Origin of the sequence: Paraburkholderia diazotrophica (assembly GCF_038900755.1) — a bacterium.
Classification (GTDB): domain Bacteria; phylum Pseudomonadota; class Gammaproteobacteria; order Burkholderiales; family Burkholderiaceae; genus Paraburkholderia; species Paraburkholderia diazotrophica_A.
On the sequence record NZ_JBBPEN010000002.1, the window covers coordinates 342922 to 795016 of the forward strand.

Annotated in this window: 407 protein-coding genes, 13 tRNA genes, 1 other RNA gene, 3 pseudogenes and 1 riboswitch (2 of these 425 running past the window's edge); of the genes and pseudogenes, 229 read left to right on the plus strand and 195 right to left on the minus strand. The window is 64.0% G+C overall.

Translation table 11 applies throughout. From position 1 onward, the window contains the following. The 3 genes from AABE10_RS06835 to dalD form a co-directional block, all read right to left on the minus strand. A protein-coding gene (locus AABE10_RS06835; RefSeq protein WP_342932532.1) for a sugar-binding transcriptional regulator crosses the window boundary here: on the minus strand, positions 1-554 show its 5' portion. The gene continues 424 nt to the left of window position 1, outside the view; the window shows 554 of its 978 coding nt (coding positions 1-554); it begins with the start codon at positions 552-554; the stop codon falls past the left edge of the window. A gap of 113 nt (positions 555-667) precedes the next feature. Next, complete coding sequence (gene xylB, locus AABE10_RS06840) at positions 668-2152, minus strand: xylulokinase (protein ID WP_342932533.1); 1485 nt, start codon at positions 2150-2152, stop codon at positions 668-670. A 215-nt stretch (positions 2153-2367) separates the two neighbouring features. Then, positions 2368-3789 (minus strand): D-arabinitol 4-dehydrogenase, encoded by a 1422-nt coding sequence (gene dalD, locus AABE10_RS06845; RefSeq protein WP_342932534.1) that lies wholly within the window; start codon positions 3787-3789, stop codon positions 2368-2370. Between the two features lie 205 nt (positions 3790-3994). Here dalD and AABE10_RS06850 point away from each other — a divergent pair, with 205 nt between their 5' ends. The 8 genes from AABE10_RS06850 (at position 3995) to AABE10_RS06885 (ending at position 12491) form a co-directional block, all read left to right on the plus strand. Further along, a complete protein-coding gene (locus AABE10_RS06850) occupies positions 3995-4168 on the plus strand; it encodes a hypothetical protein (RefSeq protein WP_342932535.1) in 174 nt (57 codons plus the stop codon). Between the two features lie 176 nt (positions 4169-4344). Next, complete coding sequence (locus AABE10_RS06855) at positions 4345-5367, plus strand: AraC family transcriptional regulator (protein WP_342932536.1); 1023 nt, start codon at positions 4345-4347, stop codon at positions 5365-5367. 88 nt (positions 5368-5455) lie between these two features. After that, positions 5456-6415: an ABC transporter substrate-binding protein gene (locus AABE10_RS06860; protein ID WP_342932537.1), complete on the plus strand. Its 960-nt coding sequence runs from the start codon at positions 5456-5458 to the stop codon at positions 6413-6415. 69 nt (positions 6416-6484) lie between these two features. Beyond that, on the plus strand, positions 6485-8020 hold the full coding sequence (locus AABE10_RS06865; RefSeq protein ID WP_342932538.1) for a sugar ABC transporter ATP-binding protein: 1536 nt from the start codon (positions 6485-6487) through the stop codon (positions 8018-8020). After that, on the plus strand, positions 8007-9008 hold the full coding sequence (locus AABE10_RS06870; protein ID WP_342932539.1) for an ABC transporter permease: 1002 nt from the start codon (positions 8007-8009) through the stop codon (positions 9006-9008). The genes AABE10_RS06865 and AABE10_RS06870 overlap by 14 nt, the downstream gene beginning before the upstream one ends. A gap of 43 nt (positions 9009-9051) precedes the next feature. Continuing rightward, positions 9052-10140: an alcohol dehydrogenase catalytic domain-containing protein gene (locus AABE10_RS06875; RefSeq protein WP_342932540.1), complete on the plus strand. Its 1089-nt coding sequence runs from the start codon at positions 9052-9054 to the stop codon at positions 10138-10140. A 72-nt stretch (positions 10141-10212) separates the two neighbouring features. Next, a complete protein-coding gene (locus AABE10_RS06880) occupies positions 10213-11757 on the plus strand; it encodes an FGGY-family carbohydrate kinase (protein WP_342932541.1) in 1545 nt (514 codons plus the stop codon). Continuing rightward, on the plus strand, positions 11754-12491 hold the full coding sequence (locus tag AABE10_RS06885) for an SDR family oxidoreductase (RefSeq protein ID WP_342932542.1): 738 nt from the start codon (positions 11754-11756) through the stop codon (positions 12489-12491). The genes AABE10_RS06880 and AABE10_RS06885 overlap by 4 nt, the downstream gene beginning before the upstream one ends. A gap of 686 nt (positions 12492-13177) precedes the next feature. On the opposite strand, the gene AABE10_RS06890 is transcribed toward AABE10_RS06885, so the two are convergent. Genes AABE10_RS06890 through kynB form a run of 4 tightly spaced genes read right to left on the minus strand, consistent with a single transcriptional unit; the run spans position 13178 to position 16344 of the window. Then, on the minus strand, positions 13178-13456 hold the full coding sequence (locus AABE10_RS06890) for a hypothetical protein (RefSeq protein WP_342932543.1): 279 nt from the start codon (positions 13454-13456) through the stop codon (positions 13178-13180). Further along, complete coding sequence (kynA, locus tag AABE10_RS06895; RefSeq protein ID WP_342932544.1) at positions 13453-14397, minus strand: tryptophan 2,3-dioxygenase; 945 nt, start codon at positions 14395-14397, stop codon at positions 13453-13455. Before kynA ends, AABE10_RS06890 begins: the two co-directional genes overlap by 4 nt. A gap of 9 nt (positions 14398-14406) precedes the next feature. Continuing rightward, the gene (kynU, locus tag AABE10_RS06900) at positions 14407-15657 is read right to left on the minus strand and encodes a kynureninase (protein ID WP_342932545.1); all 1251 of its coding nucleotides are present in this window, start codon (positions 15655-15657) and stop codon (positions 14407-14409) included. A gap of 51 nt (positions 15658-15708) precedes the next feature. After that, positions 15709-16344: an arylformamidase gene (gene kynB, locus AABE10_RS06905; RefSeq protein WP_342932546.1), complete on the minus strand. Its 636-nt coding sequence runs from the start codon at positions 16342-16344 to the stop codon at positions 15709-15711. Positions 16345-16476: 132 nt separating this feature from the next. On the opposite strand from kynB, the gene AABE10_RS06910 reads away from it, so the two are divergent. Further along, positions 16477-16980, plus strand: a complete 504-nt coding sequence (locus AABE10_RS06910) for an Lrp/AsnC family transcriptional regulator (RefSeq protein ID WP_152755553.1) — start codon at positions 16477-16479, stop codon at positions 16978-16980. Positions 16981-17071: 91 nt separating this feature from the next. Here the strand turns inward: AABE10_RS06910 and AABE10_RS06915 are convergent, their stop codons facing one another. Continuing rightward, complete coding sequence (locus AABE10_RS06915; RefSeq protein WP_342932547.1) at positions 17072-17584, minus strand: flavin reductase family protein; 513 nt, start codon at positions 17582-17584, stop codon at positions 17072-17074. Between the two features lie 382 nt (positions 17585-17966). Here AABE10_RS06915 and msrA point away from each other — a divergent pair, with 382 nt between their 5' ends. After that, a complete protein-coding gene (msrA, locus tag AABE10_RS06920) occupies positions 17967-18518 on the plus strand; it encodes a peptide-methionine (S)-S-oxide reductase MsrA (RefSeq protein WP_342932548.1) in 552 nt (183 codons plus the stop codon). Positions 18519-18602: 84 nt separating this feature from the next. On the opposite strand, the gene AABE10_RS06925 is transcribed toward msrA, so the two are convergent. The 3 genes from AABE10_RS06925 to pdxH form a co-directional block, all read right to left on the minus strand. Continuing rightward, positions 18603-19757: a DUF72 domain-containing protein gene (locus AABE10_RS06925; protein ID WP_342932549.1), complete on the minus strand. Its 1155-nt coding sequence runs from the start codon at positions 19755-19757 to the stop codon at positions 18603-18605. Between the two features lie 111 nt (positions 19758-19868). Continuing rightward, positions 19869-21083 carry a cyclopropane-fatty-acyl-phospholipid synthase family protein gene (locus AABE10_RS06930; RefSeq protein WP_342932550.1) on the minus strand — a complete coding sequence of 405 codons (1215 nt, stop codon included), beginning with the start codon at positions 21081-21083 and terminating at the stop codon, positions 19869-19871. 183 nt (positions 21084-21266) lie between these two features. Further along, positions 21267-21908 carry a pyridoxamine 5'-phosphate oxidase gene (gene pdxH / locus AABE10_RS06935; RefSeq protein WP_342932551.1) on the minus strand — a complete coding sequence of 214 codons (642 nt, stop codon included), beginning with the start codon at positions 21906-21908 and terminating at the stop codon, positions 21267-21269. A 209-nt stretch (positions 21909-22117) separates the two neighbouring features. Here pdxH and tcdA point away from each other — a divergent pair, with 209 nt between their 5' ends. After that, positions 22118-22978, plus strand: coding sequence for a tRNA cyclic N6-threonylcarbamoyladenosine(37) synthase TcdA (gene tcdA, locus AABE10_RS06940; protein ID WP_342932552.1), 861 nt, complete (start codon positions 22118-22120; stop codon positions 22976-22978). Between the two features lie 82 nt (positions 22979-23060). On the opposite strand, the gene trxA is transcribed toward tcdA, so the two are convergent. Then, entirely contained in the window at positions 23061-23909 is an 849-nt protein-coding gene (trxA, locus tag AABE10_RS06945; protein WP_342932553.1) for a thioredoxin, read from the minus strand. A 124-nt stretch (positions 23910-24033) separates the two neighbouring features. Further along, a complete protein-coding gene (locus AABE10_RS06950; RefSeq protein WP_342932554.1) occupies positions 24034-24915 on the minus strand; it encodes a pirin family protein in 882 nt (293 codons plus the stop codon). Between the two features lie 167 nt (positions 24916-25082). Between AABE10_RS06950 and AABE10_RS06955 the strand changes: the two genes are divergently transcribed. Then, positions 25083-25964 (plus strand): EamA family transporter, encoded by an 882-nt coding sequence (locus tag AABE10_RS06955; RefSeq protein WP_342932555.1) that lies wholly within the window; start codon positions 25083-25085, stop codon positions 25962-25964. Between the two features lie 107 nt (positions 25965-26071). Here AABE10_RS06955 and AABE10_RS06960 read toward each other — a convergent pair whose 3' ends face one another. Beyond that, positions 26072-27616 carry an N-acetylmuramoyl-L-alanine amidase gene (locus tag AABE10_RS06960; protein ID WP_342932556.1) on the minus strand — a complete coding sequence of 515 codons (1545 nt, stop codon included), beginning with the start codon at positions 27614-27616 and terminating at the stop codon, positions 26072-26074. Beyond that, on the minus strand, positions 27598-28152 hold the full coding sequence (tsaE, locus tag AABE10_RS06965) for a tRNA (adenosine(37)-N6)-threonylcarbamoyltransferase complex ATPase subunit type 1 TsaE (RefSeq protein ID WP_342932557.1): 555 nt from the start codon (positions 28150-28152) through the stop codon (positions 27598-27600). Before tsaE ends, AABE10_RS06960 begins: the two co-directional genes overlap by 19 nt. 17 nt (positions 28153-28169) lie before the next feature. Between tsaE and queG the strand changes: the two genes are divergently transcribed. From queG to xerD, 3 genes are read left to right on the plus strand one after another with little or no spacing between them, the layout of a single operon-like run. Further along, on the plus strand, positions 28170-29465 hold the full coding sequence (gene queG / locus AABE10_RS06970) for a tRNA epoxyqueuosine(34) reductase QueG (protein WP_342932558.1): 1296 nt from the start codon (positions 28170-28172) through the stop codon (positions 29463-29465). 36 nt (positions 29466-29501) lie between these two features. Next, positions 29502-29984: a methylated-DNA--[protein]-cysteine S-methyltransferase gene (locus AABE10_RS06975; protein ID WP_342932559.1), complete on the plus strand. Its 483-nt coding sequence runs from the start codon at positions 29502-29504 to the stop codon at positions 29982-29984. Continuing rightward, positions 29981-30916, plus strand: coding sequence for a site-specific tyrosine recombinase XerD (gene xerD, locus AABE10_RS06980; protein ID WP_342932560.1), 936 nt, complete (start codon positions 29981-29983; stop codon positions 30914-30916). The genes AABE10_RS06975 and xerD overlap by 4 nt, the downstream gene beginning before the upstream one ends. 77 nt (positions 30917-30993) lie before the next feature. Here the strand turns inward: xerD and AABE10_RS06985 are convergent, their stop codons facing one another. Continuing rightward, a complete protein-coding gene (locus AABE10_RS06985; protein ID WP_428983270.1) occupies positions 30994-32577 on the minus strand; it encodes a class I adenylate-forming enzyme family protein in 1584 nt (527 codons plus the stop codon). A 152-nt stretch (positions 32578-32729) separates the two neighbouring features. On the opposite strand from AABE10_RS06985, the gene ybaK reads away from it, so the two are divergent. Together ybaK and plsY are read left to right on the plus strand one after the other, a co-directional pair. Beyond that, positions 32730-33221: a Cys-tRNA(Pro) deacylase gene (gene ybaK / locus AABE10_RS06990; protein ID WP_342932561.1), complete on the plus strand. Its 492-nt coding sequence runs from the start codon at positions 32730-32732 to the stop codon at positions 33219-33221. A gap of 121 nt (positions 33222-33342) precedes the next feature. Beyond that, positions 33343-33984, plus strand: a complete 642-nt coding sequence (gene plsY, locus AABE10_RS06995; protein WP_342932562.1) for a glycerol-3-phosphate 1-O-acyltransferase PlsY — start codon at positions 33343-33345, stop codon at positions 33982-33984. A gap of 115 nt (positions 33985-34099) precedes the next feature. On the opposite strand, the gene AABE10_RS07000 is transcribed toward plsY, so the two are convergent. Further along, entirely contained in the window at positions 34100-34585 is a 486-nt protein-coding gene (locus AABE10_RS07000) for a YajQ family cyclic di-GMP-binding protein (RefSeq protein WP_087739445.1), read from the minus strand. A gap of 181 nt (positions 34586-34766) precedes the next feature. On the opposite strand from AABE10_RS07000, the gene murB reads away from it, so the two are divergent. Further along, complete coding sequence (gene murB, locus AABE10_RS07005; RefSeq protein WP_342932563.1) at positions 34767-35807, plus strand: UDP-N-acetylmuramate dehydrogenase; 1041 nt, start codon at positions 34767-34769, stop codon at positions 35805-35807. A gap of 101 nt (positions 35808-35908) precedes the next feature. Here murB and AABE10_RS07010 read toward each other — a convergent pair whose 3' ends face one another. Together AABE10_RS07010 and argF are read right to left on the minus strand one after the other, a co-directional pair. Further along, positions 35909-37135 (minus strand): argininosuccinate synthase, encoded by a 1227-nt coding sequence (locus AABE10_RS07010; protein WP_342932564.1) that lies wholly within the window; start codon positions 37133-37135, stop codon positions 35909-35911. A 318-nt stretch (positions 37136-37453) separates the two neighbouring features. Next, positions 37454-38383: an ornithine carbamoyltransferase gene (gene argF, locus AABE10_RS07015; protein ID WP_342932565.1), complete on the minus strand. Its 930-nt coding sequence runs from the start codon at positions 38381-38383 to the stop codon at positions 37454-37456. 464 nt (positions 38384-38847) lie between these two features. Here argF and AABE10_RS07020 point away from each other — a divergent pair, with 464 nt between their 5' ends. Then, positions 38848-39183, plus strand: a complete 336-nt coding sequence (locus AABE10_RS07020; protein WP_342932566.1) for a DUF3579 domain-containing protein — start codon at positions 38848-38850, stop codon at positions 39181-39183. A gap of 232 nt (positions 39184-39415) precedes the next feature. Here AABE10_RS07020 and rpsT read toward each other — a convergent pair whose 3' ends face one another. Next, complete coding sequence (gene rpsT, locus AABE10_RS07025) at positions 39416-39694, minus strand: 30S ribosomal protein S20 (protein ID WP_090865643.1); 279 nt, start codon at positions 39692-39694, stop codon at positions 39416-39418. A gap of 470 nt (positions 39695-40164) precedes the next feature. Here rpsT and murJ point away from each other — a divergent pair, with 470 nt between their 5' ends. Together murJ and AABE10_RS07035 are read left to right on the plus strand one after the other, a co-directional pair. Continuing rightward, complete coding sequence (gene murJ, locus AABE10_RS07030; RefSeq protein ID WP_342932567.1) at positions 40165-41715, plus strand: murein biosynthesis integral membrane protein MurJ; 1551 nt, start codon at positions 40165-40167, stop codon at positions 41713-41715. A gap of 5 nt (positions 41716-41720) precedes the next feature. Further along, positions 41721-42563 carry a SirB1 family protein gene (locus AABE10_RS07035; protein WP_342933083.1) on the plus strand — a complete coding sequence of 281 codons (843 nt, stop codon included), beginning with the start codon at positions 41721-41723 and terminating at the stop codon, positions 42561-42563. Between the two features lie 101 nt (positions 42564-42664). Here AABE10_RS07035 and AABE10_RS07040 read toward each other — a convergent pair whose 3' ends face one another. The 5 genes from AABE10_RS07040 to lpxK all read right to left on the minus strand — a co-directional run bounded on the left by AABE10_RS07040 (position 42665) and on the right by lpxK (position 46874). Next, positions 42665-43423: a 3-hydroxyacyl-CoA dehydrogenase gene (locus AABE10_RS07040; RefSeq protein WP_342932568.1), complete on the minus strand. Its 759-nt coding sequence runs from the start codon at positions 43421-43423 to the stop codon at positions 42665-42667. Between the two features lie 255 nt (positions 43424-43678). Continuing rightward, a complete protein-coding gene (adk, locus tag AABE10_RS07045; RefSeq protein WP_342932569.1) occupies positions 43679-44344 on the minus strand; it encodes an adenylate kinase in 666 nt (221 codons plus the stop codon). A 255-nt stretch (positions 44345-44599) separates the two neighbouring features. Next, a complete protein-coding gene (gene kdsB, locus AABE10_RS07050; protein WP_342932570.1) occupies positions 44600-45421 on the minus strand; it encodes a 3-deoxy-manno-octulosonate cytidylyltransferase in 822 nt (273 codons plus the stop codon). 252 nt (positions 45422-45673) lie between these two features. Beyond that, positions 45674-45877, minus strand: coding sequence for a Trm112 family protein (locus AABE10_RS07055; protein WP_007180583.1), 204 nt, complete (start codon positions 45875-45877; stop codon positions 45674-45676). Further along, on the minus strand, positions 45858-46874 hold the full coding sequence (gene lpxK, locus AABE10_RS07060; protein WP_342932571.1) for a tetraacyldisaccharide 4'-kinase: 1017 nt from the start codon (positions 46872-46874) through the stop codon (positions 45858-45860). Before lpxK ends, AABE10_RS07055 begins: the two co-directional genes overlap by 20 nt. 633 nt (positions 46875-47507) lie before the next feature. Here lpxK and xseA point away from each other — a divergent pair. Together xseA and AABE10_RS07070 are read left to right on the plus strand one after the other, a co-directional pair. Beyond that, positions 47508-48887, plus strand: coding sequence for an exodeoxyribonuclease VII large subunit (gene xseA / locus AABE10_RS07065; protein WP_342932572.1), 1380 nt, complete (start codon positions 47508-47510; stop codon positions 48885-48887). 206 nt (positions 48888-49093) lie between these two features. Continuing rightward, on the plus strand, positions 49094-49672 hold the full coding sequence (locus AABE10_RS07070) for a superoxide dismutase (RefSeq protein ID WP_090865657.1): 579 nt from the start codon (positions 49094-49096) through the stop codon (positions 49670-49672). A gap of 146 nt (positions 49673-49818) precedes the next feature. Here AABE10_RS07070 and AABE10_RS07075 read toward each other — a convergent pair whose 3' ends face one another. Both AABE10_RS07075 and AABE10_RS07080 read right to left on the minus strand, forming a co-directional pair. Further along, positions 49819-51144, minus strand: a complete 1326-nt coding sequence (locus AABE10_RS07075) for an NYN domain-containing protein (RefSeq protein ID WP_342932573.1) — start codon at positions 51142-51144, stop codon at positions 49819-49821. 91 nt (positions 51145-51235) lie between these two features. Beyond that, positions 51236-51835, minus strand: coding sequence for an isochorismatase family protein (locus tag AABE10_RS07080; protein WP_342932574.1), 600 nt, complete (start codon positions 51833-51835; stop codon positions 51236-51238). Positions 51836-51883: 48 nt separating this feature from the next. Between AABE10_RS07080 and AABE10_RS07085 the strand changes: the two genes are divergently transcribed. Continuing rightward, on the plus strand, positions 51884-52495 hold the full coding sequence (locus AABE10_RS07085) for a TetR/AcrR family transcriptional regulator (RefSeq protein ID WP_342932575.1): 612 nt from the start codon (positions 51884-51886) through the stop codon (positions 52493-52495). Positions 52496-52514: 19 nt separating this feature from the next. On the opposite strand, the gene clpP is transcribed toward AABE10_RS07085, so the two are convergent. Continuing rightward, entirely contained in the window at positions 52515-53168 is a 654-nt protein-coding gene (gene clpP, locus AABE10_RS07090; RefSeq protein WP_342932576.1) for an ATP-dependent Clp endopeptidase proteolytic subunit ClpP, read from the minus strand. 180 nt (positions 53169-53348) lie between these two features. On the opposite strand from clpP, the gene AABE10_RS07095 reads away from it, so the two are divergent. After that, positions 53349-54308 (plus strand): sigma-70 family RNA polymerase sigma factor, encoded by a 960-nt coding sequence (locus AABE10_RS07095; RefSeq protein ID WP_342932577.1) that lies wholly within the window; start codon positions 53349-53351, stop codon positions 54306-54308. On the opposite strand, the gene AABE10_RS07100 is transcribed toward AABE10_RS07095, so the two are convergent. From AABE10_RS07100 to AABE10_RS07110, 3 genes are all read right to left on the minus strand, one after another. After that, positions 54264-55535, minus strand: a complete 1272-nt coding sequence (locus AABE10_RS07100; RefSeq protein ID WP_342932578.1) for an EAL domain-containing protein — start codon at positions 55533-55535, stop codon at positions 54264-54266. The two genes, AABE10_RS07095 and AABE10_RS07100, sit on opposite strands and share 45 nt — an antisense overlap. Positions 55536-55897: 362 nt before the next feature. Then, entirely contained in the window at positions 55898-57364 is a 1467-nt protein-coding gene (mdtD, locus tag AABE10_RS07105) for a multidrug transporter subunit MdtD (protein ID WP_342932579.1), read from the minus strand. Between the two features lie 151 nt (positions 57365-57515). Next, entirely contained in the window at positions 57516-58928 is a 1413-nt protein-coding gene (locus AABE10_RS07110; RefSeq protein ID WP_342932580.1) for a PLP-dependent aminotransferase family protein, read from the minus strand. Positions 58929-59125: 197 nt separating this feature from the next. Here AABE10_RS07110 and AABE10_RS07115 point away from each other — a divergent pair, with 197 nt between their 5' ends. Further along, positions 59126-59443: a DUF2917 domain-containing protein gene (locus AABE10_RS07115; protein WP_342932581.1), complete on the plus strand. Its 318-nt coding sequence runs from the start codon at positions 59126-59128 to the stop codon at positions 59441-59443. 40 nt (positions 59444-59483) lie between these two features. Here the strand turns inward: AABE10_RS07115 and AABE10_RS07120 are convergent, their stop codons facing one another. Beyond that, positions 59484-60674, minus strand: coding sequence for a citrate/2-methylcitrate synthase (locus tag AABE10_RS07120; RefSeq protein WP_342933084.1), 1191 nt, complete (start codon positions 60672-60674; stop codon positions 59484-59486). 181 nt (positions 60675-60855) lie between these two features. On the opposite strand from AABE10_RS07120, the gene AABE10_RS07125 reads away from it, so the two are divergent. Continuing rightward, positions 60856-62250, plus strand: coding sequence for a CoA transferase (locus AABE10_RS07125; RefSeq protein ID WP_342932582.1), 1395 nt, complete (start codon positions 60856-60858; stop codon positions 62248-62250). 32 nt (positions 62251-62282) lie between these two features. Here AABE10_RS07125 and AABE10_RS07130 read toward each other — a convergent pair whose 3' ends face one another. Continuing rightward, on the minus strand, positions 62283-63029 hold the full coding sequence (locus AABE10_RS07130; RefSeq protein ID WP_342932583.1) for a GntR family transcriptional regulator: 747 nt from the start codon (positions 63027-63029) through the stop codon (positions 62283-62285). Between the two features lie 177 nt (positions 63030-63206). Between AABE10_RS07130 and AABE10_RS07135 the strand changes: the two genes are divergently transcribed. Beyond that, positions 63207-64052, plus strand: coding sequence for an aldo/keto reductase (locus AABE10_RS07135; protein WP_342932584.1), 846 nt, complete (start codon positions 63207-63209; stop codon positions 64050-64052). Between the two features lie 228 nt (positions 64053-64280). Here AABE10_RS07135 and AABE10_RS07140 read toward each other — a convergent pair whose 3' ends face one another. The 11 genes from AABE10_RS07140 to AABE10_RS07190 all read right to left on the minus strand — a co-directional run bounded on the left by AABE10_RS07140 (position 64281) and on the right by AABE10_RS07190 (position 77803). Beyond that, positions 64281-65192 carry a hypothetical protein gene (locus AABE10_RS07140; protein WP_342932585.1) on the minus strand — a complete coding sequence of 304 codons (912 nt, stop codon included), beginning with the start codon at positions 65190-65192 and terminating at the stop codon, positions 64281-64283. A 449-nt stretch (positions 65193-65641) separates the two neighbouring features. Further along, complete coding sequence (locus AABE10_RS07145; protein ID WP_342932586.1) at positions 65642-67783, minus strand: ABC transporter ATP-binding protein; 2142 nt, start codon at positions 67781-67783, stop codon at positions 65642-65644. Then, positions 67780-68691, minus strand: coding sequence for an ABC transporter permease (locus AABE10_RS07150; protein ID WP_342932587.1), 912 nt, complete (start codon positions 68689-68691; stop codon positions 67780-67782). The genes AABE10_RS07145 and AABE10_RS07150 overlap by 4 nt, the downstream gene beginning before the upstream one ends. Beyond that, a complete protein-coding gene (locus AABE10_RS07155; RefSeq protein ID WP_342932588.1) occupies positions 68688-69698 on the minus strand; it encodes an ABC transporter permease in 1011 nt (336 codons plus the stop codon). The genes AABE10_RS07150 and AABE10_RS07155 overlap by 4 nt, the downstream gene beginning before the upstream one ends. Before the next feature lie 31 nt (positions 69699-69729). Then, the gene (locus tag AABE10_RS07160) at positions 69730-71415 is read right to left on the minus strand and encodes an ABC transporter substrate-binding protein (RefSeq protein ID WP_342932589.1); all 1686 of its coding nucleotides are present in this window, start codon (positions 71413-71415) and stop codon (positions 69730-69732) included. 376 nt (positions 71416-71791) lie between these two features. Continuing rightward, positions 71792-72811, minus strand: a complete 1020-nt coding sequence (locus tag AABE10_RS07165; protein ID WP_342932590.1) for a HoxN/HupN/NixA family nickel/cobalt transporter — start codon at positions 72809-72811, stop codon at positions 71792-71794. Positions 72812-72878: 67 nt separating this feature from the next. Continuing rightward, positions 72879-73376: a cupin domain-containing protein gene (locus AABE10_RS07170; RefSeq protein ID WP_342932591.1), complete on the minus strand. Its 498-nt coding sequence runs from the start codon at positions 73374-73376 to the stop codon at positions 72879-72881. 188 nt (positions 73377-73564) lie between these two features. Continuing rightward, on the minus strand, positions 73565-75670 hold the full coding sequence (gene fusA / locus AABE10_RS07175) for an elongation factor G (RefSeq protein WP_342932592.1): 2106 nt from the start codon (positions 75668-75670) through the stop codon (positions 73565-73567). Between the two features lie 301 nt (positions 75671-75971). Next, positions 75972-76487 carry a DUF192 domain-containing protein gene (locus AABE10_RS07180; RefSeq protein WP_342932593.1) on the minus strand — a complete coding sequence of 172 codons (516 nt, stop codon included), beginning with the start codon at positions 76485-76487 and terminating at the stop codon, positions 75972-75974. A 144-nt stretch (positions 76488-76631) separates the two neighbouring features. Further along, a complete protein-coding gene (locus tag AABE10_RS07185) occupies positions 76632-76829 on the minus strand; it encodes a hypothetical protein (RefSeq protein WP_342932594.1) in 198 nt (65 codons plus the stop codon). A 404-nt stretch (positions 76830-77233) separates the two neighbouring features. Beyond that, positions 77234-77803 (minus strand): pseudouridine synthase, encoded by a 570-nt coding sequence (locus AABE10_RS07190; RefSeq protein WP_342932595.1) that lies wholly within the window; start codon positions 77801-77803, stop codon positions 77234-77236. Positions 77804-78209: 406 nt separating this feature from the next. Here AABE10_RS07190 and icd point away from each other — a divergent pair, with 406 nt between their 5' ends. The 3 genes from icd to AABE10_RS07205 all read left to right on the plus strand — a co-directional run bounded on the left by icd (position 78210) and on the right by AABE10_RS07205 (position 81741). Further along, entirely contained in the window at positions 78210-79466 is a 1257-nt protein-coding gene (gene icd / locus AABE10_RS07195) for an NADP-dependent isocitrate dehydrogenase (protein ID WP_342932596.1), read from the plus strand. A 147-nt stretch (positions 79467-79613) separates the two neighbouring features. Further along, positions 79614-79979 carry a hypothetical protein gene (locus AABE10_RS07200; RefSeq protein ID WP_342932597.1) on the plus strand — a complete coding sequence of 122 codons (366 nt, stop codon included), beginning with the start codon at positions 79614-79616 and terminating at the stop codon, positions 79977-79979. 142 nt (positions 79980-80121) lie between these two features. Continuing rightward, a complete protein-coding gene (locus AABE10_RS07205; RefSeq protein ID WP_342932598.1) occupies positions 80122-81741 on the plus strand; it encodes a multicopper oxidase family protein in 1620 nt (539 codons plus the stop codon). A 93-nt stretch (positions 81742-81834) separates the two neighbouring features. On the opposite strand, the gene cspD is transcribed toward AABE10_RS07205, so the two are convergent. Then, entirely contained in the window at positions 81835-82041 is a 207-nt protein-coding gene (gene cspD, locus AABE10_RS07210; RefSeq protein ID WP_017776809.1) for a cold shock domain-containing protein CspD, read from the minus strand. Positions 82042-82591: 550 nt separating this feature from the next. On the opposite strand from cspD, the gene clpS reads away from it, so the two are divergent. After that, positions 82592-82906 (plus strand): ATP-dependent Clp protease adapter ClpS, encoded by a 315-nt coding sequence (clpS, locus tag AABE10_RS07215; RefSeq protein ID WP_012399982.1) that lies wholly within the window; start codon positions 82592-82594, stop codon positions 82904-82906. After that, entirely contained in the window at positions 82903-85203 is a 2301-nt protein-coding gene (gene clpA, locus AABE10_RS07220; RefSeq protein ID WP_090865711.1) for an ATP-dependent Clp protease ATP-binding subunit ClpA, read from the plus strand. Before clpS ends, clpA begins: the two co-directional genes overlap by 4 nt. Before the next feature lie 139 nt (positions 85204-85342). Here clpA and dut read toward each other — a convergent pair whose 3' ends face one another. From dut to AABE10_RS07250, 6 genes are all read right to left on the minus strand, one after another. Next, positions 85343-85789, minus strand: a complete 447-nt coding sequence (gene dut / locus AABE10_RS07225; protein WP_342932599.1) for a dUTP diphosphatase — start codon at positions 85787-85789, stop codon at positions 85343-85345. Between the two features lie 51 nt (positions 85790-85840). Next, entirely contained in the window at positions 85841-86845 is a 1005-nt protein-coding gene (locus AABE10_RS07230) for an LLM class flavin-dependent oxidoreductase (protein WP_342932600.1), read from the minus strand. Between the two features lie 76 nt (positions 86846-86921). Further along, the gene (coaBC, locus tag AABE10_RS07235; RefSeq protein ID WP_342932601.1) at positions 86922-88133 is read right to left on the minus strand and encodes a bifunctional phosphopantothenoylcysteine decarboxylase/phosphopantothenate--cysteine ligase CoaBC; all 1212 of its coding nucleotides are present in this window, start codon (positions 88131-88133) and stop codon (positions 86922-86924) included. Positions 88134-88310: 177 nt separating this feature from the next. Further along, a complete protein-coding gene (lspA, locus tag AABE10_RS07240; RefSeq protein ID WP_342932602.1) occupies positions 88311-88811 on the minus strand; it encodes a signal peptidase II in 501 nt (166 codons plus the stop codon). Further along, positions 88811-91648, minus strand: a complete 2838-nt coding sequence (gene ileS, locus AABE10_RS07245) for an isoleucine--tRNA ligase (protein ID WP_342932603.1) — start codon at positions 91646-91648, stop codon at positions 88811-88813. Before ileS ends, lspA begins: the two co-directional genes overlap by 1 nt. A gap of 216 nt (positions 91649-91864) precedes the next feature. Next, the gene (locus AABE10_RS07250; RefSeq protein WP_342932604.1) at positions 91865-92857 is read right to left on the minus strand and encodes a bifunctional riboflavin kinase/FAD synthetase; all 993 of its coding nucleotides are present in this window, start codon (positions 92855-92857) and stop codon (positions 91865-91867) included. A 118-nt stretch (positions 92858-92975) separates the two neighbouring features. On the opposite strand from AABE10_RS07250, the gene purN reads away from it, so the two are divergent. The 6 genes from purN to nadC all read left to right on the plus strand — a co-directional run bounded on the left by purN (position 92976) and on the right by nadC (position 99901). Continuing rightward, on the plus strand, positions 92976-93641 hold the full coding sequence (gene purN / locus AABE10_RS07255) for a phosphoribosylglycinamide formyltransferase (RefSeq protein WP_342932605.1): 666 nt from the start codon (positions 92976-92978) through the stop codon (positions 93639-93641). Beyond that, a complete protein-coding gene (locus tag AABE10_RS07260; RefSeq protein ID WP_342932606.1) occupies positions 93638-94897 on the plus strand; it encodes an RsmB/NOP family class I SAM-dependent RNA methyltransferase in 1260 nt (419 codons plus the stop codon). The genes purN and AABE10_RS07260 overlap by 4 nt, the downstream gene beginning before the upstream one ends. 79 nt (positions 94898-94976) lie before the next feature. After that, positions 94977-96335 carry a mechanosensitive ion channel family protein gene (locus AABE10_RS07265; RefSeq protein ID WP_342932607.1) on the plus strand — a complete coding sequence of 453 codons (1359 nt, stop codon included), beginning with the start codon at positions 94977-94979 and terminating at the stop codon, positions 96333-96335. Positions 96336-96542: 207 nt separating this feature from the next. Continuing rightward, entirely contained in the window at positions 96543-97739 is a 1197-nt protein-coding gene (locus tag AABE10_RS07270) for a DesA family fatty acid desaturase (protein ID WP_342932608.1), read from the plus strand. A 129-nt stretch (positions 97740-97868) separates the two neighbouring features. Further along, positions 97869-98999: a quinolinate synthase NadA gene (gene nadA / locus AABE10_RS07275; protein ID WP_342932609.1), complete on the plus strand. Its 1131-nt coding sequence runs from the start codon at positions 97869-97871 to the stop codon at positions 98997-98999. Further along, positions 98999-99901, plus strand: a complete 903-nt coding sequence (gene nadC, locus AABE10_RS07280; RefSeq protein ID WP_342932610.1) for a carboxylating nicotinate-nucleotide diphosphorylase — start codon at positions 98999-99001, stop codon at positions 99899-99901. The genes nadA and nadC overlap by 1 nt, the downstream gene beginning before the upstream one ends. A gap of 107 nt (positions 99902-100008) precedes the next feature. On the opposite strand, the gene nadB is transcribed toward nadC, so the two are convergent. From nadB to radC, 4 genes are all read right to left on the minus strand, one after another. Next, complete coding sequence (gene nadB, locus AABE10_RS07285) at positions 100009-101607, minus strand: L-aspartate oxidase (RefSeq protein ID WP_342932611.1); 1599 nt, start codon at positions 101605-101607, stop codon at positions 100009-100011. Between the two features lie 269 nt (positions 101608-101876). Beyond that, positions 101877-102044 (minus strand): 50S ribosomal protein L33, encoded by a 168-nt coding sequence (gene rpmG / locus AABE10_RS07290; RefSeq protein WP_087733803.1) that lies wholly within the window; start codon positions 102042-102044, stop codon positions 101877-101879. Positions 102045-102054: 10 nt separating this feature from the next. After that, positions 102055-102288: a 50S ribosomal protein L28 gene (rpmB, locus tag AABE10_RS07295; RefSeq protein WP_004186391.1), complete on the minus strand. Its 234-nt coding sequence runs from the start codon at positions 102286-102288 to the stop codon at positions 102055-102057. A 245-nt stretch (positions 102289-102533) separates the two neighbouring features. Next, the gene (gene radC, locus AABE10_RS07300; RefSeq protein ID WP_342932612.1) at positions 102534-103310 is read right to left on the minus strand and encodes a RadC family protein; all 777 of its coding nucleotides are present in this window, start codon (positions 103308-103310) and stop codon (positions 102534-102536) included. A gap of 177 nt (positions 103311-103487) precedes the next feature. Here radC and AABE10_RS07305 point away from each other — a divergent pair, with 177 nt between their 5' ends. The 7 genes from AABE10_RS07305 to AABE10_RS07335 all read left to right on the plus strand — a co-directional run bounded on the left by AABE10_RS07305 (position 103488) and on the right by AABE10_RS07335 (position 110526). Continuing rightward, on the plus strand, positions 103488-103943 hold the full coding sequence (locus AABE10_RS07305; protein WP_342932613.1) for a peptidylprolyl isomerase: 456 nt from the start codon (positions 103488-103490) through the stop codon (positions 103941-103943). Positions 103944-103945: 2 nt separating this feature from the next. Next, positions 103946-104905, plus strand: a complete 960-nt coding sequence (gene ispH / locus AABE10_RS07310) for a 4-hydroxy-3-methylbut-2-enyl diphosphate reductase (RefSeq protein WP_342932614.1) — start codon at positions 103946-103948, stop codon at positions 104903-104905. A 539-nt stretch (positions 104906-105444) separates the two neighbouring features. Then, complete coding sequence (locus AABE10_RS07315) at positions 105445-106644, plus strand: branched-chain amino acid ABC transporter substrate-binding protein (RefSeq protein ID WP_342932615.1); 1200 nt, start codon at positions 105445-105447, stop codon at positions 106642-106644. Positions 106645-106871: 227 nt separating this feature from the next. Continuing rightward, positions 106872-107822, plus strand: a complete 951-nt coding sequence (locus tag AABE10_RS07320; protein WP_087733808.1) for a branched-chain amino acid ABC transporter permease — start codon at positions 106872-106874, stop codon at positions 107820-107822. An 18-nt stretch (positions 107823-107840) separates the two neighbouring features. Next, complete coding sequence (locus AABE10_RS07325; protein WP_342932616.1) at positions 107841-109010, plus strand: ABC transporter permease subunit; 1170 nt, start codon at positions 107841-107843, stop codon at positions 109008-109010. A gap of 23 nt (positions 109011-109033) precedes the next feature. Further along, positions 109034-109810, plus strand: a complete 777-nt coding sequence (locus AABE10_RS07330; protein ID WP_342932617.1) for an ABC transporter ATP-binding protein — start codon at positions 109034-109036, stop codon at positions 109808-109810. After that, positions 109810-110526: an ABC transporter ATP-binding protein gene (locus tag AABE10_RS07335; RefSeq protein WP_152755622.1), complete on the plus strand. Its 717-nt coding sequence runs from the start codon at positions 109810-109812 to the stop codon at positions 110524-110526. The genes AABE10_RS07330 and AABE10_RS07335 overlap by 1 nt, the downstream gene beginning before the upstream one ends. A 120-nt stretch (positions 110527-110646) precedes the next feature. On the opposite strand, the gene AABE10_RS07340 is transcribed toward AABE10_RS07335, so the two are convergent. The 3 genes from AABE10_RS07340 to AABE10_RS07350 all read right to left on the minus strand — a co-directional run bounded on the left by AABE10_RS07340 (position 110647) and on the right by AABE10_RS07350 (position 113736). After that, the gene (locus tag AABE10_RS07340) at positions 110647-111114 is read right to left on the minus strand and encodes a GNAT family acetyltransferase (RefSeq protein WP_342932618.1); all 468 of its coding nucleotides are present in this window, start codon (positions 111112-111114) and stop codon (positions 110647-110649) included. Then, positions 111111-112295 (minus strand): acetylornithine transaminase, encoded by a 1185-nt coding sequence (locus AABE10_RS07345; protein WP_342932619.1) that lies wholly within the window; start codon positions 112293-112295, stop codon positions 111111-111113. Before AABE10_RS07345 ends, AABE10_RS07340 begins: the two co-directional genes overlap by 4 nt. A gap of 409 nt (positions 112296-112704) precedes the next feature. Beyond that, positions 112705-113736, minus strand: a complete 1032-nt coding sequence (locus tag AABE10_RS07350; protein WP_342932620.1) for a CDP-6-deoxy-delta-3,4-glucoseen reductase — start codon at positions 113734-113736, stop codon at positions 112705-112707. 71 nt (positions 113737-113807) lie between these two features. On the opposite strand from AABE10_RS07350, the gene AABE10_RS07355 reads away from it, so the two are divergent. Then, positions 113808-114842, plus strand: coding sequence for an NAD-binding protein (locus AABE10_RS07355; RefSeq protein ID WP_342932621.1), 1035 nt, complete (start codon positions 113808-113810; stop codon positions 114840-114842). Positions 114843-114914: 72 nt separating this feature from the next. Here the strand turns inward: AABE10_RS07355 and AABE10_RS07360 are convergent, their stop codons facing one another. The 6 genes from AABE10_RS07360 to AABE10_RS07385 all read right to left on the minus strand — a co-directional run bounded on the left by AABE10_RS07360 (position 114915) and on the right by AABE10_RS07385 (position 120289). After that, complete coding sequence (locus AABE10_RS07360; protein ID WP_342932622.1) at positions 114915-115103, minus strand: hypothetical protein; 189 nt, start codon at positions 115101-115103, stop codon at positions 114915-114917. A 165-nt stretch (positions 115104-115268) separates the two neighbouring features. Continuing rightward, positions 115269-115973: a 16S rRNA pseudouridine(516) synthase gene (locus tag AABE10_RS07365; protein ID WP_342932623.1), complete on the minus strand. Its 705-nt coding sequence runs from the start codon at positions 115971-115973 to the stop codon at positions 115269-115271. Between the two features lie 158 nt (positions 115974-116131). Next, positions 116132-116953 carry a betaine/proline/choline family ABC transporter ATP-binding protein gene (locus AABE10_RS07370; protein ID WP_342932624.1) on the minus strand — a complete coding sequence of 274 codons (822 nt, stop codon included), beginning with the start codon at positions 116951-116953 and terminating at the stop codon, positions 116132-116134. Between the two features lie 14 nt (positions 116954-116967). Next, on the minus strand, positions 116968-117957 hold the full coding sequence (locus tag AABE10_RS07375) for a proline/glycine betaine ABC transporter permease (protein ID WP_342932625.1): 990 nt from the start codon (positions 117955-117957) through the stop codon (positions 116968-116970). A 41-nt stretch (positions 117958-117998) separates the two neighbouring features. After that, positions 117999-119039 (minus strand): ABC transporter substrate-binding protein, encoded by a 1041-nt coding sequence (locus AABE10_RS07380; protein ID WP_342932626.1) that lies wholly within the window; start codon positions 119037-119039, stop codon positions 117999-118001. An 86-nt stretch (positions 119040-119125) separates the two neighbouring features. After that, positions 119126-120289, minus strand: coding sequence for a mandelate racemase/muconate lactonizing enzyme family protein (locus tag AABE10_RS07385; protein WP_342932627.1), 1164 nt, complete (start codon positions 120287-120289; stop codon positions 119126-119128). Between the two features lie 250 nt (positions 120290-120539). On the opposite strand from AABE10_RS07385, the gene AABE10_RS07390 reads away from it, so the two are divergent. Together AABE10_RS07390 and AABE10_RS07395 are read left to right on the plus strand one after the other, a co-directional pair. After that, positions 120540-121970 carry a PLP-dependent aminotransferase family protein gene (locus AABE10_RS07390; RefSeq protein WP_342932628.1) on the plus strand — a complete coding sequence of 477 codons (1431 nt, stop codon included), beginning with the start codon at positions 120540-120542 and terminating at the stop codon, positions 121968-121970. A gap of 132 nt (positions 121971-122102) precedes the next feature. Next, positions 122103-123371 carry an MFS transporter gene (locus AABE10_RS07395; RefSeq protein ID WP_342932629.1) on the plus strand — a complete coding sequence of 423 codons (1269 nt, stop codon included), beginning with the start codon at positions 122103-122105 and terminating at the stop codon, positions 123369-123371. Positions 123372-123403: 32 nt separating this feature from the next. Here AABE10_RS07395 and AABE10_RS07400 read toward each other — a convergent pair whose 3' ends face one another. Next, positions 123404-124372 carry an alpha/beta hydrolase gene (locus tag AABE10_RS07400; RefSeq protein WP_342932630.1) on the minus strand — a complete coding sequence of 323 codons (969 nt, stop codon included), beginning with the start codon at positions 124370-124372 and terminating at the stop codon, positions 123404-123406. Positions 124373-124649: 277 nt separating this feature from the next. Here AABE10_RS07400 and AABE10_RS07405 point away from each other — a divergent pair, with 277 nt between their 5' ends. After that, entirely contained in the window at positions 124650-126038 is a 1389-nt protein-coding gene (locus AABE10_RS07405) for an amino acid permease (RefSeq protein WP_342932631.1), read from the plus strand. Between the two features lie 246 nt (positions 126039-126284). On the opposite strand, the gene AABE10_RS07410 is transcribed toward AABE10_RS07405, so the two are convergent. Both AABE10_RS07410 and hemN read right to left on the minus strand, forming a co-directional pair. After that, positions 126285-126369: transfer RNA gene (locus AABE10_RS07410), tRNA-Leu, on the minus strand. 115 nt (positions 126370-126484) lie between these two features. Then, the gene (gene hemN, locus AABE10_RS07415; RefSeq protein WP_428983273.1) at positions 126485-127888 is read right to left on the minus strand and encodes an oxygen-independent coproporphyrinogen III oxidase; all 1404 of its coding nucleotides are present in this window, start codon (positions 127886-127888) and stop codon (positions 126485-126487) included. A gap of 263 nt (positions 127889-128151) precedes the next feature. On the opposite strand from hemN, the gene AABE10_RS07420 reads away from it, so the two are divergent. The 3 genes from AABE10_RS07420 (at position 128152) to AABE10_RS07430 (ending at position 130095) form a co-directional block, all read left to right on the plus strand. Then, complete coding sequence (locus AABE10_RS07420) at positions 128152-128448, plus strand: YkgJ family cysteine cluster protein (protein ID WP_342932632.1); 297 nt, start codon at positions 128152-128154, stop codon at positions 128446-128448. 136 nt (positions 128449-128584) lie between these two features. Next, positions 128585-129178 carry a DUF1439 domain-containing protein gene (locus AABE10_RS07425; protein ID WP_342932633.1) on the plus strand — a complete coding sequence of 198 codons (594 nt, stop codon included), beginning with the start codon at positions 128585-128587 and terminating at the stop codon, positions 129176-129178. Positions 129179-129258: 80 nt separating this feature from the next. Continuing rightward, the gene (locus tag AABE10_RS07430) at positions 129259-130095 is read left to right on the plus strand and encodes an undecaprenyl-diphosphate phosphatase (protein ID WP_342932634.1); all 837 of its coding nucleotides are present in this window, start codon (positions 129259-129261) and stop codon (positions 130093-130095) included. Positions 130096-130190: 95 nt separating this feature from the next. On the opposite strand, the gene trmB is transcribed toward AABE10_RS07430, so the two are convergent. The 5 genes and pseudogenes from trmB to AABE10_RS07455 all read right to left on the minus strand — a co-directional run bounded on the left by trmB (position 130191) and on the right by AABE10_RS07455 (position 133537). Beyond that, entirely contained in the window at positions 130191-131000 is an 810-nt protein-coding gene (gene trmB / locus AABE10_RS07435; RefSeq protein ID WP_342932635.1) for a tRNA (guanosine(46)-N7)-methyltransferase TrmB, read from the minus strand. 174 nt (positions 131001-131174) lie between these two features. Beyond that, positions 131175-131249, minus strand: a tRNA-Gly gene (locus tag AABE10_RS07440). Positions 131250-131331: 82 nt separating this feature from the next. Next, entirely contained in the window at positions 131332-131895 is a 564-nt protein-coding gene (locus tag AABE10_RS07445) for a YggT family protein (protein WP_342932636.1), read from the minus strand. Between the two features lie 159 nt (positions 131896-132054). Next, positions 132055-132375, minus strand: coding sequence for an EthD family reductase (locus AABE10_RS07450; protein WP_342932637.1), 321 nt, complete (start codon positions 132373-132375; stop codon positions 132055-132057). 181 nt (positions 132376-132556) lie between these two features. After that, positions 132557-133537 (minus strand): annotated as a pseudogene (locus AABE10_RS07455) (Rossmann-like and DUF2520 domain-containing protein). Positions 133538-134314: 777 nt separating this feature from the next. Between AABE10_RS07455 and AABE10_RS07460 the strand changes: the two are divergent. Beyond that, positions 134315-134596: a hypothetical protein gene (locus tag AABE10_RS07460; RefSeq protein ID WP_090867988.1), complete on the plus strand. Its 282-nt coding sequence runs from the start codon at positions 134315-134317 to the stop codon at positions 134594-134596. A gap of 251 nt (positions 134597-134847) precedes the next feature. Continuing rightward, positions 134848-135813 carry a threo-3-hydroxy-L-aspartate ammonia-lyase gene (locus AABE10_RS07465; protein WP_342932638.1) on the plus strand — a complete coding sequence of 322 codons (966 nt, stop codon included), beginning with the start codon at positions 134848-134850 and terminating at the stop codon, positions 135811-135813. 91 nt (positions 135814-135904) lie between these two features. On the opposite strand, the gene AABE10_RS07470 is transcribed toward AABE10_RS07465, so the two are convergent. Both AABE10_RS07470 and AABE10_RS07475 read right to left on the minus strand, forming a co-directional pair. Further along, complete coding sequence (locus tag AABE10_RS07470) at positions 135905-136582, minus strand: LysE family translocator (RefSeq protein ID WP_342932639.1); 678 nt, start codon at positions 136580-136582, stop codon at positions 135905-135907. Between the two features lie 137 nt (positions 136583-136719). After that, entirely contained in the window at positions 136720-138297 is a 1578-nt protein-coding gene (locus AABE10_RS07475) for a UbiD family decarboxylase (protein WP_342932640.1), read from the minus strand. A gap of 603 nt (positions 138298-138900) precedes the next feature. On the opposite strand from AABE10_RS07475, the gene AABE10_RS07480 reads away from it, so the two are divergent. Then, positions 138901-140100, plus strand: coding sequence for a transglycosylase SLT domain-containing protein (locus tag AABE10_RS07480; protein ID WP_342932641.1), 1200 nt, complete (start codon positions 138901-138903; stop codon positions 140098-140100). 179 nt (positions 140101-140279) lie between these two features. On the opposite strand, the gene AABE10_RS07485 is transcribed toward AABE10_RS07480, so the two are convergent. From AABE10_RS07485 to AABE10_RS07520, 8 genes are all read right to left on the minus strand, one after another. After that, complete coding sequence (locus AABE10_RS07485) at positions 140280-141473, minus strand: pyridoxal phosphate-dependent aminotransferase (protein WP_342932642.1); 1194 nt, start codon at positions 141471-141473, stop codon at positions 140280-140282. A gap of 109 nt (positions 141474-141582) precedes the next feature. Next, the gene (gene nusB, locus AABE10_RS07490) at positions 141583-142020 is read right to left on the minus strand and encodes a transcription antitermination factor NusB (protein ID WP_087733836.1); all 438 of its coding nucleotides are present in this window, start codon (positions 142018-142020) and stop codon (positions 141583-141585) included. Continuing rightward, a complete protein-coding gene (gene ribH, locus AABE10_RS07495; RefSeq protein WP_087733837.1) occupies positions 142017-142535 on the minus strand; it encodes a 6,7-dimethyl-8-ribityllumazine synthase in 519 nt (172 codons plus the stop codon). Before ribH ends, nusB begins: the two co-directional genes overlap by 4 nt. A gap of 78 nt (positions 142536-142613) precedes the next feature. Beyond that, positions 142614-143750 (minus strand): bifunctional 3,4-dihydroxy-2-butanone-4-phosphate synthase/GTP cyclohydrolase II, encoded by a 1137-nt coding sequence (ribBA, locus tag AABE10_RS07500; RefSeq protein WP_342932643.1) that lies wholly within the window; start codon positions 143748-143750, stop codon positions 142614-142616. 127 nt (positions 143751-143877) lie between these two features. Continuing rightward, on the minus strand, positions 143878-144492 hold the full coding sequence (locus tag AABE10_RS07505) for a riboflavin synthase (protein WP_342932644.1): 615 nt from the start codon (positions 144490-144492) through the stop codon (positions 143878-143880). A 24-nt stretch (positions 144493-144516) separates the two neighbouring features. After that, entirely contained in the window at positions 144517-145638 is a 1122-nt protein-coding gene (gene ribD, locus AABE10_RS07510) for a bifunctional diaminohydroxyphosphoribosylaminopyrimidine deaminase/5-amino-6-(5-phosphoribosylamino)uracil reductase RibD (protein WP_342932645.1), read from the minus strand. 39 nt (positions 145639-145677) lie between these two features. Continuing rightward, a complete protein-coding gene (gene hemL / locus AABE10_RS07515; RefSeq protein WP_342932646.1) occupies positions 145678-146958 on the minus strand; it encodes a glutamate-1-semialdehyde 2,1-aminomutase in 1281 nt (426 codons plus the stop codon). A 209-nt stretch (positions 146959-147167) separates the two neighbouring features. Further along, positions 147168-147848 (minus strand): hypothetical protein, encoded by a 681-nt coding sequence (locus AABE10_RS07520; protein WP_342932647.1) that lies wholly within the window; start codon positions 147846-147848, stop codon positions 147168-147170. Between the two features lie 204 nt (positions 147849-148052). Here AABE10_RS07520 and AABE10_RS07525 point away from each other — a divergent pair, with 204 nt between their 5' ends. Further along, positions 148053-149276 (plus strand): Bcr/CflA family multidrug efflux MFS transporter, encoded by a 1224-nt coding sequence (locus AABE10_RS07525; RefSeq protein WP_342932648.1) that lies wholly within the window; start codon positions 148053-148055, stop codon positions 149274-149276. 134 nt (positions 149277-149410) lie between these two features. On the opposite strand, the gene AABE10_RS07530 is transcribed toward AABE10_RS07525, so the two are convergent. The 3 genes from AABE10_RS07530 to zwf form a co-directional block, all read right to left on the minus strand. Continuing rightward, a complete protein-coding gene (locus AABE10_RS07530) occupies positions 149411-151327 on the minus strand; it encodes a bifunctional transcriptional regulator/glucokinase (protein WP_342932649.1) in 1917 nt (638 codons plus the stop codon). Continuing rightward, a complete protein-coding gene (gene pgl, locus AABE10_RS07535; RefSeq protein ID WP_342932650.1) occupies positions 151305-152012 on the minus strand; it encodes a 6-phosphogluconolactonase in 708 nt (235 codons plus the stop codon). The genes AABE10_RS07530 and pgl overlap by 23 nt, the downstream gene beginning before the upstream one ends. A 231-nt stretch (positions 152013-152243) precedes the next feature. Beyond that, positions 152244-153701, minus strand: coding sequence for a glucose-6-phosphate dehydrogenase (gene zwf / locus AABE10_RS07540; protein WP_342932651.1), 1458 nt, complete (start codon positions 153699-153701; stop codon positions 152244-152246). 529 nt (positions 153702-154230) lie between these two features. On the opposite strand from zwf, the gene AABE10_RS07545 reads away from it, so the two are divergent. The 4 genes from AABE10_RS07545 to AABE10_RS07560 all read left to right on the plus strand — a co-directional run bounded on the left by AABE10_RS07545 (position 154231) and on the right by AABE10_RS07560 (position 158668). After that, positions 154231-155478 (plus strand): ABC transporter substrate-binding protein, encoded by a 1248-nt coding sequence (locus tag AABE10_RS07545; protein WP_342932652.1) that lies wholly within the window; start codon positions 154231-154233, stop codon positions 155476-155478. 172 nt (positions 155479-155650) lie between these two features. After that, positions 155651-156592, plus strand: a complete 942-nt coding sequence (locus tag AABE10_RS07550) for a carbohydrate ABC transporter permease (protein WP_428983274.1) — start codon at positions 155651-155653, stop codon at positions 156590-156592. Then, positions 156582-157439, plus strand: coding sequence for a carbohydrate ABC transporter permease (locus AABE10_RS07555; protein ID WP_342932653.1), 858 nt, complete (start codon positions 156582-156584; stop codon positions 157437-157439). Before AABE10_RS07550 ends, AABE10_RS07555 begins: the two co-directional genes overlap by 11 nt. Positions 157440-157552: 113 nt before the next feature. Further along, positions 157553-158668 (plus strand): sn-glycerol-3-phosphate ABC transporter ATP-binding protein UgpC, encoded by a 1116-nt coding sequence (locus AABE10_RS07560; protein ID WP_342932654.1) that lies wholly within the window; start codon positions 157553-157555, stop codon positions 158666-158668. A gap of 88 nt (positions 158669-158756) precedes the next feature. Here the strand turns inward: AABE10_RS07560 and AABE10_RS07565 are convergent, their stop codons facing one another. The 3 genes from AABE10_RS07565 to trxB all read right to left on the minus strand — a co-directional run bounded on the left by AABE10_RS07565 (position 158757) and on the right by trxB (position 161404). Next, positions 158757-159377 (minus strand): trimeric intracellular cation channel family protein, encoded by a 621-nt coding sequence (locus AABE10_RS07565; RefSeq protein ID WP_342932655.1) that lies wholly within the window; start codon positions 159375-159377, stop codon positions 158757-158759. A 15-nt stretch (positions 159378-159392) separates the two neighbouring features. After that, positions 159393-160229 (minus strand): Smr/MutS family protein, encoded by an 837-nt coding sequence (locus AABE10_RS07570; RefSeq protein ID WP_342932656.1) that lies wholly within the window; start codon positions 160227-160229, stop codon positions 159393-159395. Between the two features lie 167 nt (positions 160230-160396). Further along, positions 160397-161404 (minus strand): thioredoxin-disulfide reductase, encoded by a 1008-nt coding sequence (trxB, locus tag AABE10_RS07575; protein WP_342932657.1) that lies wholly within the window; start codon positions 161402-161404, stop codon positions 160397-160399. Between the two features lie 450 nt (positions 161405-161854). Here trxB and AABE10_RS07580 point away from each other — a divergent pair, with 450 nt between their 5' ends. After that, positions 161855-164170: a DNA translocase FtsK gene (locus tag AABE10_RS07580; RefSeq protein WP_342932658.1), complete on the plus strand. Its 2316-nt coding sequence runs from the start codon at positions 161855-161857 to the stop codon at positions 164168-164170. 137 nt (positions 164171-164307) lie between these two features. Continuing rightward, positions 164308-165003 (plus strand): outer membrane lipoprotein chaperone LolA, encoded by a 696-nt coding sequence (gene lolA / locus AABE10_RS07585; protein WP_342932659.1) that lies wholly within the window; start codon positions 164308-164310, stop codon positions 165001-165003. A gap of 19 nt (positions 165004-165022) precedes the next feature. On the opposite strand, the gene AABE10_RS07590 is transcribed toward lolA, so the two are convergent. After that, complete coding sequence (locus AABE10_RS07590) at positions 165023-165937, minus strand: LysR family transcriptional regulator (RefSeq protein ID WP_342932660.1); 915 nt, start codon at positions 165935-165937, stop codon at positions 165023-165025. A gap of 162 nt (positions 165938-166099) precedes the next feature. On the opposite strand from AABE10_RS07590, the gene speB reads away from it, so the two are divergent. Next, positions 166100-167092 (plus strand): agmatinase, encoded by a 993-nt coding sequence (speB, locus tag AABE10_RS07595; protein WP_342932661.1) that lies wholly within the window; start codon positions 166100-166102, stop codon positions 167090-167092. Positions 167093-167198: 106 nt separating this feature from the next. Here the strand turns inward: speB and cytX are convergent, their stop codons facing one another. After that, complete coding sequence (gene cytX / locus AABE10_RS07600; RefSeq protein WP_342932662.1) at positions 167199-168515, minus strand: putative hydroxymethylpyrimidine transporter CytX; 1317 nt, start codon at positions 168513-168515, stop codon at positions 167199-167201. Positions 168516-168822: 307 nt separating this feature from the next. Between cytX and AABE10_RS07605 the strand changes: the two genes are divergently transcribed. The 4 genes from AABE10_RS07605 (at position 168823) to AABE10_RS07620 (ending at position 172350) form a co-directional block, all read left to right on the plus strand. Further along, complete coding sequence (locus AABE10_RS07605; RefSeq protein WP_342932663.1) at positions 168823-170133, plus strand: replication-associated recombination protein A; 1311 nt, start codon at positions 168823-168825, stop codon at positions 170131-170133. Between the two features lie 95 nt (positions 170134-170228). After that, positions 170229-171527 (plus strand): serine--tRNA ligase, encoded by a 1299-nt coding sequence (gene serS, locus AABE10_RS07610; RefSeq protein WP_342932664.1) that lies wholly within the window; start codon positions 170229-170231, stop codon positions 171525-171527. 167 nt (positions 171528-171694) lie between these two features. Then, positions 171695-171785: transfer RNA gene (locus AABE10_RS07615), tRNA-Ser, on the plus strand. A 319-nt stretch (positions 171786-172104) separates the two neighbouring features. Further along, complete coding sequence (locus AABE10_RS07620) at positions 172105-172350, plus strand: hypothetical protein (protein WP_342932665.1); 246 nt, start codon at positions 172105-172107, stop codon at positions 172348-172350. Between the two features lie 26 nt (positions 172351-172376). Here the strand turns inward: AABE10_RS07620 and AABE10_RS07625 are convergent, their stop codons facing one another. Then, the gene (locus AABE10_RS07625) at positions 172377-172733 is read right to left on the minus strand and encodes a hypothetical protein (RefSeq protein WP_342932666.1); all 357 of its coding nucleotides are present in this window, start codon (positions 172731-172733) and stop codon (positions 172377-172379) included. Between the two features lie 185 nt (positions 172734-172918). Between AABE10_RS07625 and AABE10_RS07630 the strand changes: the two genes are divergently transcribed. The 16 genes and pseudogenes from AABE10_RS07630 (at position 172919) to AABE10_RS07705 (ending at position 190698) form a co-directional block, all read left to right on the plus strand. After that, positions 172919-174259: a PAS domain-containing sensor histidine kinase gene (locus AABE10_RS07630; RefSeq protein WP_342932667.1), complete on the plus strand. Its 1341-nt coding sequence runs from the start codon at positions 172919-172921 to the stop codon at positions 174257-174259. 35 nt (positions 174260-174294) lie between these two features. Then, positions 174295-175038 carry a response regulator transcription factor gene (locus AABE10_RS07635; protein WP_428983288.1) on the plus strand — a complete coding sequence of 248 codons (744 nt, stop codon included), beginning with the start codon at positions 174295-174297 and terminating at the stop codon, positions 175036-175038. 61 nt (positions 175039-175099) lie between these two features. Continuing rightward, complete coding sequence (locus AABE10_RS07640; protein WP_342932669.1) at positions 175100-175486, plus strand: response regulator transcription factor; 387 nt, start codon at positions 175100-175102, stop codon at positions 175484-175486. A 361-nt stretch (positions 175487-175847) separates the two neighbouring features. Further along, positions 175848-176063, plus strand: a pseudogene (locus tag AABE10_RS07645) (glycine zipper family protein); the annotation flags it as partial. After that, positions 175997-177571, plus strand: a pseudogene (locus AABE10_RS07650) (efflux RND transporter periplasmic adaptor subunit); the annotation flags it as partial. The pseudogenes AABE10_RS07645 and AABE10_RS07650, both read left to right, overlap by 67 nt. A 39-nt stretch (positions 177572-177610) precedes the next feature. Continuing rightward, positions 177611-180862: a multidrug efflux RND transporter permease subunit gene (locus tag AABE10_RS07655; protein ID WP_342932670.1), complete on the plus strand. Its 3252-nt coding sequence runs from the start codon at positions 177611-177613 to the stop codon at positions 180860-180862. Between the two features lies 1 nt (position 180863). Further along, positions 180864-182546, plus strand: coding sequence for an efflux transporter outer membrane subunit (locus tag AABE10_RS07660; RefSeq protein WP_342932671.1), 1683 nt, complete (start codon positions 180864-180866; stop codon positions 182544-182546). Beyond that, the gene (locus AABE10_RS07665) at positions 182543-183895 is read left to right on the plus strand and encodes a paraquat-inducible protein A (protein ID WP_342932672.1); all 1353 of its coding nucleotides are present in this window, start codon (positions 182543-182545) and stop codon (positions 183893-183895) included. The genes AABE10_RS07660 and AABE10_RS07665 overlap by 4 nt, the downstream gene beginning before the upstream one ends. Continuing rightward, complete coding sequence (locus tag AABE10_RS07670; protein ID WP_342932673.1) at positions 183892-185490, plus strand: intermembrane transport protein PqiB; 1599 nt, start codon at positions 183892-183894, stop codon at positions 185488-185490. Before AABE10_RS07665 ends, AABE10_RS07670 begins: the two co-directional genes overlap by 4 nt. Further along, complete coding sequence (locus AABE10_RS07675) at positions 185487-186086, plus strand: PqiC family protein (RefSeq protein WP_342932674.1); 600 nt, start codon at positions 185487-185489, stop codon at positions 186084-186086. The genes AABE10_RS07670 and AABE10_RS07675 overlap by 4 nt, the downstream gene beginning before the upstream one ends. A gap of 229 nt (positions 186087-186315) precedes the next feature. Beyond that, complete coding sequence (gene map, locus AABE10_RS07680; RefSeq protein ID WP_342932675.1) at positions 186316-187101, plus strand: type I methionyl aminopeptidase; 786 nt, start codon at positions 186316-186318, stop codon at positions 187099-187101. A gap of 280 nt (positions 187102-187381) precedes the next feature. Beyond that, positions 187382-187930, plus strand: coding sequence for a GNAT family N-acetyltransferase (locus AABE10_RS07685; RefSeq protein ID WP_342932676.1), 549 nt, complete (start codon positions 187382-187384; stop codon positions 187928-187930). 219 nt (positions 187931-188149) lie between these two features. Then, entirely contained in the window at positions 188150-188947 is a 798-nt protein-coding gene (gene minC / locus AABE10_RS07690; protein ID WP_342932677.1) for a septum site-determining protein MinC, read from the plus strand. Positions 188948-189036: 89 nt separating this feature from the next. Next, a complete protein-coding gene (gene minD / locus AABE10_RS07695) occupies positions 189037-189852 on the plus strand; it encodes a septum site-determining protein MinD (protein WP_342932678.1) in 816 nt (271 codons plus the stop codon). Positions 189853-189867: 15 nt separating this feature from the next. Then, positions 189868-190122: a cell division topological specificity factor MinE gene (gene minE, locus AABE10_RS07700; protein WP_342932679.1), complete on the plus strand. Its 255-nt coding sequence runs from the start codon at positions 189868-189870 to the stop codon at positions 190120-190122. A gap of 273 nt (positions 190123-190395) precedes the next feature. After that, positions 190396-190698: a YXWGXW repeat-containing protein gene (locus AABE10_RS07705; protein ID WP_342932680.1), complete on the plus strand. Its 303-nt coding sequence runs from the start codon at positions 190396-190398 to the stop codon at positions 190696-190698. Between the two features lie 321 nt (positions 190699-191019). Here the strand turns inward: AABE10_RS07705 and AABE10_RS07710 are convergent, their stop codons facing one another. After that, complete coding sequence (locus tag AABE10_RS07710) at positions 191020-192387, minus strand: chloride channel protein (RefSeq protein ID WP_342932681.1); 1368 nt, start codon at positions 192385-192387, stop codon at positions 191020-191022. Between the two features lie 346 nt (positions 192388-192733). On the opposite strand from AABE10_RS07710, the gene waaC reads away from it, so the two are divergent. Then, the gene (gene waaC / locus AABE10_RS07715; protein ID WP_342932682.1) at positions 192734-193741 is read left to right on the plus strand and encodes a lipopolysaccharide heptosyltransferase I; all 1008 of its coding nucleotides are present in this window, start codon (positions 192734-192736) and stop codon (positions 193739-193741) included. A gap of 789 nt (positions 193742-194530) precedes the next feature. Here waaC and AABE10_RS07720 read toward each other — a convergent pair. The 7 genes from AABE10_RS07720 to rph all read right to left on the minus strand — a co-directional run bounded on the left by AABE10_RS07720 (position 194531) and on the right by rph (position 200278). Next, on the minus strand, positions 194531-194710 hold the full coding sequence (locus AABE10_RS07720; RefSeq protein WP_342932683.1) for a hypothetical protein: 180 nt from the start codon (positions 194708-194710) through the stop codon (positions 194531-194533). A gap of 242 nt (positions 194711-194952) precedes the next feature. Continuing rightward, the gene (locus tag AABE10_RS07725) at positions 194953-196260 is read right to left on the minus strand and encodes an MFS transporter (RefSeq protein WP_342932684.1); all 1308 of its coding nucleotides are present in this window, start codon (positions 196258-196260) and stop codon (positions 194953-194955) included. Between the two features lie 497 nt (positions 196261-196757). Continuing rightward, a complete protein-coding gene (locus AABE10_RS07730) occupies positions 196758-197264 on the minus strand; it encodes a TonB family protein (protein WP_342932685.1) in 507 nt (168 codons plus the stop codon). A 278-nt stretch (positions 197265-197542) separates the two neighbouring features. Further along, positions 197543-197632: transfer RNA gene (locus tag AABE10_RS07735), tRNA-Ser, on the minus strand. Between the two features lie 57 nt (positions 197633-197689). Next, entirely contained in the window at positions 197690-198904 is a 1215-nt protein-coding gene (gene hemW, locus AABE10_RS07740; protein WP_342932686.1) for a radical SAM family heme chaperone HemW, read from the minus strand. Continuing rightward, on the minus strand, positions 198901-199545 hold the full coding sequence (rdgB, locus tag AABE10_RS07745) for an RdgB/HAM1 family non-canonical purine NTP pyrophosphatase (protein ID WP_342932687.1): 645 nt from the start codon (positions 199543-199545) through the stop codon (positions 198901-198903). Before rdgB ends, hemW begins: the two co-directional genes overlap by 4 nt. Beyond that, the gene (gene rph / locus AABE10_RS07750; protein ID WP_342932688.1) at positions 199538-200278 is read right to left on the minus strand and encodes a ribonuclease PH; all 741 of its coding nucleotides are present in this window, start codon (positions 200276-200278) and stop codon (positions 199538-199540) included. The genes rdgB and rph overlap by 8 nt, the downstream gene beginning before the upstream one ends. A gap of 399 nt (positions 200279-200677) precedes the next feature. Between rph and AABE10_RS07755 the strand changes: the two genes are divergently transcribed. The 5 genes from AABE10_RS07755 to AABE10_RS07775 all read left to right on the plus strand — a co-directional run bounded on the left by AABE10_RS07755 (position 200678) and on the right by AABE10_RS07775 (position 205582). Beyond that, positions 200678-201601: a YicC/YloC family endoribonuclease gene (locus tag AABE10_RS07755; RefSeq protein ID WP_342932689.1), complete on the plus strand. Its 924-nt coding sequence runs from the start codon at positions 200678-200680 to the stop codon at positions 201599-201601. Between the two features lie 18 nt (positions 201602-201619). Continuing rightward, positions 201620-202282 carry a guanylate kinase gene (gene gmk, locus AABE10_RS07760; protein ID WP_342932690.1) on the plus strand — a complete coding sequence of 221 codons (663 nt, stop codon included), beginning with the start codon at positions 201620-201622 and terminating at the stop codon, positions 202280-202282. 62 nt (positions 202283-202344) lie between these two features. Next, on the plus strand, positions 202345-202548 hold the full coding sequence (gene rpoZ, locus AABE10_RS07765; RefSeq protein ID WP_087737994.1) for a DNA-directed RNA polymerase subunit omega: 204 nt from the start codon (positions 202345-202347) through the stop codon (positions 202546-202548). A gap of 78 nt (positions 202549-202626) precedes the next feature. Continuing rightward, positions 202627-205014: a bifunctional (p)ppGpp synthetase/guanosine-3',5'-bis(diphosphate) 3'-pyrophosphohydrolase gene (locus AABE10_RS07770; protein ID WP_342932691.1), complete on the plus strand. Its 2388-nt coding sequence runs from the start codon at positions 202627-202629 to the stop codon at positions 205012-205014. Between the two features lie 76 nt (positions 205015-205090). Further along, positions 205091-205582 carry a phage protein NinX family protein gene (locus AABE10_RS07775; protein WP_342932692.1) on the plus strand — a complete coding sequence of 164 codons (492 nt, stop codon included), beginning with the start codon at positions 205091-205093 and terminating at the stop codon, positions 205580-205582. A 118-nt stretch (positions 205583-205700) separates the two neighbouring features. Here the strand turns inward: AABE10_RS07775 and AABE10_RS07780 are convergent. Together AABE10_RS07780 and AABE10_RS07785 are read right to left on the minus strand one after the other, a co-directional pair. Then, a tRNA-Arg gene (locus AABE10_RS07780) sits at positions 205701-205777 on the minus strand. Positions 205778-205870: 93 nt separating this feature from the next. Further along, positions 205871-205947 (minus strand) — tRNA-Arg (locus AABE10_RS07785). Positions 205948-206067: 120 nt separating this feature from the next. On the opposite strand from AABE10_RS07785, the gene greB reads away from it, so the two are divergent. Further along, a complete protein-coding gene (gene greB / locus AABE10_RS07790; RefSeq protein ID WP_342932693.1) occupies positions 206068-206643 on the plus strand; it encodes a transcription elongation factor GreB in 576 nt (191 codons plus the stop codon). Between the two features lie 126 nt (positions 206644-206769). Here greB and AABE10_RS07795 read toward each other — a convergent pair whose 3' ends face one another. Together AABE10_RS07795 and AABE10_RS07800 are read right to left on the minus strand one after the other, a co-directional pair. Continuing rightward, a complete protein-coding gene (locus AABE10_RS07795) occupies positions 206770-207918 on the minus strand; it encodes a porin (protein ID WP_342932694.1) in 1149 nt (382 codons plus the stop codon). A 523-nt stretch (positions 207919-208441) separates the two neighbouring features. Next, entirely contained in the window at positions 208442-208684 is a 243-nt protein-coding gene (locus tag AABE10_RS07800) for a hypothetical protein (RefSeq protein ID WP_342932695.1), read from the minus strand. 411 nt (positions 208685-209095) lie between these two features. Between AABE10_RS07800 and AABE10_RS07805 the strand changes: the two genes are divergently transcribed. Further along, on the plus strand, positions 209096-209299 hold the full coding sequence (locus AABE10_RS07805; RefSeq protein WP_342932696.1) for a cold-shock protein: 204 nt from the start codon (positions 209096-209098) through the stop codon (positions 209297-209299). Between the two features lie 337 nt (positions 209300-209636). After that, positions 209637-210815, plus strand: coding sequence for an exonuclease domain-containing protein (locus AABE10_RS07810; RefSeq protein WP_342932697.1), 1179 nt, complete (start codon positions 209637-209639; stop codon positions 210813-210815). Here the strand turns inward: AABE10_RS07810 and AABE10_RS07815 are convergent. Both AABE10_RS07815 and AABE10_RS07820 read right to left on the minus strand, forming a co-directional pair. Next, positions 210812-211408 carry a chorismate mutase gene (locus AABE10_RS07815; RefSeq protein WP_342932698.1) on the minus strand — a complete coding sequence of 199 codons (597 nt, stop codon included), beginning with the start codon at positions 211406-211408 and terminating at the stop codon, positions 210812-210814. The genes AABE10_RS07810 and AABE10_RS07815 overlap by 4 nt on opposite strands. A 338-nt stretch (positions 211409-211746) precedes the next feature. Beyond that, on the minus strand, positions 211747-211896 hold the full coding sequence (locus AABE10_RS07820) for a hypothetical protein (protein ID WP_342932699.1): 150 nt from the start codon (positions 211894-211896) through the stop codon (positions 211747-211749). Positions 211897-212119: 223 nt separating this feature from the next. Here AABE10_RS07820 and AABE10_RS07825 point away from each other — a divergent pair, with 223 nt between their 5' ends. After that, entirely contained in the window at positions 212120-212500 is a 381-nt protein-coding gene (locus AABE10_RS07825) for a DUF2946 domain-containing protein (protein ID WP_342932700.1), read from the plus strand. Between the two features lie 108 nt (positions 212501-212608). Here AABE10_RS07825 and AABE10_RS07830 read toward each other — a convergent pair whose 3' ends face one another. Beyond that, positions 212609-212749, minus strand: a complete 141-nt coding sequence (locus AABE10_RS07830; RefSeq protein ID WP_342932701.1) for a hypothetical protein — start codon at positions 212747-212749, stop codon at positions 212609-212611. On the opposite strand from AABE10_RS07830, the gene AABE10_RS07835 reads away from it, so the two are divergent. The 3 genes from AABE10_RS07835 to AABE10_RS07845 are packed head-to-tail and all read left to right on the plus strand — an operon-like array spanning position 212739 to position 216828. Further along, positions 212739-215045: a TonB-dependent receptor gene (locus AABE10_RS07835; RefSeq protein WP_428983289.1), complete on the plus strand. Its 2307-nt coding sequence runs from the start codon at positions 212739-212741 to the stop codon at positions 215043-215045. The genes AABE10_RS07830 and AABE10_RS07835 overlap by 11 nt on opposite strands. Further along, complete coding sequence (locus AABE10_RS07840) at positions 215033-216364, plus strand: sialidase family protein (RefSeq protein ID WP_342932703.1); 1332 nt, start codon at positions 215033-215035, stop codon at positions 216362-216364. Before AABE10_RS07835 ends, AABE10_RS07840 begins: the two co-directional genes overlap by 13 nt. Beyond that, a complete protein-coding gene (locus tag AABE10_RS07845; RefSeq protein WP_342932704.1) occupies positions 216361-216828 on the plus strand; it encodes a TlpA family protein disulfide reductase in 468 nt (155 codons plus the stop codon). Before AABE10_RS07840 ends, AABE10_RS07845 begins: the two co-directional genes overlap by 4 nt. Before the next feature lie 33 nt (positions 216829-216861). Here AABE10_RS07845 and AABE10_RS07850 read toward each other — a convergent pair whose 3' ends face one another. Next, on the minus strand, positions 216862-217794 hold the full coding sequence (locus AABE10_RS07850) for a LysR family transcriptional regulator (protein ID WP_342932705.1): 933 nt from the start codon (positions 217792-217794) through the stop codon (positions 216862-216864). A gap of 99 nt (positions 217795-217893) precedes the next feature. Here AABE10_RS07850 and AABE10_RS07855 point away from each other — a divergent pair, with 99 nt between their 5' ends. The 3 genes from AABE10_RS07855 (at position 217894) to AABE10_RS07865 (ending at position 223537) form a co-directional block, all read left to right on the plus strand. Further along, positions 217894-219144 (plus strand): CoA transferase, encoded by a 1251-nt coding sequence (locus tag AABE10_RS07855; protein WP_342932706.1) that lies wholly within the window; start codon positions 217894-217896, stop codon positions 219142-219144. Further along, entirely contained in the window at positions 219137-220276 is a 1140-nt protein-coding gene (locus AABE10_RS07860; protein WP_342932707.1) for an acyl-CoA dehydrogenase family protein, read from the plus strand. Before AABE10_RS07855 ends, AABE10_RS07860 begins: the two co-directional genes overlap by 8 nt. A gap of 354 nt (positions 220277-220630) precedes the next feature. Next, positions 220631-223537 (plus strand): autotransporter domain-containing protein, encoded by a 2907-nt coding sequence (locus tag AABE10_RS07865; protein ID WP_342932708.1) that lies wholly within the window; start codon positions 220631-220633, stop codon positions 223535-223537. Between the two features lie 75 nt (positions 223538-223612). Here the strand turns inward: AABE10_RS07865 and AABE10_RS07870 are convergent. The 3 genes from AABE10_RS07870 to pepN all read right to left on the minus strand — a co-directional run bounded on the left by AABE10_RS07870 (position 223613) and on the right by pepN (position 227881). Further along, positions 223613-223688, minus strand: a tRNA-Thr gene (locus AABE10_RS07870). 82 nt (positions 223689-223770) lie between these two features. Next, positions 223771-224787, minus strand: a complete 1017-nt coding sequence (locus tag AABE10_RS07875; protein ID WP_342932709.1) for a class 1 fructose-bisphosphatase — start codon at positions 224785-224787, stop codon at positions 223771-223773. Positions 224788-225178: 391 nt separating this feature from the next. Continuing rightward, the gene (gene pepN, locus AABE10_RS07880) at positions 225179-227881 is read right to left on the minus strand and encodes an aminopeptidase N (protein WP_342932710.1); all 2703 of its coding nucleotides are present in this window, start codon (positions 227879-227881) and stop codon (positions 225179-225181) included. Positions 227882-228061: 180 nt separating this feature from the next. On the opposite strand from pepN, the gene AABE10_RS07885 reads away from it, so the two are divergent. Then, positions 228062-228757, plus strand: coding sequence for a DUF4136 domain-containing protein (locus AABE10_RS07885; protein ID WP_342932711.1), 696 nt, complete (start codon positions 228062-228064; stop codon positions 228755-228757). Positions 228758-228869: 112 nt separating this feature from the next. Here AABE10_RS07885 and AABE10_RS07890 read toward each other — a convergent pair whose 3' ends face one another. Further along, the gene (locus AABE10_RS07890; protein ID WP_342932712.1) at positions 228870-229442 is read right to left on the minus strand and encodes a TMEM165/GDT1 family protein; all 573 of its coding nucleotides are present in this window, start codon (positions 229440-229442) and stop codon (positions 228870-228872) included. A 55-nt stretch (positions 229443-229497) separates the two neighbouring features. Continuing rightward, positions 229498-229681: riboswitch (yybP-ykoY riboswitch) on the minus strand. Between the two features lie 531 nt (positions 229682-230212). Here AABE10_RS07890 and AABE10_RS07895 point away from each other — a divergent pair. The 17 genes from AABE10_RS07895 (at position 230213) to AABE10_RS07975 (ending at position 246900) form a co-directional block, all read left to right on the plus strand. Beyond that, entirely contained in the window at positions 230213-230980 is a 768-nt protein-coding gene (locus AABE10_RS07895; RefSeq protein ID WP_342932713.1) for a beta-ketoacyl synthase chain length factor, read from the plus strand. Beyond that, positions 230964-231758, plus strand: coding sequence for a lysophospholipid acyltransferase family protein (locus AABE10_RS07900; RefSeq protein ID WP_342932714.1), 795 nt, complete (start codon positions 230964-230966; stop codon positions 231756-231758). Before AABE10_RS07895 ends, AABE10_RS07900 begins: the two co-directional genes overlap by 17 nt. Then, positions 231739-232038 (plus strand): phosphopantetheine-binding protein, encoded by a 300-nt coding sequence (locus AABE10_RS07905; RefSeq protein WP_090868006.1) that lies wholly within the window; start codon positions 231739-231741, stop codon positions 232036-232038. Before AABE10_RS07900 ends, AABE10_RS07905 begins: the two co-directional genes overlap by 20 nt. After that, positions 232035-232292 (plus strand): acyl carrier protein, encoded by a 258-nt coding sequence (locus AABE10_RS07910; RefSeq protein ID WP_087738017.1) that lies wholly within the window; start codon positions 232035-232037, stop codon positions 232290-232292. The genes AABE10_RS07905 and AABE10_RS07910 overlap by 4 nt, the downstream gene beginning before the upstream one ends. Next, positions 232292-232951: a hypothetical protein gene (locus AABE10_RS07915; protein ID WP_428983275.1), complete on the plus strand. Its 660-nt coding sequence runs from the start codon at positions 232292-232294 to the stop codon at positions 232949-232951. The genes AABE10_RS07910 and AABE10_RS07915 overlap by 1 nt, the downstream gene beginning before the upstream one ends. Next, positions 232948-234651 (plus strand): AMP-binding protein, encoded by a 1704-nt coding sequence (locus tag AABE10_RS07920; RefSeq protein WP_342932716.1) that lies wholly within the window; start codon positions 232948-232950, stop codon positions 234649-234651. Before AABE10_RS07915 ends, AABE10_RS07920 begins: the two co-directional genes overlap by 4 nt. Then, the gene (locus AABE10_RS07925) at positions 234648-236414 is read left to right on the plus strand and encodes a glycosyltransferase family 2 protein (RefSeq protein WP_342932717.1); all 1767 of its coding nucleotides are present in this window, start codon (positions 234648-234650) and stop codon (positions 236412-236414) included. Before AABE10_RS07920 ends, AABE10_RS07925 begins: the two co-directional genes overlap by 4 nt. Next, positions 236401-237999 (plus strand): aromatic amino acid ammonia-lyase, encoded by a 1599-nt coding sequence (locus AABE10_RS07930; RefSeq protein WP_342932718.1) that lies wholly within the window; start codon positions 236401-236403, stop codon positions 237997-237999. The genes AABE10_RS07925 and AABE10_RS07930 overlap by 14 nt, the downstream gene beginning before the upstream one ends. After that, the gene (locus tag AABE10_RS07935) at positions 237999-238436 is read left to right on the plus strand and encodes a thioesterase family protein (RefSeq protein WP_342932719.1); all 438 of its coding nucleotides are present in this window, start codon (positions 237999-238001) and stop codon (positions 238434-238436) included. Before AABE10_RS07930 ends, AABE10_RS07935 begins: the two co-directional genes overlap by 1 nt. Beyond that, a complete protein-coding gene (locus tag AABE10_RS07940) occupies positions 238424-239095 on the plus strand; it encodes an outer membrane lipoprotein carrier protein LolA (protein ID WP_342932720.1) in 672 nt (223 codons plus the stop codon). The genes AABE10_RS07935 and AABE10_RS07940 overlap by 13 nt, the downstream gene beginning before the upstream one ends. Then, a complete protein-coding gene (locus tag AABE10_RS07945) occupies positions 239095-241521 on the plus strand; it encodes an MMPL family transporter (RefSeq protein WP_342932721.1) in 2427 nt (808 codons plus the stop codon). Before AABE10_RS07940 ends, AABE10_RS07945 begins: the two co-directional genes overlap by 1 nt. Next, positions 241518-242702 (plus strand): beta-ketoacyl-[acyl-carrier-protein] synthase family protein, encoded by a 1185-nt coding sequence (locus tag AABE10_RS07950; protein WP_342932722.1) that lies wholly within the window; start codon positions 241518-241520, stop codon positions 242700-242702. The genes AABE10_RS07945 and AABE10_RS07950 overlap by 4 nt, the downstream gene beginning before the upstream one ends. 36 nt (positions 242703-242738) lie before the next feature. Then, entirely contained in the window at positions 242739-243221 is a 483-nt protein-coding gene (locus AABE10_RS07955) for a beta-hydroxyacyl-ACP dehydratase (protein WP_342932723.1), read from the plus strand. Then, positions 243218-243943, plus strand: coding sequence for a 3-ketoacyl-ACP reductase FabG2 (locus tag AABE10_RS07960; RefSeq protein WP_342932724.1), 726 nt, complete (start codon positions 243218-243220; stop codon positions 243941-243943). The genes AABE10_RS07955 and AABE10_RS07960 overlap by 4 nt, the downstream gene beginning before the upstream one ends. Further along, a complete protein-coding gene (locus AABE10_RS07965; RefSeq protein ID WP_342932725.1) occupies positions 243943-245169 on the plus strand; it encodes a beta-ketoacyl-ACP synthase in 1227 nt (408 codons plus the stop codon). The genes AABE10_RS07960 and AABE10_RS07965 overlap by 1 nt, the downstream gene beginning before the upstream one ends. Further along, positions 245166-246392: a beta-ketoacyl-[acyl-carrier-protein] synthase family protein gene (locus tag AABE10_RS07970; protein ID WP_342932726.1), complete on the plus strand. Its 1227-nt coding sequence runs from the start codon at positions 245166-245168 to the stop codon at positions 246390-246392. The genes AABE10_RS07965 and AABE10_RS07970 overlap by 4 nt, the downstream gene beginning before the upstream one ends. A 79-nt stretch (positions 246393-246471) precedes the next feature. Further along, the gene (locus AABE10_RS07975) at positions 246472-246900 is read left to right on the plus strand and encodes a hypothetical protein (protein WP_342932727.1); all 429 of its coding nucleotides are present in this window, start codon (positions 246472-246474) and stop codon (positions 246898-246900) included. Between the two features lie 120 nt (positions 246901-247020). On the opposite strand, the gene AABE10_RS07980 is transcribed toward AABE10_RS07975, so the two are convergent. Continuing rightward, positions 247021-247761 carry a class I SAM-dependent methyltransferase gene (locus AABE10_RS07980; protein ID WP_342932728.1) on the minus strand — a complete coding sequence of 247 codons (741 nt, stop codon included), beginning with the start codon at positions 247759-247761 and terminating at the stop codon, positions 247021-247023. A gap of 126 nt (positions 247762-247887) precedes the next feature. Here AABE10_RS07980 and AABE10_RS07985 point away from each other — a divergent pair, with 126 nt between their 5' ends. Beyond that, positions 247888-249132, plus strand: coding sequence for an NAD(P)/FAD-dependent oxidoreductase (locus tag AABE10_RS07985; protein ID WP_342932729.1), 1245 nt, complete (start codon positions 247888-247890; stop codon positions 249130-249132). 78 nt (positions 249133-249210) lie between these two features. Here the strand turns inward: AABE10_RS07985 and guaD are convergent, their stop codons facing one another. From guaD to AABE10_RS08020, 7 genes are all read right to left on the minus strand, one after another. Then, a complete protein-coding gene (gene guaD, locus AABE10_RS07990; protein WP_342932730.1) occupies positions 249211-250548 on the minus strand; it encodes a guanine deaminase in 1338 nt (445 codons plus the stop codon). A gap of 28 nt (positions 250549-250576) precedes the next feature. After that, positions 250577-251617: an adenosine deaminase gene (locus tag AABE10_RS07995; RefSeq protein WP_342932731.1), complete on the minus strand. Its 1041-nt coding sequence runs from the start codon at positions 251615-251617 to the stop codon at positions 250577-250579. 122 nt (positions 251618-251739) lie between these two features. Then, positions 251740-252750 (minus strand): xanthine dehydrogenase accessory protein XdhC, encoded by a 1011-nt coding sequence (xdhC, locus tag AABE10_RS08000; protein ID WP_342932732.1) that lies wholly within the window; start codon positions 252748-252750, stop codon positions 251740-251742. A 101-nt stretch (positions 252751-252851) separates the two neighbouring features. Then, entirely contained in the window at positions 252852-255290 is a 2439-nt protein-coding gene (gene xdhB / locus AABE10_RS08005) for a xanthine dehydrogenase molybdopterin binding subunit (protein ID WP_342932733.1), read from the minus strand. Continuing rightward, complete coding sequence (xdhA, locus tag AABE10_RS08010) at positions 255287-256837, minus strand: xanthine dehydrogenase small subunit (RefSeq protein WP_342932734.1); 1551 nt, start codon at positions 256835-256837, stop codon at positions 255287-255289. Before xdhA ends, xdhB begins: the two co-directional genes overlap by 4 nt. Positions 256838-257264: 427 nt before the next feature. Further along, positions 257265-257771, minus strand: coding sequence for a disulfide bond formation protein B (locus AABE10_RS08015; protein WP_342932735.1), 507 nt, complete (start codon positions 257769-257771; stop codon positions 257265-257267). Between the two features lie 109 nt (positions 257772-257880). Further along, positions 257881-259269: an amidase gene (locus tag AABE10_RS08020; protein ID WP_342932736.1), complete on the minus strand. Its 1389-nt coding sequence runs from the start codon at positions 259267-259269 to the stop codon at positions 257881-257883. Between the two features lie 180 nt (positions 259270-259449). Between AABE10_RS08020 and AABE10_RS08025 the strand changes: the two genes are divergently transcribed. The 3 genes from AABE10_RS08025 (at position 259450) to AABE10_RS08035 (ending at position 263770) form a co-directional block, all read left to right on the plus strand. Then, positions 259450-261207, plus strand: coding sequence for a cation:proton antiporter (locus AABE10_RS08025; RefSeq protein WP_342932737.1), 1758 nt, complete (start codon positions 259450-259452; stop codon positions 261205-261207). A gap of 193 nt (positions 261208-261400) precedes the next feature. Beyond that, positions 261401-262756, plus strand: coding sequence for a gamma-glutamyl-gamma-aminobutyrate hydrolase family protein (locus AABE10_RS08030; protein WP_342932738.1), 1356 nt, complete (start codon positions 261401-261403; stop codon positions 262754-262756). Between the two features lie 267 nt (positions 262757-263023). Continuing rightward, positions 263024-263770 (plus strand): DUF2968 domain-containing protein, encoded by a 747-nt coding sequence (locus AABE10_RS08035; protein ID WP_342932739.1) that lies wholly within the window; start codon positions 263024-263026, stop codon positions 263768-263770. 146 nt (positions 263771-263916) lie between these two features. On the opposite strand, the gene AABE10_RS08040 is transcribed toward AABE10_RS08035, so the two are convergent. Next, a complete protein-coding gene (locus AABE10_RS08040; RefSeq protein WP_342932740.1) occupies positions 263917-264936 on the minus strand; it encodes a hypothetical protein in 1020 nt (339 codons plus the stop codon). 173 nt (positions 264937-265109) lie between these two features. Then, the gene (locus AABE10_RS08045; RefSeq protein WP_342932741.1) at positions 265110-265667 is read right to left on the minus strand and encodes a GNAT family N-acetyltransferase; all 558 of its coding nucleotides are present in this window, start codon (positions 265665-265667) and stop codon (positions 265110-265112) included. Between the two features lie 461 nt (positions 265668-266128). On the opposite strand from AABE10_RS08045, the gene AABE10_RS08050 reads away from it, so the two are divergent. Further along, positions 266129-267430 (plus strand): MFS transporter, encoded by a 1302-nt coding sequence (locus AABE10_RS08050; protein ID WP_342932742.1) that lies wholly within the window; start codon positions 266129-266131, stop codon positions 267428-267430. Positions 267431-267527: 97 nt separating this feature from the next. On the opposite strand, the gene AABE10_RS08055 is transcribed toward AABE10_RS08050, so the two are convergent. Further along, positions 267528-269375, minus strand: coding sequence for a tetratricopeptide repeat protein (locus AABE10_RS08055; RefSeq protein WP_342932743.1), 1848 nt, complete (start codon positions 269373-269375; stop codon positions 267528-267530). 126 nt (positions 269376-269501) lie between these two features. Between AABE10_RS08055 and AABE10_RS08060 the strand changes: the two genes are divergently transcribed. The 3 genes from AABE10_RS08060 (at position 269502) to AABE10_RS08070 (ending at position 272786) form a co-directional block, all read left to right on the plus strand. Then, positions 269502-269858 (plus strand): ArsR/SmtB family transcription factor, encoded by a 357-nt coding sequence (locus AABE10_RS08060; protein WP_152760774.1) that lies wholly within the window; start codon positions 269502-269504, stop codon positions 269856-269858. Beyond that, the gene (locus tag AABE10_RS08065) at positions 269855-270958 is read left to right on the plus strand and encodes a cation diffusion facilitator family transporter (RefSeq protein WP_342932744.1); all 1104 of its coding nucleotides are present in this window, start codon (positions 269855-269857) and stop codon (positions 270956-270958) included. The genes AABE10_RS08060 and AABE10_RS08065 overlap by 4 nt, the downstream gene beginning before the upstream one ends. Before the next feature lie 106 nt (positions 270959-271064). Beyond that, a complete protein-coding gene (locus AABE10_RS08070; protein WP_342932745.1) occupies positions 271065-272786 on the plus strand; it encodes an FAD-dependent monooxygenase in 1722 nt (573 codons plus the stop codon). A gap of 78 nt (positions 272787-272864) precedes the next feature. Here the strand turns inward: AABE10_RS08070 and AABE10_RS08075 are convergent, their stop codons facing one another. From AABE10_RS08075 to AABE10_RS08090, 4 genes are read right to left on the minus strand one after another with little or no spacing between them, the layout of a single operon-like run. Further along, positions 272865-273119 carry a formate dehydrogenase subunit delta gene (locus AABE10_RS08075; protein WP_342932746.1) on the minus strand — a complete coding sequence of 85 codons (255 nt, stop codon included), beginning with the start codon at positions 273117-273119 and terminating at the stop codon, positions 272865-272867. Between the two features lie 9 nt (positions 273120-273128). Further along, positions 273129-276071 carry a formate dehydrogenase subunit alpha gene (fdhF, locus tag AABE10_RS08080; protein ID WP_342932747.1) on the minus strand — a complete coding sequence of 981 codons (2943 nt, stop codon included), beginning with the start codon at positions 276069-276071 and terminating at the stop codon, positions 273129-273131. A gap of 13 nt (positions 276072-276084) precedes the next feature. Next, positions 276085-277641: a formate dehydrogenase beta subunit gene (locus AABE10_RS08085; protein WP_342932748.1), complete on the minus strand. Its 1557-nt coding sequence runs from the start codon at positions 277639-277641 to the stop codon at positions 276085-276087. Beyond that, the gene (locus AABE10_RS08090; protein WP_428983290.1) at positions 277638-278183 is read right to left on the minus strand and encodes an NAD(P)H-dependent oxidoreductase subunit E; all 546 of its coding nucleotides are present in this window, start codon (positions 278181-278183) and stop codon (positions 277638-277640) included. Before AABE10_RS08090 ends, AABE10_RS08085 begins: the two co-directional genes overlap by 4 nt. A 92-nt stretch (positions 278184-278275) precedes the next feature. On the opposite strand from AABE10_RS08090, the gene AABE10_RS08095 reads away from it, so the two are divergent. After that, on the plus strand, positions 278276-279346 hold the full coding sequence (locus tag AABE10_RS08095; RefSeq protein ID WP_342932750.1) for a substrate-binding domain-containing protein: 1071 nt from the start codon (positions 278276-278278) through the stop codon (positions 279344-279346). Between the two features lie 156 nt (positions 279347-279502). Next, positions 279503-279769, plus strand: a complete 267-nt coding sequence (locus AABE10_RS08100; protein ID WP_342932751.1) for a hypothetical protein — start codon at positions 279503-279505, stop codon at positions 279767-279769. 63 nt (positions 279770-279832) lie between these two features. Here the strand turns inward: AABE10_RS08100 and AABE10_RS08105 are convergent, their stop codons facing one another. Together AABE10_RS08105 and AABE10_RS08110 are read right to left on the minus strand one after the other, a co-directional pair. Next, positions 279833-280192, minus strand: a complete 360-nt coding sequence (locus AABE10_RS08105) for a hypothetical protein (protein WP_342932752.1) — start codon at positions 280190-280192, stop codon at positions 279833-279835. A gap of 199 nt (positions 280193-280391) precedes the next feature. Next, positions 280392-280619 (minus strand): PAAR domain-containing protein, encoded by a 228-nt coding sequence (locus tag AABE10_RS08110; protein WP_321574485.1) that lies wholly within the window; start codon positions 280617-280619, stop codon positions 280392-280394. Positions 280620-281171: 552 nt separating this feature from the next. On the opposite strand from AABE10_RS08110, the gene AABE10_RS08115 reads away from it, so the two are divergent. From AABE10_RS08115 to AABE10_RS08140, 6 genes are all read left to right on the plus strand, one after another. After that, positions 281172-281843 (plus strand): hypothetical protein, encoded by a 672-nt coding sequence (locus tag AABE10_RS08115; RefSeq protein WP_342932754.1) that lies wholly within the window; start codon positions 281172-281174, stop codon positions 281841-281843. A 2-nt stretch (positions 281844-281845) separates the two neighbouring features. After that, positions 281846-282547 carry a hypothetical protein gene (locus tag AABE10_RS08120; RefSeq protein ID WP_342932755.1) on the plus strand — a complete coding sequence of 234 codons (702 nt, stop codon included), beginning with the start codon at positions 281846-281848 and terminating at the stop codon, positions 282545-282547. Next, positions 282531-283355 carry a hypothetical protein gene (locus AABE10_RS08125; RefSeq protein ID WP_342932756.1) on the plus strand — a complete coding sequence of 275 codons (825 nt, stop codon included), beginning with the start codon at positions 282531-282533 and terminating at the stop codon, positions 283353-283355. The genes AABE10_RS08120 and AABE10_RS08125 overlap by 17 nt, the downstream gene beginning before the upstream one ends. 124 nt (positions 283356-283479) lie before the next feature. Next, positions 283480-284469, plus strand: coding sequence for a hypothetical protein (locus AABE10_RS08130; protein ID WP_342932757.1), 990 nt, complete (start codon positions 283480-283482; stop codon positions 284467-284469). Positions 284470-284607: 138 nt separating this feature from the next. Beyond that, positions 284608-285210 carry a recombinase family protein gene (locus AABE10_RS08135; protein WP_342932758.1) on the plus strand — a complete coding sequence of 201 codons (603 nt, stop codon included), beginning with the start codon at positions 284608-284610 and terminating at the stop codon, positions 285208-285210. Between the two features lie 22 nt (positions 285211-285232). Next, positions 285233-285505, plus strand: a complete 273-nt coding sequence (locus AABE10_RS08140) for a hypothetical protein (protein ID WP_342932759.1) — start codon at positions 285233-285235, stop codon at positions 285503-285505. A 55-nt stretch (positions 285506-285560) separates the two neighbouring features. On the opposite strand, the gene AABE10_RS08145 is transcribed toward AABE10_RS08140, so the two are convergent. The 13 genes from AABE10_RS08145 to ompA form a co-directional block, all read right to left on the minus strand. After that, positions 285561-286052 (minus strand): DUF2280 domain-containing protein, encoded by a 492-nt coding sequence (locus AABE10_RS08145; RefSeq protein ID WP_342932760.1) that lies wholly within the window; start codon positions 286050-286052, stop codon positions 285561-285563. Positions 286053-286816: 764 nt separating this feature from the next. After that, positions 286817-287329 carry a hypothetical protein gene (locus AABE10_RS08150; protein ID WP_342932761.1) on the minus strand — a complete coding sequence of 171 codons (513 nt, stop codon included), beginning with the start codon at positions 287327-287329 and terminating at the stop codon, positions 286817-286819. Then, on the minus strand, positions 287329-288906 hold the full coding sequence (locus AABE10_RS08155) for a hypothetical protein (protein WP_342932762.1): 1578 nt from the start codon (positions 288904-288906) through the stop codon (positions 287329-287331). Before AABE10_RS08155 ends, AABE10_RS08150 begins: the two co-directional genes overlap by 1 nt. Before the next feature lie 281 nt (positions 288907-289187). Continuing rightward, entirely contained in the window at positions 289188-289547 is a 360-nt protein-coding gene (locus tag AABE10_RS36385; protein WP_428983276.1) for a helix-turn-helix domain-containing protein, read from the minus strand. Positions 289548-289949: 402 nt separating this feature from the next. Beyond that, positions 289950-290156: a helix-turn-helix transcriptional regulator gene (locus tag AABE10_RS36390; RefSeq protein WP_428983277.1), complete on the minus strand. Its 207-nt coding sequence runs from the start codon at positions 290154-290156 to the stop codon at positions 289950-289952. A gap of 154 nt (positions 290157-290310) precedes the next feature. Beyond that, the gene (locus tag AABE10_RS08160) at positions 290311-290847 is read right to left on the minus strand and encodes a hypothetical protein (RefSeq protein ID WP_342932763.1); all 537 of its coding nucleotides are present in this window, start codon (positions 290845-290847) and stop codon (positions 290311-290313) included. A 201-nt stretch (positions 290848-291048) separates the two neighbouring features. Then, positions 291049-291351 carry a hypothetical protein gene (locus tag AABE10_RS08165; protein ID WP_342932764.1) on the minus strand — a complete coding sequence of 101 codons (303 nt, stop codon included), beginning with the start codon at positions 291349-291351 and terminating at the stop codon, positions 291049-291051. Between the two features lie 273 nt (positions 291352-291624). Next, on the minus strand, positions 291625-291969 hold the full coding sequence (locus AABE10_RS08170; RefSeq protein ID WP_428983278.1) for a helix-turn-helix transcriptional regulator: 345 nt from the start codon (positions 291967-291969) through the stop codon (positions 291625-291627). Between the two features lie 1154 nt (positions 291970-293123). Then, entirely contained in the window at positions 293124-294383 is a 1260-nt protein-coding gene (locus AABE10_RS08175) for a tyrosine-type recombinase/integrase (protein ID WP_342932765.1), read from the minus strand. Between the two features lie 191 nt (positions 294384-294574). Further along, positions 294575-294944, minus strand: a transfer-messenger RNA (tmRNA) gene (gene ssrA, locus AABE10_RS08180). 113 nt (positions 294945-295057) lie between these two features. Further along, positions 295058-295771, minus strand: coding sequence for an HAD-IA family hydrolase (locus AABE10_RS08185; protein ID WP_342932766.1), 714 nt, complete (start codon positions 295769-295771; stop codon positions 295058-295060). Positions 295772-295805: 34 nt separating this feature from the next. Beyond that, positions 295806-296504, minus strand: a complete 699-nt coding sequence (gene ubiG, locus AABE10_RS08190; RefSeq protein ID WP_342932767.1) for a bifunctional 2-polyprenyl-6-hydroxyphenol methylase/3-demethylubiquinol 3-O-methyltransferase UbiG — start codon at positions 296502-296504, stop codon at positions 295806-295808. 224 nt (positions 296505-296728) lie between these two features. Then, positions 296729-297376, minus strand: coding sequence for an outer membrane protein OmpA (gene ompA / locus AABE10_RS08195; protein WP_342932768.1), 648 nt, complete (start codon positions 297374-297376; stop codon positions 296729-296731). A gap of 502 nt (positions 297377-297878) precedes the next feature. On the opposite strand from ompA, the gene gyrA reads away from it, so the two are divergent. From gyrA to cysM, 17 genes are all read left to right on the plus strand, one after another. Then, positions 297879-300506 (plus strand): DNA gyrase subunit A, encoded by a 2628-nt coding sequence (gene gyrA, locus AABE10_RS08200; RefSeq protein WP_342932769.1) that lies wholly within the window; start codon positions 297879-297881, stop codon positions 300504-300506. A gap of 116 nt (positions 300507-300622) precedes the next feature. Beyond that, a complete protein-coding gene (locus AABE10_RS08205) occupies positions 300623-301228 on the plus strand; it encodes a DUF2059 domain-containing protein (RefSeq protein ID WP_342932770.1) in 606 nt (201 codons plus the stop codon). Between the two features lie 213 nt (positions 301229-301441). Beyond that, on the plus strand, positions 301442-302524 hold the full coding sequence (serC, locus tag AABE10_RS08210) for a 3-phosphoserine/phosphohydroxythreonine transaminase (protein WP_342932771.1): 1083 nt from the start codon (positions 301442-301444) through the stop codon (positions 302522-302524). An 83-nt stretch (positions 302525-302607) separates the two neighbouring features. Then, positions 302608-303690 (plus strand): prephenate dehydratase, encoded by a 1083-nt coding sequence (gene pheA / locus AABE10_RS08215; RefSeq protein WP_342932772.1) that lies wholly within the window; start codon positions 302608-302610, stop codon positions 303688-303690. Between the two features lie 61 nt (positions 303691-303751). Beyond that, on the plus strand, positions 303752-304864 hold the full coding sequence (gene hisC, locus AABE10_RS08220; protein WP_342932773.1) for a histidinol-phosphate transaminase: 1113 nt from the start codon (positions 303752-303754) through the stop codon (positions 304862-304864). A gap of 50 nt (positions 304865-304914) precedes the next feature. Continuing rightward, positions 304915-305886 carry a prephenate dehydrogenase gene (locus AABE10_RS08225; protein ID WP_342932774.1) on the plus strand — a complete coding sequence of 324 codons (972 nt, stop codon included), beginning with the start codon at positions 304915-304917 and terminating at the stop codon, positions 305884-305886. An 18-nt stretch (positions 305887-305904) separates the two neighbouring features. Further along, positions 305905-307209, plus strand: a complete 1305-nt coding sequence (gene aroA, locus AABE10_RS08230) for a 3-phosphoshikimate 1-carboxyvinyltransferase (protein WP_342932775.1) — start codon at positions 305905-305907, stop codon at positions 307207-307209. A gap of 49 nt (positions 307210-307258) precedes the next feature. After that, positions 307259-307945 carry a (d)CMP kinase gene (cmk, locus tag AABE10_RS08235; RefSeq protein WP_342932776.1) on the plus strand — a complete coding sequence of 229 codons (687 nt, stop codon included), beginning with the start codon at positions 307259-307261 and terminating at the stop codon, positions 307943-307945. Positions 307946-308106: 161 nt separating this feature from the next. Then, positions 308107-309837 (plus strand): 30S ribosomal protein S1, encoded by a 1731-nt coding sequence (rpsA, locus tag AABE10_RS08240; RefSeq protein ID WP_342932777.1) that lies wholly within the window; start codon positions 308107-308109, stop codon positions 309835-309837. Between the two features lie 22 nt (positions 309838-309859). Further along, on the plus strand, positions 309860-310183 hold the full coding sequence (locus tag AABE10_RS08245; protein ID WP_087738063.1) for an integration host factor subunit beta: 324 nt from the start codon (positions 309860-309862) through the stop codon (positions 310181-310183). 302 nt (positions 310184-310485) lie between these two features. Then, complete coding sequence (locus AABE10_RS08250) at positions 310486-310779, plus strand: LapA family protein (RefSeq protein ID WP_087738089.1); 294 nt, start codon at positions 310486-310488, stop codon at positions 310777-310779. Positions 310780-310832: 53 nt separating this feature from the next. After that, complete coding sequence (gene lapB / locus AABE10_RS08255; RefSeq protein ID WP_342932778.1) at positions 310833-312008, plus strand: lipopolysaccharide assembly protein LapB; 1176 nt, start codon at positions 310833-310835, stop codon at positions 312006-312008. A gap of 92 nt (positions 312009-312100) precedes the next feature. Continuing rightward, positions 312101-313513, plus strand: a complete 1413-nt coding sequence (locus AABE10_RS08260) for a UDP-glucose/GDP-mannose dehydrogenase family protein (protein ID WP_342932779.1) — start codon at positions 312101-312103, stop codon at positions 313511-313513. Beyond that, complete coding sequence (gene rfaE1, locus AABE10_RS08265) at positions 313470-314468, plus strand: D-glycero-beta-D-manno-heptose-7-phosphate kinase (protein WP_090867960.1); 999 nt, start codon at positions 313470-313472, stop codon at positions 314466-314468. Before AABE10_RS08260 ends, rfaE1 begins: the two co-directional genes overlap by 44 nt. A 79-nt stretch (positions 314469-314547) precedes the next feature. Further along, positions 314548-315540, plus strand: a complete 993-nt coding sequence (gene rfaD, locus AABE10_RS08270; RefSeq protein WP_342932780.1) for an ADP-glyceromanno-heptose 6-epimerase — start codon at positions 314548-314550, stop codon at positions 315538-315540. A 76-nt stretch (positions 315541-315616) separates the two neighbouring features. Further along, positions 315617-315985 (plus strand): ComEA family DNA-binding protein, encoded by a 369-nt coding sequence (locus AABE10_RS08275; protein ID WP_342932781.1) that lies wholly within the window; start codon positions 315617-315619, stop codon positions 315983-315985. Between the two features lie 411 nt (positions 315986-316396). Beyond that, positions 316397-317299 (plus strand): cysteine synthase CysM, encoded by a 903-nt coding sequence (cysM, locus tag AABE10_RS08280; RefSeq protein WP_342932782.1) that lies wholly within the window; start codon positions 316397-316399, stop codon positions 317297-317299. Positions 317300-317386: 87 nt separating this feature from the next. Here the strand turns inward: cysM and mltB are convergent, their stop codons facing one another. Continuing rightward, positions 317387-318598 carry a lytic murein transglycosylase B gene (gene mltB / locus AABE10_RS08285; protein WP_342932783.1) on the minus strand — a complete coding sequence of 404 codons (1212 nt, stop codon included), beginning with the start codon at positions 318596-318598 and terminating at the stop codon, positions 317387-317389. Between the two features lie 204 nt (positions 318599-318802). On the opposite strand from mltB, the gene AABE10_RS08290 reads away from it, so the two are divergent. Then, complete coding sequence (locus AABE10_RS08290) at positions 318803-319726, plus strand: histone deacetylase family protein (RefSeq protein ID WP_342932784.1); 924 nt, start codon at positions 318803-318805, stop codon at positions 319724-319726. A gap of 33 nt (positions 319727-319759) precedes the next feature. Then, entirely contained in the window at positions 319760-320569 is an 810-nt protein-coding gene (locus AABE10_RS08295; protein WP_342932785.1) for an enoyl-CoA hydratase, read from the plus strand. Positions 320570-320591: 22 nt separating this feature from the next. Here the strand turns inward: AABE10_RS08295 and AABE10_RS08300 are convergent, their stop codons facing one another. Beyond that, the gene (locus AABE10_RS08300) at positions 320592-321470 is read right to left on the minus strand and encodes a lysophospholipase (RefSeq protein WP_342932786.1); all 879 of its coding nucleotides are present in this window, start codon (positions 321468-321470) and stop codon (positions 320592-320594) included. Between the two features lie 239 nt (positions 321471-321709). Here AABE10_RS08300 and AABE10_RS08305 point away from each other — a divergent pair, with 239 nt between their 5' ends. The 6 genes from AABE10_RS08305 to AABE10_RS08330 all read left to right on the plus strand — a co-directional run bounded on the left by AABE10_RS08305 (position 321710) and on the right by AABE10_RS08330 (position 328154). Beyond that, positions 321710-322744, plus strand: coding sequence for a methionine ABC transporter ATP-binding protein (locus tag AABE10_RS08305; protein ID WP_342933088.1), 1035 nt, complete (start codon positions 321710-321712; stop codon positions 322742-322744). Then, positions 322734-323387, plus strand: coding sequence for a methionine ABC transporter permease (locus tag AABE10_RS08310; RefSeq protein ID WP_342932787.1), 654 nt, complete (start codon positions 322734-322736; stop codon positions 323385-323387). The genes AABE10_RS08305 and AABE10_RS08310 overlap by 11 nt, the downstream gene beginning before the upstream one ends. A 26-nt stretch (positions 323388-323413) precedes the next feature. Then, positions 323414-324214, plus strand: a complete 801-nt coding sequence (locus AABE10_RS08315) for a MetQ/NlpA family ABC transporter substrate-binding protein (RefSeq protein WP_342932788.1) — start codon at positions 323414-323416, stop codon at positions 324212-324214. Positions 324215-324542: 328 nt separating this feature from the next. Next, on the plus strand, positions 324543-325292 hold the full coding sequence (locus AABE10_RS08320; RefSeq protein WP_342932789.1) for an electron transfer flavoprotein subunit beta/FixA family protein: 750 nt from the start codon (positions 324543-324545) through the stop codon (positions 325290-325292). A 26-nt stretch (positions 325293-325318) separates the two neighbouring features. After that, positions 325319-326254, plus strand: coding sequence for an electron transfer flavoprotein subunit alpha/FixB family protein (locus AABE10_RS08325; protein WP_342932790.1), 936 nt, complete (start codon positions 325319-325321; stop codon positions 326252-326254). A gap of 109 nt (positions 326255-326363) precedes the next feature. Further along, positions 326364-328154 carry an acyl-CoA dehydrogenase gene (locus tag AABE10_RS08330; RefSeq protein WP_342932791.1) on the plus strand — a complete coding sequence of 597 codons (1791 nt, stop codon included), beginning with the start codon at positions 326364-326366 and terminating at the stop codon, positions 328152-328154. A gap of 85 nt (positions 328155-328239) precedes the next feature. On the opposite strand, the gene AABE10_RS08335 is transcribed toward AABE10_RS08330, so the two are convergent. Next, complete coding sequence (locus AABE10_RS08335; protein WP_342932792.1) at positions 328240-329526, minus strand: D-amino acid dehydrogenase; 1287 nt, start codon at positions 329524-329526, stop codon at positions 328240-328242. A 168-nt stretch (positions 329527-329694) separates the two neighbouring features. Here AABE10_RS08335 and AABE10_RS08340 point away from each other — a divergent pair, with 168 nt between their 5' ends. Together AABE10_RS08340 and AABE10_RS08345 are read left to right on the plus strand one after the other, a co-directional pair. Beyond that, positions 329695-330183 (plus strand): Lrp/AsnC ligand binding domain-containing protein, encoded by a 489-nt coding sequence (locus AABE10_RS08340; RefSeq protein ID WP_090866957.1) that lies wholly within the window; start codon positions 329695-329697, stop codon positions 330181-330183. 109 nt (positions 330184-330292) lie between these two features. Then, a complete protein-coding gene (locus AABE10_RS08345; RefSeq protein ID WP_342932793.1) occupies positions 330293-331429 on the plus strand; it encodes a PA0069 family radical SAM protein in 1137 nt (378 codons plus the stop codon). Between the two features lie 8 nt (positions 331430-331437). Here AABE10_RS08345 and AABE10_RS08350 read toward each other — a convergent pair whose 3' ends face one another. Further along, positions 331438-331905, minus strand: a complete 468-nt coding sequence (locus AABE10_RS08350; RefSeq protein ID WP_342932794.1) for an NINE protein — start codon at positions 331903-331905, stop codon at positions 331438-331440. Between the two features lie 442 nt (positions 331906-332347). Between AABE10_RS08350 and rpsP the strand changes: the two genes are divergently transcribed. The 6 genes from rpsP to AABE10_RS08380 all read left to right on the plus strand — a co-directional run bounded on the left by rpsP (position 332348) and on the right by AABE10_RS08380 (position 336610). Then, positions 332348-332602: a 30S ribosomal protein S16 gene (gene rpsP, locus AABE10_RS08355; RefSeq protein WP_006476550.1), complete on the plus strand. Its 255-nt coding sequence runs from the start codon at positions 332348-332350 to the stop codon at positions 332600-332602. A 94-nt stretch (positions 332603-332696) separates the two neighbouring features. Then, complete coding sequence (gene rimM, locus AABE10_RS08360) at positions 332697-333389, plus strand: ribosome maturation factor RimM (protein WP_342932795.1); 693 nt, start codon at positions 332697-332699, stop codon at positions 333387-333389. A gap of 24 nt (positions 333390-333413) precedes the next feature. After that, positions 333414-334181, plus strand: coding sequence for a tRNA (guanosine(37)-N1)-methyltransferase TrmD (gene trmD, locus AABE10_RS08365; RefSeq protein ID WP_342932796.1), 768 nt, complete (start codon positions 333414-333416; stop codon positions 334179-334181). A 147-nt stretch (positions 334182-334328) separates the two neighbouring features. Further along, entirely contained in the window at positions 334329-334718 is a 390-nt protein-coding gene (gene rplS / locus AABE10_RS08370; RefSeq protein WP_087738977.1) for a 50S ribosomal protein L19, read from the plus strand. Between the two features lie 91 nt (positions 334719-334809). Continuing rightward, a complete protein-coding gene (locus AABE10_RS08375) occupies positions 334810-335517 on the plus strand; it encodes a CoA pyrophosphatase (protein ID WP_342932797.1) in 708 nt (235 codons plus the stop codon). A gap of 154 nt (positions 335518-335671) precedes the next feature. Further along, positions 335672-336610: a CobD/CbiB family protein gene (locus AABE10_RS08380; RefSeq protein WP_342932798.1), complete on the plus strand. Its 939-nt coding sequence runs from the start codon at positions 335672-335674 to the stop codon at positions 336608-336610. Between the two features lie 80 nt (positions 336611-336690). Here the strand turns inward: AABE10_RS08380 and AABE10_RS08385 are convergent, their stop codons facing one another. From AABE10_RS08385 to AABE10_RS08395, 3 genes are read right to left on the minus strand one after another with little or no spacing between them, the layout of a single operon-like run. Then, positions 336691-337011, minus strand: a complete 321-nt coding sequence (locus tag AABE10_RS08385; RefSeq protein ID WP_342933089.1) for a putative signal transducing protein — start codon at positions 337009-337011, stop codon at positions 336691-336693. A gap of 10 nt (positions 337012-337021) precedes the next feature. Next, positions 337022-337975, minus strand: coding sequence for a ribosome small subunit-dependent GTPase A (gene rsgA / locus AABE10_RS08390; protein ID WP_342932799.1), 954 nt, complete (start codon positions 337973-337975; stop codon positions 337022-337024). Continuing rightward, a complete protein-coding gene (locus AABE10_RS08395; protein ID WP_342932800.1) occupies positions 337972-339231 on the minus strand; it encodes a M48 family metallopeptidase in 1260 nt (419 codons plus the stop codon). Before AABE10_RS08395 ends, rsgA begins: the two co-directional genes overlap by 4 nt. A gap of 129 nt (positions 339232-339360) precedes the next feature. Here AABE10_RS08395 and orn point away from each other — a divergent pair, with 129 nt between their 5' ends. After that, positions 339361-339975 (plus strand): oligoribonuclease, encoded by a 615-nt coding sequence (gene orn, locus AABE10_RS08400; protein ID WP_342932801.1) that lies wholly within the window; start codon positions 339361-339363, stop codon positions 339973-339975. A gap of 2 nt (positions 339976-339977) precedes the next feature. On the opposite strand, the gene mog is transcribed toward orn, so the two are convergent. Then, the gene (gene mog, locus AABE10_RS08405; protein WP_342932802.1) at positions 339978-340604 is read right to left on the minus strand and encodes a molybdopterin adenylyltransferase; all 627 of its coding nucleotides are present in this window, start codon (positions 340602-340604) and stop codon (positions 339978-339980) included. Further along, entirely contained in the window at positions 340585-341193 is a 609-nt protein-coding gene (yjgA, locus tag AABE10_RS08410; RefSeq protein WP_342932803.1) for a ribosome biogenesis factor YjgA, read from the minus strand. Before yjgA ends, mog begins: the two co-directional genes overlap by 20 nt. Before the next feature lie 241 nt (positions 341194-341434). Between yjgA and pmbA the strand changes: the two genes are divergently transcribed. After that, positions 341435-342805 (plus strand): metalloprotease PmbA, encoded by a 1371-nt coding sequence (pmbA, locus tag AABE10_RS08415; RefSeq protein WP_342932804.1) that lies wholly within the window; start codon positions 341435-341437, stop codon positions 342803-342805. A 95-nt stretch (positions 342806-342900) separates the two neighbouring features. Here the strand turns inward: pmbA and AABE10_RS08420 are convergent, their stop codons facing one another. The 9 genes from AABE10_RS08420 to AABE10_RS08460 all read right to left on the minus strand — a co-directional run bounded on the left by AABE10_RS08420 (position 342901) and on the right by AABE10_RS08460 (position 351771). Beyond that, complete coding sequence (locus AABE10_RS08420; RefSeq protein WP_342932805.1) at positions 342901-343401, minus strand: dihydrofolate reductase; 501 nt, start codon at positions 343399-343401, stop codon at positions 342901-342903. Between the two features lie 219 nt (positions 343402-343620). After that, positions 343621-345159 carry a sigma-54 dependent transcriptional regulator gene (locus AABE10_RS08425; protein ID WP_342932806.1) on the minus strand — a complete coding sequence of 513 codons (1539 nt, stop codon included), beginning with the start codon at positions 345157-345159 and terminating at the stop codon, positions 343621-343623. Positions 345160-345183: 24 nt separating this feature from the next. Further along, a complete protein-coding gene (locus tag AABE10_RS08430) occupies positions 345184-346650 on the minus strand; it encodes a hypothetical protein (protein ID WP_342932807.1) in 1467 nt (488 codons plus the stop codon). A 115-nt stretch (positions 346651-346765) separates the two neighbouring features. Beyond that, complete coding sequence (locus AABE10_RS08435; RefSeq protein WP_342932808.1) at positions 346766-347572, minus strand: peptidase C39; 807 nt, start codon at positions 347570-347572, stop codon at positions 346766-346768. Positions 347573-347578: 6 nt separating this feature from the next. Continuing rightward, entirely contained in the window at positions 347579-348298 is a 720-nt protein-coding gene (locus AABE10_RS08440; protein WP_342932809.1) for a C39 family peptidase, read from the minus strand. A gap of 300 nt (positions 348299-348598) precedes the next feature. After that, on the minus strand, positions 348599-349990 hold the full coding sequence (locus AABE10_RS08445) for a hypothetical protein (protein WP_342932810.1): 1392 nt from the start codon (positions 349988-349990) through the stop codon (positions 348599-348601). A 28-nt stretch (positions 349991-350018) separates the two neighbouring features. Further along, positions 350019-350609, minus strand: a complete 591-nt coding sequence (locus tag AABE10_RS08450; RefSeq protein WP_428983291.1) for a hypothetical protein — start codon at positions 350607-350609, stop codon at positions 350019-350021. An 86-nt stretch (positions 350610-350695) separates the two neighbouring features. Next, the gene (locus tag AABE10_RS08455; RefSeq protein ID WP_342932812.1) at positions 350696-351211 is read right to left on the minus strand and encodes a hypothetical protein; all 516 of its coding nucleotides are present in this window, start codon (positions 351209-351211) and stop codon (positions 350696-350698) included. 77 nt (positions 351212-351288) lie between these two features. Then, the gene (locus AABE10_RS08460; RefSeq protein WP_342932813.1) at positions 351289-351771 is read right to left on the minus strand and encodes a hypothetical protein; all 483 of its coding nucleotides are present in this window, start codon (positions 351769-351771) and stop codon (positions 351289-351291) included. Between the two features lie 549 nt (positions 351772-352320). Here AABE10_RS08460 and AABE10_RS08465 point away from each other — a divergent pair. Then, entirely contained in the window at positions 352321-353718 is a 1398-nt protein-coding gene (locus tag AABE10_RS08465; RefSeq protein ID WP_152757228.1) for a sigma-54 dependent transcriptional regulator, read from the plus strand. A gap of 247 nt (positions 353719-353965) precedes the next feature. Next, a complete protein-coding gene (locus AABE10_RS08470; RefSeq protein ID WP_342932814.1) occupies positions 353966-354937 on the plus strand; it encodes a thymidylate synthase in 972 nt (323 codons plus the stop codon). 118 nt (positions 354938-355055) lie between these two features. On the opposite strand, the gene AABE10_RS08475 is transcribed toward AABE10_RS08470, so the two are convergent. Together AABE10_RS08475 and AABE10_RS08480 are read right to left on the minus strand one after the other, a co-directional pair. Further along, complete coding sequence (locus tag AABE10_RS08475; protein WP_342932815.1) at positions 355056-357767, minus strand: DUF6600 domain-containing protein; 2712 nt, start codon at positions 357765-357767, stop codon at positions 355056-355058. A 152-nt stretch (positions 357768-357919) separates the two neighbouring features. After that, the gene (locus AABE10_RS08480; RefSeq protein ID WP_342932816.1) at positions 357920-358633 is read right to left on the minus strand and encodes a helix-turn-helix transcriptional regulator; all 714 of its coding nucleotides are present in this window, start codon (positions 358631-358633) and stop codon (positions 357920-357922) included. Between the two features lie 278 nt (positions 358634-358911). Here AABE10_RS08480 and AABE10_RS08485 point away from each other — a divergent pair, with 278 nt between their 5' ends. The 4 genes from AABE10_RS08485 to AABE10_RS08500 all read left to right on the plus strand — a co-directional run bounded on the left by AABE10_RS08485 (position 358912) and on the right by AABE10_RS08500 (position 362246). Further along, the gene (locus AABE10_RS08485) at positions 358912-359052 is read left to right on the plus strand and encodes a hypothetical protein (protein WP_342932817.1); all 141 of its coding nucleotides are present in this window, start codon (positions 358912-358914) and stop codon (positions 359050-359052) included. Positions 359053-359189: 137 nt separating this feature from the next. Continuing rightward, complete coding sequence (locus tag AABE10_RS08490; RefSeq protein ID WP_342932818.1) at positions 359190-360443, plus strand: MFS transporter; 1254 nt, start codon at positions 359190-359192, stop codon at positions 360441-360443. A gap of 35 nt (positions 360444-360478) precedes the next feature. Beyond that, a complete protein-coding gene (locus tag AABE10_RS08495) occupies positions 360479-361591 on the plus strand; it encodes a GlxA family transcriptional regulator (RefSeq protein WP_342932819.1) in 1113 nt (370 codons plus the stop codon). Positions 361592-361739: 148 nt separating this feature from the next. Then, a complete protein-coding gene (locus tag AABE10_RS08500; RefSeq protein ID WP_342932820.1) occupies positions 361740-362246 on the plus strand; it encodes an acyl-CoA thioesterase in 507 nt (168 codons plus the stop codon). 81 nt (positions 362247-362327) lie between these two features. Here AABE10_RS08500 and fumC read toward each other — a convergent pair whose 3' ends face one another. From fumC to AABE10_RS08525, 5 genes are all read right to left on the minus strand, one after another. After that, positions 362328-363728 (minus strand): class II fumarate hydratase, encoded by a 1401-nt coding sequence (fumC, locus tag AABE10_RS08505; RefSeq protein ID WP_342932821.1) that lies wholly within the window; start codon positions 363726-363728, stop codon positions 362328-362330. 30 nt (positions 363729-363758) lie between these two features. Beyond that, the gene (locus AABE10_RS08510) at positions 363759-365447 is read right to left on the minus strand and encodes a phospholipase D family protein (RefSeq protein WP_342932822.1); all 1689 of its coding nucleotides are present in this window, start codon (positions 365445-365447) and stop codon (positions 363759-363761) included. 244 nt (positions 365448-365691) lie between these two features. Then, on the minus strand, positions 365692-366651 hold the full coding sequence (panS, locus tag AABE10_RS08515) for a ketopantoate/pantoate/pantothenate transporter PanS (RefSeq protein ID WP_342932823.1): 960 nt from the start codon (positions 366649-366651) through the stop codon (positions 365692-365694). A gap of 529 nt (positions 366652-367180) precedes the next feature. Further along, complete coding sequence (locus AABE10_RS08520; RefSeq protein ID WP_342932824.1) at positions 367181-368584, minus strand: MATE family efflux transporter; 1404 nt, start codon at positions 368582-368584, stop codon at positions 367181-367183. Between the two features lie 229 nt (positions 368585-368813). Next, a complete protein-coding gene (locus tag AABE10_RS08525) occupies positions 368814-369032 on the minus strand; it encodes an RNA-binding S4 domain-containing protein (protein WP_342932825.1) in 219 nt (72 codons plus the stop codon). Positions 369033-369376: 344 nt separating this feature from the next. On the opposite strand from AABE10_RS08525, the gene AABE10_RS08530 reads away from it, so the two are divergent. From AABE10_RS08530 to AABE10_RS08540, 3 genes are all read left to right on the plus strand, one after another. Continuing rightward, positions 369377-369826, plus strand: a complete 450-nt coding sequence (locus tag AABE10_RS08530; protein ID WP_342932826.1) for a hypothetical protein — start codon at positions 369377-369379, stop codon at positions 369824-369826. Between the two features lie 85 nt (positions 369827-369911). Continuing rightward, positions 369912-370175, plus strand: a complete 264-nt coding sequence (locus AABE10_RS08535) for a hypothetical protein (RefSeq protein WP_342932827.1) — start codon at positions 369912-369914, stop codon at positions 370173-370175. Positions 370176-370396: 221 nt separating this feature from the next. Then, positions 370397-372646, plus strand: a complete 2250-nt coding sequence (locus AABE10_RS08540) for an ATP-dependent helicase (RefSeq protein ID WP_342932828.1) — start codon at positions 370397-370399, stop codon at positions 372644-372646. A gap of 63 nt (positions 372647-372709) precedes the next feature. On the opposite strand, the gene AABE10_RS08545 is transcribed toward AABE10_RS08540, so the two are convergent. The 8 genes from AABE10_RS08545 to fdxA form a co-directional block, all read right to left on the minus strand. After that, complete coding sequence (locus AABE10_RS08545) at positions 372710-373474, minus strand: DUF4088 family protein (RefSeq protein WP_342932829.1); 765 nt, start codon at positions 373472-373474, stop codon at positions 372710-372712. 224 nt (positions 373475-373698) lie between these two features. Further along, positions 373699-374022 (minus strand): AzlD domain-containing protein, encoded by a 324-nt coding sequence (locus AABE10_RS08550; RefSeq protein ID WP_342932830.1) that lies wholly within the window; start codon positions 374020-374022, stop codon positions 373699-373701. Then, positions 374019-374786, minus strand: coding sequence for an AzlC family ABC transporter permease (locus AABE10_RS08555; RefSeq protein ID WP_342932831.1), 768 nt, complete (start codon positions 374784-374786; stop codon positions 374019-374021). Before AABE10_RS08555 ends, AABE10_RS08550 begins: the two co-directional genes overlap by 4 nt. Positions 374787-374964: 178 nt before the next feature. After that, positions 374965-375792, minus strand: coding sequence for an AraC family transcriptional regulator (locus tag AABE10_RS08560; protein ID WP_342932832.1), 828 nt, complete (start codon positions 375790-375792; stop codon positions 374965-374967). A gap of 59 nt (positions 375793-375851) precedes the next feature. Then, positions 375852-376358 (minus strand): CreA family protein, encoded by a 507-nt coding sequence (locus AABE10_RS08565; RefSeq protein WP_342932833.1) that lies wholly within the window; start codon positions 376356-376358, stop codon positions 375852-375854. A gap of 219 nt (positions 376359-376577) precedes the next feature. After that, positions 376578-376653 (minus strand) — tRNA-Asn (locus AABE10_RS08570). 63 nt (positions 376654-376716) lie between these two features. Beyond that, positions 376717-376792: transfer RNA gene (locus AABE10_RS08575), tRNA-Asn, on the minus strand. 116 nt (positions 376793-376908) lie between these two features. Further along, positions 376909-377232 carry a ferredoxin FdxA gene (gene fdxA / locus AABE10_RS08580; protein ID WP_342932834.1) on the minus strand — a complete coding sequence of 108 codons (324 nt, stop codon included), beginning with the start codon at positions 377230-377232 and terminating at the stop codon, positions 376909-376911. A 360-nt stretch (positions 377233-377592) separates the two neighbouring features. On the opposite strand from fdxA, the gene pncB reads away from it, so the two are divergent. The 5 genes from pncB to AABE10_RS08605 all read left to right on the plus strand — a co-directional run bounded on the left by pncB (position 377593) and on the right by AABE10_RS08605 (position 383655). Next, entirely contained in the window at positions 377593-378792 is a 1200-nt protein-coding gene (pncB, locus tag AABE10_RS08585) for a nicotinate phosphoribosyltransferase (protein WP_342932835.1), read from the plus strand. 213 nt (positions 378793-379005) lie between these two features. After that, the gene (locus AABE10_RS08590; protein ID WP_342932836.1) at positions 379006-379668 is read left to right on the plus strand and encodes a lactate utilization protein C; all 663 of its coding nucleotides are present in this window, start codon (positions 379006-379008) and stop codon (positions 379666-379668) included. Then, on the plus strand, positions 379643-381130 hold the full coding sequence (locus AABE10_RS08595) for a sodium:proton antiporter (RefSeq protein WP_342932837.1): 1488 nt from the start codon (positions 379643-379645) through the stop codon (positions 381128-381130). Before AABE10_RS08590 ends, AABE10_RS08595 begins: the two co-directional genes overlap by 26 nt. 54 nt (positions 381131-381184) lie before the next feature. Beyond that, positions 381185-382174 carry a D-glycerate dehydrogenase gene (locus tag AABE10_RS08600; RefSeq protein ID WP_342932838.1) on the plus strand — a complete coding sequence of 330 codons (990 nt, stop codon included), beginning with the start codon at positions 381185-381187 and terminating at the stop codon, positions 382172-382174. Further along, positions 382171-383655 (plus strand): DNA recombination protein RmuC, encoded by a 1485-nt coding sequence (locus AABE10_RS08605; RefSeq protein WP_342932839.1) that lies wholly within the window; start codon positions 382171-382173, stop codon positions 383653-383655. Before AABE10_RS08600 ends, AABE10_RS08605 begins: the two co-directional genes overlap by 4 nt. Positions 383656-383763: 108 nt before the next feature. On the opposite strand, the gene AABE10_RS08610 is transcribed toward AABE10_RS08605, so the two are convergent. From AABE10_RS08610 to AABE10_RS08635, 6 genes are all read right to left on the minus strand, one after another. Further along, entirely contained in the window at positions 383764-384249 is a 486-nt protein-coding gene (locus AABE10_RS08610) for a GNAT family N-acetyltransferase (RefSeq protein ID WP_342932840.1), read from the minus strand. After that, on the minus strand, positions 384249-384524 hold the full coding sequence (locus AABE10_RS08615) for a hypothetical protein (protein ID WP_017774653.1): 276 nt from the start codon (positions 384522-384524) through the stop codon (positions 384249-384251). The genes AABE10_RS08610 and AABE10_RS08615 overlap by 1 nt, the downstream gene beginning before the upstream one ends. Positions 384525-384581: 57 nt before the next feature. Continuing rightward, positions 384582-385877 carry a molybdopterin molybdotransferase MoeA gene (gene moeA, locus AABE10_RS08620; protein ID WP_342932841.1) on the minus strand — a complete coding sequence of 432 codons (1296 nt, stop codon included), beginning with the start codon at positions 385875-385877 and terminating at the stop codon, positions 384582-384584. A gap of 69 nt (positions 385878-385946) precedes the next feature. Next, the gene (mobA, locus tag AABE10_RS08625) at positions 385947-386561 is read right to left on the minus strand and encodes a molybdenum cofactor guanylyltransferase MobA (RefSeq protein ID WP_342932842.1); all 615 of its coding nucleotides are present in this window, start codon (positions 386559-386561) and stop codon (positions 385947-385949) included. Positions 386562-386575: 14 nt separating this feature from the next. Next, positions 386576-387688 carry a GTP 3',8-cyclase MoaA gene (gene moaA, locus AABE10_RS08630; protein WP_342932843.1) on the minus strand — a complete coding sequence of 371 codons (1113 nt, stop codon included), beginning with the start codon at positions 387686-387688 and terminating at the stop codon, positions 386576-386578. Positions 387689-387849: 161 nt separating this feature from the next. Then, positions 387850-391110, minus strand: coding sequence for an Rne/Rng family ribonuclease (locus AABE10_RS08635; RefSeq protein ID WP_342932844.1), 3261 nt, complete (start codon positions 391108-391110; stop codon positions 387850-387852). 763 nt (positions 391111-391873) lie between these two features. Between AABE10_RS08635 and AABE10_RS08640 the strand changes: the two genes are divergently transcribed. Genes AABE10_RS08640 through AABE10_RS08655 form a run of 4 tightly spaced genes read left to right on the plus strand, consistent with a single transcriptional unit; the run spans position 391874 to position 395043 of the window. Further along, positions 391874-392959 (plus strand): RluA family pseudouridine synthase, encoded by a 1086-nt coding sequence (locus AABE10_RS08640; RefSeq protein ID WP_342932845.1) that lies wholly within the window; start codon positions 391874-391876, stop codon positions 392957-392959. Next, complete coding sequence (locus tag AABE10_RS08645) at positions 392940-393599, plus strand: HAD-IA family hydrolase (RefSeq protein WP_342932846.1); 660 nt, start codon at positions 392940-392942, stop codon at positions 393597-393599. The genes AABE10_RS08640 and AABE10_RS08645 overlap by 20 nt, the downstream gene beginning before the upstream one ends. Further along, positions 393596-393985 (plus strand): Rieske (2Fe-2S) protein, encoded by a 390-nt coding sequence (locus AABE10_RS08650; RefSeq protein ID WP_342932847.1) that lies wholly within the window; start codon positions 393596-393598, stop codon positions 393983-393985. Before AABE10_RS08645 ends, AABE10_RS08650 begins: the two co-directional genes overlap by 4 nt. Before the next feature lie 44 nt (positions 393986-394029). Then, on the plus strand, positions 394030-395043 hold the full coding sequence (locus AABE10_RS08655) for a S49 family peptidase (protein WP_342932848.1): 1014 nt from the start codon (positions 394030-394032) through the stop codon (positions 395041-395043). 47 nt (positions 395044-395090) lie between these two features. On the opposite strand, the gene AABE10_RS08660 is transcribed toward AABE10_RS08655, so the two are convergent. Together AABE10_RS08660 and AABE10_RS08665 are read right to left on the minus strand one after the other, a co-directional pair. After that, on the minus strand, positions 395091-395810 hold the full coding sequence (locus tag AABE10_RS08660; protein WP_342932849.1) for an SAM-dependent methyltransferase: 720 nt from the start codon (positions 395808-395810) through the stop codon (positions 395091-395093). Further along, entirely contained in the window at positions 395807-396424 is a 618-nt protein-coding gene (locus tag AABE10_RS08665; RefSeq protein WP_342932850.1) for a Maf-like protein, read from the minus strand. The genes AABE10_RS08660 and AABE10_RS08665 overlap by 4 nt, the downstream gene beginning before the upstream one ends. A gap of 237 nt (positions 396425-396661) precedes the next feature. Here AABE10_RS08665 and AABE10_RS08670 point away from each other — a divergent pair, with 237 nt between their 5' ends. From AABE10_RS08670 to nagZ, 22 genes are all read left to right on the plus strand, one after another. Further along, positions 396662-397324, plus strand: coding sequence for a DUF177 domain-containing protein (locus tag AABE10_RS08670; protein WP_342933090.1), 663 nt, complete (start codon positions 396662-396664; stop codon positions 397322-397324). Positions 397325-397438: 114 nt separating this feature from the next. Continuing rightward, complete coding sequence (gene rpmF / locus AABE10_RS08675; RefSeq protein WP_007741736.1) at positions 397439-397618, plus strand: 50S ribosomal protein L32; 180 nt, start codon at positions 397439-397441, stop codon at positions 397616-397618. Positions 397619-397779: 161 nt separating this feature from the next. Then, complete coding sequence (plsX, locus tag AABE10_RS08680; protein ID WP_342932851.1) at positions 397780-398910, plus strand: phosphate acyltransferase PlsX; 1131 nt, start codon at positions 397780-397782, stop codon at positions 398908-398910. Next, positions 398910-399899, plus strand: coding sequence for a beta-ketoacyl-ACP synthase III (locus AABE10_RS08685; RefSeq protein ID WP_342932852.1), 990 nt, complete (start codon positions 398910-398912; stop codon positions 399897-399899). Before plsX ends, AABE10_RS08685 begins: the two co-directional genes overlap by 1 nt. Positions 399900-399993: 94 nt before the next feature. Next, complete coding sequence (gene fabD, locus AABE10_RS08690) at positions 399994-400926, plus strand: ACP S-malonyltransferase (RefSeq protein ID WP_342932853.1); 933 nt, start codon at positions 399994-399996, stop codon at positions 400924-400926. 67 nt (positions 400927-400993) lie between these two features. Then, complete coding sequence (gene fabG, locus AABE10_RS08695) at positions 400994-401743, plus strand: 3-oxoacyl-ACP reductase FabG (RefSeq protein ID WP_342932854.1); 750 nt, start codon at positions 400994-400996, stop codon at positions 401741-401743. 148 nt (positions 401744-401891) lie between these two features. Beyond that, entirely contained in the window at positions 401892-402131 is a 240-nt protein-coding gene (gene acpP / locus AABE10_RS08700) for an acyl carrier protein (RefSeq protein WP_004197638.1), read from the plus strand. Positions 402132-402482: 351 nt separating this feature from the next. Next, on the plus strand, positions 402483-403721 hold the full coding sequence (fabF, locus tag AABE10_RS08705) for a beta-ketoacyl-ACP synthase II (RefSeq protein WP_342932855.1): 1239 nt from the start codon (positions 402483-402485) through the stop codon (positions 403719-403721). 73 nt (positions 403722-403794) lie between these two features. Then, positions 403795-404226, plus strand: coding sequence for a protein YgfX (locus tag AABE10_RS08710; protein WP_342932856.1), 432 nt, complete (start codon positions 403795-403797; stop codon positions 404224-404226). A 132-nt stretch (positions 404227-404358) separates the two neighbouring features. Continuing rightward, positions 404359-404958 carry an RNA polymerase sigma factor RpoE gene (gene rpoE, locus AABE10_RS08715; protein WP_012400242.1) on the plus strand — a complete coding sequence of 200 codons (600 nt, stop codon included), beginning with the start codon at positions 404359-404361 and terminating at the stop codon, positions 404956-404958. 99 nt (positions 404959-405057) lie between these two features. Beyond that, positions 405058-405702 (plus strand): sigma-E factor negative regulatory protein, encoded by a 645-nt coding sequence (locus tag AABE10_RS08720; protein ID WP_342932857.1) that lies wholly within the window; start codon positions 405058-405060, stop codon positions 405700-405702. A gap of 4 nt (positions 405703-405706) precedes the next feature. Further along, positions 405707-406747, plus strand: coding sequence for a MucB/RseB C-terminal domain-containing protein (locus AABE10_RS08725; protein ID WP_342932858.1), 1041 nt, complete (start codon positions 405707-405709; stop codon positions 406745-406747). 19 nt (positions 406748-406766) lie between these two features. Continuing rightward, entirely contained in the window at positions 406767-408275 is a 1509-nt protein-coding gene (locus AABE10_RS08730) for a DegQ family serine endoprotease (protein WP_342932859.1), read from the plus strand. Positions 408276-408280: 5 nt separating this feature from the next. After that, positions 408281-408538 (plus strand): glutaredoxin family protein, encoded by a 258-nt coding sequence (locus AABE10_RS08735; RefSeq protein WP_342932860.1) that lies wholly within the window; start codon positions 408281-408283, stop codon positions 408536-408538. A gap of 187 nt (positions 408539-408725) precedes the next feature. Beyond that, entirely contained in the window at positions 408726-410519 is a 1794-nt protein-coding gene (gene lepA, locus AABE10_RS08740) for a translation elongation factor 4 (protein WP_342932861.1), read from the plus strand. Positions 410520-410538: 19 nt separating this feature from the next. Further along, positions 410539-411432: a signal peptidase I gene (lepB, locus tag AABE10_RS08745; RefSeq protein WP_342932862.1), complete on the plus strand. Its 894-nt coding sequence runs from the start codon at positions 410539-410541 to the stop codon at positions 411430-411432. Between the two features lie 175 nt (positions 411433-411607). Next, positions 411608-412954 carry a ribonuclease III gene (gene rnc / locus AABE10_RS08750; RefSeq protein ID WP_342932863.1) on the plus strand — a complete coding sequence of 449 codons (1347 nt, stop codon included), beginning with the start codon at positions 411608-411610 and terminating at the stop codon, positions 412952-412954. Between the two features lie 59 nt (positions 412955-413013). Then, complete coding sequence (gene era / locus AABE10_RS08755) at positions 413014-413913, plus strand: GTPase Era (protein WP_090867085.1); 900 nt, start codon at positions 413014-413016, stop codon at positions 413911-413913. Beyond that, positions 413900-414952, plus strand: a complete 1053-nt coding sequence (gene recO, locus AABE10_RS08760; RefSeq protein ID WP_342932864.1) for a DNA repair protein RecO — start codon at positions 413900-413902, stop codon at positions 414950-414952. Before era ends, recO begins: the two co-directional genes overlap by 14 nt. Next, positions 414949-415713 (plus strand): pyridoxine 5'-phosphate synthase, encoded by a 765-nt coding sequence (pdxJ, locus tag AABE10_RS08765; protein WP_342932865.1) that lies wholly within the window; start codon positions 414949-414951, stop codon positions 415711-415713. The genes recO and pdxJ overlap by 4 nt, the downstream gene beginning before the upstream one ends. Positions 415714-415747: 34 nt before the next feature. Continuing rightward, the gene (gene acpS, locus AABE10_RS08770; RefSeq protein WP_342932866.1) at positions 415748-416155 is read left to right on the plus strand and encodes a holo-ACP synthase; all 408 of its coding nucleotides are present in this window, start codon (positions 415748-415750) and stop codon (positions 416153-416155) included. Between the two features lie 65 nt (positions 416156-416220). Continuing rightward, a complete protein-coding gene (nagZ, locus tag AABE10_RS08775; RefSeq protein ID WP_342932867.1) occupies positions 416221-417252 on the plus strand; it encodes a beta-N-acetylhexosaminidase in 1032 nt (343 codons plus the stop codon). A gap of 82 nt (positions 417253-417334) precedes the next feature. On the opposite strand, the gene AABE10_RS08780 is transcribed toward nagZ, so the two are convergent. The 4 genes from AABE10_RS08780 to earP all read right to left on the minus strand — a co-directional run bounded on the left by AABE10_RS08780 (position 417335) and on the right by earP (position 421498). Next, positions 417335-418717 carry a sigma-54 dependent transcriptional regulator gene (locus AABE10_RS08780; RefSeq protein ID WP_342932868.1) on the minus strand — a complete coding sequence of 461 codons (1383 nt, stop codon included), beginning with the start codon at positions 418715-418717 and terminating at the stop codon, positions 417335-417337. 166 nt (positions 418718-418883) lie between these two features. After that, entirely contained in the window at positions 418884-419090 is a 207-nt protein-coding gene (locus AABE10_RS08785; protein ID WP_342932869.1) for a CsbD family protein, read from the minus strand. Between the two features lie 288 nt (positions 419091-419378). Continuing rightward, positions 419379-419936, minus strand: coding sequence for an elongation factor P (efp, locus tag AABE10_RS08790; protein WP_012400257.1), 558 nt, complete (start codon positions 419934-419936; stop codon positions 419379-419381). 371 nt (positions 419937-420307) lie between these two features. Beyond that, positions 420308-421498 carry an elongation factor P maturation arginine rhamnosyltransferase EarP gene (gene earP / locus AABE10_RS08795; RefSeq protein ID WP_342932870.1) on the minus strand — a complete coding sequence of 397 codons (1191 nt, stop codon included), beginning with the start codon at positions 421496-421498 and terminating at the stop codon, positions 420308-420310. A 119-nt stretch (positions 421499-421617) separates the two neighbouring features. On the opposite strand from earP, the gene uvrC reads away from it, so the two are divergent. From uvrC to AABE10_RS08825, 6 genes are all read left to right on the plus strand, one after another. Further along, complete coding sequence (gene uvrC / locus AABE10_RS08800; RefSeq protein WP_342932871.1) at positions 421618-423801, plus strand: excinuclease ABC subunit UvrC; 2184 nt, start codon at positions 421618-421620, stop codon at positions 423799-423801. 157 nt (positions 423802-423958) lie between these two features. After that, a complete protein-coding gene (gene pgsA / locus AABE10_RS08805; protein ID WP_342932872.1) occupies positions 423959-424549 on the plus strand; it encodes a CDP-diacylglycerol--glycerol-3-phosphate 3-phosphatidyltransferase in 591 nt (196 codons plus the stop codon). Positions 424550-424685: 136 nt separating this feature from the next. Then, positions 424686-424761: transfer RNA gene (locus tag AABE10_RS08810), tRNA-Gly, on the plus strand. A 65-nt stretch (positions 424762-424826) separates the two neighbouring features. Next, a tRNA-Gly gene (locus AABE10_RS08815) sits at positions 424827-424902 on the plus strand. Between the two features lie 136 nt (positions 424903-425038). After that, a tRNA-Cys gene (locus AABE10_RS08820) sits at positions 425039-425112 on the plus strand. Positions 425113-425293: 181 nt separating this feature from the next. Beyond that, entirely contained in the window at positions 425294-425806 is a 513-nt protein-coding gene (locus AABE10_RS08825; RefSeq protein ID WP_342932873.1) for a GNAT family N-acetyltransferase, read from the plus strand. Positions 425807-425819: 13 nt separating this feature from the next. On the opposite strand, the gene AABE10_RS08830 is transcribed toward AABE10_RS08825, so the two are convergent. From AABE10_RS08830 to AABE10_RS08840, 3 genes are read right to left on the minus strand one after another with little or no spacing between them, the layout of a single operon-like run. After that, positions 425820-426710, minus strand: a complete 891-nt coding sequence (locus AABE10_RS08830; protein ID WP_342932874.1) for a cytochrome c oxidase assembly protein — start codon at positions 426708-426710, stop codon at positions 425820-425822. Between the two features lie 9 nt (positions 426711-426719). Next, on the minus strand, positions 426720-427199 hold the full coding sequence (locus AABE10_RS08835) for a copper chaperone PCu(A)C (protein ID WP_342932875.1): 480 nt from the start codon (positions 427197-427199) through the stop codon (positions 426720-426722). Between the two features lie 17 nt (positions 427200-427216). Next, positions 427217-427801, minus strand: coding sequence for an SCO family protein (locus AABE10_RS08840; RefSeq protein WP_342933091.1), 585 nt, complete (start codon positions 427799-427801; stop codon positions 427217-427219). Positions 427802-428275: 474 nt separating this feature from the next. On the opposite strand from AABE10_RS08840, the gene otsB reads away from it, so the two are divergent. Together otsB and otsA are read left to right on the plus strand one after the other, a co-directional pair. Then, on the plus strand, positions 428276-429025 hold the full coding sequence (otsB, locus tag AABE10_RS08845) for a trehalose-phosphatase (RefSeq protein WP_342932876.1): 750 nt from the start codon (positions 428276-428278) through the stop codon (positions 429023-429025). Positions 429026-429089: 64 nt separating this feature from the next. Next, positions 429090-430514, plus strand: coding sequence for an alpha,alpha-trehalose-phosphate synthase (UDP-forming) (otsA, locus tag AABE10_RS08850; protein WP_342932877.1), 1425 nt, complete (start codon positions 429090-429092; stop codon positions 430512-430514). A 123-nt stretch (positions 430515-430637) separates the two neighbouring features. On the opposite strand, the gene AABE10_RS08855 is transcribed toward otsA, so the two are convergent. Beyond that, positions 430638-432473: an ABC transporter ATP-binding protein gene (locus AABE10_RS08855; protein ID WP_342932878.1), complete on the minus strand. Its 1836-nt coding sequence runs from the start codon at positions 432471-432473 to the stop codon at positions 430638-430640. Positions 432474-433192: 719 nt separating this feature from the next. Between AABE10_RS08855 and AABE10_RS08860 the strand changes: the two genes are divergently transcribed. From AABE10_RS08860 to AABE10_RS08870, 3 genes are all read left to right on the plus strand, one after another. After that, positions 433193-434257 carry a glycosyltransferase family 4 protein gene (locus AABE10_RS08860; RefSeq protein WP_342932879.1) on the plus strand — a complete coding sequence of 355 codons (1065 nt, stop codon included), beginning with the start codon at positions 433193-433195 and terminating at the stop codon, positions 434255-434257. A 250-nt stretch (positions 434258-434507) separates the two neighbouring features. After that, positions 434508-435374, plus strand: a complete 867-nt coding sequence (locus AABE10_RS08865; RefSeq protein WP_342932880.1) for a hypothetical protein — start codon at positions 434508-434510, stop codon at positions 435372-435374. Positions 435375-435462: 88 nt separating this feature from the next. Beyond that, positions 435463-435918: a DUF2214 family protein gene (locus AABE10_RS08870; RefSeq protein WP_342932881.1), complete on the plus strand. Its 456-nt coding sequence runs from the start codon at positions 435463-435465 to the stop codon at positions 435916-435918. A gap of 111 nt (positions 435919-436029) precedes the next feature. Here AABE10_RS08870 and AABE10_RS08875 read toward each other — a convergent pair. From AABE10_RS08875 to AABE10_RS08890, 4 genes are all read right to left on the minus strand, one after another. After that, positions 436030-436104: transfer RNA gene (locus AABE10_RS08875), tRNA-Val, on the minus strand. A 48-nt stretch (positions 436105-436152) separates the two neighbouring features. Continuing rightward, the gene (dnaQ, locus tag AABE10_RS08880; protein ID WP_342932882.1) at positions 436153-436902 is read right to left on the minus strand and encodes a DNA polymerase III subunit epsilon; all 750 of its coding nucleotides are present in this window, start codon (positions 436900-436902) and stop codon (positions 436153-436155) included. A gap of 62 nt (positions 436903-436964) precedes the next feature. Then, complete coding sequence (gene rnhA / locus AABE10_RS08885; RefSeq protein ID WP_342932883.1) at positions 436965-437411, minus strand: ribonuclease HI; 447 nt, start codon at positions 437409-437411, stop codon at positions 436965-436967. After that, a complete protein-coding gene (locus AABE10_RS08890) occupies positions 437408-438223 on the minus strand; it encodes a class I SAM-dependent methyltransferase (protein ID WP_342932884.1) in 816 nt (271 codons plus the stop codon). The genes rnhA and AABE10_RS08890 overlap by 4 nt, the downstream gene beginning before the upstream one ends. A 19-nt stretch (positions 438224-438242) precedes the next feature. On the opposite strand from AABE10_RS08890, the gene gloB reads away from it, so the two are divergent. From gloB to AABE10_RS08925, 7 genes are all read left to right on the plus strand, one after another. After that, positions 438243-439034, plus strand: a complete 792-nt coding sequence (gene gloB / locus AABE10_RS08895; RefSeq protein ID WP_342932885.1) for a hydroxyacylglutathione hydrolase — start codon at positions 438243-438245, stop codon at positions 439032-439034. 154 nt (positions 439035-439188) lie between these two features. Further along, entirely contained in the window at positions 439189-440874 is a 1686-nt protein-coding gene (locus AABE10_RS08900) for a transglycosylase SLT domain-containing protein (protein ID WP_342932886.1), read from the plus strand. A 260-nt stretch (positions 440875-441134) separates the two neighbouring features. Beyond that, the gene (locus AABE10_RS08905; RefSeq protein WP_342932887.1) at positions 441135-442409 is read left to right on the plus strand and encodes an MFS transporter; all 1275 of its coding nucleotides are present in this window, start codon (positions 441135-441137) and stop codon (positions 442407-442409) included. 436 nt (positions 442410-442845) lie between these two features. Then, positions 442846-444000 (plus strand): glutamine-hydrolyzing carbamoyl-phosphate synthase small subunit, encoded by a 1155-nt coding sequence (gene carA / locus AABE10_RS08910; RefSeq protein ID WP_342932888.1) that lies wholly within the window; start codon positions 442846-442848, stop codon positions 443998-444000. Positions 444001-444156: 156 nt separating this feature from the next. After that, the gene (carB, locus tag AABE10_RS08915) at positions 444157-447411 is read left to right on the plus strand and encodes a carbamoyl-phosphate synthase large subunit (protein WP_342932889.1); all 3255 of its coding nucleotides are present in this window, start codon (positions 444157-444159) and stop codon (positions 447409-447411) included. 153 nt (positions 447412-447564) lie between these two features. Beyond that, entirely contained in the window at positions 447565-448041 is a 477-nt protein-coding gene (greA, locus tag AABE10_RS08920; protein WP_342932890.1) for a transcription elongation factor GreA, read from the plus strand. Positions 448042-448060: 19 nt separating this feature from the next. Further along, positions 448061-448567, plus strand: coding sequence for a DUF4149 domain-containing protein (locus AABE10_RS08925; RefSeq protein WP_342933092.1), 507 nt, complete (start codon positions 448061-448063; stop codon positions 448565-448567). 162 nt (positions 448568-448729) lie between these two features. On the opposite strand, the gene AABE10_RS08930 is transcribed toward AABE10_RS08925, so the two are convergent. Continuing rightward, positions 448730-449266 carry a YhbY family RNA-binding protein gene (locus AABE10_RS08930; protein ID WP_342932891.1) on the minus strand — a complete coding sequence of 179 codons (537 nt, stop codon included), beginning with the start codon at positions 449264-449266 and terminating at the stop codon, positions 448730-448732. Between the two features lie 261 nt (positions 449267-449527). On the opposite strand from AABE10_RS08930, the gene AABE10_RS08935 reads away from it, so the two are divergent. Further along, positions 449528-450190, plus strand: a complete 663-nt coding sequence (locus tag AABE10_RS08935) for an RlmE family RNA methyltransferase (protein WP_342932892.1) — start codon at positions 449528-449530, stop codon at positions 450188-450190. Between the two features lie 186 nt (positions 450191-450376). Further along, positions 450377-452095 carry the 5' portion of an ATP-dependent zinc metalloprotease FtsH gene (ftsH, locus tag AABE10_RS08940; protein WP_090867143.1) on the plus strand. The gene runs 171 nt beyond the window's last position, so only the first 1719 of its 1890 coding nucleotides appear in the window; it begins with the start codon at positions 450377-450379; its stop codon lies beyond the right edge, outside the window.

Below are 452095 nucleotides of genomic sequence, written 5' to 3' on the forward strand. Positions count from 1 at the left end.
TCCGCTTCGCTGTCGGCGATCAGCGGCGCGGGCAGCAGGAAGTGCTTGCCGCCCGTCTTTTCGGAGATGTGCAGCGCGACGTCGTAGCGGTTCGACGAACCGTCTTGCGCGATCGCGCCGACCATCGACACGAGCCGATGCTGCGGCCGCTCCAGTTGCGCGACCTGATCGACGACTGCCTTCAACGTGCGCCCGCTGCTCACGGCGACGACCATCGGCCGTTCCTCGCCGAGATAGCGCTCCATGACCTGCGCGCCCGCGACGGCGAGCTTGCGGTCGATCTCTTCGGGATTGTCGTTGTCGACGGGCACGACTTCGCACATCGACAGCCCGTAGCGCTTCGACAACTGCGCGGCGAGCGACAGGCAGTCCGCAAGCTGATGATCGACGCGCACGCGGATCAGGTTCTTCTCGACGGCGAACGCGACCAGCCGCTGCGCGACGGGCCGCGACACCTGCAGTTTTTCGGCGATCTCGTTCTGCGTATTGCCGGCGACGTAGTAGAGCCAGGCGGCGCGCGTCGCGAGATCGAGCTTTTCGGTGGACTTGGGCACGATGGGTTCGCTCAGGATTGCGCCGAAGCGCGTAACACCAGGCAGCCCGCATCGGACGTTCTGGCGTGCTGCATACCGTGCGCATTCGTCGTAGTGCGCATCACGGCCTCACATTACGCGGCGTTTGCATCGCGCGCGGGCACGAACATCGGCTTCACGTGCCGATACAGCGCGCGATAGCTGGCGAGCCGCTCGCGCAGCACGGCATGACGCCGCGTGTTCGGCGTGAATTCGATTTCGACGGGCGGCTTGGTGAGCACCGTCGACGGATCGCCGCCCGCCGCGAGCCAGCCCAGACGCGCCGCGCCGAGCGCCGCGCCCGTTTCGCCGCCGCCGTGCTTGCGCGTCGCCGTGTTCAGCGAATCGGCGAGCAGTTGCGCCCAGTAGTTGCTGCGCGCGCCACCGCCGAGCAGCGACAGCGCGCTTACTTCGGTGCCCGCCGCGCGCAACGCGTCGAGGCCATCCGTCAGCGCAAGCGTCACGCCTTCGAGCACCGCATAGCCGAGCAGCGCGCGATCGGTCGCGTGCGTCATGCCGAAGAACACGCCTTGCGAATACGGATCGTTGTGCGGCGTGCGCTCGCCGGACAGATACGGCAGGAAGAGCGGCGCAGTCGCGAGCGCGTCGTCGGGCAGCTTTTCGACTTCCGCGAGCAGCGTCGGTTCGTCGGTGGACGTCAGCTTGCAAACCCAGCGCAAGCAGCTCGCCGCCGACAGCACCACGCTCATCTGATGCCAGCGGTCGGGAATCGCATGGCAGAACGCGTGCACGGCCGACTCCGGATTCGGCCGGAAACTGTTGCCGATCACGCACAACACACCTGACGTGCCGAGCGACACGAAACCGTCGCCTGGCTGCGTCGCGCCGATGCCGATTGCGCTCGTCGCGTTGTCGCCGCCGCCCGCCGCGACCACGACGGGTTCGCGCAAACCCAGCTCGCGCGCGAGTTCGGGAAGCAGCATGCCCGACGGCGCGCTGCCTTCCGCGAGACGCGGCATATGCGAGCGGTTCAGGTCGCAGGCGGCGAGCAAGGTATCGGACCAGTCTCGCTGCGCGACGTCGAGCCACAGCGTGCCCGCTGCGTCGGATGGATCGGAGACCTTGTCGCCCGTCAGTTGAAGGCGCAGATAGTCTTTTGGCAGCAGCACGCAGGCCGTCTGCCGGAAGATCTCCGGCTCATGGCGCGCGACCCACAGCAGCTTGGGCGCGGTGAAGCCGGGCATCGCCAGATTGCCGGCGATGCGATGCAGGTCCGGCGCGCGCCGGTAAAGCTCATCGCACTCCTCGACGGCGCGCATGTCGTTCCATAGAATCGCGGGACGCAGCACGCGGTCTTCGTTGTCGAGCAGCACCGCGCCGTGCATCTGCCCCGACAGCCCGATGCCGCGAATCTGCGCGAACTGCTCCGGGTAACGGTCGCGCAACGCGAAGAGCGCGGCGCGCGTGCCTTGCCACCAGTCGGACGGATTCTGCTCCGACCAGCGCTGATGCGGACGCGAAACGGTGAACGGAGAACCCGCCGTGCCGATCACGCGTCCGTCGGACGCGAGCAGCAGGACTTTCACTTCGGACGTGCCGAGGTCGATGCCGAGATACATGGGCGCGAAACCTTCGTCGGTAGGAGATGCGCTACTTTAGCCGCATGCCGCTGGCGATGCCATGCGCAATAGACCTGACGCACGGCAGGCTTCGAACGCGGCGATCAATGGGAACGGCCGCGCGTGGATGCAGTGTGGATGCATTTACACGCGCGGCCATGCTGTCATCAGTCGAGCAAAGTGATGTCGACGGTTTTAGCCGGGTTTGGTCATCTTCACGCGCCGCGCTTCGCGAGCCACGCATCGACGCGTTCGAGCGCCGCGCGCACCACTTTCTCGAGCGAAGCCGTGCCCGCCATGCTGCCCCAGAGCAGACGGTCCGCGCAGTAGGCCTGCACCGGATCGGATGCCTTGAAGAAGCCGCGCGCAACGCTCTCGTCCATCACGCCGTCCTGGTACGTGTACGGCAACTGGCCGCGCTGCCATCTGTCGAGAAAGCGGAAGAAGAGCGCGGGCAGCATCGCCGTCGCGTTCGGTTCGACCTTGCGCTCGAAGCACTCGGCAAGCGTCGGCGCGATGAAGCCGGGGATCTTCGAGAAGCCATCGGCGGCGACGCGCTGATTCGTGTCCTGGATATAAGGATTGCCGAAGCGTTCGAGCACGACGTCGCGGTACTTCGCGAGATCGAGCGGACTCGGCGCGAGGCAGGGGATCACGTCCTGTGTCACATAGTCGTGCGCGAACTGGCGGATTTCCAGATCGTGCGTGCCTTCGTGGATATACGAGAGGCCCACCAGCGTGCCCGCCCACGCGATGCAGCTGTGTGTCGCGTTGAGAATGCGGATCTTCGCCTCTTCATACGGCAGCACCGATTCGACCATCTCCGCGCCGACCTGCTCCCACGCCGGCCGCCCAGCAATGAAGTGATCCTCGATCACCCACTGGATGAACGATTCGCCCATCACGGGGCATGCATCGTCGACGCCCGTCGCCGCCTTCACGCGCTCGCGCACATCGGGTGTCGGGCGCGGCGTGATCCGGTCGACCATCGAGTTCGGACATGCTGTGTTCGCATCGAACCATTGACGCAGCGCGCTCGCGCCGCGCCGCTCCAGAAACTCGGTCATGCCCGCGCGGAAGCGCTCGCCGTTGCTGCGCAGGTTGTCGCAGGTTTGCAGCGTGACGGGGCCGGCGTTGCGCTGCATCCGCGCTTCGAGGATCGCGGCGAGCGCGCCGTAGATCGTGGTGCGCGCGCCGTTCAGATCGGCGGACAGATCGGGATTCGCCGTGTCGAGCTTGTGGTGCTCGTCGAGGTAGTAGCCGCCTTCCGTCACGGTGAACGCGATGATCTTGCACGCGGGATCGGCGCCCGCTTCGACGAGCCCATCGAGATTCGCCGACCACGGCACCACGCGCCTGATCGAGCGGATCGTCTCGTAGTCGCGCTTGCCTTGTGGCGTGACGGTTTCGAGCGTGTAGACGCCGTTCTGCGCGGCCAACGCATCGGCGACGGCATTCATGTCGCTGCGGATATTGCCGACGGTGAGCGACCAGTGCGTATCGCCAGGCTGACTCGCTTCGTTGAGCCGGTGCAGATACCACGCCTGATGCGCGCGATGAAACGATCCCGCGCCGATGTGCAGGATCACCTGCGTGCTAGCGCCGTTGTTTGCGCCGCTGCTTTGGCCGCTGTTCATGTGCGTCTCCTGTGTCGACCCGGGGCGGCATGTCGACGAGAGGCGCTTTCGCGCTGACTCCCGCTCCATGCGTTGCCGGGTCCGATGCTAATGAAGTCTTATGCGCACGGTCTTTCGCGTGCGTTACTTGGGATAAGTCTAGAAGCTGTCTCGGCGACATGAGCCGACGATTCGAATCAAGAGCATTTGCTCTCAACGTGAACTAATGATCGTATTCGGCCGATCGAAAGTCAAGGCGAAGGACGGTGCTTTTTCACGGCGGATCGTTGCGCGGCGCGGCGGGACGGGCTTTTCAACGGCTGATGCTTTGGCCGCGAAACGTTGGCAGAAACGTTGGCGGGCGGCCGGTGGGCTGGCTGTTGCGTTGCATCAAATTTGACAGCCAGGAGGCCAGGACTAACCCGAATGCAAAAAAGTATCAGTCGACGGTCTCATTTCTAGTGGCCGCGATTGCCCTCGGGGTCTAACTTTCGCTACACAAGAGCAATGAAGCCGATGGTGCCCGCGAGACGCGAAACGCAAGGCGCCGGACGAAGGAACAGGAGGAGGACCGACGTGCAACCCGATCTGGAACTGGTCAGCGTGCGACGCGACGAGTCGTTCAAGGTGTGGTATCACGGCTTTCCGTACCGCACCGTGCGCTGGCATTTTCATCCGGAATTCGAAATCCATCTGATCGTCGCGACGACGGGCAAGATGTTCGTCGGCGATTACATCGGCAGTTTCGCGCCGGGCAATCTCGTGCTGATGGGTCCGAACCTGCCGCACAACTGGGTCAGCGAAGTGCCCGAAGGCGTGACGATCGCGCAGCGCAATCTCGTCGTGCAGTTCGGCCAGGACTTCGTCGCGCATTGCACGGAGAGCTTCCCCGAATGGCGCACGCTCGAAGCGCTGCTCGCCGATTCGCGGCGCGGCGTGTCGTTCGGCGCGCAGACGAGCGCCGCGATCCAGCCGCTCTTCATGGAACTGCTCGAGGCGCGCGGCCTGCGCCGCATCGTGCTGTTCCTGTCGATGATGGAAATCCTGTTGAACGCAAGCGACCGCGAACTGCTCGCGAGCCCCGCGTATCAAAGCGACCCGACCAGCTATGCATCGACGCGCATCAACCATGTGCTGTCATATATCGGCAAGAACCTCGCGTCGGAGTTGCGCGAATCCGATCTCGCGCAGCTCGCGGGGCAGAGCGTGAGCGCCTTCTCGCGATACTTCCGACGCCATACGGGCCTGCCGTTCGTGCAGTACGTGAACCGCATGCGCATCAATCTCGCATGTCAGCTGCTGATGGATGACGAGCTGAGCGTCACCGACATCTGCTACAAGGTCGGCTTCAACAATCTGTCGAACTTCAACCGGCAGTTCCTCACGGCGAAGGGCATGGCCCCATCGAAGTTCCGCCGCTTCCAGCAACTGAACGACGCGAGCCGCGATGCTTCCGAAGCGGCAGCCGCGCTCGGCAAGGGCATCGCGAACGCGCCCTCGATCGTGCCCGCCGTGCAGGCGCGAAACCATGCGCACGCTCAGCCGCGCGCCGCACCTGCGGCGTATCCGCCTCTGGGCTCGCCAGTCGCCACGACATAGAGCACTCCGGCATCAACGACGTTTCACCCACTCATCGCGCGCCCGAATCGCGCGAGGGACGCACTCATCCTCATAAATGGAGACAACCATGACGCACACCGCTTCGCACCCTACGCACCCTACGCGCACATTGCGCCTGCGCGCCGCGCTGACCTTCGCCGCCGTGATGCTCGGCGCGCCGCTTCTTGCGCCGGCGACTGCCAACGCCGCGCCGCTGAAAATCGGCATGACGTTCCAGGAACTGAACAACCCGTATTTCGTGACGATGCAAAAGGCGCTGAACGACGCCGCCGCATCGATCGGCGCGACGGTCGTCGTCACCGATGCGCATCACGACGTGAGCAAGCAGGTGAGCGACGTCGAAGACATGCTCCAGAAGAAGATCGACATCCTGCTCGTGAACCCGACCGACTCGACGGGCATCCAGTCGGCCGTGACGTCGGCGAAGAAAGCGGGCGCCGTGGTCGTCGCCGTCGATGCGAACGCGAACGGTCCCGTCGATTCGTTCGTCGGCTCGAAGAATTTCGACGCGGGGCAGATGTCGTGCGAGTACCTTGCGAAAGCAATCGGCGGCAGCGGCGAAGTGGCGATTCTCGACGGCATTCCCGTCGTGCCGATTCTCGAACGCGTGCGCGGGTGCAAGGCGGCGCTCGCGAAGTTCCCGAACGTGAAGCTCGTCGATACGCAGAACGGCAAGCAGGAGCGCGCGACGGCGCTGTCCGTCACCGAGAACATGATTCAGGCGCATCCGAACCTGAAGGGCATCTTCAGCGTGAACGACGGCGGCTCGATGGGCGCGTTGTCCGCGATCGAATCATCGGGCAAGGACATCAAGCTGACGAGCGTCGACGGCGCGCCTGAAGCGATCACCGCGATCCAGAAGCCGAACTCGAAGTTCATCGAAACGTCCGCGCAATTCCCGCGCGACCAGATCCGTCTCGCGATCGGCGTGGCGCTCGCGAAGAAGTGGGGCGCCAATGTGCCGAAGGCGATTCCCGTCGACGTGAAGCTCGTCGACAAGGACAACGCGAAGGGCTTCAGCTGGTAAGCGATGTGTTGCCTTGCAGTGACGCTTGTTTTTTTCAGGCAAGCGTCACTGCATGAACAAGGAAACGCGATGGACACGGTCCTCAAACTCGACAACATCACGAAGAGCTTTCCCGGCGTGAAGGCGTTGCAGCGCATTCATCTCGAGATCGCGCGCGGCGAGATTCACGCGCTGCTCGGCGAGAACGGCGCGGGCAAGTCGACGTTGATGAAAATCCTGTGCGGCATCTATCAACCCGACGACGGCACGATCGTGATCGACGGCGAAGCGCGGCACTTCGCGAACTATCACGATGCCGTCGCGGCGGGCGTCGGCATCGTGTTTCAGGAGTTCAGCCTGATTCCGTACTTGAACGCCGTCGAGAACATGTTCCTCGGACGCGAGTTGCGCAATCGCTTCGGGATGCTCGATCGCACGCAGATGCGGCGCGCGGCGGCCGAGATTTTCGCGCGGCTCGGCGTCGCGATCGATCTGTCCGTGCCGATTCGCGAACTGTCGGTCGCGCAGCAGCAGTTCGTCGAAATCGGCAAGGCGTTGTCGCTGAACGCGCGCATCCTGATTCTCGACGAACCGACGGCGACGCTCACGCCCGCCGAAGCCGAGCACCTCTTCACGATCATGCGCGACCTGAAGCGGCACGGCGTCGCGATGATTTTCATCTCGCACCACCTCGAAGAAATTTTCGAAGTGTGCGACCGCATCACCGTATTGCGCGACGGCCAGTATGTCGGCATGACGGATGTGGCAAAGACGGACGTCGGCCGGCTCGTCGAGATGATGGTCGGACGCAAGATCGAAAGCAGCTTTCCGCCGAAGCCCGCGCTGCCCGTCGATGCAAAGGTCGTGCTCGAAGTGAACGCATTGCAGTTGCACAAGGACGGCCCCGTGAATCGCTTCACGCTGCGCGAAGGGGAAATACTCGGCTTTGCGGGACTCGTCGGCTCGGGGCGCACGGAGACGGCGCTCGCCGTCATCGGCGCGGATGCGGCGCACGTGAAGGACGTTCGCATCAACGGCGCGCCGGCCAATCTGTCCGATCCCGCCGACGCATTGAAGTCCGGCATCGGCATACTGCCCGAAAGCCGCAAGACGGAAGGGCTGATCACGTCGTTCTCGATCAAGCAGAACATCTCGATCAACAACCTCGGCAAGTACCGCGCCGCGCGCTTCTTCATCGATCATGGCAACGAAGCGCGCGCAACGGCCGACATCATGAAGCGCGTCGGCGTGAAGGCACCGACGATGAACACGGAAGTCGCGACGCTGTCGGGCGGCAATCAGCAGAAAGTGGTGATCGCGCGCTGGCTCAATCACCACACGAACATCCTGATCTTCGACGAGCCGACGCGCGGCATCGACGTCGGCGCGAAAGCGGAAATCTATCTGCTGATGCGCGAGCTCACTGCGCGCGGCTACTCGATCATCATGATCTCGTCGGAACTGCCGGAGATTGTCGGCATGTGCGATCGCGTCGCCGTGTTCCGGCAGGGCCGCATCGAAGCGATGCTCGAAGGCGACCAGATCGAATCGAACGCCGTGATGACTTACGCAACCGCTGGTGCGACAGCCGGCACTCGTGGAGCAACACAGCATGAACACGCCTGATACTTCCTCCAAGACATCGACCGTCGCGTCCGATACGCCAGGCGCGCCGTTGCGCCTCAACTGGGCGAGCATCAAACGCTCAACGCTGTTCTATCCGTTCATCGGCTTGCTCGTGGTGTGCATCGTGATGGTGTTCGCGAGCGACAGCTTTCTGTCGGCGGCGAATCTCGAGAACGTGCTGCGCCAGGTGTCGATCAACGCGATCATCGCCGTCGGCATGACGGCCGTGATCTTGACGGGCGGCATCGATCTGTCCGTCGGTTCCGTGATGGCGCTCTCGGGCACGCTAGCCGCGGGCCTGATGGTGGCGGGGCTCAACGGCGTCGCCGCGATCGCGATCGGCATTGCTGTCGGCCTCGGCTTCGGTTTCGGCAACGGCTTCTTCGTTGCGTTCGCGGGCATGCCGCCCATCATCGTCACGCTCGCGACGATGGGCATCGCGCGCGGCCTCGCGCTGATCTACACGGGCGGCTATCCGATCGACGGCCTGCCCGACTGGGTGAGTTTCTTCGGCAGCGGCAAGGTGTTCGGCATTCAGGCGCCTGTGCTCATCATGCTCGTCGTCTATGCGATCGCGTGGCTGCTGCTCGAACGCATGCCGTTCGGCCGCTACGTGTATGCGATCGGCGGCAATGAGCAGGCGACGCGTCTTTCCGGCGTGCGCGTCGCGCGCGTGAAGCTGATCGTCTACACGCTTGCGGGTTTGACGTCGTCGTTCGCGGCCATCGTACTCACGTCGCGCTTGATGAGCGGCCAGCCGAATGCGGGCGTCGGCTTCGAGCTCGATGCGATTGCAGCTGTGGTGATGGGCGGTACGTCGATATCGGGTGGACGCGGCTCGATCATCGGCACGCTGATCGGCGCGCTGCTGCTCGGCGTGCTGAACAATGGCCTCAACATGGTCGGCGTGAATCCATACGTGCAGAACGTGATCAAGGGCGGAATCATTCTGCTCGCGATCTACATCAGCCGCGACCGCAAGAAGTGAATTTCCCTTTCCTTTGTTCTCCCCTTAAAAGCAGGGCAATGCAATGACCACTCAGGACACCACCAAAAGCATGACGGCGATCGTGTGCCACGCGCCGAAGGACTATCGCGTCGAACGCGTGACGAAACCGCAGGCGCGCGCGCACGAACTCGTGATCCGCATCGCCGCGTGCGGCATCTGCGCGAGCGACTGCAAATGCCATTCGGGCGCGAAGATGTTCTGGGGCGGCCCGAGCCCATGGGTCAAGGCGCCCGTGATTCCCGGCCACGAGTTCTTCGGCTACGTGGAAGAACTCGGCGAAGGCGCCGCGGAACACTTCGGCGTGAAGAAGGGCGATCGCGTGATTGCCGAGCAGATCGTGCCGTGCGGCAAGTGCCGCTACTGCAAGTCCGGCCAATACTGGATGTGCGAAGTGCACAACATCTTCGGCTTTCAGCGCGAAGTCGCGGACGGCGGCATGGCCGAATACATGCGCATTCCGCCGACGGCAATCGTCCACAAGATTCCCGACGGCATCTCGCTCGAAGATGCCGCGATCATCGAGCCGCTCGCGTGCGCGATTCACACCGTCAACCGCGGCGACATTCAACTGGACGATGTGGTCGTGATCGCGGGCGCGGGTCCGCTCGGTCTGATGATGACGCAAGTCGCGCATCTGAAAACGCCGAAGAAGCTCGTCGTGATCGATCTGGTCGACGAGCGTCTCGAACTCGCGCGCGAATACGGCGCGGACGTGACGATCAATCCGAAGAACGACGATGCGCTCGCCATCATCCGGTCGTTGACGGACAACTATGGCTGCGACGTCTACATCGAAACGACGGGCGTGCCTGCCGGCGTGAATCAGGGCATGGACCTCATTCGCAAGCTCGGGCGTTTTGTCGAGTTTTCCGTGTTCGGCGCCGAGACTACAATGGACTGGTCGATCATCGGCGACCGCAAGGAACTCGATGTACGCGGCGCGCATCTCGGGCCTTACTGCTATCCGGTTGCGATCGACCTGCTGGCGCGTGGGCTCGTCACATCGAAAGGCATCGTCACACATGGCTTCTCTCTCGAAGAGTGGGACGAAGCGATCAAGGTCGCGAACTCGCTCGATTCGATCAAGGTGCTGATGAAGCCGGCCCGATAGTCCCGTGCCTGATCCGTCATTCCGAAGGAAAACAGACAGTGCGCGTCGCAAAGGCGCGCACACGGAGACACTATGAATTACGTCATCGGCGTCGATATCGGCACGCAGAGCACGAAGGCGGTGCTCGTCGACGAGAACGGCGCAATCGTCGCGCAGCATTCGAGCGGCTATCACCCGGATACGCCGAAGCCGTTGTGGGCCGAGCAGTGGCCGACGGTGTGGATGAAGGCCGTCGTCGAATGCATTGCGCGCTGTGTCGCGAAAGCGCGCGAGGCGGGCGTCGCATCGAACGCGATCAAGGCCGTGTGCGTGAGCAGCCTGTATGGCGGCTCCGGTATTCCCGTCGATAGCGAAATGAAGCCGCTGTATCCGTGTCTGATCTGGATGGACCGGCGCGCGACGGCTCAGGTCGAGTGGGTGCGCAACAACGTCGATGTCGACCGGCTCCATGCGATCACGGGCAATGGCGTCGACAGCTACTACGGCTACACGAAGATGCTGTGGCTGCGCGAGAACGAGCCGAACGTATGGGCCAATACGCGCTTCTTCCTGCCGCCGAATGCCTATGTGATCTATCTGCTGACGGGTGAAGTGGCCGTCGATCACAGTTCGGCGGGCAACATCGGCGGCGTGTATGACATCGCGAAACGCGACTGGTCCGATGAAGCGCTCGACATGCTCGGCATTCCCGCGACGATGATGCCCGAGCATCTCGTCGAATCGTCGGACGTGGTGGGCGGCCTGCTGTCGCAATGGACAGAACAATTCGGACTCGAAGCGGGCACCGCGATCGTCGCGGGCGGCGTCGATGCGGCAATGGCCACTTACGCGGCGGGCGTGACGCGCGCGGGCCAGCATGTCGCGATGATCGGCACGAGCATGTGCTGGGGCTACATCAACCAGAGCGTCGATGCGCGGCACGGTCTCGTCAGCATGCCGCATGTGTTCAACGGCCAGCACGACATCTACGTGTTCGGCGGCGCGATTACGGCGGGTGCATCGGTGACGTGGTATCGCGAGCAGTTCTGTCAGGCGGAGATCGAAGCGGCGCGAGCGATACCGGACGGCGACCCGCATCAATTGCTCGAAGAAGACGCCGCGCACATACCGGCGGGCTCGGATGGCGTGATGTTCTTGCCGTATCTGATGGGCGAGCGTAGTCCCGTGTGGGACGCGAAGGCGAGCGGCGCGTTCGTCGGCCTGAGTCTTTATCACACGCGCGCGCATCTGTATCGCGCGGTGCTCGAAGGCGTCGCGTTCGCGTTGCAACACAATATCGTCGCGGGGCGCAAGGGCGCGAAGTCGCTCGACGACAAGCTGATCGTCGTCGGCGGCGCGGCGCATTCGGACCTGTGGATGTCGATCATCGCGGACGTCACCGGCTTTCCCGTTCATACGATCGAGCAGGAGGTGGAAGCGGCGATGGGCGCGGCGCTGCTGGCCGCGTACGGTGTGAAGCTGATTTCGCAAGAGACGGCGCGCGGCGGCTGGGTGAGGCTCGTCGAGCGCGTGAAGCCCGATCCTGCGCGCCAGGCATTGTACGCAGAGCGCTTTTCCATCTACACGGATCTGTATCCGGCACTGAAGCCTGTCATGCATCGGCTGCAAGCGAAATGAACGCGACCTTCGATTTTTCCGGACGCTCGATCCTCGTGACGGGCGCATCGAGCGGCATCGGCCGCGTGACCGTCGAGCTACTGTGCGCGAGCGGCGCACAAGTCGTCGCGGCGGCGCGCAACGTCAGCGAGCTTGCGCGGCTCGCTGAGGAGACGGGCTGCGAGCCGCTGGTTTTGGATGTCGGCGATGAAGGGGCCATTGATGACGCGTTAGGATCGCTCGATGTCCTTGATGGACTCGTGAATTGTGCCGGCACGACGGTGCTCGAACGCGCGATCGATACGACGGCGGCGAGCTTCGACAGCGTGATGAACGTGAACGCGCGTGGCGCGGCGCTCGTCGCGCGACATGTGGCGCGCGCGATGATCGATGCGAAGCGCGCGGGCAGCATCGTCAACGTGTCGAGCCAGGCGGCCCTTGTGGGGCTCGACGATCATCTGAGCTATTGCGCGTCGAAGGCGGCGATGGATGCGATCACGCGTGTGCTGTGCGTCGAGCTTGGACCGCATGGCATACGCGTGAACAGCGTGAATCCGACGGTGACGTTGACGCCGATGGCCGTGAAGGCGTGGAGCGAGCCGGCGAAACGCGATCCCGCGTTGCAGGCGATTCCTTTGAAGCGGTTCGCTGAACCGCGTGAAGTGGCCGAGCCGATTTTGTTTTTGCTGAGCGACGCGGCTTCGATGATCAGTGGTGTGACGCTGCCGGTTGATGGTGGGTATACCGCGAGGTGATGCCCTTATGGTCTTTTGCCTTTATCGCTGGCATCCGCGATGCGCCTCGCGGCGCAGGCGTTGCCCCTGTGCGGGGCGGCACTTGCTTTTGTTTGCAACAGCTTTTGTTTTGGTGTTTTTGCCTTTGCGCTGGCATCCGCATATGCGCCTCGCGGCGCAGGCGTTGCCCCTGTGCGGGGCGGCACCTACTCTTCTTTGCCGCGGCAAAGAAGAGTAGGCAGAAGAAAGCCGCTCACACCGCTAGTGCTTGACCTTTACCCACGGGCTCTCAACGTTCCCGTTCTTCACACGGCAATCTGCTGGCCCATGCACGTTGCCAGCGCATTTATCGGATGCCTCACCTGCTTCATGCACCCGCGTTGCGGCTCGCGACATCGAAGTCTTGCGCGCTTCTTTGCGGCAAACTGTGTGTAGGCATTCGCACCGCACAGGACACCGTCGCTACGCGATGCGGCTCAAGCGAGGGCGTCGTCCCGCACGACACGGCAATCCTCATTCACTACCGACATGCGGCGCTGAACCGTTCCATGCCCTTAGCCGTGCCATACGTGCGCGAAGCGGGTGAGGCATTTAGCGAGAACGTTGGCAGCGAACACAAGTGAGCACGCCGCCGCGCGAGCGATGGGGACGTTGAGAGCCCGTGGGCAGTGGTCAAGGGCTGGCGGTGTTAGCCCGCTTTCTTTTGCCTACTTTTCTTTGCGGCGGCAAAGAAAAGTAGGTGCCGCCCCGCACAGGGGCAACGCCTGCGCCGCGAGGCGCATATGCGGATGCCAGCGCAAAGGCAAAAACATAAAAACAAAAGCTGTTGCAAACAAAAGCAAGTGCCGCCCCGCACAGGGCCAACGCCCGCGCCATGAGGCGCTAAACGCGGATGCCGGCGGCAAGCCATAAAAGCAGAACAACGCATCGCGAATGCCGGCTGCAAGCCATAAAAACAGCAAAGCCGTCGCAGACCAAAAAATCACAAAACAGTCCTTACGTGCCACAACTCAGGAAACAGCACCACGTCCAGCATTTTCCGCAGATAGGGCGCTCCGCTCGTCCCGCCCGTCCCCTGCTTGAACCCGATGATCCGCTCGACGGTCGTCACATGCCTGAAGCGCCACTGACGAAACGCGTCTTCGAGATCGACGAGTTCTTCGGCCATCTCGTACAGCTCCCAATGCTGCGACGGATTGCGATACACCTCGAGCCAGGCCGCTTCGACTGACGGATCGTGCTGCGTCGGTTGTGTCCAGTCGCGTTCGAGCCGCGATGGATCGATCGCGAAGCCGCGCCGCGCCAGCAGACGGATCACTTCGTCGTAGAACGATGGCGCTTCGAGTGCCGCCTTCACTTCGGCATGAATATCCGGGTGATGCGCATGAGGCTTCAGCATCTGCTCGTTCTTGTTGCCGAGCATGAACTCCAGCTCGCGATACTGATACGACTGAAACCCCGACGAGCTTCCAAGGAACGGCCGCATCGACGTGTATTCCGATGGCGTCATCGTCGACAGTACGTTCCACGCTTGCACGAGCTGCTCGAGAATCCGCGACACGCGCGCAAGCATCTTGAACGCAGGCGGCAATTCATCGCGATGCACGCACGCGAGCGCCGCGCGCAGTTCGTACAGCGCGAGCTTCATCCACAGTTCGCTCGTCTGATGCTGGATGATGAACAGCATCTCGTTGTGATCGGGCGAAAGCGGATGCTGCGCGTGCAGAATCGAGCCGAGCGACAGATAGTCGCCATAGCTCATCGACTTCGAGAAATCGAGCTGCGCGTCGTGCCAGCCTTTGTCTTCGTCGGCGGCCATGTGCGACGCGTGCCCAGTGTGATCGGGGTGCGCCGTCTGCGTGCCGCCGTGCCCGAACGGACAGCCTTGCGCGGGCTTCTCTTCCATCATCTTCATGTGATCGGTCATCGTCGTTCCTCAGGTCACGGCGCCGCGCGCGGCGAATTCGGGGGCGCGCCATGTTTCGCGCTCGAGCACGTCGCGCAGATGCTCGACGGCATCCCATACATCGACATAGCGCGTGTACAGCGGCGTAAAGCCGAAACGCAGCACATGCGGCTCGCGGTAATCGCCGATCACGCCCCGCGCGATCAACGCCTGCATCACTTCATAGCCATGCGGATGCTCGAAGCTCGCATGCGAGCCGCGCTGCGAATGCGCGCGCGGTGTCACGAGCTTGAGCGGAAACGCGTTGCAGCGCTTTTCGACCAGCTCGATGAAGAGATCGGTCAGCGCGAGCGACTTCTTGCGGATCGCCTGCATGTCGGTTTGCAGGAACACGTCGAGCCCGCATTCGACAAGCGCCATCGACACCATCGGCTGCGTGCCGCACAGGAAGCGGCCGATGCCGTCGTCGGCGGCGTACGTCGGGTCCATCGCGAACGGCGCGCGATGACCCCACCAGCCCGACAGCGGCTGCTCGAAGTCGTTCTGATGGCGATGCGGCACCCACGCGAACGCGGGCGAGCCAGGACCGCCGTTCAGGTACTTGTACGTGCAACCGACCGCGCAATCCGCGCCGACGCCATTCAGATCGACGGGCACGGCGCCCGCCGAATGCGCGAGATCCCATAGCGCGAGCGCGCCTTGCCGATGGATCAGTTGCGTGAGCGCGGCCATGTCGTGCATGTAGCCCGTGCGGTAGTTGACGTGCGTGATCATCGCGACGGCGACATCGTCGGCGATCGCGGCGGGCAGCTCGGATGGATCGTCGACGAGGCGCAGTTCATAGCCGCGGTCCAGCTGCTTGATCAGCCCTTGCGCGATGTACAGATCGGTCGGGAAATTCGAGCGCTCCGACACGATCACGCGGCGCTTCCGGTCGCGCCTGTCCTGCATGCGCAGCGCCGCCGACAGCACCTTGAACAGATTGATCGAAATCGTATCGGTGACGACGACTTCGTTGTGCGCTGCGCCGATCAGCGGCGCGAGCTTGTTGCCCAGACGCCGCGGCAGCGAGAACCAGCCGGCCGTGTTCCAGCTGCGGATGAGGCCTTGCGTCCATTCGGCGCCGATCACCGTCTGCGCGCGCTGCGCAGCTGCGGCGGGCGGCACGCCGAGCGAATTGCCGTCCAGATAGATGACGCCCGGCGCCAGCGCGAACTGGTCGCGCAAGGGCGCGAGCGGATCGGCTGCGTCGAGCGCGAGTGCTTCGTCACGTTGATTCATGATGGTTCGTTCGGTCCAGAAAGTCTTCAGGCGGAAAGTTGCGGAAAGTCGTCATGCAGGCAGTGCTCGAAGCACGGCCCGTACCGGGCTCGCGTCGAGTGTCGTCAGCTTGAGCGGCAGCGCGATCAATTCGTAGTCGCCCGGCTCGACGGCGTCGAGCACGATGCCTTCAAGAATCGCCATTTGATGCGCGCGTATGCGGCGATGCGCGTCCATCGTCTTCGACTCCTGCGGATCGAGCGACGGCGTGTCGATGCCGATCAGCTTTACGCCGTGCGCGGCGAGCAGATCGATCGTGTCGGGCGCAACGGCGCAGAAGTCGCTGTCCCAGGCTGTCGTCGGCGCCGCGCGATAGGTGCGCAGCAGCACGCGCGGCGGCACGCCGACGACGAGCGATGCCGCGACGTGCTCAGGCGTCACCAGCGGCTTCGCGCCGATGCAATGAATCACGCGGCAGCGGCCCAGATACGCATCGAGCGGCACCGCGCCGATCGCTGCGCCCTGGGCATCGTAGTGAAGCGGCGCGTCGGTGTGCGCGCCCGTGTGCGGCGAGATCGTCAGCCGCGCGACATTGACGGGCGAACCCGCCTCCATCCGCCACACGCGCTCGATGCCGACGGGTGTGTCGCCCGGCCAGACGGGCGTCGCCGTATCGACGGCGGGCGTGATATCCCAAAGTGTCTCCATGCGTCTGTCATATCGTTGTACGTCGATCTTTGGATGATAGGCGGCATGAAGCGAAATGTGCTTGCTAAAAAAACTGTTTATTTCGACCCCTTTGGAACATAATTTGAGACAAACGGGAAAGGGAGACCGAAAATGAACGCGATCTCACTCGACGCCACCGATTGCCGTATCTTGACGGTGTTGCAGCACGAAGGACGAATCAGCAATCTCGATCTGGCGGAGCGGATTTCGCTTTCGCCGTCGGCGTGTCTGCGCCGTTTGCGCCTGCTGGAAGAGCAGGGCGTGATCGAGCGCTATCGGGCGTGCCTGAACCGCGAAGTGCTCGGCTTCGAACTGGAAGCGTTCGTGCAGGTTTCGATGCGCAACGACCAGGAAAACTGGCACGAGCGCTTCGCCGAAGCGCTGCGCGACTGGCCGGAAGTGGTCGGCGCGTTCGTCGTGACGGGGGAGACGCACTATCTGCTGCGGGTGCTCGCCCATAATCTCAAGCACTATTCGGATTTCGTGCTCGGCCGGCTCTACAAGGCGCCGGGCGTGATGGACATCCGCTCGAACATCGTGCTGCAGACGCTCAAGGAGGATTCGGGCGTCCCCGTGTCGCTGGTGACGGGCGCGAAGGTGCAGCCGCACGGATAGCGGCGCGGGTCGGCGCGGGTTGGCGTGAGCGCGTTGCGCGGAAAACCTGCGAAATCCTTCTTTCTCGCCGCCGCTGAAATGACGCGAGCCGTCAGCCCAGCGGCTTCAACCCATGGAAATCGCCGTTCTGAAACACGAGCGGTTGGACCTGGCCGGCGCTGTCGAGGACGCCGCAGCGCTCCACTTCGCCGACGAAAATGACGTGATCGCCTTCCTGGTAGCGGCTGCGGTTATGGCATTCGAACCAGGCGAGCGCGCCGTCGAGCACGGGCATGCCCGTGTCGCCCGCCGCATGCGAGACGCCTTCGAAACGGTCGCCCTTGACGGTCGCGAAGCGCTTGCACAGCTCGAGTTGCGACGCGGCCAGCACATTGACGACATAATGACTGTTCGCCTGGAACACGGACATCGACGCCGAGCGCGTCGCGAGGCTCCACAGTACGAGCGGCGGCGTCAGCGAGACAGAATTGAACGAACTGGCCGTAATGCCGATCAGTGCGCCGGATGGCGCGCGCGTCGTGATGACGGTGACGCCCGTCGCGAACTGGCCGAGCGCGCGGCGAAACGCTGCATCGTCGAAATTGGGCGGGGCGGCGCGCTTCATTGCGTGAGGCATTCCGGCGAACGGACCGCTTGATGAAGCGACCAAATGGAAAAAATCGGTTTGAAGGTCATGTAGAAATTCGGCGAATTGTCCCAATTTTAACTGCAATCGCGGAGGGCCTGGCGCGGCAGGCAGTCGGTGTGGCGGCGCAGCCCGCCGTCGCGAGCTGCGAGGCTTGCGCCTCGCGTGACGAATCGCGCGCGAATCGCACATGGTACGGATGGTGCGTGCGTCACGTGTTGAACAGAAGGACGGTGCCGCGCGAACGTCCCGCCGGCCGGATGCGATCAAGCATCGGGTTTCAAGGTGACTGTGGCGAGTCAGTCCGTTCCGCGCGTCGAAGCGCGGCGGCGAGGCGGGCGAGCCAATCCAAGGAGCGAACATGAGTCAGTCGGTCGAGACCGCCACGCTGGGCGGCGGATGTTTCTGGTGTCTTGAAGCGGTGTATCTGGGCGTCGATGGCGTGACGTCCGTGGAGTCCGGCTACGCAGGCGGGCAGGTCGACAACCCGTCGTACGAGCAGGTGTGCGACGGCGACACGGGGCACGCGGAAGTCGTCAACGTCGAATTCGATCCGGCCCGCATCAGCTATCGCGAAGTTCTGGATATTTTCTTTGCGATCCACGATCCGACGCAGCTCAACCGCCAGGGCAACGATGTCGGCACGCAGTACCGGTCGGTGATCTTCACGCACTCGGACGCGCAGCGCGAGACGGCGTTGCAGGCGATCCGCGAGATCGGCGCGGAAGGCATCTACGACGGCCAGATCGTCACGCAGGTGCTGCCGCTCGACGGCAACTACTGGCCCGCCGAGGCGTATCACCAGAACTACTTCGCGCAGCATCCGGATCAGGGCTATTGCGCGTTCGTCGTCGCGCCGAAGGTAGCGAAGTTCCGCCAGAAGTTCGCCCATCGGATCAAGGCCGGCGCCTGATCCTTAAGCGTCACGGCGCGCTTTTCACATCGCACGCGCAGCGCAGGCCCCGCGCGGCTTGCGCTGCTTTTCAGTTCGGCTTAGCTAGGCGGCCTGCGCCGCGTTTTGCAGTGGCGCATTGCGAAGCCGCTCGCAGGCAGCGGCGATTTCCGCTGCGAGCTTCACGCAGCTCAGCGGCGCCGAGCCTTCCGCCTTGTTGTTCGCGGCAATCAGCACCGGCTGGCCCGCGATCGCGTAGCGTGCGGCGAGTTCGGCGAGCGCTGTGCGCGTTTGCGGATCTTCGTCGACGAGCTTGTCGAACGGCTCATACTTCGCCTTCGCCTGTTCGTACTTGAAGCCGCCATGCAGATTCCAGCGCACGATGAGCGGGCCCAACGGCGCTTCGTCGAGCAGTGCGAGAGCTGCCGCCTGGCGCGAAGGATCGGGCATCCGCGCATGAATGCCGACGCAGTACCGCACGCCCGTCGCCTTTAGCGCGCGGATCAGGCGCGGCGTCAAGAGGCATGCGTCGCGGATTTCGACGGCATAGCAGGTATCGCCTGGAAGCGGCGGCAACGCCGACAGGAACGCCGTCAACCGTTCGACGAAGAGCGCGGGCTGCGAGAGCAGTTCATTCGGCAGCGGCGAGAACTGGAACACGAGCGCGCCCGCCTTCCCGCCGAGACCATCGATGCATGGCCGCACGAATTCGTCGATGGCCAGTTGCGCGTTCAGAAAGCAGGGGTTCTCCGACACCGGCTCGCCACGCTCGGCGCGCACGGTTGCATCGGTGACGAGCGCGGGCGCCTTCACGATGAAGCGGAAGTTATCCGGCACCTGCCGCGCGTAGCGCAGATAGTCGGTGAGCGTGAGCGGCGCATAGAACGAGCGGTCGATGCTCACCGTGCGCAGCAGCGGATGTGCGCCGTATGCCGCGAGTCCATCGCGCGACAGCTTGCTGTTGCTGTAATCGTCTCCGTAGACGATGCCTTTCCAGCCAGGAAACGACCATGTCGACGTGCCGAGATGCACGTGCTGGGGCAACTGGCTTGCGAGTTCGACGATATCGGCGGACGGCTGCGCGGCCAGCACGTCACGCGCACGGCGCTTTTTCGACGGCGTGCCGGTCTGCGCTGAAGAGGTATCGGATGTCGCGCCGGATGCCGCCGTGGGCGGCGAAGCATCGGCGGTGGGCGTCTCGCCGACGGGGTTGCCGAACATGTCGAGTTGCGCGGAGTGCTCCGGCGTTTCTTCTTTCATCGATGCGTTGCGAGAGAGAGTGCGCTGACGTGAAACGCGCGTGCTTCGGGCGGCCCCGGCCATACACGCGTGCCGCGCCAGCCCGCCCGAAGCCGTATGCTGCGCGCGATTCTACAGCGCCTTCTCGTACATATAGCGGCGCGACCACGGTAGCGTCTTCGCGCTGCGTCCCGCCCTGCGGCATACGACCTGAAAGATCGATACGTCGTCGTTCTCGAACGCATACGCACAGCCCGCGAGGTACACGCGCCAGATGCGGAATTTCTCGTCGTCGACGAGCTTTTTCGCTTCTTCCGCTTTCGCCTCGAAGTTTTCCGTCCAGATGTCGAGCGTGTGCGCATAGTGACGGCGCAGGCTTTCCACGTCGATGGCTTCGAGCCCGCCGCGCTGCATCGATTCGAGCGCGAGGCTGATATGCGGCAGCTCGCCGTCGGGGAACACATACCGGTCGATGAATTCGCCGCCGCCGAGCGCCGTTTCGCCGCTATCGTAATCGGTCGACGTGATGCCGTGATTCATCGCGATGCCGTCGTCCGTGAGCAGATCGTGAATCTTCTGGAAGTACGTCGGCAGATTCTTGCGGCCCACGTGCTCGAACATGCCGACGCTCGTCACGCGGTCGAACTGGCCTTCGATGTCGCGATAGTCCTGCAGACGGATTTCGATCTGGCCTTCGAGGCCGGCCGCTTTCACGCGCTGCGTCGCGAGATCGAACTGGTTCTGCGACAGCGTCACGCCCACGCACTTCGCGCCGAACTTCTGCGCCGCACGCAGCACGAGCGCGCCCCAGCCGCAACCGATGTCGAGCAGACGCTGGCCTGGTTGCACCCGGATCTTCGTGAGGATGTGATCGATCTTCTTGATCTGCGCGGTGGCGAGGTCTTCGTCGCCGTTCTCGAAGTACGCGCACGAGTACACCATGTTCTCGTCGAGCCACAGCTTGTAGAACTCGTTCGAGACGTCGTAGTGATACTGGATCGCTTTCTTGTCCGACGTTTTCGTGTGATTGAAATAGCGCCGCACGCGGGCGAGCTTGCTGGCGTTCGTCACCGTGCTGCGCGCGAGCGAGTAGCCGATGTTGATGATGTCCGACAGCTTGCCTTCGATGTCGATCTTGCCCTTCACGTAGGCCTCGCCGAGATTGTCGAGGCTCGGTTCGAGCAGGAGGGGCAGCGCCGAAGCGCTATTCACTTTCAGCGTGACCTGCGGCGCCGCGAACGTGCCGAAGTCGTGTTGCTGGCCATCCCACAGCACGAGGCGCGCCGGAATATTGGCCTTCGTTTTTACTTCTTCTACCCACTGCGCCAGCTTCTTCTCCCAGAACATGTGATTTCTCCGTGTCCAATGAATCAAAGCAAAGCCTGTCGGATCGCGGTGCGCTGCGCGTGCCGGGCACGCGTCGGCTGCGCGCATTCGAACGTAGGGCAGCGCGCGATCCAGCCGTCCGCGCATTGCGCCGCCGTCGCGCTTGGGGGCGCGATGCGGCGCGCGGGCCGGCCTATCGATGACTCAGGGCGACAGACGGTCGATCGTCCAGTCGGCGCCGCCGCTGCTGCGCGTGTAGAGCAGCCGGTCGTGCAGACGTGATGGCCGTCCTTGCCAGAATTCGATCGCATCGGGAATCAACCGGTATCCGCCCCAGTGCGGCGGACGCGGCGGATTCTCTCCGTATTGTGCGCTGAATTCACGTTCGCGCGCTTCCAGAAGCGCACGGCTTTCAATCACCTTGCTCTGTTCCGATGCCCATGCGCCGATGCGCGAGCCGAGCGGCCGCGACACGTAGTACGCGTCGCTTTCCGCGTCGCTCGTCTTGACGACGGTGCCTTCGATGCGCACCTGGCGTTCGAGTTCGATCCAGTAGAAGAGGAGGCTCGCGTGCGGGTTGTCCGCGAGTTCGCGGCCCTTGCGGCTTTCGTAGTTCGTGAAGAAGACGAAGCCGCGCTCATCGACACCCTTGATCAGCACGATGCGTGCCGAAGGTCGGCCGCGCGCGTCGACGGTCGCAAGCGTCATCGTGTTCGGCTCGGGCAGTTGCGCATCGACTGCCTGCTTGAACCACTTGTCGAACTGACGGAACGGATTGGGATCGACATCGGCGATGTCGAGAGAACCGAGCGAATAGTTTTTGCGGAGGTCGGCAAGAGTGCTCATATTTTTATGCAAGCGCTACAGTGGGGCCAGTATAGCGAAGGTCGCAAACTTCTGTATTGAGTCTTGTTGTATCGACGGCGCGAGTGCGGGGAGGCGGCGGCGCACGTCGGGCGCTTGCGGGCGCGATCAGGCAAAATACGGGCTTGGATGCGTGCGGATATCCGCAAGATAGCTGCACGCTCACGCCTGAATTCGCCAAGCCATGCATCATGTCCACGCCTCTCGTCACCGAGCAATCCGATCTTACTACCGACGCAACGAACGATGCGGCCGACCGCGCGCGCCGCTTCGGTGGCGTCGCACGCCTGTACGGCGCGGATGCGCTGGCGGCGTTCGAACGCGCGCACGTCGCCGTGATCGGCATTGGCGGTGTCGGTTCGTGGGCGGCCGAAGCGCTTGCGCGCACGGCGATCGGCAGGATCACGCTGATCGATCTCGACAACGTGGCCGAGAGCAACACGAACCGGCAAATTCACGCGCTCGACGGCAACTACGGCAAGCCGAAGGTCGACGCGATGGCCGAGCGCATCCGGTTGATCGATCCGCAGTGCGATGTGCGCCTGATCGAAGATTTCATCGAGCCGGATAACTTCGACGCGGTGCTGGGCGGCGGGGGCTTCGACTATGTGATCGACGCGATCGACAGCGTGCGCACGAAGACGGCGCTGATCGCATGGTGCGTCGAGCACAGGCAGCGGTTGATCACTGTCGGCGGCGCAGGCGGGCAGCTCGACCCGACGCGCATTCGCATCGACGATCTCGCGCTCACGATTCAGGACCCGCTGCTGTCGAAAGTGCGCGGCCAGTTGCGCAAGCAGCACGGCTTTCCGCGCGGGCCGAAAGCGAAGTTCAAGGTGAGCGCCGTGTATTCGGACGAGCCGCTGATCTATCCGGAAGCAGCCGTCTGCGATATCGACGAAGAGGCGGAGCACGTCACGACGTCGCCTGGCCATCATGGGCCCGTGGGCCTGAATTGCGCTGGCTTCGGATCGAGCGTGTGCGTGACGGCGAGCTTCGGGTTTGCCGCCGCGTCGCATGTGTTGCGAGCGCTCGCGAAGCAGGCGGCTTGAAGCGCAGCTCTTGTATCAACGAAAAACGCGGCCACGTGGCCGCGTTTTTTCATCTGCATCGGGATAAACCGGCAGCGAACGGTCAGTTCAGCGACGCGCTCAGCCTGCGCCGCCACTTCGACACCAGCTCCGGCTGATGCGCGGCAAGGTCGAACACCGACAGCATCGTCTTGCGGCCGATGTCCTCGCGGAACGTGCGGTCGCGCTGCACGATAGCGAGCAGATGCTCGAGCGCCGGATCGTACTTGCGCCGCGCGATGAGCGCGCTCGCGAGATCGAAACGCGCTTCGAGGTCGTCCGGATGGTCGGCGACGCGGGCTTCGAGCGCATCCGTGGGCGGTAGATCGGCGGCGGCGTCGACGGCATCGAGCCGCGTCTTGATCGCGTTGTAGCGCGCGTCGATGCCCTGCGTCGTTTTCGGCGACAGCAGATCGTTTTCGTTCTGCGCTTCGTCGACGCGATGGTCTTCAAGTAGCAGTTCCATCAGATCGAGCCGTGCTTCGTCGTAGCCCGGATCGAATGCGAGCGCGGCTTTCAGCGCGTCATACGCGTCTTCGCGGCGGCCTTCGGAGATGGCCACGGCCGCTTCGGCGCGCGCCGCTTCCGCGCTGTCCGGCACGAGACGGTCGAGAAACTGGCGCAACTGGCCTTCCGGCAGCACGCCGATGAACTGATCGACGGGCCGTCCGTCCGCGAAGGCGACGACGTGCGGAATGCTGCGCACCTGGAAGTGCGCGGCCAGTTCCTGGTTCTCGTCGACGTTCACCTTCACGAGGCGCCATTTGCCTTCGTACTCGGCTTCGAGCTTTGCGAGCATCGGGCCGAGCGTCTTGCACGGTCCGCACCACGGCGCCCAGAAGTCGACCAGTACGGGCGTGTGCATCGATGCGCCGATGACGTCCTTTTCGAAGGTGGCGAGAGTGGTGTCCATTGCAATCTCTTCCTTGAATCTGTACCTGGAGTAAATAGGGGCGGCCGGCGCGGTTTCAACACGCGTCTTCGATTCGTCTGGTTTCATTACGCTTTCGGCGTTGCCCCTGCCGATGCTTGCGAGTCTAGCGCGGCTTGCGCTCCGGCAGCGGGATCCATTCCGTTTCGCCCGGCACCTTGCCCATTTCCTGATTCGTCCAGGCGGCCTTGGCGCGCTCGATCTTCTCGCGCGAGCTCGCAACGAAATTCCATTCGATGAAGCGTTCGCCGTCGAGTTTCTCGCCGCCGAGCAGCATCACCGTCGCGCCTTTCGCGCTCGCGAGCGTGACGGTTTCGGCGGGCGCGAGCACGGCCATCTGCTCGGCTTCGAGCGGCTGGCCATCGAGCGACAGATCGCCGTCGACGAGATACACGCCGCGCTCATCGTGCTCCGGTTCGAGCGCGAGCGCGCTGCCGGGCGAAAAGTGCGCGGCAGCATACAGCGTGCCCGAGAACGTGCGCGTGGGCGCCGTCTGGCCGAACGACGTGCCCGCAATGATGCGCAAGATGACGCCGTTTCGCTCGATCTCGGGCAGTGTGGAGCCGGGATGATGTTCGAACGAGGGCTCGGCGTCCTCGTCGGCGAGCGGCAGCGCGACCCAGGTCTGGATGCCATGCACCGTCGAGCCGTTCGCGCGTTCCGGTTCGGGCGTGCGCTCCGAATGCACGATGCCGCGGCCGGCCGTCATCCAGTTGACGTCGCCGGGGACGATTCTCTGCTCCGAACCAATGCTGTCGCGATGCATGATCGCGCCTTCGAACAGATACGTGACGGTCGCAAGGCCGATATGCGGATGCGGACGCACGTCGAGTCCTGTTCCTGCCGGCAGCGTCGCGGGGCCCATGTGGTCGAAGAAAATGAACGGGCCAATGAGACGCGCGGCCATCGCGGGCAGCACGCGCCGCACGGCCAGGTTGCCGATGTCGCGGACGTGAGGCTTGAGAACCGCTTTGATCGATGAGGACATGACGGGCTCGATGGGTGGGGACAGGGCAGGTCATTCTACTGCCCATGCCGGCAGGCTGCGCGCGAGGCATGACGCGACGCGGCGCGCGCGTTTCGCAAAGCGGAAGATGCGTTGGCCGCCGCTCCGCTAAACTCGTTTCTTTGAGAACAAGTAGAAGAGGAGTCCAGATGTCGCCGAAAGATCTGCTGCTGGCGCTGGTCGTCGTTCTTGCGTGGGGCGTGAACTTTGTGGTGATCAAGGTCGGCCTGCATGGCGTGCCGCCGATGCTGCTCGGCGGGCTGCGCTTCACGCTCGCCGCGATTCCCGCTGTGTTCTTCATCAGGCGGCCGAAGATGCCCTGGCGTTGGCTCATCGCGTATGGCGCGACGATCTCGCTCGGCCAGTTCGCGTTCCTGTTTTCGGCGATGTATGTCGGCATGCCGGCCGGTCTCGCGTCGCTCGTGTTGCAGGCGCAGGCGTTTTTCACGCTCGGTTTTGCCGCGCTGTTCCTGCACGAGCGCTTTCGCGCGCAGAACGTGCTCGGTCTCGTGATCGCGGCGATCGGGCTCGCGGTGATCGGCATGCAGGGCGGCCACGCGATGACGCTGACCGGCTTCATCCTCACGCTGTGCGCCGCCGTGATGTGGGCGCTCGGCAATATCGTCACCAAGAAGGTCGGCAAGGTCGATCTGGTCGGCCTCGTCGTGTGGGGCAGTCTCGTTCCGCCCGTGCCGTTCTTCGTGCTGTCGTATCTGCTCGAAGGGCCGCAGCGCATCGAGGCGGCGTTGACGGGCATCGGCATGTCGTCGGTGCTCGCGATCGTCTATCTCGCGTTCGTCGCGACACTGCTCGGCTATGTGCTGTGGAGCCGTCTGCTGTCGCGCTACCCGGCGGGACAGGTCGCGCCGTTCTCGCTGCTCGTGCCGATTATCGGGCTTGCGTCGGCATCGGTGCTGCTCGGCGAGTCGCTGACGGTTGCGCAGATCGGCGGCGCGGCGCTCGTGATGGCGGGTCTTGCCGTCAACGTGTTCGGCGGCTGGGTCGTGCAAAGGCTTGCGCCCGCGCGTTGAACCGTATTTATCCGGGTTGCTCTTTGACGACTCGTAAAACGGCAACGGCCGCACTTCGCAGTGCGGCCGTTTTGTTTGCGGCGTGGGCTTCGCGGAAAGCCTCGTACTCAGGTCATCCGGCTCTTCGCGAGCGGCGGGTTCGCTGCAAAGTAGCGCTTGATGCCGCTCAGGATCGCGTTCGCCATCTTCTCGCGATACGCGTCGTCGTTCAGGCGGCGCTCCTCGTCCGGGTTGCTGATGAACGCGGTCTCGACGAGGATCGACGGAATGTCGGGCGCTTTCAGCACGGCGAAGCCCGCCTGTTCGACGCTGCCTTTATGCAGCTTGTTGATCCCGCCGATTTCCTTCAGCACGAACGTGCCGTAGCGCATCGAGTCGCGGATCTGCGCCGTCGTCGACATGTCGAACAGCGCGCGGTTCACGCTCGCGTCGGCGGACTTGATGTTGATGCCGCCGATCTGATCCGACGAGTTTTCCTTGTTCGCCATCCAGCGCGCGGCCGCGCTCGACGCGCCATGCTCCGACAGCGCGAACACCGACGAGCCGCTTGCTTCGGGCGTCGTGAACGCATCGGCGTGAATCGACACGAACAGGTCCGCACCGACGCGCCGCGCCTTTTGCACGCGCACGTTGAGCGGCACGAAGAAGTCGGCGTCGCGCGTCATCATCGCCCGCATGTTCGGCTGCGCGTCGATCTTCGCGCGCAGCTTCTTCGCGATGTCGAGCGCGACGTGCTTCTCGTACGTGCCGCTGCCGCCGATCGCGCCGGGGTCTTCGCCGCCGTGGCCCGGATCGATCGCGACCGTCAGCAGGCGCACCGTCGTGCTGCCCTTTTTCGGCGTGGTGAACTTGTAGGCGTCGTCGCCGTTGTCGGCTTCGTTATCCGTATCGTTGTCGTTGTTGCGCGCGATGACGGGCGGCGCGGGCGTCGGCTTCTGCGACGTATGAGGCGCCGGCGCCGCATGCGCGGGCGGACGGGGCGCGGGCACGGAAGGCGAAGGCGCGTTGTTCTGCGCGTACTTTTCGAAGAAGGCGTCGCTGTTGTCGGCGGGCGGCGTGGTCGGGCCGCTCAGCGTCGCGGCGGGCGGCGACGATTCTTCGTTGAGCTTGTCGAGCTGTTGCTGCTTGCGCTCCGTCTGCGCGAGCAGGTCCATCAACGGATCGGGCGCGACGGCGGGATACAGGTCGAACACGAGACGGTACTTGTACGTGCCGACGGGCGGCAGCGTGAACACCTGGGGCTTCACCGAGCCCTTCAGGTCGAACACCATCCGCACCACATGCGGCTGATACTGCCCGACGCGCACCGATTGAATCTGCGGATCGTTCGGCGCGATCTTCGAGACGAGATCCTTCAGCGCCTGATCGAGGTCGAGACCGTTCAGATCGACCACCAGCCGGTCGGGGCCTTGCAGCATCTGCTGCGTGTTCTGCAGCGGCTGATCGGACTCGATGGTCACGCGCGTGTAGTCGCGCGCGGGCCACACGCGCACGCCGAGCACCGACGACGCCCACGCGAAGCGCGGTACGGCAAGCCCGAGGACGAGGGTGGATGCGCCCGCGCGGAGAATCTGCCGGCGACGCCAGTTATGCGTCGCGGTGGCCGCCGATTCGATCGAGCGGAACGGTTTGATCAACATCTTTCGAGACATGCCTTTCCTGATTCGCTATACGCCCGTGCGACGAGCCTGCGGCCATCGCCGTCGACGTCGAGCGAGAACACGAGATCCGGCACGCCTAACAGACTGCCCGCGCGTTGCGGCCATTCGACGAGGCAGATAGCGCCGCTGTCGAAATACTCGCGAAAGCCTGCATCGGCCCATTCGGCCGGATCGTTGAAACGGTAAAGATCGAAGTGATACAGCTCGAGTTCCCCATCCGGCCTTTCGACCGCATAAGGCTCGACGAGCGTATAGGTGGGGCTGCGCACGCGGCCCGTGTGTCCGAGGGCGCGCAACGTGGCGCGCACGAGTGTCGTCTTGCCGGCGCCCAGGTCGCCGAAGAGCTGCACCTGAAGGCCGTTGAAGGCAAGCTCGCCCGTCCCGCTGCTTGCGTTGCGCACGCTGTCGATCGCATGCGCGAAGCGTTCGCCGAATGCCATCGTGGCGGCTTCGTCCGCGAGCGCAAAATGGCGCTCCAGCAGGACGGCAGCAGACGGTTGATTCGCGAGACCGGATTGATCGGGCATTCTCGTAAAATGGCGTTATGAACCAAAGCCAGCAGCACCCCGACGACTTGTCGGAGCAACATCGGGAGCGACGTCCCGACGCGCATTCGCCACCCCGTGCGGCGAACGACGAAGCACCTGCCACGCGTCATTACGATGAAGCGCAACTGGCGGCGCTTGCTTCGCGTATCCGGAGCTGGGCACGCGAACTGGGTTTCGGCGCGGTCGGCATCAGCGATATCGACCTGTCGAACGCCGAAGCGGGCCTTGCTGCATGGCTCGACGCGGGTTGCCACGGCGAGATGGATTATATGGCCAAACATGGGATGAAACGTGCGCGGCCAGCCGAGCTTGTGGCCGGAACGCGACGCGTGATCTCCGTGCGCATGGCCTATTTGCCCGCGCATTTGCCTCGTTCTTCGGATGTGCGAAAGGATGATGAAAGTGCGGACGCGGACACGCAAAGCGTTCAGCACGACTGGCGACTGGAAGAGCGCGCGCGTCTGAACGATCCGTCGGCGGCTGTCGTATCGATCTATGCGCGCGGCCGCGACTATCACAAGGTGATGCGCAACCGTCTGCAGCAACTGGCCGGGCGGATCGAGGCGGAAGTCGGCCCGTATGGCCATCGCGTGTTCACCGATTCGGCGCCCGTGCTCGAAGTCGAGCTTGCGCAGAAGGCGGGCACGGGCTGGCGCGGCAAGCATACGTTGCTGCTGCAACGCGATGCGGGGTCGCTCTTTTTCCTCGGCGAGATTTTCGTCGACCTTCCTTTGCCGACAGATGCCGCGACGGCGCCCGAGCGCGCGCCCGAAACGCCGGGCGCGCATTGCGGCAGTTGTACGCGCTGCATCGGCGCATGTCCGACGGGCGCGATTGTCGCGCCGTATCAGGTCGATGCGCGGCGTTGCATTTCGTATCTGACGATCGAACTGAAGGGCAGTATTCCCCAGGACTTGCGGCCGCTGATCGGCAATCGTGTGTATGGCTGCGACGATTGCCAGCTCGTATGTCCGTGGAACAAGTTCGCGCAGGCCGCGCCCGTCGACGATTTCGACGTGCGTCACGGACTCGATCGCGCGTCGCTCGTCGAGCTGTTCGGCTGGAGCGCCGAGGACTTCGACACGCGCATGCAGGGCAGCGCGATCCGCCGCATCGGCTACGAGTGCTGGCTGCGCAATCTCGCCGTCGGCATGGGCAATGCGCTGCGGGCCGCGCCGCAGAGCCTTTCCGCCGACGCTCGCGCCGCCATCGTCGACGCGCTGCGCAAGCGCGCCGACGATCCGTCGCCGCTCGTGCGCGAGCATGTCGAATGGGCGCTGGAAGCGGCTTAGCAATCCATTGGACCTTCAGAAAGAGGTGAGCACATCATGTTCGATGCAGTGATCGATGCGCCGTTTGGCAAGATCGGCTTGCGCGTGCAGGACGGTCCGAACGGCGAAACCGTGCGCGAAATCGTCTATCTGCCCGATTCGGTCGCGAACGTCGAGCCGCAGTCGCCGCTCGCGAAGCAGGCCGTCGAGCAGATCGAGCAATACCTGGAGCGCGCGTCCGCGACCTTCGACCTGCCGCTCGCCAATGTCGGCACGCCGTTCCAGCGGCGCGTCTGGCAAGCGATCTGCGAGATTCCGCCGGGCGTCGTGTGGACCTATGGGCAGCTTGCGAAGAGCATCGGCAGCGTGCCGCGCGCGGTCGGCCAGGCGTGCGGATCGAACTTCTTTCCAATCGTGATTCCGTGTCACCGCGAGGTGGCGTCGGGCGGCATCGGCGGCTTTGCGCATACGGGCGGCGACGGCTACTATCGCAACGTCAAACGGTGGCTGCTGAAACACGAGGGCGTACCCTACGCATGACTGATGTGCTGACCGAAGACGCGCGGCCCGCGTCGCCTTTGCTGCTGACGAGCGGCGCGTCGATCGACGCGTTCTGCGACGCGCTGTGGCTCGAACACGGCCTCGCACGCAATACGCTCGACGCGTACCGGCGCGACTTGCGGCTCTTCTCCGAATGGCTCGCCGATACGCGCGATGCGTCGCTGGATACGGCGACGGAAGCCGATCTGACGGCTTATAGCGCAGCGCGCGCGAAGGACAAGTCGACGTCGGCGAACCGGCGTCTTTCTGTGTTTCGCCGCTACTACGCGTGGGCCGTGCGCGAGCATCGCGCGTCGGCCGACCCGACGTTGCGCATCCGCTCGGCGAAGCAGCCGCCGCGCTTTCCGTCGACGCTGACGGAAGCGCAGGTCGAAGCGCTGCTGGGCGCGCCGGATGTGACGACGCCGCTGGGCCTGCGCGATCGCACGATGCTCGAGCTGATGTACGCAAGCGGCTTGCGTGTCAGCGAACTCGTGACGCTGAAGACGGTGGAAGTCGGCCTGAACGAAGGCGTCGTGCGCGTGATGGGCAAGGGCTCGAAGGAGCGGCTGATTCCGTTCGGCGAGGAGGCGCATGCGTGGATCGAGCGCTATCTGCGCGAGTCGCGGCCCGCGCTGCTCGGCCAGCGTTCCGCCGATGCGCTGTTCGTCACCGCGCGCGCCGAAGGCATGACGCGCCAGCAGTTCTGGAACATCATCAAGCGCCACGCAATGACCGCGCATATTCACGCGCCACTGTCGCCGCACACGCTGCGTCACGCGTTCGCGACGCATTTGCTGAATCACGGCGCGGACCTGCGCGTCGTGCAATTGCTGCTCGGTCACACCGATATCTCGACGACGCAAATCTACACGCACGTTGCGCGCGAGCGCCTGAAGACGCTGCACGCGGCGCATCATCCGCGCGGGTGATCGCTTTTGCGACTGGCCCTTCTTGCTGCTGACTTTCCTCGGCCGACTCTTCGCGCGATTGACCTTTCTCGCGCGGCTCACGCCAGATCGCGTAGCCGGTGCTTGAGGATCTTGCCCGTCGACGCGGCGGGCAGCGCGGCCAGTACCTTGATTTCGGCGGGACGCTTGTACGGCGCGAGCCGCGTTTCACACCACGCGGCGAGGTCGGCGGGCGTCGTGGTCGCGCCGCCGGTCAGCTCGACGAACGCCACCACTTCTTCGTTGCCTTGCACCGCGCGCCCGATCACGGCGGACTGCACGACATCGGGATGCGCATTCAACGCCTGTTCGACTTCGACTGGATAGACGTTGAAGCCCGAGCGGATGATCAGCTCCTTCGTGCGCCCGGCGATATGCAACGCGCCGTCCGTCTCCTGGCGCGCGAGATCGCCTGTCTTGAGCCAGCCGTCTTCGGTGACGGCGGCTTGCGTCTGCTGAGGGTTACGGTAGTAGCCGAGCATTACGTTCGGTCCGCGCACCCATAGTTCGCCGACTTCGCCTTGCGCGACATCCGCGCCATTCACGCCGACGAAGCGCACCTCGATGCCCGGGATCGGCTGGCCGACGGAGCAATCGGCGCGCGGCGCGTCGATCATCGTTTGAGAGACGGTCGGACTGCTCTCGGTCATCCCGTAGCCGTTGTGAAGCTTGACGCCGTACACGGATTCGACGCGCGCCTTCAACGCGGCATCGAGCGGTGAGCCGCCCGAGTACGCAAAACGCAGTTGCGGCGCGGACCACGGCAGCCCGTTTGCCTGCAAATATTCGAGCAGCTTCGCGTGCATCGCGGGCACGCCCTGGAAGATCGACACGCGTTCTTCGGCAAGCGCGCGGCGCACGGCTTCGGGCGAGAAGCGCGGCGCGAGCCTCAGCGTCGCGCCCGCATACAGGCTGCCGAGACACACCGACGCAAGCCCGTACACATGCGAGATCGGCAGCACGGCATAGACGACGTCATCCGCGTCGACGCGTCTCAGCGTGCTCGACATCGCCGCGATGAACAGCAGGTTGCGATGCGACAGCATCACCCCCTTCGGCGCGCCCGTCGTGCCCGTGGTGTAGATCAGCGCGGCGCATTGACGGTCGGAGGCGGCTTCGACGGGTTCGGCTTGCGCTTCGCCATCGAACGCGTAGCACCACGCGCCGATGTCGATATCGATGCCGGGCGCGGGCATCGCGCCGTGGCGTTCTGCGTGCTGCCGCGCATCGGCCGATGCATTGACGGCATACGCGACGACGCGCGGCTTCGCGTGCTCGCGGATCGCATCGAGCTCGGCCATCGACAGTCGCGCGTTCGACACCAGCGCCCATGCATCGAGCTTCGCGGCCGCGAACAGCAGCACGATCTGCACGATGCTGTTTTCCGCGACGATCATTATGCGATCGCCGGCGCGCACGCCTTGTTTGCCGAGCAGCGCGGCGACGCGATTGACGGCCTCGGCGAGTTGTGCGCGCGTGAGACGCCGTTCGTCTTCGATCAGCGCGACACACTGCGGATCACGCGCGGCAATCAGCGCGGGAATATCGGCGATGCGCGCGGGGAGCGAGGCGAGCAGGGCAGCGGCATCGATGCGCTGAGGCGCGTCTTCCGCGATATCAGGAGGCTGCGAGGCTGGATTCAACGATGTCTCCTTCATGGACGATCCGCGCGCCTGGATCGGCTGCATGCCGTTGCGCCGGAAGGTTCTCGAACGAGCGTGCCATAATCCGCGAGCGCGCACAATTGGCCGTCTGGCAAATGGTCGTTGCGTCGCGCGGACATTACAATGCGCCGATGAGTAAATCCAGACACGTTTCCGAAACCCCTGCCACGCAGTTCTTGCGCCGTCACAAGGTCGAGTTCGGCGAGCATCCGTACGACTACGTCGACCATGGCGGCACGGGTGAATCGTCGCGACAGCTTGGCGTCGATGAACATCATGTCGTCAAGACGCTCGTGATGGAAGACGAGCAGGCCAAGCCGCTGATCGTGCTGATGCATGGCGACCGCACTGTGTCGACGAAGAATCTCGCGCGGCAGATCGGCGCGAAACGTGTCGAGCCATGCAAGCCGGAAGTGGCGAGCCGGCACTCGGGTTATCTGATCGGCGGCACGTCGCCGTTCGGCACGAAGAAAGCGATGCCCGTGTATGTGGAATCGACCATACTCGAACTGGACAGAATATTGATCAACGGCGGGCGGCGCGGCTTTCTCGTCAGCATCGTGCCGGGCGTGCTGACGTCGCTGCTGTCCGCGAAGCCGGTGCAGTGCGCAAGCGTCGATTGATGTGCGGGTCTGTATCTGCAAAACGGCGTGAACGCGGCGGTAGAATGTGCGCCGTTGCGCGAGCGTCGTTCGGAGATACGCGCCGCTTGCTGCGCTTTCCAATACTGATAAGAGTTTCAACATGGAAAACCTGATTGTCGCCATCGTGGCTTATCTGATCGGCTCGGTGTCGTTTGCCGTGATCGTCAGCGCTGCGATGGGACTCGCCGATCCACGCTCATACGGCTCGAAGAACCCCGGCGCCACGAATGTGCTGCGTAGCGGCAACAAGAAGGCCGCGATTATCACGCTGATCGGCGATGCGTTCAAAGGCTGGATCGCCGTGTGGCTCACGGGGCATTTCTCGGCGCGTTTCGGACTCGACGATACGTCCGTCGCCATTGCCGCCATCGCCGTTTTTCTCGGCCACCTGTATCCCGTCTACTTTCGCTTCAAGGGCGGCAAGGGTGTCGCGACGGCGGCGGGCGTGCTGCTCGCGATCAATCCCGTGCTTGGCATCGCGACGTTGCTGACCTGGCTGATCGTCGCGTTCTTCACGCGCTACTCGTCGCTTGCTGCGCTGTGCGCCGCCATTTTTGCGCCGCTGTTCGACGGCTTTCTATTCGGCGCGAACGTGATTGCGCTGGCGATCGTCGCGATGAGCGCGCTTCTGATCTGGCGCCACCGTGCAAACATCGCGAAGCTGGTGGCAGGGCAGGAAAGCCGCATCGGTGACAAGAAGAAAGCGGAAGCGGCCACGCGACCGGCGTCGCACAAGCATTGAATTGGCAAAAGCGGCGACTCCGTATCGCCGCTTCTTGCTCGAGCCGTATATCGAGCGATCGAGCGATTAAATGGTTGGCACGCGCCGTCCGGCGGACGGCACATGCCGGCACATATCAGTCGCGGAAGTTGTTGAAGTCGAGCGGCGTATCGGTCACGTCCTTGCGCAGCAGCGCGATCACGCTTTGCAGATCGTCGCGCTTCGTGCCCGACACGCGCACGGCGTCGCCCTGAATGCTCGCCTGAACCTTGATCTTGCTGTCCTTCACGAGCTTGACGATTTTCTTCGCGAGATCGCCGGACACGCCCTTCTTCACGGTGACGACCTGTTTGACCTTGTCGCCGCCGATCTTCTCGATCTTGCCGTAGTCGAGGAAGCGCACGTCCACGCTGCGCTTCGCCATTTTCGACACGAGCACGTCCTTCACCTGGCCGAGCTTGAACTCGTCGTCGGCATACGCGGTGAGCTCGCGCTCCTTCTGCTCGACGCGGGCGTCCGAGCCCTTGAAGTCGAAGCGCGTCGAGATTTCCTTGTTGGACTGCTCGACGGCGTTCTTCACTTCGATCATGTTGGCTTCGCAGACGACGTCAAACGATGGCATTGCATTCTCCCATTTGTATCGAGCGGCGGCGGCCCGCCTGACGCCAGGCGGCTGCGCGCGACGCACTCGCTATAATCACGAACCGGTGTCATTTTACCGACCCCTTTCCCTTTTGCCCAAGGCTCGCGAACCGATTGCGCCGTACCGTTCGCGCTTCGCTGGGCGCTTGCCAGAACATCCGATGTCCGAGTCCGATCTGCTTCCGTTCACCGCTGGTTTTGCGCTGAAGTCGCGCAACACGTTTGGCTTCGACGTGCGCGCGCGTCTCGCGTGCCATGTCGAAAGCGAGGCGCAACTGCTTGCGGCCGTGCGCGATCCGCGTGCGGCGGGCTTGCGGCGCCTCGTGCTGGGCGGCGGCAGCAACGTCGTGTTGACGGGCGATTTCGACGGCCTCGTGCTGCTGATCGGGCTGCGCGGCCGCAAGCTGGTCCGCGAGGACGCCGATGCGTGGTACGTCGAAGCCGCCGCGGGCGAGAACTGGCACGACTTCGTTTCGTGGTCGGTCGCAGAGGGCATGCCAGGCCTCGAAAATCTCGCGCTGATTCCGGGCACGGTCGGCGCGGCGCCGATCCAGAATATCGGCGCGTACGGGCTGGAGATGTGCGAGCGCTTTGCGTCGCTGCGCGCAATCGAGCTTGCGACGGGCGAGCCGGTCGAATTCAATGCCGACGATTGCCGCTTCGGCTATCGCGACAGCTTTTTCAAGCAGGAAGGGCGCGACCGTTTCGTGATCACGGCGGTGACGTTCAGATTGCCGAAAGCGTGGACGCCGCGCGCCGGTTACGCGGACATCGCGCGCGAGCTTGCCGCCGTTGGCATCGGCGATGCGACGCCCACGCCGCTGGCGATCTTCGATGCCGTCGTCGCGGTGCGCCGCGCAAAGCTGCCCGATCCGCTCGCGCTCGGCAACGCGGGGAGCTTCTTCAAGAATCCCGTCGTCGACGCCGCGCAGTTCGACGCATTGCTCGCGAAGGAGCCGGGGCTCGTTTCATATCGACAGGCGGATGGACGCGTGAAGCTCGCGGCGGGCTGGCTGATCGACCGCTGCGGCTGGAAGGGGCGTGCGATGGGGGCGGCGGGCGTGCATGAGCGTCAGGCGCTCGTGCTGGTGAATCGCGGCGGCGCGAGCGGGGCGGAAGTGCTGGCTCTCGCGAAAGCGATCCAGCAAGACGTTGCGCAGCGATTCGGCGTCGAGCTTGAGGCCGAGCCGGTTTGTCTCTGAGTTTGAACGGCTTCGCCCGAACGCGAACTCGAGCGAAACAGAAATGAAAAAGCGCCGGGCGTGATCCCGGCGCTTCCTTTTTTGCAGCAGCGTTTTATCGCTTAGCCACGCTTGCGGCGCGCGTTTTCAGCGATACGCATGCGCAGCGCGTTCAGCTTGATGAAGCCGCCGGCGTCGGCCTGGTTGTAGGCGCCGCCATCGTCGTCGAACGTTGCGATGGTCTTGTCGAACAGCGTCTCCTTCGAGTCCCGCGCGACCACCGACACGCTGCCCTTGTAGAGCTTCACGCGCACCCAGCCGCTGACCTTTTCTTGCGTGTGGTCGATCAGAACCTGAATCGCGCGGCGTTCCGGGCTCCACCAGTAGCCGTTGTAGATCAGCGACGCGTAGCGGGCCATCAGGTCGTCCTTCAGGTGCGCGACTTCGCGGTCCAGCGTGATCGATTCGATGCCGCGGTGCGCCTTCAGCAGGATCGTGCCGCCCGGCGTTTCATAGCAGCCGCGCGACTTCATGCCGACGTAGCGGTTCTCGACGAGATCCAGACGGCCGATGCCGTGCTTGCCGCCGAGGCGGTTCAGCTCGGTCAGCACTTCGGCGGGCGACATGCGCTTGCCGTTCAGCGCGACGGGATCGCCGTGCTCGTACTCGATGTCGAGGTATTCCGGCTGATCCGGCGCTTCTTCCGGCGACACCGTCCAGCGCCACATTTCCGGCTCGGCTTCCGCGTTCGGGTCCTCGAGGTGACGGCCTTCGAAGGAGATGTGCAGCAGGTTCGCGTCCATCGAGTACGGCGCGCCGCCTTGCTTGTGTTTCATTTCGATGGGAATGCCCGCTTTTTCCGCGTATGCGAGCAGCTTTTCGCGCGACAGCAGATCCCATTCGCGCCACGGGGCGATCACCTTGATGCCCGGCTCGAGCGCGTAGTAGCCCAGTTCGAAGCGCACCTGGTCGTTGCCCTTGCCCGTCGCACCGTGCGACACGGCCTGCGCGCCGCTTGCGCGCGCGATTTCGATCTGACGCTTCGCGATCAGCGGACGCGCGATCGACGTGCCCAGCAGATACTCGCCTTCGTAGATCGTGTTCGCGCGGAACATCGGGAACACGAAATCGCGCACGAACTCTTCGCGCAGGTCTTCGATATAGACGTTTTCCGGCTTGATGCCGAGTTGCAGCGCTTTCTTGCGAGCCGGTTCCAGTTCTTCGCCCTGGCCGATATCGGCCGTGAACGTGACGACTTCGGCGTCGTAGTTGTCCTGCAACCACTTCAGGATGACGGAGGTGTCGAGACCGCCCGAATAGGCGAGCACGACTTTGTTGATATCGCTCATGGTGAACTCGTAGCTGGGAGAACTGAGCGCGTCGGCCGGTCCGGCGCGCGGAAAAACCATATTTTGACACTAAACCGCCACATGTCCCGCGATTTCGGGCGCGGCGGCGAGTGAGTCAACGCGTTGTTGCGGGACTGTGCGCCCCGCTCGAGAGTCGGCGCGGGGACACGGTCGATGCCCCGTTCTGCTTGCCGACTGCCTGTTGCCGGGGTTTACTGCACGGCGTTTTATCTGCGTCTTGCTTTTGAACTGCGTGTCGTCTTGAACTGCTTGCCGCCAGATCGATCCGGCGGCTCTTTGCTGCGTTTGGCCGGATGCCTAATGATTCAGCTTGCCGAGCAGCAGGAATTCCATCAGCGCTTTCTGCACGTGCAGACGGTTTTCCGCTTCGTCCCACACGACGCTCTGCGGCCCATCGATCACTTCCGCGCTCACTTCCTCGCCGCGGTGCGCGGGCAGGCAGTGCATGAAGAGGGCGTCCTTGGCCGCGCGCGACATCATGTCGGCATCGACGCACCAGTCGGCGAAAGCCTTCTTGCGCGCTTCGTTTTCGGCTTCGAAGCCCATGCTGGTCCACACGTCCGTCGTGACGAGGTCGGCGCCCTTGCACGCTTCGTTCGGATCGTCGAATTCTTCGTAGAACGGCGCGCTTTCCGGCGAGACCAGCCCACGGTCGAGCTTGTAGCCCGGCGGCGTGGACAGGCGCAGCTTGAAACCGAGGATCTGCGCCGCTTCGATCCACGTATAGAGCATGTTGTTCGCGTCGCCGACCCAGGCGACCGTCTTGCCGCGAATCGGGCCGCGATGCTCGTAGTACGTGAAGATGTCGGCGAGCACCTGACACGGGTGATATTCGTTCGTCAGCCCGTTGATGACGGGCACGCGCGAATTTTCCGCGAAGCGCTGGATGATGTCCTGGCCAAACGTGCGGATCATGATGATATCGACCATCCGCGAGATGACCTGCGCTGCGTCTTCGATCGGCTCGCCGCGGCCAAGCTGCGTGTCGCGCGTGCTCATGAAGACGGCGTGACCGCCCAGCTGGAAGATGCCCGCTTCGAACGACAGGCGCGTGCGCGTCGAGTTCTTCTCGAAGATCATCGCGAGCGTGCGGTCGTGCAGAGGATGATACGTCTCGTAGTTCTTGAACTTGCGCTTCAGGATGCGGGCGCGTTCGAGCACGTACTCGTAGTCTTCCAGCGAGAAATCGTTGAACTGCAGGTAGTGGCGGATTGTCTTGGAGGTCATGAAACAAATACGGCGGATTCACCCGGGCGAAATTGCCGGACTGGGCCGCCGTTGTTTGTGGTAACTCAATGCAGCATAAAGGATTTTGAATGTTTTGACGAGTCGGCCAAAAGGCATCGGCGGTATGCCGGAACGTGCAAAGGACTGTTCCAAAGGGCTTGTGTGCAGTGCGGAAAAACCCTGGCTGCGCTATAATCTCGCAGTTTTCTCAAAGCCCGGCAGGCAGGCTTCACGCTTGCAGGACACGGCTTTCGCACATCCGGTATGCGCCGTATCGTGCGCCATCTGATCGCTGCCCGAAGCGCCCTCGCTGGTTCGCTGCGGCGGCCGGACTCCAAGGCTTGATGCAGGATTCACTGTGGGTTCGGGTGGTCGCGAGACGTGTTCGAACAGCGTTTTCAGGCAGTCATCTTTCGCCGGCTCGTCACTGGCAGTTCGCCGGGCAGTCACACAGGGTTTCGTACATGGCCGATACACCCCCAACCGAGTATTTCATTCAAGGCATCACGTCGTCTGGGCGCAAGTTTCGTCCGAGCGACTGGTCGGAGCGGCTGGCAGGCGTGATGTCGTGTTTCGGTCCGGGCGCGAAAGGGCCGAATGCCCGGCTCCAGTATTCCCATTACGTGCGCCCGACGATGATCGGCGACCTGAAGTGCGTGATTCTCGATTCGCGGCTGCGGGACATCGAACCGATGGCTTTCGACTTCGTGATGAATTTCGCCAAGGACAACGATCTGCTCGTCACCGAGGCATGCGAGCTTCCGCCGGAGCACGAAGCGCAAAAAGCATCGTCGCGTTGAGTCGAACGCCGCGTCCGCGCGGCGTCGGCACCAGGTGGATGAACAATGGAACCCGCATCAGCGGGTTTTTTTGTGTCCGCGATCGGATCGGATTCGCGCGATCATCGATCGAAGCAGATATGCGGCGCGATGCGCAGCCGCGCGAAAAACAAAAAAGCCCGCGATGGCGGGCTTTGATGACGCAGCGGAAACAGGAAGCAGCTCGCGCGAGCGAGCTGCCGGATTCGACAATTTACTGCGCTGCGGGCGCTTGCAGGCCCTTGATGGCTGCAGCGAGGCGGCTCTTATGGCGAGCTGCCTTGTTCTTGTGAACGATTTTCTTGTCGGCAATGATGTCCAGCGTCTTTGCCGATGCCTTGAAGATTTCAGCGGCTTGTGCTGCGTCGCCGGCGTCGATGGCCTTGCGGACAGCCTTGATTGCCGTGCGGTACTTCGAGCGCAGCGCCGAGTTGTGCGAGTTTGCCTTGGCGGCTTGACGGGCGCGCTTGCGTGCTTGTGCGGAGTTAGCCATGACGGTTCCTTATCCTGTTCCTGTTTCCAGTGCCTGCCTTTGACGGCGGCAGACGCTGCTTTTAGATCGAACCCCTGAGAGCGATTGCCCAAGGGCGCAAATAGACAAACAACTGATAACTACATGAAATCCCGCTCGTTCCGACTCCGATGGAGTAGGGCAGTAAGGTGAGCGAGCTTCGAAACGGGCGATTATAGCAACAAAATCAGACACGTGGCAATCGCGTGCGCTCTTGGCTTTGCTGACTCACGGGTGAGGGCCGGCGGCAGGTGTGCTGTCGAAGGCTGTCCGGTGTCCCGAGCGGACGGCCCGATGTGCCCGCACAACCACTCGAAAGACGCCAACCTCCCCACAAATTCGCGGTCGCACCGAACGTATTTCGCGCAAAACGGTCCGATTCGGTCCCGATTACCTGGAATCTTGCCCTGACATGCTGACCGCCCTGGACGCACCCGTATAATAAGCGCCCCATGAATCTATTCCGAGCCCTGCTGACGGTCAGCGGCTTCACGCTGCTTTCGCGCGTGACCGGACTGGCCCGCGAGACCCTGATCGCCCGCGCATTCGGCGCGAGCCAGTACACCGACGCGTTCTACGTCGCTTTCCGAATCCCGAATCTGCTGCGCCGGATTTCCGCCGAGGGTGCGTTCTCGCAAGCCTTCGTGCCGATCCTCGCCGAGTTCAAAAACCAGAAGGGCCACGACGCGACGAAGGCGCTCGTCGATGCGACCTCGACGGTGCTCGCATGGGCGCTGGCGATTCTCTCCCTGCTGGGCGTGGCGGGCGCGACGTGGGTCGTGTTCGTGGTGGCATCCGGCCTGCGCAGCGACGGCCAGGCGTTCACGCTGGCCGTGTCGATGACGCGGATCATGTTCCCTTACATCGTGTTCATTTCGCTGACGTCGCTGGCGTCGGGCGTGCTGAACACGTACAAGAACTTCTCGCTGCCCGCGTTCGCGCCCGTGCTGCTCAACGTCGCGTTCATCGTCGCGGCTGTATTCGTCGCGCCGCACATGAAGGTGCCCGTTTTCGCGCTCGCGTGGGCGGTGATCGCGGGCGGCGTCGCGCAGTTCGTCGTGCAGTTGCCGGGCCTGAAGAAGATCGACATGATCCCGCGCATCGGGCTCGATCCGTTGAAGGCGATCGCGCATCGCGGCGTGAAGCGCGTGCTCGCGAAGATGGTGCCGGCGATGTTCGCGGTGTCGGTTGCGCAGATCAGCCTCATTATCAATACGAACATCGCGTCGCACATCGGGCCTGGCGCAGTGTCGTGGATCAACTACGCGGACCGCCTGATGGAATTCCCAACGGCGCTGCTCGGCGTCGCGCTCGGCACGATCCTGCTGCCGAGCCTGTCGAAGGCGCACGTCGATGCCGACGCGCACGAGTACTCGGCGCTGCTCGACTGGGGCTTGCGCGTGACGTTTCTGCTCGCCGCGCCGAGCGCGATCGCGCTGTTCTTCTTCGCCGAGCCGCTCACGGCGACGCTCTTCCACTACGGCAAGTTCGACGGCAACGCAGTCGTGATGGTGGGACGCGCGCTGGCAGCATACGGCGTCGGCCTGATCGGCCTCATTCTGATCAAGATCCTCGCGCCCGGCTTCTACGCGAAGCAGGACATCAAGACGCCCGTGAAGATCGGCGTCTTCGTGCTGGTCATCACGCAACTGAGCAACTACGTGTTCGTGCCGATCTTCGCGCATGCCGGGCTGACGCTGTCGGTCGGGCTTGGCGCTTGCGTCAACGCGCTGTGCCTTTTCATCGGCTTGCGGCGGCGCGGCATCTATATGCCGTCGTCGGGCTGGACGGTGTTCTTCGTGCAGATGATCGGCGCGTGCCTCGTGCTGGCGGGCGTCATGCATTGGTTCGCGATCAACTTCGACTGGATCGGCATGCACGCACAGCCATTGCGGCGCATGGCGCTGCTGGCGGCGTGCCTCGTGCTGTTCGCCGCGCTATATTTCGGTATGCTGTGGCTGATGGGCTTCAAATACGCGTATTTCAAAAGGCGAGTGAAGTGATCACGATGACGCGGGTTCTCGATTATTTCAGCGCTCTCGTCGCCGAAGACGATGGGTTTCCGCTCACGGAAGCGGCGCTGTCGCTCGCGCAGGACGCCTATCCCGACCTGGACATGCAAGCGGTGCTCGCGGAAATCGACGAACTCGCGCTGCGCGTCAAACGCCGCATTCCCGACGACGCCGACATCCAGCAGCGCGTCGGCATTCTCAATCGCTATTTCTTCCGCGAGCTCGGCTTCGCGGCGAACGTCAACGATTACTACGATCCCGACAACAGCCACCTGAACATGGTGCTCAAGCGCCGGCGCGGCATTCCGATCTCGCTCGCGGTGCTGTATCTGGAGATGGCGTCGCAAGTCGATATTCCCGTGCGCGGCGTGTCGTTTCCCGGGCACTTCCTGCTGCGCGTCACGCTGCCCGAAGGCGACGCGATGATCGACCCGACCACGGGCCATCCGCTGACGGAGCACGAGATGGTCGAGATGCTCGAGCCTTATGTCGCGAAGGCGGGCGAATCGGTGAGCCGCGCGCTGCGCATGCTGCTGCAGCCGGCGACGCGCCGCGAGATCGTCGCGCGCATGCTGCGCAACCTGAAGGCGACGTATCTGCAGACGGAACGCTGGCAGCGGCTGCTCGCCGTGCAGCAGCGTCTTGTGATTCTGTTGCCGGAGAACATCGAGGAAGTGCGCGATCGCGGCTTCGCGTATGCGCGGCTGGATTACCTGCGGCCCGCGCTCGAAGACCTCGAACGTTATCTCGACGACAGGCCGGATGCCGAAGACGCAACCGTCGTCGAATCGCAGCTGAGCGAATTGCGGCAGCGCACGCAGCACAACGATCGCGATTGATGGACTGACGCGCCGCTGCGTCGCAAATGAAAACGCCTGCGCAGAACAATGCGCAGGCGTTTTTCATTGCAGCGGCCGTTCGTGGATGGCGCGCATTGCGCTCACTTCGGCTGCATGCGGATCGCACCGTCGAGGCGGATCACTTCGCCGTTCAACATCGGGTTGTCGAAGATCTGCCTGACGAGCATCGCGTACTCGTTCGGCTTGCCAAGGCGCGGCGGGAACGGCACCATCGCGCCGAGCGCGTCCTGCACTTCCTGCGGCATGCCGAGCAGCATCGGCGTTTCGAAGATGCCGGGCGCGATCGTCATCACGCGGATCGCATTGCGCGACAGATCGCGCGCGACGGGCAGCGTCATGCCCGCGACGCCTGCCTTCGACGCTGCATACGCGGCCTGGCCGATCTGTCCGTCGAACGCGGCCACGGACGCCGTATTGACGATCACACCGCGCTCGCCGAGCGCATTCGGCTCGTGCTTCGACATTTCGGCGGCCGCGAGGCGAATCATGTTGAACGTGCCGACGAGGTTGATCGAGATCGTGCGCGCGAACGAGTGCAGCGGATGCGGGCCGTCCTTGCCGACCGTTTTCATCGCGGGCGCGACACCCGCGCAGTTGACGAGGCCGCGCAGCGTGCCGAGCTTCGTCGCCGCTTCGACGGCCAGCACGGCATCGTCTTCGCGGCTCACGTCGCACTTGACGAACACGCCGCCCAGATCCTGCGCGAGCGTCTCGCCCGCTTCGTGATTCAGGTCCGCGAGCACGACCTTGCCGCCGTTTTCCGCGATCATGCGTGCCGTCGCAGCGCCGAGCCCCGATGCGCCGCCCGTGATCAGAAACACGTTGCCCTTGATGTCCATGTCTTCTCCTTGATTGGATGCGTTGATCGCGTGATTCGAATAGTTATCGCTGAACGATTTTAACGGCTCGACCCGACGCGTCAAACCGCGCGATACGGCAGCGGCTGTCACGCGTGCGTCGATATTTCGGGCGGCCCGCTCAGTGCTCCGAATGAACAGCGACGTCGGGAGGCAAAGCGCGGCGCCAAACAAAAAAACCCGCCGTGAGAGGCGGGTTCTTCGAACTTTGTGTGGCCTTGCGGCGAAGCGTGCTGCTTACTTCAGCGCGTCGAACACGCGAACGCGAATTTCATCGACGGAGCCCTGGCCAGAGATGCGGCGGTATTGCGGCGCCTTCAGCGAAGTGGATGCGTCGCCTTTCTGCGCCCAGTTGTTGTAGTAGTCGATCAGCGGCTTCGTCTGCGCGACATACACGTCGAGGCGCTTCTTCACCGTCTCTTCCTTGTCGTCGTCGCGCTGGATCAGCGGCTCGCCCGTCACGTCGTCGATGCCTTCGACTTTCGGCGGATTGAACTTCACGTGATACGTGCGGCCCGACGCCGGATGCGTGCGGCGGCCGCTCATGCGCGTGATGATCTCGTCGAACGGGACATCGATTTCAAGCACGTAGTCGATGGGCACGCCCGCCTGCTTCATCGCTTCCGCCTGCGGAATCGTGCGCGGGAAGCCATCGAACAGATAGCCGTTCGCGCAGTCCGGCTGTTGCAGACGTTCCTTGACGAGGTTGATGATGAGTTCGTCGGTGACGAGCTCGCCCGCGTCCATGTAGCGCTTCGCTTCGATGCCGAGCGGCGTGCCCGCTTTGACCGCAGCGCGCAGCATGTCGCCCGTCGAGATTTGCGGAATGCCGAACTTCTCCTTGATGAAGTTCGCCTGGGTGCCCTTGCCCGCGCCAGGAGCGCCCAACAGGATCAAACGCATTTGATATCTCCAGATCTATGTCAATTCTGTGCGGCGCGCTGCGCGCTGTTTGCGGCAGCCTGCGCTCTTGATTCTTCGTGGCACGCTGTTTCGTCGGGCAGGTTTTCGCTGCGAGTTTCGCGCTGCACGTCATAAACGGCGCTGCAAAACAGACGACAGAACAAGCGGCTTAAGACTACGGGCGAATGGCGATATCGATTGATGCGCACCGATATCGGAGTGAATCGCATGAACGACCGATTATGCCATGGCTTTTTACACAGACGACCCAAAAAACGCCTGTACGCGGGCAAGATCTTCCGGTGTATCGACGCCCGGCAGCGGCGCGTCCTGCGTGACGAGGACGGCGATCCGCTCCCCGTGCCACATCGCGCGCAACTGTTCGAGGGCTTCGGCCTGCTCGATCGGCGAAATCGACAAGCTCGGGTAAGTACGGAGAAACTTCGCGCGATACGCGTACAACCCGATATGCCGATAGACGGCGGCGGGTGCGGGCGGCGCCGGCATCTGCGCGACGTTCGGCCAGTGCGGCCGGTATGCGTCGCGGGCCCACGGAATCGGGGCACGCGAAAAATACAGCGCGACGCCGCGCGCGTCCAGCACCACCTTGACCACGTTCGGATTGAACACATCCGCGGGCTCATGGATCGGATGCGCGGCCGTTGCGATCGCGCAGCCGTCCGTGGCCGCGAGATGCGACGCCACGCCACGCACCAGCGCGGGATCGATCAGCGGCTCGTCGCCCTGCACGTTGACGACGATCGTGTCGTCGCTCCAGCCATAGTGAAACGCGACTTCGGCGAGACGGTCTGTGCCCGACGGATGATCGGCGCGCGTCATCATCGCGTCGATGCCGTGCGCGCGCGCGACGTCGAATACCGATTGCGCATCGGTGGCGACGAGCACGCGCCGCGCGCCCGATTCGAGCGCGCGCTCCGCGACACGCACAACCATCGGCTTGCCGCCGATATCGGCGAGCGGCTTGTTCGGCAGACGCGTGGACGCCAGCCGGGCCGGAACCACGGCGATGAAGGGCGGAGTGTGCTGGGTAACGGTAGCGGTATCGGTATCGGTCATCGGTGGAGCGGCCGTCTTAGGCTCGACTTAAAGGAGGCTCGAAAGCGGTTCAGCGTAAAACGGCCGGCTTAAACGAGTTCGCGCGAAACGACCACCATCAGGCCCGAAGTGTCGAGAAAAAAGCGCCGCCATGATCGGCGGCGCGTTTGGGCGCGTTTGGGCTCGGTGTTTTCGCTTGCGGTCAGCGGACAACGAAGTGCCCGTTACAGCGACTCGTCGCGCGTCATCATCTGCGCGCAATCGGCAGGCGAATCACGCAACCGAGCCGGGATTCAGATCGACGGGCGTGCCTTCGACCGTCTGACGCGCTTCGTCGACGAGCATCACGGGAATGCCGTCGCGGATCGGATAGGCGAGCTTGTCTGCGTTGCAGATCAGCTCCTGCGCGGCGCGGTCGTAGCTGAGCGGGCCCTTGCAGATCGGGCAGACGAGGATTTCAAGCAGGCGAGCGTCCACGGACTTTCTCCACAACAAGTGCAATGAGGCGATGATCGAGCGTGGCTTCGACGGGAACGACCCACAGCCGCGCGTCATGGCAGGACGCCAATTTTACCGCATCCTTTTCAGTGATCAGGATGGCGTCGGCGTCCACGTCGACGAACGGATTCGCGCTGAACGCGTAATGATCGGGCAGCGCCCGCGTCTGCGGCGCGAGGCCCGCCGCGCGCAACGTTGCAAAGAAGCGTTCCGGCGCGCCGATGCCCGCCGCCGCCAGCACGCGCTCGCCCGCGAACTGCGCGAGCGGGCGGCGCAGGCGCGGATTGTCGAGATGCCAGGCGTCGCCGGGCGCAAGCTCCAGCGAAAACGTGTTCAGCCACGGCGGCAGCCCGCTGTCGTACGGATTGTTGATCAGCGTCGCGTCACGCTTGCGCGACAGCGGCTCGCGCAACGGGCCGGCGGGCAGCAGGAAGCCGTTGCCCCCTAGCCGGTGATCGAACACGACGATCTCCGCGTCGCGCTCGAGCCGGTAGTGCTGCAGCCCGTCGTCGCTGACGATCACGTCGACGTCGCGATGCGCGAGACACAGCGCCTCGGCGGCTGCCACGCGGTCGGGGCACACGAACACGGGCGCGCCCGTGCGGCGCGCGATCAGCAGCGGTTCGTCGCCCGCTTGCGCCGCATTCGAAGTCGGCGTGACGAGCGTCGGCAGCGTGATCTTCGCGCCGTAGCCGCGCGACACGACGCCCGGCGTGAAGCCCGCGCTGCGCAATGCCTGCACGAGCGCGATCACCGTCGGCGTCTTGCCCGTGCCGCCGACCGTCACGTTGCCCACGACGACGACGGGCACGCGAACGCGCACCGACTTCAGCCAGCCGAACGAGTACGCGGCGCGGCGCGCGAGCGCGATCGCGCCGAAGACGCACGCGAACGGCGTCATCGCCCACGCGAGCGGGCCGCGCTGCTGCCACTCGCGCGCGATACGCGCTTCGATGCGGGACGCGAGTTCGCTCATCGGAAGCAAGCCGGCCGGCGCGGCGCGTCAGACAGGGCGGATAGAGCGGACATCAACGGACATCTCCGGGCGGTCGGCTGCACCGACGGTTGAAAGACTGGGGCGAAGGGAACCACGAAACGCAGACGACAAAAGCGGCAACGGCAATGTGGCAACGGCAATGTGGCAACAGCGGGTCAGCCACGGAACGGCACAAGCGCCCGACAAGCACGAGACGAACCCTGCCGACAGGGCGCGCATCACGGCGACCAGATCGCGCCCGAACCCGGCACTCTAGCGCGCGAGCGGCGTCGGCCGCAAGTCGGGGCGGCCTTCGTGCGGAGCCCAGGCACCGCTCATGCTCATTCCATAACCTGTGGATAACTTTGTGGAGAACGTGCCGTGCAAATTGTCGGAAAGGCCGTGGTGCAAGCCTCGGATCGGCGAACGGGAATCCTCGGCGACAAAAAAATGTTTAAAAATCATAAAGTTGGATGGTATCAAGTGGGCTCTTGAGGACTTTCGTGCCGCCAGATCAAGGTGCTCCCGACATGTGGACACTTTTAACAATCCGGCTAAAGGCACTGACGAGGTGCTGGACCTGACTGGCCGATCGGTCTATCGTCTGTCCGGCCTGTTCACACCATTCCTCGCATGAATTCCGAAAGTCCATTCTCGTCTGCCGCCGCAGCGGGCGGCGATGCCGTCGTTCCCGTATCGGTGCTCAACCGTGCAATCGGGACGATGCTCGAACGCACGTTTCCCCTCGTCTGGGTATCCGGCGAAGTGTCGAACTTCACGCGCGCCGCCAGCGGACACTGGTACTTCTCGATCAAGGACGCGCAGGCGCAGATGCGCTGCGTGATGTTTCGCGGCCGCGCGCAGTACGCCGAATTCACGCCGCGCGAAGGCGACAAGATCGAAGTGCGCGCGCTCGTCACGATGTATGAGCCGCGCGGCGAGCTTCAGCTGAATGTCGAAGCCGTGCGCCGTACGGGCCAGGGCCGGCTGTACGAAGCGTTTCTGCGTCTGAAGGCGCAACTCGAAGCCGAAGGTCTGTTCGACGCGCAACGCAAGCGCGCATTGCCCGCGCATCCGCGCTCGATCGGCATCGTCACGTCGTTGCAGGCGGCCGCGTTGCGCGACGTGCTGACGACGCTCGCGCGTCGCGCGCCGCATATTCCCGTGGTGATCTATCCGGCGCCCGTGCAGGGCGCGGGCGTGGGCGCGAAGCTGGCCGCGATGGTCGAGACGGCGAGCCGTCGGCGCGAAGTGGATGTGCTGATCGTCTGCCGAGGCGGCGGCTCGATCGAAGATCTGTGGGCTTTCAACGAAGAAGTGCTCGCGCGTGCGATTGCTGCGAGCGAGGTGCCCGTCGTGAGCGGCGTCGGTCACGAAACCGACTTCACGATCGCCGACTTCGCCGCCGACGTTCGCGCGCCCACACCCACGGGCGCCGCCGAACTGGTTAGCCCGCAGCGCGTGCTGCTGCTGCGCGATCTCGATCATCGGCATGCATCGCTTGCGCGCGGCTTCGGACGCATGATGGAGCGCCGCGCGCAACAGCTCGACTGGCTCGCGAGGCGTCTTGTGTCGCCCGCTGAAAGGCTCGCGCGGCAACGCACGCATCTCCAGCAGCTATGCGCGCGTCTCGCGTCGGCGGGCGCGCGGCCCGTGCGCGATGCGCGCGCGCGTTTCGCGCTGGTACAGATGCGCTGGCAGCGCTGGCGTCCCGATCTCTCGCAGCATCGTGCAACCGTGAATGGACTTGACGAACGGATGGAGCGTGCATTGTTGCGTCAGCATGAAAGACACGTTGCCCGAGTGGAAACACTTGTTGCGCGGCTCGAAGTATTGAGTCCGCAACGCACGCTCGAGCGCGGTTACGCGGCGCTGCTCGATGCGCAAAGCGGGCGCGCGGTGCGTGCGCCATCGGCGTTGAAGCCCGGCCGTCGCATGACGCTTCATCTCGCGGAAGGCTCTGCGGACATCGCGCTTTCGGATGTGCAGCCGCGTCTTACGGATGGCTTTTGACGTGCGTTGGGCACAGTACTTTTGACCTTTATATGACGTGTGAAAACGCGTTGCGCGAGCATTAATTACGCTGCACGCGCGGCGCGTTTTCGCAATGAAGACCATAAAGGGCTTGTGTTTGCGGGGTTATTCCAAGTCGCCTACAATCGAGTGCTCCACAGCGTTATCCGCAGACTCCCCATAAACAGATACAAAGGAATAGCACCATGGAACATACGCTCCCGCCGCTGCCTTTCGCAAAGAACGCGCTCGCTCCGCACATGTCGGAAGAGACGCTTGAATTTCACTATGGCAAGCATCACCAGACCTATGTGACGAACCTGAACAATCTGATCAAGGGTACCGAGTTCGAGAAGCTGTCGCTGGAAGAGATCGTCAAGAAGTCGTCGGGCGGTGTCTTCAACAACTCCGCGCAAGTGTGGAACCACACGTTCTTCTGGAACAGCCTGTCGCCGCAAGGCGGTGGCGCGCCGAAGGGCAAGCTGGCGGACGCAATCAACGCGAAGTGGGGCTCCTTCGACAAGTTCAAGGAAGAATTCACGAAGACGGCAGTCGGCACGTTCGGCTCGGGCTGGGCATGGCTCGTCAAGAAGGCTGACGGTTCGCTCGACCTGGTGTCGACCAGCAACGCCGCCACGCCGCTGACCACGGACGCAAAGCCGCTGCTCACGATCGACGTGTGGGAACACGCGTACTACATCGACTATCGCAATGCTCGTCCGAAGTTCGTCGAAGCGTACTGGAACATCGTGAACTGGGATTTCGCTGAAAAGAACTTTGCGTAATTCCGGCTTCTTTTGCTTAGCCTGAAGCTCAGGATTCGCACAGAAAAAGCCCTTGTTTCGAGGGCTTTTTTGTTTTCCGATGCACCGAATGTGTGATGGCGTTATCGTTAGTCATCCCGATCGATCAGGGATGCCAACGATACCGCTCAACCGGCCTCGCCGGTCGGCTCGGATTTGCGCGGGCGGCGGCTTCGCGTCGTCGATTTACGCGGCGTCTTCCTGGTGGCGGAAGCTTTGGCTGCTTGAGGTCCCGCGTCGGGTGTCATGACCTGCGGCTCGGTCACGGCGACGTGTTCGGTAACGGGCGGCGCATCGGCAGGAAGAGGTGAACCGGTTGCATCGGTATCGGCAGCATCCGTTCGCTCAGTCGTCTCCTTGCTCGCTTTCTTCGCCTTCTTTGCCGCAGGCTTGCGCGTGCCGCGGCCCTTGCGGCGTGCGCCGTTCCTTTCGCTGTCCGCGTGCTCGTGCTGCGTCACAGATGTCTGCTCGACTGCTCCGACGTCTTCTCCGGTCAGGCTATCCTCTTCGCGCTTTTCAACCGCATCATCCGTTTCAGCCATTGCAGCGGCTGTGGGCATCGCGGTCCATTCGTCACCCGTGTCGCGCGAACTCGCGATGTCGCTCGTGCCCACGACGGCGCTCGCGCTGCGATACACGAACGTGCCCGACTTCTCGTCGCGTCCCACTTCCAGAAGCCCGCGCGATTGCGCTTCTTCGAGCAGATTGCCGAATGCGCGGAAACCGTAGTACGTCTCGTTGAAGCCGGGCTTGCGGCGCTTGATTGCGTCCTTCAGCACCGACGCCCACATCTTGCCGCTGTCGCCGCGCTCCGATGCGAGCGCATCGAACGTCTGCACGGCAAACTCGATCGCCTTCGTCTTGCGCGCTTCCAGATCTTCCTTGCGCTTCTCGCCATCGGATGCGCGCTTCATCGCCTGCTGTGCGGCCTGTTGCGCGGCCTTCGCGCTCTCGCGCTTCGCGGTGGCGCGCTGGCTCTCGCGCACCAGATCGTCGTAAAAGATGAACTCGTCGCAATTGGCCGTGAGCAGATCCGACGTCGAGCGCTGCACGCCGACGCCGATCACCTGCTTCGCGTTCTCGCGCAGCTTCGACACGAGCGGCGAAAAATCAGAGTCGCCGCTGATGATGACGAACGTGTTGACGTGCGACTTCGTATAGCAGAGATCGAGCGCATCGACGACGAGCCGGATGTCCGCCGAGTTCTTGCCCGACTGCCGCACATGCGGAATTTCGATCAGCTCGAAGTTCGCTTCGTGCATCGCGGCCTTGAAGCCCTTGTAGCGGTCCCAGTCGCAATACGCCTTCTTCACGACGATGCTGCCCTTCAGCAGCAGCCGTTCGAGAACCAGCTTGATGTCGAATTTCTCGTATTTCGCGTCGCGCACGCCGAGCGCGACGTTTTCGAAATCGCAGAACAGCGCCATGCTGACGGTATCCTGGGATGACGCCATGTATCTCTCCAATGAAGTGCAGGCACGATCGTCTCATACAACGCGGCATCGATCGAGTGCTTGCACGACGACCGGCCTGCGCGCGATGCGCTCAGGCGCCGCCAAACGAGCCCGTTTCTGCGACCGCGCCGACGAATTCCTCTGTCGAGCGCACGAAGCCCATGCGCGGAAAGATATGCTCGACGGGAAAGCGATGCACGTCGCGGGAGAAGCTCGTCATCGCGTCTTCGATGAAGACCAGTTCGTAGCCGCGATCGAAGGCGGCGCGGGCCGTCGATTCGACGCCGAAGTTCGTCGCGATGCCCGTCAGCACAATCGTGCGAATGCCACGGCGACGCAATTGCTGTTCCAGATCGGTTCCGTAGAACGCGCCCCATTGGCGCTTCGTCACGATCACGTCGCCGGATTGCACGTTGCATTCGGGCACGAGTTCCGACGCTTGCGGCGGCGGGGCGGGCGCGTCGCGCGGACGCAGCGGCGCGTCGGCGCGCAGCGACAGCAGTTGCGGGATATCGACGCGCACGAACACGACCGTGCCGCCTGCCGCGCGCAGCGCATCGGCGGCGCGCAGCGAACGCGCGACCACGTCGGCGGCCGAATGAGGCTCCAGCTGCCGTCCGACGTTGCTGTGCTGCAGATCGATCAGCACGATCGCCGTACTGCGTGGGTCGATGGAAAGCGCTTGCGCCATATGTCACCTATATGTGAGGATGTGCTCATATCATGATACGACAGAAATATGAGTCTGGCCTCAGATAATCCGAAAGTGCGGCGCGTGCCGCGGCAAGCGCGCGCGGCGAAGCGCGTCGATGCGCTGCTCGATGCGGCGGGCGAAGTGATCGCGGAACGCGGTTTCGAAGCCGCGACGATGACAGCCATCGCCGGGCGCGCGGGCACGTCGATCGGCGCGGTCTATCAGTACTTTCCGAACAAGCATGCGCTCGTTCTTGCGCTGCGCACGCGTTATGGCAACGAAATGGATGCGCAATGGAGCGCGCTCAGCGAGTCGGCGCAGGGGTGGAGCGTCGAAGAACTCGTCGAGCGGCTGTTCGCGCTGATGGTCGATTTCATGGCGGCGCGGCCCGCGTATCTGCCGCTGCTGTCGGTGTCGCTGAATTTCCGGCGCGATGCCGCCGCGCGCAACCGCTTGCGCGGCAAGTTCGCCGAACTGTTTCAACGCTACAGTCCGGCGTTGTCGGACGACGACGCGTTTCGCATCGCCGAAGTCACGCTGCAGGTCGTGAAGAGCCTGAGCCCGCTGTACGCGGCCGCGAAGCCGAAAGAACGCAAGCCGCTCGTCGACGAATACCAGACGGTCGTTTCATCGTACCTGGCCGCGCGGCTGCGCTAAAGCCCGTTACATCGGCGAATCAGATCGCGCGATGCGCGGCGTCGATCATGCTCGCTTCACGCGTCGCGAGCACATCGTCGATCAGACCATACGTCTTCGCCGCCTCCGCCGACATGAAATTGTCACGGTCGGTGTCCTTCTCGATCTGCGCGACGCTCTGGCCCGTGCGCTGCGCGAGCACGGCGTTCAGGCGCTCGCGCAGGTACAGCACTTCCTTCGCCTGGATTTCGATGTCCGACGCGGTGCCCTGGCCGCCGCCCGAAGGCTGATGAATCATGATGCGCGCGTTGGGCAACGCAAAGCGCTTGCCCGGCGCGCCCGCCGCGAGCAGGAACGTGCCCATGCTGGCCGCGAAGCCGGTGCACAGCGTCGAGACATCGGGCTTGATGAACTGCATCGTGTCGAAGATCGCGAGGCCGTCGTAGACCGAGCCGCCCGGCGAGTTGATGTAAAAAGAAATATCCTTATCAGGGTTCTCCGATTCGAGGAACAGCAACTGCGCGACGATCAGGCTCGCCGACTGTTCGTTGACGGGGCCGACCAGAAACACGATCCGCTCGCGCAACAGGCGGGAAAAGATGTCGTAGGCGCGCTCGCCGCGGTTCGATTGCTCGATGACGGTCGGCACGAGATTGAATCCGGAGTACGTCGGTGAAATGAAATGACGGTGCATGCGTTCCTCGCTGATGGGCTCGTGTGTGCGAAAGGGCCGCGCCCGTGCGCGGCTCCCATCGCAAGACGCGAAAGCGCGGGAACGCGTGACAGAAGAATTTTTGCGTCCGCGTGTCACATCGCAGGCCGCTGGTCCGTCTAGCCGATGAGAACTGATGGGAACGCAAGAGGAGTGGCATGCATGGACCAGTCAGCACAAGACAAGCCGGCGCAGTTCGAAGCGGTACGCGCGAAGCTCTTCGCGCTCGCGTACCGGATGCTCGGCAGCCGCGCGGAAGCGGAAGACATCGTGCAGGACGCCTGGCTCAAGTGGCACGCGGCCGACGCCAGCGAGGTGCGCTCGTCCGCTGCCTGGCTCACGACGGTCACGACGCGCCTCGCGATCGACCGCCTGCGTCATCTGCAGACGGAGCGCGCGACGCATTCGGGCGGCTGGCTGCCGGACCCGTGGCTCGATGGACTTGCGCCGTCGGCGGAAGATCTTGCGTTGCAGGCCGTGCAGATGTCGTACGGCGTCATGCTGCTGCTCGAACGTCTGAAGCCCGAGGAGCGCGCCGCGTTCGTGCTGCATGAGGCATTCGATTGCGACTACGCGGAGATCGCGAAGATTCTCGCGAAGACGCCCGCGCATTGCCGGCAGATCGTGCATCGCGCGAAGACGCGCTTACGGCGCGAGGGCGTGCCGGTGAAGCACGCCGATCCCGCCGCGCATGCGCGCATCGTCGAGCGCTTGCGGGCGGCGATGGAAGCGCAGGACCGCGTGGCGCTGGTGCGGCTCTTCTGCGAGGTGCCGGACGTGGTCAGCGATGCCCCCGAACGGGTCGATGCCGTCGCATCGGCGGAACGCGTGGCGGCCACGTTGATGATGCGCGGCAACGGCGATCAGGTGGAAACGGTGTCGATGAACGGCATGAGCGCGGTGGCGCTGATGCGCGACGGCGAGATCGATACGCTGCTCGATATTTCGATCGGCGACGACGAGCGCATCGTCGCATTGCGCATCGTGACGGGCGCGCTGCGGCTCGCGCCCTTTGTGCGCGTATTCGGACGCGCGGCGATCTTGCTGCTTCTGCAACAGATCAGCAACGAGGCGGCATCAGTCACGATGCGCGGCGACCTCCCAGTTGATATCCACGCATAGCACCTGCATGCCCCGCGCGGTCTCCGCCGCGATCGATGCGGTCACGCACAGGTGCGCCTCGTTGATCGACAGATATGGCGGCGTCAGGTGCACCTGCCCCGGCGCGCGCACGGCTTCGATGAAATACGGACGGCGTTCCCAGCTCGCGCCTTCCGAATGCAAAAGCGGCCGGAACCGCTTCGCGCGCTGAGACGCGCGGCCCTGAGGCAACACGTTGTCGCCGATCTGGCGCCCCGAGCCGTCCAGCAGGAAGCAGCGCGCAGTCTCGCGCAACGCGAGCAGCGGCGCTGTCGCGTCGGCCATCGGTTCGCCTTCGACGAGCTGCGTGCTCGCCGCCTCGAGTGCGGTGACGAACGGCGCGAGCCGCTCGGCTTGCGCGCGCTCGCGCTCGGCCACGCGCTGACGCAGCGCCGCCGACAGTTCGTCCATGAGCTTCACCGTCGCCTGGCGCGCGACGGGCTCGACGCTCGGCCCCGCGAAGAATGTGCCCTGCACGAAATCGACATTGCATTCGAGCGCGATCAGCGCATCGCGCTCGGTGGAGAGGCCGCCCATCAGCACCAGTTGCCCCGACTCGTGCAGCATCGACACGATGCCGGGCAGCACGCGCTCGATATGCGAATGCTCGGTTGCCTGCGCGAGGATGCAGCGGTCGAGCGTGACGATATCGGGCCGGAGATTCCACACGCGGTCGATGTTCGAATGCTTCGCGCCGAAGCCGTCGAGCGCGATCAGAAAACCGGACTTGCGCAACGCGTCGATGATTTCGGTGAAGCGGGTCGTCTCGCCGCCCGAATGCTCGGAGACTTCGAGCACCACGCGCTGCGGCGGCAGGCCGAGCGCCTTCAGGCCCGCGAGCAGCGCGTCCCCATAGCTCGTGTCCATCAGCGCGGCGGGATGCAGGCTCAGGAAGAGCCATTCGTCGTGGCTGTCGAACGCGTTGAAGTTGCCCAGATGCAGCGACTCCGCGAGACGCCCCAGTTCGAGCAGATCGCCGCGGCGTGCTGCCTGCGTGAAGACTTCCGCCGACGGCACCTGCTTGCCGTTTTCATCGTGTGCGCGCAACGACGCGTGATAGCCGATTGCGCGTCGATGCGAAACCGAAAAAACAGGCTGAAACACGCTGAAAACCGTGTAGCCGCCATACCGGACGGTGCGGCGCGAGCCTTCGTCGCCCGCCACGGGGCGCGTCTGGAAGCCGGGAGGATCGAGTTCGATCATGCTCATCGTGTCGGTCATCGGTAGAGAAGCGAGGCAAGCCGCGCGCACTGCGCGGACAGTTCGAGTTTACAGGATAGGTCAGCAAGAAACATGCGCAGAACGAAATGCCGCGGCCTTTCTACGGGTGAATCGCATCGGTCGCGGTCGTGCGTCGCCGCTTCCTTGGTATCGTGCGCGGGGTCGTGCTTCGGCTCTTGCTTCGCGTATTGTTTCGAGTGCTTCGGGTTGTGCCCGGATTGTGCGCCGGGAATGCGGCTACTGTCATGCGCACGGCGCGTGACGCGCACATCGATGGTGCGGCATACGCCCCGTAAAGGTTCCGATGGGTGCCGCGAATCATGCGCGTTGCGTTCGTGGCAGGGCCGCCATCATGTGCGTTCCTGCGGATCGGCACGTTTCGCGGGCTGCCGGATATCGGCCGACAACTGCGCGAAGATCCACGACGTCGCGGCCGTGATCAGGCCGACGCACAGGAACGTCGCGTGAAACGCGGGCAGCGAGTTCGCGGCCGTCACGCGCGGGATGATGCCCGTGAACGTCGTGAGCAGCGCGCCGGCGACGGTGACTCCGAGACTCATCGCGAGCATCTGCACGAGCGAGAAGAGACTGTTGCCGCTGCTCGCGCCGCCCGTGCCGAGGTCTTTCAGCGTCAGCGTGTTCATCGCGGTGAACTGCATCGAGTTGACGCCGCCGAAGAACGCGAGCTGCACGAGGCGCAGCCACAGCGGCTGATGCAAGCTCGTGAGCGAGAAGCTCGCCATCGCGAGACCGACGAGCACGGTGTTCGACACGAGCACGCGCCGGTAGCCGTACTTCATGATGAGGTTCGTGACGAGGCGCTTCGACGACATGCCGGCGGCGGCGACGGGCAGCATCATCAGGCCCGCTTCGAATGCGCTGTAGCCGAGGCTTACCTGCAACAGCAGCGGAATCAGATACGGCATCGCGCCGCTGCCGATCCGCGCGAACAGATTGCCGAGCAGGCCGACGCTGAATGTGTGGATCTTGAAGAGATCGAGCGAGAAGATCGGGTTCGCTGCGCGCACCGCATGCAATCCGTAGGCGACGAAACAGCCGAGCGAAAGAATCAGCAGCATCAGAACCGTTGCATGCTGAATGGAAAACTCGGTGCGTCCGTCGAGCGCCATCGAGATCGACACCATGCCGACGATCAGCAGCACATAGCCTTTGATGTCGAACGGCGCGGTGTCGGGATTGCGGCTGTCGGGCATGAAGACGAACGTCGCGATCACGCCCGCGACGCCGACGGGCACATTGATCAGAAAGATCCAGTGCCACGACGCGATCTTGACGAGCCAGCCGCCGAGCGTCGGTCCGATCAGCGGGCCGATCAGTCCCGGAATCGCGACGAACGACAGCGCGGGCAGATAGCGTTCGGCGGGAAACACGCGCAGCACGGCGAGGCGTCCGACGGGCAGCAGCATCGCGCCGCCCACGCCCTGCAAAACGCGATAGATCACCAGTTGCGTGAGCGTATGCGCGTTCGCGCACAGCAGCGAGCCGACGGTGAAGATCAGGATCGCGCTCATGAACACGCGGCGCGTGCCGAGCTTGTCGGCGAGCCAGCCGGACACGGGAATCATCACGGCCATCGTCAGCGAATACCCGATCACGACCGATTGCATGCGCAACGACAGCTCGCCGAGACTCGTCGCCATTGCGGGCAATGCGGTGTTGACGATCGTCGAATCGAGCGTCTGCATGAAGAAGCCCGTCGCGACGATCCACAACATCACCGACAGCGAGCGGGCAGTGGGCGCGGTTTGAGCGGTGTGATGGTCGGCGGCTGATCTCGTTTCGGTCGATTCGGACATGAACGCTAGGCAGGACGGCTGGGCGGGGGGAGCCCACATTCTAAGGAAAAAGCGCTGTGCCCGTATGACGGGGCCGCACGAGCAAAACCCGCGCAGACCGTGAGCAAACGGCACGCGAGCAAAGGAAGCAAGCCGCGCGCCTCGCCGTTCGTCATGGCGCCAGTTGCGCCGCCGCGTCGAAGAATGTGCGCGCGCGCGGATCGTTTGCGAACGCGGCGTTGATGCGTATCCACGGGCTCGTTTCGGCGTTCGGGCGGAAGTAGCTGCCGGGCGCGACGGTCACGCCGAGCGGCGCGCCGCATTCCACCAGCCGCTGCGCATCGTCAATATGCGGCACGCGCGCCCACACGAACTTGCCGCCCAGCGGATTTTCGAACACCTGCCAGCCACTCATCTCGAGCGTCTGTACCGTCGCGCCGAGCGCATCGCGCATGCGCCGGCGCAATCTTTCCAGATGCTTGCGATACATCCCGCGTTCGAGCAGCGCGACGGTCACGGCTTCCGCGAAACGCGACCCGCCGATACTCGTCAGCATCTTGATGTCGGCGAGATCCTTGATCGTTGCATGGTCCGCGATCACATAGCCGATGCGCAGCGACGACGACAGCGTCTTCGACAGGCCGCCGATGTAGATCACGTGTTCGAGCTGATCGAGCGTCGCGAGCCGATCGGTCGGCTCCGCCTGGAAGTCCGCGTAGATGTCGTCTTCGATGATCTTGAAGCCATGCTCGCGCGCCAGTTGCAGCAGACGGAACGCGACGGGCGGCGCGACCGTCGTGCCTGTCGGGTTGTGAAACACCGAGTTGATGAAGAAGAGCTTCGGCCGATGCTGCTGCAACTGCGCGTGCATCACATCGAGATCGGGCCCGGTGCGCGTGCGCGGAATGCCGACGAGCTTCACGCCATGCAGCTTCAGCAGGCCGTTGAAATTGTAGTAGCCGGGGTCTTCGACGAAGATCGTGTCGCCGGGCTTGAGCATGTAGCGCATCAGCAGATCCATCGCCTGGCTCGCGCCGATCGTGATGAGGATCTGCGACGCGTCCGCTTCGATGCCGAGCTGCGCGACGCGCCCCTGCAGATGCTCGCGCAGCGCCGCGTTGCCGAGCGGCGTCGCGTAGTCGATCATGCTTGCGCCGTCGGTGCGCGACACGTAGCGGATCGCCTGCGCGAGGCTGTCCATGTCGCGCCACGTCTCGGGGATGAAGCCGCTGCCGAGCTTCAGCGATTCGCCGGGATGATTGAACTGCTGGAGGATGTGCACCGATTCTTCCTCGGCGCGGCGCGGATCGGATGCGCCCTGACATGCCATCGACGCGCGATGCCGCTCCGCCACGTAAAAGCCCGAGCCGGGACGCGAATCCAGATAGCCGAGCGACACGAGCCGGTCATACGCCTCGATCACGGGAAAGCGGCTGATGTCGTTATCGGCGGCGAACTGGCGGATCGACGGCAGCCGCGCGCCCGGATGCGCGGTGCGCGAGCGTATCCATTCCTGCACGCCGCTCACGATCTGCTCGGTGAGCGGCACGCCGTTGTCGCGGTTCAGTTCGATGTCGAGCTTCATGGCGTGTCTTCCTTCGCGCTTCCTTCGTCGGTGACGATGCGTCTGTCACGGTGTGTCTGTCACGGTGGAAGCGCCGGCAACTGTCAGGTTTTCTGACTGTACAGTTCTTCGGAAACTGTTCAGTACTGTGCATGTGACAGCCATCATCGCACGCCAATAATGGATGCAAGCGAAAAAGCTTTTCAAGGAGCACTGCGATGCGTGAAATCCGTACTTTCGAACTCGAACACAACGAGCCGGCGAGCGCCTGGCGCATCGCGCAGCCGCTCGCAGTGAACGTGCTGGCGGGCGAACTGTGGCTGACCGTCGAAGGCGATGCCGAGGACTATTGGCTCGTGCCCGGCGAATCGTTCGAACTGAAGCGCGGCGCAGTCGCGTGGATGAGCGCGGGACGCGAAGGCGCGCGGCTGTCGCTGACGGTTGCGGGCGGCGGGCGCGAGATGGGCGAGACGCTGCGCGTTCAGCGGCGCCCGATGCGCTGGACGTGGATGCCGCGCTGGCTGCTCGCGGCCTGACGCGCGGCTTCAGGCTTGCGATTCGCGTTACGGAGCGCCGTCATTGCGCTTCATACGCGCCGATGTATCTTGCGCGCGGACGGATCAGCCGGCCATCGCTGATCTGCTCGATCGCGTGCGCGATCCAGCCCGTCACGCGGCCCACTGCGAACAGCGTGAAGGCCGCGCCGGCGGGCAGGCCCAGCGCTCGCTCGATGGCCGCGAGCGCGTAATCGACGGTCGGCTCGGCGCCCGTCGTGTCGCGCACGGCGCGCGCAAGCCTTTGCACGTCGGCCAGCGACGAGCGCGCCGGCGCGCATTGACCAAGCAGATCGAGCAGCAGTCGCGCGCGCGGATCGCCGTCCGGATACAGCGGATGGCCGAAGCCCGACAGCGCCGGACCTGCCGCGCCATGCTCCGGATGCGCGAGCCGCGTGGCGAGATAGCGGTCGAGATCGGCGGCGCGCGCGGCTTCGTCGAACAACGCCGCGATGCGCGCCGTTTCTCCGCCATGCCGAGGCCCCGACAGTGCCGCAAGTCCGCCCGCGACGGCACCGAACAGATGCGTGCCCGTCGACGTGATGCAGCGCACCGTGAACGTCGACGCATTCAGCTCGTGATCCGCGCAGGCGACGAGCGCCGCGCGCAACAGGTTGGTTTGCGCTCGGTTGTGCACGCCCCACGCGCTCGCGAGCTGCCTGTGCAGCGGTTCGTTCGATGGCGCGGCGGAAATCATCGCGCTCGCCAGCAGCCGGATCAGCGCACAGGCATTGTCGAGCTGCGCGTCGCGGCCGAGCGCCCAGACGCGCGGCATCTGCGCGGCGGCCGCGGGCAGCAGCACCAGCGCGCGGTCGAGCGGCGCGCTGTCGCTCCACAGCTTCAGCCACGCGGACCATTGCGCGGCGGCGAGCGGCGCGGCGGGCGCATCGGCGATGCGCCGCGCGCTGCATTCCCACAGCAGCGCGGCGACTTCCTCGAGCGTGGCCGTGCGCGCCAGTTCGATTGCGTCGCGGCCACGGTATAGCAGCTTGCCGTCCGCGATCAGCGTGATCGACGATTCGAGCACGGGCACGCCCCAGTCCAACACTTTTTGCGCGACCTTGCCCGCGCGCTTGCCGTCTTCCTTGCGGCGCGCGAGACGCCGCACTTCGTCGGCATCATAGAGACGCCGCTTGCTGTCCGCATCGGGCGTCGAGCGCAACATGCCCCGGCTGACGTACGCGTAAAGCGTCGTGACGCTGATGCCGAGCATCGCGGCGGCTTCATCGGCGGACAGGTAGCGGGGCCCTGAGCCCACCTGCGTCCTCATTTGTGTCATATCGAAGAGGCAAAGCCAAAGAAAACGATATATGTTGATTATATGAATCAAGATTGATCGTGGCGAGCGGCAAATCTAGACTGAGTCACGCCTTCTTTCCGGATGCCCGCTCATCATGACGCCCCAGCTCGCTCTCGATCATCTGTGGTCCGTTGCCGGTTGCGATCCGGACTTGCTCGATTACGCGGCCATCGACGGCAATGATCCGTCGCTGCCATCCGTGTTCCGCGTCGGGACGCTCGCGAGCGCATCGATTGCCGCGATGGGTCTAGCCGCCGCCGATTGCTTCAGGCTGCGCACGGGCCGCATGCAGCGCGTCGATGTGAGCGTGCGGCGCGCGCTCGTCGCGTTTCGCAGCGAGCGTTATCTGCGCGTCGACGATGGCCTGCCGCCCGAGTTGCGCCATCCCGTCACCGGCTTTTACTCGACGCGCGATGGCCGCTGGGTCCAGTTGCACACGAACTTTCCGCATCATCTGCAAGGCGTGCTGACGGTGCTCGGCTGCGACGGCGATCCGGGCGCCGTGGCCGAAGCGATACGCGGCTGGGACGGCGCGAAGCTCGACCAGACGCTCGCCGACGCCGGCCTGTGCGCCGCGCTGATCCGCTCGCCGCGCGAATGGGCGGCGCTCGATCAGGCGAAGGCGATTGCGAATCTGCCGCTCTTCGAAATCGAGCGGATCGGCGACGCGCCGCCGGAAGCGCCAGGGCGACATGCGCCACAGCGGCCGCTGAGCGGAACGCGTGTGCTCGATCTGTCGCGGATCATCGCGGGACCCGTGGCGGGGCGCGCGCTCGCGCAGCATGGCGCGGACGTATTGCTGATCAACGGGCCGCATCTGCCGAACATCGCGCCGCTCGTCATCGATAACGGCCGCGGCAAGCGCTCGGCGACGCTCGATCTGCGCGAATCCGCCGCGCGCGAGCAGTTGCACGCGCTCGCCGCCGATGCCGATGTGTTCCTTCAGGCGTACCGGCCCGGCTCGCTCGCTTCACGCGGCTTCGCGCCCGAAGCACTGGCGCGGATCAGGCCGGGCATCGTCTGCGTGTCGATTTCGGCGTATGGGCATGCGGGTCCGTGGGCGACGCGGCGCGGCTTTGACAGCCTCGTGCAGTCGGCGAGCGGCATCGCGTACACGGAGAGCCACGCGGCGGGCGTCGAAGGGCCGAAGCATCTGCCGTGTCAGGCGCTCGATCACGCGACGGGCTATCTCGCCGCGTTCGGCGCGATGGTCGCGCTCGCGCGCCGCGCGCAGGAGGGCGGCAGCTGGCACGTGCGGCTGTCGCTTGCGCAGACGGGGCGCTGGCTGCAATCGATGGGACAGATCGAGGACGGCTGGCGCGCGCCCGACGTGACCTTCGACGACGTGCAGGACTGTCTGCACGAAGTCGACTCGCCGTTCGGCCGCGTGCGCGCGGCGGCGCCCGCCGAGCAGATGTCCGGGACGCCTGCGTTCTATGCGCGGCCGCCTGTGCCGATCGGCACCGACGCGGCGCGCTGGGAAGACTGAGTCTTTTAACGATCGGCGGAAACTGAACGAGCCTACTTGCGCAGCTCGGCGACGAAATCGTAGTAGTCGTTGCGGCAGTAGGTGTCGGTGAGCTCGATCGCGCGCTGGTCTGCCGTGTAGCCGACGCGCGTAATCAGCAGCAGCGCCTCGTTCGGCGCGATGCTCATCTGCTGCGCGATCTCGTCGCTCGCGTTGACCGCGCGAAAGTGCTGCAACGCGCGCACGATCGTCAGCCCGCGCTGTTCGAGATACGTGTACAGCGAATCGCCGATGGCCAGCGGATCGGGAATGATCGAAGCGGGGAACGTCGAGTTTTCGACGGCCATCACGATGCCGTCTGCGAGACGCAAGCGGCGCAAGCGCGTGACGGCAGCCGCGGGCGACAGTCCGAGCTGGATCACTTCATCGCGATTGGCGGGGACGATCTCGCGCCCGAGCCACTGCGAGCTGGGCGTGAAGCCGCGCCGGCGCAGCATTTCGCTGAAGCTCGACAGGCGCGACAGCGGGTCTTCGTAGCGCGGCGTGATGAAGCTGCCCGCGCCTTGCGAACGGCGGATCAGCCCCTGTTCGACGAGCAGCGCGATCGCCTTGCGCGCGGTGATTCGCGATACGCCGAGCGCTTCCGACAACACGCGCTCCGACGGCAGCGCTTCGCCCGCGTTCCAGCGGTTCTCGTGGATCGCGTTGCCGAGCTTGCGGGCGAGCTGAAGATACAGCGGAGTGTCGTTTTCCGGGTCCGGGCGCAGGTCGCGCCAGCGGTCTTCCGAGGCTGGATTCATGTGACGGACGCAAGAAGGGCAAGCGGCAATTCTATGACATTGGCGCGCTGCGTTATAGCGGGGTTTTGCCGGGACGCCGATGCGTTTCGCGATCAGACGCTACACTCGTTGCACCAGCCGATGCGTGACAGGCAGTGACGCGCGCATCGACATCACATCATCTGCGAGGAATCGAACATGACGAACGACATCGCCAGCGTGACGCTGCCCGACGGCGAGCGCATTCCGAAGCTGGGGCAGGGCACGTGGGAGATGGGCGAGCATCCGTCGCGCCGCAAGGCCGAGATCGAGGCGCTGCGTGGCGGCATCGAACTGGGCATGACGTTGGTCGATACGGCCGAAATGTACGGCGAAGGCGCGACGGAATCGCTAGTCGGCGAGGCGTTGCATGGCCTGCGCGACGATGTGTTTCTAGTCAGCAAGGTCTATCCGCACAACGCGAGTAAGCGCGGCGTGCAGCATGCGTGCGAGCAGTCGCTGAAGCGCCTGAAGACGGATCGGATCGATCTGTATCTGTTGCACTGGCGCGGGTCGGTGCCGCTCGGGGAGACGGTCGCGGGTTTCGAAGCGCTGCGCCGCGACGGCAAGATTCGTCACTGGGGGGTGAGCAACTTCGACGTCGACGATATGGAAGAGCTTGTCGCCGTGCCTCATGGCGACGCGTGCGCGACCAATCAGATTCTCTACAACGTCTCGCGGCGCGGGCCGGAGTTCGATCTGTTCCCCTGGCTCGCGGAGCGCAAGATGCCCGCAATGGCGTATAGCCCCGTCGATCACGCGCGGCTGCCGAAGCGCTCGCCGCTCGACGATATCGCCGCTGCGCACAATGTCTCCGTAATTCAGGTCGCGCTCGCGTGGGTGCTGCGGCAGCCCGATGTGTTCGCGATTCCGAAGTCCGGGCGCATCGAGCATGTGCGCGACAACGCCCGCGCGCTCGAACTTCGTCTTTCCGCCGACGATCTCGCCGCTATCGATGCGCACTTTCGTCCGCCGGGAAGCAAGCGACCTCTTGAGATGCTTTGAGCGTGAGATGCGTTGGGTTTGCGTGGTTGGGTCGTAGTGATCTGCGGGGCTTCGTGCGTTTGCTTCGTACATTTGCTTCGTGCGTTTGATGTTTGAGTCGGCTCACCGCCCAAGCGGTGACGTTCGTTCGGGGGATCGGAACGTCACCGCCAATGCGGCCAGAGGAGCGCCGGCGCGTTGTGCGATTGTTGTTGCGAGTGAATGGCGCGTGGCGCGATCCGCTGGATCTTAGTGTCCGCTGCCGCCACCGTGACCGCCGCCTGACCCAGAGCCGCCACCGTAGCCACCACCTTTACCGAAACCTCCCGCTCCAAAGCCGCCCGCGCCAAAGCCGCCTGCTCCAAAGCCGCCCGCGCCGAAGCCGCCTCCAAAGCCGCCGCTGCCGAAGCCGCCTGCTCCAGATCCGCCGCCGGGGCCGCTCGGGCCGCCGTGGCCGCCGCCACAACCGCAGCCGCCATTGGCCCCGCCGCCACTGCCTCCACCGTTGCCGCCGCCGCCGTTACTGCCGCCGCCGTTACTGCCACCGCCGTTACCGCCGCCGCCGTTGCCGCCGTTACCGCCGTTACCGCCGTTACCGCCGTTACCGCCGTTACCGCCGCCGCCGCCGCCACCGCCACCGCCACCGCCACCGTTGCCACCACTACCACTGCCGCCGCTTCCACCACCCGATCCACCAAAACCACCACTGCCCGAATTCCCACTCGGACCTGCCGCAGCTCCGCCGCTGGAGCTACCACCGAAACCGCCGCCGCCACTGCCACTACCGCCCGAAGAAGCCCCAGCCGAACCCGAAGCGCCGGCCGCACCCGCGCCGCTGCCGCGCCCGCCATTGGGCGAGCAGTTGCCGGGATTGCCAATACAAGTCTTGAGCAGAAAGACGGATGCCGCGTCGTCGGCTGCCGTCGTCGTGCTGGGTTGCGCGCCTGTCGAGTCCGCATCGTTCTGAGCGAGCCGCGTCGCAGCCGACGCTCCGCTTGCCATGAGCGGCGCATCGGCTGTGACGATCCACCTCGGAATCACTTCGTCCGTGGATGCGGCCCGAACATACTGGGCCGCCATCAAAGTCCCCGCACCTATCGCGAAGGCTGCCGTACCCTTTATTGTCTTGTAGTAGTACGTAGCAAGTTTGTTCGTATTCATCGCACGTCTCCCGAGGAACGGCGACCCCCGCAAGCCGTCATCCCTTTATGCTGCTTTTTGCTTTTGTCCCGTTTGCTCTATCGAGCCACGCGTGGGCCGGAAGTCCGCGGCGTTCATCAGATGCGAGACCGGCCGTCCTTTCTGCGCCGTTACGTCGTTCGTATACCGGCGCGAAGCAACATGCCCGAGGATTCGTCGATCTCGCCGCAACCCCATGCGTGACCGTCTTTTAGCGATAAACATGCCATTGCGCGCGCACGCCCGCCGCGTATGGCAGTGCTGTGACAGCTCGACCGAACGCGCATCGGAACGCATGAAAAACGTTTCGGACATGAAACGCGAGCCGCGAATCGCGCGGCTTTCCGTTTCAACGATGTCGGTGAGCGCTGCGTCAGCGACGTTGACAAGCGGTTTCAGCGATGCTCGACGAGCGTGGCAAAACACACATTTCAGTCGCGGCGTTGAAGGATGCGCAACTCGTCGACGGGAATGTGGCAGCGGATGCGATGCCCGTCGCCGGCATCGGTGAAGGGCGGGTCTTGCTGTTCGCAGATCGCGCCGAGCTTGCGCGGACAGCGCGTGTGAAAGACGCAGCCCGAAGGCGGCGAAGCGGCGCTCGGCAATTCGCCCGAGAGGCGGATGCGTTGCGTGCGATTGCTATCGATATCGCGCGTTTCGTCCGGCTGTCCTGCGTGCCCATCGAGCGTCGGCACGGAAGACAGCAGCGCTTCCGTATAAGGATGATGCGGACCGTTGAACACGGCGTCGGCGGGCCCGATCTCGAGCAGCCGGCCAACGTACAGCACCGCGATGCGATCCGACAGATAACGCACGACATGCAGATCGTGCGAGATGAACACATAGCTCACGCCGCGATCGCGCTGCAGATCGGCGAGCAGATTGAGGATCGCGGCCTGCACGGACACATCGAGCGCGGAGGTCGGCTCGTCGCACACGACGATGCGCGGATCGCCCGCGAACGCGCGCGCAATCGCGACGCGCTGCTTCAAGCCGCCCGACAGTTGCCGCGTGCGCGAAGTCAGATAGCGGTCGGGCAGCCGCACGGCTTGCGTCAGCGACGCGAGGCTTTCGTCCCGCGCCGGCCCGTGCAGCGAAGACAGACGCGACAGCGCGCGGCCGATCAAACGCTTGACGGAGTGCGCGCGATTGAGCGCCGAGTCCGGATTCTGGAAGACGATTTGCAGCGACTTCACCTGATCGTCGTTGCGATTCGTGACGCGCGGCGGCAGGCGCGTGCCGTCGAGTTCGATGACGCTGCCCGCGTCGGGCGAAATCAGGCCGAGCAGCAGCTTCGCGAGCGTCGTCTTGCCGCTGCCCGATTCGCCGACGAGGCCTAGCGTCTCGCCTTTCCCGAGTTCGAGCGATACGTCGTCGACGGCGCGCAGCGTCGCGCCCGGCACGTGAAAAGTCTTCGACACGTTTTCCGCGCGCAGAACGGGCGAATGATCGTGCGCGCCGCGCACGTGGTCGGGTGCATCGCCAGGTGCATCATTGGACGCATGCAAGGCCGTCGCGCGCGGCAGTTCCATCGCGCGTTCGTGATAGTGGCAGCGCGACATCTGATCGCCGTGCTGCGACCGCACGCGATAAGGCGGCGGTGCTTCGCGACGGCAGCGGTCGTCCGCGAGACGGCAGCGCTCCGCGTAGATGCAGCCCTGCGTGACCGAGCCCGGCTGCGGCAGGCTGCCCGCGATCGTGTCGAGCCGGTCAGTGTCCTTGCTGCGGCCCGATGTCGGCAGACAGCGCAACAGACCCACGGTGTACGGATGACGTGGCCGCGCGAACACATCCTGCGTCGCGCCTTCTTCGACGAGCTTGCCTGCGTACAGCACGCCGACGCGTTCGCACATCCGCCCGATCACCGCGAGGTTGTGGCTGATGAAGAGCACCGCGGTGCCGAACTCTTCGCGCAGTTGCGCGACGAGGTCGAGCACTTCGGCTTCGACGGTGGCGTCGAGTCCCGTCGTCGGTTCGTCGAGAATCAGCAGCGCGGGTTGCGACGCGAGCGCCATCGCGATCACGACGCGCTGCTGCATGCCGCCCGACAGCTGATGCGGATAGCTGTCCATCACGCGCTCGGGCTCGGCGATGCGCACCTTGCGCAGTATTTCCGCAGTTCGTGCGAGCGCTTCGTCGTAGGTCGCGCCGGATGCTTCGAACGCTTCCGACACCTGGCGCGCAACCGTCAGCGACGGATTCAGCGCGCGGGACGGGTCCTGATAGACCATCGAGATCGCGTTCGCGCGCATCTCGCGCAGCGCGACGGCGTCGAGCGAATGCACTTCCTTGCCCGCAATCGAAATGCGGCCCGCCTTCACGCGGCCATTGCGCGGCAGATAACGCAGCGTCGCCATCGCGACCGTCGACTTGCCGCAACCCGATTCGCCGACGAGCCCATACGATTCGCCGCGCCTGATCCGAAACGACACGTCCTGCAGCACTTCGCGCTCGCGTCCGCGCGTGCGGTACGTGACCGTGAGTCCGACGACCGTGAGCGCGTCCGACTGTTCGCTCTTCGACACGTCGAACGCAGGGAACGAGGCGGGAGGTGAGGGGGGCGGCCCGTTCATCCGTCGACGGCTCCTTGCACGGCATCCGCGATCAGGTTCACGCCGACCACGAGCGAAGCGATGGCCGCCGCGTCGAACACGACCGTCCACCATGCGCCGCCCGCCATCAGCGTGTACGACTCGGAGAGCGCGAGGCCCCAGTCGGCGGAAGGCGGCTGGATGCCGAAGCCGAGAAACGACAGCGTCGCGACCGCGAAGATCGCGTAGCCGAGCCGCACTGTCGCCTCGACGATGATGGGCGGCAGCACGTTCGGCAGGATCTCCGCGAACATGATGTAGAGCGCGTTCTCGCCGCGTAGCTGGGCCGCCGCCACGTAGTCGAGATGCCGTTCGGCGAACACGGCGGCACGCACCGTGCGCGCCGTGATCGGCGCGAACGTGATGCCTATCACGAGAATCACCGTTGCATTCGACGCGCCGACAGCCGCCAGCGCGAGCAGCGCGACGATCACGAGCGGCAGCGCGAGCACGGCATCGATTGCACGTCCGATCACGTTGTCGACCCAGCCGTCGAAGTAGCCGACCACCAGACCGAGGGCGGTGCCCGCGAGCGTGCCGAGCAGCGTCGCGAGTGGGGCGATCGTCAGGATGTCGCGCGCGCCGACGATCACGCGCGAGAGCACGTCGCGGCCGAGCTGATCGGTGCCGAACCAGTGCCCATGCGCGGGCGGCGCGAGCGAGTTCAGCGGATCGGATGCATACGGATCAAGCGGCGCGATCCACGGGCCTCCAATCGCGCACACGATCCACCACAGCACGATGACGGCCCCGACGATGAACGTCGGCGAGCGCAGCAATACGCGCAGCGCGTCGTAGCGGCGATCGCGCGAGCGCGACGCGGGTGCTTGCAGCGGCGTCTGCGGTGGCGTTTCAGGTGGCGTAACAGGGGAAGCGGGCGTCGTGCTCATTCGGCGCTCCTCACGCGCAGGCGCGGATTGAGCAGCACATACAGCGCATCGGCGATGAGATTCGCGGCCGTATACACGACGCCGATCGTCAGCACGCCAGCTTCGAGCATCGGAAAGTCCTTGGCCTTTGCCGCGTTGTAGATCAGCGAGCCGATGCCCTGGTAGTGGAACAGCGTCTCCACGACAACGAGCCCGCCGATCATGTAGCCGAGCTGCGTCGCGGCGACGGTGATGGTCGGCAGCAGCGCGTTGCGCAGCACGTGCCGCCAGATCACGACGTGCGGCGGCAGGCCCTTGAGGATCGCGGTGCGCGTGTAGTCGGCGTCGAGCGCCTCGACGGTGCCCGCGCGCGCCATCCGCGCGATATAGCCGAAGAACACGAAGACGAGCGGCAGCACGGGCAGGATCAGATGCTTCAGTTGCGTGAGGATGCCCGCATTGGCCGGATACGATGCCTCGATGGGCAGCCATTGCAGCCACACGCCGAACACGAGTATCAGCACGATCGACGACACGAACTCCGGCACGACCGTCGCCGACAAGCCGGCGATGCTGATCGTGCGGTCGAGCCAGCGCCCCGCGTGCATCGCGGCCCACACGCCGCCCGCGATGCCGAGCGGCACGACCACGATGAACGCGAGAAAGCCGAGCTTCGCCGAATTCGCGAGCGCGTTGCCGACGAACGGCGCAACGGGCTCGCGAAACGCGTACGACATGCCCATGTCGCCGTGCATGAAGTGCGTGATCCACTGCGTGTACTGCGTGAGAAGCGGCCGGTCGGCCCCCAGCTGATGATTGAGCGCGGCGACGGCGCGCGCATCGGCGAGCGGGCCGAGCAGCGCGCGGCCGATGTCGCCGGGCAGCAGCTGCCCGCCCGCGAACACGATGATCGACAGCAGCCACAGCGTGATCAGCGACAGGCCGACACGCGTCGCGACAAAACGCGCGACACGCGCCGTACTGCGACCCGAGGTGCGAGCGATGGAAGAGGGGACCGTGGTCGACATCGATATCTCTTGCTCGCGGCTTCGCGCCCGGTCAGGCCGTGAGCGTCGCGCGATCGAAATACAGCTGCGCGATCGCGGTGAAGCGCACGCCGTTCAGCTGCTTGCGCGCGGCGATCAGCTGATCGTAGAAGAACGGAAATATCACGGGCGTTTCGTCGAGCAACAATGTCTGGATCTGCGCGGACACTTTCTTTTGCGACGCGAGATCGAGTGCGGCGACGTAGTCGGCGACCAGCTTGTCATACTGCGGGTTCTTGAAATGCGCGGCGTTCCAGGTGCCCGTGCTCGTCAACGGCGCGTTGAGGAATACGTTCGGCACGCCACGGCTGCCGTAATCGGTGATGCCCAACGGCGAGTCGAGCCAGTCCGATTTGCCCGGCGTGCCCGAGCCGTAATACTGCGACTGGCTCTCGACCTTCAGATTGATGCGTATGCCAATGGCCTTCGCGTAGTTCTGCACGACGACGGCGAGATCGGGAATCTCCATGAACTTCTCGGTCGTGAGCGTCACGTCGAAACCGTTCGGCACGCCCGCCTGCGCGAGCAGTTGCTTCGCCTTGGCGACGTCGATCTTGCGCTGCGGCACGCCCGCGTCCGACGACGGAAACGCCGGCGCGAACGGGCTGTCGTTGCCGACTTGCGCGCGGCCCTTGAACAGGCCCTTGACGATCACATCGCGATCGAGCGACAGCGCGAGCGCCTGGCGCACGCGCTTGTCCTTGAACTGCGGACTGTCGACGCGCATGTGAATCTGCCGGTGCGCGCTCGACTTCACGCCGATCACCTTGAACTCGGGATTGTTCATCAAGCCCTGGCCGCCCTGCACGGTGAACGTGCCCATCACGTCCGCCTGATGGCCTTGCAGCGCGAGTATCTGCGCCTGCTGGTCCGCGTAGAACGTGAACTGCACGCGTTGCGGCAACGCTTTTTCGCCCCAATAGTCGGGATTGCGCACGAACGTCGCGCCCACTTTCGCCTGATACTTCTCGAGCTTGAACGGGCCCGTGCCGATGAAGCTCTTCTCGTATCCGCCCGCATAGTTCGCGGGGAGGATCACGGCGTTGTAGTTGTCCGACGAAACGTAATACGGGAAATTGCCGTTGGGCGCGTCGAGATGGAACGCGATGGTGTGATCGTCGACGACCTTCGCCCCGCCTTTCGACAGCACGCCCTTCAGCACCGACAGCGCGGCCGAGCCGGCGGCGGGATCGGCGAGACGGTCGAACGTCGCGGCGACGTCCTTTGCCGTGAACGGCTGGCCGTCGTGGAACTTGACGTTCTCGCGCAGCTTGAAGGTCCACACGTCGCCCTTGTCGTTCGGCTTCCACGACAACGCAAGCGCGGGCTTGAGCACCTGCTTTTCGCCGTCGTCGTCGATCAGGAATTCGCCCGTCTGATTCAGCAGGCAGAGGCTTGCGGCATCGGTGACGGTCATCGGATCGACGGCGCCCGCAGGCGTCAGGTGCGCGACGCGGATCGTTCCGTTCGCGCTCGCCGCGCCTTGCGCGCGGGCGCCACGCGGCGCAAGCAGGCCGCCGCCCACGAGCGACACGCCGATCACGCTCGCGTATCGCAACAGATCGCGCCGCGTGAGACGGCCGGCCAGCCATTCGTCGATTGCATGATTGCCGTAGGCGTCGGCGCTGCGGCGTGTCGCCTCGACGTCAAAGGCGGCTGCTGAAAGAGGCGCAAAACGCGGGTCCGCGGAATTCTTCATCGATGGTTAGTCCGATCCGTTCTGTTGGGACGCCACGCGTTGTGCGCGCGGCGCTGCGGGTTGACGCAAGCGGTACTGCGGCGACGATGCGGGTTCAGTGTAAGCGATTGCCTTTGTGTTGGGAGCATTCGTGTCCGCGAGGGGTTCCCTTCAGACGAATCAGTGATGAACGTGTGTCGCGCACACAACGCCCGCGGCGCGCGTGCGGGCGCTCGACGTCGTTGCGGCGGCCGATCCGCCGTTCGGGCGGCGCGCGGTATTTATGAAGCGTTTATGAGGCGGTCATGGGGTGCCTATCGTGTGCTTATCGGGCGCTTATCGCGCGACGGAGGCGGGCGCGCATGAGGCGATTGGCGGCTCGACGCACACGGCAGCGCTAGCGGCCGAGCGGCGCGGGCCTGCGCCAGCGATGAAACAGAATCGAGCCGACCCAGCACAGGATGAACGCGCTGACGATCCCATAGCCCAGCGTGCCGAAGCGCGCGTTGACGGCGGCCACCGCGTCCCAGGCGCCGCCGTCGAGGCCCAGCTTGTCCGCCAGCAAGCCGAGCGCCTCGATGCCGCCGATCGCAATGGCCACGACAGCGGACACGAACGTGATGCTCGCGTTGTAGTAGAGCTTGCGTCTCGGATCGTCCATCGCCCAGCCGTACGCGTGGACCATCAGCACGTTGTCGGTCGAATCGACGAGCGTCATGCCCGCCGTGAAGAGCGCCGGAAACACGAGGATCGAGTAGAGCGGCAGGCCTTTGCCCGCTTCCGCGGCGGCGATGGCGAGCAGGCCGATTTCCGTCGCCGTGTCGAAGCCGAGGCCGAACAGCACGCCGACGGGGTACATGTGCCAGCTTTTCGACACGAGGCGAAAAAGCGGCTTCAGCGCGCGCGACAGCAGGCCGGCGGGCGCGCCGCGCGCGGCGTCTTCGTGCGACAGTTGTCCGCCTCGCTGCACGTGACGGTAGCGGCGCCACACGTCGCGCAGAATCGCGAGATTCACGCCGGCGAGCACGAGCAGAAAGGCCGACGAGACGATCGTCCCGATGGTCCCGCCGACCGCGTGAAATGCGTCGAAACGCTCATGCAACGTCAGCGCCGTCAACGCGATGCCGACCGTCGCCGCGATCACGATGCTCGAATGTCCGAGCGAAAACGCGAGCCCGACGCCGAGCGGACGCTTGCCTTCCTGCATCAGCTTGCGCGTGACGGCGTCGATGGCGGCGATATGGTCCGCGTCGACAGCGTGCCGCAGTCCGAAGCCATACGCGAGCAGCGCAGTGCCGAGCAGCAGCGGATAGTGGCGAAACGCGATCAGCGCCCACGCCCAGGCGGCGACGTTTGCGCCGATCAGTCCGGCGTACAGCGTGACGAGGCGAGGGCGCAGGGAAGACGGCGGCGTCATGCGGGCGTGGGCGTTCGGCGTGATATTCGGCGTGATGTTTGACGTTGGGCTGAGGTTGCGTGGGACGTCAGTGCTCGTGAGGATGCTTGTGAATCGGATCGACCCAGTAGACGGTCTCGGGCTTTTCGACGGCATCGATGTTCAGGTTCACGACGACGGCTTCGTTGTCGCTGCGCACGAGCACGCATTCGAGCGGATCGTCGGTGCTCGCGTTGATCTCCTGATGCGGCACGTACGGCGGCACGAAGATGAAGTCGCCGGGGCCGGCTTCGGCTGTGAATTCCAGATGCTCGCCCCAACGCATCCGCGCATGGCCGCGCACGACGTAGATCACGCTTTCGAGCGCGCCATGATGATGCGCGCCCGTCTTCGCATTCGGATGAATCGTCACGGTGCCCGCCCACAGCTTCTGCGCGCCGGCGCGGGCCGCGTTGATCGCGGCGGCGCGGTTCATGCCGGGCGTTTGCGGCGTGTTCGTGTCGAGCTGGTCGCCCTTGATGACCTTTACGCCGTGCTCGCGCCAGTCGATTGGGCGTTGAGGCGCTTGCTGATGTTCGTCGCTCATGTGTCGTCTCCGTGCTCGGGCGGCGTCGCGCGCTCGCCGTCATGCTTACAACGATGTGATCGCGATACGAGTCGGACCATTCTGGCATGGCCAAAAAATTCGCGTATGAAGTTGCGCCAGAAGGGGAGCGCAAACAAAAAAAGCCCGTTCTTGCGGAACGGGCTTTCATGCTCAGGGGCGGAAAACGCCTACTTCCCCTTCGAATTGATGATTGCCTCCGACACGTTGTTCGGCGTCTCGGCGTAATGCTTGAACTCCATCGTGTACGTCGCGCGGCCTTGCGTCAGCGAGCGCAGCGACGTCGAATAGCCGAACATCTCGGCCAGCGGCACTTCGGCGCGCACCAGCTTGCCGCCGCCGCCCGCGATGTCCTCCATCCCCTGCACGATGCCGCGGCGGCCCGACAGGTCGCCCATCACGTTGCCCATGAAGTCCTCGGGCGTTTCCACTTCGACGGCCATCATCGGTTCGAGCAGCACCGGCTTCGCGCGGCGCATGCCTTCCTTGAACGCCATCGAGCCGGCCATGCGGAACGCGTTTTCATTCGAGTCGACGTCGTGGTAGGAACCGAACGTGAGCGTGACCTTCACGTCGACGACGGGATAGCCCGCGAGCACGCCTGCCTTCAGCGTCTCCTGGATGCCCTTGTCGACGGCGGGAATGAATTCGCGCGGAATCACGCCGCCCTTGATCGCGTCGATGAACTCGTAGCCTTTGCCCGGATCGGGTTCGACCGTGATCACCGCGTGACCGTACTGGCCGCGTCCGCCCGACTGCTTGACGAACTTGCCTTCGACGTTCTCGATCTTCGTGCGCACCGTTTCGCGATACGCGACCTGCGGCTTTCCGACCGTCGCCTCGACGCCGAACTCGCGCTTCATCCGGTCGACGAGAATTTCCAGGTGCAACTCGCCCATGCCGGAGATGATGGTCTGGCCGGATTCCTCGTCGGTGGTGACGCGGAACGACGGGTCTTCCTGCGCGAGACGGTTGAGCGCAATGCCCATCTTCTCCTGGTCGGCCTTCGTCTTCGGCTCGACGGCCTGCGAGATCACCGGGTCCGGGAAAATCATCCGCTCGAGGATGATGATGTTGTTCGGGTCGCACAGCGTGTCGCCCGTGGTCGCCTCTTTCAGGCCGACAGCGGCCGCGATGTCGCCCGCGCGCACTTCCTTGATTTCCTTGCGCTCGTTTGCGTGCATTTGAAGAATCCGGCCGAGGCGCTCCTTCTTTTCCTTCACCGGGTTGTAGACGGTGTCGCCCGATTCGACCACGCCCGAATACACGCGGAAGAAGATCAGCTGACCGACGAACGGGTCGGTCATGATCTTGAACGCGAGCGCGGAGAACGGCTCGTCATCGCTCGGATGACGCTCCGCTTCCTGGTCGTCTTCCGTATGGCCGAGAATTGCGGGCACGTCGACGGGCGAGGGCAGATAGTCGATCACGGCATCGAGCATCGCCTGGACGCCCTTGTTCTTGAACGCGCTGCCGCACAGCATCGGCACGATTTCATTGGCGATCGTGCGCTTGCGCAGGCCCGTCTTGATCTCGTCTTCCGTCAGGCTCTCGTGATCGGTCAGATACTTTTCGAGCAGCTCTTCGCTCGATTCCGCCGCTGCCTCGACCATCTTTTCGCGCCACTCGTGCGCGAGGTCCTTCAGGTTGTCCGGAATCTCTTCGTAGGTGAACTTGATGCCCTGGCTCTCGTCGTCCCAGACGATCGCCTTCATCTTCACCAGATCGACGACGCCCTGGAAGTGATCTTCCGCGCCGATCGGAATCTGGATGGGCACGGCCACGCCCTTCAGGCGCTCGCCGATCTGCCGCTGCACGCGGAAGAAGTCCGCGCCGACGCGGTCCATCTTGTTGACGAACGCGATGCGCGGCACCTTGTACTTGTTCGCCTGGCGCCACACGGTTTCGGACTGCGGCTGCACGCCGCCGACCGAGTCGTACACCATGCACGCGCCATCGAGCACGCGCATCGAGCGCTCGACTTCGATCGTGAAGTCGACGTGTCCCGGCGTGTCGATGATGTTGATCCGGTGCTCCGGATAATTGCCGGCCATGCCTTTCCAGAACGCCGTCGTGGCCGCCGACGTGATCGTGATGCCGCGCTCCTGCTCCTGCTCCATCCAGTCCATCGTCGCCGCACCGTCGTGAACCTCGCCGATCTTGTGAGTCACGCCGGTGTAGAAAAGAATGCGTTCGGTGGTGGTGGTCTTGCCGGCATCGATGTGAGCACTGATACCGATGTTCCGGTATCGCTCGATAGGAGTCTTGCGGGGCACGTGAACCTCCATGAGTTGGCGCGCCGGTAAATGGCGCCGGGCTTTCCGCTGAGACTGACTGCGCGGCCCGGACGATCTCTCTCGGTGCTGCGGATGAGACTATAAGAATAGCGTGTCGCCCTGGCTTTTGCAGGAATCCTGCCAGCGCTTGTCCAACGCCGCGCCCGCTTTGCATTGCAATGCAGCGGACGCAAAAAAGCCGGCGCGCCCCGAGGCTGCGCCGGCTGGTATTCGTTCGAGCGGTGACGGTTTCCTGCTTGCGCCGTTCGCGCGCTTGTTGTGTTTGTCGTGCTTGCCGCGCCTATTGCGGCGCCGGCAGGCCCTGAATCTTCATTCCGGGCTTGATGCCCTTCGATGTGAACCAGCCCTTGCTCATCTCCAGCGCATACACGCCATTGTTTTTCGGGCAATGGTTGTTGGTGGTTTCGGCCTGCATCTCGTCGATGTCCGTGATCGTGCCGTCGGCGCGCATGAATGCGATCGACAGCGGAATCAACGTGTTCTTCATCCAGAAGCAATGCACGGCGTTCTCGCCGAACACGAAGAGCATGCCTTCGTTCGGCGCGAGTTGCGTGCGGTACATGAGACCTTGCTCGCGATCGGCATCGTTCGCGGCGACGGCGGCGTCGATGACGAACATGCCCGCCGAGAGTTTCGCGCGCGGAAAATCGCCCGGCTGTTTCGCGCCCTGAGGCATCTGCTGTGCAAGGACGTCCTGTGAGGACAACGTTGCCAGCGACACGACGGACAATGCGGCGACAGGCAGTGCAACTGCAATTGCGAAGCGCGCCATCAACGAGCGCAAAGAAAATCGCACGACGTGACTCCTTGCTGAATATGAACCGCGAATGTTACGCGAGCGCGTCAAAAACAAAAAGGCAGAGAGCCTTGCGGCCATCTGCCTTTCAACGCCGTAAGAACGGCAATGAAGCTAATTCTTGACTGCGTTATTGCAACAAACTTATTCCGACGCTGCCGAAGCTGCTGCTGCCGGAGCTGCCTTCTTGTGCGACTTCTTATGCGACTTCTTGTGCGACGACTTGTGAGCCGACGAAGCTGCTGCTGCCGGAGCTGCCGAAGCTGCTTCCGGTGCCGAAGCTTGTGCGAATGCTGCCGTTGCGAAGAGACCAGCGACCAGAGCGGCGATCAGTTTGTTCATTTTGTGAATCCTCGACTTTAGTTAATTAACCCAATGACCCGGTTAGGTTGAGTCATGTCGTTAAACGTGCCGTCCACCTTTCGGTTGACATCCGCATCGAAGAAATTTTTCTCAGCGGCTGCTAGCGTTCGGACACCCCGTACAGGTCGTCGAAGCGGCTTGTATCAAGGCTCTTGAGGCTCAATGCCGGACAGCTTCAGCGGCATCTGCGTCGAATAACGCGTGACGTTGCAGCACGGTTGACGAAAATCTTCTGGAATTTTTTTGAGTGCGCCGCGCAGACTTTCGAATGCTTTTTTGAGGCTTTATCGCACGCTTTTCAAATAGCGAAAAGAACCGAAAATGCTTGCCGATACAACGGCTTAGTGCTCCTGACGACGCGCTGTTCCAAGGTATGGCGATTGCTATGCAAGGCCATCCCACGGCGCGCGCGACGGCAACTCGACGCACTCGCCCGGCTGCAATCCGAGCGAAAAGATATCTAGCGCGCCGACGCCGACGCGCACGAGACGCAGCGTCGGAAAGCCGACGGCTGCCGTCATGCGGCGCACCTGTCGGTTCTTGCCTTCTGTGATCGACAGTTCGATCCACGTCGTGGGAATCGCCGCGCGATAACGGATAGGCGGCGTGCGAGCCCATAGCGCATCGCCGGGCTCGACGAAATCCACGCGGCACGGGCGCGTCACATAGTCGCCGAGATCGACGCCGCGCGCGAGCGCCTTTAGATCGCTCCCGCCTGGCGCGCCTTCGACTTGCGCCCAATAGCGCTTCACCAGCTTGTGACGCGGCTCGGCGATGCGCGCCTGCAATGCGCCGTCGTCGGTGAGCAGCAGCAGGCCTTCGCTGTCGGAGTCGAGTCGGCCGGCGGGATAGACGCCGGGCACTTTCACCCAGTCGGCGAGCGACGCGCGTGTTTCGTGCGGCGAGAACTGGCAGATCGTGCCGAAGGGTTTGTTGAGAGCGAGCAGAGTCATGCGTGAGCGAAGCACTGTGCGGACGCGGCGTCCGTGCGGCCGCAGCAACGCGATCGCCGCGCGCCCACGGCCAGTACGGGCAAGTCCGGTGGCAAATGGCGAGATCTTAATGCATAATATGGAACGTTATGTCATGTGTCTTATATAAGACATAGGACACTTGATTCCTCTCGCGCCAGCGAGGCTGCGGCGGCGTGCGTCGGTGCTCGTCCCAAGGGCAGCGTCACGCCGACGTGGGCTAGAATACCCGCCTGCCTGTCTGCTGCATCAGGTCCTGCTGCATGGGCCTTGCAGTATCGGGCATCGGCATTCGCAGCGGCATCTTGTCGCGTCGCGCGCAAGAGGAGCGCCCCGGTTTCGCAGTTCCAACCTGTTCTCACAGACCAGCCATCACTGGAGTCCGATCATGGCGTATCAGCACATCAAGGTTCCGACTGACGGTGACAAGATCACAGTCAACGCGGATTTCTCGCTCAACGTTTCCGACCAGCCGATCATTCCGTACATCGAAGGCGACGGCACGGGCTTCGACATCACGCCCGTGATGATCAAGGTCGTCGATGCCGCTGTTGAAAAGGCGTACGGCGGCAAGCGAAAGATCCACTGGATGGAGATCTACGCGGGCGAGAAGGCGACCAAGGTCTACGGTCCCGATGTGTGGCTTCCGGAAGAATCGCTGCAGGTGCTGAAGGAATACGTCGTGTCGATCAAGGGACCGCTGACGACGCCCGTCGGCGGCGGCATCCGTTCGCTGAACGTCGCGCTGCGCCAGGAGCTCGATCTGTACGTGTGCTTGCGCCCGATCCAGTACTTCAAGGGCGTGCCGTCGCCGCTGCGCGAGCCGGAGAAGGTCAACATGGTGATCTTCCGCGAGAACTCCGAAGACATCTACGCAGGCATCGAATGGCCGGCGGAATCGCCCGAGGCGAAGAAGATCATCAAGTTCCTGCGCGAAGAAATGGGCGTGAAGAAGATCCGCTTCCCCGACACGTCGGGCATCGGCGTGAAGCCGGTGTCGCGCGAGGGCACGGAGCGTCTGGTGCGCAAGGCGATCCAGTACGCGATCGACAACGATCGCCGCACGGTCACGCTGGTCCACAAGGGCAACATCATGAAGTACACGGAAGGCGCCTTCCGTGACTACGGCTACGCGCTCGCGCAGAAGGAATTCGGCGCGGAGCTGATCGAAGGGGGCCCGTGGATGAAGGTGAAGAATCCGAAGACGGGCAACGACATCGTCGTGAAGGACGTGATCGCCGATGCGTTCCTGCAGCAGATCCTGCTGCGTCCCGCCGAATACGATGTGATCGCCACGCTGAACCTGAACGGCGACTACATCTCCGACGCGCTGGCGGCACAGGTCGGCGGCATCGGCATCGCGCCGGGCGCGAACATGTCGGATTCCGTCGCGATGTTCGAAGCGACGCACGGCACGGCGCCGAAGTACGCGGGCAAGGACTATGTGAATCCGGGCTCGGAAATCCTCTCGGCGGAAATGATGCTGCGTCACCTGGGCTGGACGGAAGCGGCCGATGTCATCATCTCGTCGATGGAAAAGTCGATTCTGTCGAAGCGCGTTACCTATGACTTCGCGCGTCTGATGGAAGGCGCAACGCAAGTTTCCTGCTCTGGCTTCGGGCAGGTGATGATCGAGCATATGTGATCGCGTATTAACGCTTCGGCATCCTGCACGGACCCCGGCAAGCTCACGCTTGCCGGGGTTTTTCGTTCGGGCTTCCGTGATCGATGCAGCGGTCGCGCTGCGTTATGATCGAGTGATCCGCATTCCCGTATCCACCGATAGATACGCATGACCCTGCTTTCGCGCATCCTCATCGTGTTGACGCTCGCCCTGCTCCGCATGCAGGGTGCGTCCGCGTGCGAGCATGAGCATGCGTCGACGTCATTATCGCCGCGAGCGATGCGCATGCATGAACCGATGCGCGTCGTTGCAATGCATTGCGATGTCTCGATGCACACGACCGATGCCGTCTCGCCTTGCCGGCACGCGCACTCGCTCTGCTGCACGACGATGTGCGGCGTGCACTGCGGCGCGATGCTGTCGGGTGCGCACGTTTCCGTGCGCATGTCGTCGGCCCGTGTGCCGGTTCCTCGCAGCGACCCGGCGCGCGCCGGTGTCACGCGCGCGCCGCCTGTGCCGCCGCCGATCGTGTGACCGCTTCGTGTTGGCGCGCTTTTTCGTCGCGCGCAAAAACGCAGCTCGATGCGTGAGCGCACACCCGCTCGCAACTCGTCACACGATCCATGCGCGCTGCGAGCAATCCGATTGCCGCGCCGCATCAGCAAGGAAACGATCCATGATCCGCAGGGAATTTCTCGTCCGCACGTTGAGCGCCGCCGTTGCTTCGCTCTTCGCGCGCGACGTTTTCGCACAGCACTCGATGCACGACATGTCCGGCATGGGCGATATGAAAGACATGCCCGGCATGTCGCCGGATCACGCGGCGCATTCTCGCGCCGCGTCGTCGGCGGGCGATCTCGCGCCCGAAACGGCGCTGCCCGCGGGCGCGCCACTTGCCGCGTTCCGCAAGCTCGCAAACGAGAGCAGCGAGCCGGGCGTGTTTCGCGCGACGCTCGTCGCGCAGCCTGTGCGCCGGCAGTTGATGCCGGGCCATTCCACCGCGCTGTGGCTATACGGCGATGCGGCGCAAGGCTCGATCGTCGGTCCGCTGATCGACGTGCGTGAAGGCGACACCGTCGAAATCCGCTTCGTCAACCGCTTGCCGCAGCCTTCGACGATTCACTGGCACGGATTGCCCGTGCCGCCCGATCAGGACGGCAATCCGACGAACCCCGTCGCGCCTGGCGCGACGCACGTCTATCGCTTCACGCTGCCGCGCGGCAGCGCGGGCACGTACTGGTATCACCCGCATCCGCACATGATGACGGCGGAGCAGGTGTTTCGCGGACTGGCCGGGCCGATCATCGTGCGCGCCGGCGACGACCCGCTCGCGGCATTTCCGGAACGGCATCTGTTCTTCTCGGACCTGAAGCTCGCGAGCGACGTGTCCATCGCGCCGAACGACATGATGGACTGGATGAACGGTCGCGAAGGCCAGTTCATTCTGGTGAACGGCGCGCGGCGTCCGCGTCTCACCGTTGAGCAGGACGAACGCTGGCGTTTGTGGAACGGATGCAGCGCCCGCTATCTGAGATTGTCGCTCGGCGGCGAACAGACTTTCGCGCAGGTCGGCACGGACGGCGGTCTGCTCGACAAGCCGCGCGACGGTCTGACGGAGTTGTTGCTCGCGCCCGGCGAGCGCGCGGAGATTGTCGTGCGCGCAGGTGCGCAGCCGTCGACGGCGGTTCTCACCGCTGCCGTCTATGACCGTCGCAAGATGACAATGACGGAAGGCCATAGCCTGCCCGCCGATCCGGCGAAAGCGCTCGCCGATGTCCGCTTCGAGCCGGGCCCGTCGGCGGCGCGCGCTGTGCCTTCGACGCTGCGTCCCATCGCTCCGCTGTTGTCATCGCCTGATACGGCAGCGAACAAAGCGCCGCGCAAATCCGTCGTCTTCACCGAAGCGATGGACATGCAGTCGATGCACCGTCCGGGCGCGATGATGTCGGCGCTGCCGCCCGGCATGAAGTTCATGATCAACGGCTCGACATTCGATCCATCGCGCATCGCGCTAACCAGCCGGGCGGGAGAGGTCGAAGTGTGGTCGATCGAAAACCGCACCGACATGGATCATCCGTTCCATCTGCATGGCACGCAGTTCCAGGTCATCGAGCGCGAGCAAGCGGGCGCGAAGACAGACGAGCCGTATCTCGCATGGCGGGATACCGTCAACGTTCGGCGGGGAGAGACGGTGCGCATCGCCACCGTTCAGCGCGACGCGGGCGAGCGGATGTTCCACTGCCACATTCTGGAGCATGAGGATCTCGGCATGATGGCGACCCTCAAGGTCGTCTGATTGCGGCCGTAGATACCGATAGCGGCGCGGACTGCGCAGAAACGAAAAAACCCGGCGTGACGCCGGGTTTTCAAGGGTGCGGAACCGAACGTATCAGGCTGCGGCCTGAATGTTCGATGCCTGCTTGCCCTTCGGGCCTTGAACGACCTCGAAGCTGACTTTCTGGCCTTCCTTGAGGGTCTTGAAACCGTTCATCTGGATAGCCGAAAAGTGTGCAAACAGATCCTCACCGCCTTCGTCGGGCGTAATGAATCCGAAACCCTTTGCGTCGTTGAACCACTTGACCGTACCAGTTGCCATACCAACTTCCCCTGTAACTCAAAAGCTGCCACGAGCCCTCGAAAAGCTCAACGACCGCGGGATGCAGTCGCCCCTCCTCACAAGCTCACCAACGGCATTTTTTCGTATAGACCACTTATTGAAAAAAGTGCCAGCTTGATTGTTGAGTCTCTTTAATCGAGTGTCAAGAAAATTTTGAGACGCTGAATTCTCCGTTGTAAAGAACCAATTTCCAGGGTTTTTACCGCTTTGCATGTGTGCGGTGGCGCAAGCGGGGCATCTTGAAAAGTCGCATAATCAACGCACATGCTGTTATGCGGGGAGAGGCCGGCGTCGACCGGCCGGGCCGTCAGCCTGCTGGCCCGGGTTGTGCGATACTCAATCCGACCGAAGTCATTACGCTGCAACACAGATGTATATCGAATATTTCGGAGGGCCGCGACCGCAATCGGCCCGGCGCAAAGCGCACCCACGAGAGGCCGCTCCAACGGGCCGGAGGGAACTGATGTCCGACCAGCCGGTCGGGTTTTGACAGGATTGCGGGCCTGTCCGAGTTGTTTAGAATGGGTGTATGGCGATTATCCCGGACAAGCAGGACAACACCGTACTGGAGCGGCAGGAACAAAAGCTGAAACCGCCTGCCATGTTCAAGGTGGTGCTGTTGAATGACGATTTCACGCCGATGGAATTCGTCGTGATGATCGTGCAGGAATATTTCAATAAGGATCGCGAGACCGCGACACAAATCATGTTGAAGGTCCATCGCGAGGGCAGGGGAGTTTGTGGGGTCTACACGCGGGACATCGCGTCGACCAAAGTCGAGCAAGTCGTTACCCACGCACGGCAGGCCGGGCATCCGCTGCAGTGTGTGATGGAGGAAGCATGATTGCCCAGGAACTGGAAGTCAGCCTGCACATGGCGTTCATGGAAGCGCGCCAGGCGCGGCATGAGTTCATTACGGTCGAACATCTTTTGCTGGCGCTGTTGGACAACCCGACGGCGGCCGAAGTGCTGCGCGCGTGCGCGGCCAACATCGAAGACCTGCGTCAGAACCTGCGCAACTTCATTCACGACAATACGCCGACCGTTCCGGGCACCGACGATGTCGATACTCAGCCTACGCTGGGTTTCCAGCGCGTGATTCAGCGCGCGATCATGCACGTCCAGTCCACGTCGAACGGCAAGAAGGAAGTGACGGGCGCGAACGTGCTCGTCGCGATTTTCGGAGAGAAGGACTCGCACGCGGTCTACTACCTGCAACAACAGGGCGTCACGCGTCTGGACGTCGTCAATTTCATTTCGCACGGCATCGCGAAGACGAACAGCTCGGAAGCCGCGAAGTCGACCGACGCAAGCGCCGAATCGGACGAAGCCGCTGCGCAGAAGGAAACGCCGCTCGCACAGTTCACGCAGAACCTGAACCAGATGGCGAAGGACGGCCGCATCGATCCGCTGATCGGACGCGAAGCGGAAGTCGAGCGCGTCGTGCAGGTGCTGTGCCGCCGCCGCAAGAACAATCCGTTGCTGGTCGGCGAGGCGGGCGTCGGCAAGACCGCGATCGCCGAGGGTCTCGCGTGGCGCATCACGCGTGGCGAAGTGCCGGACATTCTGGTCGACGCGCAGGTCTACTCGCTCGACATGGGCGCGTTGCTCGCGGGCACCAAGTATCGTGGCGACTTCGAACAACGTTTGAAGACGGTCCTGAAGGAACTGAAGGAGCGTCCGAACGCCATTCTGTTCATCGACGAAATTCATACGCTGATCGGCGCGGGCGCTGCATCGGGCGGCACGCTGGACGCGTCGAATCTGCTGAAGCCGGCGCTGTCGTCGGGCACGTTGAAGTGCATCGGCGCGACGACGTTCACCGAATTCCGCGGCATCTTCGAAAAGGACGCAGCGCTGTCGCGTCGTTTCCAGAAGATCGACGTGACCGAGCCGACCGTCGAGCAGACGGTGGCGATCCTGCGCGGCCTGAAGTCTCGCTTCGAAGAGCACCACGGCGTGAAGTATTCGTCGGGTGCGCTGTCGGCGGCGGCTGAGCTGTCGGCGCGCTTCATTACGGATCGTCATCTGCCCGACAAGGCAATCGACGTGATCGACGAAGCGGGCGCGGCGCAACGCATCCTGCCGAAGTCGAAGCAGAAGAAGACGATCGGCAAGAGCGAGATCGAGGAAATCATCTCGAAGATCGCGCGCGTGCCGGCGCAAAGCGTGTCGCAGGACGATCGCAGCAAGCTGCAGACGCTCGATCGCGATCTGAAGGCCGTCGTGTTCGGCCAGGACCCCGCCATCGACGCGCTCAGCGCTTCGATCAAGATGGCGCGCGCGGGCCTCGGCAAGACCGACAAGCCGATCGGCGCGTTCCTGTTTTCCGGCCCCACGGGCGTCGGCAAGACGGAAGTGGCGCGGCAACTCGCGTTCACGCTGGGCATCGAGCTGATCCGCTTCGACATGTCGGAGTACATGGAGCGTCACGCGGTGAGCCGTCTGATCGGCGCGCCGCCGGGATACGTCGGTTTCGACCAGGGCGGCCTGCTGACGGAAGCCGTGACGAAGAAGCCGCATTGCGTGCTGCTGCTCGACGAAATCGAGAAGGCGCATCCGGACATCTTCAACGTGCTGCTGCAGGTGATGGACCACGGCACGCTGACGGACAACAACGGACGCAAGGCCGATTTCCGCAACGTCATCATCATCATGACGACGAATGCGGGCGCCGAATCGATGCAGAAGTCGACGATCGGTTTCACGACGCGCCGCGAAACGGGCGACGAAATGGTCGACATCAAGCGCATGTTCACGCCGGAGTTCCGCAACCGTCTGGATGCGACGATCAGCTTCCGCTCGCTCGATGAAGAAATCATCATGCGCGTGGTCGACAAGTTCCTGATGCAGCTCGAAGACCAGTTGCACGAGAAGAAGGTCGACGCGCTCTTCACCGACTCGCTGCGCAAGCATCTCGCGAAGCACGGTTTCGATCCGCTGATGGGCGCGCGTCCGATGCAGCGTCTGATCCAGGACACGATCCGCCGCGCGCTCGCCGACGAACTGCTGTTCGGCAAGCTGATGAACGGCGGCCGCGTGACGGTCGACGTCGACGCGGACGACAAGGTTCAGCTGACGTTCGACGAGAATTCGGCGCCGCCGCGCAATCCGAATCCGGAAGCGGTGGAAGTGGACTGAGCGTCAGTCGCTCCGCAGATCTGAAGCAAAAACAAAACGGCGTGGGTTTTTCGACCCACGCCGTTTTTATTTCGTGCGCGTCAAACGCATCGCATGCATCGAACGAATTGAACGAATTGAACCGAAGACGGGCAATGCCTCAGTGCTTGCCGGTGCTGCCGAAGCCGCCTTCACCGCGCTCGCTCGATTCGAACTCGTCGACGATATTGAATTCGGCTTGCACGACCGGGACGATCACCAGTTGCGCGAGACGCTCCATCGGATTAAGCGTAAAGGTGGTCGTGCCGCGGTTCCACGTCGAGATCATCAACTGGCCTTGATAATCCGAGTCGATCAGGCCGACCAGGTTGCCGAGCACGATGCCGTGCTTGTGGCCGAGACCCGAGCGCGGCAGGATCAGCGCCGCATAGCCGGGATCGCCGACATGGATCGCGAGGCCCGTCGGCACGAGCGCCGTTTGTCCGGGCTCGAGCGTTAGCGGCGCTTCGAGGCAGGCGCGCAGGTCGAGGCCCGCGCTGCCCGTCGTCGCGTAGGCGGGGAGTTGTTCGCGCATGCGCGGATCGAGAATCTTCAGGTCGAGTTTCATGCAGTTCGGTGAGAGGTTGAAAAAGTAGCATCCGTTGATTCGAATGTCTTTCTACGACTTGCCGAGTTCGAACGCCTCGGCGAGCAGTTCATATGAGCGCAGGCGCGCGCGATAGCTGCCCGCGACAGTGAGCACGATCAGTTCGTCCGCGTCGAACTGTTCCTGCAACGCATGCAGCCGTGCTGTCACCGACTCAGGCGTGCCGATGATGCTGCGCGGCTTTTCCCTGTCGATGACCAGCAGTTCGCGCTCGCCGTATTCCTGCGCGAGCCCCTGTTCGATCGACGGAATCGGCGCGTTGAGACCGTACGCCATTTGCACGCGGCGCAGATCGACGGCCTTTTCGAGGTCGGCGGCTTCGCGTTCGGTGTCCGCGCAGATCACGAACACAGCGGCCGCGAAATACGGCTTCTGCTCCTGACCAGGCTTGAAACGCTCGCGATACGCCTGCGCGACGGCATGTCCAAAATGCGCATTGATGAAGTGCGCGAACGAGAAACGAATGCCGAGCTGCGCGGCCAGCAGGCCGCCGAAATCGCTTGAACCGAGCACCCACAGTTGCGGGCGCGTTTCGACGTGCGGCTGCAGCAGCACGCCATAGGCGAGATGATCGGAAGGCAGCGTGCCGTCCATCATTGCGACGAGATCGGCGACCTGCTGCGCAAACTGTTCGCCGCGATTGTAGGCGCCCGCCGCGACAGCCTGCGCGGTGCGCATGTCGCCGCCCGGCGCGCGTCCGACGCCCAGATCGACGCGGTTCGGAAACAGCGCTTCGAGCATCATGAACTGCTCGGCGACCTTGAACGGGCTGTAGTACGGCAGCATGATGCCGCCCGAGCCGATCCGGATGCGCTTCGTCACGCTGCCGAGCCGCGCGAGCATCACTTCCGGGCACGGGTTCGATACGCCGGAAAGCCCGTGATGTTCGGCGCACCAGTAGCGCGTGTAGCCGAGATCGTCGGCGAGTTGCGCGAGTTCGACCGTCGCGGCAATCGCGTCGGACACCGTATGCCCGTCGATAACGGGCGTCTGGTCGAGCACGGAGAGCAGGGTCATGTCAGCACCATGGCATTGGCTGAGGGATCGTATTCGAGCGTGACCATTCGCGATGATGCGATGAGCGCGGCGACGCTCAGGCGATCACGCTCGCATCCGGCAGGCGCTTGGCTATTTCCACGATCAACGCGCGCGCGAGCGTCTGCTTGTCCGCGCGCGGAAGCCGCGTGATGCCCGCGGCCTCGAAAAGCACGACTTCGTTGTCATCGAGCCCGAACGTCTGCGGGCCGAGATTGCCGATCAGAAGCGGCACGTTCTTGCGCTTGCGCTTTTCTTCGCCATGCGTGTCGAGATCGCCGCTTTCCGCCGCAAAGCCGACGCAGAACGGCGGACGCGGCAGTTTCGCGACCGACGCCAGAATGTCTGGATTCTCGACGAAAGAGAACGACGGGATCGCACGATCGGCGGTCTTCTTGATCTTGTGATCGGCGACATGATCGACGCGCCAGTCCGCGACGGCCGCCACGCCGATGAAGATGTCGCAGTCGGGCGCGGCACGCATCACGGCGTCGTGCATCTGCTGCGCGGTCTGCACGTCCTCGCGATAGACGCCCCACGGCGTCTCCAGGCCAACAGGCCCGGCGACGAGATGCACGTCCGCGCCCGCCTGTTGCGCCGCGCGCGCGAGCGCGAAGCCCATCTTGCCGCTCGAACGGTTCGTGATGCCGCGCACGGGATCGATCGGCTCGAACGTCGGACCGGCCGTCAGCAGCACGCGGCGGCCTGCCAGTATCTTCTGCGTGAAGAACGACGCAATCGCTTCATAGACGGCTTCCGGTTCGAGCATGCGTCCGTCGCCGACTTCGCCGCACGCCTGCGCGCCCGAATCCGGTCCGAGCAGCTCGATGCCGTCCGCGCGCAGTTGCGCGACGTTGCGCTGCGTGGCGGGATTCATCCACATCTGACGGTTCATCGCGGGCACCACGAGGAGCGGACAGTCGCGCGCGATGCAAAGTGTGGACAGGAGGTCGTCGCACAGGCCGTTTGCGAGCTTGGCGAGAAAATCGGTGGAGGCGGGGGCAATCACGATCGCGTCTGCTTCGCGCGACAGATCGATGTGCGGCATGTTGTTCGGAATGCGCGCGTCCCACTGGCTCGTATACACGGGGCGGCCCGACAGCGCCTGCATCGTGACGGGGGTGATGAACTGCGTCGCTGCGTCCGTCATCGCGACCTGGATGGTCGCGCCGGCCTTGATCAGAAGGCGCGTGAGTTCAGCGATCTTGTAGCAGGCGATCCCGCCTGTCATGCCGAGGACGATGTGTTTTCCGGCGAGTTCTGTGGCCAACTGATGCCTCCGACAAGACGTGATGACCGACGCATCGGTGAAGCGCGCCGGCTTCGTAGTGCAAGACTGCTGCCTGATCGCGAGCGGCAGGGCTTGTGTTTTTGCCGAGGCTCGCGCGCTGCGTGCGGCCGGAGCTCGTCCGCGCGCAGCCTGTTGTTGTTCAGTCGAACGTCGTGCTCAGCGCGCGCCGCGCACGCGCCGCAGTTCGTCGAACACGAGCAGCGCCGCGCCGATCGTGATCGCGCTGTCCGCGAGATTGAACGCCGGCCAGTGCCACGTGCCGACATGGAAATCGAGGAAGTCGATCACATGGCCGTACAGCAGACGGTCGATCACGTTGCCGATCGCGCCGCCCATGATCAGCGCGAGCGCCGTGCAGAACAGCTTCTGCGTGCCGTGGCGCTTGAGCAGATAGCAGATCAGCAACGCCGCCGCGACGCCCAGCGCGGTGAATGCCCAGCGCTGCCAGCCGCCCGCCATTGCGAGAAAGCTGAACGCAGCGCCGCGGTTGTAGACGAGCACGAGGTTGAAGAACGGCGCGATCACGTGCGACGAGCCGTATGCAAACACCTTCGCGACCGCGATCTTCGTCAACTGGTCGAACAGGATCACGATGACCGCGACGCCCAGCCACGGCGCGAGCGAACCGCCCGTCGATTTCGACAGCGTTCTGGACATTATGCCGCGCTCCTCGTTTCGCCGTTGCCGAACAGATTGCTGATGCAGCGGCCGCACAGCGTCGGATGCTCGGCGTTTTCGCCCACGTCCTTGCGGTAGTGCCAGCAGCGCTCGCACTTCAGGTACTTCGACGTGATCACGTCGACGCCTTCTTCCGCTTCGCTGTTGACCTTCACGACCGTCGCGCCCGACGTGATCAGCACGAATTTCAGATCGGCGCCGAGGCTGGCGAGCGCATCGTGACGCGCGCCGCTCGCGCGGATTTCGACTTCCGCCTGCAGCGACGAGCCGATCTGGTTCGCGACGCGCGCTTCTTCCAGCGCCTTCGTCACGTCGCTGCGCACCGAGCGCAGCAGCGTCCACTTGTCGAGCAGCGCTGGCGCGTCCGGCACTTCCGGATACGCGTGGTAAGTCTCGGTGAAGATGGTTTCGCTTTGCGGCTGGAAGACCTTCCACGCTTCTTCGGCCGTGAACGACAGGAACGGCGCCATCAGACGCAGCAGCCCCTGCGCGATGTGATACAGCGCGGTTTGCGCCGAACGGCGCGCATTCGAATCGGGCGCGGTCGTGTACAGGCGGTCCTTCAGCACATCGAGATAAAAGCCGCCGAGGTCTTCCGAGCAGAACGTCTGCAGCTTCGCGACGACCGGGTGGAACTCGTACCTGTCGTAGTGCGAGAGGATGTCGGCTTGCAGACTGGCCGTCAGCGCAACCGCGTAACGGTCGATTTCGAGCCACTCGTCGACGGGCCGCGCGTGCTTCCCGAAGTCGAAGTCCGACAGGTTCGCGAGCAGAAAGCGCAGCGTGTTGCGGATGCGTCGATAGCTTTCCGTCACGCGCTTGAGAATCTCTTCGGAGATCGCCAGTTCGCCCGAGTAGTCGGTCGACGCGATCCACAGACGGATGATTTCCGCGCCCAGCCGGTTCGCGACTTCGTGCGGATCGATGCCGTTGCCGAGCGACTTCGACATCTTGCGGCCTTCGCCGTCGACGGTGAAGCCGTGCGTGAGCAGCGCGTTGTACGGCGGGCGGCCGTCGAGCATCGACGCCGTCAGCAGCGACGAGTGGAACCAGCCGCGATGCTGGTCCGAGCCTTCGAGGTAGAGATCTGCCGGGAATTGCAGATCGTCCTTGTGCGAACCGCGCAGCACGTGCCAGTGCGTCGTGCCCGAATCGAACCACACGTCGAGCGTGTCGCGGTTCTTTTCGTACATGTTCGCGTCGTCGCCGATCAGCTCGCGCGGGTCGAGCGTCTGCCACGCCTCGATGCCCGACACTTCCACGCGCTTCGCGACTTCTTCGAGCAGCTCCGGCGTGCGCGGATGCAGTTCGCCCGTTTCCTTGTGGACGAAGAACGCCATCGGCACGCCCCATTGGCGCTGGCGCGACAGCGTCCAGTCGGGACGGTTCGCGATCATCGCGAAGAGGCGCTGCTTGCCCCACGACGGATAGAACGCCGTCGCTTCAATGCCTTCCAGCGCGGTTTCGCGCAGCGTCTTGTCGCCGTCGTTCGGCTTGATGTCCATGCCGGCGAACCACTGCGACGTCGCGCGATAAATGATCGGCGTCTTGTGGCGCCAGCAGTGCATGTAGCTGTGCACGTACTTTTCCGTGCGCAGCAGCGTGCCTGCTTCATCGAGCGCTTCGACGATCTTCGGATTCGCCGCCCAGATCGACAGGCCGCCGAACAGCGCGAGCGATTCGATGTAGCGGCCGTCGCCCATCACCGGGTTGATGATGTCCGAGTCGGCCATCCCGTGTGACTTGCACGAAACGAAGTCCTCGACGCCGTACGCCGGCGACGAGTGCACGATGCCCGTGCCCGTTTCCGTCGTTACGTACTCGCCGAGATACACGGGCGACGTGCGCTTGTAACCGGGGTGCGCGGACGCGAGCGGGTGCGTGAAGCGCACGTTCGCGAACTTCGCGCCGGGCGCCGTTGCGATCACGCGGCCTTCGAAGCCATACGTCTTCAGGCATGCCTCGACGCGTTCCTCAGCGAGGATCAGCAGGCCGCGCGGCGTATCGACGAGCGCGTACGTGATTTCCGGATGCACGTTGAGCGCCTGGTTGGCGGGGATCGTCCAGGGCGTCGTCGTCCAGATGACGATGCCGCCTTCGTCGCGCGGCAGCGACGCGAGGCCGAACGCCTGCGCCGTCTTGTCCGGTTCGGCGAACGGGAACAGCACGTCGATGGTCGGATCGGTCTTGTCCTTGTACTCGACTTCGGCTTCCGCCAGCGCCGAGCCGCAATCGAAGCACCAGTTCACCGGCTTCAGGCCGCGGAACACATAGCCCTTTTCCATGATCTTCGCGAGGGCGCGAATCTCGCCGGCTTCGTTCGCGAAGTTCATCGTCCTATACGGATTGTCCCAGTCGCCGAGCACGCCCAGACGGCGGAAGCCGGCCTTCTGCTTCTCGATCTGCTCGGTCGCGTAAGCGCGCGCCTTCTGCATCACTTCGGCGGCGGGCAGCGACTTGCCGAACTGCTTTTCGATCTGGATCTCGATCGGCATGCCGTGGCAGTCCCAGCCCGGCACGTAGACGGCGTCGAAGCCCGCCATGTTGCGCGCCTTGACGATCATGTCCTTCAGGATCTTGTTCACTGCGTGGCCGAGGTGGATGTCGCCGTTCGCATACGGCGGGCCGTCGTGCAGCACGAACTTCTCTCTGCCCTTGCTGGCGGCGCGGATCTTCTCGTAGACCTTGCCTTCCTGCCAGTCCTTGACCCATTGCGGCTCGCGCTTGGGCAGATCGCCGCGCATCGGGAAGGGCGTGTCCAGCAGGTTGACGGGATACCGGGCCTGCGGTTTCGAATCGGCTTTCTTGTTGCTCATGGTGACGTAGCGGTGAATACGGTGTTAGGGCGCGGCATGCGCGAAAGGCCTCAATGGCGCCGGGCGCGGCGTGTTGCAATGCGCCCGGCGTCGCGCACGACGCGGGGGCCATTGCATTGCACTTTGCTGTCGAAGCTTCGTGCTGCGCGCGGCGCCCCTCGATGCGCGGTGGACGGTACGTGCGTCACGCGATGTGTCTCGCACGTACCGCGTCGGTCATCTAATTCGATCAGTGGCCGATGTGGCGAAACCCGTGGAACGGCTGCCGGGCGCATCGCCGATTGCTTCGAACCACGCGCGTGCATGGGTGACGTCGCGCGCGATCGCGGCCGTCAGAGTTTCGAGGTCGACGAATTTTTCCTCGTCGCGCAGCTTCTTCAGAAACTCGACGCGCACCAGCTTGCGGTACGCATCGCCGTGCCAGTCGAGCAGATGCACTTCGAGCAGCACGCGGCCGGAATCGTCGACGGTCGGACGCAAGCCGAGGCTCGCGACGCCCGGCAACGGCTTGTCTTCGATGCCATGAACGCGCACGATGAAAATGCCTGACAGCGCAGGACGCTTGTGCGCGATCGGCAGATTCAGCGTGGGAAAACCGAGGTCGCGGCCGAGCTTCAGTCCGTGCACGACGTGGCCGCTGATCAGATAGTCGCGGCCGAGCGCGGCGCGCGCCGCGTCGAGGTCGCCCGACACCAGCGACGCGCGCACGCCGGAACTCGAAATGCGTGCGCCGGACGGATCGGCGACGGTCGCCATCTGCTCGACCTCGAAGCCGTGTTGCTCGCCTGCGGCCTTGAGCGACGCGAAATCGCCGGCACGCTTCGCGCCATAGCGGAAGTCGTCGCCGATCATCACCCAGCGCGCGTGCAGCCCGTTGACGATGATCCTTTCGACGAACGCATCCGGCGACTGGCTCGCGAATGTGTGGTTGAAATGCTCGACGACCACGCGGTCGACGCCGTTCATGCGCAGCGCTTCGAGCTTGTCGCGCAGCATCGCGATGCGCGGCGGCGCGCTCGCGGGATTGAAGAACTCGCGCGGGTGCGGCTCGAAGGTCATCACGCAGACGGGCAGGCCGCGCGCGTCCGCGGCCGCGCGGACACGGGCGAGCAATGCCTGATGCCCGCGGTGGACACCGTCGAAATTACCGATGGTCAGCGCGCAAGGCGCACGGCTCTCGGCATTGGGAAGACCGCGAAAGACTCTCACAATAGCGGGCGATGGGATTTGAGCGGGCGGATGCCGCAAAACAATCCATTATAAACGCACAGGGCCGTACACGGCGCCGCGGCGCGGATTGGCGGTTGCCGAATGATAAAATCCGCGGATGAAAAATCTCGTCATTCTGATTTCCGGACGGGGCAGCAACATGGAAGCCATCGTACGCGCGTGCGCGAGCGAAGGCTGGCCGGCGCAAGTCGCCGCCGTGATTGCCAACCGCCCAGACGCCGCCGGGCTTGCGTTCGCGGCGTCGCAAGGCATTGCGACGGTGGTCGTCGACCACCGCCAGTTTCCCGAACGCGAAACCTTCGACGCGGCGCTCGCGCGCGAAATCGACAGTTTCGAACCCGATCTCGTCGTGCTCGCCGGCTTCATGCGCGTGCTGACGAACGGTTTCGTCGATCGTTATGCGGGCCGCATGCTCAACGTGCATCCGTCGCTGCTGCCTAGCTTTCCGGGCCTCAGGACGCATCAGCAGGCGCTCGACGCCGGCGTGCGGCTGCACGGCGCATCGGTGCATTTCGTTACCTCGCAGCTGGATCATGGGCCGATCGTCGTGCAATCGGCTGTGCCCGTGCGTGCCGGCGACGACGCCGCGTCGCTCGCGGCGCGCGTGCTGGAAACCGAGCACGTGATCTATCCGCGCGCGGTGCGCTGGTTCGTCGAAGGGCGCATCGCGCTCGACGGCCTGCGCGTCACGGTGACGCCGCCGGAGCCTCAGTGGCTCTTCGTTGACACAGCAAGCCAGAACGCTGCCGGGGAGGCTGCATGAGACTGCATGGATTTCTGATCGGACAAACCGAGACGCTGCTCGCGGACGTTCTTAAGTTCACCGGGCCCGCGGACGCGGCGACCAGCCGGTTTTTTCGCGCACATCCGAAGCTCGGCCACGGCGAGCGAGGCGTAATCGCGGAAGCGGTGTTTGCGGTGCTGCGTCGGCGCATGGAATTCGCGCATCTGGCGGAAAGCGGAACCGGCAGTCCTAACCGGCGTCTCGCGCTGCTCGGACTGATGCAGACGGCGGGCCGCACGGCGCTGAAGCCGTTCGTCTCCGACGCGGAAGGCGCCTGGCTGGAGCATGTGTCGAAGGTCGATCCGCAAAGCCTGCCGCTGCGCACGCGTCTGAACCTGCCGGACTGGATCTGCCACGCGCTCGGCGCGCGGTTCGAAGCGGAGGAGCTCTCGCGTCTGGCCGCTGCGCTGAACTATCCGGCGCCGCTGGACCTGCGCGCGAATCCGATCAAGGCCAGCCGCGACGAAGTGCTGGACGCATTGTCGAAGGCGGGTATCGAGGCGGGCGCGACGCCCTATGCGCCGCTCGGCGTGCGCGTGGTCGGCAAGCCGCCGCTGTCGAAGCTCGACGCGTTCCAGAACGGCTGGCTCGAAGTGCAGGACGAGGGCAGCCAGCTGCTGTGCGCGCTCGTGGCGCCCAAGCGCGGCGAGATGGTCGTCGACTTCTGCGCGGGCGCGGGCGGCAAGACGCTGGCGCTCGGCGCGATGATGCGATCGACGGGCCGCCTCTATGCATTCGACATTTCTGACCGCCGCCTCGCCAAGCTCAAGCCACGCCTTGCGCGCAGCGGCCTGTCGAACGTGAACCCCGTGCTGATCGACAGCGAGCACGACGCGAAGATCAAGCGCCTTGCGGGCAAGATCGACCGCGTGCTGGTCGATGCACCGTGCAGCGGTCTCGGCACGTTGCGGCGCAATCCCGATCTGAAGTGGCGCCAGTCGCCGGAATCGATCGCCGAGCTGACGCCGAAGCAGTTGTCGATCCTGACGAGCGCCGCGCGTCTCGTGAAGAAGGGCGGGCGGCTCGTCTATGCGACGTGCAGCATTCTCGAAGCGGAAAACGAAGGCGTCGTGCAGCGGTTTCTCGCCGATCATCCCGATTTCGAGCTGGTGCCCGCGCGCGACGTGCTCGCCGAGCAGCGTATCGATCTCGAAATGGGCGACTTTCTTTCGCTGTGGCCGCACCGTCATTCGACGGATGGCTTCTTCGCCGCCGTGCTGGAGCGCCGCGGGTAAGGCCGGCCGCGCGACCGGCCAGGGCTGAAGCGGTCCCGCCGGCGCACGCGTCGGCGTCGCGCCGGCTGCAGGAAACATCATGCAAAACCATCTCTTGTTCCATACGCTGGGCGATGTCGTGCGCGACTTCGGCCAGCCCGTCATTCTGTGGCAGCTCGGTGTGCTGCTGGGCGCGCTGGCGCTAGCGTGGGCGCTCGCGCGCGTCGCCCGCCGCGCGCTCGATGCGCAGCGCGATACCCGCTACGGCGCGCTGCGCTTCGGCGCGAAGGCGCTCAATCGCGCGCTGTTCCCGCTGCTCGGCGGCATTCTCGTATGGGTCTCGCAGGCGATTGCGGGGCAGTTCATCCATACGTCGCTGCTCGAACTCGCGATGGTGCCGCTCTTCGGCATCGGGCTGATTTACATCGTGTTCTATCTCGCGCGGCGCGTGTTCGGCGCCGACGGCAGCACGCATACGTGGCTGTCGCTGGTCGAAAAGCTCGTGTCGCTGATGGTGTGGGTCGGCATGGTGCTGACCGTGATGGGCATCCAGAACGACGTGCTCAAGTGGATGGCGAGCGTGCAGTTTCGCATCGCCAATACCCATTTGACGCTGCTTTCGCTGCTGTCGGGGCTGCTGTGGGTATGCGTGACGATGATCGTCGCGATGTGGCTCGGCGCGGCGCTCGAAGACAAGCTGATGCGTTCGCGCTCGCTCGACGCGAACCTGAAAGTCGTGCTGTCGCGCGTCGGACGCGCGCTGCTGATCCTCGCGGCGGTGCTGATCAGCCTGTCGCTGGTCGGGATCGACGTGACGGTGCTCGGCGTGTTCGGCGGGGCGCTCGGCGTCGGCCTCGGATTCGGCTTGCAGAAGATCGCGAGCAACTACGTGTCGGGCTTCATCATCCTGATCGACCGCTCGCTGCGCATCGGCGACACGATCAACGTCAGCGGCCTGCAAGGCATGGTCACGCAGATCCGCACACGCTACACGGTGGTGCGAGGGCTCGACGGCATCGAAACGCTGATTCCCAACGAAAAGCTGATCACCGACGTCGTGCAGAACCAGTCGTCGTATCTGACGCGCGGCAACGCGAAGGCGACCGTGCAGGTTGCGTATTCGACGGATGTCGAAAAGGCAATGGCGCTGCTGGCCGAGGCCGCGCACGGCATCGAGCGCGTGCTGCAGGAACCGAAGCCGACGCCCTTGCTCGCAGGTTTCGGCCAGGACGGCATCAATCTCGAACTCGGCTACTGGATCGAAGACGCGGCCACGGGCACAGCCGGCGTGCGTTCGAACGTGAACCGCAACATCTGGCGGCTTTTCACGGAAAACGGCATCTCGATTCCCTACGCGCAGCGCGACGTGCGCATCGTCAACGGCCCGAGCGACATCATGCCGCAGACAGTCGCAAGGACTGCCGGACGCGCGGCGAACGAACCCGGCAGCGCGGCCTGACACGCGCCTCGGCGGGTAGTGACCGGGCGTTTTTCGACCAATATCGGGAAACGCCCGGTTGATGCAGCACAACAATTTTCTTTTTTGTTACAGACACTTGGAACGGTTCGCGTAAAATATCGTCCAAAACAATCTGCTTGCTTTCACTTTCTTGACATTCGTCGTTGTATCCTTCCACGGATGTCTTCCATTCCCAGGTAAATGGCCTTGCTGAATTCCCTGCTTGATTTTCTGGCGCACGGCGCGCTGCGTTTTTCGTGGTGGCAAATCGCGTTGTGGACGCTCGCCGTCACGCACGTGACGATCATCGGCGTCACTGTCTATTTGCACCGCTGCCAGGCGCACCGCGCGCTGGACCTGCATCCCATCGCGAGCCACTTTTTCCGCTTCTGGCTGTGGATGACCACGGGCATGTTGACGGGTCAGTGGGCCGCGATTCACCGCAAGCACCACGCAAAGTGCGAAACCGAAGACGATCCGCACAGCCCGCAGACGCGCGGCATCTGGAAGGTGCTGCTCGAAGGCGCCGAACTGTATCGCGCGGAAGCGAAGAATGAAGAGACGATGCGCAAGTTCAGCCACGGCACGCCGAACGACTGGCTCGAGCGCAACGTCTACACGAAGTACCCGATCCTCGGCGTGAGCCTGATGATGGTGATCGACGTGGCGCTGTTCGGCATCGTCGGTCTGACGGTATGGGCCGTGCAGATGATCTGGATTCCGTTCTGGGCGGCTGGCGTCGTGAACGGCCTCGGACACTTCTGGGGCTATCGCAACTTCAACTCGGCAGATGCGAGCACGAATCTGCTCCCGTGGGGCATCATCATCGGCGGCGAAGAGCTGCACAACAATCACCACACGTATGCGACGTCGGCCAAGCTGTCGAACAAGTGGTATGAGTTCGATATCGGCTGGATGTACATCCGCATCATGTCGGCGTTCCGTCTTGCCAAGGTGAAGAAGCTCGCGCCGACGCCGCGTCTGACCACCGGCAAGCTCGTGCTCGACCAGGACACGCTGCAGGCCGTGCTCGCGAACCGCTACGAAGTGATGGCGCGTTACGCGAAGGCGATCAAGCGCGCGTACCGCCAGGAACTCGCGCATCTGAAGGAAATGGGCGCGCGCGAGAAATATCAGCTGATGCGCGGCGCCCGCACGTGGTTCCACAAGGAAGAAGCTGGTCTGGACGAGCCGCAGCGCCGCCAGCTTCCGCAGATTTTCGCGAACAGCCAGAAATTGCGCACGTACATCGAGTTGCGCAACGAACTGTCGGCGATGTGGGAGCGTTCGAACGCGTCGCGCGAACAGCTGCTGGTGCAATTGCAGGATTGGTGCCATCGCGCTGAACAAAGCGGCATCAAGGCGCTACAGGAATTTGCGATGCGCCTGCGTCGCTACGCATGATCCCCGACGAAATCTATTAAACTTTCGTTACGTCACAAAACCCCGCGTTGGCGGGGTTTTGCTTTTTGGGCCGCCGGAATCAGGCCGCTGAAGGCTATCGGCGGCGGAATCAGCAGGGCAGAGGAGATCATGAATCAGGCGATCAGGAGCGTCGAGTACGACCGCCCGCAGGGTGCCGCCTGCAGCGTCGGCCAGGCTTGGGCGAAGGTGCCCGAGACGCCGTCGGCGCAGGAGCGGCTCGCGTTGAAGGAGCGTATTCGCGGATTGCTCAAGCGCGAGAAGGCGGTGCTCGTCGCGCACTACTACGTCGATGCGGAATTGCAGGAGCTGGCGGACGAAACGGGCGGCTGTGTGGCCGATTCGCTGGAAATGGCGCGTTTCGGACGCGATCACGATGCGCAAACGCTGGTCGTCGCGGGCGTGCGTTTCATGGGCGAGACCGCGAAGATTCTTAGTCCAGACAAGCGCATTCTGATGCCCGATCTGGACGCAACGTGCTCGCTCGATCTCGGCTGTCCCGTCGACGAATTTTCTGCATTCTGCGATGCGCATCCGGACCGCACGGTCGTCGTCTATGCGAATACGAGTGCCGCGGTCAAGGCGCGCGCCGACTGGATGGTGACGTCATCGATCGGGCTGGAAATCGTCGCGGATCTGCATGCGCGCGGCGAAAAGATCATCTGGGCGCCGGATCGGCACTTGGGCGCGTACATCCAGAAGAAGACGGGCGCCGACATGCTGCTGTGGCAAGGCTCGTGTCTCGTGCACGACGAGTTCAAGGGCGTCGAGCTCGATCTGATGCGCGCCGAGTATCCGCACGCGAAAGTGCTCGTGCATCCGGAGTCGCCGGAAAGCGTCGTGGCGCACGCGGATGTCGTGGGTTCGACCACGCAGCTGATCGACGCGGCGAAGAACAGCGACGCGACGCACTTCATCGTCGCGACCGACCTGGGCATCCTGCATAAGATGCGTCTCGCGGCGCCCGGCAAAACCTTTATCGAAGCGCCCACGGCCGGCAATAGCGCAACGTGCAAGAGTTGCGCGCATTGTCCGTGGATGGCGATGAACGGCTTGCGCAATCTCGCCGAGGTGCTGGAGCGCGGCCACAACGAAATCTTCGTCGATCCTGCGATCCGCGCGCGCGCGCGTCTGCCGATCGACCGCATGCTCGATTTCGCTGCGCGTCACAAGAAGCGCGTGCAGGCAAGCGGCGATCTCGCGCGCGATACGGCGCTGTTCTCGAATGTGGGAGCGGCTTGATGGGTGCGAATGAATCGATGGACTTGAGGGACGCGGTATCGCCGCTTTTCGCGGAGATCCGCGCGCAATATGGCGAGGCACTCGATACCGCGATCGCGCGCAATGTCAACGATGCGCTTGCCGAGGACGTCGGCACGGGCGATCTGACCGGCCTGCTCGTTCCCGCCGACGAGATGCGCGACGCTCGCATCATCGTGCGCGAAGAGGCGGTGTTGTGCGGTGTGCCGTGGTTCAACGAAGTGATGCGCCGCGTCGATCGGCGTATCGATGTGCAATGGCGTTATCGCGAAGGCGACCTCATGGCGACGGATTCCGTCGTATGCACGTTGCGCGGCCCGGCTCGCGCGCTGCTGACCGCCGAGCGCAACGGGCTTAATTTTCTGCAGATGCTGTCGGGCGTCGCGACCGCGACGCGCAAGTTCGCCGATGCGATCGCGCATACCCGCGCACGCGTGCTCGATACGCGCAAGACGCTGCCGGGGCTGCGTCTCGCGCAAAAGTACGCAGTACGCGTCGGCGGCGGCGCGAACCAGCGGCTTGCGCTGTACGACGGCATTCTGATCAAGGAGAATCACATCGCGGCGGCGGGCGGCGTGGGCGCGGCGATGGACGCGGCACTCGCGCTGAACGCAGGCGTGCCGATCCAGATTGAAGTCGAAACGCTTGAACAACTGGGGTCGGCGCTTGTGCATGGCGCGCAGTCGATTCTTCTCGACAACTTCTCGCTGGATATGATGCGTGAAGCTGTGCGTATCACGGCTGGCCGCGCAGTGCTCGAAGTATCGGGTGGCGTGAACTTCGATACGATCCGACAGTTCGCAGACACAGGTGTTGATCGCATTTCCGTCGGCTCGCTGACGAAGGACGTGCGCGCGACCGACTTTTCGATGCGCATCGTTTGACCGCATAGTCGGCGCCGGAAAGCAAAAGGCCATCGCCCGATCTACGGGCAATGGCCTTTTTCGTTTTACTGCTCAACAGCGGTCAATAGTGGTCAACAGGCAAGACGCTATACGTTCCGATTCGGCACGCGTTCCGGGGACAGCACGGTCGGCAGCGCCTTTGGCAACGAGTTCGGCCAGTCGCGGCTGTAGTGAAGTCCGCGGCTTTCGCGCCGCGATCGCGCGCTATCGACGATCAGCGAAGCCACGTCGACCAGGTTGCGCAGTTCAAGCAGATCGCGGCTCACCTTGAAGTTCGCGTAGTACTCGTGGATCTCGTCGCGCAGCAGTGCGAGCCGGTGCCGCGCGCGCGCAAGACGCTTGTCCGTGCGCACGATGCCGACGTAGTTCCACATCAGGCGGCGCAGCTCGTCCCAGTTGTGCGCGACGACCACCTCCTCATCGGGATCTGAGACGCGGCTTTCGTCCCAATCGGGCAGCGGAGCATGCACGGCCGCGCCGAAGCCTTCTTCCTCGATCGCCTGCGCAGCCGACCGGCCGATCACGAGACACTCGAGCAGCGAATTGCTCGCGAGCCGGTTTGCGCCGTGCAAGCCGGTGTACGACGTCTCGCCGACGGCATAGAGTCCTGTCAGATCCGTGCGCCCGGCGAGATCCGTTACGACGCCGCCGCAGGTGTAATGCGCCGCCGGCACGACGGGGATCGGCTCTTTCGTAATGTCGATTCCGAATTCCAGGCACCGCGCGAGAATCGTCGGAAAATGCTCGCGCAGAAATTCGGCTGGCTGATGGCTGATGTCGAGATACACGCAGTCGATGCCGCGCTTCTTGATCTCGAAGTCGATCGCGCGCGCGACGATATCGCGCGGCGCCAGTTCGGCGCGCTCATCGTGGGCCGGCATGAAGCGCGTGCCGTCGGGCAGCTTCAGGATGCCGCCTTCGCCACGCACGGCCTCGGTGATCAGAAACGACTTGGCGTACGGGTGGAACAGGCACGTCGGATGAAACTGGATGAATTCCATGTTCGACACGCGGCAGCCGGCTCGCCAGGCCATCGCGATGCCATCGCCCGTCGCGGTATCGGGATTCGTCGTGTAGAGATAGACCTTGCCGGCGCCGCCCGTCGCGAGCACGGTGTGCGGCGCCTCGATCGTGACCGTGCGGCCGCTGGCCAGATCGAGCGCATAGAGACCGTGGCAGCGGCGTCCCGGCATGCCCAGGCGGTCCGAGGTGATCAGATCGATCGCGTAGTGATCTTCGAGCAGCGTGATGTTCGGATGATGCCGCACGCGTTCGCTTAGCGTCGCAACGACGGCATGGCCCGTGGCGTCCGCCGCGTGAATGATGCGGCGATGGCTGTGGCCGCCTTCACGCGTCAGATGGAAGCCGAGTTCGGCAGCGTCGTCTTTGGTGAACGGCACACCTTGATCGATCAGCCACTGGATGGCCTCGCGACCATGTTCGACGATAAAGCGCGTCGCGGCTTCGTCGCACAGTCCGCCGCCGGCGATCAGCGTGTCGTCGACGTGATTCTCCGTGCTGTCCGCCGAATCGAGCACGGCCGCGATGCCGCCTTGCGCCCAGTCGCTGGCGCCGTCCGTCAGCGAGCGTTTGGCGACCACGGCGACGCGTCGCGTCTGCGCGAGATTGAGCGCGACGGTCAAGCCGGCGAGCCCGCTACCGACAATCGCTACATCGAAATTCATCTCCTCTCTCCGTCGTATTGCGTGGCTCGTACAGCGAACGCCGCCGCAGCCATTCGATTGGGAAATCGAAGAGCATACGCGTTGCTGCCGTCGAGGGAAAGCTGGCCGAATGGCGAAGTCTATTGCGCGCGGCGGAAGGGTCGCGGACCATCGACGACCCCGACGACAAAGAGCGGCAAACGGCGTCGGAAGGCAGGAAAGGGGAACGCCAAAAACAAAAAGCCCCGCGTGAAGCGGGGCTTTTCGTCGTCAACAGGGCGGAAACCAGATTACTTGATCTTCGTTTCCTTGTACGCCACATGCTTGCGAACGACGGGATCGAACTTCTTGATCTCCATCTTTTCCGGCATGTTGCGCTTGTTCTTCGTCGTCGTGTAGAAGTGACCCGTACCAGCGGTCGATTCCAGCTTGATCTTGTCGCGTGCGCCTTTGGCCATGATTTACTCCTTAGGCTTCGCCACGTGCGCGCAGATCTGCGAGCACCGAGTCGATACCGTTCTTGTCGATCAGGCGCAGGCCGGCGTTCGAAACACGCAGGCGCACCCAACGGTTTTCGCTTTCAACCCAGAAACGGCGGTTTTGCAGATTCGGGAGAAAACGACGCTTGGTCTTGTTGTTCGCGTGGGAAACGTTGTTGCCGCTCATCGGCGCTTTCCCAGTTACTTGGCATACGCGTGCCATGAGAGCACTCCTAATACGCTAATTCTGAGTTCGAACGCCGTGAAGTTTCCCGGGAAAACCAGAGGACCGAGCCGTAGCCGACTGCAATCACTCGCTTTCCGGAAAGGCCTTGGTGGCTTCGGAACAGGGTTGGAAAGAGGCAAACCGAGAGTCTAGCAGAAAAAGAGCCGCAAAATCAAACCTTATTTGGAGACGGCTGGCGGCTGCGCAACGGCATCTTTGCGCTGTGCCCACTGTTCCAGATATCACGGCCAGCCTGCGCGGGCAAACGAGAACGTGTCGTTCGCGCCGATCACCAGATGGTCGATCAACTGCACGTCGATGAGCGCGAGGGTATCGCGTAGCACCCGCGTAAGCTGGCGGTCGCTGGCGCTTGGCTTGACAGCGCCAGACGGGTGATTATGCGCGACGATCAGGCTTGCCGCATTCACCGACAGCGCCCGCCGCACGATCTCGCGCGGATACACGGCCATGCGGGTGAGCGAGCCGCGCGAATTCTCCTCCGAGCGGATCAGCCGGTGGCGTGTGTCCAGAAAGAGACAAACGAACACCTCATAAGGCCGCGAGCCGATCAGCAGGCGTAAATAGTCTTCGACGGCTTCTGGCGAATCGATCAATGGGCGCTCGCGCATCTTTTCGGCGAGCGCGCGCCGCGCCAGCTCCATGATGGCCAGCAACTGCGCGCGCTTGGCAGGGCCGACGCCGCGCACGCCGTTGAAATCCTCGGGCGTCGCGTCGAGCATCGCGCGCAGCGAGCCGAAGCGCTGTAGCAGCGAGCGCGCGACATCGAAGACATTATGTCCGGGCAGCCCGGAACCCAGCACGAGCGCCACCAGTTCGGTATCGGACAGTGCCGCCGCGCCGGCGTCGAGCAGCCGCTCGCGGGGCATGTCGCGCACGGGCCATGCGGGTGCGGGGACGGACGTAGGCAGGGACGCCGAAACAGGCGCTGGCAAGGGCGCGGCGCGGCGGACGGAGGTTTTCTCCGCTTCGTTGAGCGGGATGACTATCGGATCGTTCATGGCAAAGTCCTTCGTGATTCGGTGGAGCGGCGACGACGCGCCGCGCAGCGGCGTTCCAGCCGGCTCGGGATATGTGGCTTACAATAGAGCCTTTGAGCACGGCGCCCGACGGCCTGCCATGCGCGCGACCTCTGCCGCCGCGCCCTGCGCCGCGCGCCACGACTGAACGAGTACCGCATGAGCATCATCGACATCTCCGAAGTGAAACCCGGTTCGCACGTCACGCTTCATTACCGGCTTTCGCTCGCCGATGGCACCGAGATCGTCAGCACTTTCAACGACAAGCCCGCCACGCTGCTGCTGGGCGCCGGCCAACTGGCGCAACCGCTGGAAGACATTTTGCTGGGCCTGAAGGCGGGACACCACTCGACCTTTCAGCTAGAGCCGGGTCAGGCATTCGGTCCGCGCAATCCTGAAATGATCCAGCGCGTGTCGCTGGCCACGCTGCGTGAAAACAGCATGATCGGCGAGGATTTTTCTCCCGGCGATCTCGTCGAATTCAATGCGCCGGGTGGCGGCCGCTACGCCGGCGTGCTCAAGGAAGTCGGCGAAACCTCGGCGCTCTTCGATTTCAACCATCCGCTCGCCGGCCAGGCGCTGACGTTCGAAGTAAAAATCATCGGGATCCTGTAAACATGAGCATCACGGACACGACTCTCGCCGAAGCTGAAATCCTGCTTGCGCAACCGCGCGGATTTTGCGCCGGCGTCGACCGGGCGATCGAGATCGTCGAACGCGCCATCAAGCTGTACGGTTCGCCGATCTACGTGCGCCACGAAATCGTTCACAACGCGTATGTCGTCGAAGACCTGCGCAAGAAGGGCGCGATTTTCATCGAGCAGCTCGAAGAAGTGCCCGCGGGCAGCACGGTGATCTTCAGCGCGCACGGCGTATCGAAGGCAGTGCGTGCCGAAGCCGAAGAGCGCGGGCTGCGCGTCTACGATGCGACGTGTCCGCTCGTCACGAAGGTGCACATCGAAGTCGCGAAAATGCGCGCGGAAGGCTTCGACATCGTGATGATCGGCCACAAAGGCCATCCGGAAGTCGAGGGCACGATGGGGCAGACGGGCGAAGGCATGTATCTCGTCGAAGACATCGAGGACGTGCAGGCGCTGCAACTCGCCGACCCCGAGCGCATCGCCTACGTGACGCAGACGACGCTGTCCGTCGACGATGCCGCGCAGATCATCTCCGCGCTGAAGGCGAAGTATCCGAACATCAAGGAGCCGAAGAAGCAGGACATCTGCTACGCGACGCAAAACCGCCAGGACGCCGTCAAGTTCATGGCGCCGCAATGCGACGTCGTGATCGTCGTCGGTAGCCCGAACAGCTCGAATTCCAACCGGCTGCGCGAACTCGCAGAGAAACTCGGCGTGCCTGCCTATATGGTGGACTCGCCCGATCAGATCGATCCCGCCTGGGTTGCGGATAAGCGCCGCATCGGCGTGACGGCTGGCGCATCGGCGCCCGAGGCGCTGGCGCAGGCCGTGATCGGCCGTCTGCGGGAACTCGGCGTGCGCAGCGTGCGCGCGCTCGAAGGCATCGAGGAAAACATCGCTTTTCCGCTGCCGCGCGGCCTCGGTTTGCCGGCCTGACGAACCCACCCCAATCGAAAAAGCGCGCCGCGGGCGCGCTTTTTTTGTATCCGCACAAGCCGAAAATCGACGAGAAAACGGTGTCATATCACGGAAAAAGGCGAGATGCACGGTGTCGGGACGCACATTCTTTTTGACATTTGGGGCGTATCCTGGCCTAAGATGAATGATCGCGCCCCGTTTTACATCAGACGAACGATCAGCTAACAGATCAGTCGCACAAATTTGGTGCATTTGCAGGCGTGAGATCCGGCGCAAGGCCGCCTTGTATCGAAGTCCGCTCGACAGGGCTCAGAGCGCCGTCCATGCAACAACTGATGTTGCGGAGCGTCATTCATGGTGCAACTGGTGCACGAAAATCTGGCGCAACCGGGTTGCAATCTGCATGCGCTAGAGGTCTCAAAAAGCGGTTGCAATGCAGGAAAACCCTGCGCATTCAACAATATTGCCCGTCGCATAATTGGAGTTACAATGCGCGCGTTCTCAAGGCTTCAGGGCCTCGGAACGCCAGATTTTGCAAGGCGCAGGAGACCTATTTAATGCGAGTCAAGTTTGCTTGTGCCGTGTCCATCGCGGCCGCGGTCGCGATGTTGACCGCGTGCAGCAAAAAAAACGATGGCGAGGCAAGCACGGGCGCGTCGGCTGCAGTGGCAGCGTCGGCACCTGCAAGCGAAGTGACTGTCGTGAAGATCGGTCATGCGGCTCCGTTGACGGGCGGCATTGCGCATCTGGGAAAGGACAATGAAAACGGGGCGCGTCTCGCGACAGAGGAGATCAACGCGCAGGGGTTGACCATAGACGGCCGCAAGATCCAGCTTCAACTCGACGCGCAGGACGACGCAGGCGACCCGAAAACGGGCACGCAAGTCGCGCAGAAGCTGGTCGACGACCGCGTCGTCGCCGTGGTCGGGCATCTGAACTCGGGTGTCTCGATTCCCGCATCGAAAATCTATAGCGACGCAGGCATCGTGCAGATTTCGCCGTCCTCGACGAATCCGGCCTATACGCAGCAGGGTTTCAAGACGACCTTCCGGGTCGTCGCAACCGATGAGCAGCAAGGTCCGGCGCTGGCGAACTACGCGACGAAGTCACTCGGCGCGAAACGGATCGCCGTCGTCGACGATGCGACTGCCTATGGCAAGGGTCTTGCTGACGAATTCGCGAAGACTGCCGAAGCGGGCGGCGCGAAGATCGTCGCGCGCGAGGCGACCAATGACCGGGCCACGGATTTCCGGGCCATTCTCACCAAAATCAAAAGTGCTCAGCCGGACGCCATCATGTTCGGCGGCATGGATGCAACGGGCGGGCCGTTCACAAAACAGGCAGCCGCGCTCGGAATCAGGGCAAAAATCCTTGGCGGCGACGGCGTGTGCACCGACAAGGTAGGGGAGCTGGCGGGTAGTGCCGTTCAGAACCTCGTATGTTCGGAAGCAGGTCTTGCGCTTTCGAAGATGGACAGGGGAGCGGACTTCGAAAAGAAGTACGACGCACGCTTCCACACGCCGGTGCAGATTTACGCGCCGTTCACGTATGACGCTGTGTACGTGATCGTCGATGCAATGAAGCGCGCCAACTCGATCGAGCCGTCCAAGGTGCTCGCTGCGATGCCGTCGACCGACTACACAGGTGTCATCGGTCACATCGCATTCGACAACAAGGGCGATTTGAAAGAAGGCGCTATTACGCTTTACGACTTCAAGGACGGCAAGAAAGCCGTCCTCGATGTCGTGAAGATGTAATGACGGGACGTACAGCCTGACGGCACCGGACCATCCGACGGTGCCGTTTTTGCATCCGCGTCGAGTGCGACTGCCGCTGCAACCCAGCGACCACGAACGCTCGATGGAAATAACCCTTACCGGTCTTTTATATCAGTACCCGCAGTGCCGTTGCGATTCCGCGAAGCATCAGCGCCAACCGGCAGATGAAGAGCGCGAATCCAGTCGCACGGGCTAAGGAGCATTAAATGGATATTTTCATCCAGCAGGTTCTCAACGGGCTGGTGCTTGGCAGTGTCTACGCCATCATTGCACTCGGCTATACGATGGTGTACGGCATTCTCGGCATCATCAACTTCGCGCACGGCGACATCCTGATGGTGGGGGCGATGGTTGCCCTGTCCTGCATCGGTGTGTTGCAGAACCACTTCCCCGGTCTCGGCAACGTGCCGACGCTGTGCATCGCGCTGGCCATTGCCGCCGTGGTGTGCGCAGTGGTGGGCTACACGATCGAGCGCGTCGCGTACCGGCCGCTGCGCAAAGCGCCGCGTCTCGCCCCGCTGATCACCGCAATCGGCGTGTCGATCCTGCTGCAAACGCTCGCGATGATGATCTGGTCGCGCAACCCGCTGCCGTTCCCGCAGCTTCTGCCGACCGATCCCCTCAACGTGATCAAGGCCACGGACACGACGCCGGGCGCCGTGATCTCGATGACTGAAATCGTGATCATCGTCGTGGCGTTCCTCGTGATGGCGGGCCTCCTGCTGCTCGTGCACAAGACGAAGCTCGGCCGCGCGATGCGCGCGATCGCCGAGAACCCGGGCGTCGCCTCGCTGATGGGCGTGAACCCGAACTTCGTGATCTCGGCGACTTTCATGATTGGCTCGGCGCTGGCTGCGCTGGCGGGCGTGATGATCGCGTCGGAATACGGCAACGCGCACTTCTATATGGGCTTCATCCCCGGCCTGAAGGCGTTCACGGCAGCCGTGCTCGGCGGTATCGGCAACCTGGGCGGCGCGATGGTCGGCGGCGTGATTCTCGGCCTGATCGAACAGCTGGGCGCGGGCTACATCGGCAACCTGACGGGTGGCGTGTTCGGCAGTAACTATCAGGACGTGTTCGCATTCATCGTGCTGATCATCGTGCTGGTGTTCCGTCCGTCGGGCCTGCTCGGCGAACGTGTTGCGGATCGTGCGTAAGGGAAAGGAGTAAACACAATGACCTCAATTCAACCGATCGAGCCGTCCACGACGCTCGTCCCCGAACGCAACATGACGAAAACGCTGACGGTGGGCATTCTCACCGCCGTGTTCGTGATCGCTGCGCCGATGATCATCGGCACGGCAGGCGGCAACTACTGGGTCCGCGTGCTCGACTTCGCGATGCTGTACGTGATGCTCGCGCTGGGTCTGAACGTGGTGGTCGGCTTTGCCGGCCTGCTGGACCTGGGCTACATCGCGTTCTACGCAGTGGGCGCCTACACGGCGGCACTGCTGAGCTCGCCGCACCTGTCGACGCAGTTCGAATGGATCGCGCATCTCGCGCCGGGCGGCCTGCACACGCCGTTCTGGATCATCGTGCCGATCGCGATGGCGATTGCCGCGTTCTTCGGCGTGATTCTCGGTGCGCCGACGCTGCGTCTGCGTGGCGACTACCTCGCGATCGTGACGTTGGGCTTCGGGGAAATCGTCCGGATCTTCCTGAACAACCTCGACCGTCCGGCGAACATCACGAACGGCCCGAAGGGCATCACGGGCATCGATCCGATCCACGTCGGCGACTTCAGCCTCTCGCAGTCGCACTCGCTGTTCGGCTTCCAGTTCCCGTCGGTGTACTCGTACTACTACGTGTTCGTGCTGTGCGCGCTGCTGGTGATCTGGGTGTGTACGCGTCTGCAGCACTCGCGCATCGGCCGCGCATGGGCCGCGATCCGCGAAGATGAAATCGCCGCGAAGGCGATGGGTATCAACACGCGTGACGTGAAGCTGCTCGCGTTCGCGATGGGCGCGTCGTTCGGCGGCCTGTCGGGCGCGATGTTCGGTATGTTCCAGGGCTTCGTGTCGCCGGAATCGTTCACGCTGCCGGAATCGATCGTCGTGCTCGCGTGCGTCGTGCTGGGCGGCATGGGCCACATCCCGGGCGTGATTCTCGGCGCCGTGTTGCTCGCCGTGCTGCCGGAATTCCTGCGCTCGACGATGGGTCCGCTGCAAAACATGCTCTTCGGTCATGAGATCGTCGATACGGAAGTGATCCGTCAGCTCGTCTACGCACTCGCGATGGTGCTGATCATGCTGTACCGCTCGGAAGGCCTGTGGCCGTCGCCGAAGCATGAGGACAAGATCGCGAAACTGGCGAAGCGCAACGGCAAGAAGCCGGTGCGCGCGTAACGGACAGGACAGGAGTGAAAGATATGAGCGACAAACAAATCCGTCTGTCCGTGAAGGGCGTGAACAAGCGCTTCGGCGGCCTGCAGGCGCTGTCGGATGTCGGGCTCGAAATCGAGGAGGGCTCCATCTACGGTCTGATCGGCCCGAACGGCGCCGGCAAGACCACGTTCTTCAATGTGATCACGGGCCTCTATACGCCGGACTCGGGCGAGTTCAAGCTCGACGGCACGGCGTATACGCCGACGGCCGTGTATCAGGTGGCGAAGGCAGGCATTGCGCGTACGTTCCAGAACATCCGTCTGTTCGGCGGCATGACCGCGCTGGAAAACGTGATGGTCGGCCGTCACGTGCGCACGAAGCACGGTCTGCTCGGCGCTGTGTTCCAGACGCCCGCTGAGCGTCAGGAAGAGCGCGAAATCAAGGAGCGCGCGCTGGAACTTCTGGAGTACGTCGGCGTGCTGCAATACGCGGACTATACGTCGCGCAATCTGTCGTACGGCCACCAGCGCCGTCTGGAAATCGCGCGCGCGCTGGCGACCGATCCGAAGCTGCTCGCGCTCGACGAACCGGCTGCCGGCATGAACGCGACGGAAAAAGTCGAACTGACGAAGCTGCTCGACAAGATCCGCAGTGACGGCAAGACGATTCTGCTGATCGAGCACGACGTGAAACTGGTGATGGGCCTGTGCAATCGGATGACAGTGCTCGACTATGGCAAGGTGATCGCCGAAGGTCTGCCGCAGGACGTGCAGAAGGACCCGAAGGTGATCGAGGCTTATCTCGGTGCGGGGGTCCACTGATGGCTACGGCAATGTTGAAAATCAAGGGCCTGCAGGTCAACTACGGCGGCATTCAGGCCGTCAAGGGTGTCGACCTTGAAATCGCGCAGGGCGAACTCGTCACGCTGATCGGCGCGAACGGCGCAGGCAAGACGACGACGATGAAAGCGATCACGGGCCTCAAGCCTTACTCGGCCGGCGACATCGAATACATGGGCCAGTCGATCAAGGGCGTGCCGCCGCACGAGTTGCTCAAGCGCGGCCTTGCGATGGTGCCGGAAGGCCGGGGCATTTTCGCGCGCATGTCGATTGTCGAGAACATGCAGATGGGCGCGTATCTGCGCAACGATACGGATGGCATCAAGAAGGACGTCGAGCGCATGTTCGGCTTCTTTCCGCGCCTGAAAGAACGGGCAACGCAGCTTGCAGGCACGCTGTCGGGCGGCGAACAGCAGATGCTCGCGATGGCGCGCGCCGTCATCTCGAAGCCGAAGCTGCTGCTGCTGGATGAACCATCGATGGGTCTGTCGCCGATCATGGTCGAGAAGATCTTCGAAGTGGTGCGCGAGATCTCGAAGGAAGGCATCACGGTGATGCTGGTCGAGCAGAACGCGCGTCTCGCGTTGCAGGCAGCGGATCGTGGCTACGTGATGGATTCGGGCACGGTCACGATGTCGGGTGACGCGAAGCAGATGCTCGACGATCCGAAGGTGCGCGCCGCGTATCTCGGCGAGTGAGTCTCGTGGACCGGTTGTAGTCAACGGCAACGCGCAATAAACAAAGGCCGCATGCGTCAGCGTGCGGCCTTCGTGTTTTCAGCGATTCAACGCGCGGCGATGCAAGCGCTCAAGCCACACTCAAGCCAACGCGCCGAGCCGCTTGCCGAGGCTGATGACTTCATCGGCGCGATAGCCGAGCGATTCGTAGAAAGCACGCACGTCGGCCTTCGCGCTCAGCACCTGAAGATTGACCTTCGGACAGCCGCGCGCCGTCAACGCCGCTTCCGCGTGACGCACCAGCCGCGTGCCGATGCCCTGACGCCGTTGCGTCGGGTCGACCGCGAGCGAGTACAGCCAGCCGCGATGCCCGTCGTAGCCGGCCATCACGGTGCCGACGATGCGCGCATCCATCGCCGCGACAAAGAACAGCTCGGGCTGTGTCGCGAGCTTGTTCGCGATAGACAGATGCGGATTGCGCTGCGGCCTGCTCGCGTCCTTGTACTCCGGGAACGCGTCGGTCCACAGCGCGACGACGGCATCCATATCGGCCGCGTCGAAGCAGCGGATAGACAGTGACGAAGCAGCCAGTGACGATGCAGCCGTCACAGCGTGTCCAGAATCGAGCGCAGCATCGACATCATCTGGTCGATTTCTTCCGTCGTCACGTTGAGCGCCGGCATGAAGCGCAGCAGATTCGGACGCGCGGCGTTGAGCAGCAGGCCGTCCGGCTGCATCAGGCGCGCCTTTTCGACGATCTGGTTGCCGATGTCCTTGCCGAGCAGCAGCGCGCGCAGCAGACCTTCGCCGCGCTCGCCCCCAAAGCCGCGCTCTTCCGACAGCTCGAGCAGCTTCGCGCGCAGATATTCGCCGCGTGCCTTCACGCCATCGAGGAAGCCGGGCGCCGTCAGTTGCGAGATCACCGAATAGCCGACTGCCGTCATCAGCGGATTGCCGTTGTACGTGCCGCCCTGTTCACCCGCTTCGAACACTTCGGCTTCCTTCGTGCATAGCAGCGCGCCGAGCGGCACGCCGCCGCCGATGCCCTTCGCAAGCGTCATCACGTCGGGCTCGATACCCGACAGCTCGTACGCGAACAGCGTCCCCGCGCGGCCGCAACCGCTTTGCACTTCATCGACGATCAGGAGCAGGTTGTGCTTCTTCGTCAGCTCGCGCAGCTGCTGCATGAATTCGCGCGTTGCGGGAATCACGCCGCCTTCGCCCTGGATCGGTTCGAGCATCACGGCGACCGTCTTGTCGCCGATCAGCTTCTCGACGGACGCGATATCGTTCAGATCCGCTTTCGGGAAGCCGGGCACCTGCGGTGCGTAGATCGTGTCCCATCCCGGCTTGCCGCTCGCCGACATCGTCGCGAGCGTTCGTCCGTGGAAGCTGTGATCGAACGTGATGATTTCATACGCGCCATTCTTGAATTTCTTGCCCCACTTGCGCGCGAGCTTGATCGCGCCTTCGTTCGCTTCGGCGCCGCTGTTCGTGAAGAACACCTTGTCGAAGCAGCTGTGTTGCGTGAGCAGGCTGGCGAGCTTGGCCATCGGCTCGTTGTAGAACGCCGGCGACGGGTTGATCAGCGTGCGTGCCTGGTGCGTGAGCGCTTCGATCATGCCTTCGTTGCAGTGGCCGAGGCTGTTCACGGCCCAGCCCTGGATGAAGTCGAGATATCGCTTGCCTTCGTTGTCGTAGAGCCACGAGCCTTTGCCGTGCGTGAAAACGATTTCGGGCCGGTTCGTGATGTACATCAGCGAATCGATCGGGTACTCATTGAAGTTCATGGCTACAGGCTCCAGGCAAACAGGGATAAGAAACCGCCTCGGACAAAATGGCCCAGCAACGGAGAAAAAACGCCGGCGAGTGCACGTGCTCAACAACGTGTTCAACGGCACTTCATCGATAGAACGTCATCGATAGAACGTCAAAGCAGCGACGGAAAACAAAAAAGCCACGGCATGCCGTGGCTTTCGTGATTTGAACTGCGTGCGCGTGATACTGAACTGATACGCGCAAACCGTGACGAAGCCAGCGGCGCCCCTATGGGAGCAGCGAGCGGCGACGTCGAAGTTCGGACAGGATGCGGTTCATGCGCGAAAGAATACGACAAGGCCGGCGCCCGTGTAAACCAGCAATTTGCAAGTCTTCACGCATTGCCAGCCGATTCGTTCACGCAGGATGACGACGCAACGATCACACGGGGTTTGCGAGATCGGCTGCGCTCGTGAACGAATCCGCGTAGAACTCGTCTTCGGGCAGGCGATGATGCTGCGTGAAATCGCGCTGCGCGGATTCGACCATCACAGGCGCGCCGCACGCATACACCTGATACGCCGACAAGTCTGGCAGATCTTCGATGACGGCGCGATGAACGAAGCCGGTGCGGTCCGTCCATGCGTCGCTCGCATCGGGTTCGGAGAGCACGGGCACGAACCTGAAGTTCGGGATGTCGCGCGCCCATTGCTCGGCGAGATCCATCATGTACAGGTCTTTCTTGCGGCGAGCGCCCCAGTACAGCGTCATCGGGCGCGTGATGTTCTTGAAGACGGCATGCTCGACGATCGCCTTCAGCGGCGCAAAGCCCGTACCCGAGGCGAGCAGGATGATCGGCTTGTCCGATTCTTCGCGCAGGAAGAACGTGCCGAGCGGTGCCTCGAAGCGCAGGATGTCGCGCTCCTTCATCGTGTTGAACACGTGATCGGTGAACGCGCCGCCAGACATGTGACGGATATGCAGTTCGATCGGGCCTTCCGTATGCGGCGCGTTCGCCATCGAGTAGCTGCGGCGCTTGCCGTCCTTCAGGATGAACTCGAGATACTGGCCGGCCATGTATTGCAGGCGCTCGTTCGCGGGCAGTTGCAGCTTCAGCACGACGACGTCGTCGGCCTTGCGCTCGATCGAATTCACGCGGCACGGCAGCTTCTTGATCTGCACGTCGCCGATGCCCGTCACTTCGCGGATGTCGACTTCGAGGTCCGTGCAGGCCGTCGCGCAGCAGAAGAGGGCCATGCCGCGCGTCTTCTCGTCGTTCGACAGCGCCGACGACGAGTGCGCGCGCTGTTCGATTTCGCCGGCAACGACCGTGCCCTTGCACGAGCCACATGCGCCGTTCTTGCAGCCGTACGGCAAACCGATGCCCTGGCGAAGGGCCGCCGTCAGCACGGGTTCATCGGGTTCCACCTGAAACTGCCGGCCGCTTTGCCGGAGCGTTACGTTAAATGCCATAGGTCGTTCGAAGTTTGAGTACAGAGAGTCGATCGGTGCGTACCATGGATCGCGGCTACAATGCGTCCACGATGAAAGCGACACGAAACTTGCGCAGACCGCGCGTGCTGATCGTCGGTTGCGGCGATGTCGGCATGCGCTGCGTGCAGCAGTTGCAACGGCGCGCGCGCCTCTATGCGCTCACGCATCACGCCGAGCGCCGCGACGAACTGCGCGCGGCGGGCGTGACGCCGATCGTCGGAGATCTCGACGCGCGCAAGAGCCTCTGGCGTCTCGCGGGCCTTGCGCCGACCGTGCTGCATCTCGCGCCGCCGCAAAAGACGGGCGACATCGACATGCGCACGCGCTCGCTGATCGCCACGCTGACCACGCCGCGCATCGCGCATGCCCGCCATGTCGAAGCACGGGCGACGGGGCGGCTCAGGTCCGCGCAGCAAGGCATTCGTGCTCGCAAAACATCCGTTATTGTACCCGACGGGGGTATCCCGCCCCTTAGGGCTGGACACTACGCGAGCGTGCGTCCGCGCATTGTCTACGCGAGCACGACGGGTGTCTATGGCGATTGCGGCGGCGCGTGGCTCGATGAAACGCGTCCCATCGCGCCCGCGAACGAGCGCGCGAAGCGCCGCGTGTCGGCGGAGACGCAGTTGCGGCGCGCGGCCACGCGGCGTGCGATTACGGCGAGCATCGCGCGCATTCCGGGCATCTACGCGGGCAACCGGCTGCCGCTTGCGCGGCTCGAGAGGCGCACGCCCGCGCTCGTCGATGCCGACGACGTGTACACGAATCACATTCACGCCGACGACCTCGCCGCAATCCTGCTGCGCATGGCGACGCACGGCCGTCCGTCGCGCGTGATCCACGCATCCGATGACACGACGCTGAAGATGGGCGCGTACTTCGACCGGGTCGCGGACGCGTACGGCGTCGAGCGGGCGCCGCGCATCACGCGCGACGAAGCGGAGCGGCAACTCGAACCGATGATGCTGTCGTTCATGCGCGAGTCGCGGCGGCTCATCAACGGCCGGCTCAAGCGCGAGTTGCGCGTGAAGCTGCGCTATCCGAGCGTCGATGATTTCTTGCGCACGGCTGCCCGTCGCGTGTGAACGCAGCCACACACGGCTGCACGCAGCGATGCCGCGAAGAGCAGCGAGCGCGTTCGTGAGACCGCGAAGCCGTCAGGTGAGGGCAGGCAGCGCCTCCAGCAGCAGGAAGCAGCAGATTGCGCCGATCAGCGCTGCGATCAGATTGGGCGCGTACTTGTGCCGCACGTGCATGACGGCCACCAGGCCGCCGACAAGCAGCATCGCGAAGCAGATGATCGCGACCATCCCATACGAAACCGCCAGGTTGCCGTAGATGACCATGGCGCCTCCTTGCCTGCTTTGTAATGTTTGTTAGTACGAGTATAGGACGGGCGTTCGTACCACGCATGCTGCGTCGCAGCGCTCAGACAGGCTTTCGTCGCCGCTTTGTTCGCAACCCAACGCAGGGTCAGCGCATCTGAAAGCGGGCGGGCGCGAACGCGTCGCTTATGCGACACGCAGCGATTCGAGGGCGGCCTCATCGAGCCATTGCCACGCGCCTTCGGCAAGCGAAGCGGGCAGCGCAAGTCCGCCGATCCGTTCGCGACGCAGCGCTTCCACGCGATTGCCCGCCGCTGCGACCATCCGCTTGACCTGGTGGTACTTGCCTTCCAGCACGGTCAGCTCGAGTTCGTGCTCGCCGCGCGCATGGGCCGCGACGGCCGCGACCGGCTTCGCTTCGCCATGCAGCATCACGCCTTCGCGCAGCGCGGCGAGCTGCGCGTCGTCGAGGGGATGACGCGTCGTCGCCAGATAGACCTTTGGCACCTTGCGTTTCGGCGACGTGTACGCATGGACGAACTGGCCGTCGTCGGACAGCAGCAGAAGCCCCGTGGTGTCCTGATCGAGCCGCCCGACGCACTGTACGCCGCGCGTCGCGAATTGCGCGGGCAGCAGGTCGAAGACGCTCAGATGATGCTGCGGCTCGCGCGAGCACTCATAACCCGCCGGCTTGTTGAGCACGATGTACGCGCGTTCGCGATACGGCCACGGCGTGCCGTCGACATCGAACGTGAGCGCGTCGGTCGCGACATCGGCGTTGGGATCGTCGATCGTCGAGCCGCCGATCGACACGCGGCCGCCCGCGATCAATGCGCGGCACTGTCGGCGCGAGCCGAAACCTTGGGAAAAGAGAACGCTTTCGAGATTCATTGGAACAGGCAGAGGGCGGCCACAAGCCGCGATGCATCAGACGACGACGGCGCCCCCGAGCATCGAGGAACGCCGACATCGCGTGCATTCTACCCGCCGCCTTTGCCGCCTTGCCCCGCTCGCGTGAGACACACGCACGCGGCACGCGGCGCACACGCTCAATGCGCGCCCGACCGCCGTTCGACGAAACGCGCGACGTAGTCGTCGGCGGGCTTCGTGAGAATTTCGTCCGGCGTGCCTTCCTGCACCAGCGTGCCGTCGCGCAGGATCGCAATGCGATTGCCGATGCGCAGCGCTTCGTCCAGATCGTGCGTGATGAACACGATTGTCTTGTTGAGCGTCGCCTGCAATTGCAGCAGCTGATCCTGCATTTCCGTGCGGATCAGCGGATCGAGCGCGGAGAACGCTTCGTCCATCAGCAGCACGTCGGTATCGGCGGCGAGCGCGCGCGCCAGTCCGACGCGCTGACGCATGCCGCCCGACAGCTCGTCCGGATAGTGGTCGCCATAACCGTCGAGTCCGACCTTGCCGAGCCACATGCGCGCTTTCTCGTTCGCGTCGGACTTGCGCTCGCCGCGCGTGCGCAGCGCGTAAGCGGTGTTGTCGAGCACCGTTTGATGCGGCAGCAGCCCGAAGTTCTGGAACACCATGCTCACCTTGTAGCGGCGAAGCTCGCGCAGGCCGTGCGCGTCGAGCTTGATGACGTCCGAACCGTCGATGACGATCTCGCCCGACGTCGGTTCGATCAGCCGGTTGAAGTGGCGCACGAGCGTCGACTTGCCCGAGCCCGACAGGCCCATGATCACGTAGATTTCGCCCGAGCCGATGTGCAGGCTCACGTCGTTGAGCCCCACGTTGCAGCCCGTTTGCGCGAGCACGTCGGCCTTGGTCCGGCCGCTCTTCAGCAGGTCGAGCACGCGCCGGTGTCCCGCTTCCGGGCCGAAGAGCTTGTACACGTTTCTGACTTCGATCGATGACATGTCCGTGCCCTCCGTCAATCCGCCGCGCGGGTTTCGAGACCGCTCTGCGCGGCGCTTTTGCTGCCCGTTGCCGCCGATGCCTCATTGCGCGGCGAGCCTGCCGTTCGATAAGGGATGCGCGAAGTCGCCTTCGCCTTGCGCCTCTGCGCGACGAGCCGCCGCGTGCGCCGGTCCTGGCCGTATCCCTGGCTGATGCGGTCGATGACGATCGCGAGAATCACGATCGCGATGCCCGCCTGCATGCCCTTGCCGATGTCGAGTGTCTGGATGCCCGCGAGCACGTCTTCACCGAGTCCGCGCGAGCCGATCATCGACGCGATCACGACCATCGACAGCGCCATCATCGTCGTCTGGTTGATGCCCGCCATGATGCTCGGCCGCGCGAGCGGCAACTGCACGTTGACGAGCAGTTGCCAGCGCGTCGTGCCGAACGCGCGCGCCGCCTCGACGACGTCGGCATCGACGTGGCGAATGCCGAGATCGGTGAGGCGGATCAGCGGCGGCAGCGCGTAGATGATCGTCGCGAGAATCGCGGGCACCTTGCCGAGACCGAACAGCATCAACACGGGAATCAGATACACGAAGCTCGGCAGCGTCTGCATGATGTCGAGCACGGGCAATAGGACGCGCCGCATCCACGGACTGCGCGACGCCCAGATGCCGAGCGGCACGCCGAGCACGACGGACAGCACCGTTGCGACGAGCATTAGCGCGAGGGTTTGCATCAGCTTGTCCCACAGCCCGAAGCAGCCGATCACATAGAGCAGCAGCACGAAGAGCGCCGCGACGCCGATGCGCCGCGTCGCGTTCAGCGTGAGCAGCCCGACGGCGACGAGGATCAGCCACGGCGGCATCGCGCGCAGCGCGCCTTCGAGCGGCACCAGCACGTCGCGCAAGACGGCCGTGCTGAAATCGTGAAAGCTGTCGCCGTACGCGGCGACGAACGACTGCACATGGTCGTTCACCCAATCGGCGATCGACAGATGCAGGAAGATCGAGTTCATGATGAAACCCTCCGATGCTTCATGACGCGTCGCTGCGAATCTCAGGCGCCGGCAAGCGCGGCCTGAACCTTCTGCGCAACGTCGGTCGGCACCCAGGCCTTCCACATTTCCGGATGCTCGCGCAGGAACTGCTTGGCCATCGTCTGGCCGTCGATCTTCTTGCTCGTCATGTCGAGGATGGTCTTGTTCAGAAAGTCCATCGGGAAGCTGACCTTCGAGTACGTGTCCATCAATTGCGGCTCGGCCTGATAGAACGGCGTCGACACGCCGACCTTCAGATGCGACACGAGATACGACGACGCGCATTGCGACGCGCTGTTGTCCGCGCGCAGCGTGTCCCAGCACTTCTGGCTGAACGGCGGCATCTTCAACTGGACGAACTTGTACTTCGCCATCAGCGCGGCGGGCTCCCAGTAGTAGAAGAGGATCGGCTTGCCGCGCTCGTAGGCCGACGCGATCGCGGCATCGAGCGCCGCGCCCGTGCCGGGGCGGAAGTCGGTATACGAGTCGTCGAGATTCAACGTCTTCAGCAGACGCCGGTTCACGCGCTCGCAGTCCCAGCCCGACGGACAGTTCAGGAATCGGCCCTTGCCCGGCTCTTCATCGTCTTCGAAGACGCTCTTGTACTTCGGCAGGTCCGTCACCGAAACGAGATTCGGCGCGAGCGGCTTGATGTTGCGCTTCGCGTCGCCCTTCACGACGTACTCGGGCACGAACCAGCCTTCGTTGGTGCCGCCCGGCAGCGTGTCGCCGAGCAGCTTCACGTGGCCATCGGCGACGGCCTTCGCGACGATTTCCGAGCGGCCCGTCCATTGCTCGGACCACACCTGCAGATCGTCGCGCGACAGGGCCGTTTCCGTCGCGGCCGTGTTGCCGGGCACCGTGTCCGTCTTGCAGCCGTAGCCCTTCTCGGTGATGAAGCGCAAAACTTCCGACGTGAACGCGCCGCTCTCCCACGTGACGCCCGCAAAGCGCACGGTCTTGCCGCTCGAACACCAGCTGCCGGCATGAGCGGCGGCGGGCCATAACGCGCTGGCCGCAAGCGCGACTGTGGCCGCGCGCATCAAGGATTTGATCTGCATGGTTGTCTCCGTTTATGTGATTCGATGCTGGGCGCCGTCGTGGAGCGCCTTGTCGGGTAGTGCGTTGCTGCTGCGGGCCGGTAGCGTCAGCCGTAGGTGCTGCGTGCGCTGAGCGTCGCGGCCAGGATGTCTTCGTCGATCGAGAGGCCGAGGCCCGGCGCATCGGAAAGCGTGATCCAGCCTTCGCTGTCGATATCGATGGGATTCCTCAGCATGAAGTCGCGGCGCTCGATCGACCATTCGGGCGGGTCGTACGGGAACTCGATGAACGGCGCGCTCGCGGCGCCCGCCGTCAGATGCAGGTTTGCGGCAAGACCGATGCCGTTGCCCCACGTGTGCGGCGTGAACACCTTGCCGCGCGCCTCGACGGCCTGCGCGAGCCTGCGCAGCCCTTCCATGCCGAGCGAGCACGCGACGTCGGGCTGAAATATGTCGAGGCAATCGCGCGCGAGGAGCTGATCGAACTCGTAGCGCTCGCGCGTCATCTCGCCGCCGGCGATGCGCAACGCGGGCGACACCGCTTGACGCAGCCGCGCATGGCCGTCGTAGTCGCCGCGATGCAGCGGCTCTTCCATCCAGTAGACGCAATGCTGTTCCAGTTCGCGCGCGACGGCGAGCGCCTCGTCGAAAGTCCACGGCGCGGCCGTGTCCCACGGCATGCGCCAGCCCTGGTTGCAGTCGACCATCAATTCGAGCCGGTCGCCGACGGCTTGGCGCACGGCGGCGAGCACCGCGAAATCGTCTTTCAGATGCGCGCGGCCAAAGCGGATCTTCAGCGCCGGAAAGCCGCGCTCGGCGACATGCAGCGCCAGTCGCGCCATCTCGTCGGGACGGCGATGCACGCCGCTCGACGCATACGCTCGAATCCGCCTGCTGCGGCCGCCCGCCATCTGCCAGCACGGCTCGCCACGGATTTTCCCGGCGAGATCCCATAGCGCGATATCGAGCGGCCACGGTCGGCCTGCGTGAAAGCCGATGTTGTCGAGCACTCCGCTGTGGCGCGCGAGATCGAGCGGATCGGTGCCGATGAAAAGGTGCTGATAGTCCGCGAAGCCATACATCGCGTCGCCGGAACCGAGGCCGACGCGGCCCGCGTCGTCATGCACGCGCACGATCGTCGCCGGGAATTTGCGGCGCGGCTGGCTATCCCAGGACGCGGGGAACGGCGGATCGAGCACCAGCTGATGGTGCGTCACGTCGATCCGGGTAATCCGGGCCGTTTGCGCGGCCTGGCTTGCTTCGCGATCCATCAGGCGTCTCCTCCTGTGTCGGCGGGAGCGGTGCTTTCACACTTGCTCCCACCTATGCTGAATGCCGCAGTGCCGCATGCAAGACGCTATGCAATGCATGTCGAAGGGCAAAGAATGACGCCATGCTATGAAGCCATTACGGGCAACTCAATCGCTTCAATTAAAGTAAATGACCGCATCCAATTTCGGGATGTGCGGTGCGTATCATCCGAATGACACAACTCAACAGACTCACGGAGACCGTCGCATCATGGCGATGAATGCCTGGCTGCCGAGAATCGAGGCGGGCAGCGAACCGAAATACCAGGTCATTGCGCGCGCGTTCGCGCAGGCCATCATGAACGGGCAACTGCCCGCCGGCGAAAAGTTGCCGCCGCACCGCTCGCTCGCAAGCGAGCTGCATGTGACGACGGGCACGATCAGCCGTGCTTATGCCGAACTGGAGCGCCAGGGGCTTGCGAATGCGCGCGTCGGCGACGGCACGTATGTCGCGCAGGCACGCGCCCGGGAACTGCCGGCTGCGGCCAACGGTCATGCGGCGCAGCGCCTGGGCGCGAACGGCGCGCCGCCGCTGATCGATCTCGGCCAGAACGTGCCGCAGTCGACGGAAGAGGCGGCCGCGTTGTGCGCGACGCTCGCCGAAATTGCCACCGACCAGCGCCTCACGACCGAGCTGCTTCAATACGCGCCCGAAGCGGGCTCGATGCGCCATCGCCTTGCAGGCGCGGCGTGGCTCGGGCGCGCGGGCAGCCCGGCGAGCGCCGCGCGCGTGCTCGTCACGCAAGGCGCGCAGCATGCGCTCGCATCGGTGCTGCGCGCCGTCACGCGTCCGGGCGATACGGTGCTCGCCGAAGTGGTCAGCTATCCGGGGATCATCGCGCTCGCGCGGCAATTGCGGCTGCATCTCGTCGGTGTCGAGATCGATCAGGAAGGGCTCGTGCCCGCGGCGCTGGAGCTCGCGTGCAAGTCGCTCCATCCGCGCGCGATCTTCTGCGTGCCGACCATCCACAATCCAACGACGGCGACGATGTCGGGACCACGGCGCGACGCCGTCGCGGAAATCCTGCAACGGCACGGCGTGCTGCTGATCGAGGACATCGTTCCGGCGATGCTGCTGGAGTTGCCGCCCGAGCCGCTGTCGGTGCGCATGCCGGAGCAGGCGTTTCTGATCGCGGGGTTGTCGAAGTCCGTCGCGCCGGGTCTGCGCGTCGGCTATCTGCAGGCGCCGAGCGCGTGGTGCTCGAAGATCGCCGCCGTGATCCGCAGTGACTGCTGGATGACCGCGCCGCTGATGGCGGAGATCGTGTCGCGCTGGATCGAAAGCGGCGAGATGGAGCGGCTCAACGGTTTGCAACGCGCGCGGATCGACGCGGAGCACGCAATCGCCAACGACGCGCTCGCAGGCATCGCATACCGGCGCGCGCCGACCAGCTCGCATCTGTGGCTGTCGCTGCCCGAACCGTGGCGCGCGGCGGAGTTCGCAGCGGCGCTGCGGCAGGAGGGCGTGCTCGTCAAGACGGCCGACAGCTTCGTGATCGGCCGCAACGCCGCGCCGCACGCGATCCGCATCTGCATGAGCGGCGCGGCGTCGCTCGATGCGCTCGGCCGTGGACTCGCGGCGATCCGCACGACGCTGGAGCATGGGCTCGAGAGCGGGATGGCGTCGTCGTACGCGCCTTAAATCCCGTGCGCGCCTTCGTGGCGAGCGAAGCGCCGGAGCGTAGAAAAGGAATCACACAGCAAGAAGCGGAGCGCCCGGACAGGCCGAAAACGCGACGATGGACTTCTCGTCACCGCGTCACGGAGCCCTCCGATGCGTTCCCGCCTTTCCCGCTTTCGCTTGCCCATTGCCGGCGCCAGCCTGTCCGCGTCGTTCCATCAGCTCGCGTGGTCGAACCTGATCGCGCAATCCGCCGAGCAGATCAGTCTCGCCGCGGCGCCCCTCGTTGCCGTGTTCACGCTGGGCGCGACGGCCCGCGACACGGGGCTTCTGCAAACGGCGCAGACGCTGCCGTTCCTGTTGCTGTCGATACCGCTCGGCGTCGTTGCCGACCGCCGTTCGCGCCGCACGCTGATGGCCGTCTCGGAGAGCGTGCGCGCGCTGGCGATGGCGAGCGTGTTGCTGCTCGTGCTGTCGCATGGACTGACGCTGCCGCTGCTCGCCGCGCTCGGCTTTCTCGGCGCGACGGGCACGGTGGCGTACAGCGTCGCCGCGCCCGCATTGGTCCCCGCGCTCGTGACGCGCGACGCGCTGCCCGCCGCGAACGGACGCATCGAGCTTGCGCGCAGCGTCGCCTATTCGGCGGGGCCGGCGTTGGGCGGGCTGCTGGTCGGCTGGATCGGCGCGGGTTGGGCGTATGGCTGCGCGGCCGCGCTGTCGGCGCTCGCGGCCGTGTTGCTCGCCGGATTGCGCGAGCCGCCGCGCGTCGTCGGCGCCGCGCGTCACTTCATGGCCGAGTTGCGCGAAGGCGCGCGCTTCGTGATCGGCGACGAGTTGCTGCGGCCGATGCTCGCGACAGCCGTGTTCTTCAACATCGGCTTTTTCACGCTGCAGGCGGTCTATGTGCCGTATGCGGTGCATCGGCTCGGGCTGAGCGCATCGGCGATCGGCGTGACGCTCGGCGCGTATGGCGTCGGCATGGTGTGCGGCGCGCTGGCCGCGCCGTCCGTCGCGCGGCGGGTGGCGTTCGGGCGCACGTTGATCGTCGGGCCGTTTTGCGGGCTGGCCGCTTCGCTGACGATGGTCGCGACGCTCGCCGTGCCGTCGTTCTGGCTCGCGGCGGCGAGCTTCTTTCTGCTGGGCGCGGGGCCGATCCTGTGGACCGTCGGCTCGACGACGCTGCGTCAGGCGATCACGCCTGCGAACATGATGGGCCGCGTGTCGGCGCTCAACAGCACGGCGACATACGGCGCGCGGCCGCTCGGCGCGCTGCTGGGCGCGGTCGTCAGCGCGCGTTACGGGATGGACGCGTGCCTCGTCGTGGCCGCGCTCGGCTTCGTCGTGCAGGCGTGGATCATCGTGATGTCGCCTGTCGCGCGGCTCGCGCGGATTCCTGACGATGCGGCCGCCCTCTCCTCGTGATCCGCGCCGTGCGCGCGTTTTTCACGAGCCCGTCACTCCTTGCCGAATTCCTTCGCCGCGCGGGCGATCGCATCGGCCGTCGCGCCCGCGTGAGCGACGGACACGAGATGGCTCGACGGCGTTTCGACGATGGTCGCGCCGATCCGATGGGCCATCCAGCGCTGGATTTCCGGCGATACGGCGCGGTCGCGCGTCGTCACGATGTACCACGATGGCTTGTAGCGCCACGCGGCCTGCGTCACGCGCTCCTCGAACGCCTTGCCCGCAATCGGCTGCTGCGCGGCGACGAGCACGCGGGTGAGGTTTTCGGGCACATCGGCGGCGAAATCGCTGTGGTATTTCGCCGGGTCGAGCCAGAGGAAGCCGGTGGCGTCTTTCGTCATCGCCGAGCCGATGGGCATCTGCGGGCCGCGCTTGAGCACGTCGCCCGTCGATTCGCCGACGTCGGGCGCGATCGCCGCCACGTAGACGAGGCCGACCACCTTCGATGCGTCCGGTCCCGAACCCGCCTCCGTGATCACCACGCCGCCCCACGAATGACCGACCAGCACGGTCGGCCCGGATAGCCGGGCGAGCACGCGTTTGGTTGCGGCGACATCGTCGGCGAGCGACGTCAGCGGAATCTGCACGGACGCCACGCGATAGCCCTTTTTCTGGAGCCGTTCGATGACGCCGTTCCAGCTCGATCCGTCGACGAACGCGCCATGCACGAGCACGATGTTCTGCACGGGGCCGGCGGGCGGCGCGGTATAAGCGGCGGCGGGTCGAGGCGCGGGGGCGGAAGCAGGGGCAGGAGAAGAGGCCTGCTCCGTGGAAGGCGCGGCGGCAGATGGCGCGGCCGCGGGCGCTGGCGATGTCTCGGCGTCCGGGGCGGCTGGGGCAGGCGCTCCCGACGTATCGGGCGCAGGCTGCGGCGCGGGTTGTCCGGTCTGGGCGTGTACGCCGGAGGCGGCGATGCAGACGCCAAGGAGAACGGCATAGAGCAGACGTTTCGGCGACATGGCGACTCCATCATCGGCTGGACCGGATTCTCGGAACATACCGACCGGCAAGCAGGGTGACAACCGCTATCTAAAGGTAATTTCGGACACGTTGGACGGTGCGTTGGCGGGTGGGTGGCGCGCGTGCGCGGCGGCATCGGCGGCGCAATGCAAATTCCACGCAACGCGGTTGCGCGCGCCCGTTCTGTGGGCACGTCGCAGGAGGGTACAATTTACGGTTTTTCTGGCCGCGTTTCGTGCGTGCCGCGTGGATTTCAATGCAGTGGAGCGAGACATTTTGAGCAACGAACAACACCATGACGGCCTCCAGCGTGGGCTGAAGAACCGGCATATCCAGCTGATCGCGCTGGGCGGCGCGATCGGCACGGGCCTCTTTCTCGGATCGGCGGGCGTACTGAAGGCGGCGGGGCCGTCGATGATCCTCGGTTACGCGATCGGTGGTTTCATCGCGTTCCTCATCATGCGCCAGCTCGGCGAAATGGTTGCGCAGGAGCCCGTCGCTGGCTCGTTCAGCCACTTCGCGTACAAGTACTGGGGCGATTTCCCGGGTTTCCTGTCGGGCTGGAACTACTGGGTGCTGTACGTGCTCGTCAGCATGGCCGAACTGACGGCCGTCGGCACCTACGTGCATTTCTGGTGGCCGGGCGTGCCGACATGGGTCTCGGCGCTCGTCTGCTTCGTCGTCATCAACGCGATCAACCTCGCGAACGTCAAGGCGTACGGCGAAACCGAGTTCTGGTTTGCGATCATCAAGGTCGTGGCCGTGATCGGCATGATCCTGTTCGGCGGCTATCTGCTGATTAGCGGCCACGGCGGTCCGCAGGCGTCGATCACGAACCTGTGGGCCGACGGCGGCTTCTTCCCGCACGGCTTCAGCGGCCTCTTCATGATGCTCGCCGTGATCATGTTTTCGTTCGGCGGGCTGGAGCTGATCGGCATCACGGCGGCGGAAGCCGACGAGCCGCAAAAGAGCATTCCGAAGGCCGTGAATCAGGTGATTTACCGGATTCTGATTTTCTACATCTGTTCGCTGGTCGTGCTGCTGTCGCTGTATCCGTGGAATCAGGTGGCGGCGGGCGGCAGTCCGTTCGTGATGATCTTCTCGCAGATTGGCGCGGGCCTGACGGCGAATGTTCTGAACGTGGTCGTGTTGACGGCGGCGCTGTCCGTGTACAACAGCGGCGTCTATGCGAACAGTCGCATGCTGTACGGTCTTGCCGAGCAGGGCAATGCGCCGCGCGTGCTGCTGAAGGTCGACGGCCGCGGCGTGCCGTATATGGCGATCGGGCTGTCCGCGCTGGCGACGTTTGCTTGCGTGATCATCAACTATCTGATTCCTGCCAAGGCGCTGGACGTGCTGATGGCGCTCGTCGTGGCCGCGCTGGTGCTGAACTGGTCGCTGATCAGCCTGACGCATCTGAAGTCGCGTCGCGCGATGGTCGCGAACGGCGAGAAACTCGTGTTCAAGTCGCTGTGGTTCCCGCTCGGCAACTGGATCTGTCTCGCGTTCATGGCGATGATTCTCGTGATCCTCGCGATGACGCCAGGACTCAACGTGTCGGTGATGCTCGTGCCCGTGTGGCTCGTCGTGATGTGGGCAGGCTATGTGGTGAAGCGCCGGCGCGCGGCCGCGCGTGGGCTCGCGGGAGCGGCGAGCGGGCGCTGAGCCCAACTGATGCTTTAGCGGGCGCGTTGATGTCGAGCGCGTCTGATCGTCGGATCGTTTGACCGAGGAAGAGTGAAGCCGGATTTGCCGTGAGGCGATTCCGGCTTTTTTGCGTTCGCGCGAATTCCCATGGCCTGCGGAAGGTCTGCGCTGACGACCGCATGTGGACCGCAGAAAACACAAAACCCGCGGCATCGGACAGATGAACGCGGGTTTGTCGGGGTGAAGCGAACTGAAGCTGAATTCTGGTGCCCAGGGCCGGACTCGAACCGGCACGCCTTGCGGCGGGGGATTTTGAGTCCCCTGCGTCTACCTGTTTCACCACCTGGGCTTGATCTTCGACTCGTAGCGGACCGGAAAACCGGCGTCTCAAGACGAAGACGCAGATTATGGCGGAAAACGCGTCGGCGGGCAAGCCGACGCCCGATCGCGCCGCCCCGCTGACGCTAGACCGTGCGCGAAAACCGCTGCGACGGCTGCTGGCCCAGATAGCGGTCGAACACCATCGCGATGTTGCGCACGAGCATCCGTCCCGCCAGTTGCACATCGATCCGCCGCGCGCTGATCTTCACGAGCCCGTCGTCCTCGAACGGGCGCAGGCGCTCCAGTTCCGGCGCGAACGCGTCGTGAAAGCGGATGCCGTACGCGGCTTCGAACGCGTCGAAGCGCAGTTCGAGATTGCACATCAGTTGCGTGATGACATCGCGCCGCAGACGGTCGTCGAGGGAGAGGCGCACGCCGCGACTGATCGCCAGCTGGCCTTTGTCGATGGCGGCTGCGTAGCCCACCAGCTCCTTCGCGTTCTGCGCGTAGACATCGCCGACCTTGCCGATCGACGATGCCCCGAAGCCGATCAGATCGCATTCTGCGCACGTGCTGTAGCCTTGGAAATTGCGATGCAGCGTGCGCTGGGCCTGAGCGCGCGCGAGCTCGTCGGTGGGGAGCGCGAAGTGGTCCATGCCGATGTAGACATAGCCCGCATCCGTCAGCCGCTCGACGACGCGGCGCAGAATCGCGAGCCGTTCAGCGGGAGAAGGCATCGTGGACGGGTCCATCTGCCGCTGCATCTTGAAGAGCTGCGGCATGTGCGCGTAGCCGAATACCGAGAGCCTGTCGGGCGCAAGCGCGAGCATCGTGTCGAGCGTCCGGCTGAAGCTGTCGACGGTCTGATACGGCAGACCATAGATCAGATCGACGCCGATCGAATGAAAGCCCGTTGCGCGCGCGGCGCGCATCACGCTCGCCGTCATCTCGAGCGGCTGGATGCGATTGATCGCCCGCTGCACGACAGGATCGAAGTCCTGCACGCCGAGGCTCAGGCGATTGAAGCCGAGATTGCGCAAATGGACGATGGTTTTCGGCGACGCTTCACGCGGATCGACTTCGATCGAAAACTCGCCTTCTGAGTCGCTGCACAACGTGAAGTGTTCGCGCGTGGTGGCCATCAGTTCCGTCATTTCGTCGTGCGACAGAAACGTCGGCGTGCCGCCGCCCCAATGCAGTTGCGACACGGGCCGCGCGGTGTCGAAGAGCGCGGCCTGCAACGCGATCTCGCGCTTCAGTTGCCCGAGATACGGGCGCGAGCGCGCGCGGTTCTTCGTCACGACCTTGTTGCAGCCGCAATAGAAGCAGACGGTGTCGCAAAACGGAATGTGGAAGTACAGCGAGAGATCCGTGTCCGATGCGCCCTTGTCTTCGGCGGCGCGGCGGTAGTCGCCGGGATCGAAGTCGTCGCGGAATTGAACGGCCGTCGGATAGGACGTGTAGCGCGGGCCGTTCGAGCTGTATTTCGCGAGCAGATCGGGGCGGAAGAGGGCGTCGGCGGAAGGGGCGGTAGTCATCGGATTCATATCGCGACGCCTGCCGGATGATGCGCGAGCCGCCTGGTCGTTGCGTGTGGGAGCGGTTCGACGTGTGCTCGGTGGAAAAGGGCAGGCGCCGTGCGAGCGTGGTATCTGTTGCGAAAGTGTGCAAACAAGTCTATGGGAGCGGGGGCGCGCAACCTTGTGTAAAAAGGTCGCATGCGTCAAATGGCACAATGTGGGCTGAGCGGCGGCCGCTTCATCTGCGGTCGGCCGGCCTCGTCGAGTGTTTGTCGTTCAGGAAAAGCGCAGTGTCTGTCGATTTGTTCCAACCGTCATCCGCGACAGCGGATCACGCGTGCCGTCCCAATTGCGGCGCGTGCTGCATCGCGCCTTCAATTTCGAGTCCCATTCCCGGCATGCCGGACGGCAAGCCGGCAGGCGTGCGCTGCGTGCAACTCGGCGACGATTTGCGCTGCGCGATCTTCGGCAAGCCGGAACGTCCGGCCTGCTGCTCGGGTCTACAACCGCAGGCCGGCATGTGCGGCAACTCGCGCGACGAAGCGCTGCTCTGGCTCACGCGTCTCGAAGCCGATACGCGGCCATGACATCATGATGTGATGGCCGCGTGCCGTTGATCGAAGCGCTCGCGCCGCAAGACCGTCGCGCGAATCTAGAGAAACACCCCTGGCAACACGAGCAACACCGATGCGGCGCGTCCGCTGCGTCACGAGGAGAAACTGCATGACCCATCCCGCTGCGCCCGCACGGCGCCGCTTCCTGATTTCGGCGCTGTCGGCGTGCGCAGTCGGTGGCTTGATGACGTCGCTCGCCGCGTGCGCGACATCGACGTTCCCGTTTATTCCGGATCACTACACGTTTTCGCAGAAGCAGGTGCAGGAAGCCGTGCAGCGCAAGTTTCCGTACCAGCGCACGGTATCGCAGGTGTTCGAGGTCGCATTGATGCATCCTGTCGTCGGCTTGCTGCCGGATACGAACCGCGTATCCGTGCGGGTCGATGCGCGGCTCGCAAGTCCGTTTCTGCAGGAGCCGGTCAACGGCGTGTTCACGCTGTCGAGCCAGCTCGAATACGATCCGCAGAGCCGCTCCGTCGTGCTGCGCGCGCCGAATGTGGAGGACGTGAGGGTCGACGGCGACGCGCAGGCGTACACGCAGCAGATCAACGCAGCCGCGGCGGTGCTCGCGACGCAGCTGCTCACCAACTATCCCGTCTACACGTTCAAGCCCGACCAGCTGCAATTCGCCGGGGTGACTTACGAACCAGGTACAATCACGGTCCTTACAAACGGCATACGCGTCCAGATCGTCGAAAAGTGACGGGCGCGCGGCCGGGCGGGCCGCGTTGTCTTTGCTGACGCGTCCTCACATCGTCAATCCCCAAACGAAGAGGGCCACGGATGGACTGGATACTCACCCTGAAGGCGCTGATTCTCGGCATCGTCGAAGGCTTGACGGAATTCTTGCCCGTGTCGAGCACGGGTCATCTGATCGTTGCCGGCAGCCTGCTGAACTTCGACATCCCGCAGGAAAAGACCTTCGACGTCGTGATCCAGCTCGGCGCGATTCTCGCGGTGTGCTGGGAGTACCGTCAGCGAATCGGCCATGTCGTGGCCGGGCTCGCGACGCGGCCCGACGCGCGCCGCTTCACGCTGAACGTGATCATCGCGACGATTCCCGCGATCGTGCTCGGCCTGCTGTTCGAGAAGGCGATCAAAGCCGTGCTGTTTTCGCCCGTGCCCGTCGCGTTTGCGCTCGTCGTGGGCGGCGTGCTGATTCTGTGGGTCGAGTCGCGCCAGCGCAGCCGGCAGGACCTTCAGCCGCGCGTGCATTCGATGGACGACCTGAGCCCGCTCGATGCGCTCAAGGTCGGTTTCGCGCAATGCTTCGCGCTGTTCCCGGGCATGTCGCGCTCGGGCTCGACGATCATCGGCGGCATGCTGTTCGGGCTCGACCGGCGCGTCGCAACCGAGTTCTCGTTCTTCCTCGCGATACCCATCATCTTCGGCGCGACCGTTTATGAGTTGCACAAGGACTGGCAGGCGCTGTCGTCCGACGCGCTCGGACTTTTTTCGATCGGTTTTCTCGCGGCGTTCGTCAGCGCGTTTGCGTGTGTGCGCTGGCTGCTGCGCTATATCGCGGCGCACGATTTCAGCGCGTTCGCGTGGTATCGGATCGGCTTCGGCTTGCTGATCCTTCTGATCGGCTACAGCGGCGGATTGAGCTGGGCGGATTGACGTTGCGCGCGCCCTCGACGCGTTGCAAATGAAAACGGCCTGCCGTTCGCGAACGGCAGGCCGTTTCTGTTTTGTGGAGCTTCAGGCAGCGTCGCTCAGGCGTCCGGACGGCGCCGGTAAATCAGGTCCCACACACCGTGCCCGAGGCGCAGGCCGCGCTTCTCGAACTTCGTCACGGGACGATAGTCGGGACGCGGCGCGTAATCGTCGGCAGTGTTCTCCAGCGCGGACTCTGCGCCGAGCACTTCGAGCATCTGTTCCGCGTAGTTCTGCCAGTCGGTCGCGCAGTGGATGTAGGCGCCCGGCTTCATGCGCGACACCAGCAGCGCGACGAACTTCGGCTGGATCAGACGGCGCTTGTGATGGCGCGCCTTGTGCCACGGATCGGGGAAGAAGATGTGTACGCCGTCGAGACTGTGCGGCGCGATCATGTTCTCCAGCACGTCGACGGCGTCATGCTGGACGATGCGTATATTCGACAGATTCTGCTCGCCCATCAACTTCAGCAGCGCGCCGACGCCCGGCTCATGCACTTCGACGCCGAGGAAATCGTCGTCGGGACGATGCGAGGCGATTTCAGCCGTCGTCGCGCCCATGCCGAAACCGATCTCCAGAATGCGCGGCGCGCGGCGGCCGAACACGGCGTCCCAGTCCGGCTGCCCGGGCGCGTATGGCACGACGAAGCGCGGGCCGAGTTCGTCCATGGCGCGGCGCTGGCCCGTCGATACGCGGCCTGCGCGCGTCACGAAGCTGCGGATGCGGCGCAGGTGCAGTGCTTCTTGTGGTGCTTCTTGTGCCGCAGCGGCGTCGGACGTTTCCGAGGTCTCGGCGGGCGCGGACGCGTCGTCGCTGGAAATCTGGGAAGTGTCGCGCGGCAGACCGGCTTCGTTCGGATCGTGAATCATTGTGGATGAAGACTAGGGGGTGGCGGCGGGAACAGCTGGCGTGAGGGCGGGCTCGTTTCTTTGGCAGACAGCGCGCACCACAAAAAAGCCGCCTTCATGGAGGCGGCTCTCACGCTGGATTTTCCGCCTCGTCTTTCCGCCCGTGCGTTGCGCGGCAGAGAGAGCGGCTGATAGTGGAGCGGGCGATGGGAATCGAACCCACGTCTCTAGCTTGGGAAGCTAGGGTAATAGCCATTATACGACGCCCGCAGAGCGCGCCATTTTACGCGGTTTCGGCGGATTTGGGCAAATCGCCGGGCACGCACGCGCCCGGCACAGAGACGCCAAGCGGTCAGATGCCGAATAGCGTCAACGACACGGCGGCCCGCGTCACGACCATCAGCAGCACCTGGACGATCACGAACAGCAGAATCGGCGAAAGGTCGATGCCGCCCAGGCGCGGCATGATCTTGCGCAGCGGGTCGAGAAACGGTGCCGTCAGCTCGTACAGGATCGGCATCGCGGGCGAGCGGGGATTGAGCCACGACAGCAGCGCCATCAGGATCGTCAGCCAGATCAGCAGGTTCAACGCCCACTTGATGACGGTCAGTAGCGCGACGATCAGCAGCGACGGCATCAGCCCGAGCGGATCGACGCCGACGATCACCACCATCAGCACCACGTAGACGATCGACGTAATGAGCGCAGCGACGATGCTCGCCCAGTCGATTCCGCGCGCGCCCGGAATGATCTTGCGCAGCGGCAGCACGAGCCAGTTGGTCACTTGCATCACGGCGCTCGACACCGGGTTGTACGGCTGCATGCGCACGAACTGGAGCCACGCGCGCAGCAGCAGAGCCGCGCCGAATAGCGTAAAGATGGTATTGAGCAGAAAACGGGCGATATCGCCGAACATCGTGGATCCTTTCCTTCAGAAGACGTCTCGCGGGAAGCGGGACGCATGGCGCCGGCAAGCCGGCGGACGGCTGGAAACACCGAGCGCGCGCCGTACGCCGCGCGGCTCACCAGAATGCTTGCGCGTGCCGCTTGCAGCGGCGCTGCGCGGATGGCCGCGTCAGACGGCGACCTTGACTTCGCTGATCAGGATTGTGCCGTTGCCGCCGTCCGTATAGTTGGGAATGTCGGCGAGCAGTGTGTCGCTGGCGGGTTTGAAAACCTCGTAAAACGCCTCGGCGCTATCGAACAGAAAATGCCCGGCGGCGACGAACGGCGGCGGCGAGCCCGGCGGGCCGGCGTTGATGCCGGCATCGACCGACCAGCCCTTCAGCGATGCGCCGAACAGCCTGGCGGCGAGCGGCATATGCGTGCCGCAGTAATAGTCGATGTCGAAACGTCCGCCTTCGCGATACGGATAGAGGATGCTGACCTTGATCATTGTGCGTTCTCGTCGGTTGGTCACGAAGCGCGGGCGAGGCGCCGTGCGCCCTGATCGCGTCGTTGCGCGCGTGTTGGTCCTGGTCGTGCTGGCGAGACGGGCGGCGATACGGCCTGCAACTCCGATGGAGGCATGCAAGCCGCCGCGTTCCCGTCGATGCCGGTCGTCACATTATCACGGCTTACTCGGCGCTTGCACCTGTCGCCGCGCCTTTCAGCGTATGGCTGAGCGACCGCTCGACGGCTGCGCCGATCGCGTCGATGGCGGCGGGCGGCCGTCGCTCGGGCGCGCGCGAGCGCTACCGCCCGTCGCGGCATCAGCCCGAAAAGCGCCGCGTGATCGCCGCCGAGCTGTTCCATCAGCGACAGTTGCTTTTCCACCACGCCCACGTCGCCGCGTGAAACCGGTCCCGCCGGCGCGTCGGCGAGGCCTGGGTCGCGCGCCGTTTCGAGCGTGCCGGCCATCATAGGCAGCGGCGCGCGCAGCGCATCGTTTTCGTCGAAGTCGAGCTTGCGCCACAGGCTCACATTCTCAGCCACACTGCATAAGGCGAAGCTGGCGGCGTAGTGCGCTGCCGCGCGATACAGCAGGCGGTGGCCCGGCGGAATCGACAGCGGATGGCAGCGCAGCGCGGCGGCGAGCGCTATCAGATCGGCCTTGAGCGCGCCGTCGGCTTCGATCGTCACGGAGCAGCCGGCGATGCGATCGACATCTGTCAAATCGCCGATGAACGGGTAAAGTGGATGAAAACCGCCGATCGACGCACCCTGGTCCCAGCCGGGGCAAGCAGCTCGACGGGCGACGCACCGCTGCAATGCACGACGGCCCACGCTCCTCTCGCAGGCGCCGCGTGGCAAGGGAACGTGAGTGTGTTCGCTGTCGTACCGATGCTGTCATCGGGGACGGTTAAAAAGAGTATGTCCGCCGACTCGACGACCCGCTGGGGATCGTCATACGCGGCGCAGAATCCGATCTGACTGGCGAGCCGCCGTGCCGATTCCGGCGTTCGGCTCGCGATGGCCGTGACGGGATCCCCGACGCGTGCGAAGCCGGGCGCAAGACACCGCGCAATCCGGCCCGCGCCGACGAAACCAAGGCGCGGCAAGGAGGGCTGGGACATGTTTCCTGCTCCCGACGGGACTGAAGAAGGAAGCTGACGTATCGCGCTCCGATGATCGCGAGCGCGAACTGGCGGCTTTCGTAGGTGGTTTGGGCGCACGCAGACGCGCGTTTCCCGGTCAACTGGCAACCCGGTGCCGTTGGCGCGACGCGCGAAAGCAAGGTACCTAGTAAACAGGCGCGAAAACTGCTTGGCGATTTCCGTAGGAGTGGATGGCAGTCACCGTGGTTTTTAATGTCTCGCAGTCAGATTCGGGAGGTCACGATGAGTATCTTTTCTTACCGAAAGCACTTACGGTTCCTCACGCATTCCCAACGCCGCCGCTGGTGGGATCAGAGAAAGCGGCTCAGCCCTCGGGTCAAAATCAGTGGCGCGTACGTGCCGCCTAACGTCACCCGCGAATTCACCTATGTGAAAGTCGGCTGACGCGTTCACTCGTATCGGATCATGCAAAACGCCTGGCCAGCCGCCAGGCGTTTTTCGTTTGGGTTCGACGCGTCGAACGCCGTGTGACGCGCGCCAGCAACGGCGCAGCGCGAATTTGTAATCAAAGATTACCGAGGCGCGCGGAATGCAATCGGCGGATGCGGTCAAGTTGCCCGATTGACAGCGGATTGCCGGCAAAATCCTTGATTTTCGATGCGCCGGACGCCATTTAACAGACGTATGGAAAGCCTCGACTGACGAACCGCTTTCCTGCAATTGCAATTTGCAACAAATGCAGCCTACGGCGCGCGGGCTTTTTCGATACATTGGAATCACAGCATGTCCGTCATGCGACCCGGTCACGAACTGGCCGCGCCGCCAGGAGAAATACAAGTGAAGAAGATCGTTCCGTTTATCGCTGCTGCCGTACTCGGGGTTGGATTGACCACTGCGGCTCAAGCTCACGTGTCGGTGGGTATCGGCATTGGCGTGCCCGTCGCTCCCGCCTATCCCGTCTACTCCGCGCCGCCGCCGGTGTATTACGCGCCGCCGCCTGTGGTCTATGCGCCGCCGCCGCCCGTCGTGGTCGCGCCGGCCGTCGTAGTGGGCGGTGGGTATTATCACCGTCCGTACTATCGCCACGGGTATTGGGGTCGTCCGTACTACCGGTACTGACGCGCTACTGATTTTCGCGCCGCGCAGCCTGCCCGCTGCGCGCGCCAACGTGTGCAACGGCGCAACGCCGGCTCGATGCCGTGTTGCGCCGTTTCCATTTCGGCCTGTGAATTTCGGCCTGTGAATCTGCGGCTTCGGCTTGAGGTGCTTGTGACCTTGGCCTATGACCTTCGGGAGATTCGTCCGGCACGCACACACATCGCAGAAGCTGGGAGAATAAGCGCTTTCTCAAGCCTTGGAGTCACCCGCCCATGCATGCGTTGTCTGCTCCCACTTATGAAGATGTCGTCGACGCTGCTCAGCGCATCGAAGGCATCGCGCATCGCACGCCGGTGCTCACATCAACCACGGCCAACGAGCGCACGGGCGCGTCGCTCTTCTTCAAGTGCGAAAACTTCCAGCGCATGGGCGCGTTCAAGTTTCGCGGCGCGTACAACGCCATTTCCCACTTCGATGCCGAGCAACGCGCGGCCGGCGTCCTGACGTATTCATCGGGCAATCATGCGCAAGCCATTGCGCTGTCGGCACGGCTTGCCGGGATTCACGCGACGATCGTGATGCCGCACGACGCGCCCGCCGCAAAGGTCGCCGCGACGAAGAGCTACGGCGGCGAAGTCATCACCTATGACCGCTACAAGGAAAACCGCGAAGAGATCGGCCGGCGTCTCGCGCAGGAGCGCGGCATGACGCTGATTCCGCCGTACGATCATCCGCACGTGATCGCGGGGCAGGGTACGGCGGTGAAGGAACTGATCGACGAAACGGGGCCGCTCGACTTTCTGTTCGTCTGCCTGGGCGGCGGCGGGCTGCTCGCGGGCAGTGCGCTCTCGGCGGCTGCGCTCAGTCCGCAGTGCCGGGTGATCGGTGTCGAGCCGGAAGCGGGCAACGACGGCCAGCAGTCGCTTGCAAAAGGCGAGATCGTGCATATCGACGTGCCGCATACGATTGCCGACGGCGCGGCATCGACGCATCTCGGCAGCTACAACTTTCCGATCATCAAGCGCAACGTCGAGCAGATCGTGACGGTGAGCGACGCACAACTCGTCGACACGATGAAGTTTTTCGCGCAGCGCATGAAAATCGTCGTCGAGCCGACCGGTTGTCTCGCGGCGGCGGCGGCGCTGGAGAAGGTGGTGCCCGTCGAAGGCAGCCGCGTCGGCGTGTTGATCAGCGGCGGGAATGTGGATCTTCAGCGGCTCGGCGAGTTCTTGCGCTGAGGTTGCGAGGCAACGCTGGCGGCATCGATCGAATGACGTCGTTAGCGAATGCCGTCATCAGCGTATCGATGCATGCGACGCGAGCGGCAGGTCAGCTTGCCGCGTGCGCCGTTTGCACGATCAGATCGCGGTATCCGTTGACGATCACGCTGTACGAAAAGTACGCGAACAGCAACGCCGACAGCAGATGACAGACGCGCAGCAGTCCCGTGCCTGCGCGCTTGCGTCCGTGGCTCGCGAGCCCGCATATGAAGAGCGTCCAGCACAGGCCGCCGAGGAAAAAGCCGCCGAGAAACACGGGTGCCGTCGTCGTCGACGTCGCGCCTGCTTTGGCGATCAGCGCGCCGCCAACGGCCGCGAACCACAGGATCGCGCTCGGGGAAGAGATGGCGAGCAACACGCCGCGCAGGAAACCGCGCTTCGGGTCGAGACGCGGCGCCGATGCGTCGGCTTCGCCTTCGACGGGCGGCGCAGATGCCGGAAACAACGCTTCGCGCGCCATTTTCAACGTGAGGAACAGCAGAATCGCCGCGCCGCCGATCCAGACCACCCAGCGCACCGACTCGAATTGCAGCAGCGCCGCCATGCCCGCGAGGGCGAGCGCCGCGTAGATCAGATCGCCGAAACAGGAACCGAGCCCGAGCCAGAAGCCGGGCCTGAAGCCATGCGACAACGTCAGCGAAATGATCGCGACGTTGACGAGCCCGATGTCGAGGCACAACGACAGTGACAGAAAAAAACCGTCCGACAACATCGACAAGCTGTGCATCCGTCCAACCGCTCACAATGAATTGTTGTTGTTCAATCACGGCAACGCGGATGCGGACGACGCTTCGCCGTCGCCGTTCCGCGAACCTGAGTGCTTCAAAGCCGAGTCGCTGAATTCAGGTTCGCGAACCGCGAAACTCACAGGCCAAGCTCGTTCCACAGACCATCGATGCGCGCCTTCACGGCGTCGTCCATCAGGATCGGCCGGCCCCATTCGCGATCGGTTTCGCCTGGCCATTTGTTGGTCGCGTCGAGGCCCATCTTCGAGCCGAGACCCGCGACGGGCGATGCGAAATCCAGATAATCGATCGGCGTGCTGTCGACGAGCACCGTATCGCGCGACGGGTCGATGCGCGTCGTGATCGCCCAGATCACTTCCTTCCAGTCGCGGATATTCACGTCTTCATCCACGACGACGATGAACTTCGTATACATGAACTGCCGCAGGAAGCTCCACACGCCGAACATCACGCGCTTCGCGTGGCCCGGATAGCTCTTCTTCATCTGCACGATCGCCATCCGGTAGCTACAGCCCTCGGGCGGGAGGTAGAAGTCGGTGATTTCGGAGAACTGCTTTTGCAGCAGCGGCACGAACACTTCGTTCAGCGCGACGCCGAGCACGGCAGGTTCGTCGGGCGGCTTGCCCGTATAAGTCGAGTGGTAGATGGCGTCGCGGCGCATCGTGATGCGCTCGATCGTGAAGACAGGGAACCACTCCTGTTCGTTGTAGTAGCCGGTGTGATCGCCATACGGGCCTTCGAGCGCATGCTCGTAAGCGGCGCTCGCGCCCTTCGACGGACGCGGAGGCGCGCCATCGGGTGCGGGCGCCGGCTCGCCTTCTTGCGGATAGATGAAGCCTTCGAGCACGATCTCCGCGCGCGCGGGCACCTGCAGCGTGTCGACACCCGGCGTGATGCACTTCGCGAGCTCCGTGCGGCCGCCGCGTAGCAGGCCGGCGAACTGGTATTCGGACAGCGTGTCGGGAACGGGCGTGACAGCGCCGAGGATCGTCGCCGGATCCGCGCCGAGCACGACGGCGACGGGATACGGCTTGCCGGGGTTCTTCAGCGCGAACTCGCGGAAGTCGAGCGCGCCGCCGCGATGTGCGAGCCACCGCATGATGACCTTGTTCCGGCCGATCACCTGCTGGCGGTAGATGCCCAGGTTCTGGCGCGTCTTGCTCGGGCCGCGCGTGACGGTGAGGCCCCATGTGATGAGCGGACCGGCGTCGCCGGGCCAGCAGGTCTGAACGGGCAGTTTCGCGAGATCGACGTCGCTGCCTTCCCAGACGATTTCCTGGCAGGGCGGGCCGCTGACGGTCTTCGGCGCCATGTCCCAGACCGCCTTTGCGAGCGACAGCAGCTTGCCCGCGTCCTTCAGACCCTTGGGCGGCTCCGGCTCCTTCAACGCCGACAGCAGACGCCCGACATCGCGCAGCGACTCCAGCGACGCCTGATCGCCGCCAGCATCGCCCTGCGTCGCGGCATTGATGCCCATGCCCAGCGCGACGCGCCGCGGCGTGCCGAACAGATTGCCGAGCACCGGGAACGCATGGCGTTGCTTCGACTCGAACAGGAGCGCCGGGCCGCCGGCGCGCAGCACCCGGTCGCATAGCTCTGTCATTTCCAGGACAGGCGACACGTTTTGCGAGATACGGCGCAACTCGCCGAGCGATTCGAGGCGGCTCGCGAAGTCACGCAGGTCTTTGTATTTCATCGGTCCGGTTGGCGGCCGCGAAGCGGCGGATGCAAGAGCTGAGAACAGTGGCGAGAGCAGGCGGCGCGGCAACGCACCGTCATGCCGAACGGATTGTCGATTTTACATGCGTTGGCAAGCGCACGCTGAATAGCGAAAATGCGGATCGGCTGAAAACCCCTTCCGCAGAGGGATTGCGCTCCCTGAACAGTGTTCATAATTACAATTAGTTATAAATTTTGCCTTTTATAGTGTTGACGATCTATAAAACCCTGTTAGAATCCGGTCACATTGGTTGCAGGGAATTGATAGTTTTTACCACCGTCCCCCGGTCCTCAGACGCAACGCGTCACCCTTACCGCCCCCTGCACGGTATTGACGGTCACAAGTAGTCTCCACCAGCGCACTTCGACGCTGGTTTTTCGCGTGGGAGCCACCGAATGCGTGCTTTTTGGCATGCAGGCGGCCCTTTTCGAGATTGTGGCTCCCCAACGGTACTTTTTGCCGTTTTCCCGACGTCGTGGTCGCCTTAACCAGAGCACACGGCGTCTTGGTCTTGCGAACAGCATCCCCAAGCCGGTCGTTTTTACGGCGTTCGCAGGGCCAGCAACATGGGAGATCTGAATGAACGCCTGGTTATCGTGGCGTCCCAACGAGCGTATCGCGCAGGTCATGCGCGGCGCGCTGCGTCAGGGGACGCGGTTGAGTCATCATCTATTCAGCGTAGTTGGCGGGTTTGCTGTTCTGTTTGCACTCTCGCTGTGGCTGATGCCCGGCTGGCGCCTGATGCTGGCCACGCGGCTGATGCCCTTCATCTCGGCCGCCGTGCAGGCTGGCCCCGCCCGTCTGCTGCAGGGCAATCCGCTGCCGTCGTTCGCGCCGCCACAGCGCGGCAATACGGCGTCTCCGGACGATACGCTCTCGACGTCGTCGAATACGGGAGACAACACCAACGGCCCCGCCAAGGCCGCTGACGCCGGCTTCAACATTGCGGGCGACAACTCGAGCTTCTCGTCTCCGGCCAGCACGGGTCTTTCGTCGGCTGCGCTGAACGGTCTCGATCCGCGCACGCTGCCGAGCGTGAGCACGATCGCCTCGATGATTCCGTCGCAACGCGTGTCGGCGGATGCCCGCGACGACCGCGTGCTCATTTCCACGCGCGAGCAGGATCTCGTCGCGTCATTCCTCTCGCGCCGCTATCGCGTCGCTCAGGAGCCGGTCAGCGAACTCGTGAAGGCCGCGTTCGACACGGGCCGCGAAGTCGGCCTCGATCCGCTGCTGCTGCTCGCCGTGATGGCGATCGAGTCGGGCTTCAATCCGTACGCCGAAAGCGGCGTCGGCGCGAAGGGCCTGATGCAGGTCATGTCGACGGTTCACTCGGACAAATTCCGCTACTTCGGCGGCCAGTCCGCGGCGCTCGAGCCGCTCGCGAACATCAAGGTCGGAGCGATCGTGCTGAAGGATTGCATCGCGCGCGGCGGCTCGCTGCCGGGCGGTCTGCGTCTTTACGTCGGTTCGACGTCGCCTGACGACGGCGGCTACGGTGCGAAGGTGATGGCCGAGCGCACGCGTCTGCGCGACGTCGCGCGCGGTCGCAAGGTGCCGATCAACTCGCCGCAGGCGCCCGCCACCGTGCAAGCTTCGAACTCGACGCCGGCAGCGACTTCCAGCACCTCGAACAAGCGCGTGCAGGTGACGCTCGACGGCCATCCGCTCGCCTCGACAAAGACCGCGCAGACGCCGGCGACCAAGGATTCCGAACAGGACGATGCGAGCGCGAACGCAGCGAAGCATGCGACGCAGCAGCCGGAGCTGGGCGCCTGATCGCATAACGAGCGCGGTCAGGTTACAAGCGCATAGACAAGGCTGATCTAGCGAAAAGAAAGGGCACCCTCGGGTGCCCTTTGTCATTGTGTCATTGTCTCGCCGGTTTCTGCCGAATCGGCATCCGCTTCTCCCGCTCGACGAGCGCCGCCTCGCGTGCGGCTCCGCCTCGCTCTGGATCAACCGCCGAACAGCTTCCGCAGGCGCTCGACAGCCTCTTCGAGCTTTGAATACGCGGTCGCGTACGATAGCCGGATGTACTCGCGCGGCTGATACGAGCCGAAGTCCATGCCCGGCACGAGAACGACGCCCGCGTCGTGCAGCATCGCTCTCGTCAGCGCGGCGCTGTCGCCGGCGGCCGGATGCGCGACGCTGCGGCAGTCGGCATAGACGTAGAAGGCGCCGTCCGGCATGACGGGTACGGTGAAGCCCAGCGATTCGAGTGCGGGCGCGATGAAATCGCGGCGGCGCTTGAACTCCATCCGGCGCGATTCGTAGATCGCGAGCGTTTCCGGTTCGAAGCAGGCGAGCGCCGCATGCTGCGCAAGCGCCGATGCGCAGATGAACAGATTCTGCGCGAGCTTCTCGAACGCGCCGACGAGCGCCGGCGGCACCACGAGCCAGCCGAGCCGCCAGCCCGTCATGTTGAAGTACTTCGAAAAGCTGTTGACGGTGACGACATCGTCGCCGAACGAAAGCGCCGACACGGGCGGCGCGTCATAGCTTAAGCCCTGATAAATTTCATCCACGATCGTAAAGCCGCCGCGCGCGCGGACCGTCTCGACGATGCGCTTCAGTTCGGCAGGCTCGATCGACGTGCCCGTCGGATTCGACGGCGAAGCGAGCAGCACGCCGCGCGTGCGCTCGCTCCACAGACGCTCGACGTCGCTTGCGGTCAACTGGAACCGTTCGGCGGGGCCGCTCGGCACGAGCACCGGCTTGCCCTCGGCGGCGGCGACGAAATGGCGGTTGCACGGATAGCTCGGATCCGGCATCAGCACTTCGTCATCGCGATCGACGAGCGCCGCGCACGCCAGCAGCAGCGCCGCCGACGCGCCCGCCGTCACGACGATCCGCGCCGGATCGATATCGAGCCCATACGCATGCTTGTAGTGCCCGGCGATCGCGTCGCGCAGCGCATGAATGCCGAGCGCGCTCGTGTACTGGGTGACGCCACGCCGCAAGGCCTCTGTCGCGGCACCGATGACGGGCTCCGGCGCCGTGAAGTCGGGCTCGCCGATGCCCATATGGATGATGTCGCGCCCGGCGCGCTCCAGTAGCGCCGCTTCCTTGGCCAGCTCCATCACGTAGAACGGCTGAATCGCGTCGACGCGGGCCGCCAGTTTCACGAGGGGTTCGGTGATGCTGTTCATTCGATGAGTCCGGTTCAAACAGGAGCGCGGAGTCCGCCGCGCAAAAACAACGGCGGGCCCGCGTTACGCCGGGCCCGCCTGCATTAGCGATGACAGAAGCCAGCCACGCTTACTGCTTGCGGGCGGCCGCCTGCGTCTCGGCGACGCGCAGTTTCGCCGACAGCTTGTCCAGCACGCCGTTCACGTACTTGTAGCCGTCTGCGCCGCCGAAGGTCTTGGCCAGTTCCACAGCCTCGTTGATGACGACGCGATACGGAATGTCGACCTGATTCTTCAGTTCGTAGGCCGCGACCAGCAGCACCGCGCGTTCGACGGGCGACAGCTGGTCGATCGGGCGGTCGAGGCACGGCGTGAGATCTGCGGTCAGTGCTTCGGAATCGCGGATCACGCCATGCAGGATCGCGTCCAGATGCTCGTGGTCGGCCTTGTCGAAACCCTGGGCGCCGCGCAGCTGCGCGTCGATTTCACCTGCCGGCGAACCCGACAGCAGCCACTGATAAAGCCCCTGCGTGGCCAGTTCGCGGGAGCGTCGGCGTGCGCTCTTCATGCCCGTTCCTCTTCGTCGTCCTCGTCTTCACCTTCTTCGTCCTCGTCGCCGTCCAGCTGTTCGAGCGCGACCGCGAGGTTCGCCATTTCGACAGCGGTGCGCGCCGCGTCACGGCCTTTTTCGGTCATGCGCGCGACGGCCTGTTCGTCCGTTTCGGTCGTCAGCACGGCGTTCGCGACCGGGATGCCGAAGTCGAGCGCGATGCGCGAAATGCCCGCGCCACTCTCGTTCGACACGAGTTCGAAGTGATACGTCTCGCCGCGGATGACCGCGCCGAGCGCGATCAGTGCGTCGAACTGGCCGCTTTCCGCGAGCTTTTGCAGCGCGAGCGGGATTTCCAGCGCGCCCGGCACGGTGACGAGCAGCACGTCTTCGCCCGTCACGCCGAGGCGTTCGAGTTCTTCGATGCAGGCGTCAGCGAGGCCGTTGCAGACGGGTTCGTTAAAGCGCGATTGGACGATGCCGATGCGCAGACCGTCGCCGTCGAGATTCGGTTGGTATTGTCCGATTTCCATATGAGGTCCGTAGTGTGTTGGTTGAGCGCAGGTTAGCGAAAAATGAGCGATAACTGAGCGTGAAACCGGTTGAAGCGTTCAGCAGTTTTGCGGCTTTTCGGCCGCGCTGCCCGGCATCGGTATGAAGCCGGTCACTTCGAGCCCGTAGCCGGACATGCTGCCCAGCTTGCGCGGGGTCGACAGCACCTGCATCTTGCCGACACCGAGTTCGCGCAGAATCTGCGCGCCGATGCCATACGTCTTGAAGTCAACCGGGCGGCGCTTGAGCGCCTCGGCCCGACTCTTTTCGTCGAATGCCTTGAACACGTCGATCAGGTGATCTTTCGAGTCGCCGCAATTGAGCAGCACGATCACGCCGTGATCGCGCGCGGCGATTTCCTTCATCGCGGCGTCGAGCGTCCACGAGTGCGTGGAGCGGCCCACTTCGAGCAGATCGAGCACCGATAGCGGCTCGTGCACCCGCACCAGCGTTTCGCGCTCGGGCGTGGGCGTGCCGCGCACCAGCGCCATATGCGGCTGTCCGCTCGGCTGGTCCAGATACATCACCGCTCGGAACGGGCCGTGCACGGTCTGCATCGTGCGTTCGCAGACGCGCTCGACGATCGATTCCGTGCGGCTGCGATAGTGGATCAGATCGGCGATCGTGCCGATCTTGAGGCCGTGCTCTTGCGCGAACGTCAGCAGGTCGGGCAGGCGCGCCATCGTGCCGTCGTCCTTGATGATTTCGCAAATCACCGCGGCGGGCGTGAGCCCTGCGAGCGCCGTGAAATCGCAGCCGGCTTCCGTGTGGCCTGCGCGTACCAGCACGCCGCCGGGCTGCGCCATGATCGGAAACACGTGGCCCGGCTGGACGATGTCCTCGGTGCGCGCGTTCGCCGCGACAGCCGTGGCGATGGTATGCGCGCGGTCGGCCGCCGAAATGCCCGTCGTGACGCCTTCGGCCGCCTCGATGCTGACCGTGAACGCGGTGCCGTATTGCGTGCCGTTGCGGTGTGTCATCAGCGGCAGGTTCAGCAGCTTGCAGCGTTCCTGCGTGAGCGTCAGGCAGATCAGGCCACGGCCGTAGCGGGCCATGAAGTTGATCGCTTCCGGCGTGATGAATTCCGCTGCGATGACGAGGTCGCCCTCGTTTTCGCGGTCTTCTTCGTCGACAAGAATCACCATCCGGCCAGCTTTGAGCTCGGCGATGATTTCAAGGGTGGAGGCGAGGGTCATGTTGGCGAGAAGATTGGGAAAGCGCGTATTTTACGCCACGCCGCCCGGCAAGTCGCCCGTCCGAACGGCATATGCCGTTCGGACGAATGATCAGTTGCGCTCCCGTACGCGAGAGTGGATGGCGAAATTACTTCGGTGCGTTGAGCATCCGCTCGACATATCGCGCGATCAGGTCAATTTCCAGATTCACCTGCTTGCCTTCCTTCAACGCCTTCAGCGTGGTCACTTCAACCGTATGCGGAATCAGATTGATCGAAAATTCGCAGCCGTCCTCGCGATCCGTCACCGAGTTCACGGTGAGGCTCACGCCGTTCACGGTAATCGAGCCCTTGTACGCCAGATACCTGCCGATCTCGCGCGGCGCGAGCACGCGCAATTCATGCGATTCGCCGACGCGCGCAAAACGCGTCACCGTGCCGAGGCCGTCCACATGGCCCGACACGATGTGGCCGCCCAGCCGGTCGTGCGAACGCAGCGCCTTTTCCAGGTTCACTTCGCCGGTGTCGGCAAGGCCCGCCGTGCGGTTCAGGCTTTCGCGCGAGACGTCCACGTCGAACGAAGTCGACGTCTTTTCGATCACGGTCATGCACGCGCCCTGGATCGCGATGCTGTCGCCCAGTTGCACGTCCTCCAGATCGAGACCGCCCGCTTCGACGGTCAGGCGCACGCCCGCGTCCGGTTCGCTGCCGAGCGGCTTGATCGATGCGATGCGGCCGACAGCCGCGACGATACCCGTAAACATCGTGTTGTGTCCTATATCTATCGGTCAGTGTCCGGGCGGCCTCGGCATCAGGCGCGCGAGAATTCGCACGTCGCTGCCGATCCGGTCCACGGCGTGAAATTCGAGCTGCGTGCGCGCGTCGAGCGAACCCGGCGCGGCGAGATTGAACATGCTCATCGAGTCATTGCCGAGCAGGCTGGGCGCGAGATAGACGAGCAGCTCGTCGACGCAGCCTTCGCGCAACAGCGAGCCGTTCAGCTTGTAGCCCGCCTCCACGTGCAACTCGTTGACTTCGCGCTTGCCGAGCTCTTCCAGCATCTTCGGCAAGTCGACTTTGCCGTTTTCGTTCGCAAGCGGCACGATTTTGGCGCCGCGATCGTGCAGCGCGGCCGCGCGCTCTTCGAGCAGCGGCGTGAGCCTGCTGCAGAAGATCAGCGTTGGCGCGCCGGCGAGAATCTGCGCGTCGGGCGGCACTTCGAGCTGGCTGTCGATCAGCACGCGGTGCGGCTGGCGCGGCGTATCGACAGCGCGCACGGTCATGCGCGGATTGTCTTCCTTCACGGTGCCGATGCCCGTCAGGATCGCCGATGCGCGGGCGCGCCATGCGTGGCCGTCGTTGCGCGCCGCTTCGCTCGTGATCCACTGGCTCTCGCCCGAAGGCAAGCCGGTGCGCCCATCCAGCGATGCCGCGATCTTCATCCGTACCCATGGCCGGCCGCGCGTCATCCGCGACACGAATCCGATGTTCAGTTCGCGCGCTTCCGTTTCGAGCAGGCCGCAGCGCACTTCGATGCCCACGTCGCGCAACATCGAGAGGCCGCGTCCCGACACGCGCGGGTTCGGGTCTTCCATCGCGGCGACCACGCGCGCAACTTTCGCTTCGATCAGCGCGTTCGCGCAGGGCGGCGTGCGGCCGAAGTGGCTGCACGGTTCGAGCGTCACATAAGCAGTCGCGCCGCGCGGATCGTTGCCGCGCTTGCGTGCGTCCTTCAGCGCCTGGATTTCCGCGTGATCGTGGCCGGCGGGCTGCGTGTAGCCTTCGCCGATCACCTCGCCGTTCTTCACCAGCACGCAGCCGACGCGCGGATTCGGGTCGGTCGTGTACAGGCCGCGCCAGGCGAGGGCCAGCGCGCGCTCCATGTGGACGAAATCGGTCTGCGAAAACATCGGTCTGGCGTTATCCGTTCAATGGTTCGTCAACACGGTTCACGCGAGCGACTTGAATGCGCCGCGCGCGGCATCGATGGTTGCGTCGATGATCGCGTCGTCGTGTGCGCTCGACACGAAGCCTGCCTCGTACGCGGAGGGCGCGAAGTACACGCCCGCATCCAGCATCTTGTGGAAGAACGCGTTGAAGCGCGGCACGTCGCAGCGCGAGATTTCGGCGAAGCTGCCCGGCACGCTCGCGGAAAAGTACAGGCCGAACATGCCGCCGACGGAATCCGCCGTGAACGGCACTTTCGCTTCGCGCGCGGCTTCCGTGAGACCGTGCACGAGACGCGTCGTCTGACGCGACAGCGTATCGTAGAAGCCCGGCGCCTGGATCAGTTGCAGCGTCTTGAGACCCGCCGCGACCGCGATGGGATTGCCCGACAGCGTGCCCGCCTGGTAGACGCCGCCCAGCGGCGCGAGATGGGCCATGATGTCGCGCCGTCCACCGAACGCTGCCGCCGGCATGCCACCGCCGATCACCTTGCCGAGACACGTGAGATCAGGCGTGATGCCATACAGTTGCTGCGCGCCGCCCAGCGCGACGCGGAACCCGCACATCACTTCGTCGAAGATCAGCACCGAGCCGTATTCTGTGCAAAGGCGGCGCAGCGCGGCCAGGAACTCGGGCGTCGCGCGCACGAGGTTCATGTTGCCCGCCACCGGCTCGACGATCACAGAAGCGATCTCGTTTCCGAACGCCTTGAACGCCTCTTCGAGCGCTGTGACGTTGTTGTATTCGAGCACGGTGGTGTGCTTCGCGATATCGACGGGCACGCCCGCCGACGTCGGATTGCCGAACGTCAACAGGCCCGAGCCCGCCTTCACGAGCAGGCTGTCGGCGTGGCCGTGGTAGCAGCCCTCGAACTTGACGATACGGCTGCGGTTTGTGAAGCCGCGCGCGAGGCGCAGCGCGCTCATCGTCGCTTCCGTGCCGCTCGACACCATCCGTACCTGTTCCATCGAAGGCACGAGCTTGCAGATTTCTTCGGCGATCTCAACTTCGGCTTGCGTCGGCGCGCCGAACGAGAAGCCGTTCACCAGCACGCGTTGCACGGCCTCGAGCACTTCCGGATGCACATGGCCGACGATCATCGGCCCCCACGAGCCGATGTAGTCGATATAGCGCTTGCCCTCGGCGTCCCAGAAGTACGCGCCTTGCGCGCGCTCGATGAAACGCGGCGTGCCGCCAACCGAACGGAAGGCGCGCACGGGCGAGTTGACGCCGCCCGGAATGGTTTTCTGGGCGCGGTCGAAGAGTTCTTGATTGCTGGACATGAGCGTTGGACCTGCTTGAGTTGGGCTCGCACGCCAAATGGCTGCAACACGCGCGAGTGCGGAACAAGGGCGGTATCGATGCGCTGCGAACGGGCGCGTACAAGCGCGCAGCGAACGCACGACCGTAAGAATGACCTCACGAAATTGTACCGGAGTCGTGTGGAATCGGCCGTGAGCGGGAAGGCGCGGCGGGGTGCTGCCTTATGCGTTCAAGTGCCGCCGCCGCGCTTGCCGCCTGGGTTGCCACCTGCGTTGCCGCCCGAGTCGCCGCCGTTTTTGCCTTCGCCGTCGCCGGGCGTGCCACCCGGGCGCTTCGCCGGCCCGAAGTACATCGCGACTCGCGCCGCGCGTTTGCCGGCAGCGGCCTTGTTCGCTTCGCTCCACGCTTGCGTCGCTTGCTCCTTCGTCGATTTCGCCGGCTTGTCCGCTTGCGGTGCGACGGCAGGCCGCGGACGCTTGCCCGTCCTTTCGAGCCAGCGCTTTTCGAGCGCGCCCTCGGCGATCGGCTTGATCGAGATGCCCGAGGTTTGCGCGTCCCACGTCTGGACGGAGAAAGGGTGCTGGCGCAATTCGTCGCGGGAGATCACGACTTCATGATGCGCATCGACCAGATAGTCGTATACGAAGTCGATGCACAGCCGGTAGCCGCGCTTCTTCGTCGCGTCGGGCACTTCGTATGGCGCGCGCGTCACGTATCCCGACGCGAACACGCCTTTGGGCTCCAGCGTCACGCGGTGAATGAACACGCGGTCGCCCGGCAGGATGCTGCGCGAAAAACCGCAGCCCCATACGTCGGTGACGGTTTCGCCCGCCGTGACGCGCTTTGCCACGTCCGGCAGTTCGGGCCACGGCCACTTCCGGGGGCTCCATATCAGCAGAAAGGCGGTCATCTGCGTCGAATGTCTGTGTCAAGGAAACGGAAGGCCAGCTTAACCGATAAGGCGGAGAAGGCCTGTTGCCTGTGGGCGCACAGACCGCGTCAAGCGAGGCGAGATTTAACGTCGGTTACAATCTCAGGCCGTATCCGCGTCGCCGCACGGTCCGTTGGATCGCCCATCGGCCGATCTCTGCGCGTCGCCTCTCACTGGAATCCCATGTCTCACGCTGTCAGATCCCGGCCGGATGCCCGGCTGATTCTGCTGCTCGGCGCGCTGGCCGCGTGCGGGCCGATTTCGATCGATATGTACCTGCCCAGCCTGCCGTCGATCACGCAGGCGTTCAACGTCAGCGCGGGCGCGGCGCAGGGCACGCTGACCAGCTTCATGCTGGGCTTCTCGGTCGGGATGCTGCTGTACGGGCCGATGTCGGATGCGTACGGGCGGCGCCCCGTGCTGCTCGGCGGCATCATCATGTACACGCTCGCGACGATTGCCTGCGCGGTGTCGCTGTCGATCGGCGCACTTGTGACGTTCCGCTTCGTGCAGGCGCTCGGCGCGGGCGCGGCATCCGTGCTCGCGCGCGCCATTGCCCGCGATGCCCATGGGCCGGCCGACGCAGCCCGCGTGTTGTCGATGCTCGCCATCGTCACGTCGATCGGGCCATTGCTTGCGCCGCTGATCGGCGGGCAGTTGCTGCTGTTGGGCGGCTGGCGCGTCGTCTTCATCGCGCTGACGATCTTCGGCGCTCTCTGCGCGGCCACTGCGTTCATGCGCGTGCCGGAAACATGGCCGCGCGAGAAACGCGCGCACGGCGCGGTGCTCCAGTCGTTCGCCGCGTACGGCACGCTGCTGAAGGACCCCGTCACGTGGGGGCACATGCTGTGCGGCGGCATGGCGTTCGCGTCGATGTTCGCGTATATCACCGCGACGCCGTTCGTCTATATCGAGTACTTCCATGTGTCGCCGCAGCACTATGGCTTTCTGTTCGGGCTGAACATCATCGGCATCATGCTCGGCAACTTCGTGAACACGCGCGTCGTCGGACGCACGGGGCCGCTGCCCGTCATATCGGTCGCCGCGACGATCAGCTTCGTCGCATCGCTGTATGTCGCATTGATGTGCGTGACAGGGTGGGGCGGGCTGTGGTCGATCGTCGTCGGGCTGTTCTTCGTGGTGGGCGTGGTTGGCTTGCTGTCGGCCAATTGCACGACCGATCTGATGCATCGCTATCCGCAGAACGCAGGCGCGGCGGCGGCCGTGTTCGGCGCGATGCAGCTTGCGTTCGGCGCGCTGTCGAGTTTCGCCGTCGGGCTGTGGCATGACGGCTCGCCGCAAGGGATGGGCGTGACGATCGCCGTCGCGGGATCGCTGTGCTTCGTCGGGCGGTTTCTGGTCATGCGCTGGCATGGCCGGCCCGTATCGCGGGCTTCGGCGGCCTGACGCTCGCGCACAAGACAACGTACAAGACAACCACGAAACGAACTGGCGGACAAGAAAAAGCCGGACCTGCCGCCGAATGGCAAACGGTCCGGCTTTTTTACTGTTGAGACTCGCCGTCCAAACGGGAGCGCAGATTAGTCCCTCGGCGAGGCCGCCGCTCCGTGGCTGAGCCAATCCAGCACGGCCGTCGTATCGTCGTCGGCGTCCTTGCGCGCCTTCGTCACGGCTGCGCTGACTTCCGCCGCCGGCGCCGCCCGGCGGATCGCCACGCCGACAGCCAGGATGTCGATCATCAACAGATGCAGGATGCGCGAGATCATCGACAGCTGCGACTCGCGAATCTCGATGTGATCCGTTTCCAATGCGACCGTCGCGCGCTTGGCCAAAGGCGTGTTGCTCGACGTGATCGCGATCACCTTCGCGCCCGCCTGCATCGCGACTTCGAGCACGCGCAGCAGTTCGGGCGCGCGGCCCGACTTCGACACCGCGACGATCACATCGCCCTTGCCGAGCAGCGCCGCCGACGCCGCCTGCATGTACAGATCGCCGTAAGCGATCGTGGGGATGCCGAAGCGGAAGAACTTGTAGTGCGCGTCTTGCGCGACGATGTTCGAATTGCCCAGGCCATAGAACTCGATGCGTCGCGCGCCGTTCAGCAGATCGATCGCTGCTTCGACATGCTCGAAGTTCAGATGCTCGCGCAACTGCAGGATCGCCGATACCGTATTGTCCAGCACCTTCGCGCCGAAGTCCGTCGCCGTGTCGCCGAGATGAACCTGGCTGTGCGAGACGGGAATCGTGCCCGTCAGACCCGTCGCCAGCTTCAGCTTGAAATCGGACAGGCCCTGGCAGCCGAGCGAACGGCAGAAGCGGATCACAGTCGGCTGGCTCACGTCGGCCTTGCGCGCGATGTCGACAATGGGATCGTTGATGATCGAGCGCGGGTGATTGAGCGCGAGATCCGCGACGCGGCGCTCGGCGGGCGTCAGCGCATCGCGCATTTGCCGGATGCGCTCGAAGACGGCGGATGAACTGCCGCCCGCGCGATTCGACAGTTGCTCCGCGAGAATCGCCGATACGCCGAGAAACGCCGGGTATTCCGCCGTGATCACGTACGTCGGCACGTTCTTCAGATACGCCTCGAAGCGGCCCTTCGCCTCGAAGCGCTGACGGAACGACGAGCGCGCGAACATGTCGCCCAGACGCGGCACGACGCCGCCGCCGATATAGATGCCGCCCAGCGCGCCGAGCGTCACCGCGATGTTGCCCGCGAATGTGCCGAGAATGCCACAGAACACGTCGATGGTTTCGGCCGCTAGCGGATCGCCGTCGAGGCCTTTCTTGACGATCTCCGACACTTCGAGGGTCGCGGGCACGCGCTTCTTGTCGCGAGCCGCGAGCGCGCGATAGATCACTTCGAGGCCCGGCCCAGCCGCAACGCGCTCGAACGACACGTGCGGCCACTTCTTGCGCGCGTATTGCAGCACGAGGTCTTCGCGCTCGTCCATCGGCGCAAACGTCGCATGGCCGCCTTCGCTGCCGAGCGCGATCCAGCGGTCGTCGGCGGGAATCAGACCCGACACGCCCATGCCCGTGCCCGGACCGAGCAAGCCGATCACGCTGTTCTGCCGGCGCGTGCCGCCGCCGACCTGCACGCGCTGCGAATCGGTGAGGCCCGGCAGCGCCATCGCGAGCGCGGTGAAGTCGTTCACGACGAGCAATGTGTCGAAACCGAGTTGACGGCGCGTCGCTTCGATCGAGAACGTCCAGTCGTGATTGGTCATGCTGACCTGATCGCCGTCGACGGGATTCGCAATCGCAATCGCCGCATGATTCACGCGACCGATCTTGCTGTCCTTCAGATACTTCTTGATGACCTCTGCGACGCCCGGATAGTCCGCGCACGGATAGACGAGAACCTGCGTGATTTCGCCGGGACCGGTTTCAAGCGCAAAGCGCGCATTGGTGCCGCCGATGTCGGCAAGCAGCCTCGGTCCGTCGGCGTGCTGGCCCGCGGCAGGGGCAGCCTTAGTTTGCACACCAGTAGACATCGAGTCTTACTCCCTTGTCGTTCGCCAACGTCGAGATGGCATTTTTTTGTGGGGCGGCTGCGGCGGCTTTGAGCACGTCGAGCTTTTTCTGACCGGCGATCAGCAGGAACAGCCGGTCGACTTTCTTCAACGCGGACATTGACCAGCTCACGCGCGCATGCGGCGCAGCGCCGGGATGCACGGCGACGAACGGATCGGCCGTCGAAACCGCGTGCTCCCATTCGGGCGCATCCGCGAAAATCGACGCCGTGTGGCCGTCTTCGCCCATGCCGAGCACGGCCACATCGGGCAGATGACGATTACCGTGCGCGACGTCGCGATTCAACGCGGCGATATGAGCTTCGAGCGATTGCGCCGTGTCGACGAGCGGCAGGAAGGTCGCCTCACGCGCGGCGTTCTGCAACAGCGTCTCGTGGGCGAGGCGAGCGTTGCTCGCGTCGTCCGTCCCGGGCACCCAGCGGTCGTCGACGAGCGTGACCGCGATGCGCTTCCAGTCGAACGGCTGCGTGGAAAGTGTTTGCAGAAACGGACGCGGACTCGTGCCGCCGGATACGGCAAGCGTCGTCGGGCGCGCGCCGGTTGCGCTCGCACGGGCGGCGAGCGACGCATGTAGCGCGTCGCCGACCGCCTTCGCCAGCGCGTCGGATTGGGCGCGCGGGTCGTCGAAAGCGTGAAGCTCGATCACTTCTCCTCCATGCTGCTTTCTTTGTTAGATCTGAGGTGCTGCGGGGATACCATCGGCGATCGGTCGTGCCGACGTTCCCTTATCCCGCCGCTGCCGCGACCGGTCCTGTGTCGTCTGCGTCACCGGGTTCCCGTGCGGCTGTTCATGCCGTACTGCAAGCGGCGCGGCGCGCCCGACATCGATGCAAAAGCATCGATCATCGCAGGACAAATCCAGATGCGCCGTACTTCCTTAATTCTCTTCTTCGAGCCAGCAGGTATCGTGCTGCGCGAGCATCGCGCTTGCCGCCGCCGGCCCCCACGTGCCCGCCGCATAAGGCTTCGGTTTGCCCGACGCGGCCCACTCGTTGAGGATCGGCTCGACCCACTTCCATGCCGCTTCCTGTTCGTCGCGACGCACGAAGAGCGCGAGGCGCCCGTGGATCACGTCGAGCAGCAGACGCTGATACGCCTCCATCTGGCCTTCCTTGAAGAACTGGTCGAAGGCGAGGTCGAGGTGCACGCTCGACAGGTTCATCCCTTCGCCCGGCTTCTTCGCGAGGCAATAGAGGCGGATCGTTTCGTTCGGCTGCAGGCGGATCACGAGGCGATTCGCGCCCGGCCGCAATGCCGACGAACCCAGCGCCGAATGTGGCACGGCGCGGAAGTTAACGACGATCTCCGCGACGCGATCGGCCAGCCGCTTGCCCGTGCGCAGGAAAAACGGCACGCCGGCCCAGCGCCAGTTCTCGATCTCGACCTTCAGCGCGACAAACGTTTCCGTCGCGCTGTCCGTCTTCACGCCGGGCTCCGTCGCATACGCGGGCACGGAAGTGCCGCGAATGACGCCCGCATGATACTGGCCGCGCACCGCGACTTTGCTGATATCGCGCGGATCGATCGGCTTCAGCGCGCGCAGCACGCGCAGCTTTTCATCGCGGACGGAATCCGAATCCATCGAATGCGGCGGCTCCATCGCGACGATCGAAAGCAGTTGCAGCAAATGGTTCTGCACCATGTCGCGCAGCGCGCCCGTATTGTCGTAGAAGTCGCCGCGCGCTTCCACGCCGAGTTCTTCGGCAATCGTGATCTGAATGCTCTCGACCCACTCGCGGCGCCACAGCGGCTCGAAGAGCGCATTGCCGAAGCGCAGCGCCAACAGGTTCTGCACGGGCTCTTTGCCGAGGTAGTGATCGATACGGTAGATCTGCCCTTCGGCGAAGATCTCGCCGACGGCGTCGTTGATCGCATTCGAAGAACGCAGGTCGTAGCCGAGCGGCTTTTCGAGCACGATGCGCGCGTTTTCGTTGAGACCAACGGACGCGAGCGCGCGGCAGATGGGGACGAAGAGCGACGGGCCCGTCGCCAGATAGAACACGCGTGTGCCGGGCAGGTCCTGCACCGCGTCGCGCAGCTTGACGAAGTCCTCGGCCTTGCCGAGATCGAGCTTCACGTACTCGATGCGTTCGAGAAAGCTCTGCCACGCGTTTTCGTCGATGCCGTTCTTGGAGACGTGCGCCTTCACATGTTCATTGACCCACTGCAGATAGCCGTCACGGTCGTCTGCATGCCGCGCGACGGCAACGATCTTGCCACTCGCCTCGAGCATGCCCGCGCGGTGTGCTTCATACAGAGCGGGGAGTATCTTGCGCATCGACAGATCGCCGGTTCCGCCGAAGAGAACGAAGGTGAAGCTGGAGTCGGTTTGCATGAGTCTCCGTGGATATCTGGTGGGCCTGTAAGGCGCCCGTAGTCCGATAAAATTTTTTTTGACACTGAATTGTAGTTTAACTACAATCCAAATCAAGAGGTAACGTGAATTCGACGAAAAAAGCGTGCGGGGCTTGTGAACAAGCGCCTTTTCGCGAGTGCACGTAGCTTCCCTGCATGTTAACGGACAACGCGTTCCGGCATGCGCCAGAGTGCCTTTCGCGGGCGGCGCACAACGGCCGGAACGGGCGTTTCAGCGAATGACGTGCGCGGACCACCTCGAGTCTGCAACGCGCCGCAGTCAGAAGGCGGAAGCAGGCAAAAATCAGAAGAGGAGACAGTTCTTGCATCGCAAACCACTCATCTCTTGAGCGTCACGCGGCCGAACCTCGGCACGCCGGCACATCCACTTCACCGTGTGCCTGTCCGACGCTCGACCGTCCAGCGCATTGCCTGCTTGACCAACCATCGCACCCTGGTGACATCAGGGGCCACTCGTTTTTAGTTCAGGTGTCTGGAGGAGATAAGCAATGAAATTCCGCGCGATCATGGGCGCCCTGTGCGCCGCAGGTCTGATGTGTGGCGTCGCCACGGCACAGGCGGCCGAATCCGTCGAAGTGCTGCACTGGTGGACGTCGGGCGGCGAGTCGAAGGCCGTCGGCGTGCTGAAGGACGACATGACCAAACAGGGCTACACGTGGAAGGACTTCGCGGTGGCAGGCGGTGCAGGCGCGGCGGCCATGACGGCGCTGAAGACCCAGGTGATCTCGGGCAACGCGCCGAGCGCGGCCCAGATCAAGGGCCCGCTGATCCAGGAATGGGCATCGCAAGGCGTGCTCGTGAACATCGACTCCGTCGCTGGCGACTGGAAGAAGAACCTGCCGCCGGAAATCGACAAGATCATGCACGCGGAAGGCCACTACGTCGCGGCGCCGTTCTCGGTGCACCGCGTCAACTGGCTGTACATCAACAAGGCAGCGCTCGACAAGGCAGGCGGCAAAGTGCCGACCACGTGGCCTGAGTTCTTCGCCGTCGCCGACAAGATGAAGGCGGCCGGCATCATGCCGATCGCGATGGGCGGCCAGCCGTGGCAAGACCTGACGCTGTGGGAAGACGTCGTGCTGTCGCAAGGCGCGGACTTCTACAAGAAGGCGCTCGTCGACCTCGATCAGAAGACGCTGACCTCGGACAAGATGGTCCAGGTGTTCGACACGGTTCGCAAGATCCAGGGCTATTTCGACAGCGGCCGCACGGGTCGCGACTGGAACCTCGCGACGGCGATGGTCATCAATGGCAAGGCCGGCATGCAGTTCATGGGCGACTGGGCGAAGGGCGAGTTCGCGAACGCGAACAAGAAGTCGGGTTCGGATTACATCTGCGCGCCGGTGCCGGGCACGGAGAAGTCGTACACGTTCAACGTCGACTCGTTCGTGTTCTTCCAGCAGAAGGGCCAAAAGGCTGCGACGCCGGGCCAGCTGGCGCTCGCGAAAACCATCATGAGCCCGGACTTCCAGGAGCAGTTCAGCCTGTACAAGGGCTCGATCCCGGTTCGTCTGGGTGTGTCGATGGATAAATTCGACGACTGCGCGAAGAAGTCCTACGCTGATGAACAGACGGCCATCAAGTCGGGCGGCTATGTGCCGTCGCTGGCTCACGGCATGGCTCAACCGGACGCAGCAGCAGGCGCGATCTCGGACGTCGTGACGAAGTTCATGAACTCGTCGCAAGACTCGAAGAGCGCGGTTGCCGCACTCGCGAAGGCTGCGAAGACCAAGTAAGCAGTCAGCACACAGTTGTAGCAGAACGCCCGGCGCGCAGGGCCTTGCATGAACTCGTGCAGGACTCCATGCGCGCCGGACGACGATGGTGCGATGCATCACCCGCGCCTCTGCCGTACCGGCGTCGCCTGACGATGACGATGCCTGACGGTACAGTTCCAGGAGTCGAGTTGTGACTGCTTCTATTAGCGGAAACGCAAAAGGCACGGCGCCCGTCGCGCGCCGCTCGTCGCCGATGGCGGCGCTCGCCGACCGCTGGATTCCGAAGCTGGTGTTGTCGCCCAGCATCGTGATCAGCCTTGTCTTCGTCTACGGTTTCATTCTGGTGACCGGCTATCTGTCGCTGTCGAGTTCGCGACTGATGCCGCGCTACGATTTCGCCGGCTTCGATCGGTACGCCGAGCTTTTCGACAACGACGTCTGGTGGACGTCGGCGGCGAACCTCGGCTGGTTCGGTATTCCGTTTATCGCGATCTGCGTCGGCCTGGGTCTGTTTCTCGCGATCCTGCTCGATCAGAAGATTCGTAACGAAGGCGCGTTGCGTGCGGTGTTCCTGTATCCGATGGCGTTGTCGTTCATCGTGACGGGCACCGCATGGCAGTGGATTCTGAATCCGGGCCTCGGCATTGAAAAGGTGTTGCACGACTGGGGCTGGACGAGCTTTTCGTTCGGCTGGCTCGGCGATCCCGACAAGGCGATTTTCTGCGTCGTGATCGCGGCCGTGTGGCAATCGACGGGCTTCGTGATGGCGCTGTTCCTTGCCGGCCTGCGCGGCGTCGACAGCGAAATCTTCAAGGCTGCGCAAGTGGATGGCGCGACGCTGCCGACCATCTATCGCAAGATCGTGATTCCGAGCATGCGCCCGGTGTTCTTCTCGGTGCTGCTGATTCTCTGCCACATCACGATCAAGACCTTCGACCTCGTCGTCGCATTGACGGCGGGCGGTCCGGGCACGTCGTCGTCGCTGCCCGCGATGTTCATGTACACGTTTTCGTTCAACCGTGGGCAACTGGGCGTCGGCGCGGCTTCGTCGATGATGATGCTCGCAACCGTCGTGGCCGTGCTCGTGCCGCTGATGTATCTGGAATCGAGGAGCACGCGCAATGCAGCCTAAGATGAACATCAGCCGTGCTGTCATTTACGCGGCACTGATTCTGTTCGCGTTGTACTTCCTGTTCCCGCTGTACGTGATGCTGTCGACGTCGTTCAAGGACATCGACCAGTTGCGCTCGGGCAATCTGCTCACGCCGCCGTCGCACTGGACGTTCGCGCCGTGGGTGAAAGCGTGGAGCGAAGCGTGTACGGGCGTGCGCTGCGATGGCATGCAGCCGTTCTTCATGAACTCGGTGAAGATGGTGATTCCCGCCGTGCTGATCTCATCGATCATCGGCGCGTTCAACGGCTATGTGCTCACGCACTGGCGTTTTCGCGGTGCCGATGCGCTGTTCACGATGCTGCTGGTTGGCTGCTTCATTCCGTTCCAGGCGATCCTGCTGCCGATGGCGCGACTGCAAGGCTTCTTCGGCCTGTCGAACACGATCGGCGGCCTGGTGCTCGTGCACGTCGTGTACGGCATCGCGTTCACGACGATGTTCTTCCGCAACTTCTACGTGAGCGTCCCCGCTGAACTCGTGAAGGCGGCGCGCATCGACGGCGCCGGGTTCTTCATGATCTTCACGAAGATCATGCTGCCCATTTCGCTGCCGATTTTCATGGTGTGCCTGATCTGGCAATTCACGCAGATCTGGAATGACTTCCTGTTCGGTATCGTGTTCTCCGGGGTCGATTCGATGCCGATCACCGTCGCGCTGAACAACCTCGTGAATACGTCGACGGGCGTGAAGGAATACAACGTCGACATGGCGGGCGCGATCATCGCGGCACTGCCGACGCTGCTCGTGTACGTGATCGCCGGCCGCTACTTCGTGCGCGGCCTGACGGCGGGCGCGGTGAAGGGCTAATTTTTCTTGTTGGCGTGTCGCTCGCGTCGATGCGAGCGACGGCCTGAACGGCATTCGGCCTGCGTCGCCAGCTAGCGGCGCATCAGCAGTACAGAGACTAGAGGATTCACAGCATGGCAAGCCTTTCCATCCGTGACGTGTACAAGACCTACCCGAACGGGGTGCCTGTCCTGAAGGGTGTCAACATCGACATCGAAGACGGCCAGTTCCTGATTCTCGTCGGCGGCTCGGGCTGCGGTAAGTCGACGCTGCTCAACATGATCGCCGGTCTCGAGACCGTGACGAAGGGTGACATTCAGATCGGCGGCAAGACGGTGAACAACCTGTCGCCGAAAGATCGCGATATCGCGATGGTGTTTCAGTCATATGCGCTGTATCCGTCGATGACGGTGCGCGACAACATCTCCTTTGGCCTGAATATCCGCAAGGTGCCGAAGGGGGAGCAGGATCAGATCGTTGCGCGCGTTTCCAAGCTGCTTCAAATCGAACATTTGCTTGACCGGAAGCCTGGGCAGCTGTCTGGCGGTCAGCGGCAGCGGGTTGCCATGGGACGTGCGTTGGCACGCGATCCGGCGATGTTCCTGTTCGATGAGCCTCTGTCGAATCTGGATGCCAAGCTGCGGATCGAGATGCGTTCGGAGATCAAGCTGCTGCATCAGCGCCTTGGGACGACGATTGTTTATGTGACGCACGATCAGATCGAAGCAATGACGCTGGGCGATCGTATCGCTGTGATGAAGGACGGTATCGTTCAGCAGTTCGGCGCGCCGCAGGAGATTTACGATTCGCCGTCGAATCTGTTCGTCGCTGGCTTTATCGGCGCGCCGCCGATGAACTTCATTCAAGGCAAAGTCGTCGAGCAAGGTTCTGGCGTCGGGCTGGAACTCGATACGGGTGTGAAGCGCGGCGTGCTGAATCTGCCTTTCGATGGCGCCGTGAAGTCGCATATCGGCAAGGAAGTGATTCTTGGGCTGCGGCCTGAGCGGATTACCGATACGCGGAATGCTCACAATGTCGATGATGGCAAGCATCAGCCAATCGACGTCAAGGTCGATGTGATCGAGCCGACTGGGCCGGATACTTTGGTATTTGCTCAGGTGAACGGCAAGCGCATCGTCAGCCGTGTTCACCCGGGGGCTAATCCGCAGCCCGAGCAAAATATGTCGCTGATGTTTGATGTTTCTAAGGCTGTTCTGTTCGATCCGCAGACGGAGCAGCGGATTGCTTAAGGGTTAGTTGCTGTTGTTGGTTTTGGGAAGGCCCCGGGTGTTTGAGATGCGCTCGGGGCTTTTTGGTTTGGGCAATTACCACTCCGCGCTAATGCGGCAGCCTCACATCCAACTTAAACGTAACCAACCTCGCCACAAGAATAAACCCCGTAGCAATCATCACGCTGTAGACGGTATCGAAGTTGATGTAGTCGAGCAGCAGGTAAAGCCAGCACCCAACCAACGCACAAGTCGCATAAGGCCTTGAATCCCGCAGAATCAGCGGAACCTCATTGCAGATCACATCACGGATAATCCCGCCAAACACGCCGGTCGCGACACCCATCATCGACGCCACGAACCAGGGCATCCGAGCGTCGAGCGCTAGCGAAGTCCCCGAGATGCTGAAGAGTCCAAGCCCAACCGCATCAGCCACCAGCAACACGCGCTCATTGAAAACTCGCGTATACGCCTTGAGCACAAACGGCGCAAAGAATGAAAGAGCAAAAATCAGAATCGCATACCACTGATGCTCGACCCAATAGAACGGTCGACGATCCAGCAAGATATCTCTAACCGTTCCGCCACCAAACGCAGTAGCCATCGCGACAAGAAAAGTCCCAACAGCATCGAGCCGTTTCGTACGAGCCTCGATAAAGCCAGAGATTGCATACGCGAGAATAGCCAGCGCTTCCATGATGGCAAGCGCGAGAGTCAGTCGAGGATGCATCGTTGAAAAGCCTTCTCAGACTTTACCGGACGAAGACGACGAAGAAGCCCCCGAGCCGGAGCCGGCACCAGAACCCACCGACCCAGGCTGCAACAAAACAAGCACAGCACCCGCGCCGCCATCATGCGGACGAGCCTGCGAAAACGCGATCACTTCTTCCTTCTGCACGAGCCACGCGCGAACCTTGCCTTTCAGCACAGGTTCTTTCCCAATCGACCCCAGCCCTTTCCCATGAATCACACGCAGACACCGTAAGCCTTTCTTGCTCGCCTCACGGATGAACTCGGACAAAGCCTCACGCGCTTCCTCACGACGCATCCCGTGCAGATCAAGCTGCGCCTGCACGATCCAGGCACCGCGTCGGAGCTTCTTAACGATTTCTTGGCTCACACCCGGTCGACAGTAGGAAAGCGACTCATCGGTATCGAGCAGCACTTCGGGATCGAACTCATCGGAGATCGCTTCGTGCAGCACGGCTTCTTCGTCGAGCTTCGTCTGCATCGGAACGGGAGCGGGCGGCGTGCGCGTCACCGACGCGCGAGGTTTTGCGCTGAGCGGCGCGATTTCGCCGATTTCGCGCCGAAACAGATCGGCATCCGCAGCCGCTTCACGCGACGCTTGCGCCGCCGCGGCCTTCTCACGCTGAGCGCGCTGCGCAGCGCCTTTCAACGCATCGCGCAAGCCACCCAACCCGGCCAACCCCGAGCCGGCCTCGACCAAAGGCTTTTTCGACGAAGACGAAGATGAAGAAGCCGAAGCGCCAGCCTCCGACGACGCTTCCGCATCAGCGGGACTGGAAGCCGCAGTACGCGGCCGTTTCGGTTCGCTCGGGTGGGGCAGATTCTTGGGCATGGCGATCGAAGCAGAAAACAAAAAAGGGCCGCCGGCATCACGCCGCGGCCCTTCCAGACATTGAGAATCTCAACAAGCGCGGCAAGCCTGCTGCATGCCGCTATTCTACCGATCCGCGTTCCCCGTCCGGCACAAGCCACTTACCGAACGAGGCCACGGAAAAATCATCAGATCGAACGCTCAGCCTCGGCGCTCATCGCGCGCTCGCCGATCGATTCGTGGATGCTTTCCAGATAACGCTGCGCATCCAGCGCAGCCATACAGCCCGTGCCCGCGCTCGTAATGGCCTGGCGGTACACGTGATCCTGCACGTCGCCGGCCGCGAACACGCCCGGCACGCTCGTCCCCGTCGCGTTGCCGCTCAGACCGCCGTTCGTGATGATGTAGCCGTTCTTCATCTCCAACTGGCCTTCGAAGATATCGGTGTTCGGCTTGTGGCCGATCGCGACGAACAGACCTTGCAGTTCGATATCGGTGGTCGCTCCCGTCTTCACGTTCTTCACGCGCAGGCCGTTGACGCCGCCGTCATCGCCTTTCACTTCGTCGAGCACGTGGTCCCACTTGATCTCGACGACGCCTTCCTTTTCCTTCTCCAGCAGACGGTCGATCAGGATCGGCTCCGCGCGGAACTTGTCGCGGCGGTGGATCACCGTCACCTTCTTCGCGATGCCCGCGAGATACAGCGCTTCTTCGACGGCCGTATTGCCGCCGCCGACCACGGCGACGTGCTGGTTCTTGTAGAAGAAGCCGTCGCAGGTCGCGCACGCCGACACGCCGCGGCCCATGTACAGCTCTTCCGACGGCAGGCCGAGATATTGCGCCGACGCGCCCGTCGCGATGATCAGCGAATCGCACGTGTACTCGCCCGAATCGCCGATCAGGCGAATCGGCTTCTCGTCCAGCCTGGCCGTATGGATGTGGTCGAACACGATTTCGGTGTTGAAGCGCTCGGCATGCTCGAGGAAGCGCGCCATCAGCTCCGGACCTTGCACGCCCTTGGCATCGGCGGGCCAGTTTTCGACGTCCGTCGTGGTCATCAGCTGGCCACCCTGCGCGAGGCCCGTGACGAGCACCGGCGACAGGTTGGCGCGCGCCGCATAGACGGCCGCCGTGTAACCGGCAGGGCCGGAACCGAGAATCAGAACCTTCGCGTGTTTGGTCGGGGAAGCTGGCATGATCGAAATCCGTTAAAAGCGTCGGTCAGCGGCGGAACATCGGCTGCAATGACCGGCGGTACTGGCGTCGAGCCGGGAAACCTGCTTGACACGATAGATGGGCATCAGCCCCGTATTATAAAGGGCAGGCCAACCGGCTGCTTCATGAAGCTTTGCGATCAGGGCGATAGCCGACGCCAACGGCATCGGCGAGAAAATCGGCCGAAAACACGTCGATTCCGGCGGGAAGCGTATGGGAATTACGACATTCCTGGCCGTTCGGCCGACGTTACCGTCATTTACAGCCTTGCGCGCAACAGTGCGTTTACAATAGTCGCCGATGAACGACAGGCGGCTTGCCCGGCAGGATGTGAGTGACTCCGTCGGCAGCTGGATCGGCCCCGACGGTGGATTGAAGGGCAACTGAACCGGCACCTGAAACCGCTGCAGGCCGCACACGCAACAGGCTCAATGGCAAAAGCTACCTATTCCGCGAACGCGCAGGCATTGCCTCATCGCATGTCGCGCCTTTTCACCGAAATCCGCTGGATTCTCCAGCTGGCGCTCGGCGTTTTCCTCGTGATGGCGCTGATCAGTTACAGCCGCCGCGATCCAAGCTGGACACACGCGGCGCAGGTCGATCACATCTCGAACTGGGCCGGCCGCGTCGGCGCCTGGACCTCCGACATCCTCCTTCTGCTCTTCGGCCTTTCCGCCTGGTGGTGGATCGTGCTGCTCGCGCGCCGCATCTCGGCGAACTACAAGCGCATCACGCGTCATGAGGAGCCCGACGAAAACGCGCCGCGCGACAACAGCTGGCTCGCGGACGTGTTCGCGTTCGCGCTCGTGCTGCTCGCGTGCGACGGCATCGAAGCGTTGCGCATGTGGTCGCTGAAAGTGCAGCTGCCGCGCGCGCCGGGCGGCGTGATCGGCGAGGCGGTCGCGAAGGGCGTATCGCATGCGCTCGGCTTCACGGGCGGCACGCTGGCGCTCCTGATCGCGCTCGCCATCGGCTTGTCGCTGTATTTCCGTTTTTCGTGGCTGTCGGTGTGCGAGAAGGTCGGCGATTCGATCCTCTCCGGCGTGACGCTCGCGAAGCTGCGCCGCGAAGCGGGCCGCGACCGCAAGCTCGGCGAGGCGGCCGCCGTGAAGCGCGAAGGTAAGGTCGAACAGAGCCGCGTGAAGATCGACGAGCACGAACCCGTCGTGATCGTTCCGCCCGTGACGAAGCCGGAGAAATCGGAGCGCGTCGAGCGAGAACGCCAGGTGCCGCTCTTCGAGAGCCTGCCCGGCGATTCGACGTTGCCTGCGATTTCGCTGCTCGATCCCGCGCCCGCGACGCAAGAAACCATTTCCGCCGATACGCTCGAATTCACCTCGCGTCTCATTGAGAAGAAGCTGAAGGACTTCGGCGTCGATGTGAGCGTGGTTGCGGCTTATCCTGGCCCAGTGGTGACGCGTTACGAAATCGAACCGGCTGTCGGCGTGAAGGGCAGCCAGATCGTGAACCTCGCGAAGGACCTGGCGCGCTCGCTGTCGCTCACGTCGATCCGCGTCGTCGAGACGATTCCTGGCAAGAACTACATGGCCCTCGAATTGCCGAACCAGCGTCGTCAGACGGTGCGGCTGTCGGAGATTCTCGGCTCGACGGTCTATGCCGACGCGGGCTCGCCGCTGACGATGGGCCTCGGCAAGGACATCGGCGGCAAGCCCGTGTGCGCGGACCTCGCGAAGATGCCGCACTTGCTCGTCGCCGGCACGACCGGTTCGGGCAAGTCGGTCGGTATCAACGCAATGATTCTCTCGCTGCTCTACAAGGCGAGCGCGGAACAGGTGCGAATGATCCTGATCGATCCGAAGATGCTTGAAATGAGCGTCTACGAAGGCATTCCGCATCTGCTGTGTCCTGTCGTCACGGACATGCGTCAGGCCGGGAACGCGCTGAATTGGACCGTCGCCGAAATGGAGCGCCGCTACAAGCTGATGAGCAAGCTCGGCGTGCGCAATCTCGCCGGATTCAACAACAAGATCGACGAAGCGTCGAAGCGCGAAGAGAAGATTCCGAATCCGTTCAGCCTGACACCGGACGATCCTGAACCGCTGTCGCGTCTGCCGAATATCGTCGTCGTGATCGACGAACTGGCTGATCTGATGATGGTGGTCGGCAAGAAGGTCGAAGAACTGATCGCGCGCATCGCACAGAAGGCGCGCGCGGCGGGCATCCATCTGATTCTGGCGACGCAGCGTCCGTCCGTCGACGTGATCACCGGTCTCATCAAGGCCAATGTGCCGACGCGAATGGCGTTCCAGGTATCGTCGAAGATCGACTCGCGCACGATTCTCGACCAGCAGGGCGCGGAATCGCTGCTCGGCATGGGCGACATGCTGTATCTGCCGCCGGGTACGGGTCTGCCGATTCGCGTGCATGGCGCGTTCGTGTCCGACGACGAAGTGCATCGCGTCGTCGACAAGCTCAAGGAGCAGGGCGAGCCGAACTACATCGAAGGGCTGTTGGAAGGCGGCGTGTCGGGCGAAGGCGACGAGGGTTCCGCGGATGCCGCGGGAACCGGAGCGGGCGGCGGCGAGTCCGACCCTCTGTACGATCAGGCAGTCGAAATCGTCATCAAGAACCGCCGCGCGTCGATTTCGCTCGTGCAGCGGCATCTGCGCATCGGCTACAACCGCGCCGCGCGTCTGCTCGAACAGATGGAGCAGTCCGGGCTGGTGTCGGCGATGTCGTCAAACGGCAATCGCGAAATTCTGGTGCCCGCGCGCGAGACGGATTGACACTCGGCGTTTTATTCATGCGACTGATGACGGACAGCGGCGCGCGTCGAAGCGTGGCCGCTGTCTTGGTTTCACATTCCGTGCGCATCGAGTCCGATATAAGCGACCAGCTTGCTCGATACAAGGGAGAAAACAACATGCTGCAAATCGTTGGGTCTAAGACCTGTCTGGGCAGTCTGATGCGCACGCTGGCTTTCGGCGCATCGATGCTCGTCGCGTCGCATGCATTCGCAAGCGGCACCGAGCAACTGAAGCAGTTCGTGTCGCAAGTGCGTTCGGCGCGGGGCGAATTCGTGCAAACCGAAGTGCGCGCGCCCAGCAACGCGCAGCAACAGGCGAGCGGCGTCCTGTCGACGCAAGGCGCGACGCAGAACAAGGTGTCGAGCGGCACGTTCACGTTCGCGCGGCCGGGCAAGTTCATCTGGGCGTATGAGAAGCCGTACGCGCAACTGCTGCAAGCCGACGGCGACAAGCTCTACGTCTACGACAAGGACCTGAACCAGGTGACGGTGCGCAAGCTGGGCGGCGCGCTCGGCGCGAGCCCGGCGGCGATCCTGTTCGGCAGCAACGATCTCGACAAGAACTTCACGCTGAAGGACGCGGGCGTGAAGGCGGGCATCGACTGGCTCGAACTGATTCCGAAGTCGAAGGACACGCAGTTTCAGCGCGTCGGCATCGGCTTTCGTGACGGCAACCTCGAAGCGATGGAACTGCACGACGTCTTCGGCAACGTGACGCTGCTGAAATTCTCGAACATCCAGAAGAACCCGTCGCTGCCTGCCGATGCGTTCAAGTTCACGGTGCCGAAGGGCGCCGACGTGATCAACGGCTGAACGCAGCGTTCGCCTGCGATCACTCTTGAAGGCCGGGCGCCGGATGCGCGGCCTTCATATCGTCGATAAACGCATCGACGATATCCGTCCGATGCTGCCGCGTGCGCGTAATCATGTGAAACGCGACGCGGTAGCTCATCTGCTGCGGGTTCAGCGCGGCGAGCAAACCGTCCTTCACATACGGCGCGGCGAAGTGCCCCGGCAGATAGCCGAGGTGATGACCCGACAGCACGAGCATCGCGACGGCTTCCATGTTGTCGGCGACGGCGGTGATGTTGCGCGGCGTCGTCGATGCCTCGGCCTCGGGCAGCGGATAGCTGCGCCACGCCCACTCGTGCTGCGCGGCTTGCGTCGGCGTCACGTGTCCCGATTGAGCGAATAGCGGATGGCTCTTCGCGCAATACGCGAACTGGTCCTCGGAAAAGATCTCCGTGTAATCAAGCGACGGCACACGATGCCAGAAATATCCAATGCCGATCTGAATCCGTCCATTCAACAGCAGCTCTTCGAGTTCGCCCGGCGAGCGCACGAGAATTGAAAATCGCACGGATTCGTCGCGTGCTCGGAAGCGCGCAATCGCATCGCTGATCCTGGCGCTTTCCGACACCGGCGTATGACCGATCATCCCGATTCCTAGCGTGCCGACCAGCTTCCGGCCAACGTTGCGCGCTTGCACGCCGAACGCATCGACGGCGGAAAGCAGCGTGCGCGCCGCGTCGACGAACTGCTCGCCTCGCGCGGTCAAGCTAAAACCGCTGCGGCCGCGTTCGCACAGGCGGTAGCCGAGTCGCGTCTCCAGTGTGGATAGCTGGGTGCTGATCGTCGACTGGCCCACATTCAATGTAGCCTGAGCAGGCGAAACGCCGCCCGCGTCCACGATGGCGAGGAACACGCGGATCAGGCGCAAATCGAGATCGGTCAGTTGAGAGAACATGCGGCAGGATACATCGACGCCCATCGATGTGAAGTTTATTTCGTCGGCATTTAATGTCCACCGGAACCGCACAAAAATGAGAAACGTACCAGTGCTGCGCGCTTTGCGGCGTGTGGATTCCTGGCTTTATCGAGACGCTGTTCTTGCCATTGGCGAACTACGATGAATACTTCTTCGAATTTCGTTTCCCCGGAACTCACCGAGCGGCCGCAGCCGTTGTCGGGCAACGCAATGACACGCGCGGGCGGCATCGCCACGATGATGCGGCTGCCGAACGTCGGGTCGCCGCAAGGACTCGATGCCTGTTTCGTCGGCGTGCCGTTCGATCTGGGCACGTCGAACCGCACGGGCGCGCGCTTCGGCCCGCGCCAGATCCGCGTCGAATCGGTGCTGCTGCGCCCGTACAACATGGCGACGCGCGCCGCGCCGTTCGACTCGCTGCGCGTTGCGGACATCGGCGACGTTGCGATCAATCCGTACAACCTCCTGGATTCGATCGGCCGCATTGAGCGCGCTTACGATGAAATCCTGCAACACGGGACGAAGCCGATCACGCTAGGCGGCGATCACACGATCGCGTTGCCGATCTTGCGCTCGATTCATCGCAGGTACGGAAAGGTCGGTCTGATCCACGTCGATGCGCACGCGGACGTCAACGACACGATGATGGGCGAAAAGATCGCGCACGGCACGCCGTTTCGCCGCGCGGTCGAAGAGGGCCTGCTGGATTGCGAGCGCGTCGTGCAGATCGGTCTGCGCGGCACGGGCTACGCGGCCGAAGACTTCGACTGGTGCCGCGATCAGGGCTTCGAGGTCGTGCAGGCGGAAGCGTGCTGGAACCAGTCGCTGGCGCCACTGATGTCGCGCGTGCGCGAGAAGATGGGCGACGGCCCGGTGTACATGACGTTCGATATCGACGGCATCGATCCCGCTTTCGCGCCGGGCACGGGCACGCCCGAGATCGCCGGGCTGACCGTGCCGCAGGCGCTCGAGATCATTCGAGGCGCGCATGGGCTGAATATCGTCGGCTGCGATCTGGTGGAAGTCGCGCCGCCGTACGACCCGTTCGGCACGACGGCGCTGCTCGGCGCCAATCTCGCGTTCGAAATGTTGTGCGTGCTGCCGGGTGTCGAGTATCGGCCGGCGACGCGATAAGCCGCGGCAGCCTGGCGTGAGTGGAGCAAGGCAATCGAGCGCGTGAGAATCGCGCTCGAGGAACAGCCGGCGCATCCGTGCGCGCCGGCAAAACCAACCAAAGCGTCTACGCGTAAGCCTGCTTGCGCGCCGACACGAACGCCAGATAGCACAGCCCGCCGACCGCCAGCGCGGGCAGCGTCGCGCCGAGATTCGGCAGCCACTGATTGATCGCCTGATACGCGGCAATGCCGATCGCCCACGCGACGAACGCGCTCAAGTGCCAGCCGCCCGAGAAGCCATAGCGGCCTTGCGTATCGGCGAGCGAGCCCACGTCGATACGGCGCCGGCGCACGATGAAGTGATCGGCCAGTACCACGCCGAACAGCGGCGCGAACACAGAGCCGATCAGCAGCAGGAAGTTCTGATACTTCGCCATCGGCACGAGCAGCGCGATCAGCGTGCACAGCGCGCCGAACGCGGCCGACAACATCGGCACGCTCGCGCGCGTCCAGAAAGTGCCCGTCGATACGGCCGCCGAGTGCACGTCGGCGAATGCGTTGTCGATTTCGTCGATCAGCACCAGCAGCAGCGCAAGGCCGCCGCCTGCTTGCGCGAGCGCCGTCGTGAGCAGCGTGTCTCCGCCGCCCGCGGCGAGCCCGTACACCGCGCCGAGCGCGTAGAACCACACGTTCGCAATGCCATAGCCGAAGAGCGTGCCGCGGAACGTCTCGCCCGCCTTCCGGCCGAAACGCGTGTAGTCGGCGATCAGGGGGAGCCACGACAGCGGCATCGCGACGACGAGATCGACGGCGCCGCCAAACGACATTTCGCCATTGCCCGGACGATGCATCAGCGCGCCCACATCCTGCCGAGCCAGCACGGCCCAGGTCAGCCACGCGGCGCCCGCGAGCAGCAGCCAGATGCCCCACGTGCGCAGAAAGCGCCGCACGAACGACAGCGGGCCGCTGATCGCGAGCAACGTCGCGAGCACGCCGAAGATCAGCGTCCAGACGAGCGGCGCCGAAAAGCCGAAGGCCTGCTTCGAGAGGGCATCGGCGGAATCGCGCATCACGATCACTTCGAACGCGCCCCAGCCGACCAGCTGGATCATGTTCAGCACGGCGGGAATCGACGCGCCGCGCACGCCGAGCGTCGGACGCAGCGACGACATCGCTGCGAGTCCCGTATCCGTGCCGATCACGCCGGCGAGCGCGAGCAGCACGACGCCGATCACGCTGCCGATTGCGATCGCCAGCAGCGCGTGCGGCAGCGACAGGCCCGGCACGAGCAGCGCGCCGGCCTGCGCGACCAGCAGGCCGATGCCGAGCGAAAACCACAGCGCGAATGCGTCGCCCGTCCTGAACGCGCGGCGCGAATCCGGCACCGGCTTGAGCGGAGCGTAAGTGGAACCGGCCTCGCCGGTCATCGAATCTTGAGCCATCGAATCTCTTTCCTGTCTGTCGTAGTCGGAGTCGTTGTTAGGGGGCGTCGTCATGTCGGCCGTCGTCGCGGCCGCGTTCCATCACGGTACGCGCATTGCCTCTCAGAAAGCGCCTATGACGTTTGCCGCCGGCTTTGCCGCGCTGCGGCTGTCATAATGCACAACTCTGCATGCGCCGCCGTTCTCCCGCTGGCGGTTTGACGCGGTTGCATGCCGTTCAGGGGCAGATCGCCGCGTGTCCCATCAAGTGCATGTGATGCATCGTGACGGTTTATACCCGAAAAGCCGAGATTATCCCCAAAACGCCATGTTTGAAGAAACCCGCGCCAACGTTCCCCTCGCCGAGCGCCTGCGGCCGCGCAGTATCGACGAAGTCATCGGGCAAAAGCATCTGCTGGGCCCGAACAAGCCGCTGCGCGTCGCGTTCGAGTCCGGCGAAGCGCACTCGATGATCCTCTGGGGCCCGCCGGGCGTCGGCAAGACGACGCTCGCGCGCCTGATGGCCGACGCGTTCAACGCGGAGTTCATCGCGCTGTCGGCAGTGCTCTCGGGCGTGAAGGACATCCGCGAAGCCGTCGAGACGGCGCAGATCCATCGCGCGAACGGCCACCAGACGCTCGTGTTCGTCGACGAAGTGCATCGCTTCAACAAGAGCCAGCAAGACGCGTTCTTGCCGCATGTCGAATCCGGGCTGTTCGTGTTCGTCGGCGCGACGACGGAGAACCCGTCGTTCGAGGTGAACAGCGCGTTGCTGTCGCGTGCGGCTGTCTATGTGCTCAAGAGTCTCGATGCCGACGAGCAGCGGGAACTGCTGGACCGCGCGCAACAGGAACTGGGCGGCTTCACGTTCACCGACGAGGCGCGCGACGCGCTGATCGGTTCGGCCGACGGCGACGGCCGTAAGCTGCTGAACAACATGGAAATCGTCGCACGCGCGGCGGCGCGGCAGAACAAGACGGAGATCGACGGCGAACTGCTCGCGAGCGCGCTTTCCGAAAACCTGCGCCGTTTCGACAAGGGTGGCGACGCGTTCTACGACCAGATCAGCGCGCTTCACAAGTCGGTGCGCGGAAGCAATCCCGACGGCGCGCTGTACTGGTTCTGCCGCATGCTCGACGGCGGCGCGGATCCGCGCTATCTGTCGCGGCGCATCGTGCGCATGGCGTGGGAGGACATCGGCCTCGCCGATCCGCGCGCCGCGCGTATCGCGCTCGACGCCGCCGAAACCTACGAGCGTCTCGGCACACCCGAAGGCGAACTTGCGCTCGCGCAGGCCGTGATCTATCTGGCCGTCGCGCCGAAGTCGAATGCGGGCTACAACGCGTACAACTCGGCGCGCAGTTTCGTCGGCAAGGACCAGTCGCGTGCTGTGCCGATCCACTTGCGCAACGCGCCGACGAAATTGATGAAGGAGCTCGGCTACGGGCACGAGTACCGCTACGCGCATGACGAACCGGACGCGTACGCGGCCGGCGAAACCTATCTGCCCGACGGCATGCGCGAGCCGCGCTGGTATCAGCCGACGCCCCGCGGGCTCGAAGGCAAGATCGGCGAGAAGCTGACGCGCCTCGCCGAACTCGATGCGCAATGGCGCAGCGAGAACAGAAAGAAGAACTGATCAACGCGCTTTGCGCACGAGTCGACAATGCCGCCGGCGACCCGCGCCGGTGCGCTAAAATCGCCCATTCACACAACGAACTGTTGCCCCATCCCATGCTTGACATCCAGCTGCTGCGCAAAGATATCGACGGCGTCGCGAAACGCCTCGCCGATCGCGGCTTTAACCTCGACGTCGCGGCTTTCTCCGCGCTCGAAGCCGAACGCCGCGCGATCCAGACCCGTACCGAAGAGCTCCAGGCGAAGCGCAACAGTCTGTCGAAGCAGATCGGCGCGATGAAAGGGCGCGGCGAAGACACGTCGGCGGTGATGGCCGAAGTGGGCGGTATCGGCGACGAGATGAAGGCGTCGGCGCTCCAGCTGGAAGCGATCCAGAAGCGTTTGTCCGATCTGCTGCTCGGCGTGCCGAATCTGCCGCATGAGAGCGTTCCAGTCGGCAACGACGAAACGCAAAATGTCGAAGTGCGCCGCTGGGGTACGCCGCGCCAGTTCGATTTCGAGGTGAAGGATCACGTCGATGTCGGCACGCCGCTCGGTCTGGACTTCGAGATGGGCGCGAAGCTCTCCGGCGCGCGCTTCACGATGCTGCGCGGACAGATTGCGCGCCTGCATCGCGCGCTCGCGCAGTTCATGATCGACACGCATACGCAGCAGCACGGCTACACGGAAATCTATACGCCGTACATCGTCAATCCCGAAATCCTGCTCGGCACGGGCCAGCTGCCGAAATTCGCGGACGACATGTTCCGCGTCGAAAAGGGCGGCGGCGAAAACACGGTCACGCAGTATCTGATCTCGACGTCCGAGATCTCGCTGACGAACACGGTGCGCGAGAGCATCGTCGATGCGAGCGAACTCCCCATCAGGCTGACGGCGCATTCGCCGTGCTTCCGCTCTGAAGCGGGCTCGTATGGCCGCGACACGCGCGGCATGATCCGCCAGCATCAGTTCGACAAGGTCGAGATGGTCCAGATCGTGTCGCCAGAAACGTCGTACGACGCGCTCGAGCAGATGGTCACGCACGCGGAAACGATTCTGCAGAAGCTTGAACTGCCGTATCGCGTGATCACGCTGTGCACGGGCGACATGGGCTTCTCGGCGTCGAAGACGTACGACCTCGAAGTGTGGCTGCCCGCGCAGAACACATATCGCGAAATTTCGAGCTGCTCGAATACCGAGTCGTTCCAGGCGCGTCGGATGCAGGCGCGCTACCGCAACCCTCAGGGCAAGCCCGAACTCGTGCATACGCTCAACGGATCGGGGCTGGCGGTGGGCCGCACGCTCGTCGCCGTGCTGGAGAACTTCCAGAACGCCGATGGCTCGGTGACTGTGCCGGCGGCGCTGCGTCCGTATCTGGGCGGCATCGAGCGCCTGGAAGTGACGGCGGCGCGCTGAGCGAACGCGCTTGTTTCGTCGGCCAAGTCCTCTTTCAACTTTCTGCGAAAAAGGGCTTGGAATTCAAAAACAGGTGTTCTATAATCTTCGTCTCACGCAAGCAACGACCCGCTTAGTGTGAAGATGTAGAACAGACAAGACCACCTTGGTGGGAAGTCAAAGAATCAGGAAAGGTGGCAGAGAGGTCGAATGCGCCGGACTCGAAATCCGGTATACGGTTATACCGTATCGTGGGTTCGAATCCCACCCTTTCCGCCAAGATGCAAAGCGATACAGGCCCTTCGGGGCCTGTTTTCGTTTGTGCGTCGATTTATGCGTCGAACTGCGCGCATCCGGCACCGTGCGATTATCCAGGCGCCATCAGCTTTCGCAATTACAAAGAGAAGCGCGTAGCGGGCCCGTCTTACGCTTTCCGTTTCAATGTTTCGATGAAGCGGTTTCGACATATGTTCGTCCGCACATCGCGTGAGGCCTTTTCAAGCCGGATGGTCCGCGCGATACGCCGCCGCATCCGCACAAAAAATGGGTATGGTCATTGCATTGCTGGAAGCGTCTGCCAACCACAATTGGAGTGACGATGACGAACCCCAATAACGCGGAAAGCACACCCCCGAAAGACCCGGCCGAAACACCGCCGAACGAGCTCAACAAGCCTGTCGGCGACGCGCTGCCGACGCCCGTCGAGCCCGGCCTGGACCAGCCATTGCCGGAGAAGCCAAAGTCGGACGACGAGGCATCCTCCGACGAATCACCCGACGAGCACCTGGGCGATGAAGATCCGCCTGCAGGCGTACCGCCGCCGGGCCCATCCGATTTCGCCTGATGTCGAACGACGGCATGTGCCATCCTTTATCCGCCCAGCGGTCCGGAATGCGAAATAAAACGATTAGTCATTTCGGGCCGCGCATCAAACGTCGCTTTAAAATCATTTCCCCCTTCTGGAATACCCGGATTGAGTGATTCGATAAATGCCGTCGTCGGATAGCAAATAAAGCAAGGCTTATTTTCTCGTTGATTCGTTGATCTGCGCTTTACTAAGGATCGCTTTGTGCATAGGATGAAGTTGCACTTTTTTCCGCACTGAGCCAGGCGGGCGAGTAAAAAATTAATTGCAATTATTGACCGAATAGCTTTGCGCGATATTTGCTGTCCATATGAAGATTCGAATGAAGCGATCGCTGTAATTCGAATCTCTTTTTGCTTCATGTCATTGCATTCATAAACCGACGGAATGCATTAATAAATACACGTAGTCGCAGCTTTGTTCGTGAAGGTGAGTCGTCGCGCGCCCGATTCCCGCGCCGTCGCACCGGTTGCATTGCGCACAACAACGAAGACGTCCGCAACTGCCGCGGCTGTTCAGGTGCAAACGTCTTGAGGAACGGTAAGCCATGCACATCGCCATTTCTGCTGTCACGGTCGCGGTGGCTGCAATCGTCATCTGGTGGTCGCTTCATCCGCGCCGCGTCGCTTCCGCTCGCGAGGGGACGTTCGCGCATGCGCGCAACGGTCCGTCTGTCGTGCCGATGCTTCATCGCGTGACGGACGCCGTTGCGCAGTTGCGGACGACGCGTGGCGCGGCCGGTCTCTTTGCCGTCGCGCGTCGGCAGCCCGGCACGATGACGGAACTGGCCGACGTGTTGGACTGCTTGCCCGTCGCGTCCGTCGTCTTCGACGAGCACGGCGTGATCATGCTAGCCAACGCGCAGGCCGATCGGCTTTTCGACTATCGGCGCGGTGTGCTGAGCGGCGCATGCGTTGGCCTGGTCGCGCCGGCGCTGTCGCAGGAAAACCGCGCGCACATGGGCGCGTCGCAGAACGTGAGCCGTTCGGCCGTGACCGCCACGCGCAATGTGCGCGCGCGTCGCCGTGACGGCAGCGAGTTTCCCGTCGAAATCGCGACGAGCACCATCCGCTACGAAGGACGCGTCGCGACTGTCGCGTTCATCACCGACATGACCGAGCGCTTCGAGCTCGAACGCAATCGCCGGGAGCTTGCGCATCTGACGCGCGTATCGATGATGGGCGAGCTTGCTGCGTCGCTCGCGCACGAACTGAACCAGCCGCTGACGGCCATCCTCAGCAACGGCCAGGCCGCGCAGCGCTTCATGGACAAGGAGCCGATCGACCTTGCCGAAGTGCGCGACATCCTGAAGGACATCGTCGACGACAGCGGCCGCGCAAGCGAAGTGATACGCAGGATGCGCGCCTTCGTGAAGAAGGAAGAGCAGCAGCAACTCGCGAATCTCGATGCGAGCGGATTGCTGCGCGACGTGGCGTTGCTCGTGCATAGCGATGCCGTCGCGCGCGGCATCCATCTGTCGCACGTGATCGACGATGGACTGCCGCCCGTGCGCGGCGACAAGGTGCAACTTCAGCAGGTGCTGCTCAATCTGCTGCTCAACGCATTCGATGCCGTTAGCGAGTGCGACGCGCCCAGCCGCGTGGTTGCGCTTTTTGCGCAAATCGATCGCGAAGGCATGGTGCGCATTGCCGTGCGAGACCGCGGACATGGACTGACGCCCGACAAGCTCGAATGCATCTTCAAGCCGTTCGTCACGTCGAAGCCGCAGGGGCTGGGGCTCGGTCTGTCGATCAGCCGCTCGATCGTGCAGATGCACGGCGGCCGCTTGTGGGCCGAGACCAATCCCGATCAGGGCATGACGTTCTATATCGCGTTGCCTGCATCGCGAGACGCATGCAACGCGGGCGTTGCGCAGGCGGCGTCATGAGCGAAACAGGCGGCATGAACGGAACGAACGGCACGATGAGCGAAGCCGCGACGCAAGCACCCGCGCTTGTCTATGTCGTCGACGACGACCTGTCGGTGCGCCGCGCGCTGACGCGTCTCGTCAAATCCGCCGGCTACGGCGTCGAGGCCTATGGCTCGGCCCGCGAATTTCTCGACCATGCGTGCGCCGGGCGCGTGCCTGCGTGCGTGGTGCTCGACGTGCAGTTACCGGATCTGAGCGGGCTCGAATTGCAGCGCGAACTCGATGAGCGTTTGCCCATCATCTTTTTGACGGGGCACGGCGACATCGCGATGACGGTCGACGCAATCAAGGCGGGCGCAACCGATTTCCTCACCAAGCCCGTGCGCGACGACGACCTGTTGCACGCGATCGAACAGGCGCTCGCGCACTCGGTTCAGGTGTCGATCGCGATGCACGAACTCGAAGTGCTGCGCAGCCGCGTCGGACGTCTGACGGTGCGCGAGCGCGAAGTGATGAATCTCATCGTGCTTGGCCTTCTGAACAAGCAGGTTGCATGCGAACTCGGCACCGTCGAGAAAACCGTCAAGGCGCATCGCGCGCGCGTGATGCAGAAGATGGAAGCCGGTTCGCTCGCCGAGCTCGTGCGCATCGCCGACAAGATCGCCGTCGCGACTGTCACACGCAATCCCTTCAGTCCGCAGGCGCCGCATACGAACGAGCCGCGCGTTGCGCGCGAGATCACACGCCAGCGGATACGGGACCAAGGTCCAATACCAGGGGCGCCCGCAGTCTCATAGTCTATTGCTGAAGCGTTCACGCATCGCTGCGTGCGCGTGGCCGGTCAATGGACTATTCAGAATGGGCACAGACAAACCCTTCGTCGTCGTCGTCGACGATGATGCGTCGGTGGGCAGGGCGATCAAGCGTCTGTTGCGCTCCGTCGGGATTGCGGCCGACACGTACGTGAGCGGCGATGCGTTTCTCGACGTGCTGTCGGCCACGCCGGCGTATCGCCCCGACTGCGTGATACTCGACGTGCAGATGCCCGGCTCCAACGGGATCGAGGTCCAGGGCCGGCTGGCGGGCAGCACCGTGCCCGTCATTTTCATCACGGCCCACGACGACGCGGGCGTGCGCGAAGCCGCGCTTGCGGCGGGCGCGAAGGCCTATCTGCGCAAGCCATTCAACGACGTGCTTTTCATCAGGACAGTGTGTGCCGTGCTCGGCATCGCTGCGCCGCTATGACATCTCTTTTCTCGCGAACAAACGGCGTCGGACGCTTGCGTGCAGACGCTTGCGCGCGCGTTTCGCGCGGTCAAAAAAGGGTATTGGACCAAGGTCCAATTGTCTTTGTTATGGCCGGATTCCACACTTCATTGCATTGGGGTCGCCAGGCCGACTGGCGCATCCGGACTCGTCCGCCGCGCGATGCGCGAGCAACGCGTGCGACGGGCGCAATCGTATCGACATAGGGAGATTGATCATGAAACGGGTGCTTCCTGTCACGTGGATGCTTGCCGCGTTGCTGCTCGCGGACGTTGCATCGGCGCAGCAGCCGATCTTCTATCCGGCCAAGGGCCAGAGCCAGCAGAAGCAGGCGAACGACATGTCGCAATGCCAGAGCTGGGCGACGCAGAACACGGGCGTCAATCCCGCCGTGCTCGCGCAGAACTCGGCGAATCAACCGCCGCCGCCCCAGCAGTCGGGACAGCGCTTGCGCGGCGCGGCAGGCGGCGCGGCGACGGGCGCAGCGATCGGCGCGATCGCAGGCGACGCCGGCAAGGGCGCGGCGGCGGGCGCCATCGCGGGCACGGTGGTGGGCGGCTCGCGGCAGCGCCGCCAGGCGGCCGCCGCGCAGGAGCAGCAGCAAGCCGCTCAACAGCAGACATCGCAGCAGATGGCCACATGGAACCGCGCGCTTGCAGCATGCATGAACGGACGCGGATATACGGTGCAATGACGCGGCGATCGAAGGGGGCCACGATGAACAGTCGATCGCAAGTTGCGTTGTCCGGTGCGGACTCTGCCGCCGTGCGGCGCGCGGGCCGCATGATGCCGCGTCTCGCGCTGGTGTCGGCGCTCATGTGCGTCCTTTCTCTCAACGCCTGCAAAAAGGCCCCCGCAGAGACGGCCCGTCCGCCCGTCGAGGTGACGGTGGTCACGGTCGCGCAAAAGGAAACACCCGTCGCATTCGAATTCACCGCGCAGACGCAAAGCTCACGCGAGGTCGAGATCCGCGCGCGCGTCGAGGGCTTTCTCGAGAAGCGCATGTACACGGAAGGCGGGCTCGTGCAGCCCGGCCAGGTACTGTTCGTGATGGACCGCAAGCCGTTCGAAGCCGCGCTGCAAACGGCCAAGGGCGCGCTCGCGCAACAACAGGCGCGCCTGCTCGTGACCAGGCAGAACCTCGCGCGGGTGGTCCCGCTTGCCGCGCAGAACGCGTTGAGCAAGAAGGATCTCGACGACGCGACGGGCAACGAGAAGCAGGCCGAAGCCGCCGTCATCGCCGCGCAGGGCGAAGTGCAGACAGCCGAGCTGAACCTGAGCTACACGACGATCCGCTCGCCGCTCAAGGGCCTGTCGAGCTTTGCGCGCGTGCAGGACGGCAGCTATGTGACGCCCACGCAGTCGGGGCTGCTCACTTACGTGTATCAGCTCGATCCGATGTGGGTGAACTTCAGCATCTCGGAGAACGAGTTGCTGCGCTATCGCGAGCAGGTCACGAAAGGCCTGCTGCGCTTTCCGCCCGGCAACCAGTTCGACGTGACGGTGATCCTCGCCGACGGCTCGATCTATCCGCAGCAGGGGCGCATCGATTTCACGAACCCCGCGTTCAGCCAGGAAACGGGCACCTTCCTCGTGCGCGCCGTGTTCGGGAATCCTGCTGGCACGCTCAAGCCCGGCCAGTTCGTGCGCGCGAAGGTGACGGGCGCGGTGCGGCCCAACGCGATTCTCGTGCCGCAGCGCGCGGTGCTGCAGGGCGCGAAGAGCCACTTCGTATGGGTGCTCGACCAGAACGGGAAGCCGCATCAGCGCGTGATCGACGTGGGCGACTGGCACGGCGACGACTGGTTCGTCAACGAAGGGCTGAAAGCAGGCGAGCGCGTGGTGGTCGATGGCGCGATCCGCGTATCGTCGGATTCGACGATCAAGGTGGTGAGCGCGCCTGCTGCGCCAGGCGCTCCAGGGCCCGCATCGGCGCCTGCTGCTGCGGCGTCGGCGCCCGCATCGACGCTGGCGCAAGCGCAAACACAACCACAACCACAGGCACAGCCACAAACGCAGGCGCATCCCGGCAGCAGCGGAACGAGCACCAGCGCTAGTCCCTGATCCGATGACGACTCGACGCCGTCCGGCGCAACCGATCCGATGAACATCTCTCACTTCTGCATCGACCGTCCGATCTTCGCCTCGGTCATCTCGATCGTCATCACGCTGGGCGGCGCGCTGACGATGCTCGCGCTGCCGACCGCGCAGTACCCCGACATCACGCCGCCGCAGATCACGATCTCCGCGACCTATCCGGGCGCGAGCGCCGACGTGGTCGCCAACAACGTCGCCGCGCCGATCGAGCAGCAGGTCAACGGCGCGGACAACATGATCTACATGAGCTCGTCGAGCTCGTCGACGGGCAACCTGACGATCAACGCGTACTTCCAGATCGGCACGAACCCCGAGCTCGCGCAGGTCGACGTGCAGAACCGCGTGAACCTCGCGCTGCCGCAACTGCCCCAATCGGTGACGGCGCAGGGCGTGCAGGTGCAGAAGAAGTCGCAGGCGTTCATGATGGTGATCGCGATCTACTCGCCCACCGAGCGCTACGACGCGACGTACATCGCGAACTACGCGAACGTCTATGTGCTCGATGCGCTCAAGCGCATACCCGGCGCGAACCAGTCGAGCATCTTCGGCACGCCCGACTACGCGATGCGCATCTGGCTGCGCCCCGACCGCATGGCGCAGCTAGGCATCACGGCCGCCGACGTGCAGCGCGCCGTCGCCAACCAGAACCAGCAATTCGCGGTCGGGCGCCTCGGGCAATCGCCGACGGGTGCCGCCGTCGAGCAGTCGTTCGCCGTCACCACATCGGGGCGGCTCACCGAGCCTTCCGAGTTCGAGAACATCATCATCCGCGCGCAGAGCGGGGGCGCGGCGATCGTGCGCCTGAAGGACATCGGGCGCGCGGAACTCGGCCAGAAAGACTACTCGATCCGCAGCCGCTTCCAGGGCAAGCCCGCGACCGTGCTCGCCGTCTATCAGCAGCCGGGCGCCAACGCGCTGGACGTCTCGAAGCAGGTGCGCGCGACGCTCGCCGAGATGAAGAAGTCGTTTCCCGAGGGCATCGACTACGAGATCGCGATGGACACCACCGAGTTCACGCGAGCGTCGATCTCCGATGTGGTGCACACGTTCTTCGAGGCCGTCGTGCTGGTGGTGATCGTCGTATTCGTGTTCCTGCAGAGCCTGCGCGCGACGCTGATCCCGGTGCTTGCCGTGCCCGTGTCGATCGTCGGCACGTTCATGGGCATGGAAGCGCTCGGCTTCTCGATCAACATGCTCACGCTGTTCGGCATGGTGCTCGCGATCGGTATCGTGGTGGACGACGCGATCGTCGTGATCGAGAACGTCGAGCGCAACATGACGGTGCACAAGCTCGATCCGAAAACGGCCGCCAAGCAGGCGATGGATGAAGTGGCGGGCCCCGTGGTCGCGATCGTGCTCGTGCTGTGCGCGGTGTTCGTGCCCGTGGCGTTTCTCGGCGGCATCACCGGGCAGATGTACAAGCAGTTCGCGATCACAATCGCGATCTCGGTGGTGATCTCGGGCCTCGTCGCGCTCACGCTGTCGCCTGCGCTCGCGTCGCTGCTGCTCAAGCCGGGGCATCACGAGAAGAAGGGCTTTTTCCGCTGGTTCGACAATCAGTTCGCGCGGATGACGGCGGGCTACACGCGCGCGGTGCGCCTCATCATCAAGCGCTTCGTGATCGCGCTGCTGTTGTTTGCCGGCATGATCGCGCTGGCCGTCATGATGATGCGTTCGATCCCGACCGCGTTCCTGCCGCCCGAGGACCAGGGCTATCTGCTGGGCGCCGTGATCATGCCCGATGCGGCGTCGCTCGATCGCACGGGGCAGGTGTCGGACCGCGTGTCCGAGTACTTCATGAAGCAGCCGGCCGTCGGCAGCATCACGACCGTCGACGGCTTCAGCATTCTCGACAGCCAGAACAAGAACAACTCGTCGACCTTCTTCGTGGGCTTCAAGAGTTTCGACGAGCGCTACAAGTCGGACAACATCCGCACGCAGAACGCGCGCGCCGTGCTCGTCGATGCGTACAAGGCGCTCTCGCAGATTCGCGAGGGCATCGTCGTGCCGCTCAATCCGCCGTCGATTCCCGGTCTCGGGACCACGGGCGGCACGGAGATGTGGATCCAGAGCAAGGGCGACGCGACCATCGCGCAGTTCGCCGCCGTCGTCAACGATTTCGTCGCGAGGGCCAAGCAGCGCCCCGAGCTGACGGGCGTTACGTCGACTTTCAACGCGGACTCGCAGCAACTGCTGGTGGACGTCGACCGCGACAAGGCCGAAACACTGGGCGTGCCCGTCGAGGACGTCTACAGCGCGATGCAGACGATGTTCGGCTCGCTGTACGTGTCGCAGTTCAACCGTTCGAGCCGCCTGTGGCAGGTGATCCTGCAGGCCGAGCCGTCGTACCGGCTGAAGCCCGAGGATCTCACGCAGATTTTCGTGCGCAGCAAGACGGGCAGCATGGTGCCGCTCAAATCGGTGGTGACGTCGCACTACGTGACGGGCCCGGACCTGATCACGCGCTTCAACAACTTCCCGGCCGTGAAGATCACCGCGAACGCGGCGCCCGGCTACGCGTCGGGCCAGGTGATTGCCGCGCTCGAGCAAGTGGCCGCGTCGATGCCCTCGGACTACGGCATCGCGTGGAGCGGCGAGGCGTTCGAGGCGAAGCAGTCGGGCGGCACGTCGGGGCTCGTGTTCGTGTTCGGGCTGATCATGGTGTTCCTGATCCTCGCGGCGCAGTACGAGAAGTGGAGCCTGCCGTTCGGCGTGCTGATGGCGGTGCCGTTCGCGCTCTTCGGCGCGCTGCTCGCGATCATGCTGCGCGGGCTCAATAACGACGTGTACTTCCAGATCGGTCTCACGATGCTGGTGGCGCTCGCGGCGAAGAACGCGATCCTGATCTTCGAGTTCGCGGTGATCAACCGCGAGGCGGGCAAGTCGGTGTTCGACGCGACGATGACGGCAGCCGAGGAGCGGCTGCGCCCGATCGTGATGACCTCGCTCGCGTTCATTCTCGGCTGCGTGCCGCTCGCGATCGCGACGGGCGCATCGGCCAACAGCCGCCATTCGATCGGCACGGGCGTGATCGGCGGGATGCTGGGCGCAACGGCGATCGCCGTGTTCTTCATCCCGATGTTCTTCTGGGCGCTCGAATCGATGTCGGAGAAGAGCGGCAAGAAGAAAACGGGGGAGACGCCGCCGGCTTCGCCGCAAGCCCCCTCTTCGTCGACGACGGTGCCGCCTTCGGTGCCGGGACCAGCGGGCACGGGCGGACCGACGATCACGCCGTCCGCTCCACGCGAGGGCGACTGACATGCGCCGCGTTCTTCAGCCTGTGCTCCGCGTGCGCCGCGTGCGCCGCGCTTCGCCTACGCCCGTCGCCAGCGCGCTCGTGTGCGTGCTGTGCGCTTTCGCGCTGAGCGGCTGCCTGCTGGGACCGAACTACTCGCGCCCGCAGGTCGACGTGCCCGCAACGTATCGCTTCCCAGACAACTACGCGTCGGATGTGGCGAACACCGAATGGTGGAAGCAGTTCGACGATCCCGTGCTGAACGACCTGATCACGGCGGCGCTCGCGAACAACAACGACGTGAAGATCGCCGCTGCGCGCGTCGACCAGTTCCTCGGCCAGTTCGTTACGACGCGCGCGGCGCTGCTGCCGCAGGTCGGCGCAAGCTTCGACGCGGAGCGCCAGCGTCTGCCGACGGGCTCGCCGCTGCTCGCGAACGTGAACAACCCGGTGTTCAACACGTACACGGCGGCGCTGTCGGCGTCGTGGGAAATCGATCTGTTCGGCCACAACCGGCGGCTGACGGAATCCGCGCGCGCAAGCCTGCTTTCGAGCGAGGAAGCGAAGCGCGGCACGATCCTTACGCTGGTGTCATCGGTCGCGTCGTCGTATATCAACTTGCGCAGTCTCGACCGGCAACTGGAGATCGCGAAGGCGACCACCGAAAGCCGCGCCGATTCCGTGCATGTGTTCGAGCTGCGCTTCAAGGGCGGCGAAGTCTCGCAGATGGAGCTCGCGCAGAGCCAGTCCGAATATGAGGACTCGCGCTCGCGTATTCCGCAGATCGAGGCGCAGATCGCGCAGCAGGAGGACGCGCTTTCCGTGCTGCTCGGGCGCAATCCCGGCGACATTTTGCGCGGACGCGCGCTCGCCGAACTTGTGGCGCCCGCGGTGCCCGCAGGGCTGCCGTCGGATCTGCTCGAGCGGCGCCCCGACCTGCGCCAGGCCGAGCAGGACCTGATCGCGGCGAACGCGCAGATCGGCGCGGCCAAGGCGCTGTACTTCCCGCAGATTTCGCTGACCGGTCTGTTCGGCACGCAAAGCGGCCAGTTCTCGAAGCTCTTCACGGGCCCGACGCGCGTGTGGTCGTTCGCGGGCTCCATCACACAGCCGATCTTCACGGGCGGCGCGATCACGGGCCAGGTGAAGCAGGCCGAAGCTGTGCAGCAGCAGGCGCTGTATTCGTATCGCAAGGCGATCCAGGTTGCGTTCCAGGAAGTCGACGACGCGTTGATCGCGTCGCAGAAACTGCGCGAGCAGTTCGACGTGCAGGGACGCCAGGTCGATGCGCTCGCCAGTTACGCGCACTTTGCGCGGCTGCGCTACGAGGGCGGCTACACGAGCTATATCGAAGTGCTCGATGCCGAGCGCAGTCTCTTCAATGCGCAGTTGAGCCAGACGCAGACCCAGGCGGGCGTGCTGGTGTCGTATGTGAACCTGTACAAGGCGATGGGCGGCGGCTGGGTCGTCGATGCGGAAGGGCTTACCACGCAGGCAGCGCAAGCGGGGCAAGTGACACAGGTGACACAAGCGACACAGGCGTCGCAACCGACACAAGCGACGCAAGCGACACAAGCGACACAAGCGACACAAGCGACACAAGCGACACAAGCGACACAAGCGGCGCAGGTGACATCGGCACAAGCGGCACATACGAGCGACGACGCCGCCCGTCCCGCCGATTCATCGTCGCAGGACGCGAAATGAGCGACGCGACGTCTTCCGGCTATCTCGGGCATGTGGCGCGGACGATGCCTGTGATCGCGTGCCACGAATGCGATCTGCTTCAGCGCGAGAGCGACGTGCCGCACGAAGGCGTGCTGCGTTGCTGCCGTTGCAACGCGACGTTGTACCGGCGTCATGCGAACAGTCTCGATCGCACGCTCGCGTATGCGCTTGCGGCTTGCGCGCTGTGGATCATCTCGAACTCGTTCCCGATCGTCGGGCTGGCGGTGAACGGCGATCTCGTCGAAACGACGATGTTCGGCGCCGTGCGCGTTCTGTACCTGGACGGCATGTGGCCGCTGTCGGCGCTGATCTTCATCACGACGATGCTGATGCCCGCCTGCCAGGCGCTCGGTCTCGTGTGGCTCATGTTGCCGCTGCGGCTCGGCCGCACGCCGTATCGCGCGGACGTCGTGTTTCGCACGCTGCGCATCGCGCAGGAGTGGGGCATGACGGAAGTGCTGATCCTCGGCCTGCTCGTCGCGCTCGTGAAGCTCTCGCATATCGCGTCGGTGGTGACGGGTCCGGCGTTGTGGTCGTTCGGCGCGCTGATGCTGATGCTCGCGGCCGCGGCGTCTGCGTTCGACGCGCGCGATCTGTGGACGCGTCTGGAAGGGATGCCCGACGCCGGTCCCGCGTTCGACAGCGACACGCCGTTTCCCGCCGCGACGGCAGCGGCCTGCGGCCTGTGCGTGTGCCACGATTGCGGCCTCCTCACGCGCGCCGCGCCCACGCGGACCCGCGACGCGCGCGACTACGCGAACGTGCATGCGCCCGTGCGTCTGCACGCGCATCCCGGACATTGCCCGCGCTGCGGCGCGCATCTGCATCTGCGCAAGCCCGATAGTCTCGCGCGAACGTGGGCGTATCTGATCGCGGCGATGATCCTGTACATCCCGGCGAACGTGCTGCCCGTGATGGACACGAGCTCGCTGTTCGGCGCGCAGAAGGACACGATCATGAGCGGCGTCGTCTATCTGTGGACGTCGGGTTCGTGGCCGCTCGCCGTGCTGGTCTTCATCGCGAGCATCGCCGTGCCGATGCTGAAAATTCTCGCGATCAGCTTTCTGGCGCTGATGGCCAACTTCCGCTCGACGTGGCAGCCCGATCAGCGCGCGCGCATCTATCGCATCGTCGAGCTGGTCGGGCGCTGGTCGATGCTCGACATCTACGTGATCGCCGTGCTGACGGCGCTCGTGCAATTCAACGCGCTCGCGACCGTGCGCGCCGGTCCCGCCGCAATCGCTTTCGGCGCGGTCGTGGTGCTGACGATGTTCGCCGCCATGTCGTTCGACCCGCGGCTCATCTGGGACAAGAGGGAAACACAATGAGCAGGCCCCCCGATCTGCCTGACGCCGTCGCCGTGCCGCGCAAGCGTTGGCGTATCCAGTGGATCTGGCTCGTGCCCGTCGTCGCGGTGCTGATCGGCATCTGGCTTGCCGTCCAGGCCGTGCTGTCGCAAGGTCCGACCATCACGATCCAGTTCAAGACGGGTGAAGGGCTCGAAGCGGGCAAGACGAAGATCAAGTTCAAGGACGTCGATATCGGCGTCGTGAAGAAGGTCGCGCTTTCGCGGGACTACAAGAACGTGGTGGCTACGGCCGAACTGACGCGCGACGCGACCGACATGCTGGTCGACGACACGCGCTTCTGGGTCGAGCGTCCGCGCATCGCGGGCGGCAACGTGTCGGGCATCAGCACGCTGCTGTCGGGGGCGTTCATCGGCATGGACATCGGCCGTGCGAAGCAGGAGCGGCGCGACTACGTCGGGCTCGAAACGCCACCCGTGTTCGCGAGCGACGTGCCGGGCCGCGAGTTCGTGCTGCACGCGGAGAACGTCGCTTCGCTCGACGTCGGTTCGCCCGTCTATTTCCGGCGCCTGCGCGTCGGCCAGGTCACGTCGCTCGAACTCGACAAGGACGGCGGCGGCGTCACGTTGCATATCTTCGTCAACGCGCCCTACGACCGCTACGTGAAGGTCGATTCGCGCTTCTGGGAGGCAGGCGGCATCGACGTCGCGCTGGGCACGGAAGGCGTGAAGATCAACACGCAATCGCTGGTGTCGATCCTGATCGGCGGGCTTGCGTTCGACACGCCCGCGTCGTCGCTCGCGGGGCCCGAAGCACAGGTGCGCGCTTCGTTCACGCTGTTCCCGACACACGCCGATGCGCTCAAGATGCAAGACCGTATCGTCGATACTTATGTGCTCAACTTCAAGGAGTCGGTGCGCGGCCTGACGGTGGGCGCGCCCGTCGACTTCAGGGGCATCGTGATCGGCGAAGTGGCGGGCATCTACACGCGTTTTGACCCTGTGACGAAACAGATCAGCATTCCTGTCGAGATCAAGTTCTATCCCGAGCGCTTCACGTCGCGTTACTCGCAGCCGTCCGAAGGACGCGTCGTAACCGACCCGAAAGCGATAGCGGACTTCCTCGTGTCGCGCGGCTTCCGCGCGCAGCTCAAGACGGGAAGCCTGCTGACGGGGCAGCTGTACATCTCGTTCGATTTCTTCAAGCACGCGCCGCAGGCGAAGATCGACTGGAGCCGCACGCCTGCCGAGTTGCCGACCGAGCCGAGCGGACTGCAATCGCTGCAGGAGTCGCTCAACCGGATCGTCGCGCGCATCGACAAGCTGCCGCTCGAGCAGATCGGCAAGAACACGCAGCAGACGTTCGCCAATGCCAGCGCGCTGCTGCAAAGCCTCAACACGCAGGTCGTGCCGCAGGCAAAGAGCGCGCTGTCGGCTGCGCAAACCACGCTCAATACGGCAAACAGCGCGCTCGCGCCCGACTCGGCGTTGCAGCAGGACACGAGCGATGCGATCCGCGAGCTCGCACGCACGGCGGCATCGTTCCGCGCGCTGTCCGATTATCTGCAGCAGCATCCCGAAGCGCTGCTGCGCGGCAAACCGGGGGACGCAAAGTGAACCGATCGATGCTCTCGCGCGGCGGCGCGTGCCTCTGCGTCGCGGCAGCGGCGGTGGTGGCCGCGTGCGGTTCGCCGCGTTCGAACTTCTATACGTTGAGCCCGGACGCGACGCTCGACAGCACGGGCGCGCCGATGTCCGTGTCGGTGGTGGTCGGTCCCGTGACGGTGCCCGAACTCGTCGACCGGCCGCAGCTCGTCACGCGCGTGTCGGGCAACGAGGTGAAGCTCAACGAATTCGCGCGCTGGGGCGAGCCGCTCAAAAGCGGCGTCGCCGATGTGATCGCCGCCGATCTGTCGCGGCTGCTCGGCTCGCAGCGCGTGTCCGTGTCGTCGCAGACGGTGGCGGGCACGGAGGCGTGCCGCGTGCGCGTCGATATCGTGCGGTTCGACTCGATGCCGGGCGAGGCCGTCGCGGTCGATGCGCTGTGGACGGTGCGCCTGGCCGGCCAGACGGCGCTGCTGACGGGCCGCTCGACTGTGCGCGAACAGGTGCAGGGCACCGACGAGGCGGCGCTCGTGGCGGCGCACAGCCGGGCGCTGGCGTCGGTGAGCCGCGACATCGCCCAGGCGATCCGGCGTTCGCCGCCGGGTTGAACGCTCGCGTGACGGGCGTGGCCGGTGCATGCTTTGGCGTAGGGTTTGGCGCATAGTGCGGGCCGGCCTCGCGGACAGACTCTGTACAATGGACTGATCGACAACCGGACGCGGGGCCGCCATGCGGGCCGCGTCCAGCGCCGGCAACGCAAGACGGCGCGCCAGCACGCTCGCCTGATCGCACAGCCTGCGCGCGCCGCGCGCTGCGTGCCGCCAACGTTTTTCCGACATGGCCATCACCTACAAGACTTCCGAAGACCTCGCGCGTTTGCGCATCTCAGGCCGGCTCGCCGCCGACGTGCTCGCGATGATCGGCGAACACGTGAAGCCCGGCATCTCGACGGGCGAACTCGACGCCATCTGCCACGACTACATCGTCAACACGCAAAAGGCGATCGCCGCGAACGTCGGCTATATGGGCTTTCCGAAGACGGTCTGCACGTCGGTCAACTCCGTCGTGTGCCACGGCATTCCCGATCGCAGCGAGGTTCTCAAGGACGGCGACATCATCAACATCGACGTGGCCGTCATCAAGGACGGCTATTTCGGCGACACGAGCCGCATGTACACGGTCGGCGAGCCGGGCGCGGTCGCGAAGCAGCTGATCGACACGACCTATGAAGCGATGCTCGCGGGCATCCGCCAGGTGAAGCCTGGCGCGACGCTCGGCGACGTCGGCAATGCGATCCAGAAAGTCGCGCAGCGCGAGGGTTTCTCGATCGTGCGCGATTACTGCGGACACGGCATCGGCAAGGTGTATCACGAGGATCCGCAGGTGCTGCACTACGGCCAGCCGGGGCAGGGCGTGCGCCTGAAGCCGGGCATGGTATTCACGATCGAGCCGATGGTGAACGCGGGCCGCGCGGGCACGACGGTGATGCGCGACGGCTGGACGGTCGTCACCAAGGATCGCTCGCTGTCCGCGCAGTGGGAGCACATGGTCGCCGTCACCGACGACGGCTACGAACTGCTCACGCCGTGGCCCGACGGCACCGGGCGCTACGAGGCGCCCTGACGCGCGCGCATTGCGCTGTGCCGGCTGGCTCGCGTTTCACATCTGGCGTCTCGCGTCGTTGCGCGCGAAAAGCCCCGAGCGGGCGGCAGGCGCGCATTGCGCTCGACGCAATGCACAAAATCGGGCGCGCAGGCACGCCGTCTTGTTGTCGGCTGTCAACCCATGCGCGCCCGCCCGCACCGCGCCGAATTAAAGATTTGACTCGCGCGCCCGTTCGGTTGAAGCTACGCCCTAGCGCTTTACCCGGACGACATAAGGGATTTCAAGGGATTTCGACCGCATGAGTCCTTCACTGACTGTTCGCCGCATCGCAGCCGATCAGGGTGCTGTCTTCCGTGAGCTTCGTACCGCATCGCTGCGCGAAGCGCCTTACGCATTCGACGAGACACTGGAAGAAGCGATGCTGGCCGATGCGTCCACGTTCGAACAGACGGCCGCGCGGCATGCTGCTTCGACCACGTCGACCTCGTTCATCCTCTACACGGAAGGCCATCCGGCCGGCCTGATCGGTGCCTGCTTCGAAGACGCTGCGCCGCACCGCGCGTTCGTGAGCGAACTGTGGGTGGCGCCCGCCGTGCGGCATCTGCGCGGCGGCGAGCTGCTCGTCAACACGGCGAGCGACTGGCTCGCGGCGGGCGGCGCGACAGAGATCTACGCATGGATCGCCGACGAAAACCGCAACGCGATGCGCTTCTACGAGCGGCTGGGCTTCGGCCCGACGGGCGAGCGCGAACGCATTCCGCGCGCGCCGGATCAGTTTCAGACATTGCTCGTGCGGCACGTGCCGCACCATGCCGCATCGACTGGCGTTACCGACGCGCCTGGCTAGCCGATTCGCGCTCGACGGCTTCGTGGGGCGCCTGTCCAGCGCGCTCCCGCCAGCTTCATCCCCATCTTCCGCCGCTCGTTCTTCACGCTTTTTGCCGATCTGTCTCGCGCCGATCCAGCGCGCACGCGGCATTTGGCTGTCGCGTGAAGACTTATTGGCAAAAAAGCTCACCGTTCGCCTGGACGCCTGTAAAATACGCAAAATTTTTTGCCGAACGCTATGTCGCCCAGGAAATCGCCATTTTTTGAACTGCGCAGTGGCGCGGTCGACACGCTGCTGTTTGTCGTCAAGACGACCAACCTCGATGAGATGCGTGCCGAACTGACCCGGCGCTTCGAGGCGACGCCCGAATTCTTCGCGAACGATACCGTTGCGATCGACGTGCGCCGTCTCGCCGAGAATGAACGCGTGCCGCTTGCCGACATCGCAAAGCTGCTCGACAGCGTGCGCATGCGGCCGATCGGCGTCGTCGCCGACAGCGCGCAACACGCGTGGGCGAACGAAGCGGGGCTGCCGCTGCTCGACGCGCGCGATCCGCGCGCAAGCAAAGGCGCCGGCGACGCGGCGGGCAATGAAGCGGGCAAGAGCGCGGCGGAAAAAAGCGCGGCGCCCGCAGCCGAAAGCCCTGCTCGCGAGCCGGAGCAGGCGCCGTCGGCCGCTGCCGAACCCGTGCGCATCTCGTCGCAGACGATGGTCGTCGACAAGCCGCTGCGCTCCGGCCAGCGCATCTACGCGAAGGGCGATCTCGTCGTGCTCGGCATGGTGAGCAACGGCGCCGAAGTGATCGCGGAAGGCAATATCCATATTTACGCGCCGTTGCGCGGCCGCGCGCTCGCGGGCGTGCACGGCAATCACGATGCACGCATTTTCTGCACGTGTCTCGAACCGGAACTGATCTCGATCGCGGGCATTTACCGGACGACCGAAAACCCGCTGCCCGCCGACGTGTACGGCAAGCCGGTGCAGATCTGGCTCGAGGACGAAAAACTGATGATTGAACCGCTGCGGCTCACCTGATGCGTGGGCCGCGCATGCAGTGCGTGTGTCGCGCGATGGAACTACCGCCGGACTCAATAGACGAATTGACGAACACAAGGTAAAGGGTAATGGCAAAAATCATTGTGGTGACTTCGGGCAAGGGTGGCGTAGGCAAGACGACGACCAGCGCGAGCTTCGCCTCGGGTCTCGCGCTGCGCGGCTCGAAAACGGCGGTGATCGATTTCGACGTCGGCCTGCGCAATCTCGATCTCATCATGGGCTGCGAGCGCCGGGTGGTGTACGACCTGATCAACGTGATCCAGGGCGAAGCGAATCTGAATCAGGCGCTGATCAAGGACAAGAAGTGCGAGAACCTCTACATCCTGCCCGCGTCGCAAACGCGCGATAAGGATGCGCTGACGATGGAAGGCGTCGAGAAGGTCATCAACGACCTGATCAAGATGGACTTCGAATACATCGTCTGCGATTCGCCGGCGGGTATCGAATCGGGCGCGCTGCTCGCGATGCACTTCGCCGACGAAGCGCTGATCGTGACGAACCCGGAAGTGTCGTCGGTGCGCGACTCGGATCGCATTCTCGGCATCCTGTCGTCGAAGACGAAGCGCGCGATCGAAGGCAAGGATCCGATCAAGGAGCATCTGCTGATCACGCGCTACAACCCGAAGCGCGTCAGCGAAGGCGAGATGCTGTCGCTCAGCGACATCCAGGAAATCCTGCGCATCGATCTGATCGGCGTGATTCCGGAATCGGAAGCCGTGCTCCATGCGTCGAACCAGGGCCTGCCCGCCGTTCACATGGATGGCACGGATGTCGCGGAATCCTATAAGGACGTCGTGTCGCGTTTCCTCGGCGAGCAGAAATCGCTTCGCTTTGTCGATTACCAGAAGCCGGGCCTGCTGCAGCGCCTCTTCGGCACCAAGTAAAGGGGGGCGCACCTGATGTCGATTCTTTCGTTTTTGCTGGGCGAGAAGAAGAAATCCGCGTCGGTAGCGAAGGAACGCCTGCAGCTGATCATCGCGCATGAGCGCGTCGGTGGCCGCGCGCCTGCCGATTATCTGCCCGCGTTGCAACGTGAACTCGTCGCCGTGATTTCGAAGTACGTGAAGATCTCGGACGACGATATCCGCGTCAATCTCGAACGTCACGACGATCTCGAAGTGCTCGAGGTCAAGATCGAGATTCCACAGGTCTGATCGGTCTGTAGCTTCGGCTTCGTCTATCGCGTGATGCGCGCCATCGTTGTACGGTGGCGCGCATTTTCGTGTCTGCGGTGCGTGCGTTGCCATTGCGCGTCGACATCGTCCGTTTCCATCGCGCGCCTTTCTTCTGCGCCTCTTCCCGCGCTTCTCCGAAATAAACCGTTGCACTTGAGGGCATGCCGTAACACGGCTTCTGTCAGCCCCTTCGTCACCTCGCGCATTGAACGGACAACGCCATCATCCGGCGCTGACACATGAGGTGAAAACATGAACCGATCGATTCGTTTGCTCGCCGCTTCTGCTGTGCTCGTGGTGTCCGGCTTGTCCGCCGTCGCGTCCGCGTCGGCTGCCGAAGTGGTTGTCGTGGCGCCGCCCGTCGAGCGCTTCGAAGCCGTCCCCGCGCCGCGCGCGGGCTACGTGTGGGACAAGGGTCACTGGCGTTGGGACCACGGCCGTTACGCGTGGGTGCCGGGTCACTGGCAGGTCCAGCGCGTCGGGTACCACTGGATGCCCGGCCACTGGGTCGCGCATGGTCCGAACTGGCGCTGGGTCGAGGGCCATTGGGTCTGATCGGCGGAGTGAACATCCAACGGATGTCGATGCCGTGCGTTTTCATCGTGCGCGGCGCGTCGATGTCCGTTGCCTGAACGCGCCCGAGAGCGCGCTTACGCAACCATCAAGGGAGTCGTCACATGAGAAAAAGGACCTTGCTCGCGATCGCCGTGCTGGCGGTCACGTTGGCCGGTTGCGTCGTCGTACCGGCACGCCCTGTCTACTATCACCCGATGGGTGTCGTCGTGTATTGACGTTGTGGGAGGTCGGGCGCGCGTTCCTCATGGAACAAGCGCCCGATTTTTTCGCGAGCCTGTTGCTGTTGCAGGCGCTTGCTCACTACTCGCGCTCATCTTGCGGCTCCGACTCGGAACGCTCCACTGGCAGTTCAGGCGAAGCGGCGGGCGCGGGCAGCGGCGCCATGTAGCGCAACGAAAGCGCTTCGTACAACGGCGGCGCGAACAGCCTCGCGACGCGGCTCGAAATCAGCGCAGTCGCCATCAGCGAAATCACGAGCGCATGCCCGTTGATCATCTCCATCACGATCACGAACGACGTGATCGGCGACTGCGTTACAGCCGCGAGATAGCCGACCATCCCGAGCGCGATCAGCATCGGCAGCGGCATGTCGGCGAACAGCATGTTCAGCACGTTGCCGAAGCCCGCGCCGATCGACAGCGACGGGGCAAAAATGCCGCCCGGAATGCCCGGCAGATACGAGCCGACCACCGACACCAGCTTCAGCACCGGATAGAACACCGACAGGTGCTCGCTGCCGTACAGCAATCCGCGCGCTTCCGCGTAGCCGCTGCCGAAAGTGGCGCCGCCCGAGATCAGTCCGACGAGCGCAATCACGACGCCGCACAGCGCGGCGAACGCGACCGGCCGCTCGGCGTGCAACTGGCGCAGTGGCGCGGGAATCCAGCGCGCGGTGTTGAGCAGCAGCCAGGCGAATACGCCGCCTGCAATGCCCGTGACGATGCCCGTGATGACGACGGCCACCGCGAACAGATCGGGGAAGTGCGCGCCGATATCGATCGTGCCGAAGTATGTGTAGTTGCCGTTCAGGCCGAGCGCAACGATACCCGCGATGATGATCGCCGTGATCAGCACGCCGCTCGCGCGCGCCTCGAAGCTGCGCGTCAGTTCCTCGATGGCGAAGACGATTCCGGCGAGCGGTGTATTGAACGCCGCCGACAGACCCGCCGCCGCGCCCGCCAGCACGAGCTGCCGTTCGATCTGCGCGTTGGAGCGCGGGTAGAGCCGGCGCAGGTTGAACATCAGCGCCGCGCCGACCTGCACGGTCGGCCCTTCGCGTCCAATCGTGAAGCCGCCGAGAATCGCGAGAAACGAAACGGCGATCTTGCCGAGCAGAATGGGGAACGTCAGCAGCCGCGCGCCGGATGTGCTCGGGTTCGTATGCAGCGTCGCGATGACCTGCGGAATGCCGCTGCCCTCGGCGCCGCGAAAGAAGCGCCGCGTGAGCCACACGGACGCGGCCCCGACGGCGGGCGTCAACACCAGCGGCAGCCACCAGTGCTGCTTTTGCAGACCGAGGAAAGCGTTGTAGCCCAGATCGATCAGCCGCGCGTAAAAGACGGCCGTCAGGCCGACGGCGATCGCGCCCAGCCAGAAGATGCCGTACTGGCGCCATAGACGCCGTAGGCGTCTGCCGATGCTCGAGGACAGCATGGGTGTCCGTGACATGGGAGTCGGGCGAAGGGCAAAGCGGAAATTATAGCGGCGCGAGCAGCGCTGGCGCCGCGAAGGGGCGCGCTACTGACGCGAGATGACGAGAGGGCGGACAAGAGGGCGGACGAAAGACAGGCGCGAGACGGACGTGCGATGGCCTCGATGCGGATGCAAAAAACCGCGACTGCCGCGAGCCGGCGCGATGCCTCGCGGGCGCCGGGCGGCTGTCGTCTGTCAGGGCCCGTATCTCCGGTATTGCAGAGTGGCTCCAGCAAGACTTCCGACTGCGCAGTTTTCCGGCAAATCTTTTGATCTGGGCTAAAATTGTCGATTGCGACCGCGCAGGCTCAATGGGCAATCAATGAAGCGAATTCTCATCGTCAAAGTCACCTCCATGGGTGACGTGATACAGGCGCAACCCATCGTGTCGGATCTCAAGCGCGCGTTTCCGGGCGTCAAGGTGGATTGGGCCGTCGACGAGTCCTTTGCGGAAATCGCCGGCTGGAATCCGGGCATCGACCGCGTCCTCTGCGCGCCGCTGCGCCGCTTCAAGAAGGCGCGCCGCTGGGGCGACTTCAAGGCCATCGCGCAGTCCATCGGCGAATTGCGCGCGCACCGCTACGACTACGCCCTCGATATTCACGGCGTCTACAAGAGCGCGATCATCTCGTTCCTGTCGCGTTCGCGGCGACGGCTCGGCTACCGGTCGAAAGACCTCGGCGAGCGCGGCGCTGCGTTCGCGTACACCGGCCGCTTCGCGCCGCCGCGCGACAGAAACGCCTGGAACGCCATGCGCGAGACGGTCAGCACGGCACTCGGCTACCCGCTCGAAGGTCCCGCCGACTACAACCTGCACATTCCCGCGCCCGCAAAGCCGCTCGTCGACACGGGCGGCCGGCCGCTCGCGATGCTGTTCCACGCTGCGTCGAAGGACGACAAAAAGTGGCCGGCCGACCACTGGATCGCGATCGCGCGCGATCTCGTGCGGCGCGGCTTTTATGTCGCGGTGCCGTGGGGATCGGCTGCCGAGCGCAATGAAGGCCTCGCGATCGTCAACGAGGTGGAAGGCGCGGAACTGCTGCCGCAACTGAGCGTCACCGAAATCGCACAGGTGATCGCGGCGTCGGAGTTCGTGATCGGCGTCGATACCGGTTTTGTCCATCTCGCGCACGCGCTCCAGAAGCGCACGGTGATGATCTTCATCGCGACGTCGCGTGAAATCTTCGGCAACAACGTGCCGTTCCGGTCGGTATCGATTGGGGATGGCAATTCGGTGCCGCCCATCGCCGAGGCGCTTGCAGCCATCGATCACGTGCACGCGGACCCGCTGGCGTTGGACGGACACGGAAAGTCGGTAGCAGCGGCCTGAGGCGTCTGTTCGCGTGGATCAGGCCGGCCCGCCAAAAAAGAAAAGAGGCGCACGCGCAGTTCGCCCAATTTCGGACGCCGTCGCGTAACGCCTCTGAAAAGCCCGCGCCAGAAGCGCGGACCGAGAGGAAACCTGCAGAACAAACCGATACAACATCCGTAAAGACCACGCGGGTACGGACAAGTTCAACCGTTTAATTGATTTTTTTCGGCGGCCTTCGGGGCCGGTTTATGCCGGTCTCGCGACCGTTCGTCCGCTGCTGCCTTCCGTTTGCTTCGCGTTCATCGCGCTCGCGACCCTTTTCGCTCATTACACGGCTGTTAAAACTGTCGCTTTTCATTTGGCGTCAGCGCTGCCTTCGGACCGGTGCGTTCAGGGCATTGGCGCAGCCGTCGCATCGATCGAGCATTGGCGTGCCTGCCGAGCCTTTGCGGGCGGCCTTGATGCGGATTGGGTCAGGTCTCGACGCGCAGATTGCCGGCGGGACTGCGGCACGGCGCGCCGCGCGATGTTTTCTCCCGTGTAACACAACCTCAGTGGACGCTTACAAATTGCAACGCTCGTCCCTGACGGGTTCGTGTTCAATCGAGGTCATTCGGGGTTCGCTCGAATAACGACACTGACTCAAAGGGAGAAAAAACGTGAAACGCTTGATGTTGGCTCTGGTGACGGGCGCGCTGCTGGCTGCATCGCTCAGTGGCTGTATCGTGGTGCCGGACGGCGGCGGCTATCACCACCATCACGACTACTACTACCGCTGACCGGGTAACGGACGCTGATGGCCGTCGCTCAGGCCACCAGCATTTCGAAGGCGACGACGGCGGCGATGGCCGCCGCGTTCGCCGCAACCGCTTCGACGACAATGCCTTTCCACGTCGCCGGCCTGAAGCGCACCGCGAGCAGCAGCGAGCCTAGCAGCGCCAGCGCGATGATCACGACGATGTCCGCGTTGTGAAGATGAATGTCCATCGATGCCTCCCTCGAACCGCTTGTTGTCGATTCGAGTATAGGCGTGCCAAAAACGGCGGCGAAAACGGGGGTTTCCCTGTCCGCATTTGCCCGGAGTCGAATCTTCCGCGCCGGTTTCCGTATCGAGTGGCGGCTTTCGGCTTAGAGATGGTTCGAGGCTGCAGGCAGAACGGGAACGGCCCCGGCGCAAATCGCTTGCGCCGGGGCCGTTGCGTCGTCGGGATAGACGGCGGCGCGAAGGGTTACATCAACCTTGCATCGCGCGTCTCGCGCATGCACAGCACGCCGAGCAGACTCAGCACGGCGGCAGCCGACACATACAGGCCGACCCACGACAGGCCGCCCTTTGCGGCGAGCATCTGCGCGATGTACGGCGCCACCGACGCACCCAGAATCCCGCCGAGGTTGTAGGCAACGCCCGCGCCCGTGTAGCGGACGTTGGTCGGGAACAGTTCGGGCAGCAGCGCGCCCATTGGCGCGAACGTCACGCCCATCAGGAACAGCTCGATGACGAGGAACAGCTGCACGAGCGGCATCGAGCCGCTGCCGAGCAACGGCGCCATCGCGAAGCCCGACAGGATCGCGGCGATGCAGCCGACGATCAACACCGGCTTGCGGCCGAAGCGATCGCTTGCCCATGCGGAGAGCGGTGTCGCGAGCGCCATGAACACGACGGCGACGCACAGCATGCCGAGGAAGCTCTGACGCGAGAAGTGCAGCGTCGACACGCCATACGACAGCGAGAACACCGTGGAGATATAGAACAGCGTGTAGCAGACGACCATCGCGAACGCGCCGAGCAGCACGGGCCACAGATGACGGCCCAGCAGCGTCGCGACCGGGACGCGCACGCGCTCCTGGCGTTCGATCGCGGCCTGGAACGCGGGCGTCTCGGCGATCTTCAGCCGCACGTACAGGCCCAGCGCGACCAGCACCGCGCTGACGATAAACGGCACGCGCCAGCCCCAGCTGCGAAACTGCTCGTCGGACAGCGACAGCGCGAGACCGAAGAACAGGCCGTTCGACGCGAGAAAGCCGATCGACGGCCCGAGTTGCGGGAACATGCCGAACCAGCCGCGCTTGCCCGCGGGCGCGTTCTCGGTGGCGAGCAGCGCCGCGCCGCCCCATTCACCGCCGAGGCCGATGCCCTGGCCGAAGCGCAGGACGCACAGCAGGACGGGCGCGAGGCTGCCGATCGAATCGTAGCCGGGCACGAAGCCGATCAGCGTCGTCGACAGACCCATCACGAGCAGCGAGGCGACGAGCGTCGATTTGCGGCCGATGCGGTCGCCGAAGTGCCCGAACAGAAACGAGCCGATGGGCCGCGCGATGAACGCGATGCCGAACGTGACGAACGCCGACAGCGCCTGCGCGGTCGCCGAGCCGTGCGGGAAGAACACCGGGCCGATGACGAGCGCGGCGGCCGTCGCGTACACGTAGAAGTCGTAGAACTCGATCGCGGTGCCGATGAAGCTCGCGAAGATCACGCGCGAAGCGCTGTTCTGGCGGCCCGCGCCGGACTGCGCGCGGGAGAGGGGCGAGGTGGACATGCAGGGTCTCCAAATGTCGTGACGCTGCCGCGGGGGCGGGCGGTGCGTCTTTGTGTGTCTGATGTGAGCGTAGCGGCTAGCGCGCAAATCGTGTAAACGGCGATGCAAGCGGCGGCACGGCCTGCGAGCGAAGCCTGGCTCAAACGGCGATGCAGATGGTGCAAGCGCGATGCAAGCCCGATTCAGGCGGCGGACTCGTGACGCGAGACGTTGCAACTGCAACGATTCGACAGCTTGCATCGCGCTGACGGCTTCGAGCGTTGCGAAGAACGCGTGGCTTCGAAGCGACGCACGATGCAAACGGGACGGACGCGCGCGCGGGTGGCGCGGCAACGTGACGGTCGGGCTGCGCGAGGCGAGCGGGTAGGCTCGCGGCACGCAGCGATTGCCGGCGAATCCGGCGGGCGTTTAAAAAATTATAGCGACGGCGGGCGGCGCGCAGCAAGGCGCGTGTTCGGAGCGCGGCCTGTTGAGGCCGATCTTGGCGCGCTTTTCTGTTAGTCGATGGTCTGCGCCTGCGGCGATGCGAACGTGCGCAACTGGAATTTGCCGTTGTCGTTGAAGAGCCAGTCTTCGAACATCTCGACCTGGCCTTTCGTATTCAGCAGTTTTGCGGGCGGCAGCGGCAACGGCGCCGAGCGTCGCAACGTGGCGAGCGCGGTGCTCTCCGCTTCATCGTCGCCGTTCGTGCGATACACCGACGATGCCACGATCTGTCCATTGCGATCGACGACGAACGACACGACGACGAGCGAGCGCAGCATCGCCTGCGGATTGCCTCGCAGCACATATGACGGATTGCGCTCGACGATACGTTGCGCGACGGCCGAGCGGTACTGATCGAGCGTCGCGCTGTTGATCGCGGCGGGCGGCACGACGGCCGTCGGTCGTTGAGGCGGCGTGATCGTGAAATTGCACGCTGCCGTGCCGAACAGCGCAAGAGCGAGTGCCGCCGCTCGCCTGACTACTGGATGGATGCGGCTGTGAAGCGAGAGGGTGGGCATCGCAATAACTCGCACGCGAGATGTCTCTTCATCGTAGGCGATGCATGTTGCGATTCAATGAGCGTTGCTACGGATGTGCGTGGTAGCGCGCAATGGGATGTCGGTGGGAGGATGGCGGTGCTCGTCGCATTCGCTGATGGGTTGAGCGGGGTGCGTTGTTCGATCGCATGAGGCGCGTCGCACCTGGCTTCGAACAGGGAGATTCGCGCGTCGGCACACGAAGAGGTGCAACAACCGGGATAAGAGGCAGGGCGCTCGAAGTGTTGCGTGAGGCGAAGTGGCGGAGGGTGTGGGATTCGAACCCACGAAGGCCGTAAAGCCTTGCCGGTTTTCAAGACCGGTGCATTCAACCGCTCTGCCAACCCTCCGAGCCCGAAATTGTAACCTGAAACGCTTCGCTCACGGGCAACAAACGATGGAGCCGATCAAGGCTCCTTCAGAAAGAGCGCCTGTAGATCGTTGAGGAATGCCTGCCCGAGCGGTGTCGGCGCGATCTTCTCATGGTTGCGCGAGATCAGGCCGCGACGCTCCGCTTCCTGCAACGCTGGCTCGATCGACGTCATCGGAAGACCCGTGCGCTCGATGAACCGATGCACGGGAAAGCCCTCCACCAGCCGCAGCGCGTTCAACATGAACTCGAACGGCAGATCGCGCGCGCCGACTTCATGCTCTTCCTGCACGGCGTTGCCCGAACGCGCTTCTTCGATGAACGTCGCGGGATGCTTGAAGCGCATCTGCCGCAGGATACGGTTCGGAAACGACAGCTTCGTATGCGCGCCCGCGCCGATGCCGAGATAGTCGCCGAAGCGCCAGTAGTTCAGGTTGTGCCTGCTCTGCCGATGCGGCTTCGCATACGCCGACACTTCGTACCGCTCATAACCCGCTTCGCGCGTGCGCTCGTGGATCCAGTCCTGCATGTCGGCGGACGCGTCATCGTCGGGGAGCGGCGGCGGGAACTTCGCGAACAGCGTATTCGGCTCCAGCGTCAGGTGATACAGCGACAGATGCGGCGGCGCGAACGACAGTGCCGTCTCGATGTCCGCCCGGCATTCGACCAGCGTCTGCTTCGGCAGCGCGAACATCAGATCGAGATTGAAATTGTCGAACGTCTTCGCCGCTACCTCGACGGCATGGCGGGCCTGCGCGGCATCGTGAATGCGGCCGAGCGCCTTCAGATGCGTTTCGCTGAAGCTCTGGATGCCGACCGACAGCCGGTTCACGCCGCTCACGCGGAACTGCGCGAACTTATCGGCTTCGAACGTGCCGGGATTCGCTTCGAGCGTGATCTCGGCGTCCGCATCGAGCGGCAGCAGCGCGCGCACGTCGGACAGCAGCCGGTCGAGTCCTTTCGCCGACATCAGACTCGGCGTCCCGCCGCCGATGAACACCGTATGCACCTGCCGGCCCCACACGAGCGGCAGCGCCTGTTCGAGATCGCTGCGCAGCGCATCGAGGTACTCGTCCTCGGGGAACGCGCCGCCCTTCGACTCGTGCGAGTTGAAATCGCAGTACGGGCACTTGCGCACGCACCACGGGAAATGCACGTAGAGCGCGAGCGGCGGCAGCGACGTCAGGCGGATGCTGCCGGGCGACGTGAACGCCTTGATCACGCCGGCTCCCGTCGTCGATGCGTGGCTCACGCTTCCTCCTTCAACCGCGCGAACAGCTGCTGCAACGCGATCGCGCGATGGCTGCTCGCGTTCTTCACTGCGGGATCGAGTTCGGCCGCCGTCGCGTTCAGCGCGGGCAGATAGAAGTATGGGTCGTAGCCGAAGCCGTTCGCGCCGCGCGGCGCGTCGAGCATCTCGCCGTGCCAGCGGCCTTCGGCGATCAGCGGCTCGGGGTCGTCCGCGTGGCGCACGAGCGCGAGCACGCAGAAGTAGTACGCGCGGCGGTCGTCCACGTCCTTCAGCTGCTCGACGAGGCGCGCGTTGTTGGCCGCATCGCTCTTCTCGCCGCCCGCGAGCTGCGCGTAACGCGCCGAATAGACGCCCGGCGCGCCGCGCAGCGCGCGCACGCACAAGCCGGAATCGTCGGCGATCGCGGGCAGGCCCGTCAGCTTCGATGCATGGCGTGCCTTCGCGAGCGCGTTTTCGACGAAGGTCGGATGCGGCTCTTCCGCTTCCGGCACGTTCAGCGCGCCTTGCGGAATCAGCTCGACGCCCGCCTTGCCGAAGAGCGCCGCGAACTCGCGCAGCTTGCCGGCGTTGTTCGACGCGAGGACGATCTTGTGCAGCGCCGGCTGCATCGAAAGCGCCGCGCTTTCGCGACGGTCATTCATCCTTTATCTCCAGCGCGGCCTTCTGCTTCGCGATCAGCGTCGCGATGCCGTTTTGCGCGAGATCGAGCAGCGCGTTCATTTCGCCGCGCGAGAACGGCACGCCTTCCGCGGTGCCCTGAATCTCGACGAAGCCGCCGTCGCCCGTCATCACGACGTTCATGTCGGTATCGCACTGCGAGTCCTCGTCGTAGTCGAGATCGAGCACGGGCACGCCGTCGAACACGCCGACGGACACGGCGGCGACATAGTCGGTGATCGGCGACGTTTCGATGCGGCCCGTCGCAAGCAGCTTCGCGACGGCATCGTGCGCGGCGACGAAGGCGCCCGTGATGCTCGCCGTGCGCGTGCCGCCGTCGGCCTGGATCACGTCGCAATCGATGTTCAGCGTGCGCGTGCCCAGCCGTTCGAGATCGAACACGGAGCGCAGCGCGCGGCCGATCAGGCGCTGGATTTCCTGCGTGCGTCCCGTCTGCTTGCCACGCGCGGCTTCGCGGTCGCTGCGCGTGTGCGTCGCGCGCGGCAGCATGCCGTATTCGGCCGTGAGCCATCCCTGGCCGCGGTCGCGCAGGAACGCGGGCACAGTCTCGGCGATGCTTGCCGTGCAGATCACCTTGGTGTCGCCGAATTCGACGAGCACGGAGCCTTCCGCGTGCTTCGTATAGTGGCGCGTGATGCGCACGTCGCGCAGCTGATCTGCGGCGCGGCCGCTCGGGCGTTTCGTGATGTCGTTCATCGTCGGAATCAAAGGCAAGAAAGGGCGGAAGGAAACTGCAATTTTACCGCCGATCGGTCCGGCGACGCCCGTACGCAACTGTTTTCCGGCCAGCTCGCGGATGGCCACGCGGCCAGATGCATCGGCGCATGCACGGCGAGCGAGAGCGCCAAACGATGTCGATGCATGCGTCGTCGCGCTATCCGATTTTTGCTCGCGCCGCAGCGCATGCAAAATGCGTAATGGCCGGGTTCAGCCGCGGGCGCCGCACGGCGGCTCTCCGCGCCCGGCCGGCCCGGCAAAAATGGGATAATGCGCGTTCCCCGCCTCGCGTCTCGTACACGCCGGGCGACTCGAATCCCTGGTCGTGCGATGTGATCGCACATTCGCATTCGCGCGACCGCAATCGCGAGACCTATCATGATCTACAGTATGACTGGCTATGCGAGCGCCACGCGCGAACTCGCAGCGGCATCGGGCAACGGCGGCGTCAGCGTGTCCGTGGAGTTGCGCACGGTGAACTCGCGCTTCCTGGACCTCAACTTCCGGATGCCGGAAGACGTGCGCGTCTGCGAGCCGACGCTGCGCGAAATGCTGATGAACAAGCTCTCGCGCGGCAAGGTCGACATCCGCATCAACCTGCAGCGCAGCGAGCAGGCGGCGAACGCGGGCGCGCTCAACCGCGATGCGCTCGCGCAGCTCGCGGTGCTGGAACGCGCGGTGCTCGATGCGTTTCCTGACGCGGGACGTCTGCGCACGGGCGAAATCCTGCGTTGGCCGGGTGTGCTCGCGGAAAGCGGCGTGTCGCCGGAAGTGCTGCGCGACGCCGTGCTCGAATGCGGCAAGCAGGCGATCGGCGATCTGATCGACGTGCGCGGCCGCGAAGGCGCGCAGCTCGCGACGATGCTGCTCAACAATGTCGGCGAGATGGAAGCCATCGTCACGAAGATCACGCCGCTCGTGCCGGATCTGATTGCGAAACATCAGCAGAAGATCGTCGAGCGTTTGCAGGAAGCGCTCGGTATCGCCGCGCCGGATACGGCGGCAACGATCGTGTCGCGCGAAGAGATCGCCGAGCGCATCCGTCAGGAAGTGACGATGTACGGCATTCGCATCGACATCGCGGAAGAGCTGTCGCGCCTCACTGCGCATCTGAACGAAACGCGCCACGTCATCCAGAAGGGCGGCAAGGTCGGCAAGCGTCTCGACTTCATGATGCAGGAACTGAACCGCGAGGCAAACACGCTCGGCTCGAAGGCGGCCGCGAAGGAACTCGCCGATTCGTCGATGACGCTCAAGCTGCTCATCGAGCAGATGCGCGAACAAGTACAGAACCTGGAGTAATACGGGAGTCTCACCAGCATGACCGAATCCAAACGCAATCCATACGCAGGCGTTTATCCCGGCAACCTGTTCATGGTCGTCGCGCCGTCGGGCGCGGGCAAGTCGACGCTCGTGAACGCGCTGCTCGCGCGCGACGCGGCGATCCGTCTGTCGATTTCATACACGACGCGTCCGCCGCGTCCGAAGGAGCAGGACGGCGAGCACTATCACTTCACGACCGTCGAAGATTTCCTCGCGCGCCACGATGCGGGCGAGTTTCTCGAAAGCGCGGAAGTGCACGGCAACTACTACGCGACTTCGCGCGTGTGGATCGAAGAGCAGATGAAGAGCGGCCATGACGTGCTGCTCGAAATCGACTGGCAGGGCGCGCAACAGGTGAAGAAGCAGTTCCGCAACGCCGTCGAGATTTTCATCTTGCCGCCTTCGCTCGAAGCGCTCGAAGAGCGCCTGAAAAAGCGTGGCCAGGACGAGCCGAACGTGATCACGCGACGCCTTCTCGCAGCGGGCAGCGAGATGGCGCACGCAGCGGAAGCGGAGTACGTCGTGATCAACGAAAACTTCGATCACGCGCTCGCCGAACTGCAGTGCCTCGTCTCGGCAACACGTTCGCGCTTCACGTCGCAATACGCGCGCCACACGGAGCTCTTCATGCAGCTCGGTATTCACTTGCCGCACGCCTGATACGGGCGAGCTCTCGAGGACATAAGGTAGAATAACCGACATACAGAGAAGGAATTTTCAACATGGCCCGCATTACCGTCGAAGACTGTCTGAAACAGATCCCGAATCGTTTTGAACTGGCGCTTGCCGCGACCTATCGCGCACGTCAGCTCGCTCAAGGCCACACGCCGAAAATCGAAAGCCGCGACAAGCCCACGGTCCTCGCGCTGCGTGAGATTGCGGCTGGCCAGGTTGGCGTCGAAATGCTGAAGAAGGTGCCTGTCTAAGGCGCGCTTCAAGTTTCGATCGTCATGTAACTCAACCCAACGCGTGCAGACGGGCACAATCGCAAAACGGAGGCGACCATGAGCACCAACCCCTCGCCATCCGCAACGGAAGTGGAACACGCTGCCCACGAACACGATAGCGAATCGCCATCGTCTGCACGCAGGTACATCGACGCGGTCCTCGAACAATCGTTTCGCCATCTGTTCGGACCGACCGCCACGCCGGAGCAGCCGCGCCGGCATGACGTCGTCTCGATCGCCAAGCTGACGTCCGCGCTGTCCGGCTACCTTAGCCCGGAAGAGATCAAGGAAGTCAAAGCGGCGTTCCACTTCAGCGACGAAGCCCACCTCGGGCAATACCGTCAAAGCGGCGAACCCTACATCACGCATCCTGTGGCTGTCGCGGAAATCTGCGCGGCCTGGAAGCTCGACGCGCAGTCGATCATGGCCGCGCTCCTGCACGACGTGATGGAAGACCAGGGTGTGACCAAGACCGAACTCGCGGAGCGCTTCGGCGCGAAGGTCGCGGAACTGGTCGACGGGTTGTCGAAGCTGGACAAGATGGAGTTTCGCAATCGCGAGGAAGCGCAGGCGGAGAACTTCCGCAAGATGCTGCTCGCGATGGCGCGCGACGTGCGCGTGATTCTCGTGAAGCTTGCGGACCGGCTTCACAACATGCGCACGCTCGGCGCCGTGCCGCCGGAAAAGCGCCGGCGCGTCGCGCGAGAGACGCTCGACATCTACGCGCCGATCGCGCACCGGCTCGGCCTGAACAACACATATCGCGAGCTGCAGGACCTGAGCTTCGCGAACTTCAATCCGCATCGTTACGCGACACTCGAAAAGGCCGTGAAGGCGGCGCGCGGCAATCGCCGCGAAGTGGTCGGCAAGATTCTCGAATCGGTGCAGCGCGCGATTTCAGATGCGAAGATCGAAGCGGAAGTGACGGGCCGCGAGAAAACCATCTTCAGCATCTACAAGAAGATGCGCGACAAACAGCTGTCGTTCTCGCAGGTGCTCGACGTGTACGGCTTTCGCGTGGTCGTCGAGAGCGCGCTCGAATGCTATACGTGCCTCGGCGCATTGCACGCGCTCTACAAGCCGGTGCCGGGCAAGTTCAAGGACTACATCGCGATTCCGAAGGTCAACGGCTACCAGTCGCTGCATACGACGCTGGTGGGCCCGTTCGGCGCGCCCATCGAGTTCCAGGTGCGCACACGCAAGATGCACGAGATCGCGGAGGCGGGCGTCGCCGCGCACTGGCTGTACAAGAACGGCGGCGCCGATCTCAACGACGTGCAGAAGCGCGCGCATCAATGGCTCAAGTCGCTGCTCGACATTCAAAGCGAAGTCGGCGATTCGAGCGAATTCCTCGAGCACGTGAAGATCGACCTGTTCCCGGATGCCGTCTACGTGTTCACGCCGAAGTCGAAGATCATGGCGCTGCCGCGCGGCGCGACCGCGCTCGACTTCGCGTATTCGATTCACAGCGATCTGGGCAATCAGTGCGTCGCGGTGAAGATCAACAATGAACTGCTGCCGCTGCGCACCGAGCTGAAGAGCGGCGATATCGTCGAAGTGATCACCGCGCCGTATTCGAAGCCGAATCCCGCGTGGCTGGGTTTCGTGCGCACGGGCAAGGCGCGTACCGCGATCCGCCACTATCTGAAGACGATGCGCCTGAACGAGTCGGTGCAACTGGGCGAACGCCTCGTCGATCAGTCGCTCAAGGGCTACGGACTGTCGCTCGCCGACGTCACGCCGGAAGTGTGGGACAAGCTCGTGCTGTGGACGGGCAACAAGAACCGTCAGGAAATCTTCGCGGATATCGGCCTGGGCCGGCGTGTCGCCGCGGTGATGGCCAAGCGCATCGAAGTGCTGATGAGCGGCCGGGAAGGCCACGAAGCCGACGACGAGAACCCGCGTGCCGAACAGGGCGCGACGCCGAGTGCGCCGCCCGTCGTCATCACGGGCACGGAAGGGATGTCGGTGCAGCTTTCCGCGTGCTGCCGGCCCATTCCAGGCGACGACATCATGGGTTATATCGGCATCGGCCTCGGCATGGCGATCCACACGACGGATTGCCGCGTCGCGCAGCGCATCCACAGGCGCGACCCGGGCCGCTGGATCGACGTCGCGTGGGCGCCGCAGCCGGGACGTCTGTTCGACGTCGCGATCAAGGTGCTTGTCAAGAACACCAAAGGCGTGTTCGCGCGCGTCGCGGCGGATATCACGTCCGCCGACGCAAATATCGTCCACATTGCGATGGACGAAGACCAGTCGCAAGAATCGACGTTCCTGCGCTTCGTCATTCAGGTCAGCGACCGCGTGCATCTCGCGAACGTGATGCGCCGAGTTCGGACCAATCCCGACGTGATGCGCATCGCGCGCGAACGTCCGAGCGAAGAAGGGCATCGACATCACGACGGCGGCATGCGGATCGAACGCGAGCGCGCCGATTACTGAAATCGAAGTTGAGCGGCGGGCGCGCCGTTTGCACCACTGCGCGCACGCCTTTGCCTGTTTTCACGGGAACAACGCGATGAACGTAGCTGATCTCTCCGGCCTCGCGCTCGACTACTGGGTCGCGCGCAGCCTGCACGACTTCGTGCGCGAAATCCACTTCACCGATAGCGGCCGCGTCGTCTCGATACGCGGCAACGACCGCGGCCGAGCATGGGATGGGCGTTTCACGCCGTCGACGTCATGGGAAGCGGCGTCCGTCGTGCTCGAACGCGCGCGGCGGCTCGAAGTGCGCGAGCGCACGCGCGAGGGCGCGGCGCATTGCGTCGCCGACTTCGAGGGCGGGCACGGGACGGTGTCGGCGCATGGCGAATCGCTGCGTGATGCGCTGCTGAGGGCCTTCGTGATCAGCCGGTTCGGCGATACCGTCGACGACGTGCTGCGCCAGCCGCAGGCGCTCTTTGGGATGCGCGCGACGCCGATTGGCGAGCAGTCGTCGCCGTTGGGCATCGAGAACGAACTGCCGAAGCCGGATGGCGAAATCGGCGATATCAAGTCGACGCCGCGTTGACGCGAGGCCTCGGGCGCAGCACGAACGGGAAAAGAAGCAAAAACCGCGGAAAAGAAAGGCACAGCAGAAAGGGGCAGCAAAAGACAAAGGGCCTTCCGGATGGAAGGCCCTTCATGGGTGGCGCGGCTGGCAGGATTCGAACCCACGACCCCTTGGTTCGTAGCCAAGTACTCTATCCAACTGAGCTACAGCCGCACGCTAAGCTTGAACTGCTGGGTCGCGCTTACTGCATCGCGTACAACCCGGTGAAACGAAAGGGCCTTCCTGGTGGAAGGCCCTCGAAAGAGGTGGCGCGGCTGGCAGGATTCGAACCCACGACCCCTTGGTTCGTAGCCAAGTACTCTATCCAACTGAGCTACAGCCGCACGCAGAAATGAGATTATAGCAATGTCTCGGAAAAAGGGAAGGGCTAACCCTGAAATTTGTGACAGTAGCCGTATCATGTACCCTTGGTATATGGATGTCCGCTTGAACGCTGAATCATCATGAACAAAGCCTTTGTCAAAGAATCGACTGACGAGAACGACGACGATCTCGAAGCCGCTCAACCCGACGTGCCCGCGGGCGCGAAGAACTACATCACGCCGGCCGGGTACAGGCGCTTGCGCGATGAACTGCTGCATCTGATCGACGATGAACGGCCGGAGGTGGTCAAGCTGGTGTCGTGGGCGGCATCGAACGGCGACCGCTCCGAGAACGGCGACTACATCTATGGCAAGCGGCGGCTGCGCGAAATCGACCGTCGCATCCGCTTTCTCACCAAGCGCATCGATCTGGCCGAGGTCGTGCAAAGCAGCCGGCAGGAAAACACGGATCAGGTGTTCTTCGGCGCGACCGTCGAATACGCGACGGAAGACGGCGAGACGCACACGGTGAAGATCGTCGGCATCGACGAAGTGAACCTGGACGAGGGGCACGTCAGCTGGATCTCGCCGGTTGCGCGCGCGTTGCTGAAGGCGAAGATCGGCGATCAGGTGACGTTGCATACGCCTGCAGGACCGCAGACGATCGACGTACTGGACGTGATCTATCCGACGCGCGACGAAGAGGGGGACGCGTAGGCGGTCCTTCCCAAGGGCCTGTGTGGGCCGCAGCGTCGCCGATGAAGAACAACGGGAACGCGAGTGAACAACGAAAAAAAGGCGCCGCAAGCGGCGCCTTTTTCATGCTGCGAGTACTTCTGATGCTCAGAAGCGGTGACGCAGGCCAGCCGTCACAGCGACTTGCTTCTCGTTGCCCGACGCGTTCAGACCGTTGATGTTCGCGTTGACCAGCGAGTTTTCGCTGACTTGCTGGTATTCGCCCTGCAGGTAGACGTCGGTACGCTTCGACAGCGCGTAGGCTGTTTGCAGGTTGAACTGGTTCCAGTGCGGGCGCTCGCCAGCCATGCTCGCGCGGGTGTACGTGTACGAACCGGCGATGCTGATAGCCGGCGTCAGAGCGTAGCGTGCGTTCGCTTCGAAGTTCTGGAAGTGGCCGCTGTTGCCGCCGAAGCGGTTCGTCAGACCCTGGTTGCCCGACGCGCTCTGGCCGATGCCTGCCCATTGCGACAGATTCGTCTGCGAGTACACGAGGCCGACGGTTGTCGGGCCGAACGTGTAGTTCGCGCCTGCGCCCCACGTCTGCTGGCGGCCAGCGAAGAACGTGTTGTCGCCCTGAACTGCGCCGCTGCTGTTGAACGCAGCAGCCGTGCCCGTTGCGCCGTTGCTGTTCAGTTGCAGGTAAGCAGCAGCGAGGTTGAAGCCTGCGAAGCTGTACGACGCGCCAGCGCTGTACACGCGGTTGTTCGCGAAGCCGTCAGCCTGGTTCGAGAAGCCGTACAACGCGCCGAACTTGAAGCCCGCGTAGTTCGCGCTCTGGTACTTGACCGAGTTGTTCACGCGGAACGAGTTGTTCAGGTTGTCGTTGTCGAACGGGTGGGCGAACTGCGTGCCGCCGTATTGCGTGCCCGTCAGCGACAGGGGACCGACGTAGTCGACCATGCTGTCGTATTGACGGCCGAGGGTCACGGCGCCGAACTGGTCGCTCGCAAGACCGACGAACGCCTGACGGCCGAAGATACGGCTGTTCTGCTTCAGCGTGCCATCATTGATGCCGAAGCCGTTTTCCAACGTGAAGATTGCCTTCAGGCCGCCGCCGAGGTCTTCAGCGCCGCGCAGGCCGAAACGGCTGCCGTTCACCGAGCCCGTCGTTTCTTGCCAGTTGCTGTGACCGCCCTGGTTGTTCGTGTAGGTGATGCCGGCGTCGATCAAGCCGTACAGCGTGACGCTGCTTTGCGCATGCGCAGCCGTTGCAAATACGCCCGTCAGGGCAGCGACCATGAGAGTCTTTTTCATCTTTGTAACTCCGAGAACAGGATGGGTTTTAGTACCCAGGCTTGAAGGAAACTTCACGCGAGCGCTGCGAGAGGCAAATCGCGTGAACAACGCACGGTGACCGACGTGCGTTCGTTTCCGGGTAGGCAAAGTGTAGAGACGTGGCTCGGCAGATGGCCGTTCCGAATTTCGCAATAAAGTATTACGGGATAGGAAATTATCGAGCGAAAGCCTGAAGGCCTTATTCAGAAAGGCTTTCCGGCTGATTGAGTTGTGCCAGCGGAGGGTGTCAACCTTTACGCGTTGTTCAATTACGACACGAAATGATGTGCGAAAACAACGCGAAAATGGCGGAATTCAGATTGTTGTCGGTATTGAAATAGTAGTTTGCGAGATGCGCATCTATTCAAACTCGTTTCCAACGCTATACTGAAAGTTCTGCTTTTCGAAGCAGACTTTTTCGTTGACGAAAAAGATCTCCAAACCTTTGTCAGCGCGACTTTCTCCAAGTCGCGCTTTTTTTTGCCTGCGCTTACCGCATCATTTATTGATGCTTTCCATCCGCAACGACGGGAGCAAATTCGAGTCCCGGCGTCAGGCTCCAATCTTCGATCACGTAGTGGCGCGCGTCCATTGGGGATGACAGCAGGTTCTGCCAGTGATCGCCGTGCCACATCGGATCGAACTCCAGCGCGGACGTGCGCTGCGCGGACCTGTCAGCGCGCGGCGTGTCTTTCGGGGAGCGGAACCGTTGGGCGGCGATGCGGAGGAGGGTATCGAACAGCATGGCGTTTCTCCAGTTGCAAACTGCTGGCTAGAATCTTGCGATTCACGTGTTACCTTAACAACCCGTGGAAACACTTACGAAAGACACGATTTGTTACACCGCGGAAAAATTTGCCCGAGTTCCTTTGTTATAGCAGACAAAAACCGGCAATACAGACCGATTTTATTCCGCATACTTTAAGAAAATTCATGATTCCGTTCGCTTTTATGACGGACTTGACGAACATTCAAATACCAATTTGAAACCGCTTGACGCCTGCAGCCCGTTCCCCGTATAAATGCCATGCTGGATTTTCGATAGCGGGACGCTAATCTGTGCTGTACGCACTTATTTCCGTTTTCTGAAATTCGTGAATCGTAATCGGCATTAAATGGCATTGCCTGTTTAGTCAAATATCGAGGAAAGTGGAATATGGAAACCGGTATCGTCAAATGGTTTAACGATGCTAAAGGCTATGGCTTTATCACGTCCGACACGGGTGGCGAGGATCTCTTCGCGCACTTCTCGGAGATCCGTGCGGAAGGCTTCAAATCGCTGAAGGAGAATCAGCGCGTGTCGTTCGACATCAAGGCCGGCCCGAAGGGCAAGCAGGCTGCCAACATCCAGCCGCTCTGATCGTCGCCGAACGCATTCGCGCCCAGGTTAAACCCTCGCCTTGCGAGGGTTTTTCATTTTGTCGCTCAATGAATGCTAATGCGGCGCTCGAATCCCTGCCGTCCTGGCTGAGAGCGTTCGGAACCATTTCCTCGCGAATGCAAATTCAGTCGGTTAACGCCGAGAACCAAGCGTTATCCCTGATTGATGATTTATTTATGACGGACATGGAAAAGATAATGCACGAGTACGGTAAAAGGGTCGAGCGCAAATTCCCATGACGTGACCAATGCGCGCGCAAGCATTGCCGTCGATAGGGCATACTTGTAACCAGTCCCGCATTGCACAAGTTTTTCTCATGTCCGTACCGTTTCTGCCTGCTCCGGCCCTCGATGTGCCGATCGCCTTCGTCGACCTCGAAACGACGGGCGGTTCCGTAGGCACGCATCGGATCACGGAAATCGGCATCGTCGAATTGGGGCCGGACGGCGCGTCCAGCTGGACCACACTGGTCGATCCCGGCCAGCCGATTCCCGCTTTCATCCAGCAGTTGACAGGCATCACCGACGACATGGTGCGCGGCGCGCCCACGTTCGAATCGATTGCAGCCGATCTGTTCGCGCGGCTCGAAGGCAAGCTTTTCATCGCGCACAACGCCAGTTTCGATCGTGGATTCCTGCGCAACGAGTTTCAGCGCGCGGGTTATGCGTTCAATCCGGACGTGCTGTGCACCGTGCGCCTGTCGCGCGCGCTGTTCCCGGCAGAAAAGCGTCACGGACTCGATGCGCTTGTCGAGCGGCATGCGCTCGTGCCGTCGGACCGACACCGCGCGCTCGCCGACGCCGATCTGCTCTGGCAGTTCTGGCAACGTCTGCACGGCCTCGTCCCCGTTGACGTGCTGCGCGCGCAGATCGACAAGACGATGCGTCGTTACCAGCTGGCGGGCGATATCACCGAAGATCTGCTCGATACCGCGCCGGCCGGCTGCGGCGTGTATGCGTTTTATGGCGAGAACGACACGCCGCTGTACGTCGGCCGAAGCGTGCGCGTGCGGCAGCGTCTGCGCTCGCATTTGACGGGCGAGCGCCGTTCGTCAAAAGAGATCAGGCTTGCGCAGCAGGTGCGGCGCGTCGAGTGGCGCTCGACGGGCGGCGAGATCGGCGCGCTGCTCGCGGAAGCGCAGTGGATCGCGACGCTGCGCCCGCCGCTCAACCGTTTGCCGCGCGTGAGCCGCGCCGATCCCATCGATGTGCCGTGGCCTTACGAAGGTGCGATTGCGTTCGAGGAGCGCGATGCATCGGAAGGCGCGCGCGTCTTCCATATCGTCGACGGATGGCACTATCTCGGGCACGCGCCGTCGCTGGCCGAAGCCTCGGCGCTGCTTGCTGCCGACACGCGCGGCGCGTTCGAGCTGTCGACGTGGCGCATCCTCCAGACGCACCTCGCGCGCGGACTGCGCGTGCTGCCGCTGTCCCGCGCACCGGGCGAGGCCAACGCCGCCGCGGCCCCCGCTACGGCAGCCATCGATGCGGCCTAGCCCGTCGCCCCGACGCCCCCCGCTTCGCACACATGCCCGAGCGCTCGCGTGAGCGCGGCATTGCGCGTGTTGTCGTAGCGCGTGAGCGATTTCCAGTTATCGATGCCGCGTGCGACGCGTGTCGGGCAATCGTCCTGCGCGCGCAGCGTCTGCATGCGCGCGAGCGCGGTAATCAGCGATTGCGTCAGCTTGTCCAGTTGCGGCCGCAGGCTGGTCGCGAGATCCGGTGCCGCGCCTTCGGGCGGCCGGGTTGCGCGCCACGAATCGAACAGCGCGTTCTGCACTTCCTTGCTCGCGTCGATCTGATCCTGGAAGAACGCGCGCGCGAGCGCGGGATCAATGCCAGCTTTCATCGCGCGCTTCTCGACGTCGGCGAGCAGTGCCTGCTCGCGCGGCGTATCGGTGATCGGTTGATGATGGGCCCACTTGTAGCGCGCGACAGGCTCGGCCAGCGACAGACGCTGCGAGACGAGCGCGATCAGATTGGTGAGCGCGGTGTCGTCGCCATCGGCGCGCGCGGGCGTCGGCGTGAAGGCGAGGGCGAAGGAGAGCGCGATCGCGCCAAGCGCGCCGAGGTGAAGCGAACGGATCATTGAACTCGAGACAGCCCGAAGCTGCGCAGGAAGGAAACACAAGAGAATAGACGAAGCGTGCGGCATGCGTCGCACATGCACATCGACGGCCGCGCCGCAGCGGGGAAAAACGAGGGATAAGTCAGCGAATACGGATGAGCGCGCGGACGAACTCGCGTGCGTCACGTTGACGCGCGATTAGCCGTCGCTCAAATGAAGAACGAAACCACCGGACACAGGTAAAAGCACAGACGCGCACCGATTCCGCGCCTCGATATGCGGAGCGCATGGACGTGCGTCGGCATTGCGCGCATTCATTTGATGCGCGTGCCCCGGCGCTGCAATGCACACGTCAACCGTTACTTCGGTTCGCACGACTTGCGTTGTTCGTCGAAGAACGCGCGAACATGCTCGGGCAGTTCCGCGCTCAGAAATTCGACGCCTGCCGGTTCCGGATCCGGGCTCGAGACCTTGTCGGGGGTCGGAATCTTCGGCGGTTTGGTATCCATGATGTTCTCTCCTTTACGAAATCATTATCTTCCTCGGCATGCGCGTCGGACCAGCGCTGCCGCACACAGCCGATGTTTTGGCGCGCCCCTTGTTGCTTTAACGGCACAGGCTCCCAGGCATTGAAGCGCCTTGTTTAGAATTTAACGATTGCCTGATCGCAGTACGTCTAAACACTGTTTCGCGGCCCATTGCTATACTGCGCGCTCACTCTTTCAGGTAGCGATGGCACGCCCGACACGCTGGATCGGTCTCGTATGGCTGGCGCTGGTACTCAACGTACTGTCGCCCGTCATCGGCTATGCGCGTGCTCCCGGCTCGCAAGGCCCGCTCTCCGTCGAACTCTGTCATGCGGCCGGTGCGAAGAACGTCGTCATCGACCTCGGCGATTCGCACGACAGCACGTCGAAGTCGCACCTCGTCGTTCCTCACTGCGTCTACTGTCCGGGCTTCGCTGCGAACTTCGCACTTGGCGCCAGTGTCCCGTTCGTTCCGCCTCCCGTCCGTGCGCTCGCTTACGCGCGCGCTGTCGAGCCCGAAGTCGTCTTTGTGCGCCGCAGCGTACGCGCCGCACTACCCCGCGCCCCTCCCGTCGCGTCGATCTGAAGCCCTTTCAGCCCGTTCGTTCGCCTGCGTCTGACGTCGTCACGACGTAGCAGGCGGCGAGCCGCTGCGCCTGCCTTTGCTTTGCTCCCGCGTTTCCCGCTCGCCGCATCAGTCATTCGGCGAGCCGCCTGGCATCCGCATCGGCAGGGCGTCTTCGATCACGTTTTCAGGACTCTTCATGCGCATCGCTTCCGCTGCGCTGTCCGCACGCACGCCGCTTTCAGTGGCTTGCGCGGCAGTGTTCGCCATTCAACCTGCATGGGCCGATCAAGGTACGACCGATCGTGCCATCCCGGATACTTCGGTCTCCCATTCTTCTGTAACGAGCGATTCCACGGATTCGTTGACGGAACCCGCCGGCACGCTGCAAGCCGTCAGGGTCACGGCCACGCGAGCCGCGCCCGCATTTGCACCGGACACGCCGGGCGTCGTCGAAACCGTCACGCGGGAGCAGATCGACGCGCGCAACATCGTCAATACGGAAGACGCGCTCAAGTACGCGCCGAACGTCATGGTCCGCAAGCGCTTTATTGGCGATCGCAACCCGGTGTTCGCGGGCCGCGACTTCAACGAGCTGCAGAGCGCGCGCGGCCTCGTCTATGCCGACGGACTGCTGCTGTCGAACCTGCTCGGTTCGAGCTATGCGTACCCGCCGCGCTGGTCGCTGATCGCGCCCGACGACATCGCCCAGGTCGAGGTGCTGTACGGGCCGTTCTCGGCGCTCTATCCGGGCAACTCGATCGGCTCGACGGTGCAGATCACGACGCGCAAGCCCGAGAAGCTCGAAGCGTCGCTGGACACGCAGCTTTTCACACAGCATTACGACGACCCGTATGGCTTTACGAAGAACTTCGGCGGCAATCACGAGTCGGCGCATATCGCCGATCGCATCGGCCGCTTCTGGTATTCGCTGACGCTCGACCGTCTCGAGAACAACAGCCAGCCGCTCCAGTACGCGAGCCCGAATAGCGCGTACAACGCGAAGCTGGGCGCGCCCGTCGCGGTGACGGGCGCGGCGACGGATACCGGCCCGAACGGCCAGCCGCGCGTGATCGTCGGTCCGCAGATGATGGAGCGCACCGAGCAGATCGGCGAATCCGTGCGCATGGGCTACGCGCTGACCGACCACGTCGACGCGACGCTCACGGTCGGCCACTGGGAGAACCACTACAACGATCGCGCGCAGACCTTCCTGACGGACGCCACCGGCGACCTGGTCTATGCGGGCAATGCCACGATCGGCGGGAAGAACTACACGATCGCGCCGACGGCGTTTTCGCCCGCCAACGGCGATCAGGAGAACTGGCTCTACGCGTTCGGCCTGAACGCGCGGCTCGATTCGGGATGGAAGCTGTCGGGCGTGGTATCGGCGTACGACGTCTCGCGCGACGTGCTGCGTTCGTCGACGACTGCGCCGCCCGCTGCCTATGGCGGCGGCCCCGGCACGATCTTCTTCGGCGACGGCACCGGCTGGCGGACGCTCGACCTGAAAGCGGAATCGCCGTCGTACGCGGGCCATGCGCTGACCGTCGGCTATCACTTCGACAACTATTTCCTGCGCAACGAGACGTACAACGCAGCCGACTGGCTGAACGGCTCTGCGTCGACGCTCGCGAGCACGTATCGCGGCGACACGCGCACTCAGGCGCTCTACGGCCAGGACGCATGGCGTTTCGCGCCGGGCTGGCTTGCGACGCTCGGCCTGCGCTACGAGCGCTGGGACGCATACGACGGCGCACTCGGCAACGGCACGTCGACGTTCGGCTACGCGGATCGCAGCGCGAACGCGCCGTCGCCGAAAGCGTCGGTGCAATGGCAGGCCACGCAATACTGGCTGTTTCGCCTCTCGTTCGCGACAGGCACGCGCTTTCCGACCGTCGCCGAGCTGTTCCAGGGCACGATCTCGAACAATGCGATCGTCAACAACAATCCGGGCCTGCGCCCCGAGAAGGCAATCGACTGGGACTTCACGGCGGAGCGCGACGTCGGCGTGGGTGTCGTGCGCGCGAGCGTGTTCCAGAGCGACTTGCGCGATTCGATCTACGGCCAGACGACGGTCAACGGCGCTTCGACGGTCACGAACATTTCGAACGTCGACCGCGTGCGCGCGCGTGGCGTCGAGCTGGCGTTCTCGGGGCAGAACGTGCTGCTGCACGGGCTCGATCTCGATGCGAACGTGTCGGCGACCAACGCGCGCATTCTGGCTGACTCGGCGAATCCGTCGTATGTCGGCAAGCGCTTTCCGCGCATTCCCGTGATGCGCGCGAATCTGCTCGCCAACTACCACTTCAATCCGCAATGGCAGGGCAGCGTCGGAATACGTTATTCCGGCCGCCAGTACAACACGCTCGACAACAGCGACATCAATCCCGACGTCTACGGCGGCACGAGCTCGTTTCTGGTTGTCGATCTGAAGGCGCGTTACCAGATGGGCAAGCACTGGGTCGCGTCGGTCGGCATCGACAACCTGACGGACCGCCGCTACTACGTCTTTCACCCGTATCCGGGCCGCACGTTCTACGGAGAACTCAAATGGTCGCTTTAAGAAAATGGACGGCGGCGCTGGCCGCCGGTTTGTCGCTGGCGCTGATCGCGCAGCCGTCGATGGCACATGACGCTTCGAACGATCCGCACACGGGCCACGCGATGCCGATGGACATGGCGGACATGAGCGGCATGAGCGGCATGAGCGGCACGGGACCGCGTGCCGGCGCGAAAGCCGCGAGCGCAGCCAAAGCGCCGCTCGCGACGGGCGCCGCGTTTGACGCGCAGCATCGCCTGTGGGTCGCGTGGGTTGAAGGGCAGCACGTCGTCGTCGCGCATTCGAGCCACGCCGACAAAGCGGGCCGCACGCTGTCGCCGCCCGTCGTGGTCAACGCGATGCCCGAGCCGATCTACACGAGCGCCGAGAACCGTCCGAAGATCGCTGCAAGCCCCGATGCGCAGACGATCTACGTCACGTGGTCGATGCCGCTCGATGCGCCGTACACGGGCATGGTCCGCTTCTCGCGCTCGACGGACGGCGGCGCAACGTGGAGCGTGCCCGCCACCGTCCACGGCGATCGTCAGCCGATCACGCATCGCTTCGATTCGATGATCGTCGACGGACAGGGGCGCATTTTCGTCGCATGGATCGACAAGCGCGATCTGACGGCGGCGAAGAAGGCCGGCAAGGCGTATGACGGCGCGGCTGTCTACTACGCGGTATCGACGGACGGCGGGCAGTCGTTCCAGCCCGAGCGCAAGGTCGCCGACCACACGTGCGAGTGCTGCCGGATCGCATTGGCGCTCGACAACGAAGGCCGCGTGCAGGCGATGTGGCGCAACGTGTTCGACGGCCAGATCCGCGATCACGCGCTCGCCGTGCTGCCCGCCGATTCGCGCGAGGCCGTCGTGCCCGTTCGCGCGACGTTCTCCGGCTGGCATATGGAAGCGTGTCCCGAGCACGGCCCGGCGCTCGCAATCACGCCGGACGGCGTGCGGCACATGGCGTGGTTCAGCGTCGTCAACGGACGCGCCGACGTCTACTACTCGCGCCTCGACGCGAACGGCCAGCAGATCGGCGAGCCATGGGCGTTCGGCGACACGGGCAAGCCCGACGACCAGGCGTCGCACGCGGCGCTGATCGCACAGGGCAAGACGCTGTGGCTCGCGTGGAAGGACTTCGATGGCGACACGATGCGTCTGATGCTGCGCCGCTCCGACGACGAAGGCGCGCACTGGAGCGCGCCGCGCATGCTCGCGCAGACGGCGGGCGGCAGCGACAATCCGCAGTTGCTGGACGACGCGGGGCGCGTCTATCTGTCGTGGCGCACGCAGAACGACGGCTACATGCTCGTGCCGGCCGGGGAGGGCAATCAATGAAACGAATGTGGATGGCGCTCGCCGGCGCCTTGATCGCGGTCGGCGCGCACGCTGGCAGTCTCGAGCCGCTGCGCGCGGCGGACGTGAACGCGCTTTTCGCCGCGTCGCACGGCAAGCCGCAGATAGTCGAAATCTGGTCGCTCGATTGCAGCTACTGCCGCGAGAACGCGGCGCGGATCGTCGAATGGCAGAAGAAGCACCGCGATGTGCGGCTGACGATAATCGCGATGGACCCCATCGACGACAACGCCACTGCGCTATCGCAAGTGCTCGCGTCGCTGCCGTTGCCGCCGCGGACCGCGCTCTACGCGAACGCCGAGGCGATCCCCGACAAGCTGCGCCGCGCGCTCGATCCCAACTGGCACGGCGAGATGCCGCGCACGCTGCTCATCGACGCGCACGGCGCACGTCAGGCGACGAGCGGGCTGTTGCAGCCTGCCGTGCTCGACGCCTGGCATCGGTAGCGCGCGGCGAGCCACGTTTCCGCGCCGCGTGCTTTACGCACGCGAGCGGCGTCGCATCTGTCCCGCGCGTGCGGACATTGCCTCGTTCACTGCGTCGCGCATGCACTGCGCGACGAGTTCCGACGCCTTCGTGCGCGACGCGCGCGCGGGCCGCGCGATCACGAGTGGCTGACGTATGGTCTCTTCGCGAATGGGCCGCTCGATGGCGCCCGTCGATGACGAAGCCGTCTCGCTCTGCGTGATCAGCAGCGACACGCCAAGGCCCTGCGCGACCATGCTGCGCACGAGTTCGAGCGACGTCGCCCGATAGCGCACTTCGGGCGCGAGCCCGCATTGCCAGAACGGCGCCATCAGAAATTCGCGGCTGTGCGGCAGATCGATCAGGATCAACGGCTCTTTCGCGAGCTCGTGCAGCGATAGCTTGCCCGCTTTCTTCGCGAGCTTCGATGCGGCGGGCACGAGCGCGTAGGGCTTCAGTTCCGCGAGACACTCGCGTTCGATATCGGCGGGCAGGCCGACGTCGTACATCAGCGCGAGTTCGATGTGGCTGCTGCGCAATCCTTCTTCGAGCTGTACGAGATCGCCTTCGACGAACCGTATCGACAGGTCCGGAAAGCGCATGCGCGCAATGCGCAGCAGCGCGGGCAGATAGACGGGCGCAATCGTGCTGAAGACGCCGATCTGCACTTCCCCCGATGTCGCGTCGCCGCTGTCGTCGGCTTCGAACGATGCGGCGGCGTTCAGCAGTTGACGCGCCTCCGCGAGCTTGCGCACGCCGAAGCGCGTCAGCGTCATCTTCGCGCCCGATTCGCGCGTGAAGAGCGTGTCGTCGAACAGCGATTCGAGTTCGCGTATCGCAACGGAGATGGATGGCTGCGAGACGTTCAGCTGTTTCGCCGCGGCTGTCGTGCTGCCTGTTTCCGCTGTCGCCGTGAAATAGCGCAGGAGCCGCAACGAGACGCGCATCGGAAAATCCTATAGGTGCTAATTTGATTCGATATTTTACTTGATAGCCTGTGCAGGCCGAGAATCGGTGCATCGAACCCCTGATGGAAGGAGCCGTCGATGTTCCATTCGAATCTGCCGCTCGAAGGGCTGCGCGTGATCGATTTCTCACGCGTGCTCGCGGGCCCTTATTGCACTGCGCTGCTCGGCGATCTGGGCGCCGATGTGATCAAGATCGAGCCGCCCGCAGGCGACGACTATCGCGCCGTCGGCCCGTTCACCGAAGACGGCGAGAGCGGTCTGTTCGCCGCGATGAACCGCAACAAGCGAAGCATCGTGCTCGACCTGAAAACGGATGCGGGGCGCGAGCTTGCGCGCGCAATATGCGCGGATGCCGATGTCGTCGTCGAGAACTTCAGGCCGGGCGTCGCGGACAAGCTCGGCATCGGTTATGCCGCGTTGAGCGACGTGAATCCGTCGCTCGTATATGCAAGCGTGTCGGGCTTCGGTCAAACGGGACCCGAATCGCATCGCCCCGCATACGACATCATCCTGCAAGCGATGTGCGGCCTGATGGACGCAACCGGCTCGCCCGACGGACCGCCGACGATGATCGGCGAATCGGTATCGGACGCCGTCAGCGGTCTCTTTGCGTCGTGGGGCGTGCTCGCGGCACTGCTCGCGCGCGAGCGGAGCGGCAAGGGGACGCATGTCGACGTGTCGATGTTCGATGCGACGCTCGGCATGAGCGCGACGCTCGTCGCGCGTTATGCGGCAACGGGAATCGCGCCGCGCCGCGTCGGCAACCGCCATCCGTCGTCGGCGCCGTTCGGCGCGTATCGCGCGTCGGACGGCTTCTATGTCGTCGCGGTGTTGAACAACCGCTTGTTCGGCACGTTCGCGCATGCCATCGACGCGCCGCATCTCGCGAGCGATCCGCGCTTCGCCAGCGATGCGTCGCGTTGCATTCACGAAGCCGATCTGCGCGCGACGATCGAAGCGTGGTCGGCGTCGCGCACTGTCGACGAAGTCAATCGCACGCTCGGTGACGCGGGCATTCCCGTCGCGCCGATTCGCAATCTGCAGGAAGCGCTGGAAAGCGATCACGCGGCCCATCGCGCGCTGCTGACGCAAGTGCAGCGCGAAGGCCAACACGCGGCGCGCCTGCCTTCGCAGCCGGTGAAGTTTTCCGCGTATGAGGCTAATCGTGTATCGCCTGCGCCGGCGCTTGGCGAGCATGCCGAAGCGCTGTTGCAGCAACTCGGCTACGACGCGGAAGACATCGTTTCGTTGCGCGAGCGTGGCGCGTTCGGCTCAGGTGCATCGAAAGAGGAGAGCGCATTTCGCAACGAGGAGCGTGACCATGCATAAGCGCCTGGGTATCGAGGACAGTGATCTGGAGATCGCCGATGCAATCTCGCGTTTCGCGCAAAGTGAACTTGCGCCGCGTGCCGCACACGTCGATCGCGATGAACTGTCGACCACGCGCTATGTCGCGCAACTCGCCGAGCTCGGCGTCATGGGTATGAATGTGCCCGAGCGTTGGGGCGGCGTGGATGCGTCCGCGGTTGCGATCGTGCTGTCGCTCGTGGAGATCGCGAAGGCATGCGCATCGACGTCGTCGATGATCGGCGCGCACTATCTGGCGACGGACTCGATCCTGATCGGCGGCGACGATGACGTGCGAGGGCGCTATCTGTCCGATGCGGCTTCGGGCCGCAAGCTCGGCGCCTTTGCGTTGACGGAGCCGCGCGCCGGCTCGAATCCCGCCGACATGGCCACGCGCGCGACACGCGAGCGCGACGGCTATCGGATCACGGGTGTCAAGCACTTCATCTCGAACGCGGACGCGGCGGGCTTTATCGTCGTGTACGCGAAGACGGATACCGATGCGGGCACGCGCGGCATCAGCGCATTCGTGGTCGATCGGGAAACGCCGGGCGTCGACGTTGCGCCCGCCGAAAAACTGATGGGCATACGCGGCGCGCCGGCACATGAAGTGGCGCTCGATTGCCATGTGCCCGCTGCGAATCGCCTGGGCGCGGAAGGCAGCGGCTTTCGCACGGCGATGAAAGTGCTCGACAACAGCCGGCTCGATGTCGCGGCAACGAGCATCGGCATTGCAGAAGCGGCGCTGGCGCTTGCCGTCGAATGGCTGAAGACGCGGCATGTCGGCGGCGAGCCTCTGTCGCACAAGCAAGGCTTGCAATGGACGATCGCCGATATGAAGACGCGTCTCGAAGCCGCGTGGCTGCTGACGTTGCAGGCGGCGGCAAGGCGTATGGCAGGCGAGTCGTTCACGCAGCATGCGTCGATGGCGAAGCTCTACGCATCGGAGATGGCCGCATTCGTCACCGATGCCGCGTTGCAGTTGCATGGCGGCTATGGATTCACGCGCGAGATGCCGCTGGAGCGGCTCGTGCGAGATGCGCGCATTCTGCGGATATACGAGGGGTCGTCGGAAATACAGCGAACGGTAATTGCACGTTCTATTCTCGCATGAATGATTCGCAACACTTAATTAACGCTTGGTGCAAAGCGTTAACAGGGTGCGTCTTGTGTTGCACAGCTTATTGTGTATCCTGTTTTAGAAATGCGCGCGGCAAAGCAGAGGCCCGATGTTCATGCGTCGCTTCGAACATCTGCTGAGGCGCGCGATAATTTCTAACCTTATCGGTCAAGCATGCGGCTGCGCTCTTCGTCTCTTCTGTTGTGGCGCGCGGTTTCCTCGGCGCTCGGCTTTATCTGCGCGCTGCGTTATGACGTCGCGTTTGCCGCATGCGATAACACGGCGCCGGCGTCGGGCGAAACCGCGACGTGCAGCTCCGCATCTCCGAACCCTTCGACGATGCCGGTCGTGGCGTTGCCCGGCAGTGTCAATGTCACAGTGAACGTGCAGGCCGGCGCCGAACTCGACGTCAGCACGGGCAATGCTGTGCTCGTGCGCGATGCGAGCACGGTCACGAATCTCGGCACGCTGAACGTGCTGGCCAACGACTTCGATGGCATCTCCGCGCAGGGTACGGGCGCAGGGCGCAACGTGCTCGTCAATCGCGGCATGATCTCGACGATCAGCCCGCTATCGGAAGGCATGTTCAACAGCGCGGCCGCCGTGACGATGCTGAACGACACGACGGGCGTCATCCATACGGCTGGCAACAACGCCGTCGGCATGCACGATTTTTTGAGCCCGGGAGGCGGGACGCTGACCAACAACGGACAGATAGCGACGACGGGCGATGGCTCAAATGGGATGGCCGCGCTCACGCACGACGACACGCTGACCAACAACGGCACGATCGCGACGAGTGGCCCCAACGCGCACGGCATCTTCGCGAGCGGCGGCGCGGTGGGCTCGACGGGCAACAACACGATCGCGAACAACGGCGCGATCGCCGTATCCGGCGCGAACGCGCACGGCATTGTTTCGGTGGATTCAACGCCCGGTGCCATCACCAACAGAGGCTCGATCACGGTGAGCGGCGCGGGCGGCCTCGGCGCGTTCATCGGCGGCAGCGTGACGTTCAACAACGAGGCGGGCGCCAGCGTCATCAGCCGTCAGGCGAACGGCATCATCGCGAATGGCGGCGGCACGTTCACCAACGCGGGCACGATCGAGGCGCTAAGCGACGGCATCACGCTCGGCGGCCCGGCGACCGTGACGAACACGGGGTCGATTGCCAGCACTGCGAGCGCCGCGATCCTGTCGAACGGCACTGGCGCGATAACGATCGTCAACACCGGCAGTCTCAGCGGCTTGCGGGCCGTCGGTACCGATGCGGGCAACGACGCGTTCACGATGACGGCGGGCTCGACGACGGGCAGCGTCGATCTCGGCGATGGCGACAATACGGCGACGATCAGCGGTGGCGCGGTCGGCCAGGGCATCGCGACGGGCGGCGGCGAGGATACGTTCGTCTGGTCGGGCGGCACGATCGCGGGCGCCGTGACACTCGGCGCGGGCAACGATACGGCGACGCTGCAGGGCATCGCCGACAGCAACGTGGCGAAGCTCACGTCGCTCGACGGCGGACCCGGCAATGACGCATTGACGCTGTCGAACAGCCGGCTCGGTGGGTCGTCGCGGATCGTTGGCTGGGAGACCGTGAATCTCACGAACGACAGCCAGTTGACGCTCGACAAGAGCGGTCTCACGCTCGGCGACAGCGGCACGGCCACGGGCACGCTGAACGTCGATTCGACGAGCACGCTGTTCGCAGGCGGGCTCGGTGATCCGCCCATTTCGCCGGCGGTCGCGGGGCAACTCGTCACGGTCATCAATGCCGGTACGATCGACCTGACCAACGGCGGATCAAGCACGAGCGATACGCTTGTGATCAACGGTAACTACGCGGGCATGAACGGACGCCTGCTGCTGCAAAGCCTGCTGGGCGGCGACGGCTCGCCGTCAGACAGGCTCGTCATCTCTCAAGGCGCAGCGACGGGGAGCACGGCGATCGGCGTGACGAATGTCGGTGGAGGCGGCGGCGCGACGAACACGAATGGCATCCTCGTCGTTCAGGCGATCAACGGCGGAACGACGGCAGCGAGCGCATTCACGTTGTCGTCGCCGCTGATGGCGGGCGCGTACGTCTACTATCTGTTCAAGGGCGGCGTCGATGCGGGTACTGCGGACAACTGGTATCTGCGTTCCAGCGTTGCCGCGCCTGCACCTGCACCTGCGCCTGCACCTGCACCTGCACCTGCACCTGCGCCTGCGCCTGCGCCGCCTCCACCCCAGCCGGCGCCGATGCCCGCTGTCGGCACGCCGGCGTTGCCGCCGCCACCACCGCCAGGCTCGCCGCCGATTCCGCTGTATCGGATGGAAGCGCCCGTCTATGCCGCCGTACCCGTCGTCGCGCGAGCGCTCGGCGTCGAGCAGATGGGCACGTTTCACGAGCGGCAAGGCGCGCAGATGCTGTTGAACGAGACGGGCACGCTGCCCGCGGCGTGGGTGCGCGCGTGGGGCGAACATGCGGAAGTGATGAGCGGCGGCACCGTCGAGCCCGCGTTCAGCGGCACGATCGGCGGCGTGCAGGCGGGCCATGACCTGTACGCTGACGGCACACCCGACGGCCATCGCAATCACTACGGCGTGTTCTTTTCCTTCGTGCGCGCGACGGGCGACGTCAATGGTTTCGCGCTGGGCTTCCCCGATTTCGCCGCCGGGCATCTGTCGATCAACTCGACGGGAGCGGGCGCGTACTGGACGCATATCGGGCCGGGCGGCTGGTACACGGATGCCGTGATCGTCGGCAGTTCATTGTCGGTATCGCCGTCGTCGAACGAAGGCATTTCGACATCGACGAACGGCTATGAAATAGGGGCCTCGATCGAAGGAGGTTTTCCCGTTCCGTTGTCTGCGGGCCTGAGTGTCGAGCCGCAGATCCAGTTGATCGTGCAGCACGTTGGCCTCGATGATCTCAACGATGGTGTATCGAACGTATCGTTTCATGCGGCGAACAGCGTCGTCGGGCGGATCGGCGCGCGCGTGCAAGGACAGTTCGAGCAGGGCGGCGCTGCGTTCCAGCCTTTCGCGACTGTGAACCTGTGGCGCAACTTCGGCGGCACCGATTACGCGACGCTGGGTCCGACGGCGCTTTCCGTCAGCGATGCGGCGACTGCGCTGCAATTCGATATCGGGGTGGTTGCAAAGGCAAGCAGGCGCGCGAGCGCATTCGCGAGGGTTGCATACACGATGAATGTGAACGGATCACATCGGAGTGTCGTGGGCGGGAACGTGGGCGTGAGATGGAGCTGGTGATTCGCTTCGGCAGAAAGTTTCCGCAGAAAAGCAAAAAGCCCAGTCGCGAGGACTGGGCTTTTTGTTTGAATCTGCTGGTGCCGGAAAGAGGAATCGAACCCCCGACCTTCGCATTACGAATGCGCTGCTCTACCGTCTGAGCTATTCCGGCGCCGTTGTTGCGTTCGTTTTGGACGTCAGCAACGAAGAAGGAAGATTATAGAGTGCCGTTTATTCAGTTGGCAAGTGCTTTCTTAACTTTTCTTTTCCAGGTGATAGCGCGTCACGCGATCCACCTCGTTCTTTGAGCCGAGGAACACCGCGACGCGCTCATGCAGGCTCTTCGGCTGGATGTCGAGAATGCGCTTTTCGCCGTTGGTCGCAGCGCCGCCCGCCTGCTCGACGATGAACGCCATCGGGTTCGCTTCGTACATCAGACGCAGCTTGCCGGGCTTCGACGGATCGCGCTTGTCGGCCGGATACATGAAGATGCCGCCGCGGCTCAGGATGCGATGCACATCGGCGACCATCGATGCGATCCAGCGCATGTTGAAGTCGGCCTGGCGCGGACCGTCCTTGCCTGCGTTCAGCTCGCCGATGTACTGCTGGACGGGCTCATACCAGTGGCGCTGGTTCGACGCGTTGATCGCGTACTCGCGCGTCTCGACAGGGATGCGCATGTCGCTTTGCGTGAGCACCCACGAGCCCAGCTCGCGATCGAGCGTGAAGCAGTTGACGCCATTGCCCGTCGTCAGCACGAGCACGCTCTGCGGACCATAGACGGCATAACCCGCCGCGACCTGCTGCGTGCCTTTCTGCAGGAACGATTGCTCCGTCGGCTGCTGGCCGTCCGGGCAGCGCAGCACCGAGAAGATCGTGCCGATCGACACGTTCACGTCGATGTTCGACGAGCCGTCGAGCGGATCGAACACGAGCAGATATTCGCCCCTCGGATAGTTCGCGGGAATCGGGAAGAACTGTTCCATCTCTTCCGACGCCATGCCTGCGAGATTGCCGCCCCATTCGTTGGCGTCGAGCAGGATTTCGTTCGACAGGATGTCGAGCTTCTTCTGCACTTCGCCCTGGACGTTCTCGCTGCCGGCCGTCCCCAGCGCTTCGCCGAGCGCGCCCTTGCTGACGTGATAGCTGATGGCCTTGCACGCGCGCGCAACGACTTCGATCAACAGACGCAGATCAGCGGGCAGATTGTTGTTTTCGCGCTGCTGCTCGATCAGATACTTGGTGAGAGTGGTACGACGTTGCAAAGACATTGCTGTACTCCGGAGAGGCTTGGGAATTTCCAGATTTTAACCTTTCGATGTGCGGGTTCCGTGACTTTATGAACTATACGGATCTTGGGCGCATAGCCGCCTGCTTTCAAGCGTGCTTTCAATCGCGTAGACCTGCGGCAGATCGACGGCGCGGCTTTTGCGACGATCGCATGCCGGGACGCGCGTCGCGAGCGGCCCATTGCCGGCTCAATGTTGAAGCAGGTTAATGAAAACCGAAGAAGGGTGCTTGAGCGAGGCGTTTGCTGTGCCGGACAGGACACCACCTGGCTGAACGGACTAATGCAAGCCGATTGGCGACAGCAAGTTCAGATGACCCGACGAAAAAAAGCCGGCACGTGTGCCGGCTTTTGACTGCCACGGATACCAAGGATCAGACCAAAGCTTTTTCGACAATCTCGCGCACGTCGCGCGACTTCGCGTGAGCCGCGACCTTCTCCAGCGCGGCGCGCATCTGCTCGCGCAGCGCGGGCGTGAAGCGCCGCCACAGTTCCAGCGCTCGCGCGAGACGGGCGGCGACCTGCGGATTGAGCGCGTCGAGCGCGATCACCTGCTCGGACCAGAACGTGTAGCCCGAGCCGTCTTCCGCGTGGAACTGCGCCGGGTTCGCCGAGCAGAAGCTGAAGATCAGCGAGCGCGCGCGGTTCGGGTTCTTCAGGTTGAATGCCGGGTGCATCATCAGCTTGCGCACGATGTCGATCACGGGGCGCTGTTTCGTGCCGCGCTGCATCGCTTGCAGCGCGAACCATTTGTCGATGACGAGCGGTTCGTTCTCGAAGCGGCGATAGAAGTCGTCGAGCGCGTCCGCGGCGGCCGCGCCGCCGTTCGATACCGCGGCCGTCAACAATGCCGAGAGCGCCGACGCGCGATCCGTCATGTTGTCCGCTGCGTCGTACTGCGCCTTCGCGAGACGCACGGCATCGGCGGGATCGTCGAGTTCCGCGAGATAGGCGAGCGCCAGATTTTTCAGCGCGCGATGGCCGGCCGCTTTCGGCGTGGGCTCGTACGCGCCCGGCGTCTGATGCCGTTCGTAGATGGCGAGCCAGTCGATCTTGAGCGCCGATGCGAGACGCTTGCGCACATACTGCCGCGCGCTATGCACGGCGGACGGGTTCGACTCGTCCATCTGCTCGGCGAGATACGCCTCCGACGGCAGCATCAACGCGAGTTCGCGGAACGCCGGCGACAACGTCTCGTCGTTCAGCACGCGGGCGAACGCGGCGACGACGGTATCGTCGAGTTCCAGCGTCTTGCCCGTTGCCGCGCGCTCGGCGAGCGTCAGCAGCTCGCGCGTCGCGAGTCGCTGGCCGGCTTCCCAGCGGTTGAACGGATCGCTGTCATGCGCGAGCAGGAACGCGAGCTCGTCGGCCGTGTAGTCGTATTCGACGACGACGGGCGCCGAGAAATTGCGCAGCAGCGACGGCAGCGGCTTTTCGGCGACATCGACGAACGTGAAGGTCTGCTCGGTCTCGGTAAATTCGAGCACGCGAGTCGATTGCGGCGACGCCGATGCTTCGCCTTCGAGGCGCAGCGGCAAGTCCTGGCCGTCCGCGCCGATCAGGCCGATCGCGAACGGAATCAGCAGCGGACCTTTCTGCGTTTCGCGCGCGGCCGGCGATGCGTCGCCGAAGCCCTGCGTGAGCTTCACGGCATAGCGTTTTTGCGCGGCGTCGTAGTTCGTTGCGACTGTGATACGCGGCGTGCCCGCCTGGCTGTACCAGCGCTCGAACTGCGCGAGGTCGCGGCCATTCGCGTCCGCCATCGCGTGACGGAAGTCGTCGCACGTCACCGCGTGACCGTCGTGGCGCTTGAAGTACAGATCCATGCCGCGCCGGAAGCCTTCTCGTCCGAACAGCGTCTGATACATCCGCACGACTTCCGAGCCTTTCTCGTAGACGGTCATCGTGTAGAAGTTGTTGATCTCGACATAGCTTTCCGGGCGGACGGGATGGGCCATCGGACCGGCATCTTCGGCGAATTGCATCTGACGCAGCACGCGTACGTCTTCGATGCGCTTCGTCGCGCGCGCTGCCTGATCCTGGCCGGAGCTGCCGCCGCTTGCCATATCCGCAGAAAATTCCTGGTCGCGAAATACGGTCAGCCCTTCTTTCAGACTCAACTGAAACCAGTCGCGGCAGGTGACGCGATTGCCCGTCCAGTTATGGAAGTATTCGTGACCGACGACGGCTTCGATATTCGAGAAGTCCGTATCGGTCGCGGTTTCGGGATTGGCCAGCACGTACTTCGTGTTGAAGATATTGAGGCCCTTGTTCTCCATCGCGCCCATGTTGAAGTCGCTGACGGCGACGATCATGAAGCGGTCGAGATCGAGTTCGAGGCCGAAGCGCTCTTCGTCCCAGCGGATCGAGTGGATAAGCGAATCCATCGCGTGGCGGGTCTTGTCGAGATCGTGCGCCTCGACCCACACCTGCAGCAGCTTTTCCTTACCGGAACTCGTCTTCACGCGTTCTTCGAGCGCGACGAGCTTGCCCGCGACGAGTGCGAACAGATAGCTCGGCTTCCTGAACGGATCTTCCCAGCGCGCAAAATGGCGGCCGTCGGGCAGATCGCCCTGTTCGAGCAGATTGCCGTTGGAGAGCAGCACCGGATATGTGGCTTTGTCGGCGCGCATCGTCACGGTGTAGGTGGCCATCACGTCGGGACGGTCGAGAAACCACGTGATGCGACGGAAGCCTTCCGCTTCGCACTGCGTGAAGAAGTTGCCGCTCGATACGTAGAGGCCCGAGAGCGTGGTGTTCGCGGCGGGATTGCAGATGCCCGTCACCGTCAGCTCGAACGAGTCGGGCACGTTGTCGACGGTCAGGCCATGTTCGTGCGCGTGCACGCCTGCATGAGGCTTGCCGTCGAGCGACGCGTCGACGAATTCCAGTTGCTCGCCGATCAGCTCGAGATGCGTGGCGCGCACGGCATCGGGATTGCGGCGGATGCGCATCGTATTCCTGACGACGGTGCGCTCGGGCACCAGATCGAATTCGAGCGCGACGGTATCGATGAGAAAGGCGGGCGGCGCGTAGTCGGCGCGGCGGATCACTTGAGGCGTTTCGGTATCGGCCATGGTGTCGTGACGGAAGGAAGCTCGAAGCCGGCGAGCGTCATGCGCAGGCCGGGCGGGTCGGACCATTGTACAAAGCCTCGGCCAATCGTGCGGACAGAACTTTTTACCGGCCGCCTGGGTCAGCGTATTATCGGGCCGCTCGCGCGGCAGACGCGGGCGACGATATCAACGAGGTAGACCATGAAGCTCGACCGATTGACCCGCCACGCGGCACTCGCGCTGGCGGCGCTCGCCACGCTGCTGGGGGGCTGCACGACCTATGTCACGACGCAGGTGACGGCCTTTTCCGACTGGAACGGCAGCGACGCGACGCGCACTTACGCATTCACGCGCGCGCCGGAGCAGAAGAACAATCTCGAACAGGCCACGTACGAACAGATCGTCGCGAACGAACTCGCGTTGCATGCGTTCCGGCAAGCCGATGCGCGCGACGCGCGCTATCTGGTGGCGCTTGCGTGGGGCATGCGCTCCGATACCGTGACCGTCGCGCAGCCCGTCTACTACTACAACCCGTGGCCGGGCCCGTACTACTGGGGAAGGCCATTCGATCCGTGGGGCCCGTGGGGTCCGTTCCCGCCTACTTATGTGAACCAGAGCTATCCCGTGTACACGCACCTGCTCGGCATTCGCATCACCGAGCGCGCATCGGGCAAGGAGGTCTATAACGTGACGGCGCGCAATACGGACGAGCAGTCGTCATTGTTCGCCGCGATGCCTTTTCTCGCGCGCAGCGCGATGTCCGATTTTCCGTTGAGCAACGGCGCGGTGCGCACGGTGAAGATTCCTCTGAACGCCAAAGACGGCGCGCCGAACGAGGTCGCGGCGGGCGGCGCGGCGCCACCGGCTCCGGCGTCGGGCGCGAAGACCGTCGAGTAAGCGCCGAAGGCCATCGAATAAGCGCGTTCTCGCGCGAGAAAAAAAGCCGCATCGTGTGAGCGATGCGGCTTTCTTGTTCAGTGGCGCCGCGCACTCGATGCGGCCCGCATCGTCAAACGCCGATGCCCAGCAGCGCCATTGCGCCCAGCACGACGAACATGATTGCCGCGATGCCGTGCACGAGTTTCGTCGGCAGCTTGTGGGCGAAGCGGTCGCCGAGCAGGATGGCCGGCACGTTCGCGATCATCATGCCGAGCGTCGTGCCCGCGACGACGCCGAAGAATTCGTGGAAGCGCGCCGCGAGCGCGACGGTCGCGATCTGCGTCTTGTCGCCCATTTCGGCGAGAAAGAATGTAACCACGGTCGCGCCGAACACGCCGAAGTGCGTGCGGCTGGTATTCGCTTCCTCGTCCTCGAGCTTGTCGGGCACGAGAATCCACAGGCCCATGCCGATGAACGAAGCGGCCAGCGCCCAGCGCATCACGGTCGGCGTGACGAGCGAGCCGAGCCACGCGCCGAGCGCGCCGGCGCCCGCATGATTGATGAGCGTCGCGGCAAGCACGCCGAGAATGATGGGGAGCGGTTTGCGGTAGCGCGCGGCGAGGACCAGCGAGAGTAGTTGCGTCTTGTCGCCGATTTCAGCGAGCGCGACGGCGCCGGTCGAGATCAGAAAAGCTTGTTCCACGTTTTTATTGATTCCCCGGGCCGAGATGTGTGCGAGCGACGACCCACGACGCGCCGGGCCCTAAAGCGGCGGTGGTGGATCATCGGTCTCGCCAGGCCAGAGGCTGCGTCTGCCATGGCCATACGGCCAAGTCTGTTGACAGGCGCCCCCGTGATTCATGCGCGCTGCGCTCGCTGTTCGGGCTGACCGAACCGTTGCGCGGACATGAAACGGGGCGGCTACTCCCCAATGAGCGTCGGAGTATAGCACGGGCCCCGTACGGCAGAGCTGTGCTTCGGGCAGCCTGCGGCGCCTCTTCGCCCGCTTACAACAGGCCGTTGCGACGCGGAGCACGAATGTCGATTTTTAACGGAATTGTCGTATGCGCCCCACTGGAATGGGGAAGTAACAAAACGCGTGCTACTGTTGCGTCCCTGCGTTCGGCCGGGCGCGGCGAAACCCCGTCGGAACAGGCTGCGGCCTGACGGGAAACGCAGGAAAACGCGTTCGTCGCGCGCAAGAGACGGATACAGATGGATACGTCTTTCCTGGCTGATTTCGGCCAGAATGCTCTGTATCATTTCGGGCGGCCGAGGTAATGACCAGACGAAAGCCCGGTTTTGGCATTCCGCCCTAAATAATCATCGCTGCGTGCCGTTATTTCGGTGACTTCTTAAAACAATTCCTGGAGTCATCTTGGCGTCGCGCCCCGCCCCGGAGTAGCGCGCCTCACGTGCTGTCGACGGCAGGCGCGCCCACGGCGCCAGCAGCCTTCACGCGCGAACACCGATATGCCCGATCTGCACTGGACAATTCCGGTTGCTCGCTGGTCTTCGTGGCCTGCCGTCGCAGCCGTCGCCCCCGACATTGGCTTCATCGAGCCGATGGTGCGGCGTCGTCTGAGTACGCTGTCGCGGGTCGCGCTGAGGGTCGCGCACGATTGCGTCGCCGGCTACCCGAACGTACGGATCGTTTTCGCCTCGCGCCACGGCGAGCTGCGCCGCACGACCGATATCCTGCGCAACATCAGCGCGGGCGAGCCTGTCTCGCCGACTTCTTTCAGTCTTTCCGTGCTCAACGCGATGACGGGCGTGTTCGGCATCTCGCGCGGCGACCGCACGGCGGCGAGCGCGCTGTCCGCGGGCGCGGAGACGCTCGGTTACGCGCTGCTCGAAGCGCACGCGCAATACGCGACCGATCCTTCGACGCCCGTATTGCTCGTATACGCCGACGAGCCCGCCGATCCCGCCTACGGCACGATCGAAGAGGAAGTGCAGGGCGGCGCGCTCGCGATTCTGCTCGAAGATTCCGCGGCAACCGGGCGGCTGACCTGTGCACGCACGGCGACGACGGCCGCCACAACAACCGTCGATACAACAACCGCCGATACAACCGCCCCCACAGCCGCCGCTACGAACACACCGCAAGAAGCACCGTGGGGCACCGTCTTTGCGACGCAGAGTCAGGCCGTGCATCACTGTCTCGACACACGCACGGACGCGCAGTGGCGCGGCGAGCACGCCGCCTGGGCATGGAGCTGGCATGAAGGCGTGGCTTGACTATCACTGGCGCCTCGTCGCGACGGCGCTCGCGTTCACGGCGTTCGGCATCTGCGGACTCGGCTTTTCGCTGATCCTGTTCCCGATCGCGTGGATCTGGCCGCATCGCGCGTCGAAGCAACGTGCCGTGACGGCGATCATCCATGCGTTCTTCCGCGCGCTCGTCGCCGTGCTGCGGCGGGCGGGCGTGATGGAGCTCGACGTGCGCGGCATAAAAGCGCTGCGCCGCGACGGTGAGGGCCCCGTCATCGTCGTCGCGAATCATCCGACGTGGCTCGACGTGATGGTGCTGCTGTCGCTGACCCCGCATGCGTGCTGCGTCGTGAAAAGCGCGCACTGGGGCAATCCGTTTTTCTGGGGCGTCGTGCGTGCGGCGGAGTACGTGAGCAACGCGGACCCCATCGAGCTCGTCGACGCGGGTGCGCGACAACTGGCGCGCGGCTACACGATGATCATCTTTCCGGAAGGCACGCGCAGCCCGGCGCGCAACCGGATGCACGCTTTTTCGCGCGGTTTCGCGCATATGGCGCTCAAGTCCGGCGCGCCGATCCTGCCCGTCCTGATGGACTGCGATCCGCCGGCATTCACGAAGGGCATGCGCTGGTACGACGTGCCCGCGCGCGCGTTCCGCATGCGCGTCAACGTTCTGGAACCCGTCGGCGCGGACGGGCTGGCGGCGCACGACGAACCGCCCGCGCTCGCCGCGCGCGCGGTGACGAGCGCAATCGAAGCACACATTACCCGGCACCTGTTCGACTATGGATTCTTTAAAGCTTGAAATCAAACAGCTTCTGATCGAAGCGCTCGATCTGGAAGACCTGACGCCCGCCGACATCGACGACGATGCGCCGCTCTTCGATACCGACGGCGTCGGGCTCGATTCGATCGACGCACTCGAGATCGGCATCGTGCTGCGCAAACACTATCAACTGACGATCGCGGCGAACGACGAACGCACGCGAGAGCACTTCCGCTCGATCAATACGCTTGCAGCGCTGGTGGCGAGCCAGCGCGAACTGGCGCATGAGTCGGGCGAAACCACCAAGAAAGGGGAATGACCGTGACCGACACCGAGATTCTTGAGCGCATCCGCGCGATCTTCAAAGAAAACTTTGCGATCGAGCCCGAACGCGTGACGCCCGACGCGCATCTGTTCGAAGAACTCGACCTGGACAGCATCGACGCCGTCGATCTCGCGATCAAGCTGCAGGAGATGACGGGCCGCCGGATCAAGCCGGAGGAGTTCAAGTCGGTGCGCACGGTCGGCGACGTGATCGTCGCTGTCGAGTCGCTGCTCGCGGCGCAGGGCTGATGCACGCGCAACGTTCGCACGCACGCGACGGTTCGGACGAGGCGCACATGCAGGCCTCGAATCAGCGCGGCTGGACAGGCCTCGTGCTCTCGATCGTCGCGAAGCTCGCGTATCCCGCCGTCATTTTGTGCGCGTGGTTCTGGGACACGCCGCGCTATGTCGGCTGTCTGCTGTTCGCGCTGCTGTGGTTGCAGCGTTGCGCAGGCACGGGCGCGTTCGGCGCGTCGCTGCGCAGGCTCACGCGCGTCGACTGGAGCGTCGCGTTCATGCTGAGCATCGCATCGGCTGCCATCGTGTGGACTAACAGCGAACTGTTGCTGCGCATCTATCCGTCGCTGGTGAATCTCGGTCTGCTGATCGCGTTCGGCGCGACGCTCGTGCGCGGGCCGACGATGATCGAAAAATTCGCGCGCATCGGCACGCCGGATCTCGGCGAGCCCGCGATCCGCTATACGCGCCGCGTGACGCAAATCTGGTGCGTGTTCTTCGTGCTCAACGGCGCGTTCTCGTTATACACCGCGCTGTACTGGTCGCGCGAAGCGTGGTCGCTGTATAACGGCGCGATTGCGTATGGACTGATCGGCGTGCTGCTGGTGGGCGAAATCGCATGGCGCTATCTGGTGATCCAGCCGCGCGCGCGTCGTTCGGAGGCGGCATGATCGCGTTGCACGATCTGCTGTCCTGCGGCCATGACGCTCGCGTGCCTGTCTGCCGCAACACGCCTCGCGACGGCGACGCCGACGCCACGATCGAGTTCGCGTCGTTCCGCGCGCGCGTTGCCGCGATCGCCTCGCAACTGCGCGGCACGCAAGCGCGACGCTACGCGCTGTGCATCGACGATCCGTTCGACTTCGCGTGTGCGTTGTTCGCGCTCTTCGCATGCGGCAAAGAGCCCGTGATTCCGGCGAACGCCACGCCCGGCTATCTCGCCGATCTGGCCGACGCCTACGATGCCGTGCTGACGGATGCGGATGTCCGCGCGCATGCCGACGCGCAAGCAGACGCACCGGTTGCATCGCCTGCGATCGATCCGAACGCGCCGCTCACGCTTTACACATCGGGCAGCAGCGGCACGCCGAAGCCGATCCACAAGACGCTCGCGCAATTCAACGCCGAGGTGCACACGCTCGAACGCGAGTGGGGCGCTCTCATCGGCGATGCGACGATGCTTTCGAGCGTGCCGCATCATCACATCTACGGCTTGCTGTTTCGCGTGATGTGGCCGCTGGCGGCGGGACGCGCATTCGATCGTGCCGTCTGCAACGAGCCGCATCACGTGCAGTCGCGTATCGAGCAATGCGGCGCGGCCGTGGTCGTATCGTCGCCGGCGCAACTGTCGCGCTGGCCCGCGTTGCCGGGCTTCGCTGCGTTGACGCCTGCGCCGCGCGCATTCTTTTCGTCGGGCGGGCCGCTTTCCGCCGAGGCCGCCGCCGAATACACGGCGGCATTCGGCAGCGCGCCGATCGAGATCTATGGCAGCACGGAAACGGGCGGCATCGCGTGGCGCCGGCGGAACGAGACGGCGGCGTGGCAGCCCGTCAACGGCGTCGAAGTGCGGCGCGGCGAAGACGGCGCGCTCTTCGTGCGCTCGCCGCATCTCGGTCACGCCGACTGGCATCGCACCGACGACGCCATCGCGTTCGACGACGACGGGCGCTTTCGTCTGCAAGGACGGCTCGATCGCGTGATCAAGCTCGACGGCAAGCGCGTGTCGCTGCCCGAAGTCGAAGCGCGTCTCGCGCTGCATCCGTATGTCGCGCAGGCGTGCGTGGTGCCGCTCGCGGGCGCGTCGCGCGAGCGTGTCGGCGCCGTCGTCGCGCTCAACGATGCGGGCAGCGACGCGCTGCGCAGCGAAGGACGCGTCGCGCTCGCGAAAACGTTGCGCCGCCATCTCGCCGCGTATTTCGACGTGGTCGTGCTGCCGCGTCACTGGCGCTTTCGCATCGCGTTGCCGTTCGATGCACGCGGCAAGCTGCCCATCGCGGCTGTGGCCGCCGCGTTCGACGCGCGTGCGGAAGGCTTCGAACTGCTGTCGGAAGCGCGCAGCGGCGACGATCTGCACTACGCGCTACGCGTGCCGCCGACGCTCGTGCATTTCGATGGCCACTTTCCCGGCCTGCCGATTCTGCCCGGCGTCGTGCAGCTCGACTGGGCGATCCGCCTCGCCGCCGAGCATGTGACGGGCGTGCGCGACATCGAGTCCGTCGATCGCCTGAAGTTCACCGCGCCCGTGATGCCGGGGGCGATGCTCGATCTGAAACTGTCGCACGATGCGGCGCGGCGGCGCGTGCAGTTCACGTTTCGGCTCGACGGACGCGACTGCTCGTCGGGCATTATCGTGTATCGGGAGCGCGCATGAGCGAGGTCGCCTTCGCCGCGTGCATCGTCATTCCGATCTACAACCACAAGGATGCGATCGTCGGCACGGTCGAACGTCTGATCGTGCATGGCCTGCCCATCTTCGTCGTCGACGATGGCAGCGACGAGGCGACGCAAGCCGTGCTCGCGAAGCTGGCTTGCCAGTATCGCCATCACATGACGCTGCTGCGCCTGCCCGTCAACCGCGGCAAAGGCGCGGCCGTGATGGCGGGACTGCGCGCGGCGAAGCGGGCCGGCTACACGCACGCATTGCAGATCGACGCCGACGGACAGCACGACGCGAACGACGTGCCGCTGTTCATCGCTGCCGCGCGCGCCGAGCCGGGCGCCGTGATTCTCGGCCGACCTGTCTATGACGAGAGCGTGCCAAAGGCGCGTCTGTATGGCCGCTATCTGACGCACGTGTGGGTGTGGATCGAGACGCTGTCGTTCACGATCCGCGATTCGATGTGCGGCTTTCGTCTCTATCCGCTCGATGCCGCGTGCGCGTTGGTCGACAGCGTCGATCTGCCGACGCGCATGGACTTCGACATCGAAATTCTCGTGCGCTTGTACTGGCGGCGTCTCGCGTTCCGCGCGATTCCGACCCGCGTCACGTATGCGACGGATGGCGTCTCGCACTTCGACGTGGTGTGGGACAACGTGCGCATCAGCGCGAGCCACACGCGGCTCGTGTGCGGGATGCTGCTGCGTTTGCCGCTGTTGCTCGCGCACAAGTTCATGCCGCGCAAATCCACCGCTGTTGCGAGCCGCGACGACGCGAAGTGGTGGCGCATCGCCGAACGCGGCAGCCGCCTCGGCATGACGCTGCTCGCCCTCAGTTGCAGGCTGTTCGGCATGCGCTTCACTGCGCTGTGGCTGCATCCCATCGTCGCGTATTTTCTGCTGACGGGCCGCGCCGCGCGCGATGCTTCACGAAACTACTTCGCGCATCTCGCCCATTCGACGCAAGGCGAGCGCACGCCGCGCCCCGGCTGGGGTTCCGCGTACCGGCACATGCTCGCGTTCGCGCAATCGGGGCTCGACAAGCTCGCGGCGTGGTCGGGGCGCATCGGCTCGGACGATGTCGTGTTCGACGACGCGTCCGCGTTCGAAGCGCTCGTCGCGAGCGGGCGGGGCGCGCTCGTGATCGGCGCGCATCTGGGCAATCTCGAAATGACGCGCGCGCTCGCGTGGAGCGGCGGTCATGCGAAGGTCACGGCCATCGTCTATACCGAGCACGCGAAGCGCTTCAACAGCGTGCTGTCGACGGCGAACAGCGAGTTCGCGAAGCGTCTCGTACAAGTGAGCGACTTCGGGCCCGAGACGTCGATGATGATGCAGGAGCGCATCGATGCGGGCGAACTGCTCGTGATCGTCGGCGATCGCGTGCCCGCGCGCGAATCGGGCCGCACGACCGACGCGCAGTTTCTCGGCGCGACCGCGCCGTTCGCGCAAGGGCCGTATGTGCTCGCGCATGCGCTCGGTTGCCCGGTGTATCTTTTCTTCTGCCTGAAAGAGCGCGATGAACGAAACCGCGAGCGCTATCGCCTGTATTTCGAGCCGTTCGCCGAGCGCATCGACCTGCCGCGCCGAGAGCGCGCGCAACACATCGCGGCATGGGCGCAGCGCTACGCGTCGCGGCTCGAGCACTATTGCCGCAAGGCACCTTATCAATGGTTCAACTTTTTCGATTTCTGGGCGCGTCCCCGAAAGGCGATAACGGGTGGTATCCCGCACGGAGACGCGAATGTCAGAACATGATCTGATCGACAATGCGCACGCTGGTGCCGCCGATGCCGCGCGTGTAACAACGCCGCGCGCAGTGGTGGTCGGCGGACGCAGGCTGTCGATCGAAGAGGTCGTCGCGATTGCGAAGGGGCGCGCGAACGTCGCGCTGACCGGAGACCCCGCATGGCGTTCGCGCATCCAGCGCGGCGCGGACTTTCTGCGCCGTCATCTCGCTGCGGGTGAAACGGTGTATGGCGTCAACACGGGCTATGGCGATGCATGCATCGTCGACGTGCCGATGGAACTCGTCGAAGCGCTGCCGCTGCAACTGACGCGCTATCACGGCTGCGGCATGGGCGCGTATCTCGACGACGCGCAGACGCTCGCCGTGATCGCCGCGCGTCTGAACTCGCTGGCGCATGGGTTTTCCGGCGTGCGTCCGGTACTGCTCGAACGGCTCGCCGATCTGATCAATCATCGCGTGCTGCCGCGCATTCCTGCCGAAGGGTCGGTCGGCGCGAGCGGCGATCTCACGCCGCTATCGTATGTGGCCGCGGCGCTCGTCGGCGAACGCGACGTGATGTTCGACGGCACGCTTCGCGATGCCGCGGGCGTATGGTCACAGCTCGGCCACGCGCCGCTGACGCTCGCGCCGAAGGAAGGTCTCGCGCTGATGAACGGCACGGCTGTGATGACGGGGCTCGCGTGCCTCGCGTTCGCGCGCGCCGGGCATCTCGCGCGACTTGCCGCGCGCCTGACGGCTCTCGCGACGGTCGCGCTCGACGGCCGCGCCGCGCACTTCGACGCGCTGATCTTCGAAGCGAAGCCGCACGCGGGGCAGGCCGACGCGGCCGCATGGATACGCGCGGATCTCGCGGGCCGCGACGACACGCCGGGCCATCGCTTGCAGGACCGCTATTCGATCCGCTGCGCGCCGCATGTGATCGGCGTCGCCGTCGATGCGCTGTCGTGGGTGCGGCGCGACGTCGAGAACGAACTCAACAGTGCCAACGACAATCCGCTGATCGATCCCGATGGCGAGCGTGTGCTGCACGGCGGCAACTTCTACGGCGGCCACATCGCGTTCGCAATGGATGCATTGAAAACAGCCGTCGCGAATCTTGCCGATCTGATGGACCGGCAACTGGCGCTGCTCGTCGACGACAAGTTCAACAACGGCTTGCCGCGCAACCTGTCGGGCGCCACGTCGGCGCGCGCGCCGATCAATCACGGTTTCAAGGCGGTGCAGATTTCGTCGTCGGCGTGGACAGCGGAAGCGCTCAAGCACACGATGCCCGCGAGCGTGTTCTCGCGTTCGACGGAAGCGCACAACCAGGACAAAGTCAGCATGGGCACGATCGCCGCGCGCGACTGCCTGCGCGTGCTCGAACTGACCGAGCAGGTCGCTGCCGCGCACACGCTCGCGACGGTGCAGGCGCTGGAACTGCGCATGCACATCGACGGCGCCACGTTTGTGCCCGCGCCGCTGCGCGCGTTCGCTGCACAGGTCGCGGCGCTGTCGCCGTTCGTCGACGAAGACCGTGCGCTCGAAAGCGATCTGCGCGCGCTGACGGCGCGCATCGCCGCTTGCACGCTCATAGAAAGCGGAGGCGCGTGATGAACGAGCGTCTTCACGGCAAGACACTGACGGTGAGCGCGCTCGTCGAAGTGCCGTTTCATGACGTCGACGCGATGAACGTCTGCTGGCATGGCCATTATCTGAAGTACTTCGAGATCGGCCGCGCCGCGTTGTTGCGCGCATTCGACTACGACTACGGCGAGATGCAGGCGTCGGGCTATCTGTGGCCGATCGTCGAGGCGCATCTGAAATACGTGCGGCCCGCAACCTATGGCCAGCGGCTCGACGTGCGCGCGGAACTGCTCGAATTCGAAAACCGCCTGAAAATAGGCTATCAAATCGTCGATTGCGCGACGGGCGCGCGTATGACGAAGGGCTACACAATCCAGGTGGCCGTCGATGCCGCCACGCAGGAATTGCAGTTCGTGTCGCCGCCTGTCGTGTTCGAGAAGCTGGAGCGCGCATGGGCACGCTGACACTTCGCGCGATGTCGATGGCTGCATCGCTTGTCGTAAGCGCGAGCACGCTGACGACCGCACACGCCGCAGCGCCGACGCAAGCGCAAGCGCAAAACGCCAACGCAGCGCTCGTCTCGCAGATCGCCGCGCGTCTCGCGCAAGCGAAGGGCGTGCGCGCGCAGTTCACGCAGACGCAGACGCTCTCCGCGATGAAGCAGCCGCTCGTCAGCACGGGCTCGCTCGTGTTCTTTCGCGAGCGCGGCGTGATCTGGCGCATCGACACGCCGTACAAGGCGACCTACGTGATCGGCGACGCGGGCGTGAGCGAAGTCGATGCGAACGGCAAGCGCATCAATACGAAGAGCGCGCAAGGCGTGCGTGGCGTCGCGCAGGTATCGAAGATGATGCGCGCGATGCTCGGCGGCGATCTGTCCGCGTTGTACTCGCAGTTCGACGTCGATGCGCAAGGCACGCCGTCGCAATGGAAGCTCGAACTGAAGCCGAACCAGCCGCAACTCGCGCAATCGATCAAGGGGTTGCAGATGACGGGCGGTGAATTCCTGCAAACGCTGCGCATCGCGCTCGCAAACGGCGACGTCACGCAGATCGAGTTCGCGAAGAGCGAAGCCGTCAGCGAACCGGCGCCCGGCGAACGCACGCTGCTCGGAGCGCAATGATGCTGCTGGCGCGACAGTGGACGAAGACGCAGCTGTGGAGCATCCGGGCCGCCTGGCTCGTGCTCGCGCTCGCCGCTTCGCTTTACTGCGTCCATCGCTTCATGGGGCCGTCGCCGCTGGAAACGAATCTGCTCGCGCTGCTGCCCGCGACGGAAGCCGACCCTGTCGCCGAAAAGGCCGTCGATACGCTTGCCAACGCGCTCGGCGACCGTACCGTGTTCCTCGTCACGAGCCAGGACGCCGATCGCGCGAAAGCGGCTGCGAAAGAGTTCGGCGCGGCGCTGCAAAAGAGCGGCGCGTTCGGTTCGGTGACGGCGGAGCTGCCGCCGTTCGACATGTCGCAGATCGGCGCGCTGTACATGCCGTATCGCTTCGGCCTGCTGACGCGCGACGACCGCGATGCGCTCGCAAGCAACACGGTGCCGTTGCACGACGCGCTGATGCAGCGCATCTACAACCCGGTGCGCGGCCCGCTCGCAACGCAGCTCGCCGACGATCCGTTCGGCTGGCTCGAACACTGGCTTTCAGGCTTGCCGCTCGCGACGTCGAATCTCGATCTCGAAGACAACATGCTCGTCGCGCATCGCGGCGACAGGACGAGCGTGCTCGTCGTCACGACGCTGCCGGGCTCCGCGTACGAAACGCAGACGCAGCGCGCGGTGCTGTCGGCCGTCGCGCAGGCCGAGGTGTCGCTGAAGGCGAGCCATCCCGATGCGCACGTCGCGCGCACGGGCGCCGTGTTCTATGCGGAAGCGGCGCGCGCCGCGTCGGAACGCGAAGTGCATCTGATCGGCGTCGCGTCCGCGTGCGGCATCGCGTTGCTGATGCTGTGGGTGTTCCGCTCGCCGCGTCTGCTGCTGCTCGGCTTCGTGTCGACGGCGCTCGGCATCGTATGCGCGCTCGCCGCGACGATGCTCGTGTTCGGCAAGCTGCATCTGCTGACGCTCGTATTCGGCGCAAGCCTGATCGGCGAGGCCGTCGATTATTCGATTCAGTACTTCGTCGTCTATCTCGGCGCGAGGCGAGGGGACGGAGGCTGGAATGCGCGGCAAGGCGCGCGCTCGGTGCGGCCCGCGTTGAGCGTCGCGCTTGCGACGAGTCTGCTCGGCTACGCGATCCTCGCGTGGGTGCCGTTCCCGGCGCTCAAGCAGATCGCGTGCTTCGCGATCGCCGGCATCTGCACGGCGTTCGCGTCCGTGCTGTGGCTGCTGCCCGTGCTGCTCGTCAAAGGGCCGAAGCGCGCGCAACGGCGTCTCTTCGTGCGTGCAGCCGCGCTGCTCGCGCGCTGGCATGCGGTGATCGGCGGACGGCGCGCGTGGATTGTCGCGGGCTTGCTCGTGCTCGCCGCGATCCCTGGCTGGCTGCGCCTGACGAGCGACGACGACATCCATCTGCTGATCCAGCGCGATGCGTCGCTGGTCGCGCAGGAAGATCAGGTGCGCAATGCGATCGGCGTCGACAACACGGCGCAGTTCTTCGTCGTGCGCGGTCCGTCGCAGGAAGTGGTTTTGCAGCGCGCGGAAGCGCTCGGCGCGAAGCTCGATGCATTGAGCGGCGCGCAATCGGTGGACGGCTGGCAATCGGTCACGCAGTTCGTGCCGTCGGCGCAACGCCAGGCCGATGCACATGCCGTGCTCGCGCAGCATGTGTTCGCCGATCCCGCCGCATTGCGTTCGATGCTGCTGCAAGCGGGCTTTCGCGATGAAGTCGCCGATGCGTGGCTCGCTTCTTACGCGAAGTCGAATGCCGCGCCGCTGACGGTCGACCAGTGGCTCTCGGCGCAATGGTCGCAGCCGTATCGTCATTTGTGGCTGGGCGCGGTGGACGCACGCGGTCAACGGGGCTATGCGGCCATCGTGATTCCGCAGCGCGTGACGCCCGAGAACGTTCGAGCGTTGACGACCACCGCGCGTGCCGTCGAGGGCGTCGTGTTCGTCGACAAGGCGGCGAGCGTGTCGAAGCTCTTCGGCGCGTATCGCGTCGATAGCGGCATCTGGCTCGCGCTGGCGCTGCTGTTCGTGCTGGTGCTGCTGATGGTGCGCTACAAGCCGCGCGGCGGCATCGCGACCACGCTGCCCGTGTTCCTCGCGATCGGCGTGACGCTGGCCGCGTTCGGTTACGCGCGCGTGCCGCTCAATCTGTTCAACTGTCTCGCGCTGATGCTGGTGCTCGGCGTCGGCGCAAACTATGCGGTGTTTCTGCGCGAAGGCTGCCTGCGCGACGACGCCGATCTGGGCGCCGTGTGGACGGGCGTGCTGCTGTCCGCGGCGACGACGCTGCTGTCGTTCGGCATGCTAGGCATGAGCGAGATGCCCGCATTGAAGAGTTTCGGTGCCACGCTGGCGCTCGGCATTCTCGTGTCGGTGCTGCTTGCGCCGATCGGGATGCCGCATCAGGAAAGATCCGCAACGAGGAGAGCCGCATGACGCTGCCATCTGTTTATTTGCATGCGCTCGGCATGGTGAATGCGCTCGGCGGCGACGTCGATTCGATCGTGCCCGCGCTCGCAGCGGCGCAATCGCCGGGCATGGGGCTGATGCACACGGGCATCGGCGATGCGTTCGTCGGCCGCGTATCGACGCCGCTCGACATCGAGCCGCCCGAACGGTTGAAGCGCTTCGACTGCCGCAACAACCGCATGCTGCTCGCGGCGCTCGCGCAGATTCGCCCCGCGATCGAAGCGGCGCGCGAGCGCTACGGCTCGCATCGCATCGGCGTCGTGCTAGGCACGAGCACGTCGGGCATCGATGCGGCGGAAGTCGCGTTCGTTCATCAGGCGCAAGCGGGACAACTCCCGGACAACTTCAACTACCGGCAGATGGAGATCGGCACAGCCGCGCCGTTCGCGGCCGCCGCGCTCGACGTGCAGGGCCCCGCGTTCACGATTTCGACGGCGTGCACGTCGAGCGCGAAGGCGTTCGTGTCGGCGCGCCGTCTGTTGCAACTGGGCCTGTGCGACGCGATGATCGTCGGCGGCGTCGATACATTGTGCGAGCTGACGGTGCAGGGCTTCGCGTCGCTCGAATCGACGAGCATCACGCGGACCAATCCGATGAGCCGCAATCGCAACGGCATCAACGTCGGCGAAGGCGCAGCCGTGTTCCTGATGACGCGCGACGAAGGCGAAGTGCGCCTCGCGGGCGCGGGCGAATCGAGCGACGCGCATCATGTGTCCGCGCCGGACCCGCATGGCGTCGGCGGCGAACTCGCGTTGCGAGACGCGCTGAAGGACGCGGGCATCGAAGCGTCGGCGATCGCGTATGTGAATCTGCACGCGACGGCCACGCGCAAGAACGACGACATGGAAGCGCATCTGATGGCGCGCGTGTTCGCGAACGGCGTGCCCGCAAGCGGCACGAAGCCGTTCACGGGGCACCAGCTCGGCGCGGCGGGCGCGACGGAACTAGGCTTCGCATGGCTCACGCTCGCGCGCGACGGCGTCGCGATGCCGCGCCATCAATGGGACGGCGAAGCAGACCCCGCGTTGCCCGCGCTCGATCTCGTGCAGGACGAGCGGCATGTGCCGCACAACGGCGGCACGCGGTACGTGATGAGCAATTCGTTCGCGTTCGGCGGCAGCAACGTCAGCCTGATACTGGCGCGCTGAGCCGCATCGAATGCCACGCAGCGAAAACATAACGACATGACGGCCACACTTGAGACCAACGAAATTTTTCCGCCGATCGACACGATCCTGCCGCATCGCGGCACGATGCTGTTGATCGACGGCGTGAGCGCGTGCAGCGACGTTGCGCTGACGGCCCATGCAGCCGTGCGCGGCGATACATGGTACGCGGACGGAAACGGCGCGATGCCCGCGTGGATCGGCATCGAGCTGATGGCGCAGGCGGTGGCCGCGCACATCGCGCTGCTCGCGATGCGTGCGGGCGGCCATGCGCGTCCGGGCGTGCTGCTCGGCACGCGCAGCTACAAGGCACACGTGAGCGCGTTCGCGCGCGACGCGCAACTCGCGATCGGCGCGCACGAGGTGCTGCGCAGCGAAGAGGGACACAGCGCCTACGAATGCACGATCGATCATGACGGCGCGCGCTGTGCGGAGGCCGTCATCAAGGTGTTTCAACCGGGCGATTTTCAGACGTTCATCGAAGGGAGTCTCAGTACATGAGCCGGCGAGTTCTCGTAACGGGCGCGAGCCGCGGCATCGGCCGCGCGATTGCGTATCAACTGGCCGCCGACGGTTTCGCCGTCTCCGTGCATTGCCGCACGGGCCGCACCGAAGCGGAAGCCGTCACGGCGGGCATCGCGGCGCAGGGCGGCTCGGCGCGCGTGCTGCAGTTCGACGTGCGACAGCGCGCTGCGTGCCGTGAAGTGCTGGAAGCGGATGTGGCCGCGCACGGTCCGTACTACGGCATCGTGTGCAGCGCGGGCGTGACGCGCGACGCCGCGTTCCCCGCGCTCACCGACGAAGACTGGGACGTCGTGATCGAAACGGGGCTCGACGCGTTCTACAACGTGATCCATCCGCTGACGATGCCGATGGTCCGCGCGAAGAAGGGCGGCCGCATCGTGACGATCGCGTCGGTGTCGGGCGTGATCGGCAATCGTGGACAGGTGAACTACAGCGCGGCAAAAGCGGGGCTGATCGGCGCGACGAAGGCGCTCGCCGTCGAGCTTGCGTCGCGCGGCATCACGGTCAACTGCGTGGCGCCCGGGCTGATCGAAACGGGCATGCTCGACGACGTGCCGCTCGATCACGCGTTGAAGACCGTGCCGATGAACCGTGTCGGTCAACCGGCTGAAGTCGCGTCGGTGGTCAGCTTTCTGATGTCGGATGCGGCCTCGTATGTGACGCGCCAGGTGATCGGCGTCAATGGCGGGATGATCTGATGAAGCGAGTCGTCGTTACGGGCATGGGCGGCGTCACGGCGCTCGGCAGCCGCTGGGACGAGATCGAGGCGGCATTGAAGGCGGGCCGCAACGCGGTGCGGCGCATGCCGGAGTGGGACTACTTCGAGTCGCTGCATACGCGCCTCGCGTGTCCGCTGCCCGCGTTCGAGCAGCCCGCGCAATGGCCGCGCAAGAAGACGCGCTCGATGGGCACGGTGTCGATGTACGCGGTGCGCGCGAGCGAACTGGCGCTCGCCGATGCAGCCCTCGCTGACGATGCAACCATCAAGGACGGCCGCATGGGCGTCGCTTATGGCTCGTCGTCGGGCTCCGTCGAGCCGATACGCGCGTTTGGCGCGATGCTCGAAACGGGCGCGATGACCAACGTCACGTCGAACAGCTACGTGCAGATGATGCCGCACACGACGGCCGTCAACGTGAGCCTATTCTGGGACCTGAAAGGCCGCATCGTGCCGACGTCGTCGGCGTGCGCGTCGGGCAGCCAGGCAATCGGCTATGCGTACGAGACGATCGCGACGGGCAAGCAGACGCTGATGCTCGCGGGCGGCGCGGAAGAACTGTCGGGGCCAGCGGTGGCCGTGTTCGACACGCTCTATGCGACCAGCACGCGCAACGACGAGCCGCATCTGACGCCGCGTCCGTTCGATGCGAAGCGCGACGGTCTCGTGGTCGGCGAGGGCGCCGCGACGCTCGTGCTCGAGGAGTACGAGCACGCGAAAGCGCGCGGCGCGACGATTCACGCGGAGATCGTCGGCTTCGGCTGCAATTCGGATGGCGCGCACATGACGCAGCCGACGGCGAACACGATGGCGCGCGCGATGCAGCTCGCGCTCGACGACGCGAAGCTCGACGCGCAGGCCATCGCGTATGTGAACGCGCACGGCACGTCGACGGATCGCGGCGACATTGCCGAGAGCGAGGCGACCGCGCAAACCTTCGGCGAACGCATGCCGATTTCATCGCTGAAGAGCTACGTCGGCCATACGCTCGGCGCGTGTGGCGCGCTCGAAGCGTGGTGGACGATCGAGATGATGAAGCGCAACTGGTATGCGCCGACGTTGAATCTCACCGACGTCGATCCCGCCTGCGCACCGCTCGATTACATCCGCGGCGAGGGGCGCGGCATCGACGCGGAATACGTGATGAGCAACAACTTCGCGTTTGGCGGCATCAACACGTCGCTGATTTTCAGGCGCGTTCGATGAGCGGTCAGCGATCCTTGCAGCGTGTCGTCGTAACGGGCATGGGCATCGTATCCTGTCTCGGCAATACGCTCGATGAAGTCAGCGCCGCGCTGCGCGAAGCGCGCAGCGGCGTCACGCATATCGATGCATGGCGCGCGCGCGGTTTCGGCTCGCAGGTCGCGGGCGTCGCGTCGGTCGCGGACGAGCCGCCGTTCGACCGCAAGCTCGAACGCTTTATGGGCGATACCGCGCGCTTTGCCTGTCACGCGGCGCGCAAGGCCATCGACGATGCCCGTCTCGATCCCGCTGCGCTGCGCTCGTCCGATACGGGCGCCGTGATCGGCTCGGGCGTCGGCGCAATGTCCGCGTATGACGAAGCGGTGGCCGTGGCCAATGCGCGCGGTATCGATAGAACGCCGCCCTATACGGTGCCGCAGGCGATGAGCAGCACGGCGTCGGCGAATGTCTCGCAGGTGTTCGGCATCGAAGGCGTCGCGTATTCGCCGTCGTCGGCCTGCACGACGTCGACGCTTGCAATCGGCCAGGCGATGCAGCTGATCCAGACGGGCCGTCAACAGATCGTGCTCGCGGGCGGCAGCGAATGCCTGCACGACAACATGACGCTGATGTTCGACGCGATGCATGCGCTATCGCGCCGCTTCAACGACACGCCCGCGCGCGCGTCGCGGCCATACGATACGGCGCGCGACGGCTTTGTGATCGGCTCGGGCGGCGGCGTGCTGGTGCTCGAAGCGCTCGATCACGCGCTCGCGCGCGGCGCGCGCATCTATGCGGAGCTGACGGGCTTCGGTCACGGCACGGATGGCGCGGGCATGGTGACGCCGCACGCGCCGGGCATTGCGCGCGCGATCGAGGCCGCGCTCGATGAAGCGAGTGCGCGCCCCGACTACGTGAACACGCACGCGCCATCGACGCCGCTCGGCGATCTCGAAGAATTGCGCGCATTGCAAACGGTATTTGGCTCGGACGTGCCGCCGTTTTCGTCGACGAAAGGACTCACGGGGCATCCGCTCGGCGCATGCGGCGCGCACGAAGCAATCTATACGCTGCTGATGATGCGCGACGGTTTCATCGCGGGCACACCGGGCATCGAGCATATCGAGCCGTTGGCACAGGCGCTGCCGCTCGTGCAGGCCACGCGCGATGCGCGCATCGATACGGCGATGTCGGTGTCGTTCGGCTTCGGCGGCAGTTGCGCGAGTTTGATGTTCGCAAGGATCTGACCGCCGCCTGTCGGGACGAATCACAGGCACACGCGTGCAGTACGCACGATACGAACAACGATAAAAGGAAGTCGAACAAATGAAAACGAAAATGACGCTGGGGCTGGTGGCGGCCGTTCTGTTGACGCAGGCGGGCTGCACGACCAAGATCAGATCGCTGCCGATGCCGGCTGCGGTGCAGACACAGAACACGCAAGACGTCGCGCTCTATTTCGGCGACGACGCGCATCCGAGCGTCAAGCAGACGTTCGGCAACAAGGAGTTTGCGGTGCGCGTGAACCGCCAGCCGGAAAACAGCAAGGAGGCAACCTGCAATCTCGCACTGACGAAGGCGCTTCAACAACTGCGCGACTATGCGCGCGAGCATCACGCGAATGCCGTCATCAACGTGAAGACGCGCTTTCAAAGCACGATCACGGCATCCGCGACGGAGTTCACTTGCGGCGCGAGTCTGAATGGATCGACGCTTGCCGTGCGCGGCGATATCGTGACGCTCGAAGCGAACTGAGCGTGCTGTGCGAAAGCGCGACGGCGTTCTCCCACGGAGCAGGCGCGACGGTTGCCAACGCGTGACTAACGCGTGAGGACGCCGCCGGGCACAGCCGATGCCTGGCGCCCTTCGATACGATCAAGCCGTCTTGACGGCCACAACGTTGACGAGTGTTTCGCGGCGCTTGCCGGGTTTCGGCGTATAGATGCGCAGACGTTCGAGCAGCCCGAAATCTTTTGCGCGGCTCCACCACAGATACGGCAGCGACACGTTGCGCGCGCCGAACGTGAAGCCGCCTCGACGGATCATGTCGAGATAGCCATCCGCGCTCTTTTGCACGTGCATCGGGTGACGGAAGAGCAGGCGGATCACCCACGACTTGATGTAAGCGTCGGTGGATTCGGCGAACAGCAGCACGCCACCAGGCTTCAGCACGCGGCGGAATTCGGCGAGCGCGCGCTCCTGTTCGACGAGGTGATGGAACGTCTGATGGCAGAAGACAATATCGGCGCTTGCATCAGGCAACGGCAGGTTCGCGCAGTCGCCGTGCAGCAGGTCGATGTGCGTTGAACGGGTATCCGCGTGATTGCGGCAGTTGCGAGCGGATTGCGCGGCAAGCCCGAGCGACGGCCGATGAAAGTCCACGCCGACGATGCGCGCCGGCTTGAACGTTTGCGCGAGCAGCCGGAATGAAATACCCTGGCCGCAACCGGCATCGACGATCACGGGCGAAGCGGGCAGCGGCGTATCGATCAGGCGTTTCAGATCGTTGATCGCGACGCGCAGCACATGATGTTCCCAGGTATGGGTGCGGAGGAACCAGACGCCGAAGGCCGTCTCCGGGACGAAGGGCACGCTGGATGTTTCGGTGGACTGCACGTTGTTCCCCGTGAATCGTTGGTCCTGGTTTGATTTCTTGATGATTGCGCGACATTGTAATCGCTGGCGGGTCTAGCGGATGTCGCGTGTGCAATACGTAATGACGGGTTATCTGAAGGAAGATTGATGAATACGGAATCGCTGAACGCCGCCGTGGATGTGGCCATCATCGGGGCAGGGCCGTCGGGCGCGGTCGCTGCGGCGCTGTTGCGCAAGACGGGGCGCTCGGTGCTCGTGCTGGAACGCCAGCACTTTCCGCGCTTCTCGATTGGCGAGAGCCTGTTGCCGCAGAGCATGGCGTACCTCGAAGAGGCGGGCATGCTGCAGGCGGTCGTCGAAGCGGGCTTCCAGTACAAGAACGGCGCGCAATTCGTGTATCGCGAACAGACGTCGGCGTACGACTTCCGTGACAAGCATTCGAGCGGTTGGGGCACGACGTATCAGGTCGAGCGGGCCGTGTTCGACGATCTGCTGATCCGCTGCGCGGCGCAGCAGGGCGCCGACGTGCGCTTCGGCCATACCGTGCTCGCGATGAAGACGGGCGACGCGCCCGCGCTCGACGTGACCGACGAAGCGGGCCATCGCTACGAAGTGCATGCGCGCTTCGTGCTCGATGCAAGCGGATTCGGTCGCGTGCTGCCGCGTCTGCTGAATCTCGAAGCGCCGACGCGCATGCCCACGCGCGCCGCGATTTTCACGCATGTACGCGACGGCATTCCCGTCGACGCGCACGATCGCAACAAGATCACGGTCGCCGTGCATCCCGAGCACCGCGATGTGTGGTACTGGATGATTCCGTTGGCGAATGGCCGCTCGTCGGTCGGCTGCGTCGCGGATGCCGCATTCCTCGATGTGCGGGAAGCGGAGCGCGAGGCGAAGTTGCGCGCACTGATCCACAGCGAGCCGACGTTGAACCGCCTGATCGGCAACGCGCCGTTCCTGATGCCGGTGCGACATATCGGCGGCTATTCGGCGAATGTCGAGCGGTTGCATGGACCGGGCTTCGCGCTGCTCGGCAATGCGGGCGAGTTCCTGGACCCGGTGTTCTCGTCGGGCGTGACGATCGCGCTGCGTTCCGCGCATCTGGCCGTGAAGACGCTGGAGCGTCAATTGAACGGCGAAACGGTCGACTGGCAGCAGGCTTACGACATCCCGCTGAGAAAGGGCATCGATGCGTTCCGCGCATTCGTCGAGCGCTGGTACACGGGCGAGTTGCAGGACATCATCTTCTATCCCGACCAGACGCCTTCGATCCGCCGCATGATCAGCGCCGTGCTCGCAGGCTATGCGTGGGACGAGACGAATCCTTATGTCGCGGACCCGGCTCGCAGATTGAATGCGCTGCATGAGTTGTGCAGGCAGAAGCGATAAATGAAGAACGGCGCTTCGTGAATCACGAAGCGCCGTTTTCACTTCAGCGCACTTCAGCAATACGGCCCGCTGAAACCGCTATGCCGCGATGCGCGCCTTTCCCGCCGCGTGCTGGCGCGCGTCGTCGCGCCGATGCACGCGCTGGCCCGCCGCATAGGTCTCGTACACGGCGCGATCGTCGCCGAGCAGCGCGAACGCGAACAGCAATTCTTCGAGCGTTTCCGTGCGCGCCGTGCGCCGCGCGAGCAGCGGCGTTGCCTTCGGGTCGAGCACGATGAAGTCCGCTTCCGACTTCGGCTTGAGCGTGCCGATCGTATCGCCGAGATCGAGCGCTTCCGCTGCGCCCGCCGTTGCGAGCCAGAACATGCGCGTCGCCGTCAGATGATGGCCGCCCAGGCGCGCGACCTTGTGTGCTTCGTTCATCGTCTGAAGCATCGAGAACGACGTGCCGCCGCCGACATCCGTCGCGAGCGCGATGGGCATCCGCGATTGCGCCGCCTTGTCGAAATCGAACAGGCCGCTGCCGAGGAACAGGTTCGACGTCGGGCAGTGCGATGCGACCGTGCGCGTCTCCACCATGCGTCGGCGGTCTTCGGCATCGAGATGAATGCAGTGTCCGTAGACGGCGCGCGGGCGCAGCAGGCCGTAGTGGTCGTACACATCGAGGTAGCTGCGATGACCGGGGAAGAGGCTCGCGACCCACTTCACTTCGTCGTGATTCTCCGCAACGTGGCTCTGGATGAACACATCGGGATGCAGCTTCGCGAGCGCGCCCGTCGCTTCGAGTTGCGCTTCCGTCGAGGTCGGCGCGAAGCGCGGCGTGAGCGCGTACATCTGACGCCCATGGTTGTGCCAGCGTGCAATCAGTTCGGCGCTGTCGTCGTAGCCCGATTGCGCGGTGTCGCGCAGGAACTCAGGGCAGTTGCGGTCCATCAGCACCTTGCCGCCGATCATCCGCACGTTGCGCGCTTGCGCTTCCGTGAAGAGCGCGTCAGCCGACTGCTTGTGCACCGTGCAGTACACGAGCGCCGTCGTCGTGCCGCACGCGAGCAGTTCGTCGATGAAAAAGCGCGCGGTGTCCTTCGAGATGGCGGGATCGCTGAAGCCGCGCTCGGTCGGGAACGTGTACGTGTCGAGCCACGGCAACAGCCCCGGCGCCGGCGACGCGATCATGTCCGTCTGCGGGAAATGGATGTGCGTATCGATGAAACCGGGGACGATCAGCTTGTCGCGCATCTCGAACACTTGCGTTCCAGGCGCGAGTTGCGACGCAACGGACGCATGCGCGCCCGCCGCGACGACATGTCCGTCTTCGACGATCAGAAGCCCGTCTTCATCGAAGAGGGCCGCGTTGGACGATTGCGCAGGATCGCCGTTGAACGTCAGCAGTTGCGCGCGATAAGCCGTTTGAGTCATGAGTGAAACCGTCTCCGAACTGTATGAATCATGCTGATGCGCGCCAGTGCGCATCGAGTCTGGCGATCATCGCGTCGCGCTCGGCAGGCGTCACGAACGACGCTTCGAAGCCGTTGCGGATGATCGTGTACACCTCGTCGTCGCCGAGCTTGAGGGCTTCGATCGTCGCGAGGTAGTTCTCGTTGACGTAGCCGCCGAAGTAGGCGGGGTCGTCGGAATTCACGGTGACGGCGACGCCCTGATCGAGCAGCGCCTTCAGCGTGTGTTTGGTCAGGTCGTCGAACACGCACAGCTTCAGGTTCGACAGCGGACACACCGTCAAAGCGACGCGCGTGTCGGCGAGGCGCGTGACGAGCGCCGGGTCTTCGATGCTGCGCACGCCGTGATCGACGCGGTCCACCTTGAGCAGATCGAGCGCTTCGTAGATGTACGACGGCGGGCCTTCTTCGCCCGCATGCGCGACGAGCTTCAGGCCTTTGGCGCGGGCCTTCGCGAAGACGCGCTCGAACTTCGACGGCGGATGGCCGCGCTCCGACGAATCGAGACCGACGCCGATCAGCCGGTGCGCGTACTGGTCGAACAGAGGCAGCGCGGCGTCGAATGTCGCGAGCGCGTCGTCCTCGGACAGATGGCGCAGGAAGCACAGGATCAGCTTGCTCGTGAGGCCGCGCTGTTCGGCTTCGGCGAGCGCGCGTTCGATGCCCGCGACGACGGTCGCAATCGGCACGCCGCGCTCGGTGTGCGTCTGCGGATCGAAGAAGATTTCCGTGTGCACGACGTTGTCCGCGAGCGCGCGCTCAACGTAGGCCATCGTCATGTCGTAGAAGTCCTCTTCCTTCAGCAGCGCGCTCGCGCCCGCATAGTAGATGTCGAGGAACGATTGCAGATCGGTGAACGCATACGCGGAGCGCAGCGCTTCGATCGAGTCGTATGCGAGCTTCACGCCGTTGCGTTCGGCGAGCCTGAAGATCAGCTCGGGTTCGAGCGAGCCTTCGATATGAATGTGCAGCTCGGCCTTCGGCGCGTCCTTCGTCTTTTGCGCCAGCGGAGAAAGTGTGGTTGTCGTCATGGTCGGTCAATGATTCGAGTTATCGATGAAAGGCTGTAGCGCCCGATGGCTGGTCAGGCGTCCCCCAAGATGCGTTCGGTGATTGCCGTGTTCGTTGCCGTGCCCGCTGCTGTTCGTCGCGTTCAGGCCGTCTGCGCCGCCCGCGCCGCGTTGGCCTCGACGGCTTGCAGCAGTTGCGCCGCCGCCGAAATCGCGATGATTTCCGGCGACTTGTCGACGATGCCGTCCACGCCGAGCGGGCACTTCATCCGCGCGACAAGCGCAGGGTCGAAGCCGCGCGCGGCGAGCCGGTGCTCGAACTGCTTGCGCTTCGTATGCGAGCCGATCATGCCGAAGAACGCGAAGTCGCCGCGCCGCAGGATGCGCTCGGCGAGATCGAGGTCGCGCGCATGGTTGTGCGTCATCACGATGAAGTACGTATTGGGCGAGGCCTTGTCGACGGCTTCGTCGGGCGCGTCGTTCGCGTCGATCACCACGTTCGGCGCGCCCAGCGTGTCGGGCGGCGGGAACTGCGCGTCGCGTTCGTCGACCCAGCGCACGTGGCAGGGCAGCGTCGCGAGCACGCGCACGAGCGCGGCGCCCACATGCCCCGCGCCGAACAGCACGACGGGGAAATCGCGCGGCGCGATGGTTTCGGTGAGCAGCGCGCTGCTGTCGTCGAAACCCGCGCCGTCCCACAGCAGGCAATCGGCGCTTTCGACGCCCGGCTCCGGATCGGACAGCATCACGGCATCGGGCGCGGGCCCGAATGATACGCTACGCACCACCGATTGGCCCGCCGCGACGCGCTTCGCCAGCGACGTGACCCAGCCCAGGTCGCCGATATCGAGCCGCTCGAACGCGAGCACGACGGCACCGCCGCAGCACTGGCCGAGGCTCGGGCCGAGCGCGAAACGCTCGAGCCGCCGCATGTTCGGCGCGCGCATGCCGTCGCGCAGCACCTGACGCGCGCCTTCGATCGCTTTCCATTCGAGGTGTCCGCCGCCGATCGTGTGGCGCGCCGAGTCGCGCGTGACGATCATCTTCGTGCCGGCATCGCGCGGCGCCGAGCCTTCCGCGCGGGCGACCGTCACGAGCACGACGGCGTCGCCGTGCGCGAGCAGTTGTTGCAGATCGGTGAGCCAGGGGTGCATCCGGCAGTTCTCCATGCAAGGCCGCGCGGGATAGCCACGCAGCCGGTTGATCTCGTGCGCCTCGCGGTCGTGTCGCGCGGCACTTTTTTCCGGCGCATGCGCTATGCCGTCGTGCCGGCGCCGGCGGGCGCAGTCTCCGGTGATTTTGGACTGGCCGTCGTGGCAATCGTTGCAGCGGGCTTCAGCGCGCCCATCGCATCGATTGCATCGAGAATTGCCTCGGGCGTCGCGGGCGCGCGCAACGCGGGCGCATGCGCGGCATCGGGCGCCGTCGCGGCGACGGCATCGCGGATCGCGAGAAACACCGAGAACGGCAGCAGCAGCGGCGGCTCGCCGACGGCCTTCGAGCGGAACACGGTCGGCTCGGCGTTCACGTTGCGATATAGCTTCACGTTGAACGCAGCGGGCGTATCGCTGACGGCGGGAATCTTGTATGTCGAAGGCGCGTGCGTCATCAGGCGGCCATCGCGATTCCACCAGAGCTCTTCCGTCGTGAGCCAGCCCATGCCCTGAATGAAAGCGCCTTCGACCTGACCGAGATCGATGCCCGGGTTGATCGACTGGCCGGCGTCGTGCAATGCATCGACGCGCACGAGCTTCCACTCGCCCGTCAGCGTGTCGATCACGACTTCGGAGACGGCCGCGCCATACGCGAAGTAGTAAAACGGATGGCCCGTCAGCGTCTTTGCGTCCCAGTGCACTTTGGGCGTTGCATAAAAGCCGTCGGACCACAACTGGACGCGCGCGAGATAGGCCGCGCCGACCAGTTGCGCGAACGGAATCGATGCGCCGTTCGCATGCACCGCGCCGTTCGCGAACGTCACGTCGTCCGCGCTGCCGCCGAGTTCTTTCGCGGCCAGCACGGCAAGCCTTTCGCGGATCGTGCGCGCGGCGGCTTCGGCGGCCTTGCCGTTCAGGTCGCTGCCCGTCGATGCAGCGGTGGCCGACGTGTTCGCCACTTTCGACGTATCGGCGGCCGTCACGCGCACGCGCGCAAGCGGCAGGCCGAATTCGTTCGCGACGACTTGCGCGACCTTCGTGTTGAGGCCCTGGCCCATTTCGGTGCCGCCATGATTCACGAGCACCGAGCCGTCCTTGTAGACATGCACGAGCGCGCCCGCCTGATTCAGAAACGGCACGTTGAACGAGATGCCGAACTTCACCGGCGTGCAGGCGATGCCGCGCTTGAGAACAGGACTCGTCGCGTTGAACGCGGCGATCGCGTCGCGCCTCGCGTGGTAGTCGCTCGATTCGATGAGCTCGTCCGTCAGCGGCGCGATGATGTTGTCTTCGACGGTCTGTCCATACGGCGTGACGTTGCGCTCGCCGATACCGTAGAAATTCGCGCGGCGCACCTCCAGCGGATCGCGCTTCAGCTCGCGCGCGATGCCGTCCATCATCACTTCCATCACGAGCGCGCCCTGCGGTCCGCCGAAGCCGCGAAACGCGGTGTTCGACTGCGTGTTCGTCTTGCACGGCAGCGCGACGATCTCGACGTCGGGCAGGTAATACGCGTTGTCGAAGTGGCATACGGCGCGCGTCGCGACTGCGCCGGAAAGATCCGCCGAAAAGCCCGCGCGCAGCGCGATCTCGACGCGCGTGCCGAGAATGCGGCCGTCGTCGTCGAAGCCGGCTTCGTATTCGTAGACGGCATCGTGACGCTTGCCCGTGATCATGAAGTCGTCGTCGCGATCGGCGCGCAGCTTGATCGGGCGGCGCAGCCGATGCGCAGCGAGCGACGCCGCGCACGCAAACAGCGCCGACTGCGATTCCTTGCCGCCGAAGCCGCCGCCCATCCGGCGGCATTCGCACACGACGTTATGCGTCGGCCAGCCGAGCATATGCGCGACGACGTGCTGCATCTCGCTCGGATGCTGCGTCGAGCTATAGACGAGCATGCCGTCCATTTCCTTCGGCACGGCATACGCGACCTGGCCTTCCAGATAGAACTGCTCCTGGCCGCCGACTTCGAAAGTGCCCGCGATCCGGTGCGGCGCGCCGGCGATCTTGTCGGCGGGCGCGCCGCGCTTCAGATGCAACGGCGGCAGCACGTACTGCTTCTTCGCCTTCGCTTCGGCGGCGGTGAGCACGGCTTCGAGCGGCTCGTAGCGCACGACGTCGTCGCTCTTCGCGAGCGCCGCCGCGCGCCGCGCGAGTTCATGGCTCTGCGCGACCACGATGAACACGGGCTGCCCGAGATACAGCACTTCGCCGTCCGCGAGAATCGGATCGTCGTGCAGCACGGGGCCGCAGTTGTTTTCGCCGGGGATGTCGTCGGCCGTCAGCACGGCGACGACGCCGGGCGCCGTGCGCACGGCATCGAGATCGAGCGACACGATGCGCGCATGCGCGTGCCGCGACAGGCCGAGCGCCGCGTGCAGCGTCTGCTGGAGCTCGGGGATGTCGTCGGTATAGGTCGCTTCGCCGCTCACGTGCAGCGCCGCCGATTCGTGCGGCAGCGGCACGCCGATCGCCGCTTGCGCCGTCTGATCTTCGGCCGGCGCTGCCTGATGAATGAAGGCATCCGTCTGCTTGTTCATGACGTCGGCTCCTGCGCGGGCGCGGCGTGACCCGCGCCTGCATCGAATGCGAATGCGTTGACGTCGCAGAGCGCGAGCGGGGCGGCGTCGCGCGTTTCCAGATGGAAGCGCCACAGCAGATTGCGCGCGACCTTCAGCCGGTACGCGGCCGACGCGCGCATGTCGGTGAGCGGCTGATAGTCGGCGGCGAGCGCGTCCATCGCGCGTTGCGCCGTCGCTTCGTCCCACGGCGCGCCGTTGAGCGCGGCTTCGGCATGCGGTGCGCGCTTCGGCGTCGCGGCCATCCCGCCGAATGCGACGCGCGCATCGGCGATCGTGCCGTCGTCGACGATGCGCAGCGCGAACGCGACGCACACAGCCGAGATGTCCTGGTCGTAGCGCTTCGACACCTTGTAGGTCCGAAAGCGCAGATCCGGCGCGGGGCGCGGCACGCGGATCGCGGCGACGAATTCGCCCGGTTCGAGCGCCGTCTTCTGATAGCCGACGTAGAACGCATCGAGCGGCAACGTGCGCGTCTTGTGCTCGCGTTGCAGCACGACGAGCGCGTTGAGCGCGATCAGCGCCGGCATCGAGTCGCCGATGGGCGAGCCGTTCGCGACATTGCCGCCGAGCGTGCCTGCATTGCGGATCGGCAGCGACGCGAAGCGCGTCCACAGCTCCGCGAGTTCGGGATAGTCGGCCGTCAGCGCGGCATAGGCGTCCTCGAGCGATGCGGCCGCGCCGATCGTCAGCGTCTGCGCATCGCGCTCGATCGTCTTCAGTTCGGCGACGTTGCCGATGTAGAGGATGTCGCCCAGATCGCGGAACTGCTTCGTGATCCACAGGCCGACGTCGGTGCTGCCCGCGAGCAGCCGCGCGTGCGGATGCTGTGCGCGCAGCGTCGCGAAGGCGTCGAGCGTGACGGGGGCGTAGAAGGTCGGCGAGCCGAATGATGCGCCGCGCGTGTCGGGCGCGCTGTATTCGAATGTTGCTTCGCGCTGGATCGAACGAAGCGCGTCAACGACGGCGGCGCGGTCGAGCGCGGCGCGCGGGTACTGCTGCTCGTCGAACATCTTTTGCGCCGCTTCGACGATCGGCCGGTAGCCGGTGCAGCGGCACAGATTGCCGGAGAGCGCGGTGTTGATTTCATCGCGGGTGGGCAGGCCCGCGCCCGTGGGCTGGTTTTCGTACAGCGCCCACATCGACATCACGAAGCCGGGCGTGCAGAACCCGCACTGCGAGCCGTGGCAATCGACCATCGCCTGTTGCACAGGATGCAGCGCGCCGTTCGCGGCGCGCAGGTCTTCGACGGTGAAGAGCGCACGGCCGTCGAGCGTGGGAAGAAGCTGGATGCACGCGTTGACGGCCTTCAGCGAAAGCCCGCCGTGCGCATCGGCTTCACCGACGACGACGGTGCAAGCGCCGCAATCGCCTTCCGCGCAGCCTTCCTTGGTTCCCGTGCAATGCAGGTCGTCGCGCAGATGCTGGAGCACGGTGCGCGAAGCGGGGACGTCGGAGACTTCGTGGACGGTCCCCTGGTGATAGAAACGGATGGTTTGCGTTGTCACGGCGAATCCTGAAGACATTGCGGACCAGGCGCGCGTTACGCATGGGGTCGCGCCGTAGCCGGCCTCGCGCACGTAGATCGCCATCCATGACCGAACATAACACCACTTTGTCCCAAAAATATTTTCCCGCGCGAATGGGGGTTATTCGGCAGCGGTCATGAGGGGCGCGGGGGCGGGGACTCAAGCGCGCCGGAAAAGGCGTGAAGCCTTATGGCTCGGGGCTTTGCGCGTATCCAAGCGGCGGACAGGGGATCAGGCGATGCGCTCGCGGCATACGGTGGCGGGCCAGGTGTTTACGCCGAATGCGCAGCCGGGTCGTCGCGCCGCCCGAAGCAACGGCAACGCGAACGGCCCGGAGCGGCGGATCAAAAAGGACGCGTTGCGCCGGAAAGCCGATCCCGGCCCGTCCCGGCGCGGTCCAGCAAAATCAGCGTGCCTGCCGTTTCCGCGAAAGGCTTACAGCGAGAGCCAGAAACGCGACGGCGAATCCAACCAGCGACCACTGCGGCAGCGACAGACCGAGTATCGGCGGATAGGGCGTCTCGCACAGCCCGGCGACCTTGAACAGACTCGGCAGCCAATGCGCGGGAGGCAGTCCGTCGACGATCGGTTGCAGCGCATCGAACCCGCAACTGAAGTTCGGGTGCGACTGCACGTACACATGCCGCACGGCCGTCGCCACGCCACCGAGCGCGGAGAGCAGCGCCAGCACTTCGAGCGCACGCACGCCGCGCCATCCGCGCATGCTCGCGCCTATAAAAGCGAACACGGCGATCAGCAGATAGAAATATCGCTGGATGATGCACAGCGGGCAAGGGTCCTGATGCTCGACGAACTGAAGATAGAGCGCCCCGCCGACGAGCGCGACGCAGACGAGCCCAAGCAGAACGAGGAGATTGCGCTCGCGGCGCAGCGTGACGTTATCGTTGGCCATAATCCTTATAGCGGTTGAGTTTCCGAAAAGGCGTCGCGCGATTCTAGCCGAAGGCCGTCGCGCTTGCCGCCGTGCGGGAGGTTGCGCGACGAGCCGTCGCCAGCAGCCGTCAGCGGATCGTATTCAATACCGCTTCGACGGCCCGTCCTATTCCCAGCAGCGCATCGTCCGCGTGCGGCGCGGCGGCCAGCATCAGCCCGACGGGCGCATCGCCGCGCGGATGGCACGGCAGCGACAGCGCGCACGCATCGAGGAAATTGAACGCGCTCGGATTGCGCAGCACCAGTCCGTTGGCGCGGAAAAACGCGTCGTCGTCATCGACGAGATCGGCGACACGCGGCGGCACGATGGGCGTCGTCGGCGCGACGATCGCATCGAAGCGCTGCCACATCGTGCGCGCTTCGGCGAGGACGGCCGCGCGTTCGGCGAGCAGGTCGAGGTAGTCGGCGGCCTTCGCCGGCTCGCCTTTCAGGATGCGCACGAGCACGCGCGGATCGTAGTCGCCGCGATGCGCTTCGAGCAGTGGCCTGTGCCATGCATACGCCTCGATCGGCGAAAAGCCGAAGCGGTTAATTCCGGCGAGACGGTCGAGCGGCGCAAAGCGCACGTCGCTGACGATGGCGCCCGCGGCTTCCAGGTGCTTCAGCGCGGCGTCGTAGGCCTGCGCGACTTCCGGCTCGATGCCGTCCGTCACATAGTGATTCAGCACGCCGAGCCGCACGCCTTCGAGCGGCCGCGCGGCCGGGACGACGGGCTCCAGCCCCGCGAGAATCCGGTCGACGAGCGCGCAGCACGCGACCGTCACGCCGATCGGACCGAACGCGTCGAGCGTCGGCGAAAGCGGCACGCCGCCTTGCTTCGGCACGCGGTCGGCTGTCGGCTTGAAGCCCGTCAGGCCGCACAGCGCGGCGGGGATGCGGATTGAGCCGCCCGTGTCGCTGCCGAGCGCGACGGCCGCCATGCCGTCCGCCACTGACGCGGCCGCGCCCGACGACGATCCGCCCGACACCCGCTCGTCACCTTTCACGCCGCGCCGGTACGGCGACAGCGGATTGCCGTAGTGCGGATTCAACCCGAGGCCGGAAAACGCGAACTCGCTCATGTTCGTGCGGCCGACGATGACGGCGCCCGCGCGCTTGAGCCGCGCGACGGCGGGCGCATCCGACGCGGCGGGCGCGGCGCCCGCCAGTGCCGTCGAGCCGGCACGTGTCACCTGGCCTTCGATGTCGAACAGGTCTTTCACCGACACGGGAATGCCCGCCAACGGCGACAGCACCGTGCCGGCCGCGCGCAGGCGGTCGTGCGCATCGGCTGTCGCGCGGGCGTTGTCGGCGTCGACGTGCATGAAGACGGTCGCGCCCTGGCCGGCGGGATCGGCGATGCGTTCGAGCGCTGCTTCGACGAGCGCGCGGCTCGTCGTGCGGCCGGCGGCCAGATCGGCGCCGAGCTGGGCGAGTGGCGGGAGAGGCGTGAAATCGGTAGGCGTGGCTGTGGTCATGGCGTGAGCGCGACAGGTACGGTTGACGATGCTGGAACCGTATTGTGACGCTTCATGCGGGACACGCGCCAATCGCGCGGTGTGCGCGATGCTGACCATCACGCTTTGGCCGCAATTGTTTTTCACCGTTCGTGCGGTACCATCGCGCTCTCTGTATTACTTTTTGTAAGGAAAGGCGCCATGCACCACGGAATCGGCTTTATTCAGGATCTGGCAGTCGTGATGGCGCTCGCGGGCGTCGTTACCGTGCTGTTCCATCGCCTGAAGCAGCCGGTGGTGCTCGGCTACATCGCGGCGGGCGTGATCATCGGGCCGTACACGCCGCCGTTTCAGTTGATCCATGACGAACAGACGATCCAGACGCTCGGCGAGCTCGGCGTCGTGTTCCTGATGTTCTCGCTGGGGCTCGAGTTCAGCCTGCGCAAGCTGGTCGAGGTCGGCGCGACGGCCATCGTGGCCGCGCTGTCGGAGATCGTGCTGATGCTGTGGATCGGCTACGAGATCGGCAGCGCATTCGGCTGGAGCCCGATGGATTCGCTGTTTCTCGGCGCGATTCTCGCGATCTCGTCGACGACGATCATCGTCAAGGCGCTCGCCGATCTCGGCCTGAAGCGCGAGAGCTTCGCGCAACTCGTATTCGGCATTCTGATCGTGGAGGACATTCTCGGCATCGCGATGCTCGTGCTGCTGTCGGGCATCGCGCAGACAGGCGAGCTTTCCGCGGGCATCGCGTTCGTCACGCTCGGCAAGCTGCTGCTGTTCATGACGGTGTCGCTGGCGGTCGGGATTCTCGTCGTGCCGCGCGCGCTCAACTACGTCGCGAAATCGCGGAGCGACGAAATGCTGCTCGTCTCCGTGCTGGGCTTCTGTTTCGCGTTCTGCCTGCTGGTCGTCAAGCTGGATTACAGCATCGCGCTCGGCGCGTTCCTGATCGGCGCGATCATGGCCGAGTCGCGCCACCTGCACCGGATCGAGCATCTGATCGCGCCGCTGCGCGACACGTTTTCCGCGATCTTCTTCGTGACGATCGGGCTGATGCTGAATCCGTCCGTGCTGGTCGACTACGCATGGCCGATCGCGGTGATCACGATCGCGGTGATCGTCGGCAAGATCGTGTCGTGCGGCCTCGGCACTTTTCTGGCCGGCAAGGACGGGCGCACGGCGATGCGCGTCGGCATGACGGTATCGCAGATCGGCGAGTTCTCGTTCATCATCGCGTCGCTCGGGCTTACGCTTAAGGTGACGAGCGCGTTTCTCTATCCGATCGCCGTCGCCGTTTCCGCGCTGACGACGCTCTTCACGCCGTATCTGATCCGCGCCGCCGATCCCCTCACGCGGCGCCTGGGTCACGCGATGCCGCCGATCATCGCCAACGTGTTCGGCCTGTACGGACAGTGGCTCCGCAGCCTGCGGCCGGCGTCGGGCGGCCCGACGGTGTTCGGTCTCACGCGGCGGATCATCCTGCAGATCGCGGTGAATCTGGCGATCGTCGCGGCGATTTTTCTGGGCGCATCGTACGGCGCGCCGTATGGAAGCCGCTTCATCACCGAATGGCTGCCGTCCGAGCCGATGCAGCGCGTCGTGCTATGGAGCGCGGCGCTCGTCGTCTCGATGCCGTTTCTCGTCGCCGTCTACCGGAAGACGAAGTCGCTCGCATTGCTGCTCGCCGAAATCAGCGTGCAGCCGGCGAAGGCAGGGCGGTTCACGAGCGCGATCCGCTACGCCATTTCGGATCTCGTGCCCGTCGTTTCGATGCTGGGCGTGTTCCTGCTCGTCTCGGCGCTGTCAAGCGCGATTCTGCCGCCGACGGGTCTGCTCGTCGCCGTGCTGCTGGTCGCCGCGCTACTGCTGGCGGTGCTCTGGCGCTGGTGTGTGCGGATTCACGCGACGATGCAGATCGCGCTGCGCGAAAGTTTCGACGAACAGCCGGACCCTTGATGGCAAGGCGTCATCGAAGCGGCGCATGATGGCGTTGCGTGGATGCAATAGGGGACGGGGTATCCGTTCGCACAACGTTGCATGTTGTGACGCGATGTGACGAAATGTGTGCTGGTTTGCCGCCGCAAGGCGCGAGGCGGATAATCAACCATGTCTATTCGTTCGCGCGCCAGGACGCGTTTGGACCACAGTCATGAGCGAAAACAATTCCGATAACGCCGGCGCACCCGGCACCCCCACTCCTTCGACGAGCCAGCCGGGCGCGCCGAAATCCGCACCGGCTCCGACTCCCACACCCGCCAAAGAAGCGGCCTCCACCGATTCTCCCGAAAGCGCCTCCAACGTGACGCCCAAGGACGCCCCTGCGGCGCAGCGCAGCGAGGCGGAGCGCGCGCGAGCGAGCGCCGCAGAGGCCACCGCGCAGCAGGAAGCGGCGGCGCGCGTGCAATCGGTCGTGTCGAGCGCGGAGCGGGCAGCCGCTCAAGCGGGAAGCACCGCGGGAACGGCGGACGCATCAGGCACGGCGGCGGCTGCGCCCGTCGGCGGCGAGCCGGACGGCACGCTCGGCTCGTCGGCGAAACCCAGTGGTTCGCCGCCGCCGGGTTTTGGCTCGGCGCCCGATTTCGGCGCGGCCAATCCGCCGCCTCCCAACGCCATTCCGCCGGGACCGCCCGCGTATCTGAAGCGCAGCGATTCGGCGTGGTCCGTCTTCGGACGGGTCATGGCGGCGCGCGCGCGCCAGCTGTTCGACCGCGCGGGGCGAAGGATCACGCAGCGCACGCTGCGCATCGGCGTGTCGGCGCGGATCTTCCATCCGGAGCCTGGCGCAAAGGGGCTGCGCGGCAAGACGCTGCAGTACCTGGAAGAGTCGATCGCGCACTGGGTGATGTCGCGCGACGTGCTCGTGTTCATGATTCCGACAGTCGGCCATCAGGGCATGCTGCACCCAAGCAACATCCGTCTGCGCGACTACGCGAAGCATCTGGACGGCCTGCTGCTGCAAGGCGGCGCCGACGTGTCGCCGCAAACCTATGCCGAAGCCGCGACGCGGCCTGAATGGCCCGGCGACCGCGTGCGCGACATGTACGAACTGGAGCTGCTGCACGAATTCATCGAGTCGGGCAAGCCGGTGCTGGGCGTGTGTCGCGGCTGCCAGCTGATCAACGTCGCATTCGGCGGCACGCTGTATCAGGACATCGCCAGCGACGTGCCGACGGCGGGTATCCACGTGAACGAACATTACGACCAGCACCGCCACTCGGTTCACTTCCCGGAGGGCTCGACGCTCGTCAACATGTTCCCCGGACGGCGCGAGGCGATCGTCAACTCGATCCACCACCAGGCGGTCAATCAGCTGGGACGCGATCTGAACATCGAAGCGGTGTCGGCGTCGGACGGCATCATCGAAGCCGTGCGCTACCGGCGTGCGCCGTTCGTGATGGGCGTGCAGTGGCACCCCGAGTTCCACCGCTCGGGCGGCCCGGAACTGCTCGATTGCACGCCGCTGCTCGATACGTTCCTGCGCGTCGCGCGCGAAACGCGCTTCTGATTCCTCGTCGTTCTGCCGATAAGCGGGCGCACGTTGTATGTGGCGCCCGCTTTTCTTTTATGCGTCGGTAGTTGATGCGGGCGATCGTCTCGTTCGGTGGTCACGATTCGGGAATAGGGAACGCGTTTTACGAACTTTTGCGTTTGCGCATCAGATTGCTTAGTTGTCCGTTTATCTCGATTTAAAGTCCTGTAGCAGCGCGTCAGAAAGGGCAAAATCCGCGCGATAATCCGAGGCTGTTTCTGGATGCGCATGGAGTATCGACGTATGAAGTACCCCTTGGATTTGCGCCGCATAGGATTGCTTGCGATTATCTGCGCGCTCATGCATGGCGGCGTCGCGTGGGCGGCGGGCAAGGCGGCGTCGAACCCTGACGTCGCTCGCGCGAGCGCTGCCAAAATCGCCCGGGCCGATGCGTCGCATGACGCGCAAAGTGACGCGGATTCCGTCGCCGAACCGGCAAGCGAAGCGAATTCCGACGCGAACTCGAGTGCGGGCGGCGGCGCGCAGGGCGATGTCGCCGATCTGATGCAACTGATCCACGACGGCGCGCTCGCGGAAATGCGCACGACGTACAACGGCGGCTACGGCGCATCGATGTTCTTCTACGCGCAGGACATGACGTACTACGTCGCGCTGTTCCAGAACAAGCGCTTCTGGCGCGTCATCCGGACATCCGATCAGGCGCGCGCCGAAGCCATCTATGCGGGCTTCGCGCGGCAGACGGCGCAACTCGCCGAAGTCGAAATCCGCAGGACGCAATTGCAGGCGCAGAACGCCTCGATCGAGCGTGTGATCAGCGAGTCGCAGGCACGCGCGCAGCGTTTGCAGGCGGACATCCAGGTGGCGCGCGCCCAGGAAGCGAAGGTCGCCGATTACCAGCGGCAAACGCAGGACGAAATGCTCGCGTTGCGGGAAGAGAAGGAAAAGGCGCAGTCGCAGTTGCGCCAGTTGCAGCAGCAGGTTCTGCAATTGCAGCGTCAGGCGGAGGCGGGATTGCCTGGCGGGCGCTGACGGATTGCCACGGCGGGCTCAACGCGGAGCCGCATTCGCGCCGTGCTTTGCCATGAAAAACACCCCAAAAGCTGGCGTTCAGCTTTTGGGGTGTTTTTTTGCGTGGTCGCTTTGTCTTGTCTGACCGGCGCGCTCGCCGACCGGTCCTACTTCGAGAAGCGATCGGGTATCTCGGTGACGCGTCGTTGCGACATATGGTTCATCCACTCGGTGCTGTCCGTATCGACGTGTCCACGCGCGATGGCTGCGGGGGCAACGCCGTGCATGCCCGCCGACATCGTGACGGAAGCATAGTCGCTGTTGTCTCGCGGCGATGGCGCGAACGGCGAGTAGGCGCCCGCCATCGACGGTTGCGGACGCGCGCGATGGAGCGAGGCGTGGGTCGGATGATGTCGTCCGTCGAGTTGCGACCGCCAGCCGTAGCGCGCCTCGGTATCCAGCGAACGGATCGTCGCATGCGGGGCGCGGCGCGTGCCTGCGTGGACGATGGCGTTGCGTTCGCGTTTGTGCCGGGCTTTCGCGGTAGGTGCGCCCGGCGCGTCCGCAGCCTGCGGCGCCGTCGTCTGCTCGGACGCGCGTGCGTTCAGATTGCCGCGAGCGCCATTCCAGGCGACGGGCGCTTCAGCCGATCGCGCGACGTTTCCGGTGCGGAGATGTTCCGGCGCAGCGGGTTCATCGTTTGCATGCGTTGCGCGGGCGCTGAGCGTCACGTCAGGCGCGGCTGCCAGCGTCGGCGTCGGCGGCTGCCGCTGCTGGCTCGCGACGAGCCACGCAATCACGGCCGCGCCGCTGATCGCGCATGCGCCGCCCGCAATCGTGTTCCATTGACGGTCCTTGCGCCTGGACGAGCGCGCCGGATGACGCAAGGCGAGTGGAATGGCGCTGCTGCTGCGTGTGGGAGCCGGCGAGTTCGGGACGGCGTTCGGGACGGCCGGTTGGTGGCGCAGGGTCTGCGGATCCCAGCGGCACATCGCGCGGATCGCGGCAGCGTTCAGGCAGAACGTACGCATCATCGCCGTATACAGGACTTTCAGTTCCTTTCGGAGGCTGATGTTCGGCGGCAACAGCGACCATTCACGGCCAATGGAGCGCGAGACCAGCTCGAGAGGACGGAGGCGCGGCATCGCCATGGCACCGGCGATGAGAGTGAATTGTGGTGTCGACACGGTCTTCGCCTCGTTCCCTCGTTTTTGTTGGCATTCCTGGAGCCTCGAGACGGCAGACAACATCGGGTGTGAACCGGCATCCTGCTACGCTGCCCGTCGGGGCCTTCGACGCGGCATGGTGTCAGGCAGATGCGGATCGATCGATCAGATAACTCCCAAAAACTGATCAGGTGTCAGTGATAGTCAGAAGTGCGATCCAGGCGATACACGTATCTCAATGCGGTGATATCGACGCCCCCCATATGATCGGGCTCGGCGCCCGAAAGCTGCCAGCCCTGCCGCTCGTAGAACGCGATTGCGGGCGCATTGCCTTCGAGCACATAGAGATAGAGCTGCGCTTCCCCGTGTTCGCGCGCCCAGTCCTGAGCGGCGCGCATCAGCAGCTTGCCCGCGCCGATGCCCTGGTGAGCGGGCAGCGCATGCAGATTGTCGAGCAGCACGCCCCACGGCGAATCCGGCTGACGCTCGACGCACATGAAGCCGATCGGCTCTCCGGCGCGCTCGGCGATCAGCACGATGCGCCGGTCGGCGCCTGGCGCCGAGAGCCGCGCGCGCCAGTAGGACGCGCGCTCCTGCACGACTTCGCCATCGAGAAACGCATCGGGCAGCAGTCCACGGTACGTCGCTTGCCAACTTGCGCTATGGATGGCGGCGATGAGATCGGCGTCGGCGTCGGTGGCAGGGCGCAGCGCGAGGATCGAAAGAGCGGGCGGCGAAGCAGGATCGGGCATTGCGGCGTGACCGGACGGACGAAAGCAGACAGGTTGGGCGGATCGAAGCAGGACAAAATCGGCAGAATCAGCAGGACAAGATCGCCAAGGACTCACGATAAGGCGCATAGGCGCCGCCGTCATCTGGCATCGCGGAAGCGGCGGCAACTGCGTCGGGAGAATTTTCCTGAAAGCGTGTCAATGTAAGCAAATTGCATTAAATGCGTAGCCTTCTCAGAAACGTTATTATCGAAAGAACCGCGTGTCGTAAGCGAGACTGCAGGTTTACCCTGATATATCGGTGGGATTCGCAGGATCAGAATACCGCGCCCACGTGAACGCCGTGCCCGAGCCAATCGTGTTCGTGTTTGCCTTGGCTGCCGCCCGATCCGGGCATTCGCGGCATCCGTTTCCGTGCGGATCGTTTCCACTGCCCCGCGTCACCTGCGTCGCGCAGGTTGCGGGCCAATACCGAGATTGACATGGCAACAGCATCCCATGCCCACGCATCGACGGGCGAATCCAAGGCCCGTACCGTATTCCGCGTCGTCAGCGGCAACTTCCTCGAAATGTACGACTTCATGGTCTACGGCTACTACGCCAGTGCGATCGCGAAGACGTACTTTCCGGGCGGCAATGAATTCGCCTCGCTGATGCTTTCGCTATCGGTGTTCGGCGCGGGCTTCCTGATGCGTCCGCTGGGCGCGATCGTGCTCGGCGCTTACATCGACCATCACGGCCGGCGCAAGGGCCTGATCCTCACGCTGTCGCTGATGGCGCTCGGCACGCTGACGGTGGCCGCGGTTCCGGGCTACGCGACGATCGGCGTGCTCGCGCCCGCGCTCGTGCTGCTCGGCCGGCTGTTGCAGGGCTTCTCGGCGGGCGTCGAGCTGGGCGGCGTGTCGGTGTATCTGTCGGAGATCGCGACGAAGGGCAACAAGGGCTTCTATTGTTCGTGGCAGTCGGGCAGCCAGCAGGTGGCCGTCGTGTTCGCCGCGCTGATCGGCGTATTCCTGAACCGCCTCCTGCCCGCCGACCAGATGACCGCGTGGGGCTGGCGCGTACCGTTCCTGATCGGCTGCCTGATCGTGCCGTTCCTGTTCCTGATCCGCCGCTCGCTGAAGGAAACGGACGAGTTTCTCGCGAAGAAGCATCGTCCGTCCGTCGGCGAAATCTTCGCCTCGATGGTCCAGAACTGGGGCATCGTGCTCGGCGGCATGGGCATGGTCGTCATGACGACGGTATCGTTCTACATGATCACCGCGTACACGCCGACCTTCGGCAAGGAAGTGCTGAAGCTCTCGGCGATCGATACGCTGATCGTGACCGTCTGCATCGGCGTGTCAAACCTGATCTGGCTGCCCGTGTCGGGCGCGATCTCGGACCGCATCGGCCGTCGCCCGGTGCTGCTGACGTTCACGATCCTGACGATTCTCACGTCGTATCCGGCCGTGCAGTGGCTCGTCGCCGATCCGTCGTTTGCGCGCCTGCTGGTGGTCGAGCTGTGGCTGTCGTTCCTGTATGGCTGCTACAACGGCGGCATGGTCGTCGCGCTGACGGAAGTGATGCCGTCGGACGTGCGCACGGCGGGCTTCTCGCTGGCGTACAGTCTCGCGACGACGATCGGCGGCTTCACACCCGCGATCGCGACCTATCTGATTCATACGACAGGCAACAAGGCGGCGCCCGGCCTGTGGATGAGCGTGGCGGCCGTCTGCGGGCTGATCGCGACGCTCGTGCTGTACCGCACGCCGGAAGCACGCAACCAGTACCGGGCGGCGTAAGCGCTTTTCGCCCGGCCGGCTGTTTCGCCAAAAACAAAACCCCCGCACGCTGGCGGGGGTTTTTCATTGGATCGTCGGCGAAGGCACTGCCGCGCGATCAACTGCGCAACGCGGCCGCCACTTCTTCGACGACATCCGCCCACGCGCCCGGCCGTGGCTGCCGCACGAGACGCGCCGACGGATACCACGGGCTGCGCGTGTCGCCGACAAACCAGCGCCAGTCGGCGGCGAAGGGCAGCATCAGCCACAGCGGCCGGTTCAGCGCGCCCGCCAGATGCGCAATCGACGTATCGACCGACACCACGCCGTCGAGCCGCTCGATGATCGCTGCAGTATCCGCGAAGTCGTGGATGCGCGCATCGAAGCGATGAATGTTCTTCGCGCGCGGATGCGCATCGAGCACGGCGCGCTCGTCGTCGCTGAGCGCAGGCTGGACCACGATCCAGTCGATGCCGTCGAGCGCGAACAGCGGTTCGAGTGCATCGAGCGGCAATGAGCGGTTTTCCTGGCGCTGCGCGCGCCCTGACCACGCGAGCCCGATCTTGCGCTTCGCGTGTCCGCCGAGCGAACCGCGCCATGCGCGACGCGACGCAGCGGGCACATTCAGATAAGGCGCGCGCGCCGGAATCGCGTCGAAATCGGTGCCGAGCGCGAGCGGCAGGCTCAACAACGGACACTGCAAGTCGGCATGCGGACGCTTCGCGCCTTGCGCGATCAACGTGACGCGCCATTGCTGCGCAGCGGGCGCGAGCAGCGAGACGAGCTGCGGCTGCACTTCGAGCACCACATGCGCGGCGCGCTGCGCGGCAATGTCGACGAAGCGCGCGAATTGCAGCGTATCGCCGAAGCCCTGTTCCGCGTGGACGAAGAGCGTGCGCCCGGCGATCGGCTCGCCGTTCCAGCGCGGCAGCGCAGCCGCGTTCGGCGACTGCGCGGCGTTCTCCAGACGCCATTCGTATTCGGGCAGGCCGCGCTTGAAATTGCCGAGCGTAAGCAGCGTCACGCCACGGTTCATATGCGCGATGGCGAGATCGGGCCGCAGACGCAGCGCCTGATCGAACGCGCGAATCGCGGCCTCGTGCGCGCCGAGCGCATGATGCGCGGCGCCCAGGCTCAGCCACGCGAGCGCGAACGTGGGGTCGAGGCCGACCGCGCGCTCGAAACGCGGCAGTGCCTCTTCGTGCCGGCCGAGCGCGGCCAGCGCGTTGCCAAGCCCAAAGAGCGCGGGCGGCAGATTGGCCTGGAGCCCGAGCGCGGCCTCGAACGCGGCGACGGCTTCCTGGTGCCGGCCCGTCGCGTCGAGCGTATTGCCGAGATTGAACTGCGCGGCGACGAAGCGCGGCTCCGCTTTGAGCGCCGCGCGGAAATGCACGATCGCTTCGTCGGCCGAGCCGAGCGCATTGAGCGCCATGCCGAGGTTGTTGTGCGCGCCCGCGTGGCCCGGCCGCAGTTCGAGCGCGCGCCGTAACGAGTCGACGGCTTCGCGATGGCGTCCGAGCGCATGCAGCGCGTTGCCGAGATTGACGTGCGACGACGCGTCCGTCGGCTGGAGGCGCAAGGATTTCTGGAAGGCGTCGACGGCATCTTCATGGCGGCCCGCGAGCGCATACGCGTTGCCGAGGTTGTAGTGCGCGATCGCGAACGCGGGCGCGAGCGTCAGCGCATTGCGAAAGCGCTCGATTGCCTTGTCCAGCTGGCCGAGCGCCTTCAGCGCATTGCCGAGGTTCAGCTGCAGCGCGGCGTCTTGCGGACGCAGATCAGCGGCACGGCGCACGAGGTCGGCCGCTTCTTCGTGCTGGCCTTGCTGGTGGCGCAGCACGCCGAGCAGATGCAGCGCGTCGACGTGAGCAGGATCGAGTTCGAGCGTCGCGCGATAGCCGCGCTCTGCGTCGTCGAGCCGGCCGTCACGATGCGCGCTGTACGCGCGATCGAAAAGGGGTTGCATGACGGAGGCGGTGGGGCGATGCGGGAAAACGCGCATTTTCCCACACTCGGCGCGCGCACCTCAGACTTGACGCGGCGAGTGTTGCTCAATAACATATGAACAAGTGTTCATATGTATGTCGAAATCATGTCAGCCGTTGTCTCTTTCAATGCCGACGACCGTGTTGTTCAGATCGCCGATCTGTTCCGTCTGCTGGGCGACCCGACGCGTCTGCGCATCGTGCTCGCGTGCGTCGACGAGCGCCGCGCGGTCGGCGCGATCGCTGAGTCGTTGAAGCTGTCGCCTTCGCTCGTGAGCCATCATCTGCGGCTGTTGCGCGCGGCGCGTATCGTGCGCGCGGAGCGGCAGGGCAAGCAGGTGTTTTACGTGGCAGCGGATCGCCACATCAGCGGCATGCTGGCGGACATGCTCGAACACGTCGCCGAACCTCTCAACGATTCTGTCGGCGAACCGGCCGTCGATCTCGCGCAGGACCACGCATGAAATACAACACCAACACGAACACAAACACCACGGCGGCGAAGCATCGGCCCGGCGCGCACGCGCATACGGACGCTTGCGATCACGCGGGCGATGACCGTGCAGCGCACGCGCATCAGCGTGATCACGACCACGATCACGACCATGCGCACGCGGATGACCGCGATGCATCGGACGCGCATCATCACGGCCACAGCCATCATCACCATCACCACGCGCCCGTCGCGGGACATGGACGCGCATTTGCGCTCGCCGTCGCGCTGAACGTGTTCATCGTCGTCGTGCAAGCCGTCTATGGCGTGCTCGCCAACTCGACGGCGCTGCTCGCCGATGCCGGCCACAATCTCTCGGACGTGCTGGGCCTTTTGCTCGCGTGGGGCGCGACGTGGCTCGCGACGCGCCGGCCGTCGGCGCGCTTCACGTTCGGCCTCGGCGGCTCGTCGATTCTCGCGAGCCTGCTCAACGCCGGACTGCTGCTCTTCGCGTGCGGCGTGATCGTCGCGGAAGCGGTCGGACGTCTGATTCATCCCGCGCCCGTCGCGGGTCTCGACGTGTTCATCGTCGCCGCCGTCGGCATGGTCGTGAACGGCTTCTCGGCGTGGCTCTTCATGCGCGGCCAGGAAGACGACCTGAACATCCGCGGCGCGTTTCTGCACATGGCAGCCGACGCCGCTGTGTCCGCGGCCGTCGCGATCAGCGGTCTTGCGATTCTCTTCACCGGCTGGACCTGGCTCGACCCGGTGATGAGCATCGTCGTGGTCGCGGTGATCGTCTACGGCACGTGGGGCTTGTTACGCGATTCCGTGAGCCTCGCGCTCGACGCCGTGCCGCCCGGCGTCGACGTGCAGAAGATCCGCGCGTACCTTGCCGCGCAGCCGGGCGTGATTGACGTGCACGATCTGCACGTGTGGGCGATCTCGACGACGGGCAACGCGCTGTCCGCGCATCTCGTGATACCGGACGGGCATCCGGGCGATAACGTGATCGACGGCATCGTCTGCACGCTGCGCGAAGAGTTCGACATGCATCACGCGACGTTGCAGGTCGACATCGGCACGACGCATCATCGCTGTTCGCTCGATCAGGCGCACGGCGCGCATTGAGCCCTCGCGCCGTGTGTCTGTTTGATGCGGCGCGTCGTCGGCCGAGGCCGCAGCAATCCAGAGGCACGGCGTACACTAGCAAGCATGTCCGACAGCGGAGGTCTGCATGACGGGTGCTTCCTTCGACGCGCCGCCCGTGCTGATCGTCGGCGCGGGGCCGACGGGACTCGCGGCGGCCATGAGCCTTGCACGCGCGCGCGTGCCCGTGCGGCTCATCGACAAGGCGCTGCAGCCCGATCCCCATTCGCGCGCGATCGGCATTCAGGCGCGCACACTCGAACTGCTGGAACAGCATCGCCTCGTCGAACCGTTTCTCGATCTCGGCCATCGCGCGCGTGCCGCGAATCTCTATTCGAATGGGCAGCGTCTTGCGCGGCTCGATTTCGATCCGCTGCAAACGCGCTATCCGTATCTGCTGTTCCTCGATCAGTCGATCACGGAGCGCCTGCTGACGGAGCATCTCGCGACGTTCGACGTGCACGTCGAACGCGGGGTCGAACTGACGATGTTCGCGCAGGGCTCGGCGGGCATCAACGCGACGTTGCAGCGCGCGGACGGCCACATCGAGACGCTTCATCCGTCGTACATGATCGCCGCCGACGGCGCGCATAGCGCGATCCGCCATCGGCTCGGCATGAGCTTCGCGGGCAAGACGTTCGAGCAGACTTTTCTGCTCGCCGACGCGGAGGCCGATACGGGCTGGTCCGACGACGAGTTCCACATTTTCGCGTCGGGCGTGGGGCTTGCAGGGCTGTTTCCGATGGGCAAGGGCCGGCACCGGTTGATCGCCGATCATCCCGCGATGCCATCGAACGCATCGGCGAACGGCAACCCGGCGCCGCTCTCTTCGATCCCTGCGCCGACGCTCGACGAGTGCCGGCAGATCGCGAAGAGCCGCATTCATCATCCCATCGCGCTGACGGCGCTGTCGTGGTCGAGTTACTTTCACCTGAATAGCCGCATGGTCGAGCAGTTGCGCGTGCAGCGCGTGTTTCTTGCCGGCGATTCAGCGCACGTACATAGTCCGGCGGGCGCACAAGGGATGAACACGGGCATCCAGGAAGCGTTCAACCTTGGCTGGAAACTTGCGCGCGTGCTGAAGGGCGACGCGCCCGACCGTCTGCTCGATACCTACCACGTCGAACGTCATCCCATCGAGCGCGACGTGCTGCGTCAGACGACCTTCGTCACGCATATGGCGGAAGCGGATCATGGTCCGATGAAGCTGCTGCGCGATCGTGTGATGCCCGTGCTGGCCGCGCTCGGACCATTGCGCGATGCCGCGCGGCTCACCGTCAGCGAGCTGTCGGTCCAGTACCGGCGCAGCCCGCTGACGCTCGAACGCGTGCTCGACGGCGGTCCGCGCGCGGGCGAGCGCGCGCCCGATGCGCTGGTGCATGTCGTCGATGGACCGCTGGGACGCGCGCCCGGCGTCGGCTGCATTTTCGATCTTCACGACCCCGCGTTCTTTTCACTCTTTCTGCTCGTCGAGCCGCCGGAAGATGCGGCATCGAACAACGGCAAGGTGCTCCCGCTGTCTCGCAAGCCCATGCGCGCCGCCGATCTCGACCGTTTCGTCGCGGCCGTCGAAGACCTGCTGCCGGGCGCGGTGCGTATCTGGCGCGTGTCGGATGCGAACGGCGAGGACGGCGGCCCGTCGCTCAGCGAATCGTTCGGTCGCACGCGGCCTTCGTTCTATCTGGTGAGACCCGACGGCTATGTCTGCGCGCGCGGCCGCCCCGGCTCCGACCTGAACGGACTGCTGCGCCATTGCGAAGCGTGGTTCGCGAAGAGCGCGTTGCACGAGCCGCCGTCGCCGGCGCAGTGACGCGCGAATAAAAAAGGCGTTCGCATCGTGCCCGATGCGAACGCCAGGTGCTGTTGCTTCTGCGTGAATGAAAGCGTGCTACGCCGCCGCTGCCTCCTTCGGCGTCAGATCCTCGCGATGGCGGACGATCGCCTCGCGGACCATCTCATGCAACTCCAGCTCCACGCCTTCGGGTTTCGAATGAAGCGTGGCCAGCAGCGCGCGACGCATCCGCGGCTCCCAGAAACGGCGGATATGATCCGCGATGTTGTCGATCGCTTCTTCGCGATCCGGCATCGACTCGAAGAAATCGCCGATCCGGTTTGCCATGTCGACCAGGTTGTGTACGTCCATTGTGTTGCCTCACTTGCCTGATGTGATAGCCGACAGCTCGCGGTTGCGCAGATGTTCGAGCTGTTCGTTGTTGAAGCGCGAGTAGTCCTTCTGCCATTGCGACGGCTGCTCGACGGGCAGCACCTGCACGGCTGTCACCTTGTACTCGGGGCAGTTGGTCGCCCAGTCGGAGCTTTCCGTCGTGATCACGTTCGCGCCCGATTCGGGGAAGTGGAACGTCGTATAGACCACGCCCGGCTGCATCCGGTCCGACACCTTCGCGCGCAGCACCGTGTAACCCGCGCGCGATTCGATGCCGACCCAGTCGGCGTCCTTGATGCCGCGGTCTTCGGCGTCTTGCGGATGGATTTCCAGGCGGTCCTCTTCGTGCCAGCGCGAGTTCTCCGTGCGGCGTGTCTGCGCGCCGACGTTGTACTGCGACAGGATGCGGCCCGTCGTCAGGATCAGCGGGAACTTCTGCGTGACCTTTTCCGGCGACGCGACGTACCGCGTGATCACGAACTTGCCCTTGCCGCGCACGAACTCGTCGATGTGCATCGTCGGCGTGCCTTCCGGCGCGTGTTCGTTGCACGGCCACTGGATGCTGCCCAGCTTGTCGATCTTCTCGAACGACACGCCGTGGAAAGTCGGCGTGAGGCGCGCGATCTCATCCATGATCTGCGAAGGATGCGTGTAGTCCATCTCGTAGCCGAGCGCGCGCGACAGCAGGATCGTCACTTCCCAGTCCGAGTAGCCGGCGAGCGGCGGCATCACCTTGCGCACGCGCGAAATGCGGCGCTCGGCGTTCGTGAAGGTGCCGTCCTTTTCGAGGAACGTCGAGCCGGGCAGCAGCACGTGCGCGAACTTCGCGGTCTCGTTCAGGAAGATGTCCTGCACGACGATGCATTCCATCGACTCCAGCGCCGCGCCCACATGCTGCGTGTTCGGATCGGACTGGACGATGTCTTCGCCCTGGCAGTACAGGCCCTTGAACGTGCCGTGAATCGCGGCGTCGAACATGTTCGGAATACGCAGGCCCGGTTCCGGCTGCAGCGTCACGCCCCATTCGCCTTCGAAGAGCGAGCGGGTGATCGTATCGCTGATGTGGCGATAGCCCGGCAGTTCGTGCGGGAACGAGCCCATGTCGCACGAGCCCTGCACGTTGTTCTGGCCGCGCAGCGGATTCACGCCGACGCCTTCGCGGCCGATGTTGCCCGTCGCCATCGCAAGGTTCGCGATGCCCATCACGGTCGTCGAGCCTTGCGCGTGTTCCGTCACGCCGAGGCCGTAATAGATCGCTGCGTTGCCGCCCGTCGCATAGAGCCGCGCGGCTTCGCGCACGTCTTGCGCCGGCACGCCCGTCACGCTTTCCATCATCTCCGGCGAGTTTTCCGGCAGCGCGACGAAATCGCGCCATTGCTGGAACGCGCGCGTCTCGCAGCGCTCGGCGATGAACTTCTCGTTCAGCAGGCCTTCCGTGACGATCACGTGCGCAAGCGACGTGACGATCGCGACGTTCGTGCCCGGACGCAATTGCAGATGGTGCGAGGCTTTCACGTGCGCGGTGTCGACGATATCGATGCGGCGCGGGTCGATGACGATCAGCTTCGCGCCCTGACGCACGCGGCGCTTCAGACGCGAGCCGAACACCGGGTGGCCGTCGGTCGGATTCGCGCCGATCACGATGATGACGTCGGACTTGTCGACGGACGCGAAGGTCTGCGTGCCCGCCGATTCACCGAGCGTCGTCTTCAGGCCGTAGCCCGTCGGCGAGTGGCACACGCGCGCGCAGGTGTCGACGTTGTTGTTGCCGAACGCGGCACGCACGAGCTTTTGCACCAGATACGTTTCTTCGTTCGTGCAGCGCGACGACGTGATGCCGCCGATCGAATCGCGGCCGTACTTCTGCTGGATGCGGCGGAACTCCGACGCCGCGTAGCTCAGCGCTTCTTCCCAGCTGACCTCGCGCCACGGATCGGTGATCTTCGCGCGGATCATCGGCTTCTTGATGCGGTCCTTGTGCGTCGCGTAGCCCCATGCGAAGCGTCCCTTCACGCACGCGTGGCCTTCGTTCGCCTGGCCGTTCTTGTGCGGCACCATCCGCACGACCTGGTTGCCCTTCATCTCGGCCTTGAACGAGCAGCCGACGCCGCAGTACGCGCACGTCGTCACGACGGAGTGCTCGGCCTGGCCCATCATCACGATGCTCTTCTCTTGCAGCGTCGCCGTCGGGCATGCGGCGACGCACGCGCCGCACGATACGCACTCGGATTCCATGAACGGCTGGCTTTCGCTCGCGGCGACGCGCGATTCGAAGCCGCGTCCGGTGATGGTCAGCGCGAACGTGCCTTGCGTCTCTTCGCATGCGCGCACGCAGCGGTTGCAGACGATGCACTTCGACGGATCGTACGTGAAGTACGGATTCGACTCGTCCTTCTGGTCCTTCAGGTGATTCGCGCCGTCGAAGCCGTAGCGCACTTCGCGCAGGCCCGTCACGCCCGCCATGTCCTGCAGCTCGCAGTTGCCGTTGGCGGGGCAGGTCAGGCAGTCGAGCGGGTGATCGGAGATGTACAGCTCCATCACGTTGCGGCGCAGGTCTTGCAAACGATCGGTCTGCGTACGCACCTTCATGCCCGCTTCGACAGGCGTCGTGCACGACGCGGGATAGCCGCGCCGTCCTTCGATTTCGACGAGACACAGACGGCACGAGCCGAACGGTTCGAGCGAATCGGTCGCGCACAGCTTCGGGATGTTGACGCCCGCTTCGGTGGCGGCGCGCATCACCGACGTGCCCGAGGGCACCGTGATCGCCTGGCCGTCGATTTCGAGCGTCACGTCGACGTCGGAGTGGCGCAGCGGCGTGCCGTAGTCGGTATCGTCGAACGGACCGCGCTCGTTGCGCAGCGCGCCCGCCTTGCAGGCACAGTTGCCGGAGCCGCAGCCGCCGGACTTGAAGGTGATCGGATCAGACATGTTGGGCTCCCTGTTACGCCGCCTGTTTCGGCGTCGCGGTTCCGAGACCGAAGTCTTCGGGGAAATGGTCGAGGGCGGAGACGACCGGGAACGGCGTCATGCCGCCCATCGCGCACAGCGAACCGGACACCATCGTGTCGCACAGATCGCGCAGTAACTGCACCTGCTTCGTCGACGTGTCGCCGTTGCGGATGCGCTGGATCACTTCGACGCCGCGCGTCGAGCCGATCCGGCACGGCGTGCACTTGCCGCACGATTCGAGCGCGCAGAAGTGCATCGCGTATTGCGCAAGCTCGGCGAGATTCGATGTGTCGTCGTGAATCACGAGACCGCCGTGACCGACGACGGCGCCGACCTTCGCGTATTCCTCGTAGTCGAGCGGGATGTCCCACTGGCTTTCGGGCAGATACGTGCCGAGCGGACCGCCGACCTGCACCGCGCGCGCCGGACGGCCGCTCGCCGTGCCGCCGCCGTAGTCGAACATCAGCTCGCGCAGCGTGCAGCCGAACGCAAGCTCGACGAGACCGCCGCGCTTCACGTTGCCCGCGATCTGGAACGGCAGCGTGCCGCGCGAGCGGCCCATTCCGAAGTCCTTGTAGTACGCTGCGCCCTTCGCGAAGATGATGGGTACGGTGGCGAGCGTGATCACGTTGTTGATCACCGTCGGCTTGCCGAACAGGCCTTCGATCGCGGGCAGCGGCGGCTTCGCGCGCACGATGCCGCGCTTGCCTTCGAGCGATTCGAGCAGCGCCGTTTCCTCGCCGCACACATAGGCGCCCGCGCCCTTCGCGACGAACAGCTCGAAGCGATGCGCCGAGCCGAGCACGCTGTCGCCGAGCCAGCCGGCCGCGCGTGCCTTGACGATGGCTTCTTCGAGCGTCGCGATCGAATGCGGATACTCGCTGCGCACATAAATATGGCCGACCGTCGCGCCCGTCACGATGCCCGCGATGATCATCCCTTCGATCAGCACGAACGGATCGCTTTCCATCACGAGGCGGTCGGAGAAGGTCCCTGAGTCACCTTCGTCCGCGTTGCAGACGATGTACTTCTGGTCCGCTTTCGCGGCGCGCACCGTGCGCCACTTTATGCCCGCCGGGAACGCGGCGCCGCCGCGGCCGCGCAGGCCGGATTCGACGAGCGCTTCGACGGCTGCGTCGCCGCTCATCGCAAGCGCGTTGTACAGGCCGACGATGCCGCCGTTCGCGATGTAGTCATCCGTCGAAAGCGGATCGGTGATGCCGATGCGCGCGAACGTCAGGCGCTGCTGCTTCTTCAGATAAGGAATCTCTTCGACGAGGCCGACATGCTTCGCGTGCGCCTTGCCGTCGACAAAGCCGGCGTCGAACAGCGACTTCACGTCGTCGGCTTCGACATTGGCGTAACCGATGCGACCTTCGGGCGTCGCCACTTCGATGAGCGGTTCGAGGTACAGCAAGCCGCGTGTGCCGTTGCGCACGAGTTCGATTTCGATGCCGCGTGCTTGCGCTTCGTCGGCGATGGCCCGGGCGATGGCGTCCGCGCCGAGCGCCAGTGCCGACGAGTCGCGGGGAACGTAAATGCGCGTCATACCGTTTCCTCCACGCGTTTCATGGCGGCTGCGAGCAGCGCGTCGAATTTCTGCGGCGTCACTTTCGCGTGCAGTTCGCCGTTGATCATCATCGCCGGTGACAGCGCGCATTGACCGAGGCAGTAGACCGATTCGAGGCCGACGGCGCCATCGCACGCGTGATCGTGTGAATCATGCTTGCGCGCGTCGAAGCGGCAGCCGGTGCGTGCTTCGATATGCTGCGCGAGCGCTTCCGTGCCCATGCTGCGGCACGCTTCCGCGCGGCACAGCTGCACCGTGACGGGCGCCGCGGGCGATTGGCGGAAGTGGTGGTAATAGGTAATCACGCCGTGGACTTCCGCACGCGAGAGGTTCATCGTCCGCGCGAGCGGCGCGACGGTCGCGGGCGGCACGAAGCCGACGTCATCCTGAATGGCATGTAGTACAGCAACCAGCGACATGCCGGGTTGTGCATGACGTCGCACGAGGTCATCTGGTGCTATGGCGGTCGAACGTTCCACAGTGGGGCTCCTCCAAAGGCTATATATGCACTTGTTATTCATAGGCCGTGCATCTATGCTTGGCTTGTTTGATATATCAATGCGAACGATAGGCGGGTGTACCGGCTTTCGCAATAGGAACTCCAACTGCATATATGATTCGAATCGAATGCCAGGCGCAGCTGATTGTGCGGGACAGCAACGGCGGAACGTCCAGCCTGACTGACGCTGTGCCGCTGCTCGCGCTCGTGGACCAGACGGGGAGCATCGCGCAGGCCGCCGCGCTTAAGGGTTTGTCCTACCGTCATGCGTGGGGCTTGCTGCGCGCAATCGAGACGCAGCTGGGCGGCGCGCTGATCGAAAAGGAACGCGGGCGCGGCTCTGCACTATCGGAATTGGGGCAGGCGGTGTTGCGCGCGCAACGACTTTGCGGCGAGCGGCTGGACGGCAACATGCAGGCTCTGGCGAGCGAGGTCGCGAGCGATCTGAACCGCTGGCTCGCGCCGCCTGCCGATGACGTGCGCATCCATGCATCGCATGGTTACGCGGTGGCCGCGCTCGTGACGGCGCTCGTCGCCGATGACGTGCCGCTCGACATCAAGTATCGCGACAGTGCCGAAGCGATCACGGCGCTCGCGCGCGGCGAGTGCGATCTGGCGGGCTTCCACCTGCCGCGCGGCGAGTTTCGCGCGGTGTGCGCGGACAAGTATCGCCAGTGGCTCGATCCGCAACGTCACGTGCTCGTGCATCTGACGCGGCGCAAGCAGGGGCTCTTTCTCGCGAAGGGGAACCCGAAACGCATCGAAGGGTTGACCGACCTCGCGCGCGACGACATTCGCTTCGTCAACCGGCAGCACGGGTCGGGCACGCGCATGCTGATCGATCTGGCGCTTCGGCGCGTGGGCGTCGATCCGGACCGGATCAACGGCTATGCATCGACGGAGCTGACGCATTCGGCGATCGCGGCGTTCGTCGCGAGTGGGATGGCGGACGTCGGGTTCGGCGTCGAACCGGCCGCGCATCACTTCGGGCTCGATTTCATTCCGATCGTCGACGAGGACTATTACTTTGCGTGCGATCGCGCGCGGCTAGAACGCGAGCCGCTGGCGACGGTCATGACGGTGCTGGGCGGCGACACGTTCCGGCAGAGCGTCGCGCATCTGGAAGGCTACGATCCCGTCGATTGCGGCAGGCTGCTCGGACTGGACGAAGGTCTCGCGGGGTAGGGCGGCGGGTGAGGCGGACGGGCTTTCGCGACGCGGGCAGGCGACGGTAACGGAGCGTAAAGCCATGGAGGCTGCGTCGCTGCTCGCTTTGCGCTAATCTCTACGCTTTCTTTACTCAGCCTCATTTGCGCGGCGCTTGTGCCACGCCGAATCGACATGAAATATCTTGCTTCCGCTTGTGCAGCCGCGCTCACCGCCGGCACGTTGTTTGCCACGATGTCTGTTGCGTTCGCGCAGAATTCGCCCGGCGTACCGGGCGGCATCCTGAACGACGAGTTTCGTCTGAACGAGCATCCGCAGATGCCGTTCGGCGCATCGGCTCCGTCGAAGAAGTTCCAGGGCGACAAGCCCACCAAAATGCGCAAGCGCGGCGACAACGGCGATCCGAACGGCTGCAACCTGAAGTGCCCCGAGGATCAATAACCGTTCAGGATTTCGGCGGCGGCCGCTTTGCCGCGCGTTGCGTGCTGACGGAAAGGCTTGTGATTACGGCTTCGCTGTATGCCACATATCCTTGAAGCCCTCGCCCTTCATGTCGCCAGGCTTTTCATCCTTGGCAAAGCGATAGAGCGGCTTTCCTTTGTAAGCCCATTGTTTCTTGCCATCCCCGTCGTCGATCAGGGTCCAGTCGCCCGAGGGCTTGTCAGCCGAGTCGGCGGCGGCGGCGGGCCAGTACGTCGTGCAACCGCCTGTGCAGGCGCTTTTTCCGGGTGTCGTGTCCTTGTCGAAGGTGTAGAGCGTTCTGCCTTGGTCATCGACGAAACGTCCGTCCATGGTTTTCGGCGGCGCAGCGAAGGCAGTCTGCTGAACGGCGAGCGCGGCGATGAGAAGGAGAGTCTTGCGCATGATGCGGCTCCTGTTCTGACGTTGTATATGGAGTTTATGCAATCGGTCGGCATGCGCACGCTGTAATTGCGTGCGCATGGGTTAAACGGATTGCGAGCCGCGATATTCCATGCGTTGTGGGGCGGCAGCGGCTATCGTCTGTCTCGCGGTTGTTACTGACGGAGACAATGCGGAGCCGCGCGCCAGATCGTGCAACCGGTCAGGTTCGGATCAGCGTCGCGCCGCATGTCGTGATGTCGCCGAGGTATGCCACACGCAGACCATCGTGCCGGCGTCTGCCGCTGGCGATGATGGGATATTTGCCGCCGCAGCGAGGGCACGCGACGAGATGGCCGTCGAGTGCGACGCGGACGCCTTCGTCTGTCAGATCCAACGCTGCCTCGACGATCTTTCCGCCGTGACTGGTGGTGTCGCCGAGCCGGGCCATCGAGCGTTCGTCTATGTGTCTCATGTCTGTTTCTTTCGTTAGTAATGTTTAGTTATGCTATGTGAATGTCGAACCGTCGAAACTGCCCGGTGTTTCAGGATTTCACGCTATGCCGCGTGAAGCTGGCTATCAGAAAAGGTTGAAAAGGGGGCGGACGATGTCTGGCTTATCCCGAGGGGCCTGCCGCGCAATGGCGATGCGCAACAAAAAACCCGCGTAGCCTGGGCTATCGCGGGTCTCGGGGCAGCGTAGACGCTGCCGGGAAAATATGTGGTGGAGGCGGCGTCAACCAGATGGGTTATATAAGTTACGGATTTATTGAGATCTTTAAGGTTGATGGCTTTTGAAAAACCCCCAGTGCAACCCCCAAACTGTTGCTGCTTCGCAACTGGTTCAGTAGTCGGCGCGTTTCGATCTTGGGGAACATTTGCGCTTCTCGCCATCGTTGCGCTTGAAGCCGTATAGGGCCAGAATCTTTCGCGCAGTAATAATAAACCGAAAACGGGCGGCGACACGTCGCCAAAATGCATCGACTTGCGATCGGGGGAAGGGATGGAAATCGTCGGGGGCGTGCTGATTTTCTTGGCGGTGCTGATGCTGCCAGTTGGGGTTATTGGCTTCATTTCCCCCAAAGTTGTATCACCAAAGGGCAAGCCGCCGGTCCCCCGGTTAAAAGTCCTTTGGAGTTGCACGCTGTCGTTCTTGATCTTCGGCATCGCCGGCGGCGCGCTGGTAGGTAGCTCGCAGCCGTCAAAGGACGCAGGGGGTGACCAGCCTGCAGCGAGCACCGAAGAGAATCCTAAGTCGACGCCGGCGGACCCCGAGCGGCGTGCAGAACCACCGGCTCCACAACTCCCGACCCACAACTACGTCATGCGCGATGGTGATCTCTACGGCTATCAGCCTGCGATCAGCGACGCGGAGCGCAACCAGGGAGTGGCGACGAAGGCCCTTGTTATGGTCCGATATCGCGGCGAAAAGCACGGCGTGTACACGGTTGAGACGCCGAATGATTCCGGCGCCATCTATCTGATGGAGTGCAAGTCTCCATGCGAGTACATCAAGACCAAGGTTATCGTCGCCGGCGAAGTCCTGAAATCTGATACGGTGCCGAACGCGCCCGGATCGTTGATGGCTGCCGTATTCGATGATGTGCTGAGTGACCAGCTCCAACCGGCCGCGTCCCGCTCTCGCGCGAGCGGCAACACGTCAAAAGGCGGCTGAATATGGCCAAGAAGAAGGCGCCGCGCATTCAACGCTCGCGAGCTGAGACCTTGGACGCGCTTCGGGCACAGTTGAATCTGTTGTCGAAATCCTGCCGTGACTACGACGATGGTGACCGGGATGAAATTATTCGAGTCGCGCAAGGCCTGCGCGTCTTGCTGAACTCGAGCGGGCAAAACAACGTTTCGTTGGTCGCGCAGATAGGTGCCACGCAAAGTCGGTTCTTCGACACTGCGGCGAGCTACTCTGAGACCTCGTTGACCACATACTCTGGGCTCATGTCGGTCCAGATAGACTTCGGCAAGGTGCCGCCGACGATGCGCTCCATGCCAGTCCTTGACGGCAACGGCCGCAAGCTGGTTAGGTTCGCGGATTGGTGGAATATACATCCCGCCATCAGAGACACGAACAGAGCGAAGTTTTCCCGCCGGCAGTTAGTGTGCTGGATGGCGAACGAGGATGGCGGAAGTCACGTCGACACGGGCCTTACCGCCGCGTATCACTACCTCTCTCGCGGCAACGCACTTGGTTGGTGGATGGATGGCCCGCTCGGCCAAGTCTCGCTCATAGGTGCGATTGACGCGACGATCCGCCAAATAGCGCATGAGACCTTGCGAACGTTTCAGCGGCGGAACCCCGAGCTTTTTAAGGACGTACATTACGGCATGTATCGCGAGGGGCAGCGGGATGGAAAAGGACAGTAAGAAAGGGCGTCCGACGGCGGTTGAAATGGCGGTCGATATTCTGAACCGCAGGTTCGCGGGCGCGCGAGCCGCGGGCGCCGCTATGTCGAGCCAGAACCAAAGAAGCCCGGTGAAACGTCAGCTTACGACGCCTGCTCCGCTGCCGAAGGTGCTTTATAAATATCTGCCCCGACGCTACGCCGAGTCGCTGGTTGGCGTCGGCAATACCCAAATCGGCACTCTCCATGATTTTCGGCGGCTGGAACTCGGCCCAGGAATCGCAGACGCTAACGAAGGGCGCAAGGAGCTTCGCGCTTCGTTTGTTGAGGCAGAAACATTTGCGCACGGCACTCCATCAGGCGAAGCTCTTAACGAACTGGGAGTGATCAAGGTTACCGGAGGCGCGTCCGTCACCTTTTCTGACGTGACGATAGTCAGGGGGATTGATCATCCAAATGCGTACATTTGGTGTTGCTCAACGGATATGTCCGAGGAAGCGATGTCAGGACTTGACGGCGCAGACACATGCGTTGAGATATTCGACGTAGATGGTTTTTTCAAGGCTCTTCACGCTGCGGTGTCTTCGCTGACCGCCGTTCAGCTAATTGGCGTCGCTCCCGTCACATACTCCACCCGCTCGGAAGAGTGGAGCAGGCAAAACCTCGGCTTGCACGCGGCATATCTGAAGGGCATTGAGTACAAGAGGCAGGGCGAGGTGCGCGCCGTTTGGACGGTCGACAACGATCCTACGACGTTGCAACCGTTGATCATCCCCGAGAGCAATATCGGAAAGTACTGTCACATCGTCGACATTTCAGTTTCCGGCTAATCTTAGTCTTCGGCTCGCGTATATAACGACGCAGCACACTAATTAGCAGTGCAAAAAGAAAATCATCCAAAAACGAGCCGAGATGAATAGAATTGCGGGCCCCATGTTCCCGCCCGACTCGCCGATGAACTCGCTACTGATGCTTAATTTGCAATTCAACCATCAGACCGTGCTGTCACTCGATCAGGTCTGTACAGCCACTGGCTATAAAAAAGGTACCGCATACAAGGAACTGAGCAGCGGCCTGTTTCCGATACCCATGCGCAAGCTAGGCAAGCATCTAGTCGCCGATGTACGGGACGTCGCAGGCTACCTCGAATACTCCCGTGCAGACACGCGAAATCGACATAGTGCGCTCTGGCAGAAGATGGAACTCCCGCGAATAGTGAGGGAGGACGATGCGATCGACGGCATTGAAGAGCAGTGCGACTCACCATCGTCGTTGTTCCCGTTGTTGGGAAGGTTTGATTGTGCTGTGCTGCTTTCGCTTGACCAGGTTTGCGACGCAATCGGTTACCGAAAATCGACAGCGTACGCCGCCTCCAGTGCTGGGACATTTCCGATACCCATGAGAAGGTGCGGCAAGCGGCTATACGCGGATGTACGAGATGTGGCCAGCCATCTCGATGCCGCACTCGGGACTGTCGAGCGCGCTCGAGTTTTGGGAACTGAGGCCTACGCGCTGCTTTCAATGCGCTTTGGCTCTGACCTAATGGACCTCGACACAGTCTGCCAAGCGATCGCGTGGGAGAAGTCAACGGCCTACAACGCGACTGGCGCAGGCACGTTTCCCGTGTTTATGCGGAAGTTCGGCCGTAGCTGGATGGCCGATCCGCGCGACGTCGGCTTTTACTTGGACGAGGAGCGAGAGCGGCTACGCCGTCCGTCGCATGAATCCGAAGAAATCCGAGAAGAGCTCGTCGCAGATGACGTTTGTACCTCCGTGCTAGCGGATGAGGAGCAAAGCGACGCGGTCGACGCGACCTCGGCTGAGGGTGCTGCCGCTGAATCCCTTAAGTCACTCCCGCCAGTGGAACGCCAACGCAGTGGAATGTCGGCTCAAGAGACTATTCGCGCGATCCTGGAGCGCAAGGCACGGAGACGAAGGAAATGAGTTGGCGGCGCGGACCTCGGCCAGTACGAAACCGATCGGTTGCGTACATGCCGCGCAGAGGGTGTACGAAATTATGCTTGTTATCATTCCGTACACGGGTTAGTATTCGTACATCACTTTCGTACAGGTGCGCGCACCATGTCCCGAGTCTTTGCTTACTGCCGCGTCAGCACAGTCGACCAGTCCACCGAGAACCAGCGGCGCGAGATCGAAGTAGCCGGCTTTTCGATCGACGAGCGCCGTATTGTCGAAGAGAGCATTAGCGGCTCTGTCGCCGCGTCAGAGCGCGCTGGTTTCGTGCGACTACTCGACCGACTCGAAGCCGGTGATGTGCTCGTAGTCACCAAACTCGATCGACTCGGCCGGAACGCGATGGATGTGCGCGCTACGGTAGAGCACCTTGCCGAGCTCGGCGTGCGCGTCCACTGCCTCGCGCTGGGCGGCGTCGACCTGACTAGCGCCGCGGGTAGAATGACGATGCAGGTGCTCGCCGCAGTCGCCGAATTCGAGCGAGACTTGTTGATCGAGCGCACACAGGCCGGCATCAGCCGAGCCAAGGCCGCCGGCAGGGCGTTTGGCAGGCCGTCGGCGCTTACATCCGATCAGCAGGAACAGGCGTCGCGTCGTATTGCCGCCGGCGATGCTATCGCGGCGATCGCGCGGGACTTGGGCACGACTCGCCAGACGCTCATGCGTCTTCGCCAAAAATCGGCGGCGCAGCAAATCGGCAGCGTCGTGTAGCGTTCGAGGAACCGCGAACGCCATGAGAAAAAGTTTCCTGTTTTCCGCGCGAGAATGGCTCGCCGACAAGACAATCCACTCGCTATATCCTGCGCCCCGCCTCGATCCGGTGCGGAAAGTGTCTGCGGCGGACAATCAGCCGTTGCGGCTGGTCTGGAAGAACCCGATGCCCGGCTTCATGCGGCTGGCGCTCGGGCTGCTTGGGCTTTTTTGGTGGCTGGTCGCCGCCGTCGTGCTCAGCGCCACGATAATCTTCACTGTCGGCGCGCTGTGGGGCGCGTTCACCGGTGGTTGACTATTGCCGACGCGCAATCTGCAACTCTGGCGTGAGCCAGTCGACCGTGGCGCAATCAATATTCGTCCAGCACCCGACGGACGATCGCCTCATACTCCTCTGGCGTCGGATGCACCGTCGCAACGGTCGCGGCTGACTTGATCGGGCCTCCCTCCGCGCCTGTGTGCTCGATTCTCTGGCGGTTGGTATGCGATCCGCCGACTTCTTTCGCGGCCTGCTCGATCAGTGAAGCGGCGGCAACGATATTGCCTTGCGCCGATGCCTTTCGGTAAAGCTTCGTCAATTCTTGCATTCGAAATGCCTGGTTTGCGAGAGGAATCGCAGCAACGTCCGCGCGAAACGTCGCCTGCTCCGACTCGAACATCTCCCGCCATTTTTTGCTCAGATGGCGCCCCTGCCTCTTCGTTGGGTCGTACGCCTGCACCTGCGGTGCGGTCACAGCCAGCCCAAATTCTTCTTTAACGCGCCTCGCGACTTCCGTGGGGGTCTCGAAGCACGCAAGCCCCCGCACGATAAAGGCTTTCACCTCATCTTTCAGTGCAGCCATCTTCCACAACCCGTTAAAGAAGGTTCAAGTAACGAGGCCTCTACAGCGGCCCGCTCCAGTGCGCAAAACACCATGACGAAGTCGCCTTGACCCTCGGCGCGTCGGCAAATCCGATCTAGGACCTTGAGCCGTACAGCGGAGCTTTCGATCGGTCGTAGCTGCTCTCGGACCTCGCGTCGTCCGTTCTCGATCTCGTGCTCTTGTTCACGGAGCGATTTTCCGGACGCTCCGACACGCGTTTTCTGGTTATCACGGCGTTTTGTCACGTTTCATTCTCGTCAAGTTGTGGGCGAGCACTGGGCGCGACGCGTGGCCAGCGTGCTAACCTTGCTAAAGGGATTGAAGATCTGTGTGGTAATCCTCATATTTGCGGGAGGCGCTCGGGGCCGATCGCCGATAACCGCACGCATAAAAGGACTTCAAATGACGCGCTATATGACTCGGGTCGAACTGCGGGGCTCGCCTAGCAGGCAGGATTACGACAAGCTTCACTCGGCGATGGAGGCGAAAGGATTCACTAGAACAATAAAAGGATCGGACGGCCACGTGTACCAGCTCCCACACGCCGAGTATTACGCGGAATCGAATCTCACAACCCAGCAGGTTCAGGAGCACGCAGCGAGCGCGGCCAAATTGGTTTGGCACGACTGCGCAGTCATCGCGAGCGAAGCGCCCAACAGTGCGTGGTCTGGTCTCGACTACGCGTAACTGGAAACGAAAAGGCCCCGCTCGGCACAAGCCGCCGGGGCTTCTCGCCCGCAGCATCAGGCGATCGTTGCAGTGGCCGCCGGTAGCGTCGTCGACGCGCCGGAAATTACAGCTCGGCACCCGTACACGAAATCCCGCACGGCCGCAGCGAGGTTCGTGAAATCGGCTGCGCTGAAGGAGTGCATCACACCTGCCGTGTCCGGATAGCCGAACGTCGTCGCTCCACCAGGGAAACCCTTGCCGGCGCTCAGGCTGGTTTCGATTGCGATAATGTCCGACTGGCTCAGCGCATCGCACGCATATGTGCCATTGAGCGCTGGTGTGCCCGTACTCGCTATCGAAAGGCCTACCGCCAACGCGGCCTGCGCCTTCTGAGCGAGCGTAGGCGTTGGAACCGTCGTGATGGGTGGGGTGAATATCGATCCGTCATAGGCATAGCCGATCGTTGCCGACGATCCATTCGGCAGAGCTACTGCAGTCACACCGCCAGGTGGCTGCCAGTCGGTTTTCCCGTCCCAGTCGACAGTGTTGGTGACCTTCCCGTCTTCAACAATCGCGTAGGTTGTCATTATGCAAACTCCTCGATAATCACGATGCCTCTCGATCCTGCGCCGGATGCCTGTGCGGCCGAACCGTTCTGGGAAAGTGCGCCGGCGCCTCCGCAACCTGGACCCGATCCTAAATTACCGGGTCCGGCAGCAATAACACCGGGTGTACCGCCAGAATATTGCGACGATCCACCAGCACCGCTAACAACATTGCCCACGCCAGACCCGCTGCCGGGACCGCCCGGGCCGCCCAGACCACCTGCGACGTTTCCACCCGTCGCGATTGTCCCGCCGGAACCTCCAGCGGAAACAGAAAACGACGTCGCTGCTAGTCCGACCGAGCCGCCCACGCCGCCCGCTGCAGTCATGACGGAACCGATCGACGAACTACCGCCAGGGTTGCCATTGGCGCTTGCCGATGCACCGCCCGAGCCGATCGTCACGGACTGACCCGCAAGCGATGCGACCGGGTAATAGCCGATGGAAAAAGCACCACCTCCACCACCGGCGCCTACTGCGAATTGGCCGGAAGTCGTGGCCGCCGCACCACCACCGCTCGCCCCGCCACCTACTACAGTTGCGCGGCAGTTCTTCGTTCCAGCAGTTGGCGTATAGGTGCCGTTCGAGTTGAAGACTTGGATATTGAGAAGCCGTCCCGTCGCCTGACCAAGTTGCATCGCGTGCTGACTCTGCGTGGCCGCACCGACTTGAAGGGCCGCCCCCGTACAACCTTCGAGGACATACGACGCAATGTCCGACCGGTACAGGAACAGTGCGCGACCATTCGCGGCGAGCTCGCCACCCTGCAGCGCTTGATGGGCACCGCCGACAACGGGCGCTGCTGCGACAACGCCCGGGTTCGGCGTGAACGTCGTCGCGCCCGTGTTGCCGTTCTTGATCTTCACCCAAAACTGCTGGTTGTCTGCGACCGCCGTCGGCGGCAGTGGGAACGTCGCCTGAACGGCATTCGCGGTGCCATTGTCGATGCCGTATTCGAGGTTGTTGTTGATGATCGACTGAAGCAGCGACGTCGGCAGGATCGGCGCGCCAGCGTACTGGCTGATGTTCCCCGCCGTGATGGTGGCTTGTCCGTTTGCAACAGTAACCACCCAAAGTCCGATACATCCTGCGTCAACCGCCGGCGTGATCTGCGAACCGGTGGCTGCGGCGACGCCAGCCTTCAGCGTCAGAACGACCCTCCCCGCGCGCGTCGTCATGCTCGGCTGGCCGTTGCCGCCGGGCCCGCTGAATGCCTGCGACGGATTGCTCGCGTTGTAAAACGCCAATACGGTCGGGTTCGAATCGACGTCTGCGTAGTTCGCCTCGATCAGGTAGTTGATGGAGTAGCCGGCCGTCGTCGGCGCGACGCACGCAAACGTCGCAGCATCAAGCAGAATGCCCTGCTTTACGATCTGGTGCGTCGTGTCAGCGACGAGCGACGAATAGGGCGTGCCGTCGAGGTTTTGCAGCGCGTAGAGCTGGCCCGGTTGAACCTGCACGTTCAGTGACGCCGGCGCTGTGGGCACGCAACCCAGTCCCGATGCCAGCGTCGACGTTCCAAGCATGTCGCTCAGCGTCTTGCCGAGCGCAATCAGCACGTTCCGGTTCGTGTTCAGAAGATCGGTTTCGAGTGGAACTTGACCGGCATATACCGTTTGACGATCCAAAATGTGGGCTCCAGTAAGAAAAGCACCGAGTTGCGGGGCTTCGGTGACTGCTGACGTTGAAGAGTCGTCAGCGGAGGGGGCATCGCATCAACGGGGCCTCGTGTGACCCCACGGCACGACTTGATGAAGGGTTAAGGGAGGTGCTTCGGTGACTGCTAAGTTGAAAGGTGGCTGAAACAATGGGCTCGACGGCAATACGTCCGCGCGGCGTCCTATTGCATCGTGCTAGTGGGCACAGTTACGTATGCGCCTGCGCTGCCATAGCCTGCCCCGATGATCGCCGCGGGGCCCTGATAAATGACTGGCGATGGGCTCTCAATCAGGCTGTAGAGCGCCACTCCATAGTGCGCGAAACCGTCTGAATCAACGGTAGCAACGCGCGAAGAGTCGATCTGATACCCCGCGCGTCGCAACTCCATGACGCGCGCTGCGGGGTGGCTGACGCCTTGCGAGCGCAACTCGTGCGTATGCGCCGGGCGGCGCGAGAGAAGTTGAAGTACGACGTCCCGTTGCTGCTGCGTAGTAAGGCCACGCGACGCGCGGATTTCGATTGCTTGAAGAGGCTCTTTCATGGGGACCAGGTGGCGTTTTTATTCGGCGAGGGGCGCTGCGCACGAGCCGCCGCTCTACGAGCGGGCTGCCGGGCGAAACGAATTGAAAGGGGATTGAACGAGGGGTGCTGCGCGGTAGACGCGAGATGAGGTTAAAGCGGCCGGTTTAGAGGTGGATCGTTCCGCATATCCTGCAGGTGGCATTGCCATCCCCTCGGCACTGGAACAAGCGGTGTACTTTCGATTGACGCAGCCGAGTCGCGTCGCTGCCAGCGGGCGTCGGCGCAAGGCCGCTCGACAGGATAGTTTTCCCTTCCCGCTGTCGCCGCTCAAGTCGCTTGATTGCCGCACTGAGCGTCGCATGGATGGCGTCGAAGCGCCGGATAGCTTCGGTATGGTCGGCCATAGGTATGCTAGAGCGGTCTATGTGGAAGCGCGGGCAGCAGCGCGCGCTGCGATGTGTGCGATTAAATCTTCCTCGAACCAGACGGCCGCGCGGCTTCGCTCCGATAGGCGCAACGGCGCCGGAAACGCGCCGCCTGAAACCCAGCGGTCGATGGTCCGTCGGCTAACGCCGAATCGACGCGCAACCTCTGACCCGCGCACGATTTTTTGAGAATTCATGCACATCTCCTCGCAATAAAAAAGCCGGCCCCGCTGTTACGGGAGCCGGCCTTAAGACGCATCCTTTGAGCGGACGCACGAAACTCATACTAGCTTCATGTTATCGCCTCTGGACAACTAACGCCTAATTTGTCGAATCGTGTCGTGTCGTGAAAATGCGTCAGCCATGCTGCCAAAACGATAACGGCTGGCCTGCAATGAAAACATCGGCGTCAGTCGAGAATGCGAGGTCACCGGGCTTCCAGTCGGGCAACCAGACGCCCGCTGCGGCCGCGAGCCTGCGGAGTTCAAGCGCCGGCGCGACCAGCGCTTGGCATTGGGCCCAGTATGCCGAGCGCGCGTCATCGTAAGCGCGGCGGCGCGCCTCTGCCTGCTCGCGTGCCCGCCGCTCGGTTATCTCATCCCGGCGGCGCGCGAGCTGTTCGGAGGCGGTCTGATACGCGCGAGCAGCTTCATCGTGTGCGGCCTGATCTTCGCGTTCCGTCACGAGCGCGTTTTGCAGTGCTTGCGCGCTCACGCTCCCGGGGCTTGCCAGGCGGCGCGCCGCCTCGGCCTTCGACCGGGAGAGCTTGAGACTGATCGCCTCTAGGGCGTCATGCAGACGCTGCACCGTCTGCTCGTCAAGTCGAAGCGACTCGTCTTCGTCGGCGACGTGTTGCGCATGTTCGGTTTTCTGACCAAAGAATCGGTTCAGCATATTTTCTCCAGAAGTCGGCCTGCGCGCCGTTACGCTCCGAGCGCTACATGTGTATGGCCGAGTTATGCGGTTGGCTGGCGAGACAGTGATCTCGAATTTCGCAATCAGATGGCTTCTCTAGAGGGTCACCGTCTGACGGTATAGAGAAAGGCTAAAAAAAGCCCCTGATTGCACCGTGAGGCGGTGTAGTAGGGGCATCCTCTACACCGCCTCACGGTGCAATTCGGCGGGTCTCTGCACCGTCTGACGGAGTAAGGGTCGCGATTTTTCCATCTTCGTGCGCAGATACGCGCTGCGCACGAAGCCGGCCGCCGCGCCCTCGTCGTAGCCGTCGAGCTTGTCGAGCGCCCACCATGTGCAGGCGTACCAACTGGCTTTGTGCGGGCGACTTCCCTTGACCGTTTCGAAGATGAAACCCGTGTTCAACAACTCTTGCTTCGCTCGCTGGATCGTGTCGTTGCTTGTCCAGCCGCGAGGCTTCAAGTGCGCGAGTGTGGCGATCATGCGCCCGTTGTCGTCTTGGTGGTATTGACGCGCAATCTCGAGCAGCAGTGACCTCGCGGGGTGCGAAAGCGCCTGATAGGCACCGCTGTCGAGAACGGTCCAAGGAATCGCGACGAATCCACCAGGGTCCCGGCTTGATCGTGTGCGCCGGCCATTCTTTGGATTTGCCATTCATGTCGACCTCGTCTGTGCTCTGCGCGGTCGGTTTTGAGCACGAGAGTGCCCATCCCCCAGCGCGACCGTAGATGAGGCGTCAGAATTCATCAACATGGGTTAGCCCTCCGCGCGGTAGTTCACCGGATCGGAAAGCCACCGGTGCAACTCGCGGTTTGGCCATCCGACGCAACGTGCCGAGCCGAGTTGCACGCGCTTTGGGAAGAGGCCCGCCAGCTCTCGTTGCCGCGCCGTTTCGCGGGAGAACGGTAGGAACGTCTCCAGATCGTTCCAACGGGAATAACCGTCGAGAGGCAGTGACTCGGGGGCGGGGAGCGGAGCTCGCATCGGATCGACCGGCGCGGCAGCAACGCTGGTGCATCCATCCGAGGAGTGAGTCAAGATGCGAGCGATGTTTCCAAACGTTCGCTTTCCCTTGCTTTCCCTTGATTGTGTTGATAGCATTTCGATAACCTGTTAGTAGTACTATGGGATTGGCCTGCGTGGGCGAACTGGCATTCGTCAACGCAGCGCCATTCTACGAGGCGGCGGCGGCCATCGCCTATAAGAAGTTGGTAAACCCCGTGAAACGCTAGGTGTTCTCGGGGTTTGTCGTTGCGCAGAGTGTGTGTCGTTCGGCTCGACTGTGACCGTCCTGACACAGTATCGCTGGACCGCTACCGCGATCACATTTCTCTGGCACCTTCGGGACAGATGTCCGCTCGTGATGCGGACACGGAGTCAAGGACCTGTAACGCAGACGGGCGTTACAAAAAAAAGCGCGCATTAGGCAGTCCCTTGTTGATGCCGGGTGAATGAACGGTTTAGTGGGGGGCGCCCCAAAAGCAAAAGACCCCTTCCGGGGCTCTTTGACCTTATCGATTGGCGGCCTCTTAACCGAACCTTGCCTTCAGCATGTCGGTAACTTCAGAGGTGACGACAGGTGAATCAAGGGCGACGCCGCTTAACATGTACGTGCATGCACCCTCTGGATCGATGAAAGCCGCTACCATCCCGGCAGTCTCGCCCGCGCGCGCTCGTTCAAGCATCTTCTCGAGAGCGGCAACGACGTTTGCGCTTTGATCGTCACGTTCAACGTGTGTGACACTGCCAGTCGTCGCAGTGCGTCGTATCGCACGGTGTCGCGAGATCGACGCCTGGTTGGAAATCACAAGACTAAGCTTTGACATGATGCCCGCCCTCCGGGACCAGTTCCAACACTTGGCGAAGCGCCTCACCTGCGACGTCTAAAGCGTCGTAAATGGTAGGTGCGGTCGCGGCGTCTCGGAGGGCGGCGCGTATTATCTGCGTAGTGGAAGGGCAATGCCCAGAGGGCGTGGAATAACCATGCATGACTGCGGCTCCTATCGATGACTAGAAGCCCGCCGTCCGCTCTCAATCGGGCGGGCGGGCCATTGACAGAGTTTGAGAGACCGGCTCGATAGGAAACCGGCGTGCCGAGGCACCCCTGCCAAGGCCCCCCCATAGAGCGACGCATGGCGTACGGACGAAAAAAAACCGCGCTGCGGCGGCCGTCCGCCTATCGAGTTTCCGGCTCTCACCCCGGGTCGCTGCTGTTTCAGTGACGAGCACAGGATAATGCCCGGGTTTACGACTAGTCAAGCGTCTTGTGAAAATTGCTCCGATTTTCGCGACGCTGTGACCGGTCTGGGCTTCGACGCAAGTTCGTCGAGGTAGTCCGCCCATCTCTGCATCAAATCTCGACGCGCATCAATCCATTGTGTGCGGTTGTACGCGCGTCCAAGGCTGTCGCGCACCTCGTGCGACAGTTGCATCTCGACGACTTCGGCGGGCACTTCTAGAACCTCTACCGCAAGCGTGCGAGCGGTTGCACGCCATCCGTGAGGCAGCGCCGTCTCAGAGTCGATTCCCATGCGCTTGAATGCTGCAGAGAGCGCCATATCGCTCATTGGCCGTTCACGACTGCGCAACCCTGGGAACACGAAACGACCACGCCCGGTCAGCAAGTACAGATCGTTTAGGATTTTTACGGCTTGCGTTGAAAGTGGCACCAAATGATCGAGTCCGTTTTGCTTGGCCGCCTTCCTTCGCTTCATCCTGCTCGATGGCACACTCCACATACGGGTGTCGAGGTCGAACTCTGTCCATTCCGCTTGTCGCAACTCGCCTGGGCGCTGGAACAGTAGCGGCGCGAGACGAAGCGCAGCGGTTACGACGGCCGTGCCGCGGTAGCTATTGGTCGCGCGAAGTAATGCTCCCAGCTCTTCTGGATCGGTCACGGCCGCGTGATGCCGCACCTGGCTCGGAGGAAGTGCATCGCGCAGATCTGCTGTCACGTCCCTGATGGCGCGGCTGGTGCCGATGGCATAGCGCATCACCTGCCCGACAATGGAGCGCACGCGGTGCGCGGTCTCGATATGCCCTGTCTTTTCGATGCGTTGAAGCACCTCCAGTACGTCCGGCGGTGTCAGACCAGAGATTGGATTGCGGCCGAGGTAGGGGAAGACATGGACCTCGAGACGACGGAGGTTTCTTTGCGCGTGCGAGTTAGATAGGGTGGGGGCGTACTTTGCATGCCACTCCCGCGCGATAGCCTCAAATGAGTTCTCGGCGTTAAGTCGGGCCGTTCGCTTCTCGGCCTTCCTTGCCTCGCCCGGATCGATGCCGGCCGCCAGTTTTCCACGCGCGTCCTCTCTTTTCTTGCGTGCGTCCGAAAGGCAGACGTCGGGGTACGTTCCCATCGCGAGGCTCTTTTCTTTCCCGCCGAATCGATACTTGAGCACCCATCGCTTTCCGCCGGCTGGAGTGACTAGCAGGTGTAGCCCGCCGCCGTCGAACAGCTTCTGTTGCTTCTCGGCGGGTTTGGCGCTGCGGACTGCCAAATCGGTCAACGCCATATGCTCTCCAGTGCGGCAATTGCCACTATGGGGGTTGTCGGTTTTGGATGGATCATACAACCCCCGGGACGACCCCCGCATGGGGGTTGTAGGTGCTGGGAATCCTTGGCGAAAGTTTGCAACAAAAAACCCCGCGGAGCCAAGCCCGGCGGGGTTTTTTAGCAAAACGCAGTGAACGTTTGGTGTATATGTGGTGGAGGCGGCGGGAATCGAACCCGCGTCCAGAAGTCCTCCACGACCAGTTCTACATGTTTAGTTCTGTCTTTTGATTTAACCGCAGCGACGCGGACGAACACGCTGCGCTACGGCGATTCACTAGATTTTCGACCTTGGCGTCGTGACGCCACCAAGGCTTAACTGACGTATATGACCTCTGGCGGTATTGCTACCGGTCTTGCGACTCTGACCCGTCAGTAAGCCAGGCAGAGGACGGCGGCCTTAGGCTGCCAGTGCGAACGTATCGTCGTTTGCAGTTACGTTTTTCCCATTGATTAACGAGGTGACGGGTCCTCGACATGCCCTAGCCGCTTCGCAACCCCTGTCGAAACCAAGGTCGCCCCCACAGAAGGAATGAGCCACATATGTGGCTCAAATGACATTTTACAATACTGGCTCCCGCGAGTCACGGCGATCGTTCGCGCGATGCCGGCACGCGGCCGCCGTCCATCGGCGGGTCAGCTAATGTAGCGCAGCAGTTCCAGCAATTCTGCAGGCGAATTTACGACGTGCCTCGCGTGCCATTGAGTCGGCGGAATGTCGTTGCCACAGTAGCCATATGCGGCGGCCACCGTCACCATGCCGGCGGCGAAGCCCGCCTGCACATCACGCAGATCGTCGCCGACGTACACGACCCGCTCGGCCGGCAAGTCCAGTTCCTTCGCAGCGTGCAGCAGCGGCGCGGGGTGCGGCTTCGAGTGCGGGGTGGTGTCGCCGCTGACGACGCATCCCGCGCGCGTATCCAGCCCCAGTTGCGCGACGAGCGGCTCGGTCAGTCGCGCGACCTTGTTCGTCACGATGCCCCAGCGCACGCCGCGCGCATCGAGTTCGTCGAGTATGTCGCCGATGCCGGGAAACAGTGTCGTCTCGATGCACAGGTCGGCTTCGTAGTTCGCGAGGAACTCTTCGCGCATCGACGAGTAGTCGTGATGCTCGGGCCCGATGCCGAACGCGCCGCCTAGCAGTCCGCGCGCGCCGGCGGACGCGAGCGGCCGCAATTGTTCGAGCGGCACCATCTCGAGCCCGCGCTCGTGGCGCATCTTGTTGACGGCGGCGGCGAGGTCAGGCGCGGTGTCCGCGAGTGTGCCGTCGAGATCGAACAGGATGCCTTGGCAGAGACCGATCGACGCGTCTTCGTCTTCTCGTTGTGGCAGGGGCGTGGGATCGCTCATTGATATAGGCGCAAGGCGTGGAAAAGCGGGTGGCTCAGGCGTCGCGACGGCACGCGAGCATGTAGTTGACATCGGTGTCGCTCGACAGGCCGAAGTGGCGGGTGAGCGGGTTGTACGTGATGCCCTTGATGTCGGCCGTTCGCAGGCCCGCCACGCGCGCAAATCCTGCAAGCTCCGACGGACGGATGAAGCGGGCGTAGTCATGCGTGCCCTTCGGCAGCATGCGCGCGAGGTACTCCGCGCCGATCACGGCCAGAAGATACGACTTGACGTTACGGTTGAGCGTCGAAAAGAACACCCAGCCGCCCGGTTTCACCAGCGTCTTGCACGCCTCGACGACCTTCGATGGATCGGGTACGTGCTCGAGCATTTCCATGCATGTCACGACGTCGAACGAGGCCGGTTCGCGGGCGGCGAGCGCCTCGGCGGCGATTTCCTCGTAATTTACGGTTACACCACTTTCAAGGCTGTGAAGGTCCGCGACGCCCAAGGCTTCGTGAGAAAGGTCGATTCCCTTCACCTCGGCACCCAACGTGGCCATCGATTCGGACAGAATGCCCCCACCGCAGCCAATATCGAGCACACGCTTGCCCGCGAGATGCGCATGCGAGTCGATCCAGTTGAGCCGCACCGGATTCAGTTCGTGCAGAGGTTTGAATTCGGCGTTCGGGTCCCACCAGCGATGCGCTAGCTCGCTGAATTTCTGCAGTTCGTGGGGATCGGCGTTGGTCATGACGGATGCGGTCTCGGAGGCTGAAAAGCAGGGTGGATCGGAGAAACCCTGAGTATATAGGGCCGCGAACAGGGCGGCAAAAGCGGCTGGCGCGGCACGGCTTCGCGCCGGGTTGCGCCTGTCTCGATGTGACCGGCATCGTCGGGCGCCCACCGGAGCGCGCGCAAAACGCCATAAAAAAAGCCCCGCTGGAGCGGGGCTTTGACACTGCGGTAATTCGTAGCTTACTGCTTCGAAGTACCGACAACTTCGACTTCCACGCGACGATCCGGTGCGAGGCAGGAGATGAGTTGCTTGCGGTTCTTCTGGTTGCAGCCCGTCGTGACCGGGTTGCGCTTGCCCTTGCCTTCCGTGTAGATGCGGTTGGCTTCGATGCCCTTGCTGACCAGGTATGCCTTGACAGCTTGTGCACGACGCAGCGACAGACGGTCGTTGTACTTGTCCGAACCGATGCGGTCGGTGTAGCCCGTGGCCACCACGACTTCCAGGTTCAGGGAGCCGATCTTCGATGCCAGGTCGTCCAGCTTTTCCTTGCCGGCCGGCTTCAGGATTGCCTTGTCGAAGTCGAACAGGGCGTCAGCTTGATACGTGATCTTCTGGCTGGTGATAGCCGGGGCTGCCGGCGGCGGAGCCGGCGGGGTCGGTGCTTGTGCGACCAGTGCGCCGTCGCACTTTGCGTTAGCCGTTGCCGGCGTCCAGAACGCATCGCGCCAGCAAAGCTCGTTCGTGCCGTTCATCCACACGTATTCGCCGGTGCCGTTCACCCAGTTGTCGTTCGTGGCTTGTCGCGACGCCGGCACCGACTGTGCCGAAGCGGATGCAGCCATAACTGCGGTAGCTGCAATGAACGCGAGCTTTGAAAGTTTATTCATATTTCTCCTCTCGAAATTGAGATTACCGCAGGTTTACTGCGAGCCTGTTGACGAAGACCAGTCATACATTGCTCGAAGTATAACATCGGTGCGGAACAAAAGACGCTGTGTGTAGACTTCGAGCCGTGTCTAACTTTGTGCGTTCGCATTTTGCCATATCGTTCCCTTCCGACGATAAAAAAATCCTCCCCCTACAGATACGCCCGGTCGAATGTGGTGCATGCGCAACAAAAGGTGCCAAGTTCGCCAGGAGCCCACCGGAGGCGGTTCGGCGCGGCTTGCCGGGGAGCATTTTCCGGGCCCGGCCATGGCGCACGCGAGGCGCTTCCAGGTGCTGTTTTCGCGTGTCCCACTAATAGGTATACGCACATCGTCGGGAGCGGTTGCGCCGCATGTTAGAATCGCCTGATGCGCTGCGCTCGCAGACGCATAGGGGTAGGCCCAAGCGGTGAGGCGAAAAACGCGTGTCCCTCATCGTCTTCGCGCGTAAACGATACGGACAATGGATCAATTCGCCAAAGAGACTCTACCAATCTCCCTAGAGGAGGAAATGCGCCGCTCGTATATCGAGTACGCGATGAGCGTGATCGTAGGGCGCGCGCTTCCGGATGTCCGCGATGGTTTGAAGCCGGTACACCGGCGCGTGCTCTACGCGATGCACGAGCTGAACAACGACTGGAATCGGGCATACAAGAAATCGGCGCGTATCGTCGGGGACGTGATCGGTAAATACCATCCGCACGGCGACTCGGCTGTATACGACACGATCGTTCGCATGGCGCAGGATTTTTCGCTGCGCTATATGCTCGTCGATGGACAAGGCAATTTCGGGTCAGTCGACGGCGACAACGCCGCGGCGATGCGTTACACCGAAATCCGCATGGCGAAGATCGGCCATGAGCTGCTCGCCGACATCGACAAGGAAACGGTCGACTTCCAGCCGAACTACGACGGCAGCGAGAACGAGCCGTCCATTCTGCCCGCGCGCATTCCCAATCTGCTGATCAACGGCTCGTCGGGCATTGCAGTCGGCATGGCGACGAATATTCCGCCGCACAATCTGACTGAGATCGTCGACGCCTGCCATCACCTTCTGAAAAATCCGGAAGCGACGGTCGACGAACTGATCGAGATCGTGCCAGCGCCTGATTTCCCGACGGCGGGCATCATCTACGGCGTCGCCGGCGTGCGCGATGGCTATCGCACGGGCCGCGGGCGCGTGGTGATGCGCGCCGCAACGCACTTCGAAGAGATCGACCGTGGTCAGCGCATGGCGATCATCGTCGACGAGCTGCCGTATCAGGTGAACAAGCGCTCGCTGCTCGAGCGGATCGCCGAACTGGTGAATGAGAAAAAGCTCGAAGGCATTTCGGACATTCGCGACGAATCCGACAAGAGCGGCATGCGTGTCGTGATCGAGCTGAAGCGCGGCGAAGTGCCTGAGGTGATTCTCAACAATCTTTATAAGGCAACGCAGCTTCAGGACGCGTTCGGCATGAACATGGTCGCGCTGGTCGACGGCCAGCCGAAGCTGCTGAACCTGAAGGAAATGCTCACGCATTTCCTGTCGCATCGTCGCGAAGTGCTGACGCGGCGCACGGTGTACGAGCTGCGCAAGGCGCGCGAACGCGGTCACGTGCTCGAAGGCCTCGCCGTGGCGCTTGCCAACATCGACGAGTTCATCGCGATCATCAAGGCCGCGCCCACGCCGCCGATCGCGAAGCAAGAGTTGATGGACCGCACGTGGGATTCGACGATCGTGCGCGACATGCTGCAGCGCGCGGAATCCGACGCGGCATCGTCCGGTGGCCGCGCGGCGTACCGGCCGGAAGGGCTGAACCCCGCGTATGGCATGCAGGCCGACGGCCTCTACCGTCTGTCGGACACGCAGGCTCAGGAAATCCTGCAGATGCGCCTGCAACGCCTGACGGGTCTCGAGCAGGACAAGATCATCGGCGAGTATCGCGACGTGATGGCGCAGATCGCGGACCTGCTGGACATCCTGGCGCGCCCGGAGCGCATAACTGCGATCATCTTCGACGAACTCACGTCGATCAAGAGCGAATTCGGCGACGAGCGCCGCTCGAAGATCGAAATGAACGCGACGGAGCTGAACACCGAAGACCTGATCACGCCGCAGGACATGGTCGTGACGATGTCGCACGCCGGTTACGTGAAATCGCAGCCATTGTCCGAATATCGCGCCCAGAAGCGCGGAGGTCGCGGCAAACAGGCGACGCAAATGAAGGACGACGACTGGATCGACACGCTCTTCATCGCGAATACACACGATCACATCCTGTGTTTCTCGAATCGCGGCCGCGTCTACTGGCTGAAGGTTTACGAAGTGCCGCAGGGTTCGCGCAACTCGCGCGGCCGTCCGATCGTCAACATGTTCCCGCTGCAGGAAGGCGAGAAGATCACGGTCGTTCTGCCCGTCAAGGAATTTTCGGCGGACAAATTCGTTTTCATGGCGACGGCGCTCGGCACCGTCAAGAAGACGCCGCTCGAGCAGTTCAGCCGTCCGCTGAAGAAGGGCATCATCGCGGTCGGTCTGGATGACGGCGATTACCTGATCGGCGCGGCCATCACCGACGGCCAGCATGACGTAATGCTGTTCTCGGATTCGGGCAAGGCGGTCCGGTTCGACGAAAACGACGTGCGTCCGATGGGCCGCGAAGCGCGCGGCGTGCGCGGCATGCAACTGGAAGACGGCCAGCAGGTGATCGCATTGCTCGTGGCCGGCGACGAGCAGCAGTCGGTGCTGACGGCAACGGAAAACGGCTATGGCAAGCGCACGCCGATCACGGAGTACACGCGCCACGGCCGCGGCACAAAGGGCATGATCGCGATCCAGACGTCCGAGCGCAACGGCAAGGTGGTCGCCGCGACGCTGGCCGATCCGGAATCGCAGATCATGCTGATCACCAACACGGGCGTGCTGATCCGTACGCGTGTGTCGGAAATTCGAGAAATGGGCCGTGCAACGCAAGGTGTTACACTCATCAGCCTTGATGAAGGCACCAAGCTTTCCGGTCTGCAACAGATTGCCGAAGCGGAAGCTGACGTGGACGGCGACGCCGACACTTCTGCCGACGAAGCGGGCGACACGAACGGCGAAGCGTCCTGATCCGCACCGAAGCTTCTCAAGTCATGCGTGTGACCGCGCGGGCCACATAGGCGCATCGGGTCGATGCGCCGCCTGCGCGGCAAACCAGTTAGGTTAATTTCTCTTAGGGAGTAGTGATGCAAAAACGATTCAAGCAGTTGATGGTTCTGGCCGCTTTCGTGCCGACCCTGGCGATGGCCCAAGCGCTGCAAAACCAGCAGCCGGCTCCGGCTGCCCCGGCCGCCGCTGCCCCGGTCGACCCCGCGAAGCAAGCCGCCATCAAGGATCTGCTGGATGCGATCGACGCGCAGAAGCTGGTCGGCGCGATCGGCAATAGCGCGCAGATGCAGGCCAAGCAACTGGTTCCGGCGATCCTGTCGGACGCGCTGTCGGAAAACAAGACGATGACGGACAAGCAAAAGCAGGCTTCCGTCCCGGCGCTGCAGAAGAACGCCGTGCCGAAGCTGGTTGACTCGGCTGGCCAGGTCTTCGCAACGGACGCGTTCAAGCAGGACGCGATGCAAGCTCAGTACGACGCTTACGCGAAGTACTACAGCGCGCAGGAAATCAAGGATCTGACGACGTTCTACAAGAGCCCGACGGGCCGCAAGTTCATCCAGGTTCAAGACCAGGTTGGCCGCGACGTCGTCAACGGTCTGATGCAGAAGTACATGCCGCAATCGATCAAGGCGACGCGCGACCAGGCCGACAAGGAAGTCGCTTCCGTCAAGCCGGCGAAGTAAGCAGGTCGAACAAGGCTGAACGGCGTTCGAAGCACGTGACATAGGCGGCGGTCGAAGGAATTCGTTGAATCCCCTTGAATCGCCGCCGTTTGGCGGGTTTTGAGCGTCAATGCGATAATGGCCGTTTGCGCTTGCGCGCAGACGGCCATTTTCTTTCAGGCGCGGTTTCCGGTTCTTTTCCATGCCGCGCGCCTGCCTTCCGGGGTTCTCACGATGCGCGTGTTCAATTTCTCCGCCGGTCCGGCGGCCATGCCCGAAGACGTGCTGCGCCAGGCAGCCGACGAAATGCTCGATTGGCGCGGCAGTGGCATGAGCGTGATGGAAATGAGCCATCGCGGCAAAGAGTTCATGACCATCCACGAAGAGGCGCTGACCGATCTGCGCGAGCTGCTGCACGTGCCGTCCAGCCATCAGATTCTCTTCCTGCAAGGCGGCGGGCTCGGCGAAAACGCGATCGTGCCGATGAACCTGATGGGCCGCAAGGCGCGCGCCGACTTCGTCGTGACGGGTTCGTGGTCGCAGAAGTCGTTCAAGGAAGCGCAGAAATACGGCACGGCGAATCTGGCCGCCAGCGGCGAAACGCCCGAAGGCTTTACGCGTGTGCCGCCGCGCGCCGAGTGGAAGCTGTCCGACGATCCCGCCTACGTGCACCTCTGCACGAACGAGACGATTCACGGCGTCGAGACCTTCGAGATTCCAGATCTCGGTGACATTCCGCTCGTCGCGGACGCGTCGTCGCACATCCTGTCGCGCCCGATGGACATCGCCAAATACGGCGTGCTGTTCGGCGGCGCGCAGAAGAACATCGGCATGGCGGGCGTGACCGTCGTGATCGTGCGCGAAGACCTGCTGGACCGTTCGATGGCCGTCTGTCCGTCGGCGTTCGAGTGGAAGACGGTCGCGCTGAACAATTCGATGTACAACACGCCGCCCACCTACGCGATCTACATCGCGGGGCTCGTGTTCAAGTGGTTGAAGAGGCAGGGCGGTCTGAAGGCGATCGAGGCACGCAACGTCGAGAAGGCGAAGCTGCTGTACGACACCATCGACTCGAGCCGCTTCTATCTGAACAAGGTCGAGCGCAACGCGCGGTCGCGGATGAACGTACCGTTCTTCCTCGCCGACGAGTCGCGCAATGAAGATTTCCTGGCCGGCGCGAAAGCGCGCGGGCTGGTGCAGCTGAAGGGCCACAAGTCCGTCGGCGGCATGCGGGCGTCGATTTACAACGCGGTGCCGCTCGAAGGCGTCAAAGCGCTTGTCGAGTACATGAGGGAATTCGAACAGCGCGGCGCGTGATCCTTCGGGACACGGCGCGCGCATCCTTTCCGAACTGGCCCACGAACTGGCCGATACAGGACCCGAAGCGGCCCTTTAGAAGCATGGACGACGAACTCAACTCTCAACTCAAACCGCTGCGCGACCGGATCGACGCGATCGACGCGCAGCTCATCGCGTTGCTGAATCAACGCGCCGCCGTCGCGCTCGAAGTCGGCGAGGTGAAGAAACATTTCAACGCGCCCGTGTTTCGTCCGGAGCGGGAGCAACAGGTGATCGCGCGCCTGCAGGACATGAGTCAGGGCCCGCTCGCCGGCGAGCACATCGGCGCGATCTGGCGCGAGATCATGGCCGCGAGCCGCGCGCTGGAAAAGAACCTAACGGCGGCGTATCTCGGGCCGGCGGGCACCTACAGCGAACAGGCGATGCACGAATACTTCGGCCAGTCGATCGAAGGGCTGCCGTGTTCGTCGATTGACGAAGTGTTCCGCTCGGTCGAAGCAGGTGGCGCGGAATTCGGCGTCGTGCCCATCGAGAATTCGACCGAAGGCGCGGTGTCGCGCACGCTCGATCTGCTGCTGCAAACGCAGTTGCTGATCGGCGGCGAACTCGCTTTGCCGATCCACCACAATCTGCTGACGCTCGACGGCGCGCTGACGGGCGTAACCCGCGTATGCGCGCATGCGCAGGCGCTGGCGCAGTGCCAGCGCTGGCTGTCCACGCATGCGCCGCATGTCGAGCGCCAGGCCGTGTCGAGCAACGCCGAGGCCGCGCGGATGGCGGCGGAAGATCCGACCATTGCGGCCATTGCCGGCGAACGCGCGGCGACCCAGTACGGTCTGCAAGTCACGTATGCGCTGATCCAGGACGACCCGCACAACCGTACCCGCTTTGTGATGATCGGCAAGGAGCCGACGGGCGCGAGCGGCTACGACAAGACGTCGCTGATCGTGTCGGTTGCGAACGAACCCGGCGCCGTGTTCAAGCTGCTCGAGCCACTCGCGCGGCACGGCGTGTCGATGACGCGCTTCGAGTCGCGTCCGGCGCGCGTCGGCACGTGGGAGTACTACTTCTACATCGACGTCGAAGGCCATCGCGACGATGCGCCCGTTGCGGCCGCGCTTGCCGAACTCGGACAGAAGGCGGCCTTCCTGAAGATTCTCGGCTCGTATCCGCGCGCTCGCTGATACGCCGCGTTCGATTCCGATCCAACCAACAACACTTGCAGAGAGCTATCCGGAGAGCCCTATGACAACGTCTTTCGGTCCTTCCTACGTTCGCGCGATCGCGCCTTATGTGGCTGGCAAGCCGATCTCGGAAGTCGCGCGTGAATTCGGGCTGGACGAAGCGCGCATCGTGAAGCTGGCGTCGAACGAGAATCCGCTCGGCATGCCGGAGTCCGCGAAGACGGCGATGGCGCAGGCCGCGAGCGAACTCGGCCGCTATCCGGATGCGAATGCGTTCGAACTGAAGGCGGCGCTCTCCGCGCACTACGATGTGCCCGCCGACTGGATCACGCTCGGCAACGGCAGCAACGACATTCTTGAACTGGCCACGCATGCGTTCGTCGAGAAGGACCAGTCGGTCGTCTACTCGCAGTATTCGTTCGCCGTGTACGCGCTCGCGACGCAAGGCCTGGGCGCACGCGCGATCGTCGTTCCCGCCGTGAAGTACGGCCATGACCTCGACGCGATGCTCGCCGCAATCGCCGACGACACGCGGCTCGTGTTCGTCGCGAACCCGAACAATCCGACGGGTACGTTCATCGATGGTCCGACGATCGAAGCGTTCCTGTCGAAAGTGCCGCGCCACGTCGCCGTGGTGCTCGACGAGGCGTACACCGAATACCTGAGCGCGGACAAGCGCTACGACTCGATCGCGTGGGTGCGCCGCTATCCGAACCTGCTGGTGTCGCGCACGTTCTCGAAGGCGTTCGGTCTTGCGGGCTTGCGCGTTGGCTTCGCGATTGCGCAGCCGGAACTGACCGATCTGATGAACCGTCTTCGTCAGCCGTTCAACGTGAACACGCTGGCGCAAGCGGCCGCGATCGCCGCGCTGAACGACAAGCCTTTCCTGCAGAAGAGCGCCGAACTGAACGCACAGGGCTATCGCCGGCTGACGGAAGCATTCGACAAGCTGGGTCTCGAATATGTGCCGTCGGACGGCAACTTCGTGCTGGTGCGCGTCGGCAATGACGATAATGCGGGCAATCGCGTGAATCTCGAACTGCTGAAGCAGGGCGTGATCGTGCGGCCCGTCGGTAGCTACGGCTTGCCCCAGTGGCTGCGTGTGACGATCGGCCTGCCCGAGGAAAACGAGGCGTTCATCGCCGCGTTCGAAAAGACACTGGCGACGGCCTGAGCGTTCAATGCAATCCACGCGCCTCTTCGAGTGCGAGGCGCGTTTTTTCTGTGACTGACGTGGCAGCGTTCTCTTTCGACAAACTGGTGATTTTCGGCGTCGGGCTGATCGGCGGATCGCTCGCTCGCGCGCTGCGCGAACGCGCCGACGTGGGCGGTGCGCGCCGTGTGATTGGCGTGGGACGCTCGGCGGCGTCGACGCAACGCGCTCGGGATCTGGGCGTGATCGACGCGAGCGCAGCCCTCGCCGATGACGCCGCGCTGCGCGACGCGCTAAAGGGTGCCGATCTGGTTCTGCTCGCGGCGCCTGTTGCGCAGACGCAGCCTTTGCTCGAACGCATCGCGCCGTTTCTCGATCCGTCGACGATCGTCACCGATGCCGGCAGCACGAAGTCCGACGTCGTCGCTGCGGCGCGCGCGGCGCTGGGCGAGCGTATCGGCCAGTTCGTGCCGGGGCATCCGATCGCGGGCCGCGAAGCGAGCGGCGTCGATGCGGCGCTGCCGGACCTGTACGTGAACCGCAACGTCGTCCTGTGCGCGTTGCCGGAGAATGCACCGAATTCGGTCGAACGCGTTGCCGCCATGTGGCGCGCGACGGGGGCGAGCGTGCACGCGATGTCGCCTGCGCAGCACGATCGCGTGTTCGCGTCGGTCAGCCATTTGCCGCATCTGTTGTCGTTCGCGCTCGTCGAGCAGATTCTCAATTCACCTGATGCCGCGCTGAAGTTCTCGTTCGCGGCAGGCGGATTCCGCGACTTCACCCGGATTGCTGCGTCGAGCCCGGAAATGTGGCGCGACGTGTGCGTCGCGAACCGAGCGGCGCTGCTCGACGAACTCGACGCCTATACGGCGGTGCTGGCGCGTCTGCGCACGGCGATCGAAGCCGGCGACGGCGCGACGCTCGAAGCGGTATTCGCGCGCTCGCGCTCGGCACGCAGCGGGTGGCAGGAGCGCGCGGCATCGTCGCAACACGCGTCGCAGCCGTCGCCCGAGCGCTCCGCAACCGACGACGCGTCGAAATAACTGGACACTGGAATTCACATGGAACATCTCGATCTCGGACCATTTTCCCGTGCGTCCGGTACTGTCCGTCTGCCTGGCTCGAAGAGCATTTCGAACCGCGTGCTGCTGCTCGCTGCGTTGGCCGAGGGCGAGACGACGATCACGAATCTGCTCGACTCCGACGACACGCGCGTGATGCTCGACGCGCTCGAAAAGCTCGGCGTGAAACTCAAGCGCGACGGCGACACCTGTGTCGTCACCGGAACGCGCGGCGCGCTGCCGGCGGCGCGCGCCGATCTGTTCCTCGGCAACGCGGGCACGGCCGTGCGGCCGCTGACGGCAGCGCTCGCGGTGAACGGCGGCGATTACCGCATTCATGGGGTGCCGCGCATGCACGAGCGGCCGATCCGCGATCTGGTCGACGGGTTGCGTCAGATCGGCGCGAAGATCGATTACGAAGAGAACGAAGGCTTTCCGCCGCTGCGCATCCGTCCGGCGCAAATTGCCGTCGACGCGCCAATCCGCGTGCGCGGCGACGTGTCGAGCCAGTTTCTGACGGCGCTGCTGATGGCGCTGCCGCTCGTCAGGACGCCAAGCGGCGAGACGGTCGTCGAAGTGGCGGGCGAACTGATTTCGAAGCCCTATATCGAGATCACGATTGCGCTGATGGCGCGCTTCGGCATCAAGGTCGAGCGGCTCGGCTGGGAGCGCTTCACGATTCCGAACGGCGTGCGCTATCAGTCTCCGGGCAAGATCATGGTGGAGGGCGATGCGTCGTCGGCGTCGTACTTTCTTGCGGCGGGCGCGCTGGGCGGCGGGCCGCTGCGCGTCGAGGGCGTGGGCCGCGCGAGTATCCAGGGCGATGTCGGCTTTGCGACGGCGCTGATGAAAATGGGCGCGAACGTCACGATGGGCGACGACTGGATCGAAGTGCGCGGCGTCGGCAACGATCACGGCAAGCTCGATCCTATCGACATGGACTTCAATCTGATTCCGGACGCGGCCATGACGATCGCTGTCGCGGCGCTGTTCGCCGACGGCACGTCGACGCTGCGCAATATCGCGAGCTGGCGCGTGAAGGAAACCGACCGGATCGCCGCGATGGCGACGGAGCTGCGCAAGGTCGGCGCGAAGGTGCAGGAAGGCGAGGACTTCCTCGTCGTCACGCCGCCCGAAAAACTGACGTCGAACGCTGCAATCGACACCTACGACGATCACCGGATGGCGATGTGCTTCTCGCTGGTGAGCCTGGGCGGCGTGCCGGTGCGGATCAACGATCCGAAGTGCGTCGGCAAGACGTTCCCCGATTATTTCGAGCGCTTCCTTGCGCTCGCTCGACCCTGACCCCCGCATTGACAACATCCGCCGCCCGTTTCGACGGGCGACTTTCTAGATGAAACCGACACGTCCCTTTCACCAGACGCCCGTCATCACGATCGACGGCCCGACCGCATCCGGCAAAGGCACGGTAGCCGCGCTGGTAGCCGCCGAACTCGGCTTCCACCTGCTGGACAGCGGCGCGCTATACCGGCTCGCGGCGCTCGCCAGCGTGCGCTACAAGATCGCCGCCGCTGACGTCGAAGCGCTTGCAAAACTGGTCGGTGATCTTCATATCACCTTCCGCGAGGGCATCGCGCAACTGGACGGCGTCGACGTGTCGACGGAAATCCGCGCCGAGGAGATCGGCAACCGGGCGTCGGCGATTGCCGTCCATGCACCCGTCAGGACCGCGCTGGTGGCCCGTCAGCGGGCTTTTCGCAAGCAGCCCGGTCTGGTCGCGGACGGCCGCGACATGGGCACGGTGATCTTTCCTGACGCCTTGCTGAAGGTGTTTTTGACGGCGAGCGTCGAGGCGCGCGCGGCCCGTCGGCATAAGCAATTGATCCAAAAAGGTTTTTCTGCTAATATGGATGACTTGCTTCGGGATTTGCGTGAACGCGACGAGCGCGACAGTAAGCGCGAAGCCGCGCCGCTCAAGCCCGCAGCCGATGCGCAGCTGCTCGATACCTCGGCACTGTCGATCGACCAGGCGGTCGAACAGGTGGTGCAATGGTACCGGGCGCTGGCCCCGCAGAACTGAAGGCGGCAGATCGCATCGAAGTTGTTTTTGTTGTCGTGTAGGTGCTTCGTCGCCGAGTATGAAAAAGGCGCGAAGCGATTGTTAAACCCTTAACCCCGTATGGCTTTCGCTCCTTTGCCGTAGTGCTGAACCATGGTGGTTCACCTGACGCTGCGAAAACCATGCAAATTCAGATTTTTATGTCCGACCTGCAAACCTCTACCCCGAATACCGAATCTTTTGCGGCTCTGTTCGAAGAGTCGCTGACCAAGCAGGACATGCGCGCCGGCGAAGTGATCTCCGCCGAAGTCGTGCGCGTCGACCACAACTTCGTCGTTGTGAACGCTGGTCTCAAGTCCGAAGCCTACATCCCGCTCGAAGAGTTCCTGAATGACGCGGGCGAGGTAGAAGTGCAGGCGGGCGACTTCGTTTCCGTCGCGATCGACGCGCTGGAAAACGGCTATGGCGACACGATCCTGTCGCGCGACAAGGCGAAGCGTCTGGCTTCGTGGCTGTCGCTGGAAAAGGCCCTCGACAACAACGAACTCGTGACGGGCACGATCACGGGCAAGGTCAAGGGCGGCATGACCGTCATGGTCAACGGCATCCGCGCGTTCCTGCCGGGCTCGCTGGTCGACACGCGCCCCGTCAAGGACACGACCCCGTACGAAGGCAAGACGCTGGAATTCCGCGTCATCAAGCTGGACCGCAAGCGTAACAACGTCGTGCTGTCGCGCCGCGCCGTCATCGAGGCGACGCAAGGCGAAGAGCGCGCGAAGCTGCTCGAGACACTGAAGGAAGGCGCGATCGTCGAAGGCGTGGTCAAGAACATCACCGACTACGGCGCGTTCGTGGACCTCGGCGGTATCGACGGCCTGCTGCACATCACCGACATCGCATGGCGCCGCGTGCGTCACCCGAGCGAAGTTCTGTCGGTTGGCCAGGAAGTCACCGCGAAGATTCTCAAGTTCGACCAGGAAAAGAACCGCGTTTCGCTCGGCATCAAGCAACTGGGCGACGATCCGTGGGAAGGCATCTCGCGCCGCTACCCGTCGGGCACGCGCCTGTTCGGCAAGGTCACGAACATCACCGACTATGGTGCGTTCGTTGAAGTCGAATCGGGCATTGAAGGCCTCGTCCACGTGTCGGAAATGGACTGGACCAACAAGAACGTTGCGCCGTCTAAGGTTGTCCAGCTGGGCGATGAAGTCGAAGTCATGGTTCTCGAAATCGACGAAGACCGCCGCCGTATCAGCCTCGGCATGAAGCAGTGCAAGCCGAATCCGTGGGATGACTTCAGCCGCAACTTCAAGAAGGGCGACAAGATCCAGGGCGCCATCAAGTCGATCACCGACTTCGGCGTGTTCATCGGTCTGCCTGGCGGCATCGACGGTCTGGTCCACCTGTCGGACCTGTCGTGGAGCGAAACGGGCGAAGAAGCTGTTCGCAAGTACAAGAAGGGCGACGAAGTGGAAGCGATCGTTCTCGGCATCGACGTCGAGAAGGAACGCATTTCGCTGGGCATCAAGCAGCTCGAAGGCGACCCGTTCAGCAACTTCGTTGCAATGAACGACAAGGGTTCGATCGTCGACGGCGTGGTCAAGACGGTGGACGCGAAGGGTGCAGTGGTTCAGCTGACGGCTGACGTCGAAGGCTACCTGCGCGCTTCGGAAATCGCGCAAGACCGCGTGGAAGACGCTCGCAACGTGCTGAAGGAAGGCGACAAGGTCAATGCGATGATCATCAACATCGACCGCAAGTCGCGCGGCATCAACCTGTCGATCAAGGCGAAGGACTCGGCTGAGCAGCAGGAAGCAATGCGCGGCCTGCAAGCTGACAGCAGCTCGGCGGCAAGCGGCACGACGAACCTCGGCGCGCTGCTGAAGGCCAAGCTCGACGGCCAGAACCAGTAAGCCTTAAGGGGTCTGCTGCAGTATGACCAAATCGGAATTGGTCGCCCAGCTGGCTACGCGATTTCCGCAACTTGTCCTCAAGGATGCGGATTTCGCGGTGAAGACGATGCTCGATGCGATGTCGGACGCTCTGGCCAACGGTCATCGCATCGAAATTCGTGGCTTCGGCAGCTTCGGCCTCAACCGTCGTCCATCCCGCGTCGGGCGCAACCCGAAGTCGGGCGAAAAGGTGTTGGTGCCCGAGAAGCACGTGCCGCACTTCAAGCCTGGCAAAGAGTTGCGTGAGCGCGTCGATCGTCGCGCGGGCGAGCCGCTGAAAGACGAAGCGCCGGACGACGATCTTTGAGCCGGCTCCATGCAAGTATGCAGTTCGGGTTGAAGTTCGCCGGTGGCCACACCAGTCGGCATTGACCAGAAAAAGCGCCTTTGGGCGCTTTTTTTTTCGTCCGTCGATTCTGACGGGCTGCGAGCCCAGAACGTGCGCTCTATCCATTCCCTAAACGACAGCGAGGCATCACGATCCGCACGCCTGTGCCAGTCGTCATGGCGTTCATTTACAATACGGGTCACTTCGGCGCGGGCATACACCGTGGCGCGACGCGTCATCTGGCCGGCGTCCTCCCGCAACTGCCGTCAAGAGATCACTACATGAAATTTATCGTCTGGCTGATTCGCGTGCTGGTGTTCGTGCTGCTGCTGGTGCTCGCACTGTCCAATACGCAGAGCGCTACGCTGAATTTCCTCGCCGGATATTCGTGGCAAGCGCCGTTGATCCTGATCGGACTGGCGTTCTTCGTGGTGGGCCTGCTGGCCGGGCTGGTGTCGTCGTTGCCGGCGATGTTCCGCTTGCGGATGGAAAACGGCCGGCTCAAGCGTGAACTGCGCGTGGCGCGCGAAACGCCCGTTGCCGTCGAAGAACCGCCGATGCCGCCGCTCATCTAGCCCTTACACGCCGCGTGCCCCACGCGGCCTCTTTCGCACTCCCGCACATTCGCATGGATCTAGACCTCTGGTGGCTGCTCGTCATACCCGTCGCGTTCGCGTTCGGTTGGGTGGCCGCGCGTTATGACCTCAAGGCATTACTGTCCGAAAGCGCCAATTTGCCGCGTTCCTATTTTCGCGGACTCAACTTTCTGTTGAACGAACAGCCGGACCAGGCAATCGACGCGTTCATCGAAGTCGTCAAGCTCGACCCGGAAACGATCGAATTGCATTTCGCGCTGGGCAATCTGTTCCGCCGCCGCGGCGAAACCGACCGCGCGATCCGCGTGCATCAGAACCTGTTGAACCGCGCCGATCTGCCCGTCTCCGAGCGCGATCACGCGTTATACGAACTGGGCCAGGACTTTCTGAAGGCCGGCCTGCTGGATCGCGCGGAAGAGACGTTCAAGGCGCTGCAATCGGGCGACTATGCGTTAGGCGCGCAACGTGCTCTGTTGACGATTTATCAGATCGAGAAGGACTGGAACAAATCGATCGACACGGCGCGCCGTCTCGAATCGATGGGCGCCGAGTCGCTCGACAAGGAAATCGGCCATTTCCACTGCGAGCTTGCGCAGGAAGCGCTTCAGCAGAAAAAACCCGAGGAGGCGCGGCGTCAACTGGATCTCGCGTTGAAGGCGCATCCGCAGAACGTGCGCGCGACGATCCTGTTCGGCGATGTCGATGCCGCCGCCGGTCATCATGACAAGGCGATCGCCCAGTGGCGGCGCGTCGAGGAGCAGAATTCCGCGTATCTGCCGCTCGTCGCCGAGAAGGTCATGAAGGCCTACGAAGCGCTCGGCCGGCAGGAAGAGGGCGCCGATCTGCTGACGTCGTGGGTCGACGGCTATCCGTCGAACGATTTGCTCGACGTCGCGTACCAGTACGTGTCGGCGTTGCGGGGCCCGGAGGCTGCGCATGCGCTCGCGCGCACGCAGATGCAGAAGTCGCCGAATCTGGCGGGCATGACGCGCTTGCTCGAAGCGCAACAGGCGGTGGCCGAAGAGCCGCGCCGAAGCGAACTGGAACTGATGCGCACGCTGATCCGTCAGCGGACCAAGAATCTGCCAAGGTACACGTGCCAGAATTGCGGCTTCCGGGCACGGCTGTTCTATTGGCAGTGTCCGGGCTGCAGCGGTTGGGAAACCTATGCGCCGCGCCGCGTCGAGCCGATCACGGCGTCGAGCTGAAGAGCGCCGCGAGCGCGACAGCGCCGAACGCGGAGCCATTGCGCAGCACTGAAATATCGAACTTTGAACCGGCAGCACCTACCGGAAAGCGTATGAAAATCACCATCATCGGCACGGGTTACGTAGGTCTCGTCACGGGCGCATGTCTTGCCGAGGTCGGCAACGACGTTTTCTGTCTGGACGTGGACCCACGCAAGATCGAAATCCTGAATAACGGCGGCATGCCGATCCACGAGCCGGGTTTGCGCGAGATCATCGCGCGTTCGCGCGCGGCGGGACGCATCACGTTTTCGACGGATGTCGAAGCGAGCGTTGCGCACGGCGAAGTCCAGTTCATCGCAGTGGGCACGCCGCCCGACGAGGACGGTTCCGCCGACTTGCAATACGTGCTCGAAGCGGCGCGCAATATCGGCCGCACGATGAACAGCTTCAAGGTGATCGTCGACAAGTCGACGGTGCCCGTCGGCACCGCGCAGCGCGTGCGCGCCGTCATCGAGGAAGAACTGCGCAAGCGCGGCCTCGCGGGCAGCGCGCAGCACCGCTTCTCGATCGTTTCGAACCCTGAATTCCTCAAAGAGGGCGCGGCCGTCGATGACTTCATGCGGCCTGACCGCATCGTGGTCGGCATCGACGACGATGCCGACGGCAACAAGGCACGCGAGAAGATGCGCCGTCTCTACGCGCCGTTCAACCGCAATCACGACCGCACGCTTTACATGGACGTGCGCTCGGCCGAATTCACGAAGTACGCGGCCAATGCGATGCTCGCCACGCGCATCTCGTTCATGAACGAGATGGCGAATCTGGCCGACACGGTCGGCGCGGACATTGAGGCCGTGCGTCGCGGCATTGGCTCGGATCCGCGCATCGGCTATCACTTTTTGTACGCGGGCGTCGGCTACGGCGGCTCGTGCTTCCCGAAGGACGTGCAGGCGCTGATCCGCACCGGAAACGAGATGGGGCATAACCTGCGCATTCTGGAAGCCGTCGAAGAGGTGAACCACGAGCAGAAGGAAGTGCTCGTGCGCAAGATCACGGACGCGCTCGGCGACGATCTGAACGGCCGCACGTTTGCGGTTTGGGGCCTGTCGTTCAAGCCGAACACCGACGACATGCGCGAGGCGCCGAGCCGCCGCGTGATCGCGCAGCTACTCGCGCGCGGCGCGACGGTGCGCGCGTACGACCCGGTCGCGACGGCGGAAGCGAAGCGCGTCTTCGCGCTCGACCTCGCCGGCGTACCCGACCAGCAGGCGCGCCTGCACTTCACGAGCACGCAGGACGAGACGCTGGCGGGCGCCGATGCCCTCGTCATCGTCACGGAATGGAAGGAATTCAAGAGCCCGGACTTCGTGCATATGAAGGCCGAACTGAAGACGCCGTTGATCTTCGACGGCCGTAATCTGTATGAACCCGACGCGATGGCCGAACTCGGCATCGACTACCACTCGATTGGACGTCCCTATGCACGACCCGCTGAATCTACATCCGACTCCGACCGTACCTGAAGGCGCGGCGCTCGCGCCCGAGGTCGGCATCGTCGCGCGCGAGCGGCTCGCGGCGGCACGCGTGCTGGTTGTCGGCGATGTGATGCTGGACCGTTACTGGTTCGGCGACGTCAATCGCATCTCGCCGGAAGCGCCCGTTCCCGTGGTGCTCGTGCAGAAGCAGGAGGACCGTCTGGGAGGCGCCGCGAACGTCGCGCGCAACGCCGCGGCGCTCGGCGCGCAGGCGGGCTTGCTGTGTGTCGTCGGCCACGACGAGCCGGGCGAGCGCGTCGTGCAACTGCTCGGCGATAGCGGCGTCGCACCGCATCTGGAGCGCGACCCCGAGCTGCCAACGACGATCAAGCTGCGTGTGCTGTCGCGTCAGCAACAGCTTCTGCGCGTCGACTTCGAAAGGGCGCCCGCGCACGAAGCGCTGCTCGCGGGCCTCGCGCGCTACGACGCGCTGCTGCCGACGCACGACGTCATCCTGATGTCGGATTACGCGAAGGGCGGCCTCACGCACGTCACGAAGATGATCGAAAAGGCGCGCGCGGCCGGCAAGCCGGTGCTGGTCGATCCGAAGGGCGACGACTGGGAGCGCTATCGAGGCGCGACGCTGATCACGCCGAACCGCGCGGAATTGCGCGAGGTGGTCGGGCAGTGGAAGTCGGAAGCCGATCTGCTCGCGCGCGTGACGAAGCTGCGCGCCGAGCTCGACCTGAATGCGCTGCTGCTCACGCGCTCGGAAGAAGGCATGACGCTCTTCTCCGACGAAGGCATTCTGCACGCATCGGCTGTAGCCCGCGAAGTGTATGATGTGTCGGGCGCTGGCGATACCGTGATCGCGACGCTCGCCGTGATGATCGGCGCGGGTCTGCCGCTCGACGAAGCCGTCACGCTCGCGAATCGCGCAGCGGGTATCGTGGTCGCCAAGCTCGGCACGGCCACCGTCGACTACGACGAACTCTTTCATTGATATCGCCGCGCGCCGGCTCTTGCAGTGCGGCGCGCGGTGCATCTCCGCATCCGTTGACACTCATCACATCAGGACGACCATGACTCTCATCGTCACCGGCGCGGCTGGATTTGTCGGCAGCAATATCGTCAAGGCGCTCAACGAGCGCGGCGAAGACGACATCATCGCCGTCGACAACCTGACTCGCGCCGACAAGTTCAAGAATCTCGTCGACTGCGAAATCGTCGATTACATCGACAAGACCGAATTCGTCGAGCGTTTTGCGCGCGGTGACTTCGGCAAGGTGCGGGCGATTTTCCACGAAGGCGCCTGCTCGGACACGATGGAAACCGACGGCCGCTACATGATGGACAACAACTTCCGCTACAGCCGCGCGGTGCTCGACGCATGTCTCGCGCAGGGCGTGCAGTTTCTGTATGCGTCGTCGGCGGCGACGTATGGCGGCTCGTCGCGCTTCATCGAGGAGCGCGAGTGCGAAGCGCCCCTCAACGTGTACGGCTATTCGAAGTTCCTGTTCGACCAGGTGATCCGCCGCGTGCTGCCGACCGCGAAGAGCCAGATCGTCGGCTTCCGCTACTTCAACGTGTACGGCCCGCGCGAGGCGCACAAGGGACGCATGGCGTCCGTCGCGTTCCACAACTTCAACCAGTTCCGCGCCGAAGGCAAGGTGAAGCTGTTCGGCGAGTACAACGGCTATGCGGCGGGCGAGCAGACGCGCGATTTCGTTTCCGTCGAAGACGTCGCGAAAGTCAATCTGCATTTCTTCGATCATCCGGAGAAGTCGGGCATCTTCAATCTGGGCAGTGGCCGCGCGCAGCCGTTCAACGACATCGCATCGACGGTCGTCAACACGCTGCGCGTGCTCGACGGCAAACCGGCGCTATCGCTCGCCGAGCTGGTGCAGCACGGGCTGATCGAGTACATCCCGTTCCCCGATGCGCTGCGCGGCAAGTACCAGTGCTTCACGCAGGCCGATCAGACGAAGCTGCGCGCAGCGGGTTACGACGCGCCGTTCCTGACGGTGCAGGAAGGCGTCGATCGCTACGTGCGTTGGCTATTCGGCCAGGTGTAAATCGTTCGTACGCCTCTCTACACTGGAGTCTCCCGGTCGGTGATCGTCACCGGCCGGTGTTTCAGGGAGATTCCATATGTTCAAAAAAGTCATCGTCACGGCGGCCATGCTTGCCGCTTTCGGCCAGGCGTTCGCTACGGTCGACGTCAATTCCGCTAACGAAGCCGCGCTGCGCGGCATCAAAGGCATCGGTCCCGCGAAGGCGAAAGCCATCCTCGACGAACGCGCGGCCCACGGCCCGTTCAAGGATGCGGCGGATCTCAGCAAGCGTGTCAAGGGTCTCGGCGGTCATACCGTCGAACGTCTGCAGACCGAGGGCCTTGCTGTCGGCACATCGGGCGCTGGTGCGGCGACTGTCGCTGCTGCTGGCGCACAGGCTGCGGCGCCTCACGCGAAGACCGCGCCCGCTGCGAAGAACGACGCCGCCGTGGTGGTCAAGAAATAGCCGCCTGAACTGAGCGCCTGACATGCGCGGCAACGCTCGCGCGCGGCGGGCGCTCGCCCTGTGCCATCTTCCTTCTGGCCGGAGTCGTGGCAACCGCTCCCTTCAGCCGTCACGCAAGTGACTGGCTTCCGCGGCAGATCCAGCCTGCCGCGGCTTTTTGCGTTTGCGCGACTGCTCGCCGCACGGACTGGCGCGCTTCGTTCGCCGTCGAAAAAGCGGGGAATGCGTTCGCAAATGCCTGCCTGTATGCAGTCACGTCGCAGCCACGTGACAGCCAAATCGTGGCCGCTTGCAACAAGACGGGGCCCCCGCGGCATCCATGCGGCCGTTAGGGGCGGCGGGCGGCCATCCGGATGCTGGTTTAGAATCGACGGATTCCCGACTCCGCGCATCGTCACAGCACACAACGACATGGCTTACAAAACGATTGAAGACACGATCGGCAACACGCCTCTGATCCAGCTCGTCCGCCTGGTCGACGACGACATCCGCAGCCGCAACAACGTTGTGCTGGGCAAGCTCGAAGGCAACAACCCGGCGGGATCGGTGAAAGACCGCCCCGCGCTTTCGATGATCAAGAAAGCGGAACTGCGAGGGCGCATCAAGCCGGGCGACACGCTCATCGAAGCGACGAGCGGCAACACGGGCATCGCGCTCGCAATGGCGGCGGCGATCCGCGGCTACAAGATGATCCTGATCATGCCGGAAGACCTGTCGCTGGAGCGGCGTCAGAGCATGGCGGCATACGGCGCCGAAATCCTGCTGACGCCGGTGAAGGGCGGCATGGAATACGCGCGCGATCTCGCCGAGCAGATGCAGCGCGAGGGCAAGGGCATCATCCTCGACCAGTTCGGCAATCCCGATAACCCGCTCGCGCACTACGAAGCGACGGGCCCCGAAATCTGGCGCGACACGGAAGGCCGCATGACGCATTTCGTATCGGCGATGGGTACGACGGGCACGATCATGGGCGTGTCGCAGTATCTGAAGGAACAGAATCCGTCGATCGAGATCATCGGCGCGCAGCCGGAAGAGGGCTCGCGCATTCCGGGCATCCGCAAATGGCCCGAGGCCTATCTGCCGAAGATTTTCGACCGCAGCCGCGTCGATCGCGTCGAAAACGTGAGCCAGTCGGCATCGGAAGCGATGGCGCGCCGGATGGCGGCCGTCGAAGGCGTGTTCTGCGGCATCTCGTCGGCGGGCGCGTGCGAAGTGGCGTTGCGTATCGCGCGCCAGGTCGAGAACGCGACGATCGTATTCATCGTGTGCGATCGCGGCGATCGCTATCTGTCGACGGGCGTGTTCCCCGCGTAACCTCGCTTGTCGGCTGCGGCAAGCCGGAGCAGAAAGCGAAAACGCCGGCAAGCGCCGGCGTTTTTCATGCATCACATCGATAGTCGGTTACTGCGAAGCGGAAGGCACCGATGCATTGCCCGCCGAGGTCGCATCCATTTGCGCCTTCACGCGTTCGCCGAGCTCATAGACGGCGAGCGCATAGAAGAAGCTGCGGTTGTAACGCGTGAGCACATAGAAGTTCTTCAGACCGAGCACGTATTCCGTCGGCCGGCCCGGCGACGGCAGATCGACGACGGTGACGGGCGTGCCCGCTTCCGTGCGCGCGTCGAGCCCCGGCTGGTTCATCAGCATCCCCGCCTTCAACAGTTGCTGCAGCGACCAGCGCGGTTCCGGCGCGCCCGTCGCGGCTGCCTGAGCGATGCCGAGGCTGCCCGTATCCGTCGCGATGTTCCATACGACGGGCCGGCCCGTTTCCCAGCCGTTCTGCCGTAAATAGTTCGCGACGCTGCCGATCGCATCGGCCTGGCTCGTGCGCAGATCGATCTTCTTGTTGCCTTCGTAGTCGACCGCGTACTGGACGATGCTGCTCGGCAGGAATTGCGGAATACCGATCGCGCCCGTGTACGAGCCGAGCACCGTCGTCGGATCGATCTGCGCGTCGCGTGTCCATACCAGATAATCTTCGAGATTCTTGCGGAACGTCGCCTGGCGTTCCTCGCGATTGGGCGTGCCCGGGTAGTCGAACGAGAGCGTGGTGAGCGCGTCGAGCACGCGGAAGTTGCCCATGTAGCGCCCATAGATCGTCTCGACGCCGATAATGCCGACGATCACTTCCGGCGGCACGCCGTACTGCTCATACGCGCGCTGCAGCGTCGCCTGATTCGCGCGCCAGAACTTCACGCCCGCGTTGATGCGCACGGGATCGAGAAAGCGCGACTGATAGACGCGCCAGTTCTTGATCGACGGCGTCGGCGATGGCGTCACGAGTTTCACCGCCGTCGCCGAATAGCTCACGCGCGCGAAGAGCGCATGCAATGCGGTGGGATCGAAGTCGTAGCGCGCGACCATGTCGTTGATGAACGAGTCGACATTGCCGTTGTTCGCATAGCGCTGCGGAACGATCTCTTCTTCGAACGTTTGTCCTTGCGTCGGCTGCTGAGGCTGGCTTTGCGCGAGCAGCGCGCGCGGTTTGGTCTTGACGGTCTGCGCCGAGGCCGGGCCGGCTCCCGCGAACATGCACCACGCGACGGTCAGTGCGGCGGCTACAGTCGTTGCGCGTAGCCGATGTTGAGCGGACAGAGCAAGCTTGACGGTCATAGTGAAGTGGAGTGGGTGCGGGAAAAAAGTCACGGGGCAGTATACCCGACGAGGTTTGCCGATCTGTGTAGAAGCGTTGCGCCAGCGCGGTCCTGGCGCATCGTGTGGTAACTTCGTAGTATTCGCGCAACCCATTGCGCTCATGGACGGAGACACGCAGCGCCCCTCGCTCGCTTCGCGCGGCGCGCCGCCCAAAATCGACTCATGGCAACCGGCTTCTATACACACGCAGACTGTCTGCAGCATGAGATGGGGCAATGGCATCCCGAATGCCCCGCGCGCCTGCAGGCAATCGAAGACCAACTGATCGCAAGCCGCATCGGCGAGCTGATCGAACGCGAGTCCGCACCGCTTGCCGACGAGTCCTCGCTGCTGCGCGTGCATACGAAAGCGCATGTCGACTACATCCGCGAGCGCTCGCCGGGCACCGGCTACGCGGAGATCGATCCCGACACGTCGATGAATCCGCATACGTGGACGGCCGCGTTGCGCGCGGCGGGCGCGGCCGTCGCGGCCACCGACGCCGTCATCGAAGGCCGTTACGACAACGCGTTTTGCAGCGTGCGTCCGCCGGGCCATCACGCGGAGCCGGCGCGCGCAATGGGCTTCTGCTTCTTCAACAACGTCGCGATCGCGGCGCGGCACGCGCTCGAAGCGCATGGCCTCGAGCGCGTCGCGATCATCGATTTCGACGTGCACCACGGCAACGGCACGGAGGCGGCGTTTTCCAACGATACGCGGGTGCTGATGTGCAGCATCTTCCAGCATCCGTTCTATCCGTTCACGGGCGCCGACAACCAGGCGCCGAACATGTGCAACGTGCCCATTGCGGCGCGCTCGAAGGGGATGGTCGTGCGCGAGGCGATCGACATGATCTGGTTGCCGCGCCTCGACGCGTTCAAGCCGCAGATGCTGTTCGTGTCCGCGGGCTTCGACGCGCATCGCGAGGACGATCTCGGCAACATGGGGCTCGTCGAGGACGACTACGTGTGGATCACGGAGCAGATTCGCCGTGTCGCGGACAACTACGCGCAAGGGCGCATCGTCAGTTGTCTGGAAGGCGGCTACAACCTGTCGGCGCTCGCTCGCAGCGTCGTCGCGCATGTGCGCACGCTCGCGGGCATCTGAACGCGGGCGCGGCGCACGGGAGGAAAACTCGTCATGAATAGCGATGCAACGGGCCCGCTGATCGACGTTACGCGCGATGCCTACGACGTGCGCGGTGTCGTCCGTCTCACGCTGAACCGGCCGGACGCGTTCAATGCGCTGTCGGAGGTGCTGCTCGACGAACTGCATACGCAACTCGTCGACATCGCAAAGAGCGACGCGCGCGTGGTGGTGATCGCGGGCGCGGGCCGCGCGTTCTGCGCCGGGCACGATCTGAAGGAAATGCGCGCTGCGCCGTCGCTCGATTATTACCAGGCGCTTTTCGCGCGCTGCTCGAAAGTGATGCTCGCGATCCAGCGCATGCCGCAGCCGGTGATCGCGCGCGTGCACGGCATCGCGACGGCGGCGGGCTGTCAGCTGGTGGCGATGTGCGATCTCGCCGTGGCCGCCGATATCGCGCGCTTCGCCGTGTCGGGCGTCAATCTCGGGCTCTTCTGCGCGACGCCGTCGGTGCCGCTGTCGCGCAACGTATCGCGCAAGGCTGCGCTCGAAATGCTGCTGACGGGCGAATTCATCGACGCAATGGCGGCGAAGCAGCAAGGCCTCGTGAATCGCGTGGTGCCGCTCGACATCCTCGATATCGAAGTGGCCGCGCTCGCGAAGAGCATTTGCGCGAAACCGCGCGAGGCCGTCGCGGCAGGCAAGGCCCTGTTCTACCGGCAGCTCGAAATGGGCATCGAGGCGGCGTATCAGCTGGCCGGGCAGACGATGGCCTGCAACATGATGGATGACTCCGCGCTCGAAGGCGTGCAGGCGTTCATCGACAAGCGGCCGCCCGACTGGAAGCGCACGTCCGGCCGCTAACCGCGCGCCCCCTCTGTCCGCCTTATTGCGAACGCTTCGATATCCAGTCGACGAGCGCGCCGATCACGCGCTCGCGATCGAGGTCGTTCATCGTCTCGTGATAGCTGCCCTCGTAAAGCGTCAGCGTCTTGTCTGGCGAGCCCGCGTGCGCGCCGAAGTCGCGGCTGCCGTCGGGCTCGGTGAGCTTGTCGGCTGTGCCGTGCCAGATCAGCAGCGGCATGCGCAGGCCCGCGCGGCCTCGCTCGATGCGCTGCATCGCTAGCAACAGTTCGGCGCCCGTGCGCGCGGGGATCGGACCGTGATGCACGAGCGGATCGCCCCGGTTCGCCTCGACGACAGCGCGATCGCGCGATAGCAGCGCGGCGTCGATCTTCATCGCCGGAAAGCGTGGCCATACGCGGCTGATCTTCTGGCTCAACGCGAGCATGCAGCGCGGCACGTCGCGGCCAGGAGCGAGCGCGGGGCTCGACAGGATCAGACCACTCAACGGCCGTGCGTGTCGGGCGTGTTTTTCGATCGCGTGCAAGGCGGCGATCGCGCCGCCCATGCTGTGGCCCATCAGGAACAGCGGCCCGTCGTTGTGCGCGGCCACCGTGACGAGCGCGTCGGCATCCAGCAGATATTGGTCGAAGCGCTCGATCCAGGCACGCGGTCCGGGCGCATGGCCATGCCCGCGCAGATCGACTGCGATCAGCTCGATGCCGTTCGCGTTGAGCGCTTGCGCAAGCGCCGCGTAACGTGCGGCGTGCTCCGCGAGGCCGTGCAGGAGAGCGACCGTCGCGCGCCGTATCCCCGCCGCGCGCCATCGGTAAACGGGCAACTCGATGCCGTCGGCCGTGACGATGCAAGACCGCTCGGGATCGGACATCGCGGGGGGCGCCGCGGCAAGGGTCGTCTCCATGGGCATCTGCCGATTGTTGTCGTGGTGCGTCCGATCATAGCGGCGCGCATCGCGCCCATTGCGGCCAATCGAACCGGGCAGCCCTCTAATTCCGACCGGTTATGAAAGTCTCCGAACTGATTATTAAAGGATATGACGCGTCTGCGGTAAAATCGGCGGCTCAAATCCCAATAAAAGTCACGGCGGCCGGTGCCTGGAGCGTGCGACGCTTGCTGGCAAAGTCCGCCGTTTCGTTTTTCATGATCGAACTACGCAATCTTTCGCAGCGTTTTCCGGGGCCACGGGGCTGGGTCGAAGCGCTGCACAACGTCAATCTGTCGATTCCCCAAGGCGAGGTGTTCGGCATCATCGGACGCAGCGGCGCGGGCAAGAGCACGCTGGTCCGCACGATCAATCTGCTGACGCGCCCGACGGAAGGCAATGTCGTCGTCGATGGCCGCGACCTCACGACGATGCCCGCTGCGCAGTTGCGCGAGGCGCGCCGCGACATCGGCATGATCTTCCAGCACTTCAATCTCCTGTCGTCGCGCACGGTGTTCGGCAACGTCGCGCTGCCGCTCGAACTGGCGGGGATGAAGCGCGCTGAAATCGAGGCGCACGTGCTGCCGCTGCTCGAACTCGTCGGGCTGTCGGCGCAGAAGGACCGCTATCCGTCGCAGATCAGCGGCGGGCAGAAGCAGCGCGTCGGCATTGCGCGCGCGCTCGCGAGCAAGCCGAAGGTGCTGCTCTCCGACGAAGCCACATCCGCGCTCGATCCCGAAACGACGCGCGCGATTCTCGATCTGCTCAAGCGCATCAACCGCGAGCTGAAGCTGACCGTCGTGCTGATCACGCACCAGATGGAAGTGATCAAGCAGGTCTGCGATCGCGTCGCCGTGCTCGATAACGGGCGCGTGGTCGAAGAAGGCAAGGTCATCGACGTGTTCCTGCAACCGCATCACGAAGTCACGCGCGCGCTGATCGGCGACGTGATCGCGCAGGAATTGCCGCCGGCGCTGAAGGCGCGCGTCGCCGAGCGTCTGAAGACGGGCAGCGGCCATCTGCTGCGGCTAGCGTTCACGGGTTCTGGCGTCGATCAGCCGATTCTTTCCGAGACGATTCGCCGCTACGAGCTGGACTTCAACATCCTGCACGGCCAGATCGACGAAATTCAGGGGCAGGCGTTCGGCTCGCTCGCGGTGCTCGCGGGCGGCGAGCCGTCGAAAGTGGCGCAGGCGCTGGCGTTTCTGCGCGAACAGGGCGTAGTGGTCGAGGAGTTGTCGTATGTTGAGTGAAATGTTCGATATGTTCGTGCAGTCGTTCTGGGAGACGCTGATCATGGTCGGCATCTCGGGGCTGATCGGCGCGGCCGTCGGTCTGCCGCTCGGCGTGCTGCTCTATCTGACCGACCGCCAGGGTGTGCTGCAGAACCTCGCCGTCAATCGCGTGATGGGCGTGGTCGTCAATGCCGTGCGCTCGACGCCGTTCATCATTCTTCTCGTCGCCGTGATTCCTTTTACGCGCCTCGTCGTCGGCTCGTCGATCGGCACGGCCGCAGCCGTCGTGCCGCTGACGATCGCCGCCGCGCCGTTCATTGCGCGTCTCGTCGAGACGGCGCTGCGCGAAGTCGATCGCGGCCTGATCGAAGCGGCGCAGGCGATGGGCGCGACGACGTCGCAGATCGTGTTCAAGGTGCTGTTGCCGGAATCGCTGCCGGGCATCGTCGCGGGTCTGACGATCACGTTCGTGTCGCTGGTCGGCTATTCGGCGATGGCGGGCGCGATCGGCGGCGGCGGTCTGGGCGACCTCGGCATCCGCTATGGGTATCAGCGTTTCCTGCCGGAAGTGATGGTGACGGTCGTCGTGATCCTGATCGTCTTCGTGCAACTGGTGCAGTCGTTCGGGGATTGGCTCGTGCGTCGTTTGAGCCACAAATAACACTCTCAAAAGATAAAGGCCTGGTCATGCAACGTCGCTTCATTCTCAAACTAGCGGCCGCAGTGGGCGCCGCGTCGCTGTTCGGCGCATCGTCTCTCGCGTTCGCCGACGAATCGATCAAGGTCGGCGTGACGGGCGGCCCGCACGCGCAGCTGATGGACGTCGTGAAGACCGTCGCCGCGAAGAACGGGCTGAACATCAAGGTGATCGAGTTCTCCGATTACGTGCAGCCGAACGCGGCGCTCGCCGGCGGCGATCTCGACGCGAACAGCTACCAGCACGAGCCGTATCTGCAGGCGCAGGTGAAGGACCGCGGCTACAAGCTGATCAAGATCGCCGATACCGTGACTTTCCCGATGGGCATCTATTCGAAGAAAGTGAAGTCGCTTGCCGAACTGCAGGCGGGCGCGAAGATCGCCGTGCCGAACGATCCGACCAACGGCGGACGCGCGCTGCTTCTGCTGCAAAAGCAGGGCTTGATCAAGCTGCGCGCCGATGCGGGCCTGAAGGCGACGCCGCTCGATATCGCCGAGAACCCGAAGAAGCTGAAGATCGTCGAACTGGACGCGGCGCAGATTCCCCGCTCGCTCGGTGATGTCGACGCGGCCGCGATCAACACAAACTTTGCGATGGAAGCGGGTCTGAAGCCGAAGCAGGACGCGATTGCGATCGAGGACCCGAAGGGGCCATACGTGAACATCATTGCGATCCGCGAGTCGGACCGCAACAAGCCATGGGTGGCGAAGCTGATCGCGGCGTATCACTCGCCGGAAGTGAAGCAGTTCATCGACAGCAAGTTTGGCGGCTCGGTGATCGCGTCCTGGTGATCGTGTCTCGATGGGCGGCGCGATGCATTGGCTCGGCGCAGTGACGTGGCGCGGTGGCGTGAGGGCCCGCCGCGCCACTGTGTGCAGGAGCCCGGTGATTGGCGCCGCGCGGTGCGTCGCATCTGGCCCCGCTATGCGATCAGATCGGTAGGAACCCCGACTTGGAATTTAGACATTTTCCGAGTTAAAATAGCACGACCGTTCGATATCGCCATCATCGCCATCGGGGAGCGATATCCTCGATATCAAGCAATCCCGGGCGGCTCCCGTGGAGGCTATCGCTATAATGTCCGTCGGGTTGACGTATTCGTAACTTTGGAGCGTGTGCATGAAAATCCTGGTGCCAGTCAAGAGAGTGGTTGACTACAACGTGAAGGTCCGCGTGAAGTCGGACAACACGGGCGTCGACATTGCCAATGTGAAGATGTCGATGAATCCGTTCGACGAAATCGCCGTCGAAGAGGCCGTGCGCCTGAAGGAAGCAGGCGTCGCGACGGAAGTGATCGCGGTATCGGCAGGCGTCGCGCAGTGCCAGGAAACGCTGCGCACGGCGCTGGCGATCGGTGCGGATCGCGCGATCCTGATCGAATCGAATGAAGACCTGCAGCCGCTGGCTGTGGCCAAGCTGCTCAAGGCGCTGGTCGACAAGGAACAGCCTTCGCTGATCATTCTCGGCAAGCAGGCCATCGACGACGATTCCAATCAGACAGGCCAGATGTTGGCGGCGCTGGCAGGTCTGCCGCAGGCGACGTTTGCATCGAAGGTCGTCGTGGCGGATGGCAAGGCGACCGTGTCGCGTGAAGTGGATGGCGGCGCGGAAACGCTATCTCTCACGCTCCCCGCAGTCGTCACTACCGATCTGCGCCTCAACGAGCCGCGTTACGTGACGCTGCCCAACATCATGAAGGCGAAGAAGAAGCCGCTCGAAACCGTGAAGCCCGAAGACCTGGGCGTCGATGTGACGCCGCGTCTGAAGACGCTGAAGGTCAGCGAGCCGCCGAAGCGTTCCGCTGGCGTCAAGGTGCCGGACGTGAAGACGCTGGTCGAGAAGCTCAAGACCGAAGCCAAAGTGCTTTGATCTCAGGACACGCGGAGACGAATGAAATGACGATTCTGGTAATTGCTGAACACGACAACGCGTCGATCAAGGCTGCAACGCTGAACACGGTGGCCGCCGCGCGGAAGATCGGTGGCGATATTCATGTGCTGGTCGCGGGTCACAACGCACAGGCGGCTGCGGACGCGGCTGCGAAGATCGCAGGCGTCGCGAAGGTGCTGCTCGCCGATGCGCCGCAACTCGAAGCGGGCCTCGCGGAAAACGTCGAGGCGACGGTGCTCAACGTCGCGAAGGACTATTCGCACATCCTCGCGCCCGCGACCGCTTACGGCAAGAACATCGCGCCTCGCATTGCGGCGAAGCTCGACGTCGCGCAGATCAGCGACATCACGGCAGTCGATAGCGCGGACACGTTCGAGCGCCCGATCTACGCGGGCAACGCGATTGCAATCGTGCAATCGGCTGATGCCGTCAAGGTCATCACGGTTCGCGCAACGGGCTTCGACCCGGTGGCGGCGGAAGGCGGCAGCGCGTCTGTCGAGAAGATCGAAGCCGCAGCCGATGCAGGCATCTCGCAGTTCGTGAGCCGCGAAGTGACGAAGCTGGACCGTCCGGAACTGACGAGCGCGAACATCATCGTGTCGGGCGGCCGTGGATTGGGCAGTGGCGAGAACTACACGAAGGTTCTGGAACCGCTCGCCGACAAGCTCGGCGCTGCAATGGGCGCTTCACGCGCAGCCGTGGATGCGGGCTACGTGCCGAACGACTATCAGGTCGGACAAACCGGCAAGATCGTCGCGCCGCAGCTGTACATCGCGGTCGGCATCTCGGGCGCGATCCAGCACCTGGCGGGCATGAAGGACTCGAAGGTGATCGTCGCGATCAACAAGGACGAAGAGGCGCCGATTTTCAGCGTTGCGGACTATGGTCTGGTCGGCGATCTGTTCACGCTCGTGCCGGAACTGGTGAACGCACTCGGCTGATAGAACATCGCGCCGCGTGACGGCGCACGATAGTCAGGCACCAGACAAAGGGGCGCGAGGATGTTGAATCCGGCGCCCCTTTTTTATCGAAGTCGTGGAGGAGACATAAATGAGCTACACGGCACCCATCAAGGACATGATGTTCGTGATTCGGGAACTGGCGGGGCTTGACGACATCGCTGAACTGCCCGGCTTCGAAGAGGCCGGCCTTGAAACGGCCCAGGCCGTAATCGAAGAATCCGCGAAGCTGTGCGGCGAAGTGCTGGCGCCGCTGAACGTCGAAGGCGACCGGAACCCGAGCAGCTGGAAGGACGGCGTCGTCACGGCCACGCCCGGTTTCGCCGATGCGTTTCGCCAGTTCGCTGCGGGCGGCTGGCAGGGCGTGCAGCATCCCGTCGAATACGAAGGCCAGGGGCTGCCCAAGCTGATCGCGGCGGCCTGCATCGAAATGCTCAACGCGTCGAACCTGTCGTTCGCGCTGTGCCCGCTGCTGACCGACGGCGCAATCGAGGCGCTGCTCACGGCCGGCAGCGAAGAACAGAAGCGCACCTACGTGCCGAAGCTGATCTCGGGCGAATGGACGGGCACGATGAACCTCACCGAGCCGCAGGCGGGCAGCGATCTCGCGCTGGTGCGCACGCGCGCCGAGCCGCAGGGCGACGGCTCGTACAGGCTCTTCGGCACGAAGATCTTTATCACGTGGGGCGAGCACGACATGGCCGGGAACATCGTCCACCTGGTGCTCGCGCGCACGCCGGATGCGCCCGAAGGCGTGAAGGGCATTTCGCTTTTCATCGTGCCGAAGTTCGTCGTCAACGAGGACGGCTCGCTGGGCGAGCGCAACGACGTGCATTGCGTGTCGATCGAGCACAAGCTCGGCATCAAGGCGAGCCCGACGGCCGTGCTCCAGTTCGGCGATCACGGTGGCGCGATCGGCCACCTGATCGGCGAGGAGAATCGCGGCCTCGAGTACATGTTCATCATGATGAATGCGGCGCGCTTTGCTGTCGGCATGCAGGGCGTCGCCGTGTCGGATCGCGCGTACCAGAAGGCCGTCGCGTATGCGAAGGAGCGCGTGCAGAGCCGGCCCGTCGATGGCTCGGCGAAGCAGGCGGTGTCGATCATCCATCATGCCGACGTGCGCCGCATGCTCGCCACGATGCGTGCGCTCACGGAAGCGTCGCGCGCGCTCGCGTATGTCGCGGCGTCGCATTGCGATTTCGCGCACCGTCATCCCGACGACGCGAAGCGTGCTGAACATCAGGCGATCTACGAGTACATGGTGCCGATCGTGAAGGGCTGGAGCACGGAGCTGTCGATCGACGTGACGAGCCTCGGCGTGCAGGTGCATGGCGGCATGGGTTTCATCGAGGAGACGGGCGCGGCGCAGTACTACCGCGATGCGCGCATCCTGCCGATCTACGAAGGCACGACGGCGATCCAGGCGAACGACCTGGTCGGACGCAAGACGGTGCGCGATGGCGGCGCGGTCGCGAAGGCGCTGCTCGCACAGATCGCGCAGACTGTCGAAGCGCTGAAGCAGCACGATGGCGCGGCGTTCGCGTCGATGCGCAAGCATCTGTCGCATGGACATGATGCGTTGCAGTCGGTCGTGACCTTCGTCGTCGCAAACGTGAAGCGCGATCCGAATGCGGTGTTTGCGGGCAGCGTGCCGTATCTGAAGCTCGCGGGCATCGTGCTGGGCGGCTGGCAGATGGCGCGCGCGATGCTCGTCGCGCAGCAGAAGCACGCGGATGACCCGTCGTTTTACGGCGCGAAGATCGCTACCGCGCAGTTCTATGCCGAGCACGTGCTGCCGCAGGCGGTGGCGCTGGAAGCGTCGATTGTCAGCGCGAAGGGCGCGGAAGGCATGCTTGCGCTGTCGGAGGATCAGTTCTGAGCGCGGCTGGAAACCATGGCATATGCCTGACAAACAACAACGGCGCCCATGGGCGCCGTTGTTGCATATCGAAGCGGAGAATCGATCAGGCGTAAGCGGGACGCGTTTGACCCGTCGTTTCGCCGAGATAGCGATACACCGACAGATCGCCCGACTGGATCGCCGGACGCTTGCCCGAAATCAGATCGGCGAGCAGTTGGCCCGACCCGCAAGACATTGTCCAGCCGAGGGTGCCGTGTCCCGTGTTCAGGAACAGATTCGACACGGGCGTGCGGCCGACGATCGGCGTGCCGTCGGGCGTCATCGGGCGCAGGCCCGTCCAGAACGTCGCCTTCGACGTGTCGCCGCCGCCCGGGAACAGGTCGTTCACGCACATTTCGAGCGTCTCGCGGCGCGCGTCCTTGAGCTTCTTGTCGAAGCCGACGATTTCCGCCATGCCGCCGACGCGAATCCGGTTGTCGAAGCGCGTGATCGCGATCTTGTATGTTTCGTCGAGCACGGTCGACACAGGCGCCGACTTTGCATCGACGATCGGTGCGGTGATCGAGTAGCCCTTGAGCGGATACACGGGAATCTTGACGAGGCCCGACAGGAACTTCGTCGAGTACGAGCCGAGCGCCACGACGAAGCTGTCGCCGCGCACGATTTCGCTGCCGCACTTCACGCCGGCGATACGGTCGCCTTCCATCGCGAGCGCGTCGATCGGCGTGTTGTAGCGGAACTTGACGCCCAGTTGCTCGGCGAGCGCGGCGAGGCGCGTCGTGAACAACTGGCAGTCACCCGTTTCGTCGCCCGGCAGGCGCAGGCCGCCCGTCAGCTTGTGCGAGGTTGCCACGAGCGCCGGCTCGGCGCGCGCGAGGTCGCCCGGCATCAGCAGTTCGTATGGAACGTTCGCTTCCTTCAGCACCGCGACGTCCTTGGCGGCGCCATCGAGCTGCTGTTGCGTGCGGAACAGCTGCAGCGTGCCGCCCGTGCGGCCTTCATACTGGATGCCCGTGTCGGCGCGCAGCGCCTGCAGGCAGTCGCGGCTGTATTCGGCGAGGCGCACCATGCGGCCCTTGTTGACGGCATAGCGCTCGGACGTGCAGTTCTGCAGCATCTGCCACATCCATTGCAGCTGGAACTGCGTGCCGTCGAGGCGGATGGCGAGCGGCGCATGCTTCTGGAACATCCACTTGACGGCCTTGAGCGGAATGCCCGGTGCGGCCCACGGCGAAGCGTAGCCCGGCGAGATCTGGCCGGCGTTGGCGAAGCTCGTGTCGAGCGCAGGGCCCGCTTCGCGATCGATGACGGTCACTTCGTGGCCCGCGCGCGCAAGATAATAGGCGCTCGTGATCCCGACGACGCCACTGCCCAGAACGACAACACGCATAGCTGCTCCCAAAAGGTCGAAAGGTTCACCGGCGTATAAGAAGGGTCTCGTCGTTCGTGCTTTTGTTCGATTAACGAGGCGATGTGCCGGATGCCTAGTGTTAACCGCTATACTATTTGCGTCTATGTAGGTTTTGTTATTGTATTTTTCTGATTTTCAGTAAAAACTATGCGTACACAGCGTCAACCCGTCCGCGCGCTCGACAAGCTCGACCACAAGATCCTGAAAATCCTCCAGGAAGACGGCCGGATCGCGATGAAGGAACTCGCCGAACAGGTCGGCTTGTCGGTCACGCCGTGCATCGAGCGCGTCAAGCGCATGGAGCGCGATGGCGTCATCACTGGCTACCACGCGCGCGTGAATCCGGCGGAGCTGGGCGCCGCGTTGCTCGTATTCGTCGAGATCACGCTCGACCACAAGAGCGGCAACATGTTCGACCAGTTCCGGCGCGAGGTGAAGAAAATCCCGGAAGTGCTCGAATGTCATCTGGTGTCCGGGGAATTCGACTATCTGATCAAGGCGCGCATCGGCGAAATGGCCGACTACCGCAAGCTGCTCGGCGACATCCTGCTGCAACTGCCCGGCGCCGTGCAGTCGAAAAGCTATGTCGTGATGGAAGAAATCAAGGAAACGCTGACGATTGCCGTCGGCGAATGAGTGGTGCGGCGAGGCGCTGCGCGCGGAATCGGCCCTAAAAGTCGCGCTCGACAAAAGCCGTAAACACTGTATATTTGTACAGTATTCAGCGCTGCTTTTGACGTGTGCCGTGACCGATTACGACCGAGACATCCCCGAATTTCCGATCGCGCCGCCCGCTCCGCGCAAGGGGCGGGGCGCGGTGACGAACTTGCAGGGCCGCTATGAAGTGGACCAGCGCGAGGCGGTCGACGACGGCTGGATTGCGCCGCCAGAAGACGAGAGTGGCCGGCACGCGCTGCGCACGCAGATCTTCGAGGAGCGCGCGAAGAGCATCCTCACGCATAACCAGTCGCCGGATATTCCCTTCAGCGTATCGCTGAATCCGTATCGCGGCTGCGAGCACGGCTGCATCTATTGCTTTGCGCGTCCCACGCACAGCTATCTGGGGCTGTCGCCGGGCCTCGATTTCGAAAGCCGGATTTACGCGAAGGTCAACGCGCCCGAACTGCTCGCGCGCGAAATGGCGAAGAAGTCGTATGTACCGGAACCGATCGCGCTCGGCGTGAATACGGACGCATGGCAGCCTGCCGAACGCGATTTGCAGCTGACGCGGCGCGTGATCCAGGTGATGAGTGACCATAACCAGCCGTTCGCGGCGATCACCAAGAACTCGCTGATCGAGCGCGATATCGACCTGCTCGCGCCGATGGCGGAGAAAGGGCTGACGATGGCGGCCATCACGATTACGACGCTCGATGCCGACATCGCACGCACGCTCGAACCGCGCGCCGCGACGCCTTCGCGGCGGCTCAGAACGATCCGAACGCTCGCGGATGCGGGAATTCCCGTTGGCGTCAGCATCGCGCCCGTGGTTCCGTTCGTCACGGAGCCGGATATGGAGCGTGTGCTCGAAGCGTGCGCGCAAGCGGGGGCGACGAGCGCGAGCTATATCGTGTTGCGTCTGCCATGGGAAGTCGCGCCGCTCTTCAAGGATTGGCTTGCAGCGCATTTTCCGGATCGCGCCGACCGCGTGATGAGCCGCGTACACGATATGCGCGGCGGCAAGGACTACGATTCGTCGTTCTCGACGCGGATGAAGGGCGAGGGACTATGGGCCGATCTGCTCCGGCAACGCTTTGCGAACGCGGTGCGGCGTCTGGGCTTGAATGCGCGCAACCACGGCATTCTCGACATGTCGCATTTCAAGCGGATCGAGCCGCCCAAGCCGGTCGCACCGGAAACGTCCCAGCTAAGCCTTTTCTGACGGAGCGACTACTGCGAGATCGCTTTCGCGGCTTCCACCTGAGATTCGAAATACGTCTGGAACGACAGCGCGAGACCCGTCATCAGCAGGAATGCGCCGATCAGCAGCGAAAAGATCACGATGAAGACGACGGTCCAGCCGGACTGGCTTCGACGTCCCGTTTGCGCGTTGAACTGCGCGTCCCATTTTTCATCCGGGCGCAGGCCATAGACGATCGCAGCCAGAAATGCCGCGAGTATCGACACGGCGCCGGGAACGGCGAGCATCCAGCCGGTGATCGACGCGCGTTCGGTTGCGGCGAGCAGCAGGAAGCCAGGAATGCCGATGATCGTCCCGACGATGTGAGCCCAGCCCCATGCGTCGCGCGCTCCGTACAAATAGAAGCGATGCGCGCCGAGCGTGCCGAAGAAAAATGCAAGCGCGGCGGTGACGGTCTTCGAGCGAAAGCGCGAGTGATGCGTAGCGACGGTGGCCATGAACGTAATCGACAGGGTAACGGGCGGCGTGGCTGCGCATACGACGCACAGCGCGACGCGCATTCTACGCCGCCCGTTGTCCGCGCGGCACTTGCGATGGCTTATGCCCGGCTTGCGTCCCGGCCGAGAGCTATACGACAGAGCAGATCATCAAAAACCGACAGCGCCGAAGCGAAAAGGATCAGAATACGCATCCGGCGCCCGGAATCGTGGCGCGTACGCGACGGCGCTGCGAGCAGTGCGGAATCCAGTGCTAGAACGGGCTTCGCGGCTCTCCAGTCAGCCGGCTCGGACTGTTTCGTGCTCGTGCGTGCAGCCGGTGCGCGCGTCCCGCGCGACCCCGTTGCCCGGTTTATCCCGCTAAGTGTTTGTTGTGGTTTCGGTTTCGGGATATAATCGCGTGTTTCAGTAGTTTCGAACCCCGGTTTTCAAGGATTCTAGTATGGTCATCATCCGCTTGGCTCGTGGCGGCTCGAAGAAGCGCCCGTTCTACAACATCGTCGCAACCGATTCGCGTAACCGTCGTGACGGCCGCTTCATCGAGCGCGTTGGCTTCTACAACCCGGTCGCTACGAAGGGTGAGTCGCTGCGCATCGCTCAAGACCGCCTGACGTACTGGCAAGGCGTTGGCGCGCAACTGTCGCCGACCGTCCAGCGTCTGGTGAAGGAAGCGCAAAAGGCGCAACCGGCTGCGTAATGCAGTTTCAAGGTGCATCGTCGGCTCGTGCAGCATTGGTTCTGCGCGAGTCTGGGGTGTACGAGTTTGACGTATGCAGGCTTGAGGTTCGCTGATGTCGGAGCGTGATTCGGATAGTTCAGGTCGCGCGAAGGCGAAACCCCAGCCGACCGCGCGGGCATCATTCGGCGCATTTGTCCGCAAGCCGGTCGAGCGGCCCGCAAAGGTCGACGCCGCGCAGGAAATGCGCGCTGAGTCGGCGGAGAGTTGGCCCGACGATGCAATCGAAGTCGGCGCAATCGTCGATGCATACGGTCTCAAAGGCTGGGTGAAGGTGGCCGCGCATGCGGACGCCGGTCAGGGCGGCGACGCCTTGCTCAACGCCAAACGCTGGTGGCTCGAAAAAGGTCACGAACGTAAATCGGCGCCCTGTCTGCAGTCGAAGATTCATGGCGACAGCATCGTTGCGCATCTGGGCGGCGTGGCCGACCGCGATGTCGCGCTCGCGTTACGCGGTCATCGTGTCTACGTGCGCCGCAGCGACTTTCCTGCGCTCGAAGCCGACGAGTATTACTGGGTCGATCTGCTGGGCCTCGATGTCGTCAACGAGGCGGGCGTCGAACTCGGCAAAGTGGCAGATCTGATCGACAACGGTGCGCAGTCGGTGTTGCGCATCGAGTATCCGGCTACCGGCAAAGACGGCAAGCCGGTCACCGGCGAGCGCTTGATCCCGTTCGTCGGCGTCTATGTCAAGACGGTGGATCAGGCGGCGAAGAAGATCGTCGTCGACTGGGACGCCGATTACTAGAACGTTCGCTTCACGGAGAGAGCGATGCAATTCGATATCGTTACGCTCTTTCCCGAGATGTTTCGCGCGCTGACCGACTGGGGCATTACCAGCCGCGCGGCGAAACAGCAGCGTTATGGGTTGCGCACGTGGAATCCGCGTGATTTCACGACCGACAACTACCGGACCGTCGATGATCGCCCTTACGGCGGAGGCCCAGGCATGGTGATGCTGGCGAGGCCGCTCGAAGATGCGATCGACGCCGCGAAAGTGGCGCAGGCGGAGCAGGGCATCAGTGGCGCGCGCGTGGTGATGATGTCGCCGCAGGGCGCTACGCTGAATCACGACAAGGTGATGCGCTTTTCCACAGAGCCCGGTTTGATCGTGCTGTGCGGCCGCTACGAGGCGATCGATCAGCGTCTGATCGACCGTGTCGTCGACGAAGAAGTGAGCCTCGGCGACTTCGTGCTGTCGGGTGGAGAGCTTCCCGCCATGGCGTTGATCGACGCCGTCGTGCGTCATCTGCCGGGCGTGCTGAACGATGCGCAGTCGGCCGTGCAGGATAGCTTTGTCGATGGTTTGCTGGATTGCCCGCATTACACGCGTCCCGAGGAATACAGCGGCGTACGCGTGCCCGATGTACTGCTCGGCGGCCATCATGCGGAAATCGAGCAGTGGCGGCGGCGCGAAGCGCTGCGCAACACGCTCGTCAAACGGCCAGATCTGATTGAGCGGGCCAGAAAGAACAAGTTGTTGAGCCGTGCCGATGAGGCATGGCTCGCAAATCTCGCCAAGGAAGCCGCGAAGCATTGAGTTTTCGCGCGACGAGGCGGGATCCAGGCGGAGCCGTCCATGCGTGGCCGGTTCCAGATGTGAACCCATCCTCTATCGGGGCCGTAGCCGGGCGCGCGTAGCGCGAGGCAGGTACGAACGCCGACAAGATGGCATTAGGAGTCAGTGATGAATCTGATTGCAAAACTCGAGCAGGAAGAAATCGAGCGCGTGCTCGCAGGCAAGACCATTCCCGAATTCGCTCCCGGCGATACGGTGGTTGTGAACGTGAACGTGGTTGAAGGTAACCGCAAGCGCGTTCAGGCCTACGAAGGCGTCGTGATCGCGAAGCGCAACCGTGGCCTCAACTCGTCGTTCATTGTCCGCAAGATTTCGTCGGGCGAAGGCGTCGAGCGTACGTTCCAGACGTATTCGCCGCTGCTGGCAAGCATCGTCGTCAAGCGTCGTGGCGATGTGCGCCGTGCAAAGCTGTACTACCTGCGCGAGCGTTCGGGCAAGTCGGCTCGAATCAAAGAGAAGCTGGTGTCGAAAGACCGCGCTGCAGCTGCTCAGCAATAAATGCTGTAAAGAAAGCACCCTTCACGGGTGCTTTTTTCTTTGCCAGGTCAAAATAGCGTTATGTCCCACAAGCGCTGGTTCGAGAATTCCATTGACCGCCCCCTCACGTCCCGCCCGTCCCGTATTTGACCCTGAAGCTTTGCCTGTCGAGGCGACAGATGACGATCTGCCCGCCGTCGTCTCCGAACGCCTGACGCCTGATGGCCTGCGCACACGCTTCGAGCAGAACCTGCCGTGGGAGCAGGAGACGCGCGAAGTGCGCTGGCGCGAAACGGGCGATCCGCGTGTAGCGGCGGTGCTGGTGCCGCTCGTCGTTCGCGATGAGGGCCTGAGCGTGCTGCTCACGTTGCGCGCCGATCATCTCAACGATCATGCAGGGCAGGTCAGCTTCCCCGGCGGCCGTCACGAACCCGCCGACGCCACCGTGACGGCAACGGCGCTGCGCGAAGCGCAGGAAGAAGTCGGCCTCGATCCGTCTCGCGTCGAAGTGCTCGGCGCGTTGCCCGAGTATCTGACGGGCACGGGCTTTCGCGTGACGCCTGTCGTCGGTCTCGTTCATCCGCCGTTTTCGGTCAAGGCCGATTCGTTCGAAGTCGCGGAAATCTTCGAAGTGCCGCTGCGCTTTCTGATGGAGCCGAGCAATCATCAGGTGCGCGTACTGCGCTGGGAAGGCGGCGAGCGTCGTTTTTTTGCAATGCCGTATCCGCGCGGCACGCCAGGCGGAACGGGCAGCCAATACTTCATCTGGGGCGCAACGGCGGGCATGTTGCGCAATTTCTATCGCTTTCTCGCCGCTTGACGCGCAGCGGCGCGCGCCGCGCGGGGCCGACCGTAGTGCGTCTGTAATCGCGGCCTCTCAGCCTCATCCGGCCCTGTGCTATCGTTATGACCAATTCCGATAGCTCGGCAAGACAGAATCGCTCGTCAAGAACTCGAATAGCACGGCGCCTCGCATGACTTTTTTCTCCGTATTGTTGGCCCTCATCCTCGAACAGGTGCGCGCGCTGTCGCCGAACAATCCCGTTGCGGCACTCCTTCAATATCACGCGGAATCAACGGCGCACGGTTTCGATGCCGGCAAGGAAAAGCATGGCTTCCTTGCGTGGCTGGTCGTCGTACTGCCGTGGACGCTCGTCGTCGGCCTGATCTATTTCGTGCTGTACGAGATTCACTTCGTGCTCGCGTTCCTGTGGAACGTCGCGGTGCTGTACTTTACGCTCGGCTTCCGCCAGTTCAGCCACTATTTCACGGATATCCATCTGTCGTTGAACAACGACGACGTGCCGCGCGCCCGCGAAATCCTCAACGAATGGACGGGGATCGATACCGTCGACATGCCCGTCAGTGAGATCGTGCGTCACACGCTGATTCATGCCGTGGTCGCGTCGCATCGCCATGTGTTCGGCGTGTTCTTCTGGTTCCTGATTCCCGTCGGCCCGGCGGGCGCGGTGCTGTACCGCACGGCCGAGTATCTGGCGCGCGCCTGGTCGCAGCCCGCCGACGACCGGACCGTTGCATTTTCCACGTTCGCGCAGCGCGCGTTCTTCGTGATCGACTGGATTCCGGCGCGCCTGACGTCGCTGGGCTTTGCGATCGTCGGCAACTTCGAGGACGCGATCTATGCGTGGCGCAACCATACGCGCCAATGGCCCGATACGAATGACGGCGTGTTGCTCGCTGCCGGCAGCGGCGCACTGGGCGCGCGCCTCGCGGGCCCGCTCGCCGAAGTGTCGAGCCTCGATGCGCTGGCGACGGGCGACGGCGGCCCGATGACCGTCGGCGACGACTGCACGCCGCGCACGTTGCAGTCGGCAGTGGGCCTCGTGTGGCGGGCCGTCATCCTGTGGATGATCCTGCTGCTGATGCTGACCATCGCGGTCTGGCTTGCCTGAACGCCAACGCCGATCGCAAGCGCGAAAAGCCAACCCGAAAAACTAAACGCCAACCCGCATAGGGCACGCTGAACGCGCCTTCAGCCTTCCAGAGGATCGCGCGCCGTTCCGCAATTCCAGCACACGGTGAACTGCGCTTCGAGCCATTCGCCGCAATGCGCGCAGCGCCATCCCGGCGCATTCGCGGCAGGCCCGTTGCGCGCCGCGTCGATCACTTTTCTCGCCAGCATCTCGTCGCGTTCGTCGACGAGCCACAGTTCCGGCGCGCACTGATCCGCTGGAATCTCGCCGATCGCGCCGCTCAGATAGCGGTTGTGCAATTCGCACGCGATGCCCGCCGCGGCGAGCAGATTGACCCAATGCTGTCCGATCACGACATTCGGCGCGCGCATCAGCTTCATCATGATCGGCTCAGCGGACGATCTGGCTCGCCTCGTGCACGAGCTGCGCATAGAGCGCGTGCCGCTCCTTCGCGATGCGGCCATCGGCGACCGCTTCGAGAATCGCGCAGCCCGGCTCGTGCAGATGATGGCAGTTGTAGAAGCGGCAATTCGGCAAGAGCGGCCTGAACTCCGGAAACGCGCGTTCGAGCTTGCCTTCCGTCAGATGGTGCAGGCCGAATTCCTGGAAGCCCGGCGAGTCGATCAACGCGCCTTCGCCGCCGGGAAGCGGGTAGAGGCGCGTGAACGTGGTCGTGTGACGGCCGCTGTTGAGCGCCGTCGAGATTTCGCGCGTCGCCACTTCGGCATCGGGAATCAGCAGATTCACGAGCGTCGACTTGCCCATGCCCGACTGGCCGAGCAGCAGCGTCGAATGCCCGTGCAGATGTTCGGCGAGCGTTTCGCGGGCGCCTTCCTGCTGCGTCTTGATCGACACTTCGAGCACGGTATAGCCGAGCCCGCGATAGAGTTCGAGCCGCTTGCGCGCGAGCGGCAGCGCGGCCTCGACGTCGATCTTGTTCAGCACGATCAGCGGCTTCAGTTCGTTCTCTTCCGCGGCGACGAGCGCGCGTCCGAGCAGGTCTTCGCTGAAATGCGGCTCGGTCGCGAGCACGATCAGCAGCTGATCGAGATTCGCCGCGAAGAGCTTCGACTTGTACTGATCCGACCGATAGAGCAGGTTGCGCCGCTCGCCGATCTCGACGATCACGCCCTGATCGGCGGAAGTCGGCTCGTACAGCACCTGGTCGCCGACGGCAATCTCGCTGCGCTTGCCGCGTGGAAAGCATTGCAGCATCGCGCCGCCGTCCTCGGGCGCGACGATGTAGTGACGGCCATGCGCGGCGATCACGAGACCGCGCGTGCGTTCCTGCGCTCGCTCGCTGGCGGCTGCCGCGCGCAGCGCTTTCGGTGAGCGGCCGCTCATGCGTGACGCAGCAGCCGGTCGATCCGCTGCGAGGCGGGCGGATGCGAGTAGTAAAACGCCGTGTAGAGCGGATCGGGCGTGAGCGTCGACGCGTTGTCCTCGTACAGTTTCACGAGCGCGTTGACGAGATCCCTCGCGTCCGTCTGCGTTGCCGCGAACGCGTCGGCTTCGAACTCGTGCTTGCGCGAGCTGAGGCTGCCGAGCGGCGTCACGAAGAACAGGAACACGGGCACCGCGAGGAAAAACAGCACGAGCGCGAGCCCATCGTTGCTGCCCGTCATCGACGGCTGCACGCCGAGGCCTTCGAAGAACCACGTGCGCTGCGCGAGCCAGCCGAGCAGCGCGAGCATCGCAAGGCTGATCGCGAACGTGACGATCATCCGCTTGATCACATGGCGGCGCTTGAAGTGGCCGAGCTCGTGCGCGAGCACCGCTTCGATTTCGCTGCCCGACAGGCGCGAGAGCAGCGTATCGAAGAACACGATGCGCTTGGACGAGCCGAAGCCGGTGAAATACGCATTGCCGTGCGCGGAGCGGCGGCTGCCGTCCATCACGAACAGGCCCTTCGCGGCGAAGCCGCAGCGCTTCATCAGCGCGTCGATGCGATGAACGAGCGCTTCATCTCTCAGCGGCTCGAACTTGTTGAACATCGGCGCGATGAAGGTCGGGTAGAGGACCAGCACTAGCATCTGGAACACGACCCAGACGACCCACGCCCACCACCACCAGTACGCGCCCGCCTGGTTCATCAGCCACAGCACGACGAACAGCAGCGGAAGGCCGAACGCGGCGCCGAGCAGCACGCCCTTGATGCGGTCGACGAAGAAGATGCGCTTCGTCATCCGGTTGAAGCCGAAGCGCTGTTCGATCACGAACTGGCGGTAGTAGTCGAACGGCAGGTCGACGGCGCTCGTGATCGCGATCACGACTGCGACCAGTGCGATCTGCCCGACATAGCCCTGGCCGAACCAGTCGCCGACGGCGATATCGAGAATCTGCACGCCGCCGAGCAGCGTGAGCAGGATCAGCACGGCCGCGCTGACGACGATCTCCATCATCGTCAGCCGCGTGCGTTCGATGGTGTAGTCGGCGGCGCGCTGATGCGCGGCGAGAGCGATCGTGCCCGCGAACTGCTGCGGCACCCTGTCACGGTGCGCCGCGACGAAGCGGACCTGGCGCGACGCGAGCCAGAGCTTCATGCCGACCATCGCCGCCACGGCGATCACGAACAGAACAGTGAAGTACAGAGTAGGCATCCGGGGAATCCGTGGGTTCTATGCGAGAATTATATGTTTGTTCCTGTCTGCGGGCGGGAGCGCGACATCGTTGGCCATTGCGGGTGTCGCCTGACCCACTCGCGCCGTTCCAAACCAAGGTTGCCTTCAATGACTGACATTCTCGAATCCGTCGATCAGCCGCCGCTCGTGCGCAGCGACATGAACCTCGTCTGGCTCGACATGGAAATGACGGGGCTCGATCCCGACAACGACCGCATCATCGAAATCGCTGTCGTCGTGACCAATTCGACGCTCGATAAAGTCGTCGAAGGCCCGGTGCTCGCGATCCATCAGAGCGACGAAACGCTCGCCAAGATGGACGACTGGAACAAGAACACGCACGGCCGTTCGGGGCTGATCGACCGCGTGCGCGCGTCGACGGTGACGGAAGCCGACGCGACAGAGCAGATTCGCGTGTTCCTCGGCCAGTGCGTGCCGCCCGGCAAGTCGCCGATGTGCGGCAACTCGATCTGCCAGGACCGCCGTTTCATGGCGCGCTGGATGCCCGAACTCGAGACGTTCTTCCACTACCGCAACCTCGACGTCAGCACGCTGAAGGAACTGTGCCGCCGCTGGCAACCGGCGATCTACAAGGGTTTCCAGAAGCGCGCGATGCATACGGCGCTCGCCGACATCCACGAATCGATCGACGAACTGCGCTACTACCGCGAGCATTTCCTGATCCCGGCCGCGGGCACGGCCGCCGACGCGCCAGCCAAATAAAATCAGCCCTGCCGTGGAGCGCGTATCGCGCTCTTCGGCCGGAAAGCCGTCACGACGTCGGCGTTCGTCTCGATGTACGGGCCGCCGATCAGGTCGATGCAATACGGCACGGCGGCGAAAATGCCCGGCACCTTCACTTTGCCTGCCTCGTCACGCAGGCCTTCCAGTGTTTCCCTGATCGACTTCGGCTGCCCCGGCAGATTGATGATCAGCGCGGCGCGTCCGGCCGTCTCGCGGATCACGGCCACCTGACGCGACAGGATCGCCGTCGGCACGAAGTTCAGGCTGATCTGCCGCATCTGCTCGCCGAAGCCCGGCATTTCTTTCGTCCCGGCCGCGAGCGTCGCCTCGGGCGTCACGTCGCGGCGCGCGGGGCCCGTGCCGCCCGTCGTCAGCACGAGATCGCAGCCTGCTTCGTCGACGAGTTCGATCAGCGTCTTCGTGATGGTCGGCGCGTCGTCCTGGATCAGGCGCGTTTCCGTGCGAAACGGCGACGTGAGCGCGCTGCCGAGCCACTCCTGCAACGAAGGTATGCCCTTGTCCTCGTAGACGCCCGTGCTTGCGCGGTCGCTGATCGATACAAGGCCGACGATCAGCTCGTCGGGATGATTACGCGTGGGAATCGTCATCGTCGTCGTCCGGCTCGTGGGTAGCGGCTTCGTCGTCGTCCGCGCCGGCGCCGTTTGCGTTCTTGATCCACTGGAACAGCTCGCGGAAATAGCGCGGTGGCTTGCCTTGCTGCACTTCCTTGCGCGCATTGCGGATCAGCGTGCGGCCCTGCTGCGGATCGGCATCGGGATGCACACGGATGAACTCCGTCAATGCGGCGTCGTCGGCGAGCAACTGTTCGCGCGTGCGCTCGATCCAGTGCAGGCGCGCCGTTTCGGCCTTGTTGACGCCCTTGTACTTGTCGAGCGCCTCGCGCAGCGCGCCTGTTTCGTCGTCGGTCAGGCCGCGCATCACCTTGCCGACATACTGCATCTGGCGGCGCTTGCCTTCGTGATCGGTGATGCGGCGCGCCTCGCGTATCGCTTCGTCGAGCGCTTCCGGCATCGGCATGCGCTTGAGCGCGTCCTTTGGCAGCGCGGCGAGCTCTTCGCCCAGCGCCTGCAACGCGTGCATTTCGCGCTTCAGTTGCGATTTGCTGGGACGGTCATACCCGTTGTCGTCGTCGACATCGGCGGGTGTCATCGGTTGAATGCGGGTTTTGCGTGTCATGCGCGGTATTGTAACTTGCCGGGCATGTCGCGAAGCCCGCCGCGCGTCGCGCCAACCGCTTCGCACGCGCCGCGCATCGCGTTGCCGCAAGGCATTTGCGAATGCCAGGTGCAGCGGCGTAGAGCTTGCTATGATCGCGGGATGCGTCGGCGCGCAGGCCGGCGAAGCAGGGCAACTTGCAACGACGAACTCTCGCGGGCTTCGGCCCGGACCGCACGGCAACTCAGGACGGCAAACGACAATGGCAGCAGACATGGAAGTCCGGCAACGTTTCTTCCCGCACACGCAGGATGAACTGAAGGAAATCGCCTCCGACATTCTTCGCCACGCAAAGTCGCTCGGCGCATCCGATGCGGCAACCGAAATCTCCGAAGGCGACGGCCTGTCCGTCTCCGTGCGGCGCGGCGAAGTCGAGACGATCGAGCACAACCGCGACAAGATGGTCGGCGTGACGGTCTTCATCGGCAACAAGCGCGGCAACGCGAGTACATCTGACTTTTCTCCCGAAGCGCTGAAGGACACGGTGATGGCCGCGTACAACATCGCGCGCTTCACGGCGGAAGACGACTGCGCGGGGCTCGCCGAAGAAGAGCTGCTCGAAACCGATCCGCGCGATCTCGACCTGTATCACCCCTGGAATCTCGATGCGGACGAAGCCGTCGAACTCGCGCGCCGCGCGGAAGACGCCGCATTCGCCACGAGCCCGCTGATCAAGAACTCGGAAGGCGCGAGCGTATCGGCGCAGCACTCGCAGTTCGTGCTGGGCACGTCGCGCGGCTTTCTCTCGGGCTATCCGTACTCGCGCCATTACGTGGCGTGCGCACCGATTGCGGGCAGCGGCCGCAACATGCAGCGCGACGACTGGTACACGTCGAAGCGCAGCGCAGGCGAGCTGGCCGATCCCGAAGCCGTGGGCCGCTATGCCGCCGAGCGCGCGCTCGCGCGCATGGGTGCGCGCGGACTCGATACGCGCAAGGTGCCGGTGCTGTTCGAGGCGCCGCTCGCGGCAGGCCTGCTCGGCGCGTTCGTGCAGGCGACGAGCGGTGGCGCGCTGTATCGCAAGACGTCGTTTCTCGTCGACAGCCTCGGCAAGCCGGTGTTCGCGCCGCATGTGCAGATCGTCGAAGACCCGCATGTGCCGCGCGCGATGGGCAGCGCGCCGTTCGACGAAGAAGGCGTGCGCACGAAGCAGCGCGCCGTCGTGAAGGACGGCGTCGTCGAAGGTTACTTCCTGTCGACGTACTCGGCGCGCAAGCTCGGCATGCCGACGACGGGCAACGCGGGCGGCTCGCACAACCTCTCGCTGCGCAGCGCGCTCACGCAGGACACGGATGACTTCGAGGAAATGCTGCGCAAGCTCGGCACGGGTCTGCTGCTGACGGAACTGATGGGGCAGGGCGTCAACTACGTGACGGGCGACTATTCGCGCGGCGCGTCGGGCTTCTGGGTCGAGAACGGCAAGATCCAGTACCCGGTCGAGGAGATCACGGTCGCGAGCACGTTGCAGGAAATGTTCCGGCACATCGTCGCGATCGGCGCCGATACGATCGTGCGCGGCACCAAGCAGACGGGCTCGGTGCTGATCGAGCGGATGACTGTCGCGGGGCAGTGAGCTCGCAGCAGGTTTCAAAGACGCGCTTCAAAAACGCAAAAGCCACGGAAGCAATTCCGTGGCTTTTTTCTTTGCAGCCGGCAGCGGCCAGAGGCTCAACGCGCCTTGCGCCGATACGTCACGAACGCATATTCGAAGTCGTTCGGCTCTTTCGCGCGATGCGTCTCGCGCGCGACTTCTTCCCACTGCGCGGCATCGGGCGCGGGGAACGTCGCATCGCCTTCGAAGTCCGCGTGAATCTCGGTGACGATCATCTTGTCCGCGCGCCGCAAGCCTTCTTCGTACAGCTGCGCGCCGCCGATCAGGAACGCCTCCGATGCGTTGTCGCGCGCCGCGAGCGCCAGTGCGTCGTCGAGATTCGTGACGGTATCGCAGCCGGCGAACTGGCGCTGTGCATCGCGTGTGACGACGATGTTGCGCCGTCCCGGCAGCACGCGGCCAATCGATTCGTGCGTCTTGCGGCCCATCACGATGGGCGCGCCCATCGTCGTGCGCTTGAAGAAAGCGAGGTCTTCGGGAAGCCGCCAGGGCAGCTGGTTGTCACGGCCGATCACGCCATTGCGGGCGCGAGCGACGATCAGGGTGAGCGTCGTCATGCGAGAGAGTATGGAACGGGTAGCGGAAAGCGGAAGCCGATTCTACCCGAGCGCGCGCCGCCCGGCCCGGAACGCCGCGGCGCGTCAGACTGCGCGGGCGACTCGCACCACTCGCACCGCTCGCACCACTCGCACCACTCGCACCACTCGCACCACTCGCACCGCTCGGGGCCGCTCGGATGACATCGCATCGGGCCGTCCGGCCCGCGCGCGCAGGCGCTAGTCGCGCGCGTCCTGATCGCTGGCGTACAGCTCTTTCTCGTCGCCTTTGAAGCCCGCCTTGTCGTCGTTCGACGTATCGCGCAGACCGTGCGTGCCCATCAGCCGGTAAAGCGTCACGCGTGAAATCCCGAGGTCCGCCGCCGCCTCGTTCAGCCGATGCCGGTGCCGCAGCAGCGCGGCCTCGATCGCGCGCTTCTCGGCGGCTTCGCGCGCCTGCGCGAGGCTCGTCGTCTGCTGTTCGCTGAAGTGCGCGAGGTCGAGGTCTTCGGCGGAAATCAGCTTGTTCTCGGCCATCACGATCGCGCGGCGCACGCGGTTGATGAGCTCGCGCACGTTGCCGGGCCAGTGGTAGTTGTACATCGCCTCGATCGCCGACGGCGTGAAGCCGCGAATCTTGCGCGCGTTATCGGTCTTGAACTTGCCGAGGATGTGATGCGCGAGCAGCTCGATGTCCTTGCCGCGCGCGCGCAGCGGCGGCTCGTCGACGCGCAGCACGCACAGCCGGTGGAACAGGTCCGTGCGGAAGCGCCCGTCGCTCATCGCGTCTTCGAGATCGACGTGCGTCGCCGAGATGATGCGCACGTCGACGGGAATCGATTCATGGCCGCCCAGGCGCTCGATCTTGCCTTCCTGCAAAAAGCGCAGCAGGCTCGCCTGGCTTTCCATCGGCAGATCGCCGATTTCATCGAGAAAGAGCGTGCCGCCGTTGGCTGCCTCGACGCGGCCGATCTTGCGCTGATTCGCGCCCGTGAACGCGCCGCGTTCGTAGCCGAACAGTTCCGATTGCAGCAGGTGATGCGGAATCGCGCCGCAATTGATGGGGACGAACGGGAACTTGCGGCGCGGCGAGCGCTCGTGGATCGCGAGCGCCGTCAGCTCTTTGCCCGTGCCCGACTCGCCCGAGATGAACACGCTCGCATCGGTGTTCGCGACCTTGCGGATCGTGCGGAACAGTTGCTGCATCGCTTCACAGGTGCCGACCATTTCGTCGTCGCTCGCGTTCGTGGTGTCGGGCGGCATGTCGGGGTCGCACAGATTGACCATGCCGTACGCGTGGCCGACCAGATAGTCGATGGTCGCGTTCGCCACGGGGATCTTCACGTAGTCGAAGCAGTAGTGGCGGATCAGCCGCCGCACGTCAGGATCGGCGAGCCGCTCGGCATTCGCCAGCGCGATCCAGCCGACCTGCTGCGCGCGCAGGCTCGACTCGAGGCTGGGCAGCTCGCGCACCGCGAAGCTCGCCATGTCGGCGATGCCCGCGCAGACCGTCGCTGGCTTGATGAGCCGCCCGACCTCGTGCGCCGAGCGCGCGACAAGCACGTTCCAGCCGCGGCTCTTCAGATGCTCGACGAGCGCGTCGTCGGGCGCGCGCGCGACGTACAGCAGGATGCGCGCGGCGGCGCGCGTATCGACGGCCGTCTGAACCACATCAGGTCCGGCGGGCGCGGCGGGTGTCGTGGACCCGTGCGACGCCGCGAGGCGCAGCCCTGCGCCGGTGGGCGCGGGAACGGGGCTCAGGTGAGAAGTTTCGCGCACGATCTGCCTCGTATCAGTGTCACGTCAAAAGGTGTAGGGAAAGCGCACGCCGATCACATAGTTCGGCGCGTCGGGTGTCATCCCGATCGACACCGAACCGTTGATCGTCAGATGCTTGTTCACCACATGGTTCAGTCCGAAATTCATCACGGCGGCCGTCGTCTCGCTGCCGGGTACTTTCACGTAATCGCCGCCAGGCGCCTTCGTCTTCGACGAGGGCTGAAGCGCGAGCGTGTACGAGATGCTGGCCGAGTCCTTGTCCGAGAATGCAAGCGCCACGCCCGCCCCGAGCTGGAAGATGTCGCCGAGCTTCACGGTCGCGGGCTGCGTCTGTCCGACGACCGACGAGATGTCCGCGAACGAGCGCGCGACGTTGTACGTGTACGAGAGGCTGCCGAACAGCACCACGGGGTCGTAGGTCTTGAGCACCGACATGCCCGCGGTGATGTTCCAGAAGCCCGTGCCCGTGGGCAGCTTCGACGGCGCGACGAGGTTCGTGTTGTCGGGGTCGAGCTGCACGACCTTGAGGCCGAACGGCGAGGTGCCCGTCGGCGCTTTCACGCGCAGGCTGCCGACCACGTCGGGGATGTTGTTGGTCTCCTTCAGGAACTGGTAGTAGATCCCGAAGTTGACGTCGCCGATCGCATTCGAATTGACGGACGCATCGGACAGCGTGTTGGCCGCGCCCCCCGCGCCGCCGACGATGAACTGGCTGTGCCGGTAGACATACGGCACGTCGACGTCGACGCTGATGCGGTCCGTGAGACCGTAGCGCGTGTCGAGATCGGCCATGATCTGGTGCGACTTTGTCTGCCCCAGATTGATGTTGCCGAGGAAAATCGCGTCGAGCGCGAGGAAGCCCGACAGCTGCAACTGACGGCGGTCGTAGTAGGTATCGCTGATACCCCAGTCCAGCGTCAGCTTGTGATCGAAGAGGGGCGCGTGCTCGCGCTGCACGACGGCTTCCTCGGCCTGCGTGCGCACGGGCTCGGCGGCCTTCTGCGTCTGGCCGACGGCGCCTTCAGGCAGGCCGGGGCCGCTCGCCTGCGCGTTCGGGTTGCTCGTGCCCGCCGAGCCGCCCGCCGACGTGCCCTCCGGCGCAGGCGGATTGACGGGCACCCCCGTCGCGGTGCCCGTCGCATTGCCCGGCGCGGGCGCGCCCGGCGTCACCTGTGCGAGCGGCGGCAGCGGCACGGGCAGGCCGTCGGCGCCCGGCTGCTCGGCGACGGCTTCGCTGCCGGCAGGCGCGCCATAGCCCGGCGCGCCGCGGCCGCGCTGCGCCATTTCCAGATTCGTCACCTGCCGCTCGAGCGACTGGATCTGCCGCTGCTGCTCGTCGACCACGCGCATCAGCGTATTGAGCCGTTCTTCGAGCGACTGGCTGCTGAGCGCCTGCGCGCCCGCTCCCTGCGAGAGTGCATACAGCATTGCGGCAGCAGGGATAGCCGCGAGTCGGGCACGCGGCCTCCTGCCTGTTGTAGTCATCGTCATTGTTGTTCCCCCGGTGAAACTGGCAGCGCGTGGCTGGTTCTTGTGCTTTGCGCTGCCGCATTTCGTCGCGACTTCTCCTCCTGGTGAAATAAAGCCGGCAGGTGGCGGCCTGTCTTCATCTCCTTGAACCAAGCGCGTTTTGCAGGGCTTGTAGGACGCCTGCCTGGCGCAGCATCGCGGACGACATCGGCGCCGTCTGCAACGAGAGCTGCAACTGGTTGGCGACTTGCTGGTTATTGCCTGCGATCTGCAGCAGTTGTGCGATTGCGCCCGCCTGTTGCGCGTTGCCGGGCACGATGGTTTGCGACGCGATGCCGGCGGGCGTCTGCAGCGCGACGGTCACGCCGCCGTTGCCGAACGCGATGCCCGCCTTGATGGTGCCCGCCGCGTTCGACGCCGATGCGCTCTGCGCATTCGCGCCACCCGCCAGCAGTTGCGGATTGTTGTTGAAGTCGATTTGCGCCGTGTTGAAGCCGGCGTTTCGATCGCCCGCTACCTGCGTGACCTGCGATACGCCGTTGACGGAGATGCCTTGTCCGCCGCCTGCGTGGGCATGCGGGTTCGCGCCCGGATTGCCGTGGCCGTCGGTGACGCTCGCGAGCGTGTTGACGTTGGCCGTCAGCGCGTTCGCCGCATCGCGCGCAACGCAGAGGCTGCCTTGCGCGAGTGCATTGGCGCCGTTCGGCAACTGCCATTGCGAAAGCACGTTCAATACGAAACCGGAGATCATCTGTCCGCCCGCGCCTTTTCCGGTCTGCTGGGCGAGCACATCGTCCCCGACGCTTTGCCACTGGATGGCGGCCGGCGCCACGTCGCGGAACGTCGTCAGGTCCGAGGCGTAGGCGCTGGTCGCGAGGCCGCACGTCGTGGCAAGCAAAATCGCTAGACACGTGCGGCCGGGCTGGGAGAGGGAGTGCTTCATGGGTGGTCAGAACAGGTCTGCCTTGATCAAGCCGTATTCGACGAAGGGAGTCGCCGCCGTCCCGTTGGCGAGCGCGCGCTCGCGCAAATGCAGCGCCAGCGACTCGTTGTCCTGCAACAGCGGGGAATCCTCCCTGAACGGTTTTCCGACGACTGCGAACACGAGCCCATTCCACGTCTTCGCGAAGTCCTCCTCGAGCAGGATGCGATTGCCGAGGGCGGGGTCCGCGATGAAGATGCGACCGTCCTGCGCATGCTTCACGATCACGAAGTGCTCGTAGCCATCGATGTTCATCAGAACCATGACGGGGATCTGGAGGTGGTACAGCGCGTCCGTGTTGACCCTGAAGCCGCGCCCGCGCAGCCCGATCGTCTCGACGAACTTCTTCATGTCGAGCATCGAGAAGCCGTTCTTGACCACCACTTCCGGCGTGGAGAACACCATCATCCGGCGGATCAGCTCCGTCTCGGGGATGTCGATTCCATAGCCGTACTTGAGGAGGGTCGCGAGCGCCGCCGCGCCGCAGCTGTAGTCGAACTGCTGGCTGACGATATGGCGGTACCGGAGCTCCCTCATCGAATGCACCGTTTTGGTTAGCGGAACACCTGCGAGGGTAGACGTGTCGATGCTCGCCTGTGCGTGCCCTGTCGCACACATCGCGCAAGTTGCGAACGCAACGGCGGCATCGGCGAGTCGAAACGCCGGATACCGGTCGAACCGGGACATGCTGGTCTCCTGTCGACCCGAGTTGGCGCTTCAGCTGTCGGCTGGCGTTCGGGCTTCAGCTGTCGGCTGGAGTCAGTGCTTTAGCACTTACGCCAGCACTACGCAGAGCGCTTGCTCCAGCCGCATGCAGAGCACTTACCCGGGGCCCATGCACAGCGGTCGACCAGAGCCCGCATGTCGGCGGGACTGGAGCCTGGTATCCGCTCCCGTCCCGTGCGTGCGCTGGTCCCATGCAACATCGTCGCTGCCTGGTCGCGCCGGCGCTGGTCGGGCCGCCGGCGCATCCCCTGTGGGTGTTTTCTAGTGGCTCGTGTTCATCGAAGCGATCGCGAGGCCGTTGTGCTGCACGTTGCCCGCGCCGCCCGCGATGTTCACGCCGATGTTCCCGGTTGCGTGGCTCAGTGCGCCCGCGCCGAGCATCGCCGTGCCTTCGAACGAGCCGTAGAACGACACGCCCGCCGACTGCGACGATTCATCCGTGGCGACCATCGCCGCGCTGGCGTGGTTGCGCGAGACCGTCGACGTCGAAGCAGCCATGCTGTTGTTCTGCACGTTGCTGATGCCCGATGCGACGTTCACGCCGACGTTGCCCGATGCGTACTGCAGCGAGTTGTCGCCGACCGATGCGTTCACCTTGAAGTTGTTGATGTTCGCGCGGCCACCCGAGCTCTGGTCGTTGAAGACCTGTGCGTTGCCGAACACATTGCCGGCATCGACGGAAGCGAGCGCGGCGTCGTTGCTCTGCGCGTTGTTCACGCCTTCCGCGATATTCACGCCGATGTTGCCGCTGACGTTCTGCGCGGCGTTCGCGCCCGTCGTCGCCGTCAGGTTGCCCGCCTTCTGCGTGTTGATGTGCTCGGTGACCGAGCCGTATACGTCGACATCCGTCGAGGACACCGTCGAGTGGAAGCCCCACTGCGCCGCTACGCTGTCGTGGCTGCTGGACTTCTCGACTTCGTAGCCGCTCGACTGCTCGCCATACGCGCGATAGCCGGAGCCCTGATCGGCCTTGAAGCCCCACACCGCACCCTGGCCCGAGCCTTCCACCGCGCCGAATGCTCCCGACAGGTGGTTGCTGTTGCTGTAGCTGGACTCGTTATAGCCGGCAGAGAAGCCGCCTTGCACATGCGCTTCTCCGAAGCCGAAGTGTGGGGTGTTGAACGAAGCGTACTGATAGCTGCCGCCTGCATGGCCGCCTGCCGAGATATGGCCGCCGGCGTTCTGGCTGTCATGGCTGAAGCTGCCGTTGATCTCGGCCGCCTGCGCGCTGAATTCGAAGCCGCCGCCCTTGACCGAGCTGCTCTGGTTGCCGTACGCATAGTGCGACGACGCCTGATAGCCCTGCGCGGCGTACGCCGACGACGAGTGCGACGTCGACAGCGAAGCATAGGCAGAGCCGCCGCCGTTGACCGACTTGTAGCTGTTGTCGATTCGCGTCGTCACGAAGCCCGACGTGTACGTTTGCGCGTTCGGGCTCAGCGATGCGTTCGCATACGCGTGCTGCGTGTTGTTGACGACGGCGCCCGCTGTGCTGGAGACGCCCACGCAGCCGAACAGCGTGACGAATCCTTCGATGCCGACGGCTTCGCCCACCAGCGTTGCGTTGAAGATGAACGGGTTCTTCAGCGGACTCGCGAAAGCGCTGGAGGACGCGGCTGCGAGGACGGCTGCTGCAATGAGAGTGCGCTTCATGTTTCGCTCCGATACTCGTTGTGGTCAGTTAGAAAAGAGTGCCCGCCGGGGGACGGAGCACAAAACTGTTTGCCGTGGCATTACCGGCGCCGGCAGTCTGGTTGATCTGCACGATTCCGTTGACGCTCTTGAAGGCGTCGTTGGAGATGCTGGTCTCGCGCACGGTCTGAACCCCGATCGCTTGACCCTGACCGCCGTTCTTCGCGGCCACCGCGGACAGCACGCCATCCGAGACAGCCTCGACCCCAGGCGCCGCAGTGCCGAGTTGCACACTGTTGCGCTGGAGATTCCCTGCGCCCGCAGACTGGTTCACCATCACCGCTCCGGACGTATTCGAAAATGCGTTGCCTTCGATCGACGCGCGCGCGCTCGGCACGCGGGCCCGCGCGCCGGCGCTCTGCACGCTGGCGTTGTCGTTGCCGGCGGCGTCGCCGTTCGAGATCGTCAACTGGTTGAGCTGCGCGTTGTTCAGCCCCGCCGTCTGGTTCACCGCGAGCGCGCCCGTCACGCCGACGCCCGCGCCCGTCGCGATGCCCGCGTCGCCGGTCACGCGTGCGGTCTGCTGCGGCGTCGGCTGCGGCACCTGTTGCGGCGTCTGTTGCGCGCACGCGGCGTGCATCGCTGTGAGCCCGGCAAGCGCGAAAGCCGCTTCGCAAGCTCGCGCCGCGATGCGCCGCACGGCCGATGGCGAGCGAAAGAGCGCGGTCATTTGTTGAGCCCTCCGAGCGCGCCGCCCAGCGCCGCCGATAGCGGCGCGAGCGCGCCCGTCACCGACGCCGAGATGGTGCCGCCGAGCCCCGGCGCCGGTTGCCCGATGCCGCCGGAGTTGAGCGCGACGTTGTTGTTCGTCGTGCTTCCCGTCAGGATGCGGGTGACGGCCTGCAGGCCCGCGTTGCCCGCGACACTCCTGTCGAGACCCGTCGAGCCGTGCGCGTTGGTCAAGTCGGCGTCGGAGGCGACTTGCGCCATCGTCGGGTTGAAGGTGTTGGCGGGGAACGTCGAGACACGCGAGGTCACGGGGTCCTGCTCCCTCGGCACCGCGTCGTACGCGATGCGTGGCGTGATTTCCCGCTCGACGACGATATCGCCGGGATTCACGACCTGCGCGGCCGCGACGCCCGCGAAGCCGGCGACGAATGCGCCGACGAGTGCGCCGACAAGTGCAGCCAGCTTCGTCGCGCGTGTTGCGCGCCTGTACAGCGTCCCCAATGAATCGATCATTTTGCGTGCTCCCGATATGGAGTCCGAAACACTTTGCCTGCTCTTCGTTGCGCCTGCGATGCTGTCTTGCTGCTTTCCTACTTCCGCTGATAGTTCGCTACATTGCCTTGCGCGGCGCGCGCCGCGTCGACGGGAATGGGCAGCGGCGACGGCGGTGCGATCTCGTCCCACAGCGTCACGCTATTGTCGCGTGTCAGTTGCGGCGTCGCCGCGACCATCACCATGCCCGCCGCGCCGCCGCGCTGGCGCGACAGCACCTGGTCGTCGAGTGCGACGGTGCTCGTCGGTGCGCCGTCGTCGGGCTCGTCGATGACCTGCGCGCGAGTCGACTCTTCTTCCGTGGCCGCTTGCGGTCCCGTACCGGCGTCGGTGGCGGCCGCAAACGTTTCATTCGCGGAATCGGGCGTCGGTTGCGCTGCCGTCGCGAGCGGCTCCAGCGCGACGGATTCCTGCGCGTTCACGCCTGCCGGGAGCGCGACGAGAGCGAGCGCGACGCACAGCGCGGCGCTGGCCGGCAGTCGCCGGATCGGGCTCGAGTCGATGCCGAAAACGAGTCGCATGATGTCTCTCCTTGGTGCAGGAGATTTAGCGAAACATGTGCCATCCGTGCGAACCCATTGATGCGATTGGTCGGGCCAAAATCGATCGGGCGCGCGTCGCTGAAAATCGCCCGTAAACGTTTCAGGTCTGAAACCTCGCTCAAAAAACACGCCGTTTTCAAATCGGTGCGTTAAATGCAACGCGACGGGAGGACGTTGATAAAAAAGTATGGTGAATGCGCTTCCACGCGAATTAATCGGGTCCCAATGAGAGTGCCTGGCACGCGCAAACCGTTGTCGCACAAGGCCTGAGGATTTAATTCGCATATTTGTTTTCGACGGCTCGCGCGTATAGTAAGCTCTCATCCACAGCACACGATTTTAAAAAGCCCACTACTGGGCCGTTTCAATACACGCGCCGTTTTTCGGGGATCAGCTGTCCGTACGGAATGGAATGGCCGTTCGGTTTTCGCCGTTTGCGAATCCCGTGCGAATAGGCGTGCCTGAAAGCTAAATCCAGATCAGCACATGCCGTCATCCTTAACGTTCGTTGACGAGAGGATCTGAATAATGGAATCCGCCACACGGCAACTGATATACGTATCAAGAGATCCCAGCGCTGAGTTGAACACGCGTTTTCATGAGCGCGGCTGGCATGTCGAAGTCGTCGGTTCGGCGCGGGATGCGCGCCGCGCAGTGCGTGCGGGGATGGCGGCGGGCGGTCTGCTCGACCTGTCGAGCTGCTTCCAGCAGCATGAAATCGCTGCATTCGAGTCCTGCCTGACGATGCCGAACGTCGGCTGGGTCGCGACCACGATGGCCGGCCAGTTGCAGGACGCCGCGTTGCGCCGGCTCGTGCGCGACTACTGTTTCGATTACGTGACCGTGCCTTACTCGGGCGACCGGATCGTCGATTCGGTCGGGCATGCGTATGGGATGGTTTCGCTCGGCGAGCCGGCGTCGAATGACGCATCGCCGGGCGGCTCCGAGGGCGAGATGGTCGGTTCGTGCGACGCGATGCTCGCGCTCTTCCGTTCGATCCGCAAAGTCGCGATGACGGACGCGCCCGTCTTCATTTCCGGCGAGTCGGGCACGGGCAAGGAACTGACTGCCGTCGCGATCCACGAGCGCTCGGCGCGCCGCAACGCGCCGTTCATCCCGATCAACTGCGGCGCGATTCCGCCGCATCTGCTGCAATCGGAGCTGTTCGGCTACGAGCGCGGCGCGTTCACGGGCGCGAACCAGCGCAAGATCGGCCGCGTGGAAGCGGCGAACGGCGGCACGCTGTTCCTCGACGAAATCGGCGATCTGCCGCTCGAAAGCCAGGCGAGCCTGCTGCGCTTTTTGCAGGAGCGCAAGGTAGAGCGGCTCGGCGGGCACGGCGCGATCGAGGTGGACGTGCGGATCATCTCCGCGACTCACGTCGACATGAACACGGCGATGATCGAAGGGCGGTTCCGCTCGGACCTGTATCACCGCCTGTGCGTGCTGCAAATCGACGAGCCGCCGCTGCGCGCGCGCGGCAAGGACATCGAGCTGCTCGCGCGCCACATGCTGGAGCGTTTCAGGAAAGATGCGAGCCGCCGGCTGCGCGGGTTCGCGCCCGATGCGATTGCGGCGCTCCACAACTACAGCTGGCCGGGCAACGTGCGCGAGCTGATCAACCGTGTGCGGCGCGCGATCGTGATGTCGGAAGGCCGCGCGATCACGGCGCGCGATCTCGAACTCGCGGAATACGTGGAAATCGTTCCCGTCTCGCTTGCGCAGGCGCGCGAGGCAGCCGAAAGGCAGGCCATCGAGCTGGCGCTGCTGCGCCATCGCGGGCGTCTCGGCGACGCGGCGCAGGAACTCGGCATTTCGCGCGTGACGCTGTACCGTTTGCTGTGCTCCCACGGCATGCGGCACATGGAAAGCGAGCCGCTTGCGCAGCATGCGGCGGAGTTGCCGTCGACGATGCCGCATCTCTGACGCCCGTCCACGACGAGACATCGGGAAGCCCGGCCGGTTGGCCGGGCTTCTTTGTTTTGGACGGGCCTTTTCTCGTTTCACTGTGACGTTACCGGCCCGTCAGGCCGCTTTCCACGCGACGCGCAGACTGCGCGGCCCGCACGCGTCGGGAGGGGAGCGGCGCGATCACCGTGCTTCACGCGGCTTGCTAGAATCGGGGTTTCCCAAAAACCTCCGGTGCGCCAGGCGCACGGCCGAAGGAATCCGCATGAAACAATACCTCGACCTCGTCCGCACGATCCTCGATACCGGCAGCTGGCAGGAAAATCGCACCGGCGTCCGCACGATCAGCATGCCGGGGGCGATGTTGCGCTTCGATCTGCAGCAGGGTTTCCCGGCCGTGACGACGAAAAAGCTCGCGTTCAAGTCGGCGATCGGCGAGCTGGTCGGCTTTTTGCGCGCGTCGCGCAGCGCAGCCGATTTTCGCGCGCTCGGCTGCAAGGTGTGGGACGGCAACGCGAACGAAAACGCGCAGTGGCTCGCGAATCCGTACCGGCAAGGTACCGACGATCTGGGCGATGTTTACGGCGTCCAATGGCGCCAGTGGCCCGCCTATAAGGTGCTCGATACCACGGCGAGCGCGAGGCTCGAAGATGCGGCGTCGCGCGGCTATACACCTGTTACCGAGTTCGAGGAGGGTGGCGTGCGCAAGGTGTTGCTGTACAAGGCGATCGACCAGCTCCGCCAGTGCCTCGACACGATCATCAACAACCCTTCCGACCGGCGGATTCTGTTTCACGCCTGGAATCCGGCCGTGCTCGAGGAAATCGCGCTGCCGGCGTGCCATCTGCTGTATCAGTTTCTGCCGAATGTGTCGAAGCGCGAGATTTCGCTGTGCCTATATATCCGCAGCAACGATGTCGGGCTCGGCACGCCGTTCAACCTGACAGAGGGCGCGGCGCTGCTGCATCTGGTCGGTCGGCTGACGGGTTATACGCCGCGCTGGTTCACGTATTTCATCGGCGACGCGCACATCTACGAGAACCAGCTCGACATGCTGCAACAGCAGTTGACGCGCGAGCCCTATGAAAGTCCGACGCTCGTGATTGCCGATCGCGTGCCAGAGTTCGCCAAGACGGGCGTCTACGAGCCCGAGTGGCTGGAGAAGATCGAGCCCGCCGATTTTTCGCTGGTCGGCTACCGGCACCATGAGCCGCTGACGGCGCCGATGGCGATCTGACGCGCAGCCGGTATTCCGGCGCATCGTATCTCCGATGTGAAAACGCCCACCGCGATTGCGGTGGGCGTTTTCGTTTGTGGCATGGCGTGCTCGCCGGTGCTGCGGGTACCGCGCGGACTCAGCCGCGATGATGCTCTTCGTGGCCGCCGCCTCCACCGCCCGTCGCGCGCTGTTCCTGATGCGGCTGAGGCTGGGGTTGAGGCTGTGGACGCGGCTGTTGGGCCTGCTGCGGCGGGTGGAATTCCGGACGCGGCTGTTGTTGCGGCTGCTGTTGCGGCTGCGGGTGAAATTCAGAACGCGGCTGAGGTTGCGGCTGTGGATGGAATTCCTGGCGAGCCTGCTGTTGCGGCTGCGGCTGCGGGTGAAATTCAGGACGCGGCTGAGGTTGCGGCTGTGAATGGAATTCCTGGCGAGCCTGCTGTTGCGGCTGCGGTTGCGGGTGAGATTCCGGACGCGCCTGCTGTTGTGGCTGAGGCTGCGGATGGAATTCCTGACGCGCCTGCTGCTGAGGCTGCGGCTGTGGACGAAATGCCTCGCGTCCCGGTTGCCGCGCCTGTTGCATCGGAGCCGGCGCTGGCGCCGGTTGCGCGCGCATTTCCGGCCCGTGTTGCGGCTGCTGACCCGGCGCGGCGCCAGCGAAACCATTCGCCGGCCGCTCGCGTTGCTGTAACGACTGATCGTTCTGCGATATCGCCGGACGCTGCGGCTGCGCCGCGCCGAACTGCGGATTCCCGCGTTGCTGGGCCATCGGCGCATGGTGCTGCGTCCACGCGGGCTGGCGCTGCTGAGCGGCAGCCAGATCCTGACGCTGCGCGCCGCCTGGCTGACCCGGTTGCGTCGGCATGCCGTTCATCGGATGACCGCCTGCGAACTGCGGAGGACGCGGCACGCCGTTGCCCGACTGACCGGGCTGTGCAATCTGTCCAGGCTGTCCAGGCCGCTCGGCGCGTTGCCCAGCCATCGGCCCCGGCGCGAAGCTGCGCCCCGGTCGACCGGGCACGCCGTGCTGCTGTGCGTTCGTCTGCGGCTCGCCGCCCGGCCGCAGGCCGGCGGGCGCACCCGCGACCGGCGCGCCCGGCATGGCGCCGGGCATCTGTCCCGGCGCATGCGAGCGCACCACCCGCACATTCGCGACGGGGCCGTTGCCGTTGAGCGTCTGTCCGCCGAAGTGCGCGGGCACTGAAGTCCGCACCATCGGCTCGCCCGCGCCCGGCACGCGTCCGTGCCCGCCTTGGGCGAAGTTCTGCGCGAGCCTGTCGTGCAACGCGGCGGGCACGCCGGGACTGCGCGTGCCGACGACGGGCCGCGCCATTACATTGGCCGGCGGCCGGTAGGCGGCGTTGCGCATCCCCGGTCCGAAGCTCTGTCTGACGGGCGCGAGATTCGGCGCGCCCGCGTTGAAGCGCGCGTTGCGCCACTGCGCGGGGTCGACGCGCTGTCCGAAATGGTTCGTCGGCTGTCCGTGGACGAATGCCGTTGCCGGCATCCCCGTGACCGCGCCCGGCGCGCGATAGTTGACGTACGTGTTGCGGATGTTGTTATGGATATCGACGCGGTTGTTGACGACGACTGTGTTGTTCACGCGCTCGTAATAGCGCGGGCTCCAGTCGTGATCGCGGCCCCAATGCGGATGCCACGGCTCGCCGGGGCCGAGCGCGAACCACGCGACCCCCGCCGCCGCGACGCCGCCGATCGCCAGATTCACGCTCCAGTCGCTGCCGCCGCCATCGCCGACGAACGCGACAAGAGCGGGCGCATACACGGGCGGCTCGCTGACGACGACGGGCCCAGGCACCCACGCCCACGCATCGTCGACATACGCCCAGCGGCCGTAGTGGTAAGGCGCGAAGCCCCACGGCGCGTCGTCGACCCACGTCCAGCCCCACGGCGCCTGCCAGACCCAGTGTCCGTCGCGATAAGGCGCCCATCCCGCGGGCTCCTGATCCGGCATCCACACTTCGCCGTACTGCGGCGTGCTGCGCCACGTGCCGTTCGCGTCGAGGTCCTGATAGCCGGGCATTTCACGCGATACATAACGCGCCGACACCGAGCGGTCCTCGGCGGCGTCGCGGCTGGCCGTCCACTGGTCGAACGGATCGGCGCCTGGAGCGCCGTTAGCGGCCGTCTGCTGCAGGCTCGTGCCTGCGAAGGTGATCTGCTGTCCGGCGGCGACGGGCACCTGGCCGTTGTCGCCGTAGACGGTCGCACTGCCTCTGCGCACCGTGACCGTCGTGCTGCCGCCGTCCGGTGCGACGTCGACGCGGTAGTCGCCGGGCCCGTTGACGCCCAGCGCGAGATTCGGCGTGTCGATCTCATACGACGAGCCGGGCGCGATCGCGCGCACGTGCGTCGACAGCGTGCCTTGCGCGACCTTGAGCTGCGTGCTGTTGTCGTCGAGATTGAGGATGTCGAGGCTGGTTTGCTGGCCCATGCGCACGGCCGTCGAGCCGATATGCAGCTCCGAGCGCGCGTTCTTGTCGTTCCACAACTGGTCGCCCGTCGTGAGCGGCCGGTTGACTTGCGCATACGACCAGTCGGACGCGCCAGCAGGCTCCGTCGTGACCGTGCCCGCCATGTAGTTCAGGCGCGCGACGCGTCCGGGCGGGTCGCTATCGGGCGTCGACTGAGCTGCCGACTGCGGCGCGTACTGCGGCGCGGATTGCGCGACGTTCGTGGGCGGCGGCGCTTCCTGCGCCCAGGCTGTCTGCATGGCGAGCATCGTCAACGCGCCCGCAACCGCGAACGCGGCGAGAGACGGACGGTGCATCGCATAAGAGGCCGAATCGTCGGCGCTTGCGGAATTCCGGTCGGGTGTGGTGAGTGTTTTCATGGTTGTCGCTCCATCGGGCGACGCGCGGCGCGGCACCCTGCGAAATCACTCTACGCGTGGCGCCTGTTTCAGGGCCGTCTCATTTGTAAGCCACTTCGGCGGCGCTGTAACAAAAGTTGTCCCGTCAAGCGGCTTGTCAGACGAATCGCTCGTCACTGCGCCAAAAAAGCGTCGAAATGACGATGGCCGGACGGCGTCACGCGCAGGATTCGCGGCCGCTCGGTGCGCTCGACCCAGCCCTTAGACGACCACGACTCGAGCAGCGCCGCGCCCAGCGCGCCGCCCAGATGCGGCCGGCGCTCGCTCCAGTCCGGGCACGTGCACGCGAAGCGCCGGCGGCGCGTGCGCTGCCCCGTCACGTCGATGCCCCAGTCGGCGAGAAGCGCCGTGCCTTCGGGCGTTGCGTCGAGCGAATCGCCGTGGACGGTCAGCAGGTCGCAGCCCACGAGCCGCTCGTAGACGCGCACGGCCAGTTCGCCTGCCATATGGTCGTAGCAGGTGCGCGCGTAGCGCATGTCGACGGGCACGGTGCGCGCCGGGCGCGGCACGGGGCGCTGCGGCGCCGCGGCTTCGGCGACATTGGCGAGCGCCTCGATGGTGGCGGCGATTTCCGCCGACGCAATGCGGAAATAGCGGTGCCGCCCGCGCACTTCGAGCGCGAGCAGTCCGCCGTCGGTGAGCCTGGCGAGATGCGCGCTCGCCGCCGATGGCGAAAGCCCCGCGATCAGCGTCAGCTCGCCCGCGGGACGCGCGGTGCCGTCCATCAGCGCCCACAGCATCGCGGCGCGGCCGGGGTCGGCGAGCAGCGCGCCGATGCGGCTTAGGCCCGGAAAGTGATTCGGTTCGGAAGGAAGCAGTGCAGCCATGTGGATCTCCTGTCGACCCGAGTTAGTGCTTTAGCTGTCGGCTGGATTCAGCGCTTTTGCATCTACGCCAGCCTCATGCAGAGCGCCTACCCGGGGCCCCATGCAAATCGGTCGTACCTAATCGGGTCATGACTTCACTCTACCCGCGATGCTCATTCGATGTTTCAACATGTCGTGAACTGTCGCGTGCGCCGCCGCACCCCGTCGATCTGCGGACGCATGGGGGGCCAGGCTAGAATCGGAGCGCTTTCCCCAGTTTTCGAGCGAACGACGCAGTCATGAAAATCCTCTTCTCAGTGGTCGCGGCCGTCGTCCTGTGCAGCGCATGCGCGCAGGGCGGGGCGGGCTCGTCGTCGGCCGGATCGGGCAGCATCACGATGTACGGCACGATCGACGAAGGCGTCACCGTCCGCAAGTGATGCATCCGGCGGCTCGGTCGCCACAGACGCGCCGACGAGCGCGTGCGCGGCGTGGCAGGAATTGATGCATCATTGACTCTTCTGCCAAGGCAACCGATGTGACGATGTGTGGATCGTCACCCGCCGCGAGGCTACCGATGCCGTCACCTTCCGCCGCTTCCGATGCTCGCAGCCGCGCGACCGGCCGCGCCGATCCGCATGGCCGCCGCGCCGCGCGCGTGCTGGCCGTGTGCCAGGCGCTCTACACGTCGTCGGTGTCGATCGACCTGACGCTGACGGGGCTCGTCGGCTACACGCTTGCCGACGACAAATCGCTCGCCACGCTGCCGTTCTCGCTGATCACCGTTGCCGCCGCGCTGACGACCGTGTGCGCGTCGTTCCTGATGGCGCGCGTCGGACGGCGCATGGGCTTCATGCTCGGCGCGGGCGTCGGCGCGGCGGGCGGCGCGGTCTCCGTGTACGCGATCTTTCATCACAGCTTCTGGGCGTTCTGCGTGGGCACGGCCACCGTCGGCGTGTTCCAGGCCTTCGCGCAGTATTACCGGCTCGCCGCCGCGGACGCCGTTTCCGCCGACACCAAGAGCCGCGCGATATCGACCGTGCTGACGGGCGGCGTCGTCGCGGCCGTCCTCGGTCCGGCGCTGGCTGCGTGGAGCAAGGACTGGCTCGCGCCCGTCGCGTTTGCCGGCTCGTATGCGCTCGTGACGGTGCTCGCGCTGCTGTCGATGGCGCTCGTCGCCGTGCTGTATCGCGATGCCGCGCCGCATGCGGACGTCGCGGCTCAGCGCGAGCCCGCGCGGCCCTGGCGCGCGATTGTCCGGCAGCCGATCTTCGTGGCCGCGCTGGCGAACAACGCGCTCGGCTACGCGGTGATGATGTTCGTGATGACGGCGACGCCGATTGCCGCCGTCGCATGCGGACATTCGATCGGCGATGGCGCGCAGATCATCCAGTGGCATCTGGTCGGCATGTTCGCGCCGTCGTTTTTTTCGGCGCGCCTGATTGCGCGCTTCGGCGTGCTGCGCGTGATCGGCGCGGGCATCGTGCTGTCGGCGCTGTGCGGCGTGCTCGCGCTGCGCTCGACCGACCTGCTGCATTTCTACGCGGCGCTCGCGTGCCTGGGCGTCGGCTGGAACCTGATGTTCGTCGGCGGCACGACGCTGCTCGCGCAATCGTACCGGCCGTCCGAGCGCGCGAAGACTCAGGCGACGAGCGAGTTCGCCACTTTTGCGTTCTCGGCGCTCGGCTCGCTGTGCGCGGGCCAGATGCTTGCGCATTTCGGCTGGACGGCCATCAACGCAGCGATTTTTCCGTTCCTCGCGCTCGCCGCGCTGGCGACGCTGGCCTTCGCGTGGTCGCAAAGACGCGCGTTGCCGGCGTCGTTCATGTGAATGGATTGCGCCGATTTCGACGATAGAGGACTTAGATGAGCGACGCTTCGAACGCCACCGATCACGAAGCAATCCACGCCCCGGAACACGATGCGCCCGCGCCGCAAGTTCGCCACGTCGTGTTCGCCGTTGCGCCCGAACTCGTGCTGCTCGACGCATGCGGCCCGCTCGAAGCGTTCCATCGCGCCGAACTGACGGTGCGCGACGCGCGGCGCGTATTGCCTGGAATGTTGCCGGGAGCGTTGCCTGGACCGGACGAGCGCGTCGCGTATCGCACGACGGTTGCGTCGATCGACGGCGGCGAGCTCGACACGTTTCCCGGCTTGCCTGTCGTCACGCAGCGCCTCCACGCGCTCGATGGCGAGCCGATCGACACGCTGATCATTCCCGGCATTCCCGTCGACGACGGCCGTGCATTGCAGCCGGCGCTGATCGACTGGATCGCGCGGCGCGCGCCGCACGTGAGGCGCGTGTGCTCGGTGTGCACGGGCGCGTTTTATCTGGCCGCGGCGGGCGTGCTCGACGGGCGCCGCGCGACGACGCACTGGCGCGACGCCGTTCGCCTCGCGGAGCGTTTTCCGCGCGTGCGCGTCGACGCCGATCCGATCTTCATCCGCGAGCCGTTGCCGGGCGGCGGCGGCCGGGCCGTGTGGACGTCGGCGGGCGTGACGGCGGGCATCGATCTCGCGCTCGCGCTGATTCAGGAGGACTACGGGCATCCCGTCGCGATGCAGGTCGCGCGGCGGCTCGTGGTATTCGTCAAGCGCCCGGGCGGACAGTCGCAGTACAGCGCGGCGCTGGCGGCGCAGACGTCGGCGGGCGGCGCGTTCGACGGTTTGCACGGCTGGATCGCGTCGAACCTGAACGGCGACCTGTCCGTCGAGCGGCTCGCGGAAGAGGCGCGCATGAGTCCGCGCACCTTCGCGCGCCGCTATGTCGACGAAGTGGGCCGCACGCCCGCCAAAACCGTTTCGGCGTTGCGGCTCGAGGCGGCGTCGCGCGCGCTCGCCGAATCGCGCCGGCCGCTGAAGCGGATCGCGCTGGATTGCGGCTTCGGCAGCGAGCAGAATTTGCGGCGCGCGTTCATGCGCAGCTTCGGCGTACTGCCGCTCGACTACCGCGAGCGTTTCTCGTCGGCGCTGCGCTGAGTTGCGGCGAAAGGGCCGCCATACTTGCGCGCGATGCAAAGCAATGTTGCGTCAGCGCGGGCCATGCGCGGCGCCCGATAGCACAGCGGCCGCCTTATTGCCCTCGTATAATCGGCTCCTTTCGACAGTCTGTTTGACCGGAGTCAAGATGAGCACGCCTTCCGCAGCGCCGCTGGATCGTTCAGAAACCACGTTCCGATTCCTCGCCGAACCGACGTCGGTCAACTTCGGCGGCAAGGTGCACGGCGGCGCGCTGATGAAATGGATCGACGAAACCGCGTACGCATGCGCGGCGGTCTGGTCGGGCCGATATTGCGTGACGGTCAGCGTCGGCAATATCCGCTTTCGCCGGCCGATTCACGTCGGCAATCTGGTCGAACTGCGCGCGCGCGTCGTCGCGACGGGGCGCACCAGCATGCATATCCACGTGTCGGTGCACGCGGGCGATCCGAAGGGCGGCGAGGTGCTGCAAACCACCGATTGCCTCGTCGTGATGGTCGCCGTCAACGAGAACGGGACACCCGTGCACGTGCCGTCGTTCGTGCCGCAAACCGGCGAGCAGAAGCGTCTCGCGAAGTACGCGATGGACGTGAAGGCCGCGCTCGATGCAATCGTCGATCTGAAGCCCGAGGAAGTGGCGCAGGGCAAGGTCTGACGTGCAGCACTGCCGGATGCTCTCTCCGCGTTCGCGAAGAGAGCATGGCGAGCTTTGCAAGAGCGGGCTGAGGGAAAGGCTCTAACGCTTCGTGTCGCCGACCATGTCGTGCGGCCGCACCCATTCGTCGAACTGCTGCTCCGTCAGATGACCGAGCGCGAGCGCCGCGGCCTTCAGCGTGGTGCCTTCCTTGTGCGCTTTCTTTGCGATCTGCGCGGCCTTGTCGTAGCCGATGTGCGGATTGAGCGCCGTCACGAGCATCAGCGATTCGTTGAGCAACTGATCGATGCGCTCGCGGTTCGGCTCGATGCCCACCGCGCAGTTGTCGTTGAAGCTGTGCATGCCGTCGGCGAGCAGGCGTACCGATTGCAGCACGTTGTGCGCGATCATCGGCCGGAACACGTTCAACTCGAAGTTGCCGCTCGCGCCGCCCATATTGACGGCCACGTCATTGCCGAACACCTGGCAGCACAGCATCGTCACCGCTTCGGATTGAGTCGGGTTCACCTTGCCCGGCATGATCGAGCTGCCCGGCTCGTTTTCGGGAATCGACAGTTCGCCCAAGCCGCAGCGCGGGCCGCTCGCGAGCCAGCGGATGTCGTTCGCGATCTTCATCATGCTCGCCGCGAGTGTCTTCAGCGCGCCGTGCGCGAACACGAGCGCATCGGCGGCTGCCATCACCTCGAACTTGTTCGGCGCTGACACGAAGGGCAGGCCCGTCAGCTTGCCGATTGCCGCCGCGACCTGATCCGCGAACTGCGGATGCGCGTTCAACCCGGTGCCGACGGCCGTACCGCCCTGCGCGAGTTCGTACAGATGCGGCAACGCGGATTCGATGTGCTTCGCGCACTGGTCGAGTTGCGCGACATAGCCCGAAAATTCCTGGCCGAGCGTGAGCGGCGTCGCGTCCTGCAAATGCGTTCGACCTATCTTAACGACGTCGGCGAATGCTTTTGCTTTTTTGTCGAGCGTATCGCGCAGCGTCTTCAGCGCGGGCAGCAGATGTTTCGCGATACCGACAGCGGCCGCAACGTGCATCGCCGTCGGGAACACGTCGTTCGACGATTGCCCGCGATTCACGTCGTCGTTCGGATGCACGAGGCGCGCCTCGCCGCGCTCGCCGCCCATCAGCTCGCTCGCGCGGTTCGCGATCACCTCGTTGAGGTTCATGTTGCTCTGCGTGCCGGAACCCGTTTGCCAGACGGCGAGCGGAAATTCATCGGCGTGCCTGCCTTCGATGATCTCATCGGCGGCGGCCATGATCGCCTTCGCCTTGGTCGCGTCGAGCACGCCGAGGCCGAGGTTCACTTCGGCTGCGGCGCGCTTGATGATGGCGAGCGCCGTGATCAGCTCGGGCGACTGCTTTTCCGTCGAGATCTTGAAGTTCTGCAGCGAGCGCTGCGTCTGCGCACCCCACAGCTTCGCGCCCGGCACGGCGATTTCGCCGAACGTATCGCGTTCCATGCGTACATCTTCCGTCATGTTGTACTCCGCTTGGTGATTGGATGGGCCTTACAACTGCTCATCGACTGGCAGCAACAAGAATAGACCCGTCAGCGCATTGCGGTAAAAGCCCGCGCCGGGATCGAGGTTGTATTGGTGAATCAGGCCATTTTCCTCGTCGGTCCAGACGAGTTGCGATTGCGGCGTCGCCGAATACTTCAGCGCGGCGAGTTCCGACGGCGTCGCGAGCGTCACGCGATAGCTGACGACAGGCGATGTCGCATGATCGAAGAGCCGCGCGACGTCTTCGGCGATGGGCGCGCTGTGGATCACGAGCGCGAGCTCCGTGTTCAGATGCGCGGAACGCGGATCGAGATTCATCGAGCCGATCACGAGCGTCTTGCGATCGATCACGTAGGACTTCGCATGCAGACTGGCTCTCGAACGCGAGCCGAAGAGGCCCGTCTTCGGCAGGTTCTCGTCTTGCATCGGCTTGAACTCGTAGAGCTGCACGCCGCGTTCGAGCAGCGGCACGCGATACGGGCTGTAGCCGGCCTGCACGGCGATGGCGTCGGTGGCCGCCAGCGAATTCGTCAGCACCTTGACGGTCACGCCGCGCTGCACGAGCTTGCCGAGCGCATCGACGCCCGCCTGGTGCGGCACGAAATACGGCGACGTGACGAGAAATTCCTTTTGCGCGTCGCGCATCAGCTCGACGAGTCGCGTCATCGGCGGGCTCTTGTACTGATCGACGGGCAGCCGCATTTTTTCGGGCGTATCGACTTCGAATTCGGCGGGCGCCCAGATGAGCCCGAGTTCACCGCTGGCGATCTGCGACGCGAGCGGCGTCGCGTTCAGCGGCTTCGCGTTGTACGGGTCCGCGTTGGTGCGCCAGTGCGCGCGCAACTCGTCGCGCATCTGGTCGAGTTCGTGCGGATCGAACTTCTGCTTGTTCAGCGCGCGCAGCGGATACGAGTTGCTGTCGTTCCAGAACCTGTCGAAGCTCGCGGAGATATCGGCCGTGATCGGGCCGGCGGCGAGCACGTCGATATCGCGGAACTGCAGCGTCGGACTCGCGCTGAAGTATTCGTCGCCGAGATTGCGCCCGCCGACGATCGCGATCTGGTTGTCGGCGATCATCGCCTTGTTGTGCATGCGCCGCGTGAACGCGCCGACCTTCGTGAAGAAATTCTCGCTGCGCTGATAGAAGCTCGATTGCGCGCTGCCGAACGGGTTGAATACGCGGATCTCGATGTTGTCGTGCGTGTTCAGCGCGGCCATCACGCGGTCGATGTCCTTGAAGTTCAGGTCGTCGACGAGCATCCGCACGCGCACGCCGTGATCCGCTGCATAGAGTGCGGCGGCGAGCAGCAGCTTGCCCGTCGTGTCCTCTTCGGCGATGTAGTACTGCATGTCGAGCGTCTTCGTCGCCGCACGCGCGAGCGCGATGCGCATCTGTAGCGCTTCCGTGCCGTTGGACAGCACGCGAAAACCCGACTGGTCCGGATGCGCGCGTTCGGGGGCGGCGAGCGCTGCCGAGAGCGGCGTGCTTTCCGTCGCGGGCAATGCGTGCGTGACGGGGCGATCGAATGCAGTGGCGGGCGGGCGCGTCGCGCAAGCCGCCAGCAGCGTGGCCGCGACGATGAGCGCGAACGCGCGCGTCAGCCTCGGGCGCGGCGCGTTGCGCGAGATGCGGTTACTACGTTGCCCTTCATGATGCTGCAATGCGGCTGCGTCGTTGGTGTTATGGGCCGACACGCTTGTTCCTCCACTTGATCGGCACGGATGGTCGTCGTGGCGTCGTCGGTTTCGCCTGAAAATATTCTACGAGGAAACCATAAAGAGGGTCGGCTACAGTGATGCAACGCGCGTGCCTGCTTTGCCGGTGCCTGCGATGCGCGGCGGCTTTTGCAGCGGGGAAACGGATCGAGGGGATGCGCCGCGCGCGTCGTATCGGCGCGCGGCGTGAGGCGGGAGAAAGGGGAGAAAGGCTAAAGCGGCGTCAGACGCGTTCGCTCGCGAGCGAACGCGTTTCCTGTTCGTGCGTCGAGCCTTTCGCGGGGCGGCCGGCCCAGTGGCCCGCCAGCATCGATCCCGACAGGTTGTGCCACACGGAAAACAGCGCGCCGGGCAGCGCGGCGATCGGCGTGAAGTAGAGCTTGCCGAGCGTCGCGGCGAGGCCGGAGTTCTGCATCCCGACTTCGATCGCGAGCGTGCGGCAGACGGCTTCGTCGAAGCCGAGCAGACGGCCGCCCCAATAGCCGCCCAGCAACCCGATCCCGTTGTGCAACACCACGCCCAGCATGACCACGAGCCCGACCGACGCGATGCTCTTTTGCGTGCCGCCGACCACGGCGGCGATGATCAGCAGGATCGACACCATCGACACGAGCGGCAACACGGGCTCGATCCTGCGCACGAGCTTGCGGAACAGATGGTTGATGACGAGGCCGACGGTGATCGGCAGCGCGACGATCTGCAGGATGCTCATCAGCATGCCGTGCACGTCGACGGCAATCGACGCATCGACATACAGGCGCGTGAGCAACGGCGTCGCGAATACGCCGACGAGCGTCGACAGCGCGCTGATCGTGACCGACAGCGCGACGTCGCCGCGCGCGAGATAGATCATCACGTTCGATGCCGTGCCGCTCGCGACGCTGCCGACCAGCACCATGCCCGCCGTCAGATCGGGCGGCATGCGCAGGGCCTTCGCGATCACCCATGCGGCGAGCGGCATCACGAGATAGTGCAGCACGATGCCGGCGATCACGGGCGCGGGACGCGTGAACACGCGGCGGAAGTCGTCGATCGAGAGCGTGACGCCCATCGACAGCATGATGATCGTCAGCAGCGTCGTCACATGCGGCGCGATGCCCGTCACGGACGACGGCGAAAAGTAGGCGGCGAGCGAGGCCAGCACGGCCCACAGCGGGAAGAGACGGGTGACGCGGGCAAGCATGAAGGCAGTCCTCTTGTGTTGTCTTCTGATGGATTGAGCCGATGCCGCCGCGCGCGGGATCACGCGTGCACGGGGCATGGGGCGCTGCGGCGGCGCGTGCGGGCGGCCGGGCAGCATTGGGGCGGGCGTCGTGCGATACGGCGTCGGACGGCCGGACGCGAGCCTGAGCGTGCCCTTGTGGGGACGGGGAGGCGGCCGCTGCGCAGCGCGGGTCGCGCGCTGGGCTAATGGCGGCAGCCAGGCGTGGCATTTTACCTGTGACGGTCGGGTTCGATGCGCAGTTGGTTGCGTGTGCAACACAAAAGCGGGGAGAGCATGTGAGCGTGGTGCTTGCGATCGAGCGTGCTGCGAGAAGGGACCTCGTGAAGACTGTCTGCGTGCGCTCGCACGGAACGCGAGGTCTCGGCGATCGCGTCCGGTTCGCCAACGAGCGAGCGTGGCGCTTGTGATCGAGCGCGCCCGCCAGAGCGCGCATCGCGAAGACTGCGTGCGCGCGCTTGCACAGCACGCGAGGTCTCGCCGACCGCGCTCAGTTCGCCGACGCAGGCTCTCGGCGGGTCATCGCGTGCCGGCTCATCTTGTGAAAGCGCAGTGTCATCAGCAGCGCGACGCTGGCGAGCCCGGCTGCAAGTCCCCACCACAGGCCGCGCGCGCCGAGCCCGAAGTGAAACGCGAGCGTGTAGCCCGTCGGGAAGCCGATTCCCCAATAGCCGAACGCGGCGGCGATCATCGGAATGCGCGTGTCCTTTAGTCCGCGCAGACAGCCGGAGCCGACCGTCTGCATGCCGTCGACGATCTGGAAAATGGCGGCCACGCCCAGCAGCGAACTCGCGAGCGCGACGGTCGGCGCGTTGGCGGGATCGTCGAGATGCAGGTACAGCCCGACGATGAAATGCGGCGCCGTGATCAGCAGCAGGCCCGACAGGCTCATGAAGCCCACGCCGAGCCCGAGCGCGACGAAGCCCGCATGGCGCGCGGCGAGCGGCTGCCCGGCGCCCGACCAGAAGCCGACGCGCACGTTCGCCGCCTGGCCGATCGCGAGCGGCACCATGAATGCCACCGACGCGACGTTCAGTGCGATCTGGTGCGCCGCCAGCTGCGATTCGCCGAGCAGGCCGACCATCAGGCCCGTCGCGAGAAAGAGCGTCGATTCGACGCCGTACGTGATCGCCACCGGCCAGCCGATGCCGAACAGCTCGCCCATCAGCGGCACGTCGGGGCGCGTGGCCGTCACGAAGTGCCGGAAGCGCGGGCGCAAATGCAGCAGACCCATCAGCGTGAGCGCGGTGAGCCACACGGTGATCGTCGTCGCGCCCGCCGAGCCGAGGAAGCCGAGTCGCGGAAGCCCGTACGCGCCGTGGATCAGCCCGTAGTTCAGAAACGCGTTGACGAACACGCCGCCGATCGACACCCACAGCAGCCGCCGCGCCGCGCCGATCGCGGGCAGGAACGAGCGCATCAGGCCGATGCCGATCAGGCTGCCGGGCGCGCCCCAGCGCAGCACCGCGCAGTATTCGCCGACGTTGTGCGCGAGCAGCGCCGGCTCGCCGAAGGCCATCAGGATGGGCGCGGCGAACGACAGCAGCACGAACGCGGGCACCGCAAGCAGCAGCGACAGCAGAAAGCCCGTCCAGTAGATGTGCGGCACGCGATGCTCGGCCTGCGCGCCGCGCGCATGCGACACGCTCACGCTGACGGAAGTCAGCACGCCTTGCAGCAGCGTCACGACGACAAAGAACAGGTTCGCGCCAAGGCCGCCTGCCGCGAGCGCGTCGGGGCCGAGCGAGCCGAGCAGGACGGTATCTGTGACGCTCATCGCCATTTGCGAAAGCTGCGCGATGGCGAGCGGCGCGGCAAGGCGCGCCGTATCGGCGGCGTGGCGCGAAAGCGTGGGCGGCCCGCCGAGCGCGCGGGACATTCCGGTTGGATTCATGGTTCCGGGTGCTGAATGCGCGAAAGCGCGAAGCGCGCGCCAAAACCGGTCGGCCGGATCAGGCGGATGGAACGGGTGAAGCGCGCGCGGGATGTTTTTCTGTGCAAGCGGACAGCTTATTGCGGGAACGCGGCGCTGTCGATGAGCAGGCACATTTTTGGTGCGGTCTTGCAGCGGCGGCCGGATGCGTTCTGCATATTTTTGCTGCCGCGGACGACGCGTGCGAGCGTCACCCCTCGTGGACGGCAATTCTGGTATCGCCGAGCAGCACGACCTGGCCCGCGCGGATCTTGCAGGTTTTGCGCGTTTCGACGCGTCCGTCGACGGTGACGGCACCCGACGCGACGATCGCCTTCGCCGATCCTCCGCTGTCCGCGAGGCCAGTAATCTTCAGCAGATTGTGGAGTTCGACGTAATCGCTGGTCAGTGTGAAATCGAGATTGGGCATGTGGGTTGCGATGGACGGGACATCGGCTGAATCGTGGAAAAAGCGGGTGGAAAAGCGCTTGGGAAAAAAGCGCTTCGCATCATAAGCCATCGCGTCGCGCGCGGCGTTTCCATAGCGAGAGCGCGGCGTCGGCCCGCGCATGTGCAAGCAGATGTTATTCAGTTGTCAGGAAATGAAACGTTGAGTAACAGCCGGCTTTGTTGGCGAACTTCACTCGCGAAGGCCCGGTCTGTGGAATAGCCTGCTGCATTTTGCAATGGGCGAACAGCGCGGGCGCGTCGCCGCCTATCGGCAGCCACACGGCGCCCGCATGCCGACACTGACAACCTGCAGAGAGGATTACCATGAACCAGCTTCGTACGCTCCTGATCGGTACCGCCCTGACTGCGTTTGCGTCGACGGCCGCATTCGCCCAGACGCCTGCTCAACCGGCTGCCAGCCTGTCCGGCCAGGCACAGGTCCAGACGCAGGCGCCCGCCGAGGCACCCGCTGCGCAAGGCGTCCAGATGCCGGCGCCCGCGCCGCAGAATCTGACCGCGCCGGGTTCGACGGACCCGCTCGTTCAGAAGCGCAACGCGGATGCCGAGGCGAACGCCGAATATCGCGCGCAGAAGAAGACGTCGAAGGCGCAGATGAAGGAGCAGCAAAAGGCCGCCAAGGACGAGTACACGAACCAGGTCCGCAACGCCAAGTTGAACAAAAAGGCCGACAGGGCGGCCGCATCGAACGAACTGAAGTCCCAGATGCAGGGGCAGTCGGCGGGCGCGGCAGCGTCGGGCGAGTCGCATAACTGAGGCACAACTGACGCGTATGTGAGGCACAGCCAGCGCTGACACAGGCGTTGGCCGTTTCGACATTCGAACAGGGAGGACATCGATCATGAAAAACATGAACAGGACCATGGGCGCGCTGCTGGCGGCCCTGATCGCGGGCAGCATGACCACGCTCGCCGTTGCGCAGACGCACGATCCCGCCACCGATCCGACGACCCACGCCGACAGCAAGGCGGTGAAGGAGCAGGCGAAGGCCGACAAGAAGTCGGAGATCGCGCAGGCGAAGGCCGATAAGAAGAAGGCCGACGCGCAAGCCGATGCCGACAAGGCTAACGCCAAAGCCAGAGTGAAGGACGCGAAGCAGGAGTAGGCGGCGTTCCTGGCGTGGATTCTCCGGGCGGCATCGCGCCGTTCGGAGCGAAAGCCCGGTGCGTCGGGCTTTAATGACATGGTCGGCCTGACCAGAACAGCCCGATCGGCTTACGCTGATCGGGCTGTTTTCTGTTTTGCGCCCGTTTGTTGCGCCATATGTCTCTGGGTTGACGCGCGGCGTTCGCGCCGAAAAATGGGGCGCTTGCCGTGGCGGGTTGTATGGATATACAGTATGCGTCGCCTTCACTTTCCGACCCGCCAATCGTGCTTTCCGTCGCCGATTCCCTGTCTTCATCACCGTCAGCCGGGACGGGTTCGCCCGAGCCCACGGCCGCCGCCGACTGGCTCGCGAAGCTCAACGACGCGCAGCGCGAAGCCGTCGAATACGGCACGGGAGACGTTGCACAGCCAGCGGGCGCGCTGCTCGTCATTGCGGGCGCGGGTTCGGGCAAGACCAATACGCTCGCGCATCGCGTCGCGAACCTCGTCGTGAAGGGCGCCGATCCGCGCCGCATTCTGCTGCTCACGTTTTCTCGCCGCGCCGCGCTCGAAATGACCCGGCGCGTCACGCGCATCGCCGGCGCGGCACTCGGCACACGCGCGGCGCTGGCGCAGGGGCTGACGTGGTCGGGCACGTTCCACAGCGTCGGCGCGCGGCTGTTGCGCGAGTACGCGGATGTGATCGGCCTGTCGCCAACCTTTACGATCAACGACCGCGAAGATTCCGCCGATCTGATGAATCTCGTGCGCCACGAGCTCGGCTTCTCGGCGAAGGAAAAGCGCTTTCCGTCGAAGTCGGCATGCTTCGCGATCTATTCGCGCGTCGTCAACACGGGCGCTTCGCTGGCCGACGTGCTCAACGGCGCGTTCCCGTGGTGTCGCGAGTGGGAAGCCGATCTGCGCGCGCTCTTTGCCGCCTACGTCGACGCGAAGCAGAAGCAGAGCGTGCTCGACTACGACGATCTGCTGCTCTACTGGTCGCACATGGCGGCGGAGCCCGCGATCGCCGCCGATCTGTCCGGCCGCTTCGATCACGTACTCGTCGACGAATATCAAGACACCAACCGGCTGCAGGCGTCGGTCCTGCTCGCGCTGAAGCCCGACGGGCGCGGGCTGACCGTAGTCGGCGACGATGCGCAATCGATCTATTCGTTTCGCGGCGCGACCGTGCGCAACATTCTCGATTTTCCAACGCACTTCGATCCGCCCGCAAAGCAGGTCACGCTGGAACGCAACTACCGTTCGACGCAGCCGATCCTCGAAGCGTCGAATGCCGTGATCGGCCTCGCCAGCGAGCGCTACACGAAGAATCTCTGGACCGACAAGGCGTCGGCGCAGCGCCCGCATCTCGTTACCGTCGCCGACGACGCCGACCAGGCGCGCTACATCGTCGAGCAGGTGCTGGCCGCGCGCGAGGCGGGCATGAAGCTGAAGGCGCAGGCCGTGCTGTTTCGCGCCGCGCATCACAGCGCCGCGCTCGAAATCGAGCTGACGCGGCGCAATATCCCGTTCGTGAAGTTCGGTGGCCTGAAGTTTCTCGATTCCGTCCACGTGAAGGACGTGCTGGCCGTGCTGCGCTGGGCTGAGAATCCGCGCGATCGCGTGGCGGGTTTTCGCGTCGTGCAGTTGCTGCCCGGCGTCGGGCCCGCGACGGCCGCGCGCGTGCTCGACGACATCGCGTCGCGCGCCGGTGCGCCCGGCTCAGATGGCTCAGGCGGCGGCACCCTGGAGGCCGCGCACGGCGTATCGCATTGCACGGCCAGCGCGCTCGCCGCCTTTGCGCCGCCGGCGCGCGCGCTCGAAGACTGGCATCCGTTCGTCGCGCTGATGTCGTCGGTGTGTGCGCGCCAGACGCCGTGGCCCGCCGAGTTCGAGATGGTGCGCCGCTGGTACGAGCCGCATCTCGAGCGCAATCACGAGGATGCGTCGATTCGCCAGGCCGATCTCGTGCAGATGGAGAGCATCGCGGGCACGTATGCGTCGCGCGAGCGCTTCCTGACCGAGCTGACGCTCGATCCGCCCGACGCCACGAGCGACGAATCCGGCGTTCCGCTGATCGACGAGGATTATCTGATCCTGTCCACGATCCATTCGGCGAAAGGGCAGGAGTGGCGCAACGTGTTCGTGCTCAATGGCGTCGACGGCTGCATTCCGTCCGATCTCGGCACGGGCAGCGAAGAGGAAATCGACGAGGAGCGGCGTCTGCTGTACGTCGCGATGACGCGGGCCAGGGAAGATCTGCACATCGTGATGCCGCAGCGGTTTTACGTGCACAACCAGACGCATCTCGGCGACCGGCACGTGTGGGCGTCGCGCACGCGCTTCATTCCGCCGCATCTGCTGCCGCTGTTCGACTCGCATGCATGGCCGCCCGCGCCCGTCGTAGCGGCGCCGACGCGCGCGGGGCTTGCGGCCGCTGCACAGGCCAAAATAGAAATCGCGGCGAAGCTCAGAAAGATGTGGGACTGAGCTTGCCGCGATGCGAATGAAACGTGGATGGCACGCCCGGCGCTGCCGGCTCGCCAGCGATGATTAGCGCGACTGCCGCTGTTGTTGCTGCGGCCTCGGCGGCGGCATGAAGAAGTTGCGCAGCCACGCCGCGAGCCGCGTGAATATGTCGTACGGCTCTTCGACGAAAATCTCCGGTTTCAGGAGCCGCAGATACTCCATGATCTGCTGCGCTTCCTGCTTCTGGAACGAGCCGTGCGAAATGCCCAGCCGCAACAGGCCGCGCAGTTCGCCGAGCTTTTCGCGCGCCGCGCTGCCGACGCTCGTCTCGCACGCGACCTTCGCCTCGTAGACCCGCTGGCGCAGCGATTCGGCGAGACGCCACGCGGGCGTCTGCATCACTTCTTCGAGCGCCTGGATGTCCTGCGCCGCCGACTTGATCTGCGCGGCAAGCGGGTCGACCAGCGCAGGCGCGCCTTCCGCTTCCTTGACGATTGCGGCCGCCCATTCGCGGCTCTGCTTGGCCAGCTCTTCCGGCGTCCACTCCGAGCGCGCCGCAAAGCCGAAGCCGAACTCGTTCGCCTGCTTCATCAGGATCGCGACGACGTCCGGAAATTCCTTGTCCAGCGTGCGCTTCGCCCATGCGTACTGACCGCCCTGCAGCATCCGCTGCACGGCGTGCTCGGTCAGCGGCACCATGTTGTCGAGGAGCTTGGCGCGCAGAAAATCCTCGAACGACGGCGTCGCGAACTGCGGGTCCAGCTTGAGCGAGACCCGCACGAACGCCTCGAAATCCTTTCTTAGGGATGCGAGCGTTTCGTCCTTGATGTGAAGGGTAATCTGACCCATGTCCTATCCCGTTTCGTCGACCGCGCAGGCGCCGTCGAGGCGTTCGCCCCTGTGCCGCCGCCCCCGTTCGTTGGCGGCACCGATGTCCGGCGCGGTTCGGCCCGGCGTGCCGGCCGTGCGTCGACAGACGCGGCCGGTTCGCGAGCCACGAGTGTTTATCGGCGGATTGAAAGGGAACTTGAGGGCGCGCGCCGTCCGGGTAAACGGCGCGCGCGGCGGCGAGGTCACGTCAGAACGACGCCCTGCCACAGGAAGAACGCCGCGAGGCCGACGGCAATGGTCAGCAGCGGCCGGCGCGTGAGCGCGCTGACGGCGACGGCGGCGAGCGCGCCGACGAGCTGCGGGTTGCGCCAGGTCAATTCGGCTTGCGCGCCGTGCGGCGAGACGGCCATCGGCACGATGATCGCGGTTAGCACGGTGACGGGCACGAAGCCGAGCGCGGTGCGCACGAGCGGCGGAAACACAATGCGGTCGCCGAGCATGAACACGGTTGCGCGGATCAGCCACGTGATAACGGCCATGCCGACAATCAACAGCACGTAGTTCATTGCGAAGCCTCCGCCGCGCGGGTGCGCTGCAGCGCGGGCAACGACAGCAGCACGCCGACCGCGACGCCCGCGAATACGGCGCCCAGCAGGCCGAGCTTGTACGGCCAGCCCTGCAAGAAAAACGCGAGCGCGCCGGCCGTGGCTGCGGCGGCCAGATAACGCACGGCGACGAGCTGCGGCACGACGATCGCGATGAACGTCGCGACCATCGCGAAATCGAGCCCGAGCGATTGCAGGCCGGGGAACGCCGCGCCGAACAACAGGCCGACGAGCGTCCAGCCCTGCCAGTTTGCGTACATCGACAGCCCCGAGCCCAGGAAGTAATACGGCCCGACCGAGCCGGGCGGATGCAGCCGATAGTGCGCCCATGCGACGGCGAACACTTCGTCGGTGAGCAGGCCGCCGAGCGCCCAGCGCCAGCGCGACGGCAGATGCGATACGTACGGCGCGAGCGTCGCGCTGTAGAGGACGTGGCGGGCGTTCACGACGAGCGTCGTCGCCCAGATGACGGCATAGCTCGCATGGCCCGCAATCAGACCGAGCGCGATGAACTGCGCCGAGCCGGCGAATACGATCAGCGACATCAACTGGCCGTGCCACAAGTGCAGCGGGCCCGATGCGACGAGCGTGCCGTAGATTACGCCGAACGGCGCCGAGCCGATGACCATCGGGAGCGTGTCGCGCGCGCCCGCCATCAGTTCCTTGAGCCGGTGAGTGGGTTGTGCAGGGTGAGTCAATCTTTTCTCCTCGATACGGCCGAGCATAGCCGGGCGAGGGGGCGGCCGGCTTGTACGTTCTTGCGCTTGGACTTGCTTTTGCGTTTGCGGCGCGCGTTTCGCTGGGCTCGCGGGTGGGCGGCGGACGCGTGGATGTGGCGCGGGATACTAGCGGTGTGAGTCGGCTGGCGCGCGTTCGCGTTGTGCGCTCGCGCATGCGGCCGTATCAGGACGACTGCCAGCGGCCCGGCGGCACGCCGAACATCCGGCGAAAATGGCGCGTGAAGTGACTCTGATCGGTGAAGCCGCTCGCCGCCGCGACGTCGGCCACCGACGCGCCCGCGCGCAACGGCGCCAGGGAGCGCTGCAAGCGGATCTGGTTGCGCCACGCGTGCGGCGGCAGCCCCGTCGCGCGCGCGAAGAGTCGTGCCGCGTGAAACGGCGACAGGCCGACGGCATCGGCCAGCTCGGCGAGCTTGAGGGGCGCGGCAAGGTCGCCCGTGAGCTGTTCCTTCATCGTGGCCACGCGAGTATCGGCGGCGGCGTGCGGCGGGGCGTCGGCGCGCGTGCGGCCGTAGCGGACGAGCAGCGTCGACAGCGCGTCGAGCATTGCCGTTTCAGCGGCGAGAGGATCGTCGTTCGATTCAAGCAACCGGTGCGCGCGAGCGAGACGAACGGCGAGGTCCGGATCGCGGATCACATCGGCGTCGAACCACGGCAGCGGCTGCGCGCGGCCCGCGATGTCCTCGGCGAGCGCATGGATGAAATCGACGGGTGCGTACAGCACGCGGTAGCGCCAGCCCTCGTCGATGGCCCGCGAGCCGGTGTGCACTTCGCCCGGGTTGATCACGGGCACGCTGCCCGCCTCGGCGACGTAATGCGAGCCTTGATACCGATAGGTCTCCGCGCCCGCTTCGATCACGGGGATCGTGTACGCGTCGTGCCAGTGCGGCGTGAATTCGTGATCGTGATATTCGGCCGTGAGCAGATCCGCGCCGGGCAAAAGCGGCGTGCGCCAGTAGCGGGCGTTGTCGCGGAAGCGGGTCGAAGTCATGGTCGATGTCCGGGTGGACCTGCCAGTTTACCGCGCATCGCGTGTTGCCCGCCGCTGCGTCAGCGGACGGGAATCGTCGTGCCGGCTGGCATCGGCACGGCTGTGACGCTGTTTTTTGCGCTGCCCGTCGTGACGCGGTCGCTGTAGGTCAGATAGACGAGCGTGTTGCGCTTCGTGTCGACGACACGCACCACGTGCAGCGTCTTGAAGATCAGCGACATCCGTTCCGTGAACACGTCGGCCTGTTGCCGCAGCGGTTCGGGAATCTTGACGGGGCCGACCTGACGGCATGCAATCGACGCCTCGGTCGGATCTTCGGCGATGCCCAGCGTCCCTTTGATGCCGCCCGTTCGCGCCCGCGACACGTAGCAGGTGACGCCCTGCACGGCGGGATCGTCATAGGCTTCGACGACGACGCGATCCGAACCGGTGATATGAAAGTTCGTGTTGACGCTCGCGACTTCCTCCGCGTGCGCGAAGGGCGCAGACGCGAATGTGGCGAAAGCGGCGGAGGTGGCGAAGATGACGGCGCGCGCGGCCCGTACGCAATGCGGAGCAATTTTCATCAGGTGACCGGAAGAAAATGTGAAGGCAGCCGGGCGGTGGCCCGTGCGTGCGTCATCGTAACCTGGTTGCGTGTGCGGACTATGGCCACAGGCGCAGGCGCGACAGATATTGGATTCGTCGAAGGGGAGCGATCGTTCGGAAGGAGTGTGGAAAACGATTGAAGAAAAACGATCGCGGAAAAAGAAAAGGCCCGCACGGATGCGGGCCTTCGAATTTTTTGGCTCCCCGACCTGGGCTCGAACCAGGGACCTACGGATTAACAGTCCGGCGCTCTACCGACTGAGCTATCGGGGAACAGCAATACAACGTGTCACTACATAAAAAAGCCCGTTGTGGTTAACGGGCCTTTGCAATTCTTGGCTCCCCGACCTGGGCTCGAACCAGGGACCTACGGATTAACAGTCCGGCGCTCTACCGACTGAGCTATCGGGGAACAACAACAGCAGAGAAGCGAAATTGTAGAAGGTGAAGCAGAAGCTGTCAATACCCGTGATTCATCTCAATATAATGCGACTGATCCGGGCAGGAGCGACAGGTCTGCTGCGGCGATCAACGCTCGAGCAGCGAGAGCTTATCCTTCACGTCCTTGAATTCGTCGGCTTCGGGCAGCGGCGCCTTGGTCTTCGTGATGCTCGGCCATGTCTTCGCCAGTTCGGCGTTCAACGGGGTGAAGTGCTGCTGGTCGCCAGGCACGTCTTCTTCGGCGTAGATCGCATTCACCGGGCACTCCGCAACGCACACAGCGCAGTCGATGCACTCGTCGGGGTCAATCGCGAGGAAGTTGGGACCTTCGCGAAAGCAGTCCACCGGGCACACATCGACGCAGTCGGTATAGCGGCACTTGATGCAGCTTTCGGTCACAACGTGAGTCATTCAGGCAACTCCTGCAAACGATATCTTTTGGTAGTGGGGAGATGGCAAGACGCCAAAAGCGTTATTGTAACGTAACGTCAAGTAGTGCATACGCGATCGCCGTCAGGGCTTTTATATCGTTTGGTGATTAGTTTATGGCGGTCGGATGAGCGTCGAATCCCTTGCTGGCGCCCGCCGGCCGTGGCGCAGTGGAGCAACGGATGGCGCGCATTCGGGTAACATGCGACAGCGTCTTCGTGAGCTCGCCCGTTTTGCGCGAGGCTCGCAGCGCATACGGCGTACGCATGTGGCGCACAAAAAGGGCGAGGGCGCACGAGGCCTGACGTCTTCCGTTTTTATGCAGTCCCGGTTTGCAAGATCATGATCATTACTTCGCTGCTCGATACCGATCTGTACAAGTTCACGATGATGCAGGTGGTGCTGCATCTCTTCCCGGCCGCCAACGTCGAATACAAGTTCCGCTGCCGCACGCCGAACGTCGACCTCGTGCCGTACGTCGACGAGATCCGCCGCGAAGTGCGCAAGCTCTGCGGGCTTCGGTTCAATGAAGGCGAGCTCGACTATCTGCGCCAGATGCGCTTCATCAAGAGCGATTTCATCGACTTCCTCGCGCTGTTTCATCTGAACGAGAAGTACATTTCGATCACGCCTTCGCCGAAAGGCAACGGGGAAATCGACATCTCCATCAAGGGGCCGTGGCTGCATACGATCCTCTTCGAAATTCCCGTGCTCGCGATCGTCAACGAAGTGTATTTCCGCAACACGCAGCAGCAGCCGGATTACAGCGAAGGACGCGAGCGTCTGCGCGACAAGATCCAGTTGCTCGGCGCGCGCCCCGAGTTCGCCGACTGCAAGATCGCCGATTACGGCACGCGTCGCCGCTTTTCCGGGCGCTGGCATGAAGAGGTGATCCTTACGCTCAAGGACGGCCTGCGGGAGCAGTTCGCGGGCACGAGCAACGTCTTCTACGCGATGAAGCACGGCCTCACGCCGCTCGGCACGATGGCGCACGAATACCTGCAGGCCTGCCAGGCGCTCGGTCCGCGTTTGCGCGATTCGCAGATCTACGGCTTCGAGATGTGGGCGAAGGAATATCGCGGCGACCTCGGTATCGCGTTGTCGGACGTGTATGGCATGAAGGCGTTCCTCCGTGATTTCGACATGTACTTCTGCAAGCTCTTCGACGGCGCGCGCCACGATTCCGGCGACCCGTTCGACTGGGGCGAGCGCCTTATCGCCCACTACGAAGCGAATCGCTGCGACCCGCGCACGAAGGTGCTCGTGTTCTCCGACGCGCTCGACATCCCGAAGGTGCTGCAGCTGTACGAACGCTTCCGTGGCCGCTGCAAGCTCGCGTTCGGCGTCGGCACGAATCTCACCAACGACCTCGGCTACAACCCCCTGCAGATCGTCATCAAGATGGTCAAGTGCAACGGCCAGCCGGTGGCGAAACTGTCGGACTCGCCTGGCAAAAACATGTGCGAAGACAAGGCGTATCTGGCCTATCTCCGGCAAGTGTTCGGCATCGAGCAGCCCGCCGAGGAAGAAGTCGGCAAGTAACGCGCGGCCCCTTTCGCAGCTGTGCCGCCCGGTGCAGTCAAGCGCATGATGACTATTTTCGGCGCTTCGCTCAAGCGCTGCCATTAGCCGTTCGGCCAGGTGTTCGCGCACGGGGTGGCCGGTATAATTCACGGGTCAATGTGCGCAGTGCACGCGCAACAAGATTGCGCATTCAACAAGATCGACACGATCACCGGCACGAGGATATGGCTCATGGATACATCGACCGCCCGTCGCAACATCCTGGCGCGCATTCGCGCAGCGCAAGGGCGCGAGCCCGAGCCGTCCGTGTCCGAGCGCGAGACGGCGCAAGCGTATCTCGCAAGCCATCCGCAAGGGCCGCGTCCGCCGATGCCGGCTGATCTCGTCGCGCATTTCATCGAGCAGGCCAAGAAGATGGCGACCACCGTCGACACCGTCGAGTCGCTCTCTGACGCGCCCGCTGCCGCGCATCGCTACCTCACCGAACTGAATCTTCCGACCCGGGCGATCGCATGGCAGACAGTCGAAGCGTTGCCGTGGACCGGTTCGGGCATCGAAGTCGAATTCCGCAAGCCGAACAACGAAGACCGCGTCGGCATTACGGGCTGTTTCTGCGCGACGGCTGAAACGGGCACGCTGGTGCTGCTGTCGGGTCCGCAGACGTATGCGTCGGCGGGCTTGCTGCCGGAGACGCACATTGCGATCGTGCCGGCGTCGCGCATCGTCGCCGGTCACGAAGAGGCGTTCAACCTGATCCGCAGCGAACGCGGCGAGTTGCCGCGCGCGGTCAACTTCGTCTCCGGCCCGTCGCGTACGGGCGATATCGAACAAACCATCGTGCTCGGTGCGCACGGTCCTTATCGCGTGCATGCGATCGTCGTACGTGGCGCTTGATGTTCCGCACACGCATCGACGCGACGCGCGAGCGGTGACGAACCGGTTGAAGTCCGCGCGGATCGCGGGTGTGGCGCTCGCGTTCGCGCTGTCGTGCTGGCCACTTGCGGCATCGGCGGCCGCGGTGGACGGCGCGTCGCTTTCCGCGTGGTGGGGCGTGCCTTTCGCGGGCATCCTGCTGTCGATCGCGGTGCTCCCGCTCGCCGCGCCCAAGCTCTGGCATCACCACTACGGCAAGGTCTCGGCCGCTTGGGCCCTTGCGTTCCTCGTGCCGTTTGCTTTCGCGTTCGGCTCATCGGCGGCGTTCGGCGCGTTGATCCATGCGTTGCTCGACGAATACGTGCCGTTCATCGTGCTGCTGACGGCGCTCTATACCGTCGCGGGCGGCATCTGCGTGACGGGCAACCTGCACGGCACGCCGCGTCTGAATGCGGCGCTGCTCGCGCTCGGCACGGCGCTCGCCAGCATCATGGGCACGACGGGCGCGGCGATGCTGCTGATCCGGCCGCTCCTGCGCGCGAACGACAATCGCAAGCACGTCGTGCATGTCGTCGTGTTCTTCATCTTTCTGGTCGCGAACGTGGGCGGCTCGCTGTCGCCGCTGGGCGATCCGCCGTTGTTTCTCGGTTTTCTGAACGGCGTCGGTTTCTTCTGGACGACGGTCCATCTCGCGCTGCCGATGCTATTCGTCTGCGCCGTGCTGCTGATCCTGTTCTACGCGCTCGATTCGTACTATTTCCGGCGGCGCGAAGAGGTACGTCCCGTCGATCCGTCTCCCGACACGCCAACTATCGGCATCGAAGGCAAGATCAACTTCGCGCTGCTTGCGCTCGTGATCGCATTCGTGCTCATGAGCGGCATCTGGACGCCCGGCATTGCGTTCGATGTGGCGGGCACGCACGTCGCGTTGCAGAATGTCGTGCGCGACGTAGCGCTGATTGCGCTGACGGTGCTGTCGCTGATCGTGACGCCGCGCGCGGCGCGCGAGGGCAACGCGTTCAACTGGGCGCCCATCGAAGAGGTCGCTAAACTGTTCGCGGGCATCTTCGTGACGATCGCGCCTGTCATCATGATGTTGCGCGCGGGCGAGGCGGGCGCGTTCAGCGGTATCGTGCACCTCGTGAACGACACGACCGGCCAGCCGCGCGACGACATGTACTTCTGGACGACGGGGCTACTGTCGTCGTTCCTGGACAACGCGCCGACGTACCTCGTGTTCTTCAATCTCGCGGGTGGCGATGCGCAGACGCTGATGGCCACGGGCGCCTCGACGCTCGCTGCCATTTCAGCGGGCGCGGTGTTCATGGGAGCGAACAGCTATATCGGCAACGCGCCCAATTTCATGGTCAAGGCGATCGCCGAATCGCGCGGCGTGCGGATGCCCAGCTTTTTCGCTTACCTCGCGTGGTCGGGCGGCGTGCTGATACCGTTGTTCATCGCGACGTCGTGGATATTCTTTTAATGCCGTGCGCGCGGCTATACGCGCGCGTCGCGGCCTGATACTCGGAGAATGGCAATGCAAAAGGTTCTGGTTGCGCGTCCCATCTTTCCGGATGTGATCGAGCGGCTCAAGCAGCATTTCGAAGTCGACTGGAACGACGGCGACGTGCTGCCCGCCGACGAACTGAAGCGCCGGATCGCCGACAAGGACGGCGCGCTGACGGCGGGCGACATCATCGACACGTCCGTGCTCGCCGCGGCGCCGAAACTGCGCGTGGTGTCGAACATGGCCGTCGGCTACAACAACTTCGACATGGCGGCGTTCAACGCGGCGAACGTGCTCGGCACGAACACGCCCGACGTGCTCAACGAATCGACGGCCGATTTCGGCTGGGCGCTGATGATGGCGACCGCGCGCCGTATCGCGGAATCCGAGCACTGGCTGCGCGCGGGCAAGTGGGAGAAGTGGTCGTACGACGGCTTTCTCGGCTCGGACATCTATGGCTCGACGCTCGGCGTGATCGGCATGGGGCGCATCGGGCAGGCGCTTGCTCGTCGCGCGCGCGGCTTCAGCATGAACGTGATCTATCACAACCGCTCGCGTGTCGCGCCCGAGATCGAGGCCGAACTGAACGCGCAATACGTATCGAAGGAAGAACTGCTGCGGCGCGCCGATCACGTCGTGCTCGTGCTGCCGTACACGGCGCAAAGCCATCACACGATCGGCGCTGCCGAACTCGCGCTGATGAAGCCGACCGCGACGCTCACGAATATCGCGCGCGGTGGCATCGTCGATGACGCGGCGCTCGCCGTCGCGCTGCGCGAGAAGCGGATCGCCGCTGCCGGACTCGACGTGTTCGAGGGCGAGCCGAAGGTCAATCCGGCGTTGCTGACGGTGCCGAACGTCGTGCTGACGCCGCACATCGCGAGCGCGACGGAAGCGACGCGCCGCGCGATGGCCAACCTCGCCGCCGACAATCTGATCGCGGCACTAGGCGTTGGTCCGCGCGCGGGGCGTCCGCCGAATCCGATCAACCCTGACGCGATCGGGAAGGCGCGCTCATGACGATGGTGTTGATCGCGGCTGTCGCCGTTCTGGCCGTCGCGCTGGTGATCGCGCTGGTGATGCTGATGCGCGGCAGCAATGGCGCGCATCAGCTGATGCATTTCGCCGAACTCGGCGAGCGCCTGGAGGCGGCTTCGGCCGTGCAGGCGCGCTCGACCGAGCGGCTCGAACGCGAGCTGCGCAGCGAGATTTCCGAAACCGCGCGCGTGTCGCGCACCGAACTGAACGGCGGCTTTTCGCAGTTTCAGCAAACGCTCGCGTCGCAGTTCACGAGCATGACGACGGTGCAGGCCGGCAAGATCGACGGCTTCGCGCAGCAGCTCGTCAAGCTCACCGAGACCAACGCGCAACAGCTTGACGCAGTGCGCCAGAGCCTGCAGCAGCAGGCACAGCAGGCGCGCGACGAACAGGGCATGACGTTGAGGCGCTTCGGCGAAACGTTGCAGCTTCAACTCGCGCAGGTCACGGAAGCGAACGACCGGCGCTTTGCGGAGGTGCGCACGAGCATTGAGCAGCGTCTGAAGGACATCGAGACGAACAACGCGACGAAGCTCGAAGAAATGCGCCGCACCGTCGACGAAAAGCTGCATGCGACGCTCGAGCAGCGGCTCGGCGAATCGTTCAAGCTCGTGTCCGATCGTCTTGAACAGGTGCATCGCGGTCTCGGTGAAATGCAGACGCTGGCGGCGGGCGTGGGCGATCTGAAGAAGGTTCTGACGAACGTAAAGACGCGTGGCACGTGGGGCGAAGTGCAACTCGAGGCGTTGCTCGAACAGATCCTGACGTCCGACCAATACGCAAAGAACATCGCGACGATTCCGAAGAGCAACGATCGCGTCGAGTTCGCGATAAAGCTTCCGGGGCGGCAACCGTCACCAGAAGCGGCTGCCACGCCAGTGTGGCTGCCTATCGATGCGAAATTTCCGCGTGAGGACTATGAGCGTCTGATCGACGCGCAGGAGCGCGCCGATCCCGTCGCGGTCGAAGAAGCATCGCGCGCGCTGGAAGGGCGCATTCGCGCAGAAGCGAAGACGATTTCGGAGAAGTACGTGTCGCCGCCGCATACGACCGACTTCGCGCTGCTATTCCTGCCGACGGAAGGGCTCTACGCGGAAATTCTGCGTCGTCCAGGGCTCAGCGATCTGTTGCAGCGCGACTATCGCGTGACGATCGCCGGGCCGACCACCCTGACGGCGCTGCTGAACAGCTTGCAGATGGGTTTCCGCACGCTCGCGATCGAGAAGCGTTCGAGCGAAGTGTGGCAGGTGCTGGGCGCCGTGAAGACCGAGTTCGGAAAATTCGGCGACGTGCTCGCGAAGACCAAGTCGCAACTCGAAACGGTCACGCGTTCGATCGAGGCCGCGGAAGTGCGCACGCGTCAGATGAACCGCAAGCTACGCGATGTCGAGGCGCTGCCCGAAGAGCGGGCGGCGGGATTGCTCGGGGACTCGCTATCCGGTGCAGATGCCGACGAGTCTTGACGCAGGGGTAGGGACCGGAGAGAAAGCGGGCGAGGCATCGCTGGATCGGCTACGCCTCGCCCGCTTTCTCAGCAGCGATTTCTGATTCACGGCTATGAATACAGCAGATCAGCCCGCGCTCGATGCCAGTTGTTCGAGCGCATCGCCCGTCACGCGTACGATGCGCCAGTCCGGCAACACGGTCGCGCCCATCTTCTGATAGAAGTCGATGGCGGGCTGATTCCAGTCCAGCACCGACCATTCGAAACGGCCGCATTGCCGCTCGACGGCCAATGCCGCCAGATGACGCAGCATCTTCGAGCCGAGTCCTGTGCCGCGCTCGGCGGGCTGCACGTACAGGTCTTCGAGATACAGCCCGCGGCGTCCGAGGAACGTCGAGTAGTTGTGGAAGAAGAGCGCGTAGCCGATGATCTTTCCGGCACGTTCGGCGACGAGCGCTTCCGCCGACGGGCGCGCGCCGAACAGCGCGTCGTGCACGCCTTCCTCGGTCGCGATGAACAGATGCGTGAGCTTTTCGAACTCGGCCAGCTCGCGCATCAGCGCGAGCATTGCGCCGACGTCTGCGGGCATGGCTGCGCGGATCGTCGCTGACATCACGCTTCCTCCGGCACGTCGCTCAGATGGATTTCGATGCCGCCGAAACGCGATGCCACCCAGTTATATGCGTGGCACGCAATCCACAGCAGGATGAAGCCCAGAATCGCGTTGAGCAGCAGCGCACTGAACACCGTGCTCAGTTCCACCGACCCATAACGGATGAACGCGACCAGCACGCCGAGCAGAACGATCGGCACGCTGAACGTCAGGTACACGAGGATCAGTGCCTTTGCGGTTTGCCCCGGTGCAATGAACGAGATCTGTTTTTTCATATAAGTCAAACCCGTAGTCGTATTGGATTGCGTGAAAAGCATGCCGGCCTTGCCCGTTCAGATGAGGCCGTCGAACAACATGATGTCGACGGCGTCGCCCGGATCGAGGTCGGCCTGTTCGTGGGCGAGCACGATGAAGCAGTTTGCTTCGCTCATCGAACTGAGTACGCCGGAGCCTTGCGAGCCCGTCGGCGTGACGTGCCAGTCTCCTTGCGCGTCGCGTTCGGCGACGCCGCGCTGGAACTCGGTGCGGCCCGGCCGCTTGCGGATCGGCTTGCGGCACGCCGCGCGTATCAGCGCAGGCGCGGCCACGTTCGCGCCAGACATCAGCAGCAGCACTTCGCGCACGATCTGGTAGAACGTCGCCATCACCGCGACGGGGTTGCCGGGCAAGCCGAAGAAGATGGCCGGATCGCCGGCGCCGGGCTTGCCGCCCGACCAGATGCGACCGAACGCGAGCGGCCGGCCGGGGCGCATCGCGAGACTCCAGAACGCGACGTCGCCGAGCATGCGCAGCATCTGCCTGGTCAGATCGGCTTCACCGACCGAAACGCCGCCGGAGGTTATCACGACATCGGCACTCGCCGCAGCGGTGCGCAACGCGTGTTCGAGGGCGGCGGGCTCGTCGCGGATCACGCCGAGATCGATGGCATCGAGATGCAGCCGCTTAAGCATCGCGAACAGCGTGTAGCGGTTGCTGTCGTAGACGCAGCCGGCATCGAGCGGCTGGCCGATCGAGCGCAACTCGTCGCCCGTCGAAAAGAACGCGACGCGCAGGCGTCGCCGCACGGGCACCTCCCCAATGCCGAGCGATGCCAGCAACCCGAGGTCCGATGCGCGCACGATGCGGCCCGCCTTCAGCGCGACTGCGCCGCGTGCCAGGTCTTCGCCTGCGAGACGGCGGTTCACGCCTGCTTTCAATGACTGGGTGGAGAAACGGATCGTGTCGTCGTCACGCGCGACATTCTCTTGCGGCACGACGGTGTCGCAGCCGGGAGGCATCGTCGCGCCTGTCATCACGCGCACGCATTGCGTGGCGGCGATGTCGCCAGTGAACGGATGACCTGCCAGCGCCTTGCCCGCGACGCTCAATGCAATCTCGCTCGCCTCGCCGCTGAGCGCCGTGCTGGAGAACGCGTAGCCGTCCATCGCGGAGTTGTCGTGCGCGGGCACGTCGATGGGCGACACGATGTCCTGAGCGAGCACGCGGTTCAGTGCTTCGTGCAGCGGGACCCGTTCAATCGTGGTGACGGGCGTGGCCCATTCGCGGACGATCGCCTGTGCGGCGGACACCGGCAAGGCTTGAGCGTCGTACTGTGCGACGCAACTCGAGGTTTCGTTCAGCGTGGTCATGAAAGGGGAGCGTCGCGACGGGATGCGGTGCGGCGGCCGGGCGATCGCGGCAAATGACGGCAGAAACCCTCAACGTCGTTCGAGGTCGGCAAGTTCCTGCAATGAATTGATATTGTAAAACGTGCGCTCGTCCGGAAAGGCGACTTCGAGGGCCTTGTGGCGCGCGTACCACGTGCGGACCTTGCGCTCGCCCGCTTGCAGAAAGCCTTCGAGATCGTCGGCGAGCGACGTGCGCAGCAGCGCGAACACGGGATGGATCGACGTGTCGCCCTGGGTGTCCGTGGTCGCGACGGTGGCGATGTCGGCGTGTTGCGTGTCGAGCGCGGACGCGAGACGTTCGGCGAGATCGTCGGGCAAACCCGGCGTATCGCATGGCGCCGACAACACGAACGCTGTGCGCGCCGCGCGCAGACCCGCGAGCAGGCCGGCAAGCGGGCCGGGAAAATCGGGCAGCGTGTCGCCGATGACCTTCGCATGAAAGGGCGCGCCGAGCGCCTCGTAGCGCGGCATGTGGCGGTTCGCGCTGATCAGCAGCGGCCCCGTCTGCGGTGCGAGACGCCTCAGCACATGCAGCGCGAGCGGCTCACCGTGCAGCGTCTGCAAGCCCTTGTCGGCGCCGCCCATGCGCATGCCGCGTCCGCCCGCGAGCAGCAGGCCCGTAATGTCGTCCCTGGAAACCGTCATGAAAGTGCGCGGACTCAGCCGCCGATGTACGACATCTCGACGCGCCGTTCTTCCGCCGACGCCATCGATGCCGCACTCGCGCTGCCGCGCAGTTGCGAGTAGCGGTCGCCGCGCGCGTGCCAGACATTGGCGATGGCGGTCGCGATGCCTTCGTCGCTCGTGCCGTTGCGCACGAGTGCGCGCAGGTCGTGTCCCGACGACGCGAACAGGCACAGATACACCTTGCCTTCCGTCGAGAGCCGCGCGCGCGTGCACGTGCCGCAGAACGCGCGCGTCACGCTCGAGATCACGCCGATTTCGCCTGTGCCGTCCGAGTAGCCCCAGCGTTGCGCCGTTTCGGCCGCGCTATGCGGTTCGAGCGGCATCAGCGGGAAGTGCTCGCTGATCCGCGCGACGACTTCCGCCGACGGCAGCACTTCCGTCATGTTCCAGCCATTCGACGTGCCGACGTCCATGTATTCGATGAAGCGCAGCACGGCGCCCGAGCCTTTGAAGTGCCGGGCCATCGGCACGATCTCGCCGTCGTTCGTGCCGCGCTTGACGACCATGTTGATCTTCAGCGGCGTCAGCCCGACCGATTGCGCGACGTCGATGCCTTCGAGCACGTCGCGTACCGCGAAATCGGCATCGTTCATGCGGCGAAATAACGCATCGTCGAGCGCGTCGAGGCTGACGGTCACACGATTCAGGCCGGCGTCCTTCAGGCTGCGCGCCTTGCGCGCGAGCAGCGAACCGTTGGTGGTCAGCGTGAGATCGAGCGGTTTGCCTGCCGCCGTCGTCATGCGGGCGAGGCGCTCGATCAGAAATTCCAGGTTCTTGCGCAGCAGCGGCTCGCCACCCGTCAGGCGGATTTTTTCGACGCCATGCGCGACGAAAATCGCCGCGATGCGCTCGATTTCCTCGAACGTCAGCAGCGCGCTGTGCGGCAGGAACGGGTAGTCCTTGTTGAACACTGCGCGCGGCATGCAGTAGACGCACCGGAAGTTGCAGCGGTCCGTCACCGAGATGCGCAGATCGCGCAGCGGGCGCGACAGCGTGTCTGTCAATTCGCCGCGCGGCACGCGAGCGGGGCCGGCAACGTTCGGAACGGCACTGACATCGGCAACGGGAATGATGCGTCGGGACATGATGACGTTTCTGAAATATCAGTCTTCATTCTAGCGGAAGGCCCTATCGGTCACAGTAGGGCGAAACGCGCGGTGGCGGCGCGACGGGCAAGAAAAAGCCCGCCTTGGAGGCGGGCTTTTCGGGTGCCTGGCGTTGCCGCGCAGATGGGGTTAGCGATCGCTTACTGCGAATGCTTCACCGTTTCGACCTGCTGCATCGGCGTTGTGTCGGCGGGGGGCAGCGCCTTGCGCTCGCGCGGCACGCGCGTCGGCTTGACGGCTTGCGCGGCGGCTTCCTGGGCGGCGCGCAGCTTGTCGGAGTCGGTGTTGACCCAGACGAGGCCGGCGCTTTCCAGCATCGACTTCAACCCTTCGCCCGATAGGCCAGCCGATGCGGTTCCGTTCGTGCGGGCGCCGTGCGATTCGGCGGCCGTCGTCACAGGTGCGGCTTCTGCTGGCTGTGCCTCGGGTTGGGCCGCGTGCGCGACGGGCTCGGCGACCGGTTCGGCTTCCGGCTGAGCTGCAACGGGTGCTTCGACGACCGGCTCCGTTTCCGTAGCCGGCACGACGGGAGCAGCAGGCGTTGCTGCCACCGGCTCGGCTGCGACGGGCTCGGCTGCTGCAGGCGTGGCTGCTGCAGGCGTGGATGCCTCAGCGGACGGGACTGCCGGGGCCGTTTCAACCGGCGCCGGGGTTTCGACAGTGGGCTCGATAGGGGCTACGGGCGCAGCTTCGTGCGGCTCGATGGCCTGGGGCTCGGCGGACCCGGCTGCTTGCACTTCCGCTTCCGCCTGCGGCGCAGCGGCGGCGGGGGCTTCATCGGCGGGCACGACGGCTTCTGCCTTCGCGGCCTTTTCGACGGCGAGCGACGGCGTTTCGGCCGACGCATGCAGCTCGCTGACCACGGCTGCACCCGTCGCGACGGCTGCCACGACGACTTCGACCGGTTTCACGGTCTCTGCCGGTTCCTGCGCGGCGGGAGCCGTTGCTTGAGGCTGCGCTTCGTGACGGCCTGTGTGCTCCGGCGTGCGAACTGGCGCTTCCGCCGAAGCGGCTGCTGCCGCTTCGCCTTCCGCCTCGGCAACATCTGCCGCCGTGTTCACGTTCACGCCTTCCTCTTCGCGCTCGCGACGGCCACCGCGGCGACCGCGGCGGCGACGGCGACGCTCTTCGCCATCACGCGCTTCCTCGGCGGGGGCGGCGCCGCCCGTCAGGCTGGCTTGTGCCTGCGCGGCGACGTCGGCCTGGGATTCGTTCTGGTTCAGCGCTTCAGCGGCTTCCTGCTGCGGCTTGCGGCGCTCTCCGCGTTCCGGGCGCTCGCCACGTTCGCGGCGCTCCCCACGGTCCTGGCGCTCGCCACGCGCCGCGTTTTCGGCTGCTTCTGCGCGTTCTGCGCGCTCCTGACCGCGTTCGACGCGCTCCGGACGCGTCTCGCGTGCTTCGCGGCCTTCGCGCTGCTCGCGGCCGCCACGCGGTTCACGTGCTTCGCGCGGCTCGCGTTCCTCGCGACGCTGCGACGGCTGGCCCTGACGGCCTTGCGTTGCCGCGCCTTCGCCACGTGCTGAGTCGCGGCCGCCTGCGCCACCGCGACGGTTGCGGTTGCGGTCGCCGCCGCGCTCGCCCGTGCGCTCACCGCGCTCGGTACGTTCGGCGCGCGCCGGCTTCGCCGTCTTCTCGACGGGTGCGGGAGCCGGCGCAGGGGCGGCCGGCTGCATGCCGAACAGACCCTTCAGCCAGCCGATGAAGCCGCCCGTCGCGGGCTTCATCTCGGCCGGGGCAGGGGCTGCGGGAGCCGGCGTGCGGACGGGGGCGCTCGGCGCCGGCTTCTCCGGCGTGATGCCCTTGACCGCCGCTTCCTGCTTCGGCTTCACATCCTCGGCGCGCTTGCTGTAGCCCGTTTCCGATTCCAGTTCGCGCGCAGCTTCTTCGGCCATCTTCCACGAGGCGCGCGGATCGTCGAGGCGTGCATCGTCATGACGCAGACGCTCGAGCTTGTAATGCGGCGTGTCGAGGTGCTTGTTCGGCACCAGCACGACGTTGACCTTGAAGCGCGACTCGATCTTGTTGATCTCCGAGCGCTTTTCGTTGAGCAGGAAGGCCGTGACTTCGACGGGCACCTGGCAGTGGATCGCCGCGGTGTTTTCCTTCATCGCTTCTTCCTGAATGATCCGCAGCACTTGCAGCGCGGACGATTCGGTATCGCGGATGTGGCCCGTGCCGTTGCAGCGCGGGCAGGTCACGTGGCTGCCTTCCGACAGCGCCGGGCGCAGACGCTGGCGCGACAGTTCCATCAGGCCGAAGCGCGAGATCTTGCCCATCTGGACGCGCGCGCGGTCGTGCTTGAGCGCGTCCTTCAGACGCTGCTCGACTTCGCGCTGGCTCTTGGCCGACTCCATGTCGATGAAGTCGATCACGATCAGGCCGCCCAGATCGCGCAGACGCAGCTGGCGAGCGACTTCGTCGGCGGCTTCGAGGTTCGTGCGCGTGGCCGTTTCCTCGATGTCGGCGCCCTTGGTGGCGCGCGCCGAGTTCACGTCGATTGCGACCAGCGCTTCCGTGTGGTCGATCACGATCGCGCCGCCCGACGGCAGCGGCACCGTGCGCGAGTACGCTGTCTCGATCTGATGCTCGATCTGGAAACGCGAGAAAAGCGGCACGTCGTCGTGGTACCGCTTCACCTTGTTGACATTGTCCGGCATCACGATGTCCATGAAGGCGCGCGCCTGGTCGTGGATTTCCGTGGTGTCGATGAGAATTTCGCCGATATCCGGCTGGAAGTAGTCGCGAATCGCGCGGATGACGAGGCTCGATTCGAGATAGATCAGCATGGGCTGACCTTGCGTGCCGCTCTGCGACGCGGCTTCGATCGCGCGCCACAGCTGCATCAGGTAGTTAAGGTCCCACTGCAGCTCTTCGGCGCTGCGGCCGATGCCCGCCGTGCGCGCGATGATGCTCATGCCTTCCGGCAGTTGCAGCTGAGCCATCGTTTCGCGCAGTTCCTGGCGGTCGTCGCCTTCGATCCGGCGCGACACGCCGCCGCCGCGCGGATTGTTCGGCATCAGCACGAGGTAGCGGCCGGCGAGCGAGATGAACGTAGTGAGGGCAGCGCCCTTGTTGCCGCGTTCTTCTTTCTCAACCTGAACGATCAGTTCCTGGCCTTCCTTGAGGGCGTCCTGAATGCGCGCCGAGCGCATGTCGATGCCGTCGCGGAAATACTGGCGGGCGACTTCCTTGAACGGGAGAAAACCGTGGCGGTCTTCACCGTAGTTGACGAAGCAGGCTTCGAGCGACGGCTCGATGCGCGTCACGATCCCCTTGTAGATATTGCCTTTGCGCTGTTCGCGCCCGGCAGTTTCGATGTCGATGTCGATGAGTTTTTGCCCATCGACGATGGCGACGCGCAGTTCTTCCTGCTGCGTCGCATTGAACAACATGCGTTTCATTGAACGGCTCCAGAGCGGCTCTGCGTGTCCGAGCCGACGGCGCGCGGGATCGAATCCGGCCAGCCGACGGCAAGGGCAGCGGCATGCCGCGCCTTATTGTGTTTTCACAAGCACGCTGGAGCGGGAAAGATGGCGGGAGAATTGCCTTGAAAGGGCGCCGTCCGACGGAAACTGGACGCGCTGCCGCAGGGCACATGCGAACACGGCTTCAAATAATGGCCCGACACGCCGCGGGTCCTGGCAGCCGACTTGCATACGCCTTCGTCCACGTGCGCCGGCGCGCCAGCTGGGCGCGCGTCCGGACAACCGGTTCGAAGGCTGCGGTCTTGCCGCAGCGGGGAAGCTCGCTCACAACGCGCGCTGCGCCCGCTCGGGGTGTCTCGCCTCATTTTGACGTCGCCATGTCCCGCACTTTCTGCGGGACGCCTCGGGCGCACGCCGTATTTTCGCCACTGGCCGCTTCGCGCCAAGGGGACATTCAAGCCGTCCGCTGCCGAAGCTCGCCAGTCAAATTCTTTTTGACCAAAATTCCGTTACCGACGGAGCCGACAGTGACCGAACGTGCCTGTGGGCGCCGTCCCTGCCGTGTCGTGATCCGTGCGTGCAACTTGTTGCATCTCATTTTCAGGGCGAGCAACCAGCCCCCGGCACAAGTAAAATAGCGCTTTATAGCTTGCACCTGCACAATCCACCCGCGATTCGGTTTAATGCGCCGATCTTATATAGTCGGCCGCCGCAGACTGCTGGCCAAATTATATTCAGAATGAAAGAGTTAGGCAAAACATCCCAGAAATCGGTCGCGAACGCGGTCGCAAGCGATCAGGTGTCGATGATCGAAATCGACGACAGTGCGGCTGGCCAGCGTATCGACAACTTCTTGTTGCGCGTCTGTAAAGGCGTGCCGAAAAGCCATATTTATCGGATTCTGCGAAGCGGCGAAGTGCGCGTAAACAAGGGCCGGGTGGATGCGCAATACCGGCTCGCTCATGGAGATCTGGTGCGCGTGCCGCCCGTTCGCGTCGCGCGCGCCGACGAGCCGGCCGTGAACGCGCCTGTGCCGTCCGCGCATTTCGACATTCTGTATGAGGACGACCATCTGCTCGTCATCGACAAGCCGGCGGGCGTCGCTGTGCACGGCGGGAGCGGCGTCGCATTCGGCGTGATCGAGCAGTTGCGCGCCGCGCGCCCGCAGGCGAAGTTTCTGGAACTGGTGCATCGGCTGGATCGCGAGACGTCGGGCGTGCTGATGCTGGCGAAAAAGCGCGCGGCGCTCGTCAATCTGCACGAGCAGATCCGCGAAAACCGGATGGACAAGCGCTACTACGCGTGCGTGCACGGCGAATGGGCGAGCGACTGGGGGCGTCGGCGCGCGGTGAAGGAGCCGCTGCACAAATATCTGCTGCCCGATGGCGAGCGGCGCGTGCGCGTGCAGCCGGACGGCTTGCCATCGCACACTATTTTCAACCTCGTCGACCGTTGGCCCGGCTATGCGTTGCTGGAGGCGGAGCTGAAAACGGGGCGGACGCATCAGATTCGTGTGCATCTGGCGCATCTGGGGCTGCCGATCGTCGGCGACGCCAAATACGGCGATTTCGCGCTGAACAAGGCGCTCGCGCGCGCCAACGCGCAGCCCGGACTGAAGCGCATGTTCCTGCACGCGTACCGGCTGAAGCTGACGCACCCGGCCTCCGGCGACACGCTGCAGTTCGATGCGCCCTTGCCGGCCGACTGCCGGCGCTTCATCGAGCAGCTTGCTGAAATGGGCGCGCAACAGGGCAAAGCGCAGGACGACGCGCAGCGCGGACAACCACAAAACGAGACGGGAACGCATGGCCAGGCAGCAATTTGATCTGATCGTCTTCGATTGGGACGGCACATTGATGGATTCGACCGTCCACATCACCCGCAGCATCCAGGCCGCGTGCCGCGACCTCGGTCTGCCCGTACCCACCGACGAAGCCGCGAGCTTCGTGATCGGCCTCGGCTTGCGCGACGCGCTGCAGATCGCGGCGCCGACGCTCGATCCGTCCGACTATCCGCGCCTCGCCGAGCGCTACCGTTTGCACTATCTGGTGAAGGATCAGACGACGGAACTGTTCACCGGTGTGCGCGAAATGCTGGCCGATCTGCGCGGTCAGGGCTATCTGCTCGCGATCGCGACGGGCAAAAGCCGCGTCGGGCTCAATCGTGCGCTGGATCAGGTCCGACTCACGAGCCTGTTCGACGGCACGCGCTGCGCCGATGAGACGTTCTCGAAGCCCCATCCCGCGATGCTGCACGAGTTGACGCGTGAACTGGGGCAGGATCCCGTGCGCACGGTGATGATCGGCGATACTACGCACGATCTGCAGATGGCCATCAATGCGGGCGTTTCGGGCATTGGTGTCACATACGGCGCACATCCCGCCGATTCGCTGGCGGCGCTCGAACCGAAATACGTCGCGGACAGCGTCGCTTCGCTGTCAGGCTGGCTGCGGGAGCATGCATGACGGACGCCGTGCTGAAGCCCGTGCGCATATGCGCATCAGAGGAACTCGTCGACGGCGGCACGGGTATTCGCCGCAACGCGACCTGCGCGGATGGTGACGCCGTCGTCTTCTTCATTCGCTATGACGGTGTCGCGTATGGCTATCTAAACCGCTGCGCACACGTGCCGATGGAGTTGGACTGGAGCGAGGGGCAGTTCTTCGAATCGTCCGGTTTATACTTGATGTGCGCTACGCATGGCGCGATTTACGCGCCGGATACGGGCAAATGCGTCGGCGGTCCATGCCGCGGCGGCAGGCTTCGCCCGGTGCAGGTCGACGAACGCGACACGCCCGAAGGCCGCGCCGTGTTCTGGCTCCCGGACGGCGATCTGCTTCCCGCATCCTGATTTCCAGGCTTCATTCCCAAACCCGTTCTATCTGGCGGCGACGCATGTCCGACAATCTCACTCCCGATCCCCAGGAATCGGCTGCTCCAGGCCGCGAATCCCGTCGCGGCGCGGCCGCCGACCAGCTGAACTGGGAGCGCGGCGCGCTCGAGCGGGTTGCGCTCGCCGCAATCAAGGAGCAGCGCGCGGCCCGCCGCTGGCGCATCTTCTTCAGGTTCATGTTCCTCGGCGTGCTGGTGCTCATCGGATTGGCGATCTTCGATTTCAGCGGCGAGAAGGTCGCGACTAGCGGTCGGCATACAGCGCTCATCACGCTTGATGGCGAGATCGCCGCAGATACGAACGCGAACGCAGAAGATATCGATACGGCGCTGGAAAGCGCCTTCGATGACGCCGGCACTGCCGGCGTCGTCCTTCGTTGCAACAGTCCGGGCGGCAGTCCTGTGCAAGCGGGCATTATCTACCGCGATATTCGTCGGTTGCGCGCCAAATATCCGTCTGTCCCGCTGTATGTAGTCGTCGGCGACATGTGTGCGTCGGGCGGCTACTATGCTGCGGCCGCCGCCGACAAGATCTATGTCGACAAGGCGAGCATCGTCGGCTCGATCGGCGTACTGATGGACGGCTTCGGTTTTACGGGGCTGATGGACAAGCTGGGCATTCAGCGCAGGATGCGCACATCCGGCGAGAACAAGGGCTTTTTCGATCCGTTCTCTCCCGATACGCCGAAGATGGACGAACATGCGCAAGCGATGCTCGATCAGATCCACGCGCAGTTCATCGACGCAGTGAAGCAGGGTCGCGGCAACCGGCTGAAAGACAGCCCAGATATCTTCTCCGGCCTCTTCTGGACGGGCGAAAAAAGCGTCGAACTGGGCCTCGCGGACGGCTTCGGCGACACCGATTTCGTCGCGCGAGAAATCATCAAGGCGCCAGACGTAGTCGATTACACGGTGAAGGAAAGCATTACGGATCGCGTGGCGCGCAAGTTCGGCGCGGCGGTCGGCAGCGGCGCCGTGCGCGCGATGGCGACCATCGGAAAGTTGAATCTTCGATAGCGCGTCTGCAATGCGGCGGCCAGGAATCTGGCCGCCATTTTCCTAAGTCAGACCGCCAGAATCAGAAAGATCGCTGGGCGCTTATGCAGATCAGGCGCGGGCTTCTTCTTCCAGTCCGCGACTGTGCGGCTCATGATCGTTTCGCTTTGCAGTGTCAGATCGACGGCGACGCAGATGAGCGTCGACGGCGCGCAGGTTGCGATCAGCGAATCGAGCAGCGCGCGATTCCGATAAGGCGTTTCGATGAAAATCTGCGTTTGCTTCGCTTTGCGCGACTGCTGCTCCAGGTCTCGCAGGCGCTTCACGCGCTCGTTGGCGTCGACGGGCAGATAGCCGTGAAACGCAAAGCTCTGGCCGTTTAGTCCCGACGCCATCAACGCTAGCAGGATGGAACTCGGCCCCACGAACGGCACGACCTTGACGCCGCGCTCGTGCGCGCGCCGTACGAGCAGCGCGCCCGGATCGGCGACGGCCGGGCAACCCGCTTCGGACACCAATCCGGCGTCCGTTCCCGCCAAAACGGGCGCAAGAAGCTTGTCGATCTCCCCGGCCGGCGTATTCACATTCAGTTCGCGGATCTCGATTTCCTGGATTGGCCGCTCCGTCCCGATTTTTTTCAGGAATGCGCGCGTCGTTTTCGCGTTTTCGCCTATGTAGTAGTGCAGAGCGGCGGCGCGGGCCCGAACGGGCGCGGGAAGGACGGCATCCAGCGCGGCGGCGTCGCCGTCGCCGAGCGTGTTCGGAATCAGATAGAGCACGCCGCTCATTGCGCCTCCAGCAGCGGATAGCCCGCGGCGAGCAGCATCCGCGTGAGCGCGATCAGCGGCAGGCCTATCAGCGCGGTCGGATCGTCGGATTCGATGGCTTCGAGGAGCGCAATGCCGAGTCCTTCGGCTTTCGCGCTGCCGGCGCAATCGTAGGGCGTTTCGGCGCACAAATATGCGTCGAGCGCGGCATCCGGCAGGTCACGAAAGCGTACGCGGGTAATCACGTCGGCGGCTTGTGCGGTGCCCGAGCGGCTGTCGAACAGGCAGAGCGCGCTATGAAACAGCACTTCGCGGCCTCGCATGGCTTGCAGTTGCGCCAGCGCTTTCTCATGCGAGCCGGGTTTGCCGATCTGGTGTCCGTCATAGGTCGCGACCTGGTCGGAGCCGATGATGAGCGCCGGCTCGCCGGCGGCGAGTGCGTTAGCGACCGCGTGCGCCTTGGCTTGCGCGAGGCGCAGCGCCGTCGCTTCCGGCGCTTCGCCTGCATGCGGCGTTTCGTCGATGGCAGGCACGACGACATCGAACGGAAGGCGCAGGCGCTCGAGCAACTCGCGGCGATACGGCGAACTCGACGCCAGAATCAGGCGGGGCGGGCGTTTGGGGAAATCCGGCATGCTGAAATGGAACCTCAATCTGAAGGCAAAACCGACTGCAAGAAGGCGGGCGCGAGCGCCTTCGCATGGGCGGTCTTAAGTGTTTGACTCGAAAAGACAAAACGGATATGATTTTGGGCTTTTCATCGGTATGCTTTGCCGTATGGCGCGCTACGCGGACTCAAATGTCGGTGTGGCGGCAGACAACAAGGCATGGCGATTCACCCGGCTGAAACCCTTGCCGACGCAGGAGCGCACATGACTCAACATCCTGGCAAACCTGCTGGTCTCGTCGACCCGCGCGAACTCGATTTGTTCGAATTTGCCCGAAGTGGACGTCAGGCCGCAGGTACCGTGCGCGTCTCGCAACTGCCGCGCATGTTAAACGAAGTCCCGGAGGAAGCGCCAGACCGCGATACCGCGTTCACCTGGCAAGCCGAAGGGGCGATGCAGCCGGAATTGCAGGGCGACGGCACCGAGGGTTCGCAGCCGTATATGAGGCTCGCGATTCACGGCGCCGCATGGCTCGAATGTCAGCGTTGCCTGTCTCCGTACGAGCAGGCGTTCAACGTCGATGCGACTTACCGGATCGTCAAAACCGAAGAGGAAGCTGAAGAGTTTCCTCTGGACGAGGATGAAGTCGATGTGATCGTTGGGTCACGCCAGTTCGATCTTGTCGACTTGATCGAAGAGGAATTGCTGCTTTCGTTGCCGCTCGTGCCGAAGCACGACGTCTGTCCCGAAGTGCACGAGAGCCTCGCCTCGGGCGCTAGCGGGCTGGAAGGCGAAGATGCCGTGAAGGTGGAAGGCGAAGATACCGCCAAGGGCGAAACCGGCGAGGGCGAAGAACCCAAGCGGCCAAATCCTTTCGCGGTGCTCGAAGGCCTGAAGTCGGGCGGGTCCGGCGGCAAGAAGCACTGAACAGTTGCATGGGAGCGCGATAGGGCGCGTCGGACGCGATGGTTTCAGCCACGCGGTCTATGGCGGTTGCCGTATCGGGCTGTGTTAGAATTCGGAAAATTTTCAGGAGTTATCATGGCAGTTCAACAAAACAAAAAGTCGCCGTCGAAGCGCGGTATGCATCGCTCGCACGATTTCCTCAACGCCGCGCCGCTGGCTGTTGAGCCGAGCACGGGTGAAGTGCATCTGCGTCACCACGTCAGCCCGAACGGCTACTACCGCGGCAAGAAAGTCGTCAAGACGAAGAACGACTAATCGCCCGGCATTGCGCGCAGTTGGGCTCATTTGGGATTTCCCATCCGGGCTTCAACGCGTTGGCGTTTCGCGTGGCGATCGACTCGCTTGACATTTTCCCGGTTCATCGAAAAGGCGGCATTCAACTGCCGCTTTTTTGTGCCTGAAATTCGTCGCATTCCATGACTGTAAAGCTCACGATAGATTGCATGGGAGGCGACCACGGGCCGTCCGTGACCGTTCCCGCTGCCGTCAACTTCGTTCGCTCGCATCCCGATGCGCATCTGATGCTCGTCGGCATCGAAAGCGCGATTCGAGCGCAGCTCAAAAAACTGAAGGCGGCAGACGATCCGGCACTCACGGTCGTACCCGCATCCGAGATCGTCGCAATGGACGATCCGGTTGAAGTCGCGCTTCGTAAGAAGAAAGACTCGTCGATGCGCGTTGCACTCAATCGCGTCAAGGAAGACGAGGCGCAGGCCTGTATCTCCGCCGGCAATACCGGCGCGCTGATGGCCGTTTCCCGCTATGTTCTTAAAACGCTCCCGGGCATCGAACGTCCGGCGATTGCGTTTGCGCTGCCCAATCCCACCGGCTACACGACCATGCTCGACCTCGGCGCGAACGTCGACTGCGAGCCGCAGCATCTGCTGCAGTTCGCCGAGATGGGCCATGCGCTGGTGTCGGCGGTGGAAGGCAAGGAGCGTCCGAGCATCGGGCTCCTGAATATCGGCGAAGAGGTCATCAAGGGCAACGACACCATCAAGCGCGCAGGAGAGCTTCTGCGCACCAGCACGCTCAACTTCCGCGGCAACGTGGAAGGCAACGATATCTACAAAGGCACCGTCGACGTGATCGTCTGCGATGGCTTCGTCGGTAACGTTGCGCTGAAGACGTCGGAAGGCCTCGCGCAGATGCTCTCGGACATCATCAAGGAAGAATTCGGCCGTTCGTGGATGACCAAGGTGATGGCCCTGCTCGCGCTGCCGGTACTGCTGCGTTTCAAGAAGCGCGTCGACCATCGGCAGTACAACGGCGCGGCGCTCCTCGGCCTGCGCGGACTCGTGATCAAGAGCCACGGTTCGGCCGACGCCTACGCGTTTGAGTGGGCAATCAAACGCGGGTATGATGCCGTCAAAAATGGCGTTCTGGAACGTCTTGCCCGCGCGATGGAGGAGAACGCGGGTTCACTCGAACAGGCGACGCGCGAAGCGGGCGGCGCGGGTTCCGCGAGCCAGATTGCGAGCCCGATCGCGGGTCCGATTTCTGGCCAGCCGGCCGAGCCCTACAGCGCACTATCCTCGAAGGCATAATGGCTCAATCCACTATCTACTCCCGCGTGCTGGGCACGGGCAGCTATCTGCCGCCCAATTGCGTTTCCAATCAGGATCTGGCTGACCGTCTCGCGAAGCAGGGCATCGAGACGAGCGACGAATGGATCGTGGCCCGCACGGGCATCCATGCGCGCCATTTCGCCGATCCCGATGTCACGACGAGCGAGCTGTCCCTGATCGCATCGCAACGCGCGATCGAAGCCGCTGACGTCGATCCGCAATCGATCGATCTCATCATCGTCGCCACGTCGACGCCGGACTTCGTGTTCCCGAGCACGGCCTGTTTGCTGCAGAAGAAGCTCGGCATCAAGAACAACGGCGCGGCGTTCGATGTGCAGGCAGTGTGCTCAGGTTTTGCCTATGCCGTTGCGACGGCTGACAGCTTCATTCGAAGCGGGCAACATCGTACTGCGCTGGTGGTCGGTGCTGAAACGTTCTCGCGCATCCTCGATTTCAACGACCGCACCACGTGCGTGCTGTTCGGCGATGGCGCGGGTGCCGTCGTGCTGCAGGCATCGGACGAGCCGGGAGTGCTGGCAAGCGCGCTGCATGCGGATGGCAGCCACTCGGACATTCTCTGCACGCCGGGCAACGTGCACGGCGGCATCGTGCAAGGCAGCGCGTTCCTGCACATGGATGGCCAGGCGGTGTTCAAGCTAGCCGTCAACGTGCTCGAAAAAGTCGCTATCGAAGCGCTGCAGAAGGCCGATCTCAAGCCCGAGCAGATCGACTGGCTGATTCCGCATCAGGCCAATATCCGCATCATGCAGAGCACGTGCCGCAAGCTTGGCCTGCCGCAGGAGCGGATGATCGTTACCGTGCACGAACATGGCAATACGTCGGCCGCGTCGATTCCGCTCGCGCTCGACGTCGCGGTTCGCGACGGACGCATCCAGCGCGGCCACAACGTGCTGATCGAAGGCGTGGGCGGCGGCTTTACGTGGGGCGCGTCGGTTATCCGCTTCTGACGAAGGCCGGGCGACCGTGCCTGCGCGCCGCTGGGAGCGGCTGCACGGGCTTGTGCACGCCACGCACAACTGAATTCATCGAATTGGGGACGATATGAAATTTGCGTTCGTTTTTCCGGGGCAGGGCTCGCAGTCGGTCGGCATGCTCAATGCATTCGCCGATCACGCGATCGTGCGTGAAACCCTCCAGGAAGCCTCCGACGCGCTCAACCAGGACCTCGGCAAGCTGATCGCCGAAGGCCCGGCTGAAGACCTGAATCTGACGACCAACACCCAACCCGTGATGCTGACGGCTGCCTACGCGATCTTTCGCGCGTGGCAGGCGGCAGGTGGTCCGACGCCCGCGATCGTCGCCGGCCACAGCCTCGGCGAATATACGGCGCTCGTCGCGGCCGGCGCGCTGAAATTCCGTGATGCCGTTCCGCTCGTGCGCTTCCGCGCGCAGGCGATGCAGAACGCAGTGCCCGTCGGTCAGGGCGGCATGGCCGCGATTCTCGGCCTCGATGACGACACGGTGCGTGAAGTGTGCAAGGAAGCATCGACGGCTGGCGTCGTCGAAGCGGTTAACTTCAATGCGCCCGCGCAGGTCGTGATCGCGGGCCACAAGGCCGCCGTCGAAAAGGCGTGCGAGGTTGCGAAAGCAAAGGGCGCGAAGCGCGCGCTGCCGTTGCCCGTGTCCGCGCCGTTCCATTCGTCGCTGCTCAAGCCTGCTTCGGATCAGCTCCGCGAGTATCTGGCGAGCGTCGACGTACAGGTGCCGTCGATTCCAGTCGTGAATAACGTCGATGTGGCCGTGGTCAACGAGCCGGCTGGCATCAAGGATGCACTGGTTCGTCAGGCGGCGGGCCCCGTGCGCTGGGTCGAATGCGTGCAGTCGATGGCGAAGCAGGGCGTCACGCACGTCGTCGAATGCGGTCCCGGCAAGGTGCTGGCGGGCCTGACCAGGCGTATCGACGGCAATCTGACCGGTGCGTCGATCGTCGATCCGGCAACGCTCGACGAAGTGCTGAAGCTCGTCACGGCCTGAACGTCTTCTCGCGAGGCGGCAACGAATCAAATCGCCCTGCGCTTGCAGGGCACTGCGGAATTGAATGATGGAAAAGACTCTCGATAAACAGATCGCGGTCGTGACGGGCGCTTCGCGTGGCATCGGCCGCGCAATCGCCCTCGAACTCGCGCGTCACGGCGCGATGGTGGTCGGCACGGCAACGAGCGAAAGCGGAGCGAATGCGATCACGGAAGCGTTCAAGGCCGAAGATCTGAACGGCCGCGGCGCCGTGCTGAACGTGAACGATGCCGCAGCGGCGGAAGCGCTGATCGAAGGCACTGTGAAGGAGTTCGGCGCGCTCAACGTACTGGTGAACAACGCGGGCATCACGCAAGACCAGCTTGCGATGCGTATGAAGGACGAAGACTGGGACGCCGTGATCGACACGAACCTCAAATCCGTGTTTCGTCTGTCGCGCGCCGTCTTGCGCCCGATGATGAAGGCGCGTGGCGGCCGGATCATCAACATCACGTCGGTGGTCGGCTCGGCGGGCAATCCCGGCCAGGCGAACTACGCAGCCGCGAAAGCGGGCGTCGCGGGCATGACGCGTGCGCTTGCGCGTGAAATCGGCAGCCGCGGCATCACCGTGAATTGCGTCGCACCGGGTTTCATCGATACCGACATGACGAAGACGCTCCCCGAGGAGCAGCAGACGGCACTGAAGGCGCAGATTCCGCTTGGCCGTCTCGGCAGCCCGGAAGACATCGCACACGCTGTAACGTTCCTTGCATCGCCGCAGGCCGGTTATATCACCGGCACGACGTTGCACGTGAACGGCGGCATGTATATGTCGTAATCAAATTCGGTTACTATCCGCGCCTTGATGCAATTCAAAGTGCCGATAGGACGGCTTTACAGCAACCTTGTGCGTCGCTTTTTTACAGATGCAAACCTGATAAAATGCGCGCACTTGTATTTATGAACTTTTTTCCCTTGGAGGGGTAATGGACAATATCGAACAGCGCGTCAAGAAGATCGTTGCAGAGCAACTCGGCGTTGCCGAAGCGGAAATCAAGAACGAAGCATCGTTCGTGAACGACCTCGGCGCTGACTCGCTCGACACGGTTGAACTGGTGATGGCTCTCGAAGACGAATTCGGCATGGAAATTCCGGATGAAGAAGCCGAGAAGATCACGACGGTTCAGCAGGCGATCGACTACGCTCGCGCTAACGTCAAGGCCTAAGGTCATTCGCGCCCGCCTGGTTGCCTCGGCTGCTGCGAACGTCGCAGCGCCCGCTGTAGCGGCCGCCCTGTCGCGCCGCGGGGCGGTGCAAGCAGGGCAGGCGCCGACATCCATGCGCATGCGCGCTATCCTGACGGCGCCGTTCAAGGCGCTCTGGCCGATGCAGCGACGGTCGGCTTTTTCGTCATTGCGCTTACTGATGCAGTTTCTGGTGCTTGCGCCACTGTATCGGTCAGCGCATTCGTCAGCGCGCAGGTCAGCGTTCGTCAGGTTAACAGCCACAGGGTTCACGGGGCGCTCTCCTGTGGGTACTGTGGCTTTTGTTTTGTCATCTATGGAAAAGGGGTTACCGTGAGCCGTCGTCGTGTTGTTGTTACAGGCCTGGGGCTTATTTCGCCTGTTGGCAATAATGTTGCCGACGGCTGGGCCAATCTGGTCGCAGGCAAGTCCGGCATCGCCAACATCACGAAGTTCGACGCGTCGAACTTCTCCACCCGCTTCGCCGGCGAAGTGAAGGGCTTCAATGTCGAGGACTACATTCCCGGCAAGGAAGCGCGCCATATGGATACGTTCATCCATTACGGCGTGGCGGCCGGCATCCAGGCGATGCAGGATAGCGGCCTCGAGATCACCGAAGCGAATTCGGAGCGCGTTGGCGTAGTGGTCGGCTCGGGCATCGGCGGCTTGCCGATGATCGAAGTCACGCAGACGGAACTGCTGAACCGCGGCCCGCGCCGTATTTCGCCGTTCTTCGTGCCCGCGTCGATCATCAACATGATCTCGGGCCATCTGTCGATCAAATACGGCCTGAAGGGCCCGAACCTGGCGATGGTGACGGCTTGCACGACGGGTCTGCACTGCATCGGCGAGGCATCGCGCCTGATCGAATACGGCGACGCCGACGTGATGATCGCGGGCGGCGCGGAATCGACGGTTTCGCCGCTCGGGATCGGCGGCTTCGCGGCCGCGCGCGCACTGTCGCAGCGTAACGACGATCCGGCGACGGCGAGCCGTCCGTGGGACAAGGACCGCGACGGCTTCGTGCTCGGCGAAGGCGCGGGTGTCATGGTGCTCGAAGAATACGAGCACGCGAAGGCTCGCGGCGCGAAGATCTACGCCGAAGTCAGCGGCTACGGCATGAGCGGCGACGCGTACCACATGACGGCACCGCTCGAAGACGGCGACGGCGCGCGCCGCTGCATGATCGCGGCGATGAAGAACGCCGGCGTGAACCCCGATTCGGTGAACTACCTGAACGCGCACGGCACGTCGACGCCCCTGGGCGACCTCGCGGAAACGACGGGCATCAAGCGCGCATTCGGTGATCACGCGAAAAGCATCGTCGTGAACTCGACGAAGTCGATGACGGGTCACCTGCTGGGCGGCGCTGGCGGTCTGGAATCGGTGTTCACGGTACTTGCCGTGCATCACCAGGTGTCGCCGCCGACCATCAACATCTTCAACCAGGATCCGGAATGCGATCTCGACTACTGCGCGAACACGGCGCGGGAGATGAAGATCGACGTCGCGCTGAAGAACTCGTTCGGGTTCGGCGGCACGAACGGCACGCTGGTTTTCAAGCGCGCCTGAGCATTTGACGGCAGCATCGTCGTCGCCGGCTCGTCCGGCAAATGCTCCCGCGGCGGACGCTCCCCGTCTCGCATTGAACGGCGGACCCTCGCAGCGCGTCGCGCTGCGGCGGTCCGCCGCGCTGTATCTGGCGACGGCGCTGTTCATCGTCGTCGGCGTTGCCGCCGTCTGGGCGACTGTCGTGCCCCGTTTCGGCATCGTCCCGGCCGTGCTGACGGGTGCGGCTGTTTTCGCCATTCTCGCGCTCGCAGCCGTCCGTCATGCCCGCAACGAGCCGTACGCATTTAAAATCGGGCCGGATGGAATGTCGGTCTGGAGCCGGATGGGAATATTGCGCGCTCAGGGCCGTATCGTTGGATGCAGCCAATGGAGCGACTGTCTTCTGATGCTGTCGCTGGAAGACGAGGGCGGCAAATTACTCAGGCTTCTGATCGCGGCCGACATGCTCGAGCACGATCTTTTTCGCGAGCTTGCCGTGCTCGCGCGGCGCAGCGCGCACGTTTGAGTGACCCGCCAGCCTTTGCTCCGCGCCTTGACTGTAAAGACTGTAACCGCTGTTACGCGTGTAACTTGCCATCTTGAAGGGGAAGCTACAATGGTGCCCCGCTACACGCGCAAAAGTTAACGGATTTATCAGGTGAGCGAAAAAGAAATAGATCAGGTGCTGGTTGAACGCGTCCAGAATGGCGACAAGGCCGCGTTCGAGCTCCTGGTCTCGAAGTACCACCGCAAGATCATCCGGCTGATCTCGCGCCTCGTGCGGGATCCCGCCGAGGTCGAGGACGTGGCCCAGGATGCCTTCATCAAGGCATACCGGGCGCTGCCCCAATTCCGCGGCGAGTCCGCGTTCTATACGTGGTTGTACCGGATTGCCGTCAACACGGCCAAGAATTACCTTGCGACCCAGGGCCGCCGCGCGCCCACTTCGACCGAAGCGGACGCAGAAGAGGCTGAAACTTTCTCGGATGCCGACCAACTAAGGGATATCAACACGCCCGAGTCGATGTTGATGAGCAAACAGATCGCAGAGACGGTCAATGCTGCGATGGCGGTTTTACCGGAAGAGCTGCGCACCGCCATAACTCTTCGTGAAATTGAAGGTCTGAGCTACGAGGAAATCGCTGAAATGATGGGGTGCCCGATCGGCACCGTCAGGTCGAGAATTTTCCGCGCTCGCGAAGCCATTGCGGCAAAATTGCGTCCGCTGCTTGACACACCCGAGGGCAAGCGCTGGTAACGGCTGTTGGACACAGCAGCTACCCTGCCTCGCGGACGGCGGCGCAGTATCTGGGTTAAGTGGTGTCACTACGGGGTGTCTGTAAAGATGGGGAGCATCATGGGGTCGGTTTCGATGCCAATGCAAACAAATGCGCAAGCAAGCTCGCATCGCGAGCGTCTGTCTGCTTTCGTCGATGGGGAACTGGTCGACGGCGAGCATCCGAACACAATTCTTGCCGCACTGGACCATGAAGGTCGTGCGACATGGTCGTGCTATCACCTGATCGGCGACGCGCTGCGTTCGGACGATCTGGCTGTCAGTCCGGCCGCAAGCAGCGCGTTCATGAGCGGCTTCGCGGCCCGCTTCGAAAGCGAGGCCCATGTGCTGGCGCCTGCTTCGATCCCGGTCGCGCGCCGCCTGTTGTCGTTGCGCCGACGCGTGATTCCGGCGTTTGCCGTCGCTGCGGCTGCCGCCACGCTCACGTGGATCGTGATGCCGCAACTGCAGGGCGTGAACACGGCGGGCTCCGGCGACACGCAGGTCGCATCGGTCGCGCCGCATTCGGAATCGATGCAGCGCGTGGCGATGGCCTCGATGCCGGCTGCGACCACCACACAGGCAAACGCCCAGGACGGCAACATCATCCGCGACGCGAACCTCGATCAATATCTGGAAGCGCATCAGCAGTTCGGCCTGCAGCCTGTCGTGTCGGGCTCTATGCCGTTGCTCCGCGCGGCCTCCCTGACGACGCAGGGCCAATAGTCTGATGCAGAGTCTGCGGTTGAAAAAAACGACTATCTGGGGGCGGCTGCCGGCATTCCTGTTCTGTGCAGCCGTGATGTTGTCCGCAACGTCGCGCACGTTTGCGCAAACGGACGATTCCGCCGCCCGGCACAGCGCGGCGGAAATGTTGAACCGGATTCATCAGGCCGCCCAGCAGCAGAACTACGAGGGCGCATTCGTTTATCAGCGCGGCAATTTCGTTCAGTCCTCGCGCATTTCACACTACGCGACGCACAGCGACGGCGAGTTCGAATCGCTCGAAAGCCTCGACGGCAAGCCTCGCAAGATGCTGCGTCATAACGACGAGCTGTACACATTTGTACCGGAGCGGCATCTGTGCGTCGTCGAAAAGCGGCAAAACAAGGATTCGTTCCCGGCGCTCCTGTCGGCAAGCGGCGATCAGGTGCTGACCGTCTATGAGCCGAAGATGCTGGGCACGGACCGCGTCGCCGGTATCGACAGCCAGGTGATCGAACTCGATCCGAAGGATGCCAACCGCTTCGCCTACAAGCTGTGGGCCGACACGAAGACAGGCTTGCTGCTGCGCGCGCAGACGCTCGATCCCAGTGGCCAGGTGCTCGAGCAGATGTCGTTTTCGCAGATTCGCATCGGCGTTCCGGCGGATAAAGGGCCCATCGCGAGCGGCATCAGGAACACGGCCGGCTGGACAGTGGTGCGGCCGCCCGTCGAGCCCGTCGATATGGAAGCGCAGGGCTGGCAGGTCGCGTCGCCCGTCGCGGGCTTCCACAAGATCCGCGAGCTGCGCCGGCCGATGGCAGCGGCTGATCCGTCGAATCCGCCTATCCCCGTCGATCAGATGGTGTTTTCGGATGGTCTCGCGGCGCTGTCGATCTTCGTCGAGCCGGTCGAAAAAAGCACGCGCAAGGAAGGGGCGGGAAACAGCGGCGCAACGCACGTACTGGTCAAGCGGCGCGGCGATTTCTGGATCACATTGCTTGGGGAAGTGCCTCAGGCCACGTTGCAGCAATTTGCGGCTGCCATAGAATACAAGCCTTCCCGGTAATCCTTCGGTTCGCTACGACATGACGACTCTTTCGGTGCGCAAATTCTTCGCGGCCGCAGTGCTGGTGGCTTGTCTGCCGTTCATGCCGCACACGGCATCGGCGGCACCCGCTGCCAATCTGCCCGATTTCACCGATCTGGTCGACAAGGTCGGGCCGGCCGTCGTCAACATCCGCACGACGGCAAAGGTCTCCAATTCGGCGCGTGGCTTGCCGCCCGGCATGGACGACGGCGACATGTCGGAGTTTTTCCGGCGTTTCTTTGGCATTCCGATGCCTAATTCGCCACAATCGCCGGGCTCCCCGAATTCGCCGAATCCGCCGCGCGGTGGCAACAACGACCAGGACCAGTCGCCGGATAGCGGCGGTGATACCGAGCAGAACAGCGGCGTCGGCTCGGGCTTCATCCTGTCGCAGGATGGCTACGTGATGACGAATGCGCACGTGATCGACGACGCCGACACGATCTACGTCACGCTCACCGACAAGCGTGAATTCAAGGCAAAGCTAATCGGCGTCGACGACCGCACGGACGTGGCCGTCGTGAAGATCAACGCGTCGAATCTGCCGACGGTGCCGATCGGCGATTCGAACAAAGTGCGCGTCGGCGAATGGGTTGTCGCGATCGGCTCTCCGTTCGGCCTCGAAAACACGGTGACGGCGGGCATCGTCAGCGCGAAGGGCCGTGACACGGGGGACTATCTGCCGTTCATCCAGACGGACGTGGCCGTGAACCCGGGCAATTCGGGCGGTCCGCTGATCAACATGCAAGGCGAAGTGATCGGCATCAACTCGCAGATCTACAGCCGCACGGGCGGGTTCATGGGCATTTCGTTCGCGATTCCGATCGACGAAGCGATGCGCGTGGCCGATCAGCTGAAGACTTCGGGCAAGGTCGTGCGCGGACGCATTGCCGTCGCGATCGGCGAAGTGACGAAGGACGTGGCCGATTCGCTCGGTCTGCCGAAGGCACAGGGCGCGCTCGTCAGCAGCGTCGAGCCGGGTGGTCCCGCGGACAAGGCCGGCGTGCAGCCGGGTGACATCATCCTGAAGTTCAACGGTCATAACGTCGACACCGCGACGGACCTGCCGCGCATGGTCGGCGATACGAAGCCGGGCACGAAGGCGACAATCACGGTTTGGCGCAAGGGTCAGACGCGCGACGTGCCCGTGACGGTCGCCGAAATGCAGCCGGACAAGACCGCGAAGGCCGAGCAGAAGAAGCCGCCCACGCCGAAGCCGCGCGCGTCGAATGCGCTGGGCGTTGCCGTCAGCGACATCCCTGCCGATCAGTTGAAGTCGCTCAAGCTGCGCAACGGCGTGCAGGTCGACGCTGTCGACGGCCCGGCGGCGCGCGTCGGATTGCAGCGTGGCGATCTCATCCTGCGCGTCGGCGATACGGATATTACGAGCGCGAAGCAGTTCGAAGAAGTAACCGCGCATCTCGATTCGTCGAAAATGGTCGCGCTGCTGGTCCGTCGCGGCGACAACACGCAGTTCGTGCCGATCCGTCCGCGCGCGGCGAAGTAACCGGCGTGGCATCGCTTACGCTTTACGGACGCGCGTGGTGCCACCTCTGCGACGACATGCGCGCGGCGCTCGAGCCGTTGCTGGCCGAGTTCGGCGCGCAGGTCGACGTGATCGACATCGACGCCGATCCGTCGCTGGAAGCGCGGTACAACGACTGGATGCCCGTGCTGGTTCATGAGGGCGTTGAACTGTGTCACTACCATCTCGACGAAGCGAGAGTGCGCGCGGCGCTAGCCGGTCATCGCGCTACGCCGGCATGCTGAACGCGATCGCCGCGAGCGGCCAGCAGATGAGGCCGCGACAGCCGGCCAGAGAGCACGAATGACTCCCGCCGACCGCAAGACGCGCCCGTCGACACCCTTTTCGGCTAAAATAGACAAGTTTTTCACCTACTTACAAGGCGTGCTCCGCAATCGTCCGAGCGCGCCTTTTTCGCTTGATCGGCACTGAATGGATCATATTCGTAACTTTTCGATCATTGCGCACATCGACCATGGCAAGTCGACGCTCGCCGATCGCATCATCCAGATTTGCGGCGGTCTGTCGGATCGCGAAATGGAAGCACAGGTTCTCGACTCGATGGATCTCGAGCGCGAGCGCGGCATCACCATCAAGGCACAGACGGCCGCGCTGACGTATCGCGCGCGCGACGGCAAGCTGTACAACCTCAACATGATCGACACGCCGGGGCACGTCGACTTCTCGTACGAAGTCAGCCGTTCGCTGTCCGCGTGCGAAGGCGCGCTGCTGGTCGTCGACGCGAGCCAGGGCGTCGAGGCGCAGACGGTCGCGAACTGCTACACGGCAATCGAACTGGGCGTCGAAGTGGTGCCCGTGCTCAACAAGATCGATTTGCCCGCAGCGAATCCGGAAAACGCGATTGCCGAAATCGAGGACGTGATCGGCATCGACGCTACTGACGCCACGCCTTGCAGCGCGAAGACGGGCATGGGTGTCGAAGACGTGCTGGAAGCGCTGATTGCCAAGGTGCCGCCGCCGAAGGGCAACGCGGACGAACCGCTGCAGGCTCTCATCATCGATTCGTGGTTCGACAACTATGTCGGCGTCGTGATGCTGGTGCGTATCGTCAACGGCACGCTGCGTCCGAAGGAACGCATTCGCCTGATGGCGACGGGCGCCGAATATCCCGTCGAGCACGTCGGCGTGTTCACGCCGAAGTCGAAGAATCTCGAAGCGCTGTCGGCGGGGCAGGTGGGCTTCATCATTGCGGGCATCAAGGAACTGACGGCGGCGAAGGTCGGCGATACCGTCACGACCGTCAAGCATGCCGCGCCCGAGCCGCTGCCCGGCTTCAAGGAAGTAAAGCCGCAGGTGTTCGCCGGTCTCTATCCCGTCGAAGCGAACCAGTACGACGCGCTGCGAGAGTCGCTCGAAAAGCTGAAGCTCAATGACGCATCGCTGATGTACGAGCCGGAAGTGTCTCAGGCACTCGGCTTTGGCTTCCGGTGCGGCTTCCTCGGTCTGCTGCATATGGAGATCGTCCAGGAACGTCTCGAACGCGAGTTCGACATGGACCTGATCACTACGGCTCCGACCGTGGTGTATGAAGTCGTGCAGCGCGACGGCACGATCATGATGGTCGAGAACCCGGCGAAGATGCCGGACCCGTCGAAGATCGAAGAGGTGCGCGAGCCGATCGTCACCGTGAACCTGTACATGCCGCAAGACTACGTCGGCTCGGTGATCACGCTGTGTACGCAAAAGCGCGGCGTGCAGGTGAACATGCAGTACCACGGCCGCCAGGTTCAGCTGACGTACGAAATCCCGATGGGCGAAATCGTGCTGGACTTCTTCGATCGCCTGAAGTCGGTGTCGCGCGGTTATGCGTCGATGGACTATGAGTTCAAGGAGTATCGCGCGTCGGATGTCGTGAAGGTCGACATGCTGATCAACGGCGACAAGGTCGATGCACTATCGGTGATCGTCCACCGTTCGCAGAGCCAGTACCGTGGCCGCGAAGTGGCGGCGAAGATGCGCGAGATCATTCCGCGCCAGATGTACGACGTCGCGATTCAGGCTGCGATCGGCGCGCATATCATTGCGCGCGAAAACATCAAGGCGCTGCGTAAGAACGTTCTTGCCAAGTGTTATGGCGGCGACATTACGCGTAAGAAGAAGCTGTTGGAGAAACAGAAGGAAGGTAAGAAGCGGATGAAGCAGGTCGGCTCCGTAGAGATTCCGCAAGAGGCCTTCCTCGCAATTCTGCGCGTCGAAGACAAATAAGACTAAGAACTGGAACCCTATGAATTTTGCGCTGATTCTTTTTGTGCTCGTGATCATTACGGGCGTGGCATGGGTCGCAGACAAACTGGTTTTCCTCCCGCAACGTCGCCGCGCGGCGGAAGCCGCCGTTGACGAGTTCGATCGTCAGCAGGCGCGCATCGGCGAGCGTTTCGCCGATGAGAATGCGCCCGCCACGCGCGCGCGGCTGCGTGAGGAAAAGCTGCGGCAGCCGTGGTGGCTCGAATACACGGCGAGCTTTTTCCCGGTGATTCTCGTCGTGTTCGTCGTGCGCTCGTTCGTCGTCGAGCCGTTCAAGATTCCGTCGGGCTCGATGGTGCCGACGCTGTTGGTCGGCGACTTCATTCTCGTGAACAAGTACGACTACGGCATTCGCCTGCCCATCGTGAATACGAAGATCACGGAGGGCCGTCCGCTGCAGCGTGGCGATATCGTCGTGTTCCGCTATCCGAAGGACGAATCTGTCGACTACATCAAGCGCGTGATCGGTCTGCCGGGCGATGTCGTCGCGTATCAGGACAAGAAGCTGACGATCAACGGCAAGCCCGTTCCGGAAACGCCGCTGCCCGACTACTTCGACGAAGAGCGCATCGGCTACGCGAAGCAATTCGAAGAAGACATCGATGGCCGCAAGAACGCGATTCTCAACAATCCTGCCGTGCCACCGTTCATCGTCGGCGCCGAAGATTATCCGTATCGCGACAATTGCAAGTACGACGCACAGGGCGTCGTGTGCAAGGTGCCGCCGGGCAACTACTTCATGATGGGCGACAACCGCGACAACAGCGCCGACAGCCGCTATTGGGGCTTCGCGCCGGACAAGAACGTCGTCGGTCGCGCGTTCTTCATCTGGATGAACTTCAGCAATCTGAAGCGTATTGGCAGCTTTCATTGATTGCATTTCGCGCGTTCCCATGCGGATGTGCATCTGAACCGCGCAACACGTCGCGCACTGATCGCGACGTGTTATCACGCTACTTTAACAACGCGCGGTAACGTCGCTACAACACGCTTTTTCGGCGCCGGGGCCGCGTTTTCGCCCCATGTGGCGCCCGCGTTATACTCTGCACATGCCCCTATCTCCGTTGGAAAGCCGTTTGCGCTACGAATTTCGCAATGCGGAATTGCTGCGCCAGGCTTTAACTCACCGCAGTCACAGTGCCACGCATAACGAGCGGCTGGAATTTCTCGGCGATTCCGTTCTGAACTGCGCGGTGGCCGCGCTATTGTTCCAACGTTTCGGCAAGCTGGACGAGGGCGATCTGTCCCGCGTTCGGGCGAATCTGGTCAAGCAGCAGTCGCTTTATGAAATCGCTCAGGCCCTGAATATTTCCGAGGGCTTGCGACTGGGAGAAGGCGAATTGCGCAGCGGCGGCTTCCGGCGCCCGTCCATATTGGCCGACACGCTCGAAGCGATTCTCGGCGCGATCTTTCTGGACAGCGGCTTCGAGGCCGCGCAGACGGTCATTAAACGTCTTTACGTGCCGATTCTCGATCACATCGATCCGCGCACGCTCGGCAAGGACGCGAAGACCTTGCTCCAGGAATACCTGCAGGGCCACAAGATTCCGCTGCCGACGTATACCGTCGTCGCGACGCATGGTGCGGCGCACAATCAGCAGTTCGAAGTCGAATGCACGGTGCCGAAGCTGGATGTGAAAGTGTCCGGTTCGGGCGCGAGCCGTCGTGCCGCCGAGCAGGCGGCGGCGAAGAAGGCACTCGACGAAGTGATGGCGGCGGCTCCTGCGATGGTTGCCAAGCCGAAGCGCTCGAAAGGTGCGCGAGCGGCCAAAGCCGAGGCGGAAATCGTGCCGGGCGTGACGGGCGTGCAGGCGGCGCTCGATCTGCGCGCGCCCGACCATCGCAAGGCCGAGCGTGCCGCGCGCGGCGACGCGAAGCCGGCCTCGCTGGATGTGCCGTCCGCTGGCCAGGCCGCCGCGGCTGCGCCGCTGGCCGTGATTCGCGCGGCTCACGTCGAATACAGTCAGGAAGCGGCCGACAAGACTGAGCGCGCCGATAAAACCGAGCGTCCGGCGCGGGCATCCGATAAGCCGGCCGAAAAACCCGCTTCCGACAAGTCGAACCCGGACAAGTCGTCGCAGGAAAAGGGCACGCAGGATCCGGCGCAAGGAAAGGACGAAAATCCCGAGGGCGCAAAGCCCGAAAAAGCAGACAAGGCCGCCGATAAACCGGAAACCGTGTTGCGCCTTCCCGAACGCCAGCCGTCCGACAAGACAGAAGCCCAGCCGCGCTCCGTCGAAAAGCCGGCTGAAAAGCCCGCTGAGAAATCCGCAGACAAGCCAGCCGACAAGCCCGCTTCGCGTGCTCGCGAGGCCTCGCCCGGCACGGGCGCGACCGATCTCGAACCCGGCGTCGCCGGCGCGGTGCAAACGCGCGTAGCCGATGCCGGTCATTGAACGCAATCCGACGTGAGCGCGCTCACCGCGCGTCCACAAGAACCTGCCGTAGTCCGAATATGAACGCTTCCACTCCCACTGGTTTTCGCTGCGGCATGGTCGCGATCGTTGGCCGCCCGAACGTCGGTAAATCGACGCTGATGAACGCACTCGTTGGCCAGAAGGTCAGCATCACGTCGCGCAAGGCGCAGACGACCCGCCATCGCATCACGGGCATCAACACGCACGACGACGCGCAGTACATCTTCGTCGATACGCCCGGCTTCCAGACGCGCCACAGCGGCGCGCTGAACCGGTCGCTGAATCGCGCGGTCACGTCGACGCTGACGTCCGTCGATGCCGTGCTGTTCGTGATCGAGGCCGGCCGCTTCGGCCCCGATGATCAGAAGGTGCTCGACCTGATCCCCGCTTCGGCGCCGACGCTGCTGATCGCGAACAAGCTCGATCGCGTGGGAGACAAGGATTCGCTGTTCCCGTTCATGCAGCAAATGAGCGCGCTGCGCGAGTTCAAGGAAATCGTGCCGCTGTCGGCGAAGAATCCCGACGACATCAAGCGGCTGTTGTCGACGGTCAAGCCGTACCTGCCCGAAGGCGAGCCGATCTACGGCGAAGACGACTTGACGGATCGCAGCGAGCGTTTTCTTGCGGCCGAAATCCTGCGCGAAAAAGTATTCCGCTGGACGGGCGACGAACTGCCGTACACAAGCACCGTGCTGATCGACAAGTTCGAGACGGAAGGGCGTCTGCGCCGCATCTTCGCGACGATCCTCGTCGAGCGCGATTCGCACAAGGCGATGATCATCGGTCAGAAGGGCGCGAAGCTGAAGCAGATCAGCACGGAAGCGCGCATCGACATGGAGAAGCTGTTCGACGGCCCGGTGTATCTGGAAACGTTCATCAAGGTGAAGAGTGGCTGGGCCGACAACGAAGCCGGACTCCGCGCCTATGGTTACGAATGACGGCGCGACGAGCACCCAATCTGACGCGTGGATGACGCTGCCGGACGACGCCGACCCGGACGCCAACCCGGACGCCGATCACGGCGATTTCGCGCGCGCACACAGTGGCGCGTCGGAGAAGTCTGGATCATCCGCGCGGCCCGGCCGCGCGAAGCCGGCGCGCACGGCGAAACGCAGCAACGCCGGCACTCGTAGCACCGCCTCGCACCGTGAGAGCGACAACGACATCGGAGAAAGCGCCGACGACTACGGCGCGTCCGAACAACCACCGCGCAAGACGACGACACGCCGGGCACCTTCGCGCGTGCCGCGCGCGCCGGCATCCGAATTCCGCATCGCCGAGCAGCCTGCGTTCGTGCTGCACAGCTATCCGTATCGCGAGACGAGCCTGATCATCGACGTGCTGTCGCGCGATCACGGACGTATCGCGCTCGTCGCAAAAGGTGCGAAGCGTCCGCATTCCGCGCTGCGCGGCGTGTTGCAGACGTTCCAGCCGCTGTCGCTTGCATGGTCCGGCAAGTCGGAGATGCGCACGCTGACGGGAGCCGAATGGGTCGGCGGAATGCTGCCGCTCACGGGCGACGCGCTCCTGTGCGGGTTCTACGTGAACGAGTTGCTCGTCAAGTTTCTCGCGCGCGAAGATCCGCATCCGCAACTGTTTCATCACTACGTCGTCACGTTGACGCGCCTCGCGCACGATGAACCGCCCGTGCAGGTGCTGCGTTCGTTCGAGCGCGTGCTGCTGCGCGAAACCGGCTACGCGATGTCGCTCAATCGCACGGTGGCGCGCAAGCCCGTCGTGTCCGACGGGCGCTATGTGTTCGATCCCGAGCGCGGCGTGCGCGAAGCATCGGACGATGTTCCTTCGAACTGGCCCGTCGTCAGCGGTCAAACCTTGCTCGACATGGAACAGGACGATTACCATCGAGCCCAGACCGTCGCGCAAAGCAAGACGCTGATGCGCTTTTTGCTCAACACCTATCTGGGCGGCACGCCCCTCGCGACGCGCCAGATTCTGATCGATCTGCAGAACCTATGAGCTTCTTTCTGACTTCCCCGAATGTGATCGACCTGGGCGTGAACATCGATCACGTCGCCACGCTGCGCAACGCGCGCGGCACGTCCTATCCCGATCCCGTGCGCGCCGCGCTGCAGGCGGAAGAGGCGGGCGCCGATGCGATCACGCTGCATCTGCGCGAAGACCGCCGCCATATCGTCGACGCCGACGTGCGCGCGCTGCGGCCGCAACTGAAGACGCGCATGAACCTCGAGTGCGCGGTCACAAAGGACATGCTCGACATCGCGTGCGAAGTGCAGCCGCACGATGTATGTCTCGTGCCCGAAAAGCGCCAGGAGCTGACGACGGAAGGCGGGCTCGACGTCGCCGGTCACTTCGAAGCGGTGCGGGCCGCGTGCCGGCAGCTGGCCGATGCCGGCTCGCGCGTATCGCTCTTCATCGATGCCGACGAAACGCAGATTCGCGCCGCGCACGAAGCGGGCGCGCCCGTCATCGAACTGCACACCGGCGCCTATGCGGACGCGCACGATCCCAAAGAGCAGCAGCGCGAGTACGAGCGCATCGTGCGCGGCGTGGAGTTCGGCGCGTCGCTGGGCCTGAAGGTGAATGCGGGCCACGGCCTGCACTACACGAATGTCCAGCAGATCGCGGCGATCGAAGGGATCGTCGAACTCAATATTGGCCACGCGATCGTCGCGCATGCGATCTTCGCGGGCTGGGACAACGCCGTGCGCGAGATGAAGGCGATCATGGTCGCCGCGCGTCTCGCGGCGCGCTCATAAAGACACGAAACGACACAATAGCGGCGGCACGTATATGGCGATTTACGGCATCGGCACCGACATCGTTCAGGTGAGCCGCGTCGCGGCGGTGATGGAACGCACCAACGGACGCTTCGCCGAGAAAGTGCTCGGACCCGAAGAGCTTCGGGTCTATCACGCGCGCAATGCGCGCTCGCAGGCACGCGGGCTCGCGTTTCTCGCGACGCGCTTTTCCGTCAAGGAAGCGTTCTCGAAGGCGATCGGACTCGGCATGCGCTGGCCGATGACCTGGCGCGCGCTGCAGACGCTCAACGAAGCGAGCGGCCGTCCCGTCTGCGTGGCGTCGGGCGAACTCGCCGAGTGGCTCGCGGAACGCGGGATCACATCGCAAGTCACACTGTCCGACGAGCGCGATTACGCGGTGTCGTTCGTCATCGCCGAAACGGCCGATCGTTCCGTCTGATCACCCGACGCGATGCGAGCGCGCAAGCGGCGTCGCGTTCTTTTCCTTTTGCTCTCATAGACCCGATGAAACTGACTCCTGGCCCGGTGATGCTCGACGTGGTTGGCAAGACGCTGAACGCTGACGACGAGCGCCGCCTCGCTCATCCGATGACGGGTGGCGTGATCCTCTTCGCGCGTCATTTCGAAAGCCGCGCGCAACTCGTCGCGCTGACGGAAGCGATTCGCGAGGTGCGCGAGGATCTCCTGATCGCCGTCGATCACGAAGGCGGGCGCGTGCAGCGTTTTCGCACCGACGGCTTCACGGTGCTGCCGTCGATGGGCAAGCTCGGCGCGCTGTGGGACGACGACGTGCTGCACGCGACCAAGGTGACGACGGCCGTGGGCTACATCCTCGCGTCGGAGTTGCGCGCGTGCGGTATCGACATGAGCTTTACGCCCGTGCTTGATCTGAACTACGGGAACTCGCAGGTGATCGGCGATCGCGCGTTCCATCGCGACCCGCGCGTCGTCACGCTGCTCGCGAAGAGCCTCAACCACGGACTCGCGCTCGCGGGCATGGCGAACTGCGGCAAGCATTTTCCGGGTCATGGGTTCGCGTCGGCGGATTCGCACTACGCGGTGCCCGTCGACGAACGCACGCTCGACGAAATACTCAAGAAAGACGTCGCGCCGTACGACTGGCTCGGCTTGTCGCTGGCGTCGGTGCTGCCGGGGCATGTGATCTACCCGAAGGTCGATAGCAAGCCGGCGGGCTTTTCGCGCGTATGGGTCCAGGACATCCTGCGCAAGAAGTTGCGCTTCGAGGGCGCGGTCTTCAGCGACGACCTGTCGATGGAAGCCGCGCGCCAGGGCGGCACGCTGACGGAAGCAGCGACGGCCGCGCTCGAAGCGGGCGTCGACATGGTGCTGATCTGCAATCAGCCGGAAGAAGCGGGGAAGGTGCTCGATGCGCTGCGCTTCACCCAATCGAAGGAATCGAAGCGCCGCCTGAAGCGGATGCGCCCGCGCGGCAAGGCGTTGTCGTGGGAGAAGCTTGCTGCCGAGCCGCAGTATCAGCAGGCTCAGGCGTTATTGCGCGCGGTATTCGCTTCCTGACGGATAGGGTACGCGCGGGGGCGCAAAACAAAAGGACGGGTCTTGCCCGTCCTTTTGTTTTGCGCCCGCCGCCCGACGCACGTCAGTTCAGCCGCATCCGTTGCAGCTTGTTGTACAGCGTCTTCGGACTGATGCCGAGCAGCGACGCCGCGCGATGCCGCGTGCCGCCGACGGCGTCGAGCGTCGCGCGGATCAGCATTTCCTCGACATCCGCGAGCGGCGTGCCGACCGTCACCTGCACGCGGCCGCCGTTCAGATCGCGGCCGCCGACACCATTGCTTTCGTCGACGCGCAGCGTCTCCAGTACATCGCCCGACGCGTGATACGCGCGCCGCACGCGCTCCTGCAATTCGCGCACGTTGCCCGGCCATTCGTACGCGAGACACTCGCGGACGAAATTCGGCCCGATCAGCTTCGTTGCATCGGCTACGCCGCGCGCGTTCGCCTCATCGTTCAGCTCGTCGACGAGTACTTGCGCGAAGAGCGACGGATCGTCGCCGCGCTCGCGCAGCGGCGGCAGCGACAGCGCGGCCGCTTCGAGCCGCAGGCCGAGATCCTGATGCAGGCTGCCATCGGCGACTGCTGCGCGCGGCATCTTGCGCGTGGACGCGATCAGGCGGAAGTCTGTGGCGACCTGGTTCGTGCCGCCGACGCGCATGAAGGTCTGCGAATCGAGCGCGCCGAGCAGCGCTTCCTGCTGCGCGCGCGGCAGCAGCGTGATTTCGTCGATGAAGAGCGTGCCGCCGCTCGCCTGTTCGAAGAGGCCGGGCTCGCGCTGCTCGGCGCCGCCGAACGCGCCGCGTTCGTGGCCGAACAGCAGGCTGTCCAGCGGCCTGCCACCGGCGTTGGCCTGCGCCGAACGGCAATCGAGCACCACGAACGGCCCTTTGCGCCGGCGGCTCATCTCATGCAGCGTGCGCGCGCCGACTTCCTTGCCCGTGCCCGCTTCGCCGGATATCAGCACGGCGGCTTCCGTCGGCGCGATATGCTCGATCGAATCGTACACATGCTGGATCGCGCCGCTGCGGCCGATCATCGGTCCGAAACGGCCCATGCGGCGCAGCCTCGCCCGCAGCGACTGGACTTCCTCGGTCAGTTCGTAGGGACGCGGAATGCGCGCCAGCAGGCTGCGCAGCCGCGGGATGTTGACGGGCTTGAGCAGGTAGTCCCAGATGCCATGGCGCAGGCCCTCGATCGCGCTTTCGACCGTCGCGTTGCCAGTCATCACGATCACGGGCAACGCGCCGCCGGGCGGCTGCGCGGGCAGGTGCTGGAGCAGGTCGAGGCCGCTGCCGTCGGGCAGATTCAGATCGACGAGCACGACGTCGGGGATAAAGCGGGTCAGCGCTGCGCGCGCTTCTGAAAGCGTGATGGCGGTATCGACGGAAAAACCGTCGGCCGCAAGAATCGCGGACAGGCCTGACAGGCTATTGGGATCGTCTTCGACAATCAGGGCATGTGGCATAACGAGCGCAACTGTTCAGATGGACGGAGTCCCGACGCACACGGGCCGCAGCGGCGGTCCTTGGCGCGCGGGCGCTGGATGAGTGGGCTTGAGTGGCCAATGCTCCCGGTCAGATGCAACGGCATCGGAAGTCGCCGGGCAATCAGCACCCGGCGCGGGTCGCCCGTCACAGGTCGCGGTTGCGATCGAAGAAGCGGCGCACCTCGAGCTCTGCTTCGTCACGCGTCTTCCCATATCGCTCCTGGATCAGGCCCGCCAGCTTGTCGGCGCGGCCTTCCGCCCTGGTCAGTTCGTCGTCCGTGAGTTCGCCCCAGGCCGTTTTTGCCTTGCCGATCATCTGTTTCCACTTGCCTTCAGCGATATCGTTGTTCATGACACACCTCCCATTTCTTCCGAATAAAACACAAAGCCGCGTGGGCCTGAAATGCTTGGAAAGCAGGAGCCGTGCCAATGCAATTTATCTCGAAAAGTCAATGTGAGCGTGGACCGAAAGCACGAATGCGCCTATCAACCTGGCAAAATTGCATGCCTGGCCGGTAAAGTTTTCCACCACCATACACGGTCGCGAAAAAAAGAAAAAGCGCCCAGATGGGCGCTTTTTTAACTCGAAGCCCTGAGCGAGTCAGGGCTTAAGACGATTGCCGTGCGGCGCGATTCAAACTTACGCGCGGCTGCGATATTCGTTGGTACGCGTGTCGATTTCGATCTTGTCGCCGATATTGCAGAAGAGGGGCACTTGCAGTTCGAAACCCGTGTTCAGCTTGGCGGTCTTGAGGACCTTGCCCGACGAGGTGTCGCCCTTGACGGCCGGCTCCGTGTAGATGATTTCGCGGACCAGCGTGGTCGGCAGTTCGACCGAGATGGCCTTTTCGTTGTAGAACACGACTTCGCAAGCCATGCCGTCTTCGAGGTAGTTGAGCGCGTCGCCCATCATTTCGGCTTCGACTTCGTACTGGTTGTAGTCGGCGTCCATGAACACGTACATCGGGTCGGCGAAGTACGAGTACGTGACTTCCTTGCGGTCCAGCACGACGACGTCGAACTTGTCGTCTGCCTTGTAGACGGTTTCCATGCCTGCGCCCGTCAGCAGGTTCTTGAACTTCATCTTGACGACGGCGGCGTTGCGGCCCGACTTGTTGTATTCGGCCTTCTGAACGACCATTGCGTCGTTGCCGATCATCACGACGTTGCCGGTGCGGAGTTCCTGAGCGATCTTCATAAAACTGTCCTGTACGAAATAAGGTGCTTCAACTTTTGCTCAACGGCATACGGCGCAAGCGGGTTCGGCGCCCGGCGCATGTTCGACGCCCCATACGCATAGGGCGGCTCAAACTGGATTGCACGGTAAGCGGGGCAGCGTCGACGGGGCGGTCGCGTTTTACCGCTTCCTTTGCTTCCATCGCACATGCCGGTCTGCTTCTGCCTTGCTGCTTTACCCGAAGCGTCCGTCTGCTTCTTTGTACCCGAAGCGGGCGCGTACTCGTGTGACACTGGCACCGGAACTGCGAAGGTCCACAAAACCTGCTCCTGATAGACCTCTGCTGTCGCCGCCGCGTGCCGCGCTTGCGTCGTCGGCCGTTGGATAACCGCTTATTTTAACTGAGTTTTTGCGAATTCCGCCAGATTTCCAGCGAGATCGCCAATCGACGCCAGATCGCGCGCCCAGTCGGCCGCGCGCGCGTCGAGTTTCGGGCGATGGTGCTGGAGTTCCGTCCAGTCCGGCGTGCCGTTGCCGTTCCACGCGTGCCAGAAGCGGCTGAGTGCTGCGCGCGCAGCGGCGGGAAGTCCGTGCGCATAGTGCGCGAGCGCGGCGTCGAGCTTCGGCAGATGGGCGTCGTCGGCTTGCGGATAGATGTGCCAGATGAACGGACGCGCCGCCCACTGCGCGCGGACAAACGAGTCTTCGCCGCGCACGAAGTTGATGTCGCTGATCCACAGCAGCTCGTCGTAGCCCGGCTGGTCGGTGAACGCGAGCGCGTGGGCGCGCAAATTGCCGCTCGACGCGTGCGCGCCCGCCGCGAACGACGACAGACCGAAAAAGCGCGCCACAGCGCCGGAAATGCGTCCCTCCGGCACGAGCAGCACGGTTTCGCCGCCGGCGTCGCGCCACTGCGCGAGCAGGCTGTCGACGGCCGGGTTTTCGTACGCGAACAACGACACGACGGTCGCGTCCTGTTCCGGCGGCTTGCTGCCCGTATTCGCTTGCCACCATGCGGCGCGCGCGTCCGACGACGCCAGGAACGCCGCGCGGCGCGCGTCGAGGTCGTGCTCCTTCAGCACGCCGCCCGTGCCTTTGCCGAGCCCCGGGAAGAAAAACGTCTTCGACAGCGCGTAACGCGGATGCGGCGACGGCCGCAAGTGAAAATCCGCGACCCAGTCTTCGCCGCTCAGATATTCGAGGTTGAACCAGACGGGCACGCGCTCGCGCCGCGCCATCGCCGCGACGTAGACGGGTGGCAGTTCGCACGCGAACGCCTCGATCACGATGTCGGCCACTTCCAGCGTCTCCCCCGCATGCGCGGGCTCGTGCCAGTGCTCGATGACGATGCCGTCGACCGTCTGCCGCGCCTTGTCGACATCGACGGATGGATTGAGCTTGTGAAACGCATGCAGATCGTCGACGAACACGCGCACCTGCCAGCCATGTTCGTTCGCGAGCTGGCGCGCGAGCCGCCAGCAGACCCCGATATCGCCGAAGTTGTCGATCACCGCGCAGAAAATGTCACATGCGATCGCTGGTGGCTGCGGCCGTCGAGTGCGTCGAGTGGAAACGGGGGACATGATGGCGGCGCCTGGGTTCGGGCGCGGGCGGAATGTTCTAAACTGGCGATTCTAAAGTACGCGAAAGTACCCAACCCACACAACGCGCCATCCACGCACGGCGCCCGGCCCGATTCTGCATGACCCGATCCGATTCCTCCCCCGCATCCGATGCCGCCGCGAAGTCCGGCACGCCCGACAGCGCCGCCGAAGAGTTCGACCCGAAGAAAGTGCTGCGCCAGTTGCCGCACATGCCGGGCGTCTATCGATACTACGATGCGCAGGGCGCGGTGCTTTACGTGGGCAAGGCGCGCGACCTGAAGAAGCGCGTGTCGAGCTACTTCACGAAGACGCTGCTGTCGCCGCGCATCGCGATGATGGTCACGCGGATTGCGAAGATCGAAACGACCGTCACGCGTTCGGAAGCCGAGGCACTGTTGCTTGAGAACAATCTCATCAAAGCTTTGGCGCCGCGCTACAACATTCTGTTTCGCGATGACAAGTCGTATCCGTATCTGAAGCTGACGGGCCATCAGTTTCCGCGCATGGCGTATTACCGCGGTTCGGTCGACAAGAAGAATCAGTATTTCGGACCGTTTCCGAGCGCATGGGCGGTACGCGAGAGCATCCAGATCCTGCAGCGCGTATTCCAGTTGCGCACCTGCGAGGATTCCGTATTCAACAACCGGACGCGGCCGTGTCTGCTGCATCAGATCGGACGATGCACGGCGCCGTGCGTCGGCGCGATCAGCGAAGAAGACTATGCACGCGACGTGTCCAATGCATCGCGCTTTCTGCTCGGACGGCAATCCGAAGTGATGAAGGAACTCGAGCAGAAGATGCATGCGTTCGCAAGCGAGCTGAAGTTCGAGCAGGCGGCGGCGGTGCGCAATCAGATGAGTTCGCTGTCGACGGTGCTGCATCAGCAGGCAATCGAAGTAGGCGGCGAAAGCGACGTCGATATTCTTGCTGTCGTCGCGCTCGGCGGACGCGTCTGCGTGAATCTGGCGATGGTGCGCGGCGGCCGGCATCTGGGCGACAAGGCTTACTTCCCGACGCACATCGAAAGCGCGTTGACGGCGGAAGAGGGCGGCCTCGAAGACGGTGATGCAGCGGAAGTCGCGCCATCCGCGCTGCTCGATATCGAAGCGGAGCTGGGCCAAGAAGCGGATGAACGCGCGGACGAAGCCGCTTCGGATGCCACCGTGACGAGCGACAGCGCGGAAGCCACCGACGATAGCGACGACGCCACCGACAGCGACACGAAGCCGCGCCCCGGCATCGAAGCCGAGGTGCTCGAAGCGTTCATCGCGCAGCATTATCTCGGCAATCGCGTGCCGCCCGTGCTCGTCGTCAGTCATGCGCCCGCAAGCCGCGAACTCGTCGATCTGCTGATCGAGCAGGCCGGGCACAAGGTCACGCTGCTGCGCCAGCCTCAAGGCCAGAAGCGCGCGTGGCTCGCGATGGCCGAGCAGAACGCCCGTCTCGCGCTCGCGCGGCTGTTGTCCGAACAGGGCTCGCAGCAATCGCGCACGCGCGCGCTCGCCGACACGCTGTCGCTCGAATGCGATGACCTTGCGCATTTGCGCATCGAATGCTTCGACATCAGCCACACGATGGGCGAGGCGACGCAGGCATCGTGCGTCGTCTTTCACCATCACAAGATGCAGTCGTCGGAATACCGGCGCTACAACATCACGGACATCACGCCCGGCGACGATTACGCGGCGATGCGTCAGGTGCTCACGCGCCGCTACGAGAAGATGGTCGCGCAGGCCGCGGCGAACGCAAACGACGAAGCGGCCGAACTGCAACCGGAAGCCGCCGCCGATCCAGCCGTCACGCCCGAAGGCGCGGAACCCGTTGCCGCGGGCGGCCTGCTGCCGAATATCGTGCTGATCGACGGCGGCAAGGGTCAGGTCGAGATTGCCCGCCAGGTGTTCAACGAGCTCGGGCTCGATCTAGGCATGCTGGTCGGCGTCGCGAAGGGCGAAGGGCGCAAGGTCGGTCTGGAGACGCTCGTGTTCGCGGACGGACGGCCGTCGCTCGAACTCGGCAAGGAAAGCGCGGCGCTGATGCTCGTCGCGCAGATCCGCGACGAGGCGCACCGCTTCGCGATCACGGGCATGCGCGCGAAGCGCGGCAAGACACGGCAGACGTCGCGGCTCGAAGAACTGGAAGGCGTCGGAGCGAAACGGCGGCAGCGGCTCCTCGCGCGCTTCGGCGGCTTGCGCGGCGTGGTGGCGGCGAGCGTCGACGATCTCGCGAGCGTCGAAGGGATTTCGCGCGCTCTGGCCGAGCAGATCTATCGACAGTTGCATTGAAGCGCGCACGCGCCGTGCGACGGCGAGTCGCGCGCCGATGCGCGTGGGGTTGCGCCCCGCGCCGCGCCGTGCAGACCCGCGCCGGGCACGTTGCTTGTAGCGCGTCCGGTGAACCGGCACAATTGCATCTCTTATCTCAGAACCTTGCGCCTGCCCCATGCCGTTTAATTTCCCGATCTTCCTGACATGGCTGCGGATCGTATTGATTCCGCTCGTCGTGGGCGTGTTCTATCTGCCGGACATGATGCTGAGCCCGGCGCACCGCAATCTGGCTGCCGCGACGATTTTCGTCCTCGCGGCGCTGACCGACTGGTTCGACGGTTTTCTCGCACGCAAATGGAATCAGACGTCGGCGTTCGGCGCGTTCCTCGATCCCGTCGCCGACAAGCTGATGGTCACGGCCGCATTGCTCGTGCTCGTGCAACTGGCGCGCCTCGATTCGGCGATCGCGCTGGTGATCGTCGGCCGCGAGATCGCGATTTCGGCGCTGCGCGAATGGATGGCGCAGATCGGCGCATCGAAGAGCGTTGCGGTGAACTCGCTCGGCAAATTCAAGACGGCCTGCCAGATGGTCGCGATTCCGATGCTGCTGTTCTACGGCCCGCTGTCGCTCGGCGCGTTTGTGATCGATACGCGCGTGTGGGGCTTGTGGCTCATCTATCTCGCGGCGTTCCTCACGATCTGGTCGATGCTGTACTACATGAAGCTCGCCTGGCCGCAGATTCGCGAACGCGGCGGAATGGCCTGAAAGCGGTCACGACCAGAATTTTTATTCGCTCGTACAAAAAGGGTTGACACGATTCGGTGCCTTCTACATAATCTCGTTTCTCCGGTGAACGCGATAACAAACAACGCGAAACACTGGGAAGCAGTAGAAGCAAAACGCGGGAGTAGCTCAGTTGGTAGAGCGCAACCTTGCCAAGGTTGAGGTCGCGAGTTCGAGACTCGTCTCCCGCTCCAGAATTTGAAGCAGCGTTTTGCAGTAGTCAGCAGGGCGTTGCAAGTGCAGGTAATTGCAGGTCCATGCGGGAGTAGCTCAGTTGGTAGAGCGCAACCTTGCCAAGGTTGAGGTCGCGAGTTCGAGACTCGTCTCCCGCTCCAAACACATGGGGAAGCAAAGCTTCCCTTTTTGTTTGATGCTTCGGCAGAAGCGTTGAGCTCAACTGGCCTTAGGGTCAATGCACAAAATCTGCGAGCCGTTGCCAATGCAACAGAGTACGGTCCGCAGTCCGCTTACGGCGCGATAGCAAAGCGGTTATGCAGCGGCCTGCAAAGCCGTGTAGGCCGGTTCGACTCCGGCTCGCGCCTCCAGCAAAGAAAAGCCCCGACACGTCGGGGCTTTTCTTTTGTTCGCGTTCTTTTCGGGCCTCTGTCTTCCGCGTGCGTTCGAGCGTGAGCGGCAAGCGACCAGCCGTCTCGCCTTCATCCCATCGTCGCGGCATAATCGGCCCGTTGACGTCCAACGGATGTCTGTCCCACACAAGACAATCTCATGACCGAGCAGCAATCGGCCGGCGGCACAACCGGCAGCAAAGAGACGACGCATATCGACTGGCGCTGGAAAGTGTTCGACGACCTGAGCAACGTCGAGGTCTACGACATGCTGGCCGCGCGCGCGGCCGTGTTCGTGATCGAGCAGAACTGTCTGTACGGCGATGTCGACGGTCTCGATCCCGGGGCCTGGCATCTGTTCGCTTATCGCGTGCCCGAAGCCGGCGCGCGCGCAAAGCTCGCCGGCTATCTGCGTGTGCTGTTGCCCGACGACGAAGAAGCCGACATCCGCATCGGCCGCGTGCTGACGACAGCCGAGTTTCGCGGCCAGGGACTCGGCAGCGCGATGCTCGAACGCGTGATTGGCCACATCTATGCACAGTGGCCGGGCACGCCCGTGCGTCTGCACGCGCAGGCGCATCTGCAGGCGTTCTATGGCGCGTTCGGCTTCGAGCCGATTTCGGAAGTCCACGAAGAGGACGGCATCCCGCATATCTGGATGCGGTCTTCCTGACGCCAGCGTTGGCTCAATGCTGTCTGACGGGCAGTGCGCTCGATGACGGCTTCGACTGAACGGCTGCCGTCTGTGGCGCGCGTTTCTCGTTGCGAAGGCGCGTGCGTGCCGACAGTCTCATCCAATGCCTGAGCGCAATCAGCGCGCCAATCACGCTCATCATCGAGCCAGGAATCCACAGCAGGAGTCCGCCGATCTGTTGATCGCGCATCGGACTGAGCCATGTGAACGCGCGCCCGCAAATCGAATAGATCGGATAAAGCTCACGCGGCGTAAAGAAAATAAATGCGCCGAGCAGGATCTGCGGCGGAATCGCCGCGACGACGATCAGAATGCGGCGCCCCGGTGACAGCCGCGCGGGCGGCGCGGGCCGAGAATCGAGCACGAGCCACCAGAACATCAGCCCGTCGATCACCATGCTCCAGTTCATCACGCGATACAGCCGCCAGTCGAGCATCGCGACGAAGTGGATCGGCGAAAGCAGCCAGAAATAGATCAGTCCAACGAACAAAACGACGGCGACGACGGGATGGAACAGCACGTCCAGCGTGATGCGCATCCAACGCGTCTGCAATGCGGGCCGCAACAAACGTTGTCGCCACGCGAACGGAATACCCGCGCGCATGGCTGCGCCCGGATACGACAGCGCGATAAAGAACGGCCCGAGATGATGCAGCACCAGATGCTGCGCGCGATGCATGAAGAACTCATGCTCGAAGTAGTAATCGAGCCGCGTATGCAGCGCGATATAGAGCGCGACCAGCCCGAACCAGAACGACAGTTGCCGCGCCACCGACACCTTCGCCTTGCGCACGCCGCGCGCAAACAGCAGCGCGGCGATCAGCATGACGATCACGACGGTCGGCGACGGCTCCCAGGGTTCGAGCCAGTAGAGCAGGTTCATCGTATGGCGTTACTTCGCTTGCGCGGGTGACTTGACCGCGAACGGCGCATCGAGCGTTTCGCCGTCGGAGAACTGCAGCTTGAGATGCACGGTGTCGCCCGGCGCGATCTTGTGCTTCGCATCTTCGAGCATCACGTGATACCCGCCCGGCGCGATCGACGCCTGGCCGTGCGCGGGCACCGTCAGCTTGTCGACCATCACCATCTTTTGCGTCGAGCCGTTAGAGACCGTCTGATGCAACATCGCGCTGCCGTAATCGGCGCTCGAAATGTCGACGAGATCGACGGGCTTGTCGCTCGAATTGGTCAGCGTCACGTACGCGGCCGCGGGCAGGTTGTTGGGCAGCCAGCGCACCCACGCGTTCTGCGCGGCGATGGCCTGCTTGTTGTCGGCTGCATGCGCGGCGATGGTGCCCGTCGCGACGAACGCGATGGCGGCGGCGCACGCGAGCGCGTGGATTGTCGAAAGCGTTTTCATTTTTTGTTTCATGGCGAACCTGTGGGAAATCATGAGTGGTCTTCGATGATACGGCGCACGTCTTCGGCGATGACGTCGGGCGTGTCGTGGTCGGTGGCGAGCAGGCGCGCGCGATTCTGCGCGTCGAAGATGTAGACGGCCGAACTGTGCGTCACTTCGTAATTGCCGTTCGGATCGCGCTTCTCCATCTGATACGCGATGCGATAGTGCTTCGCCAGCTGTTCGATCTGCGCGTCCGTGCCGGTGAGTCCGTGCGCATGCCGCGAATCGAATGCGCCGACGTAGTCGTGCAGCGCTTTCGGCGTATCGCGCGCCGGATCGACGGTGACGAACAGGATGCGCACGTTCTGCGCATCCGGCCCCAGCTTGCCGATGACCTGGATCAGCCGTCCCATCGTTTCCGGGCACACGTCCGGGCAATGCGTATAGCCGAAGTAGACGAGCGATGTGCTGCCCTTGAGCGAACTGGCCGCGACGGGCCGCCCGTCGTCGCCTGTGAGCGTGAAATCGAGGTCCGGCAGATGGCCGCTCACGTCCGTCAAATGCCACGGCTCGCCGGAATGCGAGCAGCCCGCGATACCGAATGCCGCGATGAGGGCCATGCCCAGCGACATGCCCAGCGCGGCGAGGCGTCGTCGGATGAAAGCGCGGGAAGGGAAGAGCGGCAAGTGGGACACGAGGACTTTGGGGAACAAAGGCAGCTTTGACGACTCGATTCAGGAGGGCGACCAACGCGTTGCGGACAGCATTTTGAACGCGACGCAAACAGTGCGCCGTGTCCGGCAACATGCCGGTAATACGCATTTCGGTATGCCGCTATTCCGGGCCAGCGCGGTTGGGACTCTATCGCAATTTTGCGCGCGCCGTTGTACCGTGGGCTTTCGAGGCAGAAAGCGAGTCAATATGCCGCAGAGCGCTGAAAGGCGCCTGTAGCCGGATCGACGGATTTTGAATCTGTCCTGTCGGGCAAACGGTCCGGATTGCCCGCCCGCGCGACGCGCAAACTTACTTTCTCGAAAAATCGACCGATGCGCGGTAAGATGCGCACACTTTTCCGGCTGCAAGCGGCTGAGAGGCAACGTACACCGATGCAAGCACTTCCGGCATTTCTGTCTCCGACGGAGACGGCATTTTTCTTCGATTTCGACGGCACGCTCGTCGATCTGGCACCGACGCCCGATGGCGTGCTGGTCCAACCCGAGGCCATCGCCTTGCTCGCCGAGTTGCGGCGTCTGACGAACGGCGCGGTGGCGATCGTATCGGGTCGCGGCATCGACAGCATCGACCAGTTTCTGGGCATGCCCGATCTGCCTGTTGCCGGTCTGCACGGTGCCGAGCGGCGCGATGCGAATGGCGACACGCAGCGCATCGGCTTCAACGACGAACGGCTGCTGCGCATGGAGCAGGTGCTCGCGGACATCGTCAACGCGAATCCCGGCATGCTGCTGGAGATCAAGGGCGCGGCGCTCGCGCTGCACTATCGCAACGCGCCCGATCGCGAGCCCGTCGCGCGCGAAGCGACGACAAAGCTCGTCGCCGATTATCCGGGCGCCTATGTGCTGCAGCCGGGCAAGATGGTCTACGAAATCAAGCCAAAGGATGTCGACAAGGGCCGCGCGCTGCGCGCGTTTCTCGACGAGCCGCCGTTCACGGGCCGCACGCCCGTATTCGCCGGCGACGATCTGACCGACGAGAAGGGCTTCGCAGTCGTCAACGAACGCGGCGGCCTGTCGATCAAGGTCGGTGGCGGCGACACGATTGCCGCGGCGCGCATCGGCTCGGTGAGCGCGCTAATCGCGTGGCTGTCAGAAGTCGTTTCGGCCGCGCGCAACGCATGATGACGTCCGTTCACCATCGCTCGACGGCCTTCCTCCCGTACGTCCCGCACGGAAACAACGCGTCATGAGCCGGCTGATCATCGTATCGAACCGCGTCGCGCCCATTTCCGAAGGCGGCCCGGCAGCGGGCGGTCTCGCGGTGGGCGTCTATGACGCGCTGAAGGAAACGGGCGGCATGTGGTTCGGCTGGAGCGGCGAGGTGCTCGGTTCCAGCCAGCCGGAAATCAGGCTGGAAGAGCGCGGCCCGGTGACATTCGCAACCGTCGGTCTCGTGCGCCGCGACTACGACCAGTACTACCGCGGCTTTTCGAACGCGACGCTGTGGCCTGCGTTTCACTATCGGCCGGATCTGCTGCAATTCGATCGACACGATTTCGAAGGCTATTGCCGCGTGAACACATGGCTCGCGCAGCAACTGGTGCCGCTTCTGCGCGACGACGACGTGATCTGGGTTCACGACTATCATCTGATCCCGTTCGCGCAGGCGTTGCGCGCGGCGGGCGTGAAGAACCGCATCGGCTTTTTCCTGCACATTCCGTTTCCGGCGGCGCAAGTGCTGCTTGCCGTGCCGCCGCACCGCGCGCTCGTCGAGGCGCTCTGTTCGTTCGATCTGCTCGGCTTTCAGACGAAACCGGATCTGCGCGCGTTCTGCGATTACGTCGTCAACGAGGCGAGCGGCACCGTCGATGCGTCGGCGCAAGGGCCGAGCGTCGTCCACGCGTTCGGCCGCACGTTGCGCGCGGCGGCGTATCCGATCGGCGTGTATCCCGACGAAATCGCCGAGCTGGCCAAGGCGGGCGAGCACGACAAGCCGGTGCGCACGATCGAGGCGACGCTGCATGGGCGCAAGCTGATCATGAGCGTCGACCGGCTCGATTATTCGAAGGGGCTCGTCGAGCGTTTTCGCGCGTTCGAACGGCTGCTCGAACATGCGCCCTCGTATCGCGACAAGGTGTCGTTGCTGCAGATCGCGCCGCCGACGCGTTCCGACCTGCACGCGTATCAGGAAATCCGCTTGCAGCTCGAAGGCGAATCGGGGCGCATCAATGGCCGCTTTGCCGAGCTCGACTGGACGCCGATCCGCTACATCCACCGGCAATATGAACGGCCCGTGCTCGCGGCGCTGTTTCGCACGGCGCATGTCGGCTACGTGACGCCGTTGCGGGACGGGATGAATCTCGTCGCGAAAGAGTACGTGTCGGCGCAAGACCCGGAAGATCCCGGCGTGCTGGTGCTGTCGCGTTTCGCGGGCGCGGCGCACGAACTGACGGGCGCGCTGATCGTCAATCCCGTCGACGTCGACGGCATGGCCGACGCGCTCGGCGCCGCGCTGTCGATGCCGCTTGCCGAACGCAAGGCCCGCTACGAGGACATGATCGCGCAGTTGCGCGAGAACAACGTGTCCGTGTGGCGCGACAATTTCATGCGCGATTTGCAGCAGGTGTCCGGCGACGAGGAGACAGTGGCGAACGAAGCTGCGGCGGGTTGATCTCCGCGCTTTTCATGCTTGCATGCGTAGTGAGAGCGCACAAAAAAGCCGCTTCGAACTTTGAAGCGGCTTTTTCTATTGATCGTTCAGCCGTTGATCGTTCACCCGACGATGCGTCGCGCGTCACGCCACATGCTGCTCGTCGAATTTTTTCCCGCCGACGTGCAGCGTCGACTGCTTGCCGTACTGCTTCGCAAGCAGATCGCGATACAGGCCCGGACGGTTGCGCAATTCTTCGGGGCTGCCGTCGTCGATGACCTTGCCCGCGCTCATCACGATGATGCGGTCGAAGTTGTGCAGCGTCGACAGGCGGTGCGCAATCGCGATCACCGTGCGGCCGACCATCAGCCGGTCGAGCGCTTTCTGGATCGCTTCTTCGGATGCGCTGTCGAGCGCGGAGGTCGCTTCGTCGAGCAGCAGGATCGGCGAGTTCTTCAGGATCGCGCGCGCAATCGCGATGCGTTGCCGCTGACCGCCCGAGAGCTTCACGCCGCGATCGCCGACGATCGTGTCGAAGCCTTCCGGCATCGCTTCGATGAAGTCCGTGCAGCGGGCATCGCGCGCGGCGGCGATCACCTCGTCGCGCGTCGCTTCAGGCCGCCCGTACGCGATGTTCTCGTAGACCGTGCGGTGGAGCAGCGAGATGTCTTGCGGCACGAGCGCGATCGCGTGGCGCAGGCTGTCCTGTGTGATCGCGGCGATATCCTGGCCGTCGATCATGATGCGTCCGCCCTGCGTTTCGTAGAAGCGTTGCAGCAGCGCGAGCACGGTCGACTTGCCCGCGCCCGACTTGCCGATCAGGCCGACACGCTGGCCCGGCTGGATGTCGAGATCGAAGTGATCGAGGATCGGGCGCCGCTTTGGATACGCGAACGTCACCTTCTCGAACGTCACGCGCCCGCCTTGCGGCACGAGTTCGGTCGCATCGTTGCGATCGGGCATGCCGTGCGGCTCGAGCAGCGTCTTCACGGCTTCGGCGAGGCGGGCGACGTGCTGCGTCACGTCGACGAGCGCGACGGCCAGATCGCGCGTGCCGTGCAGGATCGTGAAGCCGAGCGAGCTGACGAGCACGATGTCGCCGGAAGTCGCCTTGCCCTGGTCCCACAGCCACAGCGCCCAGCCGAGCAGACCCGCCGACAGCAGCGCGGTGATCACCGCATGCAGCAGACGCAGTTTCTCGAGGTAAAGCAGGCTTTGCTGACGCGCGTCCATTTCCGACTTCACGGTCGCGCCAAAGCGCTTCTGTTCGCGGAACGTCATGCCGAACGCGCGCACGAGGCCCATGTTGCCGATCACGTCGACGAGTTCACCGTCGACGGCAGCCGCCCTAGTCGCGAAGTTGTGGTGTCGCGCCGAGCCGCGGCCCGCCAGCTTGAACAGCACGACGGAGAGGATCGCCGAGCAGCTCAGCAGACCGAGCGCCATCAGCGGATTGACGGAGATGATCATCACGATCGCGCCTGCCACGGCGATACACGGCGGCAGCACGTTCCATGCGGTCGTGTTCTCGGCCGTGTAGACCGCGTTCGACGTCGCCGTGATCCGGCTCGCGAGCATGCCGGGCTGCTTCTCGGCGTAGTAGGTCGGCGAATGGCCGCTCAGGTACTGGAAGAGGTCCTTGCGCAGGTCGCCTGTGACGGCGACGAACGTATGTGCGGCAACCCAGCCGCCGACGCGCCACAGCAGATTGTCGGCGGCGATCAGGCCGACGAGGATCGCGAATGCGCCCCACAGCGGCCCCGGATGATGACGGCCTTCGCCGAGCACGTCGATCAGATGCTTGATCGCATATTGCGAAGCGAGCGCACAGCCCACGGCCGCGAATACGCTGCCCAGGACGACCAGATGGGCGACCGGATGGCGGCGGATAAAGCGGAAGAGGAATGCAAGCGGCCGGTTCGCATAGCCGGAGAGCTTTGCGTTATGGGCGTTGCGCTGGGCGATTGTCAGATGTTCCAATTGTTCAGTGGGTCTTTGGGTCGGGTTCAGATCGTGCAACGGCTGTGCCTGGCGCGGCTGGTAACAGGCTGGTAACAACCAGCGTAGGCCCCGCATTGTAAACATGCAAAAGCCATTTCGCATGGCGGTAAGGCCAATGAGGGCGCGATTATTTTCGCGACACGTACCGGTAAGCTTTCCCAGGCTGGACCCGTTGCGGGTCAAGAGGTTCACGCCATTGGCGAGAATTTTCAAGATACAATTACAGATTGCATACGAAGCCGGCGAGGCGATATCTCCACGCTCGTCGACGGTTCACCGGTGACCGTCGTCAAACGGCGTGCGGCGTTAGCGCCGATGCGAGGTTCCCACTGTAAAACGCCTTGAGAAAACAAGGGTTTGCGAAGTGTTTCGCGCCTGTAACAACGTAAAGACTTTGAAATGTCGGGGGCCGGTTGGACGGGTAGGCATCGATAATGCATGCTCGATCCAGTCAGGAAATATCTGACAGTTTGTCAACGTCCGTTCATGAGCCGCGTTTACGGCTAGAACACAGACTTTGACACTGACCAAGCTGGCGTCTTACCAAGCGATCCATCGCAGGAATTTCTCGAAAGAATCAGGCTCGTTCCGATGCAGCTCGATGCTGCTTGTGAAACCGAGCGCCCTGGCGAGCAAGCGAAGTCGCTTTTACCAAACCGCAGTCTTTTTGCCTGATCTTTTACGAGGAGTTCTTCATTATGCGAATCGCTCAAATCGCTCCGTTGCACGAGGCGGTGCCTCCCAAGCTCTATGGCGGCACCGAACGCGTGGTGTCGTATCTCACGGAAGCGCTCGTCGAGCTCGGTCACGACGTGACGCTCTTTGCGAGCGGCGATTCGCAAACCTCCGCGAAGCTCGAAGCATTCTGGCCGCAGGCGTTGCGTCTGGACCCGACGATCCGCGACGTGATGGCGCCGCACATGCTGCTGCTCGAAGAAGTGCGCCGCCGCGCGGACGAATTCGACGTGCTGCATTTCCACATCGACTACTACCCGTTCTCGCTGTTCGCGCGCCAGCCGGTGCCGTTCCTGACGACGATGCACGGCCGTCTCGATCTGCCGGAACTGCAGCCCATCTTCAGCACGTTCAACGACGTGCCCGTCGTGTCGATCTCCGATAATCAGCGCCAGCCGCTGCCGCAGGCGCACTGGCTGTCGACCGTGTATCACGGTCTGCCGGAAAACGTGCTCACGCCGATTCCCAACGTCGAGCCGGGCTACCTCGCATTCCTCGGCCGCGTCTCTCCGGAGAAGGGCCTCGACCGCGCGATCCGCATTGCCGGCCAGGCAGGCATGAAGCTCAAGGTCGCCGCCAAGATCGACAAGGCCGACCGTGCCTATTACGAAGAAGTCATCAAACCGCTGATGGCGCTCCCGCACGTCGAGTACATCGGGGAAATCGGCGAAGCCGAAAAGCGTGAGTTCCTCGGCAATGCGCATGCACTGGTGTTCCCGATCGACTGGCCGGAGCCGTTCGGTCTGGTGATGATCGAGGCGATGGCTTGCGGCACGCCCGTGATCGCGTTCAAGCGCGGCTCGGTGCCGGAAGTGATCGAAAACGGCGTGTCAGGCTTCGTCGTCGAAGACGAAATCAGCGCTGTCGCAGCCGTCAAGCGCCTGGATCAACTGCCGCGCGCGACGGTGCGCAAGGCGTTCGAATCGCGCTTCTCGTCGAAGGTGATGGCGCAGAACTATCTGAAGACGTACGAAGAACTGCTGCGCACGAAGCGCCGCACGGTGCTGCGCGAAGTCAACGCAGGCTGATCGTCGTTATCGAGGGCTGTCCGGACGCCGTTACCCGGTTCTGTGACGGTCCTTGCGATTCACCACCAGCGCCCCGCATGTGCCGAACATGCGGGGCGTTGTTGCATTTACGCTGCACGCGGGCGCGCGGCGCAAGGGCGAATGGTTCGAAAGCGCGCATTCCGGGCCGGCAACCGTGAGACGAATCCGTAATATCCCTATAATGGCCGTGCCGCAAATCCGGCGCGGCCATCCACATGAGGAGAGTGCTTTGGCGAGAACGAAACAGACGCGTGCGAGCGCAGTGCCCGGCGCCGGCACGCTGTTCGCGCTTCGCGCCATCGGTCTCGTGATACTGGCTCGCTGGCTCTTCTCGATGGGCGAGATGCAGCCGCTGACTGCGCTTCAGGCGATGGCGTCGTCGCCGTGGGCATGTATCAACCTCGTCTTCCTGTTCCTTCTGATTTTCCTGCCGGGCGCGAAGGCGCGCGCCGAGCGGCCGTTTCATCCGTTGCCGCAGTGGCTGCGTCAGGCGCTGCGTCTTTTTGCATTTCTCGGTTTGCTGTTCGCCGTCTGGTCCGTCGGCGCGTTCGTCTGGGCGGCTGGCTGGCGGCGCGCGTTCAATGCCGTCGCCGCGACCAACGGCTGGCTGATCGCGGCCCCGACGTTGTACGCCGCCGTCGTCTGGATCTGCCGGCCGCGCGCGCTGTGGCGCACGAATATCGCTGCGCGCCGCTTCGCGATCGGCCGCTTCGCTATCTCGATCGACGCCGTTACGCGTACGGCGATCGTCTGGGCCGAAAGCCGCAAGCTCGGCCAGTACGATGCGCGCGAATTGTCGCTGCGCTGGCTCGATGTCGCGTCGGGTGGTTCCGGCGTGCGGCGCGCGATGTCATCCGTCGCGTCCGTCGATCTGTCCGGCGCGCAGCCCGCGACAGTGCCACACATCGCGAACGGTCACGCGACGCTCGAGCGCGCGGGCGTCGGCGGCCTGTTGCGCCGTCCCAAGGTCGAGCTCATGTGGGATTCGCCCGCTGCAGCCGGCCATAACCGGCAGACGGTATTTCGCGCACCGCTTTCGTCAGAAGGCGATCGCGTGGCCGCCCGAGCGCTCGACGCAAGCCTGCGCCAGGCTTGAGCTTTCCCGAGCGCGCCTCTCGCGAGTTGCGCCGGTGTCTCTCTCCCGAAGCATCGACGGCCGCTTTGCATTGAACATGGAGGTGTCCATGCTGATCCGCTGGTTGCTTGCCGCTGTTCATCTGCTGGGCTACGGATTCGCGCTCGCGTCGATCATCGGACGCACGCGCGCGCTGCGTCGCCTGTCCGGTCCGGCCGATCTGCCACGCGTGTTTCTCGCGGACGCCGGTTGGGGCATTACGGCCATCGTTCTCATCGTCACGGGTTTGATGCGTGTGTTCGGCGGCTTCGAGAAGGGCGCCGATTACTACCTGCATGAGCCGCTCTTCCACATCAAGATGGCGGCGCTCGTGCTGATCCTGATTCTCGAAATAATGCCGATGATGGCGCTGATCCGCTGGCGCGTCGCCGTCAAGCAAGGGGATGCGCCGGACCTGGCAGGCGCGGCGCGCTTTGCGCGCATCGGTCACTGGCAGGCCATTTTGCTGATCGTGATGGTGTTTGCCGCGACGGGTATGGCGCGCGGCATTGGGGCGGCTGCGTAGCCCCACAAAAAGGCACCGCGAAATAGCACCACGAAGAATCGAACGAGGAAAATCGAATGAGAAATGAAAAAGGCCCAGACGTTTCCGTCCGGGCCTGCTTTTCTTCGAATCTGGTGGGTAGTACTGGGATCGAACCAGTGACCCCTGCCGTGTGAAGGCAGTGCTCTACCGCTGAGCTAACCACCCGAAGAGCTGTACATTATGTCAGGTCTCTAAGACTTCGACAAGCACTTTTTAAGCAATTTGCGCATCGGCGGTTGCGGATGCCTCTTCGGTCGCAGGCTGCGTGCGCCACACGCTCGTCCCTTTCACCGATTTGTCGAGACCGTCTAGCAGCGCTTCATGTTCGGCGAGTTCATCGTCGGTGGCCGCGAGCACGACGAGCTCGATTTCATCGAGCTTCATGCGCTTCGGGCCGCCCGCAACGCCAGACGTCGCTTCGCCGATCATGTCGATCACAAGGCTTTCCTGGCCACGCGTCATCGCCAGATAGACCTCGGCGAGCAGTTCCGAGTCGAGCAGCGCGCCGTGCAGCGTGCGGTGCGCGTTGCTGATGCCGAAGCGGTCGCACAACGCATCGAGCGAATTGCGCTTGCCCGGGAACATCGACTTCGCGCGCACAAGCGTGTCGATTACTTCGCCGCAATGCTCGCTGAACGGCGGCAGGCCGAGCAGCGCGAATTCGGCATCGAGAAAGCCGATGTCGAACGGAGCGTTGTGGATGATGATCTCCGCGCCAGTGACAAAATCGCGCAGCGCGTCCGCGATCTCCGCGAACTTGGGCTTGTCCCTCAGGAATTCCGTCGTCAGGCCGTGGACAGCCAGCGCGCCCGGATCGCTGTCGCGCTCCGGGTTGACATAGAAGTGCAGGTTGTTGCCTGTCAGCCGGCGGTTCACCAGCTCGACGCAGCCGATTTCGATGATGCGGTCGCCGCTCTTTGCATTCAGTCCGGTGGTTTCCGTATCGAGGATGATTTGGCGCATGTCGGAGTTGCCCTGCCTGGTTGATGGGACGCCTTAAAAGGCAAAATTGCTGTTAAGAGCCGCTACAGATCCGCGAGCATTGCGACGCCGCGATTGGCGAGCGCATCGGCGCGTTCGTTCTCTGGATGACCCGAGTGGCCTCTCACCCAGCGCCACTCGAGTTCATGCTGCTGCGTGAGCGCGTCGAGCCGCTTCCACAGATCGGCGTTCTTCACGGGCGCCTTCGCGGCCGTCATCCAGTTCTTCTTTTTCCAGCCGTGAATCCATTCGCTGATGCCTTTCTGCACGTATTGCGAGTCGGTGTGCACGACTGCCTTGCACGGGCGCTTCAATGCCTCGAGCGCGGCGATCACGGCCATCAGCTCCATCCGGTTGTTCGTCGTGTTCGCTTCGCCGCCGAACAGTTCCTTTTCCTGCGTGCCATAGCGCAGCAATGCGCCCCAGCCGCCCGGGCCGGGGTTTCCCTTGCAGGCGCCGTCGGTGAAGATTTCGATCAGGTCAGAACTCATTGATGTTTGTTGCGTGTATTGGGTGTGGCGGCAGGTGTCAGGCCGGGGGCCAGCACGGGTTTCTTGACTTTCAGCGGACCGACGAGGCGCATGCCGCGCACGCGCTTGATCGCCGTGACCATGTAGACGGCGCCGAAGATCGGCCACCAGCGGTCGCCCGCGGCTTCCATGAACTGATAGCGCGACAGCCACTTCTCGCCGACGAGGGGCGGACGATAGCAGCCGAAGCGTCCGCGATCAAGATCGAAGCCGAGCAGCTTGATCCAGTCCTTTAGCCGGGTGAACGCGATCAGATCGTGCGCGGCAGGCACGAACGCACGCCCCGTCACCTTGCCGACCGATTGCCGCGCGCCCCACAGCGACAGCGAATTGAAGCCGAGAATGATCAGCTGGCCTTCCGGCATCAGCACGCGCTCGGCTTCGCGCAGCAGACGGTGCGGATCGCGCGTGAATTCCAGTGTGTGAGGCATCACGATCAGATCGACGCTTTGCGCCTCGAACGGCAGATCCAGCAGATCGCACCAGACGGAGCTGCGCCCAGGCGGCGCGTGGCGCCCGGGCAGGCCGCCCGCGACGCCGCGCGGAAACGTGTACGGCGCGCTCGCGCCGCTTTCGGCGTCGAGCACGAGCCCGCGGCAGGGCATGCGGTTCTCGCGCAGCGCATCGAGTTGCGGAAGCCCGAGCTGCAGCGCGTGATAGCCGAACACGTCGGACACGACGCGGTCGAGCTGCGCCTGCTCCCACTCCAGCACGTAGCGTCCGGGAGGGGAGGTGGTCCAGGCAGGCCAGTCTATAATCGATCGGTCAGACATGTTGAAGAATGCGTCGCCTATGAATTCGCTCGAGTACGTGCCCGTCCCGGCATTCGATGACAATTACATCTGGGTCGTGTCGGACGGCCTTCATGCCGTGGTCGTCGATCCCGGCGATGCCGCCCCGGTGAAGTCCTGTCTGGCAAAACGGGGATGGCGGCTGAGCGCTATTTTACTCACGCACCATCATGCCGACCACGTCGGCGGAGTGGCCGATCTGCTGGATGGCCAGGACGTGCCCGTCTATGGTCCCGCAGGAGAAGCGATTCCCTGGCTGACCACGCGACTCAACAACGGCGACGCCGTGCACATCGACGCGCCGCCACTCGACTTCACGATTCTCGACGTGCCGGGTCATACGAGCGGCCATATCGCGTACTTCCAGCCCGCCGACCCGCTCGGCACGCCGCATGTGTTCTGCGGCGACACGCTGTTTGCCTGCGGCTGCGGACGGCTGTTCGAAGGCACGCCCGCGCAAATGCTGGAATCGCTCGACGCGCTCGCGTCCCTGCCGGGTGAAACGGAAGTCCATTGCGCGCACGAATACACGCTGTCGAACATCCGTTTCGCGCTCGCATGTGAGCCGGACAACGGGAAGCTGCAAGCCTGGCGCGATGAAGCGACGGCCCTGCGTGCGCGCGACGTCCCGACGCTGCCGACGACGATCGCTCACGAACGCGCCGTTAACCCGTTTTTGCGCGCGGGCGAGCCGGCCGTCCAGGCGACGCTCGCCGAACAATTGCACGAATCAGTGCCCGACCGGCTGGCCGCTTTCACGCTGATGCGCGAATGGAAGAACAGGTTCCGCTAACCTGGTAAAGCATGGGGGCATGCTCATCCGAATCATAGAAAAAAACGCCAAGCTCCAGATTTCGCGACGTTTTTCACGTTTTTCCGATTGACGGAAAAGGCGCACTTTCGTACTATCGGCTGCAAATTCCAGCCCTTTGGAAGCCGAGACGTTCATGAGATTTATCTTCAGCGCGTTATTGGTCCTGACGCTCGCCGCGTGCGCGAGCCAGGGGCCAACGACGAACAGCCTTTCAACTGCTTCCAATCCAGCTAGCCAGCAAGCCGTAGCCGACACCCTTCGCAAGACCGCCACCGCCAAAGAAACGATCAACGTCGACCAGAGTTCAGTCGACCAGTTGACGAGCGAGGACTCCGATCTCTGGGGCCGCATCCGCCGTGGTTTTCAGATCCCCGACCTGCAGAGCGACCTCGTCGACATGCAGGCGAACTGGTATGCGCAGCGTCCCGATTACGTTCAACGCATGACCGAGCGGTCGCAGAAGTACCTGTATCACATCGTCGAAGAACTGGAAGCGCGCCACATGCCGACCGAGCTGGCGCTCCTGCCGTTCATCGAGTCCGCGTACAACCCGCAGGCGCTGTCGGTTGCGAAGGCCGCAGGCATGTGGCAGTTCGTGCCCGGCACCGGCCGCACGTACAACCTGAAGCAGAACATGTGGCAGGACGAGCGCCGCGACGTGCTCGCGTCCACCAGCGCGGCGCTCGACTATCTGTCGCGTCTGCACGATATGTTCGGCGACTGGTATCTGGCGCTCGCCGCGTACAACTGGGGCGAGGGCAACGTGCAACGCGCGATCGCGCGCAACGAGGCCGCCGGCTTGCCGACGGACTACCAGAGCCTGCGCATGCCGCTGGAAACACGCAACTACGTGCCCAAGCTGCAGGCCGTCAAGAACATCGTGATGAATCCGCAGGTGTTCGGGCTCACGCTGCCGACCATTCCGAACCACCCGTATTTCGTGACGGTTACGACGTCGCACGACATCGACGTCGATACGGCGGCCAAGCTCGCGAACATGACGCCCGACGAGTTCCGTTCGTTGAACCCGTCGTTCAAGAAGCCGGTCATCCTGGGCGCGACGCAGCCGCAAATCCTGCTGCCGTTCGACAACGCCAGCGCTTTCGAGCGCAACCTGAAGTCGTACTCGGGTTCGCTGTCGTCGTGGACGACCTACACGGTCACGGAACGCTCGCGTCCGGCGGCGATCGCCGAGAAGATCGGCGTCGATGCCGACACGCTGATGGCCGTCAACAAGATTCCGGCGGGCATGCGCCTGAAGCCGGGCTCGACGATCGTCGTGCCGCGCGCCGACGATGACGACGAAGACATCAGTGCCGATGTCGCCGAAAGCGCCGTGCTCGCGATGGAGCCGGACGTGCCCGACACGCGGAAGATGCTGATCCGCGTGCGCCGCAAGCAGTCGATGGCGCTGATCGCGGACCGCTATGACGTGTCGATCGGGCAGCTGAAGGCATGGAACCGTACCCGGCGCGACGTCGTGATGCCGGGTCAGGTGATCGTGCTGCACGTGCCCGTCGGCAAGGCGATGCCGGCCGAGCCGGGCCCGCAGAAGCTGGCTACGGTGCCTGTCGGCGGTGGCGTCGAGCGGACGAGTGCGCAGATTGCTGACTCGCGTTCCGGGTCGCACTCCGATAAGAAACGGGGCCGCGGCCACTCGGGCGTCGTCAAGGTTTCGGAGCCGGTCGGCAAGGCCAGCAAGCCGGCGGCCACCAAGGGCAAGATGACGAAGGTCTCGACGGAAGCGGCCGGCAAGGCGTCGAAGGGCGAGACTTCGAGCCGCCACAAGGTCTCGGCCAGCGCGAAGAAGGGCAAGTAGACAACAAGCGGCCTTTTCGAGGGCGACCGAACGTGCGCTGCGGGGGCAGCGCGTGAAGTGCGCTCCGATCTCTCCTCGTTTTCCTGAGCGCCGTCACCTGTGGTGACGGCGTTTTTCATTTCCGCTTTTCGTTTCCGCTTGTCATTTCGGGTGATGGCCGCTGACGTTTCCCGCACGGGCCGCGCGGTCTTGCGCCACGATAAGTGCGATTGCCGCTATCGTTCACCCTCGGGTCCGCTGGACCGTCTTGCTGACGCCTCATGTCATCGACGCCACTTCGTGTCTTCCTGCTGTTCTCCGCCGGTTACTTCGTCTCGTATGTGTTTCGGGGCGTGAACCTCGGCTTCGCGCCGCTGATCACGCACGAGTTGGGACTCACGGCCGCCGATCTTGGCTTGCTGACCAGTCTCTATTTCCTCGGCTTCGCGGGCGCTCAACTGCCGGCGGGCGTCTTGCTCGATCATTACGGACCGCGTCGCGTGACGGCGGGCATGCTGCTCTTCGCCGCTGTCGGCATCGGCGTGTTCGGGGCGGCGCACGGTGTGGGCGCGATGATGGTCGGGCGGCTGCTGATTGGCGTCGGCGTGTCGGTGTGTCTGGGCGCGGCGTTCAAGGCGCTCGCGCAGCACTTTCCGGCCGCGCGTCTGCCGCTGATGAACGGGCTCGTGATGGCCGTCGGCGGTCTGGGTGGGGTTGTTGTCGGCTCGCCGTTGACGTGGGTGCTGACGTTCGCGAGTTGGCGCGCCGTCTGTTTCGCGCTCGTCGTCCTGACGATCGTCGTGGCCGCGCTGCTGTGGATATTCGCGCCCGAAAGGAAGGAAGCACACCACCAGGCGAGCCTCGTTGGGCAGTTCAAGGGCACCTGGCACATTCTGCGCAGCGCGGCGTTCTGGAAGATCGGTTCGTTCTCGGTTGTCACGCAGGGCGCGTTTTACGCAATGCAGTCGTTGTGGGTCGGCGCGTGGTTGCGCGACGTATCGGGCTTCCAGCCGCACGAGGCGGCGGCGCTCGTGTCGGTGCTGGGTTTCGCGATGATGGCGGGCTGCGTGGGCTTCGGCGCGGCAGCGCGCAGCATGGAGCGGCGCGGGCTGTCGCTGTATGCGTTCTGCGGCGTCGGCATGGCGCTTTTCGTCGTCACGCAACTGTTGATTATGTTTCGCGCGCCGCTGCCGGCCGGTCTGCTGTGGGCGGCTTATGGAATTTTCGGCGGCGTGGGCATTCTGAGCTATGCGGTGCTCGCGCGCCATTTCCCGCCGCATCTGATCGGCCGCGCGAACACCACGCTAACGCTGATTATTTTTCTGCTGATTTTCGGCTTTCAGATCGGCGTGGGCGCGGTGTTGTCGATCTGGACGCCCGTCGGCGGCCACTATCCGCCCGTCGCGCATCTGACCGCGTGGGGCATTCTCGTTGCGCTTCAACTGGCGAGCGCCGTCTGGTACGTGCTACCGAGCCGCGTGCTCGCGAAAATCCCTTCGCATAGTCACGGCGAGCGCCAACCGCGGGGCTCGCAGGCGTATTCTGATATCGAATGAAACGATCATGCGGGCCGCGTGGCTCGCAAGTCGTTCGTGCCTGCCGCGCCTGCCGGGGCCGCGCCGCCCCGGTCGCCGCCCATCTCGGATTTGGAGAGAAGGGTCATTTCAGGCTATAATTTCAAGGTTTGAGCTTATCAACCCGCACCCTAGCGCCTACCTCTCCCACACCGTTCATCCGCCGCGCATCGTAGTAGTCAACCCGGTTGTAGTTCCGGTCAGGTTTTCGTGAACGCACCGGCTACCGTCGCCAGCGGCCCGCAGACTGCCAGTCCGCCTACACAATGGGCCGATTGCAAGCGCTGCGGCGCCCGATACGACGCCACGAACAGCGACACGCGAGCGAGCCTGCGCGCGCATCGTCCGATGCGCCTCGCCGCGGCCCGCACGGTCGGATAGACAGGTCGGCAACAGGGTGCTCCCCAAGGAGTCTCCCGTGTTGCCGTCATTTTCTCCCGCTCTTCTCGCGCTCGCCGACGGCACGGTCTTTCGCGGCTACTCGATCGGCGCGCCCGGTCATACGATCGGCGAAGTCGTTTTCAATACGGCCATCACCGGCTATCAGGAAATCCTGACCGACCCCAGCTACGCGCGCCAGATCGTCACGCTGACGTATCCGCACATCGGCAATGTCGGTGTGAACGCCGAAGACGTCGAAGCCACGAAAGTCCATGCCGCCGGCCTGATCATCCGTGATCTGCCCGTTCTCGCGTCGAATTTCCGCATGGAGCGCACGCTCCCGGATTACCTGAAGGCCGAAGGCGTTGTCGCGATTGCCGGTATCGACACCCGCAAGCTCACGCGCGTGCTGCGCGACAAGGGCGCGCAAAACGGTGCGATTCTCGCAGGCTCGGATGACGAGGCGAAGGCAATCGAACTCGCTCGCTCTTTCGCGGGCCTCGCGGGCATGGACCTCGCGAAGGTCGTGTCGACGCAAAAGCCGTACGAATGGAAGCAGACGGAATGGCGTCTCGGCAGCGGCTACGGCATGCAGAACACGCCGCGCTATCGTGTCGTCGCGTTCGACTACGGCGTGAAGTACAACATCTTGCGGATGCTCGCGGAACGCGGCTGCCAGGTCACTGTGCTGCCGGCGCAAGCGACGGCAGCCGACGCGCTCGCGCTCAATCCGGACGGCATCTTCCTCTCGAATGGCCCCGGCGACCCGGAACCGTGCGATTACGCGATCGCCGCGACGCGCGAGTTCATCGAGCGCGGCATTCCGACGTTCGGCATTTGCCTCGGCCATCAGATCATGGGCCTCGCCGTCGGCGCGAAGACGATGAAGATGAAAACGGGCCACCACGGCGCGAACCATCCGGTGAAGGATCTCGACGACGGCCGCGTCGTGATCACGTCGCAGAACCACGGCTTCGCAGTCGACGCCGACACATTGCCCGCCAACGCAAAGGTCACGCACGTTTCGTTGTTCGACGGCACGCTGCAAGGCTTCGCGCTGACGGACAAGCCGGCGTTCTGCTTCCAGGGCCACCCGGAAGCATCGCCCGGTCCGCACGATATCGCTTATCTGTTCGACCGCTTCACTGCGTTGATGGATCAGCAGAAGGGCAAGAAGTCGGCGGCGGCATAAGAGTCGAGAGCAGCGCCGGCAGCAGCCGCTCGCGAGCAGCGACAGAAAAGAGCGCGCCCCGCGACGCCGGACGGCTGGCCCATTTGGGCCAGGTCCGAACGGCACACCGCCGGCGCGCCAACGGAAAGAACTCAGGAATACATTAGCGAGAGCGTTATGCCCAAGCGGACAGACATCAAGAGCATCCTCATCATCGGCGCGGGTCCCATCATCATCGGCCAGGCGTGCGAGTTCGACTACTCGGGGGCGCAGGCATGCAAGGCGCTGCGCGAGGAAGGCTACAAGGTCATTCTCGTCAACAGCAATCCGGCGACGATCATGACCGACCCGAACACGGCCGATGTCACGTACATCGAGCCGATCACGTGGGAAGTCGTCGAACGCATCATCGCGAAGGAGCGTCCGGACGCGATCCTGCCGACGATGGGCGGCCAGACGGCGCTCAACTGCGCGCTCGATCTGCATCATCACGGCGTGCTGGAGAAGTACAACGTCGAGCTGATCGGCGCATCGCCGGAAGCGATCGACAAGGCGGAGGATCGCCAGAAGTTCAAGGACGCGATGACGAAGATCGGCCTCGGCTCGGCGAAGTCGGGCATCGCGCATTCGATGGAAGAAGCGATGCAGGTACACGCGGAAATCGCCGCGTTCACGGGCGGCAGCGGCTATCCGATCGTTATTCGCCCGTCGTTCACGCTGGGCGGTTCGGGCGGCGGCATCGCGTACAACCGCGAGGAGTTCGAAGAAATCTGCAAGCGCGGCCTCGATCTGTCGCCGACGCGCGAGTTGCTGATCGAAGAATCGCTGCTCGGCTGGAAAGAGTACGAGATGGAAGTAGTCCGCGACAAGAAGGACAACTGCATCATCGTGTGCTCGATCGAGAACCTCGACCCGATGGGCATCCATACGGGTGATTCGATCACCGTCGCGCCCGCGCAGACGCTCACGGACAAGGAATATCAGATCCTGCGTAACGCATCGCTCGCGGTGCTGCGCGAGATCGGCGTGGATACGGGCGGCTCGAACGTGCAGTTCTCGATCAACCCGAATGACGGCCGGATGATCGTCATCGAAATGAATCCGCGTGTGTCGCGTTCGTCGGCGCTGGCATCGAAGGCGACGGGCTTCCCGATCGCGAAGGTCGCGGCGAAGCTCGCCGTCGGCTACACGCTCGATGAGCTGAAGAACGAAATCACGGGCGGCCAGACGCCGGCTTCGTTCGAGCCGACGATCGACTATGTCGTCACGAAGATTCCGCGCTTCGCGTTCGAGAAGTTCCGCGAAGCCGATCCGCGTCTGACCACGCAGATGAAATCGGTCGGCGAAGTGATGGCGATCGGCCGCACGTTCCAGGAATCGTTCCAGAAGGCGCTGCGCGGCCTGGAAGTCGGCGTCGACGGTCTCGACGAAAAAACCACGAGCCGCGACGAAGTGATCCGCGAGATCGGCGAAGCCGGTCCGGATCGCATCTGGTACGTCGGCGACGCGTTCCGCCTGGGCCTCACGCAACAGGAAGTGTTCGAAGAGACGTCGATCGATCCGTGGTTCCTCGCGCAGATCGAAGAAATCGTCCGCAAGGAAAAGGCGCTCGAAGGCCGCACGCTCGCGAGCCTGTCGAAGGAAGAGCTGCGCTATCTGAAGCAGAGCGGCTTTTCAGATCGCCGCCTTGGCAAATTGCTCGGCGCGGCGGGCGACGACGTGCGCAAGCGCCGCATCGAACTGAACGTGCGCCCCGTCTACAAGCGCGTCGACACCTGCGCGGCCGAGTTCGCGACGAAGACGGCGTACATGTACTCGACCTACGAGGAAGAGTGCGAAGCGAACCCGACGAACAAGAAGAAGATCATGGTGCTGGGCGGTGGCCCGAACCGGATCGGCCAGGGCATCGAGTTCGACTACTGCTGCGTGCACGCCGCGCTCGCGATGCGCGAAGACGGCTACGAAACGATCATGGTCAACTGCAACCCCGAGACCGTTTCGACCGACTACGACACGTCGGACCGCCTGTACTTCGAGCCGTTGACGCTCGAAGACGTGCTCGAAATCGTGGACAAGGAAAAGCCGCTTGGCGTGATCGTGCAGTACGGCGGCCAGACGCCGCTGAAGCTCGCGCTCGATCTCGAAGCGAACGGTGTGCCCATCGTCGGCACGTCGCCGGACATGATCGACGCCGCGGAAGACCGCGAGCGTTTCCAGAAGCTGCTGCACGACCTGAATCTGCGTCAGCCGCCCAATCGCACTGCACGGGCGGAAGAAGAAGCGCTGAAGCTCGCCGACGAAATCGGCTATCCGCTCGTCGTGCGTCCGTCGTACGTGCTCGGTGGCCGCGCGATGGAGATCGTCCACGAGCCGCGCGATCTCGAGCGCTACATGCGCGAGGCCGTGAAGGTGTCGAACGATTCGCCCGTGCTGCTCGATCGCTTCCTGAACGACGCGATCGAATGCGACGTCGACTGCATCTCGGACGGAGACACGGTGTTCATCGGCGGCGTGATGGAGCACATCGAGCAAGCGGGCGTGCACTCGGGCGATTCGGCGTGCTCGCTGCCGCCGTACTCGCTGTCGAAGGAGACGGTTGACGAGCTCAAGCGCCAGACGGGCGCGATGGCGAAGGCGCTGAACGTGATCGGCCTGATGAACGTGCAGTTCGCGATCCAGCAGGTTGCGCAGGCAGACGGCTCGAAGCAGGACATCATCTACGTGCTCGAAGTGAACCCGCGTGCATCGCGTACGGTGCCGTACGTGTCGAAGGCGACGAGCCTGCCGCTCGCGAAGATCGCGGCGCGCGCGATGGTCGGCCAGAAGCTCGCGCAGCAGGGCATCACGAAGGAAGTCGTGCCGCCGTACTTCAGCGTGAAGGAAGCCGTGTTCCCGTTCGTGAAGTTCCCGACCGTGGACCCGGTGCTCGGACCGGAAATGCGCTCGACGGGCGAAGTAATGGGCGTCGGCCGCACGTTCGGCGAAGCGCTCTTCAAGTCGCAGCTTGCGGCGGGTTCGCGTCTGCCGGAATCGGGCACAGTGCTGTTGACCGTGATGGACGCCGACAAGCCGAAGGCCGTCGAGGTCGCTCGCATGCTGCATGAGCTGGGCTATCCGCTCGTCGCGACGAAGGGCACGGCGGCGGCGATCGAAGCGGCGGGCGTGCCCGTGCGCGTCGTCAACAAGGTGAAGGACGGCCGTCCGCACATCGTCGACATGATCAAGAACGGCGAGATCGCGCTCGTCTTCACGACGGTCGACGAAACGCGCGCGGCGATCGCCGATTCGCGTTCGATTCGCATGAGCGCGCAGGCGAACAAGGTCACTTACTACACGACGATGTCGGGCGCGCGCGCGGCCGTCGAAGGCCTGCGGTATCTGAAGGACCTGGAAGTCTATGATTTACAAGGACTCCATGCTCGCCTAAACTAAAGCTTCAGAGTTCTGTCAAAGACGTAAGTGCCGCGGTTAAGCGGCGTCCCTGAGGTGCCAGATCGGGCTTTGCGCCACGCTCCAGCGCCGGTATGGGATGCACTTAACCGCGGTGATTTTTTTTATGGCTGTTTTTTGCCACAAGAGCTGTTTATGAGCACTATTCCATTGACGAAGCGCGGCGCAGACCAGCTGCGCGACGAGTTGCAGCGCCTCAAATCGGTTGAACGTCCCGCTGTCATCAGTTCGATCGCGGAAGCGCGCGCCCAAGGCGACTTGTCGGAAAACGCCGAGTACGACGCCGCGAAAGAGAAGCAGGGCTTTATCGAAGGCCGTATCGCCGAAATCGAATCGAAGCTGGCAGCGGCGCAAGTCATCGATCCCGCCGCGCTCGAGGCCGATGGCCGCGTCGTGTTTGCTGCGACGGTCGACCTGGAGGACCTGGATTCGGGCGATGAGGTGACTTATCAGATCGTCGGCGATGACGAAGCCGATCTCGAGCATGGCCTCATTTCCGTCAGCTCGCCGATCGCTCGCGCGCTGATCGGGAAGTCGGAAGGCGATGTCGCGGCGGTGCAGGCGCCGGGCGGCGTGCGCGAGTACGAAATCATCGCGGTCCGCTACGTCTGAGGCCGCTGTCGTGTCTTCGATGCCGCATCGTCTGTTCAGGCTGCTGACGGTCGTTTGGGTCGGCAGTCTGCTGACCATCGGCTATGCGGTGGCGCCCGTGCTGTTCACATCGCTCGATCGGATGACGGCGGGCGCGGTCGCGGCGCAGTTGTTCCGGATCGAAGGCGTGATCGGCGTGGTATGCGGCGTGTTGCTGCTCGCGCTATGCAATGTGCTAGTCCGGCGCGGCGGCGATGCGTATCGGCGTCTGCGCTGGCTGATCACCGGCATGCTGGTCTGCGTGCTGGTTGGCTACTTCGCGCTGCAGCCGTTTATGAATGCACTGCGCATCGCCGCGCAGGAAGCGGGGACCGACGTCGGCCACTCTGTTTATGCGAGCCGTTTCGGCATGCTGCACGGTGTGTCGAGCGTGTTCTATCTGATCGAAAGTCTGTTGGGCGTCGTGCTCGCGTGGAAACTGCCGGGGGGCACGAATCTCGTGGTGGAGCAGGGCGCGGGGCGCGTCGCGGGCAGGACGGCTGGGTAAGTTGCTGTACACGTTGTACAAGAGCGCATTCAGCCCGCAGGCTGATTGACGTTCGCAAGTCCCCGCTGAGCGCGGCCGATCGCCGCATGAGGCGACGGCCGGCAATCCCGGTTCGCATAGCGCAGTCCAAATGTCGATTCGGATTTCCGCGCCACTCCGGATTTACTTCGACTGATGCATGCGCTTTGCGCTTGTCTGGCGTTTCTTTGCTTTCTTGATGTTGCCGCCGGCCGTCACGCGCTCGTTGCCGCGCACGAGTACTTTTTGCGGCTTCGGACGGCGCATCGGGTTGTCGGTCGCTTTGACGACCTTGACGACGCGCGGCGCGCCGCCTTTCTTCGTCGGCTCTTCAGAGATGGCCTCGCGCGCGCTCGGCAGCGCGCCGCGCTTCGATTTCGCAGCAGGCGCGCGTTCTGCACGCGCCGATTCGGGTTTCCAGATCACGAGCAGTTTGCCGATATGCTGGATAGGTGCCGCATTCAGCCGGTCGCAGATGTCTTCGTAGATCGCGATGCGCTCTTCGCGCTCGTCGCCGAATACCCGGATCTTGATCAGCTGATGCGCCTTCAGGTTGACCTTGATTTCGGCCAGCACGGCGTCGGTCAGCCCTTCGGCGCCGACGATCACGACCGGCTTGAGCGCGTGAGCCCGGGAGCGCAATTCGGCGCGTTGTTCGGAAGAAACTTTGAGTGCTGGCATGGAAAGTGGAAGACTCGACTAAAATGGCATCGCCCGCGGCTGGGACCCGTCAGTCCATTGTTCAGCGGGGCGCGCGCGAGAAAAAGAAAACTGCGCAGAAGACTGCGATGAACGCGGCGCCGGCGTCAGCATGAACAGGACGGCGGCGCGGACTGCAAGCAGAACCACGAGCGCGGAACACGGCCCAAGCCGCAGCCGCGCAAATTGAACGCGTATTATCCGCTAAAAGTGCGGCATCACGTAGCAAGAGTTCAACGTTTAATGGCAAAAAACCGCTTCAACCAGTCGTGGCTGCACGACCACATCAACGATCCGTACGTGAAAATGGCGCAGCGGGAGGGTTATCGCGCCCGTGCGGCCTACAAGCTGAAGGAAATCGACGAGCAGGACAAGCTGATCCGGCCTGGCCAGATCATCGTCGATCTGGGCGCGGCGCCCGGCAGCTGGAGCCAGTACGTGCGCAACAAGCTCTCGCAGGGCAAGCACCGCGACGCGCAGCGCGAAGGCGGAATCGACGGCACGATCATCGCGCTCGATCTGCTCCCGATGGAGCCGATCGCGGACGTGCACTTCATCCAGGGCGACTTTCGCGAGGACGATGTCCTCCAGCAACTGGAAGAAGTCGTCGGAGATCGCGCGGTTGATCTTGTAATTTCGGATATGGCGCCCAACCTGTCTGGAGTGGCGGTGGCGGACGCGGCGCGAATCGAGCATGTATGCGACCTCGCACTGGAATTCGCCCAAAACCACCTGAAACCCGATGGTGCCCTTTTAGTCAAATGTTTTCACGGCAGCGGTTATAGCCAGATTGTCGAAAAGTTCAAGCACCAGTTTAAGACGGTGGCCGCGCGCAAGCCGAAAGCATCCCGGGACAAGTCGTCCGAGACGTTTATTCTGGGCAAGCATTTGAAACGGCCAAGTTGAAAATGGGTCCAGTGATATGTGAGCCCGCATTCCGGTACGCCGGAAAATAAGAGCGCTGAGATTGCGCGGTACGCTATTTATGCGGTAGCGAATGCTTATGGCAGGGGTCCCCGGAAGGGATTAGAATGCCTGAGTGGTGCCGCAAGGCAAATGTAGGCGCTTGTCTATGAGTGAAGGAGTGGTGCTTTGAACAACAACATGTTTTCCAAAGCAGCAGTGTGGCTGGTAATCGCACTGGTGCTGTTTACGGTGTTCAAGCAGTTCGACAAGCCCCGTGTCCAGGAAGGCGTTTCTTATTCGCAGTTCATGGACGACGCGAAAAGCGGCAAGGTCAAGAGCGTGATCGTCCAGGGGCGTAACCTCACGGTGACGCCGGCGGACGGTCAGAAATATCAGATCGTGTCGCCGGGCGACATCTGGATGGTCGGCGACCTGATGAAGTATGGCGTGCAGGTCAGCGGCAAGGCAGATGACGAGCCGAACGCACTGGTGTCCGCGCTGTACTATCTCGGGCCGACAATCCTGATCATCGGGTTCTGGTTCTACATGATGAGGCAGATGCAGGGAGGCGGGAAAGGCGGTGCCTTCTCGTTCGGTAAATCCCGGGCGCGTCTCATCGATGAGAACAACAACGCGATCAACTTCTCAGATGTCGCTGGCTGTGACGAGGCGAAGGAAGAAGTATCTGAACTTGTCGACTTCCTGCGCGATCCGCAGAAATTCCAGAAGCTGGGTGGCCGCATCCCGCGCGGCGTGCTGCTGGTCGGCCCGCCGGGAACGGGTAAGACGCTGCTGGCACGCGCCATCGCTGGCGAAGCAAAGGTGCCGTTCTTCAGCATTTCGGGTTCGGACTTCGTCGAAATGTTCGTCGGCGTCGGTGCTGCCCGCGTGCGCGACATGTTCGAGCAGGCGAAGAAGCACGCTCCCTGCATCGTGTTCATCGACGAAATCGACGCGGTCGGCCGTCATCGTGGCGCCGGCATGGGTGGCGGCAATGACGAACGCGAACAGACGCTGAACCAGATGCTCGTCGAAATGGACGGCTTCGAGGCGAACTCGGGTGTGATCGTGATCGCCGCAACGAACCGTTCGGACGTGCTGGACAAGGCGCTGCTGCGTCCGGGTCGTTTCGACCGCCAGGTGTACGTTGGTCTGCCCGATATCCGTGGCCGCGAGCACATCATGAAGGTGCACCTGCGCAAGGTGCCGATTGCGAACGACGTCGACGCAGCGGTTATCGCGCGCGGCACGCCGGGCTTCTCGGGTGCTGATCTGGCGAACCTCGTGAACGAAGCGGCGCTGTTCGCCGCGCGTCGTGGCAAGCGCATCGTCGAGATGCAGGATTTCGAAGACGCGAAGGACAAGATCTTCATGGGTCCTGAGCGCAAATCCGCCGTGATCCGCGAAGACGCGAAGCGCGCGACGGCTTACCACGAGTCGGGCCACGCAGTGATCGCAAAGCTGCTGCCGAAGGCCGACCCGGTGCACAAGGTCACGATCATTCCGCGCGGCCGTGCGCTGGGCGTGACATGGCAGTTGCCGGAGCACGACAACGAAACGTATTCGAAGGACTATCTGCTGGATCGTCTCGCCATTCTGTTCGGCGGCCGTGTTGCGGAAGAGCTGTTCCTGAACCTGATCAGCACGGGCGCATCGGACGACTTCAATAAGGCGACGTCGACGGCCCGCGCAATGGTCGCCCGGTTCGGCATGACCGACGCGCTTGGACCGATGGTCTACGTCGACGACGAGAATGACCAGTCGCCGTTTGGCCGCGGCTTCACGCGTTCGATCTCGGAGGCGACGCAACAGAAGGTCGATTCGGAAATCCGCCGCGTGCTCGACGAGCAGTACAACCTCGCGAAGCGTTTGCTGGAAGAGAATCGCGACAAGGTCGAAGCGATG

What these genes read in the sequence shown, in the direction of transcription:
- AABE10_RS08055 (WP_342932743.1), bottom strand. Translation starts at nt 269,375, where the DNA reads ATGCAACCCCTTTTCGATCGCGCGTACAGCGCGCATCGTGACGGCCGG.
- AABE10_RS07095 (WP_342932577.1), top strand. Translation starts at nt 53,349, where the DNA reads ATGGACCAGTCAGCACAAGACAAGCCGGCGCAGTTCGAAGCGGTACGC.
- rimM (WP_342932795.1), top strand. Translation starts at nt 332,697, where the DNA reads ATGTCGGAGCGTGATTCGGATAGTTCAGGTCGCGCGAAGGCGAAACCC.
- AABE10_RS36385 (WP_428983276.1), bottom strand. Translation starts at nt 289,547, where the DNA reads ATGAAAGAGCCTCTTCAAGCAATCGAAATCCGCGCGTCGCGTGGCCTT.
- serC (WP_342932771.1), top strand. Translation starts at nt 301,442, where the DNA reads ATGCGCGTGTTCAATTTCTCCGCCGGTCCGGCGGCCATGCCCGAAGAC.
- pgsA (WP_342932872.1), top strand. Translation starts at nt 423,959, where the DNA reads ATGCCGTTTAATTTCCCGATCTTCCTGACATGGCTGCGGATCGTATTG.
- AABE10_RS07165 (WP_342932590.1), bottom strand. Translation starts at nt 72,811, where the DNA reads ATGACGCCGCCGTCTTCCCTGCGCCCTCGCCTCGTCACGCTGTACGCC.
- dut (WP_342932599.1), bottom strand. Translation starts at nt 85,789, where the DNA reads ATGAAACTCGACCTGAAGATTCTCGATCCGCGCATGCGCGAACAACTC.
- cmk (WP_342932776.1), top strand. Translation starts at nt 307,259, where the DNA reads ATGAAACCGACACGTCCCTTTCACCAGACGCCCGTCATCACGATCGAC.
- AABE10_RS07150 (WP_342932587.1), bottom strand. Translation starts at nt 68,691, where the DNA reads ATGAGCACGACGCCCGCTTCCCCTGTTACGCCACCTGAAACGCCACCG.
- gloB (WP_342932885.1), top strand. Translation starts at nt 438,243, where the DNA reads ATGAATTCGCTCGAGTACGTGCCCGTCCCGGCATTCGATGACAATTAC.
- AABE10_RS06925 (WP_342932549.1), bottom strand. Translation starts at nt 19,757, where the DNA reads ATGAAAGAAGAAACGCCGGAGCACTCCGCGCAACTCGACATGTTCGGC.
- AABE10_RS08480 (WP_342932816.1), bottom strand. Translation starts at nt 358,633, where the DNA reads ATGGCTGCACTGCTTCCTTCCGAACCGAATCACTTTCCGGGCCTAAGC.
- AABE10_RS07805 (WP_342932696.1), top strand. Translation starts at nt 209,096, where the DNA reads ATGGAAACCGGTATCGTCAAATGGTTTAACGATGCTAAAGGCTATGGC.
- minC (WP_342932677.1), top strand. Translation starts at nt 188,150, where the DNA reads ATGTCGCCCAGGAAATCGCCATTTTTTGAACTGCGCAGTGGCGCGGTC.
- pmbA (WP_342932804.1), top strand. Translation starts at nt 341,435, where the DNA reads ATGGCAGCAGACATGGAAGTCCGGCAACGTTTCTTCCCGCACACGCAG.
- AABE10_RS08905 (WP_342932887.1), top strand. Translation starts at nt 441,135, where the DNA reads ATGTCATCGACGCCACTTCGTGTCTTCCTGCTGTTCTCCGCCGGTTAC.
- trmB (WP_342932635.1), bottom strand. Translation starts at nt 131,000, where the DNA reads ATGATTCACGATCCGAACGAAGCCGGTCTGCCGCGCGACACTTCCCAG.
- nadB (WP_342932611.1), bottom strand. Translation starts at nt 101,607, where the DNA reads ATGAATTTCGATGTAGCGATTGTCGGTAGCGGGCTCGCCGGCTTGACC.
- AABE10_RS07355 (WP_342932621.1), top strand. Translation starts at nt 113,808, where the DNA reads ATGAAAGCGACACGAAACTTGCGCAGACCGCGCGTGCTGATCGTCGGT.
- AABE10_RS07145 (WP_342932586.1), bottom strand. Translation starts at nt 67,783, where the DNA reads ATGAACGGGCCGCCCCCCTCACCTCCCGCCTCGTTCCCTGCGTTCGAC.
- AABE10_RS08315 (WP_342932788.1), top strand. Translation starts at nt 323,414, where the DNA reads ATGCAACGTCGCTTCATTCTCAAACTAGCGGCCGCAGTGGGCGCCGCG.
- AABE10_RS08685 (WP_342932852.1), top strand. Translation starts at nt 398,910, where the DNA reads ATGGCTCAATCCACTATCTACTCCCGCGTGCTGGGCACGGGCAGCTAT.
- AABE10_RS07085 (WP_342932575.1), top strand. Translation starts at nt 51,884, where the DNA reads ATGAGTCTGGCCTCAGATAATCCGAAAGTGCGGCGCGTGCCGCGGCAA.
- AABE10_RS08445 (WP_342932810.1), bottom strand. Translation starts at nt 349,990, where the DNA reads ATGAAGCGCACTCTCATTGCAGCAGCCGTCCTCGCAGCCGCGTCCTCC.
- efp (WP_012400257.1), bottom strand. Translation starts at nt 419,936, where the DNA reads ATGAAGATCGCTCAGGAACTCCGCACCGGCAACGTCGTGATGATCGGC.
- AABE10_RS08665 (WP_342932850.1), bottom strand. Translation starts at nt 396,424, where the DNA reads ATGCCGGATTTCCCCAAACGCCCGCCCCGCCTGATTCTGGCGTCGAGT.
- AABE10_RS07670 (WP_342932673.1), top strand. Translation starts at nt 183,892, where the DNA reads ATGAGCAGGCCCCCCGATCTGCCTGACGCCGTCGCCGTGCCGCGCAAG.
- AABE10_RS07470 (WP_342932639.1), bottom strand. Translation starts at nt 136,582, where the DNA reads ATGCACAGCTTGTCGATGTTGTCGGACGGTTTTTTTCTGTCACTGTCG.
- AABE10_RS07845 (WP_342932704.1), top strand. Translation starts at nt 216,361, where the DNA reads ATGAAACGAATGTGGATGGCGCTCGCCGGCGCCTTGATCGCGGTCGGC.
- AABE10_RS06975 (WP_342932559.1), top strand. Translation starts at nt 29,502, where the DNA reads ATGTTCGATGCAGTGATCGATGCGCCGTTTGGCAAGATCGGCTTGCGC.
- AABE10_RS07965 (WP_342932725.1), top strand. Translation starts at nt 243,943, where the DNA reads ATGAAGCGAGTCGTCGTTACGGGCATGGGCGGCGTCACGGCGCTCGGC.
- hisC (WP_342932773.1), top strand. Translation starts at nt 303,752, where the DNA reads ATGACAACGTCTTTCGGTCCTTCCTACGTTCGCGCGATCGCGCCTTAT.
- aroA (WP_342932775.1), top strand. Translation starts at nt 305,905, where the DNA reads ATGGAACATCTCGATCTCGGACCATTTTCCCGTGCGTCCGGTACTGTC.
- AABE10_RS08420 (WP_342932805.1), bottom strand. Translation starts at nt 343,401, where the DNA reads ATGACGACGCTCACCCTGATCGTCGCTCGCGCCCGCAATGGCGTGATC.
- AABE10_RS07385 (WP_342932627.1), bottom strand. Translation starts at nt 120,289, where the DNA reads ATGGATCGCGAAGCAAGCCAGGCCGCGCAAACGGCCCGGATTACCCGG.
- clpA (WP_090865711.1), top strand. Translation starts at nt 82,903, where the DNA reads ATGATTGCCCAGGAACTGGAAGTCAGCCTGCACATGGCGTTCATGGAA.
- AABE10_RS07155 (WP_342932588.1), bottom strand. Translation starts at nt 69,698, where the DNA reads ATGTCGACCACGGTCCCCTCTTCCATCGCTCGCACCTCGGGTCGCAGT.
- acpP (WP_004197638.1), top strand. Translation starts at nt 401,892, where the DNA reads ATGGACAATATCGAACAGCGCGTCAAGAAGATCGTTGCAGAGCAACTC.
- AABE10_RS07910 (WP_087738017.1), top strand. Translation starts at nt 232,035, where the DNA reads ATGACCGTGACCGACACCGAGATTCTTGAGCGCATCCGCGCGATCTTC.
- AABE10_RS08500 (WP_342932820.1), top strand. Translation starts at nt 361,740, where the DNA reads ATGAGCACGCCTTCCGCAGCGCCGCTGGATCGTTCAGAAACCACGTTC.
- rpmF (WP_007741736.1), top strand. Translation starts at nt 397,439, where the DNA reads ATGGCAGTTCAACAAAACAAAAAGTCGCCGTCGAAGCGCGGTATGCAT.
- hemL (WP_342932646.1), bottom strand. Translation starts at nt 146,958, where the DNA reads ATGTCCAGCAATCAAGAACTCTTCGACCGCGCCCAGAAAACCATTCCG.
- lolA (WP_342932659.1), top strand. Translation starts at nt 164,308, where the DNA reads ATGCTGCAAATCGTTGGGTCTAAGACCTGTCTGGGCAGTCTGATGCGC.
- AABE10_RS07040 (WP_342932568.1), bottom strand. Translation starts at nt 43,423, where the DNA reads ATGGACATCAAGGGCAACGTGTTTCTGATCACGGGCGGCGCATCGGGG.
- AABE10_RS08830 (WP_342932874.1), bottom strand. Translation starts at nt 426,710, where the DNA reads ATGAACCTGCTCTACTGGCTCGAACCCTGGGAGCCGTCGCCGACCGTC.
- ileS (WP_342932603.1), bottom strand. Translation starts at nt 91,648, where the DNA reads ATGAGCAACAAGAAAGCCGATTCGAAACCGCAGGCCCGGTATCCCGTC.
- AABE10_RS07160 (WP_342932589.1), bottom strand. Translation starts at nt 71,415, where the DNA reads ATGAAGAATTCCGCGGACCCGCGTTTTGCGCCTCTTTCAGCAGCCGCC.
- AABE10_RS07315 (WP_342932615.1), top strand. Translation starts at nt 105,445, where the DNA reads ATGCGAGTCAAGTTTGCTTGTGCCGTGTCCATCGCGGCCGCGGTCGCG.
- AABE10_RS07035 (WP_342933083.1), top strand. Translation starts at nt 41,721, where the DNA reads ATGACGCGGGTTCTCGATTATTTCAGCGCTCTCGTCGCCGAAGACGAT.
- AABE10_RS08525 (WP_342932825.1), bottom strand. Translation starts at nt 369,032, where the DNA reads ATGCCCAATCTCGATTTCACACTGACCAGCGATTACGTCGAACTCCAC.
- AABE10_RS06930 (WP_342932550.1), bottom strand. Translation starts at nt 21,083, where the DNA reads ATGTTCTGGGAGAAGAAGCTGGCGCAGTGGGTAGAAGAAGTAAAAACG.
- AABE10_RS08310 (WP_342932787.1), top strand. Translation starts at nt 322,734, where the DNA reads ATGTTGAGTGAAATGTTCGATATGTTCGTGCAGTCGTTCTGGGAGACG.
- AABE10_RS08065 (WP_342932744.1), top strand. Translation starts at nt 269,855, where the DNA reads ATGAAATACAACACCAACACGAACACAAACACCACGGCGGCGAAGCAT.
- AABE10_RS08860 (WP_342932879.1), top strand. Translation starts at nt 433,193, where the DNA reads ATGCGAATCGCTCAAATCGCTCCGTTGCACGAGGCGGTGCCTCCCAAG.
- otsB (WP_342932876.1), top strand. Translation starts at nt 428,276, where the DNA reads ATGCAAGCACTTCCGGCATTTCTGTCTCCGACGGAGACGGCATTTTTC.
- speB (WP_342932661.1), top strand. Translation starts at nt 166,100, where the DNA reads ATGAATACTTCTTCGAATTTCGTTTCCCCGGAACTCACCGAGCGGCCG.
- ubiG (WP_342932767.1), bottom strand. Translation starts at nt 296,504, where the DNA reads ATGACCAACGCCGATCCCCACGAACTGCAGAAATTCAGCGAGCTAGCG.
- AABE10_RS07425 (WP_342932633.1), top strand. Translation starts at nt 128,585, where the DNA reads ATGACCCATCCCGCTGCGCCCGCACGGCGCCGCTTCCTGATTTCGGCG.
- trmD (WP_342932796.1), top strand. Translation starts at nt 333,414, where the DNA reads ATGCAATTCGATATCGTTACGCTCTTTCCCGAGATGTTTCGCGCGCTG.
- plsX (WP_342932851.1), top strand. Translation starts at nt 397,780, where the DNA reads ATGACTGTAAAGCTCACGATAGATTGCATGGGAGGCGACCACGGGCCG.
- AABE10_RS07070 (WP_090865657.1), top strand. Translation starts at nt 49,094, where the DNA reads ATGGAACATACGCTCCCGCCGCTGCCTTTCGCAAAGAACGCGCTCGCT.
- AABE10_RS08115 (WP_342932754.1), top strand. Translation starts at nt 281,172, where the DNA reads ATGGAAATCGTCGGGGGCGTGCTGATTTTCTTGGCGGTGCTGATGCTG.
- AABE10_RS08050 (WP_342932742.1), top strand. Translation starts at nt 266,129, where the DNA reads ATGGCAACAGCATCCCATGCCCACGCATCGACGGGCGAATCCAAGGCC.
- pdxH (WP_342932551.1), bottom strand. Translation starts at nt 21,908, where the DNA reads ATGAGCACTCTTGCCGACCTCCGCAAAAACTATTCGCTCGGTTCTCTC.
- AABE10_RS07825 (WP_342932700.1), top strand. Translation starts at nt 212,120, where the DNA reads ATGGCACGCCCGACACGCTGGATCGGTCTCGTATGGCTGGCGCTGGTA.
- AABE10_RS08485 (WP_342932817.1), top strand. Translation starts at nt 358,912, where the DNA reads ATGAAAATCCTCTTCTCAGTGGTCGCGGCCGTCGTCCTGTGCAGCGCA.
- AABE10_RS07810 (WP_342932697.1), top strand. Translation starts at nt 209,637, where the DNA reads ATGTCCGTACCGTTTCTGCCTGCTCCGGCCCTCGATGTGCCGATCGCC.
- nagZ (WP_342932867.1), top strand. Translation starts at nt 416,221, where the DNA reads ATGAAACTGACTCCTGGCCCGGTGATGCTCGACGTGGTTGGCAAGACG.
- AABE10_RS07660 (WP_342932671.1), top strand. Translation starts at nt 180,864, where the DNA reads ATGCGCCGCGTTCTTCAGCCTGTGCTCCGCGTGCGCCGCGTGCGCCGC.
- pheA (WP_342932772.1), top strand. Translation starts at nt 302,608, where the DNA reads ATGGACGACGAACTCAACTCTCAACTCAAACCGCTGCGCGACCGGATC.
- pncB (WP_342932835.1), top strand. Translation starts at nt 377,593, where the DNA reads ATGATCATTACTTCGCTGCTCGATACCGATCTGTACAAGTTCACGATG.
- AABE10_RS07820 (WP_342932699.1), bottom strand. Translation starts at nt 211,896, where the DNA reads ATGGATACCAAACCGCCGAAGATTCCGACCCCCGACAAGGTCTCGAGC.
- AABE10_RS07885 (WP_342932711.1), top strand. Translation starts at nt 228,062, where the DNA reads ATGAAGCTCGACCGATTGACCCGCCACGCGGCACTCGCGCTGGCGGCG.
- AABE10_RS07110 (WP_342932580.1), bottom strand. Translation starts at nt 58,928, where the DNA reads ATGAAGCTCGACATCGAACTGAACCGCGACAACGGCGTGCCGCTCACC.
- AABE10_RS07635 (WP_428983288.1), top strand. Translation starts at nt 174,295, where the DNA reads ATGAGCGAAGCCGCGACGCAAGCACCCGCGCTTGTCTATGTCGTCGAC.
- AABE10_RS07260 (WP_342932606.1), top strand. Translation starts at nt 93,638, where the DNA reads ATGAGACTGCATGGATTTCTGATCGGACAAACCGAGACGCTGCTCGCG.
- dalD (WP_342932534.1), bottom strand. Translation starts at nt 3,789, where the DNA reads ATGAACAGCGGCCAAAGCAGCGGCGCAAACAACGGCGCTAGCACGCAG.
- AABE10_RS07365 (WP_342932623.1), bottom strand. Translation starts at nt 115,973, where the DNA reads ATGAATCTCGAAAGCGTTCTCTTTTCCCAAGGTTTCGGCTCGCGCCGA.
- AABE10_RS07200 (WP_342932597.1), top strand. Translation starts at nt 79,614, where the DNA reads ATGACCCTGCTTTCGCGCATCCTCATCGTGTTGACGCTCGCCCTGCTC.
- AABE10_RS06915 (WP_342932547.1), bottom strand. Translation starts at nt 17,584, where the DNA reads ATGAAGCGCGCCGCCCCGCCCAATTTCGACGATGCAGCGTTTCGCCGC.
- AABE10_RS06860 (WP_342932537.1), top strand. Translation starts at nt 5,456, where the DNA reads ATGACGCACACCGCTTCGCACCCTACGCACCCTACGCGCACATTGCGC.
- AABE10_RS08930 (WP_342932891.1), bottom strand. Translation starts at nt 449,266, where the DNA reads ATGCCAGCACTCAAAGTTTCTTCCGAACAACGCGCCGAATTGCGCTCC.
- minE (WP_342932679.1), top strand. Translation starts at nt 189,868, where the DNA reads ATGTCGATTCTTTCGTTTTTGCTGGGCGAGAAGAAGAAATCCGCGTCG.
- AABE10_RS07265 (WP_342932607.1), top strand. Translation starts at nt 94,977, where the DNA reads ATGCAAAACCATCTCTTGTTCCATACGCTGGGCGATGTCGTGCGCGAC.
- AABE10_RS08330 (WP_342932791.1), top strand. Translation starts at nt 326,364, where the DNA reads ATGAGCTACACGGCACCCATCAAGGACATGATGTTCGTGATTCGGGAA.
- moaA (WP_342932843.1), bottom strand. Translation starts at nt 387,688, where the DNA reads ATGTCCCGACGCATCATTCCCGTTGCCGATGTCAGTGCCGTTCCGAAC.
- AABE10_RS07815 (WP_342932698.1), bottom strand. Translation starts at nt 211,408, where the DNA reads ATGATCCGTTCGCTTCACCTCGGCGCGCTTGGCGCGATCGCGCTCTCC.
- AABE10_RS07855 (WP_342932706.1), top strand. Translation starts at nt 217,894, where the DNA reads ATGTTCCATTCGAATCTGCCGCTCGAAGGGCTGCGCGTGATCGATTTC.
- AABE10_RS07850 (WP_342932705.1), bottom strand. Translation starts at nt 217,794, where the DNA reads ATGCGCGTCTCGTTGCGGCTCCTGCGCTATTTCACGGCGACAGCGGAA.
- AABE10_RS07380 (WP_342932626.1), bottom strand. Translation starts at nt 119,039, where the DNA reads ATGCAGATCAAATCCTTGATGCGCGCGGCCACAGTCGCGCTTGCGGCC.
- AABE10_RS07525 (WP_342932648.1), top strand. Translation starts at nt 148,053, where the DNA reads ATGTCTCACGCTGTCAGATCCCGGCCGGATGCCCGGCTGATTCTGCTG.
- murB (WP_342932563.1), top strand. Translation starts at nt 34,767, where the DNA reads ATGTCCGAGTCCGATCTGCTTCCGTTCACCGCTGGTTTTGCGCTGAAG.
- AABE10_RS08015 (WP_342932735.1), bottom strand. Translation starts at nt 257,771, where the DNA reads ATGGCCAACGATAACGTCACGCTGCGCCGCGAGCGCAATCTCCTCGTT.
- AABE10_RS06950 (WP_342932554.1), bottom strand. Translation starts at nt 24,915, where the DNA reads ATGTCCTCATCGATCAAAGCGGTTCTCAAGCCTCACGTCCGCGACATC.
- AABE10_RS08185 (WP_342932766.1), bottom strand. Translation starts at nt 295,771, where the DNA reads ATGAGCGATCCCACGCCCCTGCCACAACGAGAAGACGAAGACGCGTCG.
- xseA (WP_342932572.1), top strand. Translation starts at nt 47,508, where the DNA reads ATGAATTCCGAAAGTCCATTCTCGTCTGCCGCCGCAGCGGGCGGCGAT.
- ribBA (WP_342932643.1), bottom strand. Translation starts at nt 143,750, where the DNA reads ATGACCCTCGCCTCCACCCTTGAAATCATCGCCGAGCTCAAAGCTGGC.
- moeA (WP_342932841.1), bottom strand. Translation starts at nt 385,877, where the DNA reads ATGACCACGCTGAACGAAACCTCGAGTTGCGTCGCACAGTACGACGCT.
- AABE10_RS08605 (WP_342932839.1), top strand. Translation starts at nt 382,171, where the DNA reads ATGACGATGGTGTTGATCGCGGCTGTCGCCGTTCTGGCCGTCGCGCTG.
- AABE10_RS07445 (WP_342932636.1), bottom strand. Translation starts at nt 131,895, where the DNA reads ATGTTCGGCGATATCGCCCGTTTTCTGCTCAATACCATCTTTACGCTA.
- AABE10_RS07875 (WP_342932709.1), bottom strand. Translation starts at nt 224,787, where the DNA reads ATGTCTTTGCAACGTCGTACCACTCTCACCAAGTATCTGATCGAGCAG.
- AABE10_RS08840 (WP_342933091.1), bottom strand. Translation starts at nt 427,801, where the DNA reads ATGTCGCTGGGCATGGCCCTCATCGCGGCATTCGGTATCGCGGGCTGC.
- AABE10_RS07935 (WP_342932719.1), top strand. Translation starts at nt 237,999, where the DNA reads ATGAACGAGCGTCTTCACGGCAAGACACTGACGGTGAGCGCGCTCGTC.
- rsgA (WP_342932799.1), bottom strand. Translation starts at nt 337,975, where the DNA reads ATGAGCGGCCGCTCACCGAAAGCGCTGCGCGCGGCAGCCGCCAGCGAG.
- AABE10_RS07135 (WP_342932584.1), top strand. Translation starts at nt 63,207, where the DNA reads ATGACGAACGACATCGCCAGCGTGACGCTGCCCGACGGCGAGCGCATT.
- AABE10_RS07795 (WP_342932694.1), bottom strand. Translation starts at nt 207,918, where the DNA reads ATGAAAAAGACTCTCATGGTCGCTGCCCTGACGGGCGTATTTGCAACG.
- AABE10_RS08530 (WP_342932826.1), top strand. Translation starts at nt 369,377, where the DNA reads ATGAACCAGCTTCGTACGCTCCTGATCGGTACCGCCCTGACTGCGTTT.
- AABE10_RS08305 (WP_342933088.1), top strand. Translation starts at nt 321,710, where the DNA reads ATGATCGAACTACGCAATCTTTCGCAGCGTTTTCCGGGGCCACGGGGC.
- gyrA (WP_342932769.1), top strand. Translation starts at nt 297,879, where the DNA reads ATGGATCAATTCGCCAAAGAGACTCTACCAATCTCCCTAGAGGAGGAA.
- AABE10_RS08660 (WP_342932849.1), bottom strand. Translation starts at nt 395,810, where the DNA reads ATGAGCGGCGTGCTCTATCTGATTCCGAACACGCTCGGCGACGGCGAC.
- xerD (WP_342932560.1), top strand. Translation starts at nt 29,981, where the DNA reads ATGACTGATGTGCTGACCGAAGACGCGCGGCCCGCGTCGCCTTTGCTG.
- AABE10_RS07705 (WP_342932680.1), top strand. Translation starts at nt 190,396, where the DNA reads ATGAACCGATCGATTCGTTTGCTCGCCGCTTCTGCTGTGCTCGTGGTG.
- AABE10_RS08550 (WP_342932830.1), bottom strand. Translation starts at nt 374,022, where the DNA reads ATGAACTACGTGCTGTTGATTGTCGGCATGGCCGTTATCACGTGGCTG.
- AABE10_RS07370 (WP_342932624.1), bottom strand. Translation starts at nt 116,953, where the DNA reads ATGTCATCGATCGAAGTCAGAAACGTGTACAAGCTCTTCGGCCCGGAA.
- rpmB (WP_004186391.1), bottom strand. Translation starts at nt 102,288, where the DNA reads ATGGCACGCGTATGCCAAGTAACTGGGAAAGCGCCGATGAGCGGCAAC.
- AABE10_RS07770 (WP_342932691.1), top strand. Translation starts at nt 202,627, where the DNA reads ATGAGCACCAACCCCTCGCCATCCGCAACGGAAGTGGAACACGCTGCC.
- AABE10_RS07330 (WP_342932617.1), top strand. Translation starts at nt 109,034, where the DNA reads ATGAGCGACAAACAAATCCGTCTGTCCGTGAAGGGCGTGAACAAGCGC.
- AABE10_RS08060 (WP_152760774.1), top strand. Translation starts at nt 269,502, where the DNA reads ATGTCAGCCGTTGTCTCTTTCAATGCCGACGACCGTGTTGTTCAGATC.
- AABE10_RS07950 (WP_342932722.1), top strand. Translation starts at nt 241,518, where the DNA reads ATGACGCTGCCATCTGTTTATTTGCATGCGCTCGGCATGGTGAATGCG.
- AABE10_RS07450 (WP_342932637.1), bottom strand. Translation starts at nt 132,375, where the DNA reads ATGATCAAGGTCAGCATCCTCTATCCGTATCGCGAAGGCGGACGTTTC.
- AABE10_RS08495 (WP_342932819.1), top strand. Translation starts at nt 360,479, where the DNA reads ATGAGCGACGCTTCGAACGCCACCGATCACGAAGCAATCCACGCCCCG.
- AABE10_RS08165 (WP_342932764.1), bottom strand. Translation starts at nt 291,351, where the DNA reads ATGATCGCCACACTCGCGCACTTGAAGCCTCGCGGCTGGACAAGCAAC.
- cysM (WP_342932782.1), top strand. Translation starts at nt 316,397, where the DNA reads ATGGCTTACAAAACGATTGAAGACACGATCGGCAACACGCCTCTGATC.
- AABE10_RS08785 (WP_342932869.1), bottom strand. Translation starts at nt 419,090, where the DNA reads ATGAACAACGATATCGCTGAAGGCAAGTGGAAACAGATGATCGGCAAG.
- AABE10_RS07000 (WP_087739445.1), bottom strand. Translation starts at nt 34,585, where the DNA reads ATGCCATCGTTTGACGTCGTCTGCGAAGCCAACATGATCGAAGTGAAG.
- AABE10_RS07720 (WP_342932683.1), bottom strand. Translation starts at nt 194,710, where the DNA reads ATGGACATTCATCTTCACAACGCGGACATCGTCGTGATCATCGCGCTG.
- AABE10_RS08150 (WP_342932761.1), bottom strand. Translation starts at nt 287,329, where the DNA reads ATGACAACCTACGCGATTGTTGAAGACGGGAAGGTCACCAACACTGTC.
- AABE10_RS08395 (WP_342932800.1), bottom strand. Translation starts at nt 339,231, where the DNA reads ATGCCTACTCTGTACTTCACTGTTCTGTTCGTGATCGCCGTGGCGGCG.
- AABE10_RS07830 (WP_342932701.1), bottom strand. Translation starts at nt 212,749, where the DNA reads ATGGCGAACACTGCCGCGCAAGCCACTGAAAGCGGCGTGCGTGCGGAC.
- xdhC (WP_342932732.1), bottom strand. Translation starts at nt 252,750, where the DNA reads ATGCACCCCTGGCTCACCGATCTGCAACAACTGCTCGCGCACGGCGAC.
- AABE10_RS07555 (WP_342932653.1), top strand. Translation starts at nt 156,582, where the DNA reads ATGCAGCCTAAGATGAACATCAGCCGTGCTGTCATTTACGCGGCACTG.
- guaD (WP_342932730.1), bottom strand. Translation starts at nt 250,548, where the DNA reads ATGACTCAAACGGCTTATCGCGCGCAACTGCTGACGTTCAACGGCGAT.
- AABE10_RS08145 (WP_342932760.1), bottom strand. Translation starts at nt 286,052, where the DNA reads ATGGCTGCACTGAAAGATGAGGTGAAAGCCTTTATCGTGCGGGGGCTT.
- AABE10_RS07985 (WP_342932729.1), top strand. Translation starts at nt 247,888, where the DNA reads ATGAATACGGAATCGCTGAACGCCGCCGTGGATGTGGCCATCATCGGG.
- AABE10_RS07125 (WP_342932582.1), top strand. Translation starts at nt 60,856, where the DNA reads ATGACGCCCCAGCTCGCTCTCGATCATCTGTGGTCCGTTGCCGGTTGC.
- AABE10_RS08670 (WP_342933090.1), top strand. Translation starts at nt 396,662, where the DNA reads ATGACTCAACATCCTGGCAAACCTGCTGGTCTCGTCGACCCGCGCGAA.
- AABE10_RS08340 (WP_090866957.1), top strand. Translation starts at nt 329,695, where the DNA reads ATGCGTACACAGCGTCAACCCGTCCGCGCGCTCGACAAGCTCGACCAC.
- AABE10_RS08170 (WP_428983278.1), bottom strand. Translation starts at nt 291,969, where the DNA reads ATGCTATCAACACAATCAAGGGAAAGCAAGGGAAAGCGAACGTTTGGA.
- AABE10_RS07480 (WP_342932641.1), top strand. Translation starts at nt 138,901, where the DNA reads ATGAACGCCTGGTTATCGTGGCGTCCCAACGAGCGTATCGCGCAGGTC.
- AABE10_RS07140 (WP_342932585.1), bottom strand. Translation starts at nt 65,192, where the DNA reads ATGAATACGAACAAACTTGCTACGTACTACTACAAGACAATAAAGGGT.
- AABE10_RS07100 (WP_342932578.1), bottom strand. Translation starts at nt 55,535, where the DNA reads ATGAGCATGATCGAACTCGATCCTCCCGGCTTCCAGACGCGCCCCGTG.
- AABE10_RS08925 (WP_342933092.1), top strand. Translation starts at nt 448,061, where the DNA reads ATGCCGCATCGTCTGTTCAGGCTGCTGACGGTCGTTTGGGTCGGCAGT.
- AABE10_RS08935 (WP_342932892.1), top strand. Translation starts at nt 449,528, where the DNA reads ATGGCAAAAAACCGCTTCAACCAGTCGTGGCTGCACGACCACATCAAC.
- AABE10_RS08440 (WP_342932809.1), bottom strand. Translation starts at nt 348,298, where the DNA reads ATGTCCCGGTTCGACCGGTATCCGGCGTTTCGACTCGCCGATGCCGCC.
- AABE10_RS08470 (WP_342932814.1), top strand. Translation starts at nt 353,966, where the DNA reads ATGAAACAATACCTCGACCTCGTCCGCACGATCCTCGATACCGGCAGC.
- AABE10_RS07710 (WP_342932681.1), bottom strand. Translation starts at nt 192,387, where the DNA reads ATGTCACGGACACCCATGCTGTCCTCGAGCATCGGCAGACGCCTACGG.
- AABE10_RS36390 (WP_428983277.1), bottom strand. Translation starts at nt 290,156, where the DNA reads ATGTGCATGAATTCTCAAAAAATCGTGCGCGGGTCAGAGGTTGCGCGT.
- AABE10_RS08565 (WP_342932833.1), bottom strand. Translation starts at nt 376,358, where the DNA reads ATGAAAATTGCTCCGCATTGCGTACGGGCCGCGCGCGCCGTCATCTTC.
- lpxK (WP_342932571.1), bottom strand. Translation starts at nt 46,874, where the DNA reads ATGAGCGAACTCGCGTCCCGCATCGAAGCGCGTATCGCGCGCGAGTGG.
- AABE10_RS08245 (WP_087738063.1), top strand. Translation starts at nt 309,860, where the DNA reads ATGACCAAATCGGAATTGGTCGCCCAGCTGGCTACGCGATTTCCGCAA.
- tcdA (WP_342932552.1), top strand. Translation starts at nt 22,118, where the DNA reads ATGTCCACGCCTCTCGTCACCGAGCAATCCGATCTTACTACCGACGCA.
- AABE10_RS07775 (WP_342932692.1), top strand. Translation starts at nt 205,091, where the DNA reads ATGAACGTAGCTGATCTCTCCGGCCTCGCGCTCGACTACTGGGTCGCG.
- AABE10_RS08295 (WP_342932785.1), top strand. Translation starts at nt 319,760, where the DNA reads ATGAATAGCGATGCAACGGGCCCGCTGATCGACGTTACGCGCGATGCC.
- AABE10_RS07620 (WP_342932665.1), top strand. Translation starts at nt 172,105, where the DNA reads ATGACGAACCCCAATAACGCGGAAAGCACACCCCCGAAAGACCCGGCC.
- rfaD (WP_342932780.1), top strand. Translation starts at nt 314,548, where the DNA reads ATGACTCTCATCGTCACCGGCGCGGCTGGATTTGTCGGCAGCAATATC.
- nadA (WP_342932609.1), top strand. Translation starts at nt 97,869, where the DNA reads ATGAATCAGGCGATCAGGAGCGTCGAGTACGACCGCCCGCAGGGTGCC.
- AABE10_RS08475 (WP_342932815.1), bottom strand. Translation starts at nt 357,767, where the DNA reads ATGAAAACACTCACCACACCCGACCGGAATTCCGCAAGCGCCGACGAT.
- AABE10_RS07840 (WP_342932703.1), top strand. Translation starts at nt 215,033, where the DNA reads ATGGTCGCTTTAAGAAAATGGACGGCGGCGCTGGCCGCCGGTTTGTCG.
- rph (WP_342932688.1), bottom strand. Translation starts at nt 200,278, where the DNA reads ATGAACGACATCACGAAACGCCCGAGCGGCCGCGCCGCAGATCAGCTG.
- AABE10_RS08125 (WP_342932756.1), top strand. Translation starts at nt 282,531, where the DNA reads ATGGAAAAGGACAGTAAGAAAGGGCGTCCGACGGCGGTTGAAATGGCG.
- AABE10_RS08385 (WP_342933089.1), bottom strand. Translation starts at nt 337,011, where the DNA reads ATGAAGCTGATGCGCGCGCCGAATGTCGTGATCGGACAGCATTGGGTC.
- rpoZ (WP_087737994.1), top strand. Translation starts at nt 202,345, where the DNA reads ATGGCCCGCATTACCGTCGAAGACTGTCTGAAACAGATCCCGAATCGT.
- AABE10_RS07605 (WP_342932663.1), top strand. Translation starts at nt 168,823, where the DNA reads ATGTTTGAAGAAACCCGCGCCAACGTTCCCCTCGCCGAGCGCCTGCGG.
- AABE10_RS07630 (WP_342932667.1), top strand. Translation starts at nt 172,919, where the DNA reads ATGCACATCGCCATTTCTGCTGTCACGGTCGCGGTGGCTGCAATCGTC.
- AABE10_RS07185 (WP_342932594.1), bottom strand. Translation starts at nt 76,829, where the DNA reads ATGAACAAACTGATCGCCGCTCTGGTCGCTGGTCTCTTCGCAACGGCA.
- AABE10_RS08325 (WP_342932790.1), top strand. Translation starts at nt 325,319, where the DNA reads ATGACGATTCTGGTAATTGCTGAACACGACAACGCGTCGATCAAGGCT.
- AABE10_RS07430 (WP_342932634.1), top strand. Translation starts at nt 129,259, where the DNA reads ATGGACTGGATACTCACCCTGAAGGCGCTGATTCTCGGCATCGTCGAA.
- panS (WP_342932823.1), bottom strand. Translation starts at nt 366,651, where the DNA reads ATGCTTGCCCGCGTCACCCGTCTCTTCCCGCTGTGGGCCGTGCTGGCC.
- AABE10_RS07010 (WP_342932564.1), bottom strand. Translation starts at nt 37,135, where the DNA reads ATGAGCGATATCAACAAAGTCGTGCTCGCCTATTCGGGCGGTCTCGAC.
- murJ (WP_342932567.1), top strand. Translation starts at nt 40,165, where the DNA reads ATGAATCTATTCCGAGCCCTGCTGACGGTCAGCGGCTTCACGCTGCTT.
- AABE10_RS08835 (WP_342932875.1), bottom strand. Translation starts at nt 427,199, where the DNA reads ATGAAACAAAAAATGAAAACGCTTTCGACAATCCACGCGCTCGCGTGC.
- lapB (WP_342932778.1), top strand. Translation starts at nt 310,833, where the DNA reads ATGGATCTAGACCTCTGGTGGCTGCTCGTCATACCCGTCGCGTTCGCG.
- AABE10_RS07570 (WP_342932656.1), bottom strand. Translation starts at nt 160,229, where the DNA reads ATGCCCAAGAATCTGCCCCACCCGAGCGAACCGAAACGGCCGCGTACT.
- AABE10_RS06870 (WP_342932539.1), top strand. Translation starts at nt 8,007, where the DNA reads ATGAACACGCCTGATACTTCCTCCAAGACATCGACCGTCGCGTCCGAT.
- AABE10_RS07860 (WP_342932707.1), top strand. Translation starts at nt 219,137, where the DNA reads ATGCATAAGCGCCTGGGTATCGAGGACAGTGATCTGGAGATCGCCGAT.
- serS (WP_342932664.1), top strand. Translation starts at nt 170,229, where the DNA reads ATGCTTGACATCCAGCTGCTGCGCAAAGATATCGACGGCGTCGCGAAA.
- mltB (WP_342932783.1), bottom strand. Translation starts at nt 318,598, where the DNA reads ATGACCGTCAAGCTTGCTCTGTCCGCTCAACATCGGCTACGCGCAACG.
- AABE10_RS08870 (WP_342932881.1), top strand. Translation starts at nt 435,463, where the DNA reads ATGCTGATCCGCTGGTTGCTTGCCGCTGTTCATCTGCTGGGCTACGGA.
- kynB (WP_342932546.1), bottom strand. Translation starts at nt 16,344, where the DNA reads ATGGAGACACTTTGGGATATCACGCCCGCCGTCGATACGGCGACGCCC.
- AABE10_RS07665 (WP_342932672.1), top strand. Translation starts at nt 182,543, where the DNA reads ATGAGCGACGCGACGTCTTCCGGCTATCTCGGGCATGTGGCGCGGACG.
- AABE10_RS08645 (WP_342932846.1), top strand. Translation starts at nt 392,940, where the DNA reads ATGGCCAGGCAGCAATTTGATCTGATCGTCTTCGATTGGGACGGCACA.
- AABE10_RS08075 (WP_342932746.1), bottom strand. Translation starts at nt 273,119, where the DNA reads ATGGACGTACACAACCTGGTCGACATGGCAAACCGGATCGGCGATTTC.
- greB (WP_342932693.1), top strand. Translation starts at nt 206,068, where the DNA reads ATGAACAAAGCCTTTGTCAAAGAATCGACTGACGAGAACGACGACGAT.
- waaC (WP_342932682.1), top strand. Translation starts at nt 192,734, where the DNA reads ATGAAGCGAATTCTCATCGTCAAAGTCACCTCCATGGGTGACGTGATA.
- pepN (WP_342932710.1), bottom strand. Translation starts at nt 227,881, where the DNA reads ATGGCCGATACCGAAACGCCTCAAGTGATCCGCCGCGCCGACTACGCG.
- AABE10_RS08635 (WP_342932844.1), bottom strand. Translation starts at nt 391,110, where the DNA reads ATGAAACGCATGTTGTTCAATGCGACGCAGCAGGAAGAACTGCGCGTC.
- lspA (WP_342932602.1), bottom strand. Translation starts at nt 88,811, where the DNA reads ATGTCCAGAACGCTGTCGAAATCGACGGGCGGTTCGCTCGCGCCGTGG.
- AABE10_RS06865 (WP_342932538.1), top strand. Translation starts at nt 6,485, where the DNA reads ATGGACACGGTCCTCAAACTCGACAACATCACGAAGAGCTTTCCCGGC.
- AABE10_RS08560 (WP_342932832.1), bottom strand. Translation starts at nt 375,792, where the DNA reads ATGACTTCGACCCGCTTCCGCGACAACGCCCGCTACTGGCGCACGCCG.
- AABE10_RS07375 (WP_342932625.1), bottom strand. Translation starts at nt 117,957, where the DNA reads ATGAACTCGATCTTCCTGCATCTGTCGATCGCCGATTGGGTGAACGAC.
- AABE10_RS07120 (WP_342933084.1), bottom strand. Translation starts at nt 60,674, where the DNA reads ATGCTCGGCATCAGCGTCACGACGCTTTACGCGTACGTCAGCCGGGGC.
- AABE10_RS07730 (WP_342932685.1), bottom strand. Translation starts at nt 197,264, where the DNA reads ATGCCCACCCTCTCGCTTCACAGCCGCATCCATCCAGTAGTCAGGCGA.
- kynA (WP_342932544.1), bottom strand. Translation starts at nt 14,397, where the DNA reads ATGACCGATCACATGAAGATGATGGAAGAGAAGCCCGCGCAAGGCTGT.
- AABE10_RS08175 (WP_342932765.1), bottom strand. Translation starts at nt 294,383, where the DNA reads ATGGCGTTGACCGATTTGGCAGTCCGCAGCGCCAAACCCGCCGAGAAG.
- AABE10_RS08535 (WP_342932827.1), top strand. Translation starts at nt 369,912, where the DNA reads ATGAAAAACATGAACAGGACCATGGGCGCGCTGCTGGCGGCCCTGATC.
- AABE10_RS08110 (WP_321574485.1), bottom strand. Translation starts at nt 280,619, where the DNA reads ATGGCCCGGCTCGGCGACACCACCAGTCACGGCGGAAAGATCGTCGAG.
- ribH (WP_087733837.1), bottom strand. Translation starts at nt 142,535, where the DNA reads ATGGAAATCGGACAATACCAACCGAATCTCGACGGCGACGGTCTGCGC.
- AABE10_RS08205 (WP_342932770.1), top strand. Translation starts at nt 300,623, where the DNA reads ATGCAAAAACGATTCAAGCAGTTGATGGTTCTGGCCGCTTTCGTGCCG.
- AABE10_RS08610 (WP_342932840.1), bottom strand. Translation starts at nt 384,249, where the DNA reads ATGTCAGCGACGATCCGCGCAGCCATGCCCGCAGACGTCGGCGCAATG.
- AABE10_RS08555 (WP_342932831.1), bottom strand. Translation starts at nt 374,786, where the DNA reads ATGCTCGGCCGTATCGAGGAGAAAAGATTGACTCACCCTGCACAACCC.
- AABE10_RS07205 (WP_342932598.1), top strand. Translation starts at nt 80,122, where the DNA reads ATGATCCGCAGGGAATTTCTCGTCCGCACGTTGAGCGCCGCCGTTGCT.
- argF (WP_342932565.1), bottom strand. Translation starts at nt 38,383, where the DNA reads ATGACCTCCAAGACAATCCGCCACTACCTGCAGTTCAACGATTTCTCG.
- AABE10_RS07755 (WP_342932689.1), top strand. Translation starts at nt 200,678, where the DNA reads ATGATCTACAGTATGACTGGCTATGCGAGCGCCACGCGCGAACTCGCA.
- ompA (WP_342932768.1), bottom strand. Translation starts at nt 297,376, where the DNA reads ATGAATAAACTTTCAAAGCTCGCGTTCATTGCAGCTACCGCAGTTATG.
- AABE10_RS08435 (WP_342932808.1), bottom strand. Translation starts at nt 347,572, where the DNA reads ATGAAGCACTCCCTCTCCCAGCCCGGCCGCACGTGTCTAGCGATTTTG.
- AABE10_RS07930 (WP_342932718.1), top strand. Translation starts at nt 236,401, where the DNA reads ATGTCAGAACATGATCTGATCGACAATGCGCACGCTGGTGCCGCCGAT.
- earP (WP_342932870.1), bottom strand. Translation starts at nt 421,498, where the DNA reads ATGTCCCCCGTTTCCACTCGACGCACTCGACGGCCGCAGCCACCAGCG.
- AABE10_RS07350 (WP_342932620.1), bottom strand. Translation starts at nt 113,736, where the DNA reads ATGGCATTTAACGTAACGCTCCGGCAAAGCGGCCGGCAGTTTCAGGTG.
- AABE10_RS07970 (WP_342932726.1), top strand. Translation starts at nt 245,166, where the DNA reads ATGAGCGGTCAGCGATCCTTGCAGCGTGTCGTCGTAACGGGCATGGGC.
- uvrC (WP_342932871.1), top strand. Translation starts at nt 421,618, where the DNA reads ATGACCCGATCCGATTCCTCCCCCGCATCCGATGCCGCCGCGAAGTCC.
- yjgA (WP_342932803.1), bottom strand. Translation starts at nt 341,193, where the DNA reads ATGACACGCAAAACCCGCATTCAACCGATGACACCCGCCGATGTCGAC.
- trxA (WP_342932553.1), bottom strand. Translation starts at nt 23,909, where the DNA reads ATGGACACCACTCTCGCCACCTTCGAAAAGGACGTCATCGGCGCATCG.
- AABE10_RS08135 (WP_342932758.1), top strand. Translation starts at nt 284,608, where the DNA reads ATGTCCCGAGTCTTTGCTTACTGCCGCGTCAGCACAGTCGACCAGTCC.
- kdsB (WP_342932570.1), bottom strand. Translation starts at nt 45,421, where the DNA reads ATGACCGATACCGATACCGCTACCGTTACCCAGCACACTCCGCCCTTC.
- AABE10_RS08160 (WP_342932763.1), bottom strand. Translation starts at nt 290,847, where the DNA reads ATGCTGAACCGATTCTTTGGTCAGAAAACCGAACATGCGCAACACGTC.
- AABE10_RS07395 (WP_342932629.1), top strand. Translation starts at nt 122,103, where the DNA reads ATGCGTTCCCGCCTTTCCCGCTTTCGCTTGCCCATTGCCGGCGCCAGC.
- queG (WP_342932558.1), top strand. Translation starts at nt 28,170, where the DNA reads ATGAACCAAAGCCAGCAGCACCCCGACGACTTGTCGGAGCAACATCGG.
- AABE10_RS07960 (WP_342932724.1), top strand. Translation starts at nt 243,218, where the DNA reads ATGAGCCGGCGAGTTCTCGTAACGGGCGCGAGCCGCGGCATCGGCCGC.
- plsY (WP_342932562.1), top strand. Translation starts at nt 33,343, where the DNA reads ATGGAAAACCTGATTGTCGCCATCGTGGCTTATCTGATCGGCTCGGTG.
- xylB (WP_342932533.1), bottom strand. Translation starts at nt 2,152, where the DNA reads ATGTATCTCGGCATCGACCTCGGCACGTCCGAAGTGAAAGTCCTGCTG.
- AABE10_RS08070 (WP_342932745.1), top strand. Translation starts at nt 271,065, where the DNA reads ATGACGGGTGCTTCCTTCGACGCGCCGCCCGTGCTGATCGTCGGCGCG.
- radC (WP_342932612.1), bottom strand. Translation starts at nt 103,310, where the DNA reads ATGAACGATCCGATAGTCATCCCGCTCAACGAAGCGGAGAAAACCTCC.
- trxB (WP_342932657.1), bottom strand. Translation starts at nt 161,404, where the DNA reads ATGCCAGCTTCCCCGACCAAACACGCGAAGGTTCTGATTCTCGGTTCC.
- AABE10_RS07335 (WP_152755622.1), top strand. Translation starts at nt 109,810, where the DNA reads ATGGCTACGGCAATGTTGAAAATCAAGGGCCTGCAGGTCAACTACGGC.
- xdhB (WP_342932733.1), bottom strand. Translation starts at nt 255,290, where the DNA reads ATGAACAAGCAGACGGATGCCTTCATTCATCAGGCAGCGCCGGCCGAA.
- AABE10_RS06960 (WP_342932556.1), bottom strand. Translation starts at nt 27,616, where the DNA reads ATGTCTCGAAAGATGTTGATCAAACCGTTCCGCTCGATCGAATCGGCG.
- mog (WP_342932802.1), bottom strand. Translation starts at nt 340,604, where the DNA reads ATGACGATTCCCACGCGTAATCATCCCGACGAGCTGATCGTCGGCCTT.
- AABE10_RS07685 (WP_342932676.1), top strand. Translation starts at nt 187,382, where the DNA reads ATGAGTCCTTCACTGACTGTTCGCCGCATCGCAGCCGATCAGGGTGCT.
- AABE10_RS08900 (WP_342932886.1), top strand. Translation starts at nt 439,189, where the DNA reads ATGAGATTTATCTTCAGCGCGTTATTGGTCCTGACGCTCGCCGCGTGC.
- AABE10_RS08450 (WP_428983291.1), bottom strand. Translation starts at nt 350,609, where the DNA reads ATGCACGCCGCGTGCGCGCAACAGACGCCGCAACAGGTGCCGCAGCCG.
- rpmG (WP_087733803.1), bottom strand. Translation starts at nt 102,044, where the DNA reads ATGGCCAAAGGCGCACGCGACAAGATCAAGCTGGAATCGACCGCTGGT.
- AABE10_RS07080 (WP_342932574.1), bottom strand. Translation starts at nt 51,835, where the DNA reads ATGGCGCAAGCGCTTTCCATCGACCCACGCAGTACGGCGATCGTGCTG.
- AABE10_RS08250 (WP_087738089.1), top strand. Translation starts at nt 310,486, where the DNA reads ATGAAATTTATCGTCTGGCTGATTCGCGTGCTGGTGTTCGTGCTGCTG.
- ybaK (WP_342932561.1), top strand. Translation starts at nt 32,730, where the DNA reads ATGAGTAAATCCAGACACGTTTCCGAAACCCCTGCCACGCAGTTCTTG.
- AABE10_RS08725 (WP_342932858.1), top strand. Translation starts at nt 405,707, where the DNA reads ATGCAGAGTCTGCGGTTGAAAAAAACGACTATCTGGGGGCGGCTGCCG.
- AABE10_RS07655 (WP_342932670.1), top strand. Translation starts at nt 177,611, where the DNA reads ATGAACATCTCTCACTTCTGCATCGACCGTCCGATCTTCGCCTCGGTC.
- AABE10_RS08320 (WP_342932789.1), top strand. Translation starts at nt 324,543, where the DNA reads ATGAAAATCCTGGTGCCAGTCAAGAGAGTGGTTGACTACAACGTGAAG.
- AABE10_RS08380 (WP_342932798.1), top strand. Translation starts at nt 335,672, where the DNA reads ATGACTTTTTTCTCCGTATTGTTGGCCCTCATCCTCGAACAGGTGCGC.
- AABE10_RS08590 (WP_342932836.1), top strand. Translation starts at nt 379,006, where the DNA reads ATGGATACATCGACCGCCCGTCGCAACATCCTGGCGCGCATTCGCGCA.
- rpsA (WP_342932777.1), top strand. Translation starts at nt 308,107, where the DNA reads ATGCAAATTCAGATTTTTATGTCCGACCTGCAAACCTCTACCCCGAAT.
- AABE10_RS07995 (WP_342932731.1), bottom strand. Translation starts at nt 251,617, where the DNA reads ATGACGACAACCACACTTTCTCCGCTGGCGCAAAAGACGAAGGACGCG.
- AABE10_RS08640 (WP_342932845.1), top strand. Translation starts at nt 391,874, where the DNA reads ATGAAAGAGTTAGGCAAAACATCCCAGAAATCGGTCGCGAACGCGGTC.
- AABE10_RS08100 (WP_342932751.1), top strand. Translation starts at nt 279,503, where the DNA reads ATGAAATATCTTGCTTCCGCTTGTGCAGCCGCGCTCACCGCCGGCACG.
- AABE10_RS08600 (WP_342932838.1), top strand. Translation starts at nt 381,185, where the DNA reads ATGCAAAAGGTTCTGGTTGCGCGTCCCATCTTTCCGGATGTGATCGAG.
- lepB (WP_342932862.1), top strand. Translation starts at nt 410,539, where the DNA reads ATGAATTTTGCGCTGATTCTTTTTGTGCTCGTGATCATTACGGGCGTG.
- AABE10_RS08130 (WP_342932757.1), top strand. Translation starts at nt 283,480, where the DNA reads ATGAACTCGCTACTGATGCTTAATTTGCAATTCAACCATCAGACCGTG.
- AABE10_RS08140 (WP_342932759.1), top strand. Translation starts at nt 285,233, where the DNA reads ATGAGAAAAAGTTTCCTGTTTTCCGCGCGAGAATGGCTCGCCGACAAG.
- icd (WP_342932596.1), top strand. Translation starts at nt 78,210, where the DNA reads ATGGCGTATCAGCACATCAAGGTTCCGACTGACGGTGACAAGATCACA.
- AABE10_RS07565 (WP_342932655.1), bottom strand. Translation starts at nt 159,377, where the DNA reads ATGCATCCTCGACTGACTCTCGCGCTTGCCATCATGGAAGCGCTGGCT.
- gmk (WP_342932690.1), top strand. Translation starts at nt 201,620, where the DNA reads ATGACCGAATCCAAACGCAATCCATACGCAGGCGTTTATCCCGGCAAC.
- AABE10_RS07945 (WP_342932721.1), top strand. Translation starts at nt 239,095, where the DNA reads ATGCTGCTGGCGCGACAGTGGACGAAGACGCAGCTGTGGAGCATCCGG.
- hemN (WP_428983273.1), bottom strand. Translation starts at nt 127,888, where the DNA reads ATGAATCCGATGACTACCGCCCCTTCCGCCGACGCCCTCTTCCGCCCC.
- recO (WP_342932864.1), top strand. Translation starts at nt 413,900, where the DNA reads ATGGTTACGAATGACGGCGCGACGAGCACCCAATCTGACGCGTGGATG.
- AABE10_RS08730 (WP_342932859.1), top strand. Translation starts at nt 406,767, where the DNA reads ATGACGACTCTTTCGGTGCGCAAATTCTTCGCGGCCGCAGTGCTGGTG.
- ispH (WP_342932614.1), top strand. Translation starts at nt 103,946, where the DNA reads ATGAGCATCACGGACACGACTCTCGCCGAAGCTGAAATCCTGCTTGCG.
- orn (WP_342932801.1), top strand. Translation starts at nt 339,361, where the DNA reads ATGACTGACATTCTCGAATCCGTCGATCAGCCGCCGCTCGTGCGCAGC.
- AABE10_RS08290 (WP_342932784.1), top strand. Translation starts at nt 318,803, where the DNA reads ATGGCAACCGGCTTCTATACACACGCAGACTGTCTGCAGCATGAGATG.
- AABE10_RS08260 (WP_342932779.1), top strand. Translation starts at nt 312,101, where the DNA reads ATGAAAATCACCATCATCGGCACGGGTTACGTAGGTCTCGTCACGGGC.
- AABE10_RS06850 (WP_342932535.1), top strand. Translation starts at nt 3,995, where the DNA reads ATGATCGTATTCGGCCGATCGAAAGTCAAGGCGAAGGACGGTGCTTTT.
- AABE10_RS07920 (WP_342932716.1), top strand. Translation starts at nt 232,948, where the DNA reads ATGATCGCGTTGCACGATCTGCTGTCCTGCGGCCATGACGCTCGCGTG.
- carB (WP_342932889.1), top strand. Translation starts at nt 444,157, where the DNA reads ATGCCCAAGCGGACAGACATCAAGAGCATCCTCATCATCGGCGCGGGT.
- AABE10_RS07400 (WP_342932630.1), bottom strand. Translation starts at nt 124,372, where the DNA reads ATGTCGCCGAAACGTCTGCTCTATGCCGTTCTCCTTGGCGTCTGCATC.
- clpS (WP_012399982.1), top strand. Translation starts at nt 82,592, where the DNA reads ATGGCGATTATCCCGGACAAGCAGGACAACACCGTACTGGAGCGGCAG.
- clpP (WP_342932576.1), bottom strand. Translation starts at nt 53,168, where the DNA reads ATGCACCGTCATTTCATTTCACCGACGTACTCCGGATTCAATCTCGTG.
- AABE10_RS08655 (WP_342932848.1), top strand. Translation starts at nt 394,030, where the DNA reads ATGTCCGACAATCTCACTCCCGATCCCCAGGAATCGGCTGCTCCAGGC.
- otsA (WP_342932877.1), top strand. Translation starts at nt 429,090, where the DNA reads ATGAGCCGGCTGATCATCGTATCGAACCGCGTCGCGCCCATTTCCGAA.
- AABE10_RS07895 (WP_342932713.1), top strand. Translation starts at nt 230,213, where the DNA reads ATGCCCGATCTGCACTGGACAATTCCGGTTGCTCGCTGGTCTTCGTGG.
- AABE10_RS08825 (WP_342932873.1), top strand. Translation starts at nt 425,294, where the DNA reads ATGACCGAGCAGCAATCGGCCGGCGGCACAACCGGCAGCAAAGAGACG.
- AABE10_RS07900 (WP_342932714.1), top strand. Translation starts at nt 230,964, where the DNA reads ATGAAGGCGTGGCTTGACTATCACTGGCGCCTCGTCGCGACGGCGCTC.
- fabG (WP_342932854.1), top strand. Translation starts at nt 400,994, where the DNA reads ATGGAAAAGACTCTCGATAAACAGATCGCGGTCGTGACGGGCGCTTCG.
- rnhA (WP_342932883.1), bottom strand. Translation starts at nt 437,411, where the DNA reads ATGAGTTCTGACCTGATCGAAATCTTCACCGACGGCGCCTGCAAGGGA.
- cspD (WP_017776809.1), bottom strand. Translation starts at nt 82,041, where the DNA reads ATGGCAACTGGTACGGTCAAGTGGTTCAACGACGCAAAGGGTTTCGGA.
- AABE10_RS08085 (WP_342932748.1), bottom strand. Translation starts at nt 277,641, where the DNA reads ATGACGCGCATTTACGTTCCCCGCGACTCGTCGGCACTGGCGCTCGGC.
- AABE10_RS07345 (WP_342932619.1), bottom strand. Translation starts at nt 112,295, where the DNA reads ATGAACTTCAATGAGTACCCGATCGATTCGCTGATGTACATCACGAAC.
- AABE10_RS07170 (WP_342932591.1), bottom strand. Translation starts at nt 73,376, where the DNA reads ATGAGCGACGAACATCAGCAAGCGCCTCAACGCCCAATCGACTGGCGC.
- purN (WP_342932605.1), top strand. Translation starts at nt 92,976, where the DNA reads ATGAAAAATCTCGTCATTCTGATTTCCGGACGGGGCAGCAACATGGAA.
- AABE10_RS07320 (WP_087733808.1), top strand. Translation starts at nt 106,872, where the DNA reads ATGGATATTTTCATCCAGCAGGTTCTCAACGGGCTGGTGCTTGGCAGT.
- AABE10_RS08540 (WP_342932828.1), top strand. Translation starts at nt 370,397, where the DNA reads ATGGATATACAGTATGCGTCGCCTTCACTTTCCGACCCGCCAATCGTG.
- AABE10_RS07325 (WP_342932616.1), top strand. Translation starts at nt 107,841, where the DNA reads ATGACCTCAATTCAACCGATCGAGCCGTCCACGACGCTCGTCCCCGAA.
- AABE10_RS08615 (WP_017774653.1), bottom strand. Translation starts at nt 384,524, where the DNA reads ATGAAAAAACAGATCTCGTTCATTGCACCGGGGCAAACCGCAAAGGCA.
- AABE10_RS08035 (WP_342932739.1), top strand. Translation starts at nt 263,024, where the DNA reads ATGAAGTACCCCTTGGATTTGCGCCGCATAGGATTGCTTGCGATTATC.
- AABE10_RS07915 (WP_428983275.1), top strand. Translation starts at nt 232,292, where the DNA reads ATGCACGCGCAACGTTCGCACGCACGCGACGGTTCGGACGAGGCGCAC.
- AABE10_RS07075 (WP_342932573.1), bottom strand. Translation starts at nt 51,144, where the DNA reads ATGGCGTCATCCCAGGATACCGTCAGCATGGCGCTGTTCTGCGATTTC.
- AABE10_RS08490 (WP_342932818.1), top strand. Translation starts at nt 359,190, where the DNA reads ATGCCGTCACCTTCCGCCGCTTCCGATGCTCGCAGCCGCGCGACCGGC.
- AABE10_RS07725 (WP_342932684.1), bottom strand. Translation starts at nt 196,260, where the DNA reads ATGTCCACCTCGCCCCTCTCCCGCGCGCAGTCCGGCGCGGGCCGCCAG.
- AABE10_RS07190 (WP_342932595.1), bottom strand. Translation starts at nt 77,803, where the DNA reads ATGACTCTGCTCGCTCTCAACAAACCCTTCGGCACGATCTGCCAGTTC.
- AABE10_RS08335 (WP_342932792.1), bottom strand. Translation starts at nt 329,526, where the DNA reads ATGCGTGTTGTCGTTCTGGGCAGTGGCGTCGTCGGGATCACGAGCGCC.
- AABE10_RS06875 (WP_342932540.1), top strand. Translation starts at nt 9,052, where the DNA reads ATGACCACTCAGGACACCACCAAAAGCATGACGGCGATCGTGTGCCAC.
- zwf (WP_342932651.1), bottom strand. Translation starts at nt 153,701, where the DNA reads ATGCAAACCGACTCCAGCTTCACCTTCGTTCTCTTCGGCGGAACCGGC.
- AABE10_RS07360 (WP_342932622.1), bottom strand. Translation starts at nt 115,103, where the DNA reads ATGGTCATCTACGGCAACCTGGCGGTTTCGTATGGGATGGTCGCGATC.
- lepA (WP_342932861.1), top strand. Translation starts at nt 408,726, where the DNA reads ATGGATCATATTCGTAACTTTTCGATCATTGCGCACATCGACCATGGC.
- AABE10_RS07625 (WP_342932666.1), bottom strand. Translation starts at nt 172,733, where the DNA reads ATGAAGCAAAAAGAGATTCGAATTACAGCGATCGCTTCATTCGAATCT.
- AABE10_RS08595 (WP_342932837.1), top strand. Translation starts at nt 379,643, where the DNA reads ATGCGATCGTCGTACGTGGCGCTTGATGTTCCGCACACGCATCGACGC.
- AABE10_RS08025 (WP_342932737.1), top strand. Translation starts at nt 259,450, where the DNA reads ATGCACCACGGAATCGGCTTTATTCAGGATCTGGCAGTCGTGATGGCG.
- AABE10_RS08650 (WP_342932847.1), top strand. Translation starts at nt 393,596, where the DNA reads ATGACGGACGCCGTGCTGAAGCCCGTGCGCATATGCGCATCAGAGGAA.
- AABE10_RS08105 (WP_342932752.1), bottom strand. Translation starts at nt 280,192, where the DNA reads ATGCGCAAGACTCTCCTTCTCATCGCCGCGCTCGCCGTTCAGCAGACT.
- mobA (WP_342932842.1), bottom strand. Translation starts at nt 386,561, where the DNA reads ATGACGGTTTCCAGGGACGACATTACGGGCCTGCTGCTCGCGGGCGGA.
- AABE10_RS08350 (WP_342932794.1), bottom strand. Translation starts at nt 331,905, where the DNA reads ATGGCCACCGTCGCTACGCATCACTCGCGCTTTCGCTCGAAGACCGTC.
- AABE10_RS08890 (WP_342932884.1), bottom strand. Translation starts at nt 438,223, where the DNA reads ATGTCTGACCGATCGATTATAGACTGGCCTGCCTGGACCACCTCCCCT.
- AABE10_RS07560 (WP_342932654.1), top strand. Translation starts at nt 157,553, where the DNA reads ATGGCAAGCCTTTCCATCCGTGACGTGTACAAGACCTACCCGAACGGG.
- rdgB (WP_342932687.1), bottom strand. Translation starts at nt 199,545, where the DNA reads ATGAATGACCGTCGCGAAAGCGCGGCGCTTTCGATGCAGCCGGCGCTG.
- AABE10_RS06910 (WP_152755553.1), top strand. Translation starts at nt 16,477, where the DNA reads ATGAACGCGATCTCACTCGACGCCACCGATTGCCGTATCTTGACGGTG.
- AABE10_RS07955 (WP_342932723.1), top strand. Translation starts at nt 242,739, where the DNA reads ATGACGGCCACACTTGAGACCAACGAAATTTTTCCGCCGATCGACACG.
- AABE10_RS07590 (WP_342932660.1), bottom strand. Translation starts at nt 165,937, where the DNA reads ATGTTCTCTCAACTGACCGATCTCGATTTGCGCCTGATCCGCGTGTTC.
- AABE10_RS08275 (WP_342932781.1), top strand. Translation starts at nt 315,617, where the DNA reads ATGTTCAAAAAAGTCATCGTCACGGCGGCCATGCTTGCCGCTTTCGGC.
- AABE10_RS07020 (WP_342932566.1), top strand. Translation starts at nt 38,848, where the DNA reads ATGGCCGATACACCCCCAACCGAGTATTTCATTCAAGGCATCACGTCG.
- AABE10_RS07505 (WP_342932644.1), bottom strand. Translation starts at nt 144,492, where the DNA reads ATGTTTACGGGTATCGTCGCGGCTGTCGGCCGCATCGCATCGATCAAG.
- rplS (WP_087738977.1), top strand. Translation starts at nt 334,329, where the DNA reads ATGAATCTGATTGCAAAACTCGAGCAGGAAGAAATCGAGCGCGTGCTC.
- AABE10_RS08545 (WP_342932829.1), bottom strand. Translation starts at nt 373,474, where the DNA reads ATGGGTCAGATTACCCTTCACATCAAGGACGAAACGCTCGCATCCCTA.
- acpS (WP_342932866.1), top strand. Translation starts at nt 415,748, where the DNA reads ATGGCGATTTACGGCATCGGCACCGACATCGTTCAGGTGAGCCGCGTC.
- ribD (WP_342932645.1), bottom strand. Translation starts at nt 145,638, where the DNA reads ATGTTTTCGCAGACCGATTTCGTCCACATGGAGCGCGCGCTGGCCCTC.
- AABE10_RS07305 (WP_342932613.1), top strand. Translation starts at nt 103,488, where the DNA reads ATGAGCATCATCGACATCTCCGAAGTGAAACCCGGTTCGCACGTCACG.
- AABE10_RS08455 (WP_342932812.1), bottom strand. Translation starts at nt 351,211, where the DNA reads ATGATCGATTCATTGGGGACGCTGTACAGGCGCGCAACACGCGCGACG.
- AABE10_RS08090 (WP_428983290.1), bottom strand. Translation starts at nt 278,183, where the DNA reads ATGAATAACAAGTGCATATATAGCCTTTGGAGGAGCCCCACTGTGGAA.
- kynU (WP_342932545.1), bottom strand. Translation starts at nt 15,657, where the DNA reads ATGAATCAACGTGACGAAGCACTCGCGCTCGACGCAGCCGATCCGCTC.
- minD (WP_342932678.1), top strand. Translation starts at nt 189,037, where the DNA reads ATGGCAAAAATCATTGTGGTGACTTCGGGCAAGGGTGGCGTAGGCAAG.
- AABE10_RS07485 (WP_342932642.1), bottom strand. Translation starts at nt 141,473, where the DNA reads ATGAACAGCATCACCGAACCCCTCGTGAAACTGGCGGCCCGCGTCGAC.
- AABE10_RS07975 (WP_342932727.1), top strand. Translation starts at nt 246,472, where the DNA reads ATGAAAACGAAAATGACGCTGGGGCTGGTGGCGGCCGTTCTGTTGACG.
- AABE10_RS07475 (WP_342932640.1), bottom strand. Translation starts at nt 138,297, where the DNA reads ATGAAATACAAAGACCTGCGTGACTTCGCGAGCCGCCTCGAATCGCTC.
- AABE10_RS08020 (WP_342932736.1), bottom strand. Translation starts at nt 259,269, where the DNA reads ATGACCACAGCCACGCCTACCGATTTCACGCCTCTCCCGCCACTCGCC.
- AABE10_RS07465 (WP_342932638.1), top strand. Translation starts at nt 134,848, where the DNA reads ATGCATGCGTTGTCTGCTCCCACTTATGAAGATGTCGTCGACGCTGCT.
- AABE10_RS07800 (WP_342932695.1), bottom strand. Translation starts at nt 208,684, where the DNA reads ATGCTGTTCGATACCCTCCTCCGCATCGCCGCCCAACGGTTCCGCTCC.
- greA (WP_342932890.1), top strand. Translation starts at nt 447,565, where the DNA reads ATGAGCACTATTCCATTGACGAAGCGCGGCGCAGACCAGCTGCGCGAC.
- AABE10_RS06885 (WP_342932542.1), top strand. Translation starts at nt 11,754, where the DNA reads ATGAACGCGACCTTCGATTTTTCCGGACGCTCGATCCTCGTGACGGGC.
- fabD (WP_342932853.1), top strand. Translation starts at nt 399,994, where the DNA reads ATGAAATTTGCGTTCGTTTTTCCGGGGCAGGGCTCGCAGTCGGTCGGC.
- dnaQ (WP_342932882.1), bottom strand. Translation starts at nt 436,902, where the DNA reads ATGCGCCAAATCATCCTCGATACGGAAACCACCGGACTGAATGCAAAG.
- AABE10_RS06880 (WP_342932541.1), top strand. Translation starts at nt 10,213, where the DNA reads ATGAATTACGTCATCGGCGTCGATATCGGCACGCAGAGCACGAAGGCG.
- AABE10_RS07130 (WP_342932583.1), bottom strand. Translation starts at nt 63,029, where the DNA reads ATGAATCCAGCCTCGGAAGACCGCTGGCGCGACCTGCGCCCGGACCCG.
- fdhF (WP_342932747.1), bottom strand. Translation starts at nt 276,071, where the DNA reads ATGTCTGATCCGATCACCTTCAAGTCCGGCGGCTGCGGCTCCGGCAAC.
- fdxA (WP_342932834.1), bottom strand. Translation starts at nt 377,232, where the DNA reads ATGACTCACGTTGTGACCGAAAGCTGCATCAAGTGCCGCTATACCGAC.
- AABE10_RS06955 (WP_342932555.1), top strand. Translation starts at nt 25,083, where the DNA reads ATGTCGCCGAAAGATCTGCTGCTGGCGCTGGTCGTCGTTCTTGCGTGG.
- msrA (WP_342932548.1), top strand. Translation starts at nt 17,967, where the DNA reads ATGAGTCAGTCGGTCGAGACCGCCACGCTGGGCGGCGGATGTTTCTGG.
- rpsT (WP_090865643.1), bottom strand. Translation starts at nt 39,694, where the DNA reads ATGGCTAACTCCGCACAAGCACGCAAGCGCGCCCGTCAAGCCGCCAAG.
- pdxJ (WP_342932865.1), top strand. Translation starts at nt 414,949, where the DNA reads ATGAGCTTCTTTCTGACTTCCCCGAATGTGATCGACCTGGGCGTGAAC.
- tsaE (WP_342932557.1), bottom strand. Translation starts at nt 28,152, where the DNA reads ATGCCCGATCAATCCGGTCTCGCGAATCAACCGTCTGCTGCCGTCCTG.
- adk (WP_342932569.1), bottom strand. Translation starts at nt 44,344, where the DNA reads ATGCGTTTGATCCTGTTGGGCGCTCCTGGCGCGGGCAAGGGCACCCAG.
- AABE10_RS08300 (WP_342932786.1), bottom strand. Translation starts at nt 321,470, where the DNA reads ATGGAGACGACCCTTGCCGCGGCGCCCCCCGCGATGTCCGATCCCGAG.
- rpsP (WP_006476550.1), top strand. Translation starts at nt 332,348, where the DNA reads ATGGTCATCATCCGCTTGGCTCGTGGCGGCTCGAAGAAGCGCCCGTTC.
- AABE10_RS08120 (WP_342932755.1), top strand. Translation starts at nt 281,846, where the DNA reads ATGGCCAAGAAGAAGGCGCCGCGCATTCAACGCTCGCGAGCTGAGACC.
- AABE10_RS08045 (WP_342932741.1), bottom strand. Translation starts at nt 265,667, where the DNA reads ATGCCCGATCCTGCTTCGCCGCCCGCTCTTTCGATCCTCGCGCTGCGC.
- AABE10_RS07520 (WP_342932647.1), bottom strand. Translation starts at nt 147,848, where the DNA reads ATGACCGCCTTTCTGCTGATATGGAGCCCCCGGAAGTGGCCGTGGCCC.
- AABE10_RS07580 (WP_342932658.1), top strand. Translation starts at nt 161,855, where the DNA reads ATGGCAAAAGCTACCTATTCCGCGAACGCGCAGGCATTGCCTCATCGC.
- AABE10_RS08520 (WP_342932824.1), bottom strand. Translation starts at nt 368,584, where the DNA reads ATGAATCCAACCGGAATGTCCCGCGCGCTCGGCGGGCCGCCCACGCTT.
- AABE10_RS07925 (WP_342932717.1), top strand. Translation starts at nt 234,648, where the DNA reads ATGAGCGAGGTCGCCTTCGCCGCGTGCATCGTCATTCCGATCTACAAC.
- AABE10_RS08460 (WP_342932813.1), bottom strand. Translation starts at nt 351,771, where the DNA reads ATGCGACTCGTTTTCGGCATCGACTCGAGCCCGATCCGGCGACTGCCG.
- nusB (WP_087733836.1), bottom strand. Translation starts at nt 142,020, where the DNA reads ATGAAGAGCGCACGCCGACGCTCCCGCGAACTGGCCACGCAGGGGCTT.
- rnc (WP_342932863.1), top strand. Translation starts at nt 411,608, where the DNA reads ATGCCCCTATCTCCGTTGGAAAGCCGTTTGCGCTACGAATTTCGCAAT.
- AABE10_RS07545 (WP_342932652.1), top strand. Translation starts at nt 154,231, where the DNA reads ATGAAATTCCGCGCGATCATGGGCGCCCTGTGCGCCGCAGGTCTGATG.
- AABE10_RS08430 (WP_342932807.1), bottom strand. Translation starts at nt 346,650, where the DNA reads ATGACGATGACTACAACAGGCAGGAGGCCGCGTGCCCGACTCGCGGCT.
- cytX (WP_342932662.1), bottom strand. Translation starts at nt 168,515, where the DNA reads ATGGCTCAAGATTCGATGACCGGCGAGGCCGGTTCCACTTACGCTCCG.
- AABE10_RS08030 (WP_342932738.1), top strand. Translation starts at nt 261,401, where the DNA reads ATGAGCGAAAACAATTCCGATAACGCCGGCGCACCCGGCACCCCCACT.
- rfaE1 (WP_090867960.1), top strand. Translation starts at nt 313,470, where the DNA reads ATGCACGACCCGCTGAATCTACATCCGACTCCGACCGTACCTGAAGGC.
- AABE10_RS07230 (WP_342932600.1), bottom strand. Translation starts at nt 86,845, where the DNA reads ATGACCCTGCTCTCCGTGCTCGACCAGACGCCCGTTATCGACGGGCAT.
- AABE10_RS08465 (WP_152757228.1), top strand. Translation starts at nt 352,321, where the DNA reads ATGGAATCCGCCACACGGCAACTGATATACGTATCAAGAGATCCCAGC.
- AABE10_RS07940 (WP_342932720.1), top strand. Translation starts at nt 238,424, where the DNA reads ATGGGCACGCTGACACTTCGCGCGATGTCGATGGCTGCATCGCTTGTC.
- fumC (WP_342932821.1), bottom strand. Translation starts at nt 363,728, where the DNA reads ATGACGGAAGATGTACGCATGGAACGCGATACGTTCGGCGAAATCGCC.
- AABE10_RS07640 (WP_342932669.1), top strand. Translation starts at nt 175,100, where the DNA reads ATGGGCACAGACAAACCCTTCGTCGTCGTCGTCGACGATGATGCGTCG.
- nadC (WP_342932610.1), top strand. Translation starts at nt 98,999, where the DNA reads ATGGGTGCGAATGAATCGATGGACTTGAGGGACGCGGTATCGCCGCTT.
- mdtD (WP_342932579.1), bottom strand. Translation starts at nt 57,364, where the DNA reads ATGTCCGAATCGACCGAAACGAGATCAGCCGCCGACCATCACACCGCT.
- AABE10_RS08720 (WP_342932857.1), top strand. Translation starts at nt 405,058, where the DNA reads ATGGGGTCGGTTTCGATGCCAATGCAAACAAATGCGCAAGCAAGCTCG.
- AABE10_RS08095 (WP_342932750.1), top strand. Translation starts at nt 278,276, where the DNA reads ATGATTCGAATCGAATGCCAGGCGCAGCTGATTGTGCGGGACAGCAAC.
- AABE10_RS07530 (WP_342932649.1), bottom strand. Translation starts at nt 151,327, where the DNA reads ATGTCTACTGGTGTGCAAACTAAGGCTGCCCCTGCCGCGGGCCAGCAC.
- map (WP_342932675.1), top strand. Translation starts at nt 186,316, where the DNA reads ATGGCCATCACCTACAAGACTTCCGAAGACCTCGCGCGTTTGCGCATC.
- AABE10_RS08780 (WP_342932868.1), bottom strand. Translation starts at nt 418,717, where the DNA reads ATGCCACATGCCCTGATTGTCGAAGACGATCCCAATAGCCTGTCAGGC.
- AABE10_RS07390 (WP_342932628.1), top strand. Translation starts at nt 120,540, where the DNA reads ATGGCGATGAATGCCTGGCTGCCGAGAATCGAGGCGGGCAGCGAACCG.
- era (WP_090867085.1), top strand. Translation starts at nt 413,014, where the DNA reads ATGAACGCTTCCACTCCCACTGGTTTTCGCTGCGGCATGGTCGCGATC.
- AABE10_RS07905 (WP_090868006.1), top strand. Translation starts at nt 231,739, where the DNA reads ATGGATTCTTTAAAGCTTGAAATCAAACAGCTTCTGATCGAAGCGCTC.
- AABE10_RS07115 (WP_342932581.1), top strand. Translation starts at nt 59,126, where the DNA reads ATGCGTGAAATCCGTACTTTCGAACTCGAACACAACGAGCCGGCGAGC.